The following is a 455437-nucleotide window of genomic DNA, read 5'->3' as shown; positions in this document are numbered from 1 at the left end:
GTGACCAGGGCATCCCCGCCGCTGGTGCCGGTCCAGGAGAGGTTGGTCTCGCTGTCGTCGTTGATGTACGACCCACCGCCGCCGTGAAAGCCGATGCCGAGGTTGAAGCCGTTGGTGCCCGCAGTGGTGGACCCAGGGAGGTTGCTGTCGTTGACCGCAAAGCCTAGGCCGCCATAGCCGCTGTTGCCAGAGATATAGGCAAAGGTCGATAGGGTGTAGGTCTCGCCGATGACCAGGGTGAGGCCTTGGTTGGCCGTCCAGACCTCGCTGGTGCCGCCGGGGATACTCACGCCGCCCCCGCCGGAGAGCCCGGCGGTCTCGCTCCAGGACATCACCGGCGTGGCGTTACCGTCGTTGAAGTTGCTGGTGAGGCTGTCGGAGGTCTCGAAGCCCTGGGTGGTCTCGCTGAGCACGAGGACGGGGGCGTCGTTGACTGCCGTCAGGCTGAGGGTGGAGGCGATGGTCAGATGAGCGGTTTCCACTCCGCCATTGGCGGTGCCACCGGAGTCGGTCAGCGAGGTGATGGTGACTATCCGATCAGCAATCGTAGGATCATCGCTGATGTTGCGGTAGCTGATGCCCTCGACCAGGCTTTGCAGGGCTGCGGCATCGCGGGTCATGTCGGTGACCGTGACGGTCGCCGTGCTGCCATCCAAGGTCACGGCGGCACTGCCACCCCCAGTGATCGCAATCAGGCTGCCGTCGGTGGGAATCAGTGGCACATCGGTGCCGCCAATGGACAGGATCTCACTGGCTCCGTCAGTCACATTCGTCACCGTCAGGGTCAGCCCGGTGAAAGTCTGGCCGCTTTCCACGGTGCTGGCCGAGGCGGCGCTGAACAGGGTGACGGCGGCTTCGTCTTCGTTGAAAGCCGGATCAGAGCCGTTGGCGGTGAGCGTGGGTGCGTCGTTGACCGGGGTGATGGTCACTGCGGTCTGGTTGCTGCCACTGCTGTCGGCGGTGCCGTCGTTGAAGGTCCAGTCCAGGGTGACGCTGGCGGGTGGGTCGTTGGAGTTGTTGCTGTAGGCGATGCTTTGCAACACGCTATCAACCAGCGCCGAGGTGGCATTGGCGTTGAAGGTCAGTTTGAGGGTGCCCGAGCTGTTGGTGGTGACAGTGCCCACCTCGGTGCTATCATAGCTGAAGGAAGCCCCCTGAGTCAGGGTGCCGAGCAAGCCGCTATTGCTGAAGACATCCTGCGCGTTGGCTCCAGCATTGCGGGCAAGAGTGACGCTGGCACCGTTGTAGTTGCCGCTGCCGCTGTTCAGTGCATCCAGTTCGGTATCGGCCACGAGCACATCACCGTCCAGCATTACCGCGCTGCCGCCTTCGGTGTAAATGGGCGTATCATCCAGGCCAGTAAAGATCGGCACATCGTTGACCGCCGTGACGGCCAGATTTGCGGTGTCGGTGGCGGAGCTAAAGGGGGTTATGCCGCCAGTGCCAGCCGTGGTGACGTTCACCGTGGCGCCATTGGCGAAGCCGCCGGTGCGGTCCCAAGCATGAAAGCTGATGGCGTCGGTGACCGTGCCGTTGAAGTTAGACGTGGTCGGCTGAAGGAAGATGCGAGTGTTGGCGTCGGCGAACAGCACCAGCGCCATGGCGTCGGCCAGTGCGCTGCCGAACTGCGTCCAGTTGGCGCCATTGTTGATCGAGTACCAGAGATTCAGCCCGGCCGCCAGGCCGGTGATCGCCACCCCGGTCTGAGCGCCAGTATCGACATCGGTGACGTTGTTCAGCCCGCTGCCGATCTCTACCAGGCTGGTCACTGGCGTGCCCACCGCGCCCGTCGGCGCCCCAGCATCCTCCTCCACCGCCGTCAGTACCGGTGTTGCTGCCGCATCCAGTAAGGGTGCATCGTTCACGGTCGTCACAGTTACATTAAGCGTTTCGTCGTCGGTGCCGCCGTTGCCATCGTTGGTCTGGATCTGGATGGTCGCGCTGCCGGCGAAATCGGCGGTCGGGGTGAAGGTGAGGTTGCCGAGGGCTGTGTTGACTTGAGAAACGGTCCCATTAAACGCCAGGGTTCCATCGCTGCCGTCATTGTCGGTCACCGTTGCACCGCCATTGCCCGTCAGCGCGAGGGCGCCATTGGTGGCGGTCAGCGTCACGGTTTGATTGTCGTTGTCAGTGTCGGCGATCAAGATGCCAGAAATTGCGTTGCCACTGCTGTCTTCGTTGACTGTGGGCGTTGTTGGCAGGGTGACAGCCGGCGCGGCATTTGGAGACACCGCTGCATCAACCACCATCTGATCAAACCCGAAATAGACACCTGTGCTATTGCCGCGAATACGGAACTCGTCAATATTCTGGAAGTTGGTATTGGCTGAAAAATCAAAGATGTTGCCGAAGTTATTATCGGTACCGTAATAAGGGATGGAGATGGTCACCGTTCCAACAAAATTACCGTCACTGTATGCGGTGACGACATGGTTGCCTTCCTGATCTTCACCCTCGGCGCGCGCCCAAAAACTTGTTAATCGAAAGTTGTTCCCATCGCTACTGCTGATACGAAGCTCATCGGCGAAAGTAGGCCCAGGGATTTGTAGACCGGCGACGAAAAAATCAGACTTGTCGAATCCATCAGCTGTGGAACCAGTGCCGTTATACCAGTTCAGGTCCGCAACCGAGCTACCCAAACTGTCGTAGGTCGCGAACTGGAAGCCACTCACTGTCAGCGTTGATTGAGCGGTCTGATCGCCGCCGAACGCATCCTCAAAGCTATAGGTCGTCGCTAGCAGGGTGTTAAAACGGTCAAGCGTTATTCCTGTGAAGGGTAGTTTCGCCTCAATCTCCCCGGCGGCGACCTCCAATTTCCAATTTCCACCGAACTTATCAGCCCCGGTCGGATCCTTCGATGCCGTCACATCCGCGCTGGTCATCTCCGCAATCCGAGTAATGAAGTCAGCCCCGATGTCTTCGGCCCCGATATGGCAGCCATAGAGTAGCAAATCCCCGTCCTCGGTCAGCGCCTGGCCGATGGTCGCCAGCTCCTCGCGGTACTGCTCAAGCGTTGCCTCGGAAAGCCTGGCATTGCCGGCATGCACTTGCCCGGTGCTGCCGTGGCTGATCAGATGCACTGCGTCGATGCCCTCGCGCCCGCTCAGGTATTCCGCCATCTGTTGAATACCGTCGCGCTTGGCATCCAGCAGAACCACCTCGGCGTTGGGATCAATACCGTCCAGCAGTGTCTGATAATCGGCAATGGCGCCATCGATGAACACGACTTCACTGCGGGAGGTATCCATCACCGGCGAATCAAGCGACGCCGCTTCTAGCAGAGTAGAGAAACCAGTAAAGGTCGCCGCGTCAAACTCGGTCGGGGTGGCACCGGCATTTTCTGACCGCGCTGAGGTCGTATACGAGGTCATACCAAGATCTCCGGAACAAAGATGAGGATAATTCGATCACGCCTTTGCGGGCCGCTTCGGACAGCGAAAGAGCGCGCGAGTGTCTCCGCTATATAGTCCTAAATAGCCAAGTTTGCCACTAACAAAGTCACAACTGATTCCAGTCGCCATTTAAGGTGCGCGGTCGCGGTTGAAGCTTAAAACCCTTTTTGAACACGCATCTGTTGCTTTTATTAAGATTTTTCCCGATTATTTACTGCTTTATGCAGTATTAACCCAGGTTTCCGTGCTCTTTGGGTGGGATAATTCGCCTGATCCAAAGCATTGGCCACTTGGTAAGCGCTGATCGCCGCGGTCACCCCCTCCCTCAGTCAGACAGGCTGCCGAGCATCAAAACCGCTGCGCGCCAAGTCGGCGGAGGTCCAATCGTTGAGGTTCAGGGCATTCATTGGCGCAAGTCAAAATTGTTGTGGCTATCCGTCCAAACTGGCAGAAATCCGGGCGGAACAGGACTTGGCTTTTTGGGGCGCCCGGAGTCGCGATGGCGCTGAGCCATTCCAAAACGCGCGCGGAATTTCCGCGCACCGCCGATCACAAGCAAGGTTTCTCCGACACAGCGCCGCAATGCCCGTTAACAACGGGGTTCATTGGCGCCTTCCCTGGCAGCGCGCGCGGCCTCAAGCCTTGCCCAACAGCGATTAACCTCGGCGATGGCAGCCCCAAGGGCGGCGCGGCGGGCATCGGACAAGACATCCGCTTTGGCAAAATTCCGGCAAGCGGTCAGGGCCGCGGTGCGACCAGCAATGGGGTCGCCGGCCAATTCCAAGGGTGTATGGGCCAAGGCGGGCTTAAGCCGATGGAATAGCCCTGCATCCAAGGGCACGGCCTCAAGAATCCGCTGGCTGGAGCGAAAACACTGGCGTTGCGCCAGCAGCACCATGTAGCCGGAATCGGCTTCGAGGCGGATGCCACAGCCGGGAATGCAGGCAACAAAGGGGTAGTAGGGCGCGAGCGCGGGCAGCAAGTGGTTGGGGTGCAGCTCGGCCTGCCAGTAGCGGCTGGCGATGCGGGCGAAGTGCTGAAAATCCTGCAACGGCATCAAACGTGCCTCGCTCAGCGGCAGGATTTCAACCGGCGGTTTGCTGGCATCGACGCTGTCGTTGGCGACATCGATGTAGAGGGTGCCGGCGAGGAAGGCGTTTTGGAAGTAGTTGCCGCGCAGATCGCCCCAGACCTGGTGCATCTGGCCGCCCTGCTGCAAGAAGCTGGCGAGGGCGGCGTGCCCCTGGGCCGCAGCGCCGCTGAGGTGCCGGGGATCGAGCTGACGCAGAGCCCGTTTGACGGCCAGGGAGAGTTCCAGACACTGACCCAGAGGATAGGGCTTGCCCCATTTGCTTGGCTGCGCCTGGGATAGCCGCGGGTCCAACCGGGCACGCAGATCGCGAAACAGGGCGTCAAGTTGATTCCGCGCCGGTAGCAGATAGCGCTCGGTGAGCGCCTGCTGTCTCGGGACATCGAGCACACGCGGTTCGTTGGGCAGGAGGGATGGTTCGGTCTCAGCGGGCATCTGGTTCAGGCTCCGCGATGCGCTGGCGGATCAGGCTGGTGGAAATCCCAGCGGTGTAAGGCAACCAGAGGCAGCCGATGCCGCGCTGCGCCAACAGGGGTTCGAGTCGCTGCCAGCGCGCCGAGCCGCGCCAGTCGTCACTGACGAACAGGCGCTCGATGCCCCAGGCGGCGATCCACTCGGCGCTGGCGGCGGTTTGATCCAGGCCGATGTCAAAACGGCACACCGCATCGACGCAACGCAAGCCGGCGAGGAGTTCCAAGCGCTGATGCTCATCGATTACCGGTCGGCGCTTGGTGCGCGCCAGCAGATCGTCAGCGCCGACCCCGACCTGGAGCCGATCACAGCGCTGGCGGGCGGCCTGGAGAAAGCGCAGGTGGCCGACATGCAGCAGGTCAAACACGCCAATGGTGCCGCCGATCAGCATGGAACGCTGGATCTGAACAGCGCCAACACCGGGTCGGCGGGGTCAAGCCGGCCTAGCACGTGCAAAAAACGGGCGAAGCGCGCCGGTCGGCCTTGCACCCAGGCCTCCAGCAGTTTCAACCGACCCCAGGCGCGGGTGTAGTCGTTGTAAGCAACCAGGGCCGGGGTCTCCAGGGTGGTGTCGAATTCGCTATCCGGGGTGCGCCAGTCGGGTCCATAGAGTTCAGCGAGCAGGGTCTCGGGCCGCGGCAGATCCCAATGGCGGCCGTGGGGGTGATCGACTAGCGCGAGTTGAAAGGGACTGAACTGCAACAGACGCCCCTGCTCAGGCGCGCGCTCGCTCGGCCACCAGCCACCGAGAATGCGCTGCCGCTCGGGGTCGAAGGCGTAGCCGAACAGATCCAGTGTCATGCCCGACCCGGGCGTCGCGCCACTGTGGATGAGGCAGCGGAAGTTGACCGCGTTCACCGCCGTCCAGGCCGGGCGCCAACCAAGACGCTGCAAGGCGCTCAGGGCGGCTGGAAAAAACGCCATGGGCACGACGATATCGAGATCCTTATCGTGCGGCAGCAGCCGACCGTCGCGCACCAGACCGAGCAACACGCCACTGGAGGCGAAGGCGACAATGTTCTGACTGGCTAGGCAGGCGGCGATGCGGTTGGTGGAGAATTGCGCCAGCGCCAGACAGAGTCCCAGGCGCAGACAGTGCCCATCATGGGCTGGCTTGGGCTCCAGCAATGCCAGCGCGCGGGCGAAGAGTTCGGCGGCATCGGCACGGCTAGCGAGCAACTGATGGGCCGCTCGCCACAGGGCGTCCGGGTCGCGCAGACTGACAGTCGCTGTCATAGGGGGGCGCATCGGATCCTCTTCTTGGCGGTGTTGCGGTTGCAAGCCATGCCGATGTGACCATGCCGACTCCATTATACTTCCCCCAGGCTCCGCTTTTCGGTCATCCGCCATGAAATTCCCCTACGGCACCGCTGACTTTCACGCGATTCGCAACGAAGGCTACTACTACGCCGATCACACTGCATGCATCCGTGCGCTGGAAGATACCGGCAAGCAACTGTTGTTTCTACGTCCACGCCGCTTCGGCAAAACCGCCTGGCTAACGACGCTGGAGAACTACTACGATCTGGCCCGGGCCGATGAATTCGACGCGCTGTTTGGAGCGCTCACCATTGGTCAAAACCCTACCGTGCGCCGCAACCGTTACTTTGTGCTGCGCTGGGATTTCTCCATGGTCGATGCCAGCGGCAATTTGGCGGAGATCCGCCAGGCCTTGCACGATCATCTCAATAACCAGGTCAAGGGTTTCTTTCTGCATTACGCCAAGCACCTTGGCGCTATCGCGCTCGACAGCCCAGGATTTGGGTTATCCAAAGACAACGGTCTTATTGCCCTGGTCTCGGCGGTCAACGCCGCCCGCGCCCAAGGCCATGATCTATATTTGCTGATCGATGAATACGACAACTTCGCCAATGAACTGCTACACGGGCGGCGGGCGGATTACGATGCCTTGGTCTCAGGGGAAGGCTTACTCAAAACCGTGTTCAAGGCGGTGAAATCCCTCGCCTCGGGCGCCGGCATTGATCGGGTGTTCATCACTGGGGTGTCGCCGGTGGTGTTGGCCGATATTTCCAGTGGCTACAACGTCTCCAAGGATGTCAGCCTGGATGCGCGTTTTGTCGATCTGTGCGGCTTCACTGAGGCGGAAGTCGCGGGTGTGCTGGATACGCTGGCCAGCGAACAGGGGCGTGATCAAGACTGGTCAGCGCGGATGCTCGCGACCATGCGCACCTGGTACAACGGCTATCGTTTCGGTTATGAGCCAGGGCCCGGTCTCTACAATCCCACCCTGGCGCTGTACTTCTTCGATGCCGCGGATGGGCACCGAAATCACGTCGGCCTGCTCACTGTCGGGGGTGCCGTCGTCGTTGCCATCGCCCTGGATGCCGCCTTCTTCCATTGGCGGAGCGAGATCTTCAACCGCATCGGGCACATTGTCCCCGTTGTCGTTGGGTAGCTCGTCCCAGTCCTCGGGGTGGGATGATGGGTTCCGGTTCCGGTTCCGGTTCCGGCTCGGGTTCTGGCGTGGGGTCGCCACCGCCACCACCTTCCGCAACATCGGTCAACGTCACAGCAAGGGTTTGCGTGTCAGTGCCGCCGTTGCCGTCGCTGACCTGGACAATGACTTCGTAGGTGTTATCGCTGCCGGTGTCGGTCGGGTTCTCGAAGTCGGGGGCCGAGGCAAAGGTGAGGGCGCCGGTTGCGCCGACGATGCTGAACTTACCCGCATCGGCGCCGCCGCTGATGCTGTAAGTGATGGGGTCGTTATCGGCATCGGTGGCGGTGACAGTCGTCACGGTCGTTTGATTCTCGGCCACGCTGATCGCCGCCGTGGCACCACCGCCATCGGAGGTGATGGTGGGCGCGGCATTGGGCAGTTCATTCTCGAAAAACAGCGTGTTGCCATCGTAATTGCCGATCAAGGCATCCAGGTCACCGTCGCCGTCGAGGTCGGCGAAGGTCGGGGCGGAATAGGTGCCCACGTTGGCCAGGCCGAAGTGGTTGGTGGTTGGAGTGAGGAAGTTGGGCGTTGACATGGGAATCCCCTTGGGCTTCAGTTAGCAATCATGATTCATTCGTGACGAAGGTCGGCGATCGGGCGTATCGCCCGGGATGTTTTCTGATATCCACAGGTCGCGCCCGCAGGCGCTGGCACCCACTCGCCGCCAACCCTGCCGGGTAAAGAGGCGCCGCCAGGCGCGGCTCATCAAACGGGGATTTTCGGTTTCAAAGGCGGTGGCGGTCGCGCCGCTGCGGCCTAGCCGAGGGTCGGCGATAAGTGTACGTTCGGCTTGCAGCAAGCCGAGATACAAGCGGACATGACCACGGGCGCTCGGGTGCAGATAGGTTCGACCGTAGAGCACGCGGCGCTCTTGCCCGTTGTCGGACAGCTCGCCGGGGTAGAGGCTGCCGATGCCCACCAGGGCGTCGCTGCCGGCACGCACCAGAAAGCAGACCTCGCCGACACGCCGTTGCGCTTCCGCAGGCGGCAGCAGTTGCTGCTCCAGCCAGAAGGCGGCGATCTCGGCTTGCTCCGGCGCGCTCAGGCGCTGATAGACATCGAGCACGCGATAGCCGGCATGGGTGAACAGCTCGGTGGCCGGGGCGGGGGGTGGGCGCCATTCACCAGCAAGGTGCTCGTCCCGTTTACGGCCGTGGGATCGGTGTAGCTGGCCGCGCCGCCAAGCTGAACCGTGCCAGCGCCGGTTGTGGTGATGCCGCCACCCGTGCTTACAATCGAACTGTTGATGTTCAGCATGTCGCCCGCGCCATTGTTGAGCGTCATGTCGCCACTGGTCAGCTCCAGCGTATTGTCGGCAATGGTGAGCGTTCCTGCCGCATCGGCATCCATGGTGGTACCCGCCGCCAGGATGATCGTGCTAGTGCTCAGCGTAATTGTCTGGCCGTTCAGCTCGACCACAAACCCGATGGTCTTGCCACCTGCTGATGCCAGCGCAGCCGCTTCATGCAGGCTCAAACCGTCACCGTCGGCCAGTTCGTCTGCATAGCTTCCGCCTGTGGTGGCATCAGCTCCGGTATCAGAAAGCGTGGTGACCACCAGTGCATCGGTGACGGTGACTGAAAATGCCTTGTCGTAGGTAGCCGAGTTGGCATCGGTGGTGCGAACGAGCACGCTGTAGGTGCCGGCCGTCAGCGCGGAAGGATTGGTCGCCCGCAAATTGTTGCCGGAGATGTTGAACAACCCATTGTTGGTATCGCCCGTGCCACTCACCAGGCTGTAGGTGAAGGTATCGCCGGCGTCCGGGTCAGTCGAAGACAGTGCGCCTACCGTTGCGTCGGCGGCATCGTATGTTGTAACCGTAGCGCTTGACAGGGTGATGTCGGTGGGGGTGTCGTTGGCCCCGGTCACGTTGATCGTTAGCGTCGCGTTACCAGTAGCTGGAGTGGCGTTACTGTCGGTGGCGGTAACGGTGAAGGTTTCGGAGGGCGTGGCGCCCGCAGCTACCGCGTTGATGGCGCTGGCGTTGGGGACGTAAATGTATTTGCCCTTGTCCGTGCCGGTGCTCACTACATACAGCGTGCCGTATGTGCCGGTCTTGGAGACGTCGTAGGTGATGCTGTTGTCGGTGAAGTTGGCGCTGGTGCTGGTCGGGTCGCTGATGCCGTAGCTGGCAATGCCGTCAGAGTCGGTGGCACCCAGGGTGCCGGTGGTGTTGCTGAAAGTATCCGCTGCTGTGGTGTCGGTCAGCGAGATAGCGGTTGGTGTGTTTACGCTCGGAGCGGTGTTGGTGTTGGTGTTGGTGTTGGTGTTGGTGTTGGTGTTGGTGTTGGTGTTTTGAATATAAAACTCGTTGAAATACAACTCGGTATCGTCGGAAAAATCAATTTTCAGACTAGTAATACCCGTGAAGTCGGTTAGATCTATGGTTGACCAACCTGATGCTGCAGCGGTTTTTGTTGAATCAGTTATTACTGTTGCACCTCCAAGCCATTTATCCGCGTACCCCGTAATAGTGAGAGATACCGCAGAACCTCCTGGGTTATAAACCTTGAATTGAGATATATCAAAATCTGTTCCGTTACTGTTATTTATAAAAAGATGATCTATTTGCGATGGAATTTTGTGAGAAATACCTGTTGCGTCGCCTACACTGAATATTCCAACATTTTCATTAGTACCGTTTACACCTCCGAAAATAATAAGCGGTATGTCTGTCACCGCGACACTACCGTACTCTCCAGCTACCGCGTATCCGGTGATAATAGCGGTCGTGGTAAAATTCACATTGGTATATTCCAGAGTTCCGCCGTATTCTTTGGAGCTGAGTTCATTCGCTTCGATGAAACCTTGCTGCACCTCCAGCACCCAATCCCCGCCAAGCGCAGCATTTCCTGTTAAATCATCCGAAGCCGCCACATCAGCCTGCGCAATCCTCGCGATGGATTCGACAAACGCCTGCCCCGTCTCGCCAGCGCCGACATTGCAGCCGTAGAGCAGCAAATCGCCGTCGGCCGTGAGGCTCTGGCCGATCTGGGCCAGCAGCGGGGCGTAGCTGTTGAGGTTGTCGCCAGTGAGCCAGGTATCGCCCAGTTGCAGCGCACCGGTGCTGCCGTGGCTGAAGACATGGATGGCGGCCATACCGCTGCGCCCCGCCAGCGCATCGGCCATTTGCTGCAGGCCGTTACCGCCATCGATGAGGACGACTTCAATATCGGCCGGTAAACCGGCGATGAGGGTTGAGTAGTCAGCAACACGGGTGTCGATGAAGGCAATCTTATTGGCTTGATTCATGGCTTTTGCTCAAAAAAAATTGTGGCGGCCTCGGCGGCAAGTTGGAAGAATTGAATCGGCATTGCACCGATGACTACCCAGAGTTTTTTTGTTGAGGTGATCATGCACCGGATTTCCTGAGGCGGATGTTGCGTTTTCTACGCAAAATGCCTCAAGTTCTACGAATTTCTGTATTGGTGATGCTGGCGGGAGGAAATTTGCGTAGACTCCACGGTATGAAATCTCGAACCGCGATCGAATATCGGCTTCACTGGCTGCTTGTGCCGGAAGGGCCGCCCGGTGCCTCGGCGGGGCAAGAGCGTTTTCAGGTCGAGCGCGTTGACTATCCCCTACCGCAAGAGATTGGGCAGGCTTGGGTGAATAAGTTGCAACTCGGTGATGACGTCTGCCTTTTTCACGCCTGCCACCAGTTCGAAAAGGCGCCGAGCCGGCTGTTGTCGTTGTTTGAGGTTGATATTTCGCCTATCGAGCCACTATTTAATGCGCAGATCTGGATCTCCGGTACCGCCTGCCATCGAGAGTATTGGAACGGAAGAGATCACCCGCCTGTCGATATTCTCGCTAGGTCGGGGCGGGATACTTTTCGTTTTCATCGGGAATGGCATGCCACGATAATGATCGAAGGTGGCGTGTATTCCGAAATGAGGTCGATCGTCATTCCCGAGCAAAGCCTGCTGATGATGCTGGGAGATGAGCCTGTCAGCGCCTTGTTAGATCGATTGAGGATTGGTCACCAGACGCCAACGTCAGTCCATTCGATGCCGAATTATGTGTCTTCACCACTGCGCATGGCGCTGGACTCAAGGCATCAGGGCCCGGCACGCAGGCTCTATGCGCAGGGGAAGGTTCTGGAGTATCTGGCGGGGTTGTATGAGTTTGTTTCACGGGAAGAGGCGCCGACCAAAGAACGGCGGCATTCCGCACGCATCCGGGAGCTACATGACTACCTCCGAAACCTTGAGGGGCATACGCCTACCCCGAGTCAGCTTTCGACAGATTTCGGACTTTCAGCGCGACGCCTAAATGATGATTTCGTGGCAGAGTACGGGCAGTCGATCTTCAGCTTCCTCACCGATTACCGCTTGACCCAAGCTCATGCGCTGTTGCAGGCAGATCCCATCCCTTTGAAAGTGCTCGCGGCGCGACTGGGCTACTCGCATGTCAATCATTTCATCACGGCGTTCAAGCGCAAGTTCGGCTATACCCCAGGCAGTCTGAGGCGAGGCCGGTAGAGCGGCTTTCTAGACGTGTAATAGGTGGGTTCGGCGATAGACCATGGCCAGGACTCTAATGTGAATGGCGAGCAAAATCGGGAAAGCGAAAAAAGGAACGGAACGGGGGCGCATCAGGTTGTTCTTTGACCTATCTTCTTGGCGTTGCGGCGCTTCAGCTTTTCGAGTGGCGACTCCCTTATACTTGCCCCGTGCTCAAATTTTGCAGGTCATCCACCATGAAATTCCCCTACGGCACCGCTGATTTTCACAAAATCATCGTCGAAGGTTACTACTACGCCGATCGCACTGATCGCATCCGGGTGTTGGAGAAAGCGGGCGATCAGCTGCTCTTTCTGCGCCCACGCCGTTTTGGTAAGACGGCCTGGCTGACGACGCTGGAGAATTACTACGATCTGGCACGGGCCGATGAATTCGACGCCCTGTTCGGCGCGCTCGCCATTGGTCGCGAGCCGACCGCGCGCCGCAACCGTTACTTTGTACTGCGCTGGGATTTCTCCATGGTGGATGCCAGTGGCAATCTCGCCGAAATCCGCCAAGCCTTGCACAACCACATCAATGCCCAGGTTGCGGATTTTGGGGTTCGCTATGCTGACCGGCTCGGCGGCGATCTGCAGGCGCATCCGAGCGATGGCTTGGTCGCTTTTCGTGCCGCAGTGAGCTCCGCGCGCGCCCAGGGCCATGATCTCTATCTGCTCATCGATGAATACGACAACTTCGCCAATGAACTGATGCACCGCAGCCGGGCGGATTACGATGCGCTGGTGTCAGGCGAGGGGCTGCTCAAAACGGTGTTTAAGGCGGTCAAGTCCCTCGCATCGGGTGCGGGCATTGATCGGGTCTTCATTACTGGAGTCTCACCGGTGGTGCTGGCCGATATTTCCAGTGGCTACAATGTCTCCAAGGATATCAGCCTGGATGCGCGTTTCGTTGATCTGTGCGGCTTTAGCGAGGCGGAAGTCGCTGCTGTGCTGGATCAGCTGACCGTAGAGCAAGGGCGCGACCGAAACTGGTCGGCACGGATGCTGGCGACCATGCGCACCTGGTACAACGGCTATCGCTTCGGCTACGAGCCGGGGCCGGGGCTCTACAACCCAACGCTCGCGCTGTACTTCTTCGATGCCCTGGCCACCACTGGTCAACCACCCCGAGAAATGCTTGACAGCAACCTGGCGATGGATCGCAATCGCATCGACTTTGTCGCCCGCCAGCCGCATGGCGCTGAACTGATCGGTGCCGCGCTCGATCCCGAACATCCGCCGGTGATTGCGAGTCTCGCACATCGCTTTGGGGTGGAGGATATGCGCCGCGCGCCCAAGGACGCGCCTTTTCTGGGGTCGCTGTTGTATTTTCTTGGCGCTTTAACGCTCAAAGATCAGACGGCTTTCGGTGAATTGGTGCTGGGCATTCCCAATCTGGTGATTCGCAAGCTCTATGTCGAGCGTATCCATGACCAGTTGTTCCCCGAATATCCGGAGCGCGAAAGCCTGCGCGAGGCAGCCAAGGTGCTCTATACCCAGGGCGATCTCAGCCCGCTGATTGAAGTGCTGGAGACGCATCACCTGCGAGTGTTCGACAATCGCGACTATCGCTGGTCCAATGAGCTGACGGTGAAAACCGTCTTTCTGGTCGCCCTGTTTGCCGATATTTTCTATGTGATGGATTCAGAAACGGCGATTGATCGCGGCTATGCCGATCTGTCGCTGATCGTGCGTGAGGAGATGCGCCGCTTCGCGCTGCTGGATCATCTGCTGGAGTTCAAGTATCTGAGCCTGCAAGAGATCGGGCAAAGCGGCCAGGACGTGCGCACCCAGTCGCGTGAGGAACTGGCCAGTCTGCCCCAGGTGGCGGCCAGTCTGGAGGCCGCTGAAACCCAATTGGCCCATTACCGCCAGGGGCTGGAACAGACCTATGGCGTGCGCCTGCGCCTGCACACCCATGCGGTAGTGGCCTTGGGCTTTGAGCGGCTGGTGTGGCGCAGCACCCCAGACCGCCCATCGCCTGATGGCGATTAGCTCCCTCCCCAATTCCCGCCATGCGCCGCAGCGTTCGGCACGCCGACCATCATGCTGCCAATTTGGGTGACTTGCCCGCCGTACTCGGGGCTGGCGAGGTTGACCCAATCGCCATCGCCGTTCTGCTTCCAGAAGTCGTTGACTTGGATGTCGCCTTCGATCAGCAGGCTGAAGGGAATGTCTCCGGCATCTTCGGCACCGTCCTCAACCTCGGCCTGGGCTGCGAAGGCGATCAGCCCGAGCGGCATGGCGATGCCGTCGCGTTCCTCGGCGGCGGGCGCGTCGCTTTGGGTCAGGGTGGTGACGATGACACCGCCGCCGGGGGTGGGCGAGCTGTCAGCGCCGTTGGCGCTGTTGCCGACTAGGGTGGCCCAGACCACCGGGGCGTTGGGATCGACAGAGACAGTTTCGGTGTCGCGGATGGGCACCGAAATCACGTCGGCCTGCTCACTGTCGGGGGTGCCGTCGTCGTTGCCATCGCCCTGGATGCCGCCTTCTTCCATTGGCGGAGCGAGATCTTCAACCGCATCGGGCACAGATTGAAGCCAGATGCGAGGCAAAGGTTTCAGTCTGCTCCCAGAGCAAGCCCAGGTACTGCTTGGCTTCATTGAAGTACACCTCAATGCTCCAGCGCAAGGCATCGATCTCCAAAATCGCCGCCGGGGAGAGACTGCGGTCGGTGCTTAGAAACAGCGCCCAGGATTTCGCCCCCGCCGGACTGTCGGCGTCTTGGCTGACGCCACGGACAAAGAGCAGACGCACTGGAATCCACTGCTCCTCGCCGTCGCTCTCGAGGCTCAGCTCCACGTCCAAACACTGGCACCGGTAGGGCAAGCCGCTGAGGCGCTGCCAGTGCTTGCGCACGCTCGTCTGATACAAGCCATTCGCATCGAGCAGCTCGGTGTGCGCCGAGCCGTTGTTCCAGGTCCTCAGGCGGTACTTCATGGCGTTTTTCTTCATGCGCAAGATCGCCGTGAGGTTGAGATCCAAGGCGGTGGCGATCATGGTCTTGGTGCCAAACCAGGCATCGGCGAGCAGGACATCGGCCTCGAGGCCCTGACGCAGCGCGCGGCGCAACATGCCCGCCGCCAATTCGGGCTTGGTGCGATCACGTGCCTGCGCATAGCGGCGCGCCTCGATGCTGCGGCCATCGTGAAAGTCCGCCTTCAGCGGATGCGCCCCGACATTGCTGATGAAAAGGCAAGGATACGTCGGATGTGGGAGTCTTCATCAGCGGCTTCTTGGGTGGGTGTCTTGTTTCAACTGCTTGACATTCTACCATCCATGAGGCCGCTTTTAATTACTAAACAAAGACTTGATTCAATAGGGGCGCGATTTTTGAACCCCGAAACGAATGAGATCAACCCCGAACAGATCAAACTGCTGGTGCTGGAGGACGAACCGGACCTGTGCGAGGCGATGGTCAGCTTTTTGCAGTTGGAAGGCTTCAATGTCATCGGGGCCGGCACTGCCCTTGAGGCCGAGGCCATGCTGCGGGAGCAACCGGTGGATCTGTTGATCATGGACGTGGGGCTGCCAGATCAGGATGGCATCAGCTGGCTGAGTCAGTTGCAGGATAATCGCAGTCTCGGGCTGATTCTCACCACCGCGCGCGGCGAGCTGACCGACCGCATCCGCGGCCACAGTGCCGGCGCCGATGCCTATCTGGTGAAGCCGGTGGAGCTGGAGGAACTGCGCCTGATCATCCTCAATGTGGCGGCACGCCTGGGCTGCTGCGGTGATGCTGCCAAGGTCAGCTGGCAGCTGAACCCGATCCGCTGGCAACTGCTCACGGCCAAGGGGCAGTCGGTCCGACTGACCCGCTCCGAAACCCAGGTGTTGGAAGCCTTGGCGCGCTCACCAGGAAAGCCGCTGCCGCGCGAAGCCCTGGTGCGCGCCCTGGGACATCAGCCGGAAAACTACGATCCGCGCCGCATGGAGATTCTCATCCGCCGACTGCGCACCAAGGTCAGCGAGCAGACCGACGAACGCCTGCCCCTGGAAACCGTGCACGGCGTCGGTTATGCCTTTACCGCGGATATCCGCGTGGGCTCTTGAAGCAAGCCAGCTGACGCGCAAAGCTCAGCTGTTGCAAGATGGGCTCTGTTAACGCTTGCCGTTATTGCGGGTGCGCCCAAGGACGCGCCCTTTCTCGGCTCACTGCTGTATTTCCTCGGTGCACTCACGCTCAAGGATCAGACGCCGTTTAGTGAGCTGGTGCTGGGGATTCCGAATCTGGTTATCCGCAAGCTCTACGTCAAGATGTTCCAGGACCAACTCTTTCGCCGTGAGATGCGTCGCCAGAGATGGCGGTCAGGGTGACGGCTAACCCAATTCGACAGCGTTTGGTCCCCGGCATCCACCTTGAGCCCGTCTCTGTACCACCCGATGGCGCTGATCGAACTGATCGAGCTACGCGCCCCAAACCCCGATGCTGAGCCCTTCATGGCTGGCTGGCTTATGCCAGATCTTCTTATTCCAGCTCACCTTGGGATTGCGGTTAAAGATGACCAGATGGGCCTCGTCGGCACCGACACGCCGGCAGTAGTCCAGGGTTTGCTCCAGGCCGGTCTGGATCACCGCATCGAGCTTGCCGCGCAGCAGCTTGAGTTCGATGACGACCCGTTGCAGCGGGCCGTACAGGCCCTGCTCGGGGTCTAGCGGCCATTCGATCAGCAGATCGGTGCGCTTGCGGCCAAGGCCATATTCTCTGGTGAGACGACCTCCGCCGTTGATGATGCGCTGCAAAAAGGCTTGCATCAGCAGCTGCGGGGCCGCTTCCTTGTAATCAAAGCCCTCACTCCAGCTGTCCGAGTGTTCGCGGAAGAATTGCTGGAAGGCGGCCAGCAGCTTGGGCATGTTCAGGCGGTGGTCGGGGTCGATGTACCAGAGGGTGTCCTGGTTGGCGATCATGACCTGCGTCGGCCAAGTCAGCTCGCGGGGCAAGACTTCCTGATAGATGCGGTTACTGATTCGCACCGAGGGGCTCAGGGTAATCAAACCTAGATCCGCGACGTATTGCAGGTCGTCCACCTTGAGACCTTCACTCTCCTCCTCTTCAGTGCTGAGGATGCGAGAGATCACGCTATGCACCCGGGGTTCCTTGAGCTTATCGCTGAGCTGATCCAGATGGGTGGCGCGCGATTGAATCAGTCGCTCGCGGGCGGTCTGGTAGTCGATCAGGCCGATCGGCTGGGTGCGGTCTCGTGCGGCCCTGTTCTTCCAGGTCACCTCGTAACCTAGGGCATTGACCAGCCAGGGCTGGCCGCGGCTGTCTTCCCATAGCTCGGCGAAGATGGCTTCATCGAACCGCTGACCGGTGGCCTCCGTATGCTGGAGCCAAAGCGAGCGCGTCTCAGCTTCGGTGAAATTCCCCATGCGCAGTGATTCAGCTTTGATGTTGAACGCGCTGCCGCCGGTGATGACCTGGGCGCCGTCCTGCTCTAGGCGGTAGTCGCGCACGTCGCGCACGCCACAGAGGACGATGGATTGAGGAAAGTACTCGGGGCGCTGGGCGTAGCCGGCGCGGATCTGGCGCAGCAAGGAGATCAGGGTGTCGCCCACCAGGGCGTCGACCTCGTCGAGCAGCAGGATGGTGGGCTTGCCTTGCAGCTTTGCCCATTGCTGTAGCACCTGGGTGAGCAGGTGTTGGGGGGCCAAACGCTGTTTTTTACTTTCGTACCACTCCAGCAGATCCTGTTGATTGAGATAGAGGTCGATCGCATTGACCAAGGCATCACAGGCCGCCGGTATGCCCTGGGTTTCATCCCCGCGAGCGGCCTGAGCGCCTTCGATGTTGGCGTAGGCGCAGGCGTAGTCACCAGAGCCGTTGAGCGCCTGCATCATCGCCAGTAGGGTGCTGGTCTTGCCGGTCTGGCGCGGGGCGTGGAGCACGAAGTAGCGCTGCTCGCGAATCAGCTGCTGAACCTCTTCCCAGTCCAGCCGCTGCAACAGCGGCAGGTGGTAGTGCATCTCCGGCTTAATGGGGCCGGCGTTGTTGAAGAATCGCTGCATGGTGGTGCTCGGTGCGTTGGCAGGAGAGCAGGGCAAGAGCGCCATCCTTGAGAATCCTGCGGTGGCTGGAGCGGCCAGCGCGGCGTTTTGCGTTGCCAAGGGCCATCATAGCAATCGCACCGGGCTTGCGCCCATGGGCAGCGCGGTCGGGCCGCCCGGTGCTGATGCGCCGGGCTTTTGCGCCCCAGGAGATCCGAGAAAACCAGATGTTGATGGTGCCACCGGCTTGCACGAAGCGGGGATCCGGGAGGTGTCGTTGCCCAGGCGCTGCCACTGTGCGGCAGCGCCCAAGCAAGCCCGGCGGCCTATCCCAGCAGCACCCCTCCTAGATCGGCAGGCTCCGACTGGCCAAGCAGGCCCAGCGCAGCGCCGTCATCAAACCCACTGGCTGGACTGTCAGACGCCGCCGGCACGAATCGCTGCTGATACTCGCGGCTGGTGATGAACCCAGCGATGGCACCAAGGTTATCATCGCTCTGGGTGAGTTGGCTCTGCCACCAGGCCAGGCCGGCCTCATCCGGCGCGCGATCCAAGGTGGAGAGATACAGACTGTTGAGCAGCAGGCTGTCTTCCTGCAGCGCTAAGTACTCGGGCTGTTGCGCCAGGTCCAGCAGCAACGCGCCCGCTGAGGTGCCGCTTTCCAGGGCTTGACTCCAGGTACTGAGTTCTGTCTCGCTCGGAGCACGTTGCAGCATCGCGCCAAACAGCGTTTCAACCAGCGAGGTACTGGTCAGCGCACCCTGCTGATCGACGAACTCAGAGGACTGCAGGAAGGCCTCGGCGATCTGTTCCATCGGCACGCCGGCCTGTGCTTGCGCAACCCAGCAGTCCAGACCACAGGCATCCGGCGCGCGCCCGAGGGCGCCCTCGTAGAAACGCCCAATCAGGCCCGCCGTGGCCTGATATTCCGGCGCGTCGAGAAAGGCCATGACGACCTGCTCGTGGTTCGCCCCAGCCTCCAGGGCGCCCGTCCAATACGCGACCCCGGCATCCTCGCCTTCGCGCCAGAGCAGATCGCGATACAGTTGCTGGACAAACAGGGCGCTGTCATTGAAGACATCATTGTCTTTTAGCGCCGGGTCGAGCCCGAGCCTGGCCTCCAGGTCATCGGGCACGCCGTCGCCATCGCTGTCCGGTTGGAACGGCCGATAGGGACAGTCGGTGGGTGGCGGCTCGAGCGGCTCACGATAGCCCGGCGCGCCGGGGTCGGTGATCGATCCAATGGCGGGGTTGGTATCAAACAGGCCATTGTCCTCGATCACGAAGTCCAGGCGGGTCATCGCGCCTTCGGTGACGACTTGGCCGCCGAACTCGGGGCTGGCCAGATTCACCCAGTCACCGTCGCTGGTCTGTTTCCAGAATCCGTTGACCCCGAGGTTGCCGTCGACCAGCAGACTGAAGGGGACGGCAATTGAACCGTTGGTGATCTCGGCATCGAAGCCGATCAGGCCGAGCGGCATGGAGAGATCGGTGGGGCGATCGGCGGGGGCGTCACGCTGGGTCAGGCCGCGGATCAGGACGCCGCCCTCGGGCATTGGCGCGCTGCCGCTGCCGCCATCGGTAGAGACCCCGCCGACTAAGGTGACGAAGATGCTCGGGGCATCTGGATTCACCGAGACCTGGTCGGTCTGGCGAATCGGCACCGAGGCGACATCGGCCTGCTCGCGGTCCAGAATGCCGTCGCCATTGCCATCGCCGGTGGCGCCGCCTTCGATCAGTGCAGGCACGAAGTCTTCGACCACCTCAGGCACGCCGTCGCCGTCGTCGTCGGGTAGTGCGTCCCAGTCCTCGGATGGGGGGATGATGGGCTCTGGCTCTGGCTCTGGCTCTGGCTCGGGTTCTGGCTCGGGGGCAGGTTCAGCAACGTCAGTGATAGTGACGCTGATGGTTTGTGTATCGCTGCCTCCATTACCATCGCTGACCTGAACCGCAACCTCGTAGCGGTTATCGCGATCGCTGTCGCCCGGGTTCTCGAAGTCTGGCGCGCTCTGGAAGGTCAGTACTCCACTGTTGGCATCGATGCTAAAGCCGCCCTGGTCGGCACCGCCAGTGATGGCAAAGCCGAGTGGATCACCATCGATATCGAAGGCGATGACCTGGGTGACGTTGATGCTGTTCTCAGCCACGCTGAACGCTGCCGTGTCGCCCCCGCCGTTGGAAGTGATCTCGGGGGCGTCGTTGAGGTTGGTGACCGGGTCGGTGGCGGTGCTAGTGATGGGGCCTTCGGCGGTGCCTTGCTGGTCGGTGTAGCGGACCTCGACGCTGATCGCCTTGCCAACTTCGGCTTGGGTCAGGTTGTAGGTACTGGCGCTGGCGCCGTCGATGATGCTGCCATCGGCCTTCCAGACATAGCTGAAGCTGCCGAGGCCATCGGCATCGGCTAGGGTGCTGGTGTTGGCAGTAAGGACTTCGCCTTGGGTGGCAGTGCCGTCGATGCTGACGCTGCCGGTGGCGACGTCGTTGAGGTTGACAACATTGACGGTGACCGCCTGGGTGTCGCTCAGTGCGCCGCTGCCATTGTCGGTGGCGATGACGTTGAAGCTGTAGCTGGCCTGGGTCTCATAGTCGGCGCTGGCCTTGAGGGTGACCGCTCCGCTGTTGGCGTCGATCTCGAGCAGATCGGCATCGGTGCCGGAGAGGCTGTAGCTCAGGGTGTCGCCATCCACGTCCGTGGCAGTGGCGGTGTAGATGACCGTGCTGGTGGCGGCGTTTTCCTCGACCGAGCCGGTATCGCCGCTGGTGATGCTGGGCGCTTCATTGACGTCGGTGACGCTGACGGTGACCGCCTGGGTGTCGCTCAGTGCGCCGCTGCCATCGTCGGTGGCGAGGACGTTGAAGCTGTAGCTGGGCTTGGTCTCAAAATCAGCCGGGTTCTTGAGGGTGACCTCGCCGGTGCTGGCGTCGATGTCGAGTAAGGCGGCATCGGTGCCGGAGAGGCTGTAGCTCAGGGTGTCGCCATCCACGTCCGTGGCGGTGGCGGTGTAGATGACCGTGCTGGTGGCGGCGTTCTCGGCGACCGAACCAGTGTCGCCGCTGGTGATGGTCGGTGCTTCATTGACGTCGGTGACGCTGACGGTAACCGCTTGGCTGTCGCTGAGCGTGCCGCTGCCATCGTCGGTGGCGATGACGTTGAAGCTGTAGCTGGGCTTGGTCTCAAAATCGGCCGGGCTCTTGAGTGTGACCTCGCCGCTCGTGGCGTCGATGTCGAGTAAGGCGGCATCGGTGCCGGAGAGGCTGTAGCTCAGGGTGTCGCCATCCACGTCCGTGGCGGTGGCGGTGTAGATCACCGTGCTGGTGGCGGCGTTCTCGGCGACCGAACCAGTATCGCCGCTGGTGATGCTGGGCGCTTCATTGACGTCGGTGACGCTGACGGTGACCGCTTGGCTGTCGCTGAGCGTGCCGCTGCCATCGTCGGTGGCGATGACGTTGAAGCTGTAGCTGGGCTTGGCCTCAAAATCGGCCGGGTTCTTGAGGGTGACCTCGCCGGTGCTGGCGTCGATGTCGAGTAAGGCGGCATCGGTGCCGGAGAGGCTGTAGCTCAGGGTGTTGCCATCCACGTCCGTGGCGGTGGCGGTGTAGATGACCGTGCTGGTGGCGGCGTTTTCCTCGACTGAGCCGGTGTCGCCACTGTTGATGGTCGGCGCTTCATTGACGTCGGTGACGCTGACGGTGACCGCTTGGCTGTCGCTGAGCGTGCCGCTGCCATCGTCGGTGGCGATGACGTTGAAGCTGTAGCTGGGCTTGGTCTCAAAATCGGCCGGGTTCTTGAGGGTGACCTCGCCGCTCGTGGCGTCGATCTCGAGCAGGTCGGCATCGGTGCCGGAGAGGCTGTAGGTCAATGTCTGGCCAGCGTCGGGATCAGTCGCCTCTGCCCTGTAGATCACCGTCGTGGTCGGGGCGTTTTCCGCAACCGAGCCAGTGTCGCCGCTGGTGATGGTCGGCGCTTCATTGACGTCGGTGACGGTCGCCGTGATGCTCTGTGTGTCGCTGCCGCCGTAGCCGTCACTGGCTTGCACCACGACCTCATAGCTGTTGTCGCTGTCGCTCGGGTTCTCGAAGTCCGGGGCGGTCTTGAAACTCAGCACACCGCTGTTGGCATCGATCTGGAACAAGTCCTGGTCGGCGCCGCCGGTAATGCTGAAGGTGACGGTGTCATCGTCGCCATCGGTGGCGGTGACGGTGGTGACCGCGGTGCTGTTTTCCACCGCATCCACGGCAGCGGTGTCGCCGCCGAGGTCGCTGGTGATCAGCGGCGGTTGGTTAACAGTCGCGGTGATCCCATTGCCGGTCCGATCAGCGACATCGACCGCCGTATCGGCACCCAATGCCCAGTTTTCCGTAGCCGCCAGGTTGTAGGTGGTGTTGTCGCTTGACGCGGTGCCGTTTTGGTTGATCAAGGCGTTGACGGCGGTTTTGTCGGTTTCCGACAGGGTCAGGCTGAAGCGGGTCGCGCTGGTGATCTCGACATCGGCGGTATCGGTGAGGGTATGGGTGTTGCCGGCTTCGCCGGTGATGGTGAAGCGGCTGGCATCGATGTCGTTGTCCGCGCCATCACGCTTGAGGAATCCGCTGCCGGTGACCTCGAGCACGCCGGTTCTGCCGTTGTAGGTGGCGCTGGCGATGGTGGGCGCGGCGACGTTGCTGACCGTGATGCCATTGCCGGTCAGGTCGGCCAGGGTGATGCTGGCCTCGACCCCGGCTGCCCAGTCTTCGGCGGCGGTCAGGTTGTAGGTTGTGCCACCCGTGGAGCTGGCACCGTTTTTGTTAAAGATCTGGTTGACGGCGTCTTGGTCAGCCGCATTCAGGGTGACACTGAACTGGGTCGCGCTGCTAATCTCAACCGGGCTGCTGGTCAGGGTGACGCTGTCGCCGCCCTCCCCCACCAGGCTGAGCTTGCTGACATCGATGTCGTTGTCGTCCCCCGGCTGGGCGATGAAATCCGTCCCGGTCACCAGCAGTTGACCGCTGGCCCAGTCGTAGGTGGCGCTGGTGAGGGTCGGGGCGGCAGCGCCGGTGAGGGTCACGGTCGCGACCGATGAGGACTCCTCACCATCATTGACGCTGATGTCGAAGCGGCGATCACCTATCGCGGTGTTGCTGGGCGTTTCGGTGTAGGAGAGGTTTTGCAGCAGGGTGCTGATCAGCGCCGGGGTGGCGGCGCCGGTGTCGAAGGTGATCTTGAGCAGGTCATGGATCGTGTTGTCCGCGGCGGCGCTGGTGGTGACCACACCGATATCGGTGCCATTGACCGTGACGCGTTCGCCGGACGTCACCACGCCATCATCGCCGGCCTTGACGGTGGTGCCGTCGAAGGAGAGATCACCGGTGGCGATGGAGCCACTGCTGGATTGGGTGACCAGCAGGAAGCCGCTGTGACCAAAGCTGCTGTGATCGACATCGGTCAGGGTCGCGTTAGCGCCCACATCCAGCTTGACCGGGCTGCTGGCACCGACGACAAAGCTCGGGTTGTCAGCGTCCAGATTGGCGATCACGGGTGCATCATTCACTGCCTCCAGCGTCACCGTCGAGCCGATGTTGGGCGAGGCGGTATCGACCCCGCCGTTGGCGGTGCCGCCGCTGTCCTGGATCGAGCTGATGGTCACCTCTCGGTTGTTGTCGGTGCTGGGGTTCTGGCTGCTGTTGCTGTAGCTGATGCCGTCGATCAGTGTTTGCAGGTCGGCCGCGGCGAGCGTGCCGCCCGAGAGTGTCACCGTGGCCGTGCCGGCTGCCACGCTGACGCTGTAGCTCAGGCTGTTGTTGGTGGTGGTGCCTGATGCGTCGTTCTTCAGTTCGACCGTGCTGCCGTCGATGGCAAGTGACTCCGCGCTGTCGGAGACATGCGTGACCGTCAGCGTCAGGCCCTGGAAGGTCTGGCCGCTTTCCACCGTGCTGGCCGAGGCGGCGCTGAACAGGATGACGGCGCTGCCGTCTTCGGTAAAGGTGGGATCAGAACCGTTGGCCGAAAGCGTGGGGGCATCGTTGACCTCGGTGACCGAAATGCTGACAGTCCCGGTGGTGGCCGAGAAGGCGGTGCTGCCGCCGTTGCTGCTGGTGTCCGCCGTGGTACCGGGTGCGCCGCTGCTCTGGTCCCAGCCACGTAGGGTCAGGGTCGCGGTCTCGTCGCTGACCCCGTCGGGCACATAGCGCAGAAGTTGGTCTGCATCGAGCAGCAGGGCCGCGGAGGCGCTCACCGCGCCCACCGCTGTCCAGGTGCTGCCGCCGTCGGTCGAGTATTGCCAGGTGCCGTTGCCCGTGGTTTCGGAGATGGCTGCCCCGGATTGCGCCGAGTCGCTGTCGCTGTAGCCCAGGCCGGATAGGATGGTGCTTACGGCGGTCGAGGTGCTGGTGGTGTCTTCGTCGGTGGCGGTGAGGGCATACCCGCTGCTGAACGAGGTAACGGTGAAGTCGTCGATCACGCCCAGGCGGCTGCCGTTATTGGAGAAATAGGGATAGACCGTCAGCCCCTCGGTGAGATGGGTGTTGGTCAGGGTGGTGGAAACGGGATCCGCCGCCCGAGTCCCCACCACGCCAGAGGCATCGCTGTTCCAGATCTCGAAGCTGACCTCAAAGTTGTTGCTGCCAGTGGGGGTGATGGCATAGCTCAGCCGATACCAGTTGCCGGTGACCAGGGCATCCCCGCCGCTGGTGCCGGTCCAGGAGAGGTTGGTCTCGCTGTCGTCGTTGATGTACGACCCACCGCCGCCGTGAAAGCCGATGCCGAGGTTGAAGCCGTTGGTGCCCGCAGTGGTGGACCCAGGGAGGTTGCTGTCGTTGACCGCAAAGCCTAGGCCGCCATAGCCGCTGTTGCCAGAGATATAGGCAAAGGTCGATAGGGTGTAGGTCTCGCCGATGACCAGGGTGAGGCCTTGGTTGGCCGTCCAGACCTCGCTGGTGCCGCCGGGGATACTCACGCCGCCCCCGCCGGAGAGCCCGGCGGTCTCGCTCCAGGACATCACCGGCGTGGCGTTACCGTCGTTGAAGTTGCTGGTGAGGCTGTCGGAGGTCTCGAAGCCCTGGGTGGTCTCGCTGAGCACGAGGACGGGGGCGTCGTTGACTGCCGTCAGGCTGAGGGTGGAGGCGATGGTCAGATGAGCGGTTTCCACTCCGCCATTGGCGGTGCCACCGGAGTCGGTCAGCGAGGTGATGGTGACCATCCGATCAGCAATCGTAGGATCATCGCTGATGTTGCGGTAGCTGATGCCCTCGACCAGGCTTTGCAGGGCTGCGGCATCGCGGGTCATGTCGGTGACCGTGACGGTCGCCGTGCTGCCATCCAAGGTCACGGCGGCACTGCCACCCCCAGTAATGGCAATCGGGCTGCCGCCGGTGGCAATGAGTGGCACATCGGTGCCGCCGATGGACAGGATCTCATTGGCTCCCTCAGTCACATTCGTCACCGTCAAGGTCAGCCCAGTGAAGGTCTGGCCGCTTTCCAACGTGCTGGCCGAGGCATCGCTGAACAGGGTGACCGCGTCGCCGTCTTCGGTGAAGGTGGGGGTTGAGCCGTTGGCGGTGAGCGTGGGGGCGTCGTTGACCGGGGTGACGGTCACCGTGGTTTGATTGCTGCCACTGCTGTCGGCGGTGCCGTCATTGAAGGTCCAGTCGAGGGTGACGCTGGCGGGCGGGTCATCGGTGCTGTTGCTGTAGGTGATCTGCTGCAGGATGGTGTCGACATCGGCGGAGGTCGGGGTTTCGCCGTTGGCGTTGGTGAAGGTGATGGTCAGGGTGCCTGCGCTGACACCGAAGCTGGCGATGGTCTCACCGTTTTTGATCAGGTTGCCAGCGCTCAGGCTGATGTCGTTGCCATCACTAAAACCGAAGTCGTCACTGGCATCAGCGCCGCCATTGCGGGCGATGGTCAGGCTGGCGCCGTGGTAGTCGCCGTCGCCGCTGTTGAGGGCATCCAGTTCGGCATCGCTGACCTGTACATTGGCGTCCAGTACCGCCGCGCTGCCGCCTTCGGTGAAGGTCGGTGTGCCATCGAGGCCGGTGAAGCTGGGGGCGGTATTTTCCTGGTTCTCGAAGTAAATCAGGGTGCCATAGCGTTCGCCGACCAGGGCATCGAGATCGCCGTCGCCGTCGAGGTCGGCGAAGGTCGGGGCGGAAAAGGTGCCCACGTCGGTCAGGCCGAAGGCGCTGGCGTCCTGGGCGCTGGCGAAGGCGGCGGAGCTGGCGCTGCCGGTGTTCTCGAAGTAGTTCAGGCTGCCATCGTATTCGCCGACCAGGGCATCGAGATCGCCGTCGCCGTCGAGGTCGGCGAAGGTCGGGGCGGAATAGGAGCCCACGTCGGTCAGGCCGAAGGCGCCGGCGTTCTGGGCGCTGGCGAAGGCCGCGGAGCTGGCGCTGCCGGTGTTCTCGAAGTAGTTCAGGGTGCCATCGTATTCGCCGACCAGGGCATCGAGATCGCCGTCGCCGTCGAGGTCGGCCAAGGTCGGGGCGGACTTGAAGCCCACGTCGGTCAGGCCGAAGGCGCTGGCGTCCTGGGCGCTGGCGAAGGCGGCGGCGCTGGCGCTGCCGGTGTTCTCGAAGTAGTTCAGGGTGCCATCGGATGCGCCGACCAGGGCATCGAGATCGCCGTCGCCGTCGAGGTCGGCCAAGGTCGGGGCGGAATTGGAGCCCACGTCGGTCAGGCCGAAGGCGCTGGCGTCTTGGGCGCTGGCGAAGGCGGCGTTGCTGGCGCTGCCGGTGTTCTCGAAGTAGTTCAGGGTGCCATCGAATGCGCCGACCAGGGCATCCAGATCGCCGTCGCCGTCGAGGTCGGCCAAGGTCGGGGCGGAATTGGAGCCCACGTCGGTCAGGCCGAAGTGGTTGGTGGTTGGGGTGAGAAAGGTCGGACCGCCGCTCGGCAGGTCGTTGTCGGCGATCTGCACCGAGAGGTTGTCGACGCTGAGGCCGTTGTAGTTGCCATCCGTGCTGCTGACGCTGTGGGCGATGACGCCGAAGTGCGGGCCTTCGCCGATGCCGTCATCCACGGCGCTGACGGTGACCGTCTGTGGGGTGTCCCAGTTGGTGGTGGTGAAGGTCAGCGTGGTCGCGTCGGTGCTGAGCTGACCGTTGCCGGTGCCGCCGTGCGTGGTGTCGAGGGTGATTGTGACGTCAGCCGTGGGCTGGCTGTCGAGCACCAGGGTGTAGGTGTCGCTGGCGCCGCCTTCTGTGACCTGGGTACTGTCGCCGCTGGGGCTGATGGTCACACCCGGCGGTATCCCGTTCTCAAAAAACAGCAGATTGCCATCGTATTCGCCGACCAGGGCATCAAGATCGCCATCGCCGTCGAGGTCGGCGAAGGTCGGGGCGGAATTGGAGCCCACGCCGGTCAGGCCGAAGGCGCTGGCGTCCTGGGCGCTGGCGAAGGCCGCAGAGCTGGCGCTGCCGGTGTTCTGGAAGTAGTTGAGGGTGCCATCTTGTTCGCCGACCAGGGCATCAAGATCGCCGTCGCCGTCGAGGTCGGCGAAGGTCGGGGCGGAAAAGGAGCCCACGTTGGTCAGGCCGAAGGCGCTGGCGTCCTGGGCGCTGGTGAAGGCCGCGGAGCTAGCGCTGCCGGTGTTCTTGAAGTAGTTCAAGGTGCCATCGTTTTCGCCGACCAGGGCATCGAGATCGCCGTCGCCGTCGAGGTCGGCGAAGGTCGGGGCGGAAAAGTCGCCCACGTCGGTCAGGCCGAAGGCGCTGGCATCCTGGGCGCTGGCGAAGGCCGCAGAGCTGGCGCTGCCGGTGTTCTTGAAGTAGTACAGCTTGCCATCGGATGCGCCGACCAGGGCATCGAGATCGCCGTCGCCGTCGAGGTCGGCCAAGGTCGGGGCGGACTTGAAGCCCACGTCGGTCAGGCCGAAGGCGCTGGCATTCTCGGCGCTGGCGAAGGCTGCGGAGCTGGCGCTGCCGGTGTTCTCGAAGTAGTTCAGGGTGCCATCGAATGCGCCGACCAGGGCATCGAGATCGCCGTCGGCGTCGAGATCGGCCAAGGTCGGGGCGGAATAGTTGCCCACGTCGGTCAGGCCGAAGGGGTTGGTTTGGGGCGTTTGGAAGGCGGGTGTGGACATGGCAGTTTCCTTAGATTTCAGCGAACGATCATTCGGATTCGTTATATACCCATGACGAGGGCTGGCGATGGGGCGTCGCGCGCGCGCTCTTCGGCGATCCAGAGGTCGCAACCGCAGGCGCTGGCGCCCACTCGCCGCCAACCCTGCCGGGTAAAGAAGCGCCGCCAGGCGCGGCTCATCAAACGGGGGTTTTCGGTCTCGAAGGCGATGGCGGTCGCGCCGCTGCGGCACAGCCGAGGGTCGGCTATCAGTGTACGTGCGGCTTGCAGCAGGCCGAGATACAAGCGGACATGACCACGGGCGCTCGGGTGCAGATAGGTTCGACCGTAGAGCACGCGGCGCTCCTGCCCGTTATCCGCCAGCTCGCCGGGGTAGAGGCTGCCGATGCCCACCAGGGCGTCGCTGCCGGCACGCACCAGAAAGCAGACCTCGCCGACACGCCGTTGCGCTTCCGCAGGCGGCAGCAGTTGCTGCTCCAGCCAGAAGGCGATGCTCTCGGCTTGCTCCGGCGCGCTCAGGCGCTGATAGACATCGAGCACGCGATAGCCGGCATGGGTGAACAGCTCGGTGGCCGGGGCGGGGGTGGGCGCCTGATCAGCCTGCTGGCCGACGGCCTGGCCGTGGTGGGCGCGGAGCAAGGGGGTGGTGAGCGCCACATCGAGCTGTTGGCGCAGGCGGGCGACCAGGCGGGTGCCGATGCCGCGCCGCCGCTGAGCGGGGGCGACGAACAGGGAGATGAGTTCGGCCTGAGGGCTGCCGTCCGCGGCTTGAAAGCGCTCGGCGATGGCGAAGCCGACCAGCTCGCCGGCAATGGCGGCGGACAGCCCCAACAGCTCGCCGCGCGGCGGCTGGCTGGCCCAGCGTTGGCTCAGCGGCGGCGCGGTCATGCGGTCGTAGGGCAGCAGGTTGTCGGGGGTGAGGTTGTGGACGCTTTGGTAGAGCACCGGCTGGCCGCCCGGCTCGGGGCGCGGCAGGCCGGCCACCGGCGCTCGGGTGTGACCGGGGCGCCTGACGGTGGGCTTGGTGATGACCAGGCCGTCGCTTCCGGGAAAGCTCACCAGGCGTTCGATGTCATCCTCCTGCAGGCCGAGGGCGCGCGGGCGGCGGGCGCCGGGGATGACCACCAGATCGAACAGCTCTTCGACCAGATTGCCGAAACGCAGCCAGTGGATGACCTCACCGCGGTCGAGATCCACCACCATCAGCCCGCACTGGGCCTGTTGGCCGTCGGCCGCCAGACGCTGCTCCAGCGCCAAGCCGCCGAAGCTGGTCGAGCGCAGTTGCGACAGGCCGATGAGGGCAAAGCGGTCGTGAAAGGCCAGACCACGCACAAAGCCGGGGCCATAGGCGACGGGGACGAAGCGTTCGCCGTCGAGATAACCCAGCTCGCCGCTGCCGGAGTTGAGCAGCCAGAGGGTGTCGCGGTACCAGCGCGGCGAATGGGGCATCGATAGCCCGCTGGCGGCGATGCTGTTGCTCGGCAGGTGCAGCACCACCCCGCCGTCGTGGCGATGCTGGCGCCAGCCGGCGGGGGTGTCGGTGGCGCTGCACGCACTCATCCAGGTGGCAACGCCGTCTTGCAGCGCCAGGCCGTTTAAGTGGCAGCGGTCTTCGGCCACCAGTTTGCTGATGAAGGGCGGTTGCCAGAGGGGGCGGAAGCTGTGGTCGGGATCGAGGGTGGCGAGACAGCTGAAGTCGGTGTTGACAAACAGCAGCCGGCCCTCGGCATCCAAGGCCAGGTCGTGGGCGTTGAGATCGCCGGTGATCCAGGCTTGGCGCGGCACATAGAGGCGGTCGCCGTCCTCGTGGGTCTGGCCAGCGGGCAGGCGGTTGGCGAGTTGCCAAATCTGGTAGCGACAGCCCAGGGTCAGGCTATCGCTCTCCGGCTGCCAGGCGAGCCCCATGGGCTTGTCGAACAGCCGCTCCTGGACGGCCAGCCGACCCGGCTCCTGACTGCGGCCGATGAAGAACAGCCGATTGCTCTGATAGGTGGTGAGCGCCAGGCTGATGTTCTGCTCGGCGAGCCAGTGCCAGAGGCCATCGTCGGCGTGGATGGCGAGGGCCGGGCCTGTTGTTGGCGTGCTGTCGTTCATCGGGCGGTGGTTCCGGGTGGGTTCAGGCCGTCATGGCCGCATGCCGCTGCCAGAGATTGCGATAGACGCCCTCCAGGCTGGCGACAAAGACCTGGGGCTGGAACAGCGGGGCGCTGGCCAGATGGTCTTGCAGCCGCGCCTTGAGCGCGGCCAGCCGCTCGGGATCGCGCCCCAGGGCGACGGCTTGCTCGACGTAGGCCTCGGGCGTTGCGCAGATCAGCTCGGGCAGCCCCACGGCGTGGCACAGGCTGGCGCCCATGCGGGTGGCATAGTGCGCGCCGGGACAGGTCAGCAGGGGCAGGCCCATGGCCAGGGCGCCGACGGCGGTGGCGCCGGCGTTGTAGGCCAGGGTGTCGAGAAAGAGATCGGCCAGGCGGTAGCGGGCCAGATACTCGGCGTGCGGGCGTTTGTCGGCGAAGATCAGGCGCTCGGGGGCGATGCCGGCCGCAGCGGCGGCTTGGCGCAGGCGGGCGCTGCTGCCGCCCGCGCCGCCATCGAGCAGCCAGAGCACACTGTCGGGCACATGGGCGAGAATGCGCATCCAGAGCGCGAACACCTCAGGGTCGATCTTGTGCACGCCGTTGAAGCAGCAGTAGACCATGCCCGACTCCGGCAGACCGCAGGCGGCGCGCGCTGGCGTCGGCGCGTCACTGGTCCAGGGGGTGGTGCCCCAGGCGTGGGGCAGTTCGAGCAGGGTTTCGGAATACTGAGCGGCCTGTTCCTCCGGGATCAGGTGGCGATCGGCCAGAAGATAGGGGATATGCTCAGCGCCCAGGGTGCCGGGGTAGCCGAGCCACTGGATCTGCACCGGGGCCGGGCGCAGGGCAAGCACCAAGGGACGGCAGTACGTGGTGTAGCCGGCCAGGTCAATCAGAATGTGGATGCCGTCGGCGTGGATGCGCTGGGCAATGCTCAGATCCGGCTGCTGGGAGACATCCAGGAAGTGGTCGCAGCCCTGGCGGATCTGTGTGGTCCAGTCGTCCTGCGCCGCGGTCAGGCTGTAGGCGAAGATCTCGAAGTCGGGGCGCTGGTGATACTGGAACAGCCCGGCGATCAGGGTGCCGACGGCGTGGCAGCGGAAGTCCGGCGATAGGTAGCCGATGCGCAGCCGCGCGGGCCGCGGCTCGCGCGGATGGCGCAACGGGGTGGCCAGCGCCTCGGCCAGCTGGGCCTGTTGACGGGCGAACTGGACCGCTAGATCACGCCGCCAGGCGGGCGGCAGCGCGAAGGCCAGCGTGTTGCCCAGGGGCAAGGGCTCGCCGTGCTCGCGTTGCAGGTGGCGCTGCAGCGCTTCGCGCAGGGCGGCGAGACGCTGAGGATAGTCGTCCCAATCGGCCTGCTTGCGGCGCACGGTCTCCAGCAGCAGGCGCAGCTTGGTGCGGTTGGGCGCGTCCGCGGACGCGGTGGCCAGGGCGTGCTGGTAATAGCGACTGGCACCCTCCAAATCGCCGAGATTTTCCTGCATCTGGGCGAGGTTGAGGGCGGGGAGGTCGAAGTCGGGCTTGAGCTTGAGGGCGCGGCGATAACACGGCTGGGCTTGCTTGAGGTTGCCCCAATCCTGCAACGCGGCGCCCAAGGCATTGTAAGCCTGGGCGCTAGGGGCGAGGCGCAGCGAGACCCGGTAGTGCTCGACCGCCTGGGGCACGAAACCGTAGCGTTGATAGAGCTGCCCCAGCTCCAGATGCAATTCGGGCTGATACGGCTTGAGACGCAGGGCGTCTTGGTAGGCGTCTTGCGCCGACTGGAATTGGCCCTGGGCGGTGAGCGCCTTGGCGAGGTTGGCGTGAGCGAGGTGGAGCTTTGGGTCGAGTGCGATGGCGCGCTGGTAGGCGGCGATGGCCTGCTCCACATCGCCCTTGATCTGCCAGAGGCCACCGAGGTTGGAATGCAACACCGCTTTGTTGGGGGCCAAGGCGATGGTCTGTTGCGCGATGACCAGCGCCTCGTCGATCTCGCCCATGGATTGCAGGGCATTGGCGAGATTCGTCTGGGCCGGGATGTGATCTGGTTGCTCGCGAAGCACCGCACGGAAGTGCTTGATCGCGGCAGCCTGATCGCCGCGTTGACGGGCTTGGCGACCGGCTTGGAATGCCTCCTCAGCGGGCGCTGGCCATGGTGGCGCGTCAGCAACGGCGACAGAGGTGTTTGGCAATGAGTCGGTTGGCATGCGTAAACTGCGTCCAGTTTGGTTCAGCATTTAAGAAGCGGGTGGCCTCTCGCACTGGCTCTCGCACTTGCTCTCGGAGTATTGGCCAGAATTTCCCGTCCTGTCACCCCTCAAAAAAGCCGCAAAAATGTCACAAATTCTATCATTTCGCCGCTGAGTCCATGACCAGTGGCTCACTAAAGGTGTGTCCCTGGCCATAGGCGGTGACGATGGGGGCGGGATGGCCGGTGGCGGCTTCGAGCTTGACGCGCAGACGGCGGATGAGGTTATCGAGGGCGCGCTGGGCAGCGCGGTCTTCCCGGTTGTAGATGGCTTGCAGCATGGCCTGGCGCTCCACATGGCCGTCCTTGACCCGCGCAAACAGCGCGACAATATCGCTTTCGCGCTGAGTGAGCGTCATCACGCCGCCGGCGGGCGAGATCAACTGTCGCGGCGGGCGTTTCAGGCGCCAGACCCCGGTGCCGGGAAGCGCCGGAGGGTTGGCCGGTTGCAACGCCTGGCGCTCGCTGTAGCGGGCGGCCATGGCACTGACGGCGGCGAGGAGTTCGCGGGTGTCGAGGGGCTTGGCGATGAACAGATCAACCCCGCTCTGAAAGGCGCCGATGCGGTTGTCCAGCGCATCATTGGCGGTGATGATCACCACCGACATCGCGGTGTTCTGGCGCGCATACTCGGCCAGCACCTGTCCGGGTTGATCCGGCAGACCCAGGTCGATGATGGCGACCTGGAAGGCGTGACCCAGATCGAGGGCGCGGTAAAAGTCGCGGCCACTGTTGGCGGTGGTGACCTGGTAACCGTGGAGTTCCAGGTACTCAGAGAGCACTTCGCAGAGGTCAAGGTCGTCCTCGACCAGCAGGATGGGAATGTCAGGCATGGGTGCGTGCGCCACAAAAGTCTCCAAAATCTATCCGCTGTCGGCCAGCGGCAGGCGCAGGGCGATCTCGAACCAGTCCGGCGGGCTGTCCTGGAGGCGGATCTCGCCGCCCATGTTCTCAACCAGGTCGCGGGTGATCGATAGCCCCAGCCCGATGCCGCCCTGGGTGCGCGAACGCCCGCGCACGAAACGCTCAAACAACTGATCGCGCGGCGGCAGCAGGTGCGGGTCGCAGGGGTTGCCCAGGCTCAGCATCAGCTGGTGGGCGTCGGTGGTGATCCGCAGACGAATCAATGGGGCTTGCGGCTGGGGGACCTGGTATTTCGCCGCATTTTCGAGCAGATTGCGCAGCGCAATCCGAATGAGGGTCGGATCCCCCAACACCACCGCGGGACCGGGGGCCGGTTGGACATCGACCGGGTGGTTGGGATGCAGTTGGCGCAGTTCGCCGAGCAGCGCCTCGATGATCGGGGGCAGCGCCACCGGCTGGATCTGGGGCTCCGGGGGGCGCCCGGAGCGGTGCGCCTGCGGGGCTTGATCGAAGATGGCATTCAGCCGCTTTAAGGCGTTGGCCAGCGCCTGCATGCGTGGTGCGCCAATCACGCCCTTGGCATGGAGGACATCGAGATGGGTGCGGATGATCGACAGCGGGGTGCGGTATTCGTGGCTGATGGTGTCGATAAAGCGCGCCTGCTCGGCGCGAATGCGGCGCTCGGCGGCCAGCGCCTGCTCCAGCGCCCGCTGGTTTTCCGCCAGATCCTCGGTCATGCGCGCGGCCAGGCGCAAGGCATCGGACTCGGCGTGTTGGGCCGCCAGGCGCAAGGCCGCTTCCGCCGCCAGAATGCGCTCGGAGAGCCCGCGCATCATCACAATCATGTGGATGACCGAGGTGGCATGGAGCGCATAGTGGGTGACAGCCCCGCTCGGCATCAACCCCAGCAACCCGGCGAAGGTGATGACGGCGCCCAGGACACTCATGCTGAAGGCCAACAGAAACAGCCGCCCCTGGGCGACTTCACCCCGGCGAATCATCTGCCAGGCCAGCCAGGGCAGCATCAGAACCAAGACCAGCCCGGTGAGCACCAGCACCTGCGCCACCTGGCCATAGAAACGGGAGGCGGACACCAGCACCGTGACCAGCCCCAGCGCGATCTCCAAGTGCAGGAAGCGGTGTACCCAGGGATGAAAGCGACGGGTGTCGAACAAGGCGATGCCAAAACCGCTGATCAGGGTCACCCCCAGCCCAAAACTCGAGCCGACCAGCACGTCAGACAGGTGATGGGTCTGTGCAGGCCAGAACAGCCGCAACAGGCCGAAATGACCGAAGGAACTGAGAAACAGGCTCAACAGATAACTGCCGTAGAGCAGATGCACCCAGCTGCGCAGCCGCTTAGCCAGCAGCAGGTTGATAATCGCCAGGCTGATGGCCACGCCCAGGTAGGCACTGTGTATGGCAATGTGCTGTTGGCTGGCGCGGTTGGCATCCCGCACGCTCAGCACGTCCCCGTGCAGGCTGTGGCTGCTGGTGGTGCGCACCCGGATGAAAATCAGCTGCTGGCCATGGGGCGGCAGGTGCAGGGGCAGGCGCATGGCCGGCGCGATCAGCGGCATCTCCAACACCGGGGCATGATCGCCGAGAGACACCGTCCGATAGTCAGCAGGCCGCTGATCATCGCCGCCCTGCTGAACGTAGATATCGACCTCATTGAGGTACGACGGATTGAGGCGGAGTTCCGCGTCCTGGGGCGTCTCGCTGGGGTTGGTCAAGCGCAAGGCGAGCCAACTGACCCCGTCGGTATAGCCCCGCCCGAGATGACCGGGGAGGGATTGGAATTGCCCCTGCTGCCAGGCGCGCAGGACCGCGGCGAAGGTCTGCGTGCCCTCGGGGTCATCGAGGAAGTGCAGGTGACCGGCGAGCGATTGCGGCAGGGTGGCGAGGTTGATGGCGAACTGGTGCTGGGGTTGCGCCCGCGCCTGCACCGGTGCGGTCAGCAGCAGACCGATCAGAACAAACAGCAGCCGCGCCGCCGCGGATTTGCGGGGACTGTCGTTGTAGGCATCAGACATTGGGTTGGTGGTTCGGCCCTGGATTGCAGGCTTGTTTATACAAATGACTTGATTGTCCGTTCGCAGAGATTGTCCGTTCACAGGATTGGCCATGAAATTTCCCTACGGTACCGCGGATTTTCACAAAATCATTACCAATGGCTACAATTATGCGGATCGCACGGCGCGCATTCGCACGCTCGAAAATGTCGGCGATCAGATTCTGTTCCTGCGCCCCCGGCGTTTCGGCAAAACCGCTTGGCTGACCACCCTGGAGAATTACTACGACCTGGCGCGGGCCGGGGAATTCGAAGCGCTGTTTGGGTCGCTTGCCATTGGCTGTGAGCCGACCGCGCACCGCAACAGCTATTTCGTGCTGCGCTGGGATTTTTCCATGGTCGATGCCAGCGGCAATTTAGCTGAGATCCGCCAAGCCTTGCACGATCATCTCAATCACCAGGTTAAAAGTTTCTTTCTGCATTACGCCAAGCACCTTGGCGCTATCGCACTCGACAGCCCGGGATTTGGATTCTCCAAAGACAACGGTCTCATTGCCCTGGTCTCGGCGGTCAACGCCGCCCGCGCCCAAGGCCATGATCTCTATCTGCTGATCGACGAATACGACAACTTCGCCAACGAAACTCATGCAGGGACGCCGGGCCGATTATGCGGCTTTGGTTTCCGGGGAAGGGCTGCTCAAAACCGTGTTCAAGGCGGTCAAATCCCTCGCCTCGGGCGCGGGCATTGATCGGGTGTTCATCACCGGGGTATCTCCAGTGGTGTTGGCGGATATCTCCAGTGGCTACAACGTCTCGGAAGACATCAGCCTGGATGCGCGCTTTATCGACCTGTGCGGCTTTACCGAGACGGAAGTCGCCGCCGTGCTCGAACAATTGGCCGCCGAGCGACAATGCCACCATGACTGGTCGGTGCGCATGTTGCAGACCATGCGTACCTGGTACAACGGCTATCGCTTCGGCTACGAGCCCGTGCCGGGGCTCTACAATCCAACGCTCGCGCTCTACTTCTTCAAGCATCTGGCCACCACCGAAGCACCCCCACGCGAGATGCTCGACAGTAACCTGGCGATGGATCGCAATCGCATCGACTTCGTTGCCCACCAGCCGCCTGGGGCCGAGCTGATCGGCGCCGCACTGGATCCCGAGCATCCGCCGCTGATTGCGAGTCTCGCCCATCGCTTTGGCGTCGATGACATGCGCCGGGCGCCGAAGGACGCGCCTTTTCTGGGATCGCTGCTGTATTTTCTCGGCGCGCTCACGCTCAAGGATCAGGATGCCATGGGGCGGCTGGTGCTGGGGATTCCCAACCTGGTCATCCGCAAGCTCTATGTCGAGAAGTTTCGCGATCAGCTTTTCCCTGAGTACCCCGATCGCGAAAGCCTGCGCGCCGCTGCTGAGGGCTTTTACACCAATGGCGACCTCGCCCCGCTGATTGAAGTGCTGGAGACGCATCACCTGCGGGTCTTCGACAATCGGGATTATCGCTGGTCGAATGAGCTGACGGTGAAGACCGTGTTCCTGGTCGCCCTGTTCGCCGATATTTTCTATGTGATGGACTCAGAAACGGCGATCCATCGCGGTCATGCTGATTTATCCCTGATGGTGCGGGAAGAAATGCGCCGCTTCGCGCTGCTGGATCATCTGCTGGAGTTCAAGTATCTGAGCCTGCACGACCTCGGACAAGCGGCGGAGCGGCTGCGGGAACAGTCGCGGGAAGAACTGGCCGCTCTGCCGCTGTCGCTGCCGCCCTGAACACTGCCGAAGCCCAACTGACCCGCTACCGCCAGGGGCTGGAACAGGCCTATGGCGTGCGCCTGCGCCTGCACACCCATGCGGTGGTGGCGCTGGGATTTGAGCGCTTGGTGTGGCGCAGCACCCCAAACCGCCCCACCGCCTGATGGCGATTAGCTCCCTCCCCAATCCCCGCCATGCGCCGCTGCAACGCCGACCAAATTCAGGGCGGCTGTCTCCTCATCCGTCGGCAAGAACCGATCCTGGTACTCCTGGCTGGACAGGAACACATCGAAATAGGTCAGCGGCGTGTCGGCATCAGCCAGTTCCTCCTGCCAATAGGCGTAGCCCTCGGCACCCGGGGCGCGATTGAGCAGCCCGACGTAGAACAGATCCAGCATCACCGCCTCGGCACTGATGGCCTGGTATTCGGCACTGTTGGCCAGCTCCAGCAAGAAGTGGTTGGTGGTTGGAGTGAGGAAGTTGGGCGTTGACATGGGAATCCCCTTGGGCTTCAGTTAGCAATCATGATTCATTCGTGACGAAGGTCGGCGATCGGGCGTCTCGCCCGGGATGTTTTCTGATATCCACAGGTCGCGCCCGCAGGCGCTGGCGCCCACTCGCCGCCAACCCTGCCGAGTAAAGAGGCGCCGCCAGGCGCGGCTCATCAAACGGGGATTTTCGGTTTCAAAGGCGATGGCGGTCGCGCCGCCGCGGCCTAACCGAGGGTCGGCGAGCAGCGCGCGCATGGCTTGCAGCAGGCCGACCGCCAGGCGGACATGACCACGGGCGCTCGGGTGCAGATGGCTGCGGTAATAGAGCACGCGGCGCTCCTGCCCGTTATCCGCCAGCTCGCCGGGGTAGAGGCTGCCGATGCCCACCAGGGCGTCGCTGCCGGCACGCACCAGAAAGCAGACCTCATCGACACGCCGTTGCGCTTCCGCAGGCGGCAGCAGTTGCTGCTCCAGCCAGAAGGCGACGATCTCGGCTTGCTCCGGCGCGCTCTGGCGCTGATAGACATCGAGCACGCGATAGCCGGCATGGGTGAACAGTTCGGTGGCCGGGGCGGGGGTGGGCGCCTGGCTCGGGGCGCGGCAGGCCGGCCACCGGCGCTCGGGTGTGACCGGGGCGCCTGACGGTGGGCTTGGTGATGACCAAGCCGTTACTGCCGGGGAAGCTGACCAAGCGCTCGATGTCATCCTCCTGCAGGCCGAGGGCGCGCGGGCGGCGGGCGGCGGGGATGACCACCAGATCGAACAGCTCTTCGACCAGATTGCCGAAACGCAGCCAGTGGATGACCGCACCGCGGTCGAGATCCACCACCATCAGCCCGCACTGGGCCTGCTGGCCGTCGGCGGCCAGGCGCTGCTCCAGGGCCAGGCCGCCGAAGCTGGTGGAGCGCAGTTGCGACAGGCCGATGAGGGCAAAGCGGTCATGAAAGGCCAGACCACGCACGAAGCCAGGGCCGTAGGCGACAGGGACGAAGCGTTCGCCATCCAGATAACCCAGCTCGCCGCTGCCGGAGTTGAGCAGCCAGAGGCGCTCGCGGTACCAGCGCGGCGAGTGGGGCATCGATAGCCCGCTGGCGGCGATGCTGTTGCTCGGCAGGTGCAGCACCACCCCGCCCTCCTGGCGATGCTGGCGCCAGCCGGCGGGGATGTCGGTGGGCATTTTGCGTACCTCCTTTCGCGATCATGGCAAGATGTGCCATACCCAGCATGGGCGCATTACCGGTTGTTCACTGGAGCAACTCAAACTCCTGCAGTTGGCGTTCCGCGAGCGCGTGGTTCCCGTCGATGACCCGCAGGCCTTCCAGATTCTCAACAGCCGCGAATACGGCGCCAGCTACGCCATCCTGGCCATTGCCAAACAACTGGGCTTGCACCGTATTCTCTACTCGCGTGGCGAACCCTGGGTCAGCAGCGCACTGGCAATGATCGTCGGTCGCTTGGTCCATGCCGGAAGCAAGCTCGCCTTATGCAACCATCATCCCAATACCTGCCTGTGGGAACTGTGCGGAATTAATGACGCCCCCAAGGTTGATACGCACTGCTATGAACCCATGGACCGGCTGTTACAGCGTCAAAAGGCCATTCAGAAAACCCTGGCCGGGCGTCATCTGCGCAATGGACAGGTGATCCTCTACGATATCACCAGCGTTTATTTTGAAGGCGACGACAAAGACAGCGAACTGGTCGCCTTTGGCTATCACCGCGATGGCAAGAAAAGCCGTGAGCAGATTGTCGTCGGGCTCATTTGTAATGACCAAGGTTGCCCGGTTGGCGTGGAAGTCTACGCGGGCAATACCAAGGATGAAACCACCGTGGTCGATAAAGTGCATGAGATCAAAGCCTGCCTTAAAAGATCATGGGGCATTGAGAAGGTCATCTTTGTCGGTGATCGCGGGATGGTCACCCGCGGCACGATTGACAAGCTCAAAGATGAGAAGGACTTGCAAACCATCGGCGCGCTGACCCACGGTGAGATGATGACGCTGCTGAAGAACAAGGTGATCACCCTTGATCTGTTCGATGAGCGCACTATCCATGAGGTCAGTGACCCTGAGGATCCGACCCGCCGCTACTGCCTCTGTCGCAACCCGCAGACGGCTGTACGCGAGTCGCAGACGCGCCAACGGCTGCTCGATCTCACCACTAAGACCCTGACGGAGATCGCGGCCTACAAGCGTGCCACAACCGTTGAGAAGCTCGGTGCGCGTGTCGGCAAGGTTCTGGCCAAATACAAGATGGGAAAGTTCATCCAATGGGCGATCGAGGCCGACCCGCAACAGGAAAAATCTTGCCAGCATCGTCTGACCTGGTCGATTAAAACCGAGAAGGTGGAGCACGAGAAGCGCTTCGACGGCTGCTATGTCATCACAAGCGATGTTGACAAGGAGCAGATGAAGACCTTGGACGTGGTGCGCGCCTATAAGAGCCTCACCTTTGTCGAACGCGCCTTTCGCAATCTCAAGACCGTGCAGCTGGAGATTCGCCCGGTTTATCACAAGACCGATGACCGGATTCGCAGTCATGTCTTTCTCTGTATGCTGGCCTATTATCTGCAATGGCACATGGAGCAACGGCTCGCGCCGTTATTTGCCAATGATGGCAAGGGCGAAGACAGACGCTGGACATTCCGTGGGGTGATTGATAGCTTGGCGCAGATCACGTGCAATCGCATTGCGGTCAACGGCGCTGAGTTCGATCAAAATAGCATTCCAACACCCGAGCAAGAACAGATCCTGGAGCTCCTGCAAGTCACGATGTAGCCACCCGCGTGAAATCCGAAATTGCCATCCAGCCCAGTAGTGGCGGGGGATTTCGGTCGGTCTGTAAAAAGAAAGTCAGACTAATTCAACCGACTGACAGCCTGGTGCCAAGCTGACAAGGGGAGCGACCCCTTTGCTTGGGCCATGGGAAGCCGGGTGGGGAAAACCGGGTGGGAAAACGTGACCGCGCCCGATCTTCGCCTGGGTTGGAGCATTTGCGGCGCGCGTTGATTTATTATTCGCCCACTGTCGCACACCGCCTTTCTCAACAGGGAGTCGTCCCCGTCATGCAGATTGCCAATCCCATTTACGATGTGGTCTTTAAGTTCTTGCTTGAGGACAATGAGAGCGCAAAGCTGTTGATAGGCACCATTATTGGCGAGGACATTCTCGCGCTCGAGTTTCGCCCGCAAGAGCGCAGTCACAAGATCGACGTCGGTGGCGAGCGCTTTCTGACCGTCTATCGCATGGACTTCGCCGCGCGCATTCGCAATACCGAAGGCGAGGAGCGCCAGGTGCTGATCGAGCTGCAAAAGGCCAAGTTCCCGACCGACATCATGCGCTTTCGCCGTTACCTTGGTAGCCAGTACAGCGATCCCGACAACACCCGCCTGGTCACCCTCGATCAGATCCAGGACCGCAAGGTACGCCAGGGTCTGCCCCTGCTGACCATCTATTTCCTCGGACATCGCCTGGAACACAGTCGCGCCCCGGTGATTCGCGTGCGCCGCGATATCGTCGATCTCACCACCGGCGAGCCACTCGCGGAGAAAGAACCCTTCATCGAAGGGCTGACCCACGACAGCTACATCATTCAGATCCCGGAGCTACACCGCGAGCGGCGCACCGAGGTTGAACGCATGCTGCAAATCTTTGATCAGGGGTTAATCATTGGTGACAAGCACGTACTCGCACTCGACGAGGCCGAGGTGCCGCCCCGCTATCGCCCGCTCGTTCGACGCCTGCAACGCGCGCGCGCCGAACCGGAGATTGCCGAGGTGATGGAATTGGAGGATGAAATTTTGCAGGAACTGCAAGAGCATGAGCGCGCCCAGGAGCGACTGCGACGACACGCCGAGCAGGCTCGGGCTCAGGCGGAGCAGGCTCGGGCTCAGACGGAGCAGGCTCGGGCTCAGGCGGAGCAGGCTCGGGCTCAGACGGAGCAGGCTCGGGCTCAGGCGGAGCAGGCTCGGGCTCAGGCGGAGCTGGAGCGCTTGGAAAAGGAACAAGCGCGCGAGCAAGCCAACGAAGCCCAAGCCCGGGCCGAGCAGCAGCAGGCCCAGAACGACCACTTACGCGCCCTGCTGCAACAGGCGGGGATTGATCCGGAGGACAGCCGCGGCGGTTGACTTGGCGCGGTGATGTCCACAGTGCGGTCTGCGGCGGTGCGTACTACTTCCTCCTGCGCGCCCCGCGCCAGACCGGCAAGAACACCTCCATGCTCGCCCTGGACAAGCGGCTGAATGCCGAGGGCCGCTGCATCGCATTGACCATCACCGACTGCAATCGCATCGACTTTGCCGCCCGCCAGCCGCACGGCGTTGAGTGCATCGGCGCGGCGCTCGATCCCGAACATCCGCCGGTGATTGCTAGCCTGGCGCCTCCTTTTGGCGTGCAGGACGTGCGCCGGGACGCCCAGGGACGCGCCCATCCCGGAGTCATTGTGTATCTTCTCGGCGCGCTCGACCGCACCAAGACGCCCTAGGCGCCATCGACCCGGTCGCCGCGGTTGGGGCTCGGCCCCGGAGATTGGGCTGCTATACTAAGCTTCTAGCCTAGCCAATAGGCTTCACCCATTTCGGTCTCTCGCGACAAGTGCGCGGGCGACCACCACTCGCGGAGGCCCGAAAGACCATGTGCAATACCTGCGGCTGTAACATCACACCCGGCAACGCGCATCTGGTGATCGGCGAAGGTCGCCATGCGCACGCGTCCAATGGCCAGGCCAGCGTCGAGGTGCTGCGCAATCTGCTTGGCGAGAATAATCATCAGGCCGCGCACAACCGCCAGCACTTCAATGCCCATGGGGTCCTGGCCATCAATCTGATGTCCTCGCCCGGCGCCGGCAAAACCAGCCTGCTCGAGGCCACCATCGATGCGCTCGCCAAAGAGGCGCGCATCGCCGTGATCGAGGGCGATCTGGAGACCGAAAACGACGCCGAGCGGATTCGCGCTCATGGCGTGCCGGCGGTGCAGATCGCCACCGGCAGTGCCTGCCATCTCGATGCCCATCTGGTGCACGATGCCCTGCACCGGCTCGACCTCGAGCAACTTGATCTGCTGTTTATCGAGAACGTCGGCAATCTGGTTTGCCCGGCCAGCTTTGATCTGGGGCAGCATCGGCAAGTCGCGCTGCTGTCCGTGCCCGAGGGCGATGACAAGCCGGCAAAATATCCGGTCATGTTCCGCGCAGCCGAGCTGGTGCTGCTGACCAAGACCGACCTGCTGCCGGTACTGACGGATTTCTCGCCGGAACGGGCCGAGCGTTATCTGCGCCAACTCGCCAGCGAGGCGCCATTCCTGCACACGGCGGCACGCGGCGCGGGAGCCGGCATCTCCGCCTGGCTCGACTGGCTGCGCGCGGAACTGGCGCTGGTTCAGGCGCGGGCCCAAGCACTGGAGGAGACCAACGAACTCCCGGATCATCATCACCATCACCATCACCATCACCACGGACAGCATCAAGATCCGCATCACCAGGGGCCGATGCATCAAGGGGTCCATCGGCAGGCCCACCATCATGCACAGGGACATTCGCACCATGACTAATGCAAAGTTAATCGCGTTCGCGTCGCTGGTATCGCGCTTGGGAGGACTTGCCGCAAAGCCGAGGTCGCCTGTGGTACTGCACCCGGGGTTGTCCCTGGCGGCCCTGGTGGTGATGGGGCTCATGCTGGTTGGCGTCGGAGCGCAGGCGGAGGATGATGCCCAAGCTGATCCTGCCAGGCAGGATGCGGCGGCGGTTTACGTCAGCGACAACACCTTTGCCGAGGTGATGGACGGTCTGCGCCTGGCGATCGAGGAACGCGGACTTGTGATTAACAACATCATGCACATGAACGAGATGCTCGAGCGCACCGGCGCCGACCTCGCCATGGATGGGGCACTGTTCGGCGAGGCGCGGTCGGTTGAGTTCTGCAGCGCGGTGCTGTCGCGGCGGATGATCGCCGAGGATCCCTCGCGCATCGTCAACTGTCCCTTCATCATCGCGGTATACAGCTTGCCCGATGAACCCGACAAGACCCTGGTTGCGCACCGCCGCTTTGGCGCCGATGAACTGGCCAACAGCGAGGTCATGCCCGAGGTGGCCCAGATGCTTCAGGAGATTGCCGAGCAAGCAGTGAGCTGGTAGTTCAGCACAGGATGAATTGGACTTGGTGAACACAGCATGCAAGCATGGCTGGCAGTCACGACAGGTGGCAACCGCAATGCACGAGCGTCTTGGCCCGAGTGGGAGCTGTGCTAATATGCCCGCATTGAAAAACCGTGGCGACACCGTCGACCGCGCGCGATGGACTCGGGGATCCTAGGGTATGAAACAGAGCAGATACCAATCGGCCACCATCAAGCCCATCGTCAAGCTGGGCGTGATCCTGGCCGCCTTGGCCGCTACCGGCTGCGCCACCATGCCTCAGGAATACGGCGACCCGCGCGACCCCTGGCAGCCCTACAACCGAGCCATGTTCAAGTTCAATACCGACTTTGACAACGCCTTCATCAAACCCACGGCGCAGGCCTACCAGAAGGTCACTCCGGAGCCTGTCAACCGCGGCGTGACCAACTTTTTCGACAACATCGCCGACCTCACCTCGGCAGTGAACAATCTGCTGCAGTTCAAGGTTTCGCGCACCGGCAGCGATGTGGGCCGGATTCTGGTCAATTCCACTGTTGGCGTGCTTGGCATCTTCGATGTCGCCACCAACCTTGGCATCCCCAGCTACAAGGAGGACTTCGGCCAGACGCTCGGCTACTGGGGCTTTGCCAATGGACCCTATTTCGTCATGCCAATCATAGGGCCCAGCACAGTGCGCGACACCCTTGGCTTTGCTGGCGATGTGGCCGTCGATCCTTTCTACAGCATCAACAAAAACGAGATTTACTGGGGCTTTATCGCGGTGCGAGTCATCGACAAACGGGCAGGGTTACTGACCGCAAGCGCGATTTTCAATGAAGCAGCCATCGACCGCTACAGCTTTGTTCGCGACGCCTACCTGCAACGCCGCGCCAACCAGGTCAGGGACGGTGATCCGAGCGATGACGTGATCGACCCAGAGGCCTGGGATTTGGACTTTGCCGACTAGGGCCACGCGACCAGCCCAACCGATTAGCCTTATAGAGTACGCGCGCGATCTCCAACGAGAACCAATAGCAATGGACGACACCCTCAAACGCTTGCTCGACGCCGAAGTGCGCGCCGAGAAAATCGCCCAGGACGCCGAGCGCGAACAAGAGCGCGTGATCCAGCGGGCGATGCAGGACGCTCGTCTCGCCGAGGAGCGTTTCCGCGCCTCCATTCCCGAACTCCACCGCGGTCAGATCGACAAAGCCGATGAGCGCGCCGGACAAACGGTGGCGGAACTGCGCCGCCGCTACGACGAACGCCACATCCAATTACGCGACATGGCCGAGCAGCGCGAGGACGAAGCGCTGGAAGCGGCTTTCGCGCTGCTCATAGACACCCGCCTGTGAGCACATCACCTCTCGCACCGCCGCCACTCGCATGAGCGCCGCCGCGCACGCCTATCTCAACACTCGGGTCTCGGTCATGAGCGCCCGGCTGCTGAATCCTGATCGGGCCAATGCCCTGCTGGGACTCGCACTGCCGGAACTGGCCGAGCGCCTGGGGCTGCAGTCGGTGATCGAGGATCAGCTCTCCGCCCACGCCAAGGCGCGCGCGGTCGAGCAGGCGCTGATGCAGACCTTGCTCGCCGATGTCGCCGTGCTGATCCGCCCGATGAATCCGGCCGAGCGCGCCCTGCTGCTGAGTTGGGCACGGCGTTATGCGCTCTTTAACCTAAAAACCCTAATCCGCGGCAAACTCTACCATCTCGACCCTGGCGAGATACGCAAGGATCTCTACGACCTGCCACCTGGCCTGCGCCTGGCACGTGATGAGCTCTTCCGAACCGAGAATGTGCTGGAGCTGCTGCGCGTGCTTGAACGCGGCCCCTTCAGTCTGCTCGCCCGCCAGGCGCGCGAGGTCTATGAGCAAAAGCGCGAGCCCTTCGCCTTGGAAGCCGCCATCGATCAGCAGTACTACAACGATCTGGTACGCCAGACCATGCGGTTTCAGGGTGCCAGTCTGCAACCTCTGCGGCGGCTCATGGGCGCGTTGCTTGACCGTGTCGATCTGATGTGGATGCTACGCTTTCGCTTTGCCTATGGCTTCTCACCAAGCGAGACCTTCTATCAGCTGGTGCCCTCGCCGCGCCTGCTGCATCGCGAGCGCCTGCTCGCGTTGGTCAACCATGAGAACCTGCGTCAACTGCTCGACGCCCTGCCGGAGCCGCTGGCCGCGCGCATGGCCGATGCCGGGGATCTCCTGGAGGTTCAGCGTCGTGCCGTTGCCCATCAGGCCGAGGAAACGCGCCATATCCTGACCCAAAGCGCCTCCGGCGTGGCCCGCGCCTTGGCCTATTTGATGCTGCGCGAAATGGATCTGATGTTACTCTTTGCGCTCCTGCAGGGTGGACTCCTCGGGTTGCCGCCGGATGTGATTAAAAGCGCGGTTGATCCGCACGCTTTTGGAGCAGCCAATGGGGGTGGCGCTCTGGCGGCAGCGGCCTGATGCTGGCACCAACCTCAAGTGATCGCCCATGACTTCTCGTTTTTTTAATCCCGCCCGCGCGAACCACCCATGATGCGCCTGAACTCCGCCTCTGCCGTCGCCGCCAGACAGGCCGCTCGCTTGGCCAACGATCTCGCCTGCCATTTGGGCGCCGGACTCTCCTGGCTGTGGCAACTCATCCGCGGGGAGGTCGAGGACGATACCCGCCCGCGCCTGTTGCCGCTGCCGATGCAGCATGTGCGCCTGATGCTGATGGCCGAGGATCTGCCACGCGCATCCCTGGCGCTGGCTGAGACCGCACAGTTTCATCCCGACACCCGTCCGCCAGAGGAACAAGCGCTGGCAAACCCGCCAGGCCGTGACTATCGCGAGACCTTTGCCATGGCGCGCTCGCGCCTGGACAAGATCGCCCGCATCCTTGAGCTTGAGGACAGTCCTGAGCCGGGCCAGACACGGGTGATCGATCATGACGACCTCGCGGCACTCAATCAGCAGCTCGGCACCCTGTGGGAAGACGCTTCGCGTCTGGAGGAGGACTTCCGCCGCCTTGACGAGGAAGAACGGGTGCTGCGCGAACAGGAGGCAGCGCTCGAGAACTTCGCCAATCTCAATGTCGACCTAGGGGCGCTCAAGCGCAAGACCCGCTTTCTTGATTTCTACATTGGTCTGGTGCCGCGCGAAAATGTCAGCCGACTCGAGGGCGCGGTGGCTTTGGCCGGACATCTGCTGCTACATTTCCTACAACGCGATAATCACGCCCATGTGGTCATCATCGGCCCTAGCGGCGAGCGCGAGAAGCAACTGGCCTCGGTGCTGAGTTCCGCCGGCTTTCAGGCGCTGCCGATTCCCGAGGGCATTACCGATAAGACTCCGGAGCAGTTGGAAGCCGATTTCCGCGCTCGCCACCAAGCACTTGAAGCACGCCGGGGCGCACTCAAACAAAGACTCGTCGACTTGCGAACCAAACATTGCGAGCAACTGCTCGACGCGCGCCGGATGCTGTTGCTGGCCGAACCGCTGGTGACCCTGGACCCGTCCATTCATGGGGTAAAAAGCCTGGCGGTGCTCTGTGGCTGGGTGCCAACACGCGCCATCGAGCGACTGCGAGAGAACCTAGGCGCCCATCTGCAGCTGCCTTTCGCCCTTGAGACCCGCCGCCCTACCGCCGCCGAGCGCCCGCTGGTGCCCACGGTGCCCACACACAATCGACTACTTGCCCCCTTCTCGACCCTGGTCAAGCAGTATGGCATCCCGCAATACGGCGAGATCGACCCCACGCCGCTGTTCGCGGTGACCTTTCTACTCATGTTCGGCATGATGTTTGGTGATGTCGGCCATGGCGCAGTGATCGCGCTGGCGGCTTATCTGGCGCGCGCCAAGCTCAAAAATTTCGCGGCCTTTGGCATGGCCGCCGGTGTCTCCTCAATGCTGTTCGGCTTTGTCTTCGGCAGCATCTTTGGCGTCGAGCATTGGCTGCCGGCGCTGTGGATGCCTCCCCTGCAAGATCCCATCACCCTGCTCAAGGTCGCGCTGGTCTGGGGCATAGTCTTTATCATCGCCGCCTGTTCGCTCGGTATTTACAACCGCTTTGCCGTCGGCAACATTCAGGGTGCTCTACTGGCGCCACATGGCCTGGTCAATCTGCTGTTCTATTTAGGTTTTCTGACCGGCGGTTGGAACCTGGCAACCCGTGGCGGCTTTGGCCTCTGGCCAGGGGTGATCGTCCTGGGTTCGCTCGCGACCCTGGCGGTGCATCAATGGCGACACCTGTCCGGGCCGGTCGGTGAGAAAATGCTGGTGGTTTTCATCGAGACCCTGGACACTGTGATCGTCTACCTGTCCAATACCCTGTCCTTTCTGCGCGTCTCCGCGTTCAGCCTCAACCATGCAGCCCTGGCCATTGCCATTTTCACGCTCGCCGACATGCTCGGCACCTTTGGTACCATAGTGACCCTGATCCTTGGCAACCTCTTTATCCTGGTGCTTGAAGGCGGCATTGTGATGATCCAGGTGATGCGGTTGCAGTATTACGAAGGATTTTCACGCTATTTCTCGGGTGATGGTCATGAATTTGCCCCGCTGCGGTTTGGGGAAGTTAAGAAGTTAAGAAGTTAAGAAGTTAAGAGGTGGTTAGCACAGCTGAAGAAAGTAAAGCGTGATGAGTTAATCATTCGGTCAGTCAGTAACAGCACGACGGAGGTGGCCCGGCAATATTTAGCGCCATCGGCGAGGAAGCTAAGACGAGAAAGTTGAGGATATGCCACGAGCGGCGATGTCTGAAGGCTGTTGCCATTTCTCTTCTTAACTTCTTCATCTTCCTAACTTCTTCACTCTGACTTTAAGGAGTCGCTCACATGTACTGGCTCGTTGTTCTGATGTCCCTGGCCATCTTCTCGCTGGTGGCGAGCGGCCTCTATCTGGAGTTCCGACCGGCACAGGCGGCGCGCACCCGAACCTGGTTCAAGCCTGTGCTCAGCACCCAACTGCTCGGTTTTTTTGGCGCCCTGATCGGCATTCTGGTACTGGGCATCGGTGATGTCATGGCCGAGGCCGGCGAGGCCGCGACTCAGGCGGTCGAGATCTCCACCGGCATGGGTTTGGCTATTCTTGGTGTCGGCATCCCCACCGGGCTTTCGACCATCGGCGCGGGCATCGCGGTTGGCCCCATCGGCGCTGCCTCCCTGGCCGCGGTCATGGAACGTCCCGAAGCCCTCGGTCGCAGTCTGATCTTCCTTGGTCTGGCCGAGGGTATCGCCATCTACGGGCTGGTCATGAGTATCCTGTTGCTGAACCGCATCTGATAGCCTGCCAATGATCACTACGCTTTTTTGGCCCGGTTTGATCGCATGAGTGAGATACTGTCACTCAATGCGCAGACACGCATGCTTTTCCTTGGCGAGCAGGCGTTGGCGGATGGGTTTCGGCTGATCGGCTTTGAGACCCATCCCGATCCCACGCCCGAGGAGGTCGATAAGCGTCTGCGGGAATTACAGCGCGAGCGCGCCCGTGCCTACGTGATCGTCGATGATGATCTGATGCGGGCCGATATACCGGGCCTGCAACAGGTACGACGCGAGGGCGGGCGCATTGTGGTCATCTCCGTGCCACGCCTGCAGGCCGACCCGCGGCTGTACAGCGATGTCGCCGCGCGCCTGAGCGCCATGTTCGGCGGCTCGAACCTGCAACAATAGACTAACCACTGGCCACTAACCACTGGCCACTGCCCCACACAGGCTCGACCGTGAATCAAGCACAAGACCTCGAACAAGCCATACTCGCGCGCGCCGAGCGCCTGGCGCGGGAATACCGTGATCGCGGCGAGCGCAGTCGCGATGCCATTCTTCGCGAGGCGGCAGAGAAGCTACGCCTGCGCGAGGAGCGTGAGGACAGTATCGCCAAGTCTCTCGGCGAGCGCAGCTTCCGCCAGCAGGTGCAGGCGCAGGAGCTCAAAATGCAGAGCGACCTCGATCGCACGCGCTGGAATCTGGTGCGCAATGTCGAGGCGCGACTAACCGAGCGCATGCTCGCTCACGCCGATGATGAAAACATCTATCTCGAGACCCTGAGCGGATTCATCAGCACCGCCGCGCGCGAGATTGAACAGCAGGAGCTGGAAGTCCATGCCAATGCACGCGACCTCAAGCAACTCAAGGCACACTGGGAGCGCATCACCGGCGCATTTCCCGAGGGCACCGCGGTGCGCCTCGCGAGCGATCCCATCGATACTCTGGCCGGAGTGCTGATCGTTAGCGCCGATCAACGCATCCGGGTGGACAATACTTTCGAGGGCCGACTCGCGCGCCTTGGCACCCGCGTCCAGCAGACCATTCTCGAACGTCTGCTGCCGAGCGGCTTCGATACCGGCAACATCTTCGGTGGCTGATACCATGACTGAGACTCAACGCAGTGGTCGAGTGCGCGAAATCAATGGCCCCATTGTCACCATCGATCTACCGGGCGTGCGCAGTGGCGAGCAGGTAAAAATTGGCGAGCTGGGCCTGATCGGCGAGGTCATTTCCTTAAGAGGCGAGCAGGCCGTGGTGCAAACCTACGAGAGCACCGATGGCGTGCGCCCCGGTGAGCCAGCCATCGGTCTCGGCTGGCCGCTATCGGCCGAGTTGGGTCCGGGTCTGCTGGGTGGCATTTTCGACGGCGTGCAACGTCCTCTGGAAAAAATCGCGATTGAATCCGGCGATTACATTCGCCGCGGCCTGGCGCTGCCGGCGCTGGATCGCTCCAAACAGTGGGAGTTCGAGCCCAATACAACACTGGAACTCGGCGCCCAGATCGGCACCGGCACTGTGCTTGGCACCGTGCAGGAAACCGCCACCATTACGCACAAAATTCTGGTGCCGCCGGGTATTCGCGGCGAGCTTAGCGAACTGGCGCCGGCGGGCTCTTACGACATCGAATCCACCATCGCTCAGGTGCGTGTGCCCGGACAGGGGCCAAATCTGCCCGGACGCAGCCAGCGCTTGAGTCTGTATCACCGCTGGCCGGTGCGCCGTCCGCGTCCTTACAGCAAGCGCGATGATGGTATTTCGCCACTGATCACCGGGCAACGCGTCATCGATAGCTTTTTTCCTCAGCTCAAGGGCGGCAAGGGCGCGGTACCAGGGCCTTTCGGCGCCGGCAAGACGGTGGTGCAGCAGCAGGTGGCACGTTGGTCGAATGCCGATATCGTGATTTACGTCGGCTGCGGCGAGCGCGGCAACGAGCTGGTCGATGTGCTCGAGACCTTCCCTCAGCTCGAGGATCCCTACACTGGCCGCAAGCTGATGGAAAAAACCCTGTTGGTGGCCAACACCTCCAACATGCCGGTGGTGGCGCGCGAGGCGTCCATTTACATCGGGCTGACCATGGCCGAGTACTACCGCGACATGGGCTATGACGTGGTCATGCTGGCGGATTCCACCAGCCGCTGGGCCGAGGCGCTGCGCGAGGTCTCCGGGCGCCTGGGGCAAATGCCGGTGGAAGAAGGCTACCCGGCCTATCTGGCTTCGCGACTGGCGGCCGTCTACGAGCGCGCCGGACGGGTGGAAACCTATGACGCCGGGTCCGGATCGGTGACACTCATCGGTGCCGTATCGCCGCCCGGTGGCGACTTCTCCGAGCCGGTCACCAGCCACACCAAGGACATTATCGAAACCTTCTGGGCGCTGTCGAAAGAACTGGCCGATGCGCGTCATTATCCCAGCATCGACTGGGTCACCAGCTTCTCGGCCCATGTGCACACAGCCGCCGAGTGGTGGCACGAACAGGTCGATCCGTCTTGGGAACAGCGGCGCGGACAAGCTTTAGGGCTGCTGGCAAGGGACGCCGAGCTCTCGCGCATCGTCAATCTGGTCGGCCCCGAGGCACTGTCCGACACCCAGCGCTGGGAGTTGGAGGGTGCGTCTCTGGTCAAGGAGGGCGTCTTGCAGCAGAGCGCACTCGATGAGATCGATACCTTCTGCTCACCGCGTAAACAATTCGCCTTGCTCGACCTGGTGCTGGCGATTTATGACCAGGGCGCCGACCTGATCGCGCTTGGCGTCCCGGTCAGCGAGCTGCAGAACATGCCACAGCTGGCCAAGGTCCGCCGCTGCAAATCCATGTACAACAGCGACCAGGTCGAGAGCATTCGCGCACTTGGGCGCGAGATTGAACAGGCATTTGAAACCATCCGACTGGAATACGCCAAACAGGCGGAACACTCATGAGCATCAAGGAATACCGCACTGCCAGCGAAGCGCGCGGCGGACTGATCGTCGTGCGCGACACCCCCGGGGTTGCCTTTGGTGATCGGGTGCGCATTACCGATGATCGCGGCGCAACCCGCGATGGCCAAGTGATTCGGGCGGCGGATGACGAAGTCCTGATTCTGGTGTTTGAAGGCACGGACGATCTGGACCTATCCGGCATTTGGGTGCGCTTTCTCGACCAGCCAGTGGAAATCGCCTTGTCCCCTGAGCTGCTCGGGCGCGAGTTCAATGGCTTGGGCGAGCCGCGCGACGGGCGCCCGCCGGTCCTGTCAAACCTGCGACGCGCGGTGAGTGGCTCGGCCATCAATCCGGCGGCGCGCACCTATCCGCGCGAGTTCATCCAGACCGGTATCTCAACGATTGATGGGCTGAACTCCTTGGTGCGCGGCCAGAAGCTGCCGATTTTTTCAGGTTCTGGTCTGCCGCACAACCGGCTCGCGGCGCAGATCGTGCGTCAGGCCAGGCTCAAGGACGAAGACTCAAGCTTCTCGGTTGTGTTCGCGGCCATGGGCGTATCCTACGCCGACGCCAAGTTCTTCCGCGATGAGTTTGCCAGCTCTGGCGTGCTGCGCAATGTGGTGATGTTCGTCAATCTTGCCGACGACCCGCCGGTCGAGCGCCTGACCTTGCCGCGCACCGCGCTGACCGCGGCCGAGTATCTCGCCTACGAACTTGACCGCCACGTTCTGGTGGTGATGACCGACATGACCTACTACGCCGAGGCACTGCGCGAAGTGGCGACCGCCAAGGGCGATGTACCGGCGCGCAAGGGTTATCCCGGTTATCTGTACTCGGATCTGGCCGAGATCTACGAACGCTGCGGGCGCATCCACAATCGCCACGGCTCCATCACCATGGTGCCGGTGGTGTCCATGCCCTCGGATGACATCACCCACCCGATTCCTGACCTGACCGGCTACATCACCGAGGGTCAGATCGTGCTTTCGCGCGAACTGCACAATCAGGGCGTCTACCCACCGGTGCACATCTCGCCCAGCCTGTCACGTCTGATGAAGGACGGCATCGGCAAGGACGACACCCGCGAGGATCATCCCCATGTCGCCGCGCAACTCTACGCCCTTTACGCCCGGGCGCTTGAGACCCGTAATCTGGCCTCTATCATCGGCGCCGATGAACTCTCCGAACGGGACCGGCGGTATTTGAAATTCGCTGATGATTTTGACAAGCAGTTTGTCGGTCAGGGTGAATCCGAAGACCGTTCGATCGAGGCCACCTTGAACCTCGCCTGGGAGCTGATGAGCAAGTTCCCGCGCGACATGCTCACGCGCCTGTCCGAGACCGAGGTCGCCAAGTACTATCAGGGCTCGGCCTAACACCATGGCTCAACAACTTCTCCGGGTTCCGCCCACCAAGAACACTCTGCTTGCACTCAAAAAGCAGACCCGGTTCCTGGAAGATGGCCATGATCTGCTTGAGCGCAAGCGCGAGCTTTTAACGCGTCTGGTTTATGAGCGCATTGGCGAATACAGGCGCTTGCGCGCGGAGTCCGAGGCCAAGCTCAAGGAGGCCTATCGCTTTCTTGGTATCACCCATCTGCGCATGGGCAGCCGCGCCATGCACCAAGCCGCGCTTGGGGCGAGTCCGGCACTGGAAGTCAACATATTGCCACGCCGCAGTCTGGGCGTGGAATATCCATCGGTTCAGGCCTCGCCACTACCCCTGAAGCCGGCTGGGCTGTTGGGTACGGATGCCAGCTTCGATGCCACCTGTCGGGAACTCGCCGAAGCAGCTGCTGTGCTGGCCAATCTGGCCGAGGTGGAAATCGCTCTCCACCGCCTGATGGAAGAGCAGCGCAAGGCACAGAAGCGCGTGAACGCTCTCAAATACAACATTATCCCGCTCTATCGGCGCACGCTGCATTTCATTCAATCGACACTCGAGGAAGAAGAGCGCAACACCCTGTTTCAAGTAAAGATTCTGCGCGAGCAAGCGGATTAAATCCAGTCCTGGCGGTTGCATCCAAGCAACAAGGCGTAGTAGGTTTGGTGGTATCGTTGTAATTCCGCGACGATATTTACCCAACCTGAACGCTTATGACTTTTTTCCTGCAAACTCCTGCCACCCCGGCAGTGCCCATGGTGGGCCGCCGCTCCCGGCAGCAACTAGCCTTGGGCGCGACCGGCCTGACGCTGCTGCTTACCGCCACTGGCGCCCTCGCCAGCACCTCCACCGCCGAGCTTGAGCGACGCGTTGCCGAGTTGCAGCGCCAACTTGCCGAGGCCCAGCAAGCCCTGTCAGCCGCCACCAGCGAGGCTACCGAGGCGCAAGCCGAACTGGCCGCGATCCAAACAAGCCCAACAGCGACTGCAACGCCGGCGCCGGCCGAGAAGATCACCCTGGGACCCTTGACGGTCGGGGGGGCCATTCGCGCTAACTACACTCTTGGCAGCTACCCTGGCGGCGGTGACGGTCCGTCGCGCGGCGGCAATGCGGGCAACATGACGCTGGACACTTTCCGTATCAACATGGATTTGAAATACAACCAGTTGGTCGGAAAGCTTGAATACCGCTGGTATGACGGCTACAACTTTTTGCACACCGGCTGGCTTGGATGGGATTTCGACGACGGCAGTCAGGTGCAAGTGGGCGTGAACCGCGTACCCTTCGGTCCCGGCCCTTATGGCGTCTCTCAGAGTTGGTTTTTCGACCAGCACTACTACGTTGGTCTGAGCGATGACATGGATCTCGGCATCAAATACAGTACCAGCCTGGGTGATTGGGCGCTGGATCTTGCCTACTATGCGCGCAGTGAATGGAATGGCAACGGCACCAGCCAGGATAGCGCGCGCTACAGCTATGACATCCTGACCTGGGACTCGGCCATCGACCTCAAGGGCGATGTGATCAGTGCATCACCAAACGGGTATGAAGAACGCAATCAATTCAATATTCGCGCCATCTATGGTATTGAGGGCGCCGTCGCTACCAAGATCGGCGTTTCACTGCAATACGGACAGATCAAAGGCCGGCGCGCCGATGACGGTCACCATTGGGCGGCATCCGCGCATATGACCAACAGTTGGAAGAACTGGCTGCTGGCAAGCCAAATCACCCGTTATCGGATCCATGTTGACAATAGCAACCTGCTTGGCACCGACGAATTGGTTCCCATGGGCGCCTATGACTTCGCCTGGCCGGTGGCGAGCGATGCCTGGATACCGGCAATTTCACTAAGCTACAAGCACACCACGGGTCACATCCCCTGGCTCGATTACGTCCGTCCCTATGTCGAGTACAGCAGCATCGTGAAGGAAGGCAGTCACTTCAACGACAGCCAACTGGTCACTCTGGGAGCCGCCTGGGCACGTCGAAACTGGTACATCTACACCGATCTTGCCTTCTCCGACGGCAATTACTTTGTCGGTAGCGAGAACAAGGATGGCAATGCCGAAGCCTATAGCAACATCTACTCACCGACTCTGGGCGCGGGCGACTTCGGCGTCAATGCCAACGACCACTGGAACTATCGCTTCAATATCAATTTCGGCTATTACTTTTAAAATCCGCTCACCCGATGCCGCCAGGGATGGGCGGCTTCAACAACCTCGGAGCAAGCGCGCCCATCCGGCGTTGAAGGCGTGAGGTTCACGAGCGCGGATCATGTTACTCATTGCGCTCCGCCGAGGTACGCAAGAAGGTTGCGATCAGAATAAAGGGCACAAAAAGCAACAAGAGACCACCAAGTACCTGTACAAGAATATCCAGAAAAGCAACCTGGGGCACCAGCGTCTTGCCGACAACCATCATAATGACGCCGGCGGCCATGAAAATGCTGCCAACCACGACGGCGTCGTGCATGGTCTTGCAGCCGATACGATGTTTGGGCATTGCGGGAACCTTCGCTAAACGGCGCCCAGAACAGCCGGCACCGATGATTTGATGAGAATGACTGATATGAACGCAGCCAGTAGAATGCAACTGACTCCTAGGCTGCGAACGTCTTAGCGTATCTCATCGCGCCCGGTTTTGGCAGGAGGTTGCTACAGTTCTTGGTCGGGCACAAAGCGCAGCACACCGCTATTGATGCAATAGCGTTTCCCCGTAGGTGGCGGGCCATCATCAAACACATGACCCAGGTGGATACCAGAGCTGGCGCTCCGTACCTCGACACGGCGCATGCCGTGGCTGGAATCCTGATGCATGGTCACCGCCCCATCAATAGGCTGAAAAAAACTCGGCCACCCGGTACCGCTTTTGTACTTGGCATCGCTGCGAAACAGCGCGACGCCAGTCACCGGGTCCACGTAAGTACCGGGGCGGCGGTTGTCGAGCAGCGCACCGGTATAGGGCGCCTCGGTGGCTTGCGCGTAGGCAATGTCAAATGTCTCCGGGCTGAGAGTCAGCTGCGCGAGCCAACGCCAAAAGCCGGCGGCATCGCCACTATAGCCGGTATAGCGTGCTCTTTCATGGCCATTCTCGAACAGCACCATGGTGGGGGTAGCCCAAAGCGGTTCAGCCAGTTTCCAACCAGTTGGCGGCCGGGCGGACCGGGTGCTGCGCACGGGCACCGGAGACTCCCAGTGGGCAAGCACCTCTGTCTGAAAAAGCGCGCAGTAGCCACAACCCTCGGCCTCGAAAACGATCAGTTGGCGTTCGGCCTCTAGATCGCCGCCACTCAGAGGCGGCTCGCCCTGCTTAGGTTCGACCGTCGCCTCCGCAGCGGCCCCGGTCTCCATGGGATAGCGGATGCCCGTACCGCCGAGACCGCAGTAGCCATCGGGATTCTTTCTGAGGTAGTCCTGATGCTCTTCCTCGGCGGGATAAAAGGTTGCAAGCGGCCGGATCTCGGTGGTAATGGCACCGTAACCGGCCGCGCTCAAGGCAAGCTGATACCGCGCTTTGGTGCGCTGCGCGACAGCTTCCTGCGCGGGCGTGACGAAATAGATGGCGCTGCGATAATTCGAGCCAATATCATTGCCTTGACGGTTGCCCTGAGTTGGATCATGGTGTTCCCAAAACCCCGCCAAAACCCGCTCAAGACTGGTTTGGCCCGTGTCGAAGGTCACCCGAACCACCTCGGCATGATTTTTCTGCCTCCCGCGTCGTTCATCGGCCAATATTTGCCGATAACTTGGGTTGGACCGCTCGCCACCGGCGAAGCCGCTGACAACATCGATGACACCAGGCAGCTCGGACATGCGTTTCTCGGCACCCCAGAAGCAGCCCATGCCCAGGGTAATTTGTTCAGCCTTTTCAGCCACGGGTTCAGCCACGGGCAAGGTTTTCCCCGGCGATTGCGCGAAGATGAGTCCCGAAACCAAGAGCGTGGCGCCCAAGAGGAGGCCGCCGCCCGGCAAGGCGATCCGAGCTAACAGTCCTCTGCCGTCCCTGGAAGCAGGATATCGGGTTTTGAATCCCCTAGTCATCGGCATGTCCTCTTGTTAATTTCCAATCCTCTATGATGCGAGCATGCGGGCCAAACCCAAGCATTCAACCAGGCCACGAACCAAGAGGAAATCGTTAAACTATCTGCAACATGGCCTGCCTTGGGTCATTTTCGCGCACCTTCACATCGGTTTGGTTTTTGTCAAAAACGTCTATGTACACGCAAGGCGCAAGCCAGGCGAATACAATTGGAACAAGATCTGCCCAGTAAAGGGATTCTGGCTCGCGCTACGGTAGCTTAGGGTTTATTCTTAAGCTATTTTTCCTTTCCCGGCTCCATTAAGATATTGTCGCAGCGCAATCAGGCCTGCCGACTCAGCCATTGGACATGACTCGGAATGGCACCAACCCTTAGTCAAAAGCATTTTCTTGTGGTCGATGATTTCGCTGACATGCGCTCGGTACTGCGAGGCATTCTGCGATCTCTGGGGGTCACTAACTTTGACCTGGCCGCGACGGGCAACGAGGCGCTGGCCATCCTGCAGAAGCGCCGGCCCGATATCATCCTGTGCGATTACAACCTGGGCGAAGGCAAGGACGGTCAGCAGATCCTGGAAGAGGCGCGTGAGCTTGGCCTGATTGGTGTCGATACCATTTACGTGATGCTGACAGCGGAAAACACCCGCGAGATGGTGATGGCTGCAATCGAATATGTGCCCGACAGTTATCTGACCAAGCCCTTTACCTCCGAACTCCTGAGAACCCGGCTTGAAAAGCTCCTTCAGCAGAAGGCGCAGCTATCAGGGGTGAATCAAGCGTTGACTGCCAAGGATTACACGAAAGCCATCAATGAAATCAACACGCTTTTGGCCAACGAGCCGAAAAACCGCCTGGAACTTCTCAAAATCAAGGCTGAAGCCTTGATTAGCAGCAACCAGCTAGAGGATGCGCTTAAAGTTTATCAAAGTGTTCTCAATGACCGGGACATCCGCTGGGCGCGACTGGGCTCGGGCAGAGTTCAACTGTTAAGAAAAAACTATACCCAGGCAGAATCCACCCTGCGAGCGCTCATTAGCGCGGATCGCAACATGATTCAAGCCTACGACGTCCTGGCCAACACCCTAATGGCACAGGGCCGGGTGGAAGAGTCCGAGAAGGTGCTGGAACAGGCCGCACAGCTATCGCCCCGCGGACTGAAGCGTCAGATCAAACTCGGCAAGGTCGCCTTAAACATTGGCAATACCGAGACAGCGGAAAAGGCTTTTGGTCGCGCGGTGAATCTGGCCAAGTATTCCCGATACAACCATCCTTCCATCCACAGTGGTTTGGCCAAGTCACTCACCGCGAATGGTCGACACACTGAGGCTATCAAGGTGGTCAGCGAACTTGGACGCAATTTTTCCGATCATGAAGAAGTTGAGTTCTTTCAGGCAACGGCTGACGCCATGATCAAGGCCAACCAAGGCAAACTCAAAGAGGCTGCCGCGGCCCTGGCAATCGCCGAGAAAGCCATGGAAGAAGCCAGCGGGGCCCAAGCTTCCGAGCTTGGTTTGGAGATGGTTAAAGCCTACGTAAAAATCGGCCGACAAGACAAAGCAGAGGCCATGCTACAGAGTTCCATCGCTAACAATCATGATGACGATGCTTTTCTCGCGCAGGTCAAGCAAGTCTGCAAGAGCGCTGGCATGGCCGAGGCCGCCGACAAGAGCATCCAAAAAGTCCAGGCGGAGATCATCAAGGTTAACAATGCCGGTGTCCGCATGATTAAACAGGGCGAATATGACGCCGCCATCAAACTGTTGCGCAAGGCCGCCGATGAAATGCCTGGCAACAAAACCTTGAATCTCAATGTGGCCAAGGCGATCATCATGAAAATCGAACAGAAAGGCGCACAGGCAGAAGACATCCGTTTGGTTCGCGGTTATGTCGAGCATGTCCGTGCCGCGGCGCCTGATGACTGGCGTCTGACCGACATCTCTGCGCGCCTCCAGCGGTTGATGACAAGGTAAGTGAGAGTTCACTATGGCGATGGATTTTTCCGACATGCTCGCGTCCTCAATTCATGACATCAAGAACTCCTTGAGCCTGATATCGACCACCCTCGCCGAGATGATAGGCAACGAGGAAAACACCTTTGCCGATCCGCGACAGGCGAGCCTGCTCCAGCATGAAGTACAGCGCGTGAACCATAATCTGGTGCAATTGCTGTCGCTGTACAAGCTTGGCGATGACGGCCTGACGGTCGATGTCGACGAGCATAATCTCGAGGAGCTTTTCCTCGAGTGCATGGCGAACAATCAAGCCGTTTGTCACGCATTGGGTATCGAGCTCAGCTATGAATGCGATCCCATGCTGAGCGGTTTTTTTGATCTGGAAATGGTTCGCAGCGTCATCGACAGCACCATTGGCAATGCTAGACGTTACGCGGGTAAAAATATTCATCTTTCCGCACGCGAGGAATCGGGCTTTCTGGTGATCCGCATTGAGGACGACGGCCGGGGCTTCCCGTCTGAGCTGCTCCACCGCGGCGGCACCAACGAGCAACTCCTGATGGGCAATCCGCGAGCCTCGGGCCGCACCCGGCTAGGCTTGCTGTTTGCGGAAAAGATTAGCGACTTGCACCGCTCTGGCGAACGCAAAGGGCACATTGAGGTCAGGAACGGCTGCAACCTGCCCGGCGGCTGTTTCGAACTCTGGTTGCCTTAGACCAGCACAAACACCGAACCGTCCGGACAATTTCCGTCATGCCTCGATTATTTCGCTTCAGGAGCCTCGCCTTCGGCATCGTCGCTGTCAGCCTAGTTATGCTGACAACCGCTTCCGAGCTGCAAGCCAGCAGCGATTTGCGCTTCCTGATTGATGTCTCTGGCAGCATGCGGGAAAACGATCCGCAAAATCTGCGCGTGCCCGCGCTGCGACTGGTCAGCGAGTTGCTGCCGGGTGGTAGCAAGGCTGGAGTGTGGCTGTTCGCAAATCGCCCCGAGCCATTGGTTGCTTCTGGCACGGTCGATGATGCCTGGAAGGCACAGACCCGCGGCCGCCTGCGACGCATCCACTCCAACGGCAATTTCACCGATATCGAGGCAGCCATCAATACCGCGCTTGAGGGCTGGTCCGAGCCGCCCGCGGCCAATCAAGAGCGTCATTTGGTCCTGCTCACCGATGGCCTGGTCGATGTCCCCGACGGCGAGCCAGATGCCTCTGGTGAAGATAGTGATGCCGCCTCGCGCCGGCGCATCATGGACACCACCATTGCCCGGTTGCAAAACCTCAAGGTAAAAACCCATGTGGTGGCCTTGTCCGATCAGGTCGACGCGGCACTGGTCGAGGCGCTCACCGCGCAAACTGGAGGCTGGCTCGAGGTGGCCGACAACGCCGCGGCCCTGCAGCGCGCCTTCCTGCGCATGCTTGAGCAATCCGCCGCTCCCACCACAGTTCCAATCGAAGGTAATCGTTTCACGATTGACTCGGGCGTACGCGAGTTTACACTCTTGGCTTTCCGCGCCCCAGGCTCACCTGTTTCCCTGATCACTCCAACAGGTGAGACCATCACCGCCGGGCGTATTCCACTGGATGGAAAAACCAAGATCAGCTGGAACGACGCGTTGGATTACGATCTGGTCACAATCACCGCTCCTTCATCCGGCGAGTGGGAACTGCAGGGCAGCCTGGATCCGGATAATCGAGTTGCGGTCCTGACTGACCTCAACCTGGCCATGGAGCCCTTACCAAACACTATTCCCGCCCAGGCGAGTTTTATTCTCGACGTCTGGCCAACGGAAAAAGGCGCCCCGATCAAGATTCTGGACTTCCTTGAGCTGGCGACCGCCAAAGTCGTTTTCGATCTTGGTGCCGGGGATGCCGAAGCGCCGGCTCCAGCGCTGAACGCCGCTGATCCTGGTCTCTCCGCGTCCACATCCGAGGCTGCAAACATCCCCGCCCTATCACTGATCCTACCACTTGACCAGGCATCCCAAAGTTATCGGATGGAAGTCGCGGCTGGCACTCTCGAGACCGGCACTTACAGACTTCAAGTTCTGCTTGAGAGCGCGACCTTCAAGAGGCAGCTCACCCGCAGCCTGCGTGTAATAGGCACGCCCCTGAAGCTCCTTTATGAACCCCAGATGCCCCCGGAAGGCCAAACCGGGGAAGCCCGCTTGGATGTTCGTCTGCAATTCGAGTCGGACCTCATTCGTCCCGGCAGTCTCTTCGGCTATCTGCGCCTGACCGGTCCCAAGGGCTCCGAAGCTGTGCTTGAGTTCAACGCCCTGACCAACAGCTCGGCAATCTACGATCTTCCGATTACCCGTGCAGGCACCTATCGCGCCAACGCGCGCCTGAAAGCTGAAACAGTCGCCGGTGAGCCCCTGCTGCTTGAGCCCCCAGAGGAGACTTTCGTCTTCGATTTCGCCGACGGACAACAACAGGATCCCCCTGACACCAACGACGAGGCAAACATTTCCTGGACCCTGCTCGCGGCCGTGGTCGGTGGTGGAACCCTGGCCTTCGCCCTGCTGATGACCCTCGTGTTGATGATCACCCGCGCACCTTCCGACAAGCCCGCCGCCGCAAAGACCAAGAAAGCCAAGACATCCAACAAGGCCAGCAGGAATAAAAAGAGAAAGGGCAAGGAGGACGCGGAATGACCTGGCGACAACACAACCCACAAACGATCAGGAGGATGCCAACAGGATGACAACGCTCGAGCTTGCCAGCCTGATCATGTCCGCTGAGTTTGCCCTAGCCGCGGCGGTCATTCTGTTCATCGTGCGCCGGCGCCAGCGCCAAGCCGCCCAGAGCCAGCAAACCCAGAGCTCTGAATTGCAGCGGTCCGTGCAGAATGAAATGCCTTCGCGTCGTGAAAGTCTGACCAATTTGTTTCAGGCCAATGCACAGCTGAAGGGCCGCAAGCTCACCACCACGGTCGATCAGTTTTTGGCGCGCGAACAGGCTTTCTACGATGCGATGCTCAACATCTACCTCAACCAGGACGGCAAATCCCTCGCTGACATCCCTGACGAATTGCGTAAGGTGCTCACTCCCTGGGCGGAGTTGCAGCAGAGCGCAAACGAGGAGAGCGCGGCCATGGGTAACCTCCAGGCGGAGAACAGTGAACTGAGCCAGCAGCTTCAGCACAACAAGGAGATTATCGAACGCCTGCTGGAGGAGTACGACGCCACCTTTCATAAATTCCAGCACCAGGATGACGGGAGCGCGGCCACCCCAGTGATCGAAGACTCCGAGGATGAAGGGAGTCTGGAAGATCAGATCAACGACATCCTATCTTCAGAGCCACGGGAAGGCGAAATGAATTTCGAAGATCTTGACGCGCCGGCAGAGGACAGTGCCTCGGAAGACGACAATGAGGAACCTCTGATTTTCTCCAACAACGAAGAGGACGAAACCGAGGAGCTGGCCGATCTCTTCGATTCGGTTCAGACCGAGGATAAACCCAAGGAGGACTGAGCGGCGACCAACCCCTGCTCAATGCCGCCAATAAGCCGGCAAAAACAAAATCAGTAGGGTAAAGATTTCCAGTCGCCCGGCAAGCATGCCGAACACCCCCAGCCATTTCACCACCGGGTCCATGCTGGCGAAGCTCTCAGCCACCTCGCCCAGCCCTGGGCCAAGCAGATTGATGGTCGCCACCACGGCACCGAAAGCCGTCTCCAGATCCAGCCCCGTGGCCATCATGGCGACGGTCAGCAGCAGTGCCGTGACGATATAGAGCACATAAAAGCCCCAGACCGAAAAGAGCACATCATCGCGCACCGGGCGCTTGCCAATCTTTATGGTGGCCATGGCCTGCGGATGCGCGAGCTGAAATAACTGGCGCACTCCGAGTTTGGCCAGCAGCATCACCCGCAGCACCTTGAGCCCACCCGCGGTGGAGCCACCACAGCCACCAACAAAGGCCAGAATCACTAGGATCATGGGCACATGCAGCGGCCAGGTGGCAAAGATCGCGGTGCTATATCCAGTGCCGGTCAGCACCGAGGCCGACTGAAAGGCCGCGAAGCGCGCGGCCTCCCAGCCGTTGCCATAGACACCGCTCCACCAGAGGCCAAGCGCCACCATGGTCGCGCCGCCGAAAAAGATTAGGCCATAAGCGCGTACTTCCGGGTCGGTGAGATAGATTTTTAGGTCATGTTTGCGCCAGGCGATGAAGTGAACAACGAAGTTCACCCCACCCAACAGCATGAAGATGATGGCGATGAGTTCGATGGTGACGCTGTCGAAATAGCTGTAACTGGCATCGTGGGTGGAAAAACCGCCGGTGGCGACCGTGGAGAAGGCATGGCCAATGGCGTCGAAGGGGCTCATGCCGGCAAGCCAGTAGAGCAGGGCGCAGGTCAGTGTGAGTCCAACATACAGCAGCCACAGGGCGCGCGCGGTCTCGGCCATGCGTGGGGTGGGTTTTTCATACTTTGCCACCCCCGATGCCTCCGCACGATAAAGCTGCATGCCGCCAACGCCCATCAGCGGCAGAATGGCAACCGCCAGCACGATGATCCCCATACCACCAAGCCATTGAATTTGCTGACGATGGTAAAGAATTGACCGGGGCAGGTCATCGAGTCCGATGATCACGGTCGCACCCGTGGTGGTAAAACCCGACATGGACTCAAACACCGCGTCGGTCAGGCTCAAATGCAAACCGAACAAAAAGGGCAAGGCCCCGACCAGACCCAGCACGACCCAGAATAGGGTGACAATCAAAAAGCCCTCGCGTACCGACAGGCCGCTTTTGGCACCCAGATTCGTCAACCAGAGCACGCCACCGACTCCGGCACTGAGCAAGACCGACAGGCCAAACACTTGCCACTGGCCATCGCCGTAAAGCAGGGAGACCCCCAGAGAGGGCAGGAAACTTAGGCTGTAGAGCGCCAGCAAGACGCCGAACAGCCGGATGATAGGGCGCCAGTGCATCCGCGACTCCATATTGATTCAGGCGGCTCGCCCGGTCGCGGGTGCCTGCCAGTCTTGGCTGATTCGTCTTGGCCGATCAGGCTTGCTAGTCAGCCGCGCCAGTTAGCCTGACCGGACAGGCTTGGCCGATGCATCCGGTTTGGTCTCGCGCCGTAAATGGCGTTTGGTGCGATGCAGCAACAACCAGGTCAGCCCAGCAATGGCGGGCACGGCGACAGCCAGACCCAGGGTTGGATTGATCGGGTAACCGGAGGCCTCCAGCCCCTTGAGCAGATAGCCCACTAGCCCGGCGCCGTAGTAGCTGATGGCGATGACCGACAACCCCTCGACCGTTTCCTGCAAACGCAGTTGCAGATGCGCGCGCCTGTCCATGGAATCGAGCAGACCGCGATTCTGTTCCTGCAGGCTCACCTCGACGCGTGCGCGCAGCAGCCCGATCAGCCGCCCGGCGCGTTCAGCCAGGCGTTGCTGACGCTCGCCGGTGGAGACACAGGTGGCCACTGCCGGGGCCAGGCGAGCCTCAAGGAACTCATTGAAAGTTTGCAGACCCTCGATTCGTTGCTGACGCAACTGCCTCAGGCGTTGCTCGACAATGCGGTAATAGGCACTGGATGCCTCAAAGCGATAGGTCGTCTGGGCGGCGACGGATTCGATCTCGGTGGCGAGCGCGGTCAGCTCGCCCAGCAACTCGCGCTCGAGCGAGACTTTCGCCGCTGCAAGATCGGCGGGCCGGCGGCCGCGATCAGCACCAGCACTGGCACCGGCATCGCCACTGGCACTGGAGCGGGCAATGGCCTTGGCGACCTGCGTCAGGCGCTGGTCGGCGTCGCTTAGCAGAGCATTGGCCCGGCGCGCCAAGGGCAAACCAAGCAATGCGATGGTGCGGTAGGCGTTGACTTCCAGCACGCGTTTGACCAGACGACCCGCCTGCGCCTCGGACAGGCCGATGTCGCGCAGCAGCAAATGGCCATGGCCATCGTCATGGATGCGCATGTCGGAGTAAGCCAATCCGGCGCCCCCAACCACCAACGAGCCGATCACCGGATTGCCGTTGAACAACGCCGTGAGCGCCTGGGCATCACGCTTAGGTGCATCCCGTGGTTCCAGCACCAGCAGCACCGAGCTAATCACCTCGCCCGGCATCTCCCGCAGCCAGTCTGCGGGGAGATCCTCGAGCGGACTGCGGGCGAAGGGCTGGCTGACGTCTTCCTCGCTGGCGAAGCTGTAGGTGACAAACTCCGTGTGCCGCTCCCAGCGCAGATGCAGGTGGCCAAGTCGGGCGTAATGATACTGTCCGGCAGTCTCCGGCACGGGCGCGCCGAAATGAGCAAGCAGTCGCTTCAGATGCTGGTCATTGCGCCCGCTACCACGCTCCCCGCAAAGCACCGCCAGATGGGCCACCCGCGCTGGGGCGTGCAATGGCTCGAAGGTGCGCGCGTGCAGTTCATCGGTCAGAGCATAGCGCAGTGGATGGTCGCGAAAGGGCAGGGACATGGGATCAGGCTGGGGGCGGTTGTCGGTTTGAAACAGGCAGGCCACCATTATCGCGTGAATCCGCCGCCACTGTCAGGCCCGGTTCAACTCCGACGCGGGGTTCAGTTCTAAGCGGATGGCTTCTTAACCCCGGCCCGGTTGCGCCCGCGGAGCAGGTAGATGAGCAACAGCAGCACCCCAAGCACCGCCAGAGCCGCGATCCAGGGATTGATCCGCTGTGACCAGTCATAAATCCGCGGGAGATGCTCGCGCAAATAAAAAGTCCCCAAGCCCCAGACTGTCACATACAGAACAGCGCCAAGCACATTAAAGACCATGAACACGGATAGGCGCATGTTTAGCACACCCGCCACAATGCCGTTGAGCTGCCGCAGCCCGTCAAAAAAGCGCGCAAAAAGGATCAGGCTGCCGCCAAAGCGCTCGAACAAACGCGCGATTCTGGCCTCGTGTTTTTCATTCACGTGCAGCCGACGCAACAGAGCCGTGCCACCATAACGGCCGATCATGTAGCCCAGAGTGTTACCCAGCACGGCAGCCAGAAAGGCCAGACCCAGCACCAGGTAGATGCTCAGCCGCCCCTCGGCGGCCTCCAACGCCGAGGCCATCATTAGCGTTTGCCCTGGCGCCGGCACCCCAAAGCCTTCGACCAGCATGGCGGCAAAAGCGGCCGCATAACCATAGCGGTCGACCAGGGGGCGCACATGATGCACCGCGGCCTTGAGTTCATGTACCACACCCGTGCCAACATCCTGCATCAGCGAGGGATGCGGGCCAGGCCCCGATGCGCTGCCAGTGGAGCTATCGGCGGAGCTTTCGGCGGAGTTTTCGGCGGAAGCGCCAGCGGCCCATGCCAGAGGGGTGACCAGGCTCAGCACGAGCAACAGCAAGATTGCGCTGACCCAGGCAGGACGGCCGAGCCGTGGCGCGGCGGCTTGCGGCCACCGCCTGGCCGCTGGGCTGTAAGACATCTGAATCATCAAGACCTCTGAGTCATCAAAAATTGTCCTGATTTGCGACTTGGGGCAGTATTCCGCGATACTAAGAAGAGTATCGCAAGGCGGAGTATCCTTGAAATCATGCCCAACGGCGACTTTAAACGGATTCGCATCAAGCGGGGGCTTAACCTGCCGCTCGCCGGCGCCCCGGATCAGCGCCAGATCGAAGCTGCTCCCGCCGGGACCTCCTGGGTCTCAAGAGTCGCGGTCAACGGCTTCGACGTGCTGCGGCCCAAGCGCATGCCCGAGGTTCTGGTGCAGCCGGGCGACAGGGTCAAACTCGGTCAGCCGCTCTCGCGCGGCAAGGCCTACCCGCAGGTGCTCTGCGCAGCGCCTGGTGCTGGGGTGGTCGAGGCCATCCACCGCGGTCCACGCCGATTGCTGGAATCCGTGGTGATTCGGCTTGAGGGCGAGGCGTGCGAGACCTTCAATCACTACCCGCGCGGAGAACTGGCTGGCCTGAACGCCGCGCAGGTGCGCGAGAATCTGCTCGCGTCCGGCTTCTGGCTGTCCTTGCGCACCCGTCCCTTCAGTCGGGTGCCCGCGCCGGACGGGGAGCCGGCAGCGCTCTTTGTCACCGCCATGGATACCCGGCCGCTGGCGCCCGATCCACGGCTCTTCCTTGCCGAGGCGGCAAGCGATTTTGCCGATGGCGTGCTGCTGCTTTCCAAGCTCACCGCCGGGCCTGTCCATGTCTGCACCGCGCCCGGAATCGCGCTGGAACTACCCGCCGAGCCGCGTGTTCAGCAAGTGGAGTTTGACGGCCCGCATCCAGCCGGTTTGGTCGGCACCCATATTCATTTCCTGCACGGCGCCAGTCTGGAGCAACCCGTGTGGCATATCGGCTATCAGGACTGCATCGGTATCGGACGGCTGTTCAAAACCGGACGCATCGACCCCGAGCGGGTGATCAGCCTGGCCGGCCCCATGGTCGCGCGCCCGCGCCTGCTGCGCACGCGCATGGGCGCATCGACCAACGAACTGGTCGCCAGCGCCTTGGCTGACGAGCGCGAGGCACGGGTGATCAGCGGGTCGCCGCTCGACGGGCGTCAGGCAGTGGGCCACAGCGCTTACCTTGGGCGTTTTCACAACCAGGTGACTGTGTTGCCAGAGTATCGCACACGTGAGTGGTTGGGCTGGTTGGGGCTGGGGCTCACCAAGTATTCGGCGCAGAACGTCTATGCCGGCAGCCTGCGCGGGACCGGGGATTTGGCTTTCAACACCAACCTAAATGGCAGCCCGCGCGCCCTGGTGCCAATCGGCGCCTATGAGCGGGTGATGCCATTGGATATCCTGCCGACCCTGCTGCTGCGTGCCCTGGTGGTGGATGACACCGAAACGGCACAAACCCTGGGCGCGCTGGAGTTGGACGAAGAGGATCTCGCCCTGTGCAGCTATGTCGATGTCGGCAAGCATGACTTTGGCCCCATGCTGCGGCGCAACCTGAACCAGATCTGGCGGGAGCATCAATGAAGCCGATCAGCCACGGACTGCGCAAGTTCTTCGACCGCCACGAGCGGCACTTCCTGCGCGGCGGGCGCTTTGAGAAATTCGGCGCCCTCTACGAGATGGTGGACACCTTTTTGTTCACTCCCGCGACTGTCACCGCCCATGCGCCGCACATCCGCGATGCCATTGATCTCAAGCGGGTGATGATTTTCGTCTGGCTCGCGGTGCTGCCCTGCGTGCTCTTTGGCATGGTGAATGTCGGTTTCCAGGCCAACAGCGCCATGGCGGCCATGGGCATCACCGAGGTCGAGGGCTGGCGCGGCCTGCTGATCGGCTGGCTTGGCGCTGGTGGTTATGATCCCGGCAATATCTGGGACAACTTTTGGCATGGCGCGGCCTATTTCCTGCCCATTTACATCGTCACCATGGCCGCCGGCGGCTTCTGGGAAGTGCTTTTCGCCATGGTGCGCAACCATGAGGTGAACGAGGGCTTCTTTGTCAGCTCCATTCTGTTCGCGCTCACCCTGCCGCCGACCATTCCGCTGTGGCAGGTCGCGCTCGGCATCTCCTTCGGCATTGTCATCGGCAAGGAGGTGTTCGGCGGGACCGGCAAGAATTTTCTCAATCCCGCGCTGGTCGGCCGAGCCTTTTTGTTCTTCGCCTACCCGGCGCAGATCTCCGGCGACGCGGTTTGGACAGCCGTTGATGGCTTCAGCGGCGCCACGCCCCTAATGCTGGCCGCGAGCGGCGGGGTGGAGGCCATCACCGCCGCCGGCATTAGTTGGTGGCAAGCCTTCCTGGGCACCATTCAGGGCGCCGTTGGCAGCACCTCGACCCTGATGATTTTGATCGGCGCCGGCTTTTTGCTCTTCACCCGGGTCGCCTCCTGGCGCATCATGGCCGGGGTGCTGCTCGGGCTGGTGGTCACCACACTGGTGTTCAATCTCTTCCCAAGTGAGACCAATCCAGCCATGGCGGTGCCTTGGTACTGGCATTTGGTGCTCGGTGGCTTTGCCTTCGGCATGGTCTATATGGCGACCGATCCGGTGTCGGCCTCCATGACCGAGACCGGCAAGTGGATCTACGGCGCCCTGATCGGCGCCATGACCGCCATGATTCGGGTGCTCAATCCCGCCTATCCGGAGGGCATCATGCTGGCGATTCTGTTCGGCAACCTGTTCGCGCCGCTGATCGATTGGTTCGTGGTGCAGGCGAATGTGCGCAGGAGGGCGAAGCGTCATGCCCGCTGAAGCTCTGCTGTCACGCCTGCGCTCTGGACTGCGCTCAGGCCTGGGCGCCATCTTCGCGCGGCCGAACGATGATCCGATCAAAACCGTCGCGGTGGCCCTGGTGCTCTGCCTGGCCTGCTCGGTGGTGGTTTCGGCCACCGCCGTGGGTCTGCGTCCGCTGCAAGAGCGCAATGCCAGCCTGGCGCTGAAGCGTGAGATCCTGCGTGTCGCCGGCATCGAGGCCGCCGGGGCGGAGATCGAGCGCGCCTTCGCCGCCATCGAGGTGCGCTTGGTTGATCTCGCGAGTGGCGACTATGTCGCGCATCCCGATCCCATGAGCTATTCCTACCGTGACGCGGCCAATGATCCGCTCGCCAGTCTGGCGCTGGGCGAAGAGGACATCGCTGGCATCCGCCGTCGGCCAGACAAGATGCCGGTTTACCTGGTGCGGGAGGATTCCACCGACGCAGCTGGCCAATCAGACGCGGCCGGCCAGATCGAAACAGTCATCCTGCCCGTCTATGGCTATGGCCTGTGGTCGACCATGCATGGCCTGGTCGCGTTGCATCCAGATGGGCGCCGGGCGAAAGCACTCACCTTCTACGAGCAACGCGAGACCGCCGGCCTTGGCGGCGAGGTGGCCAATCCCGGCTGGCAGGCGAAGTGGGAGGACAAGACCCTGATCGGCCCGGAAGGTGAGCCAGTCATTCGCGTGGCCAAGGGGCCAGTCGATCCAACCGCGGCCGACGCGCACAAGCGCGTCGATGGCCTCTCGGGGGCCACCCTCACCACCAATGGCGTCACCTACCTGATGCAATTCTGGCTCGGGGAGCAGGGTTTCGGGCCCTATCTCGAGAAGCTGCGCGCCGACAACAGCGCCGCTAACAATTCGGCCAGCGTCAGCGAGAACTCGGAGGGCTAACCCATGGATGCCGCCCAGCGTAAACTCCTGATCGCGCCCATCGTCGACAACAACCCTATTACCCTGCAGATCCTCGGCATTTGCTCGGCGCTGGCGGTCACCACCAAGCTGGCGCCGGCCATCACCATGAGTCTGGCGCTGACCTTCGTGCTGGTGGGCTCCAATCTGATCGTCAGCCTGATCCGCCGCCATCTGCCATCAAGCATTCGCATTATCGTGATGATGACCATCATCGCCTCGCTGGTGATTCTGGTCGATCAGGTGCTGCAGGCCTTTGCCTACGAGTTGTCCAAGCAGTTATCGGTCTTTGTGGGCTTGATTATCACTAACTGCATTGTGCTCGGGCGCGCCGAGGCCTTTGCGTCGAAAAATCCGCCCTTGCCGAGCCTTCTCGATGCACTTGGCCATAGCCTGGGCTACAGTGTGATTCTCATCGCCGTCGGCGCCATCCGCGAGCTGTTCGGCTCTGGCAGTCTGCTCGGCGTGCAACTGCTGCCGCTGACCAGCGCCGGCGGCTGGTATGAGCCCAACGGCCTGATGCTGCTCGCCCCGGGCGCCTTCTTTATTATTGGCCTGATGATCTGGGGCATTCGCACCTGGAAGCCCGAGCAACTCGAAAAGCCCGAGTACCAGATTCACATCGTCCATCGCACGGAGGTGTTGTAGGCCATGCTCAAACCCGCCTTCTCTGTGCTGTTGCGAGCCGCTTGATTGGCAGGACAATCATTAGCAGCACAATCGGCGCGTTCACCCGACTGGAGATTTCTCGCATGCACCCCCTCTCTCGGATCGACCCCGACGACCCCTATCCCGAAAGCGACGGCGAGCCAATGGCTGAGAACACCCTCCAATTCGACTGGATTGTGAAGATCAAGGAAAACCTGGAGATTTTGTTTGCCGACGAACCCAACGTCTTTGTTGCTGGCGATCTGCTCTGGTATCCGGTGGCGGATCGGCGCATCAGCGGCCCGCTAGCTCCCGATGCCATGGTGGTGTTTGGTCGTCCCAAGGGGCCGCGCGGTTGTTACAAACAATGGGAAGAAGAGAATCTCGCCCCCCAGGTGGTGTTCGAGGTGCTATCGCCATCCAATAGCATCCAGGCCATGCGCGCCAAGCTGGCGTTCTACGACACCCATGGCGTGGAGGAATACTATGTCTATGATCCGCAGCGCAACCGCTTAGAGATTTGGCAGCGACAAGATCAGCGCCTGCGGGCGATGACCCATGTCAACGGCTGGGTCAGCCCACGCTTGAAGATCCACTTTGCGCTGCAACCAGACCGGCTGGAGATTTTTCACCCCGACGGCACGCCCTTCTATTCGCCGTTGGAATTAGCACGGCAGCGGCTGGACGCTGAGCACCGCGCCGCACAAGAACGCCAGCGCGCGGAACAAGAACGCCAGCGCGCGGAACAAGAACGCCAGCGCGCGGAACAAGAACGCCAACGCGCCGATCAAGCCGAGCAACAACGCCTGCGGCTGGTCGCACAACTCCGGGCGCTGGGGGTTGCTCCCGAGGAAGATGTCGATATGCTCGACGCTGGAGCGCAGCCACCTGATACCGCAACCCGGTCAATCTCCCCGCGCAAAGAAGAGTTCTAAGCCATGCTCGAACACTACCTCTCGCTGCTCTTCAAGGCGGTCTTTGTCGAGAATCTGGCCTTGTCCTTTTTTCTCGGTATGTGCACCTTCCTGGCGGTCTCCAAGCGCATTTCCACCGCGCTGGGGTTGGGCATTGCCGTGGTTTTTGTGCAGACCATCACGGTGCCGGCCAATTATTTGATCAACGAGTATCTGCTGCGCGACGGAGCACTGGCCTGGCTGGGCTTGGCCGAGACGGATTTGAGCTTCCTTGGGCTTATTACCTACATCGGCGTGATCGCGGCCATGGTGCAGATTCTGGAAATGATCCTTGATCGGTATTTTCCCGCGCTGCACGCCACCCTGGGCATTTTTCTGCCGCTCATCACCGTCAACTGCGCCATTCTCGGCGGCTCGCTGTTCATGGTCGAGCGCGGCTACGACTTGGGCGAAAGCCTGGTCTATGGCTTTGGCAGCGGCCTTGGCTGGGCGCTGGCCATTGTGCTGCTGGCCGGGATTCGCGAGAAGCTTAAGTACAGCGATGTGCCGGCCGGCTTACAAGGGCTCGGCATTACCTTCATCACCACCGGGTTGATGGCCATGGCCTTCATGTCCTTTTCCGGAATTCAGCTCTGACACCGCCATCATGCTGGACGTCTCTCTAGGCATTGTTGTTTTCACCGCCGTGGTCCTGCTGCTGGTCGCGGTCATTCTGGGCGCGCGCAGTCGGTTGGTGCCAAGCGGTGCCGTGGCCATCGATATCAACGGGGAACACAGGGTGGAAGCCCGTCCCGGCAACAAATTGCTCGGCGCCCTGGCTGACACCGGTTTGTTCGTGTCTTCCGCCTGCGGCGGCGGCGGCACCTGTGGTCAGTGCCGGGTGCGGGTGTTGGAGGGTGGCGGCCAGTTGTTGCCGACAGAATCCAGCCTGATCAGCAAGCGCGAGGCGGCCGAGGGCTACCGGCTTGCCTGTCAGCTCGGCGTCAAACAAGACCTGCGCATCGAGCTGCCGCGCGAGGTGTTCGGCGTCAAGAAGTGGACCTGCCGGGTGCGTTCCAACCAAAGCGTCTCGACCTTCATCAAGGAGTTGGTGCTGGAGCTGCCGGCGGGCGAACACATGGACTTTCGCGCCGGCGGCTACATCCAGATCGAATGCCCGCCCTATCGGGTGGCCTTTCGTGACTTCGACATCCCGGAACTTTATCGCGCCGACTGGGACAAGTTCGATCTCTGGCGCTATGTGGCCGAGACCAAGGAGCCGACCATGCGCGCCTACTCCATGGCCAACTATCCCGGCGAGCAGGGCATCGTGATGCTCAATGTGCGCATCGCCACCCCGCCGCCGAATAAGCCGAATGTGCCGCCCGGCATCATGTCGAGTTACATTTTTAGCCTCAAGCCCGGCGATCAAGTGACCGTCTCAGGCCCCTTCGGCGAGTTCTTCGCCAAGGACACAGACGCCGAGATGATTTTCGTCGGCGGCGGCGCCGGCATGGCGCCCATGCGCAGCCATATTTTCGATCAGCTGGAACGATTGAATTCCAAGCGTAAAATCACTTTCTGGTATGGCGCGCGCAGCAAGCGCGAGATTTTCTATCAGGAGGATTTCGACCGGCTGGCCGCCAAGCACGAGAACTTTAGCTGGAAGATCGCCCTGTCCGACCCCCAGCCGGAGGACAATTGGCAGGGTTCGGTTGGCTTCATCCACAAGGTGCTCTTCGATGAGTACCTCGGCGCGCATCCGGCGCCCGAGGACTGCGAGTATTACATGTGCGGCCCGCCGATGATGACCGCGGCCGTGATCGGCATGCTTAAAAACCTCGGCGTCGAGGAGGACAATATTCTGCTCGATAACTTCGGCGGCTAATCTGGCTCGCGATTCTGGGTGAAATTCTAGGGGAGCATTCTGGGAGAGTATTCTGGGAGAGTATTCTGGCAGCGACATCAACCGCGATCAATCGCACGAAGCAATGATTGAACTGCTGTTTGCACTGGGAATTTTTCTGCTGGCTTTTCTTGGCATGGCCATTGGCGTGCTGCGCGGTGGGCGCGGCATAACCGGCAGCTGCGGCGGCCTTGCCCACCTGCCGGGCATCACCTCCGACTGCAATGGCGCCTGTCGCGCCGGTGGCGGTTGCCAGCGTGATCGGATCGAGACCGAATCAAAGACACAACAAGAATGCCCGAGCCACTGACTTGGGCGTTGATGATCACCACTGGAGGATCGCCCCATGCTCGAAACCAAAACCGCCAAACAAATCATGTCCCAGCAGCTGGTCAGCTTTCGCGCCGACATGGATGTGCTTGAAGCCGTGCGGGTGTTGATCGACAAACGCATCTCAGGTGCGCCGGTTCTTGATCAGCTCGGCAATCTGGTTGGCATGTTGACTGAACGCGACTGCCTGAAGGTGGCTCTGGACTCTAGCTACTACCGCGAAAGCGGCGGCAAGGTGGAAAGTTTCATGACAGCGGATGTCATCACCGTGAATGCCGACACCCCGGCGGTGGAAATTGCCGAGCGTTTTGCCAACAGCCACCTGCGTCGTCTGCCGGTGCTTGAAAACGGCCGCCTGATCGGCATGATCAGTCGTCGCGATGTGTTGCGCCGGCTTGAAGCCGGCTGGGAGCCCGACGCCAGCCGCGCCTGAGACCCCCAGCGCCGCCTTTGCCACGCTCGATTCAGTCATTGAACAGGGCGCACCCTTGATCTAGCTCCCTCAGGCATCTTCTGACCACTCTGAACGACGCGCTTCTGTGATGTTAAAGTCTTTTTGTTGTTGCGTGGCAGGCGGAACTCCAAGGGCGCCGGTACAGTTATACCTGCGACGGTCTGGGTGGATAAAGCCCATTAAATCTACAATTAGCGCACTCAGGTATTGATCATCCAATCCCGCTTTCCAACAGGTCGGCTCTAAAGAGACGCATTTGTGCCGGCTGGCCCGCCTCGATCCTCCGTTTTCGACGATAATGTCGACAACCCTAGTATTTTTGTAAGATCATGTCGCGTACCCTGGTTGGCAGCGCTGTTGAATCAACCTCAAGCAGCGCCTGGTGCGCCGCGCAGCCCGCCGTCCCGGATAGCCTTTCGCGAAAGATCACACCACCGGACTGCCGCTCGCAGCCGCAGCCAATACCTACACAACACTGAGGAAAAGACCCCGATGGCACTTGATCAATCCGCCCGTTATGCCGATCTCAGCCTGCGCGAAGACGACCTGATCGCCGGCGGCAAGCATGTTCTGTGCGCCTACAAAATGAAGCCGCAGCCCGGCTATGGCTACCTCGAAGCCGCCGCCCACTTCGCCGCCGAGTCTTCCACCGGCACCAATGTGGAAGTCTGCACCACGGATGACTACACCAAGAATTTCGACGCCCTCGTCTACCTCATCGACGAGGCGACCGAGGAGATGCGCATCGCCTATCCGATCGATCTGTTCGATCGCAATATGACCGATGGGCGCATGATGCTAGTGTCCTTCCTGACGCTCACCATCGGCAACAATCAGGGCATGGGCGACATCGCGCACGCCCAGATGTATGACTTCTACATGCCGCCGCGCGCCATCCAGCTGTTCGACGGTCCGGCCAAGGACATCTCCGACATGTGGCGCATGCTCGGTCGTCCGGTGGTCGATGGCGGCTACATCGCCGGCACCATCATCAAGCCCAAGCTCGGCCTGCGCCCGGAGCCTTTCGCGGCGGCGGCTTATCAGTTCTGGCTTGGCGGCGATTTCATCAAAAACGACGAGCCGCAGGGCAACCAGGTATTCTGCCCGGCCAAGAAGGTCTATCCGCTGGTGTATGATTCCATGAAGCGGGCGATGGACGAAACCGGCCAGGCCAAGCTGTTCTCGGCCAACATCACCGCCGATGATCACTTCGAGATGTGCGCGCGTGCCGATTTTATTCTTGAGGCCTTCGGCCCGGACGCGGACAAGGTCGCCTTCCTGGTCGATGGCTATGTCGGCGGCCCGGGCATGGTGACCACCGCCCGCCGCCAGTATCCCGGTCAGTACCTGCACTATCACCGTGCCGGTCATGGCGCCGTGACCTCGCCCAACTCCAAGCGCGGCTACACCGCCTATGTGCTGGCCAAGATGGCGCGCCTGCAAGGCGCCTCGGGCATCCATGTCGGCACCATGGGCTATGGCAAGATGGAAGGCAGCAAGGATGATCGCAACATCGCCTACATCATCGAGCGCGACAGCTACACCGGCCCGGCTTACCATCAGGAATGGTACGGCATGAAGCCGACCACCCCGATCATCTCCGGCGGCATGAACGCGCTGCGCCTGCCCGGCTTCTTCGAAAACCTCGGCCATGGCAATGTGATCAACACCGCTGGCGGCGGCTCCTACGGTCACATCGACAGCCCGGCCGCTGGCGCGCTCTCCCTGCGCCAGGCGTATGAATGCTGGAAAGCCGGCGCCGATCCCATCGAATGGGCGAAGGAGCACAAGGAATTCGCCCGCGCCTTCGAGTCCTTCCCGCACGATGCCGACGCCATCTACCCCGGCTGGCGCGACAAGCTGGGTGCTGGGGCGCATAAGTAAGCGACCGACCCACTCAATGACGCCCCCGTTGCGGCGGGGGCAAAGTCCAACCTGAGATGGACAACGCCGATGCCTTGCGCGGCCAGCTCTCTACAAGGAGGCACTCCACGGGTTAATGACAGCAACCCCACCGGCCTCGAACGGGCTGATGTCGCGCGTCGCTACACGCATGTTGTGAGATGCGGCGGTGGCGGCGATGTAGCCATCGGCCAGGCCAATCGCCTCACCCCTCGTCCTGGCTCGCGCCATCAACGCGGCGTATTTTTCTGTAACGGCCAAATCGAACGCGAGAACGCGGTTTGCAAAGTGAGGCAGAACCTCCTGTTCCAAGCGTTCTTGGTAGATCCGTTGGCGTTGTCCTTGTGGCATGGTGGCGATGCCATGGCGCAACTCGGCCACAGTGATCGCGGATAGGTAGAGTGTCTCAATCGCTTGGGCATCAAGCCAAGCCAGCACCCGGGGATCCGGTTGTTTTTTCCAGGGTTCTGAAACCACGTTGGTGTCGAGCAGGATCATTCAACCACCAATGGCTCGCTTGGCGTCTGATCGCGAATGCTGTCAAAATGGTTCGCTTCGGCATCGGTGAGTGCGCCGGCATGATGGGCAATGGAGGCCAGCAAAGCGCCAAGCTTGACGCGCTCAGCGGGCTGGGCAGCCGCTGTGAGAATTTCGCGGATTTCCGCTTCGGTGCTGCGGCCGTTATGGGCGGCACGAACTCGTAACGCACGATGCACCTCATCAGGTAGGTTTCTAACTGTCACACTGCTCATGCTGCTTTCCCGTGGCTTTAAACCGTGATGATATCATTTTATCCCGATGATATCATCCCGATGACGATTGCCGCACGGCTGTCTCTCAGTCCGACGCGACAGCGGTATCGTTACTTTACCGATGCGATCAAGCTTGTCATCTTGACTGACGCCACCGCCAGCTTGCTCCCGAACAACTTTTTGTCTTACGCAAATGACCGACCACGCCCAATACCTAATCCAACAAGAACCCTTCTACCAACCCCTGCACCAGGAAGTCGAGCTTTACCAAGCCGCCTGGGACGAGCGCCTGCCGGTGATGATCAAAGGCCCGACCGGCTGCGGCAAATCACGCTTCGTCGAATACATGGCCTGGAAGCTCGGGCGCCCGCTGATCACTGTCGCCTGCAACGAGGACATGACCGCCTCCGACCTGGTCGGGCGCTACCTGCTCGACGCCGACGGCACCCGCTGGCTCGACGGACCCCTGACCACTGCCGCGCGCATCGGCGCCATCTGCTATCTAGATGAAATCGTCGAAGCTCGTCAGGACACCACGGTGGTGATTCATCCGCTCACCGACCACCGCCGCACCCTGCCGCTGGACAAGAAAGGCGAGCAGGTAGCGGCCCATGCCGACTTCCAGCTGGTGATCTCCTACAACCCCGGCTACCAGTCCTTGATGAAGGATCTCAAGCAGTCCACCAAGCAACGCTTCGCCGCGCTGCACTTCGACTACGCCGACCCCGATCATGAGGCCGACATCATTGCCCGAGAGACCGGCACCCCGCGCGATCAGGCTGTCCGACTGGTTAAGATCGCCGCCACCGCCCGCAACCTTAAAGGGCACGGCCTCGATGAAGGCATCTCCACCCGGCTGCTGGTCTATGCCGCGCGTCTCATCAACCGAGATATCGCCCCGCGCCTGGCCTGCCGCATGGCACTGGTCGATCCCATCACCGACGATGCCGAAATCCGCGACACCCTCTATCACGCCATTGATGCCGTGTTTGGCGCGGACGGCGCCTGAAGCGGAGCCGCGATGAGCGACCTTGACGAGCGCCTGCCCGCCTATCGCCAGCGCCTGGCGTGCAACTTCCCCCAGATCGAACCCATCTTCGCCGACTGCCTGCGCGACGCCGAGGCGCGGCTGTCTGAACAAGGCCTGGCGGACTATCTCGACGGTGCCTCAATGGTGTGCATGATCGGCCGCGGCGTCGAGCCGGTGCTGGTCTATCTGCAAGAGCTGCCGCGCATCGCCGAGCGCCTCGGTGAAGACTGCCTGGAGCTGGTCTCACGCAGCGTTTGGCGCCTGTCGCGCACCCCCAACGGGCATGCCATTCCGGTGTTCATGCAGAGCATCACCGGCGTGACCGCGCGCCTCGGTAGCTACGAGCTGTTCGAGCAGACCATCGACCTGCTGATGGACTTTGCCCGGCGCACCAGCGCATCAATCCACAACAACCAATCCGCCACCCTGCCCAGCCCCAGCCTGACATTGCTGCTGGAACGCCTGCCGCAACTGCTCGGCGAACTGTCCTTGAGTGGCCTGCGCCACTGGATCGACTACGGACTGAAGCACTTTCTTACCCACCCCGAGCGCCAACAAGACTACTTCAGCCTGCAAACGCCCGACAGCCGCGCCATCCTCCAGCGCGAGCGCCACGGCACCCTGTTGGTCGATCACGAACGCCCGCTGGAACTCTACCTGCGCGCCCTGTGGCAGGATTCCGATCTGCTGATTCCATACTCCACCGCCTTCGATCAACTGCGCCAGCCGACCCCCTATTACGACGCCCTCGGCATCCGCCTGCCCGATGCCTGCGATGACCGCGCCGGCATCAGCGGACTCGACCGCTATCGCGCCCTGCTCGCCCACATCGCCGCCCACCGGCGCTGGAGTGGCTCCATCATCGCCGACAACTACAGCCCCTTTCAGCGCCTGGCGATTGATGTGTTCGAGGACTGCCGCGTCGAGCAACTGGCCATCCAAGCGTATCCCGGCCTGCGTCCGCTGTGGCTGGCGTTGCATCCCAAGCCCGTTGAGGACGCCTGCGATCCCGAGCAGCACGCCTGCATTCGCCACCGCCTGGCGCTGTTCTCGCGCGCCGTGCTGGATCCAGATCACGGCTACCGCAACCCGGATCTGCTGGAGTTCCTAGAACGCTTCCACGAAATGCTGGCGCAACCCAACCACGGCACTGCGGACGCCGCCGCCCTGGCCATCGCCTTCATCGCCCGCACCCGCCGTCAGTCCGATCTATCGCCGAACGTCTTCTTCACCGACACCGAAGTCGATTACCGCGATGACAACCGCCACCTGTGGCGCTACATCGAAGCCGGCGACGAAGAAGAATCCTTCGACGAACCCCCGCGCCGCAGCGTCGAAGAACCGGATCGCCTGCCGCCGCGCCACTATCCCGAATGGGACTATCAAAGCCGCCACTACCGCCCCGACTGGGTCAGCCTCTATGAGAGCCTGCACCCCGCCGGCGAGGCTGCCCAGATCGACCAATTGCTCGCTCAACATGCCGGCCTGGCCAAGCGGTTGCACCAACTGCTGGAACGGCTCAAGCCCCAACTGGCGGTGCGCCAACGCTACCAGGAAGACAGCAGTGAGCTGGATCTGGACATCGCCATCCGCGCCCTGAGTGATTTACGCTCCGGTCACACCCCCGACCCACGCATCAACATGAGCCATCGCACCGACGGGCGCGACATCGCCGTCACCCTGTTGCTCGATCTGTCGGAATCCATCAAACAAACCCCCGAGGGCTGCTCCCAAAGTATCCTCGCACTCAGCCAGGCGGCGGTGGCCCTGCTCGGCTGGGCCATCGAGGCGCTGGGCGATGAATTCGCCATCGGCGGCTTCTCCTCCAACAGCCGCCACGAAGTGCGCTACCTGCACATCAAAGGCTTCAGTGAACCCTGGGGTGAGCCGGTCAAGGCGCGCCTCGCGGCGATGCAGGCCGGCTGGTCGACCCGCATGGGCGCCGCCCTACGCCACGCCGGGCACAGCTTGGCACGACGCCCTGCGGATAAGAAACTGCTGTTGATCCTGAGCGACGGTGAGCCGGCGGATATTGACGAGAGCGATCCGCAGCGCTTGATTGAAGATGCCCGCAAAGCGGTGCAAGAGCTGAGTGGGGCGGGGATTTACAGCTACTGCATCAATCTCGATCCCTTCGCCGATGACTATGTCGGCACCATCTTCGGCCAGCATTACAGCGTGATTGATTGCGTGGAACGCCTGCCGGAGCGGTTGACGCAGTTGTTTGTGAGTTTGACGCAGTAGGGGATTATGACGAGGCTGAGATGCTCAGATATTGAGCCGGCGACTGGATACGCCATCGCCTGGCTAAAAAACCCGCGCATCGACAGGGTTAAAGCCATGGATCCCGACACGGTCGCCTTGGTCCGTGACCAAACCGGCTGCCATTCGCAACCTTTTCCGGTCGGCAGCGCAAGCCCCGGTCTAACCCGGACTGGTGCGTTAAAGCCCCAACTCCGCCACCTGCCGCTGCGCGATCAGATGGCCAGCCTCGGCGGCTTTTTTGATCCACACAATCGCCTGCGCCTCGTCGCGCTCCACACCCTGGCCGCTTGCATACAGCTTGCCGAGCCACTGCATGGCATCGGCCACGCCCGCCTGCGCCGCGCGCGTCAACCATTCCACCGCGAGCGTATCGCGCCCGTTTTCCAGCAGCCAAAGGCCAAACTCGCTTACCGCCGCTGGCGCCCCCGCATCCGCATCCAGGATCATCGCATAATCCTCCGCAGGGACTGTCAGCCCCGCGATGCGCAGCACGCTGTCGAAATCCACCAGGGTCTTTACCCCCCCCCCGTTGCTTTTCGATGTTCAGTTTACCGTTTTCGATGTAGCGCCACAGAGTTCTCTTAGTCAATCCTGTCACGGCAGATGCGGTTTTCAGACAGATCGCGGGCATGATGAGTTCAGACCTCCGGTTCGTTGGCGTTTTTGGGCAGGGCAATCGCTAAGCTGAAAATCCTCGTGCAAGTCCGCCATCGCGAGGGTCACATCGAGGCTGGTCAGGGTGACGGGCTCCCCTGCGCCACAAGGATAGAGCACAAAACACCCGTCCTGGTTGTTGCGAAACACCTCGACGCTGTATCGGCCCGGGTCGATCACAACCTCACGATCCGCTACTGCGCGTGCCATGAGTGCTGGGAATTCTCGTCCCACAGCAAATCCGCCATCACACCCATCGCGTTGGAAAGACGCAGGAGGGTATCGGCGCGGGGGATCGCTTGACCGGTCTCGAAGCGCGCAATCTGCACCTGCGTGACTCCGGCGCTCGGCCAGCTCGCTCTGAGTCCAACCCAGCCACCGACGCCAGGCCTTGAGCAAGCTGTCGCCATCGCGCAGGTTCCAGGTCACCACGGCATGGGGCAAGGTCGCGCGCTTCTCGCCGTGCCTGCCGGACAACTTAAGCCTCTAGCCATTCATCACCAGAAAGCGGAGGCGCCTCAGGTACTCGGTCGAGCACCTGCAAGAAGTCTTCGCGCTGTCCCTCGTCTGCTTCGCGTCGTAAATGATCAAGCGTCAACACGGTAGCCATTTTTTCCGCGGCGGCGCTGGCAATAAATTGGTTCACAGAAATCTCATCGCGCGCCGCGAGTTCCTTGATGGTCTGGTGCACGGAATTTGGAAGGCGAAGGGTGAAGGCGCTCATTGGTGCGGATCCTCAAGGATGGTCAAGAATTGTGCGGGGATCACGGCCTGCACGCCGAAAGCAGCCGTTGGCCGGAAGTCACTCAGGTTATGCGTGACGATGAAGCGACTGCCAGAAGCAATGGCACACTCAAGCACCATATCATCATTCGGATCACGCAGCGTCGGTCGCCACAGGAAAAAATATTCAGGCCACCTGACGCGGCTCCGCGTTCAACTGCAAATCAACGTGGATATTGACATAAGGGCAAAGTACTCCGCCACGTTCAGTGCGCTCCACCAAACCCAGTTGCGCAAGCGCCGTCACCTCTTCATGTACACGTTTCACGTCACGCCCAAGGCGCCGGGCAAGCTCGCGAACGGACAACTCCCCAGCGCCCATCAGCGCCCGCACCAATGACCAACGCCGTTCCGTCAAACGCGCAAAGAGCGCGCCGACAGACTCAAAATTCAGCGTCTCGCCTTGATAGGTGTCAGCTTTCGCCCGCGCACCTGCCGCACGCAGCGCCGCTCGCCAATCCGGATTCAGCGTGATGGTGAGTGTTCGTTCTTCCATCGCTCCACCTCTATCATCAGGTCGTCGATGAGCTGATCGACGCTGGTCAATCGGTATGGCTTTTCCTGCCCTTGGAGATGGCAGTGATCGCCCTTGCCGCGTTCGTTGTCAAAACCAATCACCCGCTCGCCATTGACGACAAACACCGCCCGGTATTTATAGTCGTGCGTGCATGGAGGGACTGGTGCCGGAAGACGCCAGACCACAAGTTCAAGGATGTCGCCTTCTGGCGTGATGTCTTTGAAACGCGTGATGAGTCTGGCTTTCATGTAGGCAACATTGCCAACGCCGACAGCCGATGTCAATGATGCCAACGCACGATCATTCCCGATTGCCACAAAACCGCCGCCGCGCGCTTGTCTGTCACACCCTCCCCCCTGTGACAGGGGTGTGACTGTCACACCTGTCCCCCTGTGACAGCCCGCCCGCGCGCCCCCGTTGAAGTGGGTGATAGGTGGGATGACAAGGGCATTTTCCTCTGCTTTTCAATCCTTTCGCGGCTGACCGCCGAAGTTGGCCTGAATCCTGATACCCCAGTCGTCGAGAGCGGAACCCATCCCGCTCCGATGGCCCTTTCAAGGGCACAGTCAATTCTCTTTCATTCACTGCACTGGAGATTAGGCATGAAGAATCATCAACAAGGTTTTACATTGATCGAACTCATGATCGTGGTGGCGATCATTGGTATTTTGGCGGCGATTGCTTTGCCGGCTTATCAGGATTACATGGTTAGAGCGCGTGTGAGCGAGGGTTTGGCTGCAGCTTCTGCAGCAAAAGTCACAGTTGCTGATAATTTAGCATCTGGAAATCCAAGAGCCGCAGCGACCGGATATGCCCAAGGCTACACAAGTCCTACCGCTACAGAAAATGTAACTAGCGTTGCAATCGATGCTACTACTGGCGCGATCACTGTTACCATGACTGCTGCTGCTGGCAACGGCACGCTTATCTTGACGCCCAATGCACCAACTGGCACAGCTCTCCCAGTCGGTACTGCGGCATTTACGCCTCCAAACGATTCAGTAGCTTGGCGTTGTGGTGCTGCTGGTGCTGACGCCGCAGGTTTCGCAGGCTTTGCAGCAGGTACCTTGCCCGCAAGGTTTGCGCCTTCATCGTGCAAGTAGGGGAAGGAAAACGGGGCAATTCCAATTCCGGGGACATATACTTAATTCCCTCTACTGCACCCCAGTCGAGCCAAGCCTAAACGCCACCCGGCGCGGCTGACCCCTCGGGCACGGATCCCCACCGCCCAAGACAACCCCGCTCCCGAGTCATCGGGGCGGGGTTTTTGCTGTGGGGTGGTGGTGGTATTCGCGGCTTGTGCCTATACTTTGCTGTATGGAATTCATCGAAACCCCAACATTCACTCGTCTGCTAAACAACCTGCTGACCGACGACGAATACCGGGTGTTTCAGAATGTTCTCGTTGAAAAACCTGATCGAGGTGACCTTATCAAAGGTGGCGGTGGCATCCGTAAACTTCGTCATGCCCTGCCTGGGCGTGGTAAAAGTGGTGGTGTGCGAATCATTTATTATTGGATTCAGGATGCTTACCAGATTTATCTGTTGTTGATCTATTCAAAATCCCGGAAGGACAGCCTAACCGATCAGGAAACCGCATTGCTGCGCCAACTTGTGAAGGAATTATGACGATGGAACAAACACTATTTGATGACCTGGTGCAAAGCCTAAAAGAAGCAAAGGCAATTGCTCGGGGCGAGATGCCAGCCGCCAAACGCACCCAGGTTCATGTGGACGAGAGCAAAAAAACAAAAGAAGTCAATAATTACACGACCGCGCCACGCCTAACCGCAACCCCGCACCGCTGCCCCCTCGAATAAATGGCGAATAAATGGGGCTCGGTTTAATTTCCAAGCCACCCCAGCCGAGCCAAGCCTAACCGCAACCCGGCGCGGCTGACCCCTCGGGCACGGATGCCCACCGCCCAAGACTACCCCGTTCCCGAGTCATTGGGGCGGGGTTTTTGCTGTGGTGGGGTGCTCCGTTCATTCGTCGAATAAATCAGTGTGTCTGCCTGTACGCTCGAAGCGCACATCATCGCCATCGATTTTGAAACACAGGGAAGCATCAATTAGTTCTTATACCCGCGAATGGCGTCCATGGCGTGACTTCTGTTGCGCGTAACACCTGTGATGTTGCGGGAAAACAGGGACAGACCACGTTTTCTGCTCCAAGCGTAGGATCTGCCAAGCCCGGCACCCCTGATCTGAAGGGCAAGGATGCCCGCGCCCTTTACAACCCTGCTCCCGAACCCTCGGGGCGGGGTTTTCACATCTCGTTCGGCAGGGCAGGGCCCGCTGTTCGCGGCGAAAGCCGCTGCCACTCAATTCACCGAATCGGCTACACTCCGCCCGATGACAGCCGATCCCAACCCGATACCGGTCCCCTATGAAGACCGATCACCCGATTTACCTCTTTCTGCGCAGCGGCCCCGAAGCCTTCCGGGTACTGACCGGTGGTATGGAGCTACAAGGCCCCTACAAGGCCTGCTCGCTGACCATCAAAGACATCGAACGCCGGATCGATGGATTAGTCGAACCCGAGGGTCATGACGGGCCGACCTATGTGTGTGTTGCCTTCGATTCCTGGGCGCGCTGCTTGAGCGCGAGCCGGACAGGATTGCGGCGCTCAGTTTCTGCGGCTGCTCGGTTTTCTTCTGCATGGAAAACCACTGAACTTGCACGAATCCATTGCCTGTGACATGCAACAGGTCTGGCCTTAACGAGAGTTAATAATGCTTTTGTGCAGTGCTGAGCTCCTCGACTACACTAACCCAATCGCTGGGCTGAGCGATAAGCGAGCGACAACGTCTTCGCTCTGGTGATCATGGCGCACATCCGTACAACCTGAATTGCAAGCTTCTTTACCGCGATGCGTCATTCTATCGACCCCAAAATCGACTGCGTCTTCAAAGCGCTGCTCGGTGCTGAATCCAACCGCGCGCTGCTGATTCACTTCCTCAACGCCATGCTCGGATCGGCTCTACCCGCCTCCATCAGCAACGTCGAGATCCTCAACCCCTCCAATGAGCGGGAATTCCTCGACGATAAGCTCAGCATCGTCGACATCAAGGCCCGCGATGACCAAGGCGGCCTGCATCAGATCGAGATCCAACTGCTCAGCTACCGCGACTTGCCCGCGCGTATCAGCTATGGCTGGGCCGATCTTTACAGCGCGCAACTCAGCAACGGCCAGCCTTACAGTCAACTCAAGCCCACTTATGCCATTTGGCTCCTCGCCGAAGACCTGTTCCCCGAACGCGCCGGCTACCTGCACGACTTCCGCCTCCGCGATGCCCAAGGCCACAGCCTGGTCGAACACGGCGGAATCTGGTTGTTGGAGCTGAACAAATTCGACGCCGAGCGGGTCAACACCGAACAAGAGCGTTGGCTTAAATTCTTCAAAGAAGGCGACCGCCTCAACAGCGAGGCACTTCCCATTTGGATGCAGACTCCAGAGATGAAACAAGCCATGAATACCTTAGAGCAGTTTTCGGAAAAAGACCGCGCCTATCACGCCTATCAAGCACGACAAAATTATCTGCGCCAGCAGATGAGTATCCAGCAAGAGCTCGATGATCGTCGTGCTGAGGCTGACCAAGCAAGACAAACAGCCGAGCAAGAGCGAAAAAATGCCGAGCAAGCACGGATGGCACTTAAGCAAGAACGTGCGGCCAAGGAAGCCGCTCTCGCTGAGCTTGAGCGCCTCAAGGCGCAGCGGCACGGTTCAGCGAACACATGATGACCGACCACGCCCAATATCTGATCCAGCAAGAACCCTTCTACCAACCCCTGCACCAGGAGGTCGCGCTCTACCAAGCCGCCTGGGACGAGCGCCTGCCGGTGATGATCAAAGGCCCGACCGGCTGCGGAAAATCACGCTTCGTCGAATACATGGCCTGGAAGCTCGGGCGCCCGCTGATCACCGTCGCCTGCAACGAGGACATGACCGCCTCCGACCTGGTCGGGCGCTCCTGTCCCTGGTTAAGATCGCCGCCACCGCCCGCAACCTGAAAGGGCACGGCCTTGATGAAGGCATCTCCACCCGGCTACTGGTCTATGCCGCGCGTCTCGTCAACCGAGATATCGCCCCGCGCCTGGCCTGCCGCATGGCGCTGGTCGATCCCATCACCGACGATGCCGAAATCCGCGACACCCTCTATCACGCCATTGATGCCGTGTTTGGCGCGGACGGCGCCTGAAGCGGAGCCGCGATGAGCGACCTCGACACGCGCCTGCCCGCCTATCGCCAGCGGCTGGCGTGCAACTTCCCGCAGATCGAGCCGATTCTGGCCGACTGCCTGCGCGACGCCGAGGCGCGCCTCTCCGAACAGGGCCTGGCGGACTATCTCGACGGTGCTGCCATGGTGTGCATGATCGGGCGTGGCGTCGAACCGGTGCTGGTCTATCTGCAAGAGCTGCCGCGCATCGCCGAGCGCCTCGGCGAGGATTGCCTGGAGCTGGTCTCACGCAGCGTTTGGCGCCTGTCGCGCACCCCCAACGGCCATGCCATTCCGGTGTTCATGCAGAGCATCACCGGCGTCACCGCGCGCCTGGGCAGCTATGAGCTGTTCGAGCAGACCATCGACCTGCTGATGGACTTTGCCCGCCGCACCAGCGCCTCCTGGGCGATGAATTCGCCATCGGCGGCTTCTCATCCAACAGCCGCCACGAAGTGCGCTATTTGCACATCAAAGGTTTCAGCGAGCCTTGGGGCGAACCGGTCAAGGCCCGTCTGGCGGCCATGCAAGCCGGCTGGTCGACCCGCATGGGCGCCGCCCTATCGGCACCATCTTCGGCCAGCATTTCAGCGTGATTGATTGCGTGGAACGGCTGCCGGAGCGGTTGACGCAGTTGTTTATGAGTTTGACGCACTAGCCTGTTCCGATCCTGATGCGCCCGCTAAGTCTTTGAGCGGGAGTTAGTCGCCGAAGAAATCTTCTTTAAGGCGTGCAATCTGCGTGGCACTTGAGCACGAACGCACGGCCAAGGAAGCCGCCCACGCCGAGCTTGAGCGTCTTAAGGCGCAACGGCGCGGATTAGCGGATTAGCGGATTAGCGGATTAGCGGATTAGCGGATTAGCGGATTAGCGGATTAGCGGATTAGCGGATTTCTTCCGGCTCCCTCGACCCGATTGCGTTCTCGCCCCGCCAAGAACGCGGCGATATTGGCCGCGATCTCCTCCACCACCCGCTGCCGAGCTTCGCGACTGGCCCAGGCGATATGCGGGGTGACAATGAGATTGGGGATGTCGCCCGCCAGCAGCGGATTGCCTTGGCGCGGTGGCTCGGTGCTGAGCACATCCACACCGGCGCCACCGAGAGTTCGCGCGCGCAGGGCATCGGCTAGCGCTTGTTCATCGACAATGCCCCCGCGCGCGGTGTTGATCAGCAAAGCGTCCGGGCGCATTCGACCCAGTTGTTCAGCGCCGATCAGGCCGCGCGTGGAATCGGTCAGTGGGCAATGCAGGCTGAGCACATCGACCTGGCGAAGCAGTTGCTCAAGCGGCAGGCGGCCCATGGCTGGCGGTCCCCCCGGGCGCTGAGCGATCAAAATTTGCATCCCGAAGGCTTCAGCCACCCGCGCAACGGCCTGCCCGAGTTCGCCGAAGCCCACAATGCCGAGGGTGCGTCCGGCCAGTTCCCGAATCGGATAGTCCATCAGGCAAAAGCGATCATGCTGCTGCCAGGCGCCGCTGGCGATGGCGCGTTGATAGTCCGGCAGGCCCGTGGTCAACGCCAGCATGAGCGCGAAAACATGCCCCACCACCGACGGGGTCGCGTAACGAACCACATTGGCCACCGCGACGCCCCGCTCCCGCGCGGCGCGCAGATCCACATTGTTGGTGCCAGTGGCGGCGATGCAAATGAGCTTCAGGTCGCGGGCTTGCTCGAGCACCGCGCGATCCAGCACCACCTTGTTTGTCACCGCGATTTGGGCATGGCCGAGCCGCTCGAGCACTTCGGTTGGCTGGGAATGGGAATAACGCCGCCACTGGCCGACAACCCTGTCCAAAACGGACAGATCGAGATCGCCTTGATCAATGGTCGCCTCATCGAGCAGGACGCCGGTGACATCCGCTCTCGCGCCATTGGGCTCTGAAGGCTCTGACATCGCTGCATCTACCCCTTCCACACAACCCATCCTAACCCCCCGGCGTTGCCGGGAGACTTCGGCACCGGCTTCCGACAGATATCGCCGCGCGGGCAGCTTAGCACTTACCGCGCGATCCAGCCCGGATACCGGGTCCCTGATCGACCCGGGAGACCATCCAGTAGGTCGCGCCCAAGGCAATCACCACCGCCGCCACCCCCAGCAGATCAAGCGCGCTGTACTCGCCCATATCCACCACGATAATCTTTCGCGAGATCGCCATCAGCGCCGTTGCGATGACCAGTTTCACCGGAAAGACATCCGAGCGGATATAGAGCGTGATGTTGGCGAAAATCTCGAACGCGATCAGCACGGCCAAAAAACCGCCAAAGATCGGGACAATATCGGGCACCAGGAAGAAAGGTTTGGTCACCAAGGAGCGATAAAGCTCATAAATAACGCTGATCACGCCCTCGACGATGACCCCAACCATGGCGATCGCCAGCACATAGGCGGCACCGCGCATGATCCAGTGCAACACCCGCAGCACCGGATCCTTGGATTCAATCGGAAATTCTTCGTGTCCTTGGCGATGCGATGACATCATGATCTCCTTTTAGGCATGACCCGGACCATTCGCCCATGTAAAGAATGGCGCTCATCATCAGCTCCCGCTGATGCCTCGGCGCAAGTCGACAGCGGAGGATGCTGCATTTTAACCGGCTTTGGTGCCAATACCAGCGCCTGATACAGCTAATCCAAATTGCGCAGTTCGGCGTCTGATTGTCGTCCCGGTTATTCACTCCACTCGAGCGACGCAAATTTGGAGCTGCTGGTCAAAATTATTCATTTTGGACATGCGCGGGTGCCTTGACTAGTTTGCTAGCATCCAGGCCGATCAATGGGCCAAGGTCAAAGTCCGCCAGCAGGAAATAGTAAGGGCTGCTTGCAGCCTTGAGCACATAGTCCTGGCCGAGGCCGGTTGGGTCTTCAGCCTGGTCATCCGCCTGCTCATCGGTTGATTCATCCGACTGATCGGCGCTCCGAAGGGGCGCGATCAGGTATTCCTGCTCGCCATCCTCGCCAAGGCTGATTTCGAGTCTGAACATGGCTGCGTCCGGATCAAAGCCCTCGGGCGCCTCGGTGCCGAGCACTTCGCGGTAGCCAAGATTGGCCAGGGTTGTCAGGAGTGCTTCCACCTTGGTTTGGTCCAGGGTGCCTTCGCTCTCACTACTGGTGTCGGCTAAAGTCCAACTGTCATCCTTTTTGGTCAAACTCCATCCCTCGCCCGCCAGGCGTTGGATCCGGTCGCGCTCCAGGCGCAGCTGGTCGCGTGCGATCCAGTCGTTGGGCTGGGCCGACAGATTAAACACCTCGAAGCGCACGTCATAGACACCCTCATCCCCAGCCGGGCGCAGGTAGCGGCGACGAAAGCCGGGCGAGTCGCCGAGAAACAGGGTGGCGAGGGTGTCGCTGCCGTCTTGCAGCACAATGCGCTGCTCGAAGTTGTCATCCGCCACCTTGAAGCGCTGACGCGCGGCCGCGCTGGTGGCGATGGGCAGGGGGCGGTGCAGCTCGGCGATAGTCTCAAGCAGCTGATCGACGCGGCTGCTATCGGCAGGGAAATCGCCCAGTGCCGCGATGGTCCAGCCAGCCTCCGCTCGGTTCAGCACCAGCGCGGCCGCGCCATCTCCGGTGCTGATTTCAAGCTGGTCGATCCGTTGCGCATCGAACCCGGCCAGCGGGCTTTCGCTAGCAGCGGGTGCCAGGCGGTTGCCGCCGCTGACCGCGGCGACCAACAATTGCACCGCGAGCAGCCCGGCCAGACCCATCACCAGCGGGGTGCGCAGCGCGGCCTGCCAGGCAGAAGCCCCGGCCGCCACGCGAGCCGAGGCGGTGGAGCTGCTTTTGTCCAAAGTCTGATCAGCCATGTCTTATCCCTCCAGAATGGCCGCCTGGGCCTGCTGGTGGTGCGCGCGCAGGATGCGATGCGCGACATAAACCAGCACCAGTCCGCCCAGGGCGAGAAGGTAGTTGAGATATTCCCAGAACATGCGCCCGTCGCGCCCGACGGGTTCGAGCAGGCGGCTGAACTGACCGCGCCCGCGCAGGGCGAGCAGGCCGCGATCCTCAAGCGACCATTCCACCGCGTTCTCGATCAGCTCCAGGGGCTTGAGATAGCCGCTCTGGGTGGCCTCCGAGGCCAGGCTGATGGCGGTATCGGTCAGGAAGCTTGATGAGCCGATCAAGATCAAGCGCGCGGCCGCCGGCGAGCGCTCGACCACGGCGGAGATGACCGGGGGGCTGTCCTCGGCGGTCTCTTCAGCGGCGATATCCGCGTTGCCTTCGTCGGCATCCATCAGGTCCGCGTCCGCCCCAAGATCCGCTTCAGCCTCCGCTTCAGCCTCCGCTGCGGCATCCGGCTCGGCGTTGGCCTCCTCTGCCGCCAGCAGCGGTGAGGGCTGGCCGGCGAAGACGGAGGTGAAGGGACCGCTGACCGCCACCGCGAGCGTCTTGCGGCCAATATCATCGCCACGAGGGAAACCGAGTGGTCCATGAGCCTCGAAATCGGGCTGGATGTCGATGGTGTCACTGGTCCAGGCCTCAGGCGAGCTGGTCAGCAGGGTTTCGACGCGGTCGCCGAGGGCGCCGGTGCTGGCATCCGCCTTGGTTGCGTCTGCGCTCGCCTCATCCGCCGCCCCCTCTTCCGCTTCCGTCTCGGCCGACCCGAGGCGAATCGGCGCGGCCCAGTTCATGGTCAGTTGCCCCAAGTTCGCCGTGATGCCATTGTCCGCCGACAGGCTGTCGCCGCGCAGATCCGGGAAGTAGGCATAGTCGAGCGTCTGAATCTCCTCGACGACAAAGCCGCCAAGATTGCGCTGCACCGGGATGGGGAAAGGCGTGTTGCGCGGGTCGAGCACCAGGCGGGGCTCCAGTTCAAGCCCGAGGCCGGCCAGCCAGTCCTCAAGGCCGGTCGGCTGGGCGCGCGCGCTGATTTGCCCGCCGCTTAAGTCCACCTCGAAAGGCGAGGCGGCCAAGATGACGGTGCCGCCCTGCATCAGGAACTGATCCACGGCGAAGCGCTGCTTGGCGTCGAAGTCCTTCGGCCCGACCACCAGCAACAGGTCGGCATCGCTCGGCACCGCGCCATCGGCGAGATCGGTCGGGCGCAGGTTGAAGCTCTGGCGCAGACTCTCCTGCAGGAGCTGATAGCCGGGGCCTGCCCCCGATCCAAAAGGCCCACCCATGAAGCCGCCACCCGCCGGCTCGGGCGTGTAGAGCGCGAGGGTGCGCAGCACACCGGGGGCGTAGCGCTTGATGCCCGCCTCCAGCGCGCGTTTGAGTCCCGCCTGGTCTAGTTCCTCGGGCAGGGGCACGGGCACGGCGGTCTCGCCCTGTTCCAGCACCAGCGAGAAGTAGAAGGGCGTCGGGTCGAGCAGGCTCAGGATCAGCGGCGCGATGCCATAGCGCGCCTCGATCTCCTCGGCCAACTCAGGGTCGCTCGCCGGGTCGATGAGTTCAACGCTGAAGCGCTCGCCGCCGTCGTCGCTCAGCTCGGCCGCGACCTGTTCCAGATCGGCACGCAACGCGGGCAGCGGCTCGGGCAGACTCGATGGCGCGGAGACGAAGGCGCGCAGCCGCACCGGTGACTGAATGCCGGCGAACAGCTCGCCGCCGCTCTGGTAGCCATAGAGCACCTTCTTGATGGCGCGCGTGAGGTCATATTCCGGATTGCGCAACTGCACGTCGAGATCCATCTCCCCGCGCGCCTTGACATCGATCAGATCGCGAAAGCCAAGTGTCGTGTATTCGTCGCCGTATTTGACCAGAATGTCGAAATAGGAATTGACCACGGCGGCTTGGTACTTGGTCGCGGTCTGGAAGGCGACCGGCTGAATGCCATACTGCTCGCCGGCCTCGCGCTCCAGCTCTGGCGACTCGGCCGGGTCGACAAACTCCACCTGCACCCGACCCTTGCCGGCGACCTGATACTCGCGCAGCAAATCGCGCAACTGCGGCACCAGGGGCGCGAGCAGCGGGTGGGTCTCGGCGCTGAAGTAGCCGCGAACCAGCAGCGGTTCCTGGAGCTGGGCGAGGTAAGTCTCGGTCGCCTCGGAGATGCTGTAGACCCGCCCGGCGGTTAGATCGGCGCGCGGGACATTGGCCTGTTGCAACCACAGATTGGCCGCGAGCAGGTTGGCGGCGGCCAGCCCGACGATCAGGCGCCAGCGATGATGCGTCGCCGGCTGGTCGGAGTCCGCCGCCCAGCGCAGCCGCTCCAGGCTGAAGACGGTCAGCGCCAGGAAGACGCCGACGATGCTCAGGTAATAGTAAAGATCGCGCAGGTCGATCACCCCGCGAGTGATGGAGGCGAAGCGCGAGCCGCTGCCGAGCAGGCGCAGCAGTTCTCCGCCGCTGTGCCCGACCAGGGCGGTCAGCGCCGGCGAGCCGATGAGGTAAAACACCAAGCAGATTAGCACGGCGCCGATCAGCGCCACCATGGGATTGTCGGTGCGCGCCGAGACGAACAGCCCAATGGCCAGATAGGCCGCCGCCAGCAGCAGGGTGGCCAGATAGGCGCCGAACACCGGACCCCAGTCGAGCGGCCCCAGGATGGCGACAGTCACTGGCAGCGGCCAGGTCAGCGCCAGCGCCACCGCGACCAGCGCAAGCGCGGCGAGGAATTTCCCCGCCACCAGCCGCCAGGTCGGCACCGGCAGAGTGGCGAGTAACTCCAGGGTGCCGGCGCGACGCTCCTCGCTCCACAGGCGCATGGTGAGCGCGGCGGCGAGAAAGATCAGCAACACCGGCATCCAGTCGAACAGCGGACGGGTGTCGGCGATGTTGCGGGCGAAAAAGCCCTCGGCCCAGAAGAACACGAACAAACAGGCGGCCAGAAAGGCGCCGATGAACAGATAGGCCACCGGGGAGCCGAAGTAAGACGACAGCTCCTTGCGGGCGATGCGCAGGATCTCAGCCATGGGTCACCTCCGGCTTGGACACTTCCTGACTGGACACGGCCTTGAACAGGGCCTCTAGATCATGCCGCTCCGGCTCGAGGCGATAGAGCGACCAGCCTTTGTCGTTGATCAGCCGGGCGATGCGCGGTGCGAGCGCCGAGACATCCGCGCTGCCCAAGGCGTAGCTGTGGCGCTCCGCCGGCTGGCCATCGCTGGCCGCCAGCGGCTCGAAGCCGGTCACGCCCTCGACCGCGCCCAGGGCCTCGCGCGCCGCGCCTTCGGCTTGATCCAGGGTGATCAGCAAGCGCGGCGCGCCGGCCAGTTCACCCAGCCGGCTGTCGAGCGCCAGGCGCCCGGCGCGCATGATCAGCACCCGCTCGCAGATGGCCTCGACCTCCTGCAGGATGTGGGTGGAGATGATCACCGTCGCCGCCCCGGCCAACTCGCGGATCAACCCGCGCATGTGCAGAATTTGCGAGGGATCCAGGCCATTGGTCGGCTCGTCGAGAATCAGGATATCGGGCTCATGCAGAATGGCCTGGGCCACGCCGAGGCGTTGGCGATAGCCACGCGACAGGGTGGCGACCAGCGCGGTTGCCTTGGCCTCCAGCGCGGTGCGCTCGACCGCGCGGCGGATGGCGCGATGGCGCGCGCCCCCGTCGATACCATGCAGCGCCGCCTGGTAATCGAGGTGGTCGAGCACCGTCATGTCCGGATAGAGCGGGCAGTTCTCCGGCAGATAGCCGATGCGGCGCTGCACCGCGCGCCGTCCGTCGTCACCTTGGGCAGCGATGTCGTGACCGGCGATGCGAATGGTTCCGCGGCTCGGCTCTAGAAAACCGGTCAGCATTTTCATGATGGTCGTCTTGCCGGCGCCATTGTGGCCAAGCAAGCCAACAATCTCGCGGCGCTGGATGTCGAAAGACACCCGGTCCACCGCCTTGAGCGCGCCATATTGGCGGCTCAGATTCCGTACTTCGATCATGGGGTCTCTCCTTGCGTTCGTATGGCGGATGCTCATCGAGCGTGGCACATGCTGTGCCGCAGTCTGTCTCAGTGTCCGTCAGCTGGCGCAAGTTCTAATGCAGAGATCGGGTGTTGGGCAAGCCCTGTCGCATGACAATTTGTTAATCCAGCGGCGTCCCTCCATGCGATGATGTCGCCGGTGCGATTCGACAAGCCATGACTGGCCAAAGCCTTGCCATGATGCCACTTGGCTTGGAAAATTCTAATCTGCAAATCCATTTATCACCTCCAGGAGAGACCAGGATGGCTGAACGCGCCGAAGATCCCTTGTTTGCCCCGCTCACTGCCGGAGCGCTCGAACTGCCTAACCGTATCGCGCTGGCGCCGCTGACGCGCTCGCGTGCCGCGCAACCGGGCGATGTGCCCACGCAACTCAATGCCGAGTATTACGCCCAGCGCGCCAGCGCCGGGCTCATCTTGTCGGAAGCCACCAATATCTCCCAAATCGGCATGGGCTATGCGCTGACCCCAGGGATTTTCACCGCGGCCCAGATCGCCGGTTGGCGTCTGGTGACCGATGCCGTGCATGCCGCCGGCGGGCGCATGCTGTTGCAGCTGTGGCATTGCGGACGCATGTCGCACGATTCCCTGCATCCGGGTGAGGCGCCGCGCGCACCCTCGGCCATTCACTGCGACAGTTGCCAGGTCTTCACCCTTGATGCCGAAGGTCGCGGCGGTCTCACGCCGGTTTCGCCGCCGCAAGCGATGACGACGGCCGAAATCAAGGCCACCATTGATGACTACGCCAGGGCCGCGCGCAATGCCCTGGCCGCAGGCTTTGATGGCGTGCAGGTACACAGCGCCAATGGCTATTTGCTGCATCAGTTCCTGGCCAGCAATACCAACACCCGCACGGACGGCTATGGCGGCAGCCTGACCAATCGCTGCCGGCTGCTATTCGAGGTGATGGACGCGGTGCTGGGCGAAGTCCCGGCCGAGCGCGTCAGTGTGCGCCTTTCACCCTTGTTTGGACTCAACGGCATGGCGGATGCCAATCCGGCGGATACCTTCGGCACCGTCACCGACCATCTGAGTCGTCTGGGTATCGCCATGCTGGAAATCGCCGATACCGATGTGATGGCCGGCGCCGAGCCGCGCATGCAACAGATGCGCGAGTTCACCCGCGAGCGTTTCGATGGCGCGCTCATGCTCAATGGTGGCTACACGCCCGAGCGAGCACGCGCGTCCATTGCGGCTGGCGACGGCGATTGCGTATCCTTTGGCCGCCTGTTTCTGGCCAACCCGGATTTGCCCGAGCGTATCCGCCAGGACGGCCCTTACAACGAGCCGGACCAAGCCACCTTCTATGGTGGTGGCGCGCAAGGCTACACTGACTACCCGATGCTCGCTGGCTGACTGGGGCAAGCTGTGTTCAAGGAAAAGGCTGCGCCTAAGCCTGCTCCCGCAGCCAGCGCATCGCAGCCAGACAACAGAGTCCAAGCAGCATGATGGCGGCCACCATGAGCAACGAGAGATCGAAACGGCCAGTGTTTTCGGCTAGTTCTCCGGCCACGACCGGGGCGATGATTTGCGCCACGCCATAGCCCAAGGTCAAGCGTGCCATGATGGCTGCCGGATGCGCCGGATAGCGCACGCCGACCATGGTGAGCACCAGGGAGACGATACCGATGAAGGTCCAGCCAAAGAGCAGCGCGCTGATCACGGCTGCGACCAGGGTGGGGCTGAAGACGGGCAGCAGGATGCCGAGGATCTGCAGGCCGTAACCCCACTGCAGCGCGTGCAAATACCCCAGGCGGCGCGCCAGGCGGTCCCACAACAGCGGGGCCGGTGTGGCAGCCAGGCCAACCAGCATCCACATCAGGCCGCCTTGCCCGGCCAGGGCCGGTTGCTGCTCGGTGATCAGTACCGTGAAAGTTGCGTTCACAACATAGCCGAAGCCCGCGCACAGGTAGGCGCCTTGAAGCAGCCATAGCCACAGGGGACCAGGCTCTTGTGTACCCGCACTGTGATGATGCGCCAGCGGGGTGCCCTGGTTCGGTCGCGGCAGCCAGCCCCAGGCCGGCACCAGCAGCAGCGCGCCCAGGGCAGTGAGCAGCCACCATTGGCCGCGCCAGTCCGTTGCCAGGGCGGCCAGTTCCACGACCAGCGCGCCGACTAAAATACCCAGGCCAATACCGCTGAAGTGCAGTCCCAGCTCGCCGCGATGGCCGTGGCGGATCAGCCAGTTCAAAATCAGCCCGGAGCCCAGCATGAGTCCGCCCGCCGTGCTGATTCCAGCCAGATAGCGGCTCACACCCCATAGCAGGGGCGCGTCGTCCAGCGCCATCATCGCGGTGGTGAGCACCGCCAGCACCAGGGCGATGCGATAGAGCCGGTCTTTGAGCATGAGGTCTTTCAGTGCCGTGACCAGTAGCAGGCCGGACAGATAGCCGAGATAATTCCAGCCCGCCAGCCATCCGGCCAGGGCGTCGCTCAGCCCGGTTTGCGCCTGCATGTGGGCAAGCATGGGGGTGTAGGCAAAGCGGGCCACACCCATGGTCAGCACCAGGGCAAAAATCCCGGAACTAAGAACGAGTAGAGGTCGGGTTCCATGCGAGCCGCCAGCCTTCTTGTTGTTAGTTGCCATGAGCGGGTTTCAATTCCGAGGCGGGCTTGGTTCAGCCGCGGGCGTCCGCGGACTGCCCGCCGGGCTGGAGTGGGCTTGCAGTCCCACCGCATAGTTGGCGATGAGCTTGCGCTGTCGTTCGGGGATGGCGCTGAAGTCCGGCATTTGCGACGCGGCGGAACTGGTTTCAAGCTGATGCGCGATTTGCCAGCTTTGCCAGGTGGATTCCTTCAGAGATGGGTAACCCTTGAAAAAATTCCCTCTCCCGTCCGCCTTGTGACAATGCTCGCACAGTCTCTCGAACAGCGCCTTGCCATCATCGAGGCCGACGAGTGTCTGTGTCTGCGGTGGAGGTTCGCAGCCGATCAGCAGGCAAGCGCACAGACCGATGGAAGCGACTGGAAAGACTGGTTTCATGTTGGCCGACCTCTGCTGCCATATCCGACATTGGGCCTCCTAGCCTACAGGACTCGAAGGCAATCGCATCGAGTCATGCGGAAGCGCTATGTTCAAACATCCGATCCTGACACCGGAGCCTGACACCATGGGCCTGCTGGACCAACAATTCCAACTTTCGTTTTCCAGCGCCCGGTTGTTGGCCCGGTGATCAGTAGACACGCCATCTTGGCGCGTCATGAAGCGGCTGGAAGCCGCTTCCACGCCAGATGAAACACCCAGATTTGGAATTGCCGCTGCTGCACGGATACACCGACACACGCAGTCTTGATCTGCAATAATCACCCAATACTGACAAACGAATCGAGAGGAATCGCCATGAAGGATGACGAAAAGATCCAAGCTCTGTCCCAATCCGTTCTCGGTGGCGAGCTTGACGAGGCCGAGGCCCGCCAGCTGGCCGGACTCATGGGCGTGGTCACACTGGAGCCAGGGGAAACCCTGGTTTCGGAAAACGAGCAACGCGGCACCCTCTTTGTGCTGGCTCGTGGCCGATTGCAAGTCTGCAAGTTGGTCGGAGAGCGCGAGGAGACCGTCTATGTGATGCGCCCCGGCGAATGTGCCGGCACGCGCGCCTTCATTGACAGCGCGCCGCGCCGCGCGGCCTTGCGTGCCGATGAGCAAGAAGGGGATCAAACCCAGGTTCTGACGCTTGAACCCGAAGTGTTCGATACCCTGATCGAGCCCGCGCCACGACTGGCGCACAAGGTCATGCGCGCAATTTTCTGCGTGACTCACCGCAACCTGATGCGCATGAATTTGGAGAGCGCCGAGATGCGCAACTACCTGCTAAAAACCGGTGGGCGCTACTGACCGCGCGGATCCTTGCCAACAGGGGCCACATAAGCGGTTGGTTCAATGATAATGCTTGATGATCATGGCCAGTCGCCAGGGATCCCTATTGATGAACACGAATAACGCCAAGGGGATCGAGCAGGCCTTCCACCGCTATCTTGATGCCTATTTTTGCAGTCGCGATCTCAAGGCGACCCTAGCCAGGCTGAGCCCCGGGTTCACGGGGATCGGCACGGGTCGTGACGAGACGGTGCTCACGCCGGGGAAAGCGGAAAGCGTTTACCGCCGCGACATCAAGCAGGCGCCAAATCCCATCCATTACCGCTTTCATCGGCCGCCGCATATTCAAATACCCAAGGCCTGTCTTGGTCTTGTCTGTGCCGAATTGGATATTGAAACCACTGTGCTCGAACAGAGGCTGATCCTGCGTCACTTGCGCTTGACCATGGTCTTTGTCCGGCAGGATTCAGACTGGTTGATTGAGCATATGCATATTTCCCTGCCAACCCAGGCGCATGACGAGGACGAATCCTATCCCGTCCGGGAGCTCGAGAATCGCACGCAGTGGCTCGAACGCCGGGTTGCTGAAAAAACCCAGGCATTGCAACAGGCGGTTGATGAGATTGCCCACCTTGCCACCACGGACAGGCTGACGGGACTCTCCAACCGACTCAAGCTCGATGATTATCTCGATGAGGCCATAAAGCGGGCAGAGCGGCAAGCGGAGCCGTTGTCGCTGATTCTGCTGGATCTTGACCACTTCAAGCAGGTCAATGATACCCATGGCCATCTGCACGGTGATCGCATTCTCGCGGAATTCTCCAGACTCTTGTCGACAAGTATACACAATACATGTCTTCTCGGGCGTTGGGGTGGGGAAGAATTTTTGCTCATCTGCCCAGGACTGACGCTGGAGGCAGCAGTGGATCATGCCGAGGGCCTGCGCGAGGCAGTGCGCCGCCATGCTTTTCCGGGTCTCGGGCGGCCGCAGACCGCCAGCTTTGGGGTGGCCTGCCACCGCGCAGGCGAATCAAGCGAACACCTGATCGCTCGGGCCGACATGGCGTTGTATCGGGCCAAGCGGTCGGGGCGGGACCGTGTTGAGACATCAGAGGAAACCGACCTGCCTTGGATCAGCGCCAACACACCCTTGTGATGCGGAATCCGCCTGGCGTGCCGTGGGCTATCAGAGGCAATAACTCAGTGAAGATACCAAGGATTTTGAGTGCTTCGTGGCGCGGCTAAAGGTGATGGGGGATGAAATATCCTCGTGGGGTGGCTATGCTGTCGCGGTGGCCTGACGGGTGTTCAGGAATAACGGTCAGTTTTGGCTGAATGATAGCCTCTGGCAGGATAATTCGCGCTTTTCATGAGGATGGGTTCAATGGCTTGCAGCGGTTGTGAACAGCTCCCGGTTCTGCCCGATGGAGCCGGGCGCCTGCTGCTGGCGTTGCCGCTGGCACATTCCCGGCAGAAGTTACTGGACGCTCTGCGGGCAACGGCATGGACCCCGCGGCTGGAGTTGGCCGATCTGGTGATAATAGAGTGCGCGGACGGGTGCCTCGGTGAGTTGTTCACCCAACTCGGTGACTGGCTGAGCCTGACCGAGCAGGCTCACACCAAAGCGCTCTTCCTGCCCGCTGGCAGGCAGGCGGATGCGGGTCTGCTGGCGGCCGTGGAGCCACTGTCGCACTGGATCGGGCTGGTGCGTGGCCAGTGGTTGGCGGAAATCATCGCAAGCGAGCGTTTGACCACCCACTTTCAGCCCATTGTGCATGCGGCCGAGCCCGGTCGTGCCTATGCCCATGAATGCCTGCTGCGTGGGCTGGATGCGCGGGGCGATTTGGTGTCCCCGGGCGCCTTGTTCGACGCCGCGCGCGCGGGCGACATGCTGTTTCATCTCGATCGCGCGGCGCGGCTCAAGGCCATTGACAGCGCCCGCCAATTGGGGCTGGAAACGCCGGTTTTCATTAACTTCACACCCACGTCTATTTATGATCCGGTCTTCTGTCTGCGCACCACCATCGCCGCGGCGCGCGCGACCGGTTGGCCACCCGAGCGTTTTGTTTTCGAGGTCATAGAGACCGAGGAGTTGGCCGACACCCGTGATCTGGTCGGCATTCTGGCCGAGTATCGCGCCGCCGGTTTTCGCGTTGCGCTCGACGATCTTGGTGCCGGCTACGGATCCCTCACCCTGCTTGAGCGGCTGCGCCCGGACATCGTCAAGTTCGACCGCGATCTGATCACCGACATTGACCACTCCCCCTTCAAACAGACCATTGTGTCTGGCCTGATCGGCATGGCCGCCAAGCTTGGCATCGCCACGGTCGGCGAGGGCATCGAGCGACCTGGCGAGTGGCAATGGTTGCGCGACGCGGGCGTGGACTATCTGCAAGGCTTTTTGTTCGCGCGGCCCGGGCATCCGCCACCACGGCCGGTGGCGCCGGCGGATTGAAGCGCCCATCCGCGATGGACGGGGATGGGCAAAAGGCCGGAACAAGCCGGGTAATGAGTCGAACAACTGGAGACATTGAACATGATCGCGGCTAAAGCCGCTCCCACAAACCCTGGCTCAACGGGCAAGAGGCCCGGGTTATGATCAAGGCCCCGCAGTGCCCGCCAGCGCCAGCCCGAAGCGCACTTGCCCGGCGGTTTTCTCGCGCAGCCAGGTCCATCCGCAAGGCAGATCAGGGAAGGGCTCGCGGGCGTCGGTTTCCAGATAGACGCGCGCGGCTGGAGCCAGCCAGGGGCGGGTGCCGAGCGCCTCCAGGCAGGCGGGTAGCAACTGGTCGGCGAACGGCGGGTCGAGAAAAGCAATGTCGAAGGGTGTCGGCTGGGTGGTCGCCAGCCAATGCAGGCAGTTGCTTTCGTCAATCACCAGGTTCTCGGCCGCCAGCGCTGTGGCATTGGCGCGCAGTTGCCGTGCCACCCTGGCATTGCACTCCAGCATCACCACCCAGGCAGCGCCGCGTGACAGGGCCTCGAAGCCCAGGGCGCCACTGCCGGCGAAGGCGTCCAGGCAGCGGCTGCCAGGGATCACGGGTTGCAGCCAGTTGAAAAGGGTCTCGCGCGTGCGATCAGCGGTGGGACGCAGGCCGGGTTGATCCAATATCGGCAGGCGGCGGCCGCCGAAGCGACCGCCAATCAGGCGTACTTGGCCCGGCGGTGGCTTGTGGCCGGTTGTCCGCCCCGCTGTCCGGCCTGTTTTCCGCCCGGTTGTCTGTCTAGAGGGTGCCAGCGTCGCTTCCCGCCTTCTCGGGCGCTGTCGTCTGCCCGGCGGAGGCATCGGTTTCGCCCTTCTCGGGCTGACCCACCATGACAATCCGCAAGTTCTCGGGCTGCACCCGACGCTGAAAGGCATCACGAATTTGCTCGCGGGTGACCGCGCGAACGCGCTCGTTGAAGCGCTCCAGATGATCCAGCGGCAGGTCATAGAAGCCAATCACCGCCAGATAGGAGACAATCTTGGCGTTGCTCGCGATGCGCAGCGGGAAGCCACCGGTAATGTTCTTGACCGCATCGGCGAGTTGCTCCTCGCTTGGGCCATCGCTGACGAACTGCTTTAGGGTGCCGAGCAGCACCTCGCGCGCCTGCTCGGCCTGTGCGTTCTTGGTTTGCAGCCCGAGCACGAATGGCCCGGGCTGGGCCAATGGCAGAAAGTAACTGTAAACACTGTAGGACAGACCGCGCTTCTCGCGGACCTCCTCCATCAGCAGCGAGACCAGCCCGCTGCCGCCGAGGATGTGATTGCCAACATAGAGCGGGAAATAATCCGGATCGCCGCGCTGCATGCCGGGTGCGCCGGCGTAAAGATGCGTCTGGCTGGAGGGAAAGTGGATGATCCGGGACTCTCCAGCATCGAGAGCCGTCACCGGCGGCAGAGGGGGTGGTGCCTGGCCTTGTGGCAGGCCGGCGCTGATGGACTCGGCAATGGCTTCGGCCTGGGCGCGATCAATCGCACCCACCAGGGCGATGGTGGCACCACTCGCGCGATAGTAATTCCGGTGGAACTGCTTGAAGTCCTCTGGCCCGAGCTGCTCGACGCTCTCCGCCGTGCCGGATGGATCGCTGGCGTAGGGGTGATCACCGAAGACCGCGCGATAGAGCGCCTTGCTGCCAACAGTGCCCGGATCCTGCTCGGCTTGGCGCAGGGCGGTCAGGCGGTTGCGCTTGAGACGCTCGACATCCTTGGGATTGAAGCTTGGGTTGCTCAGCACCTGTGTCAGGGTCGCGACCGCCGTTTCGAGCGCCGCCGGGTCGGTCAGGCCGCGCAGGCTGGCGCTGGTCATGTCGCGATCCGTGCTGGTGCTGATCTGGGCGCCGATGGACTCGACCCGTTCGGCGATGGTGTCGGCATCCCAATCACCGGCGCCCTGCGTCAGCAGGCCGGCGGTCAGGGAGGCGATGCCGGGGCGCTCGCCATCGCGTCCGCTGCCGGCATCCAGCGCCACGCGGATGTCGAGCATGGGCAGATCGGGGGCGGCGACGAAGAGCACCTTGGCGCCCGCCTCGGTCCTCCAGGTCTGGATCTCGGGTGTGGCCAGCGCCGTCTGGGCCAGGCACAGTAGCGCAAACAGGGCGCCGGCGGCGGGCAGCCTGTGAATCATCCTAGCGAACATGACGCTGACCTCCATTGAGGGGCGCGGCGGCGGTCTGTTGCTCGACCTCGTCGAGTGGTAACGGCTTAAGCTCGGCGCGGGTGCGATTCTCTGGGCGAATGTACTTGTTCGCGACTGCCTGGATTTGCTCCGGGGTCACGGCGGCGAGATGCTTGACATAGTCATCGGCCAGTTCCCAGCCGAGGCCAACGGTCTCGAGTTGACCGAGCAGCATGGCCTGGTAGAAAACCGAGTCCTGCTCATAGATCTTGCCGGCGATGAGTCCGTTGCGAATGCGCTCGAGTTCCTCGGTGCTGACCGGCTCCTCGCGCAGACGCCCGATCTCCGCCAGCATGGCCTGCTCCAACTCGGCGATGCTTTTGTCCTTGGCCGGGGTGCCGTCGAACAACAGCATGGCGGACAGACGCCCGAAGGCGCTGTAGCTGGCATCCACCGAGGCAGCGACCTGCTGGCCGCGCACCAGGTTGCGACTGAAGCGCGAACTGGCGCCATCGTCGAGCACGGCGGCCAGCATTTCCAGGGCATAAGCCTCCCAGGCGCGCTCGCTGTTCGGGTCAAGATCACGCAGTGCCGGGGTCTTGTAGCCAAACAACAGATAGGGTTCCTTGGCTGGCGCCGCCACGGTTAGGCTCTTGGCGCCAAGTTGTTCTGGCTCGGTGCGCGGCTTAGGCGCGGCGATGGACTCCGGCCGCAGTGGGCCGAAGTGCTTCTCGGCCAGGGCAAGGACCGCCTCGGGCTCGACGTCGCCCACCACCACCAGGGTGGCATTATTGGGCGCGTACCAGCGCCGATACCAGGCGCGCACATCCTCGACCTGAACCGACTCGAGATCGCTGGCCCAGCCGATCACCGGGATGCGATAGGGCGAGGCCTCATAGGCGGTGGCATTAAAGCGCTCGAAGGTCAGGGACTCGGGATCATCGTCGGTGCGTAGGCGGCGTTCTTCCTTGACCACCTCCAGCTCTTTAAGAAACTCCTCCTCTGGCAGCGCCAGGCGGCGCATGCGCTCGGCCTCGAGTTCGAAGGAAATTTCCAGTCGGTCGGCGGCCAGGGTCTGGAAATAGGCCGTGTAGTCGCGCCCGGTGAAGGCATTCTCATCGCCACCATTGGCCGCGATGATGCGGGAAAATTCACCCGGTGCCAGATTTTCCGTGCCCTTGAACATCATGTGCTCAAGCAGGTGAGAGATGCCAGTAATGCCGCCGTGCTCATAGCTGGAGCCGACCTTGTACCAGACCTGGGAGGTGACAATAGGTGCGCGTCGGTCCGGCTTGACCAAGATCTTTAAACCGTTCTCAAGACGCTTTTCGAACACTTGCTCGGAACTTAAGGCCGACTCAGCCGAGGCGGGCGGAGGCTCAAGAACGTCGGCCTTGTCCATTGTCGCCAGGCTTGCAGCCGCGACCAGCGACAGAGAGCCGGCGAGCAACCCGGGCAAAAGATGCTTGGGGTAAAACATTGGAATCCTCATGGCATTCTGGCAAAGATCCTTGGAGGTCATTAGGGTGAAGCAGGCGATGCTTCAATATTGCGTCATTATGGGGCCGAGATCGGGGAAACTCCAGGTATCTCGGATCGCCGCGGCCGGTGAGGCAGAACGTGGCTTTGCCATAAGGAACCAATCAGCCAAGGTCCGGACTGCCGCCGAGGCCCGATATGGCGCCGGTGCTGGCATCTGGTCGGACTCGCCCGGCGCCTTCTGCTAGCATAACGGGCATAACGATAGTGTCTGGTATCAGGGTGCGAGCCAAGGCGCACGAACCACCCTCCCGGGCTGATCCCACCTTGCCGGAAACAGGCCATGTTTGGATTTGGGAAAAAGAAACACAAGCTGGATCAAGCCGCGCATGAAGCGGCGCTGCAAGCCGCCGCCGAGGCCAGGGCCAAGGCCGCCGCCGATCCTGGCGAGATATTCGGGCCCGATGGGGGGCGCGCCAGCGATGCGTCCAAACTTGTTGTGAATGTTGCCCAGCCGCCCGCCCTGGCGGCCACCCAAACCGCCAGTCCGCCAGTCGCGGCCAAGGATTCCAGGCCACCAACACAGGCGCCTGTTCGCTCCGCGACCGAGCAGGATGACGAGAAAGGCAAGCCGGAAACCAAGGGCGGCAAGAAGGGCGGTTTTTTTGCACGCCTGCGCGGCCGCGATCAGCCGGCCGAGGGAACGCCGGATGAGGACGTTAGTGGCACATCCGAGCGCAAGACCGAGCGCAAGACAGCGGCGCAAGCCCGCCCGCCGGCGGCGGCAAAAGCACCAGTAAAGGCACCAGCAACAGCAGAACAAAGCAGGTCGGTTGTATCGGCGCCCAAGCCCACGCCGGCGCCTAATGCCAAGTCCGCAACTCAGATCGGATCTGGAACTGAAACCGAAACCGAAACCGAATCGGAAGCCGAGGCCAAAGCTGAAGCCGCCCGCGCCAGCCTGCTTGCGGCCGCCGCGGCCGAGGCGGAAGCAGCCGCCGCCGAGCAGCGTCGCGGCATGCTCGCGCGTCTCAAAACCGGGCTCAGTCGTACCCGCGCCATTCTTAACGCGGATATTGGTGATCTGGTGAGTGGCCGCAAGGAAATCGACGAGGACCTGCTCGAGGAGCTCGAAAACCTGCTGCTGACGGCCGATGTCGGCATAGCTGCCACCACCCGCATCATTGAGGATCTATCGGGCCGGGTGCGCCGGCACGAGTTGTCCAAACCCTCGGCCCTGGTCGCCGCCCTGCGCGCCGAGTTGCACGCCATTCTCGGCGCGAGTGCCGCGCCGGTGCGCCAGCCCGCGCCTGGGCGGCCGCAGGTCATCCTCATGGTTGGTGTGAATGGAGTGGGCAAAACCACCACCATCGGCAAGCTTGCCAAGACGCTCCAGGCCGAGGGAAATTCCATCATGCTGGCCGCTGGCGACACCTTTCGCGCCGCGGCGGTCGAACAACTCCAGACCTGGGGTGAGCGCAACCAGGTGCCGGTGATCAGCCAGGGCAAGGGCGCGGATTCGGCCTCGGTTATCTACGATGCCCTGCAGGCCGCGACCGCGCGCGGCATTGATGTGCTGATTGCCGATACCGCCGGGCGACTGCACACCAAAAGTAATCTGATGGAGGAGCTGAAGAAAATCGCCCGGGTGATGCAAAAGATCGATCCCGAGGCGCCACACGAGGTGATGTTGGTGGTGGACGCCACCACTGGCCAGAACGCCCTGCATCAGGCGCAAGAATTCCACCGTGCCATCCCGCTGACCGGCATCGCCCTGACCAAGCTCGATGGCACCGCCAAGGGCGGTATCCTGTTCGCGCTTGCCGATCAGATGCGCATTCCCATCCGCTTTATCGGGATGGGTGAACAGATCGATGACCTGCGCTATTTTGAGCCGGATGAATTTCTCAATGCCTTGCTATCGCCTTAGTGCGCACTCCTTACCATGTGCGTGGCGCCTGGCGTTCGGGAGTAAGCCGCCATGATTCGCTTTGAGCGTGTGTGGAAGAGGTTCCCGGAACGCGGCGATGCGCTCAAGGATCTGAGCTTTGAAATGGCCAGTGGCGAGATGGCGTTTCTCACCGGCCACTCTGGCGCCGGCAAGAGTACCCTGCTGCGGCTGATCGGCCTGATGGAGCGCCCGAGCCGCGGCCGGATTCTGGTCAATCGTATGAATATCGGTGAATTGCCGGCGCGCAAACTGCCCTATTACCGCCGCCAGATCGGCATGATTTTTCAGGATCATCGGCTGCTGTCAAACCGCACAGTCTTCGACAATGTCGCCCTGCCGTTGATCGTCTCCGGCATGACGCGCAAGGAAATCGGCAGGCGGGTACGCGCGGCGCTCGATCAGGTTGGCCTATTGCGCTTTGAGCGCGTACTGCCCATTACCCTCTCCAGTGGCGAACAGCAGCGCGTTGGAATTGCCCGCGCCGTGGTGGCGCGCCCACCAGTGATTCTGGCAGACGAGCCCACGGGTAACCTGGATCCGGACCTGTCGCGCGAGATCTTTGGTCTGTTCGAGCGCTTTCACGATGTTGGTGTCACCCTGCTGATCGCCACCCACAACATCGATATTGTCAGTTTCATGCGGCACCGCATCATCCGTCTGCATGAGGGGCGGCTGGACGCGGACAGTGGCGGTTGGTGAATCCGATGAAACACTCATCGCGACGTCAGCAGCGTCCGTTCTCCGCCCGCTTCGAGGCCTGGCTCACGCATCATCGTGAAAGTGCGCTGGCGACCTTGGGGCAGCTGGTCGTCGCGCCTTTCGCGACCGCCATGACGGTCGCCGCCATGGCGGTGGCCCTGATGTTACCAGCCTCGCTTTACGTGCTGACAGGAAACCTCAAGGTGCTTGGCGGCTACTGGGATAGCTCGGCGGCCATTTCTGTCTTCCTCGAGCCTGGCGTCGATGAAGCGGCGGCCCGCTCCCTTGCCCTGCAATGGCAGGCGCGCAGCGATATCGTGCGAGCCGCGGTCATTACACGAGAGCAGGGGCTGGCCGAGTTTCGCGAATACAGCGGCCTGGGGGTCGCGCTTGATCAGCTCACCGAGAATCCCCTGCCGGTGGTGATTTCCGTCTTTCCGGCGCCGCGGCTGACCGGAAAAAAACCGCTCGAGCAGCTGATTGCCGGGCTCGAGCAACTCAACGATGTGGATTTCATTCGGCTCGATACCGAGTGGGCACGCCGCCTGCAGGCACTGGTGGAACTCCTTGAGCGCGCGCTCTGGCTGCTCAGTCTGGCGCTGGCGCTCGGAGTACTACTGGTGGTGGGCAACACCATCCGACTGGAAATCGAGAATCGCCGCGATGAAATCGAGGTGATGCACCTGGTGGGGGCCACCACGGGTTTCATTCGTCGGCCTTTTCTTTACAGCGGAGCCTGGTATGGGCTCCTGAGCGGTCTCGCTGCCTGGGTCATGGTATGGCTTATGGTCCTGGCCATGCAGGTTCCGGCGGATCGCCTGGCGGAAAGCTATCAGAGTGTCTTTCGGTTGCGCGCGCTTGACTCCCTGGCATCGCTGGTGCTGATTGGCGGAGGGACGGCGCTAGGTATCCTCGGCAGTTGGGTTGCCGTCGGTCGCCATCTTGGCGCCATGCAGCCGTCGCGCTGAGGCGACGGCCGTGGGTCTCAGGCTGCCTTGTTAACGGCCGACTGACTGCCGGTGGCAGAGGCTTTGCCCGCATCCTTTCCGGCTGGCTTTGCAGCGGTGGTCTCTGTTTTCGCCGGCGTCTTGCCATCGCCCTTGGATTTGTCGCCGGGGGAGGCTTTGTCGCCAGTCTTATCGCCCGCATCCACGACATTCTTGCGGCCGTCTTTTTTGAAATCCGTTTCATACCAGCCGGAGCCTTTCAGCCGAAAGGCAGCGGCGGAGAGCTTCTTTTTCAGCGCCGGCGCGCCGCATTCCGGGCAGTCGGTCAGAGGCGCGTCACTGATTTTTTGCAGTGCGTCCATCTCATGGCCGCAGGCTTCGCAACGGTACTCGTAAATGGGCATGATCGGGATCCTCGGTTTAACGCAAAGTTTAACCCGCGCAATATGGGGTTGTTAGGCATCGAGCGCAAGTGGATCTGGCGCGATTTGTGAGCCAAACCCGCGGGGGTGTTGTCAAACCCGCGTTTTTTCTTCGAGGCGATACCTTGAGTGGATGAGATTGACATGGAGATGAGATTGAAAGGGAGGAAATTGAAAATGGGGGAGATCAAACCGGGCTGGGTGCTCATCACCGGCTGTTCCAGCGGAATTGGGCGCGTCTGCGCATTGGGCTTGGCCGAGCGCGGCTATCAGGTGGTTGCCAGTGCCCGCCGGGCGGAAGATGTCGCGGTCCTCAAGCAGGCCGGATTGTCAGCGGTGCGCATCGATCTGGCGGACGCGCACAGCATCGCCAGTGGGCTTGACGCGGCGCTGCAAGTCACCAACGGACGCCTGGATGCGCTCTTTAATAACGGCGCCTTTGGTCTGCCAGGCGCGGTCGAGGATCTGACACCCGAGGCCCTGCGCGCCCAGTTCGAGACCAACTTCTTTGGCTGGCATGATCTCACCCGGCGGGTGATCCCCGTGATGCGCGCCCAGGGCAGGGGTCGCATTATTTACAACAGCTCGGTCCTTGGTCTGGTGGCGCTGCCGTATCGTGGTGCTTACGTGGCGAGCAAGTTCGCGCTCGAGGGGCTGGCCGATACCCTGCGCCTGGAGCTAACCGGCAGTGGTATTCAGGTGATTCTGATCGAGCCCGGCCCAATTGAGAGCCGCTTTCGGGAGAATGCCAGGGCGGCATTTCAGCGTTATGTCGACCCAGCTGGCAGTCCTCATGCCGACGCTTACCGGTGCATGGCCGAGCGCCTGGAACAGGAAGGCGCGGTGCAACCTTTTACCCTGCCGGCCGAGGCGGTCTTGAAAAAACTCATCCTGGCGCTCGAGAGCCCAAAACCCAGTGCCCGCTATGCGGTCACCTTGCCAACCCATCTGCTCGGTGGATTGCGGCGCCTGTTACCGTCCTCGGCGCTCGACGCCCTGCTGCTCAAGGTGAGTCGCGGCGGCCGTGGCTGATCCACGAGGATGCCTTTATTGTTTGCCAACACTAGTGCTGCCAGATCGGGGGCGGGATTAAGGCCTTGGGGATTTAAGTACCTGTGAACCAGATGTGAGAATCCAGACGGGGTAATTCAGGTCGGGGAGGATAGAGCCCAGGAGGGATAGATCCCGAGCACTGGAGTCCAGCCCTATGTGACCTTGAACCTATTTGATCTTGCCTTCCTTGTACATCACATGCTTGCGTACAACGGGATCGTATTTCTTCATCTCCATCTTGCCCGGCTGATTGCGCTTGTTCTTGGTGGTCGTGTAAAAATGACCGGTGCCGGCGCTGGAATTGAGGCGGATTTTATCTCGAGCGGCTTTGGCCATGCTGTCTCTCCTGATGGGGATCTTTGTCCCTGGCTACTGATCGCGTGGGTGATCGGACGAAGAATTTCTTGTGGTGGTGCTGGAGCAGGGCCCGGGCAAATCCCCTGGGCAACTCCGAGGGAAATGACTGACCGATGGTCTTGGTGCTAGATCTTCTCGCCGCGCGCACGTAACTCGGCCACCACGACCTCAATGCCCTTTTTGTCGATAATGCGCATGCCCTTGCTGCTGACACGCAGTCGCACCCAGCGCTTCTCTGGCTCCATCCAGAATCTGTGGTAGCGCAGGTTCGGCAGGAACCGGCGGCGGGTTTTATTATGGGCGTGGGAGACATTATTACCGGCCAGCGGGCGTTTGCCGGTGACCTGACAGACTCGAGACATGGCGGCTGACCTCGGGGAAACTCTGAACTGGGAAGGGGTTGGGGCAAGCTGCATGGACGGCGACACGCCAGGCGCGCGCGGGCAGCAAGCAGCCAAGGTAAACCGGAAATTATAAAACCCGTGGGTGGTATGGTCAAGGCCGTGCGATCATTTGCAGCGATTCCAAATTTGGTGCTCTTGGTGAAGTAGAAGCGGTTTCCAGCCGCTTTATGACTTGGTACTCGATAGCCAGCCGAAAAACCCAGCGCATGATGACCAAAGTTGGAATTGCTGAATCATTTGCGGTTGGTTGCTGGCCGGGCAAGGGGGCGCTGACCCGCGCGGACTGATTCTTTACCAACCATGCCGCCGCTGTTTGCTAGGCTTGAAGTCATGGCTGGTGTTTTCTGCCCGATACAGCCATTGATCACACCACTGAAAATGATCGCGGATCAGGACACAATTCCATGTTCAATCTAAAAAATATCCGCCTGCAACCCAAGCTGATCGCCCTGATGCTGCTGAGTAGCCTGGTGCCTTTGCTGATCGTTGCCACCTGGAGCACCCTGTCGGCACGTGACGCGCTGATGCGGGAGGCCAATGCTCGACTGGAGTCGGTGCGCGGCATCAAGCAGGGGCAGATCGAACGCTATTTTGCCGAGCGTGAGGGCGATATCGGCGTGCTAACCGATATGGTGCGTCGCATCCAGGCCGATGCCGAGTTGAGCCTGGTGGCCTTGCATCAGGAAAAACGCGACCGCGTCGAGCGCCTGTTCGACCGCTGGCAGCGCGAAGTCGTCGCGCTGGCTGGGCAGGAACGCCTGGGCAGTGCGTTGCGAGTGCTGGCCGGTGCCCAGAGCCGGGAGGGGGCGGCCGATGATGCCGCGGCCTTCTCCATGGCTAACGAGGCACCGACCTATCGCGCCGAGAAAGAACGCGTCTATTTAAATAAAGCGGCCGAGGAACTCGGCTGGACGAATCTGATGTTGCTGGATGATCAGGGCGTCGTGCTCTTTGCCAGCGACAGCCCGGAGCCTGCCGGTCGCCCGGCCGAGGGGGCGCTGGCCGCCGGCATCGAACAACTCCGCGCCGATCCTGATTTGGCCGTGGCGCTGGCGGACGTCCGTCCCGACCCGGGCGCCGATGGAGCACAGCTTGGCTATCTGGTCGCGCCGGTCACGGGATCAGGCATTGGCGGCTACCTTGCCAAGCCCATGTCCTTCGCCGAGTTGAACGCCATCGTGCAGGCCCGCAACGGCATGGGCGAGACGGGCGAGAGCTATTTGGTCGGGCGCATCCAAGGGCAGAGCGCTTTCCGCAGCGACATGCTGACCATGGGCGATGGGGCCTATGTGGTTGGCGCGCCTATCTCCACGCCCTATATTGAAAGCGCGATCGGTGGGGAGTCAGTGAATGGCATTTTCACCGACAGCAGCGGCAAGCTGGTGTTGGTGGTGGGCAGTCCGCTGCCCATGCCGGGGCTCGAGTGGGCCATCCTGAGCAAACGCAATCTCGAGGAGGCGCTGACCGAGAAGGCGCCGGGCGAGACACAGACGCTGTTCGCTCGCTACACCGAGCAGTATGGTTACTACGATCTGTTCCTGATTCATCCGGAGGGTGAGGTCTTCTTCACCGTCGCCAAGGAGGCCGACTATCTCACCAACCTGATCGACGGCGAATACCGTGACTCCAATCTGGCCGAACTGGTACGCGATGTGTTACGTACGCGCAGCCTGGGTTTGGCGGACTTCGCCGCCTACGCCCCATCCGCTGGCGCGGCGGCCGCCTTTATCGCCCAACCTCTCATGCACGATGGCAAGGTGGAGATGGTCGTGGCCCTGCAAATGCCGCTGGAGACCATTAATGCCATCATGCAACAGCGCGATGGCATGGGGGAGACCGGCGAGACCTACCTGGTCGGGCCGGACAAGCGCATGCGCTCGGATTCCTTTCTCGACCCCGACCATCGCTCGGTGCAGGCCTCCTTTGCCGGCACTGTCGCCGACAATGGCGTGGATACAGCGGCTAGTCGCGCGGCCCTGGCTGGCGAAACCGGCACCCGTGTCATTACGGACTACAATGGCAATCCCGTGCTGTCGAGTTTCACGCCGGTCAAGGTGGGCGATTTTACTTGGGCGCTGGTGGCGGAAATCGATCGCGCCGAGGTCATGGCCCCGGTCTGGCAACTGGTGCGCAGCACGGTGTTGATCACCGGCTTTTTCACCCTGCTGGTGGTAGTGACCGCGGTGATTTTTGCCCGCGGCCTGAGCAAACCTCTAATCGAGGCCGTTGGCATCGCGCGCCTGGTGGCCGATGGCGATCTGCGCACCAACCTGGCCAGTGATCGCACCGACGAGATTGGCGAAATGATGAGCGCCATGCATGGGCTGGTCGAGCAACTGCGCCAGATTGTCGGCGAGGTGCTGGTCGGAGCCGATAATCTTGGTTCGGCCTCGAGCGAGGTCAGCGCCACCGCCCAGTCGCTGAGCCAGGGCGCCACCGAGCAGGCCGCGAGTGTCGAGGAGACCACCGCCAGCATTGAGCAGCTTAATTCCTCGGTACACCAAAATACCGAGAATGCGCGGGTCACCAACGACATCGCCAAGCGTTCGGCCGATGAGGCGCGCCAGGGCGGCGAGGCGGTCACGCGCACGGTCGCGGCGATGAAAGACATTGCCAGTAAAATCGGTATGATTGAGGAGATTGCCTACAAGACCAATCTGCTCGCGCTCAACGCCGCTATCGAGGCGGCGCGCGCAGGCGACCATGGCAAGGGCTTTACCGTGGTGGCGGCCGAGGTGCGCAAACTGGCCGAGAACAGCGGCGCGACCGCGCAGGAGATCAATCAGCTTGCCACCAACAGCCTGTCCATCGCCGAGGATGCCGGGCGCGTGCTCGAGCACATGGTGCCTAATATCGTCAAGACGGCCGAGCTGATCGCGGAGATCACCGCCGCCTCGGGCGAACAGGCCTCGGGCATTGGGCAGATCAACGAGGCCATGGGGCAGCTCGACAAGGCCACTCAGCAGAATGCCTCCTCCTCCGAGGAACTGGCCGCCACGGCCGAGGAACTCAGCGGTCAGGCCGCGCAGTTGCAAGAAACCATGGCCTTCTTCAAAGTGTCCCGTGGCAAGCCCCCTCGGGCATCGACATCCAAGACTGCCGCGCGTGCGCGACAGTCAGAGCTTGCCGGTGCCCAGGATGACAGGGACACAACTTCACCAGACTTCGAACGCTTTTAGGCGGAGACCCCGATGACAGAGGCAACAGCATCCAAACAGCCAGGCAAAGCCGGGACCGACAGCGGTGACGAGGCAAATCAGTATCTGACCTTTTCGGTCGCCGAGGAACGCCTCGCGATGCCCATTGATGCCGTGCAGGAGATTATCGAAACGCCCCAGATTACCCAGGTTCCCATGACGCCGGAACACATTCGTGGTGTCATCAATCTTCGGGGGAACGTGGTTCCCATCGTTGATCTGGCGGCCCGACTCAACCGCGGCGCGGCAACACTGTCCAAGCGCAGCTGCGTGGTGGTGGTGGAGGTCGAGTCCAATCGCAGCAGCTATGTCTTTGGCATGCTGGTCGATGAGGTCAAGAACATTCTCGACATTCCACGCGAGGATGTTCGCCCGGCGCCGACCTTTGGCTCGGATATCAGCACGGATTTCATTCAGGCCATGGGCCGGGTGGAGGATGTCTTCGTGATTATCCTTGCCATCAACCATGTGCTCTCGGTGCAGGAACTCGCCGAGCTGAAAAAAATGACCGAAGGGGCCAGTCTCGATCCGGTGGGCTAGGGGCATGCCCGCCGTCGGCACATACGAAGACGGCATCTCCGATGAGTGTTTTATTTGTCCATGAAAAGGATAATTATTAAGGCCGATTGGAAAGAAAAGAAAGAAAAGGGGCCTGGGTCGAATTGTGTTTCAGCTATGCTGAAAATTAAACCTACCCTGGCCCCATTAACCAGTCGCCCGCCTTTGACCGCACCAAATACGAAGACGACCTGCTGCTCCAGAACAGCCTGATCCACCAGGGCTGGCATGTCTATCGTTGGACGGATCATGAACTCGACCAGCGCCGCGAGCGCGTCAAGGAACAGCTCACGCTCTTTCTTAAGCGGGTGCCCGGCCTGCTCGACATGGACGACTTTCTCCCCAAGCAGCGCGCCTGCCAGGCCGACTTCAATCTGCGCACCCATCAGCAGGAGGCCTTGGACTTACCCAAGTCCCATCATCCCCAGCAACTCGTCACTTTGCATGACATGACAATAAATGCGATTGATGATCGCAAGCTCGGCGCGGTGCAGCTCATCGGTACCGGCGGCGCAGCAGTCATCGAGCACGATGACATTGAAGCTTTCATCGGCCAGGCTGCGCACGGTCGAGGAAACGCACTGATCGGTGTAGATCCCGCCCACCACCAGATGACGAATTCCCATGTTGGCCAGCACCAGGCGCAGGTTGGTGCCTGTCATCGCGCTGTCGCCGGTTTTGGTGATGACGATTTCATCCTCGATCGGCGCCAGTTCGGGAATGATCTGCGACTCCAAACTGCTTTTTGGCATCAGCAGATTGTTCCAGCCCGGCATCTTCTGGCTGAGCGAGCGATCACGCCCGTCGTTGAGCAGGCAGGCGATACGCGCATGAATCACGTCGATGCCGTGATCGCGAAACGACCGTTGCAGGGTCTTTAAGCGCGGGATCACGGTCCCACGCATGCGCTGATGAAACGGCTCCCAGCGCGCGCGCTCCGCCGGATCCTGGTGCTCGGCCAGGCCGTAGTTCTGCACGTCGATGCACAGCAAGGCGGTCTCGCGCCAGGGCAGCGTCATGTCCTCGGGCTCGGGTGCGTTCTGGTAATAAAAAGAGCGGTGCGCGGTTTTCCAGTTCATGGTGGAACCTCTTTTACAATTAGGCTTGATCGGTCCTCAGACGCCCCGGCGTCGCGCATTCGCAGCCAGGCGCTCATGCCACTCCGGCGGGCAAACGGCGAGCCGATTCCTGCTGATCTTAATGTGCCAGATTGCCCGCAAGCCGTCATCCTCGCGACCGGAAGCCGGCGAGCCGAGACTCCTGGCGCGTCTTCCCTCCCGCGCGACTGCCTCTGGCAAGCAGCTTGTCGAGGTGAAACCGGCGAAGGCTTTGCGCTCGCTTTGGCTCAAAGCCGGCGGCCCAGGGTGTTGACGTCACTGGCTCGCGGGGTATCCAGGAAGTCGCGAACATTCAGATGCGCGCGGATTTTTTCGGTAGTTGATCAATTTCGGAACTGAGGGGGCTCACGTGGCCGGGGACTACGACCAGCATGCGTTTTGCTATCGGTCCCCTCGTCCCTACGAGACCTGGGAAGCACTGGCACAGGATAACAACACCCGGTTAGTGGTCCCAACCAATGCGACTGACTCAGGTCAGTGACACAGGTCCCTACGCTGAGAGGACTGAAGCACGTGACAACCAACCTGAAGCGTTTCACACTGAAGGCGCGCGAGGAACTGCGCACGCGGTTCACCTCCCTGATGGGATTGCTGTTTGATCCCGAGGGGCTGCGCGAGAGCTTCGGACGCGAGAACGGAACCCCTGATTGAACACAGGGCGCCCGGAGTTGAAGGGGTTTAGAAGGAGGAATATGCCAAGGGCCGGCTCCTATGGCTTTCGCCCCGGTCGCAGTGCGCATGATGCGCTACGTCGGGTTGCGGAGGTGATTACCCACGAACGGACGTTGCGGGGTGGTCGAAGCTGACATCAAAGCTTTCTTCGACCACGTCTCCCACGCCCACCTGCTACGCTTTCTGGAGATGCGTGAGCGCTTGGCCAAATTCGATCTGGAGATCGAGCCGAGCAAGACGGCGCTGCTGCAATTTGGCAGCGCCCTTTTGACATCAAGAGGGCTCGGACGCCAGCGGGCGCAATGCCATGGACCACGCACTTTCAGCTTCCTTGGCTTCACCCACTATGTGGGCCGGTTAAGTGGCTGAACCGGCGAAGTCAGAAGCGTTCTATGAACTGGAAACAGTTCTCAACGTATAAACGAAGCTTGACCTAAACGCGGACAAGTTCCAGGCTTACTCTCCGGCTCAAACCTCGGCTCGAGTTGGGCGAAATCATTCCAGTCCGGGCGCTGGCTTGGGCAAATCGTCCTAGTTCCTAGGCTGCCGATCCGGATAAAGGGGCGGCAAATCGCCTTGCGCGTCCTTGACCGGCGTATCCGCTGAAGCCAAGGCCGGGCGCACCGAGTCCCAAAAACCAGTTCCCGACCAGCTTGCTCCGGGCGGCGCGTAAAGCGCCCGTTCCAGTTCGCTGATGGCCGCTGCCGCCGTGGCATGGGATTGAGGTGCATCGGTTCCCTGCGTGCCTTCTGTCAGGCGCCGCGCCAGTATACTGAGGTTCAGGGGTGGATCATCCGGCCAGATCGCCCGGCCTAGGGCCAGCAGCGCTTCGGCCGTGGTCCCTGGTTGATGTTGCTCGGCGCCCTGGCGCACTGCCTCGCGCAGCACGCTCAGGCGCGGTGGCACGGCGGGCTTGGCTGGACCCGATGCGGTGGTGGTCGCAACCGCGCCCGTCAGTCCACGCTTGCGCATGGCCATCATGGTCAGCACCCCGGCGGCGGCTAGCGCCAGCAGAGCCAGCAGCGCCGCGAGCAGCAGGCCAAGCCCCTGACCGCTGTCGTTGCCGCTCTCGCTTGTTGGCGTGGCGGCCTGGCCCTTGGCCTCTAGCCCCCGGTCCGCGCGTGCCGGCGCATCTGGCTGCGCCTCAAGTGCCTCCTTTGCGACAACATCTGGCGTCACCGGCGCCCGCGCACCGGCCGCTGCGGCGACCTCAAGGCGAAGGCTCGGCACCAGGGTCTCGCGTTCGCGCTGGGCCGTGATGTCCCACCAGCGCACCCGCAGCGCTGGCAGCTCCAGGGCGCCGGGCCGGGTCGGGATCAGGGTCATGGATTGCCGGCTGACGGCGAAGACCGCCTGACCGTCGGTGCGGGTCTCATGCTCGCTCGGCTCGCGATAGGCGCGCACGCTGTCCGGTACCTGCGTGTCGATATCCGGAATCTGGCTGCCAGCCAGGCCCTTGGCGGTCAGGGTCAGGGTGCGGGTGGCTGGCTCGCCGACGCGCAGGCTTGGTGGCGATGCCGCCCAGGAGTCCGTCACTGTCAGCGCCTCGGCCGGCAGCCAGTCGGAACCAGCAAAGTCTTCCGGCCGCGCGGTCACTTCCAGCGTCAGCGCCCGGCTTTGCGCCCGCACCGGCTGTCCGGGCTCGAACATCGATAGTGGAGAGGTGGCAAAATTGCTCGCGAAGGGAAAATCCTCGAACATGCGATCAAGGCGCGAGCGCTGGCTTCCGCCGCCCGCGCCACCCTGATTGGAACCCTGATTGGAACCCTGATTGGAACCGGGCGAGAGTTCTCCCTCGAACACCACTGGCGGTATGCGCAACTCGCTGCTGCGCTCCGGGCTTAGGCTGTAGCGACGCTCGATCACCTGATAGTCGCGCCCATTGCGGTTGGCACTGTAGCGCTGATCCGGCCCCAGGCGCTCAAGCATCGCGCCCTCGGCGCGCGGATCGCTCAGGCTACCGCCGCGCAAGGGCAAGGCGCTATACAGGCGCACGACGAGCGGCAGTTGCTGTTGCACCATCACCGGCGCATCGGTCGCGGTGCCGGCGGGGCGTTCCAATTCCAGCTCGACAAAGACATCGTCACCCGGGTTGCCAAGGGCGCTCTCGGGCAATGCGCTCACCCGCACCCGCATGGGCCGGGTGGATTCGTTTCCAATCGCCAGCGCCGGAATGCGCAACTCCCCCAGCCGCTTGGGCTGCAAACGAATGCGCCACTGCTGACTGCTGCTGGAACGCCCATTGATGATGCTGATCTGCGAGCCGCGGCTGGTCCCCAGGATGTCGAAATCCTGTTCCAGCACGGCCAGATCCGGCTCGGCCGCCTGGCCTTGGCCACTGGCCTCAAGGGTCAGGGTCAGCACATCGCCTTCATAGAGCTGTTGGCGATCAAGCGTGGCGGTGACGGCGGCGCTGGCCAGGGCAGGGCAGAGCAGGGCCAGGGTAAACAGCAGCGCATATCCCACCGGGCTTCTCATGGGTTGCCTAATCATTCCAATGTCCCTCTGCAAAAAATGCGTGACCGGATGGCTCCTCTTGTGGCATGGGGCGACCAAGATACAGGTCGTGCCATGGGGCAAGGCCTATCACCAAGGCTCCCCAGCCGCGACATTCTGCTCCGGGCCGACGCGCTGGCTGTATTGGTAGAGAAACTTGCGCCGCAGCAGCCCGGCTGGGTCATCCGGAATGCGCCTGAGCCATTGCTCGGCGGCGGCGCGGGCTTCTCGTTCCTCGGGTGTTCCCTCGGCGGTCTGACTGGCGGTTGCTGCTTGCTGCCGGTCTTGTTCTTTCTCGGCTTCAGCCTCAGCCTCAGCCTCAGCCTTTGCTTTGGCTTCGGCGGCTTGCGCGGCCTCGCGATAATCCTCGGCGGCCTGCTGCTCGGCTTGGCGGTCACGTCCGGGTTCTATCTCGTTGTTGCTTGCTTGCTGGTTGCTGCTGTCCGTCTCGCGGCCATCACCGGATGGCCGAGGCTGTTCTTGGTCAGATGACTGGGAATCTTGTGGTGACTCGGAATCCTGTTCACCATTCTCTGACGACTGGTTGTCTGATGATTTGGGCTCGGATTGCTCATTTCGCGCCTGGTTGTCATCCGAGGATTCGCCATCCTGGGGCTGACCGTCCTGGCTTTGACCGGACTGGTTCTGACTTTGCTCCTGATTCTCGTCCTGGTTCTGGCTCTGGCTCTGGCTCCGATCAGGTGACTCCTCACCCGACTCGCCATCCTCGTTATCCTCTTGGTCTTGCTGCTGGTCTTGCTGCTGCTGTTGCTGCTCTTGTTGTCGTTGTTCAAGCAACTTTTTGACCTGGGCGTGATTGTGGCGCGCGTCCTGGTGCACTCCCTGCAAGGCCAATGCCTCCTCATAGGCCGCGAGCGCGTCCTCGAGTTCGCCTGCCCGGGCCAGGGCGTTACCGCGATTGTAGTGGTCAGTGGCGGTCTCGCCGGCGGAAAAGTCCTCGGCGGCGGCTTGATAATCGCCGGCGCGATAGGCGGCGGTGCCGCGGCGTTGGGGGTCGGGCGCCAGTTCGCGCGCGCGCTCGGGCTCCCCTTGCGCCAGGGCCTGAGCCGCCTGCTGATCGCGCCGCAGCCAGAGATCATCCCAACCCAAGGCGTGCGCCGGGTCGGCGGGTGCCATCACTAGCATGGAGCCGATCAGTAGCGGCAAGCTGACCAACAGCCAGCCACGCCGAAACGCCAAGGCGGCGAGCGGCAACAGTGCCAGCGCGACCCAGGGGCCGAGCGGATACCAAGCCTGGATCTGGCTCTCGGTGAGCTCCGCCGGTAGGTTGCCTCCGGTGTCGGGCGCGCTAAGCACGGAGTTGAGATCAAGATCATCCGAGGTCAGTCCGGCGTAGCTGCCGCCGCCGGCCCGTGCCAGCGCGCGCAGAGCCTCGGCATCCAGTTTGGTAATCACCGGCCCATCGGCACGACGCACGCCGGGCACGGGCGCGCCCTCGGCGGTGCCGACGCCGATGACCGCGAGGCGATGGCCCTGGGCTTTCAGCGCCTCGGCGGCGGCGCGGGCGCGTTGGTCACCGGCATCGTCGCTGATCAGTACCACCTCGCCCTTGGTCGCGCCGGACTGCTCGAGCAGGGCACCGGCGCGCTTCAGGGCCAGATCGGGGCGGCTGCCGGGCACCGGCATGATCTCGGTTTGCAGGGCTTCGAGCATGGCGAGGATGGTGTCGGCATCCTGGGTCAGGGGGGCGACCGTGAAGGCATCGCCGGCAAAGGCGATCAGACCCACTCGCCCGTCGCGCACGCGCGCCAGAATATCGGCCACCTTGTAGCGCGCGCGCGCCAGACGACTGGGCGTCAGGTCGGCGGCCTCCATGGAGCGAGACAGGTCCAACACCACGACGCGATCTCGGCCGCCGCTGAAGGTCGGCACCGGCTTGCGCTCAAAGGTGGGGTTGGCCAGCGCCAACACGGCAATCAGCCAGCCGAGCGCGAGCAGCACCAGCGGCAGACGCGCGGCCAGAGGGTTGAGCTTGGCGGGTTGCAGCGTCAGCACCGGCAGCAGACGGGCGTCAATCACTCGCCGCCAGGCGCTGCTGGCGTTGCTCTGGTCGGTGGCGCCGAACCACAGGATGGGCGCCAGCGGCAGCAGGGCGAGCAGCCACCAGGGATTCAGGAAATGGAAGTCGCTTGGCATATCGGGTTTGCAATCATTTAAATAGTCGGGAATTGGTGCCTGTTGAGTGGTCGTTACAGTATTGCCGTGAAACAGCACCTTCATCGTCCGAGGTGGTGCCGGCGCCGAGGGCCTCAGGTTGACCCGAGTAAACGGCGGACATCATCCTGACTCATGCCAGTTTTTCGGCGATTACCGTGTCGTCAGCAATGACATCGAGCAGGCTCCGGGCGATGCGCTCGCGCTCTGTCCGCCGCCCTTCGTCTTGCCCTTCCTCGCGCCCAAGCTTACGCCCAAGCTTACGCACTTGCAGCAGACCAACGCCGTAGGAGGATTGAAACATGCTTGCTTGCTGGTGCAGGTCGTCTTGGTGGCGCTCATAGGCGCGGCGTTCGCTGTCCGGGAGTTTCAGCACGTCGAGTTCATCCTTGGCTTGTTGCAATCCACGGGCAGTGAAGTCGCTAATCCGCAGGCGGTCCATATTCGCCAGCAGGGTGTCGATCATGGTGTTGCCGACGAAGTGGATGCGCGCCTCCACCTCCTCGGCCTTGCACAGGTTGGCATTGGCAAACTCACTGGTGGTGAAGAATCAGTTGGTGATGCTTTCAGTCACCATGCGGTTGATCTCCTCAGGCATGCTCCAGTCGCCTGAGCGGATACCACCATCCACATATTCAACCGGGATGCTGAGTTGGTCGAAAAAAGCCCCCGCTAGTCGGTTTTGAACGCACCGCCGGCTTGACCGCAGAGGGTCTCGCATTTAGATAAGCAATCCAGACAATGGTGTCCGGGAGCTACATCAGTGTTTCGCGCAAATTCAAATTTTTAAGCGGGGGTGGCGGTGTTTAAAGGATCCGGGCGGGGCGCATGCCCCGACCGGCTTGGCAGTCGATTCAAGCTTTGCGGTTGTTCGCTATTCGGAAAGGTCGGTGGTCAAAACAATACAGTCAATTTCGTTGATCATCTTGCCCTCCTTAATGGATGAGACATAATGAAGTAAGGCGCATTTTGTCCGGTTTCCATGAACCACACTGTTTTGACTTGAGGATTTCGCCCGTCCGGGGTTAGCAGGGGTCCATCCGTTGCGCAGGGCCTGCACGATGAAGCTGGAGACCACCGGGCCGTCGTTGGCGCTGAATCTCTATCGGCGCGGCCGGCTTCAGCCGCCGAAGGAAAACACTGCTGGCACCTAGTGTGTGTCCGATCCACCTGCGTGGCCTGATCCTAGCTCGCCAGATGGTAGTGCACTCAAGCCCGCACGATATGCGCTGCCGGCTCCCGATAACGCCCGCGGGTATCGACGATCAGCGGGGCATGGGCCTTGATCAGCTCGTAATCAAAGCGATCATGATCGGTTGCCAGCAGCACGCAATCGGTCGCGGCGAGGGTCTCGGGGGTCAGCGGGACCGACGCAAGATCGAAATCGTGCTTGCGCATCGGCAGGAAGCGTGGCACGTGCGGATCCGAGTAGCTGATCGCGGCGCCCTTGGCCTCGAGCCGCTCCATCAGGATCATCGAGGGCGATTCGCGCCGATCATCGACGTTCTTTTTGTAGGCGATGCCGAGCACTAGGATGCGGCTGCCCTTGATGGCCTTGCCGCGCTCATTGAGCGCATCGGCAACCTTGCCGACCACCCACTCGGGCATGGCGGCGTTGACCTCGCCGGCGAGCTCGATGAAGCGGGTATTCAGGCCATACTCACGCGCCTTCCAGGTCAAATAGAAAGGGTCGATCGGGATGCAGTGGCCGCCAAGGCCGGGACCAGGGTAGTAAGGCGTGAAGCCGAACGGCTTGGTCGCCGCGGCGCGGATGACCTCGTGGATATCGATGCCCATGCGGTCGCAGACGATCTTCAGCTCATTGACCAGGCCGATGTTGACCGCGCGGTGGATGTTCTCCAGGAGCTTGGTCATTTCGGCGGCGCGCGTGGAACTCAGCGTGACCACCTCATCGATCACCTGCCCGTAGAGGGCCTGACCGACCCGAGTGCAGGCCGGCGTCACTCCGCCGAGCACCTTCGGAATGCTGCGAGTGGTGAACGTCGGGTTGCCAGGGTCTTCGCGCTCGGGCGAGAAGACCAGAAAGACATCCTCGCCGACCTTGAGCCCGGTGGATTCCAAGCGGGGCTTGAGGACCTCCTCGGTGGTGCCGGGCCAGGTGGTGCTCTCCAGGGAAACGACCTGCCCGGCGCGCAGGTGCGGCACGATGGCCTCCGTGGTGTTGATGACGTAGCTCAGATCTGGCTCGCGGTATTGGTTCAGTGGCGTCGGCACGCAGAGGATCAGCGCATCGCATGCGCGCGCGCGGCTGAAGTCAGTGGTGGCGCTGAAGCCCTGCTCCAGGGCCTGGCCGATGGCCTCGGCACGGATGTGCTCGATGTAGCTGCGACCCGCCATCAGGGCCTCGACCTTGGCGGCGTCAATGTCGAGGCCGAGTACCGGGTAGCCGACCTCACTGAAGCGCAGCATGAGCGGCAGGCCCACGTAGCCGAGCCCGAGAATGCCGATTTGGGCCTCGCGGTTGTTCAGACGGTCAATGAGTTTCATGGGAGATTCCTGTGTTTGAAAAAACTCACGCGCCAACGGATGGGGGCACCAACGGGCAAGCGCAGCACGCCGCAAGCCTCCTCGATGCTGGCCTTAGCCTGCGGATGCAGATGAAAGCGCGCCACGGCCGAGCGAACCTCGCTCTCAATCCGATCACTCACCACCAAGCGATCTTCCGCCAACTGCCAGTGGCGCCGATGCACCGGTCGTCCCGGCAACCGCCGATAACCATCATGCGCCGCCGAGACCAACAACGGGGACACTTTGAAGCGCTCGAGGTCATCAAAAACCTGGTACGTCCCCATTTCACCCTGTTGCCAACATGCGCGGCAGCACCTCGCTGTAGATGGGATTTGCCACCTCGATGCCGCCGCCATCGACCTGACGGAGCAGGCCCAGGTCGGTGAGGTACTCGAGATCCGTCACCGGTACCGGGCCTAAGGCCGTGCCGGCGAGCATCGGCTCGATGATGCGCCGCACCCGCTCCTCGCGCAGCTTGTCGTCGAGCTGATCGAGATGGGTGACGCGGTTGAGGATCAACTGCTCCTTGGCCTGCTCGATCATCTCCCGGTCGATCGGATGCTGGCGATCCCGTCCTTCGGGGCGCTCGAAGCAGGCCTCATAGGCCAGGGCATTGACCAGCCAAGGCTGGCCCTGGGTCAGCGCCCAGACCCGCTCGATCGCCTCGGGGGTGAAGACCTGCCCGGTCTCGGTGGTATGTTCCGCCAACAGTGCCCGCACCTCGGCAGGGCTAAAGTCGCCCAGACGCAAAGACTTGGCCTTGATGTTAAAGGCGCTGCCGCCGGTAATGACCTCGGGCTCGGAGCGGGCATGGATGCGGTAGTCGCGCAGATCGCGCACGCCACAGAGGATGACCGTCTGCGGAAAGCGCGCCGGGCGTTGCGGATAGCCGGCGCGCAGTTGGCGCAACAGCGAGATCAGGGTATCGCCGATCAGGGCGTCGACCTCGTCGAGGAGCAGGATCAGGGGGCGGGGATCGGATGACGACCAGTGTTCCAGCAACATCGCGACCCGATCACCAGGCGCCACGCGATCGCCCTGTTGGTGCAGCCAGTGCTCGGGCTCCTGTTCTTCCGTGGACTGCCGCGCGGCGCGACCCAGCACGCTACATAGGGTCGCCATGCCTTGCGCAATGTCCTCACGCGCGGCCTGCACCGCCTCGATATTGGCATAGACCGCGCGATACCTCCCGTCCTGATTCAGCGCATCCATCAGCGCCAGCAGACAGGTGGTCTTGCCGGTCTGGCGCGGGGCGTGGAGCAGGAAATATTTCTTCTGCGCGATCAGCGTCAAGATCGCGTCCAGATCCCAGCGCGCCAGTGGCGGCAGGGTGTAGTGGTCGGCGGCCCGGTTAGGACCCTCGGTGTTGAAAAAGCGCATCATGAGCACTCGGTTTCCGCTGCGGGGCGATTACCTGCGTTGGCCGCTGAGTGACTGTGTCAGGTGTCAGGGCTTGGTGCTGATCATCCTCTCATAAGGCTGAGGATCTCGGTCAGGTCCGTAACTCGCCCATTGGCGACCGGTGCTTGCCCCGGCTGGCCGGTTGATGAAAGGCGCGCCAATAGAGATCTTCGCGGGCCAGCACATCATAGAGGGCGTCCTTGTGGGCATCGGCGAAACTGCGCAGCGATTGACGGGCGAATAGCGCAATACTCTCGCGCCCAACCCACACCCAGATCAACAGCAGATAGATGATCCGCGATGCTTGCAGACCACTGCGCTTGTGAAAGCCAAGCTTGGTGAGCAGCCTGGAGAGTCCCAGGCTGCGCCTACCATCCATGATGCCGCTTTTAATTACTAAACAAAGACTTGATTCAATAGGGGCGCGATTATTGAACCCCGAAACGTGAGGAGGAAATCACCAAAGTCTTTTCGGTAAGGCGCAAAATAAGCCATCAAATCGGCAAGTCGCTCCTCGGGCGAAACGGCGCGATCTTCGGTTGCATAACGGCTCTTCAGATAGCCGATGAAATCGAGCACTTCGGCGCGCTGCGTCTCGAGCAGGCTGATGACTTCCTGCTTGATGAGATCAAGGGCATTCATGATGGCATCCGATTCGGTTCAGTGTGAATCAAAGGTACGGGATGCGAACCCTGCTTGGCTACCTGGCTATCCGCGCGCTTCGTCCAGCACCGCCTGTCTCTTCTTTCACAGGCGGGCCTGGTCCTGATGGTGCAGGAACCAGTGGTAGGTCTGGCGTATGCCCTCGGCCAGGTCGATGCGGGCGCTCCAGCCGAGGGCGTTCAGGCGGGTGACGTCGAGCCGTTTTTGTGGGGGGCCGTCGGGGTGGCTGGGGTCGAAGACGAGTTGGCCCTGGAAGCCGACGATGTCGGCGACCAGGTGGGCGAGGTCGGCGATGGTGAGGTCGACGCCGGTGCCGACGTTGAGGTGTGAGCAGCGCGGGTCGACCTGGGTGCGCCAGGTGTCGGTGTCAAGATTCATGACATGCAGGCAGGCGGCGGCCATGTCGTCGACGTGCAGGAGTTCGCGGCGTGGGGCGCCGCTGCCCCAGACGCTGACGGTGGGGGCGGCGTCGAGTGTGGCTTGGTGGAAGCGGCGGATCAGGGCGGGCAGGACGTGGCTGTTGGCCAGGTCGAAGTTGTCGCCGGGGCCGTAGAGGTTGGTCGGCATGACGCAGCGAAAATCGGTGCCGTATTGGCGGTTGTAGGATTCGCAGAGTTTGAGGCCGGCGATGTAGATCGAGGCGGAAGACGGTTGGCTAGACATGCGCAAGGATCCTTGTATTCACACCCGAGTCATCACGCGGGGCGTGAGGCTTCGGGCGGTCATGGTGGGGATGGCGGCCGGTTCGGGAGTGCGAAGTGTTCACTCATGGCGCCAGAATTGCGAGAGTTTGCTCAGGTTCTTCCAGGCCAGGGTGCCGAGTCCGCCCACGTCGTGGCGGCGCAGGGCGCGATAATCTTCGCGGCTCTTGCGCAGGATGTGCGACAGGGAGCAGGAATGAGGCCGCCGCCGCGGCCCCTGCAGCCGGCCATCGCGCACCCGCAGCCAACTGCCCGCCGGCAGCGCACGCACGCCGCGCAGTGCCGTCCAAGGCTCGGGCAGGGTGCCGAACAGATAGAACCCGGCCAGCGCCGCCGTCTCCGGCGAGCCGTCGATCACCCCGCCGGCGCGCAACGCCTGCATCTGAGAGGCCAGCCGCAGCGTGCGCCCATCATCGGCGTAATACAGCGGCTTGATCGGCAGTGCGAGCGCCTCAGGGGCACGTCCAAAACCGCTAACTGGAGCGGATCTTCGCTAACAGATCGATGGAGACCCGGTAGCCAAAATCCGACATCTCCCGAATGCATTCTTCCGCGCTATGGATCAGCCCGCGCCGTTCCGCCATATCGAGCAGCCGAACCGATCCGACAATATTCAGCCCCTTTGCGCAGCGCACAGCGCCTCGCAAGCCGCTTGACTCGACGGGCGCCTCCAGCCAAGCTTGATCAACCGAATCCAGTCCGAAAAAGGTATGTATCCATGCATGAATCCATCCTCAGCCTGGGTGAGTTCAGGGCCGACGCCAGCCGACTGCTCGATCAAATCCGCGACGAGCCGAGCCGGATCGTCCTGACCCAAAACGGCCGCGCACGAGCGGTCGTCGAAGACTACGAATCGTATCAGCGTCGTGAGCAAGCGCTTGTGATGCTCCGGCTCATGGCGCAAGGGGAGGCAGACGCACGCGCGGGAAGGCTAACCGATCAAGGGCACGTCTTCACGGCGCTACGCGAGCGTTTGCAGGGTAGGTCGTCGTCCAATGCGTGAGCGTCCAGTCCGCTGGGCCGAGACCGCCCGTGTCGACCTGGAGGGCATTGTCGATTTCATCGCCGAGGACTCCGTTGAAAACGCCGTCGCGGTGCTCGAGCGCTTAGAGGAGCGGGCCGAGGCACTTCGCATTGCCGCCGAGCGTGGGCGCGTGGTGCCGGAGTTGCAAGCGGTGGATGTCCTGCAGTACCGCGAACTCATCGAGCGGCCCTGGCGGATCATTTATCGAATCGAGCCGGACCAGGTCGTCGTGCTAGCAGTGCTCGACGGTCGACGCCACCTAGGCTCGCTCCTCTTGGAGCGGCTGGTCCGAGACTAGCCATCGCGTCCTCCACACTCACCCTCACGGCTTGCGCGCAAAACACACCTTGCTATTTCACAACCACGGCGCACGCCCGAAGTACGCAAACTCGATCTGCCCAAACCCGCTGCCCTTCATCAGCGCAGCCAGCGTGCGCGTGCTGAAGAACTTGATGTGCCCACCGTCCCACAACGGATTACAGCCGATTGCTTTGCTGGTCGACCGTCTGCAGCCTCCCGGTGCCGTCCACATGGGTCACCGCCGGTAGGCGCTCGCGCCATTCTGGGCGGATCTTCACTACATGCTGCATGAAGGGGCTATCGACCGTCTGCTCGAAGTAGGTCGGCACAGTCTCCTTCTCGAGGATGCCGGCCAGCGCGTTGCGAAAGGCCAGCTCGGTCTTCCCATTTGCGGGTCTGCAGCGCCGTCGCATCCGGCACGTACCGCAGCGGGCTCATGGGCATCTCGATCACCTCGAAATCCGTCGGCGCCGGCACCACGCGCAGGCCCGCTTGCTCGAATCGCGCGCTTCGTTTGAAGCCTCATGGATCGAGAGGCATCGGGTTTCACAGGCGGGCCTGATCCTGATGGTGCAGGAACCAATGGTAGGTCTGGCGTATGCCCTCGGCCAGGTCGATGCGGGCGCGCCAGCCAAGGGCGTTCAGGCGGGTGACGTCGAGCCGTTTTTGTGGGGGGCCGTCGGGGTGGCTGGGGTCGAAGACGAGTTGGCCCTGGAAGCCGACGATGTCGGCGACCAGGTGGGCGAGGTCGGCGATGGTGAGGTCGACGCCGGTGCCGACGTTGAGGTGTGAGCAGCGCGGTATAGTGGACCCCAATTTTAGGACACTAAATTAAGTTAGTTTTGCCTCATCTGAAGAGACTTGTAAAGACTTGGAGAGAGCAGATGAGTGAGAGACAACGCAAGACCTTCAGTGCCGCTTTCAAGGCCAAAGTAGGCTTGGAAGCGGTACGCGGAGTGAAGACGACTAACGAGATTGCGCAGGATCACGGGGTTCATCCGGTCCAAGTAGGCCAGTGGAAGAAAGCCATCGTGGCGGACGCCGGCAAGCTGTTCGAAGGCCGGCGCGGGCGCAAGAAAGTGGACGACAGTGGCGACGAAGAGCGACTCTACAGCGAGATCGGGCGGTTGAAAATGGAGCTGGACTGGCTGAAAAAAAAGTCCGGGGTGAGCCTGTGAGCGTGCGTCGCGGGTGGATCGACATGGGCGGCCTTGATGATGGCGGGTTAGCGGTCAGTCGCCAATGTGCGCTGCTTGGCGTACATCGCTCTGGAGTGTATGCACACCGCCATGATCGTATTGCCGAGCCGAGCGAACTGGATCAAAAGTTGTTGCGGCTGATTGATGCGGAATACACCAAGAGACCATTTTATGGGAGTCGACGCATGGTTGTGATGCTGCGCGCACAAGGCTATGCGGTCAGTCGCAAACGCGTTCAGCGTCTCATGGGCGTTTTAGGTTTAGCCGGCATGTTGCCTGGGCCTCATACAAGCAAGCCGCATCCTGAGCACAAAATCTACCCCTACTTGTTGCGTGGGCTGGCCATTGTACGGCCCAACCACGTCTGGAGCAGTGACATCACCTATGTGCGACTCGCGCATGGATTTGCCTACCTGGTGGCCATCATCGACTGGTACTCACGACGAGTCCTTTCTTGGAGATTGTCGAACACAATGGACACGGGCTTTTGCATCGATTGCTTGGAGGATGCGCTGCGCCACCATGGCCGCCCGGAGATCTTCAACACCGACCAGGGCGCGCAGTTTACCAGCCTCGCCTTCACCCAGGTGTTGCGTGACGCCGAGGTGGCCATCAGCATGGATGGGCGCGGCAGAGCCCTGGACAACGTCTTCGTCGAGCGTCTGTGGCGCAGCGTCAAATGGGAGGACATTTACCCCAAGGGCTATGAGACGCTCACAGAGCTGTTCATGGGCCTCTCGGCGTATTTCCCCTTCTACAACGGTGAACGCCCTCACCAGGGGCTTGGCTACCGAACGCCGGACGATGTGCATGTGAGCGGCAAAGGAGGTGGTGTCGTGGTTGCTGATCACTTTGGCGATCACCCGCCAGCGGAGTCGTCGGCTCCGCTACGCTCCGCCGACGACTCCGCTGGCGAAGAACTGGGGCAGCGCCAATCCGCTGCGACTGAACTGGGCGCGCTAACTTAAATTCGGGGGAAAACTGTCCTTGACATGGGGTCCACCTCACAGGTCGACCTGGGTGCGCCAGGTGTCGGTGTCAAGATTCATGACATGCAGGCAGGCGGCGGCCATGTCGTCGACGTGCAGGAGTTCGCGGCGTGGAGCGCCGCTGCCCCAGACGGTGACGGTGGGGGCGGCGTCGAGTGTGGCTTGGTGGAAGCGGCGGATCAGGGCGGGCAGGACGTGGCTGTTGGCCAGGTCGAAGTGTCGCCGGGGCCGTAGAGGTTGGTCGGCATGACGCAGCGAAAATCGGTGCCGTATTGGCGGTTGTAGGATTCGCAGAGTTTGATGCCGGCGATGTAGATCGAGGCGGAAGACGGTTGGCTAGACATGCGCAAGGATCCTTGTATTCACACCCGAGTCATCACGCGGGGCGTGAGGCTTCGGGCGGTCATGGTGGGGATAGCGGCCGGTTCGGGAGTGCGAAGTGTTCACTCATGGCGCCAGAATTGCGAGAGTTTGCTCAGGTTCTTCCAGGCCAGGGTGCCGAGTCCGCCCACGTCGTGGCGGCGCAGGGCGCGATAATCTTCGCGGCTCTTGCGCAGGATGTGCGACAGGGAGCGGTTGCTGGCACCGCCGAGGCGCATTCTGACCAGGACTTCGGGGATATAGGCCAGGCGGAGGCGTCCGCGCGCCAGGTAGCGCAGCATGGCGTCGTAGTCGGCGGCGATGCGAAAGTCGGTGTCGAAGCCGCCCCAGTGTTCGATGACGGAGCGGCGCAGGTAGAGTGTCAGGTGGGGGGCATCCAGCCGCGCGCGAGTCGTTTGGGGTGGTAGTCGCCGGCACGCCAGCGGCGCACGAGCCGCGTGGGGTCGGTGTTGGAGACGTAGTCCAGGTCGCCATAGACGCCGTCGATCCGGGGGTCGGCGAAGGCGTGGGCGATCGAGCCGCAATCGACTTCATACCCGAATCCCCAGCACCCGTTCGATGGCCGTGCGCACCTCCCAGCCGTTCTCGCTCATCGCCCGCTTGACCTCCGCGAGCCCGAAAAGCAGCAGAATCGCTGCGACTCGCACGGGCACGGAGATCGCTTGCGGCAGTGAGCGCGGACAATTTTTCCGCCACCGCGCTGGCAATGAATTAATCGATGGAGACACCGTCCAAATCGGCCATCTCCTGGAGGTGGCGTTGAATCGAGTTGGGAAGATTCAAATTGAAGTTTGTCATGACAGGTTCTCTAACAGCGAGCGTTTCAATTCTGAAACTCAGTGCCTGCCGCGAGGTTGCTCTCTCTGCGCTGGATTCCGGCTTCCCGGCCGGAATGACAGAGGCAAGCTTGGCCCGGTTATCCGGCCGAAGAAGACAGCAACGCATCAAAATACGCAATCGTCGGCCGCAACCCCTCGCGCAGCGCCACCTTGGGCGCCCAGCCCAACTGCTTGCGCGCCAGGGCGATGTCCGGCTGGCGCTGCTTGGGATCATTCTGCGGCAGCGGCTCATACACCAGCGGCGAGCGCGAGCCGGTCAGCTCCTTCACCGCCTCAGCCAGCTCGATCATGGTGAACTCGCCGGGGTTGCCGAGGTTGACCGGGCCGGTTAGGTCATCCGGGCTGTCCATCAGCCGCACGAAGCCTTCGATCAGGTCGTCGACGTAGCAGAACGAGCGCGTCTGCTCACCATCGCCGTAGAGGGTGATGGGTTCATTGCGCAGGGCTTGGACGATGAAGTTGGAGACCACGCGCCCATCGTTCGGATGCATGCGCGGGCCGTCGATGTTGAAGATGCGCGCCACCTTGATGCGCAGCCCATGCTGGCGACGGTCATCAAAGCAGAGCGTCTCGGCGCAGCGCTTACCCTCGTCATAGCAGGAGCGCGGGCCGATGGGGTTGACGTTGCCCCAATAGTCCTCGGTCTGCGGATGGATGCTCGGGTCGCCGTAGACCTCGCTGGTCGAGGCCTGAAAGCGCTTCGCCTTCACCCGCTTGGCCTGATCCCAAGAAGGCCCGAGCATGTTAATCGCCCCATGCACGCTGGTCTTGGTGGTCTGTACCGGATCACGCTGGTAGTGGATAGGCGAGGCCGGACAGGCCAGGTTGTAGATCGCGTCCACCTCCACGTACAGCCGAAAGGTCACATCGTGGCGCACCGGCTCGAAGTAGGGGTTGTCGAGCAGGTGGGCGCCGACGTCAAGCAGGGTTCTCCTTGGTGCCGGTGAAGAAGTTATCGACGCAGAGCACGTCATGGCCGTCGGCGAGCAGACGCTAGCAGAGGTGGCTGCCGAGAAAGCCGGCACTGCCGGTGACCAGGATGCGTTTTCTGCGAGCGACATTCATGTGCTGCTGTCCATCCATCCTCGCATCCATCAAAAGCCCACCTCTTTCTGGTGGCGTACCGCCAGAATCGTCACGACTTGCCGGTCGGCACGGTAGCGGGCTACATAGCCGCTATCCCCGAAATCGATGATCCAATCCCGGAATGCGTCGTCCATGTCCTCAACAGGTCGCCCCACCCCTGGCTGTTGTGCCAGCAGCCTGACGCCTTCGCGGATGGTCTTCACGGCCCTCTTGGCGGCGTCCGGGCTCTTGGGGACAAGAAAGCGATAGAGGCGCTGCACATCGAGCAGCGCCTCAGGCGACCAGATCAACCGCGGCATGGCGGTGGATCAATGTCGTTACCCTGTTGAAGCTGATCCAGCCAAGCATCCGCTTCTGCGGCGCTCAGGTGCAACCCAGTCGCTCGATAGGCCTCCCAAGCCTTGAGCGCATCCTGACGAAACGCCTCCCGCTTCTCTTCACGCTCCACGTACTGAGTGATCGCCTCGCGCATCATCCAATGCGGTGTACGCTGACGTGCCTCGGCCAAGCGATTTAGACGAGCTTTCATCTCTTCATCGACCTTGATCGAAACGGGACGACTGGCAGCAGCAGTCATGGTAGCCTCCACTAAAGCGAAACGCGGTATGACCTTACACTACCGCCGAGTCCGATGCGATTGACGATGAATCTTCACCCGTTGAAGAATTCCGGCTTACCGGCCGCAATGACCAACTCCTGCGTCGCCCCGGCCGGAAAGCCGTGACCCAGGCCTAGACCGCCACCCCAGTACGCAGCTGAAACGAGCGCGCTGTGCTGACCCGCTCCGCCAGCCGCTCCGGATCGCGCACATAGAGCGTATTCCCTTGTCCCGAGCGCTGCCCATGCAACGGGCGCAAGCGCCGTTCGCCAGGTTCATAGCGGCAGGTCTGAAAGCCGCGCTGCAAGAGCGACTGATGCAGCACGTCCTCGTCAAACCCGTACCGGGCACCGCTGCCGTTCAGCTCCATGATCACGGCCAGCAGCCCTGGCGCAGCGAGCCTGCGCTCGGCGCCGGCGAGGACCTCGGTCTCATAGCCCTCGACATCGCTCTTGAGCGATGCCAAAAGACTCATGATGCGATGGCCGATTCGCCCTGCAACAACGCGTCGAAGTAAGCAATCGTCGGCCGCAACTGTACCGGATCACGCTGGTAGTGGATGGGCGAGGCTGGACAGGCCAGGTTGTAGATCGCGTCCACCTCCACATAGAGCGGGAAGGTGACATCGTGGCGCATCAGCTCGAAGTACGGGTTATCCAGCAGATGGGCGATGTTGTCCTTGGTGCCGGTGAAGAAGTTGCCCAGGCAGAGCACATCGTGGCCATCGGCAAGCAGAGGCTCGCACAGATGCGAGCCGAGAAAGCCGGCGCCGCCGGTGACCAGGATGCATTTCTGAGGGCGTAGTTCATGGGTTTTCGTCCGATGCTTCCGATGAGGATCTTGCCGCTGCTGCCTCGCCAGCGCAGGCAGCTCAATCAGCTTGGCTTCCGGTTCAGGGAGAGACCGCGCGCGAGTCGGCCCGCAGTCGCCGCTCACAACATTTTGCCCGCACTTGAGCGATATGGCTCGCGCGAATCTGGCAGGCGATCAGCCCCGGCCGGCCTTCCAGAAAACCCAGCCGCAGCACATAGTGATAGCCAAACCACAGCCACTGCTCGAACGGCAGGCGAATGATCAGCGCTTTGATCCAACGCCGACGTTCCTACGAATTGCCCAATAGCCGCGGCTGGATGGTGTCTTCACCATAGCGACCCGGGGTCAGGAACTGATCGCGCACCCGCGCCTCCCAGGTCGAATACTTGTTGTCGCGCGCAATGTAGGCCTCCAGCCCCTTGAGGTCCTCATGGATCAGCGGCGTTTCGAGCCGCCCGATCCGCCCCTGCACCACCACGCGCTCATGGAACTCCATGTCGAGGCTGTCCGCTGCATCGTCGAACAGGCGCTCAAAATGTCCTCGCCCAATGCGCAACAGCAGCACCGCGGCATGCGAAAAGCCGCCGTGGCGCAGCCGCCGCCCCATGAAGTGGAAGCCTTTGCGGATCAGATACGCCTCGCAGGCATCCGGGCGATGAACCACCGCCGCCATCTCCTCCCAGAGCGCCTCGGGCACCACTTCATCGGCGTCAAGAAAAAACACCCAGGGCGTGTCGATGGCAAGCGTCTCCAGCGCCCATTGCCGTTTCTTTGGGATACTGCCGCCAAAGCGCTCAGAGATGCTTTCTCGTGTTCGATGGATTTCTTCGATGACTAAATCAGGCCCTCTATGTGTCATCGCTCAATAACTCCTCTGGTGTGCATATGACCGGGATGAGAATTCCTTGCCTTGCAAGCAGATCGTGAATCCGCGGAAGTATCTTGGCATTCGCGATGTGCTTGCAATTCCACGTTAGCAGATACTGTATCTCGTGATGTGAAACAGCCGCGATATGCAGAGCATCAACCTGTGCTTTTTCAGGTAGGACTCCAAGCGACATGATCTCATCAGCAAGCGTCACAATTTCAGGTGCATGTGGCAATAGCGCAATACCATCAAGTAACTGCATACGTTCTGCCGCAAGCGCAGGATCGCCGGCCGAAGCTTCATCAACCACGTATTGAGAAATCACAAGCTCATACTGACTTCGCTCTTCATGCCATCAGCGATGTGTCAGCAGTTGCCGTGCCGCTGTTACGATTTGGCTACTCGGCCTCTGCCGCAAGTAGCTGACGATGGATGCTTCAACGTAAACCGTGTTCATGTCACCAATTTTAGTGGCTCCTGGTGGATGCGGCGCAAGCCGGAACCGGTATTTCTGAAGCCTTCAAGCACGCGCCTTATCCACCCTACGCAACTTGTAACCTGCCGTCGCCAACGACAGCGGCAGCGGCAGAATTTCTGCACGTCAATGGCGCAGCCGGTCCCTCAGGACTTCGACCTCGGCCACCGAGAGGCCGGTGCTTTCGGCCACCGTGGTGTCATCCAGACCGGTCCGCTGGATCAACGCCATGGCCACCTGACAGCGGGTTTCGTCGCGTCCTTCCTGACGCCCGCGCTCTCGAAGCTCTTGGTTCCACTGCTCGACCCGTTGTTGCAGCATGGCATGTACCACTACTGCGACGATACTTTCCTTGCGCGGGACTCCGGCTTTCCGACCGGAATGACAAACCAGAAAGGAGCCGGAATGAGGGAGGCGGCGCGCAGGCCGGAATGACGTAGCTCCGGCTCCTCAGCGTGTCACAAACTGCGGCAGCTTGGTGAGATTCTTCCACGCCAAGGCGCCGAGCCCGCCCACGCCATTCGCCCGCAAGGCACGGTAATCCTCCCAGGACTTGCTCGCCACCGTGCGCAGCGAACGCTTGCTCAACCCGCCCAGCCGCACCAGCACCCGCTGCAGATAGCGCACCGCGCCATCCCCTGGCCGAACCCTCGGCCTATTCCCCTGAACATCCAGCTGAGTCAGCATGCTCAGCATCAGATCATAGTCCGCGGCGATGCGATAGCCGGTATCGAACACCCCGAAGCGCGCATACAGCGAGCGGCGCAGAAACAGCGTCGGATGCGGAGGCACCAGCCCCAGCTCAGCCGTCGCGGCACCCAATCACCCGTCGTCCCGACCGGGAAGCCGGGACCCAGGCCAGGGAGGGTGAGCGGGCGGTTGACTGCCGAGGCTCAATGTCTGCTGTGAGGTTGCTATCCCTGCACTCGATTCCGGCTTCCCTGCCGGAATGACGAAGGAGGTTTGCTCGGCTCATCCGGCCGTCGCCACAACCGCCGGGGTTGCGGGATCAAGCGCGGCAGCCACTCCAGCCCCAGACGCTGAAACAGCGGAGGCGAGCGCTTCACCCGTCTGCTGTAGAAATCGAACACCGCCCCGACCGCTGCCGCAAACCTGACGTTCAACTCCGCCCGGTGCGAGTGCAGCCACTTCTCCTGTTTCAGCGCGGTCATCCCGACCCAGAGCACATCCGGCGCGGCGGCATGGATCGCGGCGAGCAAGGCCTGGTTGTCCGCAGCGGTGAACTCCGCCTTGAACGGCGGCGAATAGGTACCGACGACATCGAGACGCGGATATTCTCGCGTCATGCGCTCACGGATCAGCGCCAGCGTCTCCTCGGTCGAGCCCAGAAAAAACACCCGACCGCCACCGGCACCGTCAAGGCGGCCTGCACCCCCAGAAAGATGTCGCTCCCTGTCACCCGCTCCCGAATCCGCCCGCCCAGCACCTTCAAGGCCAGGACGATCCCGGTCCCATCGGGAATCAGCCAGTCTGCCGCGTGCAGCGCCTGTGCGAAGGCGGGATCGTCCAGCGCCTGCACATAGGAATGCGGATTGAGACAGGCCAGCCAGCGACAGGGCTCGTGCGTCTTGGGCTGTTCGATCCACGCCACCAGGTCAGCGACGCAGGCCGACCGGCCTTGCGTGCCCACGGCATAACCAACCACATTTTCCACGAATTGATTCATCTGGTTACACCAGAGTCAAACTCAGGATCCGCTCAAAATGCCGTACATTGCTCGTTGCTAGTTTCAACCGATGTCGCAGCGCGGTTGCCCCGATAAACAAATCTTCCGCCTCGATCAACAATCCTTTTTGTTTTAAATCTTGGTAAATGCTTGCGGCATGTTTCGCGCAAGCGTAATCAAAAGGCAAGACTTCCATGTTTGCGAACATCGTTTTCCAATAGCGATCTTCATCTTGATTGTCGCCCCGCAATAGTTCATAAACCGTGATGCTCGAAACCGCAAAGCGATAGCCTTGCGTCGCGAGTTGGTAAAGTACGGTTTTGTCCTTATCCTCGCGCTTCGCACGTTTATGGGCAATCAGTACATTGGTATCCAGACAGATCATGTCCATCGATTCAGATGCCGTCTTTTTTCATCAATCGCCTGGAATTCCTCATCCGTCATTTCAGGGCTGTCGAGCAGAAACCGCTGAAAATTGCCTGAATCCGCGTCGCGATCATCGGCGGACAAGATAATCAACTCGACCCGTTGAGCGGTGAAATCATTCGGTAGATCGACGGTGACATGACCGTTAATCACGTCGGTGTATTGTTTTATGGCTTGCATCTGCTTGCTCCTGATCAATGCCGCGTCGACGAAAGAATTCAAATCTCTGACCCTCTCCTGTTTTCAGCGTTCAGTCGGTGCAGCGTATGACCCACCAAAAGCCATCTGCCAGATCGTCCGACCAGATTGTCATCCTGCCGACTCATCGCACCCCTCGCCGCGCCTGGCTCACCGCCAGCGGCTGCCGATAAATCCCCATCAGCCTTTCAAGATTGGCCTCCTCGGTATAAAGCGCCTCGAACGATTGCCGCGCGCCCTGTGCCAGACGTTCCAGCCCCCCCGGCGACGCCCAGGCCCCGCGCACCGACTCCAGCAGCGAGGCCGGATCGGCCGGCGTAAAGAGCAGCCCATTCGCGCCCGCGTGGACGATCGAGGGCAGCGGGCCGATGGTCGAGCAGATCGCGCATCAGCCTATCTTCAGGTCCGCTGGCGGACCCGATTCCGGACGGGCGCATGCCCCGTCCGGCTTGGTCGTTGTCAAACGACTCAATGCAGCACCTCGTCCAGACTCTGCGCGACGAGTCCCAGATCGAACCAGCGGAGCAGGGTCTCGGCATCGGCTTGCGTGATGCGGGCGCGCGTCGGTTCGCACGGCGGACCGAATTTGCGTTCGATCAATCGGAGCAGCAGCGTCGCCTCGCCTCGCTGTTCGCCCTGCTGGATGCCCTGCTGGATGCCCTGTTGGATCCCCTGCTCAATGTATTTCTCGATGAAGGTTTGCATGAGGGGTTCTCCCTGACGGCTTTCTTGCAATAACGCCCGCACGTCCTGCTCGTCCAGACGCCGGGTGCCTTGAACATAATAACGTAGGAGGGATTCCAGAATGTCGAGGGCCGTGGGCTGATTGATGACCTGTTCAATCAGCATCAGCAACTCACGCAGGCGCTCCCGTGGCTGGTTGCTGTCGATATGACGCAACGCCAACTGCACCAGGCGGGTGAGGACGTCGCCCTTGATCTCGACATTGGTGCGGGATGAGATGTCGTACAACGCCTAGCGAAACTGCGGGACGAAGGGCGTCAGCGCGGCCGGCAGCGGGGAAACCAGATCATGAAAACATTTCGGCACCCGCCAGATCTGCTGACCCTGATAGAGCACCAGCGGATAGATCGACAGCGCCGGTTCGCGCGCCTCCCCGCGATAGCGAGCGGTATCAATCAGATCGGAATAGACCTGCCGCAGTTCCTGGGAGACGTTGATGTCCTTGGCGATGGTGAACGTGGTCAAGTCGATTCCAGCCAAAAGCGCGGTGCAAGGCGTAGCGCAGAAAATCCTGGGCAATCGCCGGCCGCCCGAAGTTCTCGCGAAAAAAGCCGTCATGCGGCGTTGGGTTGGGTTCCATGGGCTGCTTGTCCATTTTCGACTCCCCGTTCCAGAGCTGGTGACGAAGCGCTGCTTCGCCAACACTCACCCCGGCACGTCGGTCAGTTGATTGATGGGTTTCGTGACCAGCCAGCATTCGTGCCAACGATCGGCGTCATTCCGTGGTCACTCTACCCATCCTACTCGCTAACGCACCATGAACTGACCCAGTTTCGACAGATTCTTCCAGGCCAAGGCCCCCACGCCGCCCACACGGTTCGAGCGCAACGCCCGATAATCCTCGGCGGATTTGCGCAGGATGTTCGCCAGCGAACGGTTGCTGGCGCCGCCCGTGCGCATCCGCACCAGCACCTCTGGCAGATAAACCACCTCGCGCGCGGTCAGCCCAGACAACAGACGCAACATCAGGTCATAATCCGCCGCGATCCGGTAGCGCGTCGCGAAACCGCCCTGCGCGTCATCCAGGACCGGCGCACGTAGAGCGTGGGGTGCGGCGGCATCCACCCCCAACGCAGACGCCTGGGCTCGAATGGGCCCGCGCGCCAGTGACGCACCACCCGCGCCGGATCATCGCGCCACACATAGTCCAGATCGCCATAGCAGGCCATCACCGCTGGATCGTCGAAGCACGCGGCCACCCGATGGAGGACCAGCGGGTGCGCCAGGACGTCATCGGCATCCAGAAACCCGAGGATGTCGCCAGTGGCCAGGGCGATCCCTTTGTTCAGCGCATCATAGATGCCGTGATCCGGCTCGCTGATCCACTTCGATAGATGGGTATCCGGCCGGCCCTGTTCAGCCTCGATCAAGGCGACCGTCCCATCCTGAGAACCGCCGTCGATCAGGAGGTACTCCAAGGCGATGCCCTGCTGCGCCCGCACCGAGGACAGGGTATCCGACAGGGTCGCGGCGCTATTGAAACAAGCGGTGACAAGGGAGAGTTTCATCATTGGCCCATAGCTTCTTGATATCTTCCGGGCTCTAGCCCGACGGCGACAGGTGCTGCAATTCAAAGTCGCCTAAGGTCCGCTGACTCAGCGCGCCGACGGCTTGCAGGTCGCTCAGGGTCTCCAATTCAAGCATCAGCCAACACCCCTGTTCGTCGTCGGAAAAGGTTTCGGACGGGGCGCATGCCCCGTCCGGCCCGAGGTGTTCACCACATGCCTCCGATAGCCAGGATGAGGAGTGCGGCCTCAGGCGCGGCCGCGAAATCCTCGATCTGCTCTCTTGATTCCCGTACCAGGCGCAAAATGACCGCCGTGCCAGCATTCCCGACGCTCAGCCAGACCACTTTGGGTGGAGCACCGTACTGAAAGCTGCGTTGGCGAAAATCGTTGTCCTTGGAGACCAGCACATAGTCCTCTGCCTTGGCATACTCCCAGACGACGGTATCCGTTGCCCCGCGCAAACCGATCAATTCAATCTGGCTGGTACCAGGGTATAGATCCGCCAGCATGGCGGGCAGCTTTGGACTCAGGTTCTCGTCAAGCAGCAATTTCATGCGGATGGCCCATTGACAGGCGTCGCTCGCGTTGGGCGGCGAACATCAGGACCGCACGCACATGCTCTGCTTTAAGACTTGGGAAGTCGGCCAGAATCTCCGCTTCGCTCATGCCACCGGCCAGATACTCGAGGATGTCGTAAACGGTGATACGGGTTCCCGTGATGCAGGGTTTGCCACCGCGAATATCAGGATGGATGGCGATCCAGTCATTCCAATTCGTCACGGATTGGCCTCCTCAATTGTTGAACACTTCACCTTGGCTTGGACCACTCACTTTCGCTGGTCGTTCATGGCTGGATGGTTGCGCGGGCGCCACTCACAGCCGAATCCCTAACACCTCCCCGATCGCCGTGCGCACATCCCACCCCCGCTCGCGCATCGCCCGCTTGACCTCCGCCACCTTGGCATCCACCAGATAGCGATACCAGAAGCCCTGCAGGACGTGAAACGCCGCCCCGGCCTGTCCGTCGAGGAACCCCAGTCGGATCACATAGCGGTAGAAGAAATAGGCGAAGGCCCGCAACCCGCCCGGCAGCCGCGTATAGACCCGCTCTTTCAGCCAGCGCTTCACCCCCGCCTGCTGGCCGCCGCGCAGGCTGGCGACCGTGTCATGCGGCATGAAGCCGTATTCCAGATTGAGCAGGTCGACCGCCTCGCGGCTGGCGTAGCGGTTGTGCTTCTCGGTCCACCAGGTCAGCGATTGGAGGTTGTCGTCGATCAACTCCCCGGCGAACTCGACCGTCGACCCGGCGACCTTGATGTGCTCATCCATCCAGCGGTGCTCGCACTCACCGCGCCCATACCGAAACAGGCGCAGCACCCGCACCGGGAAGAGACCGCCGTGGCGGATCGGCTGGCGCAGGAAGGTCATGCGCCGGCCACAATGGACGCCGTCGACCTCGGGGCCGAGCGTTGGCAGGCGGGCGCGGATCTCGGCGATCAGGTCGGGCGTCAGATAATCATCCGCATCCAGGCGCAGCACCCAGTCGGTCTCCGCGTCGACTTGGGTCAGTGCCCAGTTGAACTGGGTCGCGTAGTTCACCCAGGCACGCTGCACCACCCGCGCGTCATGGGCGCCGGCGATCTCCATCGTGTCATCGGTCGAGAAGGAATCCACCACCAGAATCCCGGTGGCGACCTCCCGCAGACTCGCCAGACAGCGCGCCAGGTGCAGGGATTCGTTGTAGGTCAGGACCTTTGACCAGGTCACAGAGATAGATCCTGGAAGCTGGGCGGCTCCGCATCGCCGGCTTGACCGCTGAGGGTCTCGCATTCAGATAGGCAATCCAGACAGTGGTGTCCGGGAGCCACATCAGTCCAACTCCAGGCGTTGCTCGTACTGGCCTTGCTCGCCGCGCTTCAATGGCTCCCCTTGCCAGGCACCAGCCGTTCGCTCAAAGAGTCCCTCTGGCCAATCCGTGCCCGAGGCGACTTCCGGGGTCTCGCGTTCATCGAGTTCCAGAAACACGACCTCGACATGACGACGGCACAAATCCTCAGGGATTTCAATCATCGACGGCAGAACATTCTTGTACATATCCGCCTTGGCGGGACGGGGTATTCACCCCGTCCCGCGCGTTTCAGCCACTCATCAACGTCGTCAACGTCCGGATGGGGCACATGCCCCGTCCGGCTCGGGAGACAGAGTTCCCGGATGCCCTGACGGATCAAATCGTCCTGGCTGCGCGCAGATCGACGGCTGACGGCGTCGAGTAAGGATTCTTCCGCAGGCGTCAAACGAACAGTCAATGGCGGCATATCAACCTCCTCAAGGAGCCGCGATAAAGGGATTCAAGCGTATCCTGGGCGTCGGGCGATGGCGATCATCGACTTGGCCAAGGCGGGAATCCGCCCGACCCGCTCGAAGCGGATGTCGACGAACCCGGCCTCGCGCAAGAGTGCGCTCAGGGTGCGGATCGGCCAGAACTTGATGTGTCCGTGATCCCAGAGCGCGGTGAAATGCGCGTCCAGCTTGCCGATTAGGGCCATGGCCAGATTCTTCCAGTAGCCGTGATAGGGCGTGGAGACGATCGCCGTGCCGCTCGGTTCGAGCAGATCGAACAGGGTGGCGGCATAGCGGCGCGGGGCATAGAGATGCTCCACCACTTCCAGACTCGTCACCACCGGAAAGCGCCCATAGTGCTCGGCCAGATCTTCGTAGGCCGAACCTTCGTACAACGCCAGGTGCGGATATCGGGCCTGGGCTTGGGCGATGCCCTCGGTGGAGGGATCGATGCCGATCACCTCCCAGCCCTCTTGAGCGAGCGCGTTCGCCACGCTGCCGTTGCCGCAGCCGAGCTCGAAGAGTCCCCCCGGCCATTCCGGTCGCCGTTTTCAGGCCCTGGAGTTCGCGCAGCACGGCGGGGAGCAGGTAGTCATGACTGGTGTTCAACTCGGCGTTGTTCCAGCGATAACCGGAAAATTTCAGCGCGTTCCATCAGTCGATTACTCGAATGGCCGCGCCTTGACCGGTACGTGAGGTTACTCCGCGCCACCATCCAGGGCGCCCGGACGCGGATGGAGGCTGCACATACTTCACCGACCCAGCTTAATTGTAATGTCCTCGGAACGAGGAGATATCCACTTCGCGCAACGATTCGTAAATTGTATACACCATGCGATCTTTCTGATTCACCCTTCTCGAATACACCTCTTTTTCAAAGTAACGTAAGCGCTCTGGTTTACCTGCACCACTTCGTGGGTCTTTCATCAATTCACGGACAAGATCGAAGCATTTGAGATAGCTGGCTCGATCATTTCTGCGCAGCCAGTCCAAGTCTTCTTGGGCATTGTCAAGAATGAAAATCCGATAGGTCATTGAACACCTGTTCAGCAGCAGGAACATTAGGTTGGCGTCCAGCCTCGCGTTGGGCCTGTCCCATAAGCAACGCACGCAACGAACGCTGATCTGCTAGCAAACGAAGCGTCTCCCTCATGGCATTAAATTCTTCCTGCGAAATCAGAATCACTGACCCATAATCCGAAACGATGGCGGCTTCTTCATGGTCGCGCACGGCACTGGCAATCAGATTGCTTAAATCCGCCGATGCCTGCTGCAAGGTATAAAATTGCATCGTGATTGGCCTCGATAAGTATCGATTTTCATTTTTTCGTCGCTTGCATCAACGTAACGCATCCGCCAACGCCGGTGGCAGCGCACCTTCTCAGGCTAACCCATGAGTTCAGTGCGTTCCATCAGTCGCTTCCTCGAAGGGCCGCGCTTTGACCGGCGCGGCGGGGTTGCCCGCGCTACCAGTCAGGGCGGAAGATCATAATCACATCCGCCAAACGCCGTAGCTGGTCTTTGGTCAGGTCTGCCGCGACATTACATTAGATGCTACGCTAGAAGCGGAGCTTCCGCACTTGGTTTTGTCGCCGGCTACCTTCGTTTGGAGCCTCATGGATCGAAAGGCATCGGGTTTCACAGGCGTGCCTGATCCTGATGTTGCAGGAACCAGCGGTAGGTCTGGCGCACGCCTTCGGCTAGGTCGATTCGGGCGCTCCAGCCGAGGGCGTTCAGGCGGGTGACGTCGAGCAATTTTTGTGGTGGGCCGTCGGGGTGGCTGGGGTCGAAGACGAGTTGGCCCTGGAAGCCGACGATGTCGGATCACGCGGGGCGTGAGGCTTCGGGCGGTCATGGTGGGGATGGCGGCCGGTTCGGGAATGCGAAGTGTTCACTCATGGCGCCAGAATTGCGAGAGTTTGCTCAGGTTCTTCCAGGCCAGGGTGCCGAGTCCGCCCACGTCGTGGCGGCGCAGGGCGCGATAATCTTCGCGGCTTTTGCGCAGGATGTGCGACAGGGAGCGGTTGCTGGCACCGCCGAGGCGCATTCTGACCAGGACTGCGGGGATATAGGCCAGGCGGAGGCGTCCGCGCGCCAGGTAGCGCAGCATGGCGTCGTAGTCGGCGGCGATGCGAAAGTCAGTGTCGAAGCCGCCCCAATGTTCGATGACGGAGCGGCGCAGGTAGAGTGTCGGGTGGGGTGGCATCCAGCCGCGCGCGAGTCGTTTGGGGTGGTAGTCGCCGGCACGCCAGCGGCGCACGAGCCGCGTGGGGTCGGTGCTGGAGACGTAGTCCAGGTCGCCATAGACGCCGTCGATCCGGGGGTCGGCGAAGGCGTGGGCGATCGAGCCGCAATCGACTTCATACCCGAATCCCCAGCACCCGTTCGATGGCCGTGCGCACCTCCCAGCCGTTCTCGCGCATCGCCCGCTTGACCTCCGCGAGCCCGAAAAGCAGCCGAATCGCTGCGACTCGCACGGGCACGGAGATCGCTTGCGGCAGTGAGCGCGGACAATTTTTCCGCCACCGCGCTGGCAATGAATTAATCGATGGAGACACCGTCCAAATCGGCCATCTCCTGGAGGTGGCGTTGAATCGAGTTGGGAAGATTCAAATTGAAGTTTGTCATGACAGGTTCTCTAACAGGAGTTTCGGGGTCACCACATCAATATCAAATTGGGACGCTGGACCAAAATCCTTCGCGTTAAACGTCACGATTCGCGGCACCTGTGCGGCGACGGCGAGTTCCAGAACCAGATCGTCCTTGGCATCCGGCAGACAGGGGCGCCACAGAAAATAGATCCTGTGCAGATCAGCCAGCGCACAGAGTTGGTCCAGCATAATGTCGATCTCCGCCTCCAGCAGGTTCAGCACGGACTGATTGCGCTTGAGACAACTTCATATTCAAAAAAGCAAGGGTGTCGATAACGCAAGGCGAATACGCCTATCCAGAAGCGTCCTCTGTAACTGATGCGACTTTCCGTTGGCGGAATACAAACCAGCGTAGAGCACATTGGTATCGAGGACAATGCGCGGCGGTTTTTCTGAACCCGAGATGTTAGCTCGTTTCATCAATCGATTCATCGAATGGCCGCACCTTGACCGGTACGGCGGGATTGCCCCGCGCAACCATCCAAGGCGGGAGATCATGAAAGACACTGGAGCGCGCCGTCACCACCGCGCCATCGCCGATCGTCACCCCCGGCCCCACGAAGACATCCGCCGTGATCCACACCCGCTCGCCGAGGGTGATCGGCGCCGTCATCAGCGGCATCGATGCCAGGGAGTAATCATGGCTCGCGGTGCAAAGATAGCTGTATTGACTGACGGTGCTATGCGCGCCCAGCGTAATCGTGTCTACGCTATAGCAATCCACATCAGGCCCCAGACAGCTATCATCGCCCATGATGAGATTCCAGGGCGCCCAGATTCTTGCCGTGGGATAGAGCCGGATGCCCTTGCCGAGTTTCGCGCCAAACAAACGCGCGATCAGGCAACGCCAAGCGTGCAGGGGTCTTGGAGTCGGGCGGCACAGCAGCAGCCAGACCAGTTGCCAGAGCGCACGCGCGAGTTGATTGCCCACGGATAATTGATGCCGACGTAAGGCTTCAGTCATTGACGCCATCCCTCAAAATGTCGGGTGGATCAGCGCAGCGCATCCACCAACACCAGCAAACAAGGGCACGGCTCCTGGTAGATGCGGCGCGGGCGACATCCGGAGTCACCTGAAGCCACCAACCACGTGCCTTATTCACTCTACACACTGGTTAGAAAGATATGATTTAGCCGTTACACCGGCTTTTCGCACTCAAACCCTAAGCATCCCTCCCAGCGCCCCGGTTCCTCTACCGCCTTGAATTCTTCGTAACGACTGTCACCAAACATCGCCCGACGAATATTCACATATCCTGCTTGACTCAATTCCGCGCTCAGTCCTTTGTAGTCCCACATCCACAAATGATTGCTATTACCTAAGAATGATCGTGCCAGTCCAATCATCCCGCGTGGGCGTGATGAAATACCTAATGACGTGTTCTTCATCAAGCATGAACAAGCATCATCTGCTGGATTGGCCAAATAAACTCTAATCTCGCCTTCCAGGTCGGGCAACACCCCGCGATAGATACCGCCTGGCTTCAAGATTCGGAGTATTTCGGATAGGGATCGACGCATGTCATCCAAAGCCAGATGTTCAAGTACATGCGAACAATACACGCGATCAACCGATTCGCTATCGACTGCAAGCCATGCACGACATCGCCATAGATTGCGTCTGTTGGAAATCGCGGTTTAATCAGAGATTGGGCAACTCGGCCGAGCAAGGGAATGCGCTGTAGCCGCAGAGTTGGCGATGCATCATAATTTTTCCACCCAGGAGCCACGCTCAAACCACAGCCAAAATTAATCATTTGCATCGCGTATTCCTATTAACAATCGATGTGAGGCGACAGCCTCAGCTATAGCAAAGTTTGTAAAGTGGATAAGCGCAGCGCATCCACCAACGCCCCCAGACAACGGAACGGTTCCTGGTGGATGCGGCGCGGGCGTAATCCGGGGCCTGAAGTCAACAACCACGCGCCTGATCCACCCTACCCACTGAGTCATCTCCACCAATCAATCCATGCGCACACAATCAGGTTTGGAGCCTTGCCCCAGCACCCACTGGTAAACCGCCAGCATTTGTTCAGCAATCCTCACCCAGCTAAAACGCTGCTCGACCAGCACCCGTCCACGCTCGCCCATGGCAACCCGCTCAGCGTCCGCCATGGCAAACAGCGTTGCGAGCCCCTGTGAAATGCCCTCTGGCTCGGGCGCGATCCGCAGCGCGGCTTGCGCCTGAAATCCTTCGGGCAGATTGCATTGGGGGGTCATCAAGACCGGCAAGCCATAGGCCCAGGCTTCCAGCACCACCATGGGCAAACCTTCGCTGAAAGACGGTTGGATGAAGGCATCGGCGCGGCGATAGCTGGCGTGCTTCGCGGTCTCAAATTGTGGTCCGACAAAATGCACGGAGTCTTCAATGCCCTGCTGCCGGGCCAGTGACTTGAGATCGTCTTCATGCCCCGCCTGATCCCAGCCGGCGATGACGAGTCGCCATTCGTCGCCTGAATGCCGTGCCTGGCGAGCCATCGACCAGGCGAGTAACAGGTTGGGCAAGCCTTTTTTCGGATGCAGCCGCCCGAGGTACAACAGCACCCTGGCGCCGTCGGGTAGGTCCGTTTGCCAGTTCGGCGAATCGGCGGGCGCGTCAGCCGGTCGGTCGATGCCGTTGGGGATGATGCAAATGGGGTTGCGCAGGCCATAGACGCGGATGGCTTCGGCCTCGGATTCGCACAGTGCATGCAGACAGGCCGCGCCGCGCAGATGGGCGTCTTCGTAGAGCCAGCCGGCGAGACGCTTTTTCCAGTGGGCGTTACGGACGGCCCAGGGATCGAGCATGCCATGCGGCGTGATCAGATACGGCCGTTTCTGTTGTCTCGCCCAGCGCAAGCCAGCGACCGAGGGATACATCCAAAGGCCATGGACATGCAGCAGATCCAACTGAGCCGCCGCCAACGCCGAAGCAAGCATCGGGGCATACCCGAAAAATCCAGGGCCGCGCACGCCGAACACTTGCACCGGAAGCCCGCCCCAACCCGCCAGATCGCGCGCGGTTTCGCGGTCTTTGAGTCCCAGGATCTGGATCTCCATCGGGGTCTGCTGGAGCGATTGCGCGAGGTGTCGGGTGGCGTCATACAGCCCGCCAGCACGTCGTGACACCGAGGCGGTGAGCAGGCCGATTTTCATCGCCGCATCAACGCCCAAAGCAGGGCCTTATCGAACAGACTGGCCTTCGAGCGCGGCGCCTGTGAAGCTGCTTCGACCGCCCTGGCTAAATTCTCCGCGAAGGTTTGCGGCGTCCAGCGGGCGATGATCTCGCGGCTGGCCTGACCCATGGCGGCGCGGTCACAATCATCCGAAGAGATTTTGAGCATCAAGCCCGCGAGGGCATCGACATCATAGGGATCGAAGGTGTAACCGTTGCGGCCTTCCTCAACCAGATCCGGCGCGCAGCCGCAGCGGTTCGAGACCAGCACGGGCAAGCCAGACGCCATGGCTTCGTTGATGACCAAGCCCCATTGTTCCGTCGTGCTCGGGTGAATGAAACAGGTCGCACCCTGATACCAAACGGGCAACTCATCATAGCCAACAAAACCCGGTAGAACGATGGAGTCTTCGAGAGCTAAAGTCTCACGCTTTGCCTCGATCTCTGATCGCAAATAGCCATCTCCGAGAATGACTAACGGCCAAGCATTGGGTGCCGCCTTGCGACGATAGAGGTCATAAGCATCAATCAAACGGAGATGATTTTTCTTGTCTTCGAATCGAGCAGCTGCTAGAAAGAAATCACCATTTGAAAAAATGCCTGGGTAGACAGAAATCGGATGATCCTCACAATCCCGCGAGAAATGATCGTTATCAACCGCATCATAGCCAGTAAAGATTCTGCTAGGCGGAAAACCCATGGAGAGCAAGTAGTCACGGCTCGCCGACCCTGCAACCAACGCGGAATCGGTCAATGCGACCAGTCGATTTTTTATGTGCTCCAGCAGCCGATAACGGCTCTTGTCAAAAGCATTACTATCTGAAAAAATCACTGATCGCCGCTGATTCAGCAAGCACCAGTGCAATGCAGCTAATCCGCCGCCAACAGACCAACCATTGAGACAGACAACATCAGGACCAATCGCTTCGAGCGCCTTGCAAATGGCGCGTTGACGTTTCCACCCAGGAATCTCACGCCAATTCTGTTGTGGGAAAAGCGTCAATCGCTGAAGTGAAGTTTTATCCTTGTTCTCTAATTGTGCGAAACTCGCGTCGCGATTAGCAATTTCAATGATTGAAGCGTCATAGTCGGGGACATGGAAAACAGCTTTCCAGCGCGCCGCGTGATAATGGGAAACATTGATTAAAACCCAGGCGATCTTTAATTTCATAAGGGCTGACCAGTCAGTAAACGCTCCATGGCATGCGCGTGCGCTTCCACATCGCCATATTCGCGCACCCTCTGGTATAACGCACGTCCCTTGAGTTCGCGTTGCTCAGGATGCGTGATGAGATCAAGAATGACGGCGGCCAGTCGGTCGATATCGTGTCTATCGAGCACAACCGCCATCTCCTCCGAGTTGAAGACTTCCTTTAACCCTCCCTTGATCACAGAGGCAACCACCGGCACGCCATAAGCCGCCGCTTCCACCGGCGTGCGCCCCAATGCATCAAAATCCGTATTGAATAAAAGCAAATCGAGTGATTTGTAAAAAACAGCCAAATCGCGCTGCCAGCCAAGAAATCGTACTTTATTTTTGATTCCTAGTTGATCTGCCTGCTGGATAAGACGATCACGTTCAGGACCGTCTCCGGCAATCAAAAAAATCGCATTTTGATTAGTTGTCGCTATAGCGCTAGCGACCTGTAGAAAGATATCAAACCGCTTTCTAGCGATCAGCCAACCGGCATTTCCAATCACGATAGCTTCGTCATCAACATCAATATCCCTTCTAGCCAATCGTCTCTCGTCATGTGTCGGATAAGGGGGTATAATAAATGGGTTCGGAAGGGTAAATGATTTGCACGCAAGCGACGGTTTAATTAGAATCGCTTCTTGACGTATATAATCAGAAGCAAACGAGAAATAATTAAATACTCTGCCAGATACAGCATAAATTAAGGGCCAGTGCCAAGCACGCTTACCAATTTCAAAATGATGAAAATGAATTGCCAAGACTCTTTTTTTTGCAGGATGTCCTAATAATGCAAGTGCTGCAACCAGATTATGACCAGTCATGAGGATGACATCGGCTTCGTAATCGCGAAAAACGCGCCGCATCGCCAGCCAGGAACGCCAACCGAAGCGACCACGATACTCCAGTCCAATGGCAGGGATATCCGCCTCCTTGACCAGCGGCGCAAGTTGCCCAAGTGGATTGAGCGAAATTAATTGCACCGAATGACCACGAGCTTTGAGCCCGATGAGGCGAAGGAGGTTAGATTTCTCCATCCCGCCGAGATTCGTGCACTGGATAATATTTAAAATACGCATAGCAAAAATATCAGATCAAAAAATCGACATTGGTTTTGTGCTTAAATTTCTGCGCGCCAAATAAATTGTCGGCAACAGGAATACCGCAAACTGAAAGAATACCGAGAAAAACTCATGTGTTGAGTGAGTAATTGCTTGCAATGCTTGCGTTGTTAGCAGTATCACAATGATTTGCGCCACGTAATTTCCTTGCATCGCTGCCTTATACCAAAGGCTCATAATAAAACCAATCAGAAAAAATTTGATGGCTCCGAAATACCAAAACGATAGAAAAGAGTCAGAAAGGCCCGTCAATGTGCTTCCGGTATGTGGCACATGGCGAAATTCGGCGTAAGCCGCATTACCGAAATCTAGCATCAATCCCTTTTTCAGCCCGTAACCGACCCATTGACCAGGCACATAAGAGTGGACCAAGTCATTCCAGAGCGAGAGCCCAAAATCGAAGCGTAATCGACGATCTGCCGCTTCGATATTCATTACGGCGTTTGTGAGTTCGAAATTATTAGCGTCACCACTCGCACGCTCCATAAAATTACCAACAAAGTCGATCTCCAGAACTTCATTCACACCGGCGCCACTCCAAGTTGCACGATCATCACCCATCATCGTGTTACGATAATCACCGATACTGTTGACCACCAGTGCGCCAAGCAGCAGTCCGCTGATCATTGCCCAACGCGGCGGCAACCATCTGCGCTGAAACCATAAAGCCATCAACAATAGCATCGCTAACTCGATCATCGTTGCACGGCGTCCCTTGACGATTATACGATCCAAATAGAACGCCAGATCGAATAAAAAAACACAAAGCGGCGCCCAGCTTGGTTTAATGAGATACAGCAGGAGCGCTATTACCATTCCAATAGATAGCAATTTAGCAAAAAACACATAAATCGTTATAATACCAGTCCATTGATTACCCGTCGCTGCTGTGACTTCGGGCGCGAGCTGGCTCACCTTAAAGAAAAAAAATGCCCCGAGTAATGATAAAACCGCGCTTCCTATCAGTAAGCGTTTGCGATCCAGAATCCACCAGAAAAGGCGAGCAGGCCGCCGATTGTGAACATAGCCAAGCCAAGCGGCAATAAGGCATAGAAAGGCCATGAAAATGGTCTTTTCAAGAGCACCCGCTGGCAAATCTGAACGGTTCGTTAAACCGACAAGTTGCGGCATTACCCATCCAAGAAAGACCACGGCAGCCAGAAATGGAAACTGAATCATCCGATCCCGTTTCATTAAACCCCAAACAAGGATCGCTAAGCCCGTCAAGGCGAGCATCCAGAGCAGTAAAGTCGCGATAGCAGCACTCCCCATCTATAGACTTTGATCGGGATCAGACTGACACGAGGCCATTGACCAATTGGCGGAGATCGTTGCGATATCGGGATAAACCTGCTCGCTCGCGACTTTCCGCCGTCGCAGCTTGATGGTCCACAACCAAATCGCGATCATCCCGATAGCGCATGATCGCCTGCGCCAAGGCATCTGGATCGCGGATCGGCACGATAAAGCCATCGACGCCATCGCGGACGATCGAACCAGCATTGGGAGTCGCAATCACCGGTAGACCCGACATCAGTGCTTCATAAATTACCGTCGCGGAGCCTTCGACCAGTGAGGGCAGAACAAAGACATCGGCCCACTGAAAGAGGTCGCTCATCTTGGCACGGGGCACGGCCCCGAGAAAATTCGCAACCGTGCGATAGGGTAGAATTTTGTCCTCGGCTAGGGCGATCTGTCCGGCTAGTTTTGTTTCGACGGTTTCGAGTCCGAGTCGTCTCAGAGCTTCGAGCAGATCGGGCACACCCTTGCGCAATCCAATCTCGCCAGCGAACAAGAGGCGCAAAGGTCCAGTGCGTTGTGAACGGTCGATCGGCTCGAAACGACGGCTATCCACACCATAGGGCACCACCCAAATGCGATCGACTGGCACGCCACAATTGCGCAGTCCATCCGCCACGAACTCCGAACCGGCGACGATCACGTCGGCCAATGCCCATTCCGCTTCCTCGCGCGCTGAAAGCGGATTGGGATAAACCATGGATTCCAGCCCCGGTTGCCAGTCTGGCCAGCGCGCCAGTTCCTCGCTCAGCAGTTGATGCTGAATCCGTGTTGGCGCGATGGTTTGCTCCACGATACAACGCATGCCGCGTGGCTTAGCCCATTGCAGGAGGTCCAGGCAAGCCCCGTTGAATCCCCAGACGGCATCCGCCGCTGGTGGAGGCGAGGAGATGATATGACGATTGAAGCGAACAGCGAAGTCGGCGAATACCACCGTCCGTTGAGAAACCGTCTTGGCTCGGTTACGTTGCCAGGCATAGTGCCACCCGAAGACCTCGAAACTGGTGACCTTGTCGGGTGGAAGCGCTGGATCCTTACGCCCCAACCAGCGTTGCAAGCCTCTGGGACGTATTGGGCGGGGAATGGACTTGATTAGCCACTCCAACCAAGGCTTATTACCAATATAGCTATCGGTATAAAAACGCTCCAGCAGGCCGGCCTCGTGCAAGAGACGCGGCACGGCGTAGTGCATGCGGGCACCGAGCATGGCGACAGTAACTTTCTGCCTCTCTTACGTTTGGTATGGGTTTTGGCTTGAAAGCAGGGCCGCGAAGCGGCATCTTTCCGAGAAAATTAATGTTCAACCAGTTGTAGGGCCTGTGGGTATGTGGGCGCGAGGCCCGAGAGTGTGGGCAACCCCGGGAGCGCGCCGCCCCCCGATCTTGCAGGCTTCCCGCGATGCTTGCTCGGCGCGATACCGGGGTTGTCCACACGTCCCGTAGGGCTCGGGCCGGTCCGCAGGACGCGTCCACATATCCACAGGCCTCGGAGGCCTGATCATGGAAACCACGTCGCTGTTCTCTGTTGCCCTGGGCTTGTCTGCTCCCTGGTTTGTTGATGATGTGCGCTTCGATCCAGTGGCTGGACGCATCGACTTCGCGCTCGGCTATCAACGTGGGGCGCACTTTCCCTGCCCGCATTGCGGCACCGAGCATCAGCCGGTTCATGACACCCAAGCGCGCGAATGGCGGCATCTGAACTTCTTCCAATACGAGGCGTATCTGCAGGCGAAGGTGCCGCGGGTGCGTTGCGCGCAGTGCGGCAAGACAACGCAAATTCCCGTGCCCTGGGCGCGGCCCAACACCAGCTTCACCCAACTGATGGAAGCCTTGATTGTGACCTTGTGCCGGGCCATGCCGGTGGCTGGGGTCGCGCGCTTGCTGCGCGTGAGCGACATGCGTGTGTGGCGCGTGCTGGAGTCCTATGTCGATGCCGCCCGTGCGCAGGAGGATTTCTCCAGCGTCAAGGACATCGGCCTCGATGAGACCGCCGCGCGGCGCGGACATCACTACATTAGCTTGTTCCATGATATGGAGGCTGAGCGACTGGTGTTCGCCACCGAGGGGCGCAAGGCGGAGGTGGTCGATCAATTCGCCGAGGATCTTGAGGCCCATGGCGGCTGCGCCGAGAACATCCGCTCGGTCTGCATCGATATGTCGAGCGCTTATCAGGCCGGCGTCGCGGAACACTTGCCCTGGGCCGACATCACCTTCGATGAGTTCCATGTCATTCAAATGGTCAACAAAGCCGTTGATGAGGTGCGTCGCGCGGAGGTGAAAACCGAACCCGGTCTGAAGCGTTCGCGCTACCTATGGCTGAAGGACAAAAGCGACTGGACGCGCCGCCAGATCGGACAGTTCGCCGACCTGCGTCGGCTCAATCTCAAAACCCACCGTGCCTGGCGAATCAAGGAGGCGCTGCGCGAGATTTTCCGCACCGCGACCTCCCGTGAAGAAGCCGAACCCTTACTAAAAGCCTGGGTCAGTTGGGCGCGTCGCTGCCGCCTTGAGCCGATGAAGAAGGTCGCTCAGACGATCAAGGACCATTGGGAAGGCGTGCTTAACGCGTTCGATTCGCGCCTGACCAACGGTCGTGTTGAAGCCATCAATGGCCAGATCCAGGCCGCCAAAGCCAAAGCCCGTGGCTACGGCACGGTGAAGCATTTGATCACCATCGCCTACCTGATCGCCGGCAAGCTCACCCGCCTGCCCGCTTGTCCCTTTGATGCAGCAGCGTGTGCCACCCTTTCGGCTTAACCTGCTGTGTAAAAAATCGGTTACCCATACCAAACGTAAGAGAGCCGTTCTTTCTCGGAGAAGGCTTTTAGGGTGCTCATGGCTTGGTGCATCTCTTGGGTGTGCATCCACTCGGGCAGATGCGATTCGTCGAGGCGGGGCGCTTCGATGAAGAACTTCAGCCAGCGCTCCAGTTCGGTGACCACGGTCTCGGCGGCGAATTTGCTCAGTTCCAACAGGTAGAGACCGCCGTGGTCGAGCAGTTCCCGGCCCTGGTCATCGCGCAGCCGAAAGCGGTGAAACCATTCGCACAGGCCGGAACGCAGGGTCTGTCCCAGCAGCCAGATGGCGTAAGTCGGGCGGAGATGCTCATAGGGTTCGCCGTCCTGTAACTGGGCGCTGTAGAGATCGGCCCAGCCATAGAGCATGCGCGCGGGCAGTTCGGGGAGATTGAGCAGTTGCAGTTCGATCTGATAGAGCCGCCCGGCCTGGTCGCGGGCCTTGACGTCGACGATGCTGAGTTTGTCGTCGAGAAACTCGCGCTCGTTGTAGGGGTTGAGGATCTCAACCTCCGTCAGGGGGCCGGCAAGATCCTGACCCAGCGTGGCATTGAGGAAATGGATCAGCAGCGCCCGGTTCGCTTGCGAGCCGAGCAAGGCCTTGAAGACACAATCGATCTTGGGGTCGATGGGATGGCGCATGCGGCCAGTCTAACCAGACGCAACAGCGCGGACAATCGCGCGGCGTATCGACCTTGCTTGGCCTCCGAGCCGATGGGGATGCGTGGTGGGAGCCGCAGTGCGGGCGTCATGTCATGGACCTGGTCAGTGCCGGTCTTTTCTAATACCCCTGATCGCGCAGTTGTGCCTTGAGGCGCTCGATTTCGGCCAGGGCCGATTCTTTCGCGAGCCGCTCCTGTTCTTTCGCCGTCCGCTCCTGCTCGGCGAGCTGCTGCGCTTGCTCTTTTGCCGCTCGCTCCTGCTCTTTTGCCGCTCGCTCCTGCTCTTTTGCCGCTCGCTCCTGCCGCGCCTCGACCTGCAAGGCGTCGAGATGGCGCTGGATACTGATCTGCTGACGCAGGTAATTCTGCCGCGACTGATAAGCGTGGTAGGCGCGTTCTTTCTCGGAGAAGGCTTTTAGGGTGCTCATGGCTTGGTGCATCTCTTGGGTGTGCATCCACTCGGGCAGATGCGATTCGTCGAGGCGGGGCGCTTCGATGAAGAACTTCAGCCAGCGCTCCAGTTCGGTGACCACGGTCTCGGCGGCGAATTTGCTCAGTTCCAACAGGTAGAGACCGCCGTGGTCGAGCAGTTCCCGGCCCTGGTCATCGCGCAGCCGAAAGCGGTGAAACCATTCGCACAGGCCGGGACGCAGGGTCTGTCCCAGCAGCCAGATGGCGTAAGTCGGGCGGAGACGCTCATAGGGTTCGCCGTCCTGTAACTGGGCGCTGTAGAGATCGGCCCAGCCATAGAGCATGCGCGCGGGCAGTTCGGGGAGATTGAGCAGTTGCAGTTCGATCTGATAGAGCCGCCCGGCCTGGTCGCGGGACTTGACGTCGACGATGCTGAGTTTGTCGGCGAGAAACTCGCGCTCGTTGTAGGGGTTGAGGATCTCAACCTCCGTCAGGGGGCCGGCAAGATCCTGACCCAGCGTGGCATTGAGGAAATGGATCAGCAGCGCCCGGTTCGCTTGCGAGCCGAGCAAGGCCTTGAAGACACAATCGATCTTGGGGTCGATGGGATGGCGCATGCGGCCAGTCTAACCAGATGCAACAGCGCGGACAATCGCGCGGCGTATGGACCTTGCTTGGCCTCTGAACCGATGGCGATGCGTGGCGGGAGCCGGGGTGCGGGCGTCCTGTCATGGACCTGGTCCGTGCCGGTCTTTTCTAATCCCCCTGATCGCGCAGTTGTGCCTTGAGGCGCTCGAGTTCGGCCAGGGCCGCTTCTTTCGCGAGCCGCTCCTGTTCTTTCGCCGTCCGCTCCTGTTCTTTCGCCGTCCGCTCCTGCTCGGCGAGCTGCTGCGCTTGCTCTTTTGCCGCCCGCTCCTGCTCTTTTGCCGCTCGCTCCTGCTCTTTTGCCGCTCGCTCCTGCCGCGCCTCGACCTGCAAGGCGTCGAGATGGCGCTGGATACTGATCTGCTGACGCAGGTAATTCTGCCGCGACTGATAAGCGTGGTAGGCGCGTTCTTTCTCGGAGAAGGCTTTTAGGGTGCTCATGGCTTGGTGCATCTCTTGGGTGTGCATCCACTCGGGCAGATGCGTTTCGTCGAGGCGGGGCGCTTCGATGAAGAACTTCAGCCAGCGCTCCAGTTCGGTGACCACGGTCTCGGCGGCGAATTTGCTCAGTTCCAACAGGTAGAGACCGCCGTGGTCGAGCAGTTCCCGGCCCTGGTCATCGCGCAGCCGAAAGCGGTGAAACCATTCGCACAGGCCGGAACGCAGGGTCTGTCCCAGCAGCCAGATGGCGTAAGTCGGGCGGAGATGCTCATAGGGTTCGCCGTCCTGTAACTGGGCGCTGTAGAGATCGGCCCAGCCATAGAGCATGCGCGCGGGCAGTTCGGGGAGATTGAGCAGTTGCAGTTCGATCTGATAGAGCCGCCCAGCCTGGTCGCGGGCCTTGACGTCGACGATGCTGAGTTTGTCGTCGAGAAACTCGCGCTCGTTGTAGGGGTTGAGGATCTCAACCTCCGTCAGGGGGCCGGCAAGATCCTGACCCAGCGTGGCATTGAGGAAATGGATCAGCAGCGCCCGGTTCGCTTGCGAGCCGAGCAAGGCCTTGAAGACACAATCGATCTTGGGGTCGATGGGATGGCGCATGCGGCCAGTCTAACCAGACTCAACAGGCCGGACAATCGCGCGGCGTATCGAGATAGAGACGGACATAACCCATAGTCAACCACAGCGCTTGGTCTTGGTCTTGGTCTTCTGGCTAGTCTATACAGATCGAAGTCACGCAGATGAATGAATGCCAATGCCCAGCTGGGCATGGTGATAAGTAAAGGGACAATCATTAACGGTGCAGGGTAAGTTCGGTTACGATTCGTCCTACAACAACGCGCTCACCACAACGAACCTCCCGTATGGCTCCAAGACTGCGCAAATACCTCAAGCTCCTGCACAGTGCCCCGCCTGCTGGCCGGCCTTGCTGCAGGGCGTCGCCGCCACCCTGGAGCACGACAGCGCCCTTGGGCGCGAACGCTTCGCCGCCGTCATCGACGTCGGCGCCAACAAGGGCCAGTTCGCCACTTATGCCCGCCTGCGCTGGCCGCGGGCGCGGCTGATCTGCTTCGAGCCGCTGCCAGAGCCGCGCGCCAAGCTCGCCCGTGTCACTCGTGGTCGGGCCGAGATCCAGGCCTGCGCCCTCGGCGCCGCGCCCGGCGAGGGCGAACTGCACCTCGCCACCCGCGCCGACTACTCCTCGCTGCTCGCCTTGGGTGAGCGTCAAAAGACCCTCTTCGGCATGGACGAGGCCGGGGTGTTGCGGGTACCCATTCAGCGCCTGGACGCCTGCATCAGCGCGCCGCTGGCGCGGGGTCGGCTTCCGCGCGCCGGGAGCCGGTGCTGATGAAAACCGACCACCCCATCTATCTCTTTCTATCCGCCGGTGCCGAGGCGTTTCGGGTGTTGACCGGCGGGATGCGGCTGGAAGGTGCCTATCGTTTCAGCTCCACCACGCTCAGGACGGTGGAACGGCGGCTAGACGGACTGCTGGAACCCGAGGGGCACGCCGGGCCGGTCTATGTGGTCGAATTCCAGGGGCAAGGTTCGGAGCGGGCCGGTTACAATCTGCTGGCTAAGATCGGACTCTACGGCGAACAGTGTCCGACGCGGGATGTCATCGGCATCGGCGTGTTTCTTCGCGAAGGCGATGTCCCGGGTTATCCCGGCGGGCTATGCACCTCGCCCGACATGGTGCGCATCGTCATCCTGGAGCAGATCCTGCCGGACTGGCTGGCGCGCGAGCCGGAGAATCCCTATCTGGCGGTGTTCGCGCCGCTGCTGATCGAGGACGAGGCGGAATTGCGCGCCCGCGCCCCGGAGCTTTGGCAAGGGATCCAGACGGCGCCGCTCCCGCCTGATGCGCGCGAGCTGTTATCGCAAGTCATGGAATTTTGGTTTTTCGAACGCTTTTGCGGTCTGACCGCACAGGAGATCTGGGCTATGTTGAATCTGGTGACCCCCATCCAAGAGACCCGCGCCTATCAATCCATCTTTGCCGAGGGCAAGGTCGAGGGCGAGGCCAAGGGCGAGGCCAAGGGCAAGGCGAACACCCTCAAGCGGCAGATCAAACGCCGTTTCGGTCGTCTGTCCACCGCGGCCGAGCAGCGCATCGACGCGGCGGCGGTCGCGCAGCTCGATGTCTGGCTCGATGACATCCTCGACACCGACAGCGTGGACAGCCTGCTCGGGAAGGAGCTATAGGTGCCAGCACGGCCACTGACCATTATTGTTGAATCCGGCATCCATGTCGGATGGGTAGAGCGCCGTGAAACCCGTCAAACCCAGGTGCCAAGTCATCAGGAATCGCCCCCGCCGCGACGCCAGCGCCTGCGCTGATCGGTTGAGCCTGTTCAGCAACGCGAGAAACAGGTGAATTGTGAACAGTCCCTGCTCTCCTTATTCATCGCATCATCGTTTCGAGCAGCGGGTCGATCAGGTCTTGACTTCGAAAGATAATTCAAGCCGGAGAGTAAGCCGGGAACTTGTCCGCGTTTAGGTCAAGGTTTGTTTTCTCTGTTTCCGCCTGGTTTCCCGGCGGTGCCACACTATTTTGACCATGCACAGCTTCGTTACTCGGCTCGGAGCAGTAGGACTTGGAGTGTTACACCATCCGGCTCCTAGTTCGGGGCATTCACCAAGGGATAGACTCTCGCCCATCAACACAGAAGGCCCTCCTTCCATCAGACCACCCATGCTTCTCGCTCTTCGCTCCATTGGTGTGAATCGCTTCGGCTCTCGTTGTCACGCACTTAAGTCCTCTCGGTGTATGATCGTGTTATACCGAAACAATATCCCAAACTGCCACTCCGTTGCTCGATCCGCATTACCAGGCGTCAACGCTCTCACGAGTGGCTCCGACTTCCAACAAACACCGCCGATGTCCTCGTTTATCAGACTTGTTCATCGGTGCCCTTCCCGCAGACCGAATGTTGGATCTCCCTGGTTACCACGTGTTCTCAATGTAAGGCTCGATACGGCCTGGGACCCCGGGGAGTCTCCATGCCACTGACCATGACGCGACATCCGTGTTGCCTGCCGGGGGGCCAAACCCGTCGGCACTCTCCAGCGTAATTTTCGGGGCTCTACACCTTCAGGGGCGGCTTCACCCGCTACCTTTGCACCTCGCCTGTTTTCATGCCTACGCATCGTCGCGTCAGTTACCCTTCGCGCCGCAAGGCTTGATACCGGGCTCGCGGCTCACGATGACCCAGGCGGGACTCTCACCCGCTAGAACACGCGTCCTTGCCAGGCCGCACTGGCCCCTATTACCTCTGAGTCGATGTTGATGCGCGGCCGGAGCCCCGGTGCGGGCGCTGGGCGGGCGTGATGCAGCGGATTGATGAAGAAACTTCCCGTTATTCAGTATATGTACCCGGAATTTCGTTATGTGTCCCGTCTGCCCCGGTCGTTTCTAATCCGCCTGATCGCGCAGTTGTGCCTTGAGGCGCTCGATTTCAGCCAGGGCCGATTCTTTCGCGATCCGCTCCTGCTCGGCGAACCGCTGCGCTTGCTCTTTTGCCGCCCGCTCCTGCTCTTTTGCCGCCCGCTCCTGCTCTTTTGCCGCTCGCTCCTGCTCTTTTGCCGCCCGCTCCTGCCGCGCCTCGACCTGCAAGGCGTCGAGATGGTGCTGGATACTGATCTGCTGACGCAGGTAGTTCTGCCGCGCCTGGTAGGCGTGGTAGGCGCGTTCTTTCTCGGAGAAGGCTTTTAGGGTGCTCATGGCTTGGTGCATCTCTTGGGTGTGCATCCACTCGGGCAGATGCGATTCGTCGAGGCGGGGCGCTTCGATGAAGAACTTCAGCCAGCGCTCCAGTTCGGTGACCACGGTCTCGGCGGCGAATTTGCTCAGTTCCAACAGGTAGAGACCACCGTGGTCGAGCAGTTCCCGGCCCTGGTCATCGCGCAGCCGAAAGCGGTGAAACCATTCGCACAGGCCGGGACGCAGGGTCTGTCCCAGCAGCCAGATGGCGTAAGTCGGGCGGAGATGCTCATAGGGTTCGCCGTCCTGTAACTGGGCGCTGTAGAGATCGGCCCAGCCATAGAGCATGCGCGCGGGCAGTTCGGGGAGATTGAGCAGTTGCAGTTCGATCTGATAGAGCCGCCCGGCCTGGTCGCGAGCCTTGACGTCGACGATGCTGAGTTTGTCGTCGAGAAACTTGCGCTCGTTGTAGGGGTTGAGGATCTCAACCTCCGTCAGGGGGCCGGCAAGATCCTGACCCAGCGTGGCATTGAGGAAATGGATCAGCAGCGCCCGGTTCGCTTGCGAGCCGAGCAAGGCCTTGAAGACACAATCGATCTTGGGGTCGATGGGATGGCGCATGCGGCCAGTCTAACCAGACGCAACAGCGCGGACAATCGCGCGGCGTATCGACCTTGCTCGGACTCTGAGCCGATGGTGATGCGTGGTGGGAGCCGCGGTGCGGCCGGATGACGGTAAAATGGGTGGCCGGATGCTGTGGAATGCGCAGTGCTTTGCGCCGCGTCTCAGGAGAACTCAACAATAATTCCACCCTGGCCCCTATTCCCCTGTTTGTATCGCTGAACCGACTAGCTAGCGCCATAGATTCAATGTCAGGATGATCTACTCTTGGGGTAGTTTTGGGCCGGGTAACGGCCGCGGGGGACGCCGTGGATACATCCCTGTAGGCTTCATGGCGGCATCCATGCCGCCAAGACCCCCGCGCCCGTCACCCGGCTCAAAACCGAGAGTTCAGTTGTTTCGGCAAGTCATAGGGTGGCTGGTGTTGGTCTCCGCTGGGTAGCGGATGGCACGGCGGTGAGTCTGGCCCATGGGGCACCAGCGGCTTGATTACGCGCATGGACTTCGGTGCCGCACAAAAAAGCCCCCGAGGAACGAAGCCCGGGGGCTGGATATTGAAAGCCTGCAACCAAGCGAAACGAGCTAGGTTATCGGAAGTCTTGCACTGGTGGCTCGAAAACAATTCGAGCCAGGCACCTTTAATTTCCAAAAAGCCCCCGAGGAACGAAGCCCGGGGGCTGGATATTGAAGGCCTGAAACCAAGTGAAACGAGCTAGGTTATCGGAAATCTTGCACTGGTGGCTCGAAAATAATTCGAGCCAGGCACCTTTAATTTTTTTCACATTCCTTTCATGTGCCTGCGGAAACCGATACCAGCGAGACCTAGGCCCAATAACGCGAGCGTTGACGGCTCCGGAACGCTTGCAGACTCGAAGTAGCTGGAATAGATATTGTTGTTTTCGTGGTAGAGACCCTGGAGGCTCCCATTCTGACTGAATGCCCAGTTTTCCATGTCGAAGTTAAGTGAGATCCTGTAATAATCAGTCGCCCATCCGCTGTCGGGTCCGACGTTTGAGGTGGACCCCATGTCAAGGACAGTTTCCCCCGAATTTAAGTTAGCGCGCCCAGTTCAGTCGCAGCGGATTGGCGCTGCCCCAGTTCTTCGCCAGCGGAGTCGTCGGCGGAGCGTAGCGGAGCCGACGACTCCGCTGGCGGGTGATCGCCAAAGTGATCAGCAACCACGACACCACCTCCTTTGCCGCTCACATGCACATCGTCCGGCGTTCGGTAGCCAAGCCCCTGGTGAGGGCGTTCACCGTTGTAGAAGGGGAAATACGCCGAGAGGCCCATGAACAGCTCTGAGAGCGTCTCATAGCCCTTGGGGTAAATGTCCTCCCATTTGACGCTGCGCCACAGACGCTCGACGAAGACGTTGTCCAGGGCTCTGCCGCGCCCATCCATGCTGATGGCCACCTCGGCGTCACGCAACACCTGGGTGAAGGCGAGGCTGGTAAACTGCGCGCCCTGGTCGGTGTTGAAGATCTCCGGGCGGCCATGGTGGCGCAGCGCATCCTCCAAGCAATCGATGCAAAAGCCCGTGTCCATTGTGTTCGACAATCTCCAAGAAAGGACTCGTCGTGAGTACCAGTCGATGATGGCCACCAGGTAGGCAAATCCATGCGCGAGTCGCACATAGGTGATGTCACTGCTCCAGACGTGGTTGGGCCGTACAATGGCCAGCCCACGCAACAAGTAGGGGTAGATTTTGTGCTCAGGATGCGGCTTGCTTGTATGAGGCCCAGGCAACATGCCGGCTAAACCTAAAACGCCCATGAGACGCTGAACGCGTTTGCGACTGACCGCATAGCCTTGTGCGCGCAGCATCACAACCATGCGTCGACTCCCATAAAATGGTCTCTTGGTGTATTCCGCATCAATCAGCCGCAACAACTTTTGATCCAGTTCGCTCGGCTCGGCAATACGATCATGGCGGTGTGCATACACTCCAGAGCGATGTACGCCAAGCAGCGCACATTGGCGACTGACCGCTAACCCGCCATCATCAAGGCCGCCCATGTCGATCCACCCGCGACGCACGCTCACAGGCTCACCCCGGACTTTTTTTTCAGCCAGTCCAGCTCCATTTTCAACCGCCCGATCTCGCTGTAGAGTCGCTCTTCGTCGCCACTGTCGTCCACTTTCTTGCGCCCGCGCCGGCCTTCGAACAGCTTGCCGGCGTCCGCCACGATGGCTTTCTTCCACTGGCCTACTTGGACCGGATGAACCCCGTGATCCTGCGCAATCTCGTTAGTCGTCTTCACTCCGCGTACCGCTTCCAAGCCTACTTTGGCCTTGAAAGCGGCACTGAAGGTCTTGCGTTGTCTCTCACTCATCTGCTCTCTCCAAGTCTTTACAAGTCTCTTCAGATGAGGCAAAACTAACTTAATTTAGTGTCCTAAAATTGGGGTCCACTATAGTTCCGCTGGATCCGTTGCTGAAAAGTTTGTTGGATGAGAGGGAGGCGGCTGTTATCCAGTTGGCTCAAGCTTTGCGCATCGATCAAGTCTTGATCGACGAACGCAAGGGACGGAAGATTGCGCGAGATATTTACGGACTGCGCACATTGGGGACGGTGAGGGTCTTGCTGGAGGCCAAACAGAGCGGCCTGATCGACGCGATCTGTCAACCGTTGCAATCGATGCGAGAACACGGCTACCGCATTCACGAAGATATCGTGCAGGCGGCCTTACAGCAGGCTGGTGAGGTGTTTTAGGCGATTCCCGAGAAAGCCCCTCCTTAAAACTTAAAACTTGACCCTACCCCTTTCAAACATCTTCCGTCCCCTGCTAGAATCCCACGCCATCCACGTTTGCCACGGACCAGAATCCCGGATGCGATTCGGCAACACCCCTGATCAGGCGCCCACAGCGCCCCACTCGACAGCGTCTCGTGGACCCACGCATGACAGCGGCTACAAGCTGCTGTATTCGCACTTCCCGATGGTCCGCGATCTGCTGCAAGGATTCGTGCCCGGCGCCTGGGTCGGGGAACTGGATCTATTCGAGGTACACCACATGCTCGCCGAGAACGTCGAAAGCTGGACCGACCAATGGAAGCGCGAGGGATTACAGCAAGGTCTGGAACAAGGCTTGGAGCAAGGCTTGGAGCAAGGCTTGGAACAAGGTCTGGAGCAAGGTCTGGAGCAAGGTCTGGAGCAAGGTCTGGAACAAGGCCGCGCCGAAACCCGCCATCTGCTCAGCCGTCTCGCCCGTCGCCGCTTCGGGCCGACAATCGCCGGCCAAGCCGAGCCGCTCCTAGCCGCGATCCACGCCCCCCAGCCACTCGAAGAACTCGCTGAGCAACTGCTCACCTGCGCCGACGGAGAGGAATGGCTCAACGCCATCCAATCCAAGCGATAAGCCCCCTCAGCCCCCCTTAAAACTTAACCCTTAAAACTTAAAACTCTTACAAATGCCCCCAACGCCTCGCCCATCTCCCCGCTGCCCCCAAGACCTGGCTCATCACCGGGGTGGCGGGCTTCATCGGCGGCAATCGGCTGGAAGCCTTGCTGAAGCTGGATCAAACCGTCGTCGGTCTGGACAACTTCGCCACCGGCCATCGTCACCATCTCGATCAGATCCGGGCGGCCGTCAGCGCCGAGCAATGGGCGCGTTTCCGCTTCATCGAGGGTGACATCCGTTGTCTGGACGACTGCCGCGACGCCTGTGCCGGGGTCGACGTGGTACTGCATCAGGCGGCGCTCGGTTAGGTGCCGCGTTCGCCCGAAGATCCCATCACGACCAATGCCGTCAATGTCGCGGGTTTTCTCAATATGCTGGTCGCGGCGCGCGATGCCGGGGTCGGGCGGTTCGTCTATGCGGCCTCCAGTTCCACCCATGGCGATCATCCCGGTTTGCCCAAGGTCGAGGAGGTGATCGGTCGGCCGCTCTCGCCCTATGCCGTGACCAAACTCGTCAACGAGCACGATGCCGAGGACTTTGCGCGGGCGTATGGCTTGGAAAGCATCGGTCTGCGTGATTTCAATCTCTTCGGTCCGCGTCAGGATCCCAATGAGGTCCGAGACATCTTGTCGCAGGTGCTGGAGTTCTGGTTTTTCGAGCGATTTCGCGGCCTGACCGCGAAGGAGATCCGGGCGATGTTGAACCTGGTGACGCCGATTCAGAAGACGAAGGCCTATCAATCGATCTTTGCCGAGGGCGAGGTCAAGGGCAAGACCGAAGGCAAGGCCGAAAGCCTCAAGCGACTGCTCGTTCGCCGCTTCGGTCCATTACCCGTCTGGGCCATGCAGCGGATCGAGGCAGCACCGGTCGCGCAACTGGATGCATGGGGCTCGACGGGATCTTCGATGCCGCGAGCGTGGAGGAATTGACTGGAGGGGATGTGGGGTGACGCGAACTCTATCTGCTCTTCGAGCACAAGAGCCAGTCCGACCACTGGATCATGCAGCAACTCCTCCGCTACGTGGTCGCTAGCGGCGATGAGCACCGCAAACAGCACCCCGAGGCGCCTCAATTGCCGCCGGTCTATCCACTGGTGCTCTACCATGGCCAAGGCGCCTGGCGTGTTCCGGCGTGCTTCCACGATCTGGTCCACCCACTTCCCGACGCCCTTGCGCAGCCTATGTGCCCCAGTTTCGCTACGCCCTGCACGACATCTCCGAGCGCACCAGCGCCGAGATCAAGGGCGCCGTGCTTACCCGGCTGGCTCAGCTCGCCCTCAGGCATATCCACGACGACCAACCCCTCAAGCGTCTGCGTGAGCTGCTTGATCTCATCGAACAGGTCATCGACCAACCCAGTGCACTCGAGATCCTGGAATCCCTGCTGCGCTATTATGTCCAAGGCACGCGCCGGGTCGAGGAAGAAGACGTGCGTATCCTGCTCCAAGAACGTCCGAGTGGAGAGTCCGTGATGCAGACATTCATCGAAAGATATATTGAACAAGGGAAAGATATATTGAACAAGGCGAGCAGCGCGGCGAGCAGCATGGCCGCGCTACCGTGCTTCTGCGTCTGATCGAGCGCAAATTCGGCCCGCCGAGTGCGCCAATCCGCACCAAGGTCGAGCGAGCCGACCCCGACATTCCCCGGAACTCCCACCCTTGATCCAGTCCTGTCCCCGGAACTCCGGGAACTCGCCGGAACTCGGGACGCGGTTTAGGAACAGCGGATATTTATGACGTTGACATCCTCCGACCCAGTACCAACCGCTTTCGCGCATGAAGTGCGAAAGAGACTAGGTACTCACCTGAAGGAACTGCGCCTATTCGGTTCCCGCGCCCGAGGTGACGCTCGAGACCATTCCGACTATGACATGTTGGTGATCGTCGACAGTCGATCGCCCGAAATCCATGCCATGATTCTCGATGTCGAAGTAGGGTTGATCGACCGCTATGAGGCGTTGGTGACATCCATTGTCAGAACCGAAGAAGAATGGAAGCTGCGGCAAGGAAGCCCTTTAGCCCTCAATATCGAGCGTGAGGGACGGTTGTTATGACACCCCAAATCGACGCGGTGCTTCAGAAAGCGGCTGAGAAAATGCGCGTCGCCGACATACTCGTCGCTGCCAGCGCTTGGGGCGATGCGGCATCACGAGCCTACTACGCGGCTTTTCATGCCATCAGCGCCTTACATCTTTCCCGAGGGAATTCTTTTTCCTCTCATGCTCAGTCGATCGGGCAATTCAATAAGGATTTCGTGCGTACCGGTGTTTTTCCCAGTGAGTTTACGGCGACGCTGACGCGCCTGTTCGAGGATCGTCAAAGTGGCGATTACGACTTGGCTGGAGTGATTACCGAAGAAGAAGCAAAGCGAGATGTAGGCGATGCCAGGCGCATTCTTGAAGCAATCGACCGTTATTTGGGATCACAGTCCAATGAATGACCGGATCAGCAACCACTCCAATCTGAAACCATGGTCTGTCCCGGTTTTTCTACTGTGCCGGTAACAAAGCAGGAAACGACAAACGCTTTTACGACGAGATGATTCCGCTTGCGGACCGTGAATTCACGGCGCATTTACGGCGACTGACACAGAGCAAAGGCAATGAGCAGGACTCTTGAACAGTTGCTCGCCGACGAGAAGCCCGACGTTGTAGCGCGCGCTCAACAAAAGGCCACAGAGATTCTGCTGGGCATTCACCTAGCGGAACTGCGCGAGCGCGCTAGCAAGACCCAGGGCGAGTTGGCTGACGCGCTCGGCGTGAAACAACCGACCATTGCCGGCATGGAGAGGCCCGGACATGACCTCAAGCTGTCTTCGCTCAAGCGCTATGTCGAAGCGACCGGTGGCAAATTGCGGATCGATGTTGAGCTCTCCGACGGGTCACATTTTGGTTTTTCGCTGTAGCTCCAGCGCAAGGCACCACGCGCCGAACGGCCGAACGAACTGCTGGAGGAATTTCGCTGTAGAGCATCATCGGCGCCAGCGAAGCCGAGCCGCGCTGGATCACCCTGCCCGCCGGCGACCGCACCGACTTCGCCTCCATCCCGCGCCCCATGACCCGCCGAGTCTGGCCCCTGCTGCCACCGGTCGGGCGCAGCGGCAAAGCCGCCGTCATCCACGACTGGCTCTGCGACGAGCAGCCGCACAGCGTCGACCACCGGATGGCCGCAGACATCTTCAACGAAGCCATGGCTGTGCTCGGCGAGCCCGCTTGGAGCCGCGCCATCATGGTCTGGACCGTCAAGTGGTTCGGGCCGAAGTTTCGCGCAGGCGCCTGACCTGATCGATAACCCGGTGTCCAAAAAACCAGACCCGTCCCGGTTTTTCCCCTTTGAACCTCAATCCAGCCTTTATCCGCCGTCGCATCGCACAGCGGCCGAACTTGGTTCTGATTGATCGCAAGCCGGATGCAGAGAGGTTGCAATTGGTTCGTCTCGGCTCGCACGCTGCATTAAGACTTGATTGATGTACCTATTGCCCAAGAACGCCTTCGCACGCGGCGACAGCGTGTAGATAAATTCCCCTTGACATAAGGGGCTGAACCGAGTTTCAATCCCACCGCTGCACGTTCAACTCATGAACGCCCGCCGCACGACAACAACAACAGCCAAGCAGCGCCCCCTCCCATACCCTCGACTGACAGGGTATGGCGGTAGCGTGCCCGAAGCCGAAGCCCCTGCAAGGGCCTACAGCCATTCGCCCCGATTCGCGGAGCCGAATAACCCTTGGGATCTGGACTCCTGGGCCAGTGCGCGCCAGCGCTTGGGTCGTGCGGGGATCAGCCGCAGCAAGCACCCTAACCAAGACCGCGCGAATTTGAACGACGAGCTCCAATACCACGTCCTCAAACACCTGCAAGCCAATCCCCAGGCCAGCCAGCGCGACCTTGCCCGCGCACTCGGCATCAGCCTTGGGCGCACCAACTACTGCGTGCGCGCCGTCATCGAGCGCGGCTGGGTCAAGGCGCGGAACTTCCGCCGCAGCAACAACAAGCTCGCCTACGCCTACCTGCTCACGCCCGAGGGCATCGAACAGAAAACGCGCATCCTCGCGCGCTTCCTCAAACGCAAAGAGGCCGAATACCAAGCTTTGCAGGCCGAGATCGAACAACTGCGGGCTGAAGCCAAAACCGAAGCCGACGTCGACGTCGACCTTGAAACCGCCGACGAGGCAGCAACAACCCGAGCCCAATGAGAACCCCACTGAGACCTTTCGCGCGATATCGGCACCATCCAGTCCCTAAGCAGATCGGTCAGCAACTTCATCGTCCAGGCCCCGCGGAATCAGCCCATCACCCTCTACGGCGAGGGCACCCAGACCCGCTCCTTCTGCTATGTCGACAACCTCATCGAAGGCTTCGTCCGCCTGATGGACAGCCCGGATGACGTCACCGGACCGATCAATCTCGGCAACCCCGGCGAATTCACCATGATCGAACTGGCCGAGACCATCAAGGAACTCACCGGCTCCAGCTCACCCCTGGTGCATGAACCAATGCCGCGGGACGACCCCAAGCAGCGCCAGCCCAACATTACCCTCGCGCGGGAACAGCTTGGATGGGCGCCGACGATCGCCTTGCGCGAGGGGCTCAAACCGACCATTGCCTACTTCGACGATCTGTTACGTCGTCAGCAACGCCAGGGATTCTGAAACGCGTCCTCGATGAACCCGAGTACCACGACCCGCCGATGAGCCACGACCAGAATTTCAAGAATCTCCTGTTCGACACCTAGCGCGTCGTCCCGATCATCATCTTTCTGCATGCCGGAACCTATACGACCCAGCTCAACCTGGGCGGCGATCATCAGCGGTATCTGGAGTTTCGCTATCTCGCCTGCCCGCTCTTCGAGACCCCCGCGCGCGATCACTTCGACAGCCCCAACCTCGTTGCCCGACTGAACCTGCCCAACATGGCCTATGCGCCCGAAGACCGCATCAAGGTCTAAGCGCATGTCGACGACAATGAACGGGTCATCTACCAACAACGCTATACATGGGAGGCTCTCACCATGAGCGGATTCGCCGAACGGTTCATTCAGCAAGGTTTAGCGCAGGTTCTTGAGGAAGGGCGCCAGGAAGGACGCAAGGAAGGCGAGGCCACCATCCTGCTCCACATGCTCACCAAATTTGGTCAACAGAGCGACGCGATCCGACAGCGTGTGCAAGCGGCGAATGCCGAGACCCTGCTCCGCTGGTCGGCGCGGGTGTTGACAGGCGACGGCCTGGATGCCGTCTACACGGAGTTCGAGGGATGAGCGGATCGTTGAGGGATAGCGGGAATCGACACCGGGCCATGGCGCAGACAGCGGGGGTGTATTTTAAGCCAGGAACGGTACGCGGTGCGTACTCTAACAGGCTTGCGGCAGCGCCGGGAAACGCGGCGGTCAAAAGCGAACACAGACTTCGCCCGACCCTCTGGGGAGCGCCCGGTCGGCTCACAACCCCTTTCTCGGATTCAGTAAACTGTCCCTGGAACTCAAAGCGAGATGTAGGCGATGCCAGGCGCATTCTTGAAGCAATCGACCGTTATTTGGGATCACAGTCCAATGAATGACCGGATCAGCAACCACTCCAATCTGAAACCATAGTCTGTCCCGGTTTTTCTGTCCCGGTTTTTCTACTCCAAAACCCCTTCCTCGAATTCAGTAAACTGTCCCCGGAACTCGCGCGATGACGAAGGCCCTCTCGAAAAACGGTCGTCTTGCAAGACCAGCCCCGACCCTTGCAGGAACAAAGCGGAAGATATCCCGCCTTCAGCGGGTCGCATCTTTCGGAAGCTGACCTTGGTGTTCGGGAAAGCGTGTAATAGGAGACTCCGAATCTCTCTGCCGTTTGCGTCTGTGACCCCCGAAGTCGTGACCCTGAAGTCGACCAAGCCCCATTGAACTCCTCCATAAAAAAAACGGACCATCTCTCGACGGATCACCTACTGGGTGACCTCAAAGTACACACGATACGCAGCACGGGCGTGACTTTCGTTGCTCAGGGCTTCAAGTTCGTCATCCAGTTGACCTCCATCGCGGTGCTAGCCCGTTTGCTCAGCCCCTCGGATTTTGGCCTCGTCGCGATGGTCACGATTCTGACCGGCTTATTGAGTAAATTCATGGATGGCGGCTTATCCATGGCGACGATCCAGCGTCCGGATGTCACTCAAGGGCAAATCTCCAATCTCTTCTGGATCAATGTCGCCCTTGGCCTCCTGTTGACCATCCTGACGATCGCTTGCGCACCGGCGCTCGCCCTGGTCTATGACGAACCACGTCTGACCTGGATCGGTGTTGTCCTTTCGATGTCCTTCTTGATCGGCGGTTTGGCCGTTCAGCACACGGCTTTACTCAAACGCCAGATGCAATTCAAGGTGCTCGCGCGCATTGATGTGATCTCCATGACATGCGGCGTCTTGGCCGGAATCGTTTCCGCTTGGGGCGGGCTGGGGTACTGGTCACTGGTCATCTTGACGCTGAGCACCACGGCATCCCAAGTCATACTGGTCTGGCTGGCAAGCGACTGGTGCCCTGGCGCGCCGTTGCGCGGCACCGGCGTCCGGCCGATGTTGAGATTTGGCATCAGTCTGACTGGTGCAAACTTCGTCGGTTATCTCGCCTCGAACCTCACGCCCTTTGTTGTCGGCCTGGTGGGAGGCGCGCAACAACTCGGTTTGTATAACCGCGCCAACACCCTGACGGCGATCCCTTCGACTCAGATCCTCCCGCCGGTGATGAACGTGGCGCAACCCGCGCTTTGCCGGGTTGCTGGTGATCCAGAGCGATTCAGGCGGGCCGCGCTGTCGTTGATTCGCAAGGTGTCATTGTTGACGATGTTCATCACCGTCTCCATGGTCGTGCTGGCTGATTGGATTGTGGACATCTTCCTTGGTCCCGGTTGGGACGCCGCTGTCCCGATGTTTCGTCTACTCGCCGTCTTTTCCTTAGTGGAACCGGTGGCAACCATAACGAGTATCCTGTTGATCGCGGCCGGCAAGGCTAATGCTCTGCTCAAATGGAAACTGATGACGCTCGGCATTATAGCCGTCTCGGTGGCTATAGGTTCCATATGGGGCAGCATGGGTATTATCGCCGCATACTCACTATCCGGATTATTGATTCGGCTCCCCTTCTTTCTTGTTTACGCGAGCCGACATATTCCTGTTTCAAGAACTGATTTCCTTAACGTTTTCTTGCCTTTTCTGGCATTGGCGCTTTTCCTGTTACTGGCCTTAATCGGCTTAAGGTCGTCCTTGGAGATCGTAAATGCAACAACAGGGATTGTCATTTTTCTTCCAGTCGCATTGGTTTTTTATTTACTGGCGGGCCTGACGATCAAGGACGTGCGCATCGAAATAATGGATATATACCAAACTACATTGGTGACAATCAAAGGGAGAAAGGGCTGAAATGACAAACAGCTTTCACCATGACGCGACTGCCGCTGGACGACTTGAGGCAACAGTCATCCGGAATGGCTATTGCGTGGGTTGCGGTGCATGCGCGTCTATCATGGCCGCACCATTCCAGATGAAGATGAATCATCATGGACAATATGAGGCACAACGGATTCCAATATTGCAATCCGCGCATGCCACGATTGACGTTCAAACAGTGTGCCCATTTTCCGACGAGGCCCTGACGGAAGATCAACTCGCGCAGCCTCTTTACGGTGACGTCTGTGATCGCGATTCAAATGCCGGTTATTTTTTCTCGGTCTACTCAGGCTACGTAGCCGAAGGCGATTTTCGCGCGAGGGGAAGTTCGGGTGGTTTCGGCACCTGGATTGTCCATGAGCTTTTTAAGTTAGATTTGATCGATTACGTCATTCACGTTCAACCCCTTCCGCCCAGCGATGACAACGGACCGTTGTTTGTCTACACAATATCCGATAGTTCCGATAGCATTCGAGACGGCGCCAAGTCACGTTATTATCCGATCGAATTATCTTCGGTTCTTCACTCGGTACGAGATCGGCCGGGTCGTTATGCCTTCGTCGGTCTTCCATGCTTTATCAAAAGTGTGCGGCTGCTTCAGCGGCAAGATCCCGTATTCAAAGAACGCATCAAATATTGCGTTGGCCTCGTTTGTGGTCATCTGAAAAGTACGCGCTATGCGGAGAGCCTGGCATGGCAAATTGGGATTGACCCGTTAGCATTGAAATCATTTGACTTTCGTGTCAAGGACGATCACGCTCCAGCCGATCGTTATTGCGTCAGTGCGAGCGATGGTGAGCAAGAGATGATCAGCACGGCGAGCGATCTTTTCGGCACGGATTGGGGGGCTGGCGCATTCAAATACAAATCTTGCGATTTCTGCGACGATGTCTTTTCAGAAACGGCGGACGTTGTTCTCGGCGATGCCTGGCTCCCGCAGTTCGTCAATGACAGCAAGGGTACGAATATTCTGATTATTCGCAATCCTGACATTCACAAACTATTAGATACGGCCAGCAAATGCGGAAGAATTGACGTTCAGGAGTTACCGATCGCGCTTGCGGTCGCATCACAAGCTGGCGGCCTGCGACATCGAAAAGATGCCATTGCCTATCGTCTTTATTCGGAGAAAAAAGACAATTGCTGGACCCCGCGCAAGCGACCAGCACCATTGATCTTTCTCTTTCCGCGATTCGAGCGAAAACGCCAAGATTTGCGCGCGCAATTAAGAAAGCTGAGCCATGATGCGTTCGATGTGGCGCGGAATAAAAATGACATCGCTTTTTTCCTTGACCAAATGAAGCCTTTATATCGAGAATATCGCGCAATCAACGGCGATATCCTTGGCAGAATAATCAGTTTGGCGCGCAGGAAACTACGGCAGATTCCTTGATAAACAGTTGCTATCGCCAATTAAAGCTAAACAGATGAATCATTTATTTGTATTAAACGGATCAACCGGAAACCGCGGCTGCGAGGCGATCCTGTTATCGACTTACGATCTGCTGAAATCCGCATTTCCGGATTCGAGATTTATCAATAGCTCATTCAAGGATGATCGCGTTTTGAAGACGCCATATCTGAATCTTCCTGAACTCAAACATGCCTGTCATCCGGAGATACGTTCGCTGCCGGGTCTCCGCTGGCAGATTGCCAAGCGGATTCAGGGCCATCGATTCAACTTCGAGCGGTTTTTGCCCTGGGCCGATGTGGTTCTCTCGCTCGGTGGTGACAACTATTCGATGGATTATGGGAGTGCGCGAACTTATTTCGAGGCCAATGAACGCATCCTGGCGGCGGGTAAAAAGCTGGTGATCTGGGGTGCATCGGTCGGCCCTTTCGACAAGGATCCAACATTCGAACGCGATGCCGCCGACAATCTGAAACGCGTTCATCGGATCGTCGTCCGTGAGACGCGCACCCAGCGCTACCTGGACGGGCTGGGCGTTAGGGATAACGTCGTGCTGATGCCAGACCCGGCTTTTTCGCTGGAATCCTCGCCAGCGGAACTGTCGCCAGAGATCGAGCGGTTGCTTGCCGAAGGTGCCATTGGCGTCAATCTCTCGCCGCTGCTCGCGCGCTATCGCCCATCACCGGATCGTTGGGTCAATGAGGCGGCAAGCTGGCTTGACACCCTCCTCGCCAACACGAAAAGCTCGTTCCTATTGATCCCACATGTCATGCAACCTGGTAATGACGATGCGGCCTTTCTTGCCGAGGTCAAATCCAAAATTCAGCATTCATCCGAGCGGTTGCAACTGCTGCCTGGATACGATCTGTCGTCGCGCCAACTCAAAGACGTGATTGCCCGGCTGCGCTGCTTCGCTGGCGCGCGGACCCATGCGACCATCGCGGCGCTGTCGAAAAATGTGCCGACCCTCTCGATTGGCTACAGCGTCAAGGCACGGGGGATCAACGAGGACATCTTCGGCCACGATCATTGGGTGATTGATCACCTGACGCTCGAACCTGAGCGTTTCGTCGAGAAAATCGATGAACTGTTGGCGGCGGAAACCGAGATCCGCGCCTTTCTCGCGCGGCATAACCAAAGTCACCGCATAAATCCGACGACTGTTCGCGCCCTGTTCGCATGAATTGTCCATCGCATCTGTCGTCGAGGGATTGTCCGTGACAGCGACAAGCATTCCAATCCAACTCTCGGTCGTCATCCCTGCCTATAACGCGGCGGCATATATTGCCGAATGTCTGCAGAGCGTGCTATCGCAGCAAGACTGTCCGCCGTTTGAGGTCATTGTCGTCGATGATGGGTCAAAAGATGGCACGGCTGAATTGGTGGAACGTGACTTTTCGACAGTGCGGCTGATTCGCAAACCGAATGGCGGTCCAGGATCGGCGAGAAATATGGGAGTAGAACATGCCGAGGCAGACATCATTGTTTTTATTGATGCAGACGACAGGATGCTCCCAGAACGCCTTGCGTTTCAGGGGCGTTTTATGTTGGATAATCCGCGCTTTGGGTTGACTTTCGGTAATCAGCACTATCAGCGCAAACCCGATTACGATGCGAATCATCATCGTGGGATTTGCGAGTCACTCGATTTCTCCGAGCTGACAAATGGCTACGCTCGCCTGCTGATGAATGGAAATTTCGTGGCAAATACGGCGTGCGCCGTTCGATGGGAAGCCTATCGGTCGATCGGCGGTCAACCCGAGGATATTTTTGTCGGTGAGGATTATGCGATGAACTGTGCCATTGCGCGCCAATGGCCCATCGCCGCATCCCGCCGTTATCTCACTTGGTATCGCGAAGGCCATGGCGGCAATCTGATGAAATCGCAACATACCTATCGCGGTCCGGTCGCCGTGCTGCGCGATGAATTGCTGACCCACGGGCAATGTTTGACACCATCGGAATATCGACAAGCCTTCAAACGCTGGCGCCAGATTACCAACATGCTGCTGCGGTGGGTGTGGGCCGAATCAGGTCACACGGCAGTGGTCGCGGAAATGTCCAGACTGCGTCCGCTCTTGCCCCCCATGCTGTACGCCAAATGGTTCCTGTTGTCGATGCTCCCGTCGTCTTTGGGGCGGTCCGCACGGAACATCAAACGACTGACCATCGGCGCCTGGTCGCGCGGGAGGGTAGGCGCATGAAATTCGCCTATTTCGGCATCCCGCATACCGGCGGCACCTACAGCGTCTATCGCTCGCTGCGCAAGGGCCTGGCTGAGCATGGCGTCGACGTGTCCTGGCTTGGCGTCGGTCCGAAGGCGCAGGCCGCGATGCTGGACCCGCGTTGGCAATCCGACCTGTCTCACGGAGCGGTGATCGCGGGAGACGAGGAAAATGAGCGGGAACAGGCGCGGCGGTTGAACCGCCATCTGGTGGAAGCCGGTTTTGATGGCGTCTTCGTCAATGTCCTCTCGGGCCGCGTGGCCACCAATGCGATTCGGTTTCTGGATCCCGCCGTCAAGCGGGTGATGATCGTCCATACCATCACCCTGGCCACCTACGCGGCGGCGCGGGCCATCCGCGACCATGTGCATGCCACCGTTGGGGTCTCGCCCCGGATCAGAGATGACTTGATCCACCAATACGGCTTTTCCGCCGATCGCACGCAGGCCATTGCCAACGCCGTGGATCTGGCTCGCTTTCAAGCCGCGACACGCCTTCCCCGCCAGGATGGACCCTTGCGCCTGTTATCCCTGGGGCGAATCATCAACTCGGACAAAGGCATTTTCTGGCTACCCGAGATCCTGGAGCGTCTGCCTGCCGACGTGGGTCAGTTGACGATCGCGGGCGATGGTCCCGACCTCGCGGAACTCAAGCGACGCTGCGCCAGATTTGGCGAGCGTGTCCGTTTCATCGGTCGCGTCGACGCCGAGCAGGTGCCCAAGGTCTTGGCCAGCCATGACGTCTTTCTGTTTCCCTCCCGTTTCGAAGGGCTTCCATTGTCTCTCGTCGAAGCCATGGCGGCCGGTTGCGTTCCAGTCGCCTCGCGGATCAAGGGCGTCACCGAGACCGTGGTGCGGTCTGGGGAGAATGGCCTGCTGTTTCCGATCGGCGATGTCCAGGCGGCGGCGCAGGCGATTGAACAATTGCATAGAGACCCTGACGGACTCAGTCGGATGTCGACTGCCGCGCGGGAAAGCGTCATCGGTCGGTTTGACCTTTCAACGATGGCGCAAGCGTATTTTTCGATCTTAGAGACTCTCGTTTCAAAACCTACGCGGATCGCGGCGCCTTATCCCATCGAGCATTGGCGTTATCCGCGTGGTCTGAAGCCTGGCTTCCGAACCTATCTGCCGACTGACCTCAAGAATTGGTTACGTCTTTTGAGAGAGCGCCTCGCATGAAGAAAGTTGGCTCTCTTACGTTTGGTATGGGTAACCGATTTTTTACACAGCAGGTTAAGCCGAAAGGGTGGCACACGCTGCTGCATCAAAGGGACAAGCGGGCAGGCGGGTGAGCTTGCCGGCGATCAGGTAGGCGATGGTGATCAAATGCTTCACCGTGCCGTAGCCACGGGCTTTGGCTTTGGCGGCCTGGATCTGGCCATTGATGGCTTCAACACGACCGTTGGTCAGGCGCGAATCGAACGCGTTAAGCACGCCTTCCCAATGGTCCTTGATCGTCTGAGCGACCTTCTTCATCGGCTCAAGGCGGCAGCGACGCGCCCAACTGACCCAGGCTTTTAGTAAGGGTTCGGCTTCTTCACGGGAGGTCGCGGTGCGGAAAATCTCGCGCAGCGCCTCCTTGATTCGCCAGGCACGGTGGGTTTTGAGATTGAGCCGACGCAGGTCGGCAAACTGTCCGATCTGGCGGCGCGTCCAGTCGCTTTTGTCCTTCAGCCATAGGTAGCGCGAACGCTTCAGACCGGGTTCGGTTTTCACCTCCGCGCGACGCACCTCATCAACGGCTTTGTTGACCATTTGAATGACATGGAACTCATCGAAGGTGATGTCGGCCCAGGGCAAGTGTTCCGCGACGCCGGCCTGATAAGCTGTCGACATATCGATGCAGACCGAGCGGATGTTCTCGGCGCAGCCGCCATGGGCCTCAAGATCCTCGGCGAATTGATCGACCACCTCCGCCTTGCGCCCCTCGGTGGCGAACACCAGTCGCTCAGCCTCCATATCATGGAACAAGCTAATGTAGTGATGTCCGCGCCGCGCGGCGGTCTCATCGAGGCCGATGTCCTTGACGCTGGAGAAATCCTCCTGCGCACGGGCGGCATCGACATAGGACTCCAGCACGCGCCACACACGCATGTCGCTCACGCGCAGCAAGCGCGCGACCCCAGCCACCGGCATGGCCCGGCACAAGGTCACAATCAAGGCTTCCATCAGTTGGGTGAAGCTGGTGTTGGGCCGCGCCCAGGGCACGGGAATTTGCGTTGTCTTGCCGCACTGCGCGCAACGCACCCGCGGCACCTTCGCCTGCAGATACGCCTCGTATTGGAAGAAGTTCAGATGCCGCCATTCGCGCGCTTGGGTGTCATGAACCGGCTGATGCTCGGTGCCGCAATGCGGGCAGGGAAAGTGCGCCCCACGTTGATAGCCGAGCGCGAAGTCGATGCGTCCAGCCACTGGATCGAAGCGCACATCATCGACAAACCAGGGAGCAGACAAGCCCAGGGCAACAGAGAACAGCGACGTGGTTTCCATGATCAGGCCTCCGAGGCCTGTGGATATGTGGACGCGTCCTGCGGACCGGCCCGAGCCCTACGGGACGTGTGGACAACCCCGGTATCGCGCCGAGCAAGCATCGCGGGAAGCCTGCAAGATCGGGGGGCGGCGCGCTCCCGGGGTTGCCCACACTCTCGGGCCTCGCGCCCACATAGCCACAGGCCCTACAACTGGTTGAACATTAATTTTCCCGGAAAGATGCCGCTTCGCGGCCCGGCTTTCAAGCAGAAACCCATACCAGACGTAAGAGAGGCAGAAGTCCTCATTACCGCCGCTGAGCAGGGCGTCGACCTGGCCCACGGAGATGTCGATGCCCCATTCCCGCAGCTGCTCGTGCAGCAGGGGCTGGGTGACATGGCAGTGGTGATATTGATAGAGCATGTAGCGACGCAGCTCGGCGCCGAAGTGCTTGCCGTTGAGACTGGCGGGCAATTCCCCAAGCAGATATTCACCCTCAGGGGTCTGCCACACTTCCAAGCGATAGCAGGTGTTGTGCGCTTGGATGCGCAGGTCTTGGACGACGAAGTCGCGATAGCCCTTGAAGCGTGAGCCTTCGGGAACCGCAACCGATGGCGCGACGGCGAGTGTCTCGTGAATCGGCAGTTGCTCGGTTTTGTTGCGCTTGGAGGAGCCGGGACGCTTGGGCGGTGGGCGCTCATCGCTGCCTTCTTCACCATCGCCGCTTGCTTGCGTATCGCCGCTGGCTTGACCATCGCTGTTCGCTCCACCGTCTCGGTCTCCGTCTTCAGCGTCAGTATCGGTATCATCGCCGGTCTTGGTCCCTTGTTCCATTCCGCTGGGCTTGAACTTGGGCTTGGTCTTTTGTCCTTTCAGCACCGCGATTTCATCGCGCAATTGCAGAATTTTCTCAGCTTGTCGATGCGTCTGCTCAAGCAGTCGTTCGATCTGTGCCAGCAACTGTTCCACCAGCGGCGTGCACTCGGATGCAGCAACCCTCGGAAGTGGATCGTTACCAGGCATGGGACGGAATGAATGGCTCGTTGTGGCGGTTTCTTGTCAAGGATTCTACCTTATCTTGCTAGCCATCTGTTATCTTTGCCATTGCTTTTTGAGAAGTTACCCGGGGCGCGGGTGCGCAATTCCGCCTCGTCCTCGATCAGCAGCGGTGCGAACACCGCCAGATAGGGATTCTCCGGCTCGCGCGCCAGCCAGTCCGGCAGGATCTGCTCCAGGATGACGATGCGTACCAAGTTGGGCGAGGTGCATAGCCCGCCGGGATAACCCGGGACATCGCCCTCGCGAAGAAACACGCCGATGCCGATGACATCCCGCGTCGGACACTGTTCGCCGTAGAGTCCGATCTTAGCCAGCAGATTGTAACCGGCCCGCTCCGAACCTTGCCCCTGGAATTCGACCACATAGACCGGCCCGGCGTGCCCCTCGGGTTCCAGCAGGCCGTCGATGCGCCGTTCCACCGTCTTGAGCGTGGTGGAGCTGAAACGATAGGCACCTTCCAGCCGCATCCCGCCGGTCAACACCCGAAACGCCTCGGCACCGGCGGACAGAAAGAGATAGATGGGGTGGTCGGTTTTCATCAGCACCGGCTCCCGGCGCGCGGGAGCCGACCCCGCGCCAGCGGCGCGCTGATGCAGGCGTCCAGGCGCTGAATGGGCACCCGCAACACCCCGGCCTCGTCCATGCCGAAGAGGGTCTTTTGACGCTCACCCAAGGCGAGCAGCGAGGAGTAGTCGGCGCGGGTGGCGAGGTGCAGTTCGCCCTCGCCGGGCGCGGCGCCGAGGGCGCAGGCCTGGATCTCGGCCCGACCACGAGTGACACGGGCGAGCGTGGCGCGCGGCTCTGGCAGCGGCTCGAAGCAGATCAGCCGCGCCCGCGGCCAGCGCAGGCGGGCATAAGTGGCGAACTGGCCCTTGTTGGCGCCGACGTCGATGACGGCGGCGAAGCGTTCGCGCCCAAGGGCGCTGTCGTGCTCCAGGGTGGCGGCGACGCCCTGCAGCAAGGCCGGCCAGCAGGCGGGGCACTGCAGGAGCTTGAGGTATTTGCGCAGTCTTGGAGCCATACGGGAGGTTCGTTGTGGTGAGCGCGTTGTTGTAGGACGAATCGTAACCGAACTTACCCTGCACCGTTAATGATTGTCCCTTTACTTATCACCATGCCCAGCTGGGCATTGGCATTCATTCATCTGCGTGACTTCGATCTGTATAGACTAGCCAGAAGACCAAGACCAAGACCAAGACCAAGCGCTGTGGTTGACTATGGGTTATGTCCGTCTCTATCTCGATACGCCGCGCGATTGTCCGCGCTGTTGCGTCTGGTTAGACTGGCCGCATGCGCCATCCCATCGACCCCAAGATCGATTGTGTCTTCAAGGCCTTGCTCGGCTCGCAAGCGAACCGGGCGCTGCTGATCCATTTCCTCAATGCCACGCTGGGTCAGGATCTTGCCGGCCCCCTGACGGAGGTTGAGATCCTCAACCCCTACAACGAGCGCGAGTTTCTCGACGACAAACTCAGCATCGTCGACGTCAAGGCCCGCGACCAGGCCGGGCGGCTCTATCAGATCGAACTGCAACTGCTCAATCTCCCCGAACTGCCCGCGCGCATGCTCTATGGCTGGGCCGATCTCTACAGCGCCCAGTTACAGGACGGCGAACCCTATGAGCATCTCCGCCCGACTTACGCCATCTGGCTGCTGGGACAGACCCTGCGTTCCGGCCTGTGCGAATGGTTTCACCGCTTTCGGCTGCGCGATGACCAGGGCCGGGAACTGCTCGACCACGGCGGTCTCTACCTGTTGGAACTGAGCAAATTCGCCGCCGAGACCGTGGTCACCGAACTGGAGCGCTGGCTGAAGTTCTTCATCGAAGCGCCCCGCCTCGACGAAACGCATCTGCCCGAGTGGATGCACACCCAAGAGATGCACCAAGCCATGAGCACCCTAAAAGCCTTCTCCGAGAAAGAACGCGCCTACCACGCTTATCAGTCGCGGCAGAATTACCTGCGTCAGCAGATCAGTATCCAGCGCCATCTCGACGCCTTGCAGGTCGAGGCGCGGCAGGAGCGAGCGGCAAAAGAGCAGGAGCGAGCGGCAAAAGAGCAGGAGCGGGCGGCAAAAGAGCAGGAGCGGGCGGCAAAAGAGCAGGAGCGGGCGGCAAAAGAGCAAGCGCAGCAGCTCGCCGAGCAGGAGCGGACGGCGAAAGAACAGGAGCGGCTCGCGAAAGAATCGGCCCTGGCCGAAATCGAGCGCCTCAAGGCACAGCTGCGCGATCAGGGGGGTTAGAAAAAACCGGCACGGACCAGGTCCATGACAGGACGCCCGCACCCCGGCTCCCGCCACGCATCGCCATCGGTTCAGAGGCCAAGCAAGGTCCATACGCCGCGCGATTGTCCGCGCTGTTGCATCTGGTTAGACTGGCCACATGCGCCATCCCATCGACCCCAAGATTGATTGTGTCTTCAAGGCCTTGCTCGGCTCGCAAGCGAACCGGGCGCTGCTGATCCATTTTCTCAATGCCACGCTGGGTCAGGATCTTGCCGGCCCCCTGACGGAGGTTGAGATCCTCAACCCCTACAACGAGCGCGAGTTTCTCGCCGACAAACTCAGCATCGTCGACGTCAAGGCCCGCGACCAGGCCGGGCGGCTCTATCAGATCGAACTGCAACTGCTCAATCTCCCCGAACTGCCCGCGCGCATGCTCTATGGCTGGGCCGATCTCTACAGCGCCCAGTTACAGGACGGCGAACCCTATGAGCATCTCCGCCCGACTTACGCCATCTGGCTGCTGGGACAGACTCTGCGTCCCGGCCTGTGCGAATGGTTTCACCGCTTTCGGCTGCGCGATGACCAGGGCCGGGAACTGCTCGACCACGGCGGTCTCTACCTGTTGGAACTGAGCAAATTCGCCGCCGAGACCGTGGTCACCGAACTGGAGCGCTGGCTGAAGTTCTTCATCGAAGCGCCCCGCCTCGACGAATCGCATCTGCCCGAGTGGATGCACACCCAAGAGATGCACCAAGCCATGAGCACCCTAAAAGCCTTCTCCGAGAAAGAACGCGCCTACCACGCTTATCAGTCGCGGCAGAATTACCTGCGTCAGCAGATCAGTATCCAGCACCATCTCGACGCCTTGCAGGTCGAGGCGCGGCAGGAGCGGGCGGCAAAAGAGCAGGAGCGAGCGGCAAAAGAGCAAGCGCAGCGGTTCGCCGAGCAGGAGCGGATCGCGAAAGAATCGGCCCTGGCCGAAATCGAGCGCCTCAAGGCACAACTGCGCGATCAGGCGGATTAGAAACGACCGGGCAATTCCGGGGACATATACTGAATAGCCGGAGGTTTCTTCATTGATCCGCTGCATCATACCCGCCCACCGCCTCGCGAAGCCCCACCCGAGGCAACGGAGAAACCGGCACGGACCAGGTTCATTCCAGGACGCCCCCAGCGCCCGCACCGCGCTCCCACCACGCATCGCCATCGGCTCGGAGGCCGAGCACGGTCGATACGCCGCGCGATTGTCCGCGCTGTTGCATCTGGTTAGACTGGCCGCATGCGCCATCCCATCGACCCCAAGATTGATTGTGTCTTCAAGGCCTTGCTCGGCTCGCAAGCGAACCGGGCGCTGCTGATCCATTTTCTCAATGCCACGCTGGGTCAGGATCTTGCCGGCCCCCTGACGGAGGTTGAGATCCTCAACCCCTACAACGAGCGCGAGTTTCTCGCCGACAAACTCAGCATCGTCGACGTCAAGGCCCGCGACCAGGCCGGCCACGGCAAATCCGTTCTAACCAACAGGCGCGACACGGGCAGCGCGGGGCATTGAGTTTGCCGTCATGCCCAGATAATCGAAGACACGGCGGACCTTGCGCGCGAGCTTCTCGATGGTGGCTGCCACGGAATCCTTGGATTTCGTTTTGATCAGACCGGCGGCAAACCGGCGCAGTCGGGTGATGTTTTCTGGTCCATGGCCGGTGCGGATGGTGCAGCGATCCTCATCCCAGTTCCAGTCGAGGATCCAGTGATGGGCTTCAACGCCCCAGTGCCCACGGTTGAAGGCGAGCAGGCGCTTAGGGCTTGCACTCTCAGGGGTATGATCCGTGACGCCGAAGACTGTCTCGACGGAGGTCTTGTCGGTTTTTTTCTCAGTGGTGGTGCGCTCAATGGCGAAGACCTGCCCGACATGGGGGAAATCGAGATAGTTGTTCAGCGCCGTGGAGGTCCAAATCGCGCGGCTTTCGATACGCCCATGCGCAAGGTCCGATGACTCGCGAAAATCCGGCTCGCCCCGCGCCTGGAAAAGCAGGCGGATGTCGGCAACCAGCGTGGGCTGATTCTCTTTGGCGATAAAGACGTAATGCGCGCCCCGTTCGATGAGATACTCAGCGAGCGTGCGCTGGGTGAGCAGGGCGTCGGTGGTGAGGGTCTTGTCAGTGAGGTCGAGGGAGTCGAGCACCGGGATGGCCATCCCGATCTCGTTGGTTTGCTTCAGTTCATCACTGCCATTGACAGGCAAAGCACCGACTTTTTTTGGGTGTGACAGACCTTGGAGTCATGTCCAACGACACCGAGGATGTGGGTCTGGCGTCCCTCGGCGTCGATGGCATTGCACATCGTCTTGCCATCAATGGCCAGGCCCTCGTCCTCGGCGCCCATCTGCGCATTCCAGCCCTGCAGCGCCCCATCAAGGGCGTCGGGATCGACCCGGGTGAGGACATCGCGGATGCGCGTGCGGCTGGGCACCTCATAGCGACCGTTGCGATAACGGCAACCAAAGCGCGCCCGGGCCGCCTGGCTGAGATCCTTCGCCCAAGCGGCGATGGCCTTATAACCACGCGCCCCGCACAGCACCGCTGCGGCGGAGATCGCAAGAACCACCGGCAAGGGATGACGCCGGCCTTGGCCGCGACGCGGATCAGGGACATCGACAAAGAACGCAGGAAGCGAACGCATCTGTTGTGCGGAGATCATGAGTTTTGGGGCTCCATAGCGATACTGGGAATCGAGTCTTGGGTCGGACAAGCGTGCTTGGACCTGCCCGATCAAGGGGCGGACAAACACCCGCTTGGCGCCATCGGGCTGCTGGCTGTAGCCGGCGCGCGTGCGGCGGTACCCGCGCGTCTGCCCGACCTCCAGCCAGTTGGCCGCGCGATAGCAGGTGCCGGTAAAGCGGCGCGGATCGACGAAGGTCTCCAGCAACCACAGCGGATAACCGAAGCGGGTCTGCCAATCAGTGCTGACCTGGCGCTCGCACAGCGACAGCACCTTGGAGGCGAGATTGGGCACATGCCACTGGGGCAGAATGAGAAAGCGGGCGTTGTTGGCGATCAGATGCAGGCGGTCGAACTGGTAGCGGCGATCCCAGCCGATCCACTGATCGCGCGCCGCGCACTTCCAGGCCGCGGCGCTCAGCACCAGCAACGCCAACCACTGATCCCGCCAGATGGCGACATACCAGAGGGTGTGACCGATTTTTGCCGCCGCGCCCAGGTAGTGATACGCCTCGAGCAATGCTTTGAAGCGCGCCTCTTCATCTGGGGCGACCGCACGCAGGGTGATGTCGTGCAAGTTCAGGGGGCTGCCTCGTCAATCAACATAGGCAGGCAGTTTGAACGAGTCGGACGGAAATGTCCAGAATCGAGGGTAAATACTTCTACGGCTTGTCAATTAGGGCTAGCACGGTTTCGCCCTGCCAGGCCGGGCGGCTCTATCAGATCGAACTGCAACTGCTCAATCTCCCCGAACTGCCCGCGCGCATGCTCTATGGCTGGGCCGATCTCTACAGCGCCCAGTTACAGGACGGCGAACCCTATGAGCATCTCCGCCCGACTTACGCCATCTGGCTGCTGGGACAGACCCTGCGTTCCGGCCTGTGCGAATGGTTTCACCGCTTTCGGCTGCGCGATGACCAGGGCCGGGAACTGCTCGACCACGGCGGTCTCTACCTGTTGGAACTGAGCAAATTCGCCGCCGAGACCGTGGTCACCGAACTGGAGCGCTGGCTGAAGTTCTTCATCGAAGCGCCCCGCCTCGACGAATCGCATCTGCCCGAGTGGATGCATACCCAAGAGATGCACCAAGCCATGAGCACCCTAAAAGCCTTCTCCGAGAAAGAACGCGCCTACCACGCTTATCAGGCGCGGCAGAATTACCTGCGTCAGCAGATCAGTATCCAGCGCCATCTCGACGCCTTGCAGGTCGAGGCGCGGCAGGAGCGAGCGGCAAAAGAGCAGGAGCGAGCGGCAAAAGAGCAGGAGCGGGCGGCAAAAGAGCAGGAGCGGGCGGCCAAAGAGCAAGCGCAGCGGTTCGCCGAGCAGGAGCGGATCGCGAAAGAATCGGCCCTGGCCGAAATCGAGCGCCTCAAGGCACAACTGCGCGATCAGGCGGATTAGAAACGACCGGACGGACGGGACACATAACGAAATTCCGGGTACATATACTGAATAACGGGAAGTTTCTTCATCAATCCGCTGCATCACGCCCGCCCAGCGCCCGCACCGGGGCTCCGGCCGCGCATCACCATCGACTCAGAGGTAATAGGGGCCAGTGCGGCCTGGCAAGGACGCGTGTTCTAGCGGGTGAGAGTCCCGCCTGGGTCATCGTGAGCTGCGAGCCCGGTATCAAGCCTTGCGGCGCGAAGGGTAACTGACGCGACGATGCGTAGGCATGAAAACAGGCGAGGTGCAAAAGTAGCGGGTGAAGCCGCCCCTGAAGGTGTAGAGCCCCGAAAATTACGTTGGAGAGTGCCGACGGGTTTGGCCCCCCGGCAGGCAACACGGATGTCGCGTCATGGTCAGTGGCATGGAGACTCCCCGGGGCATCAATAGGGGCCAGGGTGGAATTAATTTTCGGTAGTCATTAGGCGTTGCGCGAGCGGACTCGCTTGGACAGGCTTGGCTTAGGAGAGCAGGGACTGTTCACAATTCACCTGTTTCTCGCGTTGCTGAACAGGCTCAACCGATCAGCGCAGGCGCTGGCGTCGCGGCGGGGGCGATTCCTGATGACTTGGCACCTGGGTTTGGCGGGTTTCACGGCGCTCTACCCATCCGACATGGGTGCCGGACTCAACAACAATGGTCAGTGGCTGTGCTGGCACCTAGAGCTCCTTCCCGAGCAGGCTGTCCACGCTGTCGGTGTCGAGGATGTCATCGAGCCAGACATCGAGCTGCGTGACCGCCGCCGCGTCGATGCGCTGCTCGGCCGCGGTGGACAGACGACCGAAACGGCGTTTGATCTGCCGCTTGAGGGTGTTCGCCTTACCCTTGGTCTCGCCCTTGGCCTCGCCCTTGGCCTCGCCCTCGACCTTGCCCTCGGCAAAGATGGATTGATAGGCGCGGGTCTCTTGGATGGGGGTCACCAGATTCAACATAGCCCAGATCTCCTGTGCGGTCAGGCCGCGAAAGCGTTCGAAAAACCAAAATTCCATGACTTGCGATAACAGCTCGCGCGCATCAGCCGGGAGCGGCGCCGTCTGGATCCCTTGCCAAAGCTCCGGGGCGCGGGCGCGCAATTCCGCTTCGTCCTCGATCAGCAGCGGCGCGAACACCGCCAGATAGGGATTCTCCGGCTCGCGCGCCAGCCAGTCCGGCAGGATCTGCTCCAGGATGACGATGCGTACCAAGTTGGGCGAGGTGCATAGCCCGCCGGGATAACCCGGGACATCGCCCTCGCGAAGAAACACGCCGATGCCGATGACATCCCGCGTCGGACACTGTTCGCCGTAGAGTCCGATCTTAGCCAGCAGATTGTAACCGGCCCGCTCCGAGCCTTGCCCCTGGAATTCGACCACATAGACCGGCCCGGCGTGCCCCTCGGGTTCCAGCAGTCCGTCGATGCGCCGTTCCACCGTCTTGAGCGTGGTGGAGCTGAAACGATAGGCACCTTCCAGCCGCATCCCGCCGGTCAACACCCGAAACGCCTCGGCACCGGCGGACAGAAAGAGATAGATGGGGTGGTCGGTTTTCATCAGCACCGGCTCCCGGCGCGCGGGAGCCGACCCCGCGCCAGCGGCGCGCTGATGCAGGCGTCCAGGCGCTGAATGGGTACCCGCAACACCCCGGCCTCGTCCATGCCGAAGAGGGTCTTTTGGCGCTCACCCAAGGCGAGCAGCGAGGAGGAGTCGGCGCGGGTGGCGAGGTGCAGTTCGCCCTCGCCGGGCGCGGCGCCGAGGGCGCAGGCCTGGATCTCGGCCTGACCACGAGTGACACGGGCGAGCGTGGCGCGCGGCTCTGGCAGCGGCTCGAAGCAGATCAGCCGCGCCCGCGGCCAGCGCAGGTGGGCATAAGTGGCGAACTGGCCCTTGTTGGCGCCGACGTCGATGACGGCGGCGAAGCGTTCGCGCCCAAGGGCGCTATCGTGCTCCAGGGTGGCGGCGACGCCCTGCAGCAAGGCCGGCCAGCAGGCGGGGCACTGCAGGAGCTTGAGGTATTTGCGCAGTCTTGGAGCCATACGGGAGGTTCGTTGTGGTGAGCGCGTTGTTGTAGGACGAATCGTAACCGAACTTACCCTGCACCGTTAATGATTGTCCATGTACGTATTGTGACTTAACGATGCGAAAGGTCGCCCATACGGCCGGGCAATTCCGAGGAACGTTTACGCAATGGCCGGCGGCTCGCGCCTGGAACCACTCCCTCCCCGTCGGCGTATCGGCTACACTGGCCGCATGATCGCTGACACCCAAACGCCCAACCTCGGCTGCCCATGAAGACCGATCACCCGATCTATCTGTTTCTGCGCAGCGGCCCCGAAGCCTTCCGCGTCCTCACTGGCGTCCTCGTAGAGGAATTCGTCAATACGTACTGGCATGCCCATGTCTCTCACTCTCAAAATTTTACTACTTTCGTAGTCTAGATTGACGGTCAACACGCGGCAAGTACCAAGGGAATGCCGGGGACATACTGAATAGCCGGAGGGCCCAGGCGCGCGTGGCTGATTGGCTTGGCACCATTCAATGGATCGGCGCCAGCCCTTACCGCCCGCATCACCAGCGCAAGATCAGATCCGCGCGGCTGAGGATCGACGCTGGCGGCAGCATACGCGGCTTGAGCGGGGCAATGCGATTCGTGTGTTTCGTGGATTGAATTGGGAGGGTGGGCGTTGAGCTTCAATTGAGGAGTGCCACAACCTAGGATTTGCTGGCAGCCTGATGGCGGTTGTGTTTTTACAGGCGGCCGAACACCAGCCCCAAGTCGATCTCAATCGTCTCAAACGGCGGGATGCGCACCTTGGCCGCCGTTTCGTCCGGGCCTTCGGCGGTGAAGATGGCACGGTAGCATCCCGCATCCAAAGCGTAGGCGATCAGTACCCGATCTTCGGGTGACACAATCCAATAGAAAGGCACACCAGCGCGCTGCAAGCGCAGGAAATGCGTGACGGTGTCCTTGCGCTCATGGCCCGGCGAGAGAATTTCGCCTACCCAGTCCGGCGCAAGGGTCATGACGCCAGACGGGCGCTGCGGCAGCCGCTCTTTGCGCCACCCAGCGAGGTCGTGGCTCGGGCAATGGTGTTCGGTGTAACGCACGCTGATCTCGGGGACGATCCACCAACCGCCCGGGCCGCCGAGCCGCTTTAAGGGGATTGTCTCTTCCACCAATCCCGACTGCGCCAGCCCATGCTCAAAACGACTCATCGCGCGCTGAATAATCTCGCCGTCAATCAGCTCCACGCGCTCGTCGCTGGGCCAGGCCATTAGGTCGTCGATAGTGTGAAAGCGTTTTGCTTCCATAAGCTGTAGCTCGTCGGGGTGGGTGCAACCTGCCGAGCACGCTCCAGAAGGCCGCAAGGGCTGAGATGGCGTGACCGAGTTGGCAAGGCGGCGCTCGTTGGCCTAGGCTTCATAGATAAGTTACGAAGCTCAGAAAGCACATGCGTGTCTAACAGATACATCAGAAATCCACGTATTGGATCCATGTCTGCGCCGGCGGGTAGATCACGCTAAAGTTCCTCCGTTCCAAAACGCTGGCCCAAACGCGGACGCGAAGCGATTGAGGCGATCAACTCCCACAAATCTCAGCGAGGCGACTGGCCCGGGTTATGATCAAGGCCGTCAACTGGCATGGGGGAATACATTCGCCCCCACAAGCCTCGCGGTAGCGGCGAGTGCGCTCAATACCAGCGCCAGGCCGAGCGGCCAGGCGAAGAGTTCCCTGACCGGGCGAAAGCCTTCCTCCTCGGTTTCCACTGGCTCGAGTTCATCGAGCAGGGCGTAGATGGATTGCAACTCGCGCAGGTCGCGGGCGCGAAAATAGCGCCCGCCGGTTTGCTTGGCAATGACCTTGAGGGTGCGCTCATCAAGCGGGTTGCGCCCGAGCGACATGCCAAAGGGACCGCGCGGATCGGCGCCGATGCCGATGGTATGGATGCGCACGCCCGCATCGGCGGCCAGCTCGGCGGCTTTGTCTGGCGCGATGGCACCGGCGGTGTTGGCACCATCGGTGAGCAGGATCAGCACTCGCTCGTCGACGGACTGGTCGCGCAGTCGCTTGACCGCGAGGCCGATGGCATCGCCCATGGCGGTCTCGCGGCCAGCCAGGCCGATGGCGGACTCAAACAGCAGGGTGCGCACGGTTTCGCGGTCGAAAGTGAGCGGTGCCTGCGGATAAGCCTGCTGGCCGAACAAAATCAGCCCGATGCGATCTCCCACGCGACGTTCGATAAAGTCCCCGGCCACGGCCTTGACCGCGGTGAGGCGATCCGTCACCCGCGCGCCTATCACCATGTCCTCTTCCACCATGGAGCCGGAGATGTCCACCGCGAGCATCAGGTCGCGCCCGGCGACCGGCAGCGGCAGGGGCTCGCCGATCCATTGCGGGCGCGCGGCGGCGGTGACCAAGAGTAGCCAGACCAGCAGCGCCACTAACAGCATCAGCCCGGCTGGTCGACCGCCCTGGGTCGCGGCGCCGCGCATGGCCAGTGCGTAGAAGGGCACGCGCAGCGCCGCGCCTTCCAGCGCTGGCGCGCGCGGCAGCGCCAGATAGGCCAGCAGGGGCAGCGGCAGGGCGAGAAAGGCCCACCAGTGGGCGAAGCTGAAGGTCATTGTTTTAGTGGCTAGTGGCTAGTGGCTAGTGGCTAGTGGGTTAGAGGTTTTTTGTCAGCCAGGTGCGGGCGAGGGCGCGCAGTGCCGGGGCGTCGCAGTCGGGGTCCGGGGCGTAGGGGCCCTGTTTCAGCGCCTGTCCTGGACCTTGGGTGAATTGCCCCTTGCCACCGGTTTGATCGAGAAACTCCAGCCAGGCCGTGCCGGTCAGTTCAGCCACCTGGTCGCGGGCAAACTGGCGCAGGGCGACACGCTTGAGCAGCGCCGAGACGCCGGCGATCAGTGCCGCGCAGTCATCGGTGGCTGGCAGCGCGGCCAGTTCGCGCAGCACCCGCTGGCGCAGGCGCTGGCGTCGCCAGGCGCGCCAGCCCAAAAGGCCGAGCCAAATGAGCAGCGCCAGCACCAAGGCCGCGAGCAGCCACCAGCCCGGTGCCGGCGGCCATGGGGATGGCGGCGCGGGTTCGTGGATGTCGCGCAGATCAAGCGTGGCGACCTGGGCGGGATTGGCCTTCATGGCATTGCCCCGCTTTGGGTCAGGCCCCGCGGCTGGCGCACTGGCGGGCGTCGCGCCGCCAGGGATAGGGCGCGCCCGAGCACGAGCGCCGGATCATCCTGGGTCAGGCAGCGCTCACAGGGGATGCCACGGCGCTCGATGTGGGCGCGCGCCTGGGCACGATGGGCCTCCAAGGCTTGCTGATAATCCGCGCGCCGACGCCCGCTTAGCGTATCGAGCAAGCCGCCGCGCCGGCCGTCGCTAATGCGGTAACGCCCTGGCGGTGGAGGCGCCAGTTCGAGGGCGTCGAGAATCTCGATGGCCAGCAGGCTGTTGTGCCTGGCCAGTTGGCTGAGATGACGTTCGGTCTCGTCATCGGCGCCGGCGAAGTCCGACAACAGCCAGACCAGGGTGCCGGGGCGTATCACCTGGCGCAGGCGTGCCAGTGCCAGGTTGAGGTTGCCAGCATCGGCACTGGCGGCCAGTCCCGGCTCCGGATCGCCGGTGGCGACCAGGGCGCGAATCAGTCGCATCTGACCGCGCCGACCACCGCTGGGTTGCAGTTCGATCGGGCCGCCGTGCTGAGGCGGGTTCCCACGCTGGAGCGTGGGAACCAGGAAAGCGCCGATGCGATCTCCGTGCTGCACCGCTGCCCAGCCGATGAGGGCCGCCAGGCGCGCGGCCATGACCGACTTGAAAGCGCCGCGACTGGCGAAGAACATGCTGGGGCCGAAGTCGGCGACCACCATGACCGGGCGCTCGCGCTCCTCGTCAAACACCTTGACATGAGCATGGCCAGCGCGGGCGGTGATGCGCCAGTCCATGTTGCGAATGTCATCGCCAGCCTGATAATGACGCGATTCGCGATAGTCCATGCCACGTCCGCGCAGGCGCGAGCGATGCTGGCCGGTAAGAACGGAGCGGGTGCGATGCCGGGGCTGCTGGCTCAGGCGGCTCGCCAGTGCGCGCTGGGCGATCAGATCGCCGGCATCGACACGCCAGTCGGCATCGGGGGCGATTGTTGTCATGGAGCCGCTCAAATCAAAGGCACACGCTTGATCAGTTCCGCCACGAAGCGATCCACGGTCATGCCCTCGGCTTCGGCGGCGTAGCTCATCAGCACCCGGTGGCGCATCACATCGAAGACCACGGCGTGTATGTCCTCGGGCGTGACAAAATCGGCCCCGCGCAGCCAGGCGCGGGCGCGGGCGCAGCGATCCAGCGCGATGGTGGCGCGCGGGCTGGCACCATAGTCCACCAGGCGCGCCAGGTCGCTGTCGTAGGGGGCGGGGTCGCGGGTGGCCAGCACCAGTTGCACCAGATACTCTTCCAGGTTCTCAGCCATGTGCAGATCCATGGCCTGATCGCGCGCGGCCAACACCTGCGCCTGGCTGACCAGGGTCGCCGGTGGCGGTTCGCCATGGGCGCGCCCGCGCATTTCGGCGCGGGCGATGGCTAGAATCTGGCGCTCGGCACGCGGGTCCGGGTAATCCACCCGCACATGCATCAGAAAGCGATCCAGCTGCGCCTCGGGCAGCGGATAGGTGCCTTCCTGCTCGATGGGGTTTTGGGTCGCCATGACCAGAAAAGGTTCGGCCAGGCGATAGGTGCGCCCGCCGACGGTGATCTGGCGCTCGCCCATGGCCTCAAGCAGGGCCGACTGCACCTTGGCCGGTGCGCGGTTGACTTCATCGGCCAGCACCAGGTTGTGAAACAGCGGCCCGGGCTGGAACTGAAACTCGCCGGTTTCCGGACGGTAGATGTCAGTGCCGGTGAGATCGCCCGGGAGCAGATCGGGGGTGAACTGCACGCGTTGAAAATTGCCCTCAATGCGCGCGGCCAGCGCCTGAATGGCCGATGTCTTGGCCAGACCAGGCGCGCCCTCCACCAGTAGATGCCCGGAGGCGAGCAAGGCGATTAGCAGTCGCTCGATCAGCGCCTCTTGTCCGACGATGCGCGCGGAGAGTTGGGTGCGCAGTTCGGCGAAGGCGGCGGCGGTCTTGGCCACGGCCGCCGCCGGTGCTGCTGCTGGCGCCGTTGCAGCCACAGCGGCGGCTTGGGATGCCGGAGCGCTGGCCCTTGGTGTTTGAGTCGCTGTCATGCAAAATCTCCGTTCAGTATCCTGGTCCGGCGCACTGAGATCCATCTTTCCGCACGCGGCTCGCGCGAAGGCTCATGGTTCCGGTCATTCCGGTGCCCCCGAAAACCCGGTTGCTGGTTCACGGTAGCAGGCTTGTGGTCGCGCAACCAGTCCCGAGTCCCCAGCCCAGCTCAGGATCAAGACTGGGCTCAAGCCTAGGATCATCTGTTTTAACATGACCATGCGAAAAGATTACAGCCCGTTTAGGTGTTTCCCGTAGCATCATTTGCCACCATGCCGATGCCGAGTGGGCGCCTCCATTCGCCCCGACAAGTCGACCGTCGCTGGGTTATTCATTGTCGATCAGTTCGCGGATGAAAAGCACCTCCCTTTTCAGCCGCCTGGCGCGCGGGCTGGCGTTGCTGATCGCTTGCCTGCTGCTGCTCTCTATCCTGGCGGTCGGGGCCCTGCGTTGGGTTAATCCGCCCACCTCGGCCTTTATGCTGCAACATTGGTTTGCGGCGAGCCTGGCTAAGGGCGAGCCGCCCGGGTTTGAGCTGCATTATGAGTGGACCGATTGGGATGCCATCGCCCCGTCGCTCAAACTCGCGGTGATGGCGGCGGAGGACCAGCGCTATCCAAACCATCGCGGCTTCGACCTGATCGAACTCCAGGCCGCCTGGAAACGCTTTCGCCAAGGCGGGCGCCTGCGTGGTGCCAGCACCATCAGCCAGCAGACAGCCAAGAATCTGTTTTTGTGGGGCGGTCGGGATTATGTTCGCAAGGTGCTTGAGGTCTGGTTCACCCTGCTGTTGGAAACGCTGTTATCCAAAGAACGTATTCTGGAGCTCTACCTGAACATCGCCCAATTCAGCGCCGACACCTATGGCGTCGGTGCCGCGAGTTGGCGCTATTTTGACCGCCCGGCCGCGGTCATCAGCCCCGACCAGGCTGCGCGCATGGCCGCCGTTCTGCCCAACCCGCGAATGTATCGGCTCGATCAGCCATCAAACAAAGTGCGACAGCGCACGCGCTGGATCCGCCAGCAAATGCGCCAGCTTGGTGGCGAAGGCTACCTGCGTCGGCTCAATCCTTGATGAGCCACCAGGACCCCACGGCCATGTCTCATCAGTCTCCGATGTTACAGAGCGCCGGCAGCATGTTGTTTCCGGTCCAGGTCATGCTGATCGCATCGCAGGCGAGCGCGATATCGAGCCGCGCTTCCTCTGGAACCCTTCCGAAGGACAACTCCTTGGTGAAATTGCCGGTCATGGCGTTCATCTCCAGTTTGGTATCCTCACAGTCCCCCTGGAAACAAAGATTGCAGGCCATTTCTTCGTCGAGTTCCGGGCTTTTCCAGGGTTCGAGGACGGCGGGGGTCTTTTCGGCGTTTTGATTGACGGCGACTTCCAGGGAAATCATGTATTTTTCATGCGCATTGAAAAAACAGGACACCAGGAAGGTGACCCCGGGCGGGTTCTCGACCGTTAGCGCTGCCGTTGGCAACATATCCGTGCTGGCTTTTTCGCCCCAGAAGGTGTAGTTCGAGCCGTATCCAGCGGCTGCCGGGGCCGGGACTGCCCCGGTGAAGGTGCCGCGGGTTGCGGGCTCGATAGTGTACTCCTGGCCGTTCCATGACCAGATGACGGAGCGGTCGATCAGCAGATTGCGCATGCCGTTGCGATGGCTCTCGCCCAAAGTGAGTCCGGTTTGCAGAGTGCCGCTTTCCCCCCGGCCGCCACCCGCGCTGACCGAGAACAGGGGCTTAGACCTCCTGTCCGGATGGGTAGAAAAAATGCGTAAATCGCATCCAGCCATGCCGCACCACATGCGATCAAAGCGATAGACAAGCAGCGCATCGGTTTCGCCCGCGGGCGTGTTCTCACCGAGCCTGATGAGTGCGAAACCAACTTCATCGGGATTGTCGAAGGTGCCCAGGTCGATGTGCCCTCGCAGTGCGCCACCGAGTTCCGCGAAGCCGAACCAGTTGAAGGGTGCGCGACCTTCAAGATTCATCTTGCCTGAGTCTTCCAGGCATTTGCCAGCGTAGGCGTAGTGGCGATCATTGGCGTGCGTCGCGCACCAGCCATCGCCTTTGGGATAGCGGCACTCCGGATGGACGGATGCACTGCCGAGGCAGGCGGCGAAACTGTCAGATGCGCCAAGGCTGATCGCCAATGCGACGATGACAGAGATGAGGTTAGGCATGAGCATCTCCTTGTTTAGCGACAATTGCGCCGGCCTTGTCCAATCCCGCCGCTCTGGGTGTCTTCATCAGATGATCAGGCAAACTCAAATGGCGCCAGATTAAAAAATATAAAAATCAGAATCATGAGTGCTGTGCAATGGACAGTGTGGTCGGCTTGGCGGATTCGGGATAGGCATTGAGCATGGGATTTCTTGTGACTTCTTGTGTCTTCTTGGGACAGGTTGGCAACCCGGTAGGCTAGCGCCCATGCGGATGGCGCCTCAGATGAGCCTGGACCATCCTCAGTTCGCCGTAAGATACATCGTCGCCAAGCTTCTCCTTGGCCGGCGTGAGCCTTTCGGTTCCCGTCTCGGTAAATACAGCGACGATGCGCGCGAGTTTGTCCTCGCTGACAAAGTCGGTGACGGTGAGCTTGCCAGTGCCGATGTAATAAGCCAAATGGCTTTCGATGGTGGTGGGCTTTAATGATCGCTGGGTGGCGATGTCAGCGATGCTGATACCTTCTTGGTGCAGGCGATAGCTGATCAGGCGGGTGTCGCCATCCTGGGCTTTTTTCTTGCGCTGTTCCGGCGGCTCTGACGGAGCCGGATGCTGAGCGACAAGCTGAAGAATCTCCGCGCCATAGCGCTCGGCGGTGCGCGCGCCGATGCCTCGGATGGCGGCCAGGGCATCCAGGCTGCCCGGCAGGGTGGCGGCGATCTCTCGCAGCACGGCGCGGGTCAGAATCCGATAGCGGGTTTCTCCCTTGCGTTCTTCTTCGGCTTCTTTCTCGGCGCGCCAGCGGCGCAGGGCTGCGAGCAGGGCGTCATCCTTGCCTTGATCAGGTCGCGCGCCCGAGCCTTTTTTGGGCCGCGATCCACCAGGCGGCTCGTCGATCTTTGCCTTGGCCACCGCTGCTAGATAGGCGTTGGCCGAGAATCCCTCCCGGCAGCTCGTGATGCCGGCGGTTTTGATCGCGAGCAGCTTGCGCAGCTCATCGACGGCCTGACCGAGGGTTTTGCGCAGTGCCTTGCTGTCGGTCTCAAATTCGAAAGCGACGAGCCAGGGACTGAGTCCCTCGGCGAGCTTTTCGGAGAAGTAGATGGAAGCCTTGCGCAACCGTTCCTGCAACTCCGGATCATCCTCGGGCATTCGGTCCGCGCAAAAGCGGGCGTGCAACTCGCGGCGGAATTTGGTGCTGACGATGATGACTTCCGCGCTGGTTTGTTGCTCCAGCGCGTTCATGGTCACAATAGGCTCGACGTCGCCCGGAGCACGCAAATCGATCACTCGATAATTGCCGCGCAGCAGGCCGAGTAGCCTGCGCAGCTGGGCACCAAGCAGGTCGAAATCCCAGCATTCGCGCAGCAGTCGCTGCTGGTAGTCGATGCGTGCGGCCTTGAGCTGCTCCGGGGTGGGCGCTTGCCGGGTGGCCGCGTCGACATAGTGGCAGACGCGCTGGTCGGTCTTGACCGCATGACGCGGGATGGGAGCGCTCAGCACCAGGCCCTCGAGCGTCTTGCAACGGCTCAGGCCCACATAGACCTGGCCGTGGGAGAAAGCGGCGGCGGCGTCGATAATGGCGCGCTCGAAGGTGAGCCCCTGGCTTTTGTGAATGGTAATCGCCCAGGCCAGTCGCAGCGGATATTGGGTGAACTTGCCGATCACCTCCTCGGTGATGGCCTTGGTCTCCGGGGCGATGCTGTAGCGGATGTTCTCCCAGGTGGCGGGCTCGACCTCGATGTCAGCCTCGTCTCCAGGGCAGCGCACCCGGATGCGCTCGCGCCCAAGGTGGGTGACGGTGCCGATCTTGCCATTGAAATAACGCTTGTCCTCGCCGCTGTCGTTGCGCACGAACATCACCTGCGCGCCCTGCTTGAGGGTCAGTGTGGCGGCGGTCGGATAGCTGTGCGCCGGGTAGTCGTCCTCGATCTCGGCCTCGAACTGGCGTGGCTTGCCGGCCAGCGCCCGCAGGCGGGTGTCGTTGATGTGGTCGGCGGCGCGGTTATGGGTGGTCAGGGTAATATAACCATCCGACTCAGAAGGTTTGAAGCCGGGCTGGTAACGGGCATTGAGCCGCGCGAGCGAGCTTTCATCAAGCTGGTTGTCGCGCACCGCGTTGAGCAAGTCGATAAAGTCAGTATCCGACTGGCGATAGATCCGCGTCAGCTCAATGGGCACCAGATCCAAGGCCGCCAGCGCGCGGCTGCTAAAAAAATACCCGGTCGCATAGTGCTCACGCAGCATCGCCCAATCTTGATCCGGCACCACGGGCGCGAGTTGATGCAGATCGCCAATCATGAGCAATTGCACGCCACCAAAGGGCGCATCGCTCGCGCGCTCGCGGCGCAGCATGAAGTCGACCGCGTCGAGCAGATCGGCGCGCACCATGCTGATCTCGTCGATAATCAACAAATCCAGGCTGGCGATGATGTCGCGCTTCTGGCGACTGAAGCGCCGCTCCCCCGCCTGGCGCCGCGCCTCGCTGCCGGGCACGAAGGGACCAAAGGGCAGCTGAAAGAAGGAATGCAGGGTCACGCCCCCGGCATTAATGGCCGCCACCCCGGTCGGTGCCGTCACCACCATGCGCTTGGGCAACTCGGCCTTCAGGCTGTGCAGAAAGGTAGTCTTGCCCGTGCCCGCCTTCCCGGTCAGGAAAATGCTGCGGTTGGTGTCGCGCACGAAAGCTTGGGCGAGTTGTAATCGCGGGTTGTCCGCTGGCATTTGCTTGCCCCGATTTTTCCCAGACCCAGGCCTCCGGCGCTCGCCGGCGGCGCAAACCCTGGTTGGCGACGGCGCGGTGCGGATGGCGGCTGGTGTGGCGTTCAGGCGCCGTTGCGCATACGGGCCAGTTCGGCCAGCAGAGCCTCTTTTTCGGCGCGTTCCTGTTGGGCGATCCGTTCGGCTTGTTCACGTGCATCACGTTCAGCCGCCAGCGCCTCGCGCTCAGCCGCCAGCGCTTCGCGATCTCGTGTCCAGGCCGCGCGTTCCCGCTGCCACTTTGGCAGCACGAAGGCTGCGTAGATCGGATCTTCGATCATGGCGTCCAGCGTCGGCCGGCGGGTGAAATCCTCCAGGCGAAACTGAAAGCCGGGCAGGATGGCGGAGCGGATGATGCCATCCTCCCTTGGCATGGGCTGATAACGACCCGAGGCATTGCGTCGGTAGAACAACTGCCAACGTGGCTGGTGGTGGAGGATGTAGTACTCGGGCACGCCGACGGCTTCGTATTCGCGACGCTTCTGCTCGGTATCGCGGCGAATCTCCGCCGCTGTGCTGTCCGACAGCGCTTCGACGCACAGATCGAAAGTGCCGTGGTAGGAACGGTCGAGATCCTCCAGCGGCACGGCATTGTCATCACGCACCAGTCCCAGATCCGGCTTGCGGATGGTCACCTTGCCCAACAACTCCAGGCGAAAACCCATGTCCAGCGCCGTGAGTCGCGCATTCTGATGGGTTTCGAGATAACACCGCAGCAAGCCAAGCAGCCACTGATAAATCTGGTAGGTCAGGACATCAGACACCGGCTTGACCTCCAAAAGGCCGTTGTTCCACTCGTAGCCGTTTTCGTGCTCGTAGTAATGGGCCCAGTAATCCATCTCGCTGACGCGGGCGCCTTCGGGGGGATCGACCGGTAAATTCGGGGCTGGATCGACCTTGGGCGGGTCGGCCAAGGCGAATGCGGGCGCTGACATGATAAGCACCTCAATCAGTAGTGGGCCATGGCGAGAGTCTAGGTGTCTGCTCAGGAGGTGGCAAGTTCGTAACCCATTGACGATGATGGGGGATGAGCCAGTCGCCATGGGATCGGGCGGTGAAGGATGGGAAATCGCCGATCTCTTTTTGCAGCTTTGGCGATGATGCCACCAGATGGAGGTAATTTTCCATCAACATATCGCCGCGCAACAAGAGACCAGGGTTCTCATGCAGACACCCAGGCGAGTCGAGAACCATGCCGTCAATCGCGGGGTTGGCGAAAATCGCCACCCAATTGACCGCCGAGCAGGTGAGGAGACAAGGGGCGCTGCCCTTGGTCACGACCTTGTGGCGGCTCTCGCCCATGTCGGTCCGCGTGATCCACCTCAGCCGATGCCCTCGTCGCGGTAGAGCTGAAACCTGTTCCGACCGGCCTTGACTCCGGGGGTATGGTGTCGCCCGCCTTGTTAAGCTGGCTTCTCGCTCCAATCTCTTCGGGCTGTCGCGCCGTTCGTTTTAACCAGCCCTTATTCGACCAAACTCGAGCCGAGTCCGCCTATGCGTCCTGCCCATCTGCTCAAAATTCTTGATCGTGAATATTCCAGTACCACCGCCGGTCATCACACTCCGGTCATGCTCTGGGGGCCGCCCGGCGTGGGTAAATCGCAGATGGTGGCTCAGATTGCCGCGCGACACCAGGCGCCCATGATCGACATTCGGCTGTCGCAGATGGAACCGAGCGATTTGCGCGGGATTCCCTTTCGCGTTGATGAGCGGGTGGAGTGGGCGGTACCCTCGCTGCTGCCGGATGTCACGCGCCACGGCAGCTCGGGGATTTTGTTTCTGGATGAAATCACCTCGGCGCCGCCCTCGGTGTCGGCGGCGGCCTATCAGCTGATTCTTGACCGCCGCCTGGGGGACTATCAGGTTCCGGAGCACTGGGCCATTGTCGCCGCCGGCAACCGTCAGGGCGATCGCGGTGTGACCTACGCCATGCCGGCGCCCCTGGCCAATCGCTTCTCCCACTTCGAGGTGGAGACCCATTTGGACGACTGGGTCAGCTGGGCCTATTGTGCTGGCATCGACGCGCGTGTGATCGGCTTTTTGCGCTTTCGCCCGGAGCTGTTGTTTGATTTCGACCCAGCGCACAATCCGGTCGCTTTTCCCACGCCGCGCTCCTGGGAGTTTGCCCATCGCGCGTTGCAAAAGTTTCAGCACGACCAGGACCTCCTCCAAGGGTGCCTGCAGGCCTGCGTGGGGCCAGCCGCGGGCATTGAGCTGACCGCCTTTGTCAACAGCCTGGAGCAGATGCCCGATCTGGATGCCATTGTGCGCGGCGAGTCGGTGCCGGTGCCGGAGGAAATCGACCTGCAATACGCCGTTGCGGCGGCGCTGGTCGGGCGTGCCATCCGGGCGCGCGGGGAGGAAGATGGCACGACCGCGATCGGTCACATCCTGACCTATGCCGGACGTTTCCGTCAGCGCGAAATGGGTGTGATGTTGGTGTCTGATTTGCATCGCGCCCTGGGGAATGACCTCTTTGCCGTGCCCGCGTTCGCCGACTGGGCGCGGGCGGTGGCGGATGTCATGCTGTTTGACTGAGCCGCGTCATGACGAAGCCCGGAGCAGGAACAGCTGACACCGATCTGAGCGCGCTCGAGACCAAGCTCGCGGCCGCGCGCACCCGACTGATTCTCGACAAGCCCTTTCTTGGCTCCCTGGTGCTGCGCTTGCCCTTGCGCGCGGCCGATGCTGGTTGGTGCCCCACCACGGCCACCGACGCCCGGGCCTTTTATTTCAATCCCGAGTACATCGCTGCCCTCAGTCTGGCCGAGACCCAGTTCATGCTCGCGCACGAGGCGCTGCATTGTGCCCTGTCGCATTTCGCGCGTCGCCAGCACCGGGTGCGCCACAAATGGGATCTGGCCTGCGACTATGCGATCAATCCGCTGTTGCTCAACGAGGGACTCAAACCGCCGCCCAATGCGCTGGTCATGCCGGCCTACCTGGGCATGACGGCGGAGGAAATTTATCCGCTGATCGATGACAACGACCAGTCCGAGACGCTCGATACCCATGCCTATGATCAGGACAGCGACAGCCAGCAGGGCAGCCAGGGGCAGAGCTTGAGCGAGCGCGACCTGGCGGCGGGCAGCCGCGCGCGCGAGTCGGGTGAGGGGGAGCGCGGTGGCATGGGCCAGGGCGAATCCCCGCGGGCCGAGGTCGGCGCCAGCGGTGGTGAGGGGCCAGCGCCACCCGATGGCCAGATCGCCCCGCTACCCCTGACGCCCGATGAGCGCGAGCAACTGCGGGTGCAGTGGCAACAGCGCCTGGCTGGCGCCGCGCAGCAGGCCATGCAAGCCGGCAAGCTCGGCGGCGAGTTGCGCCGCCTGATCGACCACCTGCTGCAGCCGCGGCTGCCCTGGCGCATGCTGCTGGCGCGCTACCTGAGCGCTCTGGCACGCGATGACTACAGCTATGCTCGCCCGTCGCGACGCGAAGGGGACTTCATCCTGCCGCGCCTGCGCAGCGACCAGCTCGATCTGGTGATTGGGCTGGATACCTCGGGCTCCATTCGCGATGGGGAGATCGAGGAATTCATCGCCGAGATCGACGCGCTCAAGGGCCAGCTGCGTGCCCGCGTGACCCTGTTGCCCTGCGATGCGGCCCTGAGTCCGGGCGCGCCTTTCGAGTTCGAGCCCTGGGAGCGCTTTGAGCGTCCGGAGCGTCTGCATGGCCAGGGCGGCACTAGCTTTGTGCCGGTGTTCGACTGGCTGGCCGGGCGCGATCGCCAGCCCGATCTGCTGTTGTATTTCACCGATGCACAAGGGGTCTTTCCCCCTGCCGCTCCAGCCTTTCCGGTGCTGTGGCTGGTCAAGGGGCGCTCGCCAGTGCCCTGGGGAGAGCGGATTGCGCTGAATTGATCACAAGGTCATCAACCACTAGCCACTACCCACTAGCAGCAAGGGCCGCGAGAGATTCCTGGCCCGATGCCGCACTCGGCTTGCGTTAAGATTCCCGGCTTGCGAAGCTGTCGCCCTTGAAAACAGCGGCCGGACCCCAACCGCGCCGCCGCATTCCGCTCCAACATGCGATATTTGCCTGTGCAAACACCAATGCGCGTCCTCTGGTTGAGCCTTATCTTCGTGACCATGATCGCGGCCAACCCGCTGGTCGCCGATCCCTACCGTCTGCCGGATTTCGGTAGCTCCGCTGATACCGTCCTGTCGTTGGCCGATCAACGATCACTCGCGCGGGCCTTTATGAAAAGCGTGCGCAAGGCACTGCCGGTGATCGAGGATCCAGTGCTCGACGACTATATCCAGTCGCTTGGGCGCGAGTTGGTACAGAACAATCATGTCGGCGGCGACTATCGGTTTTTCCTGATCAATCAGCCGACGGTCAATGCCTTTGCTGGCCCCTCGGGACAAATCGGGGTGTTCGCGGGCTTGGTGCTCGCGGCCGAGACCGAGAGCGAACTTGCCGCGGTGCTGGCGCATGAGATTGCCCATGTCAGCCAAAAGCATCTGATGCGCTCGTTCGAGTCGCAGAAGCGCATGGCGGTCCCAGCCACCGCGCTGCTGATTGCCGCGGCATTGCTGGGCAGCCAGGTCGACTCCCAGGCGGGCATGGCGGCCATGGCCGGGGTGCAAGCCGTCGCCATCCAGAACCAGATCAATTTCACGCGCGAAAACGAGCAGGAAGCCGACCGCATTGGTATTGATATTCTGGCCGAGGCGGGATTCAATCCCTTTGCGATGCCGGGTTTTTTTGAAAGCCTGGGGCGTAGCGGCCGTTATTATGATAAGAGCGCGCCGGAGTTCTTGCGCACGCATCCGGTTACCACCAGCCGCATTGCCGACGCGCTCGCGCGGGCCGAGCAATATGGCTTGCGCCAGCGCCCGGACAGCCTGGAGTTTCATCTCGCCCGCGCCAACCTGCGCCAGCGCGGCTACACCGGCGCGCAGCGCGCGGTGGAGCATTTCGAGTCGACGCTCGCCAATGGGCGCTATCGCAATGCGCTGGCTGAGCGCTATGGCTATGCCTTGGCGCTGGTGAGGGCCGGGCGTTTCGACAGTGCGCGCGAGCAGACCGCGAGCTTACTGCAAGCGCGTCCGACGCAGGTCGAGTTTCTGGTGCTGGATGCCACCATCGACATCCAAGATGGGCAACTCGGGCGGGCCATCCGCAACCTAAAAAGCGCCCAGGGTCTGCTTGGCGATCACTGGCCCATCGCCAGGATCCATGCCGAGGCCCTGCTGAAGGCGGGTCAGGTCGGTGCCGCCCTGAGTCTGCTCGAGGCTTTTCATCGCCGACGCCCGTCCGTGACGCAGATTCATGGCCTGCTGGCCGATGCCGCCGGTCGTTCGGGTGACAAAGCGAAAACCTATGGCTATCGTGCCGAGGAGTTGTACTATCAGGGCGACCTTGAGCCCGCGATTCGCCAGCTTGAGCTCGCCGTGCGCTTGCCCGGAGTGGACTATCATCTCGCTTCCAGGCTGCAGGCGCGTCTGGACGCGATGCGCGAGGAAGAAGCCTCGGACAATAAGAAATGGTCGCGCGGCAATGATTGAATCTGGATGTAGGTAGGCATGAAGGATTGGTCGATTTCACGCAGTTTTCTCAACCTCGAGCCAGGCCCTATGGGCGCTCGCGCGGGTCAGTCTCATGAGTGACAGGCGTCTGTGGGGAGGGGCGCTCATTTGAATGCAACCACCATGGCTGCATTAACGCAATGAGTAACTCCCGCCAACCTCCAACAGCTGGTGTGCCGCTCTGGGTCAAGCTCTGGCTGCTAGTGGCTCTTCTGTTGACGCTTGCTTTCGCGGTCTTTGAGTATCGGGCTTACCGTCTGATCGACCACCAATTGCGTGCGACTCTGGCGGGCAAGGCCCAGGTTCTGAGCGAGCGCATGCTGCGTCTGCATCAGGATGTCTATGCCCTTGATCGGCCGCGGGCGTCCGACGGGCCGGATGCCATGTCATCCATGCCCGACCAAGCGGATGGGGCCATCGCCGCGGCCGGTGGCTTCATGCCCGATGCCCTGCTTGCTGGGCTTCATGCCGACACTGTGCTGTCACTTCCCGCCGAGTTGCCGCTGGATATAGATGTCCAGGAGCGGCCTGCCCCTGGTGACTTGCCGCTGCCAACAGGTGGCGCCGAGCATCCTGAGTCCGAGTCACTCTATCGCGTCGCGATTCCAGTCCCGCGCACCGCCGCCTGCGGGCACTGTCATTCCCAGCCTCTGCCGGATTTGGATGTCGTGCTCAGTGTCTCGGCGCGGGGCGTGCGACAGGTGGTAAGGCGTCAATGGGCGGCGGCGGTGCCGCTGGTGTTGGGTCTTTGGTTGCTCTTGCTGAGCACCATGGCCCTGTTGCTGCACATGCTGCTGGGGCGGCGCCTGAGCCAGCTGCGGGCGCGGTTGGGGGCTATTGTTGGCGCTGTGCCAGTTCAGGGGGAGGGTCCGCATGCGCGACAGGGTGCGGACGCTCAAGCAGCGTCTTCGTCGACCTTGGGCGATGAGCTGGAGTCGTTGGGCACCGCGGTTGATGCGCTGCTCGGCGATTTGCGGCTACGCGAAAGTGAATTGCAGGCGGTGCGCGGCTTTGCCCGCATTGGCTTCTGGTCCTGTGATCTGAAGGCAGGGCGAGTTGACTGGTCGCCAGAGGTCGAGTCCCTGATCGGTTGGCGCGCCAACATGCACCAGCAGCCGCTGCGGAGTCTGTTCAAGCAGCGGGTGGATTCCCGTGATTATCCGCAGCTCGGGCAGGCGCTTGAGAATGCCTTGGCGAGCGCCCAGGGCTTTGCCTGCGAGTTCCGGGTGCGCTTTCCCGAGGATTGCACTACCTGGCTGAGTGCCACGGCGGAAGTGCTGCGCGATGAGCGCGGCAAGCCCCGGCATATTCGCGGCATGCTGCAGTACATCGGCGAGCGCAAGGAAGCCGAGTCGCAACGACAGGAGTATGTGACCCTATTCGAGCGGCTGTTTCGCGCGACCGGCACCCTAATGAGCTTTTCCGACCCCGAAACCGGCAGGCTCATTGAGGTTAATCCGAGCTTCGAGCGCATCACCGGCTATACCCGCGAGCAGGCCGTGGGCAACTCTTGGTCCGAGCTTGGGTTGACAACAGCCGATCAACGCGAGGCGATGTTCGAGCAGTTACAGCGCGACGGCGCGGTGCGCAACCGGCATCTGAGTGGCCACAAAAGCAACGGAGACTGCCTGGAGCTCCAATATTCCGGCACCCTGATAGAAATTGACGGTCATGTTCGGGTGCTGTCGATGGCCGAGGACATCACCGATCTGGTGCGCGGCGAGGAGGCTCTGCGTCGCAGCGAGGAGCGCCTGGAGCTGGCCATGCGCGGTTCCCACGATGGTCTCTGGGATTTGAATCTGCAGACACATGAGGTCTACTTTGCGCCGCGCTGGAAGGAGATGCTCGGCTACCAGGACGCGGAGCTACCCAACGACATGTCAACATGGCGTCAGCTCATCGAGCCAGAAAGTGACAAGCGTGCCTGGGCGCTGTTGGATGCGGTCATTGCTGGAAACGAGCCAGATTTCGCGCTGGACATCCGCCTCAGGCACAAGGATGGTCATTGGGTGGACGTGTTATCACGCGCGCATCTGGTACACAATGCTGACGGCGAGCCCCTGCGTTTGGTTGGCACTCACACCGATGTCTCGCCGTTGAAAAAGGCCCTGGCCGATGTCGAGCGCGAGCGCAAGAGGGCCGCGGATTACCTAAAGGTCGCCGGCGTGGTCATGGTGGCGCTCGACGCCCAGGGCCGCGTCACTCTAATTAACGATAAGGGCTGCGCCCTGCTCGGTCGCGACCAGGCCGACATTCTGGGTCGCGATTGGTTCGAGCAATTCTTGCCGCCGAGTGCGCGCGCGGGGATGCGGGCTAGCTTTGAACGGATTCTTCAGGGCGACGTCGAGCTGGCCGAGAAAAACGATGGCCCCATCGTCTCGGTCGATGGCAACGAGCACATCATTAGCTGGCGCAATAATCCGCTGCGCGATGCCGATGGGCGCATTGTCGGCACCCTGAGTTCCGGGCTCGATGTCACCGAGCGGCGCAGGGTCGAGGCCGAGTTGGCGCAGGAGCGCTCCTTTCTGCAGCATGTGATTGACGGTATCGATGACCCCATCATGGTGATTGGCGAGGACTATTGCCTGATTCGGGTAAATCGCGCCGCGGCCCGTCGTGCCGAGGCACGGGGCCTGTCTCTCAAGGATTTGACCTGTCATGCCCTGCTCTACGGCAGTGACAGCCCCTGCGCGGAGCGCGCGCGTGATTGCCCGCTGGCCTCGGTGCTGAAAGAGCATCAGCCGACCAAGGTGGTGCACCTTGATGAATCCGACAGCGAGGAGTCGGGTGAACATAGCTATGAGATTTCCGCCAGTCCCCTGCTCGACGAGCATGGTCAGATTGTTGGCATTATCGAGGTGGCCCGGGATATTAGCGAGCAACTGGCGGTGGCGGCCGAGCTTAGGCGCAGTGAACTCAGCGTATTGCGGCTGTCGCAGTACGATCTCCTCACCAGCCTGCCCAATCGTCTGCTGTTTGCCGACCGCCTCAGTGCCGGCATCGCCGAGGCGCGTCGGCGCGGGGCCAGTCTGGCGGTGATGATTGTCGATTTGGATCGCTTCAAGCACATCAACGACAGCTTCGATCATCACGAGGGTGACGAGGTGCTGAAATCCGTCGCCTCGCGCTTGCAGCAACTGGTGGGTGAGCAGGAAACCCTGGCGCGCCTCGGTGGTGATGAGTTTGGCATCATCCCGGCGCCTTTCCACGGCAAGCGCGAGCCGAGCGGCTTTGCCGAGCGCATCCATGAGGCGCTGCAGCCGCCATTTATGTTGCATGGTCAGCGGGTCTTGGTGGGCGCCAGCATTGGCATCGCGCTCTACCCGGCGCAGGGCAACACGGCCGATGATCTGCTGCGCAAGGCCGATGCCGCGCTCTATTCGGCCAAGGCCGATGGCGGCAAGACCTCACGCTTTTTCACCGAGGAACTCACCGCCGACGCGCGCGACCGCCTGGTACTTGAGGCCAGCCTGCAGGAAGCGCTGGAGCGCGAAGAGTTCGAACTGCACTACCAGCCGCAGATCGACTTCCGCGCCGGCAAAGTCAGCGGTATCGAGGCGCTGGTGCGCTGGCGCCATCCGCGGCAGGGCTTGATTGCTCCGGGGCGCTTCATTCCGCTGGCGGAGGAATCCGGCCTGATCAATCCCTTGGGCGACTGGGTGCTGCGCACCGCCTGCGAGCAGATGCAGGCCTGGCGCGAGGCCGGGGTGGTGGCACCCGAGGTGATGATGTCGGTGAATCTGTCCGCGCGTCAGTTCGAGCAGGTGCAACTCGCGGACAAGGTGCTCGATATCTTGCGGCACAGTGGTCTGGCTCCCGCGGCCGTGGAAATCGAAATCACCGAATCCACAGTGATGCAATCGCCGCGTCGCTCCATTGACTGCCTGCGCCAGTTACGCCAGGCCGGGGTGAAGATTGCCGTGGATGACTTCGGCACCGGTTACTCATCGATGAGCTACCTCAAGCGCCTGCCGCTGACCAAGCTGAAGATCGACCGGTCGTTCGTGTCGGATATTCCCGATGACACCAACGATGTGGCCATTGTGCGCGCCATCATCGCGCTCGGCACCAGCCTGTCGTTGGAATTGCTCGCCGAGGGTATAGAAACCCAACAGCAGCGGGATTTCCTCCTCCAAGAGGGCTGTCAGCTTGGTCAGGGCTATCTGTTCGCCAAGCCGCTGTCGGCCGAGGATTTTGTTCGCTTCGCGGGCGACTGGGTCGGCGCTGGGCAGGGTTGACTGGCAGGGCGAGTCAATGCGCCCCCATGAGCTCCCATGGCGGCTCTATTTTCTCCTCGCCCTTTCCCTTGCCCTTCTCCTCGCCCTTGCCTTCGCCGCATCGGCCCCCTCGGGCAAGGTCGCCCGTCACCCAATTGTCATGGTGCACCGGCCTCAAGCTGAGTGAAAATGCACTCGAGCGCGGCCTGGTTGCGTCCGGTCGGGTAAAAGGCATTGATGTCGCTGGCAAAGGTGGCTTTGTCAACCATGCCGGCCGAGAGCTTGCTGGCCTCGTCAATAAAATAGGTATTATCGCTATTCGTGTCCAGCGGATAGCTCAGCGGCTGCCGCATCCTCCAGGTGTTTTGTCTTCATTTTTTTGACACTTTTATTTCCAACAGGACGAATCATGTCTTCCTCTCCCTTGAAAATCGTGATCATCGGCGGCTCCGCCGCCGGCCCCAAGGCCGCCGCCAAGGCGCGGCGCACGGATGAATTCGCCGAGATCACCCTGATCCAGCGCGATCCGGATCTCTCCATGGCCTCCTGCGGCTATCCCTACTACATCGGTGGCACCTTCGATGATCGCAATCTGTTGGTGTGCACCCCGGCCGGGATTCCACGCGATCCGAAATTCTTTGACAAAGCCAAGCGCATGACGGCCCTAGTGCGCACCGAGGCGATCAACATCGACCGCGACACCAAGACAGTCACCTATAAGAACCTGGACACGGACGAAAAGGGCGCGGTCTCCTACGACCGACTGGTGCTGGCCACGGGCGCGGCACCCGTGTGCCCGGTCGCGCCGGGGTTCGATCTGGAAGGCGTGCTGACCCTGCATTCCATGGCCGATGCCGATGCCCTGCGCGCCATCCGCGACGAGGGCAAGGTCACCCGCGCCATCATCGTCGGCGGCGGGTTGATTGGCTTCGAGGTCTGCGAGGCACTGCGCCTGGCCGGCATTGAAACCACCATTATCGAGAAAACGCCCCAGGTGCTGCCCTTTCTCGATCCCGATCTGGCCAAGCTGGTCGAGAACCATACCCGTGCCCAGGGCGCGGACATCATTGTTGGCAACGGCGTGGCGGAGTTTCTTGGCGAGGACGGCCAGCTCACTGGCGTGAAGCTCGACAACGGCACCGAACTGCCGGCGCAACTGGCCGTTATCGCCGTGGGTGTGCGGCCGAACATTGCCCTGGCGCAAATGGCCGGGCTGGAGATCGGCGCCAAGGGTGGCATCCGGGTCAATGAGTACATGCAAACCTCCGACCCGGACATCTATGCCGCTGGCGACTGCGTGGAATGCACCTCGCTGATCACTGGTGAGTCCAATCGCGCGCCCTACGGCGATTTGGCCAACCTCCAGGGCCGGGTGGTCGGGCAGAATGTGATCGAGCCCGGCAGCGCGCGCTTTCCCGGCAACACCCAGACCGGCATTTGCAAGATCTTTGACTTCACCGTCGGCGTCACCGGCCTGTCCGAGGCCAGCGCCCGCGCCGCCGGGTTGGATGTCAAGACAGTGGTCATCTCGGGTCTGGACATTCCGGTGTTCATGGGCGGCAAGCTGCTGATCAGCAAGCTGGTGGCCGAGCGCGACGGCGGCCGCATCCTGGGTTTTCATTGCGTCGGGCCAGGCGATGTCAGCAAGCGGGTCGCCATCATGGCCACGGCCATCATGGGCAAGCTGAGTGTCGCTGACATGGTCAATGCCGATCTGCCCTACGCGCCGCCCTATTCGCTGGCGCTTGATCACGTCATCATCGCGGCCCATGCGCTCGAGAATAAGCTCAAAGGTCGCATGCGGGGGATTTCGGTCAGCGAGGTCAAGCGCAAGGTCGACGCGGGCGAGGATGTGTTCATTCTCGATACCCGCAACCCGGCGGAATACGAGCAAATGCGCTTAGGTATCGGCGAGACGCTCATCCCCCAGGGCGCCATTCGCGGTCGCCTTGAAGAGCTCCCACAGGACAAGGACAAAGAGATCATTCTCTACTGCAAGATCTCCCTGCGCGGCTACGAAGTCGCATCTATCCTGAAAGCCCATGGCTGGCGCAATCTCAAGGTGATGGAAGGCGGGATCATGGCCTGGCCTTATCCGCGGGAGAAATAAGCAACCTCTGCCCATCAGCGTCAGGGCCGCACCGCTCGGCGCCTGATACTGGACCTCGGGCGGACAATGGTCTAGCCTTGTTCTCCCGAATCCCACGGCAAGTCCGCCGTTGCGCCTACTTGATGACCGCAAAGCTCTATATCCAGACCCAGGGCTGCCAGATGAACGAATACGACTCCGGTCGTATCGCCGATCTTCTGCGCGAGTCCCACGGCATGCTCCGGGTCGACCAGCCCGAGGACGCCGATGTCCTGGTGCTGAACACCTGTTCCATTCGCGAGAAGGCCCAAGAGAAAGTCTTCTCCCAACTCGGGCGCTGGCGCCCGCTCAAAGCTCGGCGGCCAGAATTGGTCATCGGCGTCGGTGGCTGTGTCGCCAGCCAGGAAGGCACGGCGCTGCGCGAGCGCGCGCCCTTTGTCGATCTGATCTTCGGCCCCCAAACCCTGCATCGTTTGCCTGGCATGCTCGATGCCCTGCGCGCGCAACGCCGCGAGGCGCCTGGCCAGCGCGGCGCTGCCCAGATTCAGCGCGCCAGCGCTTACATCGATATTTCCTTCCCCGAGATCGAAAAGTTCGATCATCTGCCCAGGCCGCGCGCGGAGGGTCCTAGTGCCTATGTCTCGGTCATGGAGGGCTGCTCGAAATACTGCACCTACTGCGTAGTGCCCTATACGCGCGGACCCGAGGTCAGCCGGCCCTGCGATGCCGTCATCGCCGAGGTGAGCGCCCTGGCCGAGCAGGGCGTGCGCGAGGTGAACTTACTCGGGCAGAACGTCAATGCCTATCGTGGCCTGATGGACGACGGCGAGCCCGCTGATTTGGCCCTGCTGATTCACCAAGTGGCGGCCATCGAGGGCATCGAGCGCATACGCTTCACCACCTCGCATCCGGTGGAATTCTCCGATGAATTGATCGAGGCCTTCGCCGAGGTGCCCGAGCTGGTCGATTTTCTGCATCTGCCGGTGCAAAGCGGGTCGGATCGCATGTTGGCGCTGATGCAGCGCGGCCACACAGCGCTGGAGTATCGGGATAAAATTCGCCGTCTGCGCGCGGTGCGTCCCGGTATCAGCATCTCCTCTGATTTCATTGTCGGCTTCCCTGGCGAGACCGAGGCGGACTTCGCGGCCACGCTCCAGCTGATCGAGGACATTGGCTTTGACCAGTCCTTTAGTTTTATTTTCAGCCCGCGCCCCGGCACTCCCGCGGCCAGCTATCCGGACGACTGTCCGCGCGCGCTCAAGCAAGGTAGGCTCGAGCGCCTGCAAGCCTTGATCAACAGCCAGGCCCGGGCCATCAGCCAGGCTATGATCGGCACGGTGCAACGGGTGCTGCTGGAGCGACCATCCCGCCGCGACCCGGCGCAACTCAGTGGTCGGACTGAAAACAACAGGGTGGTCAATCTTGATGCCCCGGCCGAGCTGATCGGTTCCTTCGTTGATGTCCAAATCACCGAGGCGCTGCCCAATTCGCTGCGCGGTCACTGCCTTCACACGGCAGGGGGCGCTGGTGTCGGTGGCGGCATTTCGACAGGCGCCGCAACCCTCTCTTGACCACCCCCGCGGACAGTCTTGATCTTGAGCTCGCGCCCGAGGACAACCTCCGCCTGGGTAATCTGTGCGGGCAGTTCGACCAACACCTGCGCCTGATCGAGCGCAGGCTGGGCATTGAGATCAACAACCGGGGCCTGAGTTTTCGGCTCATTGGCCCGCCCGCGACCCTGGCGCATGGCGAGCAGTTGCTGCGCGATCTTTATGCACTGACCGAGCAGGAGATTCTCTCGCCCGAGACAGTGCATTTGCATTTGCAGCAATCCGGCATCGAGGCGGCGCTGCGCGAGCCCGAGTTACCCGAGGTTTTAATTAAAACCAAGCGTGGCCTGATCCGTGCGCGCGGGCCGAATCAGCAGGCCTATCTGCATGCCATTTTGCGCCACGACATCAATTTTGGCGTCGGCCCGGCCGGAACGGGAAAAACCTATCTGGCGGTGGCCAGCGCGGTCGAGGCACTCGAGACCGAGCGCGTGCGCCGCCTGCTGCTGGTGCGCCCGGCGGTCGAGGCCGGCGAGCGCCTGGGCTTTCTGCCCGGCGATCTGGCGCAGAAAATCGACCCCTACCTGCGCCCACTCTACGATGCACTCTTTGAGATGCTCGGCTTTGAAAAAGTGAACAAGCTCATTGAGCGCAATGTGATTGAAGTGGCGCCATTGGCCTATATGCGCGGGCGCACCCTGAACGACGCCTTTATTATTTTGGACGAGGCGCAAAATACCACCCCCAAGCAGATGAAGATGTTTCTGACCCGTATTGGCTTCGGTTCCAAGGCCGTGGTCACGGGGGATGTCACCCAGGTCGATCTGCCGCGCGGCCAGCCCTCGGGGCTGCGCCAGGCGGTGGATGTACTGCGCGAGATCGAGGGTATTAGCTTCACCTTTTTCAGCTCGCGCGATGTGGTGCGCCATTCCCTGGTGCAGCGCATCGTCAATGCCTACGATCATCACGATCAACGCCAGCCAGAGCTGGCCGCGGCCGGCTAATACCACCTAATGATTGCCAATTCCATGTCCACGGAACCAGACCCGGACCCCAAATCTCGCGATGCGCTTGCCGTGGCCGCGGCGCCACTAGTCCTTGATTTGCAATGCGCCACTCTGGCCGAGGTGCCGAGTCAGGAGGATTTCGAGCACTGGGTCAGCGCGGCCCTTGCCGCCGGCCGATCGGCACCCGCCGCGACCGAAATGACCATCCGTCTGGTGGACGAGGCCGAAAGCGCCGCCCTGAACCGCACCTATCGCGGACGGACGGGGCCAACCAATGTGCTGTCTTTCCCCTTCGAGCTTCCGCCCGGGGCGCCCGCCACTGGCCTTCTCGGCGATCTGGTCATCTGCGCGCCCCTGGTGCTGGCCGAGGCCGCCGACCAGGGTAAATCCCCCCGCGCGCACTGGGCGCACATGGTTGTGCATGGCACCCTGCATTTGCTCGGCCATGATCACCAAGACGACGATCAGGCTTCCGCGATGGAGGCCCTGGAAACCCGCATTATCACAAGCTTTGGATTCGAGAATCCCTATGAATCAGACAGCGGACCCGATGACCAGTGATCGACCGCGTAGCGGCGAGCCGCTGAAAGACTGGCGCAAACGCCTGTGCCAGTTGCTTGGCGGCGAGCCGCGCGACAAGAATCAATTGCTTGACATTCTGCGCGACGCCGAGCGTCGCGCCTTGCTCGACCGCGATGGCCTGAGCATGATCGAGGGCGTGCTCCAGGTCGCCGACCTGCGCGCCGAGGACATCATGATCCCGCGGGCCGAAATGGTCACAGTGCGCCGCGATTCCTCGCTTGAGGAGATTCTCGCCATCGCGGTGGAGTCCTCCCATTCCCGCTTCCCGGTCACCGGTGAGGACAAGGGCGAGGTACTTGGCATTCTGCTGGCGAAGGATCTGCTGGCCTACTGTACCAAGTCCAACACCCGCCCTTTCAATATTCGCGACCACTTGCGCAGCGCCATCTTCGTGCCCGAGAGCAAGCGGCTGAACGTGCTACTAAAGGAGTTTCGCGGTAGCCGCAACCACATGGCCATCGTGGTGGATGAATACGGCGCCGCCGCCGGCCTGGCCACCATCGAGGATGTGCTCGAGCAGATCGTCGGCGAGATCGAGGACGAGCATGATTTCGACGAAGGTGCCTTCATCTTCAAACGCGGCCCGGGTGAATACACCGTCAAGGCGCGCACCAGCATCGAAGATTTCAACGAGTACTTCGCCAGCACCCTGAGCGGCGAGGATGTCGATACCATCGGTGGTCTGGTGGTGCATGCCCTGGGCAAGCTTCCGGTGCGCGGCGAGCGGGTGCAAATCGATGGCTTCCGTTTCACCGTGCTTCGCGCCGACAGTCGCCGCGTGCATTTGCTCAGTGTGCGTGTCTCGCCTGCGGTGGAGAGTGCGCGGGCGGTCTCCTGATGCGTGCAACACCCCCTAGCAGCAAGGGTTCAGAATGCGCTGTGCGCCGTGGCGCCAGAGCGAATTCACATGAGGCTTGATAAGTGTTGATAGTGATTCTTGCTTCGTTTTTCTCTCTGGCTTAAACTTTCGGCCTATGAAAACCAATGATGCCCTTGCCTCACCGTCTGGCGGACCACCAGTGTCCGCGACTCTTGCCGAGCTTCCGCTCGGCGCCCGGGCGCGCGTCATCGGCATCAGCGGTGGGCGTGATCTCAACCGCCGTTTGCTGGCCCTTGGCGTGCGTCTGGGGAGCGAGTTGCGCGTGGAGCACCACCGTGGTCGCGCCCGGGTGGTCTCCATCGGTCCAACGCGCATTGCCCTCGGTGGCGGCATTACCGAGAAGCTGCGGGTGGAGCGGCTGGATTCGACATTGCCGCGGGACGCCGCGCCCGTGCTTGCTCCCTCGTCCTAGGTTCGGGAGTGCCCGCGACCTGAAGCAGTCCTTCTCTTCCATCTCATGACCAAGACTGATGCCGCAACTGGTCATTCAACGCCGGCCGATGCTCGCGCCATTGACCAGGTGTTGGTGGCTGCCGGGACTATCATTCTCGGCAAGGACGCCGAACTGCGCCTGGCGCTGGCTTGCCTGCTTGCGCGCGGGCACCTGCTGATCGAAGATCTTCCGGGGGTTGGCAAGACCACCCTGGCACATCTGCTCGCGCGGCTGCTGGGGCTAAAGTACGCGCGCATTCAGTTCACCAGCGATCTCCTACCGGCGGACATTATCGGGGTATCGGTGTACGAGCGGGTGCGCGAGCGCTTTGAGTTTCATCCTGGGCCCATCTTTGCCCAGGTCGTGCTAGCCGATGAAATCAACCGTGCCACGCCCAAGGCACAGAGTGCGCTGCTCGAGGCGATGGAAGAGCATCAGGTCACGGCCGAGGGCGAAACACGTGCGCTGCCGACGCCCTTTTTTGTCATCGCCACCCAGAATCCGACCTATCAGGTGGGCACCTTCCCGCTGCCGGAGTCGCAGCTTGATCGGTTTTTGATGCGCATCGAGCTTGGCTATCCCAACGCCGAGCAGGAAAAGGCGCTGTTGGCCGGTGCCGATCGACGTGCGCTCTTGGCCGGTGTTGAACCAGCGCTGAGTGTCGACCAACTGATGGCGTTGCAGCAGCGCGTGAACTCCGTGCATGTGGCGGCCCCCGTCATTGACTATTGCCATGGCATTTTGGCGTTCACCCGCGCGAGCAATCGCTTTCTTCATGGATTGTCGCCGCGCGCGGGGCTTGGGTTGTTGCGCGCGGCGCGTGCCTGGGCCTTGATCCATGGTCGCACCTATGTGATCCCCGAAGACCTCCAGGCCGTGCTGCCGGCGTGCGTGCCACACCGCCTGCTGAGCGGCGATGACAATGGTCCCGTCGGCCATGCCGAGATCGCGGACTTTATTCTGCGAGCGGTCTCGGTGCCCTGACCATCCCGCGGAATCGGCGAAGGACGCTGCGCGACATGGCGACTCCGACATCCCCCGCGTGGCGGCAACGCCAGGGTTGGGCATCGCTGTTTGGCAAGCTGCTGCGGCGGGTGCCTGTCGATGCGCAGGGGCAGGCGACCATTGGGGCACGACACATATTTATTCTGCCGACACGGGCCGGCTTGGGCTATGGGCTGCTGCTATTGGTGACCCTGCTTGGCGCGCTGAACTACCAGAACAACCTCGGCTTGCTCTTCACCTTTGTGATGGCTGGAGTGAGTCTGGTCAGCATGCACCATGCTTGGTTCAATCTGCTGCGCCTGCGGGTGCGAGCGCAGCCGGGCGCGCCTGTGTTTGCCGGGCAGGATGCACAGTTCTTAATCACCCTTGATGATCCGCGCGAGCGCGAGCGCGGCGCCCTGTGTCTGCGTGGAGCTGCCTGCATCGATCTGCCCGCTGGGGGCATGGCGCGGGTGGCATTGCCGGTGCCGACCGAGCGCCGCGGCCCGCTGCCACTTGGCGAGGTGCTGCTCGAAACCCGCTACCCCCTGGGGCTGTTTCGCGCCTGGTCGTTGGTCTCGGTCGATGCGGTGGCGATCGTCTATCCGCGCCCGGCACCCCAGGCCAGCGCACCGCCGCAGCTGACGTCCGTGGATCACAATGCCAGCGGTGATCAGGGCACTGGGGCGGACGACTTTGTCGGTGCGCGCGCTTACGCGCCGGGGGATTCGCTGCGCCGCATCGACTGGAAGGCGCTGGCGCGCGAGCGTGGGCTGGTGGTCAAGCAGTTTGGTGGTGACCGTGCCGCGCGGGTGTGGCTTGACTGGAGCGCGCTGCCGCCGGTGGATGATGAGACGCGCATCGCCCTGCTGTGTCGCCAGGTGCTCAATGCCTCGGAGCAAAATCTGGTCTACGGGTTGCGCCTGCCCGGTTTGAGTGTCGAGCGCGGGCAGGGTGATGCGCACAAGCATCGCTGCCTGAGCACCTTGGCGGGGTTTCGCTGTGACCATGCGCCATGACAAGTAAGCGCCAACAATCCCCTCAGGCATCACCAGTCTCACGCCGGCCGCCACGCCATGCCGCGGCAGTGATGACCGGCGAGTCGGTACCTGATCGTCTGCAAATTGGCCTGCTGAGCATGCTGCTCGCGCTGGCCGCGCTGCCACTGCTGTTTTATATGAAAGCGCCGGTCGCAGGCTATATCGCCTTGCTGCTGCTGGCGCGGGTGGCGGTGCTGTGGCGCCCGGCGCTCACGCCTGGGCGCTGGCCGCTAGTGGCGCTGGCGCTGCTTGGGGTGGGTGTGGTGCTGGCGGCTTACCGCGAGTTGGCGGGTCAGGATGCCGGCACCGCGCTGCTGCTCACTATGATGGTGTTGAAGACGCTCGAGATTCGTGGCATGCGTGATCTGCGGGTGTCCTTGCTGCTGTTCGGTTTTTTGCTGGTGGTAGCTTTTTTATTCAATCAGTCGCCGCTTTTTGCCATCTATCTGGGCGTGCTGCTGCTCGGGAGTTTCGCCTTGCTCGCGGACCTGAGTGCGGTGCGGCCAGCGTCGATCACGGCCGCCACCGCGAATGCCAGCCGCTATGGCGCTCGGATTTTCGCTGACCGACAGGCCTGGTTCAAGCGTTTGCGCACCGCCGGGCGCCGGGCATTGGTGCTGAGCGCCCAGGCGGTGCCGCTCGCCGCGTTGCTGTTTGTGCTTTTCCCGCGCCTGGACTCGCCTCTGTGGAGCCTGGGTCTGGAACGCGAGCGCGCCAAGACCGGGGTGAGCGATTCGTTGGAGCTTGGCAACTTCAGCGAGCTGGTGCGCTCGGGCGCCGTCGCCTTTCACGCCTATTTCGATCAGCCGCTGCCAGTGGAACCCTCCCAGCTCTACTGGCGCGGGCCGGTGCTGTGGCAGACCGATGGGCGCGGCTGGGAGCCGGGGGATGATGCGTTAATGGACGAGCTGCCGGCGGATATCGAACCGCTGGGCGAGCGGCTCGACTACGCCATTGTGATGGAGCCAACCGAGCAGCGCTGGATCTTCGCGCTCGATCTGCCCCTAGCGGCGCCAGCGGATGCCAGGCTGACGCGGGATGCGCGTCTGGTGGCCAAGGAAAGGTTGCAGGAGCTCAAGCGCTTTGAGCTGCGCTCGGCGCTCAAGTATCGCTCGCTGGCGCTGACGCCGCCTGAGCGCGAACTGGCGCTTGAGGTGCCAGAGCGCATGATCACGCCGCGCATGCGCCTGCTGGTGGGCGAATGGCGGGAGCAGGGTGGTGGCGCGCGCGCTATCGTGGCGCGTGCCCTGGCCCATATCAACCAGGAAGCCTTCCGTTACACCCTGAGGCCACCGCCGCTGGGTGCCAATCCAGTCGATGATTTCTTGTTCGAGACCCGCGCCGGCTATTGCGAGCATTACGCCAGCAGCTTCGCGCTGCTGATGCGTCTGGCCGACATCCCGGCGCGCCTGGTGGTGGGTTACCTGGGCGCCGAACGCAACCCATTGGGCGGACACTATCTGGTGCGCCAGTCCGATGCCCACGCCTGGGCCGAGGTCTGGCTGGAAGACAGCGGCTGGACGCGGGTGGACCCAACAGCCGCGGTCGCGCCAGAGCGCGTCGACAATGATGCTGAACTGGCTGATCTGGGCGGTGCCGCGCCGCTGCGGTTTCGGGTGACGCGCGACAGCGCCTTGGGGCGGTTGGCGCACAGCCTGCGGTTGCTGGTGGACGCGGGTAACGCGGCCTGGAACAACTGGGTGGTGAATTTCTCCAGCACCCGCCAGCAGCGCTTGCTCGAGGCGCTTGGCCTGGAGCATTTGGGCACCTATGGTCTGGTGCTGGGTTTGGCGAGCGGCGGCGCGGCGCTCATGTTGCTGCTGCATGCGCTGCTCGCGCGCCGGCGCTGGCCGGCCGATCCGGTCGAACGCAGCTACGCGCGCCTGTGCCAGCGCCTGGCGCGGGTGGGACTGGCGCGCGAACCGGGCGAGGGGCCGCGCGATTACCTGCGGCGGGTGGCAAAGGCGCGGCCCGATCTGGCCCAAGCGCTGTATGCGTGGTTGGCCTTCTACCTGCCCTTGCGCTTTGGTGGTGCGAAAAATGGCCAGGCCCAGCAGGCGCTTATCCAGCGCGAACGACGTATGATTATTCGTCGAAAAGTATGACTCATCCAGCTATCCAAGGCAGGCGCGATAACATCGGTTTTTCTGGACAAATTGCGACTTAAGCCCTAGTGTCAGGGTAAAGGTGCTGTGGCTTATGTCTGCTTGCATTTAGCCGGTTTTCGCAGAAAAATGGCGTCCTGTTGGTGCGCGGGTGCTGGCCAGGCCGGAGCAGACCAGCACAGAGCAGATCGGCGAAGAGCAATGATAACAAGAACAATCACCCTCATTCGATTTGGGGTTGGATCTAAGGGCGCGTTGATGGCGCCTTAGTCGCCATTGGTTCGGAATATGAATATGGCACCACTTGATCAGGCTGCCGGCTCGGGGCGTTCCTTGCCAATGACGCTGAACGCCTGGACCAATTTTCTGACCGATACCGAACTCCCCGCCTTTGCGCGCACCGTCAGCGACGTGACCCGGATTGCGAGTGATCCGGAAGCCAGTGCTTACATGCTCTCCAACGCCATCGCCAAAGACGCCGCCATGGCGGCGAGGCTGGTCAAACTGGCCAATTGTCCGCTGTTTCCAAGCAGTCATGGCAATATCCAAACAGTTGATCGCGGTGTGGTGCTGCTTGGTTTCGACGCGGTGCGTGATTTGGCAATCTCGCTTAGCGTGATCGAAAAAGTCCTGCGCGGCCAGAGTCGCGATGCCCTGCTTGAGGAAATGGCGCTGGCCTTTCATACCGCCACCCAGTCGCAGACGCTTGCCCGCATGGCGCGAGATGACGTAGTGGCGGAGATTTTTGTTGCCGGTTTGTTGTATCGCATCGGGGTGCTCGCGGTGCTCTCAAGCTCCGACCCCAGAGTGAGCGATTTCCTGGCCGAGAAAGCGGACTTTGGCGACGGCGATGCGGTACAGATCGCGCGCCTCGAAAAACGCACCTTTGGCTGTGATATGACGCAACTGTCGCGACGCTTGGCGCAGCACTGGTCCCTGGGTCAGGTGTTGCAGAAGGCACTCTCGCCAGACCCTGGGCCGGTTGGGGATCGTATCGCCACCGGCCGGCGCATTGCCGAGGTCGCCATGCGCAGCGGCTGGGAATCGGATGAGATCCATCAGTTGCTGTCCCGGGTCGCGCGCAATATGGGGCTCAATCTGGCCGATATGCGCGAGAAAGTGCATCAGAGTTCAGAGACCGCGCGCGAAATGGCGTCGCAGTTTGGTGCCACCAAGGTTGCCCCACTGATACCGGAGACCGCTCAGGCCAAGGCCAAGCGTGACAAGGCGGAACGCGAGGTAGCCGGGGGAGTCGTCGCCGAAGTCGGCAATGAAACAGCGCTGGGCGAGGATGGCTACTCCTCAAAGGTGCTGCTCCCGAATCCGATGCTGCAACTCGAAATGCTCGGTCGCATGGCGGAACTGCTCAACGGCAAGCCTGATATCAACCGCTTGCTGGCGACCGTGGTGGAGGGTGTGCACCGTGGCATTGGCATGGACCGCAGTGTTTTCGCGCTCCTGACCACCAAAAAAGATGCGGTCGTGGCTAAGTTTGTGCTCACGCAAGTCGAAGAGCGCCTGCAGGCGAGCTTCCGCTTCAGTCTGCGCCCTGAGATGAATCCACTGCTCGCCGCTGTGATAGGGCAGCGCAAGGCATTTTGGATTCATGCTGATTCCCAGCCGGATGAGCGCAAGCTGGTACGTGGCCCGTTCGCGCAATTTGTCGGCAAGAGCGATTTCTTGATTCACCCGGTGCTTTTTACCGGCAAATGCATTGGCTTTCTCTATGCGGATCGCGCCAGTTCCGGGCGCCAAATCGAGGCCTCGGATGAGATGAGTTTTCGTCAGTTCATCCAGCAGTTGTCAATTGGTCTGCGGCTGCTTGGCGGACGTTGACGCCCTTTCTGGCCATTAGGTCCAGCCAATAGCCAATAGCCAATAGCAGGGAAACTGTCACGGCCAGCGCGGCATGCGAAAGGGCAGCAGCATGCGCACCCAGGGCTGGGCGAAACGATCCAGTGACAGGCTTTCATGCACCGCGGTGACATGTTCTCCCGCCAGGCGGGTGGCGATGGTGGAGCGCGCATAAAAGGGCGTGTCTTCCAGGGTTTCGAGCACGCGCGCTCGGGTTTGCCCGGTTTCCGGGTGTTCACTGCGGGTGGCGCGCGGAATACGCCACACCCTGGTGGTTGGCAGAGGTGCCCGCGCTGGTGGCTCAAAGGGTTCGACCGAGCCGTCGGGGTTGACCCGTAACGCCAGCGACAAAGCGCTGCCGTCGCGTCGGTTGGCGTCGTAGAGCACGGCGGCGCCACCGCGACGGCGCTTGGCGCGCGACCAGTCCCAGTCGGTGAAGCCCTGCTCCAGCGGCTCCGAGCCCCAGTTGCTGTCAAGATAGCCATCACCGCTCCAGCCTAGACGTGGATGGCTGAGCTGGACGCTGACGCGCGAGTCGGGTGCGATGGGCCACCAATGATGGCGGCCGTGCTGATCGAGCCGCTCGACATGGCGGGTCATGGCCTGAGGGTGCACCCGGACTTGGCCGCGCAACGGCAATGGGATGGGCGCGGCGGTCTCTTGGATGTCGATGACCAGGTCATCACCATCCCAGTACAGCTGACTGGGGCCGATGCGCAGTGTGCTTGGTTGGCGGCTCAGGCGTTCGCGCCCGCGCTCGGTCATGGCCCAGCGTTTGCCCCGCGCGCCGTAGAGCACGGCGTTGAGCGCGCAGTAGTGCTCCGGCTCGGCCGGGCCGCGCCGCCGTGCCCAGGCATAATAGGGCGAGAAGACACTGCCCAGCAGCGCGATGATGGTGAGCCCATGCTGGCCGTCGTCGCTTAGCGCGTCGAGGTACCACCAAAGGTAGCCGTTTTCCGGGATGCTTTGGTCGAAGGCCGGTCCTCGAGCAAGCTCCGGGCCGCTAGCCGCCCGGACAGGGTCGCCATTGGTAGCCCTGGCCCCGGGTGGGTGCTGCCGCCCGCCAGATACAGGCCCGGCAGTTTGGTGCGCGCCCCCGGTCGACTGAAAGAGGCCATCCAGCCGTGGGAGGCGCGGCCATAGAGCGCGCCACCGCTGGCCGGAAACAGCTGCTCGAACTGGGTCGGCGAGGTCGGTTGGCTGAGGTCCGGCGGCGCTTGCAGTTGCAGCCCACAGCGGTTGAGTAGGGCGAAGGTGCGCTCGGCGCATGCGTTGATCTCCGCGGGTGTGAATGCATGACGGTCCCCGATCGCCGGGGCATTGACCAGGCACAGCAGGCGTTCCGGCCCGGCGGATGAGGGGCTGCCATGCTCGGCGTTGTAATGGCCAAGGGGATCTAGGTGGGGATCCCGGTGGGGATCCCAGTGGCGATCCAGGTGGCGATCCGTATCGCCGCGGTCTTGGGCACAGATATAGACAGTGGGCTCGTGTGGCAAGCGATGGCGCTCGAACAGGTCGCGGAATTCGGCCGCGTAATCGCGCGAGAAGAAGACCGAGTGGCGCACCAGCGGGAAGCCGCTGGGTTCCGCCAGCAGATTCCAGGTCAGCGCCGACAGGGAGCGTGCCGAGGGAGGTGTGGGGGGCAGGGCGCGCGCGGCGGCGGTGCCGAACAGCCCGGCGCCGAGCGCGGCGGTGTCGGCATTGAGCACCAGGGCGCTGGCGTGGTGGATTTCACCCGAGGTCAGGCGCACACCGCATGTGCGTCCGCGCTCAATGAGAATCTCCGCGACTGGGGATGAATAATGCAGGCGCACGCCAAGCCGAGTGGCCACCTCGGCCATGGTCAGCGCCAGTTGGTGCATGCCGCCCTCGACCAGCCAGACGCCGTCTTGTTCAACATGGGCGACCAGCATCAGGGTGGCCGGGGCGAGGAAGGGCGAGCTGCCGCAGTAGGTGGCGTAGCGGCCAAAGAGTTGGCGCAGGCGCGGATCCTTGAAATAGTCCCCCAGTACCGGCCATAGCTTGGAGTAGGGCTTGATGCTCATCAGCCCGCCGAGGCCACCGAGGCCGACACGCTGCATCAGCCCGGCCGGGGTGGTGCGGCTGTTGGTGATGAAGGACTCCTTCAGGGTGCGGAAAATGCCGCGCGCATCGGCGCTGAAGCGTAGGAATCCGCGTGCCTCGCGCGCGCCGGCGAACTGGCCGATGGAATCGGCGGAGCGCTGGAGATCGGCGAACAGATCCAGACGCTCATCCGCGCTCCAGGCATGGCGGGCGAGAGTCTCGGCGGGTTGCAGTGGGAGTTCGGTCGCGAGCGAGGTGCCGGCGGCGGCGAAAAGTTCCTCGAACACCCAACGCATGGTGAAGACCGTGGGACCCGCATCAATGCGGGCATCGCCCACCGCTACCTGGCGTAATTTGCCGCCCGGCGTGGCCGCGCGCTCAAACAAGTCAACCTCAAGGCCGTGCGCGGCCAGGCTGACGGCGGCGGCCAAACCGCCGACCCCGGCACCGATCACGATCACCCGCTCGGGCTGTGTGCCGGCGCTCATGGGGTGGGCACCGTGACTGGTGCCGAAGTCAGTTGGATCGGATGCGGTTGGATCGGATCGAGCTGAATCGGGATAAACTGGAACTTTATCACTTGAGCGATCACTTGACCGGTCACTTGGCCGATCACTTGGCCGGGCAATTTGGTGATAAGGGATGGCGGGCGAGCTGTTAACACGGGTTTTGGGGGAGATGCTGGTGTGTGGATTGGCTTGAGGGACGGATACGAAGTTCCGCATTGTGACTTCGGCTGTTGGTCATGGCGGCGGACAGCATGCGAATTGACGCCCTCTCAGGTGGTGTCTATCTTACAGGACAGCAAGACGCGGCAACCAGCTTATCGCCAGCTCATGGTGAGGACGCAGGGGACCATGCCCCTGGGCCACCGCCGCCCCACCGCCAATCTACTTGAGGAATCAGCAACCGATGGATGTGATGCCGCGAATCGAACAAGCCCTTGAGCAGGCCATTGCCCAGGGCAGCGGGGAGGCGGCGCCGCCGCTGTTGGAAGCGGCTATCCGTCACGCGGTTTTTCCCGGTGGCGGGCGGGTGCGCCCGCGCCTGTGTCTGGCGGTGGCTTTGGCCTGTGGCGACGATGCACCGCAACTGAGCGATGCCGCCGCCGCCGCGTTGGAGCTGCTGCACTGCGCCTCCCTGGTGCATGACGATTTGCCCTGCTTCGATGATGCCGCCACCCGCCGCGGACGCCCCTCGGTGCACGCCGCCTATGGCGAGCGCCTGGCGGTGCTGGTGGGCGACGGGCTCATTGTGCGCGCCTTCGAGCTGCTGGCCTGGAGCGCGCCCGCGCATCCCGAGCGGGCGGCCAAGCTGGCCTCCATCATCGGGCGCGCGGTCGGCATCGCCTCCGGCATCGTCGCCGGCCAGGCCTGGGAGTGCGAACCCGAGGTGGAGCTGACCGAATACCATCGCCAGAAAACCGCCGCGCTCTTTTTTGCCGCGACCGAGGCCGGGGCCGCCGCCGCCGGCCAGGCGTCCGCGCCCTGGTATGGCTTCGGCGAGAAGCTCGGCCTGGCCTATCAGGTGGCGGACGATTTACGCGATGTCGCCCTGAGTGAGGCCGACATGGGCAAGCCCATGGGACAGGACCAGGCCCACGGTCGCCCCAGCGCGGTGGTCGAGCTTGGACTGGATGGCGCGCTCGCGCGGCTGCAAGCGCTGATCGGCGCGGCGCTCGAGGCTATCCCAGCCTGCCCGGGTCAAGCCAAACTGGCCGACTTGGTGCGCGCGGAAATGCGCCGGCTGCTGCCGGCCGAGCTGGCTGACCGCCTCTAGGCGCCCCGTCCCTTGCCGCCCCACCCAACCCAAACCCGAATCCGAATCCCATTGAAAACCATTCAAGCAGTCACAGGCGCGACGCAACCCCCCTGGTTCGAGCGTTTCACCGACACCTGGCACCGGTCCATCACCCGCCTGGTCGCCAGCCCGGCATTCCAGCGCTGGGCGGCGGACTTCCCCCTCACCCGACCCATTGCCCAGCGTCGTGCGAGCGATCTGTTTGATCTCTGCGCCGGCTTTGTCTACTCCCAGATTCTCGATGCCTGCGTGCGCCTGGAGCTGTTCGAACGGCTGGCCAAGGCGCCGGTGACGCCCGAACAGTTGAGCACCGAGGTCGACCTGCCACCCGCCGCGGCCGATCGCCTGCTGCGTGCTGGTGTGGCGCTGCGACTGTTCAAGCGTCGCTCGGGCGGGCGCTTCGGGCTCGGTCCCCATGGCGCGGCCATGCTTGGCAACCCGGGTATTGCCGCCATGGTGCGCCACCATCGCATGCTCTATCGCGACCTGACCGATCCGCTGGCGCTGTTGCGCGGCGAGCTAGCGGACACCGAACTCGGGCGCTTCTGGGCCTATGCCGGCTCAGCCACCCCGGGCGCGGCCGGCGATGCCGAGGTGGCTTCTTATAGCGAGCTGATGACCGCCTCCCATGCCTTTGTCGCTGGCGATACCCTGGATGCCTATTCTTTTAAAAATCATCAGTGCCTGCTCGATGTCGGTGGTGGCGAGGGGAATTTCCTGCTCGCCGCCGGGCAACGCTGGCCGCATCTCAGGTTACAACTCTTCGATCTGCCGGCGGTGGCCGAGCGCGCCGCGAAACGCCTGCGCGAGCATGGTCTTGGCGAGCGCGGCGCAACCTTTGGTGGCGACCTGATGCGTGACCCCCTGCCCCAGGGCGCCGATCTGATTTCCTTTGTGCGCGTGATTCACGATCACGACGATGACGCAGCCTTGACCATGCTCCGGGCCGCGCGCGCCGCCCTTCCAACGAGCGGTACCCTGCTGCTGACCGAGCCCATGGCCGAGACCCCCGGCGCCGAACCCATCGGCGATGCCTATTTCGGTTTCTACCTCCTCGCCATGGGCAGCGGACGCCCGCGCCCGCCGCGCGAGCTGACGGCCATGCTCAAGGCCGCTGGCTTCTCCTGCGTGCGTCTGCTCCCGACGCGCCGGCCGATGCAAACCCGGGTGATGGTTGCCAAGGTCTGATCGCCGAGGATGCCTGCAAAGCTGGGCTGGCAACTTGGATTGACAGATGAGGTGTAAATCAGGCTTGACATATCTTTCAGTCAGGCTAGACTGACACCTAAGTTATCCCTGTCATGCAGTTCATCGTTCCTGGCCCCTCCACTTTGTTCAGGTAGCTGGGCGGCGAGACACGGGGGGATACCTAAACCAGGTAAGCATTTCGCGGTCGCCCAGTCAGCATCCGGCCAACATCCGACCAGCACCGGGTTGGCATCTCGCCACGGGTCATTGCGGTAACCAAAGGTTTTAGTCAAAGGTTTCTAGTGACTATGTCCATCGACATGAACACCCTCGCGGTCGTTCTGGAGCAGCCCGAGCAGCTCGCGGTCAGGCGTTTGGACCTGACCCCGCCGAGCCCGGCTGACTGTGTCGTGGACATTCACTGGAGCGGCATCAGCACCGGGACCGAGCGTTTGCTCTGGTCCGGGCGGATGCCGCCTTTTCCCGGTCTGGCCTATCCGCTGGTGCCAGGCTATGAGTCCGTCGGCCAAATCCTGGCGGCGGGCGAGGACAGCGGTCGGGTTGTCGGTGAACAGGTGTTCGTGCCTGGCGCGCGTTGTTACGGTGAAGTGGCAGGTCTCTTTGGTGGCGCCGCCTCCCGTGTCATCGCACCAGGCAATCGCTTGCTACCCCTGCCGACGGATCTGGGAGAACAAGGCGTTTTGATGGCCTTGGCGGCGACCGCGCATCACGCCATCGCGCCAGAGGTGGCGGCCAGTCATGCGCCGTCCGGCCAAACGCCAGATTTGATCATTGGCCATGGTGTTCTGGGTCGCCTGCTGGCCCGCCTGGCCGTGGCCATGGGTGGAGCCCCGGTGGTCTGGGAACGCAATCCCGAGCGCGTCGCCGGCGCCGAGGGCTACCAAGTCATCGCTCCCGAAAGCGACGAGCGCCGGGATTATCGCCGCATTTGCGATGTCAGCGGCGACAGCAAACTGCTGGATGTGCTGATCGCGCGCCTGGCCCCAGGCGGCGAGATCATCATCGCCGGCTTCTATGAAGCACCGCTGGCGTTCGACTTCCCGCCTGCCTTCATGCGCGAGTTGCGTCTGCGGGTGGCGGCGGAATTCAAAGAGCCCGATCTGATCGCCGTGAAAAGCCTGATCGAGTCCGGTCGCCTGTCCTTCGACGGGTTGATTACGCACAGGCTGCCAGCGGAACAAGCGGCGGAGGCTTATGTCACCGCCTTCTCCGACCCAAGCTGCCTGAAAATGATACTTGACTGGAGGCATGTCGATGTTTAGCCCCGCCGGCCATTTCGCGCCTGACCAGCCCTTCGAGCAGCCGTCTGGCCTGCCCGAATCTGGTGGCGCCGGATCTGGTGGCGCCGGATCTGGTGGCAACGGCTCCTCCGGCAAGCGCCCCGAGATCATCGCCATTTACGGCAAGGGCGGCATTGGCAAGAGCTTCACCCTGGCGAACCTGTCCTACATGTTCGCGCAATTGGGAAAGAAGGTACTGCTGATCGGCTGTGACCCCAAGAGCGATACCGCCACCCTGCTGTTCGGCGGCCGCTCCTGTCCGACCATCATCGAGACATCAAGCAAAAAGAAGCTTGCCGGCGAGCCGGTCGAAATTGGCGATGTCTGCTTCAAGCGTGACGGTGTCTTCGCCATGGAACTTGGCGGCCCCGAGGTCGGACGCGGTTGCGGTGGACGCGGCATCATTCATGGCTTCGAGCTGCTCGACAGCCTGGGCTTTCACGATTGGGATTTCGACTACGTCCTGCTCGATTTCCTGGGCGACGTGGTCTGCGGCGGCTTCGGCCTGCCGATCGCGCGCGACATGTGCCAGAAGGTGATGCTGGTCGGCTCCAACGATCTGCAGTCCCTTTATGTCGCTAACAATGTCTGCTCTGCGGTCGAGTATTTTCGCGGGCTCGGTGGCAATGTCGGTGTCGCCGGCATGGTCATCAACAAAGATGACGGCACCGGTGAGGCGCGGCGCTTCGCCGAGAAAGTCGGGGTGCCAGTGCTGGCCGAGATTCCGCAGGACGATGATATCCGCCGCAAGAGCGCGGCCTATCAGATCATCGGCAAGCTCGACAGCCCCTGGGCCGGCTTGTTCAAAGGGTTGGCCGAGCAGGTCGCGGTGGCACCGCCACTCAAGACAACACCGCTGGCCCACGAGGATCTGCTGGGTCTCTTCGCCAGCGACGCCGTCGGCCGCGATGTGATCCTAGAGCCAGCCAAGCCAGAAGATATGTGCAGCGTCCAGAAAACTGTCAAGCCCTCACTCGAAGTCATCTACGACGACGCCTGAAAATAAGAAGATAGCAAATAGTAAATAGTCGATAGCAAATAGATGCTAACTCCTAACTCCTAACTCCTAATTTCTATTTTCTAAAAACAATGCCTCGCCCAACCAACAACCAAGCGCCAACAGCAGCCGGTCTGGTCCCCGACCAGATCGCGGCCGCGTCCGCTGGCGGTTGTCATGCGGGCGAGGACCATTTACGCCGTGCCGCGGAGTCTTCGGGTCAGAGTGAGCTGCTTGAGCGCTTTGCCGCCGACTATCCCGCCGGACCTCATGATCGGCCGCAGACCATGTGTCCGGCCTTTGGTTCGCTGCGGATCGGTTTGCGCATGCGTCGCACCGCCTCCGTTCTCTGCGGCTCGGCATGCTGTGTCTATGGCCTGAGCTTCACCTCCCATTTCTATGGGGCGAAGCGCAGTGTCGGTTATGTTCCCTTCGATTCAGAAAGCCTGGTCACGGGCAAGTTGTTCGAGGATCTGCGCGAGGCGGTCGAGCAACTCGCCGATCCCGAGCACTACGACGCCATTGTGGTGGTCAACCTGTGCGTGCCAACGGCCTCCGGCGTGCCGCTGCGCCTGTTGCCGCAATCCATCAACAACGTACGGATCATCGGTATCGACGTGCCCGGCTTTGGTGTGCCCACTCATGCCGAGGCGAAGGATGTGCTCTGTGGCGCCATGCTCAAACGCGCCCGTGGCGAGGCCGAGACCGGCCCGGTACAGGCGCCGCGCGGTGGTCGCAGCCAAAAGCCGACACTGACCCTCTTGGGTGAAATGTTCCCGGCCGACCCCGTCGGCATCGGCATGCTGCTGGAGCCCTTGGGCTTGGCCGCCGGTCCCGTGGTCCCAACGCGCGAATGGCGCGAGTTCTATGGCGCGCTTGACTGTGCCGCCGTAGCCGCCATCCATCCCTATTATGCGGCCTCCATCCGTGAGTTCGAGCAGGCGGGCCGGCCCATCATCGGCTCCGCGCCGGTCGGGCACGATGGCACCGACGCTTGGCTGAGCGCGGTGGGCGAGGCCTGCAATATCCCGACCGAGCAAGTCGCGGCCGCCAAGAATGCCGTGCTGCCGGTCATCAAGAACGCCCTCTCGCAAGCCCCGATCAAAGGCTCCATCACCGTTTCCGGCTACGAAGGCTCGGAACTGCTGGTTGCCCGCTTACTGGTCGAGAGTGGCGCCGAGGTGCCCTATGTTGGCACCGCGACTGGACGCACCCGCTGGGCCGAAGCCGATCGTGATTGGCTTGAGTCTCGTGGCGTGACCGTCCGTTTCCGCGCGTCGCTGGAGCAGGATAAATCCGCTGTCGACGCCATTAAGCCGGATTTGGCCATCGGCACCACGCCCGTGGTGCAGCATGCCAAGGAGCAATCCATTCCGGCGCTTTATTTCACCAATCTGATCTCGGCGCGGCCCTTGATCGGAGTGGCGGGTGCCGGATCGCTGGCGCAGGTGGTGAACGCGGCGCTGGCCAGCCAGTCGCGTTTTGATCGCATGACCGACTTCTTCAAAGGTGTCGGCACGGGCGCGACCGCCGGAGTCTGGCCGTCAATGCCGCCCGCGAAGTCGCGGGCGATGCCACGGGTCGCCGTCGCTGCGCCCATGGCTGCGGCGGGAGGGGCGCACTGATGCTGGTGCTCGACCTCGACCGTGCTGGCGGCTATTGGGGAGCGGTCTATGTCTTTACCGCCGTCAAGGGCCTGCAAGTCATTATCGACGGCCCCGTTGGCTGTGAGAATCTGCCGGTGACAGCGGTGCTGCACTACACGGACGCCCTACCACCGCATGAACTGCCGGTGGTGGTGACTGGGCTGGGCGAGGAAGAACTCGGCCAGGAAGGCACCGAGAACGCCATGAAGCGCGCCTTCGCTACCCTGGACCCGAAACAGCCCGCCGTTGTTGTGACGGGGTCTATCGCCGAGATGATCGGTGGCGGCGTGACGCCGGCTGGCACCAAGATTCAGCGCTTCTTGCCGCGCACCATCGACGAAGACCAGTGGCAGAGTGCTGATCGCGCCATCTTCTGGTTGTGGAGTCAGTTCGGTGGCCAAGGCAAGACCAGCGCCAAGGCCAAAGCAGCTCAGCGCAATAAAACAACCGGACCCAGCGTCAACATCATTGGCCCGGCTTATGGTTGCTTCAACACCGCCTCGGATCTCGCCGAGGTGCGTCGCCTGGTCGAGGGCCTGGGCGCCGGGATCAACATGATTTTTCCGCTGGGCGCGCATCTCGATGAGATTCCGCGTCTGGCCGATGCGGATGTGAACATCTGCCTGTACCGCGAATATGGCCGCAAGCTGTGCGAGGCACTCGACAAGCCTTTCCTGCAAGCACCCATCGGTCTGCACAGTACCGTGGCGTTTCTGCGCAAGCTCGGCGAACTCCTGGGTCTCGACCCCGAGCCTTTCATTGAGCGCGAGAAGCACACCACCATCAAGCCGATTTGGGATCTGTGGCGCTCGGTGACACAGGACTTTTTCGGCACCGCGAGCTTTGGCATTGTCGCGACCGAAACCTACAGCCGTGGCGTGCGCCATTATCTCGAAGACGAGCTGGGCATGCCCTGCCACTTCGCCATCGCGCGGCGCCCAGGCGTCAAGACCGACAATGCCGCCACACGCGAGGCGGTGCGCGGCAAGACCCCGCTGATCGTTTTCGGTGGCTACAACGAGCGCATGTATTTGGCCGAGGCGGGCGGACGCGCCGCTTTTATTCCCGCCTCGCTCCCCGGCACTCTGGTGCGGCGCCACACCGGCACTCCCTTCATGGGTTTTTCCGGGGCGACCTATCTGGTGCAGGAAGTTTGCAACGCGCTTTTCGACGCGCTGTTCAATATCCTGCCGCTGGGCACGGATCTCGACCGGGTCGAAGCAACACTCGCGCGCGCGAGTGGCAACGAGCATCGCGAGCTTCCCTGGGAGGGCGCCGCCAAACTCAAGCTTGATGAGCTGCTTGAGTCAGCGCCGGTGCTGGTGCGCATCTCCGCCGCCAAGCGCTTGCGCGATGCCGCCGAGCGCGCCGCGCGCCGAGCGGGGGCGGATCGGGTCACGGCCGAGCACGTCGGCCAAGCAGGCTCGGCAATGAATCAGGAGGCCGTGGCATGAATGTCCGCGGCAGCACGAGAGGTTCGTGGTCGGTGACCAAGGCAGTCGATGTCTTCGGCGTCGCCGCGTTTCAAGCTTCAGAGGTGCCAGTCGAGTTGTCTTGCACCCAGGAAGCGCATGGCCGCCCGGGTCGAACGGGCGCTAAATCTGTAAGGGGTCTTTTAACCCTCGGCAGAATGGATGGTGCGTCTCTGGCGCGCTGAAAGACAGCCGCAAGGCTTCACTCACTTTATTTGAGGATTGAATCATGGCAGAGAAATCAATGACCGGCTTGACTGATGCTGAAGCAAAAGAATTCCACGGTATCTTCATGTCCAGCATGACCGCCTATTTTGGTCTGGTTGTATTCGCGCATCTGTTGGCTTGGATGTATCGCCCCTGGCTGTAATCCGCCATTGGCCTTAAGCCAATCGCCCCGTATTGACCAATCATTTTTTAGCAGATGCCGTTGCTAGGCATTGCTCGCCAAACTTGGAGAATTTACAAATGAACGACAGCATGCAAAACCTGCACAAAATCTGGCAGATCATCAACCCAGCTCAGACCCTGGTGGCACTGGGCGTTTTCCAGATCGTTCTGGGTCTGGGTATTCACATGATCCTGCTGAGCACCGACCTGAACTGGCTCGACGACGGCATTCCGGTCACCTATCAGGACCAGGCTGCCGCCTCGGTGCCGCAAAATCAATAAGAAGGCCTTTTCGGATGGTGCTGACCGGCGCGTACTCGCCCCCCGGGTTTGCGCGTCGGCCAGCATCCGAGTTGCTATGTGGAGGCAGCAGGTCATGGTGTCTCCCCAGCAGAGGATTTAACGATGGCCATGCTGAGTTTTGAAAAAAAATACCGCGTACGCGGTGGGACGCTGGTCGGGGGAGACCTGTTCGACTTCTGGGTGGGGCCGTTTTATGTCGGCTTCTTCGGAGTCTCCGCGGTCTTCTTCGCGACCCTCGGTACCCTACTAATCATTTTAGGAGCGGCTCTCGGGCCGACTTGGAATATCTGGCAAATCAGTATCGCTCCGCCCGATCTGGATGTTGGTCTGGGTGTCGCGCCACTGAAAGAGGGAGGTTTGTGGCAGTTCATCACCATCTGCGCGATCGGGGCCTTTGTGTCCTGGGCGCTCAGACAGGTTGAGATTGCTCGCAAACTGGGCATGGGGCTCCATGTGCCTTTCGCCTTCGCCTTCGCGATTCTGGCCTATATCACGCTGGTGGTCATCCGCCCGGTGCTCATGGGTGCTTGGGGGCATGGCTTTCCCTATGGAATTTTCAGTCACCTCGACTGGGTTTCCAACGTGGGTTACCAGACGCTTCACTTCCATTACAACCCGGCGCACATGCTGGCGATCAGCTTCTTCTTCACCAACTGTCTGGCGCTGGCGATGCATGGCTCACTGATTTTGTCCGTGACCAACCCGCGTGACGGCGAGGCGGTGAAGACGGGTGAGCACGAGAACACCGTCTTCCGTGACATCGTGGGGTATTCCATCGGTGCCCTGGGCATCCATCGCCTGGGCGTCTTCCTGGCAATCAACGCGGCTTTCTGGAGTGCGGTCTGTATCCTGCTGACCGGTCCCTTCTGGACGCGCGGATGGCCAGAATGGTGGATGTGGTGGCCCAACCTCCCAATCTGGTAATCTGAGGACACCAAAATGCCTGAATATCAAAACATTTTCACGAGGGTCCAGGTTCGCGAACCGGGCTACCCTGGTGTCGAGCTCCCAAGGGGCAGTCTGCCTCGCCTTGGCAAGCCGATCTTCAATTACTGGATCGGCAAGATTGGCGATGCGCAGATTGGTCCGCTGTATCTTGGGGGTTGGGGCATCGCTTCCCTGATCGCTGGCTTCATCGCCATCGAGATCATGGGGCTCAACATGCTGGCCTCGGTCGACTGGAACCCGATCTTGTTCGTCAAGAACTTTTTCTGGTTGGCTCTGGAGCCACCACCGCCCGCTTATGGCCTAAGCTTCCCACCGCTTGCTGAAGGCGGCTGGTGGCTCATCGCCGGGTTCTTTTTGACCCTCTCCATCCTGCTGTGGTGGGTCCGGGTCTACAAGCGCGCGGTCGATCTCGGCATGAGCACCCATCTCGCGTGGGCCTTCGCGGCCGCCATCTTTTTCTACCTCACGCTTGGGTTTATCCGCCCGATTCTCATGGGTAGTTGGGGTGAGGCACCGCCTTTCGGCATCTTCCCGCATCTTGACTGGACGGCTGCTATTTCGATCCGCTATGGGAATTTCTACTATAATCCCTTCCATGCGTTGTCGATTGCCTTCCTGTACGGCTCCGCGGTGCTCTTCGCCATGCACGGCGGCACCATCCTGGCTGTTTCGCGCTACGGCGGTGATCGCGAGATCGATCAGATTACCGATCGCGGTACGGCGGCCGAGCGTGCCATGCTGTTCTGGCGCTGGTGCATGGGCTTCAATGCCAGCATGGAATCCATCCATCGCTGGGCCTGGTGGTTCGCGGTCTTCACTGTCATTACCGCTGGTCTGGGTATTCTGCTGACCGGTACCGTGGTAGAAAACTGGTATCTTTGGGCAGTGAAGCACGGTGTGGCGCCTGGTTACCCGTCTGAACTGACCATCGAGAATCCCTATCTGACGCAGGGGGTGGCGCAATGAAACTGCGTAATCATCAAGCGCTGGCACTCCTGAGCCTGGGTGCAACCGCGTTCATCGTTGGCTGCGAAGCCCCACCGCCCGAGGTCGTGCAGAACGGCTATCGCGGCCTGGCCATGCAGCAAATGTTCAATCCGGATCGGTTGGAAAAACTCGTCGAAGCGAATCAGACGCCCGATGCGATTCCGGCGGCGACGCCGGGTGGCGGGTTGGCCAAGGACGTTTACAAGAACGTCCAGGTGCTCGGAGACCTGACGGTCAATGAGTTCAATCGCACCATGGTGGCCCTGACCACCTGGGTCTCGCCGGAAGAAGGCTGCACTTACTGCCATGAAGGCGTTCAGTGGGAATCCGATGGTGTTTACACCAAGATCGCTTCTCGCCGCATGCTGCAAATGACCCGTGAAGTGAACTCGACCTGGCAAGACCATGTGGCCGACACCGGTGTGACCTGCTACACCTGCCACCGTGGCAAGCCCGTGCCGGAGTATGTCTGGGTTTCGGATCCAGGTCCGGATCATCCGTCAATGGTGTCGCCAACCGGGCAGAACACCATCGGATACGCGGTCGGTTATACCTCAATGCCCTTCGATCCCTTTACACCTTTCCTGCTGGGCGATGAAGAAATTCGCATCATTGGCCAAACCGTGCTGCCACAGGGAAATCGTAAATCGATCAAACAGGCCGAATGGACTTACAGCCTGATGGGACACTTCATGGATGGTCTTGGGGTGAACTGCACCTATTGCCATAACTCGCGGTCCTTTACCGCTTGGGATCAAAGCACCCCACAGCGGACGACCGCTTGGTATGCAATCCGCAATGTTCGCGACATGAACAATGACTATGTCGCGCCCCTTGGCGAGATTTTGCCAGAGTCCCGTAAGGGGCCTCTTGGTGACGCTTTTAAGGTCAACTGCAAGACCTGTCACCAAGGTGTCTACAAGCCCTTGTTTGGAGCGCCCATGGCGAAGGCCTATCCTGCTCTCTACGAGACTGCGGCGGCCGAAGAAGCTCCGGTTGAGGAAGGCGTGCCTGCTGCTGCCGAGGCTGAAGCAGAGGCAGCTCCCGCAGCTGAAGCTGAAGCAGCACCGGCTGAGGTAGCTCCCGCGGCTGAAGCTGAAGCAGCACCGGCTGAGGTAGCTCCCGCGGCTGAAGCTGAAGCAGCACCGGCTGAGGTAGCTCCCGCGGCTGAAGCTGAAGCAGCACCAGCTGAGGCAGCTCCCGCGGCTGAAGCTGAAGCAGCACCGGCAGAGGCAGTTCCCGCGGCTGAGGCAGAGGCAGCACCGGCTGAGGCAGCTCCCGCGGCTGAGGCAGAGGCAGCACCGGCAGAGGCAGCTCCCGCGGCTGAGGCTGAACTAGCACCGGTTGCGGATGCATCTGCCGCGGCATCAGAGGCCCCGGCTGCTGAAGGCGAAACGGAAGCAGCCGCTCCAGCCGAAACCGCGGCACCGCCTATGCAGTACGTTCCAGCACCGATGCGTTATCAACCCGCACCCATGCCAGCTCCGCCGGCACCCGCGGAACGCTAAGGATTCGGTTGATCGAGGCGAGGGACCGCCGAAATTCATTGATGGCTGAAAAGGCCCTTTGGGCCAAACCTGAAACAACGAGGTAATCACCATGGCTGAAAAGAGCATGACTGGCTTGACCGACAGCGAAGCCAAAGAATTCCACGGTATCTTCATGTCCAGCATGACCGCCTACTTTGGTCTCGTGGTCGTCGCTCATCTGTTGGCTTGGATGTATCGTCCCTGGCTGTAATGCCAGAAAAGCGGACAGCTGACAGTAAACGTGATATTACGCGGCTTTGAAATCCAAACCCACCGGATTCGCCGCACCCAAATGTGGAGACAAGATCATGAGTAACGACAAATTCACCGGAATGTACAAAATCTGGACCTTCTTTGATCCTCGCCGGACTCTGGTAGCTATCGCTGGCTTCCAACTCGTGCTGGGTCTGCTGATCCATTTCATCCTGCTCGGTTCCGACCTGAACTGGTTGGACGATGGCATTCCGACTTCCTACATGGGCGCTGGGGCAGCTCCTGCTGGCCAGATGTCCGCGATGCCAGAGGCTCGCACTACCAACTGATAGCGCTAGACTTCACAGGTAAGCGGTGGCAGCCGGGCGCCTTGGGTTCTGCTGCCTCCGCGCCTGTTGGTCAAAAGGATTTTTTTGATCACTGCCCCAGCCCATTCTGGAGTTGCAGGCATTCAAAAAAGATAGCGCTGAGATGGCCGTAAGGTCAGGAACACACTAGAGGCTATAGCAATGGCTGAAAAAAGTATGACGGGACTGAGCGAGAGCGAGGCCAAAGAATTTCACGGCATTTTCATGTCCAGCATGACCGCTTATTTCGGTCTGGTCGTTGTCGCACATCTGTTGGCCTGGATGTATCGTCCCTGGCTGTAATCGAAGGGAAGGGCCTCCTGTTCTGTTTCAGGAAGGCTTCAGTCCTTTTGATCGGAGTTGGACATGCATAAAATCTGGAAAATTATCGACCCGCGCAGAGCGATCATCACCATTTTCGCATCCCAATTTCTTCTTGGGTTGTTGATCCATTTTATTCTGCTCGGCACAGACCTTAACTGGCTAAACGACGGTATCCCACCTTTGTAAAAGCCCGGGTCTTTTTCTGGCTGACTCATATTGGGAATGACAGGCGAATGTCGCGGCGCTCGGTAAAGCTTCGACTCTCGAGTCTGTCTTATTGACGAAAAGCAGCGGTTCCCGCTGCTTTTTTTTTGCTCAAAAGATCGCGGTGATCAATTTTTTTTTTTCTGGCTCTGGTATGGACAATGGTAATCCACTAGGTCTTGCTCATGTCCTGCTTGGCAAATTGTCAAGGATGAACTTCCACAGGGAGCACGCGGGTGGTTTTGTTTAGCTGCATCAACATCACTGTGGAGTCATTCAATGTAAATCGGACGTTTTCTTGCCGATGTTGGCCACTGAAATGACTTGGGCCGGTTGCTTCTGGTCGGGGTAGTAAGGACGCTCACCGCCACGGCCATCGATATCGGCCAGTTCTTTTTCCCGCGCTGAAATGAGTCCAAAACACTGACGCACGTCCTCGATTGTCCCCTCGGAGAGTGGATGCTTCATGCCGGGTGGCGGGGTGACGTCCCTGACGATGGCAGCCAGCGTCTTGCGCATGGCGATCAAAATTTGCTGTTCTTTGCTAAGGTCCTGCATCCGGCAGTCTCCTATGAGGATTGTGGGGAATGATGAGAGTGAATTGTTAGCGTCTGTTGAGCAAGAATTGGGGCTAGTTGGCCGTTGCGAAAGGGGAGCCTAACCACGCGGTGCTCGGCGGGACGGTACTCGGCAAGGAAGAGTTCGCCCATTATGGCAAGCCATTCGGACCTGGGTCGGCAAGCAGTAAGCGCAGCTGGGTTTCGTCGAGAACGGGGATGCCGAGCTGGGCGGCCTTGGTCGCCTTGCTGCCGGGGTTCTCGCCGGCGACCACATAGTCAGTGTTGGATGAAACGGCGCCCGTGACTTTGGCTCCGCGAGCAATCAACTCTGCTTTCATGTCATCTCTTGGACGCGTCAGGGTGCCGGTCAAGACAAAGGTTGTGCCAGTCAGGGGTAAGTCCTTGGGGGCGTTTGGGCGAGGAGGATCGGGCCAGTGCAGTCTGGCGCCATCGGGGTCGATCAAATGCGCGATCACCTCTCGGTTGTGCTCCTGGGCGAAGAAGCCGCGAATATGCTGGGCGACCCTCTGCCCCACGCCGTCAATGGCGATCAGGGCTTCTTCATCGGCCTCCATCAGGGGCTCGAGTGCGCCAAAATGCATGGCTAGCGCTGTGGCCATGGTTTCCCCCACTTCGCGAATACCAAGCGCGTGGATGAATCTGGCCAGGGTTGTCTCGCGGCTCTGGTCGAGCTTGGCGACGAGATTCTTTGCTGATTTCTCGCCCATGCGCGGAAGATTTGATAGTTGCTCCGGGCTGAGCGCGAAGAGATCGGCTGGGGTTTTAACCAGATCCTGCTCAATGAGTTGTTCAATCAGTTTGTCGCCAAGTCCGTCGATATCGAGCGCGCGGCGCGAGGCAAAATGCTTGAGCGCCTCTTTGCGTTGGGCGGAGCAGATCAGACCGCCGCTGCAGCGGGCGACCGCCTCGCCCTCCGCACGGATGACGTCCGAGCCGCATACCGGGCAGTGCGATGGCAGGGCAACCGGCTCGGTTCCCGGCGGGCGCAGGGCGGTGACCACGCCGACGACTTCAGGGATGACGTCACCGGCACGCCGCACGATCACGGTATCGCCGGCGCGCACGTCCTTGCGGTGGACTTCATCGATATTATGCAGGGTGGCGTTGGAGACGGTGACCCCAGCGACATCCACGGGCTCGAGCCGCGCCACTGGGGTGACAGCACCAGTGCGTCCGACCTGAAATTCCACCGCTCTCACTTTGGTTTGCTCTTCGCGTGGCGGGTATTTGAAGGCGATTGCCCAGATTGGATCGCGCGCGCGAAAGCCGAGCCGTCGCTGGGCTGCCAGGTCATCCACCTTGAACACTACCCCATCGATTTCGTAATCGAGTGCATCGCGTCGCGCGGCCATGGCCCCCTGGTAGTCAATGCAACCCTCGGCGCCGGTGACGCAGGTCGACTCCGGGCAGACTCGCAGCCCAAAATCACGCAGGCGGGCGAGCGCGGCGCTCTGGGTGGCGCCAAGATCGCCCCCATCGACAGCGCCGAAGCCATGGCAGAACATGGTCAGCGGTCGGCTGGCGGTGATGCACGGATCGAGTTGGCGCAGGCTCCCCGCCGCGGCATTGCGCGGGTTTTTGAAGGGCGTTTGTCCCTGATCGAGCATGCGTTGCTTGAGTGCCTCGAAGCCGGCAAGGGGCAAATACACCTCACCGCGTACCTCGAGCCGTCGCGGCCAGTCTGTGCCGCGCAGTCGCAGAGGGACGGCACCAATGGTGCGGACCTGCGCGGTGACCTCCTCGCCGGTGCGCCCATCACCCCGGGTGGCGGCCCGAGTCAGCAGGCCGTCTTCATAAAGCAAGCTGATGGCCAGGCCGTCAAGCTTGGGCTCGGCGACATAGCGCACTTGCTCAAGGCCGAGTTCGCGCCGAATGCGCTGGTCGAAGTCGCGCAGATCATCAGGGGTGCGGGCGTTGCCGAGCGAGAGCATGGGCGCCAGATGCTCCGCCGGGGCGAAGCGCTCGGCCGGTGGTGCGCCAACCCGCTGGGTAGGCGAATCTGGCGTGCGCAGTTCGGGATGCTGTTCCTCGATTTGCTGGAGTTCGCGCAGCAGGGCGTCGAATTCAGCGTCCGGAATCTCCGGGTCATCCAGGACGAAGTAGCGATAATTATGTTGCTCGAGTAGGCGATGGAGTTCTTTTGCGTGTGCTTCGCCTGGCTTCGTCGGGCTTGTCTCTTTCATGAGTCGGTGTGGTCGTTCTGACCCTTATCGGAGTCAGCATCGGCTCTAGTTGCCTTGGAGTGCGGGGCGGCATAGTCAATCACGGCATTGCGCAGGCTCTCAATGCGCCTGACGCTGATCGGCCGATGCCGTGCGTCCTCGACCTCGGCGGTCAACTCGCGCGCCAGGGATTTGGCCGTGGTCAGCATGGCATCCAGCGCCTCGATGTCTTGATACTTGCCGTGCATTTGGCAAAAGAGCGCGAGGCCACGCGTCTCGAACGCTGCCATTGCCTCGTCCTGGTCGGGATAGAGGGGGAAGTTGCCGGGCTGAACCAGGTTGGCCATGCTAAAAAGGGTACGGGTTTGCCCCGGTTCGTCAGCAATTCGATGAAAAATATCCTTGCTCCCGGCGACCAGAAAATGCCGACTGGCGGCGGCAAGAATGTCGCGGCCCGAGAGACTGCCCTCGCGCGCCACTACAAAGACCTGGATGATGGGGCCCTTTTCAGTATTGGTGACAATGCCAGCAATATCCGCCGGGTCCAGTTCCCCGGTGCGAGCTTCCTGGTATTCGTGATTCTCGTTGTTGCCTGTGGCGGCGGGATTGCGTGCGTTGGTGGCGGCCGAATAATCACCCTCGCCCGGGGTGTCGTCAGGGTCGCCCCGGTCGGATGCCTCTTGCCCGGGCTGCCAGTCGCCTTCCTCCTCGCCGTCCCCGATGCCAAGGTTGGGCTCGCGTTTTTCTCTTGCCCTGACCTTGGGCGAGGCACCATTCAAGCGCCCGGCGTCAGAACGCAACTTGCGGTGGCGCTCCCACATATAGAGCGCGACCAGGAAAGCAATGCCGACAATCAGCAGAATGATGCGCAGTGTGGTGGCGTCCATCGAAGCCTTGAATCCCGTGTTGTCCGGTTCTGACCCCTGAGTATACCAATCACAGGGGAAATTGCAGATGTGCTCAGGCCGCTCCCGCCAAACGCGCGGCATCCTCGATGTCGACTGAAACCAGGCGCGAGACGCCGGGCTCGTGCATGGTCACGCCAATGAGCTGATCGGCGATCTCCATGGTGACCTTGTTGTGGCTAATGAAAATAAACTGGGTGCGCGCGGACATTTCCCGCACCAGCTGGCAGAAGCGGTTAACGTTGGCATCATCGAGCGGCGCGTCGACCTCGTCGAGCAGGCAGAAGGGCGCCGGGTTGAGTTCGAAGATGGCGAACACCAGGGCCACGGCGGTGAGTGCCTTCTCGCCGCCGGAGAGCAAATGAATACTGGCGTTGCGCTTGCCAGGGGGGCGCGCCATGATGGTGACGCCGGTTTCGAGCAGGTCGTCGTCGGTGAGTTCCAGATAGGCGTTGCCGCCGCCGAACAGGCGCGGAAACAGCGCTTGCAAGCCTGAATTGACGCGGTCGTAGGTCTCCTTGAAGCGGGTGCGGGTCTCGCGGTCGATTTTGCGAATTGCGCTCTCGAGGGTGTCGAGCGAGGACTGAATGTCCTGGCGCTGGTCCTCAAGGTAGCGCATGCGCTCGGATTGCTCCTGAAACTCATCGATGGCGGCCAGGTTGATGTTGCCCAGGCGCGAGATTTTGCCGCCGATCTCGCTCAGGCGCTGCTGCCAGACCTCGGCCGTGGCGCCGGTCTCCAGCCCCTGGAGCAGGGCGCGCGGCTCCTTGCCGTCGCTGGCGAGCTGTTCCTCGAAGGTGCGCCGGCGCACCAGGCGCTCCTGTAACTGCACCCGGCGCTCGGCCAGGTCGGCCTGGGCCGTTGCATTGGCCTGCTCCAGGCGATGGCGCTCCTGCTCCTGCTCCCTGACCTCGGTGTTGAGTTCTTCCATCTGGGTGCGCGCGGTGCTGAGTGCCTCTTCCACCTCCAGGCGCCGCTCAAGCTGAGTGTCGAGCTGTTCCCGTGCTTCGGTCTCGGGTTCGGCGGCGGCTTCGAGTTCCGCGCGCAGTTCATCACGCCTGTGCCCGAGTTGGCTGAGCTGCTGCTCGGCGCGCTCCAGGTTGGCCTGGGTGGCCTCGCGCGAGGCGCGGCGGGTTTCGATGCTGAGCGTCAGTTCGGCAACCCGGTTGCGCGCCTGCTGTTCCTCGGCGCGCACGCTGGTCAGGGCGGCGCGCAGGCGCTCGCGTTCGCGTCCGCACTGATCACGCTCGGCGGCGACCTGCTCGCTGGCCTCGAGTGCGAGGTTCAGGCGCTCGCGCGTTTCTTCCAGGTCTTCAAGCCCGGTTGCGCGCGTCTCGGCCAGCTCGGCCAGCTCGCTTTGCAGCGCTTCGCCACGTTCGCGCAGGTGCTCCAGGCGCGCGCGTCCGGCGCCGATCTCGGCGTCCATGGCGGCGCGTTCGCGGCTGAGCTGGGTGACGCTGTTCATGGCCGCCTCGCGCTCGCGCTCAAGCTGCGCGCGCCCCTCGGCCAAGGTGCTTTGCTGTTCGGCCATCACGGCGATGACCTCCTCGAGTTCCTCGGTCTGGGCCTGCAGGCTTTTCAGCTCCTCGGCGCGCACCAGGCTGCCGGCCAGGCCGGGGCCATCGGGTGCCGTGCCATGCAGCCAGTCGCGCCCAACCAGGGTGCCGTCGCGGGTGACCAGGCATTCCCCCGGGGCGAGTTGTTCGCGCCGGGCCAGGGCCGCGGGGAGATCCTCGGCGCACAGATACTGGCCGAGGAGTCCCTCGAGCGGCCAGTCGCTGGTGATGCGCGCGAGCAGGCGATCGCTCGCGGCGGGCGCGCTCGATGCGCACGCTGTGCGGTCGAACAGCATCAGGCCAGTTCCGCCGGCCAGTTCGGCGTGCTGCGCGAAAGCCTCGCTGCCGATAGCGCCCAGGGCCTGGCCGAGCGCGGCCTCGACCGCGTTCTCCCAGCCGCTGGCGACTTCCAGCAGATCGATCAGGCGCGGCGCGTCGAGCAGGCCCTGTTGATCCAGCCAATTGGCGCGAACCTCATCGTCATTGGCCAGGGCGCTTTCCTGCAGGGCCTCGAGCGAGGACTGGCGACCGCGCGCGCTTTGCAGTTCGGTGCGCGCGGCATCCAGGCGGCCGGCCAGGGCGCGGCGCTCTTCGTCGGCGTCGCGCAATTGCTCGCTGGCGCGGGTCTGTGTGTCGGCGGCCAGGCTGATGCGCTCATCCAGCCCTTCGGTGCGCTCGGCCAGACGTTCAAGTCGGGTTTGCAGCTCCGCCGTGTCCAGGCGCGTCAACTCTTGCTGCAAGCGCTCGGCGCGCTGCTGATCCTGGTTCAGGCGTTGTTCGATCTGATTGATGCGCCCGCGCTCGAGCTGCGCCTGCTGCGCCGGCTCGCTGACGCGCGTTTGCCAGTCATCCCATTGCCGCTGGATGCGATCGAGCACCTCTTGTGCTTGTTCAAGTTGCTCGCTCAGCCCTTCAAGCTGCTCGCGGGCACGTTCCAGCTCGGGTTGATCGCGCGTTAGCTCGGCGTCGAGTTCGGCGAGACGATCGCGGTCGCGCGTGCCGAGCTGCTGGGCGTCGGTCAGTTCCTGCTCGACGCGCGCCAGCTCGGTTTGCTGACGGCCGCGGCGCTCGCGCGCGAAGCTGATGGCCTGCTCCAGCCGGGCGATCTCCGAGCCCACGGCATAATATTGGCCCTGCACCTGGTTGAACTGCTCGGAGGCATCGGCATGGGCGGCGCGCAGGCGTTCGATCTCGGCCTCGCAGGCGCGCTGCTGGGCACGGTTGGCCTCGAGCGCGTTCTCGGCGGCGGCCAGGGCGCGCTCGCGGGTGTTGATGTCGGTGTCGAGATCGCGCCAATGCAGGGCGGCAAGCTGGGCCTTGAGTGTCTCCTCCAGCGCCTTGAGCTGGCGATACTTCTCCGCCGTGGCCGCCTGGCGCTCAAGATGCTGCAATTGCTTGGACACCTCATCGCGCACGTCCTCGAGTCGCTCAAGGTTCTCGCGTGTGTGGCGCATGCGGTTCTCGGTCTCGCGCCGGCGCTCCTTGTATTTGGAAATACCAGCGGCTTCCTCGATAAACAGCCGCAGCTCTTCCGGGCGCGCCTCGATGAAGCGCGAGATCATGCCCTGTTCGATAATGGAATAACTGCGCGGCCCAAGCCCCGTGCCAAGAAAAAGATCCTGAATATCGCGCCGGCGGCAGCGCGAGCCGTTCAGGAAATAGCTCGACTGACCATCGCGCGACACCTGGCGCTTGACCGAAATCTGCCCGAAGGCGGCGAAGGCCCCGCCCGCGCCGCCGTCGCTGTTGTCGAATAGCAACTCAATGGTCGCCATGCCCACCGGCTTGCGCCCGGTCGAGCCATTGAAAATCACATCGGCCATGGACTCCCCGCGCAGCATCTTGGCCGAGCTCTCGCCCATCACCCAGCGCACCGCGTCGATCACATTCGACTTGCCGCAGCCGTTTGGCCCCACAATGCCGACCAAATTGCTCGGAAAAGGCACAGTGGTGGGGTCGACAAAGGACTTGAAACCGGCGATTTTGATCTTTTCGAGCCGCATGAGGTTGGGTGGTCAAGCAAGGGCCAATGCGAGAGGATACTTGAAAACGCGCCCCAATACGCGGGTTGCTGGCGCTGGAACCACGCAGCGGCGGCAAAACGCCTGAGCGCACGCTCGCGCAGGTGACGCGCTAAAATGCAGGCTGATGGGTGATCTGGGATCGCGGCCTTGGCATGTCCATGATGACCGCGATTCAAACAAGGCGATCCGCGGTGATCCAGATCTTGATGAGAGCCGTTCCCACTGGCTCAATACATTCCGAGGATAATTCAGATGCCAAGCGAACCAAGCAAAAGGCTCGAAACCTTCCCTAATCCGCAGCCGGAGCGGGATTATAGTATTCGCATTCAGGTGCCTGAGTTCACCTGTCTGTGCCCCAAGACCGGGCAGCCGGATTTTGCCGAGTTGATGATCGACTATGTGCCAGAGGCGCTCTGCGTGGAGCTGAAGTCGCTTAAGCTGTATGTCTGGTCCTTTCGCGATCAGGGCCACTTCCATGAGGCGGTGACCAATCACATTTTGACGGATCTGGTCGCCGCCATTGCCCCGCGTTTCATGCGCCTGACCGCCGAGTTCAACGTCCGCGGTGGCATCTATACCACGGTGGTGGCCGAGCATCGCGCGCCCGACTGGACGCCGCCGGAGCCGGTGCGCTTGCCGTGAGCCTGTCTGGCGCCAATGTCATCGGCCTGGATGTTGGCACCTCGGGCTGCCGGGCGCTGGCGGTTGATGACGCGGGTGGCGTGCTTGCCGAGGCTCAGGCCGAGTTGCCGCCTTCCGTGCGCGTTGGCGCGGGCTGCGCCGAGCAGCATCCCCAGGATTGGTGGCGGGCGGTTCAACAGGTGCTGTCCGCGCTGATGCGCCAGTGCGGCGGCCTGCATCCCCGCGCCCTGTGCCTGGATGCCACCTCGGCGACTGTGCTGCTGTGTGATCCTCAGGGGCAGCCACTCGGCCCGGCGCTCATGTATGACGACAGCCGCGCGCGAACCCAGGCGGCGGACATCGAGCCTATCGCACCGCCGGACTCACCGGCGCGCGGGGCCAGTTCCAGTCTCGCCAAGCTCTTGTGGCTGCGTGCTCGCCACCAACCAAGCGCGCCGACCCTGGCGCTGCATCAGGCCGACTGGCTGAGCGGCTGCCTGAGCGGATGCTTTGGCATCAGCGACTGGAACAATAGCCTGAAAATGGGGTTTGATCCGCTCACCCAGCGCTGGCCGGACTGGCTGGATGAACTCGGCCTGGCCCCGGTCTGTCTGCCTGAAGTGTTCGCGCCCGGCACCGATCTTGGCCCGGTCGCGCCCGAGGTGGCCGCCGCGACGGGCCTTCCCGCCGATCTGCGCATTCTCGCCGGCACCACCGACAGTACCGCCGCGGTGCTGGCCACGGGTGCGCTGCAGTCAGGCGATGCGGTGACCAGCCTGGGCAGCACATTGGTGCTCAAGATGGTCGCCGCGGCGCCAGTGACCGCGCCCGAGTTCGGCGTCTATAGTCATCGCCTCGGCGCGGACTGGCTGCTGGGTGGCGCTTCCAACAGTGGAGGCGCCGTGCTGCGGCAGTTTTTCGAGCCCAAGGTGCTTAAGGCGCTGAGTGCCCGGATTGACCCAACCCGCGACAGCGGTCTCGACTATTACCCCCTGCCCGGCATCGGTGAGCGCTTTCCGATCAATGATCCAAGGCTGGTGCCGCGCATGCAGCCACGTCCGGCAGCGGATGTGCGATTCCTGCATGGCCTGCTCGAAGGCATCGCGCGCATCGAGCAGACCGGCTACCAGCGCCTGCGGCAACTCGGTGCGCCGGCGCCGCGGCGAGTGCTCACCATCGGCGGCGGTGCGCGCAATGTCGTCTGGACGCAAATCCGCGAGCGCCTGCTCGGCGTGCCGGTGGAGGTGGCCGCGCAACAGCAGGCCGCCTATGGCGCGGCGCGATTGGCGCTGCGACAAGACCAATCGGGTTGATTCGAAGAGCGCTTTGTTGTGAATGCCTGACAACAAAAATGGCACCAAAAGGAGGCTAGGCTGACTGATGCACGCCTGCGAAGCTGACATTATCGCTTGGGCGAATGAACAGGCTGGACTATTGCGCTCAAGACGTTTTGATCAACTGGACATTGCCCATCTGGTCGAGGAAATCGAGGACGTGGGAAAAAGCGAACAACGTGAACTGGCTAGCCGGATGGCGGTATTACTGGCCCATCTGCTGAAATGGGCCTATCAATGTGAGCGGCGGACTCCGAGTTGGAAGCGCACGATTCTTGACGAAGATTGGTTCCCCATGCCAATGGATTCATGAGCGTCGGATTGGGGCGGCCTCGCGTTATTAATTCGTGCCCCAGCTCGTGCCCTAAGTACTCCCGTATTAACAGGAAAAGTCAGTCATGAAAGTTTTGATTACAGGTGCGGCCGGCTTTATCGGTGCCGCTTTGGGTTTGCGGCTGCTGGAGCGCGGCGACGAGGTTGTCGGTATCGATAATCTGAATGACTACTATGATCCGGCGCTCAAGCACGCCCGGCTGGAACGCCTGAGTGCGCATGCGGGCTTTACCGACCTGCGGCTTGATCTGGAAAACCGTGCTGGCATGGCCGAGGCTTTCGCCGAGCACCGGCCGCAACGGGTGGTGAACCTTGCTGCCCAGGCCGGGGTGCGTTATTCAATTGATAATCCGCTGGCCTATGTCGACAGCAATCTGCTGGGCTTTGCCAATGTGCTCGAGGGCTGCCGCCACAACGGTGTGGAGCACCTGGTCTATGCCTCCAGCAGTTCGGTCTATGGCGCCAATACCCGCATGCCCTTCTCGGTGCATGACAATGTCGACCATCCGCTGAGTCTCTATGCCGCGAGCAAGAAGGCCAATGAATTAATGGCTCATACCTACAGCCATTTGTATCAGTTGCCAACCATCGGGCTGCGGTTTTTTACCGTTTATGGTCCCTGGGGTCGGCCGGACATGGCGCTGTTTAAGTTCACGCGGGCGATTCTGGCGGATGAGCCCATTGATGTCTTCAATCACGGGCATCACCGGCGGGATTTCACCTACATCGATGATATTGTCGAAGGCGTGATCCGGGTGCTTGATCGCCTGCCGGAGCCGAACCCCAACTGGGACGGTGCAAGCCCGGATTCCGCCACCAGTCTGGCGCCTTATCGGCTGTATAACATCGGCAATAGCCAGCCGGTGGAGCTGCTGCGCTATATCGAGGTGCTGGAACAGGCACTGGGGTGCAAGGCGCGCATGAATCTGCTGCCCCTGCAGCCGGGCGATGTGCCAGATACCTATGCCGATGTGACCGAGTTGGTCGAAGACACCGGTTACCAGCCGCGAACCACGGTGGAAGAGGGTGTCGGACGTTTCGTTGCCTGGTATCGGGAGTATTTTGGCGTCTGATACCTCGGGTGCGGCCGGCCTGCCTTGGCGATGCGTGCGCCAGTCAAAGGGTGCGCGGTTTTTGCCGGAGGGCCTGTGACAGCGCACGAATCCGCGCGCGCGATTGTGGCTGACCGCGAAAGGGTGGAGCGTCGAGCCAGCGCTGAATGAAAGCCCAGGATGGATGAATACCATCGTGGGCTAGCCGGCAGGCCGAGCAATCCTTGCGTGTCGTGCCGCGCATATCGGTGAAGAGCCGGTAGGGACCTGGGCATTCCCGCTCGATCAATGGGCAGTAGCAGAACAGGCAATTGAAGGCGCGGCGCACCCCATGGTGGCAGGGATAATACTCGCAGGCCCTGTGGGTGAAGCCTTTAAACGCCCTTGCTTCCGGGGGCGGTGGCTGATCATCCGCCACAATATTCGCCTCAGCCATCCGCCGGCTGACGGCCGCTAGCCACTTCCGCCTCGGCGAAGGTGGCCATGTCATTATGCAGCGCGCAGGCCATGCGCAGCAGGGGGACTGCCATTGCCGCGCCGCTGCCTTCACCCAGGCGCATGCCAATGTCCAACAAGGGTTGAGCGCGCAAGGCGTTTAGCATGAGGCGATGCCCCGGCTCGGCCGAGGTGTGGGCGAAGAGGAACCACTTTTCCGCGCCTGGGCACAGGCGCGCGGCGGTCAGGGCGGCAGCGCTGCTGATGAAGCCGTCGATCAGCACCGGCAGCCCGATCTGCGCGCAGGCGACATAGGCGCCTGCCAGCGCCGCGATCTCAAAGCCGCCCAGGCAGCGCAGGGTGTCAAGCGGGGATGCGCAAGCTTGCCGGTGCTGGCGCAGCGCGGAGGCAATAATGGCGGTTTTTCTGGCAACCCCGGCCACGTCCAGTCCAGTGCCCGGGCCTGCCAGTACCTCTGCTGCCTGCCCGAGCAGCGCGCAGGCGATGGCGGCGGCCGAGGTGGTGTTGCCAATGCCCATTTCCCCGCCAATGAACAACTCGCATCCTTGCAGATGGGCGCGTTCGACCGCATGGCGGCCCGCTCCCAGCGCGCAGGCAAGTTGATGCTCGGTCATGGCCGGGCGGTCAGCGAAACTGGCGGTGCCGGGGCCCAGGCGGTAGTCCTTCACACCGGGCAGAGGCCCGGGGTCGATGACAGTGCCCAGGTTCACCACTTCAAAGTCCGCGCCAAGCTGCCTGGCCAGTACACTAATGGCGGCCCCGCCGGTGGCAAAGTTGCGCACCATGGCGGCGGTGACCTCTTGTGGGAAGGCCGACACCCCAGCGCGGGCAATGCCATGATCGCCAGCGAAAACGACGATCTGTACGCGCTCGATTTGTGGACGTTCGCGTGCTTGGAGTTCGGCAAGCTGGCAGGCAAGAGGCTCGAGTCGGCCAAGAGAGCCTGCCGGTTTGGTGAGCTGGGCCTGGCGCGCCTCGGCGTTTGCGCGGTGTTTGGTGCTGGGTTGGGCGGCGGCGATGCCGAGCCATTCGATGGTGGGAGAGGTTTGGGTGTTCAGGGAAATTGGCCTCGTTCAGTGAGCTCTCGGAAGGTTTGTCAGAGGTGGTTATTGTCGCCTAAAGTGCGGCCAGGCCCAATGAAAAAAGCCGCTGCGCGCCGGTTCTTTGGCTTGTTTGTGCTGGACCAATGACGGCTGTCTTGGCAGCAGATGACCGTCAATCACATCCAGAAGCGGCAGGAAGGCGAGGGCAAGCGGTGATGAGAGCATGCCCACAAAAGAACGCCCGGCAGGGCCGGGCGTTGGGTTGGGGCTAGTCCTCGCTGATCGGGTTTTCGGCCACGGCGATCAGGACCGGGTCGGTCAGTTCCTTGGGTAGGTGGGTGAATTTCTCAACCAGGACTGGCCAGAGCAGATTGTAGTAGAGCTCGCCCCGCACCAGGGCGACGGTCGTGGCGGGGATCTCGTAGACCAGTGTGCGCTCTTCGTGTGGTGCGAGCCGTGTGTCGTCACCAGGCTTGGTGGCGACCGGGGGCATGGCGGGCATGCCTTCATCGTCCTGCATCGAGTAGGAGAAGTACGCCTGGGGGTCATCCTTGCCGGGGTGTTCTTCGGCGTTTTCCCATACCACCGCGCCACTGTCATCATAAGCCGTCAGCTTGAGGTAGACGTTACGGAAAGGTGCGCCAGTGGGCATGGAATGCGGCAATTGATTCTTGATAAAAACGGTCGTCTTGAGGTTGTCGCCCTCGGTTTCGGTGTCAATATCGAAAATCAGTGCGCGCTTGAGCATGGCTGGATCATGGCCACCACCCATGGCGTGATTTGCCAGGCCGTCGGCAATGGGCATGTGGCAAGCGATGCAGTTGACCTCGGAGTCACTCTGCCGGTACTCATTGCCGGTCTGGCACAGAGGCACGCCATGGGGATTATTACGCTGATCATGGCAGCCCATGCAGGAGTCAGAGCTTTTCATCAGCTTGGGATTGCCGGCCATGGGCAGGGCCGGGATCTCCTTGCCCTCGAATTCCACCGGTTCACCCAAATGCGGGTTGGGCTTTTGCGAGTCAGCAGCGCCAACACCAGCGCCGCCGAAAAGGTCATCTCCACTGCTGGCCAGTTCGGCAAGCCTGTTATTCATGCCCGATGGTCCCTGCAGTACATCCGCGACTTCATAGGACTGCACGCCCAGTCGCAGTTTGCCGTCCGGACCCTCGATCCCTTTATAACTGGCAAGGGTGTGACAGGCAACGCAATTCACACCTTCTAGATAAGCAGGTTTGGCGTCAAGCTTGGTGGTCTTATCAAGCGCGGCATTGGGTGCGTGACATTGCAGGCAGATAGGGTATTTGCCCGACGCTTTATGCAGAACGCCTTCCTCGGTGGGGTCGCCGGCTTCCTGTTTATAGAAAGTGCCGTGAATAGGATCAGTCAATGCCGTGCTATTGGCATGCATTGAACCTTGCCATTGTTTATAGATGTCCTGATGGCAATTGGCGCATACCTCGGAAGACACGTGATGAATATTTTCCGCGCCATTGGAGTCTTCTTCCGCCACTAGACGGGCGCTCAGGCTGGCGCATGCCACGAAGGCAGCCGCCACGATAACCGCGCGTATTGTGCGGGATTGAAGTTGATTTGGAATCATGGGCCATCCTCCCGGTGGTCTCTTTACCGGCTGTAATTTGGAGAAGCACTGTGACCGAAATAAATTCGGTTGAGCCATCGCATAATGACACAGCAATGGTGCCGTGAAACATGGCGCAGGTCAATAAACCAGATTGCCAGCCACGCCGCTTCTTGTTGTAATCATGCGGGCTGTCATCAGAGAGGAAACCGGTCGCCTGCGCAATATGATTAGCGCTTAATTTTCTTAAATTAGAATATTCTAATTAATGCATTCCACAGCGGGATGGTCTTGATTTGAAGCATTCTTCATTTCAGCGCCTGCTCATCATTGCCAGAGATGCGTATCGTTCCGGCTCCCACCGCGGGCGGTCGCGGATACGCGGATCCCTTTGGAAAATTTTCTGCTGCAGCCAAGCTCACAATACATTGATGTTCATCCGGTAATTTGTAAGGTGCGCTCATGAAGCATCCGATTCTGTTGTTGGTCTTATGCGTGACGGGTGCCTTGGCTCAGGCGGCCAAGGTCGAATTGGACCCCAGTCATTGGGGTCATCCCGAGGGCGAGAACTGCGTCAGTTGTCACGCCAAGGCCTCGCCTGGACTTGCCGAGCAGTGGCGTGAGAGTGCTCACCAGCGCGCGGGGGTCAACTGTTTGGATTGCCATCAGGCTGACAGTGCCGATGTCGATGCCATCACCCACGAGGGACAGGTCATCGCGACCATCGTTTCACCCAAGGACTGCGGGCGTTGCCATCAGCAGGAGTTCGAGGAACAGGCCGGCTCGGTGCATGCCGAGGCTCACGCCATTATTAGCGAGCGGGTGCCGGCGCTGGCGCACAATCTGACCGGCGCGGCCATGCAGGCTGCTGGCTGCGATCAATGCCATGGTTCGCGTGTGAAGGTGCGTGGCGACGGTAGTCTGGATCCGACGACCTGGCCGAATTCCGGCATCGGGCGCATCAATCCGGATGGTTCCAAGGGCTCCTGTTCCTCCTGCCATGGGCGCCATGCCTTCTCCAAGGCGCAGGCGCGCGAGCCGGATGCCTGCGTGCGCTGCCACTCAGGGCCGGACTCTCCGGACAAAGAGGTCTTCGAGGCATCCAAGCATGGCATGATTTACAAAGCCAATCGCGAGGCGATGAATTTGGATGCCGATACCTGGATTGCCGGACAGGACTACAAGGCCGCGCCCACCTGTGTGACCTGTCACATGGGCGGCGCCGGCAAGATTCCATCCACTCACGATGTGGGCCTGCGCAACGCCTGGAGCCTGAACACCCCGGTTTCAGCGCGGCAATATCTGGTGGTGCTTGAGAGTGGCGAGAAACTCGAACTCCCGGCAGACCAGAAGCCGCCCAAACGTGGTAGCGAGTTGACCAAGGCCGATGGCGGCACTGGCAAGGTCAAGATGGTGGTGGGGCCAGACCGGCGGCGCCAGATTATGAGCATGGTGTGCCTGGAGTGCCACGGCAAGACCTTCACCGCCAGCTTCATGGATCAATTCGATGCGGTGGTGCAGCTTTACAACGGCAAGTTTGGCGAGCCGGCGGCCGCCATTATGAAGGGCCTGTATGAGCAGGGACTACTGACTCCGCTGCCCTTTGACGAGCCGCTGGAATTCATCTATTGGGAGCTGTGGCATGACGAGGGCGCGCGCGCGCGCCATGGCGCTGCCATGATGAGCCCCAATCACGCCTGGTGGGAAGGCATGTATCTGGTCGGGCGGAATTTTTACAGCCGCTTCCTGCCCGAGGCGCGCGCGGTGGCGGGGGGTGCGGCGGCCGAGTTGGTCGACTCGGTGTTGGCGAGGAGCGATCATCATCGCTGGCAGTCCAGTCCTGATGCGGCCAACCCCATCCTTGGCTGGTCACCGCCACCCAGGCTCGAGCCAGACACGAGCGAGCTTGAGGAAAGCGCGGATCCATCAGGTCAGTCACCGCGAGCCGGTGCTGAAGCCCAAGCTGTTGCTCCGATGACGGAGGCGGTGCCAGTCAGCCCAGCCAGCGAGGGTCGTGGTGATGATTAAGCTACGCGCTCCGCTCTTTATCACCCGTCATGTGCTTTTTGCGCTCGTGGCTGGCGGCCTCGGCGGCGTCGTGTTCATGTTCTTTTTGATCGAGTTCGACCACTTCACCAGCTCAAACGAGTTCTGCCTGTCTTGTCATTCCATGACCTACGCGGATGACTTCTACCGGCAATCCGTGCATTACAACTCTCCTTCGGGCGTGCGCGCGAGCTGCGGCGACTGCCATGTGTCAGAGGGTATCATCATGGCGACCTATGACCATGCCGTGGGCACCAAGGATCTCATCAAGCAGCTTTTTGGACCTGACTACGATGACCCGGTCATTAATACCCTGCATTTGCCCGAGGCGGCCTTCGCCGCGCGCGACTGGTTCCGCAAGCGTGACTCAGCCACCTGCAAGCGCTGTCATACTCAGGAGGCCATTCTGGGGACGCGGGCCAACACGGCGGCGATCCACCAGGAGGATGCCCAGGGCAAGACCTGCGTAGACTGCCACATCAATCTGGTGCATCGGCCGGTACCCGAGCGCCAGACCTTCAAGCGCGCCGCCTGGAATAGCATGGTCGAGGAGGAATTCGCGCTTGAACCCGGTGCGGCCGCGGCCTTGCTGGGCGAGCATTGAGGGCACGGGAGCGCATAAGCGCTCCCGTGCTAGTCCATCATTCCAGGGCATGGCTGTCGAACAAAGGCTGCGCAAAAAAATTGTTCGGCACCAGCCGGTGGGTCTGTGGTCAGCGCGGAGCGATCAGTGCTGGCACTCCTCGAGCCGGCGCGAGACGCCCGGAATCATGGCAACAAGAAAAATCCCCGCGAGTACCAGGCTAGCAGTCAGAACAAGAATCAGCGACGCATAGCTGGCCAGTATCACCAGTGGCGTACTCATCGCGATGCCGCCTAACAGGAGCCCGGCAAGCATGAGAGCGCCTGACAGGAGGACGGCTGCGCGCATACTGTTGCAATCGATCATGATCGCGCTCCTAAAAAGCTGTGAGCCGTTAAGTTAGTCTATAAGTATATTCTAATACAGTGGAGCGCTTTTTCAAGTTTTTACCGAGCGGCGGTGGATGGCAGAGGCCGAGGGGCGCGATCAGGTGAAAGCGGCATGGAAGGCAGCCAGGAATCGATCATAGTCGGATTCCGGCAGCGCGTTGATGCCAGCGGCGGCACTGCGCCCTCCGCCGGTGGGGAACTGACGGCAGAGCGCATCGGCGCCATCGGGGCGCTCGAGCGGGGCGCGCACACTGACCAAATAGCCGCCTTGCTCGAGTGCCGTTAGCAGGGCATGGGCGCGCCCTGGAGCTTGCTGGGCCAGTGCATTGCCAAGCACGCCGCTGACTCGGCGCGCCCAAGGCTCGTTTGGCAGCCGCAGCAGGCAGTGGCTTGGGGATTCGTGTTCGGGCGTTAGCGCCCGCGCCAGCGACATGTCCCGCGCGTAGCCGGCGCGCAGTTGGCTGAAAGCCTCATCGGCGGCGATGAACTCGCGCGGGTCGCGATAGGGCTGCAGGCGCCGAAAGAGCGCGTCGGGCGCAAAATGCAGGTCGCTGACCTGTGCCCCATAGCCGTTGTAGTTGAGCAAAATGCCAAGCTCACGCAATGCGTCGGTGTCTTGCTCGGACAGTCCAGCCGCGGTAGCCAGTCGCCGTGCTCTGGCATCGAAATTATCGCCAAAGGTGCCGACCAGCGCCCACGGGAGAAAGTGCCCGTCAAGCGCGGTATTCACCAGCAAACTGGTCCCCTGATCCGGGCAGGGATCGATATGCGCCTCGAGCCGGTCGTGGGTTGGAATTTCTCCGGCATAATGGTGGTCGAACCAGCGCACGGTGGCGCCGGCCGCGAGTACTCGCTCCAGATCCGTGCGGTTTTTATCCAGCGAGATATCGAGTACCGTGAGCCGATCGCCGGGAGCTGGCCGTACCTGCCCGAGCAAGGCTATATCGCGTTTGACGCCAGTGATTAGCTGGCTCGCACGGGGTTCGGCCAGACGCAGTTGCTGCAGGGCGCAGAGCCCGTCCGCATCGCCGTTGAAAAGATCATAATCGCTCATGGCCGCTTTTCCCGTTAGTGATTGCCAAATGGTCCAAGGCAAAAAACCTTGGATTGTCGCGAACCTGAGCGTCCTTGTCACCTCATCTCCTCGACATTTGCGCGCGACAGATGGATTTTCGGGCCACTTCCCGATTAGACTTGTGCGCTTGGATCACACTTTTTTGTTTCCAGGGCGCAAGCCCGCTTCAAGGAGTCAGCATGAGCGTCCAGCAAACCTTATCCATCATTAAGCCTAACGCGGTGGCAAAGAATGCCATCGGAGCCATTTGCGAGCGATTCGAGAAAGCCGGCTTGCGGATTGTCGCCGCTCGCATGTCGCACCTGACCCGCGAGCAGGCCACTGCCTTTTATGCCGTGCATCAAGGCAAGCCTTTTTTTGACGAGCTGGTTGGTTTCATGACCTCGGGTCCGGTGCTGGCCATGGCGCTTGAGGGCGAGGACGCCATCGCCCTTAACCGCGAGATCATGGGCGCCACCAACCCCGCTCAGGCCGCGCCTGGCACCATACGCGCGGACTTCGCCGACTCCTTTACTGAAAATGCGGTGCATGGCTCGGATGCGCCGGATACGGCCGCGACCGAGATTGCCTTTTTCTTCCCCGAAGGGGTTTGCCCGCGTACGCGCTGAGTTGATGGGTCAACCATTCCAGGATTCCTGCTTCATGACCACGGCTCAGTCCATCAATCCGCTAGAGCTTGACATCCACGGTTGCGAGCAGCTTGCCATCGCGCATGGCGGCAAGGCCTTTCATGGTCGCAATCTGTTTAAATGGATGCACAAGCTGGGTGTGCTGGACTTTTCCTGCATGACAGATTTGCCAGCGGCCATGCGCGCATCCCTGGGCCGCCAGTGTCGTTGCGACTTGCCTCGGGTCGCCTTGGAGCAGCCAGCACCCGATGGCACGGTCAAGTGGATACTTGAACTTACCGACGGGCAGCGGGTCGAGACCGTCTTCATTCCTGAAGGCAAGAGACGCACGCTATGTGTCTCATCCCAGGTTGGCTGCGCACTCGACTGTCGGTTCTGCGCGACCGCGCGTCAGGGCTTTAACCGCAATTTGACCCCGGGCGAAATTATCGGCCAGGTCTGGACCGCAACCCGGCGCATCGGTTTGGCGCCAACCAACGTGGTGCTCATGGGCATGGGCGAGCCCTTGGCCAATTTCGACGCCGTGGTGCAAGCCATGGCGGTGATGCGGCATGATTTGGCCTATATGTTGGCCAAGACCCGGGTGACTCTGTCCACCTCCGGAGTGGTCCCCAATATATACCGGCTAAAAGAGGTTGCCGACGTCTCCTTGGCGGTCTCACTGCATGCGCCGAATAACGCGCTGCGGGACCAACTGGTGCCGATCAATCGCAAATACCCGCTCGAGGAACTGGTGTCGGCCTGCAAGGTCTATGCCGGTGCGGATAAGCGCCGACGCATCACCTGGGAGTATGTCATGCTCGATGGCGTCAACGATAGTTTGGCGCACGCCAAGGCACTGATTCGCCTGCTTGAAGGCGTGCCTTCCAAGGTCAATCTCATCCCCTTTAATCCCTTTGCCGGGAGTGGTTTTGCCACCAGCCCGCCCGAGCGGGTCGATGCGTTTCGGCTGCGTCTGATTGGTGCTGGCCTGGTCACCACCACACGCAAGACGCGCGGCGATGGCATTGCCGCGGCGTGCGGCCAGCTTGTGGGGCGAGTCGAAAACCGACGGCGTGCTCTTCCCGTGGTCGGCGCCTTTCTGGCAGCGTCCGTGCTGAGCGCTGGTTGCACGACCATGCTGCCGGGCGGCGACGATGATGGTATCGATGATCATGATCTGCAGGTTGAACTTGGAACCGCAAAGGAAAGCCCCGCGGATCTCTATGTCAACATGGCCTCGGCTTATCTGCAGCGCGGCCAGATCGAGGCCGCGCTGACGCGCGCCAAGCAAGGGGTGCGCGAGGATCGCGGCAGCGCGCGCGCGCGCTATATGCTGGCTATTGTGTATCAGCGCATTGGCGAGCATGCGGAGGCCGAGAAGGAGTTTGGCAAGGCCGTTAAGATCGATCCGAAAAACCCTGATTACCGCAATGCCTGGGGCGTGGTACTGTGCAAGCAACAGCGCTATCAGGATGCGGAAGAACAGTTCCAGCAGGCCCTGAGCAAACCGCTCTACGCCAACCCGGAGGTAGCCCTGGCAAATGCCGCCGACTGCGCGCGGCGTGCGGGCGATGTGGTCGCGGCGGAGCGGTATTGGCGCCAGGCACTCGAGAAAAATCCACGATTCGGTCCGGCGCTACTGAACATGGCCAGCCAGGCCCTCGCCAATGGCGATGCCCAGGGTGCGCGCGGCTATATGAGTCGGTACGTGGCCGCGGGGAATGCGGCCACGGCCAATGCGCTGTTGCTCGCGGTGCGTATTGAGCGGGCGCTGGGCAACGATGCCGCCGCCAAGAAGCTTGAAGGATCCCTGCGACAGCGCTTCCCGGATGCACCCGAAATCATGGAACTTGCTCCCTAAAGACCACGACATTGAGAACCCTCTAGCGGCCTGAACCCATGCACAGCATTGACGAACCGACGCCCGCGCTCCATACCGATACCACTGATCCGTTGCACGATAGCCCCGGACGTCAGCTGCGCGTGGCGCGGGAAAGCAGCGGCCTGACCCTCACGCAGGTGGCGGCCGAGATGCATCTGTCCGTCGGCACCATTGAGGCGCTGGAGGATGATCACTATGACGGTTTGCCAAGCGAAGTCTTTATCATCGGCTATTTGCGCACCTATGCGCGCATCCTCGGACTTAATCCTGTCCCCTTGCTTGATCAATATCGACGCCAGCGGCCAGACGGCCGTTATCCGGCACTGCCCGTCGAGCGCGCGCAGGAAGGGGGGGGGCGGCCGTTTCAAATTCCGCTGATGCCGCTGCTCGGGTTGGTATTGTTGCTGGTGCTTGGCGGAGCGGTCTGGTTCGTGGCAGCACAGCTAGGTGGCGGCGCTTTTGTTGCTGATTTGTTTTCCCCGACGGACGAACAGGATAGCGCGGCTGTCACGCTGAGCGGCAGAGTCGCGCAGCCTGTTCTTCCGCGCCTTGCGGACGAGGCCGAGATGTCGGCATCTCTCAGGACGGAAGGCAGAGAATTGGATGAGGCGATGGTCGACGCGGCTACCGAGGAAGAGAACGCGCAGGCCGATACCTTGGATGCAGTGCCCGCGCCCGAAGAAGCCCCCCTGGAGTCCGGTGCGGAATCCAGTGGGGAAACCGGTGCGGAAACCGGTGCGCAATCTGGTGCGCCATCACGGGCTACAGTGCCCAGCGAGCAGAACCCAGCCAGTCTGATCGTCATTATTGATCGCGATGCGACTGATCCCGCTGCGAGCGAGAATGACGTGGCCGCCGAGAATGGCAATAGCGATGCATCCGCCGCCGCGGAAATCATCATGACCTTTAGCGGACCCTGTTGGGTTGATGTGCGCGATTCCACTGGCGAATACAAACTCTTTGGCGAAATGAACAAAGGCGATCGGCGGGTTCTCGGGGGACGGGGCCCTTACTCCATCATCCTAGGGAATGCGGCAGCTGTCGCGCTAACAGTGGACGGCAAGGAATTCGATGTGGAAGCCGTCGCGCGAGGCAATGTGGCCCGTTTCGAACTTGATCCCGCCACCCGCTGACTCCAGGGTTCCTGATTTCGTCTAGAGGCGAACAGCATTCACATGGTCGAACAGACTCGGGTTGCAATGCCCGCACAAGCACCGGCAAAGCCACCCGCGCAGCTAAAAGCCGTGCGCGGCATGCACGATATTCTTCCGGCGGATAGCGCCCGTTGGCAGTGGCTGGAGGGTTGCGCGCGCGACCTGCTCGCGGGTTACGGGTATCGGGAAATTCGCATGCCCCTGGTCGAGCAGACTGGGCTTTTTCGACGCTCCATCGGCGAAGTGACCGACATCGTCGAGAAGGAAATGTATAGCTTCGAGGATCGCGGCGGCGATCATCTCAGTCTGCGCCCCGAAGGCACCGCGAGCTGCGTGCGCGCGGCCATTGAGCATGGTCTGCTCGGTCAGCCACAGCGGCTGTGGTATGCCGGGCCCATGTTTCGGCGCGAGCGGCCGCAGCGAGGCCGGTATCGGCAATTTCACCAGATTGGCGTTGAGGTCTTCGGGCTGAGCGGCCCGGACATTGATCTCGAGCAGATTCTCCTCACGCGTCGGCTGTGGGAGGCGCTCGGGCTGACGGACCTCCATCTGGAACTCAACAGCCTGGGTGATCCAGCAGACCGTGTCCGTTACCGCGAGGATTTGGTCGCCTATCTCGACCAATATCGCGACGCGCTTGATGAGGATAGCCTGCGCCGTCTTGCGACCAACCCGCTGCGGGTGCTCGACAGCAAGAATCCGCTGCTGCGTGAACTGATTGACGCCGCGCCCAGCCTGCTCGATTACCTAGGCAGCGAGGCGCGTGCGCATTTTGACGCGCTTTGCCGCGGGCTCGAGGGTGCTGGGCTCGAGGTGCGCATCAATCCGCGACTGGTGCGCGGGTTGGATTACTACAACCGCACTGTCTTCGAGTGGGTCACCGATGCCCTGGGTGCTCAGGGGGCTGTTTGCGCCGGGGGGCGCTACGACGGACTGGTCGAGCAACTCGGCGGACGTGCCACGCCCGCTATTGGGTTTGCCATGGGGCTGGAGCGGTTGCTCGATCTGAGCGCGCCGAGTGCCGCGGATCTAAAAGACGCGCCAGACCTCTATCTGGTCGCGGTCGGTGAACAGGCCGAGGCACGGGCCGTGCTGGTGGCGGAGCAAGTGCGCGAGCAACTGCCTGGGGTGCGCTTGCTGTGCCATTGCGGTGGCGGAAGCTTCAAGAGTCAGTTCAAGAAAGCCGACCGCAGCGGCGCCCATTTTGCGCTGGTGCTGGGTGACGAGGAACTGGCCGGGGGGCAAGTCAGCGTTAAGCCGTTGCGCGGCGAGGGGGCGCAAGAGTCTGTCGCGCTTGCTGATTTGTCACGCAATCTGGCTGGGAAACTGGGCCTTTGATCGATTCGATCAATAGACAGGGTTATTTATACACAAGGATAAGACCGTGGTCGATTTGCAAACCGACGAAGAAAAAGCCGAAGCCATCAAAAAATGGTGGAAAGAAAACGGCCTTGCGGTGGTCTCCGGGGTGGTGATCGGACTGGCGGCCATCTTTGGCTGGCGTGCCTGGGTCGGCTATCAGGAGCAGCGCGGGCAGCAGGCATCGCTCGCCTTCGAGGAGCTGATGGTCACTGTGAGTCAGGTCTCGAACATGCCGCCGGCGCAGGGTGGCGTGGCATCCGAGTCCGATCCAGCGGAGCCGGGTGGATCAGCCGCGGGTCAGGCGCGCGATTCGCTGCTGAGCGTTGCCACCGAACAGCAGTCGCGCCTAAGCGAGAATCATGGGTCCACGGCCTACGAGTATTTCGGCCAGCTCGCCCTGGCCAAGGCACGGAATGACCAAAGCCAGAGCGCGGCGGCGGCCGAGGCACTGCGCGCGGCCATCGATCAGGCACCCACACCCTTGCTCAAGACGCTGGCCGGGCTACGTCTGGCGCGGGTGCTGATCGGGATCCAGGATTATGCAGCGGCTGGAGCCGTGATCGACCAGCACGATAACAATGAGAGTTTCGCGGCTGATTTCGCGGCTCTGCGTGGCGACATTGCCCTGGCCGAGGATCGCATTGAGGATGCCCGCGCCGCTTACCGGCAGGCGCTGGAAGGAGATGTCGCGGCCGCTGGTTTGATTGAACTGAAACTGCAGGATTTGCCCCCGCCGGCGGGTTCTTGAGGCCCTGTATCGGCCGGCGCTATTGGCCCGGGCGATACGCGATTGAACAACCGGCGCAGGAGACGGAGATGACAGCAACAAGCAACAGAGGACTGGACCCTGAGCGCCGCCTGCCGGGCGTGCTGATGCTGCTGGCGCTGGTCTCGGCTGTGAGCGGTTGCGGCATGGTGCCCTGGCTCGGGGGCGAGAAGGATCCGCGGCCGCCGACAGAGCTGGATAAGAAGTTCGTTCAACAACTCACGCCCAGCATTCTGTGGAAAACCCGTGTTGGCAAAGGTACCGATGGCCGCACGCTGAGTTTGGCGCCGCTGCCGCGCGATGATCGCCTTTATGTGGCCGATGCTCGCGGCCGGGTCGCGGCACTGTCGCAGCACGACGGTCGGGTGATCTGGGAACGCGATACCGCGCTGAGGCTGAGCGGCGGACCCGAGGTGGTTGGCGATTTGCTGGTTGTGGGTACCAGCGACGCGGAACTCATCGCCCTGTCCGCGCGCGATGGCCGTGAACGCTGGCGCGCCCAACTTGGTAGCGAGATCCTCTCCATCCCCCGCATCCTTGGCGAACGTGTGGTCGTGCATACGATCGACAACAGCGTCTATGCGCTCGCGGCCAGCGATGGCAAGCAACTGTGGCGCTATAACTACCCGGCACCCTTACTGACGCTGCACGGCAGCAGTTCGCCAACCATCGTCAACAACAATGTCATCGTGGGTATTGCCGGTGGGCGTCTAGTGAGTCTCGAGCTTGAGCGTGGCGCGCCCAATTGGGAGTTGACGATCACGCCGCCCAGCGGTCGCAGCGAGCTTGAGCGTGTTGTTGACCTGAACGTCGATCCGGTTGTGGTCGGGGATATCGCCTATGTGGCGACCTACAATGGCGATCTGGCAGCGGTGGACATCGTGACGGGCGCCGTGCTCTGGCGCCGCGAACTCTCCGCCCATGCCGGCCTGGCTGCTGACGAGGGCAGGCTATTTGTGACCGACTCATCCGACGTCCTCTGGGGTGCCACGACAACGGATGGCGCTGGCCTGTGGAAACAGGATGCGCTCAAATATCGGCGGCTGACGGCGCCGGCCATTGTGGGTGATCAGCTGGTGGTCGCTGATATCGACGGCTGGGTCCATTGGCTCGCCCTCGCTGACGGCCGCCTGCTGGCTCGCGAACGGGTGTCCAAGGACCGCATTGTGCATCGACCCGCGGTGGCGAATGGGCGTGTCTTTGTCTATGTCAATGATGGCACCGTCGCCGCCTTGACCGCGCGCGGTCAGGCGAGAGCAGTGTCTCCTGCTGGGCGCGCCGCTGGCGCGGCGTCGGATTGACATGCTGCCAGTCATCACCCTGGTTGGTCGCCCCAATGTTGGCAAATCAACCCTGTTCAATCGTCTGACCCGCAGTCGCCATGCGCTGGTTGCCGACTACCCCGGACTGACGCGTGACCGTCAGTATGGCGTCGGCCAACTCGGTCCCGGACCCTACATTCTGGTTGATACCGGCGGCTTGTCGGGCAGCTCCGATCCGCTGGACATGCTGACCGAGCGCCAGGTCCGCCTTGCCATTGCCGAGGCTGACCATCTGCTGTTTCTGGTCGATGCGCGCGACGGCTGCGTGACCGGCGATTTTGATATCGCGGCCGAACTGCGCCGCACTGGCAAACCCCTGACCCTGGTGGTCAACAAGGTCGACCGCCTCGATGCCAACCAGGTGCTGCTAGAGTTTCATGCCCTGGGACTCGGCGATCCGCTGCCCATCGCGGCCAGCCATGGGCGCGGTCTGAATACCTTGCTTGAGCGCATCTTCGCGGCCTTGCCGCAAGTGGACGCGGGAGCCGAGGGTGCCGATACGACTGGTGCGGAGGCGGGCAAGGGCATCCAGATCGCCGTCGTTGGGCGACCCAATGCCGGCAAGTCAACGCTGATCAATCGCCTGCTGGGTGAGGAACGTGTGGTGACCAGCGACACGCCAGGCACCACGCGCGATAGTCTGTTTATTCCCTTTCAGGTTGATGGGCGGGATTATACGCTGATTGATACCGCTGGCATGCGGCGCCGTGCCAGAGTCACTGAGATGATCGAAAAATTCAGCGTTATCAAGGCGATGCAGGCCATTGATGCGTGTAATGTGGCTATTTTGGTAGTGGACGCCCGGGCCGGCATTGGAGAGCAGGACGCGACCCTGGCCTCCCATGTGATCGACAGTGGGCGCGCGCTGGTGGTTGCCGTGAATAAATGGGACGGCCTGAGCGCGGACGAGCGGACCAAGATTAAGGACAGCTACGAACGCAAGCTCGCCTTTCTGGAGTTTGCCGAGCGTTTTCAGATTTCCGCGCTGCATGGCTCGAGCGTGGGTTTGTTGCTCGATGCTGCCGAGCGTGCTTACAGCAGCGCGATTCGCGATCTGCCCACACCCCTGCTCACACGGCTGCTGGCCGATCTGGTTAGCGAGCATCAACCGCCGCTGGTGCATGGCCGGCGCATCAAGCTGCGTTATGCCCATCAGGGCGGTCGCAATCCGCCGGTGATTGTGATCCATGGTAACCAGGTGGACGCGGTGCCCGATGCTTATAGGCGCTACCTGATGAACCGTTTTCGCAAGGAACTCGGGCTCCATGGAACCCCGTTGCGGCTTGAGTTCAAAACTGGCAGCAATCCCTTTGCCGGCAAACGCAATACGCTCACCCCGCGTCAGCAGCGCCAGCGCGAGCGCCTAAAGCGTTTTGTGAATCGGCGCGGACGCTAAAAGGCTGGCGGCTATGCTCGCGCCCACCATGCCGATACTCAGCTTGACGCCCGGCTAGTCCCGTTCACTCCGACTGGGGGTGCTGTGCTGATAGTTGTCGGGTCTTTTGTACAGATCCCCGCCGCCGGCGCTCTGACGTCCGCGTTGCTGGGCCTCGAGCAGTTCGCGCTTGGCCTCCTCGACCTTCTTGCGTTGCTCTGGGGTTAGGCGGCGGTCGTTGACAAGCAGTTGGTTCCATTGTTCGGCAGCAGGGGATGCGTCCGATTCCGACGGAGATTTGGATGTGTTACCCGATTCCTCTTGTCCGGTCTCGGCCTCGCGCGCACTCTGGCGCTGCTGCTCGTAAGCATCGGCCGCTTGTTGCATGTCGCGCACACGAGCCTCGGCCGCCTGACGGTCGGCTTCGCTCGGTCCGGGCTGCAACTCAATGCTCTCGATACTGCGCACATCCTCGCCCGCTGGTGGCTCGGCGGAAAAGCTGACACGCCCCTGCGCATCGACACTGCGATAAACCTGTTGTTGCGCCGCGGCGGGCATCGCGAGCGCGATGGTGCCGGCGAGAATCAGCGCGAGACTTTGGGCGAAGAAGCACCCGGGATCATGCGACATGACAAGGTTCCATGCGTTATTGGATGAAGGTTGCCGGAGTCTAGCGCAAAGGTCTTGTTGGGTTAAGCCATCACGGCCAACGCGTGCTAGCGCCCGCGCGGAGACTGATGCCTTTTGCCTGGGCGGGGGCGGCTGGGAGGTTCCTCGGATGGGCGAATGCGCAGCGCCTGACCACAGACATAGACCCGTTGCAGGTGCTGAAAAATCTCCTTTGGCATGCCGGGTGGCAGATCGACAATGGAATAGTCGTCGCGGATGTCGATGCGACCAATGCGTCGGCCGTCAAGACCGGCTTCGTTGGCGATGGCGCCGACGATTTCGCGCGGAGTGACGCCATGGGCGTGACCCACTTCAATGCGGTAACTCGCGAGCTGTTGGTCTTGCTCGCGGCGCGGCGGTCGCTCGCCACGTCCGCGCGGTCCGTCGCGATCTGGCCGACCCCCGCGCTCCCGCTCGGCGCCCGGCGGCGGACTCAAGCGTTTTTCCTCCACCTCCAGTGGGCGCTCGCGCTGTAGCATAAAGCACAGAGCAGCCGCCATATCCACGGGGTCCAGTTCCTGCTCCTTGCTCAGGCGCGCGACCAGGCGGTAGAAGAAGTCCAGATCCTGGTCACTGAGGGTGCTGCGCAGATCCTGGGTGAAGCGTTCGATGCGCGATGCGCTGAGCGCGGCGGCCGAGGGCGGTTCCATGGCTGGAATGTTGCGGCGAATGGTGCGCTCAATGGCGCGCAGCAGGCTGCGTTCGCGCGGCTCGACCAAAAGAATGGCGCGCCCGGTGCGCCCGGCCCGTCCGGTGCGGCCGATGCGATGCACATAGGATGCCGGGTCGGTGGGAATGTCGTAGTTGATCACATGGCTCAGGCGCTCGACATCCAGCCCGCGCGCGGCCACGTCCGTGGCGATCAGAATATCCAGCTGGCCGTCTTTCAGGCGACCGATGGTGCGCTCGCGCAGCTCTTGGTTCATGTCCCCATTGAGTGCCTCGGCGGCAAAGCCGTGGGCTTTGAGCTTATCGGCCAGCTCGGTGGTGGCATTCTTGGTGCGAACAAAAATCACCATGCCGTCGAATGACTCTAGCTCCAGCAGCCTGGTCAGAGCGTCGAGCTTGTGCCCGCGCGCGACCACGCAGTGGTGCTGATCGATAGTGTCGACCGTTTCGGCCGATGCGCGCACCCGTACCTCGACGGGATCTTTGAGTCGCACCCGCGCGACCCGCTTGATCGCTTCCGGCATGGTGGCGGAAAAGAGCGCGACCTGCCGTTGTTCCGGGCAGTGCTCGAAGATCCAGTCGATATCCTCGGCAAATCCCATGTTGAGCATTTCGTCGGCTTCGTCGAGCACCATGGCGCGCAAGCCATCAAGTGACAGATTGCCGCGGCGCATGTGGTCCATGACACGACCGGGCGTGCCGACGATCACCTGAGGGCCGCGCTTGAGCTGGCGGATTTGCAGGCTGTAGCTCTGCCCGCCATAGATGGGCAGAATGTGAAAATCCTTGAGCTGGGAGGCGTAGTCCTGAAAGGCCTCGGCCACCTGCAGGGCCAATTCGCGTGTCGGCGTCAGTACTAGCAGTTGCGGCAGCTCCTGGCCCCGCTCCATGCGGCAGAGTAATGGCAAGGCAAAGGCCGCCGTCTTGCCCGTGCCGGTCTGGGCCTGGCCGAGCAAATCCTGCCCCTTGAGCAGGTGCGGGATGCATTGCGCCTGGATGGGGGTGGGCGTTTCGTAGCCCAGGGTGGCGACGGCACGAAACACGGGCTCGCACAGGCCAAGCTGCGCGAAGGTCAGCATCGGCTCTTCAACAGAAGTATCCAGAACAGGGTCGTGATCCATGGGGCACTCGTTCTCGGTCGACCCCGCGGCGGAAATGCCAGCGGGGCTAAGTTTCAAGCATAGTTCAAGGGCGCGCATCGGACATTGCGAATCGGACATTACGAATTGGCCGGGCTGGCCGGGTCCGCGCCGAAAAAGGTCCGCCGAAACAAATCTAGGTTCTCGTGTCTAGGTTCTTGTGTGCGCTTTAGGGTGAACATCATCAGACGCGGACTAAGGGCGCTTGTTCCCCTCGGTCGTCAATACCCGCGCCACCCCGGGGCCCAGGTCAAACTCAAAGGGTGTGGGCAGATAATCCATGGGCCAGTCGGGAGAAAGGTCGTGCAACGGTGGTGGGGCGTCAATCAGGGCGTAGAGGTCATCGATGTGTAAATACTGATGACCATGCGGGTCTTTGTTCAGAATCAGCAGCGCCTGGTCGCAGCCCTTCGCGGCTTTCTTGCGCAGAATCAGGATTGCTTCGTTGGGATGCGGGATCTGCTCGATTGGCCCCTCGCTGCCGAACACCGAGCTGCCCTGCTTGATGCCATTGACCTGGGTGATGAAATCCGTCAGATCGATAGTGGGTTCTTCCCAATCCTTCGGCCGCGTGTTGACCACATGCAGGCGTTTGCGGAAGCCGTACTCGAAGCCCATGGGCATCATGAGATGGCTTGAAAACAGGGCCGCGAACAGATAGCGCTGGCGCATGGCATCAAGGTTGCCGCCAGTCTCGCTGAACAAACGCTCGGTGTCGTGGCTTTCCGGAAAGCTGATGGACCCCAGTAGGGAGCGGGTGAGCGCATACTGAGTGAGCAACCAGGGACTGGTGAAATCCCACCATTTGGCGCTGTTGTAAATGGCATCGAAGCCCGCCGCGGCGGTGCTTTTGGTCTGCTTGGGTGAGCAACCGAGGGTTTCCGCCACGAAGACGATATCCGGGTGCTTGGCGCGACAACGGCTAATTAAGCTCTGCCAGAACTCAGCCGGAAGCTGGTAGGCCGCATCGCAGCGAAAGCCGCGAAAACCAAGATCCGCCAGATGCTCGACCACGCTGACAAAGTACGCGAGCATGCCGTCTTTGTCGGTGGATTTGCGGTGATCGAATTGCGCCAGATCCTCCCAGATCACCTTGCTGCCGTCGGGCTCGACACAAAAGGGATTGGTGGGTTTGCCGCGTTTCATCACGAACCATTCGGGATGCTCTTGGACCAGCGGGCTGTCGATGGCGCAGTGATTAATCACCAGGTCGGTCATCATGCTCAGCCCAAGCTTTTCGGCGGCCGTGCAGGCAGCGCGCAGCTGTTTCTGGCTGGAGCTGCTGCCAGGACCAACAAATGCCTGGTTGATGCCAAAATAATCGCTGATGGAGTAAAGGCTGCCAGAGTCGCCCAGCGCCTGGACTGGATTGACGAAAATCCAGTCAAAGCCCATGGCGGCGGCACGTTTGAAATGTGGCGTCCAGTCCGGGAAAGGCCCGGCGAGCAGCGGAAACAGGTTATAGATGATCATTGGCGCGTGAAGCTCGATGAGGCGCGGATTGCCGCGCGGTTGGGGATGCGATTGGGGATGCGATTGGAGTGAACTGTTGTCATGCGACTGGCCCTCTGGCTGGGTGCCAAAGGCTTGGATTCCCGCACGCTTGGCACTCTAGCGAAGGGCTCGGCTTGTCGCAATGATACCCTTGATCCTGGCAACCCCAAGTGGGTCAATGGTGAGTGGGAGGCCTTGCATCGGGACCAGCCCAACTTGGGAATCAGGCTGTCCGCACCGATGTTGCCGACAGATCTCAAACCGTCTCGCTAGCCCAATTAGCCAGGAGTCATGATGTCCGGTATTTATAACATGTTAATCAACACAGCGGTCCTTCTGGCGGAACGCGGCAACTTGCCCGATGCCCTGGTGCGTGCTGGTATTCGCATGCGGCTGCGCGATACGCTCAGGGAGCTGCCAGTGGCCGACTGCGAGGCCGCCATGACCTCCGAACGGGATTTTCTCGCCATGATGCGGGCCTCACCCATTGCTGCGGTGCCGGAACGTGCGAATGCGCAGCACTACGAGGTGCCGGCGGAGTTCTTCGAGCTCATGCTGGGGTCGCGCCGTAAATACAGCTGCTGCCATTGGCCCGATGGCATCGATACCCTGGATCAGGCGGAAGAGGCGGCGCTGCGGCTGACCGCCGAGCGCGCCGGTATTGCCGAGGGCCAGCGGGTGCTGGAGCTGGGTTGCGGCTGGGGCTCCTTCAGCCTGTGGGCCGCAAGCCATTTTCCAGGCAGCGAGTTCGTTGCCGTTTCCAATTCCCATTCCCAAAAAGCCTTTATCGATGCCGATGCCGCGCGCGCGGGCGTGACCAATTTGCGCGTGCTGACAGCCGACATGAATGACTTTCAGGCCCCGGGCCAGTTCGACCGCATCGTCTCCATTGAAATGTTCGAGCACATGCGCAACTGGTATCTGCTGTTCGAGCGCTTGCATGGCTGGTTGCTTCCTGGTGGGCGATTTTTCATGCACATTTTCTGTCATCGCGCGCATCCTTATCCTTACGAAGACCAGGGTGGTGACGATTGGATGACGCGCTTTTTCTTTGCCGGCGGCATCATGCCGCATGATGCGCTGCCGCCGCGGTTTCAGCAGCATCTGCGCCTTCTTGACCACTGGCGTTGGGATGGACGCCATTACGCGCGCACACTCAATGCCTGGCTTGCGCGCTTGGATGAGAACCGGGCGCGAGCGATGCCCATCCTCGAACGCGTCTATGGTGGCGATCCAGCCAGCGATCATTCCGCGCGCGCCGCTGCCCTGTGGTGGATGCGCTGGCGACTGTTTTTAATGGCCTGCGCCGAACTTTTCGGGTTCGGTGCGGGGCAGGAATGGTGGGTCGGGCATTATTTGTTCGAGCGTCCAACAAGCGAAAACTACCCCCAAGGGCAGGTGCGCGGTTATAGTGCGCCGACGCAATGACTGGATAACACAAGGGATTCGCAATGAAGGCTCTGACGATGACGCTTGGCTTGGCGGTGGCGGCAATGGCCGGTTGCGCGCAATCGCCCCAGACAATCGACTACGACCTGGTGACCACGAACATCAAGCCCTATGAGTATGGCGAGGTGTTGTGCCACAGTGTGCCCATGGATGTGCGCCATACCTGTATCACGCGCGCCATGCGGCACTATCGCGAGCGGGTGCGTATCGATGGGCCGCCCGCGGAGGCCACGCAAGGGCCCTTCGCCATGGTGTTCTCGGACGGTGATTTTTACGCCGGGCGCTATACCTCGGACCCCTTTGCCTTGGCTTTTACCGTGCGTAATGCGAGCGCTCAGCAATGCCGTGGCCGCTACAATGCTTTCTTCGGGGATAACATGCCAATTTTCAAGATTCACTGCGATGGTGGTGTCTCCGGGCAGGGCAATGTCATTCTCGACCTGGGCGGGCGCAACGGTCTTGGCAAGTTCAAGTTGGAGGATGGTCGAGACGGGCGCATTGCCTTTGGCTATGCGGCGGTTGATCTGTGACCGCAAGCTGTTGTTGCCCTCTTGCCTTGCGCATTGGGTCTATCAACGCACCTCATAATCCGCCGGTTCGCCCACCAAGTCGTGCTCTCGGCTCTCGGTGATGCGCGCCATGATGAAATCACCGGGTGCAACATCCCAGACACCGGGAATGATCACCTCGCCGTCAATCTCTGGCGCGTCGGCGTGGCCGCGGGCGATGCAGCGGTCGGGTTCGACCCGATCAATCATGACCAGCAGTTCCTGACCGACGCGGTTTTTGAGTTTGGCGCGGCTGATTCTGGCCTGATGCGTCATGAATTGCGCGAGCCGTTCCTGCTTGACGCTCTCTGGCACCTGATCAGGGAGCGCATTGGCCGCGGCGCCGCTCACTGGCGAGTAGGCGAAGCAACCCACCCGGTCAAGCTGCGCCTCGGTTAGGAAGCCAAGCAGTTGCTCGAACTCCGCCTCTGTTTCTCCAGGAAAACCCACGATAAAAGTACTGCGAATGGCCAGTGCCGGGCATTGCTCGCGCCAGCTTGCCAGTTTCTCGAGTATCCGCTCGGTCGCGGCCGGGCGGCGCATCGCGCGCAGAATGGCGGGGCTTGCATGCTGCAGCGGCATGTCCAGATAAGGCAGAATCAACTCCTGCGTCATCAGCGGAATGAGTTGGTCGACCGAAGGGTAGGGGTAAACATAGTGCAGGCGCACCCAGGGTGCGATCTCCCCCAGCACCTGCGCAAGGGAACCGAGATCGGTGCGCAACGGGCGGCCGCGCCAAAAGTCCAACTTATGGTTCTGATCGCGGCCGTAAGCGCTGGTATCCTGGGAGATCACCAGAAGCTCACGCACGCCTTGTTCGACCAGCCGATTGGCTTCCTCGAGCACCTCGCCAATGGCTCGGCTGCGCAAGGGACCGCGCAGATGCGGGATCACACAGAAACTGCAGCGGTGATCGCAACCCTCGGAAATCTTGATGTAAGCCGTGTGCGCTGGGGTTAACTTCACGCCCTGCGGCGGTATCAGGCGATCAAAGGGGTGTTTCGGTGGCGGCAGGTGGCGGTGCACCGCGGCCATGACCTGGTTGTCGCGCTCTGGCCCGGTGATGGCAAGTAACTCCGGGTAGGCCTCGCGGATGATTTCCTCGCGCACGCCCAGGCAACCGGTCACAATGACTTTGCCGCTGGCCCTGAGGGCTTCTCCGATGGTGTCGAGCGATTCAGTGACCGCGTCCTCAATAAAGCCGCAGGTGTTAACGATAATCAGATCGGCCGAGGGATAGTCCGGGGCGATGCGGTAACCATCAACACGCAATCGTGTCAGCAGGCGTTCCGAATCCACGGTCGCTTTTGGGCATCCCAGACTGATAAAACCGATGCTTGGAATGAAGTCGCTCAAGATAATGGGGCTCCGGCGTTCTTGCGTCGGGTCAAACTATAGCGTTTCCGTCGGATTTTGTCTTGATAGGCGTGGGATTTCCGGTAGGATTGACCATCAGACAGAGTTGCCCGATGCGTTCAAGCAAAGTATTCACTGATATGTCTTCCCCAGCTTCCGCCCCCATTTCTGCTCACATTTCTGGTTTGGCGTCTTCCTCGGCAGCGTCGCCGGAATCCGCGCAAGCTTCCTCTGTGACTTCCTCTGCAGCCCTCATGGAGATCCTCCTCGCCAACCCGCGTGGCTTTTGTGCTGGCGTCGATCGCGCCATCGAGATTGTCGAGCGGGTTCTCCGGCTGCATGGCGCGCCACTCTATGTGCGCCATGAGGTGGTCCACAATCGCTACATTGTCGAGTCGCTGAAAAAACGCGGTGTCATCTTCATTGAGGATGTTGCCGAGGTGCCAGCAGGTGCTGTGTGCGTTTTCAGTGCTCATGGGGTTGCCCTGGATGTGCGCCGCCAGGCCGAGGAACGCGGACTGCGGGTCTATGACGCGACTTGCCCACTGGTAACCAAAGTCCATCTCGAAGTGGCGCGCCATTGTCGCGAGGGCGCCGATGTCGTGCTGATCGGCCATCGTGGTCATCCCGAGGTCGAGGGCACCCTGGGGCAATGCCAGGATGGCGAGGGCCGGGTGCGACTGATCGAATCGGTCGCGGACATTGATGCGCTCGAGGTGCGCGACCCGGATAAGGTCTGCTACGTCACCCAGACCACCCTGTCGGTCGATGACAGCGCCGCGATGATCGAGGCGCTGAAAGCCCGCTTCCCCAACCTCAAGGGACCAAAAAAGAGCGACATCTGCTATGCCACCCAAAACCGCCAGGATGCGGTGCGCAAGCTGGCGGCGGACGCGGATCTGATGCTGGTGGTTGGCTCGGTGACCAGCTCCAATTCCAATCGGCTGCGCGAGCTGGCCGAGAAGCAGGGTATCCCGGCCTATCTGATCGACGGGGCCGAGGATATTGACCCCGAGTGGTTGGTTGGTCGCGCGCGGGTGGCGGTCACGGCCGGGGCCTCGGCGCCCGAGCTTCTGGTGCGCCAGGTCATCGACCATTTGCGGCAACAGGGCGCGGGAGAGGTCAGGGAATGCAGCGGCGTGCCAGAGGAGGTGGTGTTCGCCTTGCCCAAATCCCTGGCCGCGGGCAATGATGTGGGCCAGTCCCAGATGCAATAACCGAGAAACGAAAGTAGACGATGAGCGATTACTTGATTGTCGGCGGCGGCGTTATTGGCCTGCTGACCGCCCATGAACTGGCCAAGACAGGCGCCTCCGTGACCTTGGTCGAGATGAGCGCCACCGGGCGCCAATCCTCCTGGGCCGGAGGCGGCATTCTGCAGCCCCTGTACCCATGGCATCATCCGGGCGCGGTCAATACGCTGGCGCTTTGGAGTCAGGCGTATTACCCCGAGCTCATGCTGGAACTGCTTGAGGCGACAGGTATTGATCCGGAATATCGCGCGTCCGGGCTGATGATTCTGGACGCCGAGGAACGCGATCTGGCCTTGGCCTGGGGCGAACGCCATCAAGTGCCGGTCGAGCTGCTTGATCGCACTCAGGTGGCGGCGGCCGAACCAAACCTGGGTTTGCGCCTGGATAATGCGCTGTGGATGCCGGATGTGGCGCAGGTGCGCAACCCGCGGCTCATGCGCTCGTTGCGTGCCGCGCTCGATAAAAGAGTGCGGATCCGCGAGCACGAGGAAGTCATGGATTTGCGCGTGGAGCAGGGGCGGGTGATAGGTGTGCGTACTACTTCGGAACAGCTGGCCGCGGAGCGGGTGGTGGTGTGCGCTGGCGCCTGGACGGCGCAGTTACTTGAGCGTCTTGGCGCGGTCCCAAAGATCCGCCCGGTGCGTGGGCAGATCATGCTGTTTTTTGCCAAGCCAGATCAAATCCGGCAGCTGACCCTCTATCGCGAACACTACATCATCCCACGCCAGGATGGTCGGGTGCTCATTGGCAGCACGCACGCGGAGGATGCCGGTTTCAGTAAGACCACCACCAGTCAAGCCAAGGAAGACCTCTATCGCTTTGCCGTGGAGCTCTATCCCCTGCTCAAACGTGCCCCGATTGAAGACCACTGGGCCGGCTTGCGTCCGGGCTCGCCCAAGGGCGTGCCCTACATCGGCGCCTACCCCGGTGTGGAGAATCTATTCGTCAATGCCGGGCACTTCAGTAACGGTCTGGTCACCGGGCCGGCCTCGGCGCGCCTGATCAGCGATCTCATGCTTGGCCGCCCGCCCATCGTGCCACCCGAGTCCTACGCCTTGGAGACGCCGCGCGAGTGAATACGCGGGCGCTCCGCCGCTCCTGTCGCAGTCTCCCGGGCCCTGGGTTTAGCCAGGCTCCGGTGGCGTGCCGGCGGCGGCGAGGATCGCATTGAGCCGCGCCAGCTCCTTCTCGGCGCGTTTCTTTTCGGTCACATCGTACTGAATGCCCAGATAGTAGATGAGGTTGCCGTCACGGTCGAACAGCGGGCGGATGGTGAATTGGTTATAGAACAGACTGCCGTCCTTGCGGTAATTGCGCAGGGTCACGGTGACGGGCTCGTGCTTGTCCAGCCCCTCGCGGATTTTTGCAAGCTCGGGCTGGTCCTTGTCCTCGCCCTGCAAAAAGCGACAGTTGCGACCAATAATCTCCTCGTGCTCATAGCCGGTGATGAGCTCAAAGGCCTCATTGGCGTAAACAATCGGATTGTCCGGCTGGTCAGGATCAGACAAGGTGACGCCGTTGACAACGGTATCCAGAATTTGAGACAGCACAAAGGGGATCAGCCCCGGGTCTTTATCGGCGATGAAGTCCATCATTAACTCCTGGGGTTAACTCCTGGGGGTTAGGTCTTGGTTGTTGGTTTTTGGGATCGGTTTCTGACTGCTCAAGGCGCTAGCTTGCGCCTGTGTCTTGTGGTAATGGGTCATATGGTAGCGGGTTTCACTCCGTCGCCTCGGTTGCGAGTTCGCGCTCGGCCAGGGTTTTGATATTGCGTACCACCCGCTGGGCTCCGTCCTGAATGGCGACCCGAATCAGTTTCTCGAACGGGCGCATGTACAACTCAAGACGCCGCAGCTCAAAGCCGAATTCCAAGCGCGTCTGCCCGCCCGCGGGAGCAAGCCAGTAGCCGGTGCGGAACAAGTCCGTGCTTTCGGCAAACTCCAGACATTGCGGACTCTCGAAAGCGGTCACCTTAAAACTGCTCTCACTCCGCCGTCCTTGATCCACCCGCACCTGGCGCATGCGGCTGCCCAGGCCAAGCGGCCCTGGGGTGAGTGCCTCAAGCTGTTTGACTTCAGGCGACCAGCGCGCGTAGTTGTCGACGAAGTCATCGGCAATAAAACCAAAGACCTGCTCTGGCGGCCGGTCAATCAGAATGCTGGCTCTGGCTTTCACCATAATGCTGTCCTCGCGGTTGGGCCCTAGCCCTATGATGGTCACGGCGATGAGCCGCTGCAATGGGTTGCTAGCCGATAGCTGCAAGACCCACTCTTGAGTGATTTGCAGCAGTCGTCTCCTGACTTCGCTTGCAAATCATTTCCTAGGCGGTATCCGCAATGGCTCCACCAATAACATGAGACTGCATCTCAAGAACGTCTATGATTCGTTGTAGCGTTTTCATGGCACAGTGTTCTTAGTGCATTCCTTATGGAGCGCCTACCCAATTGTGCTGAGATTTCACCAGCAATGGCCAGCCTCAAAATATTGATGAAAACGAGGGCCAAATAGCCATGATGATCGAACCCAACACCGAACTCACCCCGGTCATGCGCCAGCATGTCATGGCCATGATCGACAAGCGAGTGACCGAAAACCTTGTCACACACAAGGATTTCTCCGAGCTGAAAGCCGTCATGGCTGAACTCGCCCACGCCCAAGAACGCACCGAGACCCGAGTCGAGGAACTCGCCTGCCAGATGGCCGCGGGCTTCAAGCAGCTAGGCGACCAGATCGCCGAGCTTGGCGGGCGCTGGGGCATCCACAACGAAGGCGCCTTTCGCGCCACCATTCATGCCGTGCTCACCAAAATCGACGGCATCGAGATGCGCGAAGGTGACCATGGCGACTGTCAGGTCGATATCATCATCCGCAACGGCGAACATATCCTGCTCGAAATCACCTCGCGCACGTACGCCAAAGACATCGAGCGGATCTTCTACAGAGTGCCGACGACTACCACGCGCGTGAAGGCATCGAGCCGCTCCTCATGGTCGCCACCAGCTACATCGCCCCCAAGCTCATGCAGCGCATCATGAGCCTGGAACGCAAAATCGACATCTTCGTTTACGACGGCGACGAATAAGGCGCCTCACCTGGTTATCGCCTCCTGGCAAGCCGAGTTTCTAAATCCGTAATAGAAACGGCAACGCAAAGATCACCAGGCCAATACCGCTGCTGATCAAGGCGACCAGCGCGATGAACTGGTGATCATGGCGCTTGAGCATGGTGTCAAAACGCTTGTCCATCTGCTCAAAGCGCTTATCAACTTGCTCGAAGCGCTTGTCCACTTGCCCGAAGCGCTTGTCCATGTCCTCATGCATCTCCTGAAAGCGCTTGTCCATGTCCTCATGCATCTCCTGAAAGCGCTTGTCAACCTGCTCGAAGCGTTTGTCGACCCGCTCGAAGCCTTCCCGCATTAACTCGCGTTGATGCCGCAGCTCCTCCTCCACCCGCACCATCCGCTCGCGCAGTTCGATCTCATAGACAACTGGCGGCTTGCCGAGACTCTGCTCGGCCAACCAGAGGCTGATGTTGTCCTTGACGAACTCGCCAATGCGCTGAAAATCTTCCTCAGCCAGGGCCATGCGCTTACCTCCTGTGTTGCCAGTGACGACTGATGCACTCTGGTCTAAATATTAGCCCATTCAGTCTCTGGACAATGCAATCCAATGAGCGGCAATTCTGTCTGTCAGCAAAAATTGCTGGAAAACGAAGGTCAAATCTCAGTCCCTTTGATTTTGCAATACGTTTCCCCTGCCGAGTTGGTTGGGCGGCTTCAGTCCCGTGCCAGCACATCCTCGAAGATTTCCGCCATTGGCAGCTCCAACTCCAGGCACTCGAACCGGCAGGCGGTGACCTCGTGGCAGTCTTGCAGCCGCCAGTCGCCCTGATCATGGCGGCGGAAGTGTTCCAGCCGGCGTGCGTCGATGTCCACCATCACGTACTCGCGCAGACTCGGCAGCAGAGGGTAAGCGGCCGCTTTGGCCCCGCGGTCAAAAGCCGAGGTTCCCGCCGACAGCACCTCAATGATCAGTCGCGGGTATTGCAAAAACAGCTCGGCGGCATGATCGCGCGCATCGCAGGACACCATGATATCCGGATAAAAAAATGCCTCCGCGGCGGCGACCCGGAGTTTCATGTCAGACACATAGGTTCGACAGGAGCTGCCGCGCAGGCGGTGCTTGAGCGCAGAGTAAAGATTTCCAGCCACCAACACATGATTCTGGCACGCGCCGACCATGGCGAAGGCCTCGCCGCGATAATACTCATGCTTGTCGGCTTGGTCTTGTTCCCAAGCGAGATAGGCTTCAGCATCGAAGGGCAGTTGTTCGGCAAGCGCTGACATGGACAAGTTCCTGACGAATTGCAACTAAAATGTCTTGCATGAAAGCATAGCAAAAACCCCGTCCCGAGGCGTTGGGAGCGGGGTTGGAAAGGGCGTCGGTCGTCTTTGCCCGTAGAGGTTTGAAAAGAATTCAAACCTGGTGACTTTAATCGCATCATTAAGCGGGATCAGGAAAAGAATTCTTTATACTGTCACCGGAGCTGCTCTCGCACCATGCGCTCGCGCTGTTCAATTTCATAGACGGCCGGCGGCTTGCCAAGACTTTCTCAGCCAGCCATTCTCCGATATGTTCTTTAATGAACAGGATATCTTCTTGTGCAAGCGCCATCGTTCGATCACTCTCAATCGAAATCTGAGTTTAGATACGAAAATGGTCACAATACTTCAGGCGGATTCGAGCGTATTTCGAAGGTAGCCGATGCTTTTCAACAGTTTGCGCGCGACATAATCCGTAAATTCTTCGCTGTTCTCATAGGCGCGATCCATCGCCAGGGTGGCCAATGCATCGATGGCCTCACGCAGTCGGGCGATCTCATCCAGATCGCGCCCGCAGGTTAAACACCGCGTTCCGTCATCACGACATTTATCTTTGCCATGACAAGGTTCAAAACGTGCCATCTTAACTCCTGTTCAAGAAAAACCGCCACAAAAGCGGCGGGTCAATAATTCGACCTCGGCTCCTTTGATTCGTAAATTCACCCGGTTATCGCCCCCGGCAAGCCGAGTTTCTAGATCCGCAACAGAAACGGCAACGCAACGATCACCAGGCCAATACCGCTGCTGATCAAGGCGACCAGCGCGATGAACTGGTGATCATGGCGCTTGAGCATGGTATCGAAACGCTTGTCCATCTGCTCAAATCTCTTATCAACTTGCTCAAAGCGTTTGTCCATGTCCTCGCGCATTTCCTCAAAGCGCTTGTCGACCCGCTCGAAGCCTTCCCGCATCAACTCGCGCTGGTGCTTCAGCTCCTCCTCCACCCGCACCATCCGCTCGCGCAGTTCGATCTCATAGACAACAGGTGGCTTGCCGAGACTCTGCTCGGCCAACCAAAGGCTGATGTTGTCCTTAACGAACTCGCCAATCCGCTGAAAATCTTCCTGAGCCAGGGCCATGCGCTTGCCTCCTGTGTTGCCAGTGACTACTGATGCACTCTAGTTTGAATATTAGCCCATTCAGTCTCTGGACAATACAAATCGACCAGCGGCATGCTGTCTCTGAACAAAGATTGATGGAAATCGAGGGCCAAATAGCCATGATGATCGAACCCAATACCGAACTCACCCCGGTCATGCGCCAGCAAGTCATGGCCATGATCGACAAGCGAGTGACCGAAAACCCTGTCTCATACGAGGATTTCTCCGAGGTGAAAGCCGTCATGGCTGAACTCGCCCACGCCCAAGAACGCACCGAGACCCGAGTCGAGGAACTCGCCTGCCAGATGGCAGCGGGCTTCAAGCAGCTAGGCGACCAGATCGCCGAGCTTGGCGGGCGCTGGGGCATCCACAACGAAGGCGCTTTTCGCGCCACCATTCATGCCGTGCTCAGCAAAATCGACGGCATCGAGGTGCGCGAAGGTGACCATGGCGACCGTCAGGCCGATATCATCACTCACGTTTCGGGGTTCAAAAATCGCGCCCCTATTGAATCAAGTCTTTGTTTAATAATTAAAAGCGGCCTCATGGATGGTAGAATGTCAAGCAGTTGAAACAAGACACCCACCCAAGAAGCCGCTGATGAAGACTCCCACATCCGACGTATCCTTGCCAAGCTTGACCGCTCCCGTCCTGAACGATCCCCAAACCCTGGCCGACAACCTGTTCGCCGACCTGTGGCGCACTCCAGGCTGCTCACCAAGCTTGGCTTTCACAAGCGCAGTGGTCTGCAAGCACCGCGGATCATCTATCTGCTGTTGATCTGGGTGTGGGTTGGGCGCGAGAGTATTGCGCTGTTCGCCCGTCAATCGCTGCGCAGTTTCGCCGATGCCCACAAGGACGCCCTGTATGATTTGCTGGCCCGCGAAGAGCTCAATTGGCGCGCCTTTCATGGGGCCGTCGCGCTCAAGGTCTATCGCGCCGGTCAGCTGAAGAACAGTCCCGTACGCGCCTACGTCTTGGACGATTCGGTGAAAACCCGCCGCGGCAAACGCCTGGAAGGCGTCTCGCGGCACTTCGATCATCTCAGTGGGCGCACCGTCAAAGGCCAGCAAGTCCTCACCTTGGGATTGGCCACGCAAGAGGCCTTCCTGCCCCTGGATAGCGACATCTTCATCAGCAATGTCGGGGCGCATCCGCTGAAGGCGGACTTTCACGATGGCCGCAGCGTCGAGGCGCGCCGCTATGCGCAGGCACGTGATCGCACCAAGCCCGAATTGGCGGCGGGCATGTTGCGCCGCGCGCTGCGTCAGGGCCTCGAGGCCGATGTCCTGCTCGCCGATGCCTGGTTTGGGACCAAGACCATGATCAGCACCGCCTTGGACCTCAACCTCACGGCGATCTTGCGCATGAAGAAAAACGCCATGAAGTACCGCCTGAGGAACTGGAACAACGGCGAGGCGCACACCGAGCTGCTCGATGCGAATGGCCTGTATCAGACGAGCGTGCGCAAGCACTGGAAGCGCCTCAGCGGCTTGCCCTACCGGTGCCAGTGTTTGGACGTGGAGCTGAGCCTCGAGAGCGACGGCAAGGAGCAGTGGATTCCGGTACGCCTGCTCTTTGTCCGTGGCGTCAGCCAAGACGCCGACAGTCCGGCGGGGGCGAAATCCTGGGCGCTGTTTCTAAGCACCGACCGCAGTCTCTCCCCAGCGGCGATTTTGGAGATCGATGCCTTGCGCTGGAGCATTGAGGTGTACTTCAAGGAAGCCAAGCAATACCTGGGCTTGCTCTGGGAGCAGACTGAAACCTTTGCATCGCATCTGGCTTCAATCCACTTAACCGCCGTGCGCTATTGTCTGCTGGCATTCGCCCAGATCCAAGGTGCCGGGACGCGGGTCTGCGAAGTGCGCACGGCCGTCGGTGCGCAGCTCAGTGAGCTCGATTTCGCCAAACGCCTGTGGGGCTTTTTCCGCGCCTTGATCGCCGAGGCCGTCGATGGGCTCCCAACAATGGGCTTTGGGAGACGCTCGGGCCGGCCGGCGAGCTGGTGATGAGCGCCATCGATGAGCGGGTGCGGCACTTCTTTGTCCAGGCATTGCAACTCGATGAGTTTACCCTTCGGTTAGAAGGCACGGAGCCCGGTTCTATCGAGGCTTAAGCTGGCCAGTATGGCCTTTTTGAACTCCGAAACGTGAGTTCTGAATTGTCTGGACAATGACTAGGATGAGCACCCTCAAAAAGGCCCTACGCCGACGAAAGACGGGAACCCCTCCCGCAACATCCATCCTGCCCATCACCGCAGGTTGCCGAGAAAAACCAGGCCCGTCCCGGTTTTCTCGCGCCCCGGTTTTATTGCCGGTTTTATCTTTTATTTCCAATAACTTATGATGCTACATGCACGCCGATAAACAGATTTACCTTCTGCTCGGGGCTGACCCTGAGTTTTTGCGCCTGCTCACTGGTGGTCTGCGCATCACCGGTTCCTATGCGTTTGAGGCCATAGATGTTAAAGCGCTGGAGCGGCGCATTGACGGCGTTGTGTTGTCTGAAAACACCGAAGATCCCATCTGGGTGATTGAGGTACAGGCACAGTGCGATCCAAAGATTTACCACCGCCTGCTGATTGACATGGGGCTACTCGGCGAGCGTCACCTCGGGCGCGAGGTGCATGGACTACTGCTGTTCATCACCCCGGCGCAAGATCCCAAGACCAAACCTTGGAACCGCCACATCGCCCGCGATGCCGAGCTTCCGATTCGCCGGGTTTATCTCAGCGAGATGCTCCAGCGCCTTGAGCAAACCCAACCTGAGCACCCCTTGCTCGCCACCTTTTTGCCCTATTTAATCGACGACCGCGCACAGTTGCGCGAACAGGCGCCGCTGGCCTATGGTCGCATCCAACAGGCGCCCTTGGCTGATAGCGCCCGCAAACACTGTCTGGATGTCTTCCAATCTTGGCTGCTGGCGCGTTTTGACGACATGACCTTGGAGGAGATATTGACCATGCTTGGCGAACTCACCCCACTGGAACAAACCCGCGCCTATCGCGAAATTGTTGCAAAAAATCAACCCATCTGGCTCCAAGCCGGTCGCAAGGAAGGCCGTCAGGAAGGCCGCGAAGAAGGCCGCCAGCGCGAGATTCAATTCGCGCTGCGCCTGCTCCGCCGCCGTCTCGGTGATTTAACCGACACCCAGCAAGCGCGGATTCAAGCCCTGCCCGTCGAACAACTCGAAGACCTAGGCGAGGCCCTGCTGGATTTCACCGCCACCGCAGAGCTGGACGCTTGGCTCGCCGCCCACCCCCAACGGCCCAAAGCCGTGAATTGAAACCCTTTCCGCTGGACGGAACAGCACCTCGGCAGGTTTTCCCAAAGCTTCTTTTCCAGGGCTGTGGTCGTCGCGCATCGCCTCTTTTCAGGATTTCCGGGGGAGAAGGTCCGAACAGCGACCGGATCGCGAGGCCATCCAGCGGATAGCTTGGGCGAGCCACCTGGCCTCCATTGCGCACCCCTTCAGTATTGGGACGATTTTGCCGAAACAGCAGGCTTGTTGGAAACTGGGATGGTTGCGCATGGATGGCAAGAATTGGTATCGGCAATGGCGGGATTCGGAAAATCCATGAACGTAAATAGTAATTCGAACCATATATGGCCCCTTTGATGCTCTCGCATCCCTGACATCAAGGAAGGACAAATACGCCCGCTCCCTGGCGCGTGGGAACCAACAAGATTGAACGACATGCGGCCTAACTGATGGGTCTTGGTTTGCCCAAGGCGAGCCCGGCTTCCTAATGCCACATCGTTCACTGCATCATGTGACAAAAGTTGGCCAGACTGCTCCGTCCCTGGTGACATTGACCCACCTGACTCACCGCCAAACCAAAGCTGACCTTCGTCATGGCCAAAACCAACGACCTGCTCGATCCGAAGAATGATTACGTCTTCTTCCGCCTCTTCTCCGAAGAGCCGGAACTGCTGATCGATCTGATCAATGCCGTACGCGCGGACCAGCCACCGATCACCGAGATCACCCTGCTCGATGCACGCCTCACACCTGAGCGCATCCAGGGCAAGCGCCTCGTTCTAGACCTCAGAGGCATCGACGAACAGGGGCGACGCTACAATATCGAGATCCAGGTGCGACGCTTCCCGTTCTGGGCCAGTCGCGCCATGATGTATCTCGCGCGCCTCTACAGCGAGCAACTCGACGCCGGCAACGACTATCAGGAAGCCCAGCCGGTCATCGGCATCCACCTGCTCGACTTTGATCTCTTCAAAGAGGAACCTGGCGACCAAGACAATGCCCTCTGGCGCTTCGACACCTACGATCACCAGCACTCGCGCAGCCTCGGGCACATCATGGAGCTAAACATTGTCGAACTACGCAAAGCCGACCGGCTCGGCCAACTGCCAGAGCGCCTGTCCGCCTGGATCGCCTATTTCGAACATTGGAACGAGGACGATGTGATGAACAACCTAGCCCATCCCCCCATCCAGAAAGCCCGAGCCAAGCTACGCGCCATGAGTGCCGATGAGCAAGAGCGCTATTGGGCGGAATCGCGAGCCAGAGCACTGAGCGATGAGGTGACGATGCTCAATGCGGCACGGCGGGAAGGGCGCGACGAAGGCGACAAACAGGCTCGCCACCAAACCGCACTGGCCATGCTGCAGGGCGGGCAACTGGATGTCGCCACCATCGCCCGCTACGCCGGCATCAGCGAAAGCGAGGTCGAAGAACTCACCGATGGCCGCGCGAAGCACTAATGCTGGCTGGCTCGAACATTCATTCGAGTCAGCCCTGCCCGTCGAACAGTTCGAAGACCTGGGTGAGTATCCATGACCAGGTTGCGGGCGCCACCGTCCTGTTAGACCTCAGCGTTGCTAAGTGAGGGTTCAAAAATATGTGATACAACTCGGTGTGAAAAAGTTGGGCACGCCCCGCTTTGACCAACCTAATCTGTATCACTATTTTTTACACCGTTACTAAGCTTCATCGGCAAAGGGATGATCTTGAGTACTTGGCTGGTTGAGACCTCTTTTCATTAACCAGGCCCGTTTGATTTAAATTAAGCAGGATTAGGCTGGGAAATTGAGTAAACTGTCCGCGGAATTCGCTGTCCCCGGAATTCGAAGCGTAAACAACAGGGAAATTAAGTAAACTGTCCCCAAAACTCGCTTGGTCAGGTCTTCAAGTCCATCGGGGCGGTCTTCCGCGGGTCTGCCGGTTGCATCTGGGGATTCTCCCTGTTCGATAATGAGCACATCAAGGCGTTGGCTGCGTAGGGCCAGTTCTTCCTCGGTGCTGACCTGATAGGGCAGCCCGGTCAGCGCGTCCGCCAGGGCTTGGCCGAGGAGTTTGTGCCAGGGGATGCGTTGGTCGCGATGCATGGCCGGAGTGTAGTCGATCTGCCGGGGGGGGAGGCGAGCGTGGCGGTGGTTGGCTGCCCAAAGGAAAAATCCCCGAGGCGCGAACCCCGGGGGCTGGATGGTGGGGCCAGCGGTCAGGAGGGATCAGTGTGGGGATTTAGTATCCTGTCCCTGAAATTACTGTCCCTGAAATTAATCCTTTAATTTTGTTAGGCCGCTAGAAGTGGCGCGATATCCTCTTTGGTCAGGGTTGGAACATGCAGAGCAGCAAGCACGTTGTTTAGCTCGGCAATACTGACTTGCGCGGGCGCAGTGATTTCTAGGCCAATTGGCTTGCCCTCGGTAGTGTAATCCACTAAAAGTCCCGAACCCATCTGAACAACATAATCACTTTTATCGCCAGATATTCGCGGAAGATACAAATAGGCTGCTAGCGGGCGCCCACGGCGGAAGGTTACTTCGAGATACGATGATTTCATAGATTCACTTTATCATTGGATAAGCAGTAACAACGACGAGCAACTGATCAACATCGTCAGGCTCAAGGATGATCTCCCAGCGCTGACGATCATGTCGTGCTTCTATGACCCAACGTCCGTCTACAACATCCCGGTGATACCCTAGTGCATGCTCGAGCATCTGCCGTAAATCAACCTCATTAAAGTCCCGATCTTCAATGCGCTTAAACACATGTGGCGTGAGTTCCAGTTCCCAATGCCACCATTCTGGCCAATCCTGTGTCTCAGGCAAGTTTAGCTCCGAATCAAATCAGAAAAGGTCGTCTGCCCTCAGCTGCAAGGGGCATTTTATCAAGTCAGCATGATGATAAAAAAGGCCAGTCTCGAAATTAAATCGAGCCTGGCATTTTTTATTATATATGGCTCCTTTGATGCTCTCGCATCCCTGACATCAAGGAAGGGCAAATACGCCCGCTCCCTGGCGCGTGGGAACCAACAAGATTGAACGACATGCGGCCTAACTGATGGGTCTTGGGTTGTCCAAGGCGAGCCCGGCTTCCTAATGCCACATCGTTCACTGCATCATGTGACAAAAGTTGGCCAGACTGCTCCGTCCCTGGTGACATTGACCCACCTGACTCACCGCCAAACCAAAGCTGACCTTCGTCATGGCCAAAACCAACGACCTGCTCGATCCGAAGAATGATTACGTCTTCTTCCGCCTCTTCTCCGAAGAGCCGGAACTGCTGATCGATCTGATCAATGCCGTACGCGCGGACCAGCCACCGATCACCGAGATCACCCTGCTCGATGCACGCCTCACACCTGAGCGCATCCAGGGCAAGCGCCTCGTTCTAGACCTCAGAGGCATCGACGAACAGGGGCGACGCTACAATATCGAGATCCAGGTGCGACGCTTCCCGTTCTGGGCCAGTCGCGCCATGATGTATCTCGCGCGCCTCTACAGCGAGCAACTCGACGCCGGCAACGACTATCAGGAAGCCCAGCCGGTCATCGGCATCCACCTGCTCGACTTTGATCTCTTCAAAGAGGAACCTGGCGACCAAGACAATGCCCTCTGGCGCTTCGACACCTACGATCACCAGCACTCGCGCAGCCTCGGGCACATCATGGAGCTAAACATTGTCGAACTACGCAAAGCCGACCGGCTCGGCCAACTGCCAGAGCGCCTGTCCGCCTGGATCGCCTATTTCGAACATTGGAACGAGGACGATGTGATGAACAACCTAGCCCATCCCCCCATCCAGAAAGCCCGAGCCAAGCTACGCGCCATGAGTGCCGATGAGCAAGAGCGCTATTGGGCGGAATCGCGAGCCAGAGCACTGAGCGATGAAGTGACGATGCTCAATGCGGCACGGCGGGAAGGGCGCGAGGAAGGGCGCGAGGAAGGCGACAAACATGCTCGCCACCAAACCGCACTCGCCATGCTGCAGGGCGGGCAACTGGATGTCGCCACCATCGCCCGCTACGCCGGCATCAGCGAAAGCGAGGTCGAAGAACTCGCCGATGGCCGCGCGAAGCACTAATGCTGGCTGGCTCGAACATTCATTCGAGTCAGCCCTGCCCGTCGAACAATTCGAAGACCTGGGTGAGTATCCATGACCAGGTTGCGGGCGCCACCGTCGTGTTAGACCTCAGCGTTGCTAAGCTTCATCGGCAAAGGGATGATCTTGAGTACTTGGCTGGTTGAGACCTCTTTTCATTAATATAGTGGACCCCAATTTTAGGACACTAAATTAAGTTAGTTTTGCCTCATCTGAAGAGACTTGTAAAGACTTGGAGAGAGCAGATGAGTGAGAGACAACGCAAGACCTTCAGTGCCGCTTTCAAGGCCAAAGTAGGCTTGGAAGCGGTACGCGGAGTGAAGACGACTAACGAGATTGCGCAGGATCACGGGGTTCATCCGGTCCAAGTAGGCCAGTGGAAGAAAGCCATCGTGGCGGACGCCGGCAAGCTGTTCGAAGGCCGGCGCGGGCGCAAGAAAGTGGACGACAGTGGCGACGAAGAGCGACTCTACAGCGAGATCGGGCGGTTGAAAATGGAGCTGGACTGGCTGAAAAAAAAGTCCGGGGTGAGCCTGTGAGCGTGCGTCGCGGGTGGATCGACATGGGCGGCCTTGATGATGGCGGGTTAGCGGTCAGTCGCCAATGTGCGCTGCTTGGCGTACATCGCTCTGGAGTGTATGCACACCGCCATGATCGTATTGCCGAGCCGAGCGAACTGGATCAAAAGTTGTTGCGGCTGATTGATGCGGAATACACCAAGAGACCATTTTATGGGAGTCGACGCATGGTTGTGATGCTGCGCGCACAAGGCTATGCGGTCAGTCGCAAACGCGTTCAGCGTCTCATGGGCGTTTTAGGTTTAGCCGGCATGTTGCCTGGGCCTCATACAAGCAAGCCGCATCCTGAGCACAAAATCTACCCCTACTTGTTGCGTGGGCTGGCCATTGTACGGCCCAACCACGTCTGGAGCAGTGACATCACCTATGTGCGACTCGCGCATGGATTTGCCTACCTGGTGGCCATCATCGACTGGTACTCACGACGAGTCCTTTCTTGGAGATTGTCGAACACAATGGACACGGGCTTTTGCATCGATTGCTTGGAGGATGCGCTGCGCCACCATGGCCGCCCGGAGATCTTCAACACCGACCAGGGCGCGCAGTTTACCAGCCTCGCCTTCACCCAGGTGTTGCGTGACGCCGAGGTGGCCATCAGCATGGATGGGCGCGGCAGAGCCCTGGACAACGTCTTCGTCGAGCGTCTGTGGCGCAGCGTCAAATGGGAGGACATTTACCCCAAGGGCTATGAGACGCTCACAGAGCTGTTCATGGGCCTCTCGGCGTATTTCCCCTTCTACAACGGTGAACGCCCTCACCAGGGGCTTGGCTACCGAACGCCGGACGATGTGCATGTGAGCGGCAAAGGAGGTGGTGTCGTGGTTGCTGATCACTTTGGCGATCACCCGCCAGCGGAGTCGTCGGCTCCGCTACGCTCCGCCGACGACTCCGCTGGCGAAGAACTGGGGCAGCGCCAATCCGCTGCGACTGAACTGGGCGCGCTAACTTAAATTCGGGGGAAAACTGTCCTTGACCAGACCTCCCAGGTCCAGATTTTTCCTCCCACGTAAGCGCTTGAATCTCCGTCTTACCCGACGTTTTTTGGACATTTCCGTCCGACGTCGAGAAGTCGTTTTTTGGACAAACACTGACACAGTTATTCATTTTATATAAAAATAATTCTGGAAAAATAAAAGAAAGCTTGGCATGATCGGGTGAAGTGGTTTTATCCTCATCAAGGAGCTTCCCTGGTGACCCAAATCGAGTTGCTTGCCGAGCCGGCGGGTGCGTTGGATCGCGCGGTGCGTTTCGAGCTTGGTGGTGGCTATGCGCTGCATCTGCCACGCGGTCCACGCGCGCTCGGCACGCTCTACCATCGCGGCACCCCGATCAAGCAAGTGAACCTGCGCGACAACGCCGAGCGTCGGCTCTTGGCTGTGGAGTTGATGCAAAAAGGCGTCAATCAGAGCCGCTTGGCCGAGGCCCTGCAGCTCAGCCGCCAGACCCTGCATAACTATCGCGAGAGCTACCGGGAATTCGGCGTGCAGGGACTGTTGCACGGCTACAGTCCCGCCACCAGCAAGGATGAGGAGCTGCATCGCCATCTTAACGTCAACAAGCGCCGCCCTGGCTCCAAGGCCCGCGAGCTCGAAGCGCTGCGCCGCGCCAAGCGTGAGCAGGCTGAAGGTGAGGGGCAGGCCGAGCTGGACTGGGACGCTGAGGCGCGCTTTGAACTCGACGAGCCGGCGATCGAAGAAACCCTGAGCGCGGCCCTGGCCTTGTCGGAGGCGACGCCCCCGGCCGGTGAGCCGAGCGCGGAGGTGGCAAGCGAGCAGCCCTATGCGCAAGCGCACGACTGGGAAGACAGCCGCTATGCCGGCATCTTCCCCATCCTCATGGTCCTGATCAGCCAATGGCACTGGTTGAGCGGGGTAATGCGCCTGTTCGGCAACGGCTGGAAGCTGTTCATGGTCTTCGCCCTCATGGGTGTCTGTAACATCCGCTCCATCGAACAACTCAAGCACGTGCGCCGTGACGAGGCCGGGCGGATGCTGGGGATTGGCACCCTGCCGTGCCTGGAGACTATTTGGGGCTGGTTCCATGAGGTCGCCAAGCATGGCCGCGCCGCCGTGCTGGTGGCGGCGTTTTCCGACGACCAGCTCCAGCGCGGCTTGGTCGGCACGGATGTGTGGTTCACCGATGGCCATCTGCTGCCCTATACCGGCATGCACAAGGTTCATGCCAGTTACCATACCCAGCGGCGCATGCCCACGCCCGGGCAGACCAATCTGGTCACCTGCGATGCGCGGGGGCGGGTGGTGTGCTTTGAGATTCAGGAAGGCAAAGGCGATCTGCGCGGGCGCATTCTCGCCTTGGGCGAGTATGCGCGTGAGCAGGGATTGGGCGTGATGCCTTTGCAGGTGTTTGACCGCGAAGGCGACGGGCTGGAGTTCTTCTCCACCCTGGTCGCCACCGACACGCCCTTTGTGACCTGGGAGAAGAACGTCGATGCGGCGCGCTTGCGCGGGTTGGAGGAGGAACGCTTTACCGAGACGCTCACGTTGAACGGGACTGAGTACCGGCTGCTCGAGGAGGAGAAGGTCTGCACCGATCCCCTGAAGCCCGCGCCCTGCGCAGCGGAGTCTGAGCCAACGTTCAAACTGCGCCGGGTCGTCATCTGGAATCTGCGCACCGGGCATCGCACCAGTGTGGTGTGCTGGGATGGCGCCCTGGGGCTAACGCCGGTGGCGATCGCCACGGCCATGCTCAGTCGCTGGGGCGCCTCGGAGAATACCTTCAAGCACCTCCAGGAGCGTCACCCCTATCATTACCATCCGGGATTTGGGGTGAGTGAGAGCGAGAAACAGGACATTGCCAATCCGGCGATCAAGGCGATTGACGCGCAGCGCCAGGCCCTCAAAACCCAGCTCAACCGTCTCTACAAGCAACAAACCAAGTGCAAGCCTGGAATCAAGAAAGACGGGACCCTGCGCGCGAACAGCAAACACCAGCGCATCGCCGCGGAGATCGCCGCCGCCGAGGCGGAGCTGGCGCGGCTGAAGGACGAACGCGATCAGTTACCCGAGCGCGTCGATGTCAGCACCTTGAGCGATTACCGCTCCTTTCAGGCGATCGACAATGACGGCAAGAACCTGTTCGATGTCGTCACCAGTTCGGTCTGGAATGCCCGCTGCCAGCTCATCGATTGGCTCGAGCCGGTCTATGCCAAAGACAGTGATCGGGTCGATCTGCTCTATGCGATTCTCAACTGCCACGGCTGGATTCGCAGCGATGCCCGCTCGGTGGTGGTCCGTCTGGAGCCGCTGCAGCAACCGGCGCGCCGCGCTGCTCAGGAGCAGCTGTGCCGCAAGCTCACCGGTCTGGGCGCGCGGATCCCCGGCGGGAAGTGGCTGCGCATCGAGGTCGGCGACGCGCCGCTTTGATGCGGCGTCGCTTTGGGCTTTGGGCGCTGTCCAAAAATCAGGGGCCTTTTGGGGCGATATTGGGAGGTCTGTTGACATGGGGTCCACCTCACTTCAACACCGACCAGGGCGCGCAGTTTACCAGCCTCGCCTTCACCCAGGTGTTGCGTGACGCCGAGGTGGCCATCAGCATGGATGGGCGCGGCAGAGCCCTGGACAACGTCTTCGTCGAGCGTCTGTGGCGCAGCGTCAAATGGGAGGACATTTACCCCAAGGGCTATGAGACGCTCTCAGAGCTGTTCATGGGCCTCTCGGCGTATTTCCCCTTCTACAACGGTGAACGCCCTCACCAGGGGCTTGGCTACCGAACGCCGGACGATGTGCATGTGAGCGGCAAAGGAGGTGGTGTCGTGGTTGCTGATCACTTTGGCGATCACCCGCCAGCGGAGTCGTCGGCTCCGCTACGCTCCGCCGACGACTCCGCTGGCGAAGAACTGGGGCAGCGCCAATCCGCTGCGACTGAACTGGGCGCGCTAACTTAAATTCGGGGGAAAACTGTCCTTGACATGGGGTCCACCTCACCGTTTGATTTAAATTAAGCAGGGTTAGGCTGGGAAATTGAGTAAACTGTCCGCGGAATTCGCTGTCCCCGGAATTCGAAGCGTAAACAAACAGGGAAATTAAGTAAACTGTCCCCAAAACTCCAAAACTCAGTGATCCTGGCGCTGCTTGGCCAGCCAGGCTTCGATGAACCTGGGATCGAGCCCGCGCAGCCGCTCCTCTGGATCGTAGTGGCTGAGCACCAGATCAGAATCAAGCCCGCGCAGCCGCTCCTCTGGATCAAGATCCGGCAGAAAGCCTGTCAGCCATTCGCGGGCCTCGCGGTGCATGTCTTCTTGTGTGTAGGCCATGTATCCTTCTCCCAAGCGAAAATACCCAATGAGGTTGTGCAGGTGAATGCCGATGTCGCTGTGCGAGCGATAGCTGGCAAAGGCCGCGCGCCAGTGCGCCTCGTCGGTGGCGAACAGGCCCCAAGGCGCATTGCGCGGGTGGCGTTCGAGTTGGTTGATGACGACCAGGCGCATGTCGCGGGTGCCAAAGCGCAGGTGATAGATTCCCGCTTTCCCGGTCTTTTGACAACTGCCGGATCGCAGTTGTTTGACCAATTGGCGCGGAAAGCGCGTGGCGATGGCGTAACAGCGGAAGTCCTCCGCCGGTAACAGCCGGTAGCCTTCCTTGGGTTCCTCCAGCGGTTGCGCCTTATCTGACTGACGCGCGCGCAGGGCGCGCAGGGAGGCGACTTTGCGGTAGGTCACCGAATGACTGAGCAGTTCTTCTGCAAACCAGGCGCTGAAGGACGCATCGGCGGCTTTGAAGCTCAACAGGTTGTGCTTGGTCAGGTCTTCCAGTCCATCCGGACAGTCTTCAGCAGGTCTGCTGGTTGCCTGCGCGGATTGCTCCTGTTCGATGATGAGCACATCCAGGCGCTGACTGCGCAGCGCGAGCTCTTCCTCGGTGCTGACCTGGTAGGGCAACCCGGTTAGGGCGTCCGCCAGGGCTTGGCTCAAGAGTTTGTGCCAGGGGATGCGTTGGTCACGATGCATGGCAGGAGTTTAGTCGATCCGCCGGGGCTTGGGGAGGCAATAGCGCGATGTGGTTGGCTGGCCCTCCCCGAGGCGCGAACCTCAGGGCTGGATGGCGGGCCAGCGCTCAGGAGGGATCAGTGCTGGGAATCACGTATATGTCCCCGGAATTCACAATTGTCATTATTGTGTTGCACGAGAATTAAAGCGACCCTGGCCCCATAAATTCCTGGCCCCATAAATTCCTGCCTGCTCGGCGACCCCATTTTCTCGGGGCTTGCGGTGTCCTTGCTGTTCGGCCTGTTCGTCTCCACCCTGCTAACCCTGGTGGTCATTCCGGTGGTCTATTACTGCGTGATGCGCAAGCGGGTGGAGTGGATTCGAACCGCGACGGCATGATTAGCTAACGCTCGTGCGAACGGCCGCCCCGGACATTGAAGCATCTTGTTTCACGAGAAGCCGTTGCTGATCGCGGTCGCCATTCGGCCTCCCCCTGACTCTGCCGGGGGATGGGGCCCGCGACCGCGATCGGGCTTTATGCTCGTTGCGTCAAGCCTAGCTGACGGCAACAGTTCATTGGTCTTCTTTTAATCCGGCATTGGACAAGGCTTTTTTGCAGCCGTCGCTGACCTGCTCTTCGTGCTTTTGCAGGCAGATCAGGAGGCGTGCCTCACCAGCAGCCACCGAGTCACAGTATTCATCGAGATCTTGGTCGCATTCCTTGGCGACATCAGTGAGAAGATCCACAGCCTGCTCGAGTTGCACAGATGCGTCATAGAGGGCCAGTTCGCACTGCCCGGAGAGTTTGTCGCCGTATGCATACAGGCAAGCCAGGATCCGTCCAGCTCCGGGGGTGACATCAGCGCAGTGCGCTTCGACCTCATTCTTGCAACCCTTGGATAGCGTTTTGGCAAGCGGGTTTCCCTGCGCCAGCGCGCCCGAGGCCAGGACGGTGAAGAAAACGAAAATGGTTGTGGCAAATATAGAGCGATTCATATAACTCTCCTGCGTTGAATGTTTGCTTCGGTTGGTTTTATTCGGTTTTTCAGCGGGGCGGTGATAGGCGCGCTCGTCGCGCCAGGTGAGCGGGATCAGATGATTGGAATCAGGTGATCAGGATCAGGTGAGCTAGATAATCAGTGGAAGTGATGGACGAACCGCAGGTTCAGCCGAACGCCCTCGGGGCGATTCTCCGCATTCGACTCCCAATAGGTATTCAAGAACAAATGGTTATGCGGGGAGAAGTGATACACCAACCCAGGGCCGATGCCGAAGACCTGCTCCTTGCTCCCTTTGAATCCGTTGCCGTCGACTTTGCTTTCGGTGATTTGCTTCAGGTAATAGCCATTTACGCCCAGTCTCAGCTGCTTTGGCATGACTTCGTATGCGGTGGCGAAGTTCACATGCACCGCTTGCCCGGCTTGGCTATCGTCAGCGCGCAGGGACTTCCAGGGATCATTGTTCTCGGCGTTCCAGAGATAATGCAGGCGCCAAGAGGCTGTCCACTTGGGCCCAAGAAAAGCCGTTCCCGCCCAGTAAGGGTTGAATGAAAAGACATTGCTGCTGGGGTTGATGGCATCCTTGGCATCGTAGTCGCCGGTTGGGAAGATCATCTGGAGCTCGATGCGTTGCACCAGGCGCGGACCATTCGGTCCCATGATTGGATCCCATTGCAAGAACGGGCCAACGAGCAAATCGCCCATGCTTGCGCTATTGGTCTTCAAGGCCAGATTGTCGTCCAGGTCGAATCCAACAACCGGCAACATGAGATTGACGCCCCATTTTCCGCCGAACAACAAGGGCTGATCTGACTGGTAAACCAGCTGCGTCAGACTGACGTCATAATTGATGTCACGCGCTTTGAGGCCGTCGCTTGTCGGTAGCGGCAAGTCATCGCCGTCGTCATCCTTCAGCCGGCCATCGCGATAAAACTGCACATATTGCTGCGCATACCAGCCGGGTCCGGCTGGTGGCGCCCCGTCAAGAAAACTGGTGAAGCCTAGATTGACCGACGGCAGTTCGTAGGCCGCGGCCGGATTGGCAAGCAGGGCGCCGAGGGCGACCCCGAACAAATTCCTGACGCTATAAGACATCGATTTCCCCTTTCAGTCAGATATCTCCCGATGTGCGCGGATGCCCTCGGCAATCAGGATAGGATTGCGGCCGCTCGGGCTTTGCAAGCACGCCAACCTGGGACCGAGGCGGCGACTATCACCAAACCAGCAGAATAAGTCAGGGCGACGGTAAATGCCATCCCCACGGCCTTTGGCCCGGCACCGGCGTCCGCTTGCTAAGGAGCATCGGGGTCCGGGTTCGGCAGCCGCTGGCCTGGAGAGAAAGCTGGAAACCCAATCGACGGGTCCGAGGAGGGGGGAGGTTATGCGTCAGGTCGCGAAAAGGCCCATTTTCTTTCCGCGACCTTGATCATGACCGGGTCACCGCCAAACAGGTGCTCGCCCCCCATTTCGCCTGCACTGAAGAACGACTTCGCGAGCATCCCCGGGTGCTGTGCATTCAAGATACCAGCGAGCTGGACTTCTCGACCCAAAAGGGCATCGCCGGTCTTGGGCCGCTGAACTACGAGAGCCGCTACGGGATGTATATCCATCCCACCTTGGTGGTCACACCCGGGCGCGTGGCGCTGGGGCTGCTCGACCTGCATCTGTTTACCCGCGAGCCCGGCAGCCTGGGCCAGGAGAAAGACCCGCTGCGCCCGCTGGAGGAGAAGGAGAGCGTGCGCAGGGTCGATGGCTAGGGGCGCGTGAATGAGGTGGCCGAGACATTGACCGACACGCGCCTGACTTATATTGCTGATCGCGAGGGCGATATTGACGACTTGTTCGTCGAAGCCCCCATCCCGGAGAACAGCGCCGATTGGCTGGTGCGGGTGCAGCATCGCGGCCGCTGCCTAGCCGATGGCGGCAAGCTCGATGAGGCCCTGGACGCCGCCCCGGTGCTCACTGAGATCACCTTCGAGCGGCCTGCCACCAACGGGGCCAAGGCGCGCCAGGTCGAGCAGGAGATCAAGGTGGTGCGCGTGACCCTAAAGGCGCCCTGGCGTCCGGATCGCACCCTGCCCGAGGTCACGGTCACGGCGTTGCTCGCCACGGAGATCAATCCCCCTGCCGGCGTCGAACCGCTCAACTGGCTGTTGCTGACCAATCTGGCGGTGAACACCGCCGAGGAGGCCGTCGAGAAGCTCTCTTGGTACCTGTGCCGGTGGCAAGTGGAGATTTTTTCAAAATCCTCAAAAGCGGCTGTCGCATTGATGAGCTGAAGCTGCAGCTGCAGACGCGCGAACGCCTTGAGCCGGCGCTCGCCCTCTATATGATCATTGCCTGGCGAGTACTCTACCTGACCATGCTCGGGCGCAAGTGCCCGGAAATGCCTTGCCCAACTTCCAAGCGGGCGGTCTTCGCCGAGGAGGAATGGAAGGCGGTCTGGTCACCCAACGCCAAGCCCCACCCGAGGAACCACCCTCGCTCGATTCAATGATCCGCATGGTCGCCAGTCTCGGCGGCTTTCTCAACCGCAAATCCGACGGCGTTCCAGGGCCGAAGACGCTTTGGATTGGGCTGCAGCGCATACCAGATTTTGTGCGTGCGCTGGAGGCTTATAGCAGCGTCGGGGATAGTTATGGGTAATGGTATGATTCCAGGTAGGGTGGATCAAGCGAAGCGGATCCACCAATCCCGCCCAAGCTCTGTATCGGTAATTTTTGAACCCGTACTTAGTGATCTCGGCGCTGCTTGACCAACCAGGCTTCGATGGTGGCGGAATCAAGTCCCTTGAGCCGATCCTCCGGGGCGTAATATTGCAGAACTTCTTCAGGGTCAAGCTCGCTCAGCGCGCTTTCAGCCATTCGCGGGCATCGCGGTGCATGTCGTCTTGCGTGTAGGCCATGTATCCTTCTCCCAGGCGAAAATACCCAATGAGGTTGCGCAGGTGAATGCCGATGTCGCCGGGGCCAGCCCTCAGGAGGGATCAGTGCTGGGAATTACATACATGTCCCCGGAATTCGAAGCGTGGACAAACAGGGAAATTAAGTAAACTGTCCCCAAAACTCCCCCTCGGTGGGTTGAGGGTCAGGGGATTAAACGTGGTCTGTCCCCTATTACTGCCCTGACCTGGTAGGGCAACCCGGTTAGGGCGTCCGCCAGGGCTTGGCCCAAGAGCTTGTGCCAGGGGATGCGTTGGTCACGATGCATGGCAGGAGTTTAGTCGGTCTGCCGGGGCTTGGGGAGGCAATGGCGCGCTGTGGTTGGCTGCCCCCCCCCCCCGAGGCGCGAACCTCAGGGCTGGATGGCGGGGCCAGCGCTCAGGAGGGATCAGTGCTGGGAATTACATACATGTCCCCGGAATTCGAAGCGTGGACAAACAGGGAAATTAAGTAAACTGTCCCCAAAACTCCCCCTCGGTGGGTTGAGAGTCAGGGGATTAAACGTGGTCTGTCCCCTATTACTCTCGTGGTCTGTCCCCTATTACTCGCATGATGAATCCGACCCTGACCCTATCAATTTCTATCAATTTCGTTTCGGCTAGGGTCAAATGCTACAGCAATTAAGTAAACTAATGTCCCCGGAACACTTATTGATCTAACCTGTGAGCCACCCTATGATCCCGCATTGCATCGAGATCGAACTCCCGGATGAGCCGCTCGTCAGCCTCAAGGAAACGCCGGAGCACTTCGCCAAAGAAATAAAGATGCTCGCTGCGGTCAAGCTCTTCGAGTTGGGTCGCCTTTCCTCCGGCCGAGCTGCGCAGCTCGCGGGCATTCCGCGGGTCGCCTTCCTGATGCGGCTTGCCGACTATCGGGTATCGCCCATACAGCTCAGCGCTGAAGAATTGGCAGCAGATGCCGACAACGCCTGAATGCTGACTTTCAGCAACACCTCGCCGCTCCTGTATCTCCATTAGACAGGGCGCCTCGATCTGTTGAAACGCCTTTATGGGACCGTGCATTTCGCACCGGCGGTCCTGTCCGAGCTTCGCGCCGGCGCGGCACTCGGCGTCTCGGTGCCAGAGCCTCAAGATATTGATTGGCTTAGTTTATTAACCGTCCGTAATGCTTCTCTCATGCCACTGATCACGGACCTTGGACCAGGCGAAACCGAGACCATCGGGCTCGCACTGGAGCATCCAGGCAGCCTAGTCATCTTGGATGATTTGTTGGGCCGTCGAGTCGCTCTCGACGCGGGGCTGCGGGTGACTGGCACCCTTGGTCTGCTACTCAAAGCTAAGAGGCTTGGCATGCTACCGAGCATGGCCGCCGCCATCGGCGAGCTACGCAAAGCTGGGATGTGGATTGGCGACAGGCTGGCAACCAATATCCTCGTCGAGGCTGGAGAGCGTTAGCTGCTTTGGCCCACCTCACTCGCAGGAAAGTCGCTCATGGTTATCTTGATCTTAACCTCCGGGAACGAATTCTAGTAGCGGCTTTAGCCGAAGACTGGCCATCACCTTAGCCGGGCCGCTTCATACGCGGCCTGGTTCCTTTCTAGAAAACAAATCGAGCCTGTTCCTTTTATTACCAACCCAATTCGCTTAATTAGGAATTAAGTAAACTGTCCCTGGAACTCGAAGGGCAAGGTTTGGTCGGAAAAGTTTAGCCGATTTATTGCTGTTGGTGAGAGCGGCTGGCAGCCGGGAGCAATTCAGTGAAATGTCCCCGGAATTGCAGAATTAGGTAAACTGTCCCTGCAATTCCGGGCGGACCATATATGTCCCTGCAATTCACTGTGGTTGGCTGGTCCCCCCGAGGCGCGAACCTCAGGGCTGGATGGCGGGGCCAGCGCTCAGGAGGGATCAGTGCTGGGAATTACATATATGTCCCCGGAATTCACAACTTTCTTTATTGTGTTGCACGAGAATTAAAGCGACCCTGGCCCCATAAATTTCTAAATTCATTTAGTTATTAGTTCTACTTTGTTACTTTATCTCCAGACCTCGGTGTTGATCGGCTGCAGCTTTTCGTCGACGCTCAATATCTCGGCGCCTTTGTTCATGGCGAAACTCCATCTGAGCAAGTCGTTTTTGTATCATCTCCGGGTCCTGGGTTAATAGGGCAATAATAAGCAGTCGAACATCGCGACAACTCACTAATGGATGAGTCTCTTGACGAACGATGCGTTCTTTGACCAAGAATGAGAGAGCAAGCATGACGAGCGCCATATGATGATGCCATGCATTCCACTTTCGGACTTGATAGTCAGACATACCCAGTTCGCTTTTAGCTTCTTGGAAAGCCCGTTCAACCCAGTAGCGCTGCGCTTGCATGTACGCCAAGCGCTCAATTGGTGCGTGATGAAGTGCGAAATTCGTGAGCGAATATTTGATCTTGTTGTCCGCAACATTGCGGGTAATGGCTAATGTCCTTGGTCTGGCTGTTTCGCTGATACCGTCCCATACCCAAACCTTGGTCGCAAATACCGAAAGCGTTATCGGGCCTTTGGTGCCATCGCGAACAGTAACCTGCTCCCACTGATCAGGCCGCAGTTGCTGCATGTAATGCTGCACTTCAAGCGATTCTAAATCAGCCTCTGGTTTCGTTGGAGGGCGCCCTTTATTTGAACGTTTCGGCGGGACCTCGATGTGCGGCTCGGAACGATAAATTTTTTGATCGCAGTGGATATCTAGGAAAAACTTCAACCCCATGTTTTCTATAGCGTTTCCGAATTCAAAGCCATGCCCATACAATCCGTCGCCGCCCACCCATCCAAACTCGAGGCCAGCATCGAAATCAGCTTGGATCATTTCTAAAGCTAGCTCAAGCTTCGTCTTATACTGGCGAGCGTTCTCGGGGATTCCGGCTTTTTCGCAACGCTCAGTGTCGGAAGTCCAGGACTTTGGCAGGAATAAACGTTCATTGATCAGCGTACTATGCGTTTTCCAAACCAGGCTGGCATAGACACCGATCTGGCAGTTCTCCACTTTTCCAACGACGCCGGCATATTGGCGACCCACACCAACAGAGTGCTTCCCACTTTTTATGTGCCCTGATTCGTCAATGATGTAACCAACATCATTGATCCGATAACCCGGTTGCTCAGCATACAGCGCGCACGTATCCTCGGCAATCGCCCTGATTAGCGCTTCCGACGACCATGGTGAGTCGGTAATAAACTGCTGAATGCGCTGGTAGCCGTCACCTGGAGTATCATGCTCTTCGATCATGCGTTCGAGATTCCGCTTTCCGGCTTCTGTCTTTAGCAGGCCAAGAATGTAGGCGTGGCCTAGGTCGCTGCTATCGTCGGTCTCAGTGAAAAAATGCGCTTGGTAGCGTTTCAGATGTTCCGACAGGTTATCGACTAGATTGACAAAGTCGTGTTCGTGCTGGTAACCGAAAGGCTGTGCCATTTGCTATTTCTCACATAAAAAATGCTGTCGTCCTGTGAGTATAACAAAAACAATGAGTTACAGAAACATAACAAAGTAGAATTAGCGACGCCAGCATTCGCTTGCGGTGCCGTCCGAACCCTTCTGTCCCATCTGATTGATGGTCAGGGTACCGCAGGTGTCGTTCGCTTGGGCGCTACCGGTAACGGGCGTCGCGTCAATCTGATAGCTGGTCGCATCTGGCGTGCCGTTGTAAGCAAAATCGTAACGATCTGGCATGTTACCTTCAGCAGCGCATCCAGAGTCTAATAGATTGTCACCTGTGGGAGCTGCGTAGGTTGAGCTACCTGTATACCTGCGCTCCATGCGATTTGCCATTTCGAGCAGACAGCTTGCAGCATTAGCCCGCCAAGATTTCAACACATGCTCCTGGTAGGAAGGATAAGCGATGGCGGCGAGTATGCCTACGATGGCGACCGTGATCATGAGTTCGATCAGCGTGAAGCCGCGATGGGTGGAAATCTTAAACATGAACTGACCCTGTTTGAGTTTCGGTTTATTGGTTGTCTTATGAGAATTAATAGGCTAATGATCGATTAAAGACTGGTCTTCGTTTCAATTTAGTGCGAACGCTTAAAGCGACCTGAACCTATTTTTCATTTTTTCTATAATCTTTAATCTTTCTATGCCCGCATCCATTTATCGGCTCCTTGAATCCATCCGACGTGTAGGCGAATATCGCTAGCAAGGCGCTTTGTTGCGACGGAATTGATTGCAGCTGGCATCTGCAGGGTGGCGCTAAATGCCGCGTAGTCATCGAACCAGTCATTGCTTTGGCTAAATGAATGCACGATCATTACTGCGTCTTGGGCGCAGTATTTTTCGCTTCGATAATGGCTGATGCAGTTCGGTGAAGGAGTTGATAGCGAAGGGCATGGGCCGGTGGAAAATCGATTTCAAGTTCTCCGTACAGGAACCTGAGACGCTGCTCTTTTCCAGGAGATGGATCTTTGAACCATTCAGACATTGTCGGGCCGAAGGATTCCGATACTTTTCCTTCCACTGTCATCGAGACCAAGCCCTGCGTTGTTCTACCAAGCACCCACACATCATTTTGCGATGGCCTTGACCCCCCAGGTAGCGGAACCTGATGTTCAGGAATGCAGAGAAGCGCTTCGATTTCCGCTAATTCTGGTGCCTGTGCGAGAACCCTTCTTACCTCATCGGGGATATCTCCGGATTCTTCCCAACAGTGGGCAAGCGCCTTTGCGGAGTGGCCAGTTTTCCAGTGCTTCTCGGGTTCAGCAAGGAGTTGCTTCCAGTCCAGTGGTCCCGATGAAGGGATGTAGATTTTCGTCATTTCTGCGGTTCTTTGATGTACATAGCCACTGCCAGGTTTTTAACCATGAACAAAGCCTGTTTGATGATCACTGTTGCCTTGTGAGGAACTAGCAGGCTAGGGATGAATTGAAGACTGAACTTAATACTAATATTGTGCGATCAAACAATTCGACCCCGGCCCCTTTTCCCCTTTTCCGCATTCCGAAGGCGCGCTTAACGAAGCTGCCGCCAGCTTTGCCGAGGCGGGCCGCCGATTCCTGTAGTAATCGGCTGGCCGGCACCGCCCGTAATGACCAGTTCATCGTTTCCATCGCCAACGCTCGCGGTTGCACCGCCCATTTCCATCTTCTGGCTGGTATATCTCACACCATCTTTCATATCAGAGGGATCAAAAACCCCATCTCTGGTTACATCGAAGCGAGTCCAGCCTGAGATTCCCCCAGACGCGATATCAACGTCTGTGAACCAGCGATCCGCACCGCCGGGGGTGCAGACATCAACCGAAACTTCAGGTACGACGCTGGTGAAGCGAACCACTCCTGTGCTGGAATTGATTGACGGGCGATAAACAACCCGCTCGCCTATCTGGCCGTCTTCAGGGGAAATGAGATCGATATACCATCCTCGCTTGCTAGACCAGTCCATCTCGTTTTCAGTGACTGTCCTCCATGTTTTTCCATGAATGACATCTTCATAGCGAAGCGACTGCGCCAGTAGGTCATCACGATCCGGAGGGTCGGCCTCGCCATCAGTCCAGACCATGCCATCCTCGGTTGTGGTCAGTGTGGCTGAATCCCAAATCCCATAGATCGTTTGTACCGATTCATCGCCAATATCACTTGAGTAGATATACTGTCCGGTGCCGAAAGCAACAATGTACCCCGTCTCCGGGTGACGGCCGACATTCGGTGCTGCCGTGATGGGTTGTGCATTTCCTGCGCTATCTTCCGCGGAGAACAAAGGATCACCATTTGCGGTTGCGGCCAAGCTTGTACCGGTAAAATCAATCTTCCACAGATTTCCTTGTTGGTCGCCAGCGTAGGCCGCATAGATATTGCGATCGGAATCAAACAGCAGCGCAGCTCCGGCTAGTCCATTATCACTTCCGGTTCCAAGATTGAGTTTCGCTTTCAACGCACCTGTCTCGGCATTCACAACAAACAGCCAAGATCCTTGTCCACTTGCAACACCATTGCCAAAAACGACAACTGGCGACCCATTCCACTTACCGACAATGTTGCCAGAACTCATCTGCCCAACCATGTAGCCGAGTTCGCCAAAACCGGTGTCAGACGCGGTATGATCCCAGAGCACATCGCTGGCATCAAAATTGTCAGGATCTGTCACATCCAGGGCAAAAATTCCTCGACCGCCGGCGCCAAGCGTGCCAATTAAAATGCGACGATCACCAACAGTCGCAACTGTCGCGGAACCATCGACTGAGTATTGGTGGCTGTAGTTTGTACTGCTAATTCCGCTTAGATTCTCAAGCACCGCCTTTGGAATATAAGCAAATTTTTCCGCGCCTCCGTTATCTTCCGTGGCATCAAAGGCATGGAGCATCCCGTCATTAGCTCCAACATAAAGAGTGGACGTGCTCTCGTCATAGAAGGGGTTGGAATTAACGATGTCTCCGAGCGGATGGGGGCGATCCCGCAGAGTTCCGCCTTGCGCCTCCTCTTTCGTTTGATCGCCACGCAGCCAATCGACGATATCCTCGTTATAGCCAAAAGATTCTAAGGTGGTGATTTGACTGCTGTCGAATGCAGCCCAGTCGAATTCAGTCACACTGCCATCAACTGTCGTGTAGATAACGCGAGAGTCAGCGTCCGGAATCTTTCCTTCTTCCTCGGTTGACCAGACAGCTGTTTCTGACAGACCATCTTGACTCACGGACAGTGCTTCCAGCTTACCGGCCCAGCTTGAGCTACTGAAACTGGCCGCAAAGGCAAGGGTCCCCGCATCAAGTCGCGCAGTGCTAACGGCCACTGCGGATGCGGTGCCTTCTGTTCGTTTCACAATCAGCTGCAACGCTTCGCCCAGTTTGGTGACCAGTTCTTGGGCATTGCGGGCGTTTAACATCTGGCCCTTGGAATTCACCGCTGCGTGGTAGAGATCATCGACTTGCACCGGGTTACGCATCGCCGTCGGGTTTTGCCACACAGGTGGATCATCGTAGGCGTCTTCAACGCTCTCATGGGTGACTCCGAATAGATGGCCCTGAGCGCCAAGGGTGATGCCAAAGGTCACCATGTGGAGATTCTTGTTGCAATCGAGCGGACCGATGTAGTCGCTAGTATCGGTCGGGCAGCCGGGGGCCACTGGCGAGAGTCCAGCCGTAAGGCCCGTGCGCAAACGATCCTTGTAGTATTTCATTGCGATATCGGCAATGGTATTACTGTAGCTGTCCTCATAGGGCTCACCCATATTCTCGTCCTGGTTTCCGACTCCAGTACTATCCGGATTCGAGAAACCATCTGTAAACAGAAGAGTGAAGTTTTGTTGGCACTCATGAGTGATTAGGTTGCTATTGCTGTTAAATTGGTCCCCAGCATACTTTAACGCTTGGCGGTTTGGTGTACCGCCGCTATTGCCACCACGACCGTAAATATATTCAAAAAAGTTGTCCCGATCAGCCGAGGTATCATAGTCCCAAACACCTCGCAGTGAGCGGCTATTGATGGTAAAAGCACCGATGCGGATACCTTCAAGTTCCTCAAAAGCGAGTCCAATGCCTGCGCGGGTTGCGATGTGGCGTTTCCGGTAGTAGGTAAACCAATTCGCGAAATTTTGAATTTCATCATCATAGCTCCGGCCCGATGGAAAAGGCTCGTCTTCAGCTGATTGAATTTCAATGCGCTGTAGACACCCACCATCATACGCGAGGGCATCAACGCGCGCGGCATCAGCGCCAATGGAGACAAGTGAGCTGGGCCGATTTTCGTACCAAGTGTAATGTTCTGCTTGAGGATTGTCACAGGTATTCGTTACCACCACACCGCTTTCATTTTGAATTTGGTATTCCCCACCTGCTAAAGTTGGTTCTTTTAAGTAATATACGGCAGGGTAATATTCAATTCCAAAACTATCGGTTCCTTCGTCGTTATCTTCACCCCATTTTTCGTCCGTGGTCAGCTCACGCCAATCACCATCATCATTCAGTACAGTTCCAGAAGGAATCACTTGATCTTTTTGAATGCGAAATTTCGCGTTACCACCGGTATCCCGATGCACGACAGTTAAGTTGAAGGTGGATGACCCTTTTACCGGATCAGAAGGCGCAGAAGCGGGTGGCGCATCGCTGAAGGTATAACCGCCCTCTGAAGGCCAAGGCTCGTAGTCTATGGTCGGGTCGTAATACATGCCGTTGTAATCCGGGCTACGGGCAAAAGCTAACGGCCCGATAGGTGGTACGGCATAGTGATCATTGCTACTGTCGCCATATACACGTTCTCCATCCCCTGTACCGTTAGGGAAAAGATAAATATATTTTTTCCAATCGCTACTTGCTCCGCCAGCCTTGTTGAAGTTAAGCAAACCTAACTCAGCGTCGTCGTCCGCATTCAGACCTACAAAACTGTCAAATACGCCTGTACGCCACCAAAGTGCTCCATCGTTGGTTGGCACGAGGAGCTCAGAATCCATGCTTCCAGAGTCGTCAATTGAGAGCACTATGTTCGGTTTAACTGGCGCCATCCCGCTCAGAAAAAGAGGAATCTGGGTTGGCTCGCTACTTATTGCGCCGGTTGAGATCGTGAGACCAGCAGCAAACCAAAATTGAAAAATTTTAGCTTTGTGCTGAATAATATGAGAGGATTTTTTTTTCATGTTAAACAACCACTTGGTGTAAAAAGCCTTAGAGCTGTAGCGATATTATTTATGGTTTAGTTTGCTTTTTAACAAAGCAACAAATCTAGAACATGCGATGATTTCATTCAGTTCCGCTGTTTCTGAATACAGTCGATTCAAGCACCACTACAGCACCATTTTCGGCTTTTCCGACTCCAGTAACCCGATAAAATGCGCAACAAGCATCACTCGTAGTTTCACTGCAAGGCCTGTCAAGGTCATCATAATCCTCGTTGCTGTTTCTAGGGATACCATTAATGGAAAAAGAACCGCTGGTCTCGCTATCAATAGAGTCTGGATCTGGAATTCCATCACTATCAAAGAGTGCCTTTACTGAATTACAGCTGGAAGCGTTCATAACTTGATCTTCCCCAGCGATCAGTGCGCTTTCAGCAGCTTGGAAAACAGTTTTACGCTCGCTTGTGTTCCTTGCCATGCGCTCTTGAAAGGTTGAATTTGATACCGCTGTTACACCTATAATCGTCATCACTAGCAGAAAAATTAATCCAATGACTAAAACGACACCTGCTTGATTGTCATTTGGCGTTATCATCAGCAATAACTCCCAGTTAAATGTGATAGTAATCGAAGGATCAGGGTAGGTGGTTCAATTTGGCCGGATTTTCCCTGTTTCCGATCACGCTGTTTTCATGCAACCTGAACCTCGATGAAGACATTTAAAAACAATAACTTGATGCCGCAGGTGCGCGTGGTAATTGCAGGCCTAAAAAGTGCAGGAAATAGGCCAGATTGAACTACCTAGGATCAGGGGGTTGGATCAAAGGGTAATTTGTTGCGCAGATAAACCGTTGTCGCGAAAGACTGAAAGAAGCGCCGCTGAAAATCTGCACTCAACGATGTAGCATCAAATGGATTACCGGCGGTATCAATATCTGGGAAAGTGATTTTCATGGGCTCATCTACGGCATTGCTCAATTCGGGATCTGTATTTGCTGCCAACATATACAATTTCACAGCATTGATTTCACGCCAATCAGCCACTTGATCAGCTTCTACATAGCTACCTATTGACGGCTCTCGGGTTGACATGCCCTCAGCATTGACATTGTCGCCGTAAAACATAGCAAGGCTGAAAACTCCGGAGATGAGCTGTTCGCTATTCCCTAATCCTTCTTTTACATACAAGGTTGGCAGGTTTTCTGAGTTGTTTCGGATATAATACATCCTAGTATCAAGTGAGTAGATTGATGCAGGTGCCGATGTGATTAAGGCTTTTCGCGCGTTACCAGTTGGAGCTGGGCAAGGATTGGTCTCTAGAGAATATAAGACACCGAGGTCGACATTATTATTTACCCCATTGCGGTAATCATAATTACCAGGCTCCCGAAAGTCTTCATTGGAAGGCGATAGCGCTTGAAACTTTATTTCATGAACTCCATCGCAGGGGGTATTTCTATTAACATCGGAAATTTGAAAAATTGTTGCATTTTGGCAAGTACTGACGACTTCTATCTGGCCTATACATAGAGAAATAGCAGCAGAATTGGAGGTAGAACGAAAGAAAACGCAATCATCATCATCGTCATATTCATCGTCATCGCCTTCAATTCCTAGTACATAAAGAGAGCCGTCAGTATGCCCAACAACTGATGGAGAGGCTTGTCCTATAACTGGAACCCCTCGACCATTGATCCCCCGAATTGTCACCATATCCTGGTCAGTCTCTGCTTCTGTTAGGGAGAGCGCAGAGAGAATAGTTGAAATTGGAAGATTTGTGGGATGTGAGGAGGATGCGGCAAAGGAGGTTCCTTGCCCTTCAAAGCCTTCTACAGCAGGTCGACCATTCAGATTGTACAGCCACAAATACCCAACATCTTCGGAACTGGTGGGTGTTAGCGACGCCGGTTCGGGATCGCTTACTAGGGCTAAGGTGTTATAGAGACGCAATGGTCTGGTTTCAAAATTATGCATCAACAGATTTTTCGTTTCTGAGTTGGTTTGCAACATCAAGGATCTCTGGCAACCAAGCGAACCTGCCATCCGCAGTTGCTGAGCTAATAGCTCTGTTGCAAAACGACCGTTCTCTTGTACTTCTGAGAGCGCTTCATTCGAGCGATAGCTTTGCTTTGTACCAAGTAAGAGCGCAATGATCCCACCGGTCAGAAAAAGGCCGATGGTCATGCCGACCAAAAGCTCGACCAATGTTACTCCACAGGCAGCGCGGAACCTTACATTGGTTTTTCTAAAACACTGATTATTCATTCTTTTATCTCGAAAACTGGTTGTACGGCATGACAAAGTGCGCTCTTTAAACCAGAGGCTTAGTAGGTAATTTGTGTCGTATAAACCTGCCGCTGGTCTTCCGCAGCATCTGCGATTATTTGGCCATCATCGTCGACTAATCGGGCACGGCTTTCGTCCCAGAAGATGCTAATGTCGGCGGTGTTGTCACTATTGATGGTTATTTCTGCACGCGGCAAATCGCCACCGCTGTTCCCGGGTAGCAAACACGCGATTCGGTTAGCCAGTTCATCAAGGTCATCTGCGGCGGCGTCACCCGTATCAGGACGGGGATAGATTTGAGCGCATGTGGCTGACAATGTTTCGTTGTAACTGCTTGCATTCGCCGCATTCGCTCGAATCGCATCGCCAATTTCAAACCCGAGATTTACTGCTTGACTATGAATGTTTGCGGAATAAGCCAGCTTTTGGGAAGTAGCTTGAAGACCTGCGAGACCCAGCAGCCCTACTGATAAGACGATTGCTGCTACGAGTGCTTCGATCAGGGTGAAGCCTGATTCTGCTGTCCGCACGCGGATTGAATGATTGTAAATTACCATGTGCAATCCACCACTCCGGCTTTATTAGGGTTACATGTGCGCGTTCGCCCGGTGTTTTTTATTTGAATGATTCGTTTTTCTGTGTCTATTTCAACTTTGAAGTCACTTTCATCTGTCACGTTCCCCAATGGCGTGTAAGTTATTTCATCTTCCGTATTCGTTATAATTGCATTTGTACTACTTAAAGTTCCAATACGGAGAATTTCGTCATTACTATTGACTTTTATTAACCAACCAGTTGCCCATGTGCCACCCGAGCAACTTGGCGTTGTTGAATTAGGATTAGCAGTATTACAAAGTGAAACATTCGTCCCACGCGAAACTGCCTCAGATCGCGTTAACATCAAAGCACGCCCCATCTCATTTGTCACCGAAGCAATTCGATTGGTACGCATCATTCCTTGAAAACTTGGCACGGCCACTCCCATCAGAATGGCAGCGATAGAGATGGTCACAAGCAGTTCAAGCAAGGTTGTGCCGCGTTGTGAGGAGGGAAAAATATGGTGTGCAATTATTTTCATTAGCAGCTGCTTTTTGTAGTGCGAATGCGCCCGACGCGATTGACGATGATGTTGCGCTGTTCCGGCGGAATGCAAATCCAGATGGATGTATTGCTCAGGTTGCCTTGTCCTTTGGGCACGCCGGTTGGGCTATAGATAACATATCTTGCATAATTGTTGCTAGTGATAGATAAATTGGTGTCATTAATGCTTAACTGGCCAACGCGAATGATGTCAGCTTGATCAGCTAATTGTGCGTCGCGGTTGGGGTCGACAAAAATCAGCCAGCCGTCATGCCAGGAGGCATTTTCGTCGCAGACGGCTACGGTGGCGCCTGGGTCGGGAGATTTGCAGATGCTGACGCTGACGCCCCGACTGACGGCTTCTGATCTGGCTAGGTTCAATGCGCGCACCATTTCATTTGTAACTGTTGCAATTCGATTTGTCCGCAGCATCCACTGAAAACTTGGGACTGCCACGCTCATTAGGATGGCGGCAATGGACAGCGTCACAAGTAACTCAAGCAGTGTAGCGCCTTTCGAGACTGCCGGTAAGCCACTGGCCTTCAAGCCGTCGAAAAGTGCAGTGATGGGCGTGGGTGCTTTCATGTGACAAAGCTGTTGTTGGCGCGAATCTCGGCGGCTCTGCGGTCAAGCGTATCAGAGCGGTCTTAGGTTCGAATGACTATTAATGTTCATGGATTCTCCACATCCCGCCACTGCCTATACCGACACCAATTCTCGCCATCCATGCACAAACACCTGTTCCCAACAAGCTGAATTCCAGGGACAGTTTACTCAATTCCCTCTGGCTTGCGCCCCTCTCCCACCCAAGCCACCTAATCGGCTAAACTTTCCCCAGGCAGCCGACACCCGAGCCATCAACACCGAAGCGCATAGCCCGGAGCCTTTATTAACCACAATGGCATCAAAGGGCAGCAAAGGGTCAGTTTAGATTGATTATTCGAGAACCTTCCAATCGTGCTGTGGCCGTAAAAGACTAGATGATTGATGTATTTCGTTATCAAACTGAAGACAATTAAAGGAATTACGGGGACAGTTTACTGTATTCCCTTGCTGCGCCCCCTTAATAAAAAAATAATCAAAAGGACCAAATAGTTCTATCCAACCATCCCAAAAAAACCGTCATTCGCTTGTCACGCATAACTCAACACCCCGAATCACGAAGCACGCTGCCGTTTGTCACTGATTGCAATAGCTGTCATACCACAGCCCCTCTCAACGGCGACTTCCTCTCATTGCGCGGCAATCAGCGGTGCCCTTGCAGTTCCTGTTTGCCGAAGTCTGAACTGGTTCGCCGAGTCGACCGCCATTGTGAATCCGTCAAGCCGCCACCGGCTAAGGCTGGTGCCCTTGATCTGTCTCGATGCTTTCTTTGAGCTTAGCAGAGGACCTCGCTGCGTCCAGGGTTTCGCGGATCAACGGGGTTGTCTGGCGACGAGCCGGGCAGGATCACGATGAGCGGTCGATTTTTCTTGATGACTGGTCGGATCGCTTCACTTTTCATCGGTTCAGCGGTTGCTTGGGCGACACTGAGCACGGCTTGGCCATTCGGTGCTCGATACCATGCTCTAGCGCCATTATCATCAGTTCATCGCGCTGGTCGCCTTGATCAGCAGCGGTATTGGCCTGGTGATCGTTGCGTTGCCGTTTCTGTTGCGGATTTAGAAACTCGGCTTGCCGGGGCGATAACCGGGTGAGGTGACTTATTCGTCGCCGTCGTAGGAGAAGATGTCGATTTTGCGTTCCAGGCCCATGATGCGCTGCATGAGTTTGGGGGCGATGTAGCTGGTGGCGACCATGAGTTGGGGCTCGACGCCTTCGTGCGCGCGGTAGTCGTCGGCGCTCTGGTAGAGCCGCTCGATGTCTTTGGCGTGCATGCGCGAGGTGATTTCGAGCAGGATATGTTCGCCGTTGCGGATGATGATATCGACCTGACGGTCGCCATAGTAGCCTTCGCGCACCTCGATGCCGTCGATTTTGGTGAGCACGGCATGAATGGTGGCACGAAAGGTGCCTTCGTTGTAGATGCCCCAGCGCCCGCCAAGCGCGGCGATCTGGTCGCCTAGCTGTTTGAAGCCCGCGGACATCTGGTGGGCGAGTTCCTCGACTCGGGACTCGGTGCGCTGTTGGGCGCAAGCGAGTTCCTCGATTCGGGACTCGGTGCGCTGTTGGGCGCGGGCGAGTTCAGCCACGACGGCTTTCAGCTCGGTGAAATCCTCGTGTGTGACGGGGGTTTCGGTCACGCGCTTGTCGATCATGGCCATGACTTGCTGACGCATGACCGGGGTGAGTTCGGTGTTGGGTTCGATCATCATGGCTGTTCGGCCCTCGATTTCCATCCATCGTTGTTCAGAGACAGCATGCCGCTGATCGGTTTGTATTGTCCAGAGACTGAATGGGCTAAAATTCAGTGCAGCGCGCAACAGTAGTCACTGGCAACACGGGAGGCAAGCACATGGCCCTGGCTCAGGAAGATTTTCAGCGCATTGGCGAGTTCGTCAAGGACAACATCAGCCTCTGGTTGGCCGAGCAGAGTCTCGGCAAGCCACCGGTTGTCTATGAGATCGAACTGCGCGAGCGGATGGTACGGGTGGAAGAGGAGCTGAAGCACCAGCGCGAGTTGATGCGGGAAGGCTTCGAGCGGGTCGACAAGCGCTTTGAGGAAATGCGCGAGGACATGGATAAGCGTTTTGAGCAAGTGGACAAACGCTTTGAGCAAGTTGATAAGCGCTTTGAACAAGTTGATAAGCGCTTTGAACAAGTTGATAAGCGCTTTGAGCAGATGGACAAGCGTTTCGACACCATGCTCAAGCGCCATGATCACCAGTTCATCGCGCTGGTCGCCTTGATCAGCAGCGGTATTGGCCTGGTGATCGTTGCGTTGCCGTTTCTGTTGCGGATTTAGAAACTCGGCTTGCCGGGGGGCATAACCGGGTGAATTTGAAGCCTGCGGCCATCTCGAAAGACGGCTGGCTGTGGCTTGAATTGAGCGATACCGATGGCGCGGCTAACTGCGGCACCTTTGATTCCCCTGGCACCTTCGATTCCCGGATCACAGCTCGGTCGCAGCGCGCAACTTCGCTAGCCAGGCTTCGGCGTCGGCACAAAGCACGCAGTCATCGGCCAGCTCTTCGAGCCGACCCAGATTACCGATGCTTGCCAATTGCGCCTCGCTCTGCGCTGCGATTCCTTAATGTTGATTTCCAACCCCGCTCCCAACGCCTTGGGGCGGGGGGGTTGCTATGCTTTCATGCAAGAGGAAAAAAAGGGGTCTGGATCGAATTGTTTCCCGCACTAAATTTAGAACGAAGAGCAGTCCTCAATTCACCCCTGGCCTATTCTTTAGGCAACGCATGGTTAAACGGGCCGGGTTTGAATTCTTTTCGAACGCGGCCTTTTTTGTCATCACGCTCACCTGATCAGGCGCCCTGCGAACGGACGCCATCCTGCCATGCGATATCTGCTCGACACGAACGTCGTTGTTGCGGCTTTGCGCTCTAGAAATGGAGCCAGCAACAAGATTGTGCGTTGGGCCTTGACGGGAGATTTGCCGTTGGTTGTCCACCATAAGTTGGTCTACGAGTATCGGGATGTTCTCAGTCGCCCAGACAACTTGGAAGCGATTGGACTTGCCTGGGAAGAAATCGAAGTGGTGCTTGCCCATCTGGTAGCAAGCGCTCAGGAAGTCGAGATACGCTACCTCTGGCGACCGAACCTTAAGGACGAAAATGACAACTTTATTGTCCCAACCGTTTAGTGAAAACTATGCACTTTAGTGCAAGACTTTTAGTAAACTCTCATTTATGAGGTCTTACAGAAAATCGTCACATACAGTTCACGATCTGAAAGTTCACCTAATTTGGGTTACGAAATATCGCTATGCGGTATTGACGAAAGAGGTGGGGTATCGTACGCGTGATATTATTCGACAAGTATGTGCGCAAAACGACGTTCAGATTATCAGTGGTGCAGTGAGCAAAGATCATGTTCACCTGTATATATCGTATCCGCCAAAATATTCAATAAGTGATTTGGTTAGATGGTTCAAAGGCCGTAGCTCACGCAAATTACAGGAAGAATTTCCGCAGCTTGGTAAGCGTTATTGGGGAAGGCATTTTTGGGCAATTGGGTATGCAGCATTTAGTTCGGGTCATGTAACTGACGAGATGATCCGAGAATATTTGAAACATCACGAAGATCATCCGAATCACCAAGATGATGGTTTTACCGTTGAATGACTTTGAGTCATGATTTAACTGACTTAAGTCAGTGTCGACTTTCAGTCGGTTTCTAACCGAAAGTGCGACTTTCAGTCGCAACTCATACTATGGACTTCCAGTCCATAGTGGTTGATTTTGGAAATTGCTATTGCTGCTTGGCCTTGCTCTATCGTGACACATAACCTGAAAGATTTTGAACAGTCAGAACTTCGCTTTCCGCAAATTGCCCTCTGGACACCAGGACAGTTGATACGATCCTTGACACATTAGGTGGTAACGATGAGCAAGCTCTCTTTCCCATTAAGAATCCATGAAGATGAACGTGTTCGTGCCAAGCGACTGGCCGAAGCCTTAGGGGTCTCTGAAAGTCGCCTATATGCCGAACTCATCCACGAGGGCCTGTTGATTCGCGAGCAGATACTCTACATGACGCATTTGCGCGAGATCGCCGCATCAACCAGCAAGGATGATGCCTTGGGGATACTCACCAATACGGCAGATACACAACCTATTTCGACAGATGTTAGCGAATGAGCAGGAATTCAAGGGACAGTATACTTAACTCCTCACACTGATCCCTCCTGACCGCGGCCCCCACTATCCAGCCCCCGGGCTCGCGCCTCTGAGTTCCGGGGACGGAAAAAAGTGCGGAAAAAAGCGGTCTGGATTGAGTTGTTTCGCGCACAAATTTAGAACGAAAATAGGCAAATTGGGCCAGGTTCGATTTAATTCGCAGGGCTAAAAGGAGTTGCCGTATCAATTATCATGGAATTACGGGGACAGTTTACTGTATTCCCTTGCTGCGCCCCCTTAATAAAAAAATAATCAAAAGGACCAAATAGTTCTATCCAACCATCCCAAAAAAAAACCGTCATTCGCTTGTCACGCATAACTCAACACCCCGAATCACGAAGCACGCTGCCGTTTGTCACTGATTGCAATAGCTGTCATACCACAGCCCCTCTCAACGGCGACTTCCTCTCATTGCGCGGCAATCAGCGGTGCCCTTGCAGTTCCTGTTTGCCGAAGTCTGAACTGGTTCGCCGAGTCGACCGCCATTGTGAATCCGTCAAGCCGCCACCGGCTAAGGCTGGTGCCCTTGATGTGCCTCGATGCTTTCTTTGAGCTTAGCAGAGGACCTCGCTGCGTCCAGGGATTCGCGGATCAACGGGGTTGTCTGGCGACGAGCCGGGCAGGATCACGATGAGCGGTCGATTTTTCTTGATGACTGGTCGGATCGCTTGACCTTTCATCGGTTCAGCGGTTGCTTGGGCGACACTGAGCGCGGCTTGGCCATTCGGTGCTCGATACCATGCTCTAGCGCCATTATCATCAGTTCATCGCGCTGGTCGCCTTGATCAGCAGCGGTATTGGCCTGGTGATCGTTGCGTTGCCGTTTCTGTTGCGGATTTAGAAACTCGGCTTGCCGGGGCGATAACCGGGTGAGGTGACTTATTCGTCGCCGTCGTAGGAGAAGATGTCGATTTTGCGTTCCAGGCCCATGATGCGCTGCATGAGTTTGGGGGCGATGTAGCTGGTGGCGACCATGAGTTGGGGCTCGACGCCTTCGCGCGCGCGGTAGTCGTCGGCGCTCTGGTAGAGCCGCTCGATGTCTTTGGCGTGCATGCGCGAGGTGATTTCGAGCAGGATATGTTCGCCGTTGCGGATGATGATATCGACCTGACGGTCGCCATAGTAGCCTTCGCGCACCTCGATGCCGTCGATTTTGGTGAGCACGGCATGAATGGTGGCACGAAAGGTGCCTTCGTTGTAGATGCCCCAGCGCCCGCCAAGCGCGGCGATCTGGTCGCCTAGCTGTTTGAAGCCCGCGGACATCTGGTGGGCGAGTTCCTCGACTCGGGACTCGGTGTGCTGTTGGGCGCGGGCGAGGTCCTCGATTCGGGACTCGGTGCGCTGTTGGGCGCGGGCGAGGTCCTCGATTCGGGACTCGGTGCGCTGTTGGGCGCGGGCGAGTTCAGCCACGACGGCTTTCAGCTCGGTGAAATCCTCGTGTGTGACGGGGGTTTCGGTCACGCGCTTGTCGATCATGGCCATGACTTGCTGACGCATGACCGGGGTGAGTTCGGTGTTGGGTTCGATCATCATGGCTGTTCGGCCCTCGATTTCCATCCATCGTTGTTCAGAGACAGCATGCCGCTGATCGGTTTGTATTGTCCAGAGACTGAATGGGCTAAAATTCAGTGCAGCGCGCAACAGTAGTCACTGGCAACACGGGAGGCAAGCACATGGCCCTGGCTCAGGAAGATTTTCAGCGCATTGGCGAGTTCGTCAAGGACAACATCAGCCTCTGGTTGGCCGAGCAGAGTCTCGGCAAGCCACCGGTTGTCTATGAGATCGAACTGCGCGAGCGGATGGTACGGGTGGAAGAGGAGCTGAAGCACCAGCGCGAGTTGATGCGGGAAGGCTTCGAGCGGGTCGACAAGCGCTTTGAGGAAATGCGCGAGGACATGGATAAGCGTTTTGAGCAAGTGGACAAACGCTTTGAGCAAGTTGATAAGCGCTTTGAACAAGTTGATAAGCGCTTTGAGCAGATGGACAAGCGTTTCGACACCATGCTCAAGCGCCATGATCACCAGTTCATCGCGCTGGTCGCCTTGATCAGCAGCGGTATTGGCCTGGTGATCGTTGCGTTGCCGTTTCTGTTGCGGATTTAGAAACTCGGCTTGCCGGGGGGCATAACCGGGTGAATTTGAAGCCTGCGGCCATCTCGAAAGACGGCTGGCTGGGGCTTGAATTGAGCGATACCGATGGCGCGGCTAACTGCGGCACCTTTGATTCCCCTGGCACCTTCGATTCCCGGATCACAACTCGGTCGCAGCGCGCAACTTCGCTAGCCAGGCTTCGGCGTCGGCACAAAGCACGCAGTCATCGGCCAGCTCTTCGAGCCGACCCAGATTACCGATGCTTGCCAATTGCGCCTCGCTCTGCGCTGCGATTCCTTAATGTTGATTTCCAACCCCGCTCCCAACGCCTTGGGGCGGGGGGTTTGCTATGCTTTCATGCAAGAAATTTTAGTTGCAATTCATCAGGAACTTGCCCATGTCAGCACTTGCCGAACAACTGCCCTTCGATGCTGAAGCCTATCTTGCTTGGGAACAAGACCAAGCCGACAAGCATGAGTTTTATCGCGGCGAGGCCTTCGCCATGGTTGGTGCGCGCCAGGATCATGTGTTGGTCACACTGAATCTGGCGTCTGCGCTCAAACACCGCCTGCGCGGCAGCTCCTGTCGAACCTATGTGTCGGACATGAAACTCCGGGTCGCCGCCGCGGAGGCGTTCTTTTATCCGGATGTCATGGTGTCCTGCGATGCGCGCGATCATGCCGCCGAGCTTTTTTTGCAATACCCGCGGCTGATCATTGAGGTGCTGTCGGCGGGTACCTCGGCGTTTGACCGCGGGGCCAAAGCGGCCGCTTACCGACTGCTGCCTAGTTTGCGCGAGTACGTAATGGTGGACATCGAAGCACGCCGGCTGGAACACTTCCGCCGCCATGATCAGGGCGACTGGCGGCTGCAAGACTGCCACAAGACCACCGCCTGCCGGTTCGAGTGCCTGGAGTTGGAGCTGCCAATGGCGGAAATCTTCGAGGATGTGCCGGCACGGGACTGAAGCCGCCCAACCAACCCGGCTCAAGCGAGGCGCGCTACCTGAATTCAAGGGACAATATGCTTAACTCCTCACACTGATCCCTCCTGACCGCGGCCCCCACTATCCAGCCCCCGGGGCTCGCGCCTCTGAGTTCCGGGGACAGAAAAAAGTGCGGAAAAAAGCGGTCTGGATTGAGTTATTTCGCGCACAAATTTAGAACGAAAATAGGCAAATTGGGCCAGGTTCGATTTAATTCGCAGGGCTAAAAGGAGTTGCCGTATCAATTATCATGCAAATCAGAGAAATAGTAGGCGCCATTCAAAATATCGAAGTCATTGCAAAAGGCTCCTCGGTAAAAATTAGAAAGAAACTTCAAAAACTCCATGGGCGTGGTAATTGGAGAAAAATGAAAGGTATTGCCGAAGTTCGACTTTCCGATAATTCAGTTCGATTATGTGAAATTCTTTGGTTTGAAGCGCATGGTATTGGAAAGAAGCATATTAAAGTTAAGCATTATTTATGAGGGGTGATGATGATCGATCATTTTGACGGAAAATGGCTTGTTGTCTGCGTTGATAATCGGGGAAACGAAGAGTCTCTCGAAAGGTGGAAAATATATCAATCGTTACCTGATGAAGAGGCGGAGAAGCATCAAGAAATTCGCGTTATTGATGAGGAAGGAGAGGATTATCTGTATCCTGCCGACTGCTTTTCACCCGTTTTTCTTATAGACGCTGTAGCAAAATCCTTGGTTACTCAGTATTCGACTCATCGAAATGCCACAATGAGTAATTAAGGAATTTCGGTGACAGTAGGTGGAATCAAAGACCACTGAGTGAGCAAGGAGCGGTGCCTACTTGCTCTATGCCTACGCGAAGAATGTCGCTGCCGACCTGACACAGGATCAGTTGCGGCGGTTGTCTGATGTGATGCAAGCGGAGATTCGAGATGAATGACAAACAGTTCGACGAGTTGCTGGACAGTGTGCGTGACATGGGCCGCCATATGCGTGGCGAGAAGGTGGCTGGCTTGCGCGTCCTGGAATTTCCCGATCCCGACGTCAAGGCGATCCGCGAGCGCACCGGGCTGTCGCAGAGCCGTTTTGCCTATCTGATCGGCGTCAAGCCCAAGACGCTGCAGAACTGGGAGCAGCACCGAGTTCGTCCGGCAGGTCCTGCCCGGGCTTTGCTCAAGATCGTCGAGGCCAACCCTGAAGCGCTCTCGGCGATACATGCGTAGCTGGTGTTCAGTAATTAAAGAGAATCAAAGGGGTCTGGTTCGAATTAATATTTACGTTCATGGATTCCCCGCATCCCGCCACTGCCTATACCGATACCTATTCACACCATGAACGCTCAAACATCCAGTTCCCAACAAGCCTGCTCCCTCGGCAACGGCAACATCCCCCTGATGCTGACTCCGTGCGGAATGGATGCCAGGCGGCTCGCTCAAGCCATGCGCTGACGTGCCTCAGGCTTGGCTCGCGATCCGGTCGCTGTTCAGTCATTGTCGTTGATACTACACGCAAGATCTTCAATCGATTGCGGAGCATTTCGCCATGTCTGTGACTTACGAAGAAATCCTGAATCTGTTTCGGGAGACGGACCGCCAGCTCAAGGAAACGGGTCTCAGGTTCCAAGAAACCGATCGCCTGATTCAGGAAATATCCAAGGAGTCTGAGCGCAAGTTTCAGGAGATGTCCAAGGAAACGGATCGCCAGATTCAGGAAGTGAACAAGGCACTGGGGCGACAGGGAAATCGCCTGGGTGAGTTTGTCGAAGAGATGGTACGTCCCGGCGTGTTGCGGCTATTGCGCGAGCGCCAGTTGCCCGTGCATCAGGTGATGCCGAACATGACCGCCTATGACGACAACGGGCAGGTCATTGCCGAGGTGGATCTGCTGGCCGTCAACCGCGAGGTGGCGGTTGCGGTCGAGTGCAAATCGCATCTGAGCGGCGATGATGTGAAAGACCATCTTGAACTGCTCGCGATTTTCAAGGGGTGCTTTCCTCAGTATAGCGGTTATCAGCTTCTCGGCGCCGTGGCCGGCATGGTGGTGCCGGATCAGGTCGGTCGACAGGCTTATCGCAGTGGCTTATTTGTGCTCGCTCAGTCTGGCAACGCGATGGAGATTCGCAATGACGCGCGCTTTGTGCCCAAGGCGTGGTGAGTGTTCTCTTGGACGGCCTCACCATCCGGTCGCTGTTCAGATCTTTTCCCTGAAAATCCTGAAAAAAGTTCTTAACCAGCCTAGCACCAAAAACATCCCTTCGCCTAGAAAGCTTAGCAAAGGCATGCAACTTGAACAGGGTGCCAGGGACCGACGGGGGCTTTTGGCCGATAAAGCGGGGGTTGTGCTGACCAGGAGTGGTTTTTTCGGCTGGGCGGGCGTGGCCAGTATCCAAGGAGCGTTGCGCGGATGGTAGCTTCATGAGGTGCCCGAGGCTGCGGGCATGCTGGTGATTCTAGCTGTCGAAGCGCCGGAGGGTGTCATCTTTGTCTCCATGCTCTTCTTTGAACAGATCGAAGTCGGGCAGGTGAATGCCGATGACCACCCGGGCTTCCTAATCGTCGTTGCCTGCTTATTTCGTTTGGACAAGTTTTGCTATGCTGCACGCGAGACCTTCAATCGATTGCAGAGAAACACCCGACCAGCGCCGGATGAAAACCGACCACCCCATCTACCTATTCTTGCGCAGTGGCCCCGAAGCCTTCCGGGTGCTCACTGGAGGGATGGAACTCCAAGGCCCCTACAGCGTCTGCTCGCTCACCCTCAAAGACATCGAACGCCGGATCGACGGGTTAGTCGCGCCCGAGGGTCATGACGGGCCGACCTATGTCGTCGAATTCCAAGCCCAGCCCTCGGCCAAGGCGCTCTACAATTTAAACAGCAAAATCGGCCTTTACGGGGAAGAACACCCGGAGCGGGAAGTCTTGGGCATCGCCGTGTTTCTCCATGCCGCCGACATCCCCCAGCACCCAAGCTGGGTGCATGCGCCAGGCTCGCCGATTCAGTGTGTCGCCTTCGATACCTTCCTACGCCAGTTGATCGAACGCGAGCCGGACAACCCCTTTGTGGTGGTGTTCGCGCCCCTGATGATGGACAGCGATACCGAACTGAGCGAACGCGCCCCGGCGCTGTGGCAGAGCATCCAGCAAGCGCCGCTAGCGGAAGACATCCGCGAGACGCTGTCGAATGTCCTGGAGTTTTGGTTTTTCGAGCGCTACAAAGACAAAAGCGAAGAGGAGATTTGGACGATGTTGAATCTGGTGACACCGATCGAAGAGACGAAGGCGTATCAGTCAATCTTTGCCAAGGGCAAGAAAGATGGTAAGGCGGAGGGCCAAGCCAACACCTTGCACCGCCAACTAACCCGCCGCTTCGGCCCATTGCAACCCTGGGCCACGCAGCGCATCACCTCCGCCCCCGAGGCACAGCTTGAGCGCTGGCTTGATGGCATTTTCGATGCGACCAGTGTTGAGGATTTGCTCGGCGCCGAGGAGCGCCATTGAGGCATGGCAGTCAGGCGCGGTGACGAAAACCCGCTGTTCCAAGTTTCAGTCCAAGTTTCAGGGACAGTTTACTCAATTTCCCTGCCTCATCACTGCAAATTTATGGGGCCAGTGTCGCTTTAATTTTTGTGCAATTTGTGGGGACATATATGATCCGTCCCGCGATGCAAGAGGAAAATCGCTGTTTGTAACAATTAGGGCCTGGCTCGAATTAGCTTGATTTGGTATTGGCGGTTTTTTCTTGACAACACAGTTCCAATTTATCGCTGAAGTGATACAACGCCGAACGCGACTCTTGATTCAGGAAATTGGTGTTGTTGACACTCTAAGGTTCCGCTATCAGCCATGAATCGCGACCAACGCATCCCCTGGCACAAACTTCTCGGCCAAGCCCTAGCCGATGCCCTGATCGGTTTGCCCTATCAGGTCAGCACTGAAGAAGAACTCGCCCTGCGTAGCCAGCGCCTGGATGTGCTTATCATCGAACAGGGGCAATCCCCGCAGGCAACAAGCAGACCCGCCGACGACTGCCCGGATGGACTGGAAGACCTGACCAAGCACAACCTGCTGAGCTTCAAAGCCGCCGACGAGCCCTTCAGCGCCTGGTTTGCCGAAGAACTGCTGAGTCATTCCGTCACCTACCGCAAAGTCGCCTCCCTGCGCGCCCTGCGCAAGCGCCAGTCAGGCAAAGACCAACCGCTGGAGGAGCCCAAGGAAGCCTACCGGCTATTACCGGCTGAGGACTTCCGCTGCTACGCCATCGCCACCCGCTTTCCGCGCCAACTGGTCAAACAATTGCGATCTGGCAGTTGTCAAAAGACCGAGAAAGCGGGAATCTATCACCTGCGCTTTGGCACCCGCGACATGCGTCTGGTGGTGATTAACCAACTCGAACCCCACCCGCGCAACGCGCCCTGGGGCCTGTTCGCCACGGATGAAGCACAGTGGCGCGCGGCCTTTGCCAGTTATCGCTCGCACAGCGACATCGGCATTCACCTGCACAATCTCATTGGGTATTTTCGCCTGGGAGAAGGATACATGGCCTACACACAAGAAGACATGCACCGCGATGCCCGCGAATGGCTCAAAGGCGCGCTGAGCGAGCTTGACCCTGAAGAAGTCCTGCAATGTTACGCCCCGGAGGATCGGCTCAAGGGGCTTGATGCGGAGGAGGTGCTCAATCGCTATGATCCGGAGGAGCGGCTCAAGGGGCTTGATTCCGCCACCATCGAAGCCTGGTTGGCCAAGCAGCGCCGAGATCACTAACGCAATCTAACGGGCCAGAATCTAACGGGCCAGGGTCGAATTCATTTCTGCAGTGGCGGGCAGCGTTGTGCGACGATCAGCGATGACCGGAACCATCAAAGGGGCCAGGGTTGAATTATTCTCCGGAATTCCGGGGACATCTATGCCAATTCCTAATCCCGGGGACATATACTCAATTCCCTCCGACCAGCACCTACCCCTCACCTGTCGTCTCCCAATCGGCTAAAGTCCCCTCATGACAGCCGACACCCAAGCTGCTGACACCAGCCGACAAACCCGACTACGACAGCCCCTGGAAAGAAGCCCTGGAGCGGTTCCGGAGGTGCTCCCGAGCTGGAGCGTTGGAGCTAGGGCGCGGGGGGGGGCCAGGCCGGTGCCAAGGGTGCTTCCGGAGGTTGGTGGTACTTAACGGCGCTGCTCGGTTTCGCTCGTTGATTGCCTGTGGTGCTGAACCTGAGCCGTGCACGGCCACGACGGGGTTGTCGTATTCGCGTGCGAGGACTGACTGCGGAATGCTATTGATGGGCACATAGAGAATCGGTGAGCCTTGCCACCAAGCCCGCTGCCGTGACAAGATTCTCTTTGCTTCCGTGCAAAGCCTGTTTGAACATGGATACCGCCTGACATGATCATCGAACACTCAACAGAGCTAACCCCCACCATGCGCCAGCAAGTCATGGCCATGATTGACAAGCGCGTGACTGGATCACCCGTGACTCACCAGGATTTCACCGAGCTCAAAGCCGTGGTGGCTGAACTCGCCCACGCTCAACAAGAACTCGCACGCGCCCAGCAGCGCACCGAGACCAGGGTGGTAGAACTCGCCAACAAATGGCCGCGGGCTTCAAATACGTCGGCGACCAAATCGCCGCTTTCGGCGGGCGCTGGGGCATCTATAACGAGGGCACCTTTCGCGCCACCATTCATGCCGTATTGTCCAAAATCGATGGCATCGAGGTGCGCGAGGGCGACTATGGTGACCGTCAGGCCGATGTCATCATCCGCAACGGCGAACATATCCTGCTCGAAATCACCTCGCGCATGCATGCCAAAGACATCGACCGCATCTATTAGAGTGCCGATGATTACCGGGCGCGCGAAGGCGTCGAGCCATCGCTCATGGTCGCCACCAGCTAAATCTCCCCCAGGCTCATGCAACACATCATGGGCCTAGAGCGCAAGATCGATATCTTCTCCTACGATGGGGAGGAGTAGGAGCGGTTCTCGTGTCTCTGGCTCCCACCCTCCAGTGTCGCGTCTCGGCCCGCTGGAGCGTGGGAATGAGGGAAATGCGGCAGTGAAGGTCTTGCGTTGTCTCTCGCTGATCTGCTCTCTCCAGGTATTTTCCAGGCCTTCTCAGATGAGACGGGGCTAACTTAAATGACTGTCCTAAAATTGGGGTCCACTATAGTCGCCCGAGCTTGGCCAGCACCAGTTGCCCGGAAATGCCATTCGGCATCAGGCCGGCGCAGACAGACCGCGAGAAAGCCACCTAGGGTTCGTCTGACTCGACCACATCGCTCTTGGTTTAGCGCTCGTCCAGGCAGTGCCCCAGGATCAGCGCCTGAAGATCCGCAAGCGATTCGCAGGCGGCAATGGCCGTCGCGTCGGCGCAGAGTAAAAGCAGCCCTTCGCACCAACGGAAGATCGCCGGGAGAGGCGCCCGCGCATCGGGGAAGCGCGCGCGAAACTGATCGCGATGCAGGAACTCGCAAGGCGCGCCCAGGGACTCAATGAAGCGACGCCATTCGGCGCGCTCGCTCAGCAGGCCATGAGTGATGGCGCACAGGTCACAAGAATAGGTCGCGGGTGAGAAAAGTTTGTGGCCGATGTCGGCCATTGTGTTAAAGAGGCCACTATCGGCGTTGTAAACGAAGACCAGCTGGTTGTGCGTATTCAATGGGTTGCCCTCTTGTTGGTGATCCCCTTAACGATGATCAAGCAGGTCGAGACAGTGGCCGAGGTCTGCGGGGCAGTCGAGATCGCGCAGGGTTGGCAATTCAAACCAGTTGAGGCCGGCTTCTCGGAGCGCGACCTGGGTTTCCGTCAGCACCGAGGCGCTGCCCCAGGTGATGCCGGTGAACAGCTCGGGAGCCGGGCGGCGCAAGCCGATCAGCACATAGCCACCATCGGCGGCTGGGCCGAGTACGGCGTCATGGTCGTCCAAAGCCGCGAAGCCAGCGTCGAGATAGTTTGGCGCGTAATCCGGGCAATCGCTGCCGATCAGCACCGCGCGGTCGCTCTCGATCAGGGCGGCGTCCAGCGCGGCGGCCATGCGCGTGCCGAGATCGCCCTCGGGCTGAGGATGGAAGCTGAAGCCATGAGCGGCGGCGAGGCGCGTGCAGAGGCTGCTCGCATCGCCGGCATCTCCAGCCTGATCCTCCACTCCCGCACACCAGAGCTGGAGGCGCGCGCAAGCGCTCGCGCTTCCAGCCTGCAACGCCATGCCGAGCAGCCGCCGGTACAGGCGCGCCGCACCTTCGGAGCCCAACGCCGGAATCAAGCGGGTCTTGACCCGACCCGGTACCGGCTCGCGGGCAAATACGATTAGTGTGCAACCCGAGCGCATGCGCTGATCACCGATACAACCGCGCCAGCCGTGCCGGATCAGCGCCCAGGGCATAGGCCAACCGCAGCCGCCACATCAGCACCATGGTGCGCAGAATCCCGCGCGATTCCCAGCGTCGGCTGGAGGTGATCAAGGCCGGGCGCAGGCACAGGGGTCGCGCCAGCCGGCGCAGGCGTCGCGACAGAGCGATGTCTTCCATCAGCGGGATGTTGGGAAAACCGCCCACGGCGGTGAAGTCCGCGCGGGTGACGAACAGGCCCTGATCGCCGGTGGCGATTCCGCTCAGGCAGGAGCGCAGATTCATCGCGCGCTCGATCACCCGCAGCAGCGGATGGCGCCCGGATAGCCGCACATCAAAACGTCCCCAGCGCACCACTGGGCGCATCCCTGGGCGCCCCCCTGCCCGAGCGGCGGCGAGTAGCGCCTCGGCAGCGGCGGCCGGTACCCGGCTGTCGGCATGCAGAAACCACAGCAGCTCGCCGGTGGCAACCTGGGCGCCGGCATTCATCTGTGCGGCGCGCCCGCGCGGCGCGTCGAGCAGCCGATCCACCAGCGGCTCGGCCAGCGCCCGGGTGGCGTCGCTGCTGCCGCCATCGACCAGGATTAGTTCGTGGCCGGCGGCGCGCAGCGGGGCCAAATCGCCCAGCAGTGCGGAGATCGCCGAGGCTTCGTTCAGCGTCGGCGTAATGATGGAAAGGCGCACGGACTGGGCCGCTCCAGCGGTGGCCGGCATCAGAAACTTCTGGACAGAGCGCCGCCGCAGCTCGATCCCTGCCCGGCGGTGCAGCCATAGCAGTGATTGGCCACCGCGATGGGCGCGCCGACGAGCGCGCGGTTGGGCAGATCGCGCAGATGCGGGCGCTCGGCATCCCACTTGGTCCCGCCCAGCGGCAGCCCCAGCATTTGATTGAAATCGCAGTCGTACAACCAGCCCTGCCAATCGACGCTGATCAGCGAGCGGCACATCACATTGGCCAGATTCTCCGCGCGATGAGCGGCCCGCAGACGTTCGATGTAGCCCTCGAGGGCGCCGGTCGATAACAGCAAGCTGCCAAAGCGCCCCACCGGCAGATTGGCTAGGGTCAGTAGCCGGTTGAAGCGAATGCCAAATTTGTCGAACAACTCCCGCCGATAATCCGCCTCCAGCTCCGCCTGGGGTGGCGGCAGCTCCGGCCCCTGGGGGTTGAAGACCAAATCTAGTACCAGCGCGCTGTTCGGGTCACTGGTCGGATCGCCATAACCCAATGCGTTCAGTCGGCGCAGACCGGTCAGACTGGACTCGAACACCCCGCGCCCGCGCTGGGCATCGACATTGGTTTCCAGATAACAGGGCAAGGAGGCAACCAGCTCACAGCCCTGATCGGCGAGGAAGTCGGCCAGATCCTCCTGTCCGGGTTCGCTCAGCACCGTCAGGTTGCAGCGATCAATTACTCTGAGCCCGAGCGCGCGCGCATGACACACCAGATCACGAAAGCCAGGGTTCAGCTCGGGCGCGCCGCCAGTCAAATCCAGCGTCTGGAAATCACCGCGCTCAAGCGTGGCCATGACCAGTTCCAGGGTATCCCGATCCATGATTTCCCGCCGCTTCGGCCCCGCGCCGACGTGACAATGCCGGCACTGCTGATTGCACAGCCACCCGAGATTGACTTGCAGGGTCAAGGGCTGCTCGCGCAGGATGGACGGAAAATCGCCGGGTTGGAGATGCGGGAGGGTATCAAGCATGGCGCGCCAAACAGAAAACAAAGGTTGAAATCTCGCAGATGGAGCGAGACAACGCACATACCAAGCTCAGCCCTTCAATTTCAAACTTTCCTCTTCAAACTTCAAACTTCTTCCCATGTCCCCCCCCAAACAAGCACTGTTTGAGCAACTCGCCAGCATCGCCCGCGCCCTCGGTAGCGCTGCGCGGCTGGAATTGCTCGACTATCTCGCCCAGGGTGAGCGTCCTGTCGATGAACTGGCGCGCCTCTCGGGGCTGAGTGTCGCCAATACCTCCAAGCACTTGCAGCAGCTCAAGGCCGCCGGGCTGGCACAGGCGCGGCGCGATGGCCAGCATGTGCGCTACGGGCTGGCTGACGACCAGGTGCTAGCGGCCGTGGCGGCCTTGCGGGGTTTGGCCGAAAGTCGTCACCGCGCTGTGGGTGAGTTACTGGTCAGCTATCTGCGCGCCCGCGACGATCTGGAACCGCTGCCGGCGGCGGATTTGCTTGATCGGGTGCGCGCTGGTCTGGTGACGGTCATCGACGTGCGCCCGGCCGAGGAATACGCCCAAGGCCATGTCCCGGGTGCGCTCAATGTGCCGCTCGACGCCCTTGAGGATCATCTAACCGACCTGCCGCCCGAGCGCGCGATCGTCGCTTATTGCCGCGGCCCTTGGTGTGTGCTCTCCTTCGATGCGGTCGCCCGCCTGCGCCAGGCCGGGTTCAACGCCCGCCGACTGGAAAACGGCCTGCCGGAATGGCGCCAGGCCGGGTGGCCAGTGGAGAAGGGGGAAGGGGGAAGATAGAAGGGGGAAGGGGGAAGTCAAGCATCAGTGACCGGCTTCGTTTGATTCCTGCCGGCCACCCACCCCCCCCCCAGTCCGCCGACACCACATAGAGCGCCGGCAGAACCAGCAGCACCAACACCGTGGCGCTGAGCAGCCCGAACACCACCGAGACCACCAGCGGCTTGATGGCGTCGGCCTGGGTGCTGGTCTCGGCGAGCAGCGGCAGCAGCCTGATCAGCAGCCCGCGCCGGATTGAGCCATCGGTCTCCGCTGAGCGCGCCAACTGCCCCTCGAAGCTCACCCGCACCTCGGGATGCCGGGCCTGGAAGTCGTCCAGCCAGCGCGCCCGCAGATCGGCCACAATCGCCTGACCGCTGGCCTGGCGGGCATCGACTTCGGCCTGCAACGTCACCCTGCGTTGGCCATCAATGCGGGTGATGCGCGCCCAATCGCGTTGTTCGCGCACGCTGGCCACCGCATCCAGGGGCACGCGCTCGCCGGTGGGCAATTGGATGGTCTGTTGGGCCAGATAGGCTAGGCTGGCGCGATCCGCCGCCGCCTGGCGCACTAGAATCTCTATGTCCAGACCTCCCAGGTCCAGATTTTTCCTCCCACGTAAGCGCTTGAATCTCCGTCTTACCCGACGTTTTTTGGACATTTCCGCCCGACGTCAAAAAGGCGTTATTTGGACAAACGCTGAATCAGATAACCGTTTTATATCAAAATAAATCTGGAAAAATAAAAGAAATCTTGGCATGATCGGGTGAAGTGGTTTTACCCCTCTGAAGGAGCTTCCCTGGTGACCCAAATCGAGTTGCTTGCCGAGCCGGCGGGTGCGCTGGATCGCGCGGTGCGTTTCGAGCTTGGTGGTGGCTATGCACTGCATCTGCCCCATGGCCCGCGCGCGCTCGGCACGCTCTACCATCGCGGCACCCCGATCAAACAAGTCAACCTGCGCGACAAAGCCGAACGTCGCCTCTTGGCCGTGGAACTGATGCAAAAAGGCGTCAATCAGAGCCGCTTGGCCGATGCCTTGCAGCTCAGTCGCCAGACCCTGCACAACTACCGCGAGAGCTACCGGGAATTCGGCGTGCAGGGACTCTTGCACGGCTACAGTCCCGCGAAAAGCAAGGACGAGGAACTCCATCGCCATCTCAACGTCAACAAGCACCGTCCTGGCTCCAAGGCCCGCGAGCTCGAAGCGCTGCGCCGCGCCAAGCGTGAGCAGGCCGAAGGTGAGGCACAGGCCGAGCTGGACTGGGACGGGGAGGCGACCTATGAACTCCAAGAGCCGGCGATCGAAGAAACCCTGAGTGCGGCCCTGGCTGGCGCGCAGGCGACACCACCTCAATCGCAGCCGACCGAGGTGGTGGCAAGCGAGCGTCCTTATGCCCAGAACCATGACTGGGAAGAAAGCCGCTATGCCGGCATCTTCCCCATCCTCATGGTCCTGATCAGCCAATGGCACTGGTTGAGCGGGGTAATGCGCCTGTTCGGCAACGGCTGGAAGCTGTTCATGGTCTTCGCCCTCATGGGTGTCTGTAACATCCGCTCCATCGAGCAGCTCAAGCACGTGCGCCGTGACGAGGCCGGGCGGATCTTGGGGATTGGCACCTTGGCGTGCCTGGAAACCCTTTGGGGCTGGTTCCATGAGGTCGCCAAGCATGGCCGCGCCGCCGTGCTGGTGGCGGCGTTTTCCGACGACCAGCTCCAGCGCGGCTTGGTCGGCACGGATGTGTGGTTCACCGATGGGCATCTGCTGCCCTATACCGGCATGCACAAGGTTCATGCCAGCTACCATACCCAGCGGCGCATGCCCACGCCCGGGCAGACCAATCTGGTCACTTGCGATGCGCGCGGGCGGGTGGTGTGCTTTGAGATTCAGGAAGGCAAAGGCGATCTGCGCGGGCGCATTCTCGCCTTGGGCGAGTATGCGCGTGAGCAGGGATTGGGCGTGATGCCTTTGCAGGTGTTTGACCGCGAAGGCGACGGGCTGGAGTTCTTCTCCACCCTGGTCGCCACCGACACGCCCTTTGTGACCTGGGAGAAGAACGCCGATGCGGCGCGCTTGCGTGGGTTGGAGGCGGGGAGCTTTACCGAGACGCTCACGTTGAACGGGACCGAGTACCGGCTGCTCGAGGAGGAGAAGGCCTGCACCGATCCCCTGAAGCCCGCGCCCTGCGCAGCGGAGTCTGAGCCAACGTTCAAACTGCGCCGGGTCGTCATCTGGAATCTGCGCACCGGGCATCGCACCAGTGTGGTGTGCTGGGATGGCGCCCTGGGGCTAACGCCGGTGGCGATCGCCACCGCCATGCTCAGTCGCTGGGGCGCCTCGGAGAAGTCCTTCAAGCACCTCCAGGAGCGTCACCCCTATCATTACCATCCGGGATTTGGGGTGAGTGAGAGCGAGAAACAGGACATTGCCAATCCGGCGATCAAGGCCATCGATGCACAATGCCAAGCCATCAAGACCCAGCTCAACCGCCTCTACAAGCAACAAACCAAGTGCAAGCCTGGGATCAAGAAAGACGGGACCTTGCGCGCGAACAGCAAACACCAGCGCATCGCCGCGGAGATCGCCGCCGCCGAGGCGGAGCTGGCGCGGCTGAAGGACGAACGCGATCAGTTACCCGAGCGCGTCGATGTCAGCACCCTGAGCGATTACCGCTCCCGGGGGGAAGTGGCTGCGCATCGAGGTTTGCGACGCGCCGCTTTGATGCGGTGCCGCTTTGGGCGCTGTCCAAAAATCAGGGGCCTTTTGGGGCGATATTGGGAGGTCTGGACTCCGTCATTTGGCGCCGTGATCGACATCCTCCCGCAACGCTGGATCCTGCGGCAAATTAGCCTACTGCGCCTGACCATGGGACTGCTGTACCTGGAGCGAAGCCCGATTGGCTTTGACATTGGCGATATACATGAAGCCCTGTAGGCAGGAGCGCGGGTGCGCAGGCGCGCAGCGCGGCGACATTCTGGAATCAGCTCGACCGTTGTAACCGGGCGTTTGACCGTCTATGGCAGACACTGCAACCCAAACGACCCCAGGGTGCCATGGCTTTTCTCTATGGCGATTACGACTGCAACATCCAGGAGTTCACTGAGTTCATGGATCGCCTCAGTGAGCGCCTGCCGACTACAGCCCGGCCGATGGCGCCCGTGTTTCCCAATTCCAATTGTCGCCCTGGACGCCGTGTGCTGGTGCTGACCATCGCCGGAGATTGACGGTCGCGGATGGCAGCAGGTTGTCACAAGCACCGGAGAGACATCATCGTGCCTGTTCAGAACAAACAACCCCTAGCATTGGCGATGGTCCAACATCGGGGACTGGGGCCGCGCCAACAGCAGGATGCTTTGCTGGCTGGGGGCCTAGTCTGGCAAGCGCTGGATCTCCTACCACGGGCTGAATCGATCGCATCCGATGGCGGGATCTGCGCGGTCGCCGATGGCGTCGCGGCCAGCTTCAAGCCGCAACTGGCCAGCAGGGTTCTGCGAGACATGACAATGGATCCCGCCGACGAAGACCAGGCAAGCGCGCTCGACCAACTCCAGGACGGCTGGACCGGTCCGCGTGCGTTACGCCGATCCATCCACCCGCGACTGTGCCGACATCTATCGCCGCGCACTTCGCTCAACCCCAGCGCCACCACGCTCGCGCTGCTGCAATGGCGCGACGGGCACTTCAGCGCGCTCAATGTCGGCGAGTCTCGCATTTACTGCATCACTGCGGAAGGGGAATGGCGGCAGCTTTCCCTATTGCGTCAGAGTCTGTCCTATACTCATGTCATCATCTTCAGCCATGAGAGTCTCCGGCATGAGTGCAACCCATTTCGAGCGTATCGAGCGCTTGCAGGCGCTGTTTGACAGGATTCCGCCACCGCGGACGGCGCGAGAGGGCTGTCCGGATGTCGGTCGCTTGGAGGATCAGCTGGCGGATGAGTACGGCCGGGATTCCTCGCCCGGCGCGCGGCGACGGCGGCTCCAGCGTGATCTGGCCGAGCTGGTGCGGGACGAACGGATCAAGCCGTTTAATCCGGGTGGAAAGCCGCTGCGTTATCGACGTGTGGAGGAAGCAGGCGATGATGATCCAAGCGTCATGGCCTACACGCGGCAGGTCATCAACGAAGCTGTGGCCGATCTGCTGCCCAGGGTGCGACTCGATGCCCTGTGGCGCAAGCTGTTGGTGTCCAAGCTGGTGCCGGAACTCGATGAGCAGCGGCTGCGTGTGCTGCCTGCGGACTACCGGCTGACTCCGGCGGAGGTCTGCCCACGTATTCTTGGCACCGTGATCAGCGCGGTGGCGGAGCGGCGGGTGCTGGTGGTGAAGCACCGAAAATCGTCCGGGGAGACCAGTCAGCCGCATCTTCATCCACAGGCGCTGGTGCAGCGTGGACCCGTGACCTATCTGGCGGCGCTCAAGAATGACGAGCCCGCCCATGTGCAGTTTTATGCCTTGCATCGGCTGACTCGTGCGCGGCTAATCGACGAAGCGGCGCGGGTTGCCGAGGACTTTGACCTCGACAAAGCCATCGATGACGGCCTGGTCGACTTCGGCCCAGGTGCGCTGATTACTCTCGAGTTGCGGGTGCGCGGCAACCCCTTATGAACCACGCCGCCCCCTCGGGGGGGAGAAGTGCGGAGTGGCGGCCGGTCTACAAGGCAATTAAATGCGGGAGCCACTGTAACCTCTTGATTCGTCGTTCCGGCACCGATGATGAAGATGGTCACTCCTTCCTTCACTGAAAGTGATTATCTTCGTGTAACCAGCATCTTAGCAAAGCGACCCTCAAATATCGTGCTCACCAGAAGCCCGATTTCCCGCAATTTGGATGCTCATGCATACCAGATGCCAGTGGTGTGCCTCAGACTCTTCGCCATCCCAGACCCATTCGCGCCGATGAAGCGTTTCGACTCGCAGCTCCCCTTGGTGCTATCGCGCAGCGTAACCCGCTGCCAGGCAGTGTCGGGTTGCGCGGCGACCCACTCATCAACACGAACGAGGGCGATCTGAGCCACCAGGCGCTTGGGTTGACGTCCGCGCCGGAAAGAACGTTCGGGAATCTGTGGTTTCGGGTTCTCAAGATAGATGTGCTGATCCCTGATCCGACTAGGGTGCACATCGGCAATGAACACCTCACCATCGCCATCCAGGGCACGCAGCCGCCAGGGCTCTTTGCCATATCCGCCATCAACTAGTAGCCAATTGAACCGCACCCCGCGGGCACGCTGATGGCGCACGCTCTGCAGCGCTAACTGCGCCTTGCTGCGGGCCACCTATTCGGCCTGCGGCACCCCAGCCCGGCGACAGCGTTTGGGATCGTCCGTCCAAGCCTTGGGCAGGTACAAGCGCGCATCAATCGGCGCGGCACGATCCCCATGGCACAGTGCGGTGAAAACACCGACCTGGCAGTTGTCAACTTTGCCCAGGCGCCCGTTCCATTGGGGTGCCACACCAACAGAATGCCGGCCTTTCTTGGTCAACCCCGATTCCTCGAGTAACAGCGCCGAATCGCCAAAGCCCCCGAGCAGGCAATCGGCTTCTTGGGCGACGTGATCGAGCACCTCGCGCGCAGAGCACGGAGATTCGGACAAGAAATGCTGTAACTGTTGCTCGTCGCCGTCGGGAACGACCTCGGCCATGCGTTCCATATTCTTGCGCCGAGCTTGCATCAACCAGCACAGATACTGCTGGGACGGGACAAGTATCGACTAAGGGCCAGTTCCGCGAGGCCCTGTTCGCCGGTGTCAGCACGCCCCGTTAAGCCCGCACCAGCCGCACCGCGCGGCCGCTCGGGGTCTGGGTGTCCTCGCTGCGCAGGCGCTCGGTCAGCGGCGGGATGCCCGGTCGGCGGTCGAAAATCACCAGCCAGCCGCTGTCTAGGTTCAAGCCGGCCAGATACTCATCGAGCTGCGTGAGTCCCTCGGTGAGCGGATCGGCGGCGCCGGGACGCCAAACCTTCAGCTCCATGCCCAGGGTCAGGCGTCCGTAGCGCAGGCACAGATCCATGCGCCCGCGCCCGATGGCGTATTCCCGTTCCAGTGTGCCGCCGCCGCCTTTGACCACCCGCTGCAAGAAGGCCATCAGCACCAGATGGGGCGCGATTTCGTGATAGGGCGCACTGCCGAGCAGCGCCTCGCCATGCTGGCGCCAGAAGGCGAGAAAGGCATCGAACAGCATCTCGGCGTCGAGTTCACCCGTCGCGGTCAGCCAGGTGGGGCGGATCTGCGGCATGGCATCGTTCGGTCCACTGGCCAGGGTGCGCGGCAGCACCTCGCGATAGATGGGGTTGGCCACGGTCAGACCGCCGCCATTGACGCGTCGCAATAGGCCGAGATCAATCAGGTAATCGCGCTCGTCGGCGGGGATCTCGCCGAGCGCATTGCCCGCCAGCATCGGCTCGATGATACGCCGCACCCGGGGCTCGCGCAGTTTGTCGGCGAGCTGATCAAGATGAGTGACCCGGCGCAGAATCAGATTTTCCTTGGCCTGATCGATCAGATCGACACAAATGGGATGGGCGCGATCACGCCCGGCGGGCAGCTCGAAACAGCACTCGTAAGCCAGGGCGTTGACCAGCCAGGGTTGCCCCTGAGTGAGCGTCCAGACCCGCACCAGGGCCTCGGGGGTAAAAATCTGCCCGGTTTCCTGGGTGTGCTCGGTGAGCAGAGTATTGACCTCTTCGGCATTGAAATCGCCCAGTCGCAGGGATTTGGCCTTGATGTTAAAGGCGCTGCCGCCGGTGATGGGGCCGTCTTCGGAGCTGGCGTGGATGCGATAGTCGCGCAGATCGCGCACGCCGCACAGCACGATGGTATTGGGAAAGGAGCGGGGACGCTGACGATAGCCGCCGCGCAATTGGCGCAGCAGCGAGACCAGGGTGTCTCCCACCAGGGCATCGACCTCATCGAGAAAGAGCACCAGCGGGCGGGAGCTGCGCTCGCACCATTGGGTAAGGAAGGCACGCAGGGCGCGGGTGGGGGCGTTGTTTGATAGCACGTCGTCCGCCAGTTCCGCCAAGCCCTGTTCGCCGGTGTCCGCGCGCGCTTCATCGGCGATGGTCTGCACAATGTCGGTCATGGCCAGTTCAATATTCTCCCGCGCCGCCTGGGCGGTTTCGAGATTGGCATAGACCGCCAGATAGTGTCCCTCGCGGTTGAGCCGTTCCATCAGCGCCAGCAGGCAGGAAGTTTTGCCGGTCTGGCGTGGGGCGTGGAGCAGGAAATATTTTTGCTGCGCGATCATCCGCAGCACTTCGTCCAGATCCCAGCGCCCGAGTGGCGGCAGCACATAGTGCATCTCGGGGCGCACTGGGCCTTCGGTGTTGAAAAAGCGCATGGCGGTGGCTTCCGGTGGCGATTGGGCGGGCTTGGTGTCTGGATTCTTGTGTTAAAAACGCGGATGGCACGAAAAGGTAGATTTGTCGCGGGATTGAGCACTAAGATTCAAGTGATCAAGCGGCGTTGCTCCGTCATTCTCAGTCCAGCAGGCCCGTTTGCGCAATCTCATCGTCATTGAACCCCTACCGTCATCTGATCAAAGAAGCGGAATTCACGCGATGCCCAGACGAGCGATTTCCCCCGCCTGCCGGCTGGCGGCACTGGGCCTGGCGAGCAACGGCATGGTGCGTATGGCCGTGGTGCGGGATTTGCCGCGACTGATGGCGCGCGAGGGGCTGGACCCGGACGCGGTGATTCGCGGCTGTGGCTGCCGTCCGGAGTTGTTCAGCGACCCGGATAACACCATTGCCTTCAGCGCCGTGGGTCGCCTGCTGGCGTATGTCGCGACGAATACCGCCTGCGCCTATCCGGGTCTCGCGCTCGGCCAAGGGGCGGGACTGAATGTAGTCGGCGCCGTTGGTCGCGCCATGCGCCTGGCGCCCACGGTGGGACTGGCCTTGCGCACCCTGATCCTGCACTTGCACCTGCATGACCGGGGGGCCATTCCCTATCTCTGTGTGGACGGACATCAGGCGCGTTTTGGTTACACTCTGTGGTGCTCGGATGTGGTTGGCACGGATCATGTCTACGATGGCGCCCTGGCCATCGCCTGGAACATGTTCCGCGAGCTGGCCGGCCCGGACTGGCAGGCGAGCGAAGTCCGCTTCTTTCGCGAACCGCCCGTGGACAGTGCGGCTTTTCGGGAGCACTTTCGCGCGCCGCTGCGTTTCGGCGCGCAGCAGGCGGCGGTGGTGTTTCCGACCGCCGATCTCAAGCGCCCTTGCATGGACGCGGATGCGCGCGCCTATGCCAAGGCCAAGTCGGACCTCGAATCCCTGGGTGCAATCAGCGATCTGGGCTTGGCCGACGAGGTGCGCCTTGTGCTGCTGCGCCTGCTGGTGGCCGGATCTTGCGGTACTCGCGCTGGCCCTGAGCGGGCGGATGTGGCGCAGCTATTCGCCATGCATCCGCGAACCCTCAATCGGCGACTGCGCGAAGAAGGCGTGACCTTCGCGGCGTTATTGGCTCAGGCGCGCCATGATCTGGCGCGACAGTTGTTGCGCGATACCCAGTTGCCCGTCAGCGAGATTGCCTATTTGCTTGGCTATGCGGGCAGCGGGCCCTTCTCGCACGCCTTTCGTCAGTGGTCTGGCATGACAGCCGGTGCATGGCGGAAAGCGCGACCCACCGAGACCGATCCGGGCCGCGTCGATAAGCATCCATCGCAGCGGATCTGAGTTCTTGTTTCTCCAGGGGTTTTGAGATCAGGGAGTGACGGATCGCAATTTGTCGCGAATTGTGATTTTCAAGCGGGTGCGCGGGGCGAATAATCGGCGATTCATCCTCGGTATCACGGCGTGTTTTGGCCGCTGCGATTTGCTGCGCCGGAGAGTCACCCATGCCTTCCTTTCGTCCCCGATATCGCTCCATCCCCTGGCTCACGGCGGCGTGCCTGTTCTCGGTGTCCACCGCCGGAGTCGCCGAGAGCAGCAATGACAGCGGCTGGCAGTTCCGCGTCACCCCCTACCTGTGGCTGCCCGCGCTCGATGCAAACGCGACTGCCAATCCATCCAGTCTGCGACTGCCGGATGGCTCGACGGTTGGTCCTGTCAGCCTGAGGGCCTCGACCAGCCCGGATAGCTACCTGAGCAATCTCGACATGGCCTTCATGGCTATGGGGGAGGCGCGCAAGGGGCGCTGGTCCTTGTACACCGATGTGCTCTACACCAGCTTTGGCGACAAAGACACCAAGGTGCGTGATGTCACCGGCCCCGCGGGTTTTCTGAACTCCCAGATCGAGCGTAAAGCAAGGATCGAACTCAGCGCCACCGTCTGGACCCTGGCTGGCGGTTACCAGGTCATCGACCGCAGCGACTTCTCGCTCGATCTGATGGCCGGCGCGCGCTATCTGTCGCTCGACAGCAACATCAAACTCAGTGTGCAAGGGCCGCTTGGCCGGGTCTCTCGCCAGCAGGATGTGTCGATAGATCAAGACGGTTGGGATGGCCTTGTCGGCCTGCGCGGCGAGATTCTGTTTCCTGGCACCCAGTGGTTCGTGCCTTTCTACGCCGACCTGGGCACGGGAGCCTCCAACACCACTTGGCAAGCCATGCTGGGGATTGGTTATCGGCTCGACTGGGGGGATGTGACCCTCGCCTATCGGGCCTTGTCCTACGACTTCGACAAGCTGGATGCGGATATGACGCTGCAGGGTCCCGGACTCGGCGTCAGCTTCAGGTGGTAACTTGGGTAGTGTCTCAAATTTGTGCGTAGTCTCCGAAAGACTTAATGAAAAACAAATGTTTGATGATGGTTATCCAAAGCCGGCCGGTTACGGCTGGCGCTAGCTGCCCAGTTTTCAATTCGATTCAACACCAAAGGGGCCACAAGATGACAAAACGCACAAGACTCACAAGTCTCGTCACGCTGGGGTGCATCACGGCGCTGCTTGCGCTGCCACAGATCCAAGCTCACGCCCAAGACAAGATCAGCGCAGAGGAGGCGCGTGCCATCGCCGTGGACGCCTACCTCTACTTCTATCCGCTGGTATCGATGGATATTACCCGTCTGCAAAGCACCAACATTGAACCCGGCAAAGAGTTCGCCAAGGGGCCGATGAACATGTTTGTCAGCGTCCCGGAGTATCCGCCTGCCGATTTGAAAGTCGTCGTGCGCGTCAACTTCGACACGCTCTATTCCGTCGCCTGGCTGGACCTGACCAAGGAACCGCTGATCGTCTCCGCACCGGATACCGATGGCCGGTACTACCTGCTGCCCATGCTCGACATGTGGACTGATGTTTTCGCTTCTCCGGGTTGGCGAACCACCGGCACTCAGGCACCAGAAGGCGCCAGAATGACCGCTTTCGTCATCGAGAACGCCATGCATCTTAAGCATTATACGATCAGATGCATCTTGACCGGCGTCCTGCTCGCCTGGGCCGCGCACGCCGCCGCCGACGCCGAGCCGACCTACGTCGGGCGTGCTCAATGCGCGACCTGTCATGCCGAAGAGAACGCCCGCTGGAGCGGCTCTCACCATGACCTAGCCATGCAGGAGGCAAGCGACACCTCGGTGCTGGGGGATTTCGATGATGCCCGCTTTGAACAATTTGGCGTCACCTCGCGCTTTTACCGCCAGGATGGCGTTTTTATGGTGCGCACCGAGGGACCGGATGGCGCCTTGCACGATTACCCGATCAAATACACTTTCGGCGTTTATCCGCTGCAACAATACCTGATCGCTTTCCCTGGTGGACGCTTGCAAGCGCTCGATATCGCCTGGGACAGCCGCCCCGAGGCCGAGGGCGGCCAGCGTTGGATGCATCTGCATCCTGACGATCCGGTGCGCCATGATGATGTGCTGCACTGGACCGGGCCAAATCTGAACTGGAATTTCATGTGCGCGGATTGCCATTCCACCAATCTGCGCAAGGGCTATGACCCTGCCAGCGACAGCTATCACTCCACCTGGTCCGAAATCGATGTCTCCTGCGAGGCATGCCATGGCCCTGGCTCCCGACATCTGGAGTGGGCCGCCGCAACCGGGCGCGGTGAAACATCGGACATCCCGGAGTATGGCCTGACCGTCCGGTTTGACGAACGCGCCGGGGTCGCCTGGCGGATCGATCCGGACACCGGCTTGCCCAAACGCTCCAAGCCACGCACGAGCGCCAAGGAGATCCATGTTTGTGCCCGCTGTCACAGTCGGCGCAGCCAGATGACCGATGACATGGTCGCCGGGCAGCCGTTCTTGGATGGCTTCCAGCCCGCGCTCCTAACCGAAGGGCTCTATTATCCGGACGGCCAGATGCAGGATGAGGTCTATGTCTGGGGCTCCTTCTTGCAGAGCAAGATGCACCAGGCCGGCGTCACCTGCTCCGATTGCCATGATCCTCATGCCGCTGATCTGCGCGTGCCAGGTGGTGACGCCACCTGCGTCCAATGCCATGCCCCGGCGCGCTACGCCAGCACCGCGCATCATTTTCATCCGCCCGACTCGCGCGGGGCCAGTTGTATCGAATGTCACATGCCGCCGACCACCTTCATGGTGGTGGATGCCCGCCACGATCACAGCTTCCGCATCCCGCGCCCGGATTTGTCCCTGACCATGGGTACGCCGAACGCCTGTACCCAGTGCCACGCGGACCAAACCGACGCTTGGGCTGCGCGGCATACCGCGACCTGGTATGGCGAAGCGCCGCAGCCATTAGCGCAATCAGCGCAGGCCATGCAGGCGGCGCGCGCGGGGCATCCCGCCGCCGGCCAGATGCTGCAAGCCATCGCCGCCAATCCAGCGCAGCCGGCGATCACCCGCGCCACGGCGTTGCAGGCGCTGGCTGACTATCCCGACAACGCCATGCTGACCCAGGTGCAACAGAGTCTCAACTCGCCAGACCCCTTGCTGCGGCTCGGCGCGCTGCATGCATTGGCAACACTTGGGCCGACACAGCGGCGGCTCGCCGTCCCGCTGCTTGGTGATGCAAACAAAGCCATCCGCATCGAAGCCGCCCGGTTGCTCGCTGGCCTGCCAACCGAGGCGTTCACGCCGCAAGAGAAAGAACGGCTCGCTCAGGGCATCGAGGAATACATCGCGGTCCAGACCTTTAACGCCGAGCGTCCCGAAGCCCAGGTGAACCTGGGCGTGCTATACGCTGACTTAGGCCGTTATCAAGAAGCCGAACAGGCCTATCGCCAAGCCATTGCGCAGCAACCCCAGTTTGTTCCGGCCTCTGTCAACCTGGCGCTATTACTGAGTGAACGCGGGCAGGAGCCAGCCGCCGAGCGCCTGTTGCGGCAGGGGCTGACCCGCAATCCCGACAGCGCCGATCTACACCATGCGCTGGGTCTGTCGTTGGTGCGCCAGCAGCGGCTTGAATCGGCCTTGGTCGCGCTGGCCAAAGCCGCCGAACTCGCGCCGAATAACCTGCGTTACGGCTATGTCCATGCCGTGGCCTTGCAAGCGAACGACCAGATAGCGGCAGCCATTCAGGTGCTCGAACGCCTGGATCAGCAAAGCCCTGCCAATCTGGACATTTTGTCTGCTTTAGTGAACTACCATCGCCAGATCGGCGAGGATGCCAAGGCGCTTGAGTATGCTCGCCGGTTGCCGCAACAAACACCGGCCAACCCCGCAGCGCGCAGTCCGTAAAAAACGCCGTCGCGTCGCGCGCATTCCTCGTGCCGAGGCTCCGCCCCGGCGCCAGATAAAGTGAATCCGCTTACTGCACTCCAGCCCTGACGAATGCGGTTGTTCCTTCTGGCCTCAGTGGGGGTTGCGGTATGATGATGAATCGATTCAATGCCGAGCCGAGAGGATTATGGACCGCGAACGTCTGAACGAACGCATCGCGGATTTTCTCAAGGGTGTCCATCAGCTCGAACGGGCGATGGCGCAGCCGTGCGATCATATCCTGGGGAACGGCGGCACATGCCAAGCGCCTGGCAGGAATCGCGCTTGGCCTTTACACGTTGAGCTTGGATTTCTCGCTGCCGCGATCACGGCTGACTTCGAGTAAATTATCCATCGAAACATGTAACATTCGAGTAGCCATGGCTGATCTGAAGCCAAATGAGCCTGTTCGGCGAGAGGCCGTTCGATCCCGGACAGCAACCGATTCCTTCGATTAGAGCCATAGCCCATGATGCGGACACTCCTCATTGGTGGAACCTCAGCGATCGGTGAGCAGTTTGCACGCCGTGATCTTCGTCGCCGGTCAGCTGCCGGACCAGGCCGTGGTGAACAGCGACTCTCGGCGGCTGCGCTTCTGATGGCCGGGCGTGGTTCGTGCTGGCTACTGTGCCAACTCGCGCAACACCTCAGGATGGCGCGCGGCGACCTTGAACAGGGTCTGGGCGGCCCCGGAAGGCTGGCGCTTGCCCTGTTCCCACCCCTGCAAGGTGCGCACCGACACCCCGAGCAAGGCGGCAAACTGGGATTGCGACAACCCCGCCTGTTGACGCGCGGCGATAACCGGTGAGTACACCAGGGTTCCCTGGCCGGCCTTCATCTGGCGGATGGATTCGAGCAGGTCTTCGCCCAAGTCGCGCCCGTCCTCGAAGGCGTCCAGCTCGGCATCAGTGAGTGGTTGAGCGGTCGATGGCATGTCGGATCTCCAGCAGTTGGCTTGCGGACAGGTTGCCGCGTTCGGATTTGGCATAGAGCACCAGCAGGATCAGCGCGCCGTTCTCAAGCTGGGTGTAATAAATCACCCGTACCCCGGCTGATTTCCCGGAACCGGCGCGACTCCAGCGGACTTTGCGCAAGCCATTCGTGCCGGGAATCACATCGCCCGCCAACGGGTTGGCGGCCAGGAAAGCCGCGAAGGCGCCGCGCTCTTCTTCGCGCCAGTAGCGCGGCCAGAGCTTGGAAAACAGCGGGGTTTCGATGACGCTGAACATGCTCGACAGCATACGCCTCTGAGGTACGAAGGCAAGTCACTTGACGGGAGTCGTTCAAATCGCTAGCTGTCAAGTCCCCGGCACACCTGCACCAAGGGGTGTCGATCTGGGTGGCGATGACCACGCGGCCGCTCGGATGGATCAGCCCGGACTTCGCGTCAAATCGCGCTGGGGGCATTTGCAAGCGATGAATCGACCGCCAACACCCGATTACTGGTGGTTCTCCTTCAACCGCCGCGACCCCTCGACCAGCGGATGCCAGCCAAACACTAGCGAGAAGTTGAAGCTGTCCATCTGCATGTCGCCGGGTTTGTTGTCGTTGAGCGTGGACTTGTAGCCGAAGGTGAGTTGCAAGTTATCGTTGATGCTATAGCCCAAGGTAAGGCCGAGGCCGAAGGTGTCGGTCGAATCCCCCTTCACGCCGTTGATGGTCGCTTCGCCACCATTGAACCAGACGGCGTCGAGCGAACCCCCAGAGGTGTTCGGTCAGGTCGCGGGTGAGGTGGGCGTCGAGCTGGAACATGGGGTCGGTCTCTAGCCTTTGCCCGACAAAATCGCTGTTCTCGCCAAACAGCCGGACCGACGGCAGCAGCTCCAGCGTGGTGCGTCGGCCCGGCACCCAGGCGCCGAGCTGCCAGGTCATCGGCATCCCCACACGCCCGTACCAGCGATTCTGGCCGATGTTCAGCGCTTGATCCTTGTTGTATTCGCCAATCGGCAGGGCCAGGTCGGTAAGCAGGTCGAGCGAGAAGCCCGGCTCGTAGCGCATGGCATCGGGGAGGTTCTTCTGCGCCGGCGGGCCGATCAGATTGATGGCGAACTCGAGCATCGGATCGCCAAAGCCGCTGGCTGATTGGTTGAAGGTGCGCCCGCCCAGGGTGACATCACCCGAGATCCGCCCCATCGGCAGGATGATGGCGGCCAGCGCCGAGCGGTCGAACAGCGTGAAGGTTCTGGCGTAGCCAACCATCGCCAGGGTGGCGTCGAAGTCCGCGCCGGGCAGGACGCTATGGGCCGGATCGAAGGGGTTGGTGTTGCCGTTGACCGACTCGACGATGACAGGCACCGCAGTGGCGCCGGACAGGGTGTCGAGATAAAAGCGCGCCGGGGTCTGCGCCTGGGCGGCGAGCGGGCCGAGCGCGCTTAAGGCGAAGAGCGCGCTGGCGAACAGGCGCACTCCGTGGGCGCGCGTGATTGTATGGGTCTCCTCGGGCATGAAGGCTCTCTCCGTCTTGATGTCAGGTTTAGGCTTGATGTCAGGTTTAGGCTTGATGTCAGGTTTAGGGTTTGGGCTTAGGCTCGGCCAGCATGTCCTTGGGCGGCTCGAACTGGCGCTGGTAGATCAGCGGCGGGTAGCCGGCATCGTCGGGGACGCGCGGCGGTAGCTGATCTTCCAGGGTCTCAAAGATGTTGCGGCGCGGCAGGATCACGTTGTTGGCCTTCACATAGTGGTCCCAGCGCGCGAGCAGGGTCTTCAGCTTGTCCGGGCGCTCGGCGGCGAGGTCTTGGCGTTCAGCCGGATCGGTCTTGAGGTTGAACAGTTCCCACTCGCCCTTGCCCAGCGGCTTGTGCTCCCAACGAATCTTCCAGTCGCCCTGGCGCACCGCCCGGTTGCCGAAGATTTCCCAGGCGAGGTAGTCCTTGGCGGTCCGGGGCGATTCCGCCTGGCCCGCCAGCATCCGATTCCACGACTTGCCGAGCAGGGGCGGCAGTTCGCGTCCTTCATGCGTCTTCGGATAGCGGGCGCCGGCGACTTCAAGCAAGGTCGGCATCAGGTCGGCGACATGCATGATTCCCGCGGTGTTGATACTGCCCTTGGGCCGCTTGACGTTCGGGCCGCTGACGATGAGCGCGTTGCGGATGCCGCCCTCCCCGGTCCAGCCCTTGTACTGGCTGAAAGGCGTCATCGACACCTGCGCCCACATCGGCCCGTAGCCGACATAGGAGCCGGGGTCGCCCCAGGCATTGGGATGCGTCTGCGACCAGTTGATGGCGCCGAAGAGAAAGTCGCGCGAACCCGGGGAGCCGGCGATCATCTCGAACAGATCCGTTCCCTCCGCGCCGTTGTCGCCGAAGACGATGAAAATGGTGTTGTCGTACTCGCCGATCTTCTTCAGGTGGTCGACGAGCCGGCCGACGTGGTGGTCGAGGTTCTCCATCATCCCGGCGTAGAGCTCCATCTTCTTGCCGAGCATGGCCCGGCTGGCGGGCGCCAGCACGATGGGATCGGGGATGAACCACATGCGCTCGGCAAGCTCAGTGCCCGGCGGCATGATGCCGAGGTCGATCTGACGCTGGAGCCGCTCCTGCCGCACCGCGTCCCAGCCCTGGTCGTAGGCGCCGACGTGGCGGTTGCGCCACTCCCTCGGCAGGTGGAAGGGATCGTGCGGCGCCTGGTGGGAGACGTAGGCGAAGAACGGCTTGCCGCTGCCCCGGTTGGCGTCGATGAACCCGATGAGCTTGTCGGTGTAGGTCTTGGTGGCGTAATAGTCCTTGGGCAGCTTGGTGAGGTAACGCCCGTCTTCGGTGAAGGTCGACCTCGGGTTCGCGGCGGTGAAGCTCTTCATGTCCCAGTAGCTGCCGGCGCCGTCGAGCAGCGAGAAATCGCGCTCGAAGCCGCGCGCGGCCGGGATCTGATCCGGCTCTTTGCCCAGATGCCATTTGCCGACCATGTAGGTGTGGTAGCCGGCGTCGCGCAGCAACTGCGGCAGCGTGACGATCCGGTTGTTGAGGTGACCCTCGTAGCCGGGCACGCCGCGCTGGTTGGGCGCGGTGTACTCGTCCATGTTGCCGAGGCCGTTGAGGTGCGTGTCGACGCCGCTCAACAGCATCGAGCGCGTGGGCGAGCAGGTCGCGTGGGTGTAGAAGTTGGTGAAGCGCACCCCGTCGTTGGCCAGGGCGTCGAGGCTTGGCGTCGTGATCTCGCCGCCAAAGGAACCCATGTCGGAGAAGCCCAGGTCGTCGCCGAGAATGAGGATGATGTTCAGGCGGCGGTCAGCGTCCGCGGCGAAGACGGCGTCGGGTGGGATGATCCAGGCGGCCAGGAGGCCGATGAGCGCGAAGAGACCCGGCAACCGGAGCGCCGCTTGACGCGACGGGCGCCTCGCCTCCGGTCGTTCGGTTCGGCTTCTGAGGTGAATCCAGCACTGTCTCACGGCCTGTGCTCCTGTCGTGATCGGGACATCAACAGCGTTCGGCATGCGCGTTTCCTCGGCGGCGTGTCGATTAGGTTGTGCGAATTGGATCAAGCAATCAGTTCCCGAGAATGCGGATCGGCACACCAGAGAGAAGCTGATTGAGACCGGGCGTGTTGGCTTCACCGAAGCGCCCGGCGGAATTCAGCCCAGCGCCGATCAGTTGCACCACCTCGGGCGAACCGGCGAACTTAGAGTGGCTGCCGGAGCTGGAGTTGTTGATCTCGGACAGGTCGATGACGGTCACGCCAAGCGGCTCCAGTAGCTCGGCATCGGCAGCGCCGACGCGCGGCACGCCGCCGGCGATCCGGCGCGACAGATTCAGCGCGATGTCGTCCTTGGAGACCAGCAGGAACATCTTCTTGCGAATCGCTGGGGCCAGTTGGGCGAGTTGGGTGCGAAACAGGTCAAGGTCGATGTCGGGCGCCGCGAGAATGATGTGATTGATGGTCGCGCGGCGGCCGAGGGTGCCGGCCTGCTGGGCATCGACCAGCCCTTCCATGGTCAGGAAGGTGCCCATCGAATGCGCGAAGATATTCACACTCTCCGCTTGAGTGCGCACCAGGATATCGGCCATGTCCTTGATCTTGCCGCGGGCGATGAGGGCGCTGTTCAGATCGTAAACATAGCGCTCCAGCTTGGCCGCCGACGCCCAAGTGAAAAGCACCGGCACGCCCTGAAAGCCGGTGTCATCGACGAATTGTGCCAGGAGCAGCAGCGCGTCGCTGGTGGTGGTGTTGTAGCCGTGCACAAAGAGCAGCAGGGTGCGCTGGCCGACCGCACGGGTGGCGAGTTCGCGGTCAATCTCGGCGATGAAGGACGCATCGGTGCGATACACCGTCGGATTGATAATCGCAAACTCTTTGCGTGGGTCGGGCGGAAGCTGCTTGGGTCGCTCAAGCTGACCGACCACGTGATTCGGCGGAACTGTGACATCGACCGAGGCAAGGCCCAATTCCGGCGCGCGCTCGCCGGAGAAGAAGGCCCCGACCTCCTCGGTCGCTGCCCGCGTCGTAATAATGAAGGTGCGGTGCCGACGCAGGTCGGGTATGGACGCCACCGGCGACCTCGGGTTGTCGATCCCGACCAACTGCGGTAGCGGTGTGGCGCAGCCTTGGGCAAGCAAAGTGGCCGTGATGGTGATTAAGCCGGCGAGGTGCTTCAGCGGCATTGGGTTAGCTTAACTGAGGTGGTTGGATGGTCCGAAGGATCAGCGCACGCCATCGAATGCGATCTCTGCGGCCAGGGCGTCGAACAGAGCATCCGGGGTCAGAAGACCAGCCCCCGGCGATGAATGACAAAGGTCAATGGTCCGCGCGGTCGCGATTATCGCGAATCGAAGGGCGTTTTGATTGACATTTCACGACATTTTTTGGCGATTTCACATTTCACCCGCGCTGTCGCGACGTGAATGGAAGCGTCAGTTGCCCCACGGCGACAAAGGACGCGGCGAAATGCAGCCGCGCGCGAAAATGCGCCTGATAGGGAGCCGGTTGCTCAGGCGACGGCCGACACAACCAGACAGCGCTCGCCCGCCAGCTGGGGCCGGCCAGGGCGCGAATCAGGTTGTAGCTGATCGCTAGCGCGCCGTCGTAAATCTGCTCGATGCCCGGCACATCCGGCCAGTGGATAACATAGCCCAGCCGTGCCTGGTCTCCGCGCTCCCACAGCAGCGGCACGGCGCCGCGATCATGCAGATGCAGGTGCAGAATGATCAAGCGCAGCGCCGTGCCCAGATCGGGCGCGACCCGTGCCATCGCGCCGATCAGTCCCAGTACATCAAGCCCGAGGCGCTGCCCGAGTTCCAGCCCCAGATGCGGGTAAGCGGTCACCCGGGCGCAGTGCGCGAGCAAACGCCCGAGCGCGGGAAAAGGAATGGTCTTGTCCGCATCATCGAAAGCGGCCAGGTCGCCGCCGCCTTCACGAATGGTCTGATCCGGATCCACGCCCAGCTCGGCAAGCAATTGCGGCAAGCCGAGCAAGGGTGCCATCCGAATCGCGCCGTCGCCAACCAGGGTCTGCGCCGTCGGCAAGCGTCGGAGAGCGGGATCGGATGTATTCAACGGACACTCCTTCCGCCGTTGGAGAGGACCCCTTGACCATCAGTCGCGCCGCTTGCCAGTCGTATCGACTATCAGGCTGAGGTAATAGATGATCTGAGCGAGCGCGGCAAACAGACTCGCCACCAAGATGCCGCCCTGAGGTGAAACCAGGACAAAAAAGGGCGCAATCGGCACTCACAACAAGCGCGATCACGCGGCAGGTTCCGGAAATAGCCCTGGCATCCAGCGCGCGGCCAGTCGTGCGGGAAATGCCAGGCGCAGCGGCGCGCGTGAGCTGGTAGAGCGCAGCACGCCCTGATCCGCCAAGGCCGCTACCAGACGCCGGGCGTTTCTGTCGCTGGTATCGAGCAGTTCGGGCAATTCGTCGCGTGGCAATTGGCCACGGTAGAGGATGGCCTCCAGAATGCGCCCAGCCTTGGGGGGCAGGCGGCGCGCGCGGCTTTCGTCCTCACACCATTGCATGATGCGGCCTTTGAGTTGATCAGGTTGCACCAGGGTTTCCATGAAGGCAATTTGATCCAGGCAGGTTTCAAGAAAAAAGCGCGAGAGCGCCGCCAGGGCCTCTTCGCTCAGGTGACCACGGCCATCGAGGTCGTTGCGCCTGGGCTGATCGCACGCGGCGAGATGGGCCTTGTAGGTCTCGACCTGACGCGCCAGACCGCGCGCAATCGACCAGATGCCGCTGGTGCCCAGCTGCTCTTGCAGCACCGCTTGCGACATTAGTCGCGCGACCCGGCCGTTCCCATCGAGAAAGGGATGAATCCACAAGAATCGATGATGCGCCGCCGCTACCGCCAAAATGCTCTCCGCCTTGCCAAGCCCAGCGTATGCAGCAGCAAAGCGCTCCAAAAAACGCTTGAGCGCACCCGGACTGACCGGCACATGCTGACCAACCCGCACATCGCGCTGGCGCAGCGCGCCGGGAGTCATCACACTTTGCTCCCCGGTGATCGGGTTCTCCACCAGTAGCAACGCATCGGGTAACAGCTCACCGAAGCGCCGATGCATCTCGCGGATGGCGTCCAGGTCGAACGCACGGCCCCTCAGCCCGCCCTGGTCGATCCACTGCTGGACAGCAATGTGCGCGCGGGCTTCAAGTTGCAGATTGCGCTTGTCGCTATCGGCGCTGTAATCCGCATTGAGCGCGCGCTCGATGTCGATCGGGTGGGTGTCATGACCCTCGATCAGGTTGCTGTAGTAGCAGTTCATTGCCCGCACCAGATCGGCCAGCGCGTCAAGCACGCCCTCGGGCAGGCTGCGCTGAAAGCTGGCCGCGCGGGCCGCCAGCTCGACTGCCAGATCCGTCAAGGCGTCCCGATGCCGTGACCCGGCGCCAATGCGCATGGGTTCCATCAGCGCCGGTTGCTCGCCGCGATCAGGCGCCGATGGGTATCCTAAAGCAAGGTCAGCCGCTTGCTTGGCCGCTTTTTTGTCCGCTTTTTTAGCCGTTTTTTCAGTGCTCATAAAAAGCACTATAACAGCGAGTTAACGCGCCTCGAAAGGAAAATCTGGCCGACTGGATGGCCGGATATTTGGCCGCTGGGCTGACTGTTTTGTCAGGATCAGCCTTGCGAGCGCCAAACCTTTTCAGCCGCTGCTTTCTGCTCGACGCAGATTTCCACGATCAGCCGCATGATCTGGCGGCTGGTCTTGGGATCCAGGCTGGCGGTCGGCTCGTCCACCAACAATAGCTCCGGCTGTTGCGCCAAGGCGCGGGCGATGCCGACGCGCTGGCGTTGACCGCCAGAGAGGGCATCGGCGCGCTTGTCAGCGTGCGCCAGTAGCCCGACTCGATCAAACAGCCGATAGGCCACACTCCCCACTCACCGGTCGCTCGCGTCGGCCGCTGTCGTTGGCTGGGGATCGACGAGCCGGGTTCAGGCGGATAGCATCCCCGGCAGTCTGACCCAAACCAACAGGCCGCCCAACTCAGCGCGACCGAAGCCGAGCGTGCCGCCATAAGCCTCGACCACGTCGCGCACGATGGCCAGCCCCAGGCCGGTGCCCGCCTGCTGCTCGTCGAGTCGCAGGCCGCGCTCGCCGAGTCGCGACCAGTGCGCGGGCGCGACGCCATGACCGTCGTCGGCAATCCGGATCTCGACCCGTCCGTCCGCTGAGGTCAATACCTGGATCTCGACCCGTTCACCGGCCCATTTCGCGGCATTTTCCAGCAGATTGCCGAGCAGTTCGAGCAGATCCCCAGCTATCAGCGCCACCTCGACCCGATCCGGGGCCAGGATGTGCCAGTCGATGCGTTCGCCAGCGGGCGTGCGCCCTAGGGTGCGGAGCAAGCGCTCAAGATTCTCGACCACCTCGGTGCGCGTGTTGTGCGGCGGATGACCGGAGCGCACGCGCGCGCGGATCAACTCGCGCTCGACGCGCCGACGGATGGTCAGGGCGAGTTGATCAAGGTCCTCGGCCAGGGCCGGCTGGCCGGCCTGACGCAAGTGCTCGGCATCGGCAGCCAGGACACTCAGATGACCTGATCTCGACCTGCCGCTTGATTTGACTTGACTGGCGGAAAAATCGTGTTGAATCGGCCTATTAGAAAGCCACACCGGGACCGAGCCGGTCGCAAGGTCACATCGCTGCCGGATTTTGCGAAGATACCCTGTTAGCGGTGTGGCGGAGGCCGCCGCGCCCAAATCCCACTTGCGCCTTGCGTCCAAACCAATGCCACAAATGCAGTTGCCGTTATTTCCCCATGGAGTCACAGAGATCACCGCCAACTTGGCTTTCAGCAAAGAAGACGGTGAGGTCATCTACTTCTACTTCGGCCTTCCCGTCTTTCGCCATGACGAAGACGATATCGCCACCTTTCGCATGATTACCGCGCAGTTCTGCGTCAATGGCCTGGCCACCCAAGCGCAGATTATCCGTGCCTTTGGCGTCTCCAAGATCAGTCTCAAGCGCGCCGTGAAGCGCTATCGCCGCGAGGGCCCCAAGGGGTTTTACCAACCGCGCAAGCGCCGCGGACCGGCCATCTTGACCCCCGCAGTGCTCGCCGAAGCCCAGCAACTGCTCGACGAAGGTCTCGAGCCCTCGCAGGTGGCTGACCGGTTAGACATCAAGCGCGACACCTTCTCCAAGGCGATTCGTGCCGGACGCCTGCATCGGAGCGAGAAAAGCGCCCCCCAAAGTCAGGCGCTGACCTGCAAAAGCGAGCGCTCCACGCTCGACCAAGCCGCTGCGATGGGCATGGGAGCCAGCGATGTCGAAGGCCGGCTTGCGGCCAGCATCGGTGAGCTCGACGCCGTGGCCCCGGACTTCACCCCGGCGCTGGATGTTCCCAATGGCGGACTGCTATGCGCGCTGCCCGCCTTGCTCGCCGTCGGTTTACTCGATCATCTTGAGGGCCATTTGGAATTGCCCAAAGGGTATTACGGTCTCGATAGCCTCTTGCTGCTGCTTGGCTTCATGGCCTTAGCCCGCCTGCCTTTTATCGAATCGTTGCGCTATAGCGCCCCCGGGGAATGGGGCAAACTGCTGGGTTTGGATCGGATTCCCGAAGTGCGCACCCTGCGCATCAAGATTCATCTGCTCTCCCAAGGCGATGGGGCGGCCCTGTGGGGAGCGGCCTTGTGCGCGCAATGGATGGCGGCAGCACCGGACCAAGCGGGCGTCCTTTACATCGATGGTCATGTGCGCGTTTATCACGGCAGCCAAACCAAACTGCCCCGTCACTAAGTCGCCCGTGAGCGGCTGTGTCTGCGCGCCACGACCGATTACTGGGTCAATGCCATGGATGGTCAGCCCTTCTTGGTCATCAACCAGGCGGTCGACCCTGGACTGATTCAGACCATTGAGCACAAGATCGTGCCGCAATTGGAGCACTCGTTGCCCGCGGCCCGCCTTGCCGATCCACCAGCGGACGATCCATTGGCCCATCGCTTCACCATTGTCTTTGATCGTGAAGGCTATTCGCCAGATTTTTTCAACCGGATGAAAGCGCTGCGCATTGCCTGTTTGACCTACCACAAATTCCCCGGCGATCCCTGGTCCGAGGAGGAGTTTGCCGCCACGCGGGTGCGGTTGGCCAGCGGCGAGCTGGTGACCATGGATCTGGCCGAACGGGGGACGCGCTTGAGCAATGGGTTATGGGTCAGAGAGCTGCGCAAATTGACTGAACGCGCCCATCAGACCGCGATCCTGAGCACGGACTACCGCAGCGATGGGGCCCCCCTGGCGGCAGCCATGTTCGCCCGCTGGTCTCAGGAAAACTTCTTCAAGTATGCCCGCCAACACTTCTCTCTAGACCGCTTGGTCGACTATCGCACCGAGGCGATTTCCGACCCCATCGAGGTGGTGAACCCTGACTACCGCCAGCTCGATGGGGAGGTTCGCTCCGTAACCGGAAAACTCACCCGGCGTCTGGCACGCTTCGGGGAGATGACGCTCGATGACACCATCGAGCCCACGCATGTCGAGCCCTTTGTGCGCAAAAAAGCCGCACTGCAGGAGGAGATCGAAACGCTGCAACAGGACCTCGATCAGCTCAAGGCACAGCGCAAGGACACTCCGAAGCACATCCGTATTGAGGAGCTGCCTGAAGAGGCGCGCTTTCGTCAGCTGGCAACGCGCAGCAAACAACTGATCGATACAGTAAAGATGATTGCCTATCGCGCCGAGACAGCCATGGCCAATAGCTTGCGCGAGCATTTGACGCGTCCCGATGAGGCACGCGCCTTATTGCGAGCGCTCTATACCACCGAGGCGGATTTAATTCCCGATCTAGAGGCGGGCACATTGACCGTACGACTGCATCATTCCGCCAATGCGGCGAATGATCGGGTCATTGCAAAACTCTGTGAGGAGCTGAATGAAACCGAGACGGTTTTTCCCCGCACCAATCTGCGCCTGGTGCTGAAATTGGGCTCAGCGTAAATTCCCTGAGATCAGGTTGTCTGACACTCAGCGGCGTCTTGAGGCCGTGGGCGAGATCGGCGGTCCAGGCACGCGCCCGCTCGACGGAGCTTGCGCGCGCTTCGAGCAGGGCATTGAGTTCGGCGATCAGCGGCTGGACCTCAGCGGGCGCCTGTGCCGCGAGCCGTGCGGCGCGCCCGTCGCGAACGGCGCCGATCTCGCTGCGCAAGGCTTCCAGGGGCGCCAGCCCGGTCTGGATCTGGATCAGCGTCGCCAGGGTCAGCAACAGCGCGATGAGTCCGAGATAGGGCCGCATGTCGGCGGCGAAGTTGGCGCGGGCACGGATGAGTTCGGCGCGATCCTGGGCGAGAATCAACCGCAGTTCGACGGCCGCGGGGCCTGATCCGACCCGGATGATTCGCTCGCGCACCAGCAGCGACTGTCCGTCCGGCCCCGATAGACGATGGGCATGCAACACACCCGGTCTGAGTACGTCCTTTGGCAGAGTGATGACCTCATCCCACAGCGAGCGCGAACGCAGCACACCGGCCTGACCGAGGCGGTCGATCTGCCAGTAGTGGCCGCTCAGGGGTTGCGCGAAAGCGGGAGACCGGGGTTCCTGGGTCAGACGAATCGAGCCGTCGGGGGCGATCTCGACGGCGGCGGCGAGTTGATTGAGCCGCACCTCCAATTCAGCGCCAAGATGACGCTCGACATGGCGCTCGAAGAGATTCGCCAGCCCGAGCCAGGCGATCAGCAGCGCCAGGGTGATTGAGATCAGCGCGCTGATCCAGAGTCGGGCGCGCAGCGAGCGGTGTTTCATGCGAGGGTGAACCCAGCATGCAGGATTATGGGGCGGGCGCGGCGTCATCTGTCTCGATCAGATAGCCGAAACCGCGTCGGGTCTGGATCAGCCCGGCGCCCAACTTGCGCCTGACCCGCCCGACCAGCACTTCCACCGAATTGGAATCACGCTCAAAATCCTGCGCATAGAGCTGCTCGGTCAATTCCTGTTGCGAGACGACGCGCCCGGCCTGCTGCATCAGATAGCTGACCAGACGGTATTCCTGGGGCGAGAGATGAATGGCTCGCCCATCGTGGCTCAGGCTCTGGCGTCGGGTATCCAGCCGAAAGAGACCATGGACAAGGACGGGTGCTGGCTGTCCGGCGGCGCGGCGGATCAGTGCCTGCACGCGCGCGAGCAGTTCTTCGAGCCGAAAGGGTTTGGGCAAATAGTCATCGGCGCCGGCCTCGATGCCCTCAACGCGCTCAGTCCAGTCACCGCGCGCGCTCAGGATCAACACCGGCAGCCGCTGACCGGCGGCGCGCCACTGACGCAGTACCGACAAGCCATCGAGTCCGGGCAGCCCAAGATCGAGGATGGCGGCGGCATAGGGTTCGGTATCACCCATGAACCAGGCCTCGCGCCCGTCGCGCGCGCGCTCGACCAGGAAGCCGGCGGCCGTCAGACCGGCCATCACCGTCTCGGCGACCTGATCGTCGTCTTCCACCAGGAGCAGGCGCATCAGTCCTCATCCTCCAATTCCAGGATTTCACCCTCGCGGGCGTCGATCTCAACCTCCAACCGGCGCCCGTCTGGGGTCAGGATCTTGAGTTCGTAGAGCCAGACCCGCTGGCCGGCGTGCTTGTCGCGTTCGAGTTCGATCCCGATGACCTCCCCCGGGATCTGTGCGCCGATCTGATGCAGGATCTCGGCAATCGGCCGGATCTCGCCGCGCAGACGGGCTGCGCGCGCGCGCTGGTGATCCTGCGGCTGCTCATACCTGGTGGTCCCGGCGTTATCCGCCGGATCGTCGTGATCGTCGGCGCCAGCCTGAAGCGGCAGCAGACTGAGTAATCCAATCAAGATGGCGGGGTGCATGATTAAGATTCGCGTCATGGTGTCCTGCATTGCGCATGGGCTCAATCCCTCCAGGGACCATGGCCCGGAATGTCGATCCAGCGTTCGTCATAGTTGCCTTCGGCGGCTTTTTGATGGCAGGCGTTGCACTGGCTGAAGCTGTTGACCTCCGGGTTGCCTGTCACCAGGCGGGCCGGTATCTCGTCGTGCTCATCCTTGAACTCGGCGCTTGCGGTGATGCGCGGCAGACCACCAGAGGTCGCGCCCGGATTGCTGGCATCGCCTGGGATCATCTGCTGCGACACATTCGTGGCATTGGCCGCCAGGAAGGCGCTGATCTCGGCGCGCAGTTCCTCGGACAGGCTGGCATCGTCACCGTAGTGATCGATCAGCGCATCCGACGTCATGATCCTGGCCCAGGCCTGCGGCGGGAGCAGACCGGGCTGATAGGCCATGTGGCAGGAACCGCATTCCTCACTGTAAGTGGCGTTGACGACCGGCGCCTGACGCGACTCGAACCAGTCGTCTTTGCCGCGTTCATGGTCATCGTCATCATCATCGGCGAACGCCAAGTGGGCGCTGCTCACGGCCAGCGTGCCGGTGACCAAAAGTGTCAGAACAGATTTGAATCTATAGGGGCTCATGGGTCGATCCTCCTGCTTATTGGGTCTTGATGTAGGCAATGAAATCGGCTTTTTCGTCGGCGGTGCACTCGCGCCCGATGGTCCAGCGACAGTTGCGCCGCAACCATTTCTCGATCTTGGCTGCATCGGTGAGGCGCTGCGGATTTACCGAGGGGGCCAGGGGTTCGATGACCTTGCCGGTGTTGGCATGCTGTCCCGGTTGCGTCAGATCGCGACCATGACAGGTTGTGCAACTGCGCGGCTTGGAACCATCGGCCTGGGGGTATTCCTTGAGCCAACCGGCTGCTCCAGCGGCGGGATCGGCCGCCCAGGGGGTGGCAGACAGGATCAGCATGCTGGCACTGAACAGGACTGTGGGCAGGGCAGTGGCAAGCTGTCGTTTCATTGGTCGGTTCTCCGTTGGTTGGCAGTCAACCTGGCTCCAGTCAGGGTTTCCTGGTGGTCCTTGCAGGCTGTGGCGACAGCGTACTGAGGATACCCTGACAAAAGGCTGACAGCCGTCGTCAGCCTTCGGTCAGGCGCTCTTGGTTATTCTTCTCGGCCAAGGCGTCGATTCGCTCGAACCGACGAACTCATTATCAAACCTGTATGGAAGAACCGATAACATGTCGAACGAAGAGCTGAATAACACCGCCACCCCTGCCACTAGCCCCGGCCTCGAGACCCTTAAGCGGGTTCGCGTCTGGGATCCGCTGGTCAGGATCTTTCATTGGTCATTAGTGGCGGGGTTTGCCACCGCCTTTATCGTCGAGGACGATCTTCTCGGCGTCCATGTCTGGGCCGGCTATCTGGTGCTCGTCCTGATCAGTGTGCGCCTGGTTTGGGGGCTGATCGGCACGCGTCACGCGCGTTTCAGCGACTTTGTCCGCAGCCCTGGCGCCGTGCTTGCGTATCTGCGCGATGTCTTGCGCTTGCGGGCGCCGCGTTATCTGGGCCACAACCCGGCGGGTGGCGCCATGATTGTGCTGCTTCTGACCTGTGTCGCCGCCACCGGAATCAGCGGTCTGGCGCTCTATGGCGCTGAGGAATTCGCCGGTCCGCTGGCCGGGGTGATGCGCGGTCTGCCGCCCTTCTTGGGAAATGTGCTGGAAGAGGCCCATGAGGTGCTGGCCAACCTCACACTCGCTCTGATCCTAATCCATGTGGTTGGGGTGCTCGCCTCCAGTCTGCTGCATCGCGAGAATCTGATTGGCGGCATGATCAGCGGTTACAAGCGCGCAGAGAGTGAATAAATGCCTGCTGCAATAAGCTGGAGCTGGAGAGTCGATACATGCCTAAACGCCCTTCCATCCCCCTGTTTGCGCTGGCGGGTCTGTTGCTCGGCGCGGCCGGAACTGCCGTGATGGCCGCAGACGGCGAGACGCGCGATTGGCGCAGTTGGTTGCGGATGTTCCCGAACATCGCGCCCGCCACCCAGCCGGCCTATCTTGAGGAATGCGGTTCCTGTCATCTGGCTTATCCGCCCGGCGTCCTGCCGGCGGACTCCTGGAAGCACATCCTGGCGCCCGAGTCACTCGCCAATCACTATGGCGATGACGCCTCGCTGGCGGATGACCTGGCCGCCGAGTTGCGGGCTTATCTGATGGCTAATGCGGCCGACACATCAGCGCGAATCCGCGAGCGAGCCTTTGCCGTGCCGGGTGCGGCGCGATCTGACGCCAGTCTGCCGCGCATCACCGAGACGCCGTATTTCATCCGCAAGCACCATCAGGTTCCGGCGCGTCTGGTCATGGACAATCCAGAGGTCGGTAGCTTCAGTCAGTGCAATCGCTGCCACATCGGCGCGGAGAATGGAATTTTCGCCGAGGGTCAGGTCGAGATTCCCGGTCTCGGGCCTTGGAAGGATTGAGCATGGCCAGGGAGCCAAGCGAACCACGAAAAAACCGGAGTCGACCGGAGTTGGCCGTGCGATGGCGTGCTCGCCGAAATCGCCGACCGTTTCTTCTACTGATCGAGACAAGGCGATGCCGCGGCATAGAGCCTGGTCATAGCATCCACAGCCTTTTTAATGACGTCATCCCAAGTTGATTCATCGACCCAGCCACCTTCCAACTTGGTTCCGATCCAACAGGCGCGGCGCTCGTCGAGGCGCTGCCACTCCAGTGGGCCACCGAAGGCGGATTCAATCTCGTCGCGATGGCCATCATGGAGCGCATCAAAGACCGTCTTGTTCGCAGCGGCATCGGGGCCATCGATGTAAATGGTCACCCGGGTCTCCGCCATCGTGACCCAGTAGTTCCACCAGACACCGTGGCGACGAGCCCCAGCCCAGTGGTATTTGCCGGGGGAGATTCTCGCGTGCAAATCAGACTGAGTCTTGGCGTGGTCGAGTAGCTTGGTCCAGAAGGCGAGCCTGGCTTCATAGCGATCAGGACGGTTACCGGCTTCTGCTTCTGCTTCCTCTTCATCAATGGTGGCGATGGGCTCATAGACGGGTGGCTTTTCGCCATCCAGATCAGGCGAGCAAGGATGTGGCGAACCTGGCGATAATTTTGCGCGTGCAGCCGAAACTGCGGGGCGCTCGCGAAACTCTCCTTCTGAGCATCCAATTCCGCCCGCAGGAAGGCCGCGAGGTCGCTGATATCCCGGCCGCGCAACGCCTTGGTGAGCTGAAATATCGTGTACTTGACCGAGGAGTAACTGATGGTGCGAAAACACCAAATGCGGCGCGCCAGCCAAATATCGACGAAGTCTGCCACCAGCGCGATTTTGCGCCGAGCCGTGTCCTTGGAATCCTCGGAGGAGAGCGGCGCCAACATAAGCTGAGTTTGCAGCGTAAAACCCCGGTCGGCATTGAAACTTGGCCGCCCGGGCCTGGATATTCACGACCGACGGCGTCGCCTCACTGACATCAAATTGTGCATCCTGACCGTCCATCAAGGCGCGCATGATCGGCTCGCGGTCTGGCACATCCAGGTTGAAGCTCTTGTGGCCGTATTTCTCGGAGAAGACCAGGTTGCGCACATTGACCCCATCGGCACGCTCGCCTTGACGATGGTACAGCTCGATCAGCAGCAGCGTCAGCGTGGTAAGGCGCTGCTGGCCATCGACGATGAAACGCTGACCGCGCTTGTGACTGAGAACCACCGAGCCGAGGAAATAGTGACCATAGTGCTCGACCTGGGGGCGCGCATGACCCGAGTCGTAGTGGTCAAGGAACTTGCCGGTGAGATCGTCGACCAATTCCCGGACTTGCCGCTCCTCCCAGGCGTACTCCCGCTGGTAAAAGTCGATGGTGTACTTGGCCTTATCGAGAAGCTCGCGGACAGTCCGGGCGCGGGCTTCGATGGATTTTGGTTGATTCTGCTCAGTCATGGTGAGTCCCGCCGCGAACCCGCACGCGCTCGGCTGTGACGGTCAAGATGGCACCTTGGGCGAGTTCAGCGGCATAACGCTCGACGACGGCTGCGCAATAGGCCCCCTGTTGGCGGGCTGGTAAATCGACAAGCCTTACAATTCCGCAGTGCGGACGACGGTGAACAATGGCAAGCTCACCAAAGTCCTTGTCCAATGTAACGAGGACGCGCGCCTCGCTGAACGCGCGTGTCATGATGGCTTCATCGCCGGGGTCGGGTTCAATGTCTCCCATCCAGCGCACATCATGACCGGCGGCTGCAAGGAATGCCGCGGCGCCGCCCCAAACGCAGGTATCCAGCAGCAGCTTCATGCGGCCGCATCGACCATCAGAGGTTCAACCCGCTCGTGCTCAACGAGCCGATGGGCATACGCCAAGCAAGCCAGAATGTCCTCGCGCTCCAACCAGGGATAGCCTTCGAGCAGGATGTCGATGTCATCTCCCGCGGCGAGCATACCTAGAACATGCTCCACGGCTAGGCGTCGCCCACGGATGATGGGTTTGCCACCGAAGATGCGTGGATCAACGGTGATGCGTTGTAGTAAGTCATTGTTCATTTGTCTGATCTACTTTGGTGTTCCGTTCGATTGCCCTTTTAGCGCGTGAGCCGGTAGCGCTCGCCCTCGCGTTGCAGGAAGCCCAGCGATTCGAGGGTGGCGAGGATGTCGGCGATCTTGGGGCGGTTTTTGTTGGGCTCGGTGAACTCCTCTGTCAACTCGTCGAGGCTGCGCGCCTGCTTGCCGAGCATGTCTTTGACGGCGGCGACTTGCGCCAGCATCCCGGCGCGCAGGCTTGGGAATTTCATTTTGCCCTGTTTCGACTTCGCGCTGCTGGTCTCGGGAGCAGGAGTGTCGAGGTCGGCGGTGTGTTGTTCGCCGGTGGTGGTGGTCGGCGCTTCCGGGTTTTGGTAATCGGGGCGCAGCCAGTGGATGGCGCCTTGGGCTTCCCCGGCGGCGCGCTCGGCGTTCAGGGCGACCAGGCGGGTGAGCAGTTCTTCCTCGGCTTCGGTCTGCTCGGCAGGTTTGTCGGGCCAGGGACAGGTGGCGCCGGGGCGGCCTACCAACTTTTTGGCCAGATCCTGCCAGCCGTAGGCGGCGAAGACGGCGGCATCGAGCTGGTCGTGCAGTTCGCGCAGCAGGGTGACCAGGCCATGGTTGTTGATGGCTTGTTCCTTTTCGGTCAGCGGCCGTTGGTGGCGCTGGGCGTCGAGGACGTTATAGAGGCCGGTTAGGGTGAGCGAGGGATGCTTGGCCTGCTGGCGTTTGCGGTGGGCGTCGATCTGCTCGGCGAGATCGCGGATGGTGGCGATTTGGGTGTCACCGGCGACGGGGAAGGGGAAGGTCTCGAAGCAGCGGGTTTTGTTGTAGCGCGGGTCATTGCCGACCCCAAGACGACCGCCGGTTGCCAGCGCCCAGATGCCATGCAGGCGACTGGAGAGCACGCCAAGCAGGAAGGCATCATCGCTGGCGATATTGACCAGCATGTTGTCGGGCAGGATGTTGGCGTCGAGCCAAGCGAAAATGCGGTGCTTGGTCGTTTCAACGGTGGCAATGTAGCGGCTCAATCCGGCGCTCATCGCGCGCCAGTCCTTCCGTGGCTCGCCGAAAATCCACCAGTGATTGCGATAGGATGCGCGATTGTTTTGATCCCGCTCCGGCTTCACCCGTTCCAGCACGCGCTGATAGATGGCCGGATACCGCTGACGGACCTGCTCGACATCCAGTCCGAACAGATCGATGACCTTCACCCCGCGCGGGCTCTGGGTGAGATCGCGACCATTGCGGTAATCGCGAATCACCGCTTCCATGCCCGGTTCATGACCCAGACCAAGCGCTAGAGCTTCTTCCCCGTTGACGATAAATCCAGATCCGATCAGTTGCACACCTCTCGATGCTACTGATGAGTTTGCGATAAGCGGCGATGATCCCGCCACATCCGCCCCAATCGCCAGATCCGCAAACAGCTTACCCTCGCGCTCGCTCAGTTCAACGGCCCGTGCATCCTCCTCCCCCGAACGCTCGGCGGTCACCTTGCGCAGCAGCCCCTGTTGCTCACCCGGCGCGCCGACCGTCATGGCGATGCGCACTTGCGCGCCGTCGCTGGCCTCCACCCAGGGGTGATCCGGCACCGCGAACACCAGCGACAAGGGCGACTTGGCATCATTGAGATGCGGCTCGAGTACCCGGCGGTTGAAGGTCTGGCGAAGGCTGTTGGTGGTGATGAAGCCGAAGCGGCGCGCCTCGCCCTTCCTGACTTTCTCGGCGGCGATCTGCCACCAGTACATGACAAAATCCGCCGAGTCCGGCACCTGGCCGCTATAGACGGTGCGCACGGCATCGACATAGCCGTCGCCCAGGGCGCGGCGCATGGCGGCGGCGCCGATGAAGGGCGGATTGCCGACGATGAAATCCGCTTGCGGCCACTCGGCGCGGCGCGGTTCGAGATAGCGGTAAACCGGCAGGCGCGCGCGCTCGTCGGGAATCGGCTCGCCGGTGATGGGGCTCGGTTTGACGCTGCGTCCATCCCAGACGGTGACAGGCTGGCCTTGCTCATCCAGCAGCGGCTCGCGCGCCTGGGCCTGGATCAGGGCATCGCGGCATTCGATGTTCTTGAAGTCGCGCAGCACCGGCTCGGGCGGATTGACCTGGCCATGGGTGCGGAAGTGCCATTGCAGGAAGCCGATCCACAGGACGATCTCGGCAATGCGCGCGGCGCGCGGGTTGACCTCCAGGCCGAGGAACTGATGCGGGTCGACGGTGAAGCCCTCGCTGTCCATCTGGCTTTGCGGGCTTAAGTCACGCAGCAGGTTGAGCACCTCGCCCTCAAGTCGCTTCATGTGCTCCAAGGCGACATAGAGGAAATTGCCGCTGCCGCAGGCCGGGTCGAGCACCCGGGTCACACAGAGCCGGCCGTGGAAGTTCTTGACTTCGGCCAGCGCCGCCTCCGGCTTGCCCTGGCGCTGGTAATTCCGGGCCGCGACCTGCACCAGCTCCCAGTCGGCGCGCAGCGGCTCGATGACCGTGGGCATCACCAGGCGCTCGACATAGGCGCGCGGGGTGTAGTGAGCGCCGAGCTTATGGCGCTCGCGCGGGTTGAGGGCGCGCTCAAGCAGAGTGCCGAAGATGGCCGGCTCTACCTCGCGCCAGTCGGCGCGCGCGGCGTCGATCAGTTGGCCGATTTGCTCGGCGGTGAGTGGCAGGGGGTCGGCGTCCTCGAACAGGCCGCCATTGAAGCGCAGCACCTGGGTCGTGAGGACACCGCAAAAGCCGCCGCTGTGCATGCTCTGCCACAGGCTCTTGAGCGCGTCCGGGAAGGCCTCGGGCTGTTGTTGCAGGCGCCCGAGCAGCGCGGAGAAGCTGTTGGCCGGGAGCAGCTCGACATCCTCGGCAAACATGGTGAACAGACAGCGCGACAGAAAGCCGGCGACGCGTTCGGCGCCCGCCCCGCTCTCTTCGAGCGATTTTGCCAAGCGGGCGAGGGCGGCGGCGATTTTCCATGTCAGCTCCGCGGCGCGGCGGCTTGGGTCCAGGCTCAGCGGATCGAGCCACAGGGCGCGCAGGCGTGTGCGGATGTCCTGCGAGCGCAGATCTTCCAGGCCAATGCGGTAAGCGCGCGGATCGGGATAGGGGACGTAGTTGCCGCCGGTGCAGGTGAATTCCGAATACAGCACGAAGGCGCGCCCCACATCGACCACGATGATAAAGGGTGGCCGGCCTTCCGCGGCGGGCAACGCCTTGACGTAATGCTCGGCCTGCTTATGCGCCTTGACCATGGCCGCGTCCCAGCCGTCACTGCCGGTTTGTTTGCCGGTGTCCTTGCCTTCGAGCACGAAGCAGCCGCGCCGGTAGAGATCAAGCGCCCGTGGGGTGGTGCTGCCGTCGGCCTTGTGCTCGGTCACGGAGCGCTCGAAGACATAGGCGTTCTGGCTGTTGTCGGCGCGCGCCGGGTCGGGCCGCGGCAGATCGAGCAGGGTGCAGAATTCGGTCAGGAACAGCTGCAGGTTGGCGCGCTCGTTGCCACCGTGGCTGACCCCGCCGCCCCAGCGCGCGATGAAGGCGTTGATATCTGTGTCGTTCATCGGTGACCCCTGCGAACCCGCAATGGCGCTCATTCTACGCTGCGCAACTCCCGGCTGTCAGCCAGCATGACCGGTCGCCCCAGCCGCCGCATACCCTTGTCCTGAACTCAGGCGCCGGTATCACCCCCGCCAATAAGCCGGCAGGAACAAAATCAGCAGGGTAAAGACCTCCAGGCGCCCGACCAGCATGGCGAAGACCGACAGCCATTTCACCGCGTCATCGACCGTGGCGAAACTGGCGGCCACCTCACCCAGCCCTGGACCGAGCAGATTGATGGTCGCCACCACGGCGCCGACCGCGCTGATGAAATCCAGCCCCAGCGCCATCATCCCCACGGTCAGCAGCAGGCTCACGGAGGTATAGAGCACCGCGAAGCCCCAGATGGAAAACTGGGTGTCCTGATCCACCGGGCGACCGCCGAGCTTGAGGCTGATTTGGGCGCGCGGATGGGCGAGATGAAACAATTGCTGCACGCCCTGACGGGTCATGAGCAGAATCCGCAGCACCTTCATGCCGCCGGCGGTCGAGCCGATGCAGCCGCCGATGAACGACAAAATGATCAGGGTGAGCGGAATATGTCGTGGCCAATCGCCGAAAGTGGCGGTGCCAAAGCCGGTGCTGATGAGGATGGAGGCGACCTGAAAGGCGCCATGGCGCAGCGATTCGCCAAAGCTGGCATAGGCGTGGGTCCACACCAGGCTCAGCGCCACGAACAGACTGCCGCCGAGAAACAGCCAGCCGTAGACCCGCACCTCCGGATCGCGTCCATAGGCCAGCGGATCGAACCGCTGCCAGGCAATGAAATGCACCGCGAAGTTCACCCCGCCGGCGAGCATGAAGACAATGGCAATGCTCTCGATCAGCGGGCTGTCAAACCAGCCCATGCTGGCATCATGGGTGGAGAATCCACCGGTGGCGACAGTCGCGAAAGCATGACCGACGGCATCAAACAGCGTCATGCCCGCGCCCCAGAAGGCCAGCGCACAGGCCAGCGTCAGGCCGACATAGAGTCCCCACAGCGATCGCGCGGTCTCGGCGATACGCGGGGTGAGCTTCTCGAACTTGGCCACCCCGGAGGACTCGGCGCGATAGAGCTGACTGCCGCCCACGCCCATCAGCGGCAAAATGGCCACCGCCAGCACGATCATGCCCATGCCGCCGAGCCATTGGATCTGCTGGCGGTGATAAAGAATCGACGCCGGCAAGGCATCAAGCCCAATGATGACGGTGGCGCCCGTGGTGGTGAAACCGGAGATGGACTCAAACACCGCGTCGGTAAAAGACAGATGCAGCCCCAGCACGAAGGGCAAACCACCGATGGCCCCGAGCAGTGCCCAAAAGAGCGTTACCACGAAGAACGCCTCGCGCACCGAGAGCGCCCGCGGATCATTGCGATTGGGCAGCCACAAAAGCACCCCCAGGATCGCCGACAGCAGCCAGGACGCCGCGAACACCTGGATCTGGCCGTCGCGGTACAGCCAGGCGATGCCCAGCGACGGCAGAAAACTCAGGCTGTAGAACAGAAACAGCACGCCGAACAGGCGAAAAATCGCGCGCCAATGCATGGCCGGTGACTCGACATCCGATGATTAAAGAGACGAGCGAGGATTCTACCGCCACGGCGATACTTCAGTGCGAACGCACTGCGTCGCGCGGGTCGGAGCGGACGGCGGTTGCCCAGTCGCATGGGGCACGACGAACAGGCCCTGCGCGAGGCCGGCGTCGGCAACCACGACGTGGCGGTGGTGGCCATCGGCGAGGAACTGGAGGCCAATATCCTCTGCTGGCGACCCGGGCCTTCTTCCGGCGACGCACACAGCATCACGTCTTCGGGCGCAGCCTGGGCGCCGAGGAAGTCATGAAAGTGCTGGCGCTGGGCTTCTTCCTCGCCACCCGAGCCAAGGTACGCATTGGCTACACGGCGAGCAAGGTGTTTTTTGGCTGAAGCTGCCGAAGAACGACGACCATGGGCGTTCCGTGACGGCGGGGATCGGTGCTGGAGGTGGAAAAGAACCTGGTGCTTACCGCCCAAAAGAAAAGGCTACCAGAGTTCATCGACGCGCAGGCGCACATCTGGCAACAACACCGGCGCGACCACCTCGCCCGGCGCGGGGCGCAACATCAGCCGATACCCATCGGCGGAGGCTTCCCGATAGAGTTCCAGGCGGCGGTGCTGAAGATCCACCAGCCAGACCTCGGGGACACCTTGAGCGGCGTACAGTGGCACCTTGACTTCGCGGTCGTAACGCAGCGAGCTGTCGCAAATTTCAATCACCAGCAGGGTATCGGCGGGCGTCGGATTCGCGCCCTCATAAAAATCATCGCGCGGGCGCAGCAGCATCAGATCCGGCTCGGGCTCCGAATGCGGCGCCAAGGTGAGTGGATCCTGCACAGCCACCAGAGGCAAGCAGTCATCACTGACGCGCGCGATGCGCCCGTCGATGACCCCGAGCAAGGCGCCGATGCCGGTCAGCAGGAACACCGGCGCCACCGCCAGTTGAATACTGTGGGCCATCATGCCCGTGTCGATCTCGCTCATCCCAACATCCCCTCCGCCACCCGCAGCGCATTGGCATAGATGGTCCAGGTATAGGGCACGCTGCCGCCGGTGGGCATGAAGCTGCCGTCGGTGACGAAGAGATTCTCGACCTCATGGGCGCGACAGTCGGCGTCCAGCACCGAGGTCTTGGGATCAGTCCCAAAGCGACAACCGCCGGCCATCAGATTGGGCGGTGGCGCACCGCTGATGCTGGAGCGCACCCGCGCCGCGCCCAGTTCCTTCAGGACCCGCTCGGCTTTGTCGGCCAGATAACGCCCGACTTGCAGATCATGGGGGTGATGGCCGATGCGGATGCGCGCCACCGGTTGGCCCCAGCGGTCTTTGACCTTGGGGTCCAGACTGACAAAGCAATCATCGGTTGGCAGCCAGTCGCAGAACACCTCGAAACGCAGGGTGCGGTCGGTGCGAAACCACTGTTCCAAGCGGCGCTTCAGTGGCAAGCCCCAGACCAGTTCGCCATTGCGCCACTTAGCACGATTGGCCAGACCGGTGGGATTGGGATGGGCGAGCAGGAACTCGACAATGCCGCCTTTGTACCGGTGCTCGTTCCCCGCGCCCGCGAAGCCCTTGTCCTCGATTAGATACCAGTCATCCAGGGCGCGATTGACGAAAGGTCCCATGGTCTTGAGCGCCACCGCGCGCTCCGCGCCCAGGGCGGCGTATTCCAAATCGCCCGAGCCGGAGCCGCCGGCGGAGAACAGCAGGTTGCGCCCGACCTGACCGGAGTTGTTGGCCAGACCATTGGGAAACTTCGGCCCCGGGGAGTTGAGCAACAGGCGGCTGGTCTCCACCGCCTGGCAAGCCACCACAAAACGCTTGGCAGTGATTTGTCGGACCTTGCCCTCGGCATCGGCGTATTCGGCGGTGGTCACCCGGCCGCGCGCATCACTCAACAACCGCAGCACCTGGGCGCGGGGGCGGATATCGCAGCGCCCTGTGGCCAGCGCCGGGGTCAGCCAGGCCGCGCGCGCCCCGCCCTTGGCGCCGCTGGAACAACCAAAGCTGCCGCAATAGCCGGAATACTCGCAGGCACGCCGGCCCAGCGCCCCACGCGATAGAATGGCGCGCGGCACCCGCAGCGCGTGATAGCCGAGGCGTTCGCAGGCGTCGTCGATCCAGGCCGACACCGGATGTTCCAGTGTCGGTGGATAGGGAAAATCGGCGCTGGAGCGCGGCTCCAGGTTCGGATGCTCGGTCACCGCCCCGGAGATACCGACCAAGCGCTCGACCTGATCGTAATAGGGTTCAAGATCGGCATAGCCGATCGGCCAGTTGGCACGGTTGGCGCCCGCGATTGGGCCAAGTTCCTCCAGTTGGCGAAAATCCACCGGCTTGAGCCGATGAAAAAAGCCGCTCATCAAATTGCTGGAGCCGCCGACCAGGTTGCCGTTCCAGAAGTCCCAGCCGGACTCGGCGGTGGACTTGGCCACCCAGGCGCCATCGGCGTCGCGGTCCTCGACCACGTGGGGCTCCAGGCGCTTCTCGGGGGTGTAGACCGCACGTCGGCAGCAGGCCAGTTCATCCTTGCGAAAGTGTTGATCCTCAAGCCAGGGGCCTTTCTCCAGCACGATCACGGACTGACCGGCCTTGGCCAGCCGCCAGGCCACGGGCGAGCCGCCGGCGCCACTGCCGATGATGCAGACATCGCAATCGGTGTCGGTGTTGCTTGCGGTCATCGCGGTAGCCTCGGGTAGATGGTCGCGGCATCCGGGCGCGGATAGCCGGGGATATGCTCCAACCAGCGCCAGCCAATGCCATCGGGATTGCCGCCATAGGCCGGATCGGTCAGCAGGGCTTCCATGAGATACAACAGCAGGGTGGACAGCCAATTCTCGCCGGCCTCGCTGGCGGCGGTCTCGCGCAACAGGGACTCACGCGCGGCGCTGTCGAGGGCGAGGAAGGACTGGCTGGTGCGTTGCCGGCTCAGGTCCTCCAACCAGCCGGCGCCATTCAGGATAAAGGCCGGCTCATCGGAGTCGGTCTTGGCATCTTTCAGTACGAAGCGCAGGAAGGGCAGGGCGTTGATCTCGCGCGCGCCGGGCTCTTCGGATTCTGAGGGGAACAGATGCTGCTGCACGGCGTCGATCAGCGCCAACTGCTCGGCTTCGCTGAGCGCTTTGGCTGGCTGAGAGGATGTTCCTTGAGCGGCTGACCCCGTGGCGGCTCGCGCCAGCAGAGGCGCGAACAGCCCGGCGACCGTCACCCCGGCGCAGCGGGCGAGGAAGGCGCGGCGGTCGAGGAGCGTCTGATGCCAGGCTTGCAGCTCCGCCTGGGGATTCCCCGCAGGGGCCGGTGACTGTGTGGGTGCGTCGCGTCGGATCATCAGTAGCCTCTGTTGGGGTTTCGCTTGGTGCGCTCCGGGTTGGCTGCTTCCCGGCTGGCACTGTCTCAAACGCGCCGGGCTGATGGATAAAGACCGCCAGCGCCGGCGAAATCTTTCAGCCGGGGTGCATACAATGCAGCCAACACCAGCAGCACGCGTCGCGTGAATCCTCGGGCTTCAAAAAGACTCCTGTCAAATGGCCGGCGAAAGAAACCTTCGCGCTAAGCGGTCTTTTCCGACAGACCTGACATCCTGATCACCCAAACACCCAGACACCCTTAGGGAGAGTCCCCATGCTAACCATGGCCCGACGTTTGCAAGACCTGCTCGATATCACCCGCGCGCTGGATTTTCTCGGCCCGCTGGCCTTGCGCCTGTACCTCGCGCCCCTCTTCTGGATGGCCGGCACCAAGAAATTCGCCAATATCTGAGGATACCGTGGCCTGGTTCGGTAACCCGGACTGGGGGCTGGGCATGTCGTATTCCGCCTCGGTCTGGCACGCGAGCGCCGAGGGATCAGCGTGCTGATCAGACTGGCGGACTGCAAAACCCACGCACGCATAATCATCTGGCGGAGAAATGATCAGATTGATCGAAGGTGAGCCCTGAAGGGGCCCGCCTGGGGAGAAAGGCAAGTCAAGACACTGTGCCAACAGGCTTGGTCAGTCCTGGTCAGCCTGACCGATCAGCGTGCATCGGTGTTGCCGCGAACAACAAAATAGAGCGCCATCAACAGCAAGCTGACCTGAAACTCCATCCCTCCCATGGGATGGCTTGCAGTAGCCACAAAGCTCCACTGGCCCCAGTGCACCATCGAAATGGCGCCGATGAGCACCGGAACCGTCGCCAGCGCACCCAGGCGTGTGATCCAATCCCGGCGCAGAATGGCGCCGGCGAGCAGTCCCAGACCACCGGCTACCTCAGCGACGGCAACGGCAAGTGCAACCGGCAAAGCCAGTCCCATCATGTCGGCAAATTGCGTCGGCGCCATCAGCTTGCCGATACCATGAAACAGAAACACCGAGGCGAAGCCGATTCGCAGCAACCAATGAGCATGTGGCGCCAAGTCCGCGAATCGCAGCGCGGGTGTTAAGTTGGAAGTTGTCGAGAGAGTTGTTGCCATGATGATCTCCTTGGGTCGGATAAAATGGGTATTCAGTGCGATCTGTTAAGCCCGCCCTTCATCGGGCGGCGCGCGACCGCCCGGTGAAGAGTGATACGGGTCTGAAGTTGCCTTGCGATGAGATCAATGATCCGATCAATAGGCCAGATCAGGACTGCCGCCGAAGACCCCGTAAATGTCCGGGCGTTCATGCGTTGGCGAGCGACCCTGGCCAAGGCTCAGCAAATCCGGGTTGCCCTGGGCGAGGCCTTGATAGTGATCCAAAGCCGTTGCGCTACCGGAGGAGGCCGGCGCCGTGGTCTGGAAGAACCCGACGCGGTGGTCACTGTCCGGATTGCCACGGGTGAACTGTCGCAGGCTGTCGGCGGCCTGCACGGAGGTGGTGAGCATGACGGCGGCGGTGGTGATGAGGATTTTGTTCATGAGAAACTCCAAGCGTTCTTTGGTTGATCAGATGTCGGGTCGCGTGCCGCGGTCGCGGATGATCCGCCTCGGCATCGCGCCCTCACTGACCGAGTCGCTGGCAGAGCGCGAAGGGTTACAGGGCGGGTCGAAAAAAGATGTCCACCGCTTGTCGCGCGCCTTGTAACCTTTGATGGCGCGCCAACGACTTCCTTCATCGAAAGACATGCCCAAGCACCCAGCCGACAGCCCCGCCAATGCGCTCGATGCCTTCGAAGCCGCCCTGCGGCCGTTGTGGGATCGCGGGCAAACCGGCGATGAGGCCGCTTATCGGCAAGCGCTGGAGCAGATCGCCAAGCGCCTGCGCGGCTGGTTTCGCCGGTGCCTGCAAGGGCTGCCGGACGAGGTCGAGGATTTGCTCCAGGAGACGCTGCTGGCGATTCACCTGCAACGCGGCACCTACGATCCCAAGGTGCCGGTCAGCCGCTGGATGCTCGCCATCGCCCGGCATAAGCTGATTGACCTGTGGCGCCGGCGCGGTCGCCGCGACGCGCGTCATCTGGGGTTGGATGATCTCCCCGAAGGGACGCTGACAACCGTCGAGGAGGAATTCCCCGTGCAGCGCGATCTGGCAACCCTGCTTGGCAGGCTGCCGCAAGCCCAGCGCGAGGCGATCACCCTGACCAAGCTGGAGGGCTTGACCCTGGACGAGGCCTCCCTTCGCAGCGGCATCTCGGTCGCGGCACTCAAGGTGCGGGTGCACCGCGGACTGAAACGACTCTCGAATCTTGTGAGGAAGACCCCATGAAAACCAGCCACTTAATCGATCTGCTCGCCACCGAGGCCGGTCCCGCGCCGCGTGCGCTCCCGGCCCGGCGCATCGGCGCGGTCGTGCCCTTTGGATGGCTGGCCAGCATCGCCGCGACCCTGGTGCTGCTCGGCCCGATCCCGGCCAGCCTGTGGGCCGAGCCGGCCCCCTGGATCAAGCTCGCCTATGCCGGCGGACTGGCCAGCGGCGCGCTCTGGCTCACCACGCGACTGGCGCGACCGGTGGCGCGCACCGGCGGGCCTGTGATCAGTATCGTCGCCGTTGTCATCCTGATGGCTCTGCTCGGGCTGACGACGTTGCTGGCCGCGCCCGCCTCCGAGCGCCTGGCCGCGTTGCTGGGGCACTCCTGGGCGCGCTGTCCGGTCAATGTGCTCCTGTTGTCTCTGCCCACCCTGGCCGGCGCGCTCTGGGCGCTGCGCGGCCTGGCCCCGACCCAAGCACGCGCGGCTGGTTTGGCGGCCGGGCTGCTGGCCGGGGCCGTCGGCGCCATGGCCTATGCCCTGTCGTGCATCGAACTCTCGGCGGCTTTCGTGGCCCTCTGGTACAGTCTGGGCATCGCCCTGGCCGGCGGCCTAGGCGCGCTGATGGGTCCATGGCTGTTGCGCTGGTAATCGAAAAAACGACGATTTTCACCACGGCGGATGGGTTGAGCGATTGAACGCCGTGAATGCCTTGTCGCCTGGACTGTTGAAATGCCTCTGACTTCGACCTCCTGGCGAGCTTCCTTGTTACTGACCATGGGATTGCTGATGGCTGCGACCCTAGCGCTCGGCATCATGCGCGAGCGCGCCAACCGTCTCGAAGGAGAAGTGTGCATTCAGTCGGCAACTGAGCTGGATAACAGGCAACCGGGCATCTTGGCTCGGGGCACCCGTATCTCACTGCGTTTTCGCGCAAGGGCGCGGGCATTGGCGCCGGCGCGACCCGCTCAGGGATGATGGGCGGAAGCGCGCTGCTCGATTTGCCCGAGCAGCGCGTCGATGTCGGCGCGCTGGCTAGGCTTTAGGCGCCGGGCTTCGCCAAGCGCCGCCTTGGCGGGGCCGGTCTGTTTGAGATGGATGTAGGCCATGCCAAGGCCGATGAAGGCGCTGGCATTCTGGTTGTCCGCGCTGATGGCCTGTTGAAATTGATCGACGGCAGCGCGGTAGTCCTGATTGAGCAGATAAGCACCGCCGAGTCGGGTGTGGGCGAGGCTCGAGCTGGGGTCGGCCGTGATTGCGCCCTTGAGCGTGGCGATGGCGGCCTCGGTCTCGCCGCGCTGAAGCTGTGTTTCGGCTTGCTCGACCATCACGGTGATACTTTCGGTCGCGGCTGAGACCAGGCTCAACATCAGCAGACTGCCGAGAGAAATCACACGAAGTTTTTTGTGCATGGCAGCGTCCCGCGGAAATGGGGTTTATTAGGAGTGGGAGCGGCTTTTGCCGCGATGCGCTCGCGGCTGAAGCCGCTCCCACCGTGGTGGTTGGCATGAGCGAATGGCTATTTCAACGACCCCTCGCCGTACCTGGCCTCGAAGCCCTTGCGCACGGTTTCGAGCTGATCCTTGCTCATGCCGTTGAAGTACCAATCGTGGCCTTCAATGGGCTTGAAGTGCTCCTCAAGCAGCGCGGTCGCATAGGCGTCATTGCCGTCTTTTTTGCTCACCACGTCCTTCAGCTCGGGAATCCACTTGAAGTAGGTGTGCTGGGCGACTTCGTACATGCCGTGCCACCAGGTGTAGTCGGGACCGCTCATGGAGGCGCCATGGCGGGCGCGCCGACCCTCGTGGTGCCAGATCTCCCACCAGGTCCACTCGATCTTTTCATCAAATGGCGCTGGCGTGATGTAGCCCTTGTCCTTCAAGTCCGACATGACCGCCGCGATCGGCTTGGCGAACTTGTCGTTGTAGAGATCGACCACATTGTCGAACTGCGCGTAGTGGCCATCAATCACGCTTCTTTCGTGGCAGGCGACGCAGATCTCTTCCAGGATGATCCGGGTCGACATGGCATTTGCCGCAGGTATCCGGCGTGCGCGCCTGCGCCTTGCTGAACCGATGACGCCCATGACAGGCGGTGCAGGCGCCCAGGCTGCCGTCGGGATTGATGCGCCCGATGCCGGTATTGGGCCAATTGCCCGGTTTGGGCCGCCCCTTGTCCTTGCGTTTGCCCTCGGTGATGAATTCCAACTCCCCGCCATGGCATTGCTTGCAGCCGGCATTCACCGCCGCCGGGCCGCCGATGACCTAGCCGAGCAGGTTGTCGAGCGAGCAGAGAATCTGCCCAGCTTTGGCGTGATGGGAGCCGTCCATTTCCTCGAACTCTTTTTGATGACGCTTGGCGCAATCCTTGGGCGTGACCACGATGGAGACAAAGGTATCCTCGTGGCGCCAGGCGTCGATGTCGTCTCTCTGCGCCTCATGGCAATCCAGATAAGTAACCCCGTTCTGGCCGTGCTGGCTGTGATTCCACCCCCAATACAAACCGGGATTCTTGGTCATGTGGCAGTCGATACATTCCTGACCCCGGGGGTCGCCCCAATCAACACCGGGCTGACCGGCGGGCCGCACGGCCAGGGCTTGGATGGTGAAGAGCAGGATAAGGCCGCCAAACAGCCAGGCGCACAGGCGACTGAAGCGCGGCAGGTCGGGGGCGCTTGGGCTATTCAGTTTTTTCAACATGGTGGACTCCTCAATCATTCTTGTTTGGTCGATGGGTCGATCATTCAGTCGATCATTTTTCTGGGGCGCTCAGGGCAAGGGCGCGCGTCCGCCGAAGACGAGGCGACGGCTCACCCTGACTCGGGACTCTGCGCCAGAATCGGGCGACGAATCTTGATTTACCTCATGAATGCGCGGCGCAGGGGATGCGAAAATGGCGGAAATTGATTTATCTCAATTGAACATATTCGCCGTGATGTTGCGATACTAGCCAAGCGCGAATTGCACCTCGATCGCCCGCGTGCGCGCGTCGGCCTGGGGATCGGACAGGCCGCCGGCGCCCGGCACCGAGACGATCTCGCCGTCCTTGAGCTCATAGACACCGGCCACCGAGATGCCATGATTGGGTGCCAGAATGCTGTAGCAGGTGTTGACCTAGGAGGGCGCTGGGGCCGGCTGACCATTGAGGGCGGCGACCACCGCCATGGCGCACACCTTGCCCTGGGAGTTGGCGGCATAGCCGGATTTGGGCATTTCACCGGCGATCACCGCGTCGCCGATCACATGGATATCCGGATGCTGGGTGGACGCAAAGGTCTGCTGATCGACCGGGCACCAGCCGCTGGCATCGGTCAACCCGTTGGCGAACGCCAGCTCGGCGGCGCGCTGCCGGGGGATGAGGCTGATCACATCGGCGTGAAAGTCCTCGACCACACCGGTCAGGGTCATGCTGTCGGCATCAATGGCTTCGATCTCGCCGCCAGCGGCGGCTGGAATCCATTCGATCATGTCGCCGTAGTGTTCCTTCCAACCGGCCTGGAACAACGCCTGCTTGGAGAAGGCGTCCTTGGCGTCGAAAATCATCACCTTGGATTTTGGCTTGTGGTGGCTGAAGTAGAGCGCGATCTGCGCCGCCCGCTCATAGGGGCCGGGCGGGCAGCGGAAGGGATTGGGCGTCGCGACAATGGCGCACAGGCCACCATCGGGCATGGCCTTGAGCTGCTGGCGCAGCAGTCGGGTCTGGGCGCCGGCTTTCCAGGCGTGCTGGATGCGGGTGTCGGCCAGTTCGGCGCTCATGCCGTCGATGGCGCCGAAGTCGAAAGACACGCCGGGCGCGAGGATGAGTTTATCGTAGTTGTAGACGGCACCGCCCTTGCCGACCACCGCGTGCTTGACCGAGTCGATCTCGACGATTTCATCGCCCATCATCGAGATGCCGCGCCGGCTCAGGCCCCGGTAGTCGAAGGTGAGGTTGTCGATATCGCGCTCGCCCGACAGCACCTCGTTGCTGAGCGGGCAGGAAACATAGACCGGATTGCCCGGTTGGTCTTGATCCACATTAAGTTTGATCCGTCATTCGGGCTTTAATTGACAAAAACACAAAGACATCTCAGCCAGTGGCGCTGGCCGCAGCGAACAGAGGCGCGCGGTCTGGGCAGGCAATATCCGCCACGGGGAGCCCGCCCAACTGGCGCAAGCGCGCCAGTGAGGGAATTTGAATCCGCCGCCGCTCGACCCGGATCAGTCCGCACCGCGCCAATGCGTGTAGCTCGCGGGAGAAGGTTTCCGACGACAGGTTCAGGCTGGATGCGACCAAAATCTTCGACGCCAGCAACTCCAGTTGGGCGCTGTCCGGCGCCGTGACGCTGGGGCTCGCCTCACGCAGCAGCAAGGCGACGACCCGCTGGGCGGCCGTGTGCAGGCAACAGGCCTCGAGATCGATCAGCAACCGCTGCGCGCGCTCGGCTACCAGGCGAAGCATCAGCTTGGCGACTTCGGGCCAGTGCGCAAAATGGTGGCGCGCACCTGGCGGACGTCGATAAAAAGCAGCCGGGCATCGCTCAGCGCTTCGACATGCAGTGCGCAGGGTTGTCCGAGAAAGGCCGCCGCCTCGCCAAAGGTGCGTGGGGGCCGGAGGATTTCCAGCACCCGCTCATCCCCATCGGCCGAGAGCAGCGCCAGTTTTTACCCGGCCATGCTCCAGGATATGGAAGCCCTCCAGGCGCTCGCCGCGGTTGCACAGTACTTGACCACGGTGCGCCTGGCGCGGATGACAGCCGGCGGCGAGAAAACGCAAGGCCGCGCGCGGTGCGCTGGCGAAGACCGGGATGGTCTACAGTAACGCCAGGCTGGCGATCGCGCGAGTGTCTGGAGGCATGGCCTTGGCAAGGTTCTGGACGCTCAGGCGGCCAAGGCCAGTTTCAGATCCTCCAGCGGATCGCCATTCGTCAGGCGCAGGTCATAAGCCGCTTGCAGCCGGGCAAAGATATTGGGCGTGATGAAAGCCGGCGGCTGCGGGCCTAAGTTGATGCCCTTCACGCCCAGATACAGCAGCGTCAGCAGCACCGCCACCGCTTTTTGCTCGAACCAACTGATCACCAGGGTCAGCGGCAGATCATTCACTGTGCAGTCTAGTGCCTCGGCCAGTGCCACCGCGACCATGATGGCGCCATAGGCATCATTGCACTGCCCCATGTCGAGCAGACGCGGCAGGCCGAGATGCTCGCCATACACATGATCGCGAATGCGATACTTGCCGCAGCCGAGCGTGAGAATGAATGAATCCTCCGGCGTGGCGGCGGCGTAGTCAGTAAAATAATTCCGCCCCTTCTCGGCGCCATCGCAGCCGCCGATGACAAAGAAATGGCTGATCTTGCCGGCCTTGATCGCCTCCAGAATCGGCCCGGCCTGCTCCAGAATCACCTGGCGATGGAAGCCGACCGGCTGCTCGGCGCCCAGGCGCTCTTCACAGGGCGGACAGGCGCGCGCGGCGGCAATCACGGCGCTGAAATCGCCATCGGTGATGTGCTGCCCGGCAGGCACGGCGACGGCATTGGTGGTGAATAGCCGATCACGGTAGCTGTCGGGCGGAATCAGCACGCAGTTGGTGGTGCCGACGATGGGGCCGGGGAAGGCGGCGAATTCCTTTTTCTGATCCTGCCAGGCGCCGCCATAATGACCGGCGAGATTGGGATGCTCCTGGAATTTGCTGTACATGTGCGCCGGCATCATCTCGCCGTGGGTATAGACCTTGATGTCGGTGCCTTTAACCTGTTCGAGCAATTGCCACAGATCGAGCAGATCATGGCCGGTGACCAGAATGCCTGGGCCGGCCTGGGTGCCTTCGCGTAACGGTGTCGGGCGCGGCGCGCCGAAAGTGGCGATATGGCCCTCATCGAGCATCTGCATCACACGCAGATTCTTCTCGCCGCACTCCAGGCAATACGTGAGCAGGGTGTCTTCGTCGAAGTTGACATTGGTCATGGTGGCGAACAGGGCCTCTTCGATGAAGGCTGAGACGGCTTCATCCGACTGGCCGAGCCGGCGGGCGTGATGTGCATAGGCGGCCATGCCTTTAAGGCCAAAGATCAGCAGCTCTTGCAAGGATTGGACATCCTCGTTCTTGCCACACACGCCTGGGCTGTTGACGCAGGCGCTGTTACGAAAGGTTTGCTCGCATTGGTTGCAGAACATTAAGTAGACTCCCGATATGGTTTAGTAGCGTTTTGGTGTATTTTGAACAGGCTGCCTGGAGCGCGCCACGCCGTTCGGTAGGCGCACGATCAGCACGGGAGGGAGTCTGCGGCCCGACACCGAACTTAGCCTTGACTTGAGTCAAGCGGTGTAGGAGGTTGATTCGTGAAAGTCGTACCGTCGAGGACACTACGCCCGACGTCCCCTTGAGGACAGCGACGCGGCTGCGCGCGGCTTCATCGCCGCACATGACAGATGTATCATCGAAGGCTGCTGGGCAGATAGGCAGATTAAAGGTACCAGGTTCGAATTCTTTTCAAGCCACGATGAAACCAGGCGGAAACAGAGAAAACAAAGCTTGACCTAAACGCGGACAAGTTCCCGGCTTACTCTCCGTTTACTTAATTACTGTCGTATTTAGCTCTCGACCGTGAGCATTTTTTTCATTGGATTTGGAGGATAACCTTGAGTCCTTACAATTATCCATATCTTCCGGCCCCAGCACCGCTAGGACTGTATACAGCGCCTAGGATCTGCTGAGATACTGTCCCATCATGGTGATTGGTGGTACAGGGAAGATGCGCGGATAGGTGCCAAGGTCACCGACGATGCGCAGACGCTGAAAGACTGGAAATTCCGCTTGATCTGCCTGAAGTAAGAGTGCGGCTACGAGTGCGCGCTGATTGAAAAGTGATTCCGCCTGATCGACTATATAATCCGCCTGCCCGAGGCACTGGAGGCGGATTTTCTGCTGATCTATCGGCTATTGGATGCAGAGTAGAAATGGGATTATGGCTCAGTTTATTGGTATTTATTCATGAAAGTCTCGACGCAGCAGATGATCAAGGCGCGAGGTGCGATCTTTGTCCATGAATTTAGCCGATTCATCCAGTGTTCGGGCATTGCGGCTGGACTAAATATCGTAGCGGGGTATGTGTTTTATGCCGCATTTGGGTTTCGGGAAGATTGGCGCTACCCTGTATCGATAGCCTTTGCCTTTTTAATCGGAATGCTTGCCAGCTTCTATTTAAACAGAATATACACTTTTAGTAGAAGCAACCGCTCTTTGGCTCATGAAATACACGCATTTATTTTCGTCTCCATGATCGGTTTAGGGGTTACCGCGCTTATTGCTACTTTGTTTCGTAACTATTTGTTGTCGGTTTTTGCTGAGTTTTCAGTCCCGCGGGAACTTAGAAACAATGTTGAGTTGATGAGTCACGTCGCCGCGGTTGCGGTGGTTTCTCTTTACTCCTATCCGGCGCACAAGATGATTAGCTTCCGACAGAAAGTAATTGCGCCCCCAGTAGCGACTGGTATTGATGATTGAATCACGAAACTTTCCCCACATGTGCGCGAGAGTAGTTTTAAGAACCGAGAGGGTCTTTAACCATGTCTAATACCGGGTCACAACAAATCGCCATCATTATCGGCGGTGGTCCCGCCGGCCTGACTGCGGCGTATGAGTTGGCGAGCCGATCCAACATCAAGCCTGTGCTTTTTGAGGCTGGTGAATGCCTTGGGGGTATATCACGCACTGTGGTTTATAAGGGAAATCGTATTGATATTGGCGGACATCGATTTTTTTCCAAATCTCAGCGCGTGCTTGACTGGTGGCTGGGTATACTCCCAATACAGGGGGTTTCCTCTCTTGAGAAATTGAATCAAGCGGATCGCAGTCAAGTCTCTCATGGGGCATTGCAAATAGATCCCGTGGGGCCAGATCCGGAAACAACCGACTTGGTCATGCTGGTTCGATCCCGGTTATCCCGCATTCTGTTTCGTGGTCATCTATTTGATTATCCGCTTCGTCCATCATTCAAGGCGCTGCGGCAATTTGGGTTCACCACCGCGGTCACCATACTTTTTGGTTATATTGAAAAAAAAATTTTCCCGATCATGCCGGAGCGAACGCTTGAGGATTTTTTGGTCAATCGTTTTGGTTGGCCATTGTATGAGAGTTTTTTTCGCGATTACACTGAGAAAGTCTGGGGTGTTTCGTGCCGCCAGATTTCTCCAGATTGGGGGGCTCAAAGAATTAAGGGTGTTTCGATATTCAATCTCCTCAGTCACGCTGTCCGCAGTCTGATGCCTAAGAGCAAGACACAGCCGGGAAGAGAAATCGAAACCAGCCTGATCGAGCGATTTCTGTATCCCAAACTTGGCCCGGGCCAACTTTGGGAACGAGTCGCTGAACTTGTCGAAAAAATGGGCGGAGAGATTCATTTGCGTACCTCCGTCGCGGAGCTGCACCAAATTCCCTCTGGTAAAATTTCATCCATCACGGTTATTGGGCCAACCGGAACCAGGCGCATAATGACTGGGGATTGGTTTATCTCGACTTTGCCGGTAAAACAACTCATTGAGCAAATTCATCCCCCACCACCTGAACAGATAAAAACAATTGCGAATGGGCTTCTTTACCGTGATTTCATTACGGTAGGCTTGTTGCTTCGGCCTGTGAAAGCGTCGACTAACCGCTTGGTAAACACAGAAGGGGAATGGATTCGTGATAACTGGATTTATATCCAGGAGCCAGAGGTCAAGGTCGGGCGGATACAAATCTTCAACAATTGGAGTCCATATTTGGTCGCGGACCGGAATCATTTGTGGCTCGGCTTGGAATATTTCGCCAACGAGGACGATAGGATTTGGCGGTTGCCGGACGATGAGATGGCCAAGCTTGCAATCTCTGAACTAAGCACCTTAGGGATGGCGGATGAAAATGATCTTCTTGATTATACTGTAATCCGTGTACCCAAGGCTTATCCTGCTTATTTCGGCACCTTTGACAATTTTTCTGAGATCCGTGATTACCTTGACCCAATTGAGAATTTGTTTCTGATAGGCCGCAATGGTATGCACAGATACAATAATCAGGACCATTCGATGCTGGCGGCTATGACCGCAGTTGACAATATTCTGGCCGGAATAAAAGAGAAATCAAACATTTGGTCAGTTAACACCGAGCAGCGATACCATGAGTCCGTCAGACCACAGTGACAGGCAATTGGACTGCCAACAGCTGAAGATACTTACATGTCTAATAAAAATCTAGCAAGGCTTTATTGGGCATTGGTTGTCACCTGGCTACTGATCATCAGTTTACAGGATCCATCGTACGATGGGATCTGGCACCTGCACGTTGCTTGGCTCATTGAGAAGGGGGAATTGATTCCTTTCGAGGATTTCTTCGAGCATCACACCCCGCTGCTTTGGGATGTTCTTGGGCTCTATTTCCGCCTTGGTGGGAGCGAGTCATTTTTTTTAGTTTTTGGTAATGCCGTTGTATTGTTTTGCGGATTGTGCGTGGTCATTGGCTTCTATCATATCGGCCGACATCATGCCAAGGGGCATTGTGAAGTCCATGGTAACAACAGTGCGCAGTATGAAAATATTCCGCCGGGCATGTTGGGAACAATGTTTTTCATTCTTGCCGATGGCGTGGCGGCTCATCTGTTTATTCCACGTCCGGAAACCCTCAGCACAGCCTTTTGCGTCGGCAGCTTTTACTATTGGATTACAACTCGTAACAACGCAAGTCAATCGACACTTCGTCTCGGTCTGTCCGGAGCGCTCTTCTCGCTAGCAGTCCTTGCCAGCCCAAGATTTCTGGTTCTTGCGGGTCTGTTCTTGCTCCCGACTGACACGAGGTACCCTTGGATTGATTTTAACCTTCGCCGCATGACCGTGTTTGTTAGCAGTTTTAGTCTGACTATCGTCTTTTATTTGTTCGCGTCGCCGGTGACGCTAGATCAGTTTCGCTTCATTTTCTCCTTCAGCTCACTGTTACAGCGGATTGGGGAGGGAAATCAATCCGCCTCGCTTTTCTTTGTTGTGGGTTTCGTCGCGCTTCTTCCGCTGACCTTGCTTGGTATCCTACTATCACGTTTGGAACTGAACTCACGCATCCAGATATTAGTATGCACCAGTTATGTTTTCCTGGTTCTTCTCGTCTTGTACCTAGCCTCCGGGCAATATGTGTATGCGCAATCAGCAAGCCCTCTATTCGTGCTTCTTGGTCTGCTCCTCGTACTTGTGCAGAATCAATTGGCGACGGCCGGGATAGGACGAGACATATTGTTCGCGACTTGTATCGCGACCTGGGTTCTACTATTTTCCATTCGGCTTACCATTTACACTGTTGTCAATTCTCTAGATCTACCGGCTAATCTTACTATTTTTGACCGGTTGGGTGATATCTCCACCGATCTTACAGCGATGCCAGAAGGCGAACGTGTTCTCCTCAGTCCGCCTGAACACCTGATTTTCGTGCAAGACGCATCATTTTACGGTCTGATTCTGGTTGATAGCCCAGAGCGAATATGCGTTGCCGCGCGTCGTTACCAGTCGATTACGCTGCCACCCTGTGACTATGTGGCCGATATCGAGAATAACCTGCCATATTATGTTACGCGCCAACTTGACAGTCTGGCGACAGGTTCCCGCCTTGCACGATTGAAGCTGTTGATCAAGGAAAAATATGTGCCCTATCGTGGATATTACCGGCGTACTTATAATCAGTAGAATTCTAATTAGAACAATATAACGCAGCGTGCCCCACTAGACTGATTGTTTGAGCGAGGTGCCGCCACCATCCGGTTAGGAATGACGGTGTTGCTTTGAACTCCCAGAGTTTTCACCCTGACGCTGAACTGGCTTTAGTGGCTCATCTAGATTAGCAACTTGGCCGGGATTTTCCTGTTTTTGGTATTAGAGCACAATAAGAAATTCGAGGAGTCATTTCAAGCGCAATTTTTTCCTAATCCAAGTTCCGGTCATAAATAATAAGGGGGTGACGATTAAGCCCGTTAAAATGAGATGCAATGGCAATTGAAAGTAAAAATACCATAATAATAAAGTACCATAGGTCGAGTCCATGTTGTCCGCAAGGAAGAATGGGATACTTTTTTCGTCACCAGAGGGAATTTTTAATCGTCGTTTAAAGTAAGAATTCGGTAGTTCCGATAAGTTGAACACAAATCCAACTAACAATCCATATTCTAGCCAGTTAAAAGATGATAAAAGAACCCAGTTTTGTGGTGGGTCTTTGATTAACATTGGCTCCATATGTTGGAATAAAAAAACACTTGCCGCATGAGTTAGCGGTAGGCTGACCAACCCCCGCCATCTTTTGTTTGTGCCAAATAAGAACTGGTTGATGGGAATGTTTAAGGGTTCAAAAAGGGTGGTTTTCCAAAGAAGAGCTTCGAGAATGCCAGCCATTAATAATGGACACATTAACCAAAAAATATTCGAGGTATCCTGGAAAAGTTGCGGCAAGAGTTGTGATATTTGCGGTGGCATTGGCTTGCGCTGGATGTTCTCTGATGTGAATTGGTCGGCTTATAATCTAGAGTGGCTTATTTCAGAATATTTGGATTTGCGTATAGTCTGGGCATTTAATAAATTGTAGGGGCAGGTCGATGGGGTTTTTCCGTTATCGCTTATTCCACGCTATACCTGGGAGCTTTCACAATGCTGTCCTAAATTGTTTGGATTGTTGAAAAAAAACCATGAAGGATCACCCACAATTTTCGGAAATGATTCGCATGGTCGAATTCTCAAGGTATTTATCAGAACCAACGGAGGGCTATGCGCTTGGCTATTTAACCGAAGATTGTATTGTTTTGCCAGAATCCGCAAAAATAATACCGGTCGATTTCGCTTCGGTCATCGGAGTTATCGCCGATAACTCGGTATGTCCACCGACCTTTAAACCGGGTCCCCATGAGAATGGCCGTGGTGTTGAAACAACTGAAAGGGTCGCGGTGTCCCAGTCTTGTTTTCGGATTCATACTTGTCCCTTGGTGACGCGTTGGCGATGGTTTGGTTTTAGAAAAGAACGGCACAGGTTGCTGAAAACCTATTACTTTTCCTGCCCAGATGAGAAAGCGCGATCGCGCTGGCTTAAGGCTATTCAAAACATCCTGAAGGGTAAATCTAGAGAATACCAAAGTGCTCCGAGTAGGCGTCGTTTAAAGATCTTTATTAATCCCATGAGCGGGCAAAAGCAAGGCCGCAAAATTTTCGCTCGCATCCGGCCGATCCTTGATCATAGTGATCTGGAGTATTCCGTGACGGAAACCGGTCATGCCGGCCAGATTCAACTCACATTGAGTCAAATTGATTTATCGGCAATCGATGAAATTGTCCTGGTCGGAGGAGATGGCAGTATGCACGAGGCCATTAATGGTCTAATGAGCCGGACCGACTGGCAACAAGCGATTCTCAAGCCAATCGGAGTCATTCCCGCTGGAACCGGATCTGGTTTGGCTAAAACCCTGTTGGAAATAGCCGGTGAACCCTACGATGCGGTGAGTGCCGCCTTTTTGATTGCCAAAGGAAAACAACGACCTCTGGATCTTGCGCTGGTCCAGCAAAATGAACAGTCTTATTATAGTTTCTTGTCCCTTGGGTGGGCAATTATTAGCGACGTAGATATTGAATCAGAACGCTTGAGAAATTTAGGGTCTTTGCGAATGGATATTTATGCCTTGCTGCGAATTTGGCAATTGCGGCATTATGCCGCGAGGTTTTCCTATATCCCGGTAATAGATGAATTAACCGTGGCTGGAACATGTGAACGATTCGCTAAACGCTCATCTTATTTGCAACCTGGAGGTTATGAAAATAGGTCGGAAAACCCATCATCGCGAAAGCTTATTCAATCGTCCCAGAACGAATGGCATTTAATTGAAGATGACTTTGTGTTATTCTGGGCAATGAATATTCCGTACGCGTCTCACGATATACTCGCGGCACCCTTCGCTCATTTGGCGGATGGCAATCTGGATGTCATCTTGGTGCGGAGAGGAATTTCTAAATTAAATTTACTGTTGGCATTTTTGAAATCTGCTCACGGGGAGCATGTTTTTTTACCGAGAGTCGAGTATTATAAAGTAAGTTGTTTTCGCTTGGAACCCTTAACCAGTCGGGGTATTTTAGCGGTGGACGGAGAGCGGGTCGACTATGCGCCCATCCAAATGGAGGTCAAAAGAGGATTGGCGAGGGTTATTTGTGGTTGAATGGCTCACAACACTTTAAAGCATTACCCTGCCGATCTTGATCATAAACAGGGCCAAAGGAATTCACACGTAACCTAATCAGGGCTTCCAGCTTTGGTTTGATAGGCTAGGATGACGTGCCTACTTAAGCGGCGGATTTGACGGCCTGGGTAATGATCAAGGCCTACGCCGCCGGACATTGAAGATACCTAATAACGTGGTTTGTTTGGCTTGCAGCGCGCGCTTGTGGCGGATAACTGAATCGACATAACGATGAATGACCGGGCCAAGAAGACTGTGTAGTCGGGCGAGTAGCGCCATTTCCCATCCTGGGGCGATCAGGAAACGGTTTTTGTTGATGCCTGACAGGATGGCTGCAGCGACCATCTCGGCACTGCGTGTTGTCGCCGAACCGGTGATGGCGCGCGTCTCGGGGGGCTTGTACCTGTTTTCCTCAGCGAGTTGGGGTGTGTCAGTATCGGGTGGATAGACAACAAACACCCTGATGCCCAAGGGTTTGAGTTCCGCGCGCAGCACTTCCGCAAGTCCGCGTACCGCGAACTTTGTTGGACTGTAGGCTGAGTACCCAAAAATGCCAACAAGTCCGGCGCCTGAGGATATTAAAACAATTTTTCCCCCACCCATGTCAATCATGGCGGGTGCGAGCGCCCGAATCATTGTGAGTGTGCCAAAGTAGTTAACATCCATTGTGCGTCGATGGATGTCGAGGGGCATTTCGATAAAATGACCAGGACGGGCCATCCCAGCACAGTTAACCAGTAGTTGGGGTGCACCCATGGTGGCAATAGCATGCCGCGCCGCATTGACCGTTTGTGCGGGGTCGGTCAGGTCGGCGCTGAGTGTTAATATATCAATTGGGACCGACGGCTCTGCGCCTATTTGCTCGCTAATTGAGCTGCACTGCCCGCGGCGATATCGCAAGAGTGCTAGGGCGTTTTTTGCCTGCTCGAGCTTGTGCTCATCCCTCGCCAGAAGGGATAAGCGCCAGCCTTTGAGTGCCAACCGCTTGGCGACAGCAAGTCCGATGCCACTGGAGCCACCAGTGATGAATGCGTGAGGGGCAGTCACAGCCAGGATTTAATCCATCAGTTCAGTCGCCACGGGATAATCTATTCCCGAAGCGATCACTTTCCAAAGCGATTGGGTCAGGGATTTCACGGTGAGCATGTCAGGCTGTTCGGTTACGGGTCCGCTGGGGATGATAGGCGGATGAAAACAGACTTCAACCCGTCCGCAGATGCGATTTGGGAATGGCAGTTGATCATAAAGCTTGTTAACACCGCGCAATGAGCAGGGAACGATCGGACAGCCGGTGTTAAGTGAAAGCATCGCCGCCCCTTGTTGAAACCTTCCCAGCCGACTATTTCGTTTCCCCTCAGGCGCCATTAAGATCGGGATGCCACTCTCCAGGGCGTTGCGCATGGCAATGACTTCCCCTGTTCGCGTTTGCGCTTGTGATGCGTCGTGCGAAATTGAAAATCCACCGTGGGCGCGCAGAAAACTGCTGATCACCGGCATGCTCAACATGCCATGCCAATAAACCGGTAGAGCGCGTGGATATGGTCGAAACCGGTATAAGGCAAACATCATGAAGAAACCGTCATAATGCGATCCATGATTGAAAGCAAAGATTGCCGGGCCTGTCGATGGAAGGTTTTCGGCGCCTCTAACTATTAGGCCGAATAGCAACCGCACTGGCAGATAAACGGCATGGTAGAGCGCGTCCGTTCGGCGTCGGCTGTCAAAAACCCAACGGAAAAAGTGGTATGTTCGGTCCTTGCCGTTCTTTAAAATCATGATCTTGGAGAACTCGGTGGGAAGATGATTGGTAAATGACCACAGTAGGGGGCAAAGTGTGGATAATAAACATGATTAAGCGATAGACCAAGGACTCATGTATCGCTGTCCTGAGCCAGGATGCTTCCATCCACCATTCTTATTACACGATCAGCAGTTGTGAACAGCCGTTGATCGTGGCTGACAATCAGCACCAGGGCGTTCTCTTTTTTTGCCCTTTCCCGCAGAAGATCAATCACGATCTGTGCCGTGTCTCTGTCGAGTGATGCCGTTGGCTCATCAGCCAAAATGGTGTTAGGACGATTGATCAGGGCACGTGCAATGGCTACGCGCTGCTTTTGACCTGTAGAGATTTCATCAGGGCGTGCCTTCATGTGTTCCGCCATGCCCAAGGCGTCTAAAATGCGGGATGGTGCTTCACGCAGATCCTGTCGTGAATACCGGTGGGGAAAAAGACGCATGGCCAAGCGCAATGTCTGCTCTGCTGTCAGGGCGCGAAACAGATTGTGATCCTGAAAAATAAAGCCGATGTCGCGACGGACAAAATTCATTTCCCGCGGTTGCATGCCAAGCAATTGTCGACCGCCCAGTTCAATAGAACCGGACTGCAGTGACCTGAGTGCGCCAATGAGTGTTAGCAGTGTGGTTTTCCCCGATCCGGAGGGACCGGTCAGAATGACAAATTGCCCCCGGATAAGGCTAAGATGGCAATGAAATAAAACCTGCTTTTCCGTGCGCCCCGCGCCATAGGCATAATCCACCCCGAAGGCCTTGACCCAAAGGCTGTTCGAAGGTGTCTTGCTCATATTGCTCCGGAGCGATTCAAAACAGTCTGGCGGGATCCGCGCGCAGCGCCACACGCACCGCGAGCACGGCCGCGGTCAGACCGATACCGAGAGTTAGCACGAAGACCCGGAGGATGCGTTGCCAGTCGATAAACATTAACATGGCTGTTCGCTCGGCCAAGTAATCGAAAAACAACCAAACGATTGGTAAGGCCAGGATGAAACCCAGAACGCTCATGAAGAGGGCTTGTTCGACAACGACAGCGGCGAGGAAGACATTGGAATAACCCATTGCCTTGAGTGTCGCGTATTGCGGCAGCATATTATTGATGTCATTGAACAACACCTGATAGCAAACAACGACGCCGATGACCAGGCCAGCGACCATGCCAATGCCAAACAGAATGCCGATTGGAGTCGATTGTTCAACGAAGGCTTTTTCCTTGCCTTCAAGTTCGCCTGGGGTCATGACGGTGAGTTGCGGCGCTGCCCGTTCGAGCGTGAGACGTATTGCCGCGAGATCGGCATTTTGCTCCAACTGGACCACGGCCATGATCGGTTCGATGCCTGGGTGATGTGGCAATAGTGTTCCATCACCCATGAGCAGGGCGCCATCGTAAACAATGGTTGGCCCCATGCGGAAGAATCCTTCCAGCCGATGGTTTTCACCATTGATTTCAAGGTCGGAACCAAGGGTCAAAGTTCCGTAAATGTTGCGCGAGAGTTGGTCAAAAAGGACGGATCCTCGGCGCTTGAGGGTGGAGCGCGCAACATTGTCAATCAGGCCATGGAAGGGCGTTGTCGAGGGAGGAAACCCATAGGCTAGAATCATTTTTTCGCGTTCGGTATCGGGATTGCGAAGACGGACCTTGGTCTTGTAGATAGGAATCACAGTGGCGACGCCAGCGACCGCCGCGAGTCGGTGAATATGGGCCTTTTTGAAGGTGTTCCATTTATTGAGATGCGTGCGGCTCTCATGTATCACGACGAGTTCACCATTCAGGTGCCGGGTAATCCGGGCCTGGGAATCCAGCACACCGTACAAGAAGCCTTGTTCAACAAAAATGATGACGACCGCCATGGCGATACCTGAAACCGAAAACAGCAACCGGCTTTTGGCATGCCAAATGATTGCCAGTCCGGTGCCCATCAATAGAGATCCGCCGGATTGGCCTTCGCCAGGTCGAACAGTGACGCGAATCCAGTGATAACGACCATGGCTAGGCTGACTCCCGAGACAATACCCAGCAGCTCGCCAGTCATTGCCAAGGGCAGATGAATCTGCTGCTCCACGTAATGGAAGAGCAGTGCGGCCTGCAAGGTTGCAGCCAGCAAGGCGACCGCGGCAATGAGAAAAACCTGGAGCAGCGCTGTGCCATAGATAAAACCAAAGCCAAAGCCCATGGCCTTGAGTGTGGCATATTCCCGCACCCGCGTGTTGATATCGGTCGCGACCACTTGGAACAGGATAACGAAGGCCGTGAGAAAAGAAATCACCACACCCGCGGAAAATATGAATCCCAGTGGCTTTACTTCGATGAAATACTCCTGTTCCTTGGCGATCAAGTCCGTTTTGGTAATGGCTATTACATCATCAGGTAACAGATGTTGCAGGCGTGCGCGAGTCTGGTCGGGACTGGCGCCAGAGTTCAACTGGATGAAGCCGAAGCTGGTCTGGCGCGAAGAGCGACCCGTTAGCAAGGAGAATCCGTTATTGTCGACCAGCGCGGATCCCTCGGTATAGAAAAACATCCCCAACAAGAAATGTCCGGCGATTCGTACTTCCTGGTTGTTGATAAAGGCCCTGGTGCCCTTCGCCAAAGGGCCAAAATCAGGATGAGAATAGGCGTCGACGATGACGTCGCGTTTTCCCCGGAGATGTTGCAAGCCGCGCCCGATGTGGCGGTCGGCAACGAAGTCTGGATCAGGATCGACCCCAAAGAGCATTAAGCTGGAGCGTAAGCCAGAGATGTCGTCTTCCCATGTGGCGAGGGAAAAATTCACGGCGAAGATTTTCTCAACTTCTGGCAGTGCCTTGGCCTGGATAAGACGCACACGGTCGAAAGGCTCGGTGGTGAAAAGGAATTGATAGGTATTCTTTAGGATGGCAATGTCATAGTCAAAGAAATCGAAAACTGTTGTCACCTGTTTCTTGGCCGCATCGAGAAACCCCCACTGCAAGAAGACCAGAAAAAGGGCAAAGGCAATCCCAGCGGACGCGGCGGCCGAGCGTGCCTTGTTGGCGGTGAGATTGCGCCAGCTAAAAGTGAAAGCCGCGCTCAACAGGGACATGTCAAAAGCCTGGTTTGCGCGATTGCCGTTATCCCCGGACTCTGGGCTGTCAAGTAAAAGAGCGTTAGCGTGGGTTTTCTGGGGCCGGCTGTGCATGGATATCCACTTGAACTTCCATTCCGATAAAGCGCGAGGCCAGTTCCGCTTTGTCCAATAGCACCCACACCTTGGCCAGCCGGCTTTTTGTCTCGACCTGTCGGCTAATGCGCTCGATGACTCCGGGAATGTCGGCATCAAGGGCGGGGCTCGAGACCGTCGCCTTCATGCCTACCTTGATCCGCAACAGATCGCCCTCGTAAATTTCGCTGACGACATACATTTGTGAGAGGTCCGCAAGGCGGAGTGCGGCGATATCGAGCGTCGAACTCCCAATCTCGCCCACACCCAAACTTTCTCCGACCTCTTTGAGCACTTCGAGAACGGTGCCAGATATCGGTGCTTTGATCATTGCGTCGGCAAATTGGGAGCGCGCCAATTCCAGCCTGGCATTTGCTTTCAGCTGCTCGAGCTCAAGCTGAATCTCCAACTGACGCTGCTTCAGGGTTTCCTCTTCGAGTCGTCGTTTCGCGTCGATAGCGGCGTCTTCGAGGTCGGTGAGCTCACGTTTGGAGCTTGCGACAGGCCCTAGCTGCTGCTGATCCGCTAGCTTGCGTTCCGACCGCTTCAGGGCAAGTTGCGCGTTTTCAAGGAGATGGCGCTGTAATGCCAGCTTGGTGCCCTTGGTTTTCAGTTGCTCTTCGAGTTCGAGCCGAGCAAGATCAAGTTGTGCTTGAAGTGTCATAAAGTTGCTGAAGACGATGAGAACATCGCCTTTGTTGACATGCAGGCCTTGTTTGACGAGGATTTCGCTGATGCGAGCACCTGGCGTGCCGATAAGATCCAGAATCCCGCTGACCGGTTGCAGCTCCCCAACGGCCCCAATCTTGCTATCCGCAGAGACTGTTTGGCAGATTGAACTGGTCAGCAGGACAAGAAGGAGGAAAAGGAAGCGCAACAAACTTGAGGCTCGGCGATTGTCGGTCATCGATTGATTGTCCTTGCGCGGGGGCCTTGGGTTGAAAAACAACCTGACATCCGTGGTTGTTGCGCTATTTCCAACTGTTCAGGGGGCGTGGCGTGTCTTTTTTGGATTGGACGAGCTGGTCTCCGCATAGTCTGCAACGATAAGATCAATAAGCTTCTTGAGCGAGATACCCTGGCTGATGGTCATGATTGGAACCCTGACTCCAAACCGACGTTCCACGGCCAGCGCCAATTCCGCTCCCATCAGTGAATCGAGACCCAGATCAAAGACAGATGCTTGGACATCGATCCGTTCTGGCGGCAACTGAAGTATTTTCGATAGTTCGGCTATCAACAGGCTGGAGACACGTGCTCGGCGCTCTTTTGGATTGAGTTCCCGCAGGGATTCGCGAGGGTCGAGCGCATCGTCCTCGGACGCCTGCGCGGGTTCGACTGTTTCCTCTTCCGGCAGCAACACCATCGGCAATGATCGCCGCAGAAGGTTCCAGTTGACATTGCCAACGGCAAGCCCGACCTGATCACGCGTCATCAGTCGTTCGAGAATATTCAATGCAAGCGCCGCCTTGATGCCAGCCGCTCCCATGCGTTTTGTGAGGGAGTCCTTGATGGCTGGGTTTCTGGTGAGATAACCGACATCATCCATTGCTCCCCAAGCCACATAAAGAGCCGGCAGACCCTGTTCGCGTCGCTGAAGGGCCAAAGCCTCCAGGTAGCTGTTCGCAGCCACATAGCTTGCTTGCCCTGGATTGCCAATAAGCGTGGTGAGCGATGAATAAAGCACAAAGAAGTCCAGAGGGAGTGTCGCGGTCAGGCGATGAAGGTTGCGCGCGCCAAGCAGCTTGGGGGCCAGTACCCGGCGCAAGCGAGCTTGGTCCGTGCCTACCAGGATGGCATCGTCCAGAACCATGGCGGCATGAATAATCCCCCGCAAGGGATAAGCTCCAGCCTGCAAGTTAGCCATGAGTTGCTCGCATTGCTGGGGATCGGAGACATCACCCGGAAAAATTTGAACCGCCGCCCCCGCCGCCTGGAGATCCGCGACCGCTGCGGCCGCGCCTGGTGTCGCTGCACCGCGCCGCCCCATCAGGACCAACTGGCGGGCACCTTTCTTCACAAGCCAGAGTGCCGTCGCCAAGCCGAAACCAGTCAAACCGCCGGTTACGAGATAGGTCGCATCCGGGGCGAGTTTCAATCTAGGACTGGCGTTGTTTGCCGCAAGGCGCGGAGTTGGTGTTTCCGCCATGGACACCACCAGTTTGCCTATATGGCGCGACTGCTGCATGGTTTGGAATGCGGTCGCGACATCCGCGCTCGGGAATTGCCGATATGGCAGAGGTTGCAGAACCCCCTGCGCGAATAACTGCATCATCTCCTGAAACAGCCGCTCGGCCAGTTCCGGCTGATGCCGCATGACCTGATCGGCATCGATGCCGAAAAAAGAGATATTGTTACGGAACGGACGCAGACCGATGCGACTGTTTTCGTAAAAGTCGCGTTTACCGAGCTCGAGAAAGCGCCCGAAGGGTGCGAGCACCGCAAGATTTCTTCGCACAGCTTCACCGGCGATTGAATTCAGTACGACATCCACCCCCTTGCCGATGGTGATGCGCATGATCTCGTCGGCGAAGGCGAGGGATCGGGAATCCATCACATGATCGACACCCAGCAGGTGCAGGAAATCGCGTTTCTCTTGCGTTCCGGCGGTGGCGAAAATCTCGGCACCCAAGTGACGCGCGTATTGGATGGCGGCGATGCCGACACCACCTGCCGCACCGTGGATCAATACGCGTTCACCTTGTTGCACACGGGCTAGATGAATCAGGGCGTAATGAACCGTGAAGAAGACGGCGGGGACGGTCGCGGCCTGCGCGTAACTCCAGTGTTGCGGTTTGTGCGCGACGGATGCCGTGGAGGTGGTGATCATGGAGCCGAAGCTCGCCGGCGCGTAACAAAGAACGGGATCACCGACAGCGAAACGCTCCACTCCCGGTCCCACGGCAAGGATATTTCCCGCGGCCTCCAACCCCAAGGATGCGCCGGCGTAGCCAGACTCAAGCGCTTCATCTGGCAACAGACCCATGGTGTACATGAGGTCGCGGAAATTGACGCCGGCGGCACACACCTGAATTTGCACCTCTCCGGCGGATGGTTCAACCCGCGGCACAGTCTCCCACTGCAGGTTGCGCAAGGTGCCTGGGCTGGAAAAGCCGAGCTTCACCCGCGCGGGTTTGGAATCAGCCTTGCTGCTAGCGGGTGGGTTCAGGTCAGACGCCTCGAGCGCGCGCACGGAGACCAGGTAGCGCGCTTGAGCGGTTGACACAACCTCGGGCGCGGGGTCTTTCTCCGCCAGTTCGGCGAACAAGCGCCCGGCGGTATCTTCCATGCCTGCCCCCGGATGCAGGTCCAGGAGTCGGCAGTTCAATTCCGGATGTTCGTTGCGCAGCACCCGGCCGAGCCCCCAAAGTGGCGCTTGATCCGGACACCGAGCCCAGTCACTGGTTGGCAGCGGGGAACTCACCGGAGCGCCGCCCGAGGCAACCAGCCACAGACTGAGCGAGGCGGGAGTTTCCTCGCTTGCAGCGGCTCTTAACAGTGTGATCGTCGTTAGACAACGCTGATCCTGAAGGGTTAGCGCATCCTCTGCATCGACCTGGCCCTTCGCATTCCATCCCAACAGGTGAATGATCCCCAGAGAGTCCACAGTGTCCCGGCGCAGTTCCATCAGCACCCAGTTCCAATCATCCTCTTGTACGGCGTCGGCGCGAAAATCATCCGGACCCGTCCGCCGGCGCGGTCCGCCCAACTCCAGGATAATCGCTCGCGCGCCAGCGGTGCGCAGCAGACGCGCGACGGCCTTGCCCAAATCGGCGGAACTTCCGTTGGTGTCCGTTAATAACAGCCAATTGGTGCCCTTGACCCTATTGCCCTGGGGGCGAGGTGGTGACGGCACGGCAAGCTTTGCTTTGCGTGCGAGAAGAACAAAGATCTCCGCCTCCGCGGGGTCTTCCTCGCTCAGGAGGACGGGCGTGTTAAAACCGCCCGCGTCAAGCAGTGCAGGCCATTCAATGGCGTGTCTCAGTCTGGGTCTTGGACGCCCATCGGGCCGGGAGTTTATCCACCACCCAGGTTTTACCCCATCGGCGAGGCAACTGAAGGGCTCGGGGGCGCGTTCGAGCAGCAGTATGATTCCATCCGCGGCCAGGGAGCGTGAGAGCGTCTTCAAGCGGTCTTCTGGCGCGTCGGCACGATGCACCACATGGGGGGCGATGATCAGATCGTAAGGGAACGCGGTCGGCGTGTGCGCTCCGGGCGATGACGACTCCGGCTCCGGGGCACGCACTTGTATCCACGACTGCGTGGAGAACTCGGCATGCGCGCGAACGCCAGCCGCGGCATCCAACATCTCGATATGCAAATCGGTCCGGTCTGCGGGCAGGACGCGCGACAGCCGCCGACCTAGCCCAAGCTCCCCCGCGCTCAACAGCAGGACTTTGAGGCGTTGCCGTGGAGGCCATTGGCGCACTATCCTGGTCACCAGTTGTTCCACCAGTTTGTTGCCGATCTCGTAACTGGGCGAGGCATCGAAAAGGTGGTCGCGGGTGCCGCTTTTACTGGAGGGGAATGGCACCTCCTCCATGCGCGCATCGGCATCGCACAGCAAGGCTTCCAATGCCAGTCCGCAGCGGCCCACCATCAGCAGTTCGGACAGATAGTCCGGGTACTGATGCAGCATCGACTGCCAGCGTCGCGCCGCGTCAACAGTCTCTGATTGCGGAGCCAGGGACCAGACCCCGTGGTGCTGGCTTGCCAGGCCCCTCCTGTTGAGTTGCTCGAGTAACCAGTCGAACAAGGGCCGCTGACGTGGATCAAGTGGCTGTGGATAGAGGCCGGGTCGAGCATCATCGCGATCAGAGCGCGCGCTGGTGAGCAGCGGCCGCACCGCTTCCAAGGCAAAAGCCGTCACGAGCTCAGCGAGCAGTGGCCGGATTTTGCGCTGATGCAGATCCCGTCTCATGTCGATAGCAGCCGAGGCCAGCCAGGTCCGGCCGGCCTGTGACAGCGCATCCAAATCGATAGGCGAGGAGACGGGCGCATTGGTCAGCAGCGGCTGCAACCGGGCAAAGGGCGCGAATAGACCGGGCATTCTTGTCACGGCCGCGCCTGGCAGGTCGCGAAAACGGCAATCCTCGAGCACCGCGACGCCGTGCCCCTCGGCATCGGCCAGCACGACATCCGCGACTTGAGAGAAGGGGTGAATCCTTTTCAGCACTGTCTTGCTTAAGGCGACTTCTCCCGCGCCGAGCCAACGCAGGCGGCCCACCCGAAAAGGCACACGCAACCTGGGCTCCGCGAGGTCATCGGGGTCACCAAGATTCAGTAGCATTTGAAAGGCGGCATCAAGCAAGGGCGGATACAGCAGATAATCCCGAGTTGCGGTCTGATTCAGTTTTGGCACCTGGATGCGCGCTAACCCGCCATCTTCGGCGAGAAAAACCTTGTCGATGACACGAAAGGTCGGACCATACTCCAAGCCGCCGCGCGCCGCTGCGCGATAATGGGTGTCTGCGTCGACGCAGGTTGCGTAATGGCCGCGTTCGCGGTCGAAATCCAAGAAGATCCGGGGGCGGGGCAAGACCGCCCCCCGCAAGCGGCCGGTGACATGCTCCACCCAAGTCTCATTGGACAAACGTGGACGGCTGCGAATACTGAAACGGCCATCGTCCGGGGAAAGCACGAACCGTAACGCCCTGGTTGCTTCTTTATCCAGCAACAAAGGCGCGTGTATTTCCAGGTCTTCGAGGTCGTGCGTGATTCCGCCATGCCAAGCGCGGGAAGCGGCCAAGGCCATCTCGACGAATCCAGCCGCTGGGAAAATATGAGCCCCATCCACGACATGATCGGCGAGATACGGGTGGGTCAGTGAATCGACCTGGCTTTCCCATGTCGCCTCGGCCTTAATGACCCTGTGGCCAAGCAGAGGATGCACCTGCTGAGGGGCAAGGATGCCGGAGTTTTCTCCGGTCTTTGCATACCAATATGCTTCATGCTGCCAGGGATAGGGCGGCAGGCGTCGGGGGCGCGTGGGGAGCGGGAACAGCGCTTTCAGGTCCAAGCGGCCGCCGTGGGCATAGGCCAAGGCCAGGGCCTCATTCATTAAAGTGGCTTGGTCCTCGATGTCCCGCCTCAAGGTGGTGATAATTCGTGTGCTGGTCGCTAGGTCTGTAAGGCATTCTTTCACGTAGGAGCGCAACACGGGGTGAGGCCCAATTTCAAAGAACAGTCGCCCCCCATCGGCGGTCACGGCCGCAAGTGCATCCGCGAAAAGAACGGGTTGACGAATATTTCGCCACCAGTAGTCGGCATCGAGTGCCGTGCCCGGCAATTTGCCAGCGGTGACGGTTGAATAAAAGCCCAAGACTCCCGGATTTGGGCTTAGTCGGCTCAGCCCTTCGTGTATTATATCCCGGATTGCCTCCATCTTGCGGCTATGAAAGGCGTACTCCAGATCCAGCCGGCGGAAGAACAGATTTTGCTCGGTGGCAACCCGTTCCACCTGCTCAAGCTCATGCGCATCGCCGGAAAGTGTCACCGAACGAGGAGAGTTTTTGCCGGCGATCTCAAGCGATACTTCCAGTTGATCGAGCAGCCGTCGAGCCTGGTCCGGTCCGAGACCCAATGCCGCCATGCGCCCGCTTCCATGAGTGCGTGCCTGGGCCGTGCCGCGGATATCGATCACGGCTACCGCCTGCTCCAGGGATAAGGCACCGGTTGCCCAGGCCGCCGCGACCTCGCCGACACTGTGTCCAACGCAGTAGTCGGCGGTAATACCGCGGGTTCGGAGCAATTCGACAAGCCCGACCTGAATCGCAAACAATGCCGGCTGGGCCACTTCCGTCAAGGCAAGCCGACTTCTCCTTGGCGAAAGCCGAAGTGATTTGACGATGGATGTGCCGGAACGCTTCTTTAAGAGCGCATCGACCTGCTCGACGGCACGGCGGAAAGCTGGTTCTGTCCTCAGCAATTGCAACCCCATTCCCTGCCACTGAGAGCCATTGCCCGAAAACACGAAAACATTTCCGACCCGGTCTGTGTTGATCACCCGTTTTCTTGCTGATCCTGGTGCCGTTCCCGTGGTCAGCAAGGCACCAAGGCGGCGCAGCAGCTCATCGCGGCTGGAGCCGAGGACGGCGAGGCGATATTCATGATGTTGGCGTCTCAGGGCGGCGTGATGAAGCAGATCTTGGAGGGCGTCCTCTTCCCGTTCCAGGCATTGCGTGTAAGTCGCCGCCAGTGCACCGAGGGCGGACTCACTGCGCGCTGACAATAGCAGACAGAGGGGGGCCGAAGACTTGGCGGGGGTGGGCTCCACGGCCATTTCCGTCACCGCGCTGGCTAGCACCACATGCGCGTTCGCTCCGCCGAAACCGAAGGAGTTGACCCCCATGTATAGGGGTTTGCCCGTATCGGCCAAGGGGGTGAGATCCGTGACCAATTTCAAATTCAAGGCACCGAAATCGATGGCCGGATTTGGCTCGCGCAGATGCAACAAAGGCGGAATAGCACGATTTTTGAGTGCCAAAATGGCTTTTAGCAAACCGACCACGCCGGAGGCGGGTTCGAGGTGACCAAGATTGGTTTTTACCGATCCAAGCGGCAGAGGATGTTGGGCAGGTCGCCGTTGTCCGAGCACCTGCCCAATGGCGCTGCATTCCACCGGATCCCCAACGACTGTTCCTGTGCCGTGGGCCTCAATGTAGGCCAGGTCATTGGGATCGATGCGCGCATTGTCATAGACCTCACGCAACAATGATGCCTGCCCGTCTACACTCGGGACAGCGAGCGAGGAACTGTGTCCATCGCAGTTGGCCCCGGAGGCGACGACCAGCGCGTGAATGGGGTCAGCGTCGCGCAAGGCGGCTTCCAAGGGTTTCAAGAACAGCAGCGCGCCCCCCTCGGCTCGGACATAGCCGTCCGCCGAGGCGTCGAAGGCTCGACAACGCCCCGTCTGGGACAGCATGTTCGCCTGCGAGAAACCGACGAAGGGGAAGGGGCTCAGCAATAGGTTGATCCCGCCAGTCAGGGCGGTGGCGATCTCGCCGTTCCAAAGAGCCTTACACGCCATGTCGAATGCTACTAGGGACGAGGAACAAGCGGTATCGATCGCCAAGCTTGGGCCGCGTAGGTCGAAGAAAAAAGACAGGCGATTGGCCGCGATGCTCAGCGTGGCGCCGGTCATGAAGTGGCCATCTCCGGAACTGGGGTCTTCTATGAAATGCTCACGGTAATCAGTGCTGGCTAGTCCTAGGTAAACACCACAAGCTGATTCCTTGAGTTTTTCTGGAATCTGGCCGCCGTCTTCCAGGGCCTCCCAGGCCAGCTCTAGCAAAATGCGCTGTTGGGGATCCATTTGCCGCGCTTTTCGTGGAGAAATGCCAAAAAATGCCGCATCGAAATGGTCGACCTGTGGAAGCACGCCAGCACTCCAGGTATAGGATTTTCCGCGGGTGGCTTTGCGCGGGTGGAAAAAAGCCTCTCGGCTCCAGCGATCCCGCGGGATCTCGGTGACCAGATCTCGTCCTTCGCGCAGGGCCAACCAGAATTTCTCCAGTGTGTCTATCCCGCCGGGTAAGCGACACGCGGCACCAACAATTGCGATGGGCATTCTGGACTGAGACAAGTTTATTAACTCCTGTGCGACGGCTTTAAGTGCTTTCTTTGAGTTGTCGTGTAAAAGTCGCTCTAGAAATGAACGGCGGCGAGATCGAGCGCTTTGCGCGCCGTTGAGACGGCTCGTTCGATGTCGTCTTCACCATGAAGACAGGAAAGAAAAAAACGCACTCGGGACATGCCTTTTGGCACCACGGGATAAAAGATCGGCAGCGCATAGATCCCATCGTCGTACAGCACACGATACAGCCGCACCGCGCGCTGATTATCACCCGTTATCACCGGGATAATTGGCGAATCGCCGCTTGAACCCGTCTCCAGGCCGGCCAGTCGCGCTTGCACGAGAAACTGCCGTGAACGCTCGTGCAAGCGTGCGATCCGCCACGGCTCATCGCGCATTACTCCAAGGGCGGCAAGCGCGGCAGCGGCATTTGGCGGACTGATGCCAACACTGTAGACGAATCCAGGCGCGCTAAAGCGAAGATACTCCATCAGGTTAGCCGGACCGGCCGCATAACCACCACAACTGGCAAGCGACTTGCTTAAGGTTCCCATCCAAAGATCGACATCAGTCGCCGCAACTCCAAAGTGCTCGCTGATACCCCGTCCGTTCGCGCCAATCACGCCAAAAGAATGGGCCTCATCCACCATTAAAAGGCAGCCGTAGCGCTCTCTCAAGCGGACATACGCGGGCAGGTCCGGAAGATCGCCATCCATGCTGTAAACCCCTTCGATCACCACTAAGACCTGGCGATAGCGATGACGCTCCCGCGAGAGGATTGTTTCCAAGGCGGCGACTTGATTGTGAGGGAAAGGGCGCGTGGTTGCCCCTGAATGTCGTGCCCCTGCCAGGACACTCGCATGAATGAGGGAATCGTGCAGGATCAGATCCCCCCTGGCGCACAAATGGCCGATCAGGGTCTCGTTTGTGCCAAATCCGCCGACAAATACCAAGGCATCCTCGGTGCCCAGGATGCGCGCGATTTCACCTTCAAGCGCGCGATGTAGGGGACGCTCGCCCGAAGCCAGGCGCGAGGCGGAGACCGAAGTCCCGTATTGGTCGATGGCCTGTTGTGCCGCAGCCATGACCCCGGGGTGGCTGCACAGTCCTAAGTAATTGTAACTGGAGAAATTAATGAAAGAGCGACCGTCGATGACCGTGTGATTGGTGTTAGTTCCTTCGGAGGCCTGGAAAAAAATCGAATGACCGACGCTCGTCTGCAAATCTGCTAATGCCTTGCGATGCTTGAGCAAATCCTGCCGCAGACAAAACCCTTGCCGTGCTTCACCCTCGCGTAAAGATGACCGCTTCGCCCGCGACAATTCCCGTTTTTGCTCGATATTCATTCTTCCACCGGAGGCGCGGATAACAGGTATTCCAAGAGGATCCCGTTCAGTTCACTGATTGTCCAGTTCCATCGCCGCCCCTGGATACAAATACTCGGAAACTTGGCGGCAGCGATGACCCCGCCAGTTACATGCCAACCAATGTCGATGATTGTCATCGTTGAAGAAAAAGACTCCCAAATCTCTGTTAATCATTTCGCATTGCAACCGCCCGCTAACCGAGGTTCCTAGCCTGCTTGGTTTTCGTCGGTTCGCACAACACAAAAGCCCCCGCGGCGCATACCTCGGAGGCTAGAAGATGAAAACCCGCGGTCAGGTGGAGTCGGTCAGATGGGCTGGACGTCCTTGGTGATGTGGGTTTTGTCGAACCCCTCCCATGGATCAGACTTCTTTCTCCAGGATCACCTATAGCGACCTATTATCAAGGTGAGCCACCTGATCGTGCCGCTTGCGGAGACAGGCCATCTTGGCCTGGCAGAATCAGGGCTGGAAGCCTTGACGACGCTTGGTGCGCTTGCCTTTGGCCCGGTTTATGATCAAGGCCGTTCATGTTGTTCGTCGTGATGGAGGCTAGAATTTGCCATGGAACTGGGTCGGTGGTTTTGTCCGATCACTTAATCTCACCATGCATCGACCGTCTCACCATGCATCGACAGGCCGACGAATAGGCAGGCCCTTCAGTCACCTGGGTGGGCACCAAAGCTCTCGGAAGTGCCTACCAATCGGCTGACTTCATGGCGCGGAAATCCATTGAGTGATAACTAAATGTGGCCGTTTTGTCAATGTTTAAGTGGAGGCTCCACAGGTAATGCGGCTTTGAGTGCCTTCAAGTATACATTACGGGCAGTCTGAATCATCCCAATCTGGGCTTGAAGCCGTTGCAGCTCCAATTCCGAAACCCGAAGATTTTGCACTTGTGTCTTGGCCGCATCCGGCAAATCCGCAACGCGGTACTCCTTGCCATCAATGGTTAGCTTGGCCTCGGTTGATTCAGTCATCGGTATTATCCAAATAAAAAACGGGAAAAAGATTAAATATCAGAGGTGAACCTCGTGACAAAGGGCTCACCTAGCGCAAGTCAAGGCGAGCGCAGGTCAAGGGGGGATCTGGGTTATGGCTCTAGATCCCCCTGATGAATGCGCCCTTGGTGACGGGCTTTATTCCCGCCCAGACCGGCATTGGTGCCGACGGGGTTGATGATGGGAATCGGATCGTAGGAACTGCTCGCCCCTGCAAGGCTCTCGTCTCGAGGACACAGTTTAGCACTTCGTCAAGTCAATGGACAGAGGGGCGGGCAGCCCTGACGCATGACTTGTCAGGCCGAGACAGGTGGACCAGGGTTTAGAAAATCTTAGCGCCGGGAGGGGTTGCAAACCGATGATGAGTACCCTCGTGGCGGAGCCTGATGGAGCAACAGTTGCCGCCGCGGATCCTCTCGACAACAGGAGCCAGCTGCTTGCTTTGTCAGCTAGCATCCCAGTAATAGTCGCGACATCCTTCCATCATCGGTCCATGGGCATTGAGTGCAGCGAGGAACAACATCACCGGCCGACGGGGATAACCTGTCTTTGTTGCATGCGGCAATGCCGAAACGGGAGGGAGACTTGGGTTCGATCAACTTGCCGCGAGTATACTGAGGTGAAGTCTTCAGCTTACAGGCAATGCTTGATACCGGAGAGTGATCATGGTTGGAACCTATCAGGTTGCAGTCGTTGAAAATGCGATTGACAGCGTCACGGCGGGTGAAGCAAGGATTGACTTCGGTGGCTCCGTGGGGGATCGGTGTGGAAATGACAGGGTGGCCGATGACGATTTTGTCGGGGGTTCAGACGTGGATAAATATGTGGCGAAACCGGGTGTATTGAATAACATTCAGGATGCTGGCAATTCCCCTTGGGGTCTGTGTCACGAAATAGTGGGAGCATTGATAGAAGTCCCTGTGGATTTGATTGTCGATAATAGACATTTGGCTGTTCCCGAGAGAACGCTTGCAACAAAGGTGCTTATTGTGGATTGGGAGGACTCAGCAAATCGTATTGAGATCTTCTCGACCACCAACGGAAGGCAAGATTTCGAGGACTATCGAGATTGCATCCTACCTTTACCCGAAGCGCTGGGGCAGATCCGCTCTGAGACGTCCTTTGTGAACCCGGACTTTCCGGATACTATGATGGGTCAGGCATACTCGTCGTCAGCGCATTATGAGTTCAATACTGGTGTTCAGATCACGCGCGCTGAGGCAATTAATGTCGCACTGCTCTATGGCGCGGCTTTGGGAAGGGAGCCGGATGTCAGTGGATTGAATTTTTGGATCGATCAACGCGTTGCTGGCATGTCGCTCGAGACTATCGCCGGTGCCTTTCTCGAATCGGTTGAATTCACCACCAATTACGGAGATGATGACCTCATGTCCACGCATTGGTTTATCACCGTCATGTACCAAAATGTTCTCGGAAGGCTGCCAGATGAGGGAGGATTCGTCTTTTGGGAGGCGGAAATGACCCAGGGGCGACTTGATCGGGAAGATGTCCTGATGTTTTTCGCCGACAGCGCGGAGAATCGTGCTAATGCCACCTATATCGACTTAATGTTTCCAGTCGAGGATAATTTGTTTACCCTGATCTGATGCGCGCTATTCACTTTGCGCGCCTTTTTCGCTAATATTTTTTTCGCTGATAACTTTTTCGCTGATAAAATGGATGGTTCGACATTATTGAGGTGCCGGTTGCGGCAGGGTGGTGGATGGATGTTGTTGTGTTCCTTCAAGTCCTGGGAAAACGATAGGCCAACGTGGGTTGTCCGCTTGCCTCAAGAGGCCATCCTGGCGCGTGACCATCAAGGTTGGAAGCCCTTATGACGGCGAATGCGCGCTCCGCGCGCTTTCACTGTCTTCCGCGGCGGTGTGTGTCAGTATCTTGGTAAAGATTGAAACAGGAAAGTCACAATGATTGGATCTTATCTAGTGGAAGTTGGCACTCATGGTGCTGATAGCTTCAACGCGGAAGACGACAGCATTTATTTCGGTTCGGCTGGAGCCGACTGGTTTTTGAATGATAATGCCAACAACGCCTATTTCGTTGGAGGTTCAGGCGGGGATTACTATGCCGCTCGCCCAGGTTCTATTACCATTATTCAAGACGCGGGCAATTCCCCGGATGATGTCTTTTACGAGATTACCGGGGCAATGACTGAACCCTATCTGGGCTTTCTGGTGGACGAAAGGCATTTTGGCATCTTTAATCTGTCGCTGACATCGGGTGTTCTTTTTTTGGACTGGAAGGATCCCGCTAATCGCATCGAGACCATGTCGACAAGTTTGGGCACATTTAGTTACGAGGAGTATCGACAGATCATCGAGTCCTCGCCAGAAGCGCTTGGACATCTCTCATCCGAGGCCTTGTTCGGGGATCCACAGTACTTGGACAGCATGATCTTGCAAGCTGGCGCTTGGGCGGCACATTATGAAGTCTATCCAGGTGTTGAAATCACGCGGTCGGAGGCAACAACTGTCGCGCTGCTCTATAGTGCGGGTCTGGGAAGAGATCCGGATGTCCATGGCTTGAATTTCTGGATCGATCAGCGTGCCAACGGCATGTCGCTCGAGTTGATCGCCGGTGCTTTTCTTGATTCGCCGGAATTCACAAACCGTTATGGCGACGACGATGTCATGTCGGCGCAGAGGTTCCTTGGTGTTATGTACGAAAATGTTCTGGGCAGACTGCCCGACACGGCGGGTTTTGCCTATTGGGAAGATGCGATGGCGCAGCGCGGGCTTGCTCGAGAAGAGGTTCTGATGTTCTTTGCCGACAGCACGGAAAATCGCAGTCAGGCGGCCTATGTGGATACGCTGTATCAGGTGGGAGACGACTGGTTCTTTTGATCCTGAAGTGTGCGTGCTTGGTCGTGCTGGGTCATTGCAAGCGCAATGTCCTAAGTGGTTCAGGGTAACTGGATGAATCTACAATCGTCAGGACAGACATGACAGATTCTGGGGTGTTGGGGAGAGGGCGTGGGCGGTACATTCCTAGTATCGACGGACTGCGTGCGTTGGCTGTCATGGCCGTACTTGTCTACCACTTGGAACCGCGCTGGCTGCCCGGCGGTTTCACGGGGGTCGACATCTTTTTTGTTATTTCCGGGTATGTGGTGAGCGGTTCTTTGGCGCGTGACCAGGCGAGGCATTTCCTGAGTTTTACGCTCGGTTTTTACGCGCGCCGCATTCTGCGCATCTTTCCGGCATTGATCCTTTGCCTGTTGCTGGTGATGCTGGCGAGCATTGCCTTGATTCCCGAGGCATGGCTTAGCGAAACGAGCCATAGGACCGGATTGTTCGCCTTTTTCGGCGTTAGCAACGTCGCTCTGGTGCTGTTCGATGACGGCTACTTTTCTCCGCGCGCGGAGTTCAATCCTTTTACGCACACTTGGTCGCTCGGGGTCGAAGAACAGTTCTATGTGGTGTTTCCGCTGATCTTTTTTGTCTGGATTCATTTTCGACACCGCCGGGGCTTGGCTGGCCTGAGTGCCGAGGCCTTACTGGTGGTGCTAATGGCCGCGTCACTGGTGTATGCGTGGTGGGAGACTCCGCGATCCCTTGATCATGCGTTTTACCTTCTGCCGAGTCGATTTTGGGAGCTTGCCGCGGGCGGCCTCCTGTTTAAGTTGCACCAAAGGGGGGTGTTGATTGCGCGCAACGAGACGCAGCGAATACTCTTTTTGACAGCGGGGCTTGGTTTGGTCATGTTTGGGCTCGGCTGGTCCGATAAAGGGGCGATGCCCTTTCCATGGGCGCTGCCGGCAGTTTTGGGCACCTCTCTTGTCATCGCGGCGATTGCCGTGGCAGCTGACAAGGCGGCCAAGCCTTGGCCCCAACGTCTGTTGGAACATCCCGCGGCCATTCATGTCGGGAAGATTTCCTATTCACTGTACCTGTGGCACTGGCCTGTCTATGTAATGATGCGTTGGACCCTCGGGTTGGAATATGGGTGGCAGTTGTTGATGGCTGTCTTGCTGTCTTTCTTGCTCGCGGAGGCTTCCTATCGCTTTGTCGAGGTGCCGGTGAGGCGGAACGGGTGGAGCCGGCGACAGGCAAACTGGAAGACGGTGACTGCTGGCGTCGCAACCATCGTGTTGTCGTTTTCTGTCGCGCAGGAAATGCTAAATTCACGTGCGCAACTGAGTCTCAGTGTCACCAAGGATAGGGAATTGTGGTATCCCCTCGCTTGGCCGGGGGCGACCGGCAGTCATGAACAAGATCTTCAAGGCCGCCAACTCTTTGCGCTTGGGGACTCGCATGCTGGTGCCTATGCCACCATGCTGCAAGCGCTTAGCGAGCGCCGTGGGGTCGTGACCACGATTGACTTTGCCGGAGCATGCACTCCGGCTAGTCTGCTCAGGAATGCGGGCCCCGCTTGCGTGGACTTGGTCGAACAAGCTTTGCAGCGGATTGAGGGGCGCGCCCTGCCGGGTGACATCGTCTTCCTGGCTGCGCTTCGTATGTACCGTTTTGTGGATCAGTACGCGGTTTTTCCGCGTGATCAGGTGATCGCTGCCCGGGACAGTGTTGCGGATCGTGAGAAGGCGCTTGAGGAAGCCAACTATCTGCTCGAGCGATTGCTGAAGCAGGGGCTTGAGGTGGTCATTGATGCGCCAAAGCCGGTGTTTCTCGCTCCTCCCTTTCGTTGCGCGGACTGGTTCAACCGTCATAACCCCATTTGTGCCGGCGGCATGACGATGCCGCGGGAAATGCTTGTGGAGCATCGCGCCGGAGTGATGGACTCGTTACAAAGGCTCCAGCAACGTTTTCCCGCACTGCACGTCTGGGATCCATTCCCAATTCTTTGTCCGGGATCGACCTGCTCGGCTTTCGATGGCGAGAAACCGTTGTTCTTCGACGCGGATCATCTCAGCGCATACGGCAATCAAGTGTTGTATCCAAGCTTCGAGGACTTGGTCAGCGCCATCTGGTCCGTCAAACAGCTTAGCCAGCTTGACGGCAGTGGTCTGAAGTGACGGTTTCGATCTTTGCGTTCGACCGAGTCGGATGATCAATCCCGAGAGCATGTTATGACTAAGGCTGTCTGAAACACGGCATGCTGATGGGCTTGGTCGATGCAATCTGTTCCTTGGGCCTTGATCATAGATAAGGCCAAAGGCGACTGCTGCTGCAAAAAAACCCGTCGGCGTTTGCGCCGACGGGCCAGGTTTGTCGTGCGCGCGTCAGTCGCGCAATGAACTGGAACGCTTTAGAGCGGGAGGTCCAGATATTGGATTCCGCTTCCGATTAACTCGATGACGTTCTCTTGACTTTCCGCCGACTCTGAAATGTTCACCAGGAAATGCGCGCGGCTCAAGCCGTTTTCCAGCGCGTCGTCCCAAAACGCGAGACCCTTGGTGTCAGGGGCGCGATCAAGGATGTTTGCGTAGATTGCCGTGATGAATTCAGCGTTGTTGGGATTTGCGCCATTGCGTGAAAAGAACTCGGCGCTGTCGATGAAAGACTGGGCGATTTGTGTCAGCGAAACGCCGGCATCCAGTTGGCCAATGAAGTGACCGATGCCAGTCAAGTCAGGGGTGCGCCCAAAAGCCGCCTCGTAGAGACGGTAAGCCTGGCCCGCGGACCCATCAATGTCAAAGGCGAGACTGACATCCTCGAAGGCTAGACGCTCGGTGCCGACGAGGTAGTCGGTGCCGTCCCGACCGGATTGCTGGTCGACCACCACCAGGCCATTGAGCTTTTCGGTGCCGCCGCGCAAATCAGTGATTGCATCCGAGGCGCTGATGCTGTAATCGGCAAGGACGCCGCGAAAAACGGCGATGTCGATGCCATCTCCGCCGTAGAAGAAATCTCCACTCTGGTCGCCCAAGCCGGTGAAGCTGTCGTTGCCAGCACCGCCCTCGAAGATGTCGTCGCCGGCACTGCCCACGAACAGGTTATCCCCGTCGCCGCCGAGGACACTAACGCCCTTAATCAGGGTGCCGTCGCCTGGATCCGTGCTGGCGTCGCCGCGATGCGGATCGATGTTACGGATTCTCGTATCCCAGGCGGCTTCGACATCGGCCTCGGCATAGGGCGTGGTCATGAAGTTGTCGTAAAGGTACTCTGCCAATGCGTCCTGCTCGCTGCCATCGGGCGCGAAGGTGGCATTGCCGTCGGCGGTAGTGGTGTCGTCCTCAGCGAGTTGCACCAGGTTGATGCGGGCGACGACCGATGGGTCGGCGACGGCACCAACACTTGGGTCGGTGTTGGTGTTGGGGAAGGGATAACCGTCGCCGCCGCCGATGTAGTTGCCAGCGTCATCGAATCGTGGCTCGGCGAGGAAGTTTAGCGTCACCACCCGGAAGGTGGCGTTGGCGTTGGCTTCGACCAATTCGCCATCACGGACCAGATCGGCGAGGAGGTCACCCTTGTCGTCGAACAGACTAGCGTTGATCAGGCGCTCCCCGGCTGGCGCGTCGGGGTCGAAGCTGAATTTGGCGCCTGAGATCTGTGGGAAACGGCCGGAGGCATCTGGCAGGCCGCCGATCCCATGTTCAAAGAGGGCGGCGATTTCCGCGCCGGTCAGGGTCATGAGTGTCAGTCCGTTGTTGAATGCCAGGGTTGTGGCGATGTCGTTCTCGCTGATGCCGCCAGCGGGTTTGACGCCCGGGATTTCCTCGTTCGGCAGGCGTTGTGCCTCGGTGCCACCGGGGGGAACCACTGTCTGGCCGATGGATGCGCGGATCCCGCCGCCGTTCTTGATTGAGAGCACGACTGCTTCGGTTTCACCGCGTTCCACCGCTATCTGGTTGGCGATGGCGAGGTTTGCGTCGGCGGTGAGATTTCCGAGGTTGGTCTCCTGGGTGCGCACGCCGTCGGTTGAGCCGCCGGAGCGATTGCCGTTAAGGAACACCTCGCTGAGGCCAAAGACATTGGACTCCTTGGCCAGGATGGCGTCCTCGATGGCGTTGGCAATGTTCTGAATGTCGGGGTCGATGAGGCTTTCGGCGTCGAGCGCCGCCAGTCCGGCGGCGTCGGTGGCGTAGGCGCCGCTGACGGTGGGGTCGTAACTCCCGGGTAGGATGTGGCCATTGGCGTCGAAGTCGATGACCAGGCGGCCCAAGTATTTGTAACTGCCGTCGGTGTTGACGACGGCGATGGGGTTGCCGTCGCTATCGGTAGTGAAGATCGGGTAGGGACCCTGGTCGGTGTCTCCGGCGCGAAGGCTATCGTTGCCGTCGAACAGGCGCGTGTTGGAACCGCCGGCGACGATGATGTCGACGTCGCTGAGGCGGGTGGCCAGTTCCTGTTCGATGCTGATTTGCTGCATGTGCGCAAGCAGTATGACTTTGTCCATGTCGGGATGCGCGGCAAGGAGCGCATCGACATCCGCCTGGATAACGGCGGCGAGGGCGTCGAGATCCTCGGGCGTGGGGTTGGTGCTGAAACCCGCGGGCTGAATGCCGACGGTGCCGGGGGAGGAGATGCTGGCGAGCGTTGGTGTGGTGGCGCCGAGTACACCGATCTTCTCGCCGCCAACCTCGAAGTAAGTGGAGGCGGCGATGCTATTCGCCCGTGGTGCCTGGGCGTCGGATACCACCAGGCCGGCGAGGTTGGGGTCGGTGCTGAAGTCGAGGTTGCCGGACAGGTAGGGCATGGCGGTTCCGGAAAAGTCTTCCGCCGCGCTGCCGTCGATCAGGCTGGCAAGGAATTCGGTGCCGAAGTCGAATTCGTGGTTGCCGAAGGCGATTGCCTGAACGCCGAGTTCATTTTGGATCAGGATATCGGCCACACCGGCCTCGCCATAGACGTCCGCCGAGGCGCTGAAGAACAGGCCAGGGATGATGGCGTCGCCGGAGGAGAGTACCAGGGTGTTGTCCTCCATGCCGTCATTGCCAAGATCCTGGGCCTTGAGTGCGTTGAGCACGCCGGATAGGCGCGGGGCGTCCTCGATGGCGCCGTAGGCGGCCTCCTGGTCGGTCAGGTGCAGCAGCTCGAGGCTGTAGGCGGCCTGGTTAATATCGTAGACGCTCGTGGTGCCGCTGCCCTCGTAGGCGATGGCGATCTGCGGGTTGCCGGTGCCGCTGTCCTGGGCGTTGATAACGGCGATGGTTTCCGGGGCAATATCGCCGGCGGCGAAGCCATCGATGTAATCGAGAAAGACGGGGGCCCTGGGGTCGGTGACGTCGTAGGCGGCGACGCCGGAATCGCGCTCAAGGCCGATGAAAGCCAACACGCGACCCTCGACTTCAAGCACCGCGACCGCCTCTGGTTCCGGTCCCTTGGCGTCGGAGCGGTTGTCGCCTTCGGTGGCGATGGGCTCACCGTCGTCGTTGTTGAACCGCCAGGGCGCGCGCGCGGAGATGAGCTGTTCGAGGTGGTCCCCGCTGTCGAAGACCAGGTTGCCGTCTGCGTCGTAAATGCTGAAGGAGCGCGAACCGTAGGAGAAGAGCGCGTCCTGGTCACCGTCGTTGTCGGTGTCTCCGTCGAAGGTTGATACTTGAAGGCGGCCGAGGTTTTCGTCTTCCTGCAGAGTGGCGGCGTCGGGGAAGGCGGTCGGGTCGAGCGTGAGATCCTTGATGCGCGCCTCGTTTTCCGCCAGGTCACGCGCGTCACCCTCGTTGGCGGTGATGTAGTAGGTCTGGCCGTCGACCTGGAAGGTGGCGATGGCGTCGGGCATCGGCATGCCGAAGACTGGCCAATTGGCGATGTTGATGCCGTCGTCGCGGTCGGAGGGATCGAGGCCGTTGCCGTCCTGGCTGTGATCGCGTATGCCCATGGGATAGAGGGCGAGAACGGTTTTGGCCGTCGGGTCGATGCGCGCGACTGTGTTGGCCTCCTGGAGGGTAACGAGCAGGTCGCCGGTGGTCGGGTCGATGGCGATGTATTCCGGCTCGAAGTCTGTCGAGGGTGCCTCTCCAGGAAAGATGCGCACGCCCTGGGCGCGCAGAGCTTCGATCTGACTGTCGAACTCACTGAAGCCGACGAAGGTCGCGGTCGCTGGCACGGTGCTGCCATCATAGTCTGTTGGTAAGTCGATGATGGTCACGCCGCCAGGTGTTGCAACGCTCTCGACTGCCTCTCCCTCAATGGCTACGTAGAGCTGTTTGCCATCCTCTGAGAAGGTCAACATGTCCGGCAGGAAGCCGACTTCGATCTGTTCCAGCAAGCGGATATCGCCGAGATCGCTGGCATCGTAAATGGCAACCTTGCCCGGCGCGAGGTTACCCTCGCTGTCGACGAGTTTGATCGCGACCGCGACCAGACCATTTTTCGCGGCGACCGAGGTGAGGTCGTCAAACCCCGGGGTGGCACTCAGATCGATCCGCGCGAGGCTGCCTTCGATTCCGGGGCTAAATATTTCAATACGCGCGTCTGCGCCATTGGTGACAAAAAGGACATTGCTTTCTGCCACAACACTTTCGGCCCCGGCCTCGCCCGATCCGGGGTCGAATCTGTGAATCAGGTTCAGGGACAGGCCAGGGTGCTGGAAGACTTGCAAGCTGGAATCGCTCATGTGAAAAAACCTCTCTCGCTGGGAGCAGCAACCTAATACTATTGGTGAAGGGGTCGCGGAACGCGGATGACGTCAGGCGAACAGGGCTGTTCGTGAGCCATGGAAACGCACCAGCGCAAGAGCTTGGCAGCTTTCTATGATGTTTTTGTGACGGCGCCACCTTTCACTCGGTTACTCCGAAGGCTTTCGAGCCCAGGGACGGCTTTGCTGCTTTGAACTATGCTTGAGCTATGCCTAGACAAAGGGTGGGCACCTTCGTGCTGTCTCAGCCCCTAAATGTCGCGTCAGTGGTTTTCCGCGACGAGCTGGAAACTATACATGTGTCGAGGATTCTATGAATATCTCGGATTTAACCACGCTCTACTCGAATGCCAATTGGATCGATGCATTGATCAGTGCCGACAGTGGGCGGGTGGATCTCAACCCGCTGGCCGTCAGTCGTTCCGACAATACCGTCAGTTACACCTTCGAGGTTTCCGCCACCGCAGGTTTGGAACGGGAAGTCACCGCTGATACCACCTACCCGTTCAACAGCGTTCAGCGCGCTGCGGCTCGGGAGATCATGGACCATGCGGCCGCGGTGACTGGCATCAACTTCGTGGAGAGCGCCTCGGGCAGCGCCGATATCCTGTTCGGCTATTGCGACATCTGGGGCGCCGCCAGTACCTCCGGAAAAGCCTCGCGCAACGACTATTGGAGGTATGCGCCGGATTCGGGAAGAATTACGTCGTACACGACGGATCGCGGTGTTTTTCTCGATAACAATGAATGGGCGTTCCAGAATGCAAACCCGGTCAAGGGGACGCAAGGGTACGAGACGCTACTCCACGAGATTGGCCATGCCTTGGGGTTGCAGCACCCGTTTGAAGCTCCCTTTAAGCTGCCCACTTCCGCGGATAACACGGACAACAGTGTCATGTCCTATACCGATGGCAGCGGCGGATTTAAGAGTACCTTTCAAGAGTATGATATCTCGGCCCTGGTCTATCTCTATGGTATCGATGGGCTGGCTGGCGATTATGGAGTGGATGGGGCGGTCAAGTACTACTCCGGAACCTCCCACGACGAGTCATTCAGCGGGGGATGGGAAAGCGCGGCATGGGATGGACAAGGCGGGAATGATTCCCTGACCCTTTTGGGGAGCACTGCCTCCTATACCTACGAAGCGAGCGGCGATTGGCTCACGGCGACAAGCAACGGCGTCTCGCAGTTTATCCACAATACCATTGAAACGATTGGCTTCGATGACGGCAGTTATAGTTACTCCGGGCTGCGCGCACTTGCCTTGGGTGACGGGAGCTTGCCTGGCGCGTCCGAGACGCAGTGGGGCATCGCCGGTATTGAGAATCGCTTCACGGGCAGCGCCGGGGACGACACCATTATTGGAGCGGAACTGCTAGATGCTATCACCTACTGGGGCGAGCGGTCGCGTTTTATCGTTACTCGGGTCGAGGAGGACATTTTTCAGCTGATCGATGGGAGCGGAAGCTATGGAACTGATCGCCTGGAGGGGATTGAGCGGGTCATTTTCAGCGACGGCGCGGTGGCTCTGGACGTCGATATAGGAGAGACGGCAGGGCAGGCCTACCGGATCTACAAGGCGGCCTTTGATCGTTCCCCTGATATTGGAGGGCTTTCCTACTGGATCGGGGTCATGGACAATGGCACCTTGATCACCGAGGTAGCGCGGAATTTTCTGGAGAGCTTGGAATTCCGCTCCCTCTATGGAGCTAATCTTACCAATACGGATTACATTGAGGCACTCTACAGCAACGTGCTCGACCGACAGTATGACCAAGGTGGATTCGACTTTTGGGTTGCTAGCCTCGATGCAGGTAGCCTGGGTCGTGCTGATGTATTGGCTGGTTTTGCCGAGAGCAGCGAAAACCAGTTGAACGTCATAGGCGCGATAGAGCATGGGATCGATTATTTGACCTAACTTGTTCGGGCCCCTTGCTTGAGCCCCGGGCATGAGGAAGCGTGTCGAACGCGAGCTGGTCCGTTTTTGTCGTGCTTTCCTTGACGAATCGATTTGGCTTACCACTGAAAAGGCATGAGGTCGATCCCAGCTGTTAATCGAGGTGCCCGATGAAATCTGTAGTGGCCCTTGCCCGAGCCTTTGGCCGCGTACATGGCGTTGTCGGCGAGACGGACCAGTCCGTCCGGATCCCTGGCATCCTCGGGATAGAAGGCGATGCCGATGCTGGCGCCGATCCGGTGCATGTCTCCGGCGACGGCGATGGGACGGGAGAGGCTGTCGATGACCTTGTCCGCCACCTTGGCCGCGTCCTCGGGCTGATGGACCTGTTCCAGAAGCAGGGCGAATTCGTCGCCGCCTAGACGCGCGACCAGGTCTTGCTCCCGAACCCGGGATTTTAGCCGGCGGGCGACTTCGCGCAGCACCTGGTCACCAGCCTCGTGACCCAGGCTGTCGTTGATGGCCTTGAATCCATCAAGATCGATAAACAGGAGCGCCAGGCGCGTCTCGGCGCGTCGCGCGCGCGCCTGGCCCTGTTCCAGGTGTTCTTTAAAGAGTGCGCGGTTGGGCAGTTTGGTGAGGTCATCATGGGTGGCGATGAAAGCCAGTTCGCGCTGCGCGCGCCGGCGCTCCTGAATCTCGGTTTGGAGCTTGGCGTTGGCGCGTCGCAGATCGGCGGTGCGCTCGGCCACGCGCTCTTCGAGACGCTCCCTCGCATCCAGTAACTCAGCATTGGAACGCTTGAGCGCGGCCAGCATGGCGTCGGTTCGATGCAAAACGAAACCCGCGACCAAGGCGCTGAGCAACAGGGTCACGCCGCCCAGTATCAGCAGTAGACGGTCGGCACGGCGGAATTCTTCGGAGGTCGCCGTCAGGGCGTCGCGATTGTGCGCCTGTTGCAGCGCGGCGAGATCTTGGATCACGGCCAGCGCGCGTTCCTGGGCGGGAATGGCCTGACGCAGCAGAATGGCCTTGGCCTCCTGGATGCGTTCCTCGGCAAGCAGGTCGATGACCTGGTATTGCAGGGCGCCGGCGGTGCGCGAGAGCTCGCCTTGTTGTCGCAGCAGTTTGCGTTCGTCCTCGCTCAGCGCCATGGCCTCGATCCGGTCACGCGCTGTCAGGAACTCAGAACCAAGGTTGCGCAATTGCACCAGGAGCTCATCGCGCTCAAAGGGATCCTCGCTGGAGAGCATGGCATGGAGGACAATGGCACGCTCGCGCGAGCTGCGCTGCATGTCCTGCGCTAGGGCCGCGCGAACACTGTACTCTTCCACCACCTGGGCCAAGCGCGACTGCATGCTGTGCATTTGCGAAAGACTCAGCGCCACTTCGATCATCAGCAGTAAAAACACAATCGCGAAGCCCGTTGCCAGCATGGGGCAGGGCGAGCGGGGCTCTTGACACAGGGTTGCCGTGGCCCTCTGATTAGTCGACTCTCCCGTGGGTGCGGCGACAGGAAGCCGCGGTTCAGGAGCATGCATCAATCACATCCGAGAGCAGTCCTTGGTTGTCCTTTGGGGAAATTGCTCGGGCCATGGTCACCGATGGCGGCGAGCAACTGGCCGAGCCTCTCATGGCTGTCAGTCAGGTCCTGGGTGGTTGCCAGCACGACTGAGGGTATTGGGCTGATTTCGATGCTATCAAGCAGTAAGCGTCCGCTGCTGTTGAAATGACGCAGCCGCCAAATTGGGCGCACCGAGGTGGCCTCGATCTGGCAGCGGCCATAACCGAGGTTGATCATCCGCGCCGGGCCTTGCCCGAGACAGCGCTCGATCAACGCCATGGCCGCCGGGTTCTGGGGGAGCATGCTCAGATTGACGCTGTGGGAGAGGTCTTTGGCGCCATTGATGTCGAGCCTCCTGGTGTTGGCCTGGATGCCGGCATCGCTGTCCGGCTGCAGGTCAAGATAGGTGTCGAGTTCGGCCAGCACCGCGACTGCGTCCATGCTGTCCTCTGAAGAGTCTCGCGGCCAGTCGATGCGGTTTCTGGCGGCCTGAAAGGGGCGCTCGTACATGGGTGTGGGGCAATCGCCCGGCTCCAGTACATCCGCGAGCAAGCCGCCGGCCGGATCGAACAGCCGCCAGCGCCAGACACCGGTCAGGCTGGTTTCCGTGAGCAGGGCGCGCGGATGAGCCTCGGTGGCGTCGAGTTCGGCACGGATTTCGCCATCGCCCAAGGCTTCGATAACCAGGGCGTGGGCATCGGCACTCAGGGATGCGATGGACAGGGGCTGGGCGCGCCGTCCGGCGATGCTGCGTGCGAGTCCGACGCGCAGTTGTTCCAGGACATCAATCGCTGGCGGGCAGTCGGCGATGTCCAAGGCGGGCTGAGTTTTAGGGGCTGTGCTCATGGCGATATGGGTGGTGGTGGTTGTCATGGGCCGACAGGCAGGAAGCGTGGATCGCCTTGGCGCCAGGCCTGGGTAGGCGAGGGGCGACCGTTCTCGTAGTCGGACAAGGCCAGCGCCGGATGCGGATGGGCGCCATCTCGCATGCGCGTGGTGTTGCGCGTTGCATGGGCCAGGTGACCGGCCTCGGTTTGGGTGGCCGTGGTGACAGGCCGAATTCCCTGGGCATGCAGATAGATCAGCGCCTCGCTCAGGGCCGGCTCGATCATGGCCTTGACGCTCGGGCTGAGGCTGCCGCCATAGTCTTCCAGCCGCTCGGGTTGCACGCCGATCAGCAGCAGCTTGGGTGGCAGCTGGCCGAGCAGTTCGGCCATGGCCAGCACGTTCTGGAAGCCGACCTGGTGCAGGCTCATTTTCTTGGCGCCGAGAAAGCGGGGTACGTCCCCATCGCGCATGACGTTGAGCGTCCCTGGCGGCAGGTCGTAGTCGATGGCATCGAAGATGATCAAATGCCCGACGCCCTCGAGTTGGTTGACCAGATAAATGCCCTGGGTGCCGCCATCGAGCAGCCGCACGCGCGCATCGAAGGCATGGCGGGCGCTCAAGGCCTCGATGCAGCGCACGCCAAAGCCCTCATCGGCCCACAGCAGATTGCCGATGCCGAGGATCAGGACCTGGTCCCTGCCCGAGGTGATGGCGCTCGTCGTCATGGCCGATCATCCTTGAACATGCGCCAGCCGCTGATCATGGTGGAGATCAGGCTCTGGCGCGACATCACATCCTCGCGCACGGCGCTGTAGACATGCAGCATCACGAAGACAACAATCACCCACATGCCCCAGTGGTGCCACATGCGCACATCTTGGCTCTGTCCGACCAGCGGGAGCACCCAGCCGAAGAGTTGATCCTGCCAACCGCCAAGCCCGCTTTGTTCGGAGTAGAGCGCGAAGCCGGTGAAGATCATTACCAGGCCGCCGACGGTGATGATGACCACCATGAATAAATGCGCGAGCGGGTTATGGCCATAGTATTTGCGTGGCTCGGGCTCCAGAAAGGCATACCAGCGGATTTCGTGCCACAGCTCGGACCAGAACGCACGTCGCCAGAACGGCAGGGTGAAAAGCTGGCGTGCATAGCTGTTGCCGACGAAGGCCCAGTAGAGCCGGAACAAAAAGCCGACGGCAAAGACGTAGGCCGCGGCGAAATGAAAGAAGCGAATATACCCCATTTGGAAATGGTCGCTGGCCTCGCCAGCGAGTGTCGGCGGTGGATTGGCGATCAGCCAGCCGGTGATCGCCAGCACCGTGATGGATAGGGCATTGATCCAATGCCAGACGCGCAAGGGTGCCTGGTAAACATAAACGGCGGTGCGGCGGGTCACCGGGATACCGCCGCGGCGGCGTGCCCGCCAAGGCTCGATCATGGATTCGCTCATGAGCGCTCTCCCCGAGGTCGGTTGCAAAAGTCCCGTTGCATCAGCGTACACGGATCTCGGTTAGCGGCGCGCCGTCCGGGCTGATGACATGGGTGGAACAGGCCAGGCAGGGGTCGAAGCTGTGCAGGGTGCGCAGAATCTCCAGCGGCTCCTCGGCCTTGGCCAGCGGCGTGCCGAGCAGTGCGGCCTCGTAAGCGCCGATTTTGCCCTCGGGGTCGCGCGGCGAGCCGTTCCAAGTGGTGGGCACCACGGCCTGGTAGTTGTCGATCTTGCCTTTCTCGATGCTCACCCAGTGACCGAGCGCGCCGCGTGGCGCCTCGGTGGTACCGACACCTTTGGCCTGCTTGGGCCAGGAGCGCGGCTCCCAGTGGTCGGTGTTGGCGGTGGCGGTGTCGCCAGCCTTGATGTTGGCGACCAATTTGTCCTGGAAATAGCGCATCTTGTGCGCCGCCCAGGAGGCCTCGAGCCCGCGCGCGGCGGTGCGCCCCAGGGTGGAGAAGAGTGCCGTGACGGGCAGGCCAAGATCGGTCAGCAGCTTGTCGACCGGCTCCTTGAAGTCCGGGCGGCCCTGGACGTAGCCGATCACCCAGCGCGCCAGGGGGCCGACTTCCATCGCGTGACCACGCCAGCGCGGCGCTTTGATCCAGGAGTATTTGGCGTTCTCGTCGATGGCTTCGATATGGGTTTTGCTACCCTTGGCATTGGGGCCGAGCACGAAGTTCGGCTCGGTCACCCCATCCCAGGGATGCAGCCCCTTGGACTCATCGGCATAGCGGAACCAGGAATGATCGACGAATTCCTGAACCTGCTCGGGATCGCGTAGATCGACCGGATGAATCGTATTGAGATCGCCGCCAATAATGGCGCCGCGCGGCAGCAGCAGGTTGTCGTCCGAATCATCATTGGCGTGATCCGGGATGTCGCCATAGGACAGCAAGGATTGGCTGCTCAGGCCCCCGCCATAGGTCCAGTCCTTATAGAAAGAGGCGATGACTTTGAGATCAGGCAGATAGACCTGATCGATGAAGGTGATGGTTTGGTCGATGATGGAGGAGACCAGATTCAGCCGCTCCATGTTGATCGCGCCCACCGCACCCGTGTCATCGACATTGATGGCACAGGGCATACCGCCGACCAGCCAGTTGGGGTGCGGATTCTTGCCGCCATAGACGGTGTGGATCTTGACGATTTCCTTTTGGAAGTCGAGCGCTTCCAAATAATGCGCCACCGCCATCAGATTGGCCTCGGGCGGCAGCTTATAGGCCGGGCTGCCCCAATAGCCGTTCATGAAAGGCCCGAGCTGGCCGGATTCGACAAAGCGCGTCAGACGTTGCTTGATATCGCGGAAATACCCAGGCGAGGACAGCGGCCAGGGGCTGATGGATTGGGCAAGCGCTGAGGTCGCCTTGGGGTCGGCCTTGAGCGCCGAGACCAGGTCCACCCAGTCGAGCGCATGCAGATGGTAAAAATGCACCAGATGGTCCTGCGCTTGCAGCGTCAGTTGCATCAGGTTACGGATGGAATTGGCGTTCTCGGGGATGTCGATGCCCAGTGCATCCTCCACCGCGCGCACCGAGGTGAGCGCATGGGTGCCGGTGCACACGCCGCAGATGCGCTGGGTAAAGGCCCAGGCATCGCGCGGATCACGGCCCTTGAGAATGACCTCGAGCCCGCGCCACATGGTGCCTGTGGACACCGCGTTGCGAATCACATTGCTCTCATCGAGATTGACCTCGACGCGCAGATGGCCCTCGATGCGGGTGACTGGGTCGACAACCACGCGGCGGCCAGAGTTATCGAGCGAAAATCCATTGGGGGTCGTAACGGTCATGGCGGCTTAGCTCCCGATGGTCTCGTGCTGGTTTTCTGATCGGGTCGCGATTGGAGCATCGACGCTCTGCTTGCCACGCCGGTAACTGCTGTAAGCCGCATGGGCGCCAATTGCCGCGCCCACCGCGCCGACCGCTGCGACGCCAACCTTGTCGGCATTGGCCTCGACGCCAAACACATGGGTGTCGGTCACATGCTGATAGAAGCCATCCTTGTCCCAGAAGTTCTTCTCCGAGCAGCCAATGCAGCCGTGCCCTGACTGTATCGGGAAGGACACGCCGTTGTTCCAGCGCACCGTCGAGCAGGCGTTGTAGGTGGTCGGCCCCTTGCAGCCCATTTTGTACAGACAGTAGCCCTTGCGCGCGCCCTCGTCGTCGAAGCGCTCGACGAACTGCCCGGCATCGAAATGCGGGCGGCGATAGCACTTGTCGTGAATACGCTGGCCGTAGAACATTGTCGGCCGGCCCTGGCGGTCGAGTTCCGGCAGCCGCTCAAAGGTGAGCATGTAGGTGAGGATGCCGGTCATCACCTCGGCGATGGGCGGGCAACCTGGCACCTTGATGACCGGCTTGTCGCGGATAATCCCGTCCACCGGTGTCGCCTGGGTCGGATTGGGCCGCGCCGCCTGCACGCAGCCCCAGGAGGCGCAAGAGCCCCAGGCCACCACTGCCGCGCAATCCGCTGCCATCTCGGTGAGCTGCTCGTGGAAGGGCCGCCCGGCGATGAAACAGCTCATGCCATCCTGCGCGAGCGGCGCGTTGCCTTCGACCGCCAGAATGTACTGACCGCGATAGCGGGTGCGGATGTCATCGAGAATGGCCTCTGCCTGATGCCCGGCCGAGGCCATGATCAGATCGTCATAATCGAGTGAGATCATCGACAGAATGACATCGGTGGCCAGCGGATGCGCCGAGCGGATGAAGGACTCCGAGCAGCAGGTGCATTCGAGTCCATGCAGCCAGATCACTGGCGTGCGCGGCTTGGTCTCCAGTGCATGGGCAATGCGCCCGGCCATTCCGGGTGCCAGACCCAGGGTGGCCGCCGAGACGCCGCAGAAGTGGAGGAAGTTCCGCCGGCTGATGCCTTGGCGGCGGAACTGGTCATAGAAGGTATCGGACACTGGCATAGGCGCCTCGCAATGAATCACAGGCGGAGGGAATCACACGCGCAGGTGATGGCTTGGGGTACGCCTATTATATGTAGGGAGAATTGATGATTGTCGTTGATTTCTGCTCTGGATGTTGCGTCAGGTCAAGAAAGCATGAAAAAAAGCTTATAAAATAGATAATTAGTAAGTTTGAACATCATGGCTTTCTAACTTTAGTAAATTAGAAATAACTGAAACGCCATGGCGCCTTTATTCTTTGATCTATCAACCAGGGGTGGAAGCCAACTAAAGGGACCGCGGCGGGCTGCGCCAGCCCCGCCCCAGTCCCGAGCCAGTCCCGAGCCAGTCCCGAGCCAGTCCGCCGGTCCGGTCGGCGAGCATCAAAACTCGCCGGCCGCGCCTCCTTCCATGATGGCGAGCAGGGTGTCACGTACCCGCAACGCCGAGGCTTTCAGGTCTGGCGGCAGTTCCTTGCCGCCATGAATCATCAGGTCGAGATTCATGCTATAGAGTGTCAACTTGCCTTCGGTGTCTTCCACCAGGGCAATACGGCAGGGCATGAAGCCGCTATATTCATTGCGATATTCCAGCATCATGCGCCCGACGCGCGCATCGCAGAAGGAGAGAAAGTTGACGTACCGATAGTCCTCGCCGGTGATGGCCTGAATTTGCTTATAAAAAGGCGACTCGCCAACAAATAGAAAGTTGCGGGAGATGGCGATGTTCTTCATCGAGTCGATCACGTCTTCGGGGGTCAGCCCATCTTCCACTGGTATCGACCACATGATGGCGATACCTGGGTCGCCAGTTTCCAGCAGGCGCTTTGCCAACTCACGGTAGAGGCGGGAAAACTCGGGATCAAAGTCAGCCACGGCGGCGTTCAAGCGGAGAGAACCGTACCCCAGGGCCAGCACGGAAATCACGCCGATGACGGCAAAAATATTACGAACGAGTTTCATCCAAGTCCTCCGGTGGTTGCTTTTGTTGTGCGTCTAGATGGCCGATCACGGGCGCTTGCATCCTTATGGAATGGCGGCGCCTAGGGATCCCCAGCAATCATGTTAGCGTCCCTAGGGCCGACCGGCTACTTTAAGGTTGCTTGTGCGATTGTCAGTGTAAAATCCCACGGACCAATGAGGTGATTACAACATCCATCAGAAGTCAGCGGTTGCTGTCACATCGATGAGGATACGCGAGTGGAAGATTACCAACTCTTGATTGAGTTGCATAAAGCAGGTCAGCGGCAAGGACCGGGCGGAGATGAGGAGTCGGCCAAGGCGCTTGATATGGCGCTCTTGGATGGCTCACAGCCCTTGCATGTCGCCGATATCGGCTGCGGTACCGGGGCGTCCACATTGGTATTGGCGCGGCGTTTAAATGCCCGTATTACAGCAGTGGATTTTCTGCAAGATTTTCTTGATCTGCTTGCCGAGAAAGCCAAGGGCGCCGGGCTTTCGCAACAGATTCAACCCCTATGCTGTTCCATGGACGCTTTGCCCTTCGGTGATCAGGAATTCGATCTGATCTGGTCCGAGGGCGCCATCTACAACATCGGCTTTGAACGCGGCATCTCGGACTGGCGGCGCTATTTGAAAGTGGGCGGGATGCTGGTGGTCTCGGAGATCACTTGGACGACTGCCTCCCGCCCATTGGAGATACAACGACACTGGGAGCGGGAATATCCCGAAATCAATGTTGCCTCGGCAAAAATGCAGCAACTTGAAAAGCAGGGGTATGCGCCAATGGGGTATTTTGTGTTACCCGAGAATTGTTGGCGGGATAATTATTATCGACCCATGCAAAAGCGTTTCCCGGCCTTTCTTGAGCGCCATGGTCATAGTAATGAGGCACAGGCTATTGTCGCTGCCGAAACCGAGGAAATAGAGCTTTACGAGAAATATAAGGCCTACTACAGCTATGGCGTCTACATTGCAAAAAAGCTGGACTAGCTGAGGAAATTTATCACTATTGGAGAGTGCGGGGATTTTAACTATGAGCAAGCAGCACAATGGCCTGAATCCAGCGCGCCGCCAGTTCATTCTCTGGTTGGCGCAGATCAATTCGGTGGTGGTCCTAACGGTGCTGGCCTGGGTGCTGCCTGGGTTTAATGCGGTTGCGCCTGTCCCATCCGCGCAGCAACCCTTGCTGATCGCGGCACTGGTCGCCCTGCCGTTGACGCTGGCGCTCGGGCGCTGGCTGATGGCACGGGCTGGTGGAGAAATCCAGCGCGGGCGGGAGCCTGTGAACACTGCCGCCGCGGCTAGCAGCCAGGCGGATGTGAACCGGCTGATGGGATTCTCAGTTCTTGCCTGGGCGCTATGCGAGTTGCCGCTGGTGCTGGGCTTCGTCTACGCGCTGCTGGGCGGAGACCGGCTGCATGCCATGGCGCTCGGCGCGGCCAGTCTGGTGCTCTTGCTTCTGCTGCGTCCAAGCTCGCACTGAAATAGTGCTGGCCTGCAACCTAAACAGCCAAGCAGGACTTAGGCATGGATCGGAAGAACCCCGCGTTAGGCATTATCCTGGTCTATCTTGGCTTCGGCAGCCTATGGATTTTGCTGTCCGACTGGGTCCTCACCCTCTTTGCCCGGGATGCGGCGCAGCTTGCGCAGTGGCAGCAGTACAAAGGCATCGCCTTTATCCTTGCCACCGCGCTGCTCCTCTACGGAATTTTGCGTGTGCGCGAGAGGCAGCTTGCCACAAGCGAGGCCCGGCAACGCCTATTTATTGAATATGCTCCGGCGGCCTTGGCCATGTTCGACACCGAGATGCGTTTCATGGTTGTCAGTCGACGCTGGCGGAATGATTACGGCCTGGCGGACCAGGATCTGACCAGGCGTTCCCACTACGAGGTGTTCCCGGAGATTCCCCAACGCTGGCGCGAGGTGCATCGGCGGGCGCTGCGTGGTGAGGTGCTGAGTGCTGAAAACGACTGCTTTATTCGCCCGGATGGCCGTACCCAGTGGCAGCGTTGGGAGGTGCGACCTTGGTATCGCGCTGATGAGTCGATTGGCGGCATTGTGATTTTCACCGAAGACATCACGCCGCAAAAGGAGGCTGAACGCGAGATGCGTATCGCCGCCACCGCCTTTGAAACCCGCCAATCGATGATCATTACCGATGCCGAGCAGCGCATTCTGCGCGTCAATCGCGCTTTTTGCCAAACGACGGGCTACAGGCCGGACGAGGTGATTGGCCGCACTCCCGATATGCTGAAATCAGGTCAGCACAGCGCCGGTTTCTACCGCGCCATGTGGGAAAAGCTTGAAGAGGAGGACGAGTGGCAAGGCGAGATCTGGAATCGGCGCAAGAACGGTCAGATCTATCCCGAGTGGTTGCATATTTCCGCCGTGCGCGATGGTGATGGGCGCATTAGCCATTATGTTGGCGCCTTCGAGGACATCTCCGAACACAAGGAAGCCGAAGCACAGATTCATAGCCTCTCGTATTTTGATGTGTTGACCAAGCTGCCGAATCGACGCCTGTTCATCGACCGCTTGCAGCAGGCGCTGCGCACCAGCAAGCAGCTTGGGACTGTTGGTGCCGTGTTCTTCATCGATCTCGATGATTTTAGCGCCCTCAACGATACCCAAGGCCATGATGTCGGTGACAAGGTGCTGATCGAAATTTCCCGCCATTTGGTCGCTGCTGTGAGTGGAGATGACACGGTCGCCCGACTCGGCGGTGATGAGTTCGTGGTGGTGATGGAAAATCTCGGATCCCAGAAGGATGCCGCGTTGCTGCGAGCCAAGCAGTCCGGAGAACGCCTGCTCGCGGCCATTCGCCAACCGATCAAGATCGACGGCAATCAGTATGTGATCACGGCCAGCATGGGGATTTCCCCCTTTGATGGCAGCTCGGATAGTGTCACGGATCTGCTCAAGCGCGCCGATGCGGCCATGCTGCAGGTGAAAAAGATCGGCCGCGATTGTCTGCATTTCTTCGACCAGAGCATGCAGCAGGCGCTCGAACAGCGGGTCGCGCTGGAATCGCGGCTGCGCCAGGCCATTCCGCGGCACTTACGCCTGTACTACCAGCCCCAGTTTGATCGCCAGGGAAGAACCCTGGGTGCCGAGGTTCTGGTGCGCTGGCAAGATCCGGTGCAGGGTCTGATTTCCCCCGGCGCTTTCATCCCGCTGGCGGAGGAGTCCGGCCTGATTGTGCCCATGGGGCGCTGGATTCTGGACCAGGCCTGCCAACAGCTCAAGCGCTGGCAGGATCATCCGGCCCGGCAATGGCTCAGCCTGTCGGTTAATGTGTCAGCCCAAAACAATTTCAGCAGGCCGATTTTGTCAGCCAGGTGACCGATGCCCTGAAAACATCGGGCGCCAACCCGAAACGACTCAAGCTGGAGGTGACCGAAAGCCTGCTGTTCGACAATCTTGATCAGGTCACCAAGACCATGGCGCACCTCAAAGCCGAAGGCATCAAGCTGTCCTTGGATGATTTTGGCACCGGCTTTTCGTCACTCGCCTATCTGAAGCGCTTGCCCTTCGATCAACTCAAGATCGACCAGTCCTTTGTGCGCGATTTGCCATGCGATGACAATGATGCCGCCATTGTGCGCACCATCATTACCCTGGGCCAAAGCCTGGGGCTGGATGTGATTGCCGAAGGGGTGGAAACCGCGACCGCGCGGGATTTTCTCGCCAGCCATGGCTGCAGTCATTATCAGGGGTTCTTTTTTGCCCGGCCCATGCCGATCGAGGATTTCGAGTCATTGCTCGACTGACACCGCCGGCTGCACCAGCACGCCGGTACTTGACAGCGGAGCTGGGCTGTTATTCACAACCTTTGGTGATGCTCCGGCGCTCGGGGAGAGCCTGATGGCGCCTCGGTGCTCTTCGCATGGTGTTTTTTAATTTGATTATAAATCAATGAGATAGTCTGGTGGTCAGAATGCGGCCAAGTTGAACGAAAGCGCGCTCTGGCGCGGACTTAGCGGCTCTGCCCAAGCCTTGTGCACAGAGTTATCCACAGCTGTTGTGGATGCCGGGGGATTTCTCTAGAGGGAAGCAGGGTTACGAATCTTTTGCGATCAGGTGTCCGAACGGTTTCCGCCATCCGCGCCAGGCGCGATCCTTTGCCATTCGCCGATGCCACCCTCAGCGAGTCGCGCGGTCGCAGGCCGAACCCGCTATACTCGCGCTCCCGCGGCCAGCTTTTTGGCCGCGCTTTTTTTGACCCCTCCGGAGTAACGGTTCAGTGATCGAGCGTCTGCGCAATATTGCCATTATCGCCCATGTCGACCATGGCAAGACCACCCTGGTCGATAAGCTTCTACAACAATCGGGAACCCTCGGTGATCGCTTCGGCCCGGTCGAACGAGTGATGGATTCCAACGATCTGGAAAAAGAGCGCGGCATTACCATCCTGTCCAAGAACACGGCACTGCGCCTGACGCTGAACGACCAGGACTATCGCATCAATATCGTCGACACCCCGGGCCATGCCGATTTCGGTGGGGAGGTCGAGCGGGTGCTGTCCATGGTGGACTCGGTGCTTTTGCTGGTCGATGCCCAGGAAGGCCCCATGCCACAGACGCGCTTTGTCACCACCAAGGCCTTTCAGCACGGACTGCGACCCATTGTGGTGATCAACAAAATCGACAAGCCCGGCGCGCGCCCGAGCTGGGTCGTGGATCAGGTGTTCGATCTGTTCGACCGCCTGGGCGCCAGCGATGAGCAGCTCGATTTCCCCATTGTTTACGCCTCGGCCATCAACGGCTACGCGGGCTTGAGCGAGAATGTGCGCGAGGGCGACATGACGCCGCTGTTCGAGTCCATTGTCGAACACTGCCCAGCTCCGGCGGTGGATCCCGACGGCCCCTTCCAGATGCAGATCTCAACCCTGGACTACAGCTCCTTTGTTGGCGCCATCGGTGTCGGGCGGATTCAGCGCGGCATTCTCAAACCCAATCAGCAGGTGATGGTGGTCAAGCGCGACGGGGATCGCCAGCGCGCCAAGGTCGGGCTGGTTTATGGCTACATGGGCCTGCAGCGCAGCGAGGTGAAAGAAGCCCGCGCCGGCGACATCGTGGCGGTGACCGGCATTGATGCGCCCAATGTGTCCGACACCCTGTGTCATCCCGAGGCGGTCGAGGCGCTGCCGCCGCTAACGGTCGATGAGCCCACGGTGACCATGACCTTCCAGGTCAATACCTCACCCTTCGCCGGCAAGGATGGCAAATACCTGACCAGCCGCCAGCTCAAGGATCGCCTGGAACGCGAGCTGATTCACAATGTCGCGCTGCGGGTGGAGGAGGGCACGGATCCGGAAAAATTCCGCGTCTCCGGCCGCGGCGAATTGCACCTGTCCATTCTGCTCGAGAACATGCGCCGCGAGGGCTACGAGCTGGCGGTGTCGCGCCCGGAGGTCATCTTCCGCGAGGTCGATGGCGTCATCTGCGAGCCCTACGAGCAGCTCACGGTGGACCTGGAAGAAGCCAATCAGGGCGCCATCATGCAGGCGCTCGGCGAGCGCAAGGGCGAGCTGAAGGACATGGTGCCGGACGGCAAGGGTCGGGTGCGGCTAGACTATGAAATCCCCTCGCGCGGACTGATCGGCTTTCAGACCGAGTTCATGTCCCTGACCTCGGGAACCGGTCTTAAGCATCATGTGTTCGATCACTATGGCCCAGCCAATCAAGGTGGCATCGCGCCGCGTCGCAATGGCGCCATGATCGCCAACAGCCAGGGCAAGGTGCTCGGCTACGCGCTCTTTAACTTGCAGGATCGTGGCCGGTTGCTGGTCGCTCCCGGCGAGGAAGTCTATGAAGGCCAGGTGGTCGGCATCCATTCGCGCGACAATGATTTGGTGGTCAATCCGCTCAAGGCCAAACAGCTCACCAACATCCGTGCCGCCGGCTCGGATGAGAACATCCTGCTGACACCACCCATCCGCTTCTCGCTCGAACAGGCGCTGGAGTTCATCGAGGACGACGAGCTGGTTGAGATCACGCCAACCGCCATTCGCATCCGCAAGCGCTTTTTGAAGGAGCACGAACGCAAGCGTGCCGGTCGCGCGAGCAGCTAGAGCAATTGCCCTGGACAGATGCCCCGCGGTGCGCGAGCAGAGGTGACATGATGTCCCTTGCTCGCGTGATTGGGAGTTGGAGTTAGAGCACGCGCAAAAAGGCTGTTTTGAGGTAGGCTGTCTCGGTAATCGCCGGATGAATGGGATGATCTGGCCCCTGGCCGCCGTCATGCAGCAACTGCAGCTCACGTCCGGCGGCGCGCGCCGCTTGTTGCAAGCCGCGATGGAAGGCTTCGCGACTTAAATGATGGGAGCAGGAGGAGGCGACCAGCAGGCCGTCGGGCGCTAGTAACTCCATGCCGAGGCGGTGCAGGCGCTGGTAGGCCAACTCGCCGTCGCGGATATCCTTGCGCCGCTTGATGAAGGCGGGCGGGTCGAGAATGACGCAGTTAAAGCGTTCTCCCGTATCGCGCACTTGGCGCAGTGCATCGAAGGCGTCGCCCTGCAACAAGGCGCCGACGCGCTCGGCCAGGCCATTGCGCTCGGCGCTGGCACCCACCCGCGCCAGGGCATCGCCCGAGCTGTCGATAAAGCTGACCTGCTCGGCGCCGACGGCCGCGGCCGTCAGTCCCCAGGCGCCAAGGTAGCAGAAGACATCCAGCACCCGAGCGCGCGCGCCGAAACGCTTGAGCGCGGCGCGGTTGTCTGCCTGGTCAAAAAACCAGCCGGTTTTTTGCCCATGCACGGGGTCGATCAGGAACTCAAGCCCGGATTCCCGCAAGTGAATCTCGCCCGGGTCATCGCCCAGTACCCACTCAACCTGCTGTTCCAGGCCCTCCAGCGCGCGCACCGGGCTGTCATTGCGCAGCAGCAGGTGTTTGGGCCTTGTGACCTGCTCTAGCGCGGCCAGCACCTCGGCGCGCGCGCGCTCCATGCCGGCGGTGGTGAGTTGGACCACCAAAAGCTCGCCATAGCGATCCACCACCAGACCCGGCAGGCCATCGCTCTCGCCATGCACCAGCCGATAGAAGGGGTGCTCATACAGCCGTTCACGCAGCGCCAGCGCCTGATGCAGACGCGCCAGCAGCAGCGCCGGGCTCAAGGGTCGGGCGCGGTCCCGGCTCACCAGGCGCGCGCAGATTAGGGAATTGGGATTGACATAGGCATGCCCCAGCCAGCGCCCGCCGCGCGCGAACAACTCCACCGGCGCGCCGGGCTCCAGCCCCTTGAGCGGCGAGCGCTCGGTATCGACCTCATTGCTGTACACCCAGCAATGACCGGCGAGCAGGCGGCGTTCCTGATCCTTTTTTAAAAACAGTAGAGTGGCTTTCATTGGAGTGGCCGTTGGCGGATGCGTGGTGGAGAGCAGGTTGGGTCGAATCCTCTGCCCGTCGGGCAAATCACGGGCATTTGCACCAACGGCTAAGCGCGCCTTGCGACCGGCATGATGACACGCGATCACAGACGGGATGAACCCAGTGGCCGGGAAAAACCAGGGATTGAAAGCGGGGCTTAAAACTGGGTTGCCAGTTGGGAGATGGTGCCGAGGAGAGGACTTGAACCTCCACGAGCTTTCGCCCACATGGACCTGAACCATGCGCGTCTACCAATTCCGCCACCTCGGCAGGGGGAGCGGTGCTCGCCAGAACGGCTGCAGCAGAGCCGGGAAGATTAGCCTGATCGCCTGCCTCTGTCAACTCGCGCGTTGCGGGGCCAGCAATTCCAAATGTTGTTTTGCAGCGCCCGTTGATTGGCTAGGTCATGAGAAGACGCACCATTTTGGCGCGTCATGAAGCGGCTGGAAGCCGCTTCTACAGCGAATAAGACACCCGAATTTGGAATTGCTGTAAAGGGGCTCTCAAGGATCCTGAAGACCAGCGGCGGGCTTGAGAAAAACGACTCAAGCCGTCCCGGCAGGATAACAGGGCGCCGTAAGCCGTTGCCCGCTCACGCCCCGGCTTTCGGGACCGAGCAGATACAAAAAGCTTGGAGCGACTGACTCGGGGGGTGGGTGATTGCCCGGATGTTCGCCCGGATAAAGAATCCGGCGCATGGCGGTGTTGAGAATGCCAGGGTCCAGGCTGTTGACGCGAATTGGCTGCTCGGCCTGGTTCTCCGCCGCCAGCACCTCCATCAGCCCCTCCAGACCACATTTAGCCGCGGCAAAGGCCCCCCAGTAGGCCAGTCCCTGACGGCCGACCCGATCAGCGGCGAACACCAGGCTGGGGTCGGGCGCCGCGCGCAGCAGCGGCAAACAAGCCTGGGTGAGCAGAAAGGGCGCGGTCAGGTTGACCCGTAGCACCCGTTCCCAGTCCTTGAGCTCATAGTCATCGATGCGCGTCAAATAGGGCGCGAAGGCCGCGCAATGGGCAATGCCATCAAGGCGTCCGAACTCGTTGCCCAGGGTGTCGGCGGCACCGATGAAGAGTGCTTCGTCGCCCTTTTCCAGATCAAGCGGAAAACTGGCCGGCTGGGGTGCGTCGCTTGCTTCGATCTCGTCGTATAGCCCATCGAGGTCGGTGTCCTCATAGTCAACCAGCACCAAGGTGGCGCCATGGCGGGCGCAGGCCAGCGCGACGGCGCGACCAAGCCCCTCGGCGGCACCCGTGACCAGGATCACGCGCTCGGCGAGCAGATCGGGCGGAAAGGAAAGAGAGTGGGTGCTTGGGTTCATCGCGAGAGGCGCCTGTGGGACCGTGGCGGTGACGGACAGGGGGTGTTTTTGCATGGCGGGGCGGGGCTCAAGCCGGACGTTGGCAGCTCAGCAGGTAATTGACCGAGACATCCTTGGGGTCGAGTCGGTAAACCCGGGTCAGTGGGTTGTAGGTCATGCCGCTGATTTCATCGAGCCGCAGGCCGGCGGCGCGGGCAAAGCATGCCAGTTCGGACGGACGCAGAAAACGCGCATAGTCATGGGTGCCTCTTGGCAGCATCTGCAGTAAATACTCAGCCCCTAGCACCGCGAACAGATAGGACTTGGGGTTGCGATTGAGCGTGGAGAAGAACAGATATCCACCGGGGCGCACCAGCCGGGCGCAGGCGCGCACCACCGAGGCGGGCTCTGGCACATGCTCGAGCAGCTCCATGCAGGTGATCACATCGAAGCTTGCCGGCGCCTCCTCGGCCAGGGTCTCGGCCGAGGTGCGGCGGTAGTCGACCTGCACGCCGGTTTCAAGCGTGTGCAGCTCGGCGATGCGCAGTGGCATCTCGCCCATGTCGATGCCGGTGACCTTGGCTCCCCGCGCGGCCATGGCCTCGGACAGAATGCCGCCGCCGCAGCCGACATCCAGCACCTCCTTGCCCTCGAGCTTGACCTTGCGTTCGATAAAGGCCAGGCGCAGCGGGTTGATGTCGTGCAGGGTTTTAAATTCGCTGTCCGGGTCCCACCAGCGCGCGGCTAGTTGCTCGAACTTGCTGATTTCGGCGTGATCCACGTTCGCGCTTGCTTGCGTCATGAGTGTCGGAAGTCTCTAGCGGTTGATGTCAGCGGTCTGATGTTTGGCTGCCGGTGCATATACCGAACCCACATTGGATATCGGCTTGTTTTGGGCCGGGTGCCGGGCGCGGGGGTCTTGGCGGCATGGATGCCGCCATGAAGCCTCCAGGGATGGATTCACGGCGTCCCCCGCGCCCGGCACCCGGCCCAAAACCGAAAACTCATTTGCGATTGGTATAGTTTGGCATAAACCAGTTGGTCAGGCAGCTCCCGGGTTTGATCAAAAAATGAGCAATCAGTTGGAAGGTGTTCATTTTCCATGCAAAAAACCTGGTCTTTAACAGCTTACCCACAGGGTTGCTGGGCGCCGGTGTGAAAAACTCAGGTGTTTCGGCTGCTGCTTGGCAGCTGCGCGATAACAGCGCCAGGCTTACAGGATGCGAATAAGAATGATGCCACCAAGCAGCACACGATAGAGCACGAAGGGCAACATGCTGACGCGCTCGATCAGCCGCAGGAAAAAATGAATGGTTGCGTAGGCCACCACGGCAGAGATCAGGGCGCCCCCGCACAATGCCAGCCAGTCCACCGGCTCTGGACTGGTCAGGAGATCGCGGGTTGCCACCGCGCCCGCGAGCAAAATGGTTGGAATTGACAGCAGGAAGGAGAATCTCGAGCTGGCCTCGCGCGTCAGGCCAAGCATCAGGCCGGCGGTCATGGTGACGCCCGAGCGCGAGGTGCCCGGAATAATGGCCAGCGTCTGAGCACAGCCGATGGCCAATGCCGCCTTCCAGTCCAGCTTGTATTCGTCCTTCACCCGCCGGCCGCGCCAATCAGCCAGCCATAGCAGCAGACCAAAGCCAATGGTGGTGGCGGCAATCACCAGAGCAACCAGGTGCTCGTCCTGGCGCAAGACCTCCAGTAGGGTCTTGAGCGGCAGCCCCAGGAGCAACAGCGGCAGGGTGGCGATGACCAGCATCCAACCCAGGCGACGCTCCTGACGCGCCTGGGCGTGCTGGGAACGCCCGAGCATGGCGCCCGTCATGGTGATGAGTTCCCGGCGAAAGTAGAGCATCACCGCGCAGAGGGTGCCCAGGTGCACGGCCACGTCGAAGGCCAGGCTCTGAAGCCCGTAACCCAGGAGCAAAGGGGCTAAAATGAGATGGGCCGAGCTTGAAATCGGCAGAAATTCGGTTAAGCCCTGGGCCAGGCTCAGAAGCGTGATCTGACTAAGATCCATGGGTGAGTCATCCTAGTGCGAATGTGCCTTGTCCGGAGGACCTCGGCGGATGCTGCCTTGGTTTCCTGATCCTTGGTTTCCCGATGAGCCCTGGCCGTGGCGCGGCGAAAAACGCATTGAACATGGGTATAGAATGCTGCTGATTGCCTTGAGCGAGTGACAAGCCCCTGGGGTCTGAGATGCAGGACAAACACCAACAGCCAGAAGCGGCCGTTGCGCCGGAGCAGCCAACAACTGGCGAGACCGTTGCGCGGGTCATGACCAGTCTCAATATGCTGCGCGGCCGCTCTGACACCTTCGTGGCCAACCCGGATGGGGCATTTGACGCTGAGTCAGCCGCCCCCGTCAATGCGAATGCCTTGACCGCGCGGCTGAACGCCTTCATTGATGCCGCCGAGCGCGCGCTGGAACAGGTCATTGATAGCGACGCGCGTCTGCCCGCCGCCCTGGTACCCGCTGGTCTTGCCGAAAGCGACTCCAGCGGCGTGCCAGTCCCGTCGGAAACCGGGATCGCCGCCTTGCCAAGTCTGCAGTGCGGGCTCGCGGCCCTGCGGCTCGAGGTGCAAATGCTGATCAATGGCGCGGACGATTTTGCCGCCGATCCGCGGGATCAAGCCCGTTTTGATCGCCTTGACAAGCGCCTTATCCATGCACAAAAGACGCTCGCGGAGTTTTCAACCCTGCACGAGCGAGCGGAGGAGGAGGTGGCGGAGTATTTGGCTGGCTTGGCGCCCGGTAACGGGGAGCCGGCACCGGGGCCGGAACCAGAGCCGGAGCCAGAACCTGAACCGGAGCCGGAACCAGAGCCGGAACCGGAGCCGGAACCAGAGCCGGAACCAGAGCCGGAACCAGAGCCGGAGCCGGAACCAGAGCCGGAGCCGGAGCCGGAAACAGAGCCGGAGCCGGAGCCAGAACCGGAGCCGGAACTAGAGCCGGAGCCGGAACCAGAACCGGAACCAGAAGACAGAGCAAATGCTGGTCCAGAGGCTTCCTTCTTCAGTGCCGCCGACAAGGAGGAAATTGCCTCGGTTGCCAATGAGCTTTTTGCCGCGACCGGCATGGATGAGCCGGAAACCTCGGCGACGCACCATGACTCCGGAGCCGGCCAGGATGACGCACCCATCTCCGAACCAGACCCGCAGCCACAGCCAATTCGAGCCGAGCCCCGGGAGGATGCCAGCATGGCGCAATCAAGTGACAAGGTCGCCGACGCCAAGAGCGCGGATGACAGTCTCAGGTCCCAAGACCTTTTGACAATGAGGGCGCCAGTTGCCCCGGACGAGGAGGCCATTGACCTGGCCGAGGCGGAGGAATTGGCCGATGCCTTCGATGAGATCGAAGATCGGCGCGCCGCTCCCCTGGATGATGAGTGGAGTGAAAATGAGCAACAACAGGGGCAGGTCATTGATCACCCAAGTGATGCGTCATGGGAAGACGCGCTGACCTCTGAAGACCCAGAGCCTGAAGACCCGACGCCTGAAGACCTGGATCCCGAAGACCCAGAGCCTGAAGACCCGACGCCGGAAGACCTGGATCCCGAAGACCCAGAGCCTGAAGACCCGGTCACCGAAGATCCGATCGCTGCAGAGAGCTTTGCCCAGGCCTTGTCCGTGGAGGAAGGCGCGTCACCCGCGCCGCTTGAGGAGCCGCTCGAGATTTCATCTCCGGCGGAGCCAGAGGATGTTCTCTTCTCCACTGGCCAGCCAGCCGCGGCCTTGTCCCCAGCGACAGCCTTCGCCAAGGAACCCCCACCGGTCAGTTCGGAGGATGCCCTGGCAAAGCAAGCGCCACCCCCGGATTCAGGTCGCAATTCACCTTCTGAGTCACGCCGGGATTCACGCCGGGGCGCACCTCGGGCGGCACCCCAGATGCCGGGCAGCGCTGAGTGGAGCCAGCAGCTCCAGCAAATCCAGCGTCACATGGCGATGGGGCTGGGAGCGGTCACCGTCCTGGCCCTGGCGCTCTTCGGGCTCGGTTGGTGGCTGTTCGGCACTGGCCCTGACGCGGGTGGGGGAGAGGCAGCGCAAGCACCCACGATGGCATCTGGACTTCCCCCCGAGTTCGCGCGAGCGGTGGAAGGGCGCCTTGCCGCCATCGAGGGTGAGTTCGAGGGCGTGGAGCAGCGCCTGGCGCGGCTCGAGCAACAGGCGACCGCCCTGACGGAGTACTTCGCGGGCAGGAACCGAAGCGCGCCAGATACTTTGCCGGGCGGCGCTCCGGCTTTCGTGCAAGCTCCGGCATCCGAGCCCATGCCGGGGGTGCCGGGTGTGTCAGAATCGCCAGCCAGTCAACCGCCGCGCGAGGATGCGGGCATGTCTGATGATCCATCTCCCGAGGCCGATGCGGCCGAACCGGCTCGACCACCCGATGACCAAGAGGAGATCCAGGCTGACGCGCCGCTGGCGCGGGCGCAAGAGGCTCCGGCTCCGGTTTCAGATCAAGCTTCGGCCCCGGCCTCGACCCCAGCCCCGTCCGAAGGCCCAGCGGAGGCGGATGCGACTGCATCCTCGCCGGCGGTGGACCCGGGGATGCTGGGCCTGACTCCGGCCAGCAATAGTCTGGTACTGAATTCCGTGCGCTATGGCATTCAGCTTGGCGCCTTTGGCCTTGAGGAAAGCGCGCGACAATTGGCGCGCCAGAAAAGCGCCGATGGTCAGTCGTTGTACTTCTTCCGCTCGGGCCCGAATGGAAAAATGATCGCGGTGATTCAGGGGTTGTACACCAGCAACCAGGAGGTATCGGAAGATCTGCCCGCGGTGCGCCGGAGCTACCCGCAAGCCTGGCCGCGTCGCTTTGACCCGGGCACGGAGCTGACGCTGTTTAATCCCACCGCCGCGCCGTCAAACCAGTGATGCCCTTGCGATCAGGGTCGGTGAGACCAGACGCCGGCGCTGGTTGGATGACTGTGACAGCGCGCTGGGCAGGTCGCCTGCAACTGGGGCTCGCGCTCTTGCTGCTTGGTGCCTGCGGTGGGCCCGAGCCGCCCGGGTTGCTCGAGCTCAAAGGGCGGACCATGGGAACCAGCTACTCGGTGCAGGTGGCCAGGCCGCCGTCGGATCTCGACCGCGCCGCCTTGCAGCAGTCTATCGCCGAGGAGTTGGCGCGCATTAACGCGCGGATGTCCACCTATGATCCAGACTCCTGGCTCTCGCGCTTTAATCAGTCGGACTCAACCGACTGGTTCGCGGTCCCACCCGAATTGGCGCGGGTGGTGGCGGAGGCACAGCGGATCAGCCACCTGAGCGGGGGGGCCTTTGATGTCAGTGTCGGGCGCCTGGTCAATCTGTGGGGCTTTGGGCCTGAGTTTCATCTGGATCGGACACCGACGCCCGAGGCCATCGCCGAGACGCTGGCGGTGACCGGCTACCACAGCCTTAAGGTGCGCGCCGACCCGCCGGCACTGCGCAAAACCCAGACCGAACTTTATGTGGATCTCTCCGCCATCGCCAAGGGTTATGCGGTGGACCGGCTGGCCGAGCTATTGGCCGCGCGTGGGGTCACGGATTATCTGGTGGAGGTGGGGGGCGAGCTGCGCGCCGCCGGCCGCCATCCCCAGCGGCCCTGGCGCGTTGCCATCGAGCGCCCGGCCAACGAGCGCCTGAAAAGCGGTGGGCGGGCGGTCTTTCGTGTCGTGCCGTTGCGGGATGTCGCCATGGCCACCTCGGGCGATTATCGCAACTTCTTCGAGCAGGACGGGGTGTTCTACTCCCACACCATCGATCCCGCGAGCGGCCGACCGGTCGATCATCGTCTGGCCTCGGTCAGCGTGCTGGATGAAAGCTGCATGCGCGCCGATGCCTTGGCGACTGCCCTGCTGGTGCTGGGGCCGGAGCGCGGCCTGGCGCTTGCCAAAGAGCAGGGGATTGCGGCCTTTTTCATCGAGCGCTCAGAATCAGGCTACCAGGCGCGGATGAGCCCGGCATTCGAGCAACTCACGGCAGCGCCCGGCGCGCCGAATCCGTCTGTCCCATGATGCGGGCAAGGGATTGCCTGACGCGATTGCTTGGCACGGCAAAGCCGATGCCAATATTGCCGCCAGCGGGGCCGAGCAGGGCGGAATTGATGCCGACCACCTCGCCCGCGAGGTTAATCAGCGGTCCGCCCGAATTGCCCGGGTTGATGGAGGCATCGGTCTGGATCAGATCGCCCAGCCGGTCGCCAGCGATCCCGGAACGCTCGAGCGCGCTGACAATGCCCGAGGTGACCGTCTGACCCAGCCCGAAGGGGTTGCCGATCACAATCACGAAATCCCCGACTTCCAGGGCGTTGGAGTCACCCCATGTCAGTCCGTCGATGGCCACCGGCGGAATGCGCAGCAGGGCGATGTCAGAGCCCGGGTCACGACCGATGACTCGTGCTTTGAGGTTGCGCCTGTCTTTCAGGGTGATAGTGATGTCGGTCGCGTCCTCGATGACATGGGCATTGGTCAGCACCAGTCCGCGACGGCCGTCGAGCAGAAAGCCGGAACCCACGCTGCCATGTTGCTGGACGCCGCCGCCCGGAGGAGGCAGCTGGATGTCGAAGTTCTCGAGAAAACGGCGGAATTGCGGATCGCGCAGGAAGGGGTGATCCTCGATCATGACCTCCGAGACCACCGATACATTGACTACCGCTGGGGTAATGCGTGTCAGCATGGGCGCCAGCGAGGGGTAACCGCCGCTGGCCTTGCGGTAGGGCACCTCGGGTATCAGCGCGGATGCGGACTGGGCCGCCGGGCTTTCTGGCACAGGCGATTGCCTGCTGGCTGTTGGATGGGTGCCTTGGCAGGCAGAGGTGGTCAAGACCAAAAACGCGAGCGCCAGCCTGCCTGTGCCTCGCGGCCAAGGGCGATTGGCTGGCAGACCGCCGGGAACGGCCGCGATGACTGCTTGTGTCATGGTGCCGGGGTTGCCAGAGTCGGCGCGTCCGCCAGGGCTTGCGCCAGGCGCCGCCGCAGGTCATGGGGCGCTGGCTGGTTGATCATCAGGCTGAAGGGCACCCAGCCCCCGGGGCGCTCGACAAAACCCGCGTAACAGCTGACGCCGCTCAGGGTGCCGGTCTTGGCGCGCACCCGGGGCTCATTGTCCTGCTCCGGCAATAACGGGCGATAGTCGGCCAGGGCGCCGAGGAGCTCGATGAGTTGCTCGCCGCTCAGGCGGTTGCCGCGCGAGAGCCCCGCGCCGTCCTCGATGCGAAAGTTGCGCCAGCCAAATTTTCGCCTTGCCCAGTCTTCTATCTGTTGTTGCGCCTGAGCAAAATTGGTCTCGCCCGCCCGTTCGCCAAGCAGCAGGAAGAGGTTGTTGGCGACAAAATTGTTGGAATACTCAAGCATGCCGCGAATGATTTGCTCGAGGCTTCGGCTGTTGGCATGCGCATGCAGCCGTTTGGCGCTTGCGGGCACCGGGCCCATGAGCAGGTCGTCCTCCACTTGAATGCCTGCCTGTCGCAGCTTGGCGGTCAGGATTTCGGCAAAATAGGTGAGCGCGCTCGCTCGGGTGCCCAGGTTGATGCGATGTGTGCCGGCCCCCAGTCCGGCACCCAGGCGCAGGCCGGTGGCCGTCAGCGGTGTTTGTGGCTCGCCACTGCGAATGCCCGCTTGCCCGATGGAGAGATTCACTGTGTTGAAGTTGACCGCCAGTGCCGACAGGGGCGCGTCATAGGGGTTGTTGCTGCCTGAGCGTCCGGGAACCCGCAAGTCGCTTGCGTAGAGTCCGTCGTCCAGACCCAGTCCGCTGACCCGGTCCAATCCGCCCGTCTTGAGCGCCTGGACCAGGCGATCAATCTCCTCCGCGACCAGGTAGGGATCGCCGCCGCCCTTGATCCACAGCCGCCGATTGGCGTCGAGCAGCACCTCGGTGGTGAAGCGATGCGCCAGCCCCCAGCGCTCAATGGCCGCCAGCGCGGTCACCAGCTTCATGGTGGAGGCGGGGATCATCGGGGTGCTGGCATGGTGGTTAATCAGCCGTTGCCCGGCGGGCCCGACGACCAGGCTGGCCTGGTCCATTGCCAGGACTTGCTCGATGGGGCCAGCGAGGAGCGGGGGTGCCCAGGCAAGCAGCAGGCTGAAGGCAAGCACGAGCGCGGCAGGTCGGTCGGTCAGGCGGCGGCGGTCATGCGGATCTTGGTTGTGGTTCATGGGGCGGGCCCTGCATGGGTTAAGTCGGTTGCGCGAACGCGCCTGTTGGCCTGCGGGTTCATCGCGGCGTCGAATCCAAGCCAAAAAGCGACTATAATGCGTGGTTTTTGCACCGGCCGATGGCCCGCGGGCCGCTTCGGCCGCTTATGGCTTGACTCAAGAGGTTTTATCACCATGCCACACGGAACGACCATCACGCAGTTTATCAGCGAAGAACAACGCCGCGCGCCAGGCGCGACGGGTGATTTCACGGCGCTGCTGAACGATATTGTGACAGCGTGCAAGATGATCTCCAATCAGGTCAATCATGGTGCCCTGGTGGGCGCCCTGGGCAGCGCTGGCAGCGAGAATGTGCAGGGCGAGACGCAGAAAAAGCTCGACGTGCTCTCCAACGAGATCTTTCTGCAATGTAACGCCTGGGCCGGCCATCTCGGTGCCATGGCGTCCGAGGAAATGGATGACATCTACCAGATTCCCGATGAGTATCCGCGCGGCAAGTATCTGCTGACCTTTGACCCGCTCGATGGTTCGTCAAACATTGACGTGAACGTTTCGGTTGGGACCATTTTCTCCATCCTCAAGTGTCCGGGTGGCGCCGAGAAACCCACGGTGCGGGACTTTCTGCAGGCTGGCACCCAGCAGGTGGCGGCGGGTTACGCGCTCTATGGCCCCTCGACCATGATGGTGCTGACCAGCGGCAAGGGCGTGAATGGCTTCACGCTCGATCAGAACATCGGCGAGTTTATTCTCACCCACCCGAACATGACCATACCGGCCGATACCCGAGAGTTTGCCATCAATGCCTCCAACAGTCGCTTCTGGGATGCCCCGGTGAAGCGCTATGTCGATGAGTGTCTGGCTGGCAAGGAGGGCCCACGCGGCGAGGATTTCAATATGCGCTGGATCGCCTCCATGGTGGCCGAGGTGCATCGGATTCTGACCCGTGGTGGGGTGTTCATGTATCCCATGGACGCGAAAATGCGCTCCAAAGGGCAGGGCGGCAAGTTGCGCCTGATGTACGAGGCCAACCCCATGTCCTTTATTGTCGAACAGGCCGGCGGCGGTTCCGTCATCGGGCGGGAACGCATCATGGAGTTGCAGCCGGAAAGCCTGCACCAGCGGGTGCCGGTGATTCTCGGCTCGCGCAACGAGGTCGAGCGCATCCGCCAATATCACCAGGAAGCCGCCAGCTAATCGCCACCAGCGAATGGCCACCAGCGAATGGGCTGAAGGTCAATCGCGATTGGCAACATTCTAGGCAAGCGCGCCGCCGTGGTGCTGGGTCTTGAGGGTCGGTTCACCGGCACTCGGGTTCGGCCACGGGGGCTCCCAACCCGTGCATGACGAACAACCCGCACCCTCAGGCGCCGTTGCAAGCGGGCGGCGAGCGCATGGCCTATCTGTCCATCGGCTCGAATATCGATGCCTTGCGCAATGTCAGGCGCGCTCTCGCGCTGTTGCGTGCGCTGCCTGATGTTACCCGGATGGAGGTCTCGAGCCTCTACCGCACCAGAGCCTGGGGCGGGGCGACCGAGGCGGAATTCCTCAATCTGGCCGTGGCGCTGCAAACCGATCTTTCGGCGCGGAGGCTGCTGACGCGCACCCAGCGGATTGAGCTTGCGCTTGGGCGCGAGCGTTCCCATCGCAACGCGGCGCGCACCATGGATATAGATCTGTTGCTGATTGGCGCTGAACTGCATCAAGACGCGGACCTATGCGTGCCGCATCCCGGCTTGCTTGAGCGCGATTTCATGCTGTTGCCGTTGCTGGAAATCGCGCCCGACCTGTGCGACCCCAGGACGGGTGAATGGCTGGCCGATCAGTGCGGGCGGATTCGCTACCGGCAGATTATCGAGCGTGGGCCCATGCCGCAGGGGCCAGAGGAGACTTCGGTGTCCTAGCCAGGAACCGCTCCAATCATCGGAATGTCCTTTGCTTTTGTATGAGTCGCGATCCGTCACCGGATCCCTTCAATGCGCATCGGAATCCAGCGGCTGATCAAACGTTCAAGAGCGCCATCGGTTTGCCACTGGGCGATCGCCCTGTTGATGCGCGCGAGTAGGTGAACGTCCTTCTCGCGCACGGCCCAGACCAGATGCTCGCTGAGCAGTGGGTCAAGCAGTGCCGTTAGCTCGGATTCCTCGGGATCCGCAAGCAGGTTCCAGGCGCGTAGGCCGTCGAGTACCAGCAAGTCAAGTTGCCCGGCTTTGAGCGCGATCAGCGCTTGCCATGCCTCGGGGAAGGGAATGCGTTCAGCCTGGGGCATGAGTTCGTGCACCGCGCGCGCCGCCGTGGTGCCGCGCTGAAAACCGACCTTACCATGGGTGGAGAGTATATCGATCTTGCGTGTATAACGCGCCAAATCCTGCTGTCGCACCAGCGCGAGTTGCCCGGTTCGCAACAATGGGGTGCTGGCTAACAGGCGCAGCGCGCGTAACTCCTCATTCGGCAGTGTGCTGAGCATCAAATCGATGCGCCCGCCCTTGAGCGCGGCAATCAGCTCGCGCTCTGGTAGCTGACTGAGTCTGAGCTCCATGCCCAGTTGCTCGCCAAGCAGGCTGGAGAGGTCAACGGCAAGGCCGCTGAGCACGCCCTGGCTGACGGTTGCCAGCGGCAGGGAGGATTCGCGGGCAATACCAACATGCAACTCAAGATCGCTACCGGCCATGGCGGGCGTGCCGCCAAGGCTCAGCATGAGGCTCAGCCAGACCCCGGGCCACAAGGCGGTCGTTGCGCGGCGCAAGATTAGTCGCCCGGCAAGATGGGCGTGGTGGCGCCGCGCTCTGGATCCGGCTTGGCGCTGAACCAGGCCAGTTTGTCCCGCAGCTTGACGACCTCTCCCACAATGACGAGCGTTGGCGGTTCCGGCGGGTCCTGCGCGACCTTGGTCAGTATGTCATCAAGCGTGCCAACATAAACCTTCTGCATGTGAGTTGTTCCCTGCTGAACCAGCGCGATCGGCATGTCGCGCGCCACGCCATGCTCCATGAGCTTTGCCACGATCACCGGCAGTCCGACCAGCCCCATGTAAAACACCAGCGTCTGGTGGGGATGGGCTAGTTGTGGCCAGTTGAGGTCGATGCTGCCGTCCTTGAGGTGGCCCGTGACAAAGGTCACGGATTGCGCGTAATCGCGATGGGTCAGCGGAATGCCGCCGTAGCAGGCGCAGCCAGATGCCGCCGTGATGCCGGGCACCACCTGGAAGGGCACCCCTTGCGCGGCCAGGGTGTCGATTTCCTCGCCGCCGCGGCCAAAAATAAAGGGATCACCGCCCTTGAGACGCAGCACCCGATGTCCTTCCTTGGCCAGGCGGGCAAGCAGGGCGTTGATTTCCTCCTGGCGCATGGCGTGATGGTTGCGTTCCTTGCCCACATAGATGTGGCGGGCGTCGCGCCGCACCATGGCCAAAATGGGCTTGGCAACCAGGCGGTCATAGACCACGACATCCGCCTGCTGAAGCAAGCGCAGGGCGCGGAAAGTGAGAAGGTCGGGGTCGCCGGGGCCGGCGCCAACCAGATAGACTTCTCCCTTGCCCGAGTCGGTGATGCCCATGTCAAGCTCGCGCTCCATGGTCTGATCAGCTTCTTCAAGGTGGCCAGAGAATACACGCTCGGCAACGCCCCCCTGGAGTACCCTGTCCCAGAACCGGCGCCGGTCGCGTTGATCATCAAAACGCGCCTTGACCCGGTCACGGTAGCGCGCGCATAGCGCGGCGAGGCGCCCGTAGCCAGCTGGTACCAGTGATTCCAGACGTGCGCGAATCATGCGTGCCAGCACGGGTGAGGCGCTGCCGGTTGAGACCGCCACCACCACCGGCGAGCGGTCGATAATGGCCGGCATGAGAAAATTGCAATCCTCTGGCTGGTCGGCCACATTCACCAGCAGTTTGCGTGCCTTGGCCTGTTCGGCGATGGAGCGATTCAGCGCGCGGTTGTCGGTGGCGGCAATGACCAGGGATGCTTGCTCGAGATCTTTTTCGACAAAAGCGCGTAAGCCGAGGGTGATCTTGCTCGTGTCGGCGAGCGTCTGAATCTCCTGGATGACCTTTGGGGCGATGACCCGCGCGCGCGCACTAGCCGCCAGCAGATGGTTGAGCTTGCGTAACGCAACGCGGCCCCCGCCGACCACCAGGCAAGGGCGGTCTTTGACATCAAGAAAAATCGGTAATTGTTCCATGAAGGGATAATGACAGGAAATGATAATGACAGCGGATAGGGGACAGCCTGGCTGACCTGGGTGCATGCTTGCCTGGGCGCCTTCGGATCAGGCTAATTCAGGCTAGCGGCAGCGTTCGAGGCTTGAGCCACGGCTGCCAAGGTACAACAATATACGAAGATTTCAGCCTGACGGGTAGGAGAAACAGTGGTTCGAGAAATAGATTCCGATTCCCTTAAAACGCGTCTGGATGCGTCCGACAACCTCCAGCTGGTCGATATTCGCACGCCAGAGGAGGTGGCTCAGGGCGCCATTCCGCGGGCAACGCATCTCCCCATGCATCTGCTACCCCTGCGCCAGGGCGAGCTGCCGCGCGACCGGGATCTGGTGATCTACTGCCGCAGTGGCGCGCGTTCCTACCATGCCTGCCAGTTTCTGATGCAGCAGGGGTTTGACAATGTGATCAATCTGCGCGGAGGCATCATCGATTGGGCGCGGCAGGGGTTCGTGATCGGAGGGCTGGACAAGTCTGGTTGATCCCGTGCCCGGTTGAAGAGACTAGCAAGGCCCAGCGCACGGGTTGCGACTTGAGCCTAGCTGTCCAGAGCACCTGCCATGACAGCTGCCAGCACATCGACCAGCGCATTTACCAGACCATGGATGCCCCGGGAACCAGAACCTCAAACACCTCCATCACTTGCAAACTGATATCAAGGGGCAGGGATGTCGCCTGATCCTGGTCCAATCCAAGACGCTCGGCGATTGCTTCCATGCCTTGAGGGGGGGCGGCTTCGGTCGACTCGGAACTCTTGGCCTGAACCAATCCAGCGATCATTTCGGCGCCGTGGATGGTCTCGGCTTCCTGGCGATATTGCCCGGCGCCTTCAGGATGCTGATGATGGGCCACGGCTTGCCAGATTCGCTCGGGAAAATGCCAGTCGCGCAAGAGTTCGCCGCCAAGGGTGGCATAGTGAAAGCCGAAGATGGCTTCCTCGGCCGCCGCCGGAGTAAGCCCCTCGTTCTCAATGCGTTCAAGGACTTTCAGATAGTCCCGCGGGCAGCGGCTGAAAAAGACCAGCTTGCCAATGCCATGCAGCAGCCCGGCGAGGAACAGCTGCTCGCCACCCTTGTGCCCCAGGCGCTGGGCGATTTCTCGGGCGGCGACCCCGCAGGCAACCCCATGGAACCAGAACTGCTCCATGTTAACGCGTTCCGGTGGCAAATCCTGAAAGACCGCGACGGCGGATGTGGCCATGACCAGATCACGCAGCGCCCGAAAGCCAATCATTGGAATCGCTCGTGTGACGCTGTCAATCGGCGCTTGCCGGGCGTAGAGAGCGCTATTGACTAGGCGTAACAAGCGTGCGGCGAGCGCCGGGTCGGTCAGTATCACCTCGGCGAGGTCTTCAATGGTGGTCGCCTGATGGTCGATCAGCTCGTTGATGCGCAGCGCGGCTTCTGGAAAAGAGACAAGATTGTCGACTTCGCGGACCAGGGATTCGGGCGTCATGGTCGCAGCGCTCCTGCTCGGCGTGGGAGGATTTGGTTCACCTTTGAAAATACGCCATTCTTGAGCGCTTGGCGAGCCCTGCGCGCGGCAGATGTTGCCCTTGGTCACATAATAATCCTGGGTGGCTTGGAGTGAAAGGTTCGGCATGTATCTGGTTTTAAAACAATAGGCTTTGCCGCCGCTGGCTGTTCTGCTGACGTTGAAGTTTGCTTTGCTGCGCTGCCGGCGCCGTGGCCGTTGTGGCTTGGCGCTGAGCGCGGTTCTGGGGCTGTGGTTGTTCGCCTCCCTGCCGTTCAAACAGCTTCGCCAGGCTGATCGCCCGGTGGATTATTCGTGGCTATCAGAGCAAGCTTGCCAGCGATCTGTCGAGTTGCAAGACGCTGATGGCGTTGGCGGTGGTGGCCTTGGCAAGCTCATCGAGACTCTCGGTGCGCACCCCGGCCAGGGCGGCCAGCACCTCGGGCAGATACTCAGGGCTGTTGCGCTGTCCCTGATGCGAGGCAACTGTCATGTCGGGTGCGTCTGTCTCAAGCACCAGCGCCTCGAGCGGGAGTTCGCGCGCCAGATGCCGCAGTTTGCGCGAGCGCCCGAAGGTGAGCATGCCGCCGAAGCCGAGCTTGAAGCCTAGTGCCAGATAGGCCTGAGCCTGTTGCAAGCTGCCGTTGAACGCATGGGCGATGCCGCCTCGCAGTTGGGCCGTGCGTAAGACTTGAATCACTTCGTCATGGGCCTTGCGCACATGCAGCAGCACGGGCAGGTTGAACTCCCTGGCAAGGATGAGCTGCCGCGTGAAATACCAGCGTTGTGTGTCGCGGTCGCAGTCCCGGTCGGCGAAGTCAAGCCCAATCTCGCCGATGGCGATAGGTGGCTGTTGTCGCAGTCGCTCGCGCAAACGGTCGATGTCCGCCGGCTGATGCGCTGTAATGAACAGCGGGTGCAAACCCAGCGCAGGAAAGCAGCTGCCATGGCTTCTCTGGCAAAGGTCCAACACGCCCTGCCAGGTTGCGCTGATGACGCCCGGAATCAGGATGGCAAGGACACCGCTTGCGCGGGCGCGCGCCAATACCTCGGTGCGATCCTGGTCAAAGGCGGAAAAGTCCAGGTGGCAATGGGTGTCCAGCAATTTCAGATTCCGTTTTCCTGCGCCCGGTTGTTGGCGCGGTTATCAGAAGACGTGCCATCTTGGCGCGCCATGAAGCGGCTGGAAGCCGCTTCTAACCAGATGAAACACCCAAATTTGGAGTTGCTGATGGGTGTCGATCAGTTGCACGGTCGCTCGCTGGGTTGTTGGCAGAGCTTGTCGCCATTTCCATGACCCGCGGCTCCATCACCGCAGATCCCACTCACATGGGACTCAATTACCACATGAGATCGTCCGGCACCTGGTATTCAGCATAGTCGTCTTCTTCCGCCGACTGCTCGCCGCACTGGTTCCAGACGAGAATTCGCCGCGGGTCGCGTTCGGCGACGCGCGCTGCGATCTCCGCGGGGATGAGCTCATAAAAAGTGTCCTGACGCACGATGGTGAGCTGGCCACCGACGATGGCGGCGTGTTGGGCGGCGTTGACATGGAGCCGTTTCAGTGCCGAGCCGTCGGCAAAGTTATAGGCCAGGTCGCCATCGACGCGCGCCACTCGATGGCGGTGAATCAGCTCCCGCAGTGCGCTTTGGGCGGCTTTCAGCGCGGCTTCTTCCTCGCGCTGGCGGTTCAGCTCACGGTCGCGCGCGGCTTTCTCCGCCTCGGCGCGGGCAAGGGCCTCGCGGCGTTCGGCTGATTCGGTATCGCTGCCCTGGCGGCGCTGTTTGCGCTTTTTGGAATGGGTTTGTTTGGCCTGCTGCGAACTGACCAGGCCGGCTTGTAAAAGCTGATCCTGTAAGGAATTGCCCATGTGCACCCCATGCTCTGGTTTCATGACGCTTCAAGTCCAACGCGCGCGGGCTGGCGGCGACGCTGGTTTGAACCCCTTGTTTTTCGTGTCGAACCGCAATCATCCGGCCGCCGATGACGGAAAGCAAAAAAACCCTGCCTGATTGTTATAAACTCTGTTTTTTTTGCCTTGGATCGACTCCGTGTCGGTCCTGCTTGCCCAAGTCTTAACGGGAATACCCTTGTGGGAGAGAGTGAATGAGACGACAGACCGCGTTATTGTACCTTGCAAGCCTGTTGTGTGTGCCCTTGCTTGGCCTTGCGGATGCGCAGGCGGCGGATATCGCTCATGTAAGCATGCAGCGGGTGTTGCAGGAAAGCCAGCTTGGTCGCGATGCCGAGGCCCGGCTTCAGGAGCGCTTCAGTCCTAAGACCGAGCCCTTTGCCGAGAAGGAGATGGCAATTCGTCAGCTCCAGGCAGCGCTCGAACGCGACAAACCCCTGATGAGCGAAGCCCAGGTCGAGAAGAAAGAAACCGAGATTCGTCAGCGCATCCAGGCATTCGAGCAAGACTTTTCTGCCGTGCAGCGCGAGTTGATGCAGGCCCAGCAGGAGGAAGCGGCGAAGATTCTCGAGCCGGCGGGAGTAGCATTGAAAGCCCTGGCCGAGAAGAAGAAACTCTCCGCGGTGTTTGAGTCCAGTCAGTCGGGGATCTTGTATCTCGATCCCGAGTCGGATCTCACCGACGAGCTGATTGAGAAGATGAACAAGAATTAATGACCCAGCGCAGCCTTTTGGTATAGATGGGTTCTTTGTGCCCAGAGTTTTCGCCGGGGGCGCCCCGCGGGTTCTGACCGCGTTAGAAGCGCTGGGCTATACTTGCTGGGGTATGATCGCTCGGATTTTTTGAGGCTAGTTCTTTATTATAAAGCGCATTGGCCTTGGCTGGTGCTGACAATGTGGAGAAAATACAACGATGCTTGGAGAAGTGCACGACCTGATTCACGAGTTTCCTGAGCTCGTCGGAAAAATCGATGCAATGCGGGGAGCCGATTCGGATTTTGCCGAGGACATGGACAGATACGACGCGCTCGATGCACGCGTCCGCAGGCTTGAGGAGTTGGGAACGCCCGTGGCCGATGAGACCATTGAGGATCTTAAGAAAGAACGACTGTTGCTGAAAGATCGCCTTTATGAGCGCTTGAGAAGCGAGGCGAGCGCAGTCGCGACCTGAGAGAGTTCCGGGGCGCTTCCTCCCTACGGCTTATCTCTGTAAGAGCTCCAGTTGAGAATTGGGCAGTATTGCGAGCGCATGGATGCGCAGGTTTCAATCCTGGAGCGCGAAAATAAAATAGATGGAATCCAGCAGCGGCGTCGGCTGGGCATCATCGCCAAACCAGCGCGCGAAAATGCGGTCAATTTCCTCGGACGCATAAATTTGCGCTAGCCCCCTGTTCACCGCTAGGCGAAAGTCTGCATCGTCACGCGAGAGTGCAAGGGCGTAGGGATCGACTGAAAAGTCGGTGTCAATAACCTGATAGGCATTGGTCTTGCCACTGGCCGCCACTTGTCCGATCAACACCAGGCGGTCATCAGCGAAGGCATCTATGGCACCCGCCAGGAGTTGCTCGCGTCCATCCTTGGCGTCTTTAATCGGCTTGAGCTCGGCGTTGATCAGACGCTCGGCCAGCACTGGGCGCAGCCGATGCTCGGTGGTGGTTTCCGGGATCACCCCGATGGCCTTGCCGCCCAAGTCCGCGAGGCTCCCGATTCCTGCGTTTTTCAAAACCAAAATGCCACCGGATTCGACGAAAATCGGATAGGAGAAATCCACCTTTTGTTGGCGTGAAAGCGTCATGGTGGTGGTGCCGCAGTCTAGCTCCGCCTCGCCGTTGGCTACGGCGGCCAGGCGCCTGGGAGTGTTGCCCTCGATCCAGGAAATGGCAATGCCGTCGAGCCCGAGGTCGCGCTGAATGCTGGCGACGATGCGCCGGCATAGGTCGACCGAATATCCCCGCGGCAGGCCGTCTTCGTCTTTGAAGGCGATGGGGTAAGAGTTCTCCGGGTAAGCGATACGAATTTTTTGGCTCAGCGCGATGCGTGCGAGCACGCCACTATCGCCGAGCGCGCTCAGGGGTGTGAGGAAGACACTCACGCCCAGCAGGAGCAGTGCGGTGAGTCCACGAGCCTGATGGCATTCAAGGGATCTGGCAATGTTCACGAAGGTACCTTAGCCTGCTGTTGAAGCGCGCTGGCGAATGTGTTCTCTAATCTCGTTGGGGCGGGGTAGCCCGTGGACCGCAAGTTCGGGCTCATCACCGGTTGTGAAGATCAGCAAATCACCGGCGCCTACCAGACGCTGGAGCAGCGATTGATGAACCTGTACGGTGCGAACGGAGCCCATGTTGATCTCGGTGTAATTCTTGGCGAGTAGTCCGTGAGTCCAGATGATCTCGTTGGGATAAATTTCCAGCTGGTCGACCAGGCAGGTCAGCCACCAGCGCAACAGGTTAAAGGCGCCAATTGCGGCGATGCCATAACCCGCGTACCGGGCCAGGAAACGCGGCTGCAGCTGCCACCCATGAAGGGCAGGGAAGCTGGCATAGAGTGTTTCGAGGTAGGGCAGGTTGCCGGTCAGGCCGATCAAGAGTCCGCCAGCCAGCATCAGCCAGGCGATTATTGTGCCCATCGGGCGCATCCGCCAGACCGACGGATTGGCTTGGTAGAGAATCTCGGACATCATGGCCTCCTGTGGGCGCCAACCGGGCGCGATGGGGCGGCATTATATACCGAGCGCTGCCGGGCGCTTGAGGTTGAAGCGATGCAATGCCGAGTTGAGTGCTGGTCTTGATGCTGGCTGTGATATCAGCCTTGGCAGCGACCGGGATGGCGCTGCCGGAGCGGTGCGGCCATCCCCGGCCGTGACGGCAGGCGGTTGAGCCGTTAAACTTCCAGCTAGTGGTCGTCCTGCCGCATGGAAGCGAGGCCTTCATTCGCCGTTGGCAGTTGCCCTGTGTTGCGTTTTTTCGCCCATCTTTTGACCTTTATTCATATCACCTTCGGCTCGTTCAGATCTCATTTAGGAGCATCGATGTTCACTTTTTCACGCCGGCTGCTTTCATGCTCGCTTGTGCCGCGTCGGATGATCTCCGCGGCGGCGGTGTTTCTGTCCCTGATGCTCATCGGGTGCGCGTCGGGCGATGGACCCTATTTGTTTGACGCGGGGCCGGGAGCGCGCTTCAGCGGCGTTTCAGAGCAAAAGGCATTGGCGCGCATTCAACACTTTTGCGGCAATGATAGCGTTGGAGATCAGCGCCTCGGCACGCTGCTCGAGAGCAACCAAGCCTTTCGCGCCCTGACGCGTGAGTTCTATCGTGGCGAAATCTCCAACGATGAATATATTGATAGGGTATTTCGGCTGCATCCAGCCGCCGATGGCAATGTGCCCGCCATTGGCTGCGTGATTGCCGAGTTTAACAACTGTCTTGCCGGAGATTGCGGCCTCAAGAAAGCCACGTCCGGTCCGGCCAGCGCCCCTGCTGCCGAACGTAATCTCGCCATGCCAGTGACAGCTGAAACCGAAATGTCAGTGGTCCCGGAGCTTGAGGCAGAGCTCTAATGGCCTTGCAGAGGCACCAGCCTCGCGGATGACGCCGCTGTTTCACGGCAAGGAAACTGGGCTTGACTGAACAACAGCGGCAGGTGCGGCGGTGCCAGTCCATGCCATTTGGCTGCGAGCGCGACCCAGAAGGACGCTTTTGCTTTCAACTGTGGGCGCCGGCGGCCAGCCAGGTGTTGCTGCGACTGACATCCGATGGGCGCGAGCATCTCATCCCTATGGAACGCACGCGGGACGCCTGGTACCGTCACTGCTCCGATCTCGCTCAACCCGGCGATCTTTACTGCTATCAACTCAACAACGGGCTTTGCGTGCCCGACCCTGCTTCGCGTTATCAACCGCTGGATGTTCACGGACCCAGTCAGGTGGTGGATGCCCATGCCTTTGCTTGGCAGGATGTCCGTTGGCGCGGCCGTCCTTGGCCGGAGGCCGTCTTCTATGAGTTGCATGTTGGCAGTTTCTCGCCCACCGGGGACTTTACCGGTGTTGAAGCGCGGCTGGATGATCTGGTCGATCTCGGCATCACGGCCATCGAACTAATGCCCCTTGCTGACTTTCCCGGCCGCTGGAACTGGGGCTACGACGGTGCCCTGTTGTTTGCGCCCGATAGCCGCTATGGCACGCCGGACGATCTCAAGCGTTTAGTGCAGGCCGCGCACCAGCGCGGGCTCATGGTCTTTGTGGATGTGGTCTACAACCACTTTGGGCCGGAAGGCAATTATCTGCACTGCTACGCGCCCGGATTTTTCCACCCCGAGCGCCAGACGCCCTGGGGCGCGGCCATGGATTTCGATGGGCCGCATGCCGCCCCTGTGCGTGAGTTTTTTATTTGCAACGCACTATTTTGGATTTTCGAATACGGCTTCGATGGGTTACGCCTGGATGCGGTTGATCGCATTGTCGACGGCTCCCAGCCCGATTTCCTCGACGAATTGGCAACGCGGGTGCGATCCGTGGTGGGTTTTGATCGCCATGTTCATCTGGTGTTGGAAAACGACCATAATGACGCCCGTCGCCATGCACGCGATGGGAAGGGTCGGCCCGTCTTTTATACCGCTCAGTGGAACGATGATGCCCATCATGCCCTGCATGCGGCCCTGACCGGTGAGTCCGACGGCGTCTACCAGGACTATGCCGATGCTCCCATCGAGCGGGTGGGGCGGTCCTTGGCCGAGGGCTTCTGCTATCAGGGGGAGTCCTCGGCCTTTCGTGCCGGGCGCGTGCGCGGGACCGCCAGTGCTCATTTGCCGCCAATCGCCTTTGTCAATTTTTTGCAGAACCATGATCAGATTGGTAACCGAGGGTTTGGTGAACGACTGGAGCACCTAATCCCGGCGCGGTCTTTCGAGGCAGCTCTGGCCACGGTGCTCTTGGCGCCGGCGCCGCCTTTGCTGTTCATGGGGCAGGAATTTGCCGCGACCACGCCGTTTTTGTTTTTTTGTGATCTTGAGCCCAGCCTGATGGAGCAAGTGAGCGCGGGGCGTCGGCGCGAGTTCGCCACGCAGTCGGCATTTTCGGATCCGGGGTTATTGCATGAGATCCCGCTGCCGGGCGACCCCCAAAGCTTTCTGGCCTCCCGCCTGGACTGGTCGGAACGCGAGCGTTCAGCAGGTCGGGAGCGGCTGGCGCTGCATGCCAAGCTTTTGCGGCTGCGGGCAGAGCACATTCTTCCCCTGTTGCCAGGGTTGCATCATGGCGGTCGCTGGCAGCGGCTGGGGGAGGCGGGACTGTCCTGGTGTTGGCGGACGCGGCAGGGCGAACGCTTGCATCTGAGCGTGAATTTGGGGTTGGAGCCGATTGGACGGGAGCATAGCGGGCAGGCAGCCTGGCCAGTCGAGCCGGATCGGGACCGAATCACGCCGATTTATGAGCAGCCCGTCAGGCAAGAGATCGAGTCCTCGTCCGACTCCTGGAGCGACCGGCTCTCCGAGTGGCCGCCTGGCTGGGTTTGCTGTTGGATGGATGCGGCTGATTCCTGACGTTGCTGAGTCTTGCCACCGATGTCTTACTAAAAGAGACCATCGTACCAAGTATCAGATGTAGGGTCACAGATAAAGGGTCACAGATAAAGGCGGCGCAATCCGGGATGCATATCGCCCTGCTCCCATATCTGATCAAACAGCCGTCGCAGGCGACGGGTCTCGGCCCCGGAGTTAAAGTCGACCAGGGTCCGACGCGGGTCCTGGTGACGCGTCAGACACAGGCCATCTTGATCGCAGAGCAGGAATTGATCGCGATACTCGGCCCAGTCCTTGGGTACCAGGCGGATTTGGACATCGGAGCTGAGCAAGCGCGCGAGTTCAATCAGCCGATGTCCTCGGCGCAGACTGGGCTCGGGGTCGCTGACCAGAATTTTTACCGGTAGGCGACCACGCAGTTCAATCGCGAGATAGCGTAGTGCCTCGACAAAGTCTTGATGATCGTAAATGTCCGGCTGCAGATCGGTACTGAGCAGATTCACTTGCCGCCGTGCCTGCGCGGCTAGCTGGCGGACCGCCAGCGCCAGATGGGCCCTTTGGGTCAGAAACAGGCGTCCGCTGGTTTCGCCGAGCAGGCGTGCGCGCAGATCGGCGCTGATCAGCGCCTCCGGCGCTTGCAACACCATGCGTTGGAGTCTCTGGCCCTGTTGTTCAACAGGCGCATCCTCCGCGATCAGACCAAGCCGGGCGAAGAAAGCCTGGGTGCTATCGTTTGCATAGACAAATGGCGTCACCCGCCGATGACTTTGCAACTCGCGTGCGGCACTCGCGAGCAGCGCGCTACCGATCCCGCGTCCGCGCCAGGCAGGCTTGACCGCCAGGCGTTCGATCTGACCGGACGGCAGCCATCGCAACGTTCCAATGGCTTCCGGCGGTTCGCCAGCCCGAACAAGAAGGTGCCGTGCCTTGGTATCGGCGCGATCCCACTCCCGCGTCTCCTCGCCGCTAAGTTCCTCGATGAAAACCGCCTGGCGAACCGCGCGCAGTTCCCGTCCCTGGCGCTGCCAGTCGGCGTATTCGATACGATACTCGGGTAAGGTAGCAGTGGGCATGGTTGTGGGAACTTGGCTAATCAGGGTCGAGAGATGTTCTCATCGCGGCGGTGCTGGTCGCGGGCGGCGCAAGCTCGATAGAGCGAGCTGGTTGAGAAGCGCGTCGCCGGCTAACCAGCCAGCCGGCCCCGGCAATGAGGATGGACCCCAGCACCAGACGCCAGCCGACGGGCTCGGCCCAGATCAGCCATCCGAACAGAGCACCGAAGACGACCGAGAAATAGCCGAAGGGCGCCATGCGCGACGCGGGTGCGCGTGACAGGCCAGCGGTCAGGGCGAGCTGCCCCAAAGTGGCCAGCGCGGCGATGGAAAGCAACCATGGAAACTGCGTTGAACTTGGCATTTGCCAGCTCCAGCTTAGGGGTACGGCCGAGATGATGGTTGCAATGAGAGCAAAGTAAAAGACAATCCCGAGCGAGGGCTCGCTGCGGCAAAGGCGTCTGATGGTCACCTTGGCCAGAGCCGCGAACATCCCGCCGAGTAAACCGACTAAAGCCACCGTGGAGACGCCCCGCACCCCTGGCGAGAGGATCATCAGCACGCCGCAAAAGCCGAGGCCGAGTGCGATCCAGATCAGCGGAGTGAGTTCTTCGCGTAGCCACAGAAAGGCGATCAAGGGGATGAAAAGGGGGGCGGTGAGCTTCAGCAGCATGGCTTCTGCAAGGGCAATGTGGGCAATTGCGTAATAAAAGGCATACATGGCGGACAGACCCGCGACAGCGCGCAGCAGATGCAGGCCCAGTATTTTCGCTGGCATTCTGGCTGGTACCCCGGTGGACAGCTCTCGGGGGTTGTGTCGCGCGAGCCAGGGTGCCAAGAGTAACAGGCCGAACAGATTACGAAAGAAGACGATGACTTCGTTTGGTAGTTGTGTTGCGACGAAGCGAATGCTCACACCCATGGAGGCAAACAGGAATTCACCCAAGACAATGAAAAATCCGGCTAGCAACAGAGAGTAGGGGGATGGCAAGGTCGCGCTCTGTTGGCAGGAAGAAACTGTGGCTTTTCTGCAAAAAATAAAAAAACTAAAAAAACAGTATCTTATAGTTGCATACTGAAGCGTGGTCAAGCTCTAGTTGCGAAATTGCCGCCTAAAAAAAATTTGGTCGCACTTTTCGCGATAAATTCAGCTACAATAAAAGGCGCGAGCACCTAGAAGGAGTTCAAGGCTTAAGTTCCACCAAATTTTGCCGTATCCGGCCACATCTGCTCAAGCGTTGCGGTTACTTGAGCAGCGTGGCTGATCAACAAAGTCGCACCGGGTTGCCGCCAACCAACTCAACCATAGCCATCCATTGGACCCAGGGTTGGACTCAAGGTTCGTCCCAACCTGTATCCCAATGTTACTTTGGGCATCCTAGGCTAAGTAGCACGCAAGACGTTAACGCTGGGGGGTTAAATGCGTTCTGACTCGAATCACAAGCGGTTTACCGCTCTTGCCGGAGTGATCGCGGCGGCGATGCTGAACCTGTTACTGACCGCTGCCGCTTCATCAACCGTGCGCGCGGACGTGATGGAACATTTTTGGTCCGGGCCAGCTGGCACTGGTTGGACCAACTCCTCTGGCGAGTGTTGGCAGAGTCAGTCTGGGCCAAGCGATGTGGCGCCTTGCGCGGCGGCAGAGATCATCAAAAGTCTCACGATTGAGTTGACGAACGACGAATTCGATTTTAACAGCGCGGCTATCAAGCCAGAAATGGCGGTGGCGCTTGATGGTATCGCGCGCGCCGTGCGTGAGAGTAGCGGCGATGAAATGCTGACTATTGTCGGTCATACCGATAGCGTTGGCAGCCAGGAGTTCAACTACAAACTCGGGCTGCGTCGTGCCGAGTCAACTAAGGACTACCTTGCCAGTCTTGGTATTCCCACAAGTCGCATGCTGACCCGCAGTGCAGGTAAGCTCGAGCCCATAGCCACAAACGATAACGACGCCGGACGTGCCCGAAACCGTCGTATCGAGATCCGAACGCGGTTTTATACCGAGGGCGGTCGGCCTGTTGATGTTGATATTCAGTAGTGGATATCACTGTTGGCGTAATCAGTGATCCAGCATGCGCCGTGGGTCGTCTGATGGCTGCCTAGACTCAATCCCAGAAGTCAATCCCAGAAGTCAATCCCTAAGTCAAAACTCATTGTTAACTGAAGAAAGAGAGGAAAAACCCATGTTTCATATGACTCAACTGACCCGTACCGCAGGGGCGGCTGCCCTAGCCCTGTCTCTGACCGCGCTGCCTGCCATCGCGATGGACAAGGAAGAAACCTACTGGTACGCAAAGGGCGACGTGAGCCTGCCAGATGGCCAACTGTGGGCGAACAGCTATGGCGAGTGCTGGCAGAGTGCCTATCCCGATGGTCCGACCAATCTGCCGCCATGTGATGACGTCGTCGTGCCAGAAGAGTTCACTCTGCGTCTGAACTTCGAGTTCGATAAGTACCACATGGCAAATGTCGTTAACCGCGATGAGGTTGCTCGCCTTGATGACTATATCGCCAACGTGAAGGCGACTCCCGCGCAAGAGTATCTGACTGTTGTTGGTCATACTGACGTTGTTGGCAGCCAAGCTTATAACTATGGCCTTGGCATGCGTCGTGCCACTGCCGTGCGCAATCACATGATCGACCAGGGTCTGCCTGCTAGCAGCATTGCTCCGGCCGAGAGCCGCGGCAAGCTGGAGTTGCTTCCCGAGTACCCGGCTGACTCAGTCATGCAGCGTCGTGTGGTCATTCATTCCCAAGCAAACTGATTAGGAAAGCGAATCAGGCAAACTGATCGCTTCTGCACAACAGGAGTTCATCAGATAAGAAAAAGCCGACCGGCACTTGCCGGTCGGCTTTTTTTATGGGGATCGCAAAGTGCCGAGAAGAAACGAGCGTGATGGTGCTCAGCCGCACAAAGTTTGCCAAAAAATGGTGGTTTCAACCTTTGGGATGCTGCCTCACCATGAGCCTTATATGGCACGTGCTTGCGCAGCGGCATTGCCGGTGTAGCGTGCTGGTGTCAATTCGCGCAGAGCCGCTTTAGCCGGTTCGGGGATCTCCAATGCCTCCACAAAGGCCGCGAGTTCCGCCGCGCCAATTCGCCGCCCGCGCGTCAATTCCTTGAGCTTTTCGTAGGGCTCCGGCACCCCATGGCGGCGCATCACCGTCTGCACGGCCTCTGCTAGTACCTCCCAGTTCTGATCCAGATCGGCGGCCATGCGCGCGCCATCGGCTTCGAGCTTGCCCAGACCGCGCTGGGTGGAGGCAATGGCGATCAGGCTATGCGCAAACCCCACGCCCAGGTTCCGCAGCGCGGTGGAGTCGCTCAAATCCCGCTGCCAGCGCGATACAGCCAGCTTGGCACCGAGATGGCCAAGCAGCGCATTGGCGATGCCAAGATTACCCTCGGCGTTCTCGAAGTCGATCGGGTTGACCTTGTGCGGCATGGTCGAGGAGCCGACCTCGCCCGCGACCGTCTTCTGGCGAAAATAGCCGATGGAAATATAGGCCCAGAGATCCCGGCACAGATCGAGCAGAATCTGATTGAAGCGGGCGAGGGCGTCGAACAGCTCAGCCATGCCATCATGTGGCTCAATCTGGGTGGTGTAGGGATTCCAGGCCAGGCCGAGGGATTCGACAAAGCGCTGGGCAAAGTCGGGCCAGTCGATCCGCGGATAGCTGATCAGGTGCGCGTTGTAATTGCCCACCGCCCCGTTGATTTTGCCCGGCAGGGCCACGCTGGCAATGGCCTCGCGTTGGCGGCGCAGCCGGTGCACCACATTGGCGATCTCCTTGCCCAGGGTGGTGGGCGAGGCCGGCTGGCCATGGGTGCGCGCGAGCATGGCTTGCTCCGCGTGCTGGTGGGCGAGTGCGCGCAGTTGTTCAAGCAAGCCGTCGATGGCCGGCAGTAGCACCTGCGCGCGCGCCTCGTGCAGCATCAGCCCATGGGCGAGGTTGTTGATGTCTTCCGAGGTGCAGGCAAAGTGAATAAACTCCGCCACCGCCGCCAGCTCGGGCTGATCGGCGATGCGTTCTTTCAATAAGTACTCCACCGCCTTGACATCATGATTGGTGGTGCGCTCTATCTCCTTGACCCGCGCGGCCTGTTCGACTGAAAAGCCGCGGACAATGTCATCAAGCCGCGCCTCGGCCTCGGCGGACAAGGGCGGCACTTCGAGGATGTCCGGGTGCGCGGCCAGCGCCCGCAGCCAGGCAATCTCGACGCGCACGCGCCGCTCGATCAGGCCGAATTCACTGAACATCGGTCGCAGCGCTGCCGTGGCGCGCGCGTAACGACCGTCGATGGGGGAGATGGCGGTTAGGGGAGTGAGTTCGACGGACAATGGTTCGGGCTCCAGTTATATCCTGCGCTGCCAGACTGCTGGGGAACGGCGGTGATGAAAAACCGCGAGGACAAGAATGCGTTCGGCTGTCGTGCGGAAATAGATGCTGTAGGGGAATCGCTTCACTGTAATGCGGCGGACATCTTTATGTGTCAGGGCGAACAGCTCCGGTTGCTCGGCGATGACGCCAAGACAGCGGTCGATTTCCAGAATAAAGTCGGTACCGAGATTTGCGTGTTGATTCTCATACCAGATGGCGGCTTCAACGAGTTCCCGTCGCGCCGCCCGAAGAAAGTCAACCGGCAACTTCATTCCCTGATCCGTGATTCCTTGATGCTTGTCAGTGCTTCCGCCTTGACCTGTTGCCAGGGAACAATATCGTCTGGATTGGCATCATGCTCGGCTAAACGTCGATCAAGCTCGGCAATTTGCGCATCCGTTGGCGGTGGAGCCGCGTTGCGGCTGGAGATCTCATTCCAAAGCGCTTCAACAAGCTCGAGCTGATCTTCCACATTGAGCTGTCGGACCTGATCCAGAAGCGGGATTGTCATGAGTCGCGTTTCCCCCGCGTTCTTCTCGAATGCGGTTTAATGGGCATTAATTAGGAGATGGTTTTCATGAGTCTCAGAGAGAAGCGATCCCGCTGAGGCAAAAAGCGATGTGAACCTCAAGCCCCGGCCAACCGCCGCAGCACATAGTGCAAAATACCACCATGGCGGTAGTAATCGGCCTCATTCGGGGTATCGATCCGCACTCTTACAGTGAAGGATTTGACCGTACCATCCGCGCCGGTTGCGGTCACTTGCACCTGCTTGGCATTGCCATCGTCAAGATCGCCGATGTCAAACGCCTCCTGCCCAGTCAGCCCAAGGGTGGCGGCGCTGTCACCGGGGGCGAACTGCAAGGGCAGTATACCCATGCACACCAGGTTGGTGCGATGAATGCGCTCGAAGCTCTCGGTTAGCACCGCGCGCACGCCGAGCAGGCGCGGGCCCTTGGCGGCCCAGTCGCGCGAGGAGCCGGAGCCGTATTCCTTGCCGGCAATCACCATGGCCGGCACAGACTCGGCCTGATAGCGCATGGCGGCATCGTAGATGGATAGTTGCTCGCCGGATGGCTGATGCAGGGTCACGCCACCCTCGGTGCCGGGGGCGAGCTGGTTGCGCAGGCGGATGTTGGCGAAGGTGCCGCGCATCATCACCTGATGATTGCCGCGCCTTGAGCCGTAGGAGTTGAACTCACTCTCGGCCACGCCCTGCTCAAGCAGATAACGCCCGGCCGGGCTGTCGGCCTTGATGGCGCCGGCTGGGGAAATGTGGTCGGTGGTGACCGAGTCGCCCAGCAGCGCCAGCACGCGCGCGCCGGTGATGGCGGCGACCGGCTCTGGCGTCAGTGTCATGCCCTCGAAATAGGGCGGATGCTGAATATAGGTGGAATCCGCCGCCCAGTCGTAACGCTGGCCCTCGGGCGCGGCCAGTTCCTGCCAACGGCTGTCGCCGGCGAAGACCTCGGCGTAACTTTTGCTGAACTGGCTGGCGTTCAGGGCGCTGGCAATGGTGGCCTGAATCTCGCCCTGGCTGGGCCAGAGGTCTTTCAAATACACTGGTTGGCCCTTGGCGTCCTTGGCCAATGCGTCCTGGTAGGGATCGAGATCCATGCGCCCGGCCAGGGCATAGGCCACCACCAGCGGTGGCGAGGCGAGGTAATTCATGCGCACCTCGGCATGGACCCGGCCCTCGAAATTGCGATTGCCCGACAGGACCGAGACGACGCTGAGCTGGCCCTCGGCAATGGCGGCCGAGACCTCCGGGCGCAGCGGCCCGGAGTTGCCGATGCAGGTGGTGCAGCCATAGCCGACCACATGAAAGCCGAGGTTTTTCAGCGGTTCCATCAGCCCGGCCGCTTCCAAATAGCGGGTCACCACCATGGAGCCCGGGCCGAGCGAGGTCTTGACCCAGGGCGGCACCGATAGTCCGCGCGCCACGGCTTTTTGTGCCACCAGCCCGGCGGCCAGCATCACACTCGGGTTGGAGGTGTTGGTGCAGGAGGTAATGGCGGCGATCACCACCGAGCCATCGTTTAGAGTGCAAGATTGTCCGTTGATCTCGGTCGTCACCGGGGTGCCGGGGGCGCGGCCGCTCTCGTGCTGGGCCTTGGTCAGAGCCTCGTGGAATGCGCCTTTCATGGCGGTGAGCGCGACGCGATCCTGCGGGCGCTTGGGGCCGGCCAGGCAGGGCACCACGGTGCCGATGTCCAGTTCCAACACCTCGCTGAAGCGCGGTTCGGGACTGCTGGCCTCGGCGAACATGCCCTGTTCCTTGGCATAGGCCTCGACCAGGGCCACCTGCTCAGGGTCGCGCCCGGTCAGGCGCAGGAAGTCGAGGGTTTCCTGATCAATGGGGAAAAGACCACAGGTGGCGCCGTACTCAGGTGCCATGTTGGCGATGGTGGTGCGCTCGCCCATTGGCAGAGTCGCCACCGCCGGGCCAAAGAATTCAACAAACTTACCCACCACTCCATGTTGGCGCAGTCGCTCGACAATGGTCAGCACCAGGTCGGTGGCCGTGGTGCCCTCGGGCAATTCGCCGGTTAGGCGCATGCCGACCACTTGCGGAATCAGCATGGACACCGGCTGGCCGAGCATGGAGGCCTCGGCCTCGATGCCGCCAACGCCCCAGCCGAGCACACCCAGGCCGTTGATCATGGTGGTGTGGGAGTCGGTGCCGACCAGGGTGTCTGGATAGGCCTGACGGCGGCCTTGGTGTTCGCCTGCAAAAATCACCCGCGCCAGATACTCGACATTCACCTGATGCACAATGCCGGTATCGGGTGGTACCACCTGAAAATTATCGAAGGCCGTCTGCCCCCACTTCAAAAAGGCATAGCGCTCGCGGTTGCGCGAGAACTCGAGCTCCGCGTTCCGGGCGAAAGCGCTGTCGCTGGCGTAATAATCAACCTGTACCGAGTGGTCGATGACCAGCTCGGCGGCTTGCAGCGGATTGATGCGCTTGGGATCACCGCCGAGCGCGCTCATGGCATCGCGCATGGCGGCCAGATCCACCACCGCCGGCACCCCGGTAAAATCCTGCATTAGCACGCGCGCTGGGCGGTATTGGATCTCGGTCGCGGGCTCGGCCTGCGCGTCCCAGGCGGCGAGTGCCTCGATATCCTCGCGTCGCACGCTGACGCCATCCTCGTGCCGCAGCAGATTCTCCAGCAGAATTTTGAGCGAAAAGGGCAGGCACTCGCTGCCCGGCACGGCGTCAAGGCGAAAGATGTCGTAGGTCTGATCGCCGACGCGAAGTTCGGCCTGGGCATTGAAACTCTTGGACATGAGGTAATTTCCGGCGGTGTTGGCGGCGAACCGAATGGATTGCAGAATAGATGGATTGGAGTAAGGGGATTCTAGTCGCCAGGACGCGGCGAGAAAAGGATAAGCAGTCCGGTGGGGCCCCGGTGGAAGCTCAGTGAGAGCCCTTTAGGATAGGTCGGGGTGGATTGGCAACCACTCAGGCATTCTGGTGGCGTGTCAGATAATCGCGCGCGGCGTCCAGCAAGCGTTTGCGCCCAAACAGAATTTGCCAGCGGGTGCCGCCGAGCTGCTGCCACAGAATGGCCGAGCGGATACCGGCCAGCAGCAGGGCGCGGATGCGGTCCTGATTCTCGCTGTTTTTCAAATACAGCGGATTGCCGCGCACCAGAATGCGTGGCTCCAGCGCGCTGATATTTTCGCTGTAGAGCGCGGCCAGGGAGGCGAGCAGCTCGGGGGCCAGCAAGCTGCCCTGGCTGATACCCTGACGGTGCTTGGCATCCGCGATCTCGATGCCAATCCCAATGCGTCTTAGCACTTCCGGGTTCTCGCTCAGTGTGCGGCCGTGTTTGAGCAGGCTGACCAGATAACGGGTCATCTCCAGGTCGCGACTCGGTTGCCCGGTGATCTGGCCAATCAGCGCGCGCATGCCCAGGGCCACCGCGCCCGGCGGGCCATAGACCGAGGGCGTGTCTGGCGCGTCGAACTGAAACAGGCTATGGATGCAGGGCTCCATGGGTTCGGCATCCATCAAGCCGCGATTGGCAATGAATTGGACGCAGTGGGCAACCTGGTGCAGGCCGGCCAGGGCGATGACCCGCTCGGTATCGTTATGTTCCATTGGCAAGAAGTGGCTAGTGGCTAGTTGTTCGTGGTTAGGCAATGTCCAACAAAAACCTTATGTGTGGCCAGTAAAGGCGGATTGATTCACCTAGAGGGTAGAATTGATGCGCCCTTAGGCAGCCTTGTTTTGCTTCGACGGGATTGGCTGAACCTGGCCGGATTCAGCCTGCCGCCGCGATGATACAGCCTCCAAGGCATTGGTCGCGGCGATAAAAAACAACCGACTGCCCGGGTGTCACCGCGCGCTGGGGGACGGCAAAACGCAGCTGGCAGCCATGCCTATCGTACTCGAGTAGGGTGCAGGCTTGCAGCGGCTGGCGATGGCGCAGACGGCACAGGCAGTCGAGCGGCGCCGGCGCCGGTGGTTCGCCGCTGATCCAGTGCGGTTGCTCGCCGCTCAGCCCGCGCGCGAACAGCAGCGGATGGTCGCCGCCCTGCACCACAATCAGGGCATTGCGCGCGGGCTCCTTGGCGGCAACAAACCAGGGTGCCTCGGCGGCACCCGCCTGGCCACCGATGCCAAGCCCCTGACGCTGGCCGATGGTGTAATAAGCCAGCCCCTGATGTTCGCCTAGCACCTGGCCCTCGGGCGTTTCGATGGGACCCGGCTCGCGCGGCAGGTAGCGGGCAAGAAAATCGGCGAAACGGCGCTCGCCGATGAAACAAATGCCGGTGCTGTCTTTTTTGCCGGCATTGGCAAGGCCCAGTTGCCGCGCCAGCGCCCGGACCTCCGGCTTGGTCTTTTCGGCGAGCGGAAAGAGCGCCCGTCCAAGCTGGGCTTGATCGAGCCGATGCAGGAAGTAGGTCTGGTCCTTGTTGCCATCCCGGGCCAGGCGCAAGCGTGCTTTGCCGTTCTCACGGGTCACGCGCGCATAGTGGCCGGTGGCGATCCAATCGGCGCCCAGGCTCAGGGCATGGTCGAGAAAGGCGCGGAACTTGATCTCGCTGTTGCACAGGATGTCAGGATTCGGCGTGCGCAGGGCGCGGTATTCGGCGAGGAAACGCTCGAACACCAAGTCCCAGTACTCGGTGGCGAAGTTGACCGTGCGCAGCGGGATGCCGAGCCGCTCGGCCACCGCCTGGGCATCGGCAAGGTCTTGCGCCGCCGCGCAATAGCCTGGCTTGTCGTCCTCCTCCCAATTCTTCATGAAGAGCGCTTCGATGCGATAGCCTTGCTCGATCAGCAGATGGGCGGCGATGGCGGAATCAACGCCGCCCGAGAGCCCGACCAGAACGCGCTGGGATGCGGATGGGGACATGGCGCTGGGTTAGGCTTGGGGTGCGCGCAGGGTCAAGCCGGCCGGCAACTGCATGCAGGCGCAGTGCAGGCTGCCGCCCTGGGCGACCAGCGCGCGGCAGTCGATGGCATGGACCTGGCGCCCTGGGAAAGCCTCTTGCAGCAAGCGCGTCGCCTCGGCATCGGCGGGATCCTGGTACACCGGCAGCAGCAGAGCGCCGTTGATGAGCGCGAAATTGGCGTAGCCCGCGGGTAAGCGCTGCCCGTCGGCGGCGAACAACGGGCGCGGCTGGGGTAATGGCAGCAGACGGTAAGGCTGACCATCAGGATCGCGCAGCGCCCGCAGCTCGGCGATCATTGCTTGGATGGGACCATGATCGGGATCGGTCGCATCCTCGCAGGTCACATGAGCGATGGTACGCCGATCGACAAAGCGGGCGAGGGTGTCGATATGACCGTCGGTATCGTCGCCGCTCAACTGGCCCTGCTCCAGCCACAGAAAATGGCGGATGCCAAGGCGCAAGCGCAGCTCCCGCTCGATCTCATCCTGGCTCCAGCCGGGATTGCGCGCCGGATCGATCAGGGTGCGACGTACCAGCAGCAGGCTGCCGGCGCCGTCGCTGTCGATGGCGCCGCCCTCCAGTACCAGCTCGCTGCGCTGCCAGGGGCTGTCGCCAAAAACGCCCTGCTCGCACAAGCGGGCGGTGATGGCATCGTCCAGCTCGCTAGCAAATTTTCCGCCCCAGCCATTGAAGCGAAAGTCCATCAGGCAGGGCTCGCCCTGAGCGTTCGGTCCCGGACTTTGCAATACCGCGATGGGCCCATGATCCCGGGCCCAGGTATCATTGCTCGGCACAGGTGCGAAGATGAGCCTTGATGCTGGCACTCCAGCCTCGCTCAGCCGACCCGCCACCCGCGCCTGCCAGGCGGCGTCCGGGCAGAGAATAAGCGCCGGCTGATAGCGGCAGAGCGCGCGCACCAGCTCGACATAGACCGCCTCGACCGCCTCGAGCTGGTCATGCCAGTCGGTGTCCGGATGCGGCCAGGTCAGCATGAGCGCGCTTTGCGCGTCCCATTCGGCGGGCAAAGTGGTTATCATCGCGGCAGCTTTTAGGTCGTTTTCAAAAACATCAGTCTAAGCCCAGCATTCGCCCAGGCAAAGTAGCTTGGCCGAGAGATGGCGCCCAATAGCAAACCACTAGCCACTAGCCACTAGCAATTAACCACTAGCCACCAACCACTAAAAATGCGCGTCCTCGGCATCGAAACCTCCTGCGACGAGACCGGCGTGGCCATCTATGGCGACGACATCGGCCTGGCCGCGCACGCGGTCTACAGTCAGACCGACATCCATGCGGAATACGGCGGCGTGGTGCCTGAGCTGGCCTCGCGCGATCATATCCGCAAGACGCTGCCGCTGATCCATCAGGTGCTCGACGAGGCCGGGCTGGGCGCGGACGCCATCGATGGTCTGGCCTATACGGCCGGCCCTGGGCTGATTGGCGCCCTCTTGGTCGGCTCCGCGCTTGGGCGCAGTCTGGCCTGGGCCTGGGGCGTGCCGGCCATTGGCGTGCACCACATGGAGGGGCATCTGCTGGCGCCGCTGATTCCAACGGGGCTGGAATCCCCGGCGCCTGCCTTTCCCTTCGTCGCGCTCTTGGTCTCGGGCGGGCACACCCAGCTGGTCGAGGTCCAAGCGGTCGGGCGCTATCGGCTGCTTGGGGAGTCGGTCGACGATGCCGCCGGGGAGGCCTTCGACAAGACCGCGAAAATTCTTGGGCTGCCCTATCCCGGTGGCCCCGCGCTGGCGAAGCTCGCGGAGCGGGGCGACCCCGGGCGCTATCGCTTCCCGCGCCCCATGACCGATCGGCCGGGGATTGATTTCAGCTTTAGCGGGCTCAAAACCTTCGCGCTGAATACCCTTGGCCAGCTGCGGACCTCTGGCGAGGATTCCACCCAAGGCCGCGCCGATATTGCCCGCGCCTTTGAGGATGCGGTGGTTGACACCCTGGTGATCAAATGCCGCCGTGCCCTGCAACAGACTGGTCTGCGGCGCATCGTGCTGGCAGGTGGTGTCAGTGCCAACCGCCGTTTGCGCGCGCGCATGACCGAGGCGATGGAAGCCATCGGCGGCCAGGCCTTCTACCCGCCCCTGGCCTTGTGCACCGACAATGGCGCCATGATCGCCTATGCCGGCTGGTATCGGCTCAGCGCCGGCCAGCGCGAGCCGCTCGCCTTCCGCCCGCGCCCGCGCTGGTCGCTGGAGGAGCTGCCGCCCCTGGATGGCTGACAGGCTATCTTGGCAAGAGGGGCAGCCGATGTGACCGCAGTGCTGTGTTAAGCTTTTCATCAGTGGTCAGTCAACCAAACCCAAGCCAGATCCGGGATTGAAGACTTGTTTGGGATCTCTTATGCGATCGCGGAGGCGCCAAATCATGTCACAGGCAGCCCGTTACTTCCCCGACCGAATGAGCACGGCCATCAATGGCGGCAGCCACGGGATCGGTGAGCGGCTCGATGCTCGGGTTCTCGATTGCATCAATGAGGCACCCGCGAACGAGGGACTGTTGATCAGCGAGGCCGATTACTGGGAACACTATTACGAAGCCGAGGGCGGCTATGAATGGAACAATGGTCGCTTGGAGGTGAAGCCGGTGTCGGATTTTCTGACCGTCCTTTGCTACCGTTGGTTCTTGCGGTTGCTCGAGCAATTCCTGAGCGTCGAACCCATCGCGGCGCTGACCGCCCTGGATTTTGGTTTCCGCATGCAGTTGCCGGGAAAAGTGGCCATCCGCAAGCCCGATCTCGGCGTGATCCTGAAGGACAATCGCCAGCCGCTCGCGGGGCTGGACCGCACTTTTCGCGGTACCTGCGATCTCTGTATCGAGGCGCTGTCCGATAGCCGGCGCGGTGCGATAGAGCGCGACACCCGCACTAAGTTTGAGGAATATGCCGCGGCGGGGGTACGCGAGTATTTCATCCTGCACCATCGCCTGGACCTGTGCGCCTTTTATCGGCTGAACGAGGCTGGCCACTACGAGTCTATTGACACTGGCGATATTGGCGATACTGGCGACAACGGCGATGGCCTGCTGCGATCCGTCGTGCTGCCTGGTTTTCAGCTGCGGCTTGCGGATTTGGAGCGCCAGCGCGAGTTGCCGGAACTCATGGATGATCCAGTCTACAGCGCCTTCGTGCTGCCTGGCTGGCAGGCCGAGCGTCGCGCGCGGGTCGCGGCAGAACAACGCGCCGAGCAGGAAGCCGAAGCACGCCACGCGCTGGAACAGGAACTTGCCCGCCTGCGTGTGGCTGCTGGCGAGCGCTAGACGCAGCGGGTCACCCAAGCGAAAGCAGCTTTGCCAGGTCCAGGGCGAGCAAATCGCAAGGCCAGGGCGCGGGGCTCTCGGCTATCCTCGGTGACCGCGCCCTTGTTTGATCCAATGCTCTGATCCTAGCATCTGACCCATTGCCTAGCCTCCATTGCCGACGCCGGTGACAGATCCCGTGCCGGGATTCTGCAATGGCCTATTCATTAACATCATTCGACTGCCGAGACACATTATTCATCATGACTGCATCGACCTCAGCCTCCGATTCCCTCACCATTGCCGGTCGTATCTACAACTCCCGCCTGCTGGTTGGCACCGGCAAGTATCGCGATCTGGACCAGACTGCCCGCGCCATCGAGGCCAGCGGTGCCGAGATCGTGACCATCGCCGTGCGCCGCACCAACATTGGCCAGAATGCCGGCGAGCCGAACATTCTCGATGTGCTCTCGCCCGAGCGCTACACCATCCTGCCCAACACCGCCGGTTGCTACGATGCCGAGACCGCCCTGCGCACCTGCCGCCTGGCGCGCGAGCTGCTTGACGGCCACAACCTGGTCAAGCTTGAAGTGCTGGGCGATGAGAAAACCCTGTTCCCCGATGTGGTCGCCACCTTGCAGGCCGCCGAGGTGCTGGTGAAGGAAGGCTTTGATGTGATGGTCTACACCAATGACGACCCCATCATGGCCAAACGGCTGGAAGAAATCGGTTGCGTCGCGGTCATGCCGCTGGCCGCTCCCATTGGCTCCGGGCTGGGGATTCGCAACCGACTGAATATCCTCACCATTGTCGAAAATGCCAAGGTGCCTATTCTGGTCGATGCCGGCGTCGGCACCGCCTCCGATGCCTCGGTGGCCATGGAGCTGGGTTGCGATGGGGTGCTGATGAACACCGCCATCGCCGCTGCCCGCGACCCCATCCTAATGGCCAGCGCCATGCGCAAAGCCATTGAGGCGGGGCGCGAGGCGTATCGCGCCGGACGCATGCCAGCCAAGCGCTTTGCCTCGGCCTCCTCGCCCATCGAGGGGACCTTTTTCTGAGCGCCTTCTCCAGCTTGGGCGGAACCAGGCCCCAGCCGTTTGTCTTTGCACCGGCGGAAGCGGCTTCGTCATCGGACCTCCGCGGTCGGCCCGTGCGCAGCTTCGTGCTGCGCGAGGGACGGCTAACAGCGGCCCAAGCACGCGCCTTCGAGACCTTATGGCCCCGTTTCGGGCTTGGCTGGGCGCCAGATCGGCCGCTCGACCTGCCGG

General features: G+C 60.5%; 425 protein-coding genes, 1 tRNA gene and 25 pseudogenes (2 of these 451 running past the window's edge). 206 read left to right on the top strand and 245 right to left on the bottom strand.

What is annotated here, in order from left to right:
• The 4 genes from Thiowin_RS22985 to Thiowin_RS22970 form a co-directional block, all read right to left on the bottom strand.
• A protein-coding gene (locus Thiowin_RS22985; RefSeq protein WP_328985296.1) for a DUF4347 domain-containing protein crosses the window boundary here: on the bottom strand, window positions 1-3371 show its 5' end (the start). It extends 4765 nt beyond the left edge of the window; 3371 of the gene's 8136 nt are visible here — the first part of the coding sequence; its start codon is at window positions 3369-3371; its stop codon lies off the left edge, out of view.
• Between the two features lie 610 nt (window positions 3372-3981).
• Window positions 3982-4917, bottom strand: a complete 936-nt coding sequence (locus Thiowin_RS22980) for a hypothetical protein (RefSeq protein WP_328985295.1) — start codon at window positions 4915-4917, stop codon at window positions 3982-3984.
• Window positions 4907-5344 (bottom strand): adenylyltransferase/cytidyltransferase family protein, encoded by a 438-nt coding sequence (locus Thiowin_RS22975; protein ID WP_328985294.1) that lies wholly within the window; start codon window positions 5342-5344, stop codon window positions 4907-4909. The genes Thiowin_RS22980 and Thiowin_RS22975 overlap by 11 nt, the downstream gene beginning before the upstream one ends.
• A complete protein-coding gene (locus tag Thiowin_RS22970) occupies window positions 5338-6201 on the bottom strand; it encodes a hypothetical protein (RefSeq protein WP_328985293.1) in 864 nt (287 codons plus the stop codon). Before Thiowin_RS22970 ends, Thiowin_RS22975 begins: the two co-directional genes overlap by 7 nt.
• A 100-nt stretch (window positions 6202-6301) precedes the next feature.
• On the opposite strand from Thiowin_RS22970, the gene Thiowin_RS22965 reads away from it, so the two are divergent.
• Window positions 6302-7369 (top strand): AAA family ATPase, encoded by a 1068-nt coding sequence (locus Thiowin_RS22965; protein WP_328985292.1) that lies wholly within the window; start codon window positions 6302-6304, stop codon window positions 7367-7369.
• On the opposite strand, the gene Thiowin_RS22960 is transcribed toward Thiowin_RS22965, so the two are convergent.
• The 3 genes from Thiowin_RS22960 to Thiowin_RS22950 are packed head-to-tail and all read right to left on the bottom strand — an operon-like array spanning window position 7329 to window position 10666.
• Window positions 7329-7949, bottom strand: a complete 621-nt coding sequence (locus tag Thiowin_RS22960) for a cadherin repeat domain-containing protein (RefSeq protein ID WP_328985291.1) — start codon at window positions 7947-7949, stop codon at window positions 7329-7331. The two genes, Thiowin_RS22965 and Thiowin_RS22960, sit on opposite strands and share 41 nt — an antisense overlap.
• Window positions 7950-7970: 21 nt before the next feature.
• Window positions 7971-8480, bottom strand: a complete 510-nt coding sequence (locus tag Thiowin_RS22955; protein WP_328985290.1) for a hypothetical protein — start codon at window positions 8478-8480, stop codon at window positions 7971-7973.
• Window positions 8456-10666, bottom strand: coding sequence for a DUF4347 domain-containing protein (locus tag Thiowin_RS22950; RefSeq protein WP_328985289.1), 2211 nt, complete (start codon window positions 10664-10666; stop codon window positions 8456-8458). The genes Thiowin_RS22955 and Thiowin_RS22950 overlap by 25 nt, the downstream gene beginning before the upstream one ends.
• 125 nt (window positions 10667-10791) lie before the next feature.
• Between Thiowin_RS22950 and Thiowin_RS22945 the strand changes: the two genes are divergently transcribed.
• Window positions 10792-11898 carry a helix-turn-helix transcriptional regulator gene (locus Thiowin_RS22945; RefSeq protein ID WP_328985288.1) on the top strand — a complete coding sequence of 369 codons (1107 nt, stop codon included), beginning with the start codon at window positions 10792-10794 and terminating at the stop codon, window positions 11896-11898.
• Between the two features lie 218 nt (window positions 11899-12116).
• Window positions 12117-13913, top strand: a complete 1797-nt coding sequence (locus Thiowin_RS22940; RefSeq protein WP_328985287.1) for an AAA family ATPase — start codon at window positions 12117-12119, stop codon at window positions 13911-13913.
• Here the strand turns inward: Thiowin_RS22940 and Thiowin_RS22935 are convergent.
• Together Thiowin_RS22935 and Thiowin_RS22930 are read right to left on the bottom strand one after the other, a co-directional pair.
• Complete coding sequence (locus tag Thiowin_RS22935; protein ID WP_328985286.1) at window positions 13910-14449, bottom strand: hypothetical protein; 540 nt, start codon at window positions 14447-14449, stop codon at window positions 13910-13912. The genes Thiowin_RS22940 and Thiowin_RS22935 overlap by 4 nt on opposite strands.
• Window positions 14433-15005, bottom strand: coding sequence for a transposase (locus Thiowin_RS22930; protein WP_408034127.1), 573 nt, complete (start codon window positions 15003-15005; stop codon window positions 14433-14435). Before Thiowin_RS22930 ends, Thiowin_RS22935 begins: the two co-directional genes overlap by 17 nt.
• A gap of 246 nt (window positions 15006-15251) precedes the next feature.
• Here Thiowin_RS22930 and Thiowin_RS22925 point away from each other — a divergent pair, with 246 nt between their 5' ends.
• Window positions 15252-15971 (top strand): response regulator transcription factor, encoded by a 720-nt coding sequence (locus Thiowin_RS22925; RefSeq protein ID WP_328985285.1) that lies wholly within the window; start codon window positions 15252-15254, stop codon window positions 15969-15971.
• Window positions 15972-16325: 354 nt separating this feature from the next.
• On the opposite strand, the gene Thiowin_RS22920 is transcribed toward Thiowin_RS22925, so the two are convergent.
• The 6 genes from Thiowin_RS22920 to Thiowin_RS22895 all read right to left on the bottom strand — a co-directional run bounded on the left by Thiowin_RS22920 (window position 16326) and on the right by Thiowin_RS22895 (window position 35162).
• On the bottom strand, window positions 16326-17972 hold the full coding sequence (locus Thiowin_RS22920) for an ATP-binding protein (RefSeq protein WP_328985284.1): 1647 nt from the start codon (window positions 17970-17972) through the stop codon (window positions 16326-16328).
• 260 nt (window positions 17973-18232) lie between these two features.
• Window positions 18233-27961, bottom strand: coding sequence for a cadherin domain-containing protein (locus Thiowin_RS22915; protein ID WP_328985283.1), 9729 nt, complete (start codon window positions 27959-27961; stop codon window positions 18233-18235).
• Window positions 27962-28002: 41 nt separating this feature from the next.
• Window positions 28003-30054, bottom strand: a complete 2052-nt coding sequence (locus tag Thiowin_RS22910; RefSeq protein WP_328985282.1) for a TIGR03032 family protein — start codon at window positions 30052-30054, stop codon at window positions 28003-28005.
• Between the two features lie 22 nt (window positions 30055-30076).
• Window positions 30077-32221, bottom strand: coding sequence for an O-linked N-acetylglucosamine transferase, SPINDLY family protein (locus Thiowin_RS22905; protein ID WP_328985281.1), 2145 nt, complete (start codon window positions 32219-32221; stop codon window positions 30077-30079).
• A gap of 142 nt (window positions 32222-32363) precedes the next feature.
• Window positions 32364-33095, bottom strand: a complete 732-nt coding sequence (locus tag Thiowin_RS22900) for a response regulator transcription factor (protein WP_328985279.1) — start codon at window positions 33093-33095, stop codon at window positions 32364-32366.
• A 30-nt stretch (window positions 33096-33125) separates the two neighbouring features.
• Window positions 33126-35162, bottom strand: a complete 2037-nt coding sequence (locus tag Thiowin_RS22895; RefSeq protein ID WP_328985278.1) for a sensor histidine kinase — start codon at window positions 35160-35162, stop codon at window positions 33126-33128.
• Window positions 35163-35253: 91 nt separating this feature from the next.
• Here Thiowin_RS22895 and Thiowin_RS22890 point away from each other — a divergent pair, with 91 nt between their 5' ends.
• Window positions 35254-35889, top strand: a complete 636-nt coding sequence (locus Thiowin_RS22890; protein ID WP_328985277.1) for an AAA family ATPase — start codon at window positions 35254-35256, stop codon at window positions 35887-35889.
• Window positions 35846-36913 carry a P-loop NTPase family protein gene (locus tag Thiowin_RS22885; protein ID WP_328985276.1) on the top strand — a complete coding sequence of 356 codons (1068 nt, stop codon included), beginning with the start codon at window positions 35846-35848 and terminating at the stop codon, window positions 36911-36913. Before Thiowin_RS22890 ends, Thiowin_RS22885 begins: the two co-directional genes overlap by 44 nt.
• A gap of 152 nt (window positions 36914-37065) precedes the next feature.
• Here Thiowin_RS22885 and Thiowin_RS22880 read toward each other — a convergent pair whose 3' ends face one another.
• Genes Thiowin_RS22880 through Thiowin_RS22870 form a run of 3 tightly spaced genes read right to left on the bottom strand, consistent with a single transcriptional unit; the run spans window position 37066 to window position 38563 of the window.
• Window positions 37066-37389, bottom strand: coding sequence for a DUF4214 domain-containing protein (locus Thiowin_RS22880; protein WP_328985275.1), 324 nt, complete (start codon window positions 37387-37389; stop codon window positions 37066-37068).
• A gap of 21 nt (window positions 37390-37410) precedes the next feature.
• Window positions 37411-37920: a hypothetical protein gene (locus tag Thiowin_RS22875; protein ID WP_328985274.1), complete on the bottom strand. Its 510-nt coding sequence runs from the start codon at window positions 37918-37920 to the stop codon at window positions 37411-37413.
• Entirely contained in the window at window positions 37811-38563 is a 753-nt protein-coding gene (locus tag Thiowin_RS22870; RefSeq protein ID WP_328985273.1) for a DUF4915 domain-containing protein, read from the bottom strand. The genes Thiowin_RS22875 and Thiowin_RS22870 overlap by 110 nt, the downstream gene beginning before the upstream one ends.
• Here Thiowin_RS22870 and Thiowin_RS22865 point away from each other — a divergent pair.
• The 16 genes from Thiowin_RS22865 to Thiowin_RS22790 all read left to right on the top strand — a co-directional run bounded on the left by Thiowin_RS22865 (window position 38550) and on the right by Thiowin_RS22790 (window position 55216).
• Window positions 38550-40163, top strand: coding sequence for an IS1634 family transposase (locus Thiowin_RS22865; protein ID WP_328985272.1), 1614 nt, complete (start codon window positions 38550-38552; stop codon window positions 40161-40163). The two genes, Thiowin_RS22870 and Thiowin_RS22865, sit on opposite strands and share 14 nt — an antisense overlap.
• A 287-nt stretch (window positions 40164-40450) precedes the next feature.
• Window positions 40451-41512: a hypothetical protein gene (locus Thiowin_RS22860; RefSeq protein WP_328985271.1), complete on the top strand. Its 1062-nt coding sequence runs from the start codon at window positions 40451-40453 to the stop codon at window positions 41510-41512.
• Window positions 41509-41868 (top strand): hypothetical protein, encoded by a 360-nt coding sequence (locus Thiowin_RS22855; RefSeq protein WP_328985270.1) that lies wholly within the window; start codon window positions 41509-41511, stop codon window positions 41866-41868. Before Thiowin_RS22860 ends, Thiowin_RS22855 begins: the two co-directional genes overlap by 4 nt.
• 149 nt (window positions 41869-42017) lie before the next feature.
• Window positions 42018-42932 (top strand): hydrogenase nickel incorporation protein HypB, encoded by a 915-nt coding sequence (gene hypB, locus Thiowin_RS22850; protein ID WP_328985269.1) that lies wholly within the window; start codon window positions 42018-42020, stop codon window positions 42930-42932.
• Complete coding sequence (locus Thiowin_RS22845) at window positions 42925-43515, top strand: DUF302 domain-containing protein (protein WP_328985268.1); 591 nt, start codon at window positions 42925-42927, stop codon at window positions 43513-43515. The genes hypB and Thiowin_RS22845 overlap by 8 nt, the downstream gene beginning before the upstream one ends.
• Window positions 43516-43696: 181 nt before the next feature.
• Window positions 43697-44464, top strand: a complete 768-nt coding sequence (locus Thiowin_RS22840) for an MlaA family lipoprotein (RefSeq protein WP_328985267.1) — start codon at window positions 43697-43699, stop codon at window positions 44462-44464.
• 70 nt (window positions 44465-44534) lie between these two features.
• Window positions 44535-44852: an ATPase gene (locus Thiowin_RS22835; protein WP_328985266.1), complete on the top strand. Its 318-nt coding sequence runs from the start codon at window positions 44535-44537 to the stop codon at window positions 44850-44852.
• Between the two features lie 31 nt (window positions 44853-44883).
• Complete coding sequence (locus tag Thiowin_RS22830; RefSeq protein ID WP_328985265.1) at window positions 44884-45951, top strand: V0D/AC39 family V-type ATPase subunit; 1068 nt, start codon at window positions 44884-44886, stop codon at window positions 45949-45951.
• A gap of 228 nt (window positions 45952-46179) precedes the next feature.
• Window positions 46180-48066 (top strand): V-type ATP synthase subunit I, encoded by a 1887-nt coding sequence (locus Thiowin_RS22825; protein WP_408034249.1) that lies wholly within the window; start codon window positions 46180-46182, stop codon window positions 48064-48066.
• Window positions 48067-48305: 239 nt separating this feature from the next.
• Entirely contained in the window at window positions 48306-48752 is a 447-nt protein-coding gene (locus tag Thiowin_RS22820) for an ATP synthase subunit C (RefSeq protein ID WP_328985263.1), read from the top strand.
• Between the two features lie 45 nt (window positions 48753-48797).
• Window positions 48798-49142 carry a V-type ATP synthase subunit F gene (locus Thiowin_RS22815; RefSeq protein WP_328985262.1) on the top strand — a complete coding sequence of 115 codons (345 nt, stop codon included), beginning with the start codon at window positions 48798-48800 and terminating at the stop codon, window positions 49140-49142.
• Between the two features lie 50 nt (window positions 49143-49192).
• On the top strand, window positions 49193-49834 hold the full coding sequence (locus tag Thiowin_RS22810) for a V-type ATP synthase subunit E (protein ID WP_328985261.1): 642 nt from the start codon (window positions 49193-49195) through the stop codon (window positions 49832-49834).
• A gap of 4 nt (window positions 49835-49838) precedes the next feature.
• The gene (locus Thiowin_RS22805; protein ID WP_328985260.1) at window positions 49839-51653 is read left to right on the top strand and encodes a V-type ATP synthase subunit A; all 1815 of its coding nucleotides are present in this window, start codon (window positions 49839-49841) and stop codon (window positions 51651-51653) included.
• On the top strand, window positions 51650-53029 hold the full coding sequence (locus Thiowin_RS22800; protein WP_328985259.1) for a V-type ATP synthase subunit B: 1380 nt from the start codon (window positions 51650-51652) through the stop codon (window positions 53027-53029). The genes Thiowin_RS22805 and Thiowin_RS22800 overlap by 4 nt, the downstream gene beginning before the upstream one ends.
• 4 nt (window positions 53030-53033) lie before the next feature.
• Entirely contained in the window at window positions 53034-53654 is a 621-nt protein-coding gene (locus Thiowin_RS22795) for a V-type ATP synthase subunit D (RefSeq protein WP_328985258.1), read from the top strand.
• Window positions 53655-53749: 95 nt separating this feature from the next.
• Window positions 53750-55216, top strand: coding sequence for a hypothetical protein (locus Thiowin_RS22790; RefSeq protein ID WP_328985257.1), 1467 nt, complete (start codon window positions 53750-53752; stop codon window positions 55214-55216).
• A gap of 103 nt (window positions 55217-55319) precedes the next feature.
• Here the strand turns inward: Thiowin_RS22790 and Thiowin_RS22785 are convergent, their stop codons facing one another.
• Together Thiowin_RS22785 and msrA are read right to left on the bottom strand one after the other, a co-directional pair.
• Entirely contained in the window at window positions 55320-55544 is a 225-nt protein-coding gene (locus tag Thiowin_RS22785; RefSeq protein WP_328985255.1) for a hypothetical protein, read from the bottom strand.
• 152 nt (window positions 55545-55696) lie between these two features.
• Window positions 55697-56929 carry a peptide-methionine (S)-S-oxide reductase MsrA gene (gene msrA, locus Thiowin_RS22780; RefSeq protein WP_328985254.1) on the bottom strand — a complete coding sequence of 411 codons (1233 nt, stop codon included), beginning with the start codon at window positions 56927-56929 and terminating at the stop codon, window positions 55697-55699.
• Between the two features lie 543 nt (window positions 56930-57472).
• On the opposite strand from msrA, the gene Thiowin_RS22775 reads away from it, so the two are divergent.
• From Thiowin_RS22775 to Thiowin_RS22760, 4 genes are all read left to right on the top strand, one after another.
• On the top strand, window positions 57473-59050 hold the full coding sequence (locus Thiowin_RS22775) for a response regulator (protein ID WP_328985253.1): 1578 nt from the start codon (window positions 57473-57475) through the stop codon (window positions 59048-59050).
• 13 nt (window positions 59051-59063) lie between these two features.
• Entirely contained in the window at window positions 59064-59747 is a 684-nt protein-coding gene (locus Thiowin_RS22770) for a sensor histidine kinase (protein WP_328985252.1), read from the top strand.
• A gap of 98 nt (window positions 59748-59845) precedes the next feature.
• Entirely contained in the window at window positions 59846-61687 is a 1842-nt protein-coding gene (locus Thiowin_RS22765; RefSeq protein WP_328985251.1) for a vWA domain-containing protein, read from the top strand.
• Between the two features lie 46 nt (window positions 61688-61733).
• A complete protein-coding gene (locus Thiowin_RS22760; protein ID WP_328985250.1) occupies window positions 61734-62507 on the top strand; it encodes a hypothetical protein in 774 nt (257 codons plus the stop codon).
• 18 nt (window positions 62508-62525) lie between these two features.
• On the opposite strand, the gene Thiowin_RS22755 is transcribed toward Thiowin_RS22760, so the two are convergent.
• The 3 genes from Thiowin_RS22755 to Thiowin_RS22745 all read right to left on the bottom strand — a co-directional run bounded on the left by Thiowin_RS22755 (window position 62526) and on the right by Thiowin_RS22745 (window position 66433).
• A complete protein-coding gene (locus Thiowin_RS22755; RefSeq protein WP_328985249.1) occupies window positions 62526-63971 on the bottom strand; it encodes a TrkH family potassium uptake protein in 1446 nt (481 codons plus the stop codon).
• 102 nt (window positions 63972-64073) lie between these two features.
• Window positions 64074-65465, bottom strand: coding sequence for a DUF3422 family protein (locus tag Thiowin_RS22750; RefSeq protein ID WP_328988152.1), 1392 nt, complete (start codon window positions 65463-65465; stop codon window positions 64074-64076).
• 107 nt (window positions 65466-65572) lie between these two features.
• A complete protein-coding gene (locus Thiowin_RS22745) occupies window positions 65573-66433 on the bottom strand; it encodes a DedA family protein (protein WP_328985248.1) in 861 nt (286 codons plus the stop codon).
• Window positions 66434-66541: 108 nt separating this feature from the next.
• Here Thiowin_RS22745 and Thiowin_RS22740 point away from each other — a divergent pair, with 108 nt between their 5' ends.
• The 10 genes from Thiowin_RS22740 to Thiowin_RS22695 all read left to right on the top strand — a co-directional run bounded on the left by Thiowin_RS22740 (window position 66542) and on the right by Thiowin_RS22695 (window position 76193).
• On the top strand, window positions 66542-67933 hold the full coding sequence (locus Thiowin_RS22740; RefSeq protein WP_328985247.1) for a Na(+)-translocating NADH-quinone reductase subunit A: 1392 nt from the start codon (window positions 66542-66544) through the stop codon (window positions 67931-67933).
• On the top strand, window positions 67930-69159 hold the full coding sequence (locus Thiowin_RS22735; RefSeq protein WP_328985246.1) for an NADH:ubiquinone reductase (Na(+)-transporting) subunit B: 1230 nt from the start codon (window positions 67930-67932) through the stop codon (window positions 69157-69159). Before Thiowin_RS22740 ends, Thiowin_RS22735 begins: the two co-directional genes overlap by 4 nt.
• Window positions 69149-70060, top strand: coding sequence for a Na(+)-translocating NADH-quinone reductase subunit C (locus Thiowin_RS22730; RefSeq protein WP_328985244.1), 912 nt, complete (start codon window positions 69149-69151; stop codon window positions 70058-70060). The genes Thiowin_RS22735 and Thiowin_RS22730 overlap by 11 nt, the downstream gene beginning before the upstream one ends.
• 3 nt (window positions 70061-70063) lie before the next feature.
• The gene (locus Thiowin_RS22725) at window positions 70064-70726 is read left to right on the top strand and encodes an NADH:ubiquinone reductase (Na(+)-transporting) subunit D (RefSeq protein WP_328985243.1); all 663 of its coding nucleotides are present in this window, start codon (window positions 70064-70066) and stop codon (window positions 70724-70726) included.
• Window positions 70727-70830: 104 nt separating this feature from the next.
• The gene (locus tag Thiowin_RS22720; RefSeq protein ID WP_328985242.1) at window positions 70831-71661 is read left to right on the top strand and encodes a Uma2 family endonuclease; all 831 of its coding nucleotides are present in this window, start codon (window positions 70831-70833) and stop codon (window positions 71659-71661) included.
• A gap of 3 nt (window positions 71662-71664) precedes the next feature.
• Complete coding sequence (nqrE, locus tag Thiowin_RS22715) at window positions 71665-72276, top strand: NADH:ubiquinone reductase (Na(+)-transporting) subunit E (RefSeq protein ID WP_328985241.1); 612 nt, start codon at window positions 71665-71667, stop codon at window positions 72274-72276.
• A 10-nt stretch (window positions 72277-72286) separates the two neighbouring features.
• The gene (nqrF, locus tag Thiowin_RS22710) at window positions 72287-73507 is read left to right on the top strand and encodes an NADH:ubiquinone reductase (Na(+)-transporting) subunit F (protein WP_328985240.1); all 1221 of its coding nucleotides are present in this window, start codon (window positions 72287-72289) and stop codon (window positions 73505-73507) included.
• Window positions 73508-73610: 103 nt separating this feature from the next.
• A complete protein-coding gene (locus Thiowin_RS22705) occupies window positions 73611-73835 on the top strand; it encodes a Na(+)-translocating NADH-quinone reductase subunit E (protein ID WP_328985239.1) in 225 nt (74 codons plus the stop codon).
• A 36-nt stretch (window positions 73836-73871) separates the two neighbouring features.
• Window positions 73872-74288, top strand: a complete 417-nt coding sequence (locus Thiowin_RS22700; RefSeq protein WP_328985238.1) for a CBS domain-containing protein — start codon at window positions 73872-73874, stop codon at window positions 74286-74288.
• Window positions 74289-74801: 513 nt separating this feature from the next.
• Window positions 74802-76193: a ribulose-bisphosphate carboxylase gene (locus Thiowin_RS22695; protein WP_328985237.1), complete on the top strand. Its 1392-nt coding sequence runs from the start codon at window positions 74802-74804 to the stop codon at window positions 76191-76193.
• 90 nt (window positions 76194-76283) lie between these two features.
• Here Thiowin_RS22695 and Thiowin_RS22690 read toward each other — a convergent pair whose 3' ends face one another.
• Window positions 76284-76709 (bottom strand): type II toxin-antitoxin system VapC family toxin, encoded by a 426-nt coding sequence (locus Thiowin_RS22690; protein ID WP_328985236.1) that lies wholly within the window; start codon window positions 76707-76709, stop codon window positions 76284-76286.
• Window positions 76706-76963, bottom strand: coding sequence for a FitA-like ribbon-helix-helix domain-containing protein (locus Thiowin_RS22685; protein ID WP_328985235.1), 258 nt, complete (start codon window positions 76961-76963; stop codon window positions 76706-76708). Before Thiowin_RS22685 ends, Thiowin_RS22690 begins: the two co-directional genes overlap by 4 nt.
• 193 nt (window positions 76964-77156) lie before the next feature.
• Between Thiowin_RS22685 and Thiowin_RS22680 the strand changes: the two genes are divergently transcribed.
• Together Thiowin_RS22680 and Thiowin_RS22675 are read left to right on the top strand one after the other, a co-directional pair.
• Window positions 77157-77972, top strand: coding sequence for a CbbQ/NirQ/NorQ/GpvN family protein (locus Thiowin_RS22680; RefSeq protein ID WP_328985234.1), 816 nt, complete (start codon window positions 77157-77159; stop codon window positions 77970-77972).
• Window positions 77973-77984: 12 nt separating this feature from the next.
• Complete coding sequence (locus Thiowin_RS22675) at window positions 77985-80237, top strand: nitric oxide reductase activation protein NorD (protein WP_328985233.1); 2253 nt, start codon at window positions 77985-77987, stop codon at window positions 80235-80237.
• 198 nt (window positions 80238-80435) lie between these two features.
• On the opposite strand, the gene Thiowin_RS22670 is transcribed toward Thiowin_RS22675, so the two are convergent.
• The 6 genes from Thiowin_RS22670 to Thiowin_RS22650 all read right to left on the bottom strand — a co-directional run bounded on the left by Thiowin_RS22670 (window position 80436) and on the right by Thiowin_RS22650 (window position 82460).
• Window positions 80436-80765, bottom strand: a complete 330-nt coding sequence (locus tag Thiowin_RS22670; RefSeq protein ID WP_328985232.1) for a tetratricopeptide repeat protein — start codon at window positions 80763-80765, stop codon at window positions 80436-80438.
• A gap of 341 nt (window positions 80766-81106) precedes the next feature.
• Complete coding sequence (locus Thiowin_RS25530) at window positions 81107-81241, bottom strand: hypothetical protein (RefSeq protein WP_408034126.1); 135 nt, start codon at window positions 81239-81241, stop codon at window positions 81107-81109.
• Between the two features lie 149 nt (window positions 81242-81390).
• A complete protein-coding gene (locus tag Thiowin_RS22660) occupies window positions 81391-81636 on the bottom strand; it encodes a toxin-antitoxin system HicB family antitoxin (protein ID WP_328985230.1) in 246 nt (81 codons plus the stop codon).
• On the bottom strand, window positions 81633-81797 hold the full coding sequence (locus Thiowin_RS25525; protein ID WP_408034248.1) for a PIN domain-containing protein: 165 nt from the start codon (window positions 81795-81797) through the stop codon (window positions 81633-81635). The genes Thiowin_RS22660 and Thiowin_RS25525 overlap by 4 nt, the downstream gene beginning before the upstream one ends.
• 25 nt (window positions 81798-81822) lie before the next feature.
• Window positions 81823-82191, bottom strand: coding sequence for an HVO_A0114 family putative DNA-binding protein (locus tag Thiowin_RS22655; protein WP_328985229.1), 369 nt, complete (start codon window positions 82189-82191; stop codon window positions 81823-81825).
• On the bottom strand, window positions 82161-82460 hold the full coding sequence (locus Thiowin_RS22650) for a toxin-antitoxin system TumE family protein (protein WP_328985228.1): 300 nt from the start codon (window positions 82458-82460) through the stop codon (window positions 82161-82163). The genes Thiowin_RS22655 and Thiowin_RS22650 overlap by 31 nt, the downstream gene beginning before the upstream one ends.
• A gap of 354 nt (window positions 82461-82814) precedes the next feature.
• Between Thiowin_RS22650 and Thiowin_RS22645 the strand changes: the two genes are divergently transcribed.
• From Thiowin_RS22645 to Thiowin_RS22615, 7 genes and pseudogenes are all read left to right on the top strand, one after another.
• Window positions 82815-83315, top strand: coding sequence for a pilin (locus Thiowin_RS22645; RefSeq protein WP_328985227.1), 501 nt, complete (start codon window positions 82815-82817; stop codon window positions 83313-83315).
• A gap of 214 nt (window positions 83316-83529) precedes the next feature.
• Window positions 83530-83841: a type II toxin-antitoxin system RelE/ParE family toxin gene (locus Thiowin_RS22640; protein ID WP_328985226.1), complete on the top strand. Its 312-nt coding sequence runs from the start codon at window positions 83530-83532 to the stop codon at window positions 83839-83841.
• A 2-nt stretch (window positions 83842-83843) separates the two neighbouring features.
• A complete protein-coding gene (locus tag Thiowin_RS22635; protein ID WP_328985225.1) occupies window positions 83844-84032 on the top strand; it encodes a hypothetical protein in 189 nt (62 codons plus the stop codon).
• Window positions 84033-84600: 568 nt separating this feature from the next.
• Window positions 84601-84780 (top strand): annotated as a pseudogene (locus tag Thiowin_RS22630) (DUF2887 domain-containing protein); the annotation flags it as partial.
• Between the two features lie 303 nt (window positions 84781-85083).
• The gene (locus tag Thiowin_RS22625) at window positions 85084-85953 is read left to right on the top strand and encodes an Rpn family recombination-promoting nuclease/putative transposase (RefSeq protein WP_328985224.1); all 870 of its coding nucleotides are present in this window, start codon (window positions 85084-85086) and stop codon (window positions 85951-85953) included.
• A pseudogene (locus tag Thiowin_RS22620) lies at window positions 85950-86413 on the top strand (CbbQ/NirQ/NorQ domain-containing protein). The gene Thiowin_RS22625 and the pseudogene Thiowin_RS22620 overlap by 4 nt, the downstream one beginning before the upstream one ends.
• A gap of 12 nt (window positions 86414-86425) precedes the next feature.
• Window positions 86426-87031 carry a hypothetical protein gene (locus tag Thiowin_RS22615; protein ID WP_328985223.1) on the top strand — a complete coding sequence of 202 codons (606 nt, stop codon included), beginning with the start codon at window positions 86426-86428 and terminating at the stop codon, window positions 87029-87031.
• Between the two features lie 275 nt (window positions 87032-87306).
• Here Thiowin_RS22615 and Thiowin_RS22610 read toward each other — a convergent pair whose 3' ends face one another.
• The 5 genes from Thiowin_RS22610 to Thiowin_RS22590 all read right to left on the bottom strand — a co-directional run bounded on the left by Thiowin_RS22610 (window position 87307) and on the right by Thiowin_RS22590 (window position 94251).
• A complete protein-coding gene (locus Thiowin_RS22610; protein WP_328985222.1) occupies window positions 87307-88326 on the bottom strand; it encodes a 2-hydroxyacid dehydrogenase in 1020 nt (339 codons plus the stop codon).
• 97 nt (window positions 88327-88423) lie between these two features.
• Window positions 88424-88912 carry a phosphate-starvation-inducible PsiE family protein gene (locus tag Thiowin_RS22605; RefSeq protein ID WP_328985221.1) on the bottom strand — a complete coding sequence of 163 codons (489 nt, stop codon included), beginning with the start codon at window positions 88910-88912 and terminating at the stop codon, window positions 88424-88426.
• Window positions 88913-89147: 235 nt separating this feature from the next.
• On the bottom strand, window positions 89148-90236 hold the full coding sequence (locus Thiowin_RS22600; protein WP_328985220.1) for a DUF4340 domain-containing protein: 1089 nt from the start codon (window positions 90234-90236) through the stop codon (window positions 89148-89150).
• A 3-nt stretch (window positions 90237-90239) separates the two neighbouring features.
• A complete protein-coding gene (locus Thiowin_RS22595) occupies window positions 90240-93287 on the bottom strand; it encodes a Gldg family protein (RefSeq protein ID WP_328985219.1) in 3048 nt (1015 codons plus the stop codon).
• A complete protein-coding gene (locus tag Thiowin_RS22590) occupies window positions 93280-94251 on the bottom strand; it encodes an ABC transporter ATP-binding protein (RefSeq protein WP_328985218.1) in 972 nt (323 codons plus the stop codon). The genes Thiowin_RS22595 and Thiowin_RS22590 overlap by 8 nt, the downstream gene beginning before the upstream one ends.
• A gap of 284 nt (window positions 94252-94535) precedes the next feature.
• Here Thiowin_RS22590 and Thiowin_RS22585 point away from each other — a divergent pair, with 284 nt between their 5' ends.
• Window positions 94536-95648 carry an alkene reductase gene (locus Thiowin_RS22585; protein ID WP_328985217.1) on the top strand — a complete coding sequence of 371 codons (1113 nt, stop codon included), beginning with the start codon at window positions 94536-94538 and terminating at the stop codon, window positions 95646-95648.
• 34 nt (window positions 95649-95682) lie between these two features.
• Here the strand turns inward: Thiowin_RS22585 and Thiowin_RS22580 are convergent, their stop codons facing one another.
• Window positions 95683-96879, bottom strand: coding sequence for a YbfB/YjiJ family MFS transporter (locus tag Thiowin_RS22580; RefSeq protein ID WP_328985216.1), 1197 nt, complete (start codon window positions 96877-96879; stop codon window positions 95683-95685).
• Between the two features lie 9 nt (window positions 96880-96888).
• Window positions 96889-97275: a c-type cytochrome gene (locus Thiowin_RS22575; protein ID WP_328985215.1), complete on the bottom strand. Its 387-nt coding sequence runs from the start codon at window positions 97273-97275 to the stop codon at window positions 96889-96891.
• Window positions 97276-97632: 357 nt separating this feature from the next.
• Between Thiowin_RS22575 and Thiowin_RS22570 the strand changes: the two genes are divergently transcribed.
• The 3 genes from Thiowin_RS22570 to Thiowin_RS22560 all read left to right on the top strand — a co-directional run bounded on the left by Thiowin_RS22570 (window position 97633) and on the right by Thiowin_RS22560 (window position 100564).
• Window positions 97633-98127, top strand: coding sequence for a cyclic nucleotide-binding domain-containing protein (locus tag Thiowin_RS22570; protein WP_328985214.1), 495 nt, complete (start codon window positions 97633-97635; stop codon window positions 98125-98127).
• Between the two features lie 91 nt (window positions 98128-98218).
• Window positions 98219-99265 (top strand): diguanylate cyclase domain-containing protein, encoded by a 1047-nt coding sequence (locus Thiowin_RS22565; protein WP_328985213.1) that lies wholly within the window; start codon window positions 98219-98221, stop codon window positions 99263-99265.
• Window positions 99266-99493: 228 nt separating this feature from the next.
• Window positions 99494-100564, top strand: coding sequence for an EAL domain-containing protein (locus Thiowin_RS22560; RefSeq protein ID WP_328985212.1), 1071 nt, complete (start codon window positions 99494-99496; stop codon window positions 100562-100564).
• Window positions 100565-100708: 144 nt separating this feature from the next.
• On the opposite strand, the gene rsmD is transcribed toward Thiowin_RS22560, so the two are convergent.
• The 3 genes from rsmD to Thiowin_RS22545 form a co-directional block, all read right to left on the bottom strand.
• Window positions 100709-101218, bottom strand: a complete 510-nt coding sequence (gene rsmD, locus Thiowin_RS22555; protein ID WP_408034125.1) for a 16S rRNA (guanine(966)-N(2))-methyltransferase RsmD — start codon at window positions 101216-101218, stop codon at window positions 100709-100711.
• 115 nt (window positions 101219-101333) lie between these two features.
• Window positions 101334-102728: a M16 family metallopeptidase gene (locus Thiowin_RS22550; protein ID WP_328985211.1), complete on the bottom strand. Its 1395-nt coding sequence runs from the start codon at window positions 102726-102728 to the stop codon at window positions 101334-101336.
• On the bottom strand, window positions 102718-104109 hold the full coding sequence (locus Thiowin_RS22545) for a M16 family metallopeptidase (RefSeq protein WP_328988150.1): 1392 nt from the start codon (window positions 104107-104109) through the stop codon (window positions 102718-102720). The genes Thiowin_RS22550 and Thiowin_RS22545 overlap by 11 nt, the downstream gene beginning before the upstream one ends.
• 420 nt (window positions 104110-104529) lie before the next feature.
• Here Thiowin_RS22545 and ftsY point away from each other — a divergent pair, with 420 nt between their 5' ends.
• Genes ftsY through ftsX form a run of 3 tightly spaced genes read left to right on the top strand, consistent with a single transcriptional unit; the run spans window position 104530 to window position 107804 of the window.
• Window positions 104530-106116 carry a signal recognition particle-docking protein FtsY gene (ftsY, locus tag Thiowin_RS22540; RefSeq protein ID WP_328985210.1) on the top strand — a complete coding sequence of 529 codons (1587 nt, stop codon included), beginning with the start codon at window positions 104530-104532 and terminating at the stop codon, window positions 106114-106116.
• A gap of 51 nt (window positions 106117-106167) precedes the next feature.
• Window positions 106168-106836: a cell division ATP-binding protein FtsE gene (gene ftsE, locus Thiowin_RS22535; protein WP_328985209.1), complete on the top strand. Its 669-nt coding sequence runs from the start codon at window positions 106168-106170 to the stop codon at window positions 106834-106836.
• Between the two features lie 5 nt (window positions 106837-106841).
• Window positions 106842-107804, top strand: coding sequence for a permease-like cell division protein FtsX (ftsX, locus tag Thiowin_RS22530; protein ID WP_328985208.1), 963 nt, complete (start codon window positions 106842-106844; stop codon window positions 107802-107804).
• A gap of 17 nt (window positions 107805-107821) precedes the next feature.
• On the opposite strand, the gene Thiowin_RS22525 is transcribed toward ftsX, so the two are convergent.
• Window positions 107822-108145 carry an FmdB family zinc ribbon protein gene (locus tag Thiowin_RS22525; protein WP_408034124.1) on the bottom strand — a complete coding sequence of 108 codons (324 nt, stop codon included), beginning with the start codon at window positions 108143-108145 and terminating at the stop codon, window positions 107822-107824.
• Window positions 108146-108382: 237 nt separating this feature from the next.
• Between Thiowin_RS22525 and Thiowin_RS22520 the strand changes: the two genes are divergently transcribed.
• Complete coding sequence (locus Thiowin_RS22520) at window positions 108383-109237, top strand: SDR family NAD(P)-dependent oxidoreductase (protein WP_328985205.1); 855 nt, start codon at window positions 108383-108385, stop codon at window positions 109235-109237.
• 189 nt (window positions 109238-109426) lie between these two features.
• On the opposite strand, the gene rpmG is transcribed toward Thiowin_RS22520, so the two are convergent.
• Both rpmG and rpmB read right to left on the bottom strand, forming a co-directional pair.
• The gene (rpmG, locus tag Thiowin_RS22515; RefSeq protein ID WP_328985204.1) at window positions 109427-109594 is read right to left on the bottom strand and encodes a 50S ribosomal protein L33; all 168 of its coding nucleotides are present in this window, start codon (window positions 109592-109594) and stop codon (window positions 109427-109429) included.
• A 146-nt stretch (window positions 109595-109740) separates the two neighbouring features.
• Window positions 109741-109977 carry a 50S ribosomal protein L28 gene (rpmB, locus tag Thiowin_RS22510; protein WP_328985203.1) on the bottom strand — a complete coding sequence of 79 codons (237 nt, stop codon included), beginning with the start codon at window positions 109975-109977 and terminating at the stop codon, window positions 109741-109743.
• Window positions 109978-110423: 446 nt separating this feature from the next.
• Here rpmB and Thiowin_RS25520 point away from each other — a divergent pair, with 446 nt between their 5' ends.
• The gene (locus tag Thiowin_RS25520; RefSeq protein ID WP_408034123.1) at window positions 110424-113198 is read left to right on the top strand and encodes a methyl-accepting chemotaxis protein; all 2775 of its coding nucleotides are present in this window, start codon (window positions 110424-110426) and stop codon (window positions 113196-113198) included.
• A 12-nt stretch (window positions 113199-113210) separates the two neighbouring features.
• On the top strand, window positions 113211-113756 hold the full coding sequence (locus Thiowin_RS22500; protein WP_328985202.1) for a chemotaxis protein CheW: 546 nt from the start codon (window positions 113211-113213) through the stop codon (window positions 113754-113756).
• A 50-nt stretch (window positions 113757-113806) separates the two neighbouring features.
• Here Thiowin_RS22500 and Thiowin_RS22495 read toward each other — a convergent pair whose 3' ends face one another.
• Window positions 113807-114160 carry a hypothetical protein gene (locus tag Thiowin_RS22495; protein ID WP_328985201.1) on the bottom strand — a complete coding sequence of 118 codons (354 nt, stop codon included), beginning with the start codon at window positions 114158-114160 and terminating at the stop codon, window positions 113807-113809.
• A gap of 18 nt (window positions 114161-114178) precedes the next feature.
• Window positions 114179-114853 (bottom strand): cysteine hydrolase family protein, encoded by a 675-nt coding sequence (locus Thiowin_RS22490; protein WP_328985200.1) that lies wholly within the window; start codon window positions 114851-114853, stop codon window positions 114179-114181.
• Between the two features lie 552 nt (window positions 114854-115405).
• Here Thiowin_RS22490 and Thiowin_RS22485 point away from each other — a divergent pair.
• Both Thiowin_RS22485 and Thiowin_RS22480 read left to right on the top strand, forming a co-directional pair.
• Window positions 115406-115543 (top strand): hypothetical protein, encoded by a 138-nt coding sequence (locus Thiowin_RS22485; RefSeq protein WP_328985199.1) that lies wholly within the window; start codon window positions 115406-115408, stop codon window positions 115541-115543.
• A gap of 141 nt (window positions 115544-115684) precedes the next feature.
• Window positions 115685-115933: a hypothetical protein gene (locus Thiowin_RS22480; RefSeq protein WP_328985198.1), complete on the top strand. Its 249-nt coding sequence runs from the start codon at window positions 115685-115687 to the stop codon at window positions 115931-115933.
• A gap of 162 nt (window positions 115934-116095) precedes the next feature.
• Here the strand turns inward: Thiowin_RS22480 and Thiowin_RS22475 are convergent, their stop codons facing one another.
• The 12 genes and pseudogenes from Thiowin_RS22475 to Thiowin_RS25510 all read right to left on the bottom strand — a co-directional run bounded on the left by Thiowin_RS22475 (window position 116096) and on the right by Thiowin_RS25510 (window position 126113).
• The gene (locus tag Thiowin_RS22475) at window positions 116096-118042 is read right to left on the bottom strand and encodes a BatD family protein (protein WP_328985197.1); all 1947 of its coding nucleotides are present in this window, start codon (window positions 118040-118042) and stop codon (window positions 116096-116098) included.
• 108 nt (window positions 118043-118150) lie between these two features.
• Window positions 118151-120217 carry a VWA domain-containing protein gene (locus tag Thiowin_RS22470; RefSeq protein ID WP_328985196.1) on the bottom strand — a complete coding sequence of 689 codons (2067 nt, stop codon included), beginning with the start codon at window positions 120215-120217 and terminating at the stop codon, window positions 118151-118153.
• 151 nt (window positions 120218-120368) lie between these two features.
• A pseudogene (locus Thiowin_RS22465) lies at window positions 120369-120890 on the bottom strand (UDP-N-acetylglucosamine 2-epimerase); the annotation flags it as partial.
• Between the two features lie 266 nt (window positions 120891-121156).
• Window positions 121157-121228 carry a hypothetical protein gene (locus tag Thiowin_RS25515; RefSeq protein ID WP_408034247.1) on the bottom strand — a complete coding sequence of 24 codons (72 nt, stop codon included), beginning with the start codon at window positions 121226-121228 and terminating at the stop codon, window positions 121157-121159.
• Between the two features lie 216 nt (window positions 121229-121444).
• Window positions 121445-122743 (bottom strand): nucleotide sugar dehydrogenase, encoded by a 1299-nt coding sequence (locus Thiowin_RS22460; RefSeq protein WP_328985194.1) that lies wholly within the window; start codon window positions 122741-122743, stop codon window positions 121445-121447.
• Window positions 122740-123048 carry a heparinase II/III domain-containing protein gene (locus tag Thiowin_RS22455; protein ID WP_328985193.1) on the bottom strand — a complete coding sequence of 103 codons (309 nt, stop codon included), beginning with the start codon at window positions 123046-123048 and terminating at the stop codon, window positions 122740-122742. Before Thiowin_RS22455 ends, Thiowin_RS22460 begins: the two co-directional genes overlap by 4 nt.
• Before the next feature lie 4 nt (window positions 123049-123052).
• Window positions 123053-124144: pseudogene (locus tag Thiowin_RS22450) on the bottom strand (AAA family ATPase); the annotation flags it as partial.
• A 112-nt stretch (window positions 124145-124256) separates the two neighbouring features.
• Window positions 124257-124544 carry a hypothetical protein gene (locus Thiowin_RS22445; protein WP_328985190.1) on the bottom strand — a complete coding sequence of 96 codons (288 nt, stop codon included), beginning with the start codon at window positions 124542-124544 and terminating at the stop codon, window positions 124257-124259.
• Window positions 124545-124561: 17 nt separating this feature from the next.
• Window positions 124562-124807, bottom strand: coding sequence for a hypothetical protein (locus Thiowin_RS22440; RefSeq protein WP_328985189.1), 246 nt, complete (start codon window positions 124805-124807; stop codon window positions 124562-124564).
• 105 nt (window positions 124808-124912) lie between these two features.
• Window positions 124913-125509: pseudogene (locus Thiowin_RS22435) on the bottom strand (NAD-dependent epimerase/dehydratase family protein); the annotation flags it as partial.
• Between the two features lie 81 nt (window positions 125510-125590).
• Complete coding sequence (locus tag Thiowin_RS22430; protein WP_328985188.1) at window positions 125591-125911, bottom strand: hypothetical protein; 321 nt, start codon at window positions 125909-125911, stop codon at window positions 125591-125593.
• A 91-nt stretch (window positions 125912-126002) separates the two neighbouring features.
• Complete coding sequence (locus Thiowin_RS25510) at window positions 126003-126113, bottom strand: DUF3368 domain-containing protein (RefSeq protein WP_408034246.1); 111 nt, start codon at window positions 126111-126113, stop codon at window positions 126003-126005.
• Between the two features lie 134 nt (window positions 126114-126247).
• Here Thiowin_RS25510 and Thiowin_RS22425 point away from each other — a divergent pair, with 134 nt between their 5' ends.
• Both Thiowin_RS22425 and Thiowin_RS22420 read left to right on the top strand, forming a co-directional pair.
• Entirely contained in the window at window positions 126248-126532 is a 285-nt protein-coding gene (locus Thiowin_RS22425) for a type II toxin-antitoxin system Phd/YefM family antitoxin (protein ID WP_328985187.1), read from the top strand.
• A complete protein-coding gene (locus tag Thiowin_RS22420) occupies window positions 126525-126851 on the top strand; it encodes a type II toxin-antitoxin system RelE/ParE family toxin (protein WP_328985186.1) in 327 nt (108 codons plus the stop codon). The genes Thiowin_RS22425 and Thiowin_RS22420 overlap by 8 nt, the downstream gene beginning before the upstream one ends.
• 178 nt (window positions 126852-127029) lie before the next feature.
• Here Thiowin_RS22420 and Thiowin_RS22415 read toward each other — a convergent pair whose 3' ends face one another.
• Window positions 127030-127266, bottom strand: coding sequence for a carbamoyltransferase C-terminal domain-containing protein (locus tag Thiowin_RS22415; protein ID WP_328985185.1), 237 nt, complete (start codon window positions 127264-127266; stop codon window positions 127030-127032).
• Between the two features lie 133 nt (window positions 127267-127399).
• Window positions 127400-127669, bottom strand: coding sequence for a Rossmann-fold NAD(P)-binding domain-containing protein (locus Thiowin_RS22410; protein WP_408034122.1), 270 nt, complete (start codon window positions 127667-127669; stop codon window positions 127400-127402).
• Window positions 127670-127737: 68 nt separating this feature from the next.
• Here Thiowin_RS22410 and Thiowin_RS22405 point away from each other — a divergent pair.
• A pseudogene (locus Thiowin_RS22405) lies at window positions 127738-128909 on the top strand (IS3 family transposase); the annotation flags it as partial.
• Between the two features lie 168 nt (window positions 128910-129077).
• On the opposite strand, the pseudogene Thiowin_RS22400 reads toward Thiowin_RS22405, so the two are convergent.
• The 37 genes and pseudogenes from Thiowin_RS22400 to Thiowin_RS22225 all read right to left on the bottom strand — a co-directional run.
• Window positions 129078-129358: pseudogene (locus Thiowin_RS22400) on the bottom strand (NAD-dependent epimerase/dehydratase family protein); the annotation flags it as partial.
• Window positions 129359-129484: 126 nt separating this feature from the next.
• Complete coding sequence (locus Thiowin_RS22395) at window positions 129485-129946, bottom strand: glycosyltransferase family protein (RefSeq protein WP_328985184.1); 462 nt, start codon at window positions 129944-129946, stop codon at window positions 129485-129487.
• Window positions 129947-129952: 6 nt separating this feature from the next.
• On the bottom strand, window positions 129953-130075 hold the full coding sequence (locus Thiowin_RS22390) for a hypothetical protein (protein WP_328985183.1): 123 nt from the start codon (window positions 130073-130075) through the stop codon (window positions 129953-129955).
• 263 nt (window positions 130076-130338) lie between these two features.
• Window positions 130339-131326 (bottom strand): annotated as a pseudogene (locus Thiowin_RS22385) (UDP-glucuronic acid decarboxylase family protein).
• Window positions 131327-131355: 29 nt separating this feature from the next.
• Complete coding sequence (locus Thiowin_RS22380; RefSeq protein WP_328985182.1) at window positions 131356-131646, bottom strand: type II toxin-antitoxin system RelE/ParE family toxin; 291 nt, start codon at window positions 131644-131646, stop codon at window positions 131356-131358.
• On the bottom strand, window positions 131634-131924 hold the full coding sequence (locus Thiowin_RS22375; protein WP_328985181.1) for a CopG family ribbon-helix-helix protein: 291 nt from the start codon (window positions 131922-131924) through the stop codon (window positions 131634-131636). The genes Thiowin_RS22380 and Thiowin_RS22375 overlap by 13 nt, the downstream gene beginning before the upstream one ends.
• Window positions 131925-132078: 154 nt before the next feature.
• Window positions 132079-132420: a class I SAM-dependent methyltransferase gene (locus Thiowin_RS22370; RefSeq protein WP_328985180.1), complete on the bottom strand. Its 342-nt coding sequence runs from the start codon at window positions 132418-132420 to the stop codon at window positions 132079-132081.
• 47 nt (window positions 132421-132467) lie between these two features.
• Window positions 132468-132754 (bottom strand): annotated as a pseudogene (locus Thiowin_RS22365) (NAD-dependent epimerase/dehydratase family protein); the annotation flags it as partial.
• A gap of 293 nt (window positions 132755-133047) precedes the next feature.
• Window positions 133048-133617 (bottom strand): glycosyltransferase family protein, encoded by a 570-nt coding sequence (locus Thiowin_RS22360; RefSeq protein ID WP_328985179.1) that lies wholly within the window; start codon window positions 133615-133617, stop codon window positions 133048-133050.
• The gene (locus Thiowin_RS22355) at window positions 133607-133936 is read right to left on the bottom strand and encodes a type II toxin-antitoxin system VapC family toxin (RefSeq protein ID WP_328985178.1); all 330 of its coding nucleotides are present in this window, start codon (window positions 133934-133936) and stop codon (window positions 133607-133609) included. Before Thiowin_RS22355 ends, Thiowin_RS22360 begins: the two co-directional genes overlap by 11 nt.
• A gap of 291 nt (window positions 133937-134227) precedes the next feature.
• Window positions 134228-134422 carry an RpnC/YadD family protein gene (locus Thiowin_RS22350; RefSeq protein WP_328985177.1) on the bottom strand — a complete coding sequence of 65 codons (195 nt, stop codon included), beginning with the start codon at window positions 134420-134422 and terminating at the stop codon, window positions 134228-134230.
• 129 nt (window positions 134423-134551) lie between these two features.
• Window positions 134552-134923: a glycosyltransferase family protein gene (locus tag Thiowin_RS22345; RefSeq protein WP_328985176.1), complete on the bottom strand. Its 372-nt coding sequence runs from the start codon at window positions 134921-134923 to the stop codon at window positions 134552-134554.
• A gap of 92 nt (window positions 134924-135015) precedes the next feature.
• On the bottom strand, window positions 135016-135459 hold the full coding sequence (locus Thiowin_RS22340; protein WP_328985175.1) for a WecB/TagA/CpsF family glycosyltransferase: 444 nt from the start codon (window positions 135457-135459) through the stop codon (window positions 135016-135018).
• Window positions 135420-135788: a WecB/TagA/CpsF family glycosyltransferase gene (locus Thiowin_RS22335; RefSeq protein ID WP_328985174.1), complete on the bottom strand. Its 369-nt coding sequence runs from the start codon at window positions 135786-135788 to the stop codon at window positions 135420-135422. The genes Thiowin_RS22340 and Thiowin_RS22335 overlap by 40 nt, the downstream gene beginning before the upstream one ends.
• 4 nt (window positions 135789-135792) lie before the next feature.
• Window positions 135793-136179, bottom strand: a complete 387-nt coding sequence (locus tag Thiowin_RS22330; RefSeq protein WP_328985173.1) for a type II toxin-antitoxin system VapC family toxin — start codon at window positions 136177-136179, stop codon at window positions 135793-135795.
• Window positions 136170-136394 carry a hypothetical protein gene (locus tag Thiowin_RS22325; RefSeq protein WP_328985172.1) on the bottom strand — a complete coding sequence of 75 codons (225 nt, stop codon included), beginning with the start codon at window positions 136392-136394 and terminating at the stop codon, window positions 136170-136172. The genes Thiowin_RS22330 and Thiowin_RS22325 overlap by 10 nt, the downstream gene beginning before the upstream one ends.
• 486 nt (window positions 136395-136880) lie before the next feature.
• Window positions 136881-137384 carry an RpnC/YadD family protein gene (locus tag Thiowin_RS22320; RefSeq protein WP_328985171.1) on the bottom strand — a complete coding sequence of 168 codons (504 nt, stop codon included), beginning with the start codon at window positions 137382-137384 and terminating at the stop codon, window positions 136881-136883.
• A 3-nt stretch (window positions 137385-137387) separates the two neighbouring features.
• Window positions 137388-137621: a hypothetical protein gene (locus tag Thiowin_RS22315; RefSeq protein WP_328985170.1), complete on the bottom strand. Its 234-nt coding sequence runs from the start codon at window positions 137619-137621 to the stop codon at window positions 137388-137390.
• A gap of 282 nt (window positions 137622-137903) precedes the next feature.
• The gene (locus Thiowin_RS22310) at window positions 137904-138122 is read right to left on the bottom strand and encodes a hypothetical protein (protein ID WP_328985169.1); all 219 of its coding nucleotides are present in this window, start codon (window positions 138120-138122) and stop codon (window positions 137904-137906) included.
• Window positions 138122-138667 (bottom strand): glycosyltransferase family 2 protein, encoded by a 546-nt coding sequence (locus tag Thiowin_RS22305; protein WP_328985168.1) that lies wholly within the window; start codon window positions 138665-138667, stop codon window positions 138122-138124. Before Thiowin_RS22305 ends, Thiowin_RS22310 begins: the two co-directional genes overlap by 1 nt.
• Before the next feature lie 203 nt (window positions 138668-138870).
• The gene (locus Thiowin_RS22300) at window positions 138871-139218 is read right to left on the bottom strand and encodes a DUF5615 family PIN-like protein (RefSeq protein ID WP_328985167.1); all 348 of its coding nucleotides are present in this window, start codon (window positions 139216-139218) and stop codon (window positions 138871-138873) included.
• Complete coding sequence (locus tag Thiowin_RS22295) at window positions 139202-139444, bottom strand: DUF433 domain-containing protein (RefSeq protein WP_328985166.1); 243 nt, start codon at window positions 139442-139444, stop codon at window positions 139202-139204. The genes Thiowin_RS22300 and Thiowin_RS22295 overlap by 17 nt, the downstream gene beginning before the upstream one ends.
• Window positions 139445-139537: 93 nt before the next feature.
• A complete protein-coding gene (locus Thiowin_RS22290; RefSeq protein ID WP_328985165.1) occupies window positions 139538-140431 on the bottom strand; it encodes a glycosyltransferase family 2 protein in 894 nt (297 codons plus the stop codon).
• 102 nt (window positions 140432-140533) lie between these two features.
• Complete coding sequence (locus Thiowin_RS22285) at window positions 140534-140734, bottom strand: hypothetical protein (protein ID WP_328985164.1); 201 nt, start codon at window positions 140732-140734, stop codon at window positions 140534-140536.
• 278 nt (window positions 140735-141012) lie between these two features.
• Window positions 141013-141498, bottom strand: coding sequence for a class I SAM-dependent methyltransferase (locus Thiowin_RS22280; RefSeq protein ID WP_328985163.1), 486 nt, complete (start codon window positions 141496-141498; stop codon window positions 141013-141015).
• Window positions 141499-141769: 271 nt separating this feature from the next.
• Window positions 141770-142039 carry a Txe/YoeB family addiction module toxin gene (locus Thiowin_RS25505; RefSeq protein ID WP_408034121.1) on the bottom strand — a complete coding sequence of 90 codons (270 nt, stop codon included), beginning with the start codon at window positions 142037-142039 and terminating at the stop codon, window positions 141770-141772.
• Complete coding sequence (locus Thiowin_RS22275; protein WP_328985162.1) at window positions 142014-142295, bottom strand: type II toxin-antitoxin system Phd/YefM family antitoxin; 282 nt, start codon at window positions 142293-142295, stop codon at window positions 142014-142016. Before Thiowin_RS22275 ends, Thiowin_RS25505 begins: the two co-directional genes overlap by 26 nt.
• Before the next feature lie 600 nt (window positions 142296-142895).
• On the bottom strand, window positions 142896-143264 hold the full coding sequence (locus Thiowin_RS22270) for a glycosyltransferase family protein (RefSeq protein ID WP_328985161.1): 369 nt from the start codon (window positions 143262-143264) through the stop codon (window positions 142896-142898).
• Window positions 143265-143364: 100 nt separating this feature from the next.
• A complete protein-coding gene (locus Thiowin_RS22265) occupies window positions 143365-143487 on the bottom strand; it encodes a hypothetical protein (RefSeq protein WP_328985160.1) in 123 nt (40 codons plus the stop codon).
• Between the two features lie 141 nt (window positions 143488-143628).
• Window positions 143629-143877, bottom strand: a complete 249-nt coding sequence (locus Thiowin_RS22260; protein ID WP_328985159.1) for a PIN domain-containing protein — start codon at window positions 143875-143877, stop codon at window positions 143629-143631.
• A 184-nt stretch (window positions 143878-144061) separates the two neighbouring features.
• Window positions 144062-144619: an LbetaH domain-containing protein gene (locus Thiowin_RS22255; RefSeq protein WP_328985158.1), complete on the bottom strand. Its 558-nt coding sequence runs from the start codon at window positions 144617-144619 to the stop codon at window positions 144062-144064.
• A gap of 173 nt (window positions 144620-144792) precedes the next feature.
• Window positions 144793-145116, bottom strand: a complete 324-nt coding sequence (locus Thiowin_RS22250) for a hypothetical protein (protein ID WP_328985157.1) — start codon at window positions 145114-145116, stop codon at window positions 144793-144795.
• Window positions 145117-145617: 501 nt separating this feature from the next.
• A complete protein-coding gene (locus Thiowin_RS22245; RefSeq protein ID WP_328985156.1) occupies window positions 145618-146790 on the bottom strand; it encodes a glycosyltransferase in 1173 nt (390 codons plus the stop codon).
• Window positions 146787-147980, bottom strand: a complete 1194-nt coding sequence (locus tag Thiowin_RS22240) for a glycosyltransferase family 4 protein (RefSeq protein WP_328985155.1) — start codon at window positions 147978-147980, stop codon at window positions 146787-146789. The genes Thiowin_RS22245 and Thiowin_RS22240 overlap by 4 nt, the downstream gene beginning before the upstream one ends.
• Window positions 147977-149083 carry a glycosyltransferase gene (locus Thiowin_RS22235; protein ID WP_328985154.1) on the bottom strand — a complete coding sequence of 369 codons (1107 nt, stop codon included), beginning with the start codon at window positions 149081-149083 and terminating at the stop codon, window positions 147977-147979. The genes Thiowin_RS22240 and Thiowin_RS22235 overlap by 4 nt, the downstream gene beginning before the upstream one ends.
• 15 nt (window positions 149084-149098) lie before the next feature.
• Window positions 149099-150352 carry a hypothetical protein gene (locus tag Thiowin_RS22230; protein WP_328985153.1) on the bottom strand — a complete coding sequence of 418 codons (1254 nt, stop codon included), beginning with the start codon at window positions 150350-150352 and terminating at the stop codon, window positions 149099-149101.
• A gap of 64 nt (window positions 150353-150416) precedes the next feature.
• A complete protein-coding gene (locus Thiowin_RS22225; RefSeq protein ID WP_328985152.1) occupies window positions 150417-151631 on the bottom strand; it encodes a glycosyltransferase family 4 protein in 1215 nt (404 codons plus the stop codon).
• 292 nt (window positions 151632-151923) lie between these two features.
• Here Thiowin_RS22225 and Thiowin_RS22220 point away from each other — a divergent pair, with 292 nt between their 5' ends.
• Entirely contained in the window at window positions 151924-153180 is a 1257-nt protein-coding gene (locus tag Thiowin_RS22220; protein WP_328985151.1) for an ISL3 family transposase, read from the top strand.
• Between the two features lie 29 nt (window positions 153181-153209).
• Here the strand turns inward: Thiowin_RS22220 and Thiowin_RS22215 are convergent.
• From Thiowin_RS22215 to Thiowin_RS22205, 3 genes and pseudogenes are all read right to left on the bottom strand, one after another.
• Window positions 153210-153860: pseudogene (locus Thiowin_RS22215) on the bottom strand (Rpn family recombination-promoting nuclease/putative transposase); the annotation flags it as partial.
• Window positions 153861-153999: 139 nt separating this feature from the next.
• Window positions 154000-154908 carry an Rpn family recombination-promoting nuclease/putative transposase gene (locus Thiowin_RS22210; RefSeq protein WP_328985149.1) on the bottom strand — a complete coding sequence of 303 codons (909 nt, stop codon included), beginning with the start codon at window positions 154906-154908 and terminating at the stop codon, window positions 154000-154002.
• 139 nt (window positions 154909-155047) lie between these two features.
• Complete coding sequence (locus Thiowin_RS22205) at window positions 155048-155977, bottom strand: Rpn family recombination-promoting nuclease/putative transposase (protein WP_328985148.1); 930 nt, start codon at window positions 155975-155977, stop codon at window positions 155048-155050.
• A 325-nt stretch (window positions 155978-156302) separates the two neighbouring features.
• Here Thiowin_RS22205 and Thiowin_RS22200 point away from each other — a divergent pair, with 325 nt between their 5' ends.
• Genes Thiowin_RS22200 through Thiowin_RS22190 form a run of 3 tightly spaced genes read left to right on the top strand, consistent with a single transcriptional unit; the run spans window position 156303 to window position 157717 of the window.
• The gene (locus Thiowin_RS22200) at window positions 156303-156725 is read left to right on the top strand and encodes an FkbM family methyltransferase (protein WP_328985146.1); all 423 of its coding nucleotides are present in this window, start codon (window positions 156303-156305) and stop codon (window positions 156723-156725) included.
• Window positions 156725-157582 (top strand): DUF2887 domain-containing protein, encoded by an 858-nt coding sequence (locus tag Thiowin_RS22195; RefSeq protein WP_328985145.1) that lies wholly within the window; start codon window positions 156725-156727, stop codon window positions 157580-157582. Before Thiowin_RS22200 ends, Thiowin_RS22195 begins: the two co-directional genes overlap by 1 nt.
• On the top strand, window positions 157583-157717 hold the full coding sequence (locus Thiowin_RS22190) for a hypothetical protein (RefSeq protein WP_328985144.1): 135 nt from the start codon (window positions 157583-157585) through the stop codon (window positions 157715-157717). It begins immediately after the preceding gene.
• A gap of 1075 nt (window positions 157718-158792) precedes the next feature.
• On the opposite strand, the gene Thiowin_RS22185 is transcribed toward Thiowin_RS22190, so the two are convergent.
• The 3 genes and pseudogenes from Thiowin_RS22185 to Thiowin_RS22180 form a co-directional block, all read right to left on the bottom strand.
• Window positions 158793-159701, bottom strand: coding sequence for an Rpn family recombination-promoting nuclease/putative transposase (locus Thiowin_RS22185; protein WP_328985143.1), 909 nt, complete (start codon window positions 159699-159701; stop codon window positions 158793-158795).
• Window positions 159702-160479: 778 nt separating this feature from the next.
• Window positions 160480-160653 carry a PEP-CTERM sorting domain-containing protein gene (locus Thiowin_RS25500; protein ID WP_408034245.1) on the bottom strand — a complete coding sequence of 58 codons (174 nt, stop codon included), beginning with the start codon at window positions 160651-160653 and terminating at the stop codon, window positions 160480-160482.
• Window positions 160654-160862: 209 nt separating this feature from the next.
• Window positions 160863-162034: pseudogene (locus tag Thiowin_RS22180) on the bottom strand (IS3 family transposase); the annotation flags it as partial.
• Window positions 162035-162147: 113 nt separating this feature from the next.
• Here Thiowin_RS22180 and Thiowin_RS22175 point away from each other — a divergent pair.
• The 11 genes and pseudogenes from Thiowin_RS22175 to Thiowin_RS22130 form a co-directional block, all read left to right on the top strand.
• Window positions 162148-162414 (top strand): DUF3368 domain-containing protein, encoded by a 267-nt coding sequence (locus tag Thiowin_RS22175; protein ID WP_328985142.1) that lies wholly within the window; start codon window positions 162148-162150, stop codon window positions 162412-162414.
• 118 nt (window positions 162415-162532) lie between these two features.
• On the top strand, window positions 162533-163060 hold the full coding sequence (locus Thiowin_RS22170) for a FliH/SctL family protein (protein ID WP_328985141.1): 528 nt from the start codon (window positions 162533-162535) through the stop codon (window positions 163058-163060).
• 110 nt (window positions 163061-163170) lie between these two features.
• A pseudogene (locus Thiowin_RS22165) lies at window positions 163171-164031 on the top strand (NAD-dependent epimerase/dehydratase family protein).
• Between the two features lie 71 nt (window positions 164032-164102).
• A pseudogene (locus Thiowin_RS25495) lies at window positions 164103-164219 on the top strand (Rpn family recombination-promoting nuclease/putative transposase); the annotation flags it as partial.
• Window positions 164220-164284: 65 nt separating this feature from the next.
• The gene (locus Thiowin_RS22160; protein WP_328985140.1) at window positions 164285-164677 is read left to right on the top strand and encodes an RpnC/YadD family protein; all 393 of its coding nucleotides are present in this window, start codon (window positions 164285-164287) and stop codon (window positions 164675-164677) included.
• Window positions 164678-164836: 159 nt separating this feature from the next.
• Window positions 164837-165157 (top strand): nucleotidyltransferase domain-containing protein, encoded by a 321-nt coding sequence (locus tag Thiowin_RS22155; protein WP_328985139.1) that lies wholly within the window; start codon window positions 164837-164839, stop codon window positions 165155-165157.
• Window positions 165154-165543, top strand: coding sequence for a HEPN domain-containing protein (locus Thiowin_RS22150; RefSeq protein ID WP_328985138.1), 390 nt, complete (start codon window positions 165154-165156; stop codon window positions 165541-165543). The genes Thiowin_RS22155 and Thiowin_RS22150 overlap by 4 nt, the downstream gene beginning before the upstream one ends.
• A gap of 183 nt (window positions 165544-165726) precedes the next feature.
• A complete protein-coding gene (locus tag Thiowin_RS22145; RefSeq protein WP_456243445.1) occupies window positions 165727-166008 on the top strand; it encodes a helix-turn-helix domain-containing protein in 282 nt (93 codons plus the stop codon).
• Window positions 166009-166157: 149 nt separating this feature from the next.
• Window positions 166158-166382 (top strand): DUF1353 domain-containing protein, encoded by a 225-nt coding sequence (locus tag Thiowin_RS22140; protein WP_408034120.1) that lies wholly within the window; start codon window positions 166158-166160, stop codon window positions 166380-166382.
• Window positions 166383-166920: 538 nt separating this feature from the next.
• The gene (locus tag Thiowin_RS22135) at window positions 166921-167298 is read left to right on the top strand and encodes a MarR family EPS-associated transcriptional regulator (protein WP_328985136.1); all 378 of its coding nucleotides are present in this window, start codon (window positions 166921-166923) and stop codon (window positions 167296-167298) included.
• 51 nt (window positions 167299-167349) lie between these two features.
• Window positions 167350-167754: pseudogene (locus Thiowin_RS22130) on the top strand (NAD-dependent epimerase/dehydratase family protein); the annotation flags it as partial.
• Here the strand turns inward: Thiowin_RS22130 and Thiowin_RS22125 are convergent.
• Window positions 167733-168089, bottom strand: coding sequence for a hypothetical protein (locus tag Thiowin_RS22125; RefSeq protein ID WP_328985135.1), 357 nt, complete (start codon window positions 168087-168089; stop codon window positions 167733-167735). The pseudogene Thiowin_RS22130 and the gene Thiowin_RS22125 overlap by 22 nt on opposite strands.
• 24 nt (window positions 168090-168113) lie before the next feature.
• Between Thiowin_RS22125 and Thiowin_RS22120 the strand changes: the two genes are divergently transcribed.
• The 6 genes from Thiowin_RS22120 to Thiowin_RS22095 all read left to right on the top strand — a co-directional run bounded on the left by Thiowin_RS22120 (window position 168114) and on the right by Thiowin_RS22095 (window position 175341).
• Entirely contained in the window at window positions 168114-168359 is a 246-nt protein-coding gene (locus Thiowin_RS22120) for an RpnC/YadD family protein (protein WP_328985134.1), read from the top strand.
• A gap of 713 nt (window positions 168360-169072) precedes the next feature.
• Entirely contained in the window at window positions 169073-170497 is a 1425-nt protein-coding gene (locus tag Thiowin_RS22115; RefSeq protein WP_328985133.1) for a lipopolysaccharide biosynthesis protein, read from the top strand.
• 1 nt (window position 170498) lies between these two features.
• The gene (locus tag Thiowin_RS22110) at window positions 170499-171917 is read left to right on the top strand and encodes a Coenzyme F420 hydrogenase/dehydrogenase, beta subunit C-terminal domain (RefSeq protein ID WP_328985132.1); all 1419 of its coding nucleotides are present in this window, start codon (window positions 170499-170501) and stop codon (window positions 171915-171917) included.
• A gap of 34 nt (window positions 171918-171951) precedes the next feature.
• A complete protein-coding gene (locus tag Thiowin_RS22105) occupies window positions 171952-173118 on the top strand; it encodes a polysaccharide pyruvyl transferase family protein (protein WP_328985131.1) in 1167 nt (388 codons plus the stop codon).
• Between the two features lie 34 nt (window positions 173119-173152).
• On the top strand, window positions 173153-174139 hold the full coding sequence (locus Thiowin_RS22100) for a glycosyltransferase family 2 protein (protein WP_328985130.1): 987 nt from the start codon (window positions 173153-173155) through the stop codon (window positions 174137-174139).
• Window positions 174136-175341, top strand: a complete 1206-nt coding sequence (locus Thiowin_RS22095) for a glycosyltransferase family 4 protein (protein WP_328985129.1) — start codon at window positions 174136-174138, stop codon at window positions 175339-175341. Before Thiowin_RS22100 ends, Thiowin_RS22095 begins: the two co-directional genes overlap by 4 nt.
• A 54-nt stretch (window positions 175342-175395) precedes the next feature.
• Here the strand turns inward: Thiowin_RS22095 and Thiowin_RS22090 are convergent, their stop codons facing one another.
• The 4 genes from Thiowin_RS22090 to Thiowin_RS22075 are packed head-to-tail and all read right to left on the bottom strand — an operon-like array spanning window position 175396 to window position 178711.
• A complete protein-coding gene (locus Thiowin_RS22090) occupies window positions 175396-176652 on the bottom strand; it encodes an ISL3 family transposase (protein ID WP_328985128.1) in 1257 nt (418 codons plus the stop codon).
• A gap of 57 nt (window positions 176653-176709) precedes the next feature.
• Window positions 176710-177654, bottom strand: a complete 945-nt coding sequence (locus Thiowin_RS22085) for a hypothetical protein (protein WP_328985127.1) — start codon at window positions 177652-177654, stop codon at window positions 176710-176712.
• Window positions 177655-177704: 50 nt separating this feature from the next.
• A complete protein-coding gene (locus tag Thiowin_RS22080; RefSeq protein WP_328985126.1) occupies window positions 177705-178229 on the bottom strand; it encodes a DUF2887 domain-containing protein in 525 nt (174 codons plus the stop codon).
• Window positions 178229-178711 carry an FkbM family methyltransferase gene (locus tag Thiowin_RS22075; RefSeq protein WP_328985125.1) on the bottom strand — a complete coding sequence of 161 codons (483 nt, stop codon included), beginning with the start codon at window positions 178709-178711 and terminating at the stop codon, window positions 178229-178231. The genes Thiowin_RS22080 and Thiowin_RS22075 overlap by 1 nt, the downstream gene beginning before the upstream one ends.
• A 269-nt stretch (window positions 178712-178980) precedes the next feature.
• On the opposite strand from Thiowin_RS22075, the gene Thiowin_RS22070 reads away from it, so the two are divergent.
• From Thiowin_RS22070 to Thiowin_RS22060, 3 genes and pseudogenes are all read left to right on the top strand, one after another.
• Window positions 178981-179931 (top strand): Rpn family recombination-promoting nuclease/putative transposase, encoded by a 951-nt coding sequence (locus Thiowin_RS22070; RefSeq protein ID WP_328985123.1) that lies wholly within the window; start codon window positions 178981-178983, stop codon window positions 179929-179931.
• A 139-nt stretch (window positions 179932-180070) separates the two neighbouring features.
• Window positions 180071-180937 (top strand): Rpn family recombination-promoting nuclease/putative transposase, encoded by an 867-nt coding sequence (locus Thiowin_RS22065; RefSeq protein ID WP_328985122.1) that lies wholly within the window; start codon window positions 180071-180073, stop codon window positions 180935-180937.
• Between the two features lie 255 nt (window positions 180938-181192).
• Window positions 181193-181444: pseudogene (locus tag Thiowin_RS22060) on the top strand (PD-(D/E)XK nuclease family transposase); the annotation flags it as partial.
• Here the strand turns inward: Thiowin_RS22060 and Thiowin_RS22055 are convergent.
• Window positions 181427-182107: an ISAs1 family transposase gene (locus Thiowin_RS22055; RefSeq protein ID WP_328985120.1), complete on the bottom strand. Its 681-nt coding sequence runs from the start codon at window positions 182105-182107 to the stop codon at window positions 181427-181429. The pseudogene Thiowin_RS22060 and the gene Thiowin_RS22055 overlap by 18 nt on opposite strands.
• Window positions 182108-182127: 20 nt before the next feature.
• Window positions 182128-183207, bottom strand: coding sequence for a Druantia anti-phage system protein DruA (locus tag Thiowin_RS22050; RefSeq protein WP_328983485.1), 1080 nt, complete (start codon window positions 183205-183207; stop codon window positions 182128-182130).
• A gap of 59 nt (window positions 183208-183266) precedes the next feature.
• Here Thiowin_RS22050 and Thiowin_RS22045 point away from each other — a divergent pair, with 59 nt between their 5' ends.
• The gene (locus tag Thiowin_RS22045) at window positions 183267-184031 is read left to right on the top strand and encodes a PD-(D/E)XK nuclease family transposase (RefSeq protein WP_328985119.1); all 765 of its coding nucleotides are present in this window, start codon (window positions 183267-183269) and stop codon (window positions 184029-184031) included.
• Between the two features lie 569 nt (window positions 184032-184600).
• Here the strand turns inward: Thiowin_RS22045 and Thiowin_RS22040 are convergent.
• The 9 genes from Thiowin_RS22040 to Thiowin_RS22000 all read right to left on the bottom strand — a co-directional run bounded on the left by Thiowin_RS22040 (window position 184601) and on the right by Thiowin_RS22000 (window position 191265).
• On the bottom strand, window positions 184601-184735 hold the full coding sequence (locus tag Thiowin_RS22040; protein ID WP_328985118.1) for a hypothetical protein: 135 nt from the start codon (window positions 184733-184735) through the stop codon (window positions 184601-184603).
• The gene (locus Thiowin_RS22035) at window positions 184736-185605 is read right to left on the bottom strand and encodes a DUF2887 domain-containing protein (protein WP_328985117.1); all 870 of its coding nucleotides are present in this window, start codon (window positions 185603-185605) and stop codon (window positions 184736-184738) included.
• Window positions 185605-186087, bottom strand: coding sequence for an FkbM family methyltransferase (locus tag Thiowin_RS22030; RefSeq protein ID WP_328985116.1), 483 nt, complete (start codon window positions 186085-186087; stop codon window positions 185605-185607). Before Thiowin_RS22030 ends, Thiowin_RS22035 begins: the two co-directional genes overlap by 1 nt.
• A gap of 201 nt (window positions 186088-186288) precedes the next feature.
• Window positions 186289-186444: a hypothetical protein gene (locus tag Thiowin_RS22025; protein WP_328985115.1), complete on the bottom strand. Its 156-nt coding sequence runs from the start codon at window positions 186442-186444 to the stop codon at window positions 186289-186291.
• 355 nt (window positions 186445-186799) lie between these two features.
• A complete protein-coding gene (locus tag Thiowin_RS22020) occupies window positions 186800-187363 on the bottom strand; it encodes a Uma2 family endonuclease (RefSeq protein ID WP_328985114.1) in 564 nt (187 codons plus the stop codon).
• A 321-nt stretch (window positions 187364-187684) separates the two neighbouring features.
• On the bottom strand, window positions 187685-188674 hold the full coding sequence (locus Thiowin_RS22015) for a vWA domain-containing protein (RefSeq protein ID WP_328985113.1): 990 nt from the start codon (window positions 188672-188674) through the stop codon (window positions 187685-187687).
• Between the two features lie 40 nt (window positions 188675-188714).
• Window positions 188715-189185, bottom strand: a complete 471-nt coding sequence (locus Thiowin_RS22010) for a DUF4381 domain-containing protein (protein ID WP_328985112.1) — start codon at window positions 189183-189185, stop codon at window positions 188715-188717.
• The gene (locus Thiowin_RS22005) at window positions 189182-190192 is read right to left on the bottom strand and encodes a DUF58 domain-containing protein (RefSeq protein WP_328985111.1); all 1011 of its coding nucleotides are present in this window, start codon (window positions 190190-190192) and stop codon (window positions 189182-189184) included. The genes Thiowin_RS22010 and Thiowin_RS22005 overlap by 4 nt, the downstream gene beginning before the upstream one ends.
• Before the next feature lie 8 nt (window positions 190193-190200).
• On the bottom strand, window positions 190201-191265 hold the full coding sequence (locus Thiowin_RS22000) for an AAA family ATPase (protein WP_328985110.1): 1065 nt from the start codon (window positions 191263-191265) through the stop codon (window positions 190201-190203).
• Between the two features lie 353 nt (window positions 191266-191618).
• On the opposite strand from Thiowin_RS22000, the gene mtgA reads away from it, so the two are divergent.
• Window positions 191619-192341, top strand: a complete 723-nt coding sequence (gene mtgA, locus Thiowin_RS21995; protein ID WP_328985108.1) for a monofunctional biosynthetic peptidoglycan transglycosylase — start codon at window positions 191619-191621, stop codon at window positions 192339-192341.
• A gap of 31 nt (window positions 192342-192372) precedes the next feature.
• Here mtgA and Thiowin_RS21990 read toward each other — a convergent pair whose 3' ends face one another.
• From Thiowin_RS21990 to Thiowin_RS21975, 4 genes are all read right to left on the bottom strand, one after another.
• On the bottom strand, window positions 192373-193452 hold the full coding sequence (locus tag Thiowin_RS21990; protein ID WP_328985107.1) for a hypothetical protein: 1080 nt from the start codon (window positions 193450-193452) through the stop codon (window positions 192373-192375).
• 238 nt (window positions 193453-193690) lie between these two features.
• Window positions 193691-196156 carry a helix-turn-helix domain-containing protein gene (locus Thiowin_RS21985; RefSeq protein ID WP_328985106.1) on the bottom strand — a complete coding sequence of 822 codons (2466 nt, stop codon included), beginning with the start codon at window positions 196154-196156 and terminating at the stop codon, window positions 193691-193693.
• Between the two features lie 101 nt (window positions 196157-196257).
• Entirely contained in the window at window positions 196258-197127 is an 870-nt protein-coding gene (locus tag Thiowin_RS21980; protein ID WP_328985105.1) for a Uma2 family endonuclease, read from the bottom strand.
• A 10-nt stretch (window positions 197128-197137) separates the two neighbouring features.
• The gene (locus Thiowin_RS21975; RefSeq protein WP_328985104.1) at window positions 197138-197494 is read right to left on the bottom strand and encodes a hypothetical protein; all 357 of its coding nucleotides are present in this window, start codon (window positions 197492-197494) and stop codon (window positions 197138-197140) included.
• 192 nt (window positions 197495-197686) lie between these two features.
• Here Thiowin_RS21975 and Thiowin_RS21970 point away from each other — a divergent pair, with 192 nt between their 5' ends.
• The 4 genes from Thiowin_RS21970 to Thiowin_RS21955 all read left to right on the top strand — a co-directional run bounded on the left by Thiowin_RS21970 (window position 197687) and on the right by Thiowin_RS21955 (window position 205961).
• Window positions 197687-198730, top strand: coding sequence for an AAA family ATPase (locus tag Thiowin_RS21970; protein ID WP_328985103.1), 1044 nt, complete (start codon window positions 197687-197689; stop codon window positions 198728-198730).
• An 8-nt stretch (window positions 198731-198738) separates the two neighbouring features.
• Complete coding sequence (locus tag Thiowin_RS21965) at window positions 198739-200052, top strand: vWA domain-containing protein (RefSeq protein ID WP_328985102.1); 1314 nt, start codon at window positions 198739-198741, stop codon at window positions 200050-200052.
• 192 nt (window positions 200053-200244) lie between these two features.
• On the top strand, window positions 200245-201702 hold the full coding sequence (locus Thiowin_RS21960) for a M48 family metalloprotease (RefSeq protein ID WP_328985101.1): 1458 nt from the start codon (window positions 200245-200247) through the stop codon (window positions 201700-201702).
• A 161-nt stretch (window positions 201703-201863) separates the two neighbouring features.
• Window positions 201864-205961: a sensor domain-containing protein gene (locus Thiowin_RS21955; RefSeq protein ID WP_328985100.1), complete on the top strand. Its 4098-nt coding sequence runs from the start codon at window positions 201864-201866 to the stop codon at window positions 205959-205961.
• Between the two features lie 137 nt (window positions 205962-206098).
• Here Thiowin_RS21955 and Thiowin_RS21950 read toward each other — a convergent pair whose 3' ends face one another.
• Window positions 206099-206293 carry a hypothetical protein gene (locus Thiowin_RS21950; RefSeq protein WP_328985099.1) on the bottom strand — a complete coding sequence of 65 codons (195 nt, stop codon included), beginning with the start codon at window positions 206291-206293 and terminating at the stop codon, window positions 206099-206101.
• Between the two features lie 56 nt (window positions 206294-206349).
• Between Thiowin_RS21950 and Thiowin_RS21945 the strand changes: the two genes are divergently transcribed.
• The 10 genes from Thiowin_RS21945 (at window position 206350) to Thiowin_RS21900 (ending at window position 218446) form a co-directional block, all read left to right on the top strand.
• Window positions 206350-208050, top strand: coding sequence for an FAD-dependent oxidoreductase (locus Thiowin_RS21945; protein ID WP_328985098.1), 1701 nt, complete (start codon window positions 206350-206352; stop codon window positions 208048-208050).
• Window positions 208051-208172: 122 nt separating this feature from the next.
• Window positions 208173-209600, top strand: a complete 1428-nt coding sequence (miaB, locus tag Thiowin_RS21940) for a tRNA (N6-isopentenyl adenosine(37)-C2)-methylthiotransferase MiaB (protein ID WP_328985097.1) — start codon at window positions 208173-208175, stop codon at window positions 209598-209600.
• Window positions 209597-210583, top strand: a complete 987-nt coding sequence (locus Thiowin_RS21935) for a PhoH family protein (protein WP_328985096.1) — start codon at window positions 209597-209599, stop codon at window positions 210581-210583. Before miaB ends, Thiowin_RS21935 begins: the two co-directional genes overlap by 4 nt.
• 24 nt (window positions 210584-210607) lie before the next feature.
• Window positions 210608-211147 carry an rRNA maturation RNase YbeY gene (gene ybeY, locus Thiowin_RS21930; protein WP_328985095.1) on the top strand — a complete coding sequence of 180 codons (540 nt, stop codon included), beginning with the start codon at window positions 210608-210610 and terminating at the stop codon, window positions 211145-211147.
• Window positions 211137-212006 (top strand): HlyC/CorC family transporter, encoded by an 870-nt coding sequence (locus Thiowin_RS21925; RefSeq protein ID WP_328988148.1) that lies wholly within the window; start codon window positions 211137-211139, stop codon window positions 212004-212006. The genes ybeY and Thiowin_RS21925 overlap by 11 nt, the downstream gene beginning before the upstream one ends.
• Window positions 212007-212187: 181 nt before the next feature.
• Entirely contained in the window at window positions 212188-212460 is a 273-nt protein-coding gene (locus tag Thiowin_RS21920) for a FeoA family protein (RefSeq protein ID WP_328985094.1), read from the top strand.
• 45 nt (window positions 212461-212505) lie between these two features.
• Entirely contained in the window at window positions 212506-213465 is a 960-nt protein-coding gene (locus Thiowin_RS21915; protein ID WP_328985093.1) for an AAA family ATPase, read from the top strand.
• A gap of 35 nt (window positions 213466-213500) precedes the next feature.
• Window positions 213501-214484: a DUF58 domain-containing protein gene (locus Thiowin_RS21910; RefSeq protein WP_328985092.1), complete on the top strand. Its 984-nt coding sequence runs from the start codon at window positions 213501-213503 to the stop codon at window positions 214482-214484.
• Entirely contained in the window at window positions 214481-216610 is a 2130-nt protein-coding gene (locus tag Thiowin_RS21905; protein ID WP_328985091.1) for a transglutaminase TgpA family protein, read from the top strand. The genes Thiowin_RS21910 and Thiowin_RS21905 overlap by 4 nt, the downstream gene beginning before the upstream one ends.
• A 294-nt stretch (window positions 216611-216904) precedes the next feature.
• Window positions 216905-218446 (top strand): HDOD domain-containing protein, encoded by a 1542-nt coding sequence (locus Thiowin_RS21900; protein ID WP_328985089.1) that lies wholly within the window; start codon window positions 216905-216907, stop codon window positions 218444-218446.
• A 57-nt stretch (window positions 218447-218503) separates the two neighbouring features.
• Here Thiowin_RS21900 and Thiowin_RS21895 read toward each other — a convergent pair whose 3' ends face one another.
• Both Thiowin_RS21895 and Thiowin_RS21890 read right to left on the bottom strand, forming a co-directional pair.
• Window positions 218504-219262: a carotenoid 1,2-hydratase gene (locus tag Thiowin_RS21895; RefSeq protein WP_328985088.1), complete on the bottom strand. Its 759-nt coding sequence runs from the start codon at window positions 219260-219262 to the stop codon at window positions 218504-218506.
• 122 nt (window positions 219263-219384) lie between these two features.
• Window positions 219385-221016: a phytoene desaturase family protein gene (locus Thiowin_RS21890; protein WP_328985086.1), complete on the bottom strand. Its 1632-nt coding sequence runs from the start codon at window positions 221014-221016 to the stop codon at window positions 219385-219387.
• Window positions 221017-221440: 424 nt separating this feature from the next.
• Between Thiowin_RS21890 and Thiowin_RS21885 the strand changes: the two genes are divergently transcribed.
• From Thiowin_RS21885 to pufA (Thiowin_RS21815), 15 genes are all read left to right on the top strand, one after another.
• Window positions 221441-222307 (top strand): polyprenyl synthetase family protein, encoded by an 867-nt coding sequence (locus Thiowin_RS21885; RefSeq protein WP_328985085.1) that lies wholly within the window; start codon window positions 221441-221443, stop codon window positions 222305-222307.
• Between the two features lie 51 nt (window positions 222308-222358).
• Window positions 222359-223516 (top strand): methyltransferase, encoded by a 1158-nt coding sequence (locus Thiowin_RS21880; protein ID WP_328985084.1) that lies wholly within the window; start codon window positions 222359-222361, stop codon window positions 223514-223516.
• 308 nt (window positions 223517-223824) lie between these two features.
• Complete coding sequence (gene bchC, locus Thiowin_RS21875; protein WP_328985083.1) at window positions 223825-224799, top strand: chlorophyll synthesis pathway protein BchC; 975 nt, start codon at window positions 223825-223827, stop codon at window positions 224797-224799.
• Window positions 224792-225817 (top strand): chlorophyllide a reductase iron protein subunit X, encoded by a 1026-nt coding sequence (locus Thiowin_RS21870; RefSeq protein ID WP_328985082.1) that lies wholly within the window; start codon window positions 224792-224794, stop codon window positions 225815-225817. Before bchC ends, Thiowin_RS21870 begins: the two co-directional genes overlap by 8 nt.
• Before the next feature lie 89 nt (window positions 225818-225906).
• Entirely contained in the window at window positions 225907-227439 is a 1533-nt protein-coding gene (gene bchY / locus Thiowin_RS21865; RefSeq protein WP_328985081.1) for a chlorophyllide a reductase subunit Y, read from the top strand.
• Window positions 227439-228914, top strand: a complete 1476-nt coding sequence (gene bchZ / locus Thiowin_RS21860) for a chlorophyllide a reductase subunit Z (protein WP_328985080.1) — start codon at window positions 227439-227441, stop codon at window positions 228912-228914. Before bchY ends, bchZ begins: the two co-directional genes overlap by 1 nt.
• 247 nt (window positions 228915-229161) lie before the next feature.
• Window positions 229162-229302: a light-harvesting antenna LH1, beta subunit gene (gene pufB, locus Thiowin_RS21855; protein WP_328985079.1), complete on the top strand. Its 141-nt coding sequence runs from the start codon at window positions 229162-229164 to the stop codon at window positions 229300-229302.
• Window positions 229303-229400: 98 nt separating this feature from the next.
• Window positions 229401-229604, top strand: coding sequence for a light-harvesting antenna LH1, alpha subunit (gene pufA, locus Thiowin_RS21850; RefSeq protein ID WP_328985078.1), 204 nt, complete (start codon window positions 229401-229403; stop codon window positions 229602-229604).
• A gap of 123 nt (window positions 229605-229727) precedes the next feature.
• On the top strand, window positions 229728-230549 hold the full coding sequence (gene pufL / locus Thiowin_RS21845; RefSeq protein ID WP_328988147.1) for a photosynthetic reaction center subunit L: 822 nt from the start codon (window positions 229728-229730) through the stop codon (window positions 230547-230549).
• A 15-nt stretch (window positions 230550-230564) separates the two neighbouring features.
• The gene (gene pufM, locus Thiowin_RS21840; protein ID WP_328985077.1) at window positions 230565-231539 is read left to right on the top strand and encodes a photosynthetic reaction center subunit M; all 975 of its coding nucleotides are present in this window, start codon (window positions 230565-230567) and stop codon (window positions 231537-231539) included.
• Complete coding sequence (gene pufC, locus Thiowin_RS21835; protein ID WP_328985076.1) at window positions 231536-233068, top strand: photosynthetic reaction center cytochrome PufC; 1533 nt, start codon at window positions 231536-231538, stop codon at window positions 233066-233068. Before pufM ends, pufC begins: the two co-directional genes overlap by 4 nt.
• Window positions 233069-233159: 91 nt before the next feature.
• Window positions 233160-233300, top strand: coding sequence for a light-harvesting antenna LH1, beta subunit (gene pufB / locus Thiowin_RS21830; protein WP_328985075.1), 141 nt, complete (start codon window positions 233160-233162; stop codon window positions 233298-233300).
• Window positions 233301-233397: 97 nt separating this feature from the next.
• On the top strand, window positions 233398-233631 hold the full coding sequence (pufA, locus tag Thiowin_RS21825) for a light-harvesting antenna LH1, alpha subunit (RefSeq protein WP_328985074.1): 234 nt from the start codon (window positions 233398-233400) through the stop codon (window positions 233629-233631).
• A gap of 180 nt (window positions 233632-233811) precedes the next feature.
• The gene (gene pufB, locus Thiowin_RS21820; protein ID WP_328985073.1) at window positions 233812-233952 is read left to right on the top strand and encodes a light-harvesting antenna LH1, beta subunit; all 141 of its coding nucleotides are present in this window, start codon (window positions 233812-233814) and stop codon (window positions 233950-233952) included.
• Between the two features lie 63 nt (window positions 233953-234015).
• Entirely contained in the window at window positions 234016-234159 is a 144-nt protein-coding gene (pufA, locus tag Thiowin_RS21815) for a light-harvesting antenna LH1, alpha subunit (RefSeq protein WP_328985072.1), read from the top strand.
• Window positions 234160-234453: 294 nt separating this feature from the next.
• On the opposite strand, the gene Thiowin_RS21810 is transcribed toward pufA (Thiowin_RS21815), so the two are convergent.
• From Thiowin_RS21810 to smc, 4 genes are all read right to left on the bottom strand, one after another.
• The gene (locus Thiowin_RS21810; RefSeq protein WP_328985071.1) at window positions 234454-234735 is read right to left on the bottom strand and encodes a segregation and condensation protein A; all 282 of its coding nucleotides are present in this window, start codon (window positions 234733-234735) and stop codon (window positions 234454-234456) included.
• Between the two features lie 151 nt (window positions 234736-234886).
• Window positions 234887-236941 (bottom strand): NAD-dependent DNA ligase LigA, encoded by a 2055-nt coding sequence (ligA, locus tag Thiowin_RS21805; protein ID WP_328985070.1) that lies wholly within the window; start codon window positions 236939-236941, stop codon window positions 234887-234889.
• Window positions 236938-237807 carry a cell division protein ZipA gene (locus Thiowin_RS21800; RefSeq protein WP_328985069.1) on the bottom strand — a complete coding sequence of 290 codons (870 nt, stop codon included), beginning with the start codon at window positions 237805-237807 and terminating at the stop codon, window positions 236938-236940. Before Thiowin_RS21800 ends, ligA begins: the two co-directional genes overlap by 4 nt.
• A 73-nt stretch (window positions 237808-237880) precedes the next feature.
• Window positions 237881-241384 (bottom strand): chromosome segregation protein SMC, encoded by a 3504-nt coding sequence (gene smc, locus Thiowin_RS21795; RefSeq protein WP_328985067.1) that lies wholly within the window; start codon window positions 241382-241384, stop codon window positions 237881-237883.
• A gap of 273 nt (window positions 241385-241657) precedes the next feature.
• Between smc and queF the strand changes: the two genes are divergently transcribed.
• The 4 genes and pseudogenes from queF (at window position 241658) to Thiowin_RS21775 (ending at window position 244766) form a co-directional block, all read left to right on the top strand.
• Window positions 241658-242047: a preQ(1) synthase gene (gene queF / locus Thiowin_RS21790; protein WP_328985066.1), complete on the top strand. Its 390-nt coding sequence runs from the start codon at window positions 241658-241660 to the stop codon at window positions 242045-242047.
• Window positions 242044-243339 carry an FGGY-family carbohydrate kinase gene (locus tag Thiowin_RS21785; protein WP_328985065.1) on the top strand — a complete coding sequence of 432 codons (1296 nt, stop codon included), beginning with the start codon at window positions 242044-242046 and terminating at the stop codon, window positions 243337-243339. The genes queF and Thiowin_RS21785 overlap by 4 nt, the downstream gene beginning before the upstream one ends.
• A 67-nt stretch (window positions 243340-243406) precedes the next feature.
• Window positions 243407-243643, top strand: a pseudogene (locus Thiowin_RS21780) (DUF29 domain-containing protein); the annotation flags it as partial.
• A 115-nt stretch (window positions 243644-243758) separates the two neighbouring features.
• On the top strand, window positions 243759-244766 hold the full coding sequence (locus tag Thiowin_RS21775) for an NAD-dependent epimerase (RefSeq protein ID WP_328985064.1): 1008 nt from the start codon (window positions 243759-243761) through the stop codon (window positions 244764-244766).
• A gap of 43 nt (window positions 244767-244809) precedes the next feature.
• Here the strand turns inward: Thiowin_RS21775 and Thiowin_RS21770 are convergent, their stop codons facing one another.
• The 3 genes from Thiowin_RS21770 to Thiowin_RS21760 all read right to left on the bottom strand — a co-directional run bounded on the left by Thiowin_RS21770 (window position 244810) and on the right by Thiowin_RS21760 (window position 247847).
• Window positions 244810-245181, bottom strand: coding sequence for a cysteine-rich small domain-containing protein (locus tag Thiowin_RS21770; protein ID WP_328985063.1), 372 nt, complete (start codon window positions 245179-245181; stop codon window positions 244810-244812).
• Window positions 245174-246235, bottom strand: coding sequence for a nicotinate-nucleotide--dimethylbenzimidazole phosphoribosyltransferase (gene cobT / locus Thiowin_RS21765; RefSeq protein ID WP_408034244.1), 1062 nt, complete (start codon window positions 246233-246235; stop codon window positions 245174-245176). The genes Thiowin_RS21770 and cobT overlap by 8 nt, the downstream gene beginning before the upstream one ends.
• Before the next feature lie 277 nt (window positions 246236-246512).
• Window positions 246513-247847, bottom strand: coding sequence for a multiheme c-type cytochrome (locus tag Thiowin_RS21760; protein ID WP_328985062.1), 1335 nt, complete (start codon window positions 247845-247847; stop codon window positions 246513-246515).
• Window positions 247848-248288: 441 nt separating this feature from the next.
• On the opposite strand from Thiowin_RS21760, the gene Thiowin_RS21755 reads away from it, so the two are divergent.
• Complete coding sequence (locus Thiowin_RS21755; protein ID WP_328985061.1) at window positions 248289-249854, top strand: multiheme c-type cytochrome; 1566 nt, start codon at window positions 248289-248291, stop codon at window positions 249852-249854.
• Window positions 249847-250476, top strand: a complete 630-nt coding sequence (locus Thiowin_RS21750) for a cytochrome c3 family protein (protein ID WP_328985060.1) — start codon at window positions 249847-249849, stop codon at window positions 250474-250476. Before Thiowin_RS21755 ends, Thiowin_RS21750 begins: the two co-directional genes overlap by 8 nt.
• A 123-nt stretch (window positions 250477-250599) precedes the next feature.
• Here the strand turns inward: Thiowin_RS21750 and Thiowin_RS21745 are convergent, their stop codons facing one another.
• Complete coding sequence (locus Thiowin_RS21745) at window positions 250600-250821, bottom strand: hypothetical protein (RefSeq protein ID WP_328985059.1); 222 nt, start codon at window positions 250819-250821, stop codon at window positions 250600-250602.
• 120 nt (window positions 250822-250941) lie between these two features.
• On the bottom strand, window positions 250942-251898 hold the full coding sequence (locus Thiowin_RS21740) for an acetyltransferase (protein WP_328985058.1): 957 nt from the start codon (window positions 251896-251898) through the stop codon (window positions 250942-250944).
• 200 nt (window positions 251899-252098) lie between these two features.
• On the opposite strand from Thiowin_RS21740, the gene ndk reads away from it, so the two are divergent.
• The 8 genes and pseudogenes from ndk (at window position 252099) to der (ending at window position 260412) form a co-directional block, all read left to right on the top strand.
• The gene (gene ndk / locus Thiowin_RS21735) at window positions 252099-252527 is read left to right on the top strand and encodes a nucleoside-diphosphate kinase (protein WP_328985057.1); all 429 of its coding nucleotides are present in this window, start codon (window positions 252099-252101) and stop codon (window positions 252525-252527) included.
• Window positions 252528-252561: 34 nt separating this feature from the next.
• A pseudogene (gene rlmN, locus Thiowin_RS21730) lies at window positions 252562-253614 on the top strand (23S rRNA (adenine(2503)-C(2))-methyltransferase RlmN); the annotation flags it as partial.
• A gap of 51 nt (window positions 253615-253665) precedes the next feature.
• Window positions 253666-254391, top strand: a complete 726-nt coding sequence (gene pilW / locus Thiowin_RS21725; RefSeq protein ID WP_408034243.1) for a type IV pilus biogenesis/stability protein PilW — start codon at window positions 253666-253668, stop codon at window positions 254389-254391.
• A gap of 38 nt (window positions 254392-254429) precedes the next feature.
• Window positions 254430-255545 carry a RodZ domain-containing protein gene (locus tag Thiowin_RS21720; protein ID WP_328985056.1) on the top strand — a complete coding sequence of 372 codons (1116 nt, stop codon included), beginning with the start codon at window positions 254430-254432 and terminating at the stop codon, window positions 255543-255545.
• A 42-nt stretch (window positions 255546-255587) separates the two neighbouring features.
• Window positions 255588-256904 (top strand): histidine--tRNA ligase, encoded by a 1317-nt coding sequence (hisS, locus tag Thiowin_RS21715; protein ID WP_328985055.1) that lies wholly within the window; start codon window positions 255588-255590, stop codon window positions 256902-256904.
• A gap of 46 nt (window positions 256905-256950) precedes the next feature.
• Window positions 256951-257676 carry a YfgM family protein gene (locus Thiowin_RS21710; protein WP_328985054.1) on the top strand — a complete coding sequence of 242 codons (726 nt, stop codon included), beginning with the start codon at window positions 256951-256953 and terminating at the stop codon, window positions 257674-257676.
• Window positions 257677-257744: 68 nt separating this feature from the next.
• Complete coding sequence (bamB, locus tag Thiowin_RS21705) at window positions 257745-258995, top strand: outer membrane protein assembly factor BamB (RefSeq protein WP_328985053.1); 1251 nt, start codon at window positions 257745-257747, stop codon at window positions 258993-258995.
• Window position 258996: 1 nt separating this feature from the next.
• Window positions 258997-260412, top strand: a complete 1416-nt coding sequence (gene der / locus Thiowin_RS21700) for a ribosome biogenesis GTPase Der (protein ID WP_328985052.1) — start codon at window positions 258997-258999, stop codon at window positions 260410-260412.
• Between the two features lie 54 nt (window positions 260413-260466).
• Here der and Thiowin_RS21695 read toward each other — a convergent pair whose 3' ends face one another.
• From Thiowin_RS21695 to Thiowin_RS21685, 3 genes are all read right to left on the bottom strand, one after another.
• Window positions 260467-261021 (bottom strand): DUF4124 domain-containing protein, encoded by a 555-nt coding sequence (locus tag Thiowin_RS21695; protein ID WP_328985051.1) that lies wholly within the window; start codon window positions 261019-261021, stop codon window positions 260467-260469.
• An 86-nt stretch (window positions 261022-261107) separates the two neighbouring features.
• The gene (locus tag Thiowin_RS21690) at window positions 261108-262850 is read right to left on the bottom strand and encodes a DEAD/DEAH box helicase (protein WP_328985050.1); all 1743 of its coding nucleotides are present in this window, start codon (window positions 262848-262850) and stop codon (window positions 261108-261110) included.
• A gap of 213 nt (window positions 262851-263063) precedes the next feature.
• Window positions 263064-264341: an alpha-amylase family glycosyl hydrolase gene (locus Thiowin_RS21685; RefSeq protein ID WP_328985049.1), complete on the bottom strand. Its 1278-nt coding sequence runs from the start codon at window positions 264339-264341 to the stop codon at window positions 263064-263066.
• A 333-nt stretch (window positions 264342-264674) separates the two neighbouring features.
• On the opposite strand from Thiowin_RS21685, the gene Thiowin_RS21680 reads away from it, so the two are divergent.
• Entirely contained in the window at window positions 264675-265790 is a 1116-nt protein-coding gene (locus tag Thiowin_RS21680) for an SAM-dependent methyltransferase (protein WP_328985048.1), read from the top strand.
• Window positions 265791-265813: 23 nt separating this feature from the next.
• Window positions 265814-266341, top strand: coding sequence for a hypothetical protein (locus Thiowin_RS21675; protein WP_328985047.1), 528 nt, complete (start codon window positions 265814-265816; stop codon window positions 266339-266341).
• Between the two features lie 42 nt (window positions 266342-266383).
• Here Thiowin_RS21675 and rimO read toward each other — a convergent pair whose 3' ends face one another.
• Window positions 266384-267694, bottom strand: a complete 1311-nt coding sequence (gene rimO, locus Thiowin_RS21670) for a 30S ribosomal protein S12 methylthiotransferase RimO (RefSeq protein WP_328988144.1) — start codon at window positions 267692-267694, stop codon at window positions 266384-266386.
• Between the two features lie 275 nt (window positions 267695-267969).
• Here rimO and ispH point away from each other — a divergent pair, with 275 nt between their 5' ends.
• Window positions 267970-268932, top strand: coding sequence for a 4-hydroxy-3-methylbut-2-enyl diphosphate reductase (ispH, locus tag Thiowin_RS21665; protein ID WP_328985046.1), 963 nt, complete (start codon window positions 267970-267972; stop codon window positions 268930-268932).
• A gap of 20 nt (window positions 268933-268952) precedes the next feature.
• Entirely contained in the window at window positions 268953-270044 is a 1092-nt protein-coding gene (thiO, locus tag Thiowin_RS21660) for a glycine oxidase ThiO (protein WP_328985045.1), read from the top strand.
• A gap of 48 nt (window positions 270045-270092) precedes the next feature.
• On the opposite strand, the gene Thiowin_RS21655 is transcribed toward thiO, so the two are convergent.
• Window positions 270093-270560 (bottom strand): PAS domain-containing protein, encoded by a 468-nt coding sequence (locus tag Thiowin_RS21655; RefSeq protein ID WP_328988143.1) that lies wholly within the window; start codon window positions 270558-270560, stop codon window positions 270093-270095.
• Between the two features lie 127 nt (window positions 270561-270687).
• On the bottom strand, window positions 270688-271146 hold the full coding sequence (locus Thiowin_RS21650; protein ID WP_328985044.1) for an SRPBCC family protein: 459 nt from the start codon (window positions 271144-271146) through the stop codon (window positions 270688-270690).
• A 332-nt stretch (window positions 271147-271478) separates the two neighbouring features.
• Between Thiowin_RS21650 and Thiowin_RS21645 the strand changes: the two genes are divergently transcribed.
• The gene (locus tag Thiowin_RS21645) at window positions 271479-272003 is read left to right on the top strand and encodes a DUF3782 domain-containing protein (protein WP_328985043.1); all 525 of its coding nucleotides are present in this window, start codon (window positions 271479-271481) and stop codon (window positions 272001-272003) included.
• An 87-nt stretch (window positions 272004-272090) separates the two neighbouring features.
• Here the strand turns inward: Thiowin_RS21645 and Thiowin_RS21640 are convergent, their stop codons facing one another.
• The 4 genes from Thiowin_RS21640 to Thiowin_RS21625 form a co-directional block, all read right to left on the bottom strand.
• Window positions 272091-272552, bottom strand: a complete 462-nt coding sequence (locus Thiowin_RS21640; protein ID WP_328985042.1) for a hypothetical protein — start codon at window positions 272550-272552, stop codon at window positions 272091-272093.
• Between the two features lie 191 nt (window positions 272553-272743).
• Complete coding sequence (locus tag Thiowin_RS21635) at window positions 272744-273313, bottom strand: Uma2 family endonuclease (RefSeq protein ID WP_328985041.1); 570 nt, start codon at window positions 273311-273313, stop codon at window positions 272744-272746.
• A gap of 384 nt (window positions 273314-273697) precedes the next feature.
• The gene (locus tag Thiowin_RS21630) at window positions 273698-273931 is read right to left on the bottom strand and encodes a hypothetical protein (RefSeq protein ID WP_328985040.1); all 234 of its coding nucleotides are present in this window, start codon (window positions 273929-273931) and stop codon (window positions 273698-273700) included.
• Window positions 273932-274041: 110 nt separating this feature from the next.
• Window positions 274042-274428 (bottom strand): hypothetical protein, encoded by a 387-nt coding sequence (locus Thiowin_RS21625; RefSeq protein WP_328985039.1) that lies wholly within the window; start codon window positions 274426-274428, stop codon window positions 274042-274044.
• A gap of 140 nt (window positions 274429-274568) precedes the next feature.
• Here Thiowin_RS21625 and Thiowin_RS21620 point away from each other — a divergent pair, with 140 nt between their 5' ends.
• From Thiowin_RS21620 to Thiowin_RS21605, 4 genes are all read left to right on the top strand, one after another.
• On the top strand, window positions 274569-275021 hold the full coding sequence (locus tag Thiowin_RS21620) for a DUF3782 domain-containing protein (RefSeq protein ID WP_328985038.1): 453 nt from the start codon (window positions 274569-274571) through the stop codon (window positions 275019-275021).
• Window positions 275022-275144: 123 nt separating this feature from the next.
• Window positions 275145-276458, top strand: coding sequence for a transposase (locus tag Thiowin_RS21615; RefSeq protein WP_328985037.1), 1314 nt, complete (start codon window positions 275145-275147; stop codon window positions 276456-276458).
• 343 nt (window positions 276459-276801) lie between these two features.
• Complete coding sequence (locus Thiowin_RS21610) at window positions 276802-277734, top strand: DUF2887 domain-containing protein (protein ID WP_328985036.1); 933 nt, start codon at window positions 276802-276804, stop codon at window positions 277732-277734.
• A 569-nt stretch (window positions 277735-278303) separates the two neighbouring features.
• Window positions 278304-279170: an Rpn family recombination-promoting nuclease/putative transposase gene (locus tag Thiowin_RS21605; protein ID WP_328985035.1), complete on the top strand. Its 867-nt coding sequence runs from the start codon at window positions 278304-278306 to the stop codon at window positions 279168-279170.
• 312 nt (window positions 279171-279482) lie between these two features.
• Here the strand turns inward: Thiowin_RS21605 and Thiowin_RS21600 are convergent, their stop codons facing one another.
• From Thiowin_RS21600 to Thiowin_RS21590, 3 genes are all read right to left on the bottom strand, one after another.
• The gene (locus tag Thiowin_RS21600; RefSeq protein WP_328985034.1) at window positions 279483-279794 is read right to left on the bottom strand and encodes a hypothetical protein; all 312 of its coding nucleotides are present in this window, start codon (window positions 279792-279794) and stop codon (window positions 279483-279485) included.
• Between the two features lie 188 nt (window positions 279795-279982).
• Entirely contained in the window at window positions 279983-280252 is a 270-nt protein-coding gene (locus Thiowin_RS21595) for a DUF2283 domain-containing protein (protein WP_328985033.1), read from the bottom strand.
• 4 nt (window positions 280253-280256) lie between these two features.
• Window positions 280257-280523, bottom strand: a complete 267-nt coding sequence (locus tag Thiowin_RS21590) for a hypothetical protein (RefSeq protein WP_328985032.1) — start codon at window positions 280521-280523, stop codon at window positions 280257-280259.
• Window positions 280524-280899: 376 nt separating this feature from the next.
• Here Thiowin_RS21590 and Thiowin_RS21585 point away from each other — a divergent pair, with 376 nt between their 5' ends.
• The 4 genes and pseudogenes from Thiowin_RS21585 to Thiowin_RS21570 all read left to right on the top strand — a co-directional run.
• Complete coding sequence (locus Thiowin_RS21585; RefSeq protein ID WP_328985031.1) at window positions 280900-281778, top strand: Rpn family recombination-promoting nuclease/putative transposase; 879 nt, start codon at window positions 280900-280902, stop codon at window positions 281776-281778.
• A gap of 263 nt (window positions 281779-282041) precedes the next feature.
• Window positions 282042-283213 (top strand): annotated as a pseudogene (locus Thiowin_RS21580) (IS3 family transposase); the annotation flags it as partial.
• 351 nt (window positions 283214-283564) lie between these two features.
• A complete protein-coding gene (locus Thiowin_RS21575; RefSeq protein ID WP_328983922.1) occupies window positions 283565-285757 on the top strand; it encodes a helix-turn-helix domain-containing protein in 2193 nt (730 codons plus the stop codon).
• 83 nt (window positions 285758-285840) lie between these two features.
• Window positions 285841-286164 (top strand): annotated as a pseudogene (locus tag Thiowin_RS21570) (transposase); the annotation flags it as partial.
• A gap of 282 nt (window positions 286165-286446) precedes the next feature.
• Here Thiowin_RS21570 and Thiowin_RS21565 read toward each other — a convergent pair.
• From Thiowin_RS21565 to Thiowin_RS21555, 3 genes are all read right to left on the bottom strand, one after another.
• Window positions 286447-287340 (bottom strand): hypothetical protein, encoded by an 894-nt coding sequence (locus Thiowin_RS21565; protein WP_328985030.1) that lies wholly within the window; start codon window positions 287338-287340, stop codon window positions 286447-286449.
• Window positions 287341-287892: 552 nt separating this feature from the next.
• Window positions 287893-288315: a cysteine rich repeat-containing protein gene (locus Thiowin_RS21560; protein WP_328985028.1), complete on the bottom strand. Its 423-nt coding sequence runs from the start codon at window positions 288313-288315 to the stop codon at window positions 287893-287895.
• A 140-nt stretch (window positions 288316-288455) separates the two neighbouring features.
• The gene (locus Thiowin_RS21555; protein ID WP_328985027.1) at window positions 288456-289412 is read right to left on the bottom strand and encodes a SphA family protein; all 957 of its coding nucleotides are present in this window, start codon (window positions 289410-289412) and stop codon (window positions 288456-288458) included.
• A gap of 356 nt (window positions 289413-289768) precedes the next feature.
• Here Thiowin_RS21555 and Thiowin_RS21550 point away from each other — a divergent pair, with 356 nt between their 5' ends.
• From Thiowin_RS21550 to Thiowin_RS21540, 3 genes are all read left to right on the top strand, one after another.
• Complete coding sequence (locus tag Thiowin_RS21550; protein WP_328985026.1) at window positions 289769-290074, top strand: hypothetical protein; 306 nt, start codon at window positions 289769-289771, stop codon at window positions 290072-290074.
• 6 nt (window positions 290075-290080) lie between these two features.
• Window positions 290081-290596 carry a hypothetical protein gene (locus Thiowin_RS21545; protein ID WP_328985025.1) on the top strand — a complete coding sequence of 172 codons (516 nt, stop codon included), beginning with the start codon at window positions 290081-290083 and terminating at the stop codon, window positions 290594-290596.
• 112 nt (window positions 290597-290708) lie between these two features.
• The gene (locus Thiowin_RS21540; protein WP_328985024.1) at window positions 290709-290963 is read left to right on the top strand and encodes an IS4 family transposase; all 255 of its coding nucleotides are present in this window, start codon (window positions 290709-290711) and stop codon (window positions 290961-290963) included.
• A gap of 86 nt (window positions 290964-291049) precedes the next feature.
• Here the strand turns inward: Thiowin_RS21540 and Thiowin_RS21535 are convergent, their stop codons facing one another.
• Window positions 291050-291181: a hypothetical protein gene (locus Thiowin_RS21535; RefSeq protein ID WP_328985023.1), complete on the bottom strand. Its 132-nt coding sequence runs from the start codon at window positions 291179-291181 to the stop codon at window positions 291050-291052.
• Between the two features lie 752 nt (window positions 291182-291933).
• Here Thiowin_RS21535 and Thiowin_RS21530 point away from each other — a divergent pair.
• Both Thiowin_RS21530 and Thiowin_RS21525 read left to right on the top strand, forming a co-directional pair.
• On the top strand, window positions 291934-292191 hold the full coding sequence (locus Thiowin_RS21530) for a UPF0175 family protein (protein ID WP_328985022.1): 258 nt from the start codon (window positions 291934-291936) through the stop codon (window positions 292189-292191).
• 204 nt (window positions 292192-292395) lie between these two features.
• Entirely contained in the window at window positions 292396-292674 is a 279-nt protein-coding gene (locus tag Thiowin_RS21525; RefSeq protein ID WP_328985021.1) for a DUF3368 domain-containing protein, read from the top strand.
• Window positions 292675-293247: 573 nt separating this feature from the next.
• Here the strand turns inward: Thiowin_RS21525 and Thiowin_RS21520 are convergent.
• The 10 genes and pseudogenes from Thiowin_RS21520 to Thiowin_RS21475 all read right to left on the bottom strand — a co-directional run bounded on the left by Thiowin_RS21520 (window position 293248) and on the right by Thiowin_RS21475 (window position 305483).
• Entirely contained in the window at window positions 293248-294675 is a 1428-nt protein-coding gene (locus Thiowin_RS21520) for an IS701 family transposase (protein WP_328983310.1), read from the bottom strand.
• Window positions 294676-294756: 81 nt separating this feature from the next.
• Window positions 294757-295185 carry a type IV pilin protein gene (locus Thiowin_RS21515; RefSeq protein WP_328985020.1) on the bottom strand — a complete coding sequence of 143 codons (429 nt, stop codon included), beginning with the start codon at window positions 295183-295185 and terminating at the stop codon, window positions 294757-294759.
• Window positions 295186-295337: 152 nt separating this feature from the next.
• Window positions 295338-296014: pseudogene (locus Thiowin_RS21510) on the bottom strand (DUF6946 family protein).
• Between the two features lie 194 nt (window positions 296015-296208).
• Entirely contained in the window at window positions 296209-299823 is a 3615-nt protein-coding gene (locus Thiowin_RS21505) for a pilus assembly protein (RefSeq protein WP_328985018.1), read from the bottom strand.
• A 103-nt stretch (window positions 299824-299926) separates the two neighbouring features.
• Window positions 299927-300397, bottom strand: a complete 471-nt coding sequence (locus Thiowin_RS21500) for a pilus assembly PilX family protein (protein WP_328985017.1) — start codon at window positions 300395-300397, stop codon at window positions 299927-299929.
• Between the two features lie 212 nt (window positions 300398-300609).
• Window positions 300610-302067, bottom strand: coding sequence for a PilW family protein (locus Thiowin_RS21495; protein WP_328985016.1), 1458 nt, complete (start codon window positions 302065-302067; stop codon window positions 300610-300612).
• 59 nt (window positions 302068-302126) lie between these two features.
• On the bottom strand, window positions 302127-302645 hold the full coding sequence (pilV, locus tag Thiowin_RS21490) for a type IV pilus modification protein PilV (protein ID WP_328985015.1): 519 nt from the start codon (window positions 302643-302645) through the stop codon (window positions 302127-302129).
• Window positions 302639-303166: a GspH/FimT family pseudopilin gene (locus Thiowin_RS21485; RefSeq protein WP_328985014.1), complete on the bottom strand. Its 528-nt coding sequence runs from the start codon at window positions 303164-303166 to the stop codon at window positions 302639-302641. Before Thiowin_RS21485 ends, pilV begins: the two co-directional genes overlap by 7 nt.
• Complete coding sequence (locus tag Thiowin_RS21480) at window positions 303166-303753, bottom strand: GspH/FimT family pseudopilin (RefSeq protein WP_328985013.1); 588 nt, start codon at window positions 303751-303753, stop codon at window positions 303166-303168. The genes Thiowin_RS21485 and Thiowin_RS21480 overlap by 1 nt, the downstream gene beginning before the upstream one ends.
• A gap of 1118 nt (window positions 303754-304871) precedes the next feature.
• A complete protein-coding gene (locus Thiowin_RS21475; protein WP_328985012.1) occupies window positions 304872-305483 on the bottom strand; it encodes a DUF3782 domain-containing protein in 612 nt (203 codons plus the stop codon).
• Between the two features lie 140 nt (window positions 305484-305623).
• Between Thiowin_RS21475 and Thiowin_RS21470 the strand changes: the two genes are divergently transcribed.
• The 4 genes from Thiowin_RS21470 (at window position 305624) to Thiowin_RS21455 (ending at window position 307922) form a co-directional block, all read left to right on the top strand.
• The gene (locus Thiowin_RS21470; protein ID WP_328985011.1) at window positions 305624-306073 is read left to right on the top strand and encodes a hypothetical protein; all 450 of its coding nucleotides are present in this window, start codon (window positions 305624-305626) and stop codon (window positions 306071-306073) included.
• A gap of 546 nt (window positions 306074-306619) precedes the next feature.
• Window positions 306620-306925, top strand: coding sequence for a PIN domain-containing protein (locus Thiowin_RS21465; protein WP_328985010.1), 306 nt, complete (start codon window positions 306620-306622; stop codon window positions 306923-306925).
• A 46-nt stretch (window positions 306926-306971) separates the two neighbouring features.
• The gene (gene tnpA, locus Thiowin_RS21460; protein ID WP_328985009.1) at window positions 306972-307406 is read left to right on the top strand and encodes an IS200/IS605 family transposase; all 435 of its coding nucleotides are present in this window, start codon (window positions 306972-306974) and stop codon (window positions 307404-307406) included.
• Between the two features lie 261 nt (window positions 307407-307667).
• Window positions 307668-307922: a hypothetical protein gene (locus Thiowin_RS21455; protein ID WP_328985008.1), complete on the top strand. Its 255-nt coding sequence runs from the start codon at window positions 307668-307670 to the stop codon at window positions 307920-307922.
• 918 nt (window positions 307923-308840) lie between these two features.
• Here the strand turns inward: Thiowin_RS21455 and Thiowin_RS21450 are convergent.
• Entirely contained in the window at window positions 308841-309494 is a 654-nt protein-coding gene (locus Thiowin_RS21450) for a DUF3782 domain-containing protein (RefSeq protein WP_328985007.1), read from the bottom strand.
• A 140-nt stretch (window positions 309495-309634) separates the two neighbouring features.
• Here Thiowin_RS21450 and Thiowin_RS21445 point away from each other — a divergent pair, with 140 nt between their 5' ends.
• The 9 genes from Thiowin_RS21445 (at window position 309635) to Thiowin_RS25490 (ending at window position 316850) form a co-directional block, all read left to right on the top strand.
• Window positions 309635-310063, top strand: a complete 429-nt coding sequence (locus Thiowin_RS21445) for a hypothetical protein (RefSeq protein WP_328985006.1) — start codon at window positions 309635-309637, stop codon at window positions 310061-310063.
• Between the two features lie 385 nt (window positions 310064-310448).
• A complete protein-coding gene (locus Thiowin_RS21440) occupies window positions 310449-311018 on the top strand; it encodes a Uma2 family endonuclease (protein ID WP_328985005.1) in 570 nt (189 codons plus the stop codon).
• Window positions 311019-311286: 268 nt separating this feature from the next.
• Window positions 311287-311520: a hypothetical protein gene (locus Thiowin_RS21435; protein ID WP_328985004.1), complete on the top strand. Its 234-nt coding sequence runs from the start codon at window positions 311287-311289 to the stop codon at window positions 311518-311520.
• A gap of 6 nt (window positions 311521-311526) precedes the next feature.
• Window positions 311527-311793 carry a hypothetical protein gene (locus tag Thiowin_RS21430; protein WP_328985003.1) on the top strand — a complete coding sequence of 89 codons (267 nt, stop codon included), beginning with the start codon at window positions 311527-311529 and terminating at the stop codon, window positions 311791-311793.
• Window positions 311794-311945: 152 nt separating this feature from the next.
• Entirely contained in the window at window positions 311946-312236 is a 291-nt protein-coding gene (locus Thiowin_RS21425) for a helix-turn-helix domain-containing protein (protein WP_328985002.1), read from the top strand.
• A 319-nt stretch (window positions 312237-312555) separates the two neighbouring features.
• Window positions 312556-313167 carry a DUF3782 domain-containing protein gene (locus Thiowin_RS21420; protein ID WP_328985000.1) on the top strand — a complete coding sequence of 204 codons (612 nt, stop codon included), beginning with the start codon at window positions 312556-312558 and terminating at the stop codon, window positions 313165-313167.
• 491 nt (window positions 313168-313658) lie between these two features.
• Window positions 313659-314510: a DUF2887 domain-containing protein gene (locus tag Thiowin_RS21415; RefSeq protein ID WP_328984999.1), complete on the top strand. Its 852-nt coding sequence runs from the start codon at window positions 313659-313661 to the stop codon at window positions 314508-314510.
• A 345-nt stretch (window positions 314511-314855) separates the two neighbouring features.
• Complete coding sequence (locus Thiowin_RS21410) at window positions 314856-315776, top strand: hypothetical protein (protein ID WP_328984998.1); 921 nt, start codon at window positions 314856-314858, stop codon at window positions 315774-315776.
• Window positions 315777-316607: 831 nt separating this feature from the next.
• Complete coding sequence (locus Thiowin_RS25490; RefSeq protein WP_408034118.1) at window positions 316608-316850, top strand: DUF3782 domain-containing protein; 243 nt, start codon at window positions 316608-316610, stop codon at window positions 316848-316850.
• A 454-nt stretch (window positions 316851-317304) separates the two neighbouring features.
• Here Thiowin_RS25490 and Thiowin_RS21395 read toward each other — a convergent pair whose 3' ends face one another.
• From Thiowin_RS21395 to arsS, 4 genes are read right to left on the bottom strand one after another with little or no spacing between them, the layout of a single operon-like run.
• A complete protein-coding gene (locus Thiowin_RS21395) occupies window positions 317305-317676 on the bottom strand; it encodes a hypothetical protein (protein ID WP_328984997.1) in 372 nt (123 codons plus the stop codon).
• A gap of 27 nt (window positions 317677-317703) precedes the next feature.
• Window positions 317704-318345, bottom strand: coding sequence for a TIGR04282 family arsenosugar biosynthesis glycosyltransferase (locus tag Thiowin_RS21390; RefSeq protein ID WP_328984996.1), 642 nt, complete (start codon window positions 318343-318345; stop codon window positions 317704-317706).
• 7 nt (window positions 318346-318352) lie between these two features.
• Window positions 318353-319078 (bottom strand): TIGR04283 family arsenosugar biosynthesis glycosyltransferase, encoded by a 726-nt coding sequence (locus tag Thiowin_RS21385; RefSeq protein WP_328984995.1) that lies wholly within the window; start codon window positions 319076-319078, stop codon window positions 318353-318355.
• The gene (gene arsS / locus Thiowin_RS21380) at window positions 319078-320067 is read right to left on the bottom strand and encodes an arsenosugar biosynthesis radical SAM (seleno)protein ArsS (protein ID WP_328984994.1); all 990 of its coding nucleotides are present in this window, start codon (window positions 320065-320067) and stop codon (window positions 319078-319080) included. The genes Thiowin_RS21385 and arsS overlap by 1 nt, the downstream gene beginning before the upstream one ends.
• A 115-nt stretch (window positions 320068-320182) precedes the next feature.
• On the opposite strand from arsS, the gene Thiowin_RS21375 reads away from it, so the two are divergent.
• Entirely contained in the window at window positions 320183-320851 is a 669-nt protein-coding gene (locus Thiowin_RS21375; protein ID WP_328984993.1) for an ArsR/SmtB family transcription factor, read from the top strand.
• Here the strand turns inward: Thiowin_RS21375 and Thiowin_RS21370 are convergent.
• Window positions 320769-321401: a hypothetical protein gene (locus tag Thiowin_RS21370; protein WP_328984992.1), complete on the bottom strand. Its 633-nt coding sequence runs from the start codon at window positions 321399-321401 to the stop codon at window positions 320769-320771. The two genes, Thiowin_RS21375 and Thiowin_RS21370, sit on opposite strands and share 83 nt — an antisense overlap.
• A 231-nt stretch (window positions 321402-321632) precedes the next feature.
• On the opposite strand from Thiowin_RS21370, the gene Thiowin_RS21365 reads away from it, so the two are divergent.
• The 4 genes from Thiowin_RS21365 (at window position 321633) to Thiowin_RS21350 (ending at window position 325433) form a co-directional block, all read left to right on the top strand.
• Window positions 321633-323762, top strand: a complete 2130-nt coding sequence (locus Thiowin_RS21365) for a helix-turn-helix domain-containing protein (protein ID WP_328984991.1) — start codon at window positions 321633-321635, stop codon at window positions 323760-323762.
• Window positions 323763-323881: 119 nt separating this feature from the next.
• The gene (locus Thiowin_RS21360) at window positions 323882-324052 is read left to right on the top strand and encodes a hypothetical protein (protein ID WP_328984990.1); all 171 of its coding nucleotides are present in this window, start codon (window positions 323882-323884) and stop codon (window positions 324050-324052) included.
• A 48-nt stretch (window positions 324053-324100) separates the two neighbouring features.
• A complete protein-coding gene (locus Thiowin_RS21355; protein ID WP_328984989.1) occupies window positions 324101-324691 on the top strand; it encodes a protein phosphatase 2C domain-containing protein in 591 nt (196 codons plus the stop codon).
• Entirely contained in the window at window positions 324642-325433 is a 792-nt protein-coding gene (locus tag Thiowin_RS21350) for a helix-turn-helix transcriptional regulator (protein WP_328984988.1), read from the top strand. The genes Thiowin_RS21355 and Thiowin_RS21350 overlap by 50 nt, the downstream gene beginning before the upstream one ends.
• Window positions 325434-325660: 227 nt before the next feature.
• On the opposite strand, the pseudogene Thiowin_RS21345 reads toward Thiowin_RS21350, so the two are convergent.
• Together Thiowin_RS21345 and Thiowin_RS21340 are read right to left on the bottom strand one after the other, a co-directional pair.
• Window positions 325661-326467, bottom strand: a pseudogene (locus Thiowin_RS21345) (IS701 family transposase).
• Window positions 326468-326585: 118 nt separating this feature from the next.
• Window positions 326586-328163, bottom strand: a complete 1578-nt coding sequence (locus tag Thiowin_RS21340; protein WP_328984987.1) for an ATP-binding protein — start codon at window positions 328161-328163, stop codon at window positions 326586-326588.
• 220 nt (window positions 328164-328383) lie between these two features.
• Between Thiowin_RS21340 and Thiowin_RS21335 the strand changes: the two genes are divergently transcribed.
• The 4 genes from Thiowin_RS21335 (at window position 328384) to Thiowin_RS21320 (ending at window position 333782) form a co-directional block, all read left to right on the top strand.
• Entirely contained in the window at window positions 328384-329502 is a 1119-nt protein-coding gene (locus Thiowin_RS21335) for an AraC family transcriptional regulator (protein ID WP_328984986.1), read from the top strand.
• A 161-nt stretch (window positions 329503-329663) separates the two neighbouring features.
• On the top strand, window positions 329664-330509 hold the full coding sequence (locus Thiowin_RS21330; protein WP_328984984.1) for a hypothetical protein: 846 nt from the start codon (window positions 329664-329666) through the stop codon (window positions 330507-330509).
• A 146-nt stretch (window positions 330510-330655) separates the two neighbouring features.
• Window positions 330656-333415 (top strand): DUF1254 domain-containing protein, encoded by a 2760-nt coding sequence (locus tag Thiowin_RS21325; RefSeq protein ID WP_328984983.1) that lies wholly within the window; start codon window positions 330656-330658, stop codon window positions 333413-333415.
• 169 nt (window positions 333416-333584) lie between these two features.
• Window positions 333585-333782: a hypothetical protein gene (locus Thiowin_RS21320; RefSeq protein WP_328984982.1), complete on the top strand. Its 198-nt coding sequence runs from the start codon at window positions 333585-333587 to the stop codon at window positions 333780-333782.
• A 276-nt stretch (window positions 333783-334058) separates the two neighbouring features.
• Here the strand turns inward: Thiowin_RS21320 and Thiowin_RS21315 are convergent, their stop codons facing one another.
• The 10 genes from Thiowin_RS21315 to Thiowin_RS21270 all read right to left on the bottom strand — a co-directional run bounded on the left by Thiowin_RS21315 (window position 334059) and on the right by Thiowin_RS21270 (window position 342369).
• Window positions 334059-334370: a helix-turn-helix domain-containing protein gene (locus Thiowin_RS21315; RefSeq protein WP_328984981.1), complete on the bottom strand. Its 312-nt coding sequence runs from the start codon at window positions 334368-334370 to the stop codon at window positions 334059-334061.
• Window positions 334342-334677: a transcriptional regulator gene (locus Thiowin_RS21310; protein WP_328984980.1), complete on the bottom strand. Its 336-nt coding sequence runs from the start codon at window positions 334675-334677 to the stop codon at window positions 334342-334344. The genes Thiowin_RS21315 and Thiowin_RS21310 overlap by 29 nt, the downstream gene beginning before the upstream one ends.
• 198 nt (window positions 334678-334875) lie before the next feature.
• On the bottom strand, window positions 334876-335085 hold the full coding sequence (locus Thiowin_RS21305; protein WP_408034117.1) for a hypothetical protein: 210 nt from the start codon (window positions 335083-335085) through the stop codon (window positions 334876-334878).
• The gene (locus Thiowin_RS21300; RefSeq protein ID WP_328984978.1) at window positions 335033-335881 is read right to left on the bottom strand and encodes a transporter; all 849 of its coding nucleotides are present in this window, start codon (window positions 335879-335881) and stop codon (window positions 335033-335035) included. The genes Thiowin_RS21305 and Thiowin_RS21300 overlap by 53 nt, the downstream gene beginning before the upstream one ends.
• 64 nt (window positions 335882-335945) lie before the next feature.
• On the bottom strand, window positions 335946-337739 hold the full coding sequence (locus tag Thiowin_RS21295) for an arylsulfatase (protein ID WP_328984977.1): 1794 nt from the start codon (window positions 337737-337739) through the stop codon (window positions 335946-335948).
• A 178-nt stretch (window positions 337740-337917) separates the two neighbouring features.
• Window positions 337918-339030: an alpha/beta hydrolase gene (locus Thiowin_RS21290; RefSeq protein WP_328984976.1), complete on the bottom strand. Its 1113-nt coding sequence runs from the start codon at window positions 339028-339030 to the stop codon at window positions 337918-337920.
• A gap of 217 nt (window positions 339031-339247) precedes the next feature.
• Window positions 339248-339922, bottom strand: coding sequence for an AraC family transcriptional regulator ligand-binding domain-containing protein (locus tag Thiowin_RS21285; protein WP_328984975.1), 675 nt, complete (start codon window positions 339920-339922; stop codon window positions 339248-339250).
• A gap of 189 nt (window positions 339923-340111) precedes the next feature.
• Window positions 340112-341386 carry a Fic family protein gene (locus Thiowin_RS21280; protein WP_328984974.1) on the bottom strand — a complete coding sequence of 425 codons (1275 nt, stop codon included), beginning with the start codon at window positions 341384-341386 and terminating at the stop codon, window positions 340112-340114.
• Between the two features lie 98 nt (window positions 341387-341484).
• Window positions 341485-341745, bottom strand: a complete 261-nt coding sequence (locus Thiowin_RS21275; protein ID WP_408034116.1) for an ATP-binding cassette domain-containing protein — start codon at window positions 341743-341745, stop codon at window positions 341485-341487.
• A 54-nt stretch (window positions 341746-341799) separates the two neighbouring features.
• Window positions 341800-342369: a sensor histidine kinase gene (locus Thiowin_RS21270; protein WP_328984973.1), complete on the bottom strand. Its 570-nt coding sequence runs from the start codon at window positions 342367-342369 to the stop codon at window positions 341800-341802.
• Window positions 342370-342595: 226 nt separating this feature from the next.
• Here Thiowin_RS21270 and Thiowin_RS21265 point away from each other — a divergent pair.
• Window positions 342596-344806, top strand: a pseudogene (locus Thiowin_RS21265) (putative transposase).
• Here the strand turns inward: Thiowin_RS21265 and Thiowin_RS21260 are convergent.
• Genes Thiowin_RS21260 through Thiowin_RS21240 form a run of 5 tightly spaced genes read right to left on the bottom strand, consistent with a single transcriptional unit; the run spans window position 344715 to window position 347675 of the window.
• The gene (locus Thiowin_RS21260) at window positions 344715-345608 is read right to left on the bottom strand and encodes a hypothetical protein (RefSeq protein ID WP_328984972.1); all 894 of its coding nucleotides are present in this window, start codon (window positions 345606-345608) and stop codon (window positions 344715-344717) included. The pseudogene Thiowin_RS21265 and the gene Thiowin_RS21260 overlap by 92 nt on opposite strands.
• Window positions 345609-345633: 25 nt before the next feature.
• Window positions 345634-346311, bottom strand: coding sequence for a response regulator transcription factor (locus Thiowin_RS21255; protein WP_328984971.1), 678 nt, complete (start codon window positions 346309-346311; stop codon window positions 345634-345636).
• Window positions 346311-346685 (bottom strand): PepSY domain-containing protein, encoded by a 375-nt coding sequence (locus tag Thiowin_RS21250; RefSeq protein ID WP_328984970.1) that lies wholly within the window; start codon window positions 346683-346685, stop codon window positions 346311-346313. The genes Thiowin_RS21255 and Thiowin_RS21250 overlap by 1 nt, the downstream gene beginning before the upstream one ends.
• 23 nt (window positions 346686-346708) lie before the next feature.
• Entirely contained in the window at window positions 346709-347290 is a 582-nt protein-coding gene (locus Thiowin_RS21245; protein ID WP_328984969.1) for a cytochrome C, read from the bottom strand.
• 16 nt (window positions 347291-347306) lie between these two features.
• On the bottom strand, window positions 347307-347675 hold the full coding sequence (locus tag Thiowin_RS21240) for a DUF1924 domain-containing protein (RefSeq protein WP_328984968.1): 369 nt from the start codon (window positions 347673-347675) through the stop codon (window positions 347307-347309).
• A gap of 220 nt (window positions 347676-347895) precedes the next feature.
• Here Thiowin_RS21240 and Thiowin_RS21235 point away from each other — a divergent pair, with 220 nt between their 5' ends.
• Window positions 347896-348522 (top strand): cytochrome b/b6 domain-containing protein, encoded by a 627-nt coding sequence (locus tag Thiowin_RS21235; RefSeq protein WP_328984967.1) that lies wholly within the window; start codon window positions 347896-347898, stop codon window positions 348520-348522.
• 38 nt (window positions 348523-348560) lie between these two features.
• Window positions 348561-349139: a cytochrome C gene (locus Thiowin_RS21230; RefSeq protein WP_328984966.1), complete on the top strand. Its 579-nt coding sequence runs from the start codon at window positions 348561-348563 to the stop codon at window positions 349137-349139.
• A 95-nt stretch (window positions 349140-349234) separates the two neighbouring features.
• On the opposite strand, the gene Thiowin_RS21225 is transcribed toward Thiowin_RS21230, so the two are convergent.
• From Thiowin_RS21225 to Thiowin_RS21205, 5 genes are all read right to left on the bottom strand, one after another.
• Complete coding sequence (locus Thiowin_RS21225; protein ID WP_328984965.1) at window positions 349235-350605, bottom strand: DUF4268 domain-containing protein; 1371 nt, start codon at window positions 350603-350605, stop codon at window positions 349235-349237.
• Complete coding sequence (locus Thiowin_RS21220; RefSeq protein ID WP_328984964.1) at window positions 350598-350957, bottom strand: DUF5615 family PIN-like protein; 360 nt, start codon at window positions 350955-350957, stop codon at window positions 350598-350600. Before Thiowin_RS21220 ends, Thiowin_RS21225 begins: the two co-directional genes overlap by 8 nt.
• Entirely contained in the window at window positions 350954-351202 is a 249-nt protein-coding gene (locus Thiowin_RS21215) for a DUF433 domain-containing protein (RefSeq protein WP_328984963.1), read from the bottom strand. The genes Thiowin_RS21220 and Thiowin_RS21215 overlap by 4 nt, the downstream gene beginning before the upstream one ends.
• 38 nt (window positions 351203-351240) lie before the next feature.
• Window positions 351241-354723 (bottom strand): class I SAM-dependent DNA methyltransferase, encoded by a 3483-nt coding sequence (locus Thiowin_RS21210; protein WP_328984962.1) that lies wholly within the window; start codon window positions 354721-354723, stop codon window positions 351241-351243.
• A 120-nt stretch (window positions 354724-354843) separates the two neighbouring features.
• Window positions 354844-356289, bottom strand: a complete 1446-nt coding sequence (locus Thiowin_RS21205) for a potassium transporter TrkG (protein WP_328984961.1) — start codon at window positions 356287-356289, stop codon at window positions 354844-354846.
• Window positions 356290-356409: 120 nt separating this feature from the next.
• Here Thiowin_RS21205 and Thiowin_RS21200 point away from each other — a divergent pair, with 120 nt between their 5' ends.
• Window positions 356410-356586, top strand: a complete 177-nt coding sequence (locus tag Thiowin_RS21200) for a hypothetical protein (protein ID WP_328983338.1) — start codon at window positions 356410-356412, stop codon at window positions 356584-356586.
• Window positions 356587-356765: 179 nt separating this feature from the next.
• On the opposite strand, the gene Thiowin_RS21195 is transcribed toward Thiowin_RS21200, so the two are convergent.
• The 3 genes from Thiowin_RS21195 to Thiowin_RS21185 are packed head-to-tail and all read right to left on the bottom strand — an operon-like array spanning window position 356766 to window position 359607.
• Window positions 356766-357263, bottom strand: coding sequence for a Uma2 family endonuclease (locus Thiowin_RS21195; RefSeq protein ID WP_328984960.1), 498 nt, complete (start codon window positions 357261-357263; stop codon window positions 356766-356768).
• Entirely contained in the window at window positions 357260-358960 is a 1701-nt protein-coding gene (locus Thiowin_RS21190) for a GMC family oxidoreductase (RefSeq protein ID WP_328984959.1), read from the bottom strand. The genes Thiowin_RS21195 and Thiowin_RS21190 overlap by 4 nt, the downstream gene beginning before the upstream one ends.
• Window positions 358957-359607, bottom strand: coding sequence for a gluconate 2-dehydrogenase subunit 3 family protein (locus tag Thiowin_RS21185; RefSeq protein ID WP_328984957.1), 651 nt, complete (start codon window positions 359605-359607; stop codon window positions 358957-358959). Before Thiowin_RS21185 ends, Thiowin_RS21190 begins: the two co-directional genes overlap by 4 nt.
• 293 nt (window positions 359608-359900) lie before the next feature.
• On the opposite strand from Thiowin_RS21185, the pseudogene Thiowin_RS21180 reads away from it, so the two are divergent.
• A pseudogene (locus Thiowin_RS21180) lies at window positions 359901-360090 on the top strand (hypothetical protein); the annotation flags it as partial.
• A gap of 202 nt (window positions 360091-360292) precedes the next feature.
• Here the strand turns inward: Thiowin_RS21180 and Thiowin_RS21175 are convergent.
• Together Thiowin_RS21175 and Thiowin_RS21170 are read right to left on the bottom strand one after the other, a co-directional pair.
• The gene (locus tag Thiowin_RS21175) at window positions 360293-360730 is read right to left on the bottom strand and encodes a DoxX family protein (protein ID WP_328984956.1); all 438 of its coding nucleotides are present in this window, start codon (window positions 360728-360730) and stop codon (window positions 360293-360295) included.
• A 135-nt stretch (window positions 360731-360865) separates the two neighbouring features.
• A complete protein-coding gene (locus Thiowin_RS21170; RefSeq protein ID WP_328984955.1) occupies window positions 360866-361153 on the bottom strand; it encodes a hypothetical protein in 288 nt (95 codons plus the stop codon).
• Here Thiowin_RS21170 and Thiowin_RS21165 point away from each other — a divergent pair.
• The 3 genes from Thiowin_RS21165 to Thiowin_RS21155 are packed head-to-tail and all read left to right on the top strand — an operon-like array spanning window position 361152 to window position 362572.
• Window positions 361152-361319 carry a hypothetical protein gene (locus Thiowin_RS21165; RefSeq protein ID WP_328984954.1) on the top strand — a complete coding sequence of 56 codons (168 nt, stop codon included), beginning with the start codon at window positions 361152-361154 and terminating at the stop codon, window positions 361317-361319. The genes Thiowin_RS21170 and Thiowin_RS21165 overlap by 2 nt on opposite strands.
• Window positions 361320-361358: 39 nt before the next feature.
• Window positions 361359-361940 carry a sigma-70 family RNA polymerase sigma factor gene (locus Thiowin_RS21160; RefSeq protein WP_328984953.1) on the top strand — a complete coding sequence of 194 codons (582 nt, stop codon included), beginning with the start codon at window positions 361359-361361 and terminating at the stop codon, window positions 361938-361940.
• Window positions 361937-362572, top strand: a complete 636-nt coding sequence (locus Thiowin_RS21155; RefSeq protein WP_328984952.1) for a DUF1109 domain-containing protein — start codon at window positions 361937-361939, stop codon at window positions 362570-362572. The genes Thiowin_RS21160 and Thiowin_RS21155 overlap by 4 nt, the downstream gene beginning before the upstream one ends.
• Window positions 362573-362889: 317 nt before the next feature.
• Here Thiowin_RS21155 and Thiowin_RS21150 read toward each other — a convergent pair whose 3' ends face one another.
• The 8 genes from Thiowin_RS21150 to Thiowin_RS21115 form a co-directional block, all read right to left on the bottom strand.
• Entirely contained in the window at window positions 362890-363333 is a 444-nt protein-coding gene (locus tag Thiowin_RS21150) for a tetratricopeptide repeat protein (RefSeq protein ID WP_328984951.1), read from the bottom strand.
• Window positions 363334-363440: 107 nt separating this feature from the next.
• Window positions 363441-363893, bottom strand: coding sequence for a hypothetical protein (locus Thiowin_RS21145; RefSeq protein ID WP_328984950.1), 453 nt, complete (start codon window positions 363891-363893; stop codon window positions 363441-363443).
• Entirely contained in the window at window positions 363886-364164 is a 279-nt protein-coding gene (locus tag Thiowin_RS21140; protein ID WP_328984949.1) for a cytochrome c3 family protein, read from the bottom strand. The genes Thiowin_RS21145 and Thiowin_RS21140 overlap by 8 nt, the downstream gene beginning before the upstream one ends.
• A gap of 21 nt (window positions 364165-364185) precedes the next feature.
• A complete protein-coding gene (locus tag Thiowin_RS21135) occupies window positions 364186-364620 on the bottom strand; it encodes a hypothetical protein (protein ID WP_328984948.1) in 435 nt (144 codons plus the stop codon).
• 246 nt (window positions 364621-364866) lie between these two features.
• The gene (locus Thiowin_RS21130; protein WP_408034115.1) at window positions 364867-364989 is read right to left on the bottom strand and encodes an FCSD flavin-binding domain-containing protein; all 123 of its coding nucleotides are present in this window, start codon (window positions 364987-364989) and stop codon (window positions 364867-364869) included.
• A gap of 45 nt (window positions 364990-365034) precedes the next feature.
• The gene (locus tag Thiowin_RS21125; protein WP_328984947.1) at window positions 365035-365937 is read right to left on the bottom strand and encodes an FAD/NAD(P)-binding oxidoreductase; all 903 of its coding nucleotides are present in this window, start codon (window positions 365935-365937) and stop codon (window positions 365035-365037) included.
• A 52-nt stretch (window positions 365938-365989) separates the two neighbouring features.
• Window positions 365990-366361 (bottom strand): Crp/Fnr family transcriptional regulator, encoded by a 372-nt coding sequence (locus Thiowin_RS21120; protein ID WP_328984946.1) that lies wholly within the window; start codon window positions 366359-366361, stop codon window positions 365990-365992.
• Window positions 366361-366528: a cyclic nucleotide-binding domain-containing protein gene (locus Thiowin_RS21115; RefSeq protein ID WP_408034114.1), complete on the bottom strand. Its 168-nt coding sequence runs from the start codon at window positions 366526-366528 to the stop codon at window positions 366361-366363. Before Thiowin_RS21115 ends, Thiowin_RS21120 begins: the two co-directional genes overlap by 1 nt.
• Window positions 366529-366574: 46 nt before the next feature.
• Here Thiowin_RS21115 and Thiowin_RS21110 point away from each other — a divergent pair, with 46 nt between their 5' ends.
• Window positions 366575-366721 (top strand): hypothetical protein, encoded by a 147-nt coding sequence (locus Thiowin_RS21110; RefSeq protein ID WP_328984944.1) that lies wholly within the window; start codon window positions 366575-366577, stop codon window positions 366719-366721.
• Window positions 366722-366780: 59 nt separating this feature from the next.
• On the opposite strand, the gene hcp is transcribed toward Thiowin_RS21110, so the two are convergent.
• Window positions 366781-368073 (bottom strand): hydroxylamine reductase, encoded by a 1293-nt coding sequence (gene hcp, locus Thiowin_RS21105; RefSeq protein ID WP_328984942.1) that lies wholly within the window; start codon window positions 368071-368073, stop codon window positions 366781-366783.
• Window positions 368074-368890: 817 nt separating this feature from the next.
• Between hcp and Thiowin_RS21100 the strand changes: the two genes are divergently transcribed.
• The 3 genes from Thiowin_RS21100 to Thiowin_RS21090 all read left to right on the top strand — a co-directional run bounded on the left by Thiowin_RS21100 (window position 368891) and on the right by Thiowin_RS21090 (window position 372600).
• Window positions 368891-369403, top strand: a complete 513-nt coding sequence (locus Thiowin_RS21100; RefSeq protein WP_328984941.1) for a GtrA family protein — start codon at window positions 368891-368893, stop codon at window positions 369401-369403.
• Window positions 369404-369465: 62 nt separating this feature from the next.
• Window positions 369466-371076 (top strand): NAD(P)/FAD-dependent oxidoreductase, encoded by a 1611-nt coding sequence (locus tag Thiowin_RS21095; protein ID WP_328984940.1) that lies wholly within the window; start codon window positions 369466-369468, stop codon window positions 371074-371076.
• Between the two features lie 36 nt (window positions 371077-371112).
• Window positions 371113-372600 (top strand): hypothetical protein, encoded by a 1488-nt coding sequence (locus tag Thiowin_RS21090; protein ID WP_328984939.1) that lies wholly within the window; start codon window positions 371113-371115, stop codon window positions 372598-372600.
• A 213-nt stretch (window positions 372601-372813) separates the two neighbouring features.
• Here the strand turns inward: Thiowin_RS21090 and Thiowin_RS21085 are convergent, their stop codons facing one another.
• Entirely contained in the window at window positions 372814-373380 is a 567-nt protein-coding gene (locus Thiowin_RS21085; RefSeq protein WP_328984938.1) for a CDP-archaeol synthase, read from the bottom strand.
• A gap of 209 nt (window positions 373381-373589) precedes the next feature.
• Here Thiowin_RS21085 and Thiowin_RS21080 point away from each other — a divergent pair, with 209 nt between their 5' ends.
• A complete protein-coding gene (locus tag Thiowin_RS21080) occupies window positions 373590-375101 on the top strand; it encodes a diacylglycerol kinase family protein (protein WP_328984937.1) in 1512 nt (503 codons plus the stop codon).
• A gap of 156 nt (window positions 375102-375257) precedes the next feature.
• Here Thiowin_RS21080 and Thiowin_RS21075 read toward each other — a convergent pair whose 3' ends face one another.
• From Thiowin_RS21075 to Thiowin_RS21035, 9 genes are all read right to left on the bottom strand, one after another.
• Complete coding sequence (locus Thiowin_RS21075; protein WP_328984936.1) at window positions 375258-376169, bottom strand: SDR family oxidoreductase; 912 nt, start codon at window positions 376167-376169, stop codon at window positions 375258-375260.
• A 9-nt stretch (window positions 376170-376178) separates the two neighbouring features.
• A complete protein-coding gene (locus tag Thiowin_RS21070) occupies window positions 376179-376898 on the bottom strand; it encodes a lysophospholipid acyltransferase family protein (RefSeq protein WP_328984935.1) in 720 nt (239 codons plus the stop codon).
• Between the two features lie 95 nt (window positions 376899-376993).
• Window positions 376994-377704, bottom strand: a complete 711-nt coding sequence (locus tag Thiowin_RS21065) for an ATP-binding cassette domain-containing protein (protein WP_328984934.1) — start codon at window positions 377702-377704, stop codon at window positions 376994-376996.
• 16 nt (window positions 377705-377720) lie between these two features.
• The gene (locus tag Thiowin_RS21060; protein ID WP_328984933.1) at window positions 377721-378833 is read right to left on the bottom strand and encodes an ABC transporter permease; all 1113 of its coding nucleotides are present in this window, start codon (window positions 378831-378833) and stop codon (window positions 377721-377723) included.
• Complete coding sequence (locus Thiowin_RS21055) at window positions 378833-379975, bottom strand: FtsX-like permease family protein (protein ID WP_328988140.1); 1143 nt, start codon at window positions 379973-379975, stop codon at window positions 378833-378835. The genes Thiowin_RS21060 and Thiowin_RS21055 overlap by 1 nt, the downstream gene beginning before the upstream one ends.
• A 64-nt stretch (window positions 379976-380039) precedes the next feature.
• Window positions 380040-380999, bottom strand: coding sequence for an HlyD family secretion protein (locus Thiowin_RS21050; RefSeq protein ID WP_328984932.1), 960 nt, complete (start codon window positions 380997-380999; stop codon window positions 380040-380042).
• A 78-nt stretch (window positions 381000-381077) separates the two neighbouring features.
• Window positions 381078-388661 (bottom strand): SDR family NAD(P)-dependent oxidoreductase, encoded by a 7584-nt coding sequence (locus Thiowin_RS21045; RefSeq protein ID WP_328984931.1) that lies wholly within the window; start codon window positions 388659-388661, stop codon window positions 381078-381080.
• 77 nt (window positions 388662-388738) lie between these two features.
• The gene (locus Thiowin_RS21040; RefSeq protein ID WP_328984930.1) at window positions 388739-390013 is read right to left on the bottom strand and encodes an aminotransferase class I/II-fold pyridoxal phosphate-dependent enzyme; all 1275 of its coding nucleotides are present in this window, start codon (window positions 390011-390013) and stop codon (window positions 388739-388741) included.
• A 779-nt stretch (window positions 390014-390792) separates the two neighbouring features.
• Complete coding sequence (locus Thiowin_RS21035) at window positions 390793-391011, bottom strand: DUF6447 family protein (protein ID WP_328984929.1); 219 nt, start codon at window positions 391009-391011, stop codon at window positions 390793-390795.
• Between the two features lie 686 nt (window positions 391012-391697).
• Between Thiowin_RS21035 and Thiowin_RS21030 the strand changes: the two genes are divergently transcribed.
• The 3 genes from Thiowin_RS21030 (at window position 391698) to Thiowin_RS21020 (ending at window position 396022) form a co-directional block, all read left to right on the top strand.
• A complete protein-coding gene (locus tag Thiowin_RS21030) occupies window positions 391698-392639 on the top strand; it encodes a DUF4214 domain-containing protein (protein WP_328984928.1) in 942 nt (313 codons plus the stop codon).
• A 318-nt stretch (window positions 392640-392957) separates the two neighbouring features.
• Window positions 392958-393893 (top strand): DUF4214 domain-containing protein, encoded by a 936-nt coding sequence (locus Thiowin_RS21025; protein ID WP_328984927.1) that lies wholly within the window; start codon window positions 392958-392960, stop codon window positions 393891-393893.
• Between the two features lie 176 nt (window positions 393894-394069).
• Complete coding sequence (locus tag Thiowin_RS21020; protein ID WP_408034113.1) at window positions 394070-396022, top strand: acyltransferase family protein; 1953 nt, start codon at window positions 394070-394072, stop codon at window positions 396020-396022.
• A gap of 233 nt (window positions 396023-396255) precedes the next feature.
• On the opposite strand, the gene Thiowin_RS21015 is transcribed toward Thiowin_RS21020, so the two are convergent.
• Window positions 396256-400506, bottom strand: a complete 4251-nt coding sequence (locus tag Thiowin_RS21015; RefSeq protein WP_328984925.1) for a choice-of-anchor I family protein — start codon at window positions 400504-400506, stop codon at window positions 396256-396258.
• A 334-nt stretch (window positions 400507-400840) separates the two neighbouring features.
• Between Thiowin_RS21015 and Thiowin_RS21010 the strand changes: the two genes are divergently transcribed.
• A complete protein-coding gene (locus Thiowin_RS21010) occupies window positions 400841-402445 on the top strand; it encodes a DUF4214 domain-containing protein (RefSeq protein ID WP_328984924.1) in 1605 nt (534 codons plus the stop codon).
• A 98-nt stretch (window positions 402446-402543) separates the two neighbouring features.
• On the opposite strand, the gene Thiowin_RS21005 is transcribed toward Thiowin_RS21010, so the two are convergent.
• The 7 genes from Thiowin_RS21005 to Thiowin_RS20975 form a co-directional block, all read right to left on the bottom strand.
• Entirely contained in the window at window positions 402544-403860 is a 1317-nt protein-coding gene (locus tag Thiowin_RS21005; protein ID WP_328984923.1) for a diguanylate cyclase domain-containing protein, read from the bottom strand.
• A 104-nt stretch (window positions 403861-403964) separates the two neighbouring features.
• Window positions 403965-404861, bottom strand: coding sequence for a hydrogenase expression/formation C-terminal domain-containing protein (locus Thiowin_RS21000; protein ID WP_328984922.1), 897 nt, complete (start codon window positions 404859-404861; stop codon window positions 403965-403967).
• On the bottom strand, window positions 404858-405541 hold the full coding sequence (locus Thiowin_RS20995) for a HyaD/HybD family hydrogenase maturation endopeptidase (RefSeq protein ID WP_328984921.1): 684 nt from the start codon (window positions 405539-405541) through the stop codon (window positions 404858-404860). The genes Thiowin_RS21000 and Thiowin_RS20995 overlap by 4 nt, the downstream gene beginning before the upstream one ends.
• On the bottom strand, window positions 405538-406266 hold the full coding sequence (cybH, locus tag Thiowin_RS20990) for a Ni/Fe-hydrogenase, b-type cytochrome subunit (protein WP_328984920.1): 729 nt from the start codon (window positions 406264-406266) through the stop codon (window positions 405538-405540). The genes Thiowin_RS20995 and cybH overlap by 4 nt, the downstream gene beginning before the upstream one ends.
• A 40-nt stretch (window positions 406267-406306) precedes the next feature.
• Window positions 406307-408097, bottom strand: a complete 1791-nt coding sequence (locus tag Thiowin_RS20985; protein WP_328984919.1) for a nickel-dependent hydrogenase large subunit — start codon at window positions 408095-408097, stop codon at window positions 406307-406309.
• 6 nt (window positions 408098-408103) lie between these two features.
• Window positions 408104-409222, bottom strand: a complete 1119-nt coding sequence (locus Thiowin_RS20980) for a hydrogenase small subunit (RefSeq protein ID WP_328984918.1) — start codon at window positions 409220-409222, stop codon at window positions 408104-408106.
• Between the two features lie 362 nt (window positions 409223-409584).
• On the bottom strand, window positions 409585-410163 hold the full coding sequence (locus Thiowin_RS20975; RefSeq protein ID WP_328984916.1) for a DUF302 domain-containing protein: 579 nt from the start codon (window positions 410161-410163) through the stop codon (window positions 409585-409587).
• Between the two features lie 237 nt (window positions 410164-410400).
• Here Thiowin_RS20975 and Thiowin_RS20970 point away from each other — a divergent pair, with 237 nt between their 5' ends.
• The 4 genes and pseudogenes from Thiowin_RS20970 (at window position 410401) to typA (ending at window position 416236) form a co-directional block, all read left to right on the top strand.
• Entirely contained in the window at window positions 410401-411153 is a 753-nt protein-coding gene (locus Thiowin_RS20970) for a class I SAM-dependent methyltransferase (RefSeq protein WP_328984915.1), read from the top strand.
• 43 nt (window positions 411154-411196) lie between these two features.
• Complete coding sequence (locus Thiowin_RS20965) at window positions 411197-411646, top strand: hypothetical protein (RefSeq protein ID WP_328984914.1); 450 nt, start codon at window positions 411197-411199, stop codon at window positions 411644-411646.
• A gap of 44 nt (window positions 411647-411690) precedes the next feature.
• Window positions 411691-413933: pseudogene (locus Thiowin_RS20960) on the top strand (putative bifunctional diguanylate cyclase/phosphodiesterase).
• Between the two features lie 473 nt (window positions 413934-414406).
• Window positions 414407-416236, top strand: a complete 1830-nt coding sequence (gene typA / locus Thiowin_RS20950; RefSeq protein WP_328984911.1) for a translational GTPase TypA — start codon at window positions 414407-414409, stop codon at window positions 416234-416236.
• Window positions 416237-416318: 82 nt separating this feature from the next.
• Here the strand turns inward: typA and Thiowin_RS20945 are convergent, their stop codons facing one another.
• The 5 genes from Thiowin_RS20945 to Thiowin_RS20925 all read right to left on the bottom strand — a co-directional run bounded on the left by Thiowin_RS20945 (window position 416319) and on the right by Thiowin_RS20925 (window position 420852).
• Window positions 416319-417509 carry a class I SAM-dependent rRNA methyltransferase gene (locus Thiowin_RS20945; RefSeq protein WP_328984910.1) on the bottom strand — a complete coding sequence of 397 codons (1191 nt, stop codon included), beginning with the start codon at window positions 417507-417509 and terminating at the stop codon, window positions 416319-416321.
• A 205-nt stretch (window positions 417510-417714) separates the two neighbouring features.
• Window positions 417715-417801, bottom strand: a tRNA-Leu gene (locus tag Thiowin_RS20940).
• A gap of 275 nt (window positions 417802-418076) precedes the next feature.
• The gene (locus Thiowin_RS20935) at window positions 418077-418850 is read right to left on the bottom strand and encodes an SDR family NAD(P)-dependent oxidoreductase (RefSeq protein WP_328988139.1); all 774 of its coding nucleotides are present in this window, start codon (window positions 418848-418850) and stop codon (window positions 418077-418079) included.
• Between the two features lie 67 nt (window positions 418851-418917).
• Window positions 418918-419631 (bottom strand): bifunctional 2-polyprenyl-6-hydroxyphenol methylase/3-demethylubiquinol 3-O-methyltransferase UbiG, encoded by a 714-nt coding sequence (ubiG, locus tag Thiowin_RS20930; protein WP_328984909.1) that lies wholly within the window; start codon window positions 419629-419631, stop codon window positions 418918-418920.
• A gap of 411 nt (window positions 419632-420042) precedes the next feature.
• The gene (locus Thiowin_RS20925) at window positions 420043-420852 is read right to left on the bottom strand and encodes an undecaprenyl-diphosphate phosphatase (protein ID WP_328984908.1); all 810 of its coding nucleotides are present in this window, start codon (window positions 420850-420852) and stop codon (window positions 420043-420045) included.
• Window positions 420853-421595: 743 nt separating this feature from the next.
• Here Thiowin_RS20925 and Thiowin_RS25485 point away from each other — a divergent pair.
• From Thiowin_RS25485 to Thiowin_RS20915, 3 genes and pseudogenes are all read left to right on the top strand, one after another.
• Window positions 421596-421865: pseudogene (locus Thiowin_RS25485) on the top strand (hypothetical protein); the annotation flags it as partial.
• 45 nt (window positions 421866-421910) lie between these two features.
• Entirely contained in the window at window positions 421911-423704 is a 1794-nt protein-coding gene (locus Thiowin_RS20920; RefSeq protein ID WP_408034242.1) for an SPOR domain-containing protein, read from the top strand.
• 47 nt (window positions 423705-423751) lie between these two features.
• Window positions 423752-424825 carry an FAD:protein FMN transferase gene (locus Thiowin_RS20915; protein ID WP_328984906.1) on the top strand — a complete coding sequence of 358 codons (1074 nt, stop codon included), beginning with the start codon at window positions 423752-423754 and terminating at the stop codon, window positions 424823-424825.
• On the opposite strand, the gene Thiowin_RS20910 is transcribed toward Thiowin_RS20915, so the two are convergent.
• Both Thiowin_RS20910 and Thiowin_RS20905 read right to left on the bottom strand, forming a co-directional pair.
• Window positions 424785-425729, bottom strand: coding sequence for a trypsin-like peptidase domain-containing protein (locus Thiowin_RS20910; protein WP_328984905.1), 945 nt, complete (start codon window positions 425727-425729; stop codon window positions 424785-424787). The two genes, Thiowin_RS20915 and Thiowin_RS20910, sit on opposite strands and share 41 nt — an antisense overlap.
• Complete coding sequence (locus tag Thiowin_RS20905) at window positions 425726-426967, bottom strand: D-alanyl-D-alanine carboxypeptidase/D-alanyl-D-alanine-endopeptidase (RefSeq protein ID WP_328984904.1); 1242 nt, start codon at window positions 426965-426967, stop codon at window positions 425726-425728. The genes Thiowin_RS20910 and Thiowin_RS20905 overlap by 4 nt, the downstream gene beginning before the upstream one ends.
• A 174-nt stretch (window positions 426968-427141) precedes the next feature.
• On the opposite strand from Thiowin_RS20905, the gene Thiowin_RS20900 reads away from it, so the two are divergent.
• Together Thiowin_RS20900 and folK are read left to right on the top strand one after the other, a co-directional pair.
• Entirely contained in the window at window positions 427142-428161 is a 1020-nt protein-coding gene (locus Thiowin_RS20900; protein WP_328984903.1) for a class 1 fructose-bisphosphatase, read from the top strand.
• A gap of 146 nt (window positions 428162-428307) precedes the next feature.
• Window positions 428308-428868 carry a 2-amino-4-hydroxy-6-hydroxymethyldihydropteridine diphosphokinase gene (gene folK / locus Thiowin_RS20895; protein ID WP_328984902.1) on the top strand — a complete coding sequence of 187 codons (561 nt, stop codon included), beginning with the start codon at window positions 428308-428310 and terminating at the stop codon, window positions 428866-428868.
• A 56-nt stretch (window positions 428869-428924) separates the two neighbouring features.
• On the opposite strand, the gene Thiowin_RS20890 is transcribed toward folK, so the two are convergent.
• Complete coding sequence (locus Thiowin_RS20890; protein WP_328984901.1) at window positions 428925-429710, bottom strand: substrate-binding periplasmic protein; 786 nt, start codon at window positions 429708-429710, stop codon at window positions 428925-428927.
• A 2-nt stretch (window positions 429711-429712) separates the two neighbouring features.
• A complete protein-coding gene (gene cysG / locus Thiowin_RS20885; protein ID WP_328984900.1) occupies window positions 429713-431143 on the bottom strand; it encodes a siroheme synthase CysG in 1431 nt (476 codons plus the stop codon).
• Between the two features lie 186 nt (window positions 431144-431329).
• On the opposite strand from cysG, the gene Thiowin_RS20880 reads away from it, so the two are divergent.
• Window positions 431330-431659 carry a rhodanese-like domain-containing protein gene (locus Thiowin_RS20880; RefSeq protein ID WP_328984899.1) on the top strand — a complete coding sequence of 110 codons (330 nt, stop codon included), beginning with the start codon at window positions 431330-431332 and terminating at the stop codon, window positions 431657-431659.
• 109 nt (window positions 431660-431768) lie between these two features.
• Here the strand turns inward: Thiowin_RS20880 and Thiowin_RS20875 are convergent, their stop codons facing one another.
• From Thiowin_RS20875 to Thiowin_RS20865, 3 genes are all read right to left on the bottom strand, one after another.
• Window positions 431769-432632 carry an HDOD domain-containing protein gene (locus Thiowin_RS20875; RefSeq protein WP_328984898.1) on the bottom strand — a complete coding sequence of 288 codons (864 nt, stop codon included), beginning with the start codon at window positions 432630-432632 and terminating at the stop codon, window positions 431769-431771.
• A gap of 340 nt (window positions 432633-432972) precedes the next feature.
• Window positions 432973-433755: a TatD family hydrolase gene (locus Thiowin_RS20870; RefSeq protein WP_328984897.1), complete on the bottom strand. Its 783-nt coding sequence runs from the start codon at window positions 433753-433755 to the stop codon at window positions 432973-432975.
• A gap of 235 nt (window positions 433756-433990) precedes the next feature.
• Window positions 433991-434545 carry a DUF2058 domain-containing protein gene (locus tag Thiowin_RS20865; RefSeq protein WP_328984896.1) on the bottom strand — a complete coding sequence of 185 codons (555 nt, stop codon included), beginning with the start codon at window positions 434543-434545 and terminating at the stop codon, window positions 433991-433993.
• Window positions 434546-434757: 212 nt separating this feature from the next.
• On the opposite strand from Thiowin_RS20865, the gene Thiowin_RS20860 reads away from it, so the two are divergent.
• Both Thiowin_RS20860 and Thiowin_RS20855 read left to right on the top strand, forming a co-directional pair.
• On the top strand, window positions 434758-435276 hold the full coding sequence (locus Thiowin_RS20860) for an OmpH family outer membrane protein (protein WP_328984894.1): 519 nt from the start codon (window positions 434758-434760) through the stop codon (window positions 435274-435276).
• A gap of 199 nt (window positions 435277-435475) precedes the next feature.
• Window positions 435476-435733, top strand: coding sequence for a YdcH family protein (locus tag Thiowin_RS20855; RefSeq protein WP_328984893.1), 258 nt, complete (start codon window positions 435476-435478; stop codon window positions 435731-435733).
• Window positions 435734-435826: 93 nt separating this feature from the next.
• Here the strand turns inward: Thiowin_RS20855 and Thiowin_RS20850 are convergent, their stop codons facing one another.
• Both Thiowin_RS20850 and Thiowin_RS20845 read right to left on the bottom strand, forming a co-directional pair.
• Window positions 435827-436720, bottom strand: coding sequence for an amino acid ABC transporter substrate-binding protein (locus tag Thiowin_RS20850; RefSeq protein ID WP_328984892.1), 894 nt, complete (start codon window positions 436718-436720; stop codon window positions 435827-435829).
• 9 nt (window positions 436721-436729) lie between these two features.
• Entirely contained in the window at window positions 436730-437242 is a 513-nt protein-coding gene (locus Thiowin_RS20845; protein ID WP_328984891.1) for a PH domain-containing protein, read from the bottom strand.
• Between the two features lie 273 nt (window positions 437243-437515).
• Here Thiowin_RS20845 and Thiowin_RS20840 point away from each other — a divergent pair, with 273 nt between their 5' ends.
• Entirely contained in the window at window positions 437516-438118 is a 603-nt protein-coding gene (locus Thiowin_RS20840; protein ID WP_328984889.1) for a hypothetical protein, read from the top strand.
• A 62-nt stretch (window positions 438119-438180) separates the two neighbouring features.
• Window positions 438181-440097, top strand: coding sequence for a malto-oligosyltrehalose trehalohydrolase (treZ, locus tag Thiowin_RS20835; protein ID WP_328984888.1), 1917 nt, complete (start codon window positions 438181-438183; stop codon window positions 440095-440097).
• Window positions 440098-440177: 80 nt separating this feature from the next.
• Here the strand turns inward: treZ and Thiowin_RS20830 are convergent, their stop codons facing one another.
• Window positions 440178-441149 (bottom strand): GNAT family N-acetyltransferase, encoded by a 972-nt coding sequence (locus Thiowin_RS20830; protein WP_328984887.1) that lies wholly within the window; start codon window positions 441147-441149, stop codon window positions 440178-440180.
• A 16-nt stretch (window positions 441150-441165) separates the two neighbouring features.
• Window positions 441166-442119 carry a DMT family transporter gene (locus Thiowin_RS20825; RefSeq protein WP_328984886.1) on the bottom strand — a complete coding sequence of 318 codons (954 nt, stop codon included), beginning with the start codon at window positions 442117-442119 and terminating at the stop codon, window positions 441166-441168.
• A 474-nt stretch (window positions 442120-442593) separates the two neighbouring features.
• On the opposite strand from Thiowin_RS20825, the gene Thiowin_RS20820 reads away from it, so the two are divergent.
• A complete protein-coding gene (locus Thiowin_RS20820) occupies window positions 442594-443166 on the top strand; it encodes an OmpA family protein (protein WP_328984885.1) in 573 nt (190 codons plus the stop codon).
• 145 nt (window positions 443167-443311) lie between these two features.
• On the top strand, window positions 443312-443893 hold the full coding sequence (locus Thiowin_RS20815) for an OmpA family protein (protein WP_328984884.1): 582 nt from the start codon (window positions 443312-443314) through the stop codon (window positions 443891-443893).
• A gap of 204 nt (window positions 443894-444097) precedes the next feature.
• Here Thiowin_RS20815 and purB read toward each other — a convergent pair whose 3' ends face one another.
• From purB to Thiowin_RS20780, 7 genes are all read right to left on the bottom strand, one after another.
• On the bottom strand, window positions 444098-445471 hold the full coding sequence (gene purB, locus Thiowin_RS20810; RefSeq protein ID WP_328984883.1) for an adenylosuccinate lyase: 1374 nt from the start codon (window positions 445469-445471) through the stop codon (window positions 444098-444100).
• A gap of 15 nt (window positions 445472-445486) precedes the next feature.
• A complete protein-coding gene (locus Thiowin_RS20805) occupies window positions 445487-445783 on the bottom strand; it encodes a type II toxin-antitoxin system RelE/ParE family toxin (protein ID WP_328984882.1) in 297 nt (98 codons plus the stop codon).
• Window positions 445780-446022 (bottom strand): addiction module protein, encoded by a 243-nt coding sequence (locus Thiowin_RS20800; protein ID WP_328984881.1) that lies wholly within the window; start codon window positions 446020-446022, stop codon window positions 445780-445782. Before Thiowin_RS20800 ends, Thiowin_RS20805 begins: the two co-directional genes overlap by 4 nt.
• Window positions 446023-446138: 116 nt before the next feature.
• Entirely contained in the window at window positions 446139-448805 is a 2667-nt protein-coding gene (gene acnA, locus Thiowin_RS20795; protein WP_328984880.1) for an aconitate hydratase AcnA, read from the bottom strand.
• A gap of 175 nt (window positions 448806-448980) precedes the next feature.
• Complete coding sequence (gene hflD / locus Thiowin_RS20790) at window positions 448981-449622, bottom strand: high frequency lysogenization protein HflD (RefSeq protein ID WP_328984879.1); 642 nt, start codon at window positions 449620-449622, stop codon at window positions 448981-448983.
• 163 nt (window positions 449623-449785) lie between these two features.
• Window positions 449786-450883, bottom strand: coding sequence for a tRNA 2-thiouridine(34) synthase MnmA (mnmA, locus tag Thiowin_RS20785; protein WP_328984878.1), 1098 nt, complete (start codon window positions 450881-450883; stop codon window positions 449786-449788).
• A 9-nt stretch (window positions 450884-450892) separates the two neighbouring features.
• On the bottom strand, window positions 450893-451960 hold the full coding sequence (locus Thiowin_RS20780; protein ID WP_328984877.1) for an agmatine deiminase family protein: 1068 nt from the start codon (window positions 451958-451960) through the stop codon (window positions 450893-450895).
• A 147-nt stretch (window positions 451961-452107) separates the two neighbouring features.
• Here Thiowin_RS20780 and tsaD point away from each other — a divergent pair, with 147 nt between their 5' ends.
• The 4 genes from tsaD to trmB form a co-directional block, all read left to right on the top strand.
• Window positions 452108-453151 carry a tRNA (adenosine(37)-N6)-threonylcarbamoyltransferase complex transferase subunit TsaD gene (tsaD, locus tag Thiowin_RS20775; protein WP_328984876.1) on the top strand — a complete coding sequence of 348 codons (1044 nt, stop codon included), beginning with the start codon at window positions 452108-452110 and terminating at the stop codon, window positions 453149-453151.
• Window positions 453152-453296: 145 nt separating this feature from the next.
• Window positions 453297-454187 (top strand): Uma2 family endonuclease, encoded by an 891-nt coding sequence (locus tag Thiowin_RS20770; protein ID WP_328984875.1) that lies wholly within the window; start codon window positions 453297-453299, stop codon window positions 454185-454187.
• Between the two features lie 242 nt (window positions 454188-454429).
• A complete protein-coding gene (locus tag Thiowin_RS20765; protein WP_328984874.1) occupies window positions 454430-455227 on the top strand; it encodes a thiazole synthase in 798 nt (265 codons plus the stop codon).
• Window positions 455228-455319: 92 nt separating this feature from the next.
• Window positions 455320-455437, top strand: the 5' end (the start) of a protein-coding gene (gene trmB, locus Thiowin_RS20760) for a tRNA (guanosine(46)-N7)-methyltransferase TrmB (RefSeq protein WP_328984873.1). 557 nt of this gene lie beyond the right edge of the window; the window shows 118 of its 675 coding nt (coding positions 1-118); its start codon is at window positions 455320-455322; its stop codon lies beyond the right edge, outside the window.

It is taken from the genome of Thiorhodovibrio winogradskyi (assembly GCF_036208045.1).
Taxonomy (GTDB): domain Bacteria; phylum Pseudomonadota; class Gammaproteobacteria; order Chromatiales; family Chromatiaceae; genus Thiorhodovibrio; species Thiorhodovibrio winogradskyi.
The sequence above is the reverse complement of the archived record's forward strand: the minus strand, read 5'-3'. Positions and strand labels throughout refer to the sequence as shown.

Bases quoted from the DNA above. Each gene is read 5' to 3' on its own strand.
- Thiowin_RS22980 (WP_328985295.1), bottom strand. From the start codon at position 4,917: ATGCCCGCTGAGACCGAACCATCCCTCCTGCCCAACGAACCGCGTGTG.
- Thiowin_RS22975 (WP_328985294.1), bottom strand. From the start codon at position 5,344: ATGCTGATCGGCGGCACCATTGGCGTGTTTGACCTGCTGCATGTCGGC.
- Thiowin_RS22970 (WP_328985293.1), bottom strand. From the start codon at position 6,201: ATGCGCCCCCCTATGACAGCGACTGTCAGTCTGCGCGACCCGGACGCC.
- Thiowin_RS22965 (WP_328985292.1), top strand. From the start codon at position 6,302: ATGAAATTCCCCTACGGCACCGCTGACTTTCACGCGATTCGCAACGAA.
- Thiowin_RS22960 (WP_328985291.1), bottom strand. From the start codon at position 7,949: ATGTCAACGCCCAACTTCCTCACTCCAACCACCAACCACTTCGGCCTG.
- Thiowin_RS22950 (WP_328985289.1), bottom strand. From the start codon at position 10,666: ATGAATCAAGCCAATAAGATTGCCTTCATCGACACCCGTGTTGCTGAC.
- Thiowin_RS22945 (WP_328985288.1), top strand. From the start codon at position 10,792: ATGTTGCGTTTTCTACGCAAAATGCCTCAAGTTCTACGAATTTCTGTA.
- Thiowin_RS22940 (WP_328985287.1), top strand. From the start codon at position 12,117: ATGAAATTCCCCTACGGCACCGCTGATTTTCACAAAATCATCGTCGAA.
- Thiowin_RS22920 (WP_328985284.1), bottom strand. From the start codon at position 17,972: ATGGCGCTCTTGCCCTGCTCTCCTGCCAACGCACCGAGCACCACCATG.
- Thiowin_RS22915 (WP_328985283.1), bottom strand. From the start codon at position 27,961: ATGTCCACACCCGCCTTCCAAACGCCCCAAACCAACCCCTTCGGCCTG.
- Thiowin_RS22910 (WP_328985282.1), bottom strand. From the start codon at position 30,054: ATGAACGACAGCACGCCAACAACAGGCCCGGCCCTCGCCATCCACGCC.
- Thiowin_RS22905 (WP_328985281.1), bottom strand. From the start codon at position 32,221: ATGCCAACCGACTCATTGCCAAACACCTCTGTCGCCGTTGCTGACGCG.
- Thiowin_RS22900 (WP_328985279.1), bottom strand. From the start codon at position 33,095: ATGCCTGACATTCCCATCCTGCTGGTCGAGGACGACCTTGACCTCTGC.
- Thiowin_RS22895 (WP_328985278.1), bottom strand. From the start codon at position 35,162: ATGTCTGATGCCTACAACGACAGTCCCCGCAAATCCGCGGCGGCGCGG.
- Thiowin_RS22890 (WP_328985277.1), top strand. From the start codon at position 35,254: ATGAAATTTCCCTACGGTACCGCGGATTTTCACAAAATCATTACCAAT.
- Thiowin_RS22880 (WP_328985275.1), bottom strand. From the start codon at position 37,389: ATGTCAACGCCCAACTTCCTCACTCCAACCACCAACCACTTCTTGCTG.
- Thiowin_RS22865 (WP_328985272.1), top strand. From the start codon at position 38,550: ATGTCGGTGGGCATTTTGCGTACCTCCTTTCGCGATCATGGCAAGATG.
- Thiowin_RS22870 (WP_328985273.1), bottom strand. From the start codon at position 38,563: ATGCCCACCGACATCCCCGCCGGCTGGCGCCAGCATCGCCAGGAGGGC.
- Thiowin_RS22860 (WP_328985271.1), top strand. From the start codon at position 40,451: ATGCAGATTGCCAATCCCATTTACGATGTGGTCTTTAAGTTCTTGCTT.
- hypB (WP_328985269.1), top strand. From the start codon at position 42,018: ATGTGCAATACCTGCGGCTGTAACATCACACCCGGCAACGCGCATCTG.
- Thiowin_RS22845 (WP_328985268.1), top strand. From the start codon at position 42,925: ATGACTAATGCAAAGTTAATCGCGTTCGCGTCGCTGGTATCGCGCTTG.
- Thiowin_RS22840 (WP_328985267.1), top strand. From the start codon at position 43,697: ATGAAACAGAGCAGATACCAATCGGCCACCATCAAGCCCATCGTCAAG.
- Thiowin_RS22835 (WP_328985266.1), top strand. From the start codon at position 44,535: ATGGACGACACCCTCAAACGCTTGCTCGACGCCGAAGTGCGCGCCGAG.
- Thiowin_RS22830 (WP_328985265.1), top strand. From the start codon at position 44,884: ATGAGCGCCGCCGCGCACGCCTATCTCAACACTCGGGTCTCGGTCATG.
- Thiowin_RS22825 (WP_408034249.1), top strand. From the start codon at position 46,180: ATGCAGCATGTGCGCCTGATGCTGATGGCCGAGGATCTGCCACGCGCA.
- Thiowin_RS22820 (WP_328985263.1), top strand. From the start codon at position 48,306: ATGTACTGGCTCGTTGTTCTGATGTCCCTGGCCATCTTCTCGCTGGTG.
- Thiowin_RS22815 (WP_328985262.1), top strand. From the start codon at position 48,798: ATGAGTGAGATACTGTCACTCAATGCGCAGACACGCATGCTTTTCCTT.
- Thiowin_RS22805 (WP_328985260.1), top strand. From the start codon at position 49,839: ATGACTGAGACTCAACGCAGTGGTCGAGTGCGCGAAATCAATGGCCCC.
- Thiowin_RS22800 (WP_328985259.1), top strand. From the start codon at position 51,650: ATGAGCATCAAGGAATACCGCACTGCCAGCGAAGCGCGCGGCGGACTG.
- Thiowin_RS22795 (WP_328985258.1), top strand. From the start codon at position 53,034: ATGGCTCAACAACTTCTCCGGGTTCCGCCCACCAAGAACACTCTGCTT.
- Thiowin_RS22790 (WP_328985257.1), top strand. From the start codon at position 53,750: ATGACTTTTTTCCTGCAAACTCCTGCCACCCCGGCAGTGCCCATGGTG.
- Thiowin_RS22785 (WP_328985255.1), bottom strand. From the start codon at position 55,544: ATGCCCAAACATCGTATCGGCTGCAAGACCATGCACGACGCCGTCGTG.
- Thiowin_RS22770 (WP_328985252.1), top strand. From the start codon at position 59,064: ATGGCGATGGATTTTTCCGACATGCTCGCGTCCTCAATTCATGACATC.
- Thiowin_RS22765 (WP_328985251.1), top strand. From the start codon at position 59,846: ATGCTGACAACCGCTTCCGAGCTGCAAGCCAGCAGCGATTTGCGCTTC.
- Thiowin_RS22760 (WP_328985250.1), top strand. From the start codon at position 61,734: ATGACAACGCTCGAGCTTGCCAGCCTGATCATGTCCGCTGAGTTTGCC.
- Thiowin_RS22755 (WP_328985249.1), bottom strand. From the start codon at position 63,971: ATGCACTGGCGCCCTATCATCCGGCTGTTCGGCGTCTTGCTGGCGCTC.
- Thiowin_RS22750 (WP_328988152.1), bottom strand. From the start codon at position 65,465: ATGTCCCTGCCCTTTCGCGACCATCCACTGCGCTATGCTCTGACCGAT.
- Thiowin_RS22745 (WP_328985248.1), bottom strand. From the start codon at position 66,433: ATGTCTTACAGCCCAGCGGCCAGGCGGTGGCCGCAAGCCGCCGCGCCA.
- Thiowin_RS22740 (WP_328985247.1), top strand. From the start codon at position 66,542: ATGCCCAACGGCGACTTTAAACGGATTCGCATCAAGCGGGGGCTTAAC.
- Thiowin_RS22735 (WP_328985246.1), top strand. From the start codon at position 67,930: ATGAAGCCGATCAGCCACGGACTGCGCAAGTTCTTCGACCGCCACGAG.
- Thiowin_RS22730 (WP_328985244.1), top strand. From the start codon at position 69,149: ATGCCCGCTGAAGCTCTGCTGTCACGCCTGCGCTCTGGACTGCGCTCA.
- Thiowin_RS22725 (WP_328985243.1), top strand. From the start codon at position 70,064: ATGGATGCCGCCCAGCGTAAACTCCTGATCGCGCCCATCGTCGACAAC.
- Thiowin_RS22720 (WP_328985242.1), top strand. From the start codon at position 70,831: ATGCACCCCCTCTCTCGGATCGACCCCGACGACCCCTATCCCGAAAGC.
- nqrE (WP_328985241.1), top strand. From the start codon at position 71,665: ATGCTCGAACACTACCTCTCGCTGCTCTTCAAGGCGGTCTTTGTCGAG.
- nqrF (WP_328985240.1), top strand. From the start codon at position 72,287: ATGCTGGACGTCTCTCTAGGCATTGTTGTTTTCACCGCCGTGGTCCTG.
- Thiowin_RS22705 (WP_328985239.1), top strand. From the start codon at position 73,611: ATGATTGAACTGCTGTTTGCACTGGGAATTTTTCTGCTGGCTTTTCTT.
- Thiowin_RS22700 (WP_328985238.1), top strand. From the start codon at position 73,872: ATGCTCGAAACCAAAACCGCCAAACAAATCATGTCCCAGCAGCTGGTC.
- Thiowin_RS22695 (WP_328985237.1), top strand. From the start codon at position 74,802: ATGGCACTTGATCAATCCGCCCGTTATGCCGATCTCAGCCTGCGCGAA.
- Thiowin_RS22690 (WP_328985236.1), bottom strand. From the start codon at position 76,709: ATGATCCTGCTCGACACCAACGTGGTTTCAGAACCCTGGAAAAAACAA.
- Thiowin_RS22685 (WP_328985235.1), bottom strand. From the start codon at position 76,963: ATGAGCAGTGTGACAGTTAGAAACCTACCTGATGAGGTGCATCGTGCG.
- Thiowin_RS22680 (WP_328985234.1), top strand. From the start codon at position 77,157: ATGACCGACCACGCCCAATACCTAATCCAACAAGAACCCTTCTACCAA.
- Thiowin_RS22675 (WP_328985233.1), top strand. From the start codon at position 77,985: ATGAGCGACCTTGACGAGCGCCTGCCCGCCTATCGCCAGCGCCTGGCG.
- Thiowin_RS22660 (WP_328985230.1), bottom strand. From the start codon at position 81,636: ATGAGCGCCTTCACCCTTCGCCTTCCAAATTCCGTGCACCAGACCATC.
- Thiowin_RS22655 (WP_328985229.1), bottom strand. From the start codon at position 82,191: ATGGAAGAACGAACACTCACCATCACGCTGAATCCGGATTGGCGAGCG.
- Thiowin_RS22650 (WP_328985228.1), bottom strand. From the start codon at position 82,460: ATGAAAGCCAGACTCATCACGCGTTTCAAAGACATCACGCCAGAAGGC.
- Thiowin_RS22645 (WP_328985227.1), top strand. From the start codon at position 82,815: ATGAAGAATCATCAACAAGGTTTTACATTGATCGAACTCATGATCGTG.
- Thiowin_RS22640 (WP_328985226.1), top strand. From the start codon at position 83,530: ATGGAATTCATCGAAACCCCAACATTCACTCGTCTGCTAAACAACCTG.
- Thiowin_RS22635 (WP_328985225.1), top strand. From the start codon at position 83,844: ATGGAACAAACACTATTTGATGACCTGGTGCAAAGCCTAAAAGAAGCA.
- Thiowin_RS22625 (WP_328985224.1), top strand. From the start codon at position 85,084: ATGCGTCATTCTATCGACCCCAAAATCGACTGCGTCTTCAAAGCGCTG.
- Thiowin_RS22615 (WP_328985223.1), top strand. From the start codon at position 86,426: ATGAGCGACCTCGACACGCGCCTGCCCGCCTATCGCCAGCGGCTGGCG.
- Thiowin_RS22610 (WP_328985222.1), bottom strand. From the start codon at position 88,326: ATGTCAGAGCCTTCAGAGCCCAATGGCGCGAGAGCGGATGTCACCGGC.
- Thiowin_RS22605 (WP_328985221.1), bottom strand. From the start codon at position 88,912: ATGATGTCATCGCATCGCCAAGGACACGAAGAATTTCCGATTGAATCC.
- Thiowin_RS22600 (WP_328985220.1), bottom strand. From the start codon at position 90,236: ATGGCTGATCAGACTTTGGACAAAAGCAGCTCCACCGCCTCGGCTCGC.
- Thiowin_RS22595 (WP_328985219.1), bottom strand. From the start codon at position 93,287: ATGGCTGAGATCCTGCGCATCGCCCGCAAGGAGCTGTCGTCTTACTTC.
- Thiowin_RS22590 (WP_328985218.1), bottom strand. From the start codon at position 94,251: ATGATCGAAGTACGGAATCTGAGCCGCCAATATGGCGCGCTCAAGGCG.
- Thiowin_RS22585 (WP_328985217.1), top strand. From the start codon at position 94,536: ATGGCTGAACGCGCCGAAGATCCCTTGTTTGCCCCGCTCACTGCCGGA.
- Thiowin_RS22580 (WP_328985216.1), bottom strand. From the start codon at position 96,879: ATGGCAACTAACAACAAGAAGGCTGGCGGCTCGCATGGAACCCGACCT.
- Thiowin_RS22575 (WP_328985215.1), bottom strand. From the start codon at position 97,275: ATGAAACCAGTCTTTCCAGTCGCTTCCATCGGTCTGTGCGCTTGCCTG.
- Thiowin_RS22570 (WP_328985214.1), top strand. From the start codon at position 97,633: ATGAAGGATGACGAAAAGATCCAAGCTCTGTCCCAATCCGTTCTCGGT.
- Thiowin_RS22565 (WP_328985213.1), top strand. From the start codon at position 98,219: ATGAACACGAATAACGCCAAGGGGATCGAGCAGGCCTTCCACCGCTAT.
- Thiowin_RS22560 (WP_328985212.1), top strand. From the start codon at position 99,494: ATGGCTTGCAGCGGTTGTGAACAGCTCCCGGTTCTGCCCGATGGAGCC.
- Thiowin_RS22550 (WP_328985211.1), bottom strand. From the start codon at position 102,728: ATGTTCGCTAGGATGATTCACAGGCTGCCCGCCGCCGGCGCCCTGTTT.
- Thiowin_RS22545 (WP_328988150.1), bottom strand. From the start codon at position 104,109: ATGGACAAGGCCGACGTTCTTGAGCCTCCGCCCGCCTCGGCTGAGTCG.
- ftsY (WP_328985210.1), top strand. From the start codon at position 104,530: ATGTTTGGATTTGGGAAAAAGAAACACAAGCTGGATCAAGCCGCGCAT.
- ftsE (WP_328985209.1), top strand. From the start codon at position 106,168: ATGATTCGCTTTGAGCGTGTGTGGAAGAGGTTCCCGGAACGCGGCGAT.
- ftsX (WP_328985208.1), top strand. From the start codon at position 106,842: ATGAAACACTCATCGCGACGTCAGCAGCGTCCGTTCTCCGCCCGCTTC.
- Thiowin_RS22525 (WP_408034124.1), bottom strand. From the start codon at position 108,145: ATGGACGCACTGCAAAAAATCAGTGACGCGCCTCTGACCGACTGCCCG.
- Thiowin_RS22520 (WP_328985205.1), top strand. From the start codon at position 108,383: ATGGGGGAGATCAAACCGGGCTGGGTGCTCATCACCGGCTGTTCCAGC.
- rpmG (WP_328985204.1), bottom strand. From the start codon at position 109,594: ATGGCCAAAGCCGCTCGAGATAAAATCCGCCTCAATTCCAGCGCCGGC.
- rpmB (WP_328985203.1), bottom strand. From the start codon at position 109,977: ATGTCTCGAGTCTGTCAGGTCACCGGCAAACGCCCGCTGGCCGGTAAT.
- Thiowin_RS25520 (WP_408034123.1), top strand. From the start codon at position 110,424: ATGTTCAATCTAAAAAATATCCGCCTGCAACCCAAGCTGATCGCCCTG.
- Thiowin_RS22500 (WP_328985202.1), top strand. From the start codon at position 113,211: ATGACAGAGGCAACAGCATCCAAACAGCCAGGCAAAGCCGGGACCGAC.
- Thiowin_RS22495 (WP_328985201.1), bottom strand. From the start codon at position 114,160: ATGGGTGCGCAGATTGAAGTCGGCCTGGCAGGCGCGCTGCTTGGGGAG.
- Thiowin_RS22490 (WP_328985200.1), bottom strand. From the start codon at position 114,853: ATGAACTGGAAAACCGCGCACCGCTCTTTTTATTACCAGAACGCACCC.
- Thiowin_RS22475 (WP_328985197.1), bottom strand. From the start codon at position 118,042: ATGAGAAGCCCGGTGGGATATGCGCTGCTGTTTACCCTGGCCCTGCTC.
- Thiowin_RS22470 (WP_328985196.1), bottom strand. From the start codon at position 120,217: ATGCCAAGCGACTTCCATTTCCTGAATCCCTGGTGGCTGCTCGCCCTG.
- Thiowin_RS22460 (WP_328985194.1), bottom strand. From the start codon at position 122,743: ATGAAACTCATTGACCGTCTGAACAACCGCGAGGCCCAAATCGGCATT.
- Thiowin_RS22455 (WP_328985193.1), bottom strand. From the start codon at position 123,048: ATGGGGACGTACCAGGTTTTTGATGACCTCGAGCGCTTCAAAGTGTCC.
- Thiowin_RS22445 (WP_328985190.1), bottom strand. From the start codon at position 124,544: ATGGATGGTAGGCGCAGCCTGGGACTCTCCAGGCTGCTCACCAAGCTT.
- Thiowin_RS22440 (WP_328985189.1), bottom strand. From the start codon at position 124,807: ATGAATGCCCTTGATCTCATCAAGCAGGAAGTCATCAGCCTGCTCGAG.
- Thiowin_RS22430 (WP_328985188.1), bottom strand. From the start codon at position 125,911: ATGCAGGCGTTGCGCGCCGGCGGGGTGATCGACGGCTCGCCGGAGACG.
- Thiowin_RS25510 (WP_408034246.1), bottom strand. From the start codon at position 126,113: ATGGCGGAACGGCGCGGGCTGATCCATAGCGCGGAAGAATGCATTCGG.
- Thiowin_RS22425 (WP_328985187.1), top strand. From the start codon at position 126,248: ATGCATGAATCCATCCTCAGCCTGGGTGAGTTCAGGGCCGACGCCAGC.
- Thiowin_RS22420 (WP_328985186.1), top strand. From the start codon at position 126,525: ATGCGTGAGCGTCCAGTCCGCTGGGCCGAGACCGCCCGTGTCGACCTG.
- Thiowin_RS22415 (WP_328985185.1), bottom strand. From the start codon at position 127,266: ATGCGACGGCGCTGCAGACCCGCAAATGGGAAGACCGAGCTGGCCTTT.
- Thiowin_RS22380 (WP_328985182.1), bottom strand. From the start codon at position 131,646: ATGCCGCGGTTGATCTGGTCGCCTGAGGCGCTGCTCGATGTGCAGCGC.
- Thiowin_RS22375 (WP_328985181.1), bottom strand. From the start codon at position 131,924: ATGACTGCTGCTGCCAGTCGTCCCGTTTCGATCAAGGTCGATGAAGAG.
- Thiowin_RS22370 (WP_328985180.1), bottom strand. From the start codon at position 132,420: ATGAGTCTTTTGGCATCGCTCAAGAGCGATGTCGAGGGCTATGAGACC.
- Thiowin_RS22360 (WP_328985179.1), bottom strand. From the start codon at position 133,617: ATGACACATAGAGGGCCTGATTTAGTCATCGAAGAAATCCATCGAACA.
- Thiowin_RS22350 (WP_328985177.1), bottom strand. From the start codon at position 134,422: ATGCTGCAACAACGGGTCGAGCAGTGGAACCAAGAGCTTCGAGAGCGC.
- Thiowin_RS22335 (WP_328985174.1), bottom strand. From the start codon at position 135,788: ATGAATCAATTCGTGGAAAATGTGGTTGGTTATGCCGTGGGCACGCAA.
- Thiowin_RS22330 (WP_328985173.1), bottom strand. From the start codon at position 136,179: ATGGACATGATCTGTCTGGATACCAATGTACTGATTGCCCATAAACGT.
- Thiowin_RS22325 (WP_328985172.1), bottom strand. From the start codon at position 136,394: ATGCAAGCCATAAAACAATACACCGACGTGATTAACGGTCATGTCACC.
- Thiowin_RS22310 (WP_328985169.1), bottom strand. From the start codon at position 138,122: ATGTTGCGTCTGTTGTCTGGGCTGACCGCGCGCGAGGTGGTTTATCTG.
- Thiowin_RS22305 (WP_328985168.1), bottom strand. From the start codon at position 138,667: ATGATGAAACTCTCCCTTGTCACCGCTTGTTTCAATAGCGCCGCGACC.
- Thiowin_RS22300 (WP_328985167.1), bottom strand. From the start codon at position 139,218: ATGAAATTGCTGCTTGACGAGAACCTGAGTCCAAAGCTGCCCGCCATG.
- Thiowin_RS22285 (WP_328985164.1), bottom strand. From the start codon at position 140,734: ATGATTGAAATCCCTGAGGATTTGTGCCGTCGTCATGTCGAGGTCGTG.
- Thiowin_RS25505 (WP_408034121.1), bottom strand. From the start codon at position 142,039: ATGACCTATCGGATTTTCATTCTTGACAATGCCCAAGAAGACTTGGAC.
- Thiowin_RS22275 (WP_328985162.1), bottom strand. From the start codon at position 142,295: ATGCAATTTTATACCTTGCAGCAGGCATCGGCGGATTTAAGCAATCTG.
- Thiowin_RS22255 (WP_328985158.1), bottom strand. From the start codon at position 144,619: ATGACTGAAGCCTTACGTCGGCATCAATTATCCGTGGGCAATCAACTC.
- Thiowin_RS22245 (WP_328985156.1), bottom strand. From the start codon at position 146,790: ATGAAAATCGGCCTGCTCACCGCCTCGGTGTCACGACGTGCTGGCGGG.
- Thiowin_RS22240 (WP_328985155.1), bottom strand. From the start codon at position 147,980: ATGAAATTAAAGATCGCCTGGGTTTTAATCAATGTTTCCCATTATCAC.
- Thiowin_RS22235 (WP_328985154.1), bottom strand. From the start codon at position 149,083: ATGCGTATTTTAAATATTATCCAGTGCACGAATCTCGGCGGGATGGAG.
- Thiowin_RS22225 (WP_328985152.1), bottom strand. From the start codon at position 151,631: ATGCTCGGTGCCCGCATGCACTACGCCGTGCCGCGTCTCTTGCACGAG.
- Thiowin_RS22220 (WP_328985151.1), top strand. From the start codon at position 151,924: ATGGAAACCACGTCGCTGTTCTCTGTTGCCCTGGGCTTGTCTGCTCCC.
- Thiowin_RS22210 (WP_328985149.1), bottom strand. From the start codon at position 154,908: ATGCGCCATCCCATCGACCCCAAGATCGATTGTGTCTTCAAGGCCTTG.
- Thiowin_RS22205 (WP_328985148.1), bottom strand. From the start codon at position 155,977: ATGCGCCATCCCATCGACCCCAAGATCGATTGTGTCTTCAAGGCCTTG.
- Thiowin_RS22195 (WP_328985145.1), top strand. From the start codon at position 156,725: ATGAAAACCGACCACCCCATCTATCTCTTTCTATCCGCCGGTGCCGAG.
- Thiowin_RS22185 (WP_328985143.1), bottom strand. From the start codon at position 159,701: ATGCGCCATCCCATCGACCCCAAGATCGATTGTGTCTTCAAGGCCTTG.
- Thiowin_RS25500 (WP_408034245.1), bottom strand. From the start codon at position 160,653: ATGGAAAACTGGGCATTCAGTCAGAATGGGAGCCTCCAGGGTCTCTAC.
- Thiowin_RS22170 (WP_328985141.1), top strand. From the start codon at position 162,533: ATGCGATTCGGCAACACCCCTGATCAGGCGCCCACAGCGCCCCACTCG.
- Thiowin_RS22155 (WP_328985139.1), top strand. From the start codon at position 164,837: ATGACGTTGACATCCTCCGACCCAGTACCAACCGCTTTCGCGCATGAA.
- Thiowin_RS22150 (WP_328985138.1), top strand. From the start codon at position 165,154: ATGACACCCCAAATCGACGCGGTGCTTCAGAAAGCGGCTGAGAAAATG.
- Thiowin_RS22140 (WP_408034120.1), top strand. From the start codon at position 166,158: ATGACCCGCCGAGTCTGGCCCCTGCTGCCACCGGTCGGGCGCAGCGGC.
- Thiowin_RS22120 (WP_328985134.1), top strand. From the start codon at position 168,114: ATGAGCGGATTCGCCGAACGGTTCATTCAGCAAGGTTTAGCGCAGGTT.
- Thiowin_RS22110 (WP_328985132.1), top strand. From the start codon at position 170,499: ATGACAAACAGCTTTCACCATGACGCGACTGCCGCTGGACGACTTGAG.
- Thiowin_RS22105 (WP_328985131.1), top strand. From the start codon at position 171,952: ATGAATCATTTATTTGTATTAAACGGATCAACCGGAAACCGCGGCTGC.
- Thiowin_RS22095 (WP_328985129.1), top strand. From the start codon at position 174,136: ATGAAATTCGCCTATTTCGGCATCCCGCATACCGGCGGCACCTACAGC.
- Thiowin_RS22090 (WP_328985128.1), bottom strand. From the start codon at position 176,652: ATGGAAACCACGTCGCTGTTCTCTGTTGCCCTGGGCTTGTCTGCTCCC.
- Thiowin_RS22085 (WP_328985127.1), bottom strand. From the start codon at position 177,654: ATGCCTGGTAACGATCCACTTCCGAGGGTTGCTGCATCCGAGTGCACG.
- Thiowin_RS22080 (WP_328985126.1), bottom strand. From the start codon at position 178,229: ATGAAAACCGACCACCCCATCTATCTCTTTCTGTCCGCCGGTGCCGAG.
- Thiowin_RS22075 (WP_328985125.1), bottom strand. From the start codon at position 178,711: ATGGCTCCAAGACTGCGCAAATACCTCAAGCTCCTGCAGTGCCCCGCC.
- Thiowin_RS22070 (WP_328985123.1), top strand. From the start codon at position 178,981: ATGCGCCATCCCATCGACCCCAAGATCGATTGTGTCTTCAAGGCCTTG.
- Thiowin_RS22065 (WP_328985122.1), top strand. From the start codon at position 180,071: ATGCGCCATCCCATCGACCCCAAGATTGATTGTGTCTTCAAGGCCTTG.
- Thiowin_RS22055 (WP_328985120.1), bottom strand. From the start codon at position 182,107: ATGGCCATCCCGGTGCTCGACTCCCTCGACCTCACTGACAAGACCCTC.
- Thiowin_RS22045 (WP_328985119.1), top strand. From the start codon at position 183,267: ATGTCCAGAATCGAGGGTAAATACTTCTACGGCTTGTCAATTAGGGCT.
- Thiowin_RS22035 (WP_328985117.1), bottom strand. From the start codon at position 185,605: ATGAAAACCGACCACCCCATCTATCTCTTTCTGTCCGCCGGTGCCGAG.
- Thiowin_RS22030 (WP_328985116.1), bottom strand. From the start codon at position 186,087: ATGGCTCCAAGACTGCGCAAATACCTCAAGCTCCTGCAGTGCCCCGCC.
- Thiowin_RS22025 (WP_328985115.1), bottom strand. From the start codon at position 186,444: ATGCCAGTACGTATTGACGAATTCCTCTACGAGGACGCCAGTGAGGAC.
- Thiowin_RS22020 (WP_328985114.1), bottom strand. From the start codon at position 187,363: ATGGAAGCAAAACGCTTTCACACTATCGACGACCTAATGGCCTGGCCC.
- Thiowin_RS22015 (WP_328985113.1), bottom strand. From the start codon at position 188,674: ATGACCTTCAGCTTCGCCCACTGGTGGGCCTTTCTCGCCCTGCCGCTG.
- Thiowin_RS22010 (WP_328985112.1), bottom strand. From the start codon at position 189,185: ATGAAGGCCAATCCCGCCCAGGTCGCCACGCTTGATCTGCGCGACATC.
- Thiowin_RS22005 (WP_328985111.1), bottom strand. From the start codon at position 190,192: ATGACAACAATCGCCCCCGATGCCGACTGGCGTGTCGATGCCGGCGAT.
- Thiowin_RS22000 (WP_328985110.1), bottom strand. From the start codon at position 191,265: ATGACAGCGACTCAAACACCAAGGGCCAGCGCTCCGGCATCCCAAGCC.
- mtgA (WP_328985108.1), top strand. From the start codon at position 191,619: ATGAAAAGCACCTCCCTTTTCAGCCGCCTGGCGCGCGGGCTGGCGTTG.
- Thiowin_RS21990 (WP_328985107.1), bottom strand. From the start codon at position 193,452: ATGCCTAACCTCATCTCTGTCATCGTCGCATTGGCGATCAGCCTTGGC.
- Thiowin_RS21985 (WP_328985106.1), bottom strand. From the start codon at position 196,156: ATGCCAGCGGACAACCCGCGATTACAACTCGCCCAAGCTTTCGTGCGC.
- Thiowin_RS21980 (WP_328985105.1), bottom strand. From the start codon at position 197,127: ATGTCAGCGCCCGCATTCGCCTTGGCCGACCCGCCCAAGGTCGATCCA.
- Thiowin_RS21975 (WP_328985104.1), bottom strand. From the start codon at position 197,494: ATGGGCGAGAGCCGCCACAAGGTCGTGACCAAGGGCAGCGCCCCTTGT.
- Thiowin_RS21970 (WP_328985103.1), top strand. From the start codon at position 197,687: ATGCGTCCTGCCCATCTGCTCAAAATTCTTGATCGTGAATATTCCAGT.
- Thiowin_RS21965 (WP_328985102.1), top strand. From the start codon at position 198,739: ATGACGAAGCCCGGAGCAGGAACAGCTGACACCGATCTGAGCGCGCTC.
- Thiowin_RS21960 (WP_328985101.1), top strand. From the start codon at position 200,245: ATGCGCGTCCTCTGGTTGAGCCTTATCTTCGTGACCATGATCGCGGCC.
- Thiowin_RS21955 (WP_328985100.1), top strand. From the start codon at position 201,864: ATGAGTAACTCCCGCCAACCTCCAACAGCTGGTGTGCCGCTCTGGGTC.
- Thiowin_RS21950 (WP_328985099.1), bottom strand. From the start codon at position 206,293: ATGCGGCAGCCGCTGAGCTATCCGCTGGACACGAATAGCGATAATACC.
- Thiowin_RS21945 (WP_328985098.1), top strand. From the start codon at position 206,350: ATGTCTTCCTCTCCCTTGAAAATCGTGATCATCGGCGGCTCCGCCGCC.
- miaB (WP_328985097.1), top strand. From the start codon at position 208,173: ATGACCGCAAAGCTCTATATCCAGACCCAGGGCTGCCAGATGAACGAA.
- ybeY (WP_328985095.1), top strand. From the start codon at position 210,608: ATGTCCACGGAACCAGACCCGGACCCCAAATCTCGCGATGCGCTTGCC.
- Thiowin_RS21925 (WP_328988148.1), top strand. From the start codon at position 211,137: ATGACCAGTGATCGACCGCGTAGCGGCGAGCCGCTGAAAGACTGGCGC.
- Thiowin_RS21915 (WP_328985093.1), top strand. From the start codon at position 212,506: ATGACCAAGACTGATGCCGCAACTGGTCATTCAACGCCGGCCGATGCT.
- Thiowin_RS21910 (WP_328985092.1), top strand. From the start codon at position 213,501: ATGGCGACTCCGACATCCCCCGCGTGGCGGCAACGCCAGGGTTGGGCA.
- Thiowin_RS21905 (WP_328985091.1), top strand. From the start codon at position 214,481: ATGACAAGTAAGCGCCAACAATCCCCTCAGGCATCACCAGTCTCACGC.
- Thiowin_RS21900 (WP_328985089.1), top strand. From the start codon at position 216,905: ATGGCACCACTTGATCAGGCTGCCGGCTCGGGGCGTTCCTTGCCAATG.
- Thiowin_RS21890 (WP_328985086.1), bottom strand. From the start codon at position 221,016: ATGAGCGCCGGCACACAGCCCGAGCGGGTGATCGTGATCGGTGCCGGG.
- Thiowin_RS21885 (WP_328985085.1), top strand. From the start codon at position 221,441: ATGGATGTGATGCCGCGAATCGAACAAGCCCTTGAGCAGGCCATTGCC.
- bchC (WP_328985083.1), top strand. From the start codon at position 223,825: ATGTCCATCGACATGAACACCCTCGCGGTCGTTCTGGAGCAGCCCGAG.
- Thiowin_RS21870 (WP_328985082.1), top strand. From the start codon at position 224,792: ATGTTTAGCCCCGCCGGCCATTTCGCGCCTGACCAGCCCTTCGAGCAG.
- bchY (WP_328985081.1), top strand. From the start codon at position 225,907: ATGCCTCGCCCAACCAACAACCAAGCGCCAACAGCAGCCGGTCTGGTC.
- bchZ (WP_328985080.1), top strand. From the start codon at position 227,439: ATGCTGGTGCTCGACCTCGACCGTGCTGGCGGCTATTGGGGAGCGGTC.
- pufB (WP_328985079.1), top strand. From the start codon at position 229,162: ATGGCAGAGAAATCAATGACCGGCTTGACTGATGCTGAAGCAAAAGAA.
- pufA (WP_328985078.1), top strand. From the start codon at position 229,401: ATGAACGACAGCATGCAAAACCTGCACAAAATCTGGCAGATCATCAAC.
- pufL (WP_328988147.1), top strand. From the start codon at position 229,728: ATGGCCATGCTGAGTTTTGAAAAAAAATACCGCGTACGCGGTGGGACG.
- pufM (WP_328985077.1), top strand. From the start codon at position 230,565: ATGCCTGAATATCAAAACATTTTCACGAGGGTCCAGGTTCGCGAACCG.
- pufC (WP_328985076.1), top strand. From the start codon at position 231,536: ATGAAACTGCGTAATCATCAAGCGCTGGCACTCCTGAGCCTGGGTGCA.
- pufB (WP_328985075.1), top strand. From the start codon at position 233,160: ATGGCTGAAAAGAGCATGACTGGCTTGACCGACAGCGAAGCCAAAGAA.
- pufA (WP_328985074.1), top strand. From the start codon at position 233,398: ATGAGTAACGACAAATTCACCGGAATGTACAAAATCTGGACCTTCTTT.
- pufB (WP_328985073.1), top strand. From the start codon at position 233,812: ATGGCTGAAAAAAGTATGACGGGACTGAGCGAGAGCGAGGCCAAAGAA.
- pufA (WP_328985072.1), top strand. From the start codon at position 234,016: ATGCATAAAATCTGGAAAATTATCGACCCGCGCAGAGCGATCATCACC.
- Thiowin_RS21810 (WP_328985071.1), bottom strand. From the start codon at position 234,735: ATGCAGGACCTTAGCAAAGAACAGCAAATTTTGATCGCCATGCGCAAG.
- ligA (WP_328985070.1), bottom strand. From the start codon at position 236,941: ATGAAAGAGACAAGCCCGACGAAGCCAGGCGAAGCACACGCAAAAGAA.
- Thiowin_RS21800 (WP_328985069.1), bottom strand. From the start codon at position 237,807: ATGGACGCCACCACACTGCGCATCATTCTGCTGATTGTCGGCATTGCT.
- smc (WP_328985067.1), bottom strand. From the start codon at position 241,384: ATGCGGCTCGAAAAGATCAAAATCGCCGGTTTCAAGTCCTTTGTCGAC.
- queF (WP_328985066.1), top strand. From the start codon at position 241,658: ATGCCAAGCGAACCAAGCAAAAGGCTCGAAACCTTCCCTAATCCGCAG.
- Thiowin_RS21775 (WP_328985064.1), top strand. From the start codon at position 243,759: ATGAAAGTTTTGATTACAGGTGCGGCCGGCTTTATCGGTGCCGCTTTG.
- Thiowin_RS21770 (WP_328985063.1), bottom strand. From the start codon at position 245,181: ATGGCTGAGGCGAATATTGTGGCGGATGATCAGCCACCGCCCCCGGAA.
- Thiowin_RS21760 (WP_328985062.1), bottom strand. From the start codon at position 247,847: ATGATTCCAAATCAACTTCAATCCCGCACAATACGCGCGGTTATCGTG.
- Thiowin_RS21755 (WP_328985061.1), top strand. From the start codon at position 248,289: ATGAAGCATCCGATTCTGTTGTTGGTCTTATGCGTGACGGGTGCCTTG.
- Thiowin_RS21750 (WP_328985060.1), top strand. From the start codon at position 249,847: ATGATTAAGCTACGCGCTCCGCTCTTTATCACCCGTCATGTGCTTTTT.
- Thiowin_RS21745 (WP_328985059.1), bottom strand. From the start codon at position 250,821: ATGATCGATTGCAACAGTATGCGCGCAGCCGTCCTCCTGTCAGGCGCT.
- Thiowin_RS21740 (WP_328985058.1), bottom strand. From the start codon at position 251,898: ATGAGCGATTATGATCTTTTCAACGGCGATGCGGACGGGCTCTGCGCC.
- ndk (WP_328985057.1), top strand. From the start codon at position 252,099: ATGAGCGTCCAGCAAACCTTATCCATCATTAAGCCTAACGCGGTGGCA.
- pilW (WP_408034243.1), top strand. From the start codon at position 253,666: ATGCTGCCGGGCGGCGACGATGATGGTATCGATGATCATGATCTGCAG.
- Thiowin_RS21720 (WP_328985056.1), top strand. From the start codon at position 254,430: ATGCACAGCATTGACGAACCGACGCCCGCGCTCCATACCGATACCACT.
- hisS (WP_328985055.1), top strand. From the start codon at position 255,588: ATGGTCGAACAGACTCGGGTTGCAATGCCCGCACAAGCACCGGCAAAG.
- bamB (WP_328985053.1), top strand. From the start codon at position 257,745: ATGACAGCAACAAGCAACAGAGGACTGGACCCTGAGCGCCGCCTGCCG.
- der (WP_328985052.1), top strand. From the start codon at position 258,997: ATGCTGCCAGTCATCACCCTGGTTGGTCGCCCCAATGTTGGCAAATCA.
- Thiowin_RS21695 (WP_328985051.1), bottom strand. From the start codon at position 261,021: ATGTCGCATGATCCCGGGTGCTTCTTCGCCCAAAGTCTCGCGCTGATT.
- Thiowin_RS21690 (WP_328985050.1), bottom strand. From the start codon at position 262,850: ATGGATCACGACCCTGTTCTGGATACTTCTGTTGAAGAGCCGATGCTG.
- Thiowin_RS21685 (WP_328985049.1), bottom strand. From the start codon at position 264,341: ATGATCATCTATAACCTGTTTCCGCTGCTCGCCGGGCCTTTCCCGGAC.
- Thiowin_RS21680 (WP_328985048.1), top strand. From the start codon at position 264,675: ATGTTAATCAACACAGCGGTCCTTCTGGCGGAACGCGGCAACTTGCCC.
- Thiowin_RS21675 (WP_328985047.1), top strand. From the start codon at position 265,814: ATGAAGGCTCTGACGATGACGCTTGGCTTGGCGGTGGCGGCAATGGCC.
- ispH (WP_328985046.1), top strand. From the start codon at position 267,970: ATGGAGATCCTCCTCGCCAACCCGCGTGGCTTTTGTGCTGGCGTCGAT.
- thiO (WP_328985045.1), top strand. From the start codon at position 268,953: ATGAGCGATTACTTGATTGTCGGCGGCGGCGTTATTGGCCTGCTGACC.
- Thiowin_RS21655 (WP_328988143.1), bottom strand. From the start codon at position 270,560: ATGGACTTCATCGCCGATAAAGACCCGGGGCTGATCCCCTTTGTGCTG.
- Thiowin_RS21650 (WP_328985044.1), bottom strand. From the start codon at position 271,146: ATGGTGAAAGCCAGAGCCAGCATTCTGATTGACCGGCCGCCAGAGCAG.
- Thiowin_RS21645 (WP_328985043.1), top strand. From the start codon at position 271,479: ATGATGATCGAACCCAACACCGAACTCACCCCGGTCATGCGCCAGCAT.
- Thiowin_RS21640 (WP_328985042.1), bottom strand. From the start codon at position 272,552: ATGGCCCTGGCTGAGGAAGATTTTCAGCGCATTGGCGAGTTCGTCAAG.
- Thiowin_RS21635 (WP_328985041.1), bottom strand. From the start codon at position 273,313: ATGTCAGCGCTTGCCGAACAACTGCCCTTCGATGCTGAAGCCTATCTC.
- Thiowin_RS21630 (WP_328985040.1), bottom strand. From the start codon at position 273,931: ATGGCACGTTTTGAACCTTGTCATGGCAAAGATAAATGTCGTGATGAC.
- Thiowin_RS21625 (WP_328985039.1), bottom strand. From the start codon at position 274,428: ATGGCCCTGGCTCAGGAAGATTTTCAGCGGATTGGCGAGTTCGTTAAG.
- Thiowin_RS21620 (WP_328985038.1), top strand. From the start codon at position 274,569: ATGATGATCGAACCCAATACCGAACTCACCCCGGTCATGCGCCAGCAA.
- Thiowin_RS21610 (WP_328985036.1), top strand. From the start codon at position 276,802: ATGCACGCCGATAAACAGATTTACCTTCTGCTCGGGGCTGACCCTGAG.
- Thiowin_RS21605 (WP_328985035.1), top strand. From the start codon at position 278,304: ATGGCCAAAACCAACGACCTGCTCGATCCGAAGAATGATTACGTCTTC.
- Thiowin_RS21600 (WP_328985034.1), bottom strand. From the start codon at position 279,794: ATGCATCGCGACCAACGCATCCCCTGGCACAAACTCCTCGGCCAAGCC.
- Thiowin_RS21595 (WP_328985033.1), bottom strand. From the start codon at position 280,252: ATGAAATCATCGTATCTCGAAGTAACCTTCCGCCGTGGGCGCCCGCTA.
- Thiowin_RS21585 (WP_328985031.1), top strand. From the start codon at position 280,900: ATGGCCAAAACCAACGACCTGCTCGATCCGAAGAATGATTACGTCTTC.
- Thiowin_RS21565 (WP_328985030.1), bottom strand. From the start codon at position 287,340: ATGCATCGTGACCAACGCATCCCCTGGCACAAACTCTTGAGCCAAGCC.
- Thiowin_RS21560 (WP_328985028.1), bottom strand. From the start codon at position 288,315: ATGAATCGCTCTATATTTGCCACAACCATTTTCGTTTTCTTCACCGTC.
- Thiowin_RS21555 (WP_328985027.1), bottom strand. From the start codon at position 289,412: ATGTCTTATAGCGTCAGGAATTTGTTCGGGGTCGCCCTCGGCGCCCTG.
- Thiowin_RS21535 (WP_328985023.1), bottom strand. From the start codon at position 291,181: ATGGCTGAAAGCGCGCTGAGCGAGCTTGACCCTGAAGAAGTTCTGCAA.
- Thiowin_RS21530 (WP_328985022.1), top strand. From the start codon at position 291,934: ATGATCCCGCATTGCATCGAGATCGAACTCCCGGATGAGCCGCTCGTC.
- Thiowin_RS21525 (WP_328985021.1), top strand. From the start codon at position 292,396: ATGCCACTGATCACGGACCTTGGACCAGGCGAAACCGAGACCATCGGG.
- Thiowin_RS21520 (WP_328983310.1), bottom strand. From the start codon at position 294,675: ATGGCACAGCCTTTCGGTTACCAGCACGAACACGACTTTGTCAATCTA.
- Thiowin_RS21515 (WP_328985020.1), bottom strand. From the start codon at position 295,185: ATGTTTAAGATTTCCACCCATCGCGGCTTCACGCTGATCGAACTCATG.
- Thiowin_RS21505 (WP_328985018.1), bottom strand. From the start codon at position 299,823: ATGAAAAAAAAATCCTCTCATATTATTCAGCACAAAGCTAAAATTTTT.
- Thiowin_RS21500 (WP_328985017.1), bottom strand. From the start codon at position 300,397: ATGATAACGCCAAATGACAATCAAGCAGGTGTCGTTTTAGTCATTGGA.
- Thiowin_RS21495 (WP_328985016.1), bottom strand. From the start codon at position 302,067: ATGAATAATCAGTGTTTTAGAAAAACCAATGTAAGGTTCCGCGCTGCC.
- pilV (WP_328985015.1), bottom strand. From the start codon at position 302,645: ATGGTAATTTACAATCATTCAATCCGCGTGCGGACAGCAGAATCAGGC.
- Thiowin_RS21485 (WP_328985014.1), bottom strand. From the start codon at position 303,166: ATGAAAATAATTGCACACCATATTTTTCCCTCCTCACAACGCGGCACA.
- Thiowin_RS21480 (WP_328985013.1), bottom strand. From the start codon at position 303,753: ATGAAAGCACCCACGCCCATCACTGCACTTTTCGACGGCTTGAAGGCC.
- Thiowin_RS21475 (WP_328985012.1), bottom strand. From the start codon at position 305,483: ATGATGATCGAACCCAACACCGAACTCACCCCGGTCATGCGTCAGCAA.
- Thiowin_RS21470 (WP_328985011.1), top strand. From the start codon at position 305,624: ATGGCCCTGGCTCAGGAAGATTTTCAGCGCATTGGCGAGTTCGTCAAG.
- Thiowin_RS21465 (WP_328985010.1), top strand. From the start codon at position 306,620: ATGCGATATCTGCTCGACACGAACGTCGTTGTTGCGGCTTTGCGCTCT.
- tnpA (WP_328985009.1), top strand. From the start codon at position 306,972: ATGAGGTCTTACAGAAAATCGTCACATACAGTTCACGATCTGAAAGTT.
- Thiowin_RS21455 (WP_328985008.1), top strand. From the start codon at position 307,668: ATGAGCAAGCTCTCTTTCCCATTAAGAATCCATGAAGATGAACGTGTT.
- Thiowin_RS21450 (WP_328985007.1), bottom strand. From the start codon at position 309,494: ATGATGATCGAACCCAACACCGAACTCACCCCGGTCATGCGTCAGCAA.
- Thiowin_RS21445 (WP_328985006.1), top strand. From the start codon at position 309,635: ATGGCCCTGGCTCAGGAAGATTTTCAGCGCATTGGCGAGTTCGTCAAG.
- Thiowin_RS21440 (WP_328985005.1), top strand. From the start codon at position 310,449: ATGTCAGCACTTGCCGAACAACTGCCCTTCGATGCTGAAGCCTATCTT.
- Thiowin_RS21435 (WP_328985004.1), top strand. From the start codon at position 311,287: ATGCAAATCAGAGAAATAGTAGGCGCCATTCAAAATATCGAAGTCATT.
- Thiowin_RS21430 (WP_328985003.1), top strand. From the start codon at position 311,527: ATGATGATCGATCATTTTGACGGAAAATGGCTTGTTGTCTGCGTTGAT.
- Thiowin_RS21425 (WP_328985002.1), top strand. From the start codon at position 311,946: ATGAATGACAAACAGTTCGACGAGTTGCTGGACAGTGTGCGTGACATG.
- Thiowin_RS21420 (WP_328985000.1), top strand. From the start codon at position 312,556: ATGTCTGTGACTTACGAAGAAATCCTGAATCTGTTTCGGGAGACGGAC.
- Thiowin_RS21415 (WP_328984999.1), top strand. From the start codon at position 313,659: ATGAAAACCGACCACCCCATCTACCTATTCTTGCGCAGTGGCCCCGAA.
- Thiowin_RS21410 (WP_328984998.1), top strand. From the start codon at position 314,856: ATGAATCGCGACCAACGCATCCCCTGGCACAAACTTCTCGGCCAAGCC.
- Thiowin_RS25490 (WP_408034118.1), top strand. From the start codon at position 316,608: ATGGCCGCGGGCTTCAAATACGTCGGCGACCAAATCGCCGCTTTCGGC.
- Thiowin_RS21390 (WP_328984996.1), bottom strand. From the start codon at position 318,345: ATGCGCTCGGGTTGCACACTAATCGTATTTGCCCGCGAGCCGGTACCG.
- Thiowin_RS21385 (WP_328984995.1), bottom strand. From the start codon at position 319,078: ATGCCGGCCACCGCTGGAGCGGCCCAGTCCGTGCGCCTTTCCATCATT.
- arsS (WP_328984994.1), bottom strand. From the start codon at position 320,067: ATGCTTGATACCCTCCCGCATCTCCAACCCGGCGATTTTCCGTCCATC.
- Thiowin_RS21375 (WP_328984993.1), top strand. From the start codon at position 320,183: ATGTCCCCCCCCAAACAAGCACTGTTTGAGCAACTCGCCAGCATCGCC.
- Thiowin_RS21360 (WP_328984990.1), top strand. From the start codon at position 323,882: ATGGCTTTTCTCTATGGCGATTACGACTGCAACATCCAGGAGTTCACT.
- Thiowin_RS21350 (WP_328984988.1), top strand. From the start codon at position 324,642: ATGAGTGCAACCCATTTCGAGCGTATCGAGCGCTTGCAGGCGCTGTTT.
- Thiowin_RS21340 (WP_328984987.1), bottom strand. From the start codon at position 328,163: ATGCGCTTTTTCAACACCGAAGGCCCAGTGCGCCCCGAGATGCACTAT.
- Thiowin_RS21335 (WP_328984986.1), top strand. From the start codon at position 328,384: ATGCCCAGACGAGCGATTTCCCCCGCCTGCCGGCTGGCGGCACTGGGC.
- Thiowin_RS21330 (WP_328984984.1), top strand. From the start codon at position 329,664: ATGCCTTCCTTTCGTCCCCGATATCGCTCCATCCCCTGGCTCACGGCG.
- Thiowin_RS21325 (WP_328984983.1), top strand. From the start codon at position 330,656: ATGACAAAACGCACAAGACTCACAAGTCTCGTCACGCTGGGGTGCATC.
- Thiowin_RS21320 (WP_328984982.1), top strand. From the start codon at position 333,585: ATGGACCGCGAACGTCTGAACGAACGCATCGCGGATTTTCTCAAGGGT.
- Thiowin_RS21315 (WP_328984981.1), bottom strand. From the start codon at position 334,370: ATGCCATCGACCGCTCAACCACTCACTGATGCCGAGCTGGACGCCTTC.
- Thiowin_RS21310 (WP_328984980.1), bottom strand. From the start codon at position 334,677: ATGCTGTCGAGCATGTTCAGCGTCATCGAAACCCCGCTGTTTTCCAAG.
- Thiowin_RS21300 (WP_328984978.1), bottom strand. From the start codon at position 335,881: ATGCCCGAGGAGACCCATACAATCACGCGCGCCCACGGAGTGCGCCTG.
- Thiowin_RS21290 (WP_328984976.1), bottom strand. From the start codon at position 339,030: ATGCCGCTGAAGCACCTCGCCGGCTTAATCACCATCACGGCCACTTTG.
- Thiowin_RS21280 (WP_328984974.1), bottom strand. From the start codon at position 341,386: ATGAGCACTGAAAAAACGGCTAAAAAAGCGGACAAAAAAGCGGCCAAG.
- Thiowin_RS21260 (WP_328984972.1), bottom strand. From the start codon at position 345,608: ATGAAACACCGCTCGCTGCGCGCCCGACTCTGGATCAGCGCGCTGATC.
- Thiowin_RS21255 (WP_328984971.1), bottom strand. From the start codon at position 346,311: ATGCGCCTGCTCCTGGTGGAAGACGACGATCAGGTCGCCGAGACGGTG.
- Thiowin_RS21250 (WP_328984970.1), bottom strand. From the start codon at position 346,685: ATGACGCGAATCTTAATCATGCACCCCGCCATCTTGATTGGATTACTC.
- Thiowin_RS21245 (WP_328984969.1), bottom strand. From the start codon at position 347,290: ATGAGCCCCTATAGATTCAAATCTGTTCTGACACTTTTGGTCACCGGC.
- Thiowin_RS21240 (WP_328984968.1), bottom strand. From the start codon at position 347,675: ATGAAACGACAGCTTGCCACTGCCCTGCCCACAGTCCTGTTCAGTGCC.
- Thiowin_RS21235 (WP_328984967.1), top strand. From the start codon at position 347,896: ATGTCGAACGAAGAGCTGAATAACACCGCCACCCCTGCCACTAGCCCC.
- Thiowin_RS21230 (WP_328984966.1), top strand. From the start codon at position 348,561: ATGCCTAAACGCCCTTCCATCCCCCTGTTTGCGCTGGCGGGTCTGTTG.
- Thiowin_RS21225 (WP_328984965.1), bottom strand. From the start codon at position 350,605: ATGACTGAGCAGAATCAACCAAAATCCATCGAAGCCCGCGCCCGGACT.
- Thiowin_RS21220 (WP_328984964.1), bottom strand. From the start codon at position 350,957: ATGAAGCTGCTGCTGGATACCTGCGTTTGGGGCGGCGCCGCGGCATTC.
- Thiowin_RS21215 (WP_328984963.1), bottom strand. From the start codon at position 351,202: ATGAACAATGACTTACTACAACGCATCACCGTTGATCCACGCATCTTC.
- Thiowin_RS21210 (WP_328984962.1), bottom strand. From the start codon at position 354,723: ATGAACGACACAGATATCAACGCCTTCATCGCGCGCTGGGGCGGCGGG.
- Thiowin_RS21205 (WP_328984961.1), bottom strand. From the start codon at position 356,289: ATGCATTGGCGCGCGATTTTTCGCCTGTTCGGCGTGCTGTTTCTGTTC.
- Thiowin_RS21200 (WP_328983338.1), top strand. From the start codon at position 356,410: ATGGGGCACGACGAACAGGCCCTGCGCGAGGCCGGCGTCGGCAACCAC.
- Thiowin_RS21195 (WP_328984960.1), bottom strand. From the start codon at position 357,263: ATGAGCGAGATCGACACGGGCATGATGGCCCACAGTATTCAACTGGCG.
- Thiowin_RS21190 (WP_328984959.1), bottom strand. From the start codon at position 358,960: ATGACCGCAAGCAACACCGACACCGATTGCGATGTCTGCATCATCGGC.
- Thiowin_RS21185 (WP_328984957.1), bottom strand. From the start codon at position 359,607: ATGATCCGACGCGACGCACCCACACAGTCACCGGCCCCTGCGGGGAAT.
- Thiowin_RS21175 (WP_328984956.1), bottom strand. From the start codon at position 360,730: ATGGCAACAACTCTCTCGACAACTTCCAACTTAACACCCGCGCTGCGA.
- Thiowin_RS21165 (WP_328984954.1), top strand. From the start codon at position 361,152: ATGAGAAACTCCAAGCGTTCTTTGGTTGATCAGATGTCGGGTCGCGTG.
- Thiowin_RS21170 (WP_328984955.1), bottom strand. From the start codon at position 361,153: ATGAACAAAATCCTCATCACCACCGCCGCCGTCATGCTCACCACCTCC.
- Thiowin_RS21160 (WP_328984953.1), top strand. From the start codon at position 361,359: ATGCCCAAGCACCCAGCCGACAGCCCCGCCAATGCGCTCGATGCCTTC.
- Thiowin_RS21155 (WP_328984952.1), top strand. From the start codon at position 361,937: ATGAAAACCAGCCACTTAATCGATCTGCTCGCCACCGAGGCCGGTCCC.
- Thiowin_RS21150 (WP_328984951.1), bottom strand. From the start codon at position 363,333: ATGCACAAAAAACTTCGTGTGATTTCTCTCGGCAGTCTGCTGATGTTG.
- Thiowin_RS21135 (WP_328984948.1), bottom strand. From the start codon at position 364,620: ATGTTGAAAAAACTGAATAGCCCAAGCGCCCCCGACCTGCCGCGCTTC.
- Thiowin_RS21120 (WP_328984946.1), bottom strand. From the start codon at position 366,361: ATGCTTCGCCTGGTAGCCGAGCGCGCGCAGCGGTTGCTGATCGATCTC.
- Thiowin_RS21110 (WP_328984944.1), top strand. From the start codon at position 366,575: ATGCTCCAGGATATGGAAGCCCTCCAGGCGCTCGCCGCGGTTGCACAG.
- hcp (WP_328984942.1), bottom strand. From the start codon at position 368,073: ATGTTCTGCAACCAATGCGAGCAAACCTTTCGTAACAGCGCCTGCGTC.
- Thiowin_RS21100 (WP_328984941.1), top strand. From the start codon at position 368,891: ATGAAAGTCTCGACGCAGCAGATGATCAAGGCGCGAGGTGCGATCTTT.
- Thiowin_RS21095 (WP_328984940.1), top strand. From the start codon at position 369,466: ATGTCTAATACCGGGTCACAACAAATCGCCATCATTATCGGCGGTGGT.
- Thiowin_RS21090 (WP_328984939.1), top strand. From the start codon at position 371,113: ATGTCTAATAAAAATCTAGCAAGGCTTTATTGGGCATTGGTTGTCACC.
- Thiowin_RS21085 (WP_328984938.1), bottom strand. From the start codon at position 373,380: ATGCCACCGCAAATATCACAACTCTTGCCGCAACTTTTCCAGGATACC.
- Thiowin_RS21080 (WP_328984937.1), top strand. From the start codon at position 373,590: ATGAAGGATCACCCACAATTTTCGGAAATGATTCGCATGGTCGAATTC.
- Thiowin_RS21070 (WP_328984935.1), bottom strand. From the start codon at position 376,898: ATGATTTTAAAGAACGGCAAGGACCGAACATACCACTTTTTCCGTTGG.
- Thiowin_RS21065 (WP_328984934.1), bottom strand. From the start codon at position 377,704: ATGAGCAAGACACCTTCGAACAGCCTTTGGGTCAAGGCCTTCGGGGTG.
- Thiowin_RS21060 (WP_328984933.1), bottom strand. From the start codon at position 378,833: ATGGGCACCGGACTGGCAATCATTTGGCATGCCAAAAGCCGGTTGCTG.
- Thiowin_RS21055 (WP_328988140.1), bottom strand. From the start codon at position 379,975: ATGTCCCTGTTGAGCGCGGCTTTCACTTTTAGCTGGCGCAATCTCACC.
- Thiowin_RS21050 (WP_328984932.1), bottom strand. From the start codon at position 380,999: ATGACCGACAATCGCCGAGCCTCAAGTTTGTTGCGCTTCCTTTTCCTC.
- Thiowin_RS21045 (WP_328984931.1), bottom strand. From the start codon at position 388,661: ATGCCCATCGCAATTGTTGGTGCCGCGTGTCGCTTACCCGGCGGGATA.
- Thiowin_RS21040 (WP_328984930.1), bottom strand. From the start codon at position 390,013: ATGAATATCGAGCAAAAACGGGAATTGTCGCGGGCGAAGCGGTCATCT.
- Thiowin_RS21035 (WP_328984929.1), bottom strand. From the start codon at position 391,011: ATGACTGAATCAACCGAGGCCAAGCTAACCATTGATGGCAAGGAGTAC.
- Thiowin_RS21030 (WP_328984928.1), top strand. From the start codon at position 391,698: ATGGTTGGAACCTATCAGGTTGCAGTCGTTGAAAATGCGATTGACAGC.
- Thiowin_RS21025 (WP_328984927.1), top strand. From the start codon at position 392,958: ATGATTGGATCTTATCTAGTGGAAGTTGGCACTCATGGTGCTGATAGC.
- Thiowin_RS21020 (WP_408034113.1), top strand. From the start codon at position 394,070: ATGGCCGTACTTGTCTACCACTTGGAACCGCGCTGGCTGCCCGGCGGT.
- Thiowin_RS21015 (WP_328984925.1), bottom strand. From the start codon at position 400,506: ATGAGCGATTCCAGCTTGCAAGTCTTCCAGCACCCTGGCCTGTCCCTG.
- Thiowin_RS21010 (WP_328984924.1), top strand. From the start codon at position 400,841: ATGAATATCTCGGATTTAACCACGCTCTACTCGAATGCCAATTGGATC.
- Thiowin_RS21005 (WP_328984923.1), bottom strand. From the start codon at position 403,860: ATGCTGGCAACGGGCTTCGCGATTGTGTTTTTACTGCTGATGATCGAA.
- Thiowin_RS21000 (WP_328984922.1), bottom strand. From the start codon at position 404,861: ATGACAACCACCACCACCCATATCGCCATGAGCACAGCCCCTAAAACT.
- Thiowin_RS20995 (WP_328984921.1), bottom strand. From the start codon at position 405,541: ATGACGACGAGCGCCATCACCTCGGGCAGGGACCAGGTCCTGATCCTC.
- cybH (WP_328984920.1), bottom strand. From the start codon at position 406,266: ATGAGCGAATCCATGATCGAGCCTTGGCGGGCACGCCGCCGCGGCGGT.
- Thiowin_RS20985 (WP_328984919.1), bottom strand. From the start codon at position 408,097: ATGACCGTTACGACCCCCAATGGATTTTCGCTCGATAACTCTGGCCGC.
- Thiowin_RS20980 (WP_328984918.1), bottom strand. From the start codon at position 409,222: ATGCCAGTGTCCGATACCTTCTATGACCAGTTCCGCCGCCAAGGCATC.
- Thiowin_RS20975 (WP_328984916.1), bottom strand. From the start codon at position 410,163: ATGAAACTCGTTCGTAATATTTTTGCCGTCATCGGCGTGATTTCCGTG.
- Thiowin_RS20965 (WP_328984914.1), top strand. From the start codon at position 411,197: ATGAGCAAGCAGCACAATGGCCTGAATCCAGCGCGCCGCCAGTTCATT.
- Thiowin_RS20945 (WP_328984910.1), bottom strand. From the start codon at position 417,509: ATGAAAGCCACTCTACTGTTTTTAAAAAAGGATCAGGAACGCCGCCTG.
- Thiowin_RS20935 (WP_328988139.1), bottom strand. From the start codon at position 418,850: ATGAACCCAAGCACCCACTCTCTTTCCTTTCCGCCCGATCTGCTCGCC.
- ubiG (WP_328984909.1), bottom strand. From the start codon at position 419,631: ATGACGCAAGCAAGCGCGAACGTGGATCACGCCGAAATCAGCAAGTTC.
- Thiowin_RS20925 (WP_328984908.1), bottom strand. From the start codon at position 420,852: ATGGATCTTAGTCAGATCACGCTTCTGAGCCTGGCCCAGGGCTTAACC.
- Thiowin_RS20920 (WP_408034242.1), top strand. From the start codon at position 421,911: ATGGATGAGCCGGAAACCTCGGCGACGCACCATGACTCCGGAGCCGGC.
- Thiowin_RS20915 (WP_328984906.1), top strand. From the start codon at position 423,752: ATGACTGTGACAGCGCGCTGGGCAGGTCGCCTGCAACTGGGGCTCGCG.
- Thiowin_RS20910 (WP_328984905.1), bottom strand. From the start codon at position 425,729: ATGACACAAGCAGTCATCGCGGCCGTTCCCGGCGGTCTGCCAGCCAAT.
- Thiowin_RS20905 (WP_328984904.1), bottom strand. From the start codon at position 426,967: ATGAACCACAACCAAGATCCGCATGACCGCCGCCGCCTGACCGACCGA.
- Thiowin_RS20900 (WP_328984903.1), top strand. From the start codon at position 427,142: ATGCCACACGGAACGACCATCACGCAGTTTATCAGCGAAGAACAACGC.
- folK (WP_328984902.1), top strand. From the start codon at position 428,308: ATGACGAACAACCCGCACCCTCAGGCGCCGTTGCAAGCGGGCGGCGAG.
- cysG (WP_328984900.1), bottom strand. From the start codon at position 431,143: ATGGAACAATTACCGATTTTTCTTGATGTCAAAGACCGCCCTTGCCTG.
- Thiowin_RS20875 (WP_328984898.1), bottom strand. From the start codon at position 432,632: ATGACGCCCGAATCCCTGGTCCGCGAAGTCGACAATCTTGTCTCTTTT.
- Thiowin_RS20865 (WP_328984896.1), bottom strand. From the start codon at position 434,545: ATGAAACCAGAGCATGGGGTGCACATGGGCAATTCCTTACAGGATCAG.
- Thiowin_RS20860 (WP_328984894.1), top strand. From the start codon at position 434,758: ATGAGACGACAGACCGCGTTATTGTACCTTGCAAGCCTGTTGTGTGTG.
- Thiowin_RS20855 (WP_328984893.1), top strand. From the start codon at position 435,476: ATGCTTGGAGAAGTGCACGACCTGATTCACGAGTTTCCTGAGCTCGTC.
- Thiowin_RS20845 (WP_328984891.1), bottom strand. From the start codon at position 437,242: ATGATGTCCGAGATTCTCTACCAAGCCAATCCGTCGGTCTGGCGGATG.
- Thiowin_RS20830 (WP_328984887.1), bottom strand. From the start codon at position 441,149: ATGCCCACTGCTACCTTACCCGAGTATCGTATCGAATACGCCGACTGG.
- Thiowin_RS20815 (WP_328984884.1), top strand. From the start codon at position 443,312: ATGTTTCATATGACTCAACTGACCCGTACCGCAGGGGCGGCTGCCCTA.
- Thiowin_RS20805 (WP_328984882.1), bottom strand. From the start codon at position 445,783: ATGAAGTTGCCGGTTGACTTTCTTCGGGCGGCGCGACGGGAACTCGTT.
- Thiowin_RS20800 (WP_328984881.1), bottom strand. From the start codon at position 446,022: ATGACAATCCCGCTTCTGGATCAGGTCCGACAGCTCAATGTGGAAGAT.
- acnA (WP_328984880.1), bottom strand. From the start codon at position 448,805: ATGTCCAAGAGTTTCAATGCCCAGGCCGAACTTCGCGTCGGCGATCAG.
- hflD (WP_328984879.1), bottom strand. From the start codon at position 449,622: ATGGAACATAACGATACCGAGCGGGTCATCGCCCTGGCCGGCCTGCAC.
- mnmA (WP_328984878.1), bottom strand. From the start codon at position 450,883: ATGTCCCCATCCGCATCCCAGCGCGTTCTGGTCGGGCTCTCGGGCGGC.
- Thiowin_RS20780 (WP_328984877.1), bottom strand. From the start codon at position 451,960: ATGATAACCACTTTGCCCGCCGAATGGGACGCGCAAAGCGCGCTCATG.
- tsaD (WP_328984876.1), top strand. From the start codon at position 452,108: ATGCGCGTCCTCGGCATCGAAACCTCCTGCGACGAGACCGGCGTGGCC.
- Thiowin_RS20770 (WP_328984875.1), top strand. From the start codon at position 453,297: ATGTCACAGGCAGCCCGTTACTTCCCCGACCGAATGAGCACGGCCATC.
- Thiowin_RS20765 (WP_328984874.1), top strand. From the start codon at position 454,430: ATGACTGCATCGACCTCAGCCTCCGATTCCCTCACCATTGCCGGTCGT.